This window comes from Shewanella livingstonensis, assembly GCF_003855395.1.
GTDB lineage: Bacteria > Pseudomonadota > Gammaproteobacteria > Enterobacterales > Shewanellaceae > Shewanella > Shewanella livingstonensis.
This window is the reverse complement of sequence record NZ_CP034015.1, coordinates 3167540-3628912: the sequence shown is the minus strand read 5'-3', so window position 1 is coordinate 3628912 and position 461373 is coordinate 3167540. Positions and strand designations below refer to the sequence as shown.

The window sequence follows — 461373 nt, the reverse complement described above, 5'->3', positions numbered from 1 at the left end:
TTCACCAAGAAAATAAATTATTTTGAATTTATTTTCTTGGTGAAAATGTAGGACACTATCGATTGGTAATTTTTGACAATTCATTAAGTCATTTGAGCGAGAACAGTACTGTTGTTAGACGTTATATGAGTTTTTTGAGTTTATCATCAACAGTATTTTTTCTGCGGTGGTTTGCAATTGAGGTAGGTATTGCTGATAATTTGGAACAGTTAATTTATGCGTTTATCATTTGAGTTAACTGCGGGACTCACTATTTAAATTCAAAGTACTCAAAGTATTAAGACATTTAGCCACTCAATATTTAAATCTAATTATCAAGACACTTTACAGCATAAACCAAAAAAAATCTAAAAAAATGGCAACCAATGTGGTTGCCTAAGTCGTTCTTTACGAGGACATTAACGGTGCGCTAGCGTGTTAATACTCCCCAAATAGGGATGATGATGAACAATGAACATAAAACGGTGTAGCAATAACTTAATCCTGACTGAAGCTTAAGGTAAGTAGAGCAAATCACTTGGCAGTATCATCAGTTAACGCCGGGGGAGAAGGTTAACTCATCATGCTGCACTTACTTCCTTCAAACTAAATCTTATCCGTACAATTAATAGGACCGAGCATTATTATAAAAGTTCATCAGAAAATGAATTATTTTGAAATAATTTTTTATCAGCAACTCGCTCTTAAGCGAGTTGCTGATATTTTCATCAAAAGTAGTGACGTTTTTGAGTTGAAACAGCCTTACTCGTAAACGTTTTCTTAACCTGAATTAACTAAGCTGTCGATTATGGCAGGGAGATGTTGATAGAAAATTGATCATAAATTAGGGGCGTTGATCTATGCATTACAACAGCAAGTCACAATGTAAGTCATAAGAAAATAAAAAAGCAAAAAAAATGGCAACCAATGTGGTTGCCTAAGTCGTTCTTTACGAGGACATTAACGGTGCGCTAGCGTGTTAATACTCCCCTAATAGGGATGATGATGAACAATACACATAAAACTGTAGCAATAAGTAAATTCAAAAGTAACTAATAAAACCTTTGAAGACAAACTGAAACGTTGGAGGAGGACGTTTAGTGTGTTTACATAGTTACTCTATCCTTTGTGATAGTTACTCTGTCTTACTTGTTACTTATATTCTGACTAGGGCTATGTGTAAAAGTTCATTAAATACGACAGTAAATTTAAAAATAGTTGATTACTAAAGCTAGTTCCGTTGCTGTGGTGGAAAGTGGTTCAATAATGGTAAGTGTTAACCGCGATAGCAGTGCATCGTTTAGCTGATTTTTTTTAATATTAACCGTTTTTTATTATATTTTAGCTTACTTTAAGTCGGTGAATAATCATATGCACTAACGGCTTAGCCTCAGTTTAGCTTAACCTTAACTTGGGATAATAAATGGGCTACTTAGATAGAAATGGATTATTTTAAGCCAGTAGCATTAAGTTATGGTGCTGGCAAAACTGATATAGGCGTTAGTAACGGGTCTATATCTGTCAGTACAACAAAAGAGCCGATTATTATTTCTAGTAGAAGTTACGCACCATGGATAGGACAAGGTAGTGACTGTACTTATCGAGATAATTTAAAAAACTCTAGAATAGCGGTGCAATCAAGAGGCATAAAAAAAGGCAATCAAATGATTGCCTATCGATCGACTTAGCGATCAAGGGGACCGCGCTAGAAGTCCCTGGGAGATGAAGAACAAAAGTGAATATCACTGTTACTAAGTTTGAGTACCTGATGGTTTAAAAGTTCAATATAAATGAACTATTTTTTCAAAAGAATGGAATAAAATTTTTATTGTTTGATTATCAAAAGCTTAAGGTTCAATGTTTTTTGCGGTATGTCTATTATTCAAATATACGGTTAAGCAGATAAAATATCATGTTGACGAGATAGTGATTAGCGAGTGACCTTAGTCCGTAAGTAAACGAAAGGCGATTAACATGACATTAATCGCCAAAACAAACTCGCATAGAATATCGTTATTCGATTACTGATCCGGATTAGGTTTAACCAAGCAGTTTTTTGATAGTAGCGTTAAGATCTTCTGGTTTGGTGGTTGGTGCATATCGTTCAATCACGTTTCCTTGCTTATCGACTAAAAACTTAGTGAAGTTCCATTTTATCGATTCACTGCCTAAAAGGCCTTTGGCAGACTTTTTGAGAAATTGATATAAAGGGTGACTATTACTGCCATTAACTTCAATTTTGCTAAAAAGTGGGAAAGTTACGCCAAAGTTGAGCTCGCAGAATTGGCTGATGTCATCTTCATTGCCTTGTTCTTGCTTACCGAATTGGTTACAGGGAAAGCCTAAAATAACTAAACCGCGATCTTTATATTGCTGATATAACACTTCAAGGGCTTTGTATTGTGGCGTAAATCCGCATTTACTGGCAGTGTTAACAATGAGCAAAACCTTATCTTTAAAGTGCTCCATAACAACATCATTGCCTTGAATGTCTTTTACGATAATAGGGTAAATTGTTGCGGTCATGTAATGCTCCTTTAAATTAAAGGTAAACTATATTATAAACATGGTTAGTTGGCAATTAAGTTGTGAGCAACTTAATTTATCTGTTTGCTTATCAATACTAATTTCAATATAGTTTGCGCATATTTTCTTACTAAGAATTAAGGACGGGCTTATGAATGATGTAAAGAACGAACTTAACTCTGAAGATGAAATCGACACCAGTTCGCAACCACAAGCAGATGTTAGCCAAGTGGTACATTTGTTAACTGAGGCCGAAGGTGATGAACAGGCTGAAATGTTCAGTGAAATCTTGACTGAAGCTGAACCAGGTACCATTGCTTTACTATTAGAATCGTTACCGCTTGATGAGCGCTATGAACGTTGGCAGCAAGTTGATGTTGGAGAGCGTGTTGATGTTTTAAACTTGATGCGCGCCGATCCTCGTTTAGGCATTGTAAAGAAAATGCCCGATGAGGAGCTAGATTTACTCTTTTCTCAATTAAGTCCTGAAGATCTTATTGAGTGGAGTGATTCGTTACCGGACAATATTACCGATCGTGCATTAGCACAGATGGGTGAGCGTCAGCGTAAGCACTTCGAACTGTATGATCAATATTCTGAAAATGAAATCGGTCGTTATGCTGATCACCAGATGCTGGCATTGAGTCTGACTTCTACTGTCGCCCAAGGACAACGTTTTTTTCGTCGAATAGATTTAGATTGTAATGACCATTTATTTTTGGTCGATAGTAATGATAAATATCTCGGTACTGTGCGTCGTTATGATGTTTTCAAAACAGCAGATCTTGATACTCAACTGCAAGTACTAAAATGGGAAGATAGCCGAGTTATCTCTGCAGATTCATCTTTGATCGAAGCAGCTGAAGCCATTGAACATAGCCGCGAACTTGAATTACCGGTTGTCGATGAAGACGGTATATTAATTGGTCGAATGACACTGCGAACGGCTACAGCCTTAGTGCGTGAACATTACGAAGCACAATTAATGGCAACCGCCGGTATGGATGAACACGATGATTTATTTGCCCCGATTGTAGTGGGTGCAAAACGTCGTGCGGTGTGGCTTGGGATTAACTTGCTTACAGCATTTTTAGCTTCTGCTACCATAGGATTATTTGAAAATGTGTTGTCGCAAGTCGTTGCGTTAGCGGTATTGATGCCAATAGTGGCTTCAATGGGCGGTATTGCTGGTAGCCAATCGTTAACATTAATGATCCGTGGGATGGCCATGGGGCAGATTTCTGCTGGTAACGTTATGTCGTTGATGAAGAACGAACTCGGTATTGGTGCGCTTAATGGTATGTTGTGGTCCGTCGTCATCGGTATTATTGCTGGATGGTGGTTTAACGATACAATAATGGGCATTGTTATTGGTTGTGCCATCTTAATTAATATGGCTGTTGCCGCTATTGCTGGCGTTATGGTACCAATGATTTTACAACGTTTTAATCAAGATGCCGCGTTATCTGGGTCGGTTATTCTCACCACTGTTACCGATGTGGTAGGTTTTTTCACCTTCCTAGGATTAGCTACCATATTGTATCTATAAACAGAAATGCTTTAACCACTCATTGGTCACGTTATATCGATCGAATATCTGCAATAAATCAGTTTGCTTAAATAGTCTTGAATTGCTCGAGGCTATTTTTTTGTCAACAAAAAAGCAAGTTGCAGGCAACTTGCTTTTTAAACTTGATGAGACAATCCTGTTAAATTATTTCCACTTAGCAGGTGCGAACTCCATTTCTGCATTATCGTCAAAAAAACGTCGCTTAGTATCACGGCGGCGTTGTTTTACTTTTTTCGACTTTGGTTTTCCCTTGATGTTATCGCCCCATGGCGCATCATCTTCATCAAATTCAAATGAGTGTGACATTTTCAACATTCCAGATAGCGGTACCTGTGTTGGTACAGCTTCTTTTTACCTAAAGTTAATAGTAAGCTAAAGCGAAATATTTAATCCTTGATGGTAAAAATTATTGCATGTAAAAATGACATTGATATGACAATTGAATATTTGTCAGTAAATTAGCCATTTTTACTCTGTGCCAGCTCATTCAGGCATAAGGTTAATTGTTGTTGCCAGGTTTTTTGTGTAGCAATAGTTTGTGATAAATGGCTGTCTAATGCACTAAATGGTGGCCTAGTGACCCTTGATGCATATTGTTTTGAGGTTGTTGGGCGTAAATAAATCGGTTGATGTAATAACCCTGCTGCAATGCCATGTTGTTTTATGGCTTGTGCAAACTCATACCAAGTGCATATTCCTGCATCACTCCAATGGTAAATAGGCACCCATTGTTTTTGTGAACACAGTTTCCACAAAAAACGTGCAAGATCGTCAATCATTGTCGGACTACCGATTTGGTCATTTACAATATTAATAGGGTTGTTTTCGCTTGAACCTATCGAAGCCTGATCATGAGACAGTGACATTAACTTCAGCATCGTTGTGACAAAATTATTGCCACTGTGATGATAAAGCCAAGATGTTCGTACAATACAAATAGGGGTGATTGATAACTCAGTAGTGTTTCTTCTGCGAGTAATTTTGATTGTCCATAAGCATTGAGTGCCAATGGTTTTTGAACCACAGTGTAAGGTATTGAAGATCGCCCATCGAACACATAATCTGTCGATAATTGAATTAGCTTGATGCCATAAGTAATCGCCGCTTTAGCCATATATTCAACGGCTAACACATTGGTTTTTATCGCGGATTCAGGGTTTACCTCGGCTTCTTCAACATTGGTAAATGCGGCGCAGTTAATAATAATATCTGGCCGATAATAAGCCAATGCATCGATAATTTGTTGTGACTGTGTGATATCAACTTGTTGATGGTTGAGCTGTATTAGTTCCACCGTGTTAGGAAGTGTTCGTTTTAAAGCTCGTGCTAATTGGCCTGTTTGACCGAAGGTTAAAATTTTCATTGAGACTTAGCAACATGGTAACCAAATGGGGTTGTGCAAGAGGTGCTACTTAATGATTGCAATGCGTGTTGTAATTGATGAACGTTGTGCAATAGTGGCATCAATAGTGACAGCAATAGTGACTTAAAAAGAGGCAGATATGTAGGAGTAAAAATGACTAAGATGTCAGTAATACCTACTTGTATTAGAGCGCTTAGTGGATAATAAACCATCGGTTTGTCGTAAATGGGCAATAGCTGTTTACAAACCACCTGGGTGATAGGGTATAGCTGAGTGCCTGAACCTCCTGCTAATAAAATGCCTTTTCTCATCAAACTATCTTTAAGCAGGTTTGTTATTGGGGTTATTTAGCCGTTGGTATCGTTGCTTGCTGACCTAAACCTTCAATTTTATCAACCCTATATTTTTGTGCGTCAGGACCTTTAATTCGCTGAAATTTCACATCTAATAAATATAAATGGTCTGTATAAACGTGATAAATATGGCCACGATCTAAAATAATAATATTACCCGTTTGATCCCATTTAAAGCTGCCACTACCTCGATAAGGGCTTGGGTCGCTGCCTAAGCGGATGGTATGGATAGTGTATTTATTAGGTGGGATGAGTTCGAGGGTCGTATCCATTCCATCACAACTCGGGCACGGAAAAACGGCATGATATACACCTTGCCATTGCAAAGTTGTTTTACTGCTGGTTGCTATATCAATGTTGGGGCTGTCGTGTTTGTCGCAGCCAACAATTATGAATACGAGAACTAACCATAAAATTTTCATCTAAAATCCTTTTAGATACAAAATTGTCGCGCATGTAATGCTCGGCAGTTGTGGTGTTATAAGTCTCTATTCAATAATAAAAAATCAATAATAGGCACCATTAATAATAAGTGTGACTATATAGATTCTGTTATCTGACTTACGTTAACGAGATATGGTGAGGGTTACTTCAGTATAGATAACGATAATATACTTGTACTTTTATCATCAACCACCCTGATGTAATAATATAGGTATATCATAGATTTTGAGCCTCAACGGTTAAACTTTAGTCGGGATATCAAAAAATTGTTTTATTTCGTCAATTCTGTCCATTGCATCTTGGTAACCTAAATCAATTAAGGTCGTCGTGTAGCTTTTTTGGAATAATAGATATGACACAATACTCGAGTCTGATTGTCGATTAATGCCAAAAAATTTCAATAAGGTTTTGATTGCAAATGGCATGTCATCATAAAATCTTTCAGCAATTCGGCTTAAATCTTGGCTGGGTTTAATCACTAATGTTTCTATATGTCGCAAGTTTAATGTTTCTTGGTCTGTTGCAGATATCCTTGATAAGGTGTCATTGATCCTTTGCAAACGTTCTAAATCACTGTTTAATGTGTCCGAGAAAATAGTGTCTAATAAATGGCCTGCAATAGTTGCCGTTTTAGGGTGATATTCAAATTCGATGGGGAACTGTTTGTGTGGACTGTCTAAGTTAATCACAAATATTTTATTAGCACCAAGATGGATCGGACTGGATAATGGCGACAATTGATGTACAGAACCATCACCATAATAAGCTTGATTAAGCTTGATCGATGGAAACACCATTGGAATAGCGGAGCTTGCGAGTAAGTGTTCGGTATTTAATAAACTACGTATACCGACTCGTCTTGCTCGTTGCCAATCTTCAATATGTTCATTGCCTTGATAAAAACTATATGAGCGTGAATTGTTGTAGCACGAGGCGTCGATACTGATTGCTTTAAGTGCATTATTACCGATATTGCGGTCAATTCTTTTAAAATCAATAAGATTATTTAGCAACTCTCGTAAGGGCTGATTATCAAGAAGGCTGGCAGCATCAGTGCTCACTCTGTCATCTTGTAAGCCCTTAATTGCCATTCGTCCTAAATGTCTCAACACTTGAGGTATGGAAGCGCGGTAGACTTTATGGGTTTCAAAATGACGCCACACCCAATCAAGTTTTTTTATGGCTAAATGAAAGCAAGATGCGTGGGTTGCCAGCGATACTGCGTTAATAGCGCCTGCAGATGTTCCACAAATAATATCAAATGGGACATTATGGTTGCGGGGATAAAATTGCACTAGTGCTTTTAATACGCCTATTTGATAAGCGGCTCTGGCGCCACCACCACCTAAAACCAATGCTGTTGATACTGACAATCTCTATCCTTTGATCTGTTAATTATGCTTAATTCTAGTATGGATTCTTTTTAAGTTATACACCAGTTACCAATAAGTCGACTATGCTATTTATTGCCTATGCATCAATTTAGTGCTGTCTACTGTTGATGCTAACCTATCAAAATGAATAAATAAAAGTTGACCATGAGTGCCATTGCACAGCAAGATATCTAAAGTAATGATGAGATCTACAGTGTTATTTTATTCGTATAGTTTTTAATGATTCAAAGTGCGATAACTAATCAATAAGGTCATCATAGGTTGTATATTTATTTTTCGATTACCATGTTTTTATCTACATTATTCGGTTTATATTCAACTTTAAGGATGACATGTGGCTTTTTTTAAAAAAAAATCGGCAATACCGCTTGATGATGCTGCAAGTAAAGTAACACTACTTGCGCCATGGAAAATTGCCATTATTGATGACGAGTTAGGTATCCATGATGTAACCAAATTTGCATTGAGCCATTTCGAACTTGACGGTAAAAAGCTCGCTTTCTATTCCAGTTTTAGTGCTGAAGAAGGGTTTGCCTTATTACGTGACGAGCCAGACATCGCGCTTGCATTCATTGATGTGGTAATGGAAAACGATCAAGCTGGTCTTGATTTAGTTGAACGTATTCGTAATGAATTACACAATCACAGCACACGGATTATTCTTAGAACGGGGCAGCCTGGTTGTGCTCCGGAAGAAAGGGTGATTAGAGAGTTTGATATTAATGATTACAAGGCTAAAACGGAATTAACTGCCACTAAGCTAAAATCATGTGTTTATACTTCTTTGCGCTCATATCGTGACATTAAAACCATTGAACAAAGCCAACGCGGTATGGAGAAAGTGATTGAAGCCTCTTCTTCAGTATTATTAAGCAATACACTGCATAATTTTGGTAGCGCCGTACTTGAGCAAACATTACAGTTACTGAATCTAAATAATTCTGCACTCTATTTAACTAGTTTTCGTGAAGATCTATACCAAGATACTCACATGAATTTACTGGCTGCCACTGGCGATATGGTCAGTTATCGTGAAATTGACAATGTCGAATCATTACCGGGTGAAGTTAAAGAGTATATTATTGAAGCTATTAGCCTTGGTAAGTCGATAGTTCACGACAATATTTATGTAGGCTTTTATAAGTTTGGCCGAGACGTCACCAGTATTTTATATCTTCAGCACGATACTGCATTAACAACACTGCAAGTGAGGATTCTCGAGTTATTTGCTGCGAATGTCAGTTTGACCTTTGAAAACCTTTCCAGCAAAGAAAATGTCCAACAAACTCAGCGTGAGCTGATTCTCATTATTGGCGATGCAATTGAGCAACGCAGTAAAGAAACCGGTGCTCATGTTAGGCGAGTGGCTGTTATGAGTGAAATGTTGGCTGCATATATTGGTATGAGTGATGATTTTGTTGAAACGATGCGTTATGCCGCCCCTTTGCATGATGTGGGTAAAATTGGTATTCCAGAAAGTATTTTACACAAACCAGGAAAATTGACCGCTGAAGAATGGGAGATCATGAAAACCCATGCTGAAAAAGGTTACAACTTACTTGCGGCATCGAATCGTATTATTGCCAAAATGGGTGGGCGTATAGCTTACACTCATCATGAACGTTGGGACGGTAATGGCTATCCTCGTGGATTAGTGGGGAATGCAATACCGGTTGAAGGTCGTATAATGGCCATCGTCGATGTGATTGATGCCTTGCTTTCAAAACGCAGTTACAAAGAGGCTTGGACTGAGGAAAACGTAAAAGACTATTTAATCGAGCAGTCAGGTAAACAATTTGACCCTGAAATGTGTACTGCCAGTTTGGTATTATTGAGTCAATTTGTAGCGATTCAGCAGCAAATGCCAGATTAATCGATCGATTAATAAATGAAAATTATCCAATATGAATCCAATTCTTGAACGTGTGTTGTTAGAAGTTAGCCAATCTGAATTAATTGATTTAGGTGATTTAGATCTAGCATCTAAATTGATCATTAAATCTGTATGTCGTGGCCTTAATATTGGTAGAGCCGGTATTTGGTTATTAACTGAAGATAATCAGTCAATTGATTGTTTCATATTAATTGATAATCAAACTAAGCTAAATAATATTACTTTAACCCGTTCTCAGTTCCCTAGTTATTTTAATGCCCTTGATACCGAAAGAATTATTGCTGCTAGTGATGCTATTACCGATGCTGCGACATGTGAGTTCGCCGATATTTATTTACGTCCTAATGCAATAACCGCCATGCTGGATAGCCCTATTAGGCATGCCGGTAAGATGATTGGGATTATCTGCTGTGAATATAAAGGAGGGCAGAGGCATTGGAGCCACGACGAGCAAGCATTTGTGAGTTCTTTAGCTGATTTGTACGGACGGGCGGTCAATGCTAAAAAAGTCAAAGCTTATCAAATAAAACTGGAAACGATTAATACTGCGTTAGAGTCTGAAGTGGATAACAGAACTGCAGAACTGAAAAAAGCGATTAACGATTTACAGTCAACTCAAGCGATGTTAATTGAAAATGAAAAGCTAGCTGCGTTGGGTAATCTTGTTGCGGGCGTCGCGCATGAAGTTAATACTCCACTCGGTATCTCTGTTACGTCTACAAGTCATTGTATAGATGAGCTTAATAAAATTAAAAAACGCTTTGTTGCAAGCGATCTTTCTCAACAAGACTTTGAAGAGTTTATCGAGACATTAACCGATGGACTGTATCTTATTGAACGTAATTTATCGCGAGCAGCAGAGCTGGTGCATAACTTTAAACGCACCGCCGCAGATCAATTGATCCTCGAAAAAGAATACGTCAATTTAACCGAGTATTTAGCCCAAATCTCATCGCCATTAAGACCATTGACGCGTAAACAAGGTATTCAACTGGATATTCAAATAAGCCCTGAACTGTATATTCATTCTTATCCTGGTGCGATTGCACAAATTTTTACTAATCTTGTTTCTAATTGCTTTAGACATGCTTTCCCCAGTGACTTTATTGGCCAAAAAAGGATTTTATTAGGCGCCGAAATATGCGCTGATGAAATTAAAATGTTTTATAAAGACAATGGGATAGGATTAAGTGAAAACGTTAAAAGTAAGATATTTGAACCCTTTTTTACTACAGCACGCAATATTGGTGGTACGGGTTTAGGCATGTCTATTGTACATAACTTGGTGACGCAGAAATTGGGTGGTCGGATTGAAATTGTTTCAGGGCTTAATCAAGGTTTTGAAGTTGATATTTATATCAAAAGCATCGAGTAAAGATTGTTCACCTCAATAAAAAACGCACCTAAATAGGTGCGATTTTAAGATATTATATTTTAAGATATTATAATCGTAGTGCGATTAACTAACCCTTTGCTGCCTTAACTAAAAATGGCACGATTTCATCAAATGGAATGTCTTGTTTCTCACCGGTACGACGGTTTTTATATTCAAATACGCCAGCATCAATATTGCGATCGCCAATCACCACTACATGCGGTAAGCCAATCAGTTCCATGTCTGCAAACATAACACCAGGACGCTCTTTACGGTCATCCATTAATACTTCAATACCCGCATCCGCTAAGTCTTGGTAAAGTTTTTCGGCAATATCAGCAACGCGATGCGACTTATGCATATTCATTGGTAAGATACCTACCGTGAATGGTGCAATGGCTTCAGGCCAAATAATGCCGCGGTCATCGTTATTTTGCTCAATGGCTGCCGCTACAATACGGCTCACACCGACACCGTAACATCCCATCAATAACAATTGTGCTTTACCGTTTTCGTCTAATACGGTGGCATTCATTGATGTAGAGTAACTGGTACCTAACTGAAAAATATGACCAACTTCAATTCCGCGAGCCATAGCATAAGTGCCAAGGCCGTCCGGTGTTGGTTCACCTTCAACCACATTACGAATGTCAGCGGCGGTTGCTAAAGGTAAATCACGCTCCCAGTTGATACCAAAGTTATGTTTGTCTTCAGTGTTAGCACCCGCGGCAAAATCACTCATTACAGTGACACTATAGTCAACAATGATTGGCATCGTTAAGCCAATAGGCCCAATAGAACCCGGTCCTGCACCCACCGCTGCACGAATTTCAGCTTCAGAAGCAAACTCAAACGGTGAGGCAACCAATTCAAGCTTGTCGGCTTTGATTTCGTTAAGCTCATGGTCACCACGGATAACTAATGCCACTAAAGGTGTTTCTTCTGTAGCGCCTTTAACAATTAACGTTTTTACTGTTTGGGTTATTGCTAAACCAAACTGTTCAACCAATTCAGCAATTGTTTTAGCGTTAGGCGTATCCACTAACGTCATTGCTTGTGTTGGCTCTGCTCGTGTTTGGCTTGGCATTGGTGATTCAGCTTTTTCAATGTTGGCGGCATAGTCACTGCCTGTTGAATAAGCGATTAAATCTTCACCACTGTTAGCCAGTACATGGAATTCATGCGACATGCTACCGCCAATAGATCCCGTGTCAGCGAGCACAGGGCGGAATGATAAGCCCATGCGGGTCAGAATATTGCTGTATGCAGTGTGCATTGCATGGTAAGTACTGTCCATGGTCTCTTGATCTAAATGGAAAGAATAAGCATCTTTCATCAAGAATTCACGCGCGCGCATAACACCAAAACGTGGACGAACTTCGTCACGGAATTTAGTTTGTACTTGGTAAAGTGTCAACGGCAGTTGCTTGTAAGAGCTTAATTCTTTACGGACTAAATCGGTGATCACTTCTTCATGGGTTGGCCCCAATACAAAATCACGATTATTGCGGTCTTGGAAGCGCAATAACTCAGGACCAAATTTGTCCCAGCGGCCTGTTTCAACCCATAAGTCAGCAGGCTGGACTAGCGGCATAAGAATTTCAATAGCGCCTGTTTTGTTCATTTCCTCACGCACAATGGCTTCAACTTTACGTAATACACGTAAACCTGACGGTAACCAGCTGTAGAGACCTGAAGCATTACGACGGATCATACCGGCACGTAACATTAACTGATGACTAATCACTTCTGCATTTGCAGGGGTTTCTTTTTGTGTTGAAAGCAGGTACTTACTAACTCGCATTACCAATGTCCAAAATAGTTGCTATGAATTAGGGTCATTTTAGCACCTGCATTAATGATGTCACCTGCTAATTCGACTCAAAACCAGGCTTTAGATGCTTAAATGCTAAGTTTGATATAGTAGACTTAATATAATCTCATTTTTATTGATTCCCCTTAGCGTTATCTCAACTAGAGTTTATTTGTTACGTCTATCGCCAATGACTCGCGCCGGATTGCCGGCAACGATGGCATAGTCTGCTACATCTTTGGTGACAATGCTGCCCATGCCAACAACCGCATGATCTCCAATGGTCACGCCATCAACAATACCTGCTTGAGCGCCAATCCATACGTCTTGGCCAATCACGACACCTTTTGATGTCGCGGGTTGTTTATAAATAGGTGTGTCAGGCGACATGCCATGGTTAAAGGCATAAATGGTGACGTTATTGGCTATGCGTGTTTGGGCGCCTATTTTGATACCGTTACGGCCGCCATCTAAGCTGCAGCCATGGTTGATGGCCACTTCATTACCTAGGGTGATTGGTCCATGCATAAACACATCTGCGCCGATCATGCATTGGTTACCCATACTGATGTCTCTACCGGGTTCAGCAAAAAGCTGCGCTTGTGGGGCAATAAAACAGTGTTCACCAATATGAATGGTTTCGAGCTGACTTAACAACTGTTGAATAGCATCTTGCCAGGGTTTTGCCCACGCTAAATGTTTAGGTTTAAGTGAGAAATACAACCATGGCATCCACGATAAGCGTTTTTTATGTTGAGCTTGATAATCAATCTCTGTCATGGGGTTAATCCTTCAACAATCTCACTGTGGTTGCTTTAAGCTCTAATACTTCGATACCTTGTGCGGTAACATGCCAAAATATATCTAAATCATACAATGCGACTTGGTATAATTTGGCATCGTCTTTGGCTTTTTTATAGGCGGGCCGAGGGTCTTGCGCTAATACACCGGTTATAAGTTCAGCAAGATCTTGGTATTGTTCTTGTTGGCAATAATGATTAATTTGTTCGGTCGCTAATGGGGTATATATCAATGGCATTAACTCAGGGGCGTCTTGGGCAATCCCACCTTTAGCATCCAATATGGCATCAGAAAAAGGAATATAGGGTTTAATATCGACAATCGGCGTACCGTCTAATAAATCCATGCCTGATATCACTAAGCACACTTTACCTTTACGTTGAACTACCCCATGCAGTTTCACTACTGATTGGCCAATACCATTGGGACGAAATGTGGAGCGTGTGGCAAATACCCCCAGCTTTTCATTACCGCCAAGTCGAGGAGGGCGAACCGTTGTTTTCCAACCTTGAGCTACATTCTCATGAAAGCAGAATAATAACCATAAGTGAGAATATTGTTCTATGCCTCTTACTGCATCAAGGTGATTAAACGCTGGTTCAAATTCAATATAACCGACAGCATTAACTAAGCCAGGTTGACGTGGAATACCAAACTTCTGTTTATAAGGTGTCCTGCATATTGCAACCGCATTTAATTGGCTGCTAAACGGCACGTGAGATTGGTTATTGATGGGATCTGTTTGGCTATGTTGATCGTTGCCGTGTTTCATGCGATACCTGAATTAAGCGGAGAAAGAGAATCGTAAATCAAATATAAACAATATTGATGAGTGTTATATGAACACTCATCATCTATAAGTAGGTAATATATTATATTATTACTTTTCTGTTGGCGTTTTAATTGCTTGGCCTACGCAAAGTGCACGACTAAAACAACTATTGTCCGCTTCCGTAATCATAAAGCAGCTTTTAACGACAAAACCATTAGCGCCTAAGTCTGCTGCAGCTCTTCTGGCATTAGTTCGTGCAACGGCCATTTGCGGTGGTGCATCTTGTTTGGTTTCTTGGCAGGCTTCACCTTCAACTAGCCCTAATAGTTCAAATTTGCCTTTAGGCTGCTCACTGCCTTCATATAGTTGTACATCACCGACCTTAAAATAATCATTGATTGCTTTACTGTCTAAATTACTTTTGAAGGTGTAATCACTTGCACAAGCGCTCAATAGTAGTGCTATGCCAGAAGCAATAAATGCATATTTAAGAGGAAAAGTCATAGCCGTAACCTTTTATTAATGGGGAATGAATCAACAACAGCTAGTTTACCTTGTCTCATTGCGATGATAAAGCGATCAAATATCATAAAAAAAAGAGCTTACCGAAGTAAGCTCTTTTTTTATTTTAACAGCTAACCTTATGGTTAACTGTTAGCCATAATAATTATTCCATGCCTGGAATTAAAAATTCGCTCATATTTTTTCCGCTATCAATTTGTTGCTTGAATACGGTAGGCATACGACCTTGACCAGTCCATTGAATTAATTCACCGTCAATGGTGATTTGATATTTTGGTGGACGTGGAGCACGCTTTTTTGTTGACGTTTTAGCTGAAGAAGTCACTTCACCTAAATCTTCAATTGATAAGCCGCTATTTTCTATTTGAGCAAGAATTTCAGCAATACGTGCATTACGCTCAGCATTGGCTTCAAGTTCTAATTTCTCTTCTTCTTGACGTTCGGTAATGATTTTTTCTAATTTAGCCGCGGTTTCGCGTAAATCATCAAGAGACAATTCTTTTACTGCAGCTTTGAAACGACGGCCGTGGGTTAGTATGTCTAAAAAGTCACTCATGTTGTGTAGTTTCCTAATGATTTATTTATAAAATAAAAAGTTATAAGAGATAAAGTTACCAACGTTCCGTGTAAGTTTCAGTACTGCATGTGGTTTATTTAAGTCTATATGATTAATATAAATAATATTAATTCACTGATTATTACCAATGCAACTTAATCAATACTGAATATAGTTGTAATAATAGAAACTATTTGACATGGAATCAAATTAAATCAGTGATTAATTAAATAAATTTTAATTAATCACTGCCATTAAATAATTAAGGATCCATAGCTTGTTTAGTTTGATTGCCACCACAAGAACAAAAAATATGTAAACAGTCGTTTGACTTTGATTGACGTTAACGTTAGCAGGACGTAAAGTTAACCCATCTTGCATTGGCAAACGCCAATGTGTTGTCCATATACATTTAAGGTGTAGGAAGGAAACCCTATGAAAGTATTGGTGCCTGTTAAACGCGTAGTCGATGCCAATGTGAAAGTCAGGGTAAAAGCTGACAACACAAATGTTGATACGACCAACCTTAAAATGGCGTTAAACCCATTTTGCGAAATTGCCGTTGAAGAAGCTGTCCGCTTGAAAGAAGCTGGTATAGCCACTGAAGTTATCGTGGTGAGTGTCGGTGCAAAAGCAGTGCAAGAGCAGCTAAGAACTGCTATGGCTCTGGGTGCTGATAGAGCTATTCATATTGAAACTGATGAAGAATTAGTACCATTATCAATTGCTAAGCTGCTAAAAGCAGTGCAAGAGAAAGAACAAGCGCAATTGATCATTTTTGGTAAGCAGTCTATTGATGGCGATAACAATCAAACGGGACAAATGTTAGCTGCATTAACCGATATGCCACAAGCGACATTTGCATCAGAAGTCAAAATTGACGGTGATATGATTACGGTAACGCGTGAAATCGATGGCGGACTACAAACGTTGAAAATGCCTTTGCCTGCGATTGTGACGGTAGACTTACGTTTGAACGAACCTCGCTATGCCTCATTACCTAATATTATGAAAGCTAAACGCAAGCCATTAGACATTATAGCTGTAGCTGATCTTGGTGTGAGCTTAAGAGCGCATCAAACAGTACTTAGCGTCACACCTCCAGTTGAGCGTAAAGCGGGTATTATGGTGTCTTCTGTTGAAGAGTTAGTTGATAAGTTAAAAAATGAAGCGAAGGTGATCTAATATGACCATTTTAGTATTAGCAGAACACGATAACGTCAGCTTAAAATCTGATACGGCAAAAGTGGTTAGCGCTGCAACGGCCATTGGTGGTGATATTCACGTACTGGTTGTTGGTGCTGATTGTTCTGCCGCGGTGAGTGCCGCACAAAGTTTAGCGGGTGTGAGTAAAGTATTAGTGGCAGATGCCGCTCAATATAGCGCTCAATTAGCTGAAAACGTATCAAAACTAGTTGTTGAAATAGCCGCTGATTACGAACACATTTTAGCAGCCGCAACCAGTATAGGTAAAGATACCTTACCTCGCGTAGCAGCATTATTAGACGTGTCGCAGATATCTGAAGTGATTGAAGTTGTAAGCAGTGACACTTTTGTACGCCCTATTTATGCGGGTAATGCACTTGCGACAGTGCAAAGCTTAGATGCTAAGAAAATCATGACTGTGCGCTCTAGTGCGTTTGATGCTGTAGCATCAACGGGCAGTGCAGAAGCGGTGAACTTAAGTCATGTTATTGATGCTCGTACCGAGTTTTTATCTCAATCGTTAACAGAATCAGCCCGTCCTGAGCTAGGTAATGCTGGCATTATTGTTTCCGGTGGTCGCGGCATGGGTAGCGGTGAAAACTTTGCTATTTTAGAGCAACTAGCCGATAAACTCGGCGCCGCAGTAGGTGCTTCTCGCGCTGCTGTCGATGCTGGTTTTGTACCTAACGACTTGCAAGTTGGCCAGACAGGTAAGATTGTTGCTCCCGACTTGTACATTGCCGTGGGCATTTCTGGTGCGATTCAGCATCTTGCCGGTATGAAAGACTCTAAGGTCATCGTTGCAATCAATAAAGACCCAGAAGCACCTATTTTCCAAGTTGCAGATTACGGTTTAGTGGCAGACTTATTTGAAGCGATTCCTGCGTTAAATAATCTAGTTTAATAACACATTCATAAGTTTAATATTGAATGTTCAGCTTGGTTAATGGATAGTTTGGTTTGCCTGTTGTTGATTTTAAAAGGTTTCTACTTCATCAAGTAGAAACCTTTTTTATTGACTTTTTTTAATAGACGAATGTTTTATGAGCAAGTATGCCAATGTTGTTAGCCAGTTGCGTGTTTTGTGTTCAGGACGATAGTGTGTATTTGAATTAAAAACGTTAAACTAATGCTATGTAATTGTGGTTATAGTTAATGTTATTGTTATTTGTGCCGCAGTTTAGTGCTTTTTTACTGGTATTGAACCTGTTGTTTATGATTGTATGTCCGCGCTGTTTGTAATGGACTATGTATGATTACAAATAACGAAAGTAGAGGTGCATTGCATAATAGTCAGGTTGAATTGGGTGATGCCAATAATTCAGCCCCAAAGGGTGCAATGCCGAAACAACTGAGCCAATCGCTCTCATTTGTTGGGCCAGTTCTCGAAAGGGGCTGTACTGTCATAGTGTTTTTATCACATGATAAAAAGAATGATATTCATATTAAATGGGTATTACTGTGGAGTGCTACTAGGTAAGTTAACCCATATACTTTCTGTGTATGGTGAGTCTTATTTCTAGTTTTTCTCTATTCGTATCCAACGAAGAAATAATTAAATTATGATAATAAGTTATGCCGATTCGGCACTTTCTGTGTTGCCACCGCTTGTGGCTATTACATTGGCCATTTTAACCCGTAAAGTATTACTGTCTTTAGGGTTAGGTATTGTTTTTGGTGCCTTGTTACTGACCGACTTTTCATTGGTAGGCAGTGGTGAATATATCTTAAGTACAGCCAGTCAGCTGGTTTGGAAAGACGCCGCATTAAATAGTTGGAACGTATATATTTTAGGCTTTTTGATTGTGCTGGGCATGATCACCGCATTAATTACCGTTAGTGGTTCTGCGCGTGCTTTTGCTGATTGGGCCAAGTTGCGCATCCGTAATAAACGCGATGCTAAGTTAATGACCATATTTTTAGGTTGTGTAGTATTTATTGATGACTACTTCAACAGTTTAGTGGTGGGCTCTATTTCACGGCCAATTACCGATAGATACCATATTTCACGCGCAAAACTTGCTTATATTCTTGATTCTACTGCCGCACCTATTTGCGTTATTTCTCCCGTATCGAGCTGGGGAGCTTATATTATAGCGCTTATTGGCGGCATTTTAACGGCACATGGTTTTGCTGATACGGGACATTTAAGTGTTTTTATCCAAATGATCCCAATGAACTTTTATGCAGTGTTCTCGTTATTATTATTGGTGTGTGTGGCGACGTTCAGTTTAGATGTTGGCCCAATGCGTCGACATGAGTTAAATGCATTGCGTGGTGATTTATATGATGAATCAAAAGGCCAACCACCAGGAGCCGTAACCGATTTGCCTGAAGCAGATACCGGTAAAGTGATTGGCTTATTTTTACCTATTGCGATATTAGTCTTTGCGACTATTTATTTTATGGTCTCTAGCGGTGCAGATGCATTGGCGACTAAAGAGCAAGTGTTTAGTGTACTGGGGGCATTTGAAAATACCGATGTGAGCTCATCATTATTTTTTGGTTCTGTCGTTGGTTTTATTGCGACCGTATTATTAGCTTTTCAGCAAAAAGTTGAGCTGTCTATGCTGCTCAAAGGGATGTCTGTTGGGGCGCGTTCAATGTTACCTGCCATCTATATTTTATTATTTGCTTGGACGATTTCAAGCGTTATTGGCCAGCTTGAAACCGGTAAATATATGGCCAGCTTAGCGACTGATAATATTCCGTTTGCCTTGTTGCCAGCGATGTTGTTTTTATTGGCTGGGGTGACTGCATTTTCAACCGGAACCAGCTGGGGCACCTTTGGTATTATGTTGCCAATCGCAGCTGACATGGCGATGGGCAGTGATAGTAGTATGATGTTACCTATGCTGGCAGCCGTGCTTTCTGGTGCGGTATTTGGTGATCATTGTTCGCCTATTTCCGATACCACTATTTTGTCATCAACGGGGGCAAGCTGCCATCATATTGACCATGTGGTGACTCAGCTTCCCTACGCACTTATTGCGGCATTGATTAGTTTTGTTGGTTATATTGTGCTTGGCTTTACCGGCTCATTAATCGCCGGATTAATTTGTTGTAGCGTGATGTTTGTCATTAGCCTGGTCATATTGCACTTTTTGGCTAAAAAGTAATCCTAAATAATATGGTGTATTTTTTGATAAATACCTTGTTTAAATCATAATAGAAATGCCGTATTCATAACGAATACGGCATTTTTGTTTGTTGTTGCGATGTTAAAAAAGGTAATATGAGCGCCATTATCTGGCTAACCATTAGGACGCTTCATTTTGGCGCAACTGTATTTTTATTATTCGGCGATGAATGCCGGTAAATCAACTTCATTACTGCAGTCTTCTTATAATTATCGTGAGCGCGGTATGCATACTTTAGTGATGACAGCATCGATAGATAATCGTTATGGTGTCGGCAAAGTGTCATCACGTATTGGTATTGAAACCGATGCACAGGTGTTTGGTAGTACTGACAATTTAATTGAGCTAATTTCGACGTCTAATGATCAACAAAAAATTCATTGTGTATTGATTGATGAATGCCAGTTTTTAAGTAAAGAGCAAGTTAGGCAAATAACGCATGTTGTCGATAACCTCGATATCCCCGTATTGTGCTATGGCCTACGTAATGATTTTCAGGGTGAGTTGTTTACCGGTAGTCATTACTTATTAGCCTGGGCAGACAAGCTGGTTGAATTGAAAACCATTTGTCATTGCGGCCGTAAAGCTAACATGGTCGTGCGCCTTGACCATGACGGCAATCCTATGCGTGAAGGTGAACAAGTAGAGATTGGTGGTAATGAAAGTTACGAGTCGGTTTGCCGTAAGCATTTTCGCGAATTTTTGTGGGATCAATAGTTACCAAACACACATTTGAGTTAGGTTAATGACGGTGACAACAGTCACAATATAATAAAGTGATAGAATAAAAAAAGCCGCTTCAATATTACTTGAAGCGGCTTTTTAACAATTTTTATCGCTCTTTATTCACTCATGTTGAGATTAAAAGTCGGCTGCGGCGAAATTAACAATATCAACACTGCTAGATTCAATTTGTTTGCGTAGGCTGCGAGTTTGGCTGCCCCAATAGCTCATGAAGAATTTTGCAGTATTAAGCTTAGCTTGATAAAACTCGGCTTCTTCAGTACCGGCTTCTAATGCTGCCAATGAGGTTGCTGCAACGCGAGTCCACATCCAAGCGAGTGCGGTAATACCAAAGAGTTGCATATACGGCATTGATGCTGCGCCTATAAGATCTGGATTTTTACTGGCGGATTGAACGATAAAGCCAGTGGCTTTTTCAAGATCGCCTGCCGCGTCCATTAACCCCGCAATATAAGGCTTCATCGCATCATTGCTAGTATTTTCTTGAATTAGCTGTTTTACCATGCCAGACCATAACGTTAAGGCTGCGCCTTTGTCGCTTAGTAATTTACGGCCAACTAAGTCAAGAGCTTGTACCCCATTGGTGCCTTCATAAATCATCGCGATACGAATATCACGCACATACTGCTCCATTCCCCATTCGTTAATATAACCATGACCGCCATAAACCTGCTGTGCATCGACACACGCTTTAAAGCCTTGGTCAGTAACAAAGCCTTTAACAATTGGTGTAAACAATGCCGCAAGAGCATTAGCTTGTTTGGCTTTTTCTGGGTCGGTATGACGTTCTACTTGGTCAAGCCATAATGCTTGTTGGCCCATTAACGCACGTGTACCTTCATTGAACGACTTTTGTGATAACAACATACGTCGTATATCACCATGGACTAATAATGAGTCAGCGGCTTGTTCAGGTTGCTTAACGCCACTTAATGCACGTCCTTGTATACGATCTTTGGCATAAACCAAGGCATTTTGATACGCAATATCGGATACGCCTAAACCTTGAATTCCGACACCTAAACGCGCTTGGTTCATCATGGTAAACATGGCTTTTAAGCCTTGATGCGCGGCGCCAACCAATTCGCCTATTGCACCGTCAAAATGCATTACACATGTAGAGTTACCGTGAATACCCATCTTATGTTCAAGACCTGTCGCACTCAGGGTGTTCGCTTTGCCTAGGCTACCATCAGCATTAACTAAAAATTTCGGCACGGCAAATAATGAAATACCTTTCACACCTTCTGGCGCATCGGGTAGGCGAGCTAATACTAAATGAATAATATTGTCGGCAAGATCGTGATCGCCCGATGAGATAAAGATTTTCTCACCGCTAATGGCAAATAACTCATCACCCGCAGGAACCGCTTTAGTGCGTAATAAGGCTAAATCTGTACCGGCATGAGACTCAGTTAAGTTCATGGTACCAGTCCACTCACCACTGACCAATTTGGCTAAATATTTTTGCTTTAATGCATCACTACCGTGCACATGAATCGCCGAATAAGCACCATGGGTTAACCCTGGATACATGGCAAAAGCCATATTGGTCGCAGTTTTCATTTCGGTGGCAAAGGTGCCAATAACTTCTGGTAGGCCTTGGCCGCCAAATTCAGGATCGCACGTTAATGTGGCCCAACCATCGTCAACATATTGCTTATAAGCTTGCTTAAAGCCAGTAGGAGTAATGACCTTGCCATCCACCAGTTTACAGCCTTCCAAGTCACCACTAGCATTGAGTGGCAACATGATGTCGGTAGTGAAATCGGCGACACCTTGTAAAATCGCATCAGTGAGATCTGCATCTAGCTCATCAAAACCGCGTAAATCAGTTTGTTTATAGACATTAAGCAGCTCAGACAGAATGAATTGATAATCACGAAGGGGAGCTTGATAAATAGGCATAAGGTCATTCCTTGGTTATGGGGTATTCAAGTTTGGTCGCAGCAACAAGATATAATCTTGCCACTGGTCCAATCAGATTATGTTAGTTTACCTAACATAACCAATTTCGAGTAAAAACTCAGTATTATTTTTACGTAAGCGTAAACTTATTTTGATGTATTAAATGTACCGATTTATTTACTGTTCAATGTATGAGTCCTAATATCTGGATTAATACCTTCTTCAGGCTTGGAAAGATCAACAAAGCTGAGTGAATCCGTTTTTTGACATCCTCATGAATATATAATCTGCATTGTCCGGTCTATTAAGTTGAACAGTCAAAAGAATAATCTATCAAAAGGACACATTATGAAATCAGTCTGGCCTGTAGTGAATGTATGTGTATTGTTATTGTTGTCTTTTATGCCTTTCGGCGCAGCGAATGCTGTAGCGAAAGTGGATGAGTCTGTTGCTGCTGATTTTGAGTTAAAAACTGCTGATGGCCAATCTTTTACTCTTCATGATTATGCCGGTAAACCGGTTGTGTTACATTTTTGGGCCACATGGTGTCCATATTGTAAAAAGCTGCAACCTGGTTTAGAAAAGCTGCGACTTAACTATCAAGACACTGACTTGCAAATGATAGCGATTAGTTTTAACGAAGACGCTGATGCTAATCCCGGACAAAGCTTGCTAAACCGAGGGCTAAAAATGAACACATTAGTCTTAGGCGATGAAGTTGCTAAGCTCTATGGCGTAACGGGTACACCGACAACCGTGTTTATTGACCGAAGCGGCCATATTGTGTGGGTGACCAATACGTCCAATCCAGATGATCCTAATTTGGATAAAGCGATACAGTTTTTATTAGAATAACGTCAGTAATAACCGCATTATTCTTTACTCAAGGTATATTTCAAGATTAGCGGCCCAATCAGGGTCGTTAAAGCGATAATCATCACTAATATGGCGAATTCCTTCGCTTGAATAACCCCGAGTTGACGGCCCATTTCAGCAAACACTAATCCTACTTCGCCCCTTGGCACCATTGCCGAACCTACGACCCATTTTTCTTGCCAGTTTGAGCTTGCCATAAACCCCGCAATAAATTTACTCGTCACCGCGATAAACGTTAACCATCCGAGTAATAACAAACCTGTGAAACTCATATCGAGTTGACTTAAGTCCAGACTAATACCGACATAAACAAAGAAGATAGGGCTAAATAGTTGCACTAGCGGCTTTGCTGATTGTTCCAATTTGTGAGTATAGCTAAACGGGTTTTTAAGGTATTGATTAAATGGCGAGGTAAATTGTCGTGATAAACCCATACCCACGGCAAAACCGCCTAAAATAGCTGGGGTTCCAAACCAATGCGCTAACCAGGCAAATAAGCAAATCATTGCCATTACCACAAACACTTCATAACCAGGAATACGCGCTTTAAGGTGCAGCCAGCGGGTTAAGTAGATAATGACTCTGACCAGTGGCGGACTAAAAATAATAAAGCAGGCAATCATGATGAATAATATCAATGTTGAGCTTACTGCTAACTCTCCAGATGAGGCAAAATTAAACAGTATACTCAGTAATATCACGCCAACGATATCATCGATAACCGCAGCGCCAAGAATAATTTGCCCTGCAACACTTTGGGTCTGTTTATATAATGTTAACACGCGCATTGATATACCAATGCTGGTGGCTGTTAGGGCACAACCAAAAAATAGTGCGGTAAATGGAGCAATAGACAACCAATAAAAGCTCGCCAAGCCCGTGGCTACTAATGGTACTGCAATACCTAATAATGCAACTCTGACCGCTCTAGGACCAGAGTGGGCAAGCTTTTTGATAGACGTTTCACAGCCAATATCAAATAACAGCAAAATGACACCGAGCTCAGCAATGATAGCTAATGTGCTATGTGGGACAACCCAATTGAGCAGTGATGGACCAATAACAATACCCGCAGTGACTTCACCCACTACGCTAGGGAACCCTAACCGATCACTACACTCACCTAACAGTCTCCCGACAACAAGAATGAGAAAAAGTGACATCACAAAGCTGTCTATTGCCATTCAATCTCCTGAAGTTAGGTTAAATACAGTTAATTTTTACTGTTCTAACAAAGTTGATGCTGATCAAATTTTATACCGATACTTATGCATAAACTTACGCTATTGGCTAAGCTAAAGATAGTTACTCGCTCACGTTTCACTTAGTTTTTTAGCAGCATAATACTGGCGATCATTATGCATTTTTTGATGTCAATTTTTACCTTCATCTATATGTTTAATAAGGTAAATTTATTTTTAAAAATATTAATCATTAACATGTATAAGTTAATAATTATAGCGTTGATGTTACCAAACGCTTATCACAGTAAATAACGAACAAGCATAAGGAGGTTTAGATGAACAAAATGTTTATTATCGCTCAAATGGAACAGGCTCATACCGATGCCATTGCAATTGGGTTGACACTCGCTAAGCAAATGAACAAGCAGGCTGAGGTTTTTGCTTACACTTATGCTTATTTAAGTGGGGCTGAGCATTATAATCCTCGACTAGCCGGAGTCGCGCAAAAGAAATTAATGATGCAACGAGAAGCGCAACTGCAGCAGTATTTAGACTCACTTGATGCAGAAGATGTTCCGTTACATGTAATATGGAGCAAGTATCTTTTTGAACACGCTTGCCATCACTCTGCACGTCATAGCTTTGATCTTATGGTTAAGGCGGTCCATCATGCTGATCATTACCTGCCTACTGATTGGCAGTTAATTCGCCATACTAAAATCCCATTATTACTACTCACAAATAACCCATTAAATATGGGTAATGTTACGCTAATCTCTATCGACTTGGGTACTCGCAATCCAGCCAAGCAACGGCTCAATGACGCGGTTATTGCTAATGGAAAACAGCTTGCTAAAGCGACTGGAACACAGTTGCATGTTGCTTATGTGTTACGGATTCCGCAAATTATTCGCGATATGGATTTGCTAGACATTAACGCTTTAGTCAAAAAAGCTTATGCCGAACATAAGCAAAAAATTGCCGATATAGGCGTTGAAGCCAATTGTATGCATGTTATATCTGGAGAGCCTGAATTGTGTTTATTTGAATTGGCATGTCGATTAAAAAGCCAATATTTTGTGATTGGTGCGCGGCAACGACAAGGATTATTAGGACGGATTATTGGTAACACAGCAGAAGCGATTTTAGGCCGGATGCGCAGTAATGTGTTAGTGATCCCCGCGGAGGATTAAGTCGATAATATTAAAATAGAGGTATAAAAAAGCCCGTATTATTAGTCATAAACGGGCTTAGGTGATTTTGAGAGCTTAACAAAAATTAAAAAGTCATTTCCGGTACGTGCGCTGGCACCACTAACTTGCCCGCCGTTTTGGCAATAATTTCTTCGACCGTTACGCCGGGTGCACGTTCAAGTAAATGGAATGCACCGTCTTTAATTTCCATAAAGGCTAAATCGGTCATCACTCGCTTAATACAGCCGTAGCCAGTTAGCGGTAACTCGCAGGTTGATAATAGCTTAGAGTTGCCATATTTATCCGCGTGCATCATGGTGACAATGATATTGTCAGCACCGGCAACTAAATCCATTGCGCCGCCCATGCCTTTAATTAATTTGCCAGGGATCATCCACGAGGCGATAGAGCCATTAACATCGACTTCAAATGCGCCCAAGACTGTGAGGTCGACATGACCGCCGCGGATCATGGCAAAACTCTCAGCAGATGAGAAAAATGAGGCCCCAGCAACCGCGGTTACTGTTTGCTTACCTGCGTTAATAAGGTCTGCATCTATATTGTCTTCGGTAGGAAATTCGCCCATACCCAATAAACCATTTTCAGACTGCAACATTACTTGCATGCCATCAGGAATATAGTTGGCTACAAGGGTAGGGATGCCAATACCTAGGTTAACGTAAAAGCCATCTTGTAATTCTTTTGCTACGCGCTGGGCGAGTTGTTCTCTGGTCAATGCCATGGTGTAATCTCCCTTATTTTGCCGCAGCTTGTGCTGTTTTGATGGTACGTTGCTCGATACGTTTTTCAAAGCTGGCCTTGATCACGCGATCGACATAAATACCGGGTGTATGAATGTGGTTTGGATCAAGTTCACCCGGTTGAACAATTTCTTCAGCTTCAACGACGGTAATTTTACCCGCAGTGGCCATCATCGGATTAAAGTTAGCGGCGGTTTTGCGAAACACCAAGTTACCCATAGTGTCAGCTTTCCATGCGCGAACTAAGGCAAAATCTGCGGTCAGTGATTCTTCTAATACGTAATGACGACCTTTAATTTCACGGGTTTCTTTGCCGTCAGCTATCGGCGTGCCGTAACCTGTTGCAGTAAAAAATGCTGGAATGCCAGCGCCGCCAGCACGGATTTTTTCAGCCAATGTGCCTTGCGGCGTTAATATAACGTTAAGCTCACCTGATAACATTTGCTGTTCAAACGTGGCATTTTCGCCAACATATGATGCAATCATAGTAGCGATCTGATGCTGCTTTAGTAATAGCCCTAAGCCAAAATCATCAACACCGGCATTATTTGAAATCGCAGTTAAACCTTTAACGCCAACGTTAACCATATGGTTAATTAACCCTTCAGGGATGCCACATAAACCAAAGCCACCGACCATAATGGTCATGTCATCTTTCAGTCCTGCTAGTGCTTCTTCATAGCTGTGGACGACTTTATTGAATCCTGCCATTTGTGTGTCCTTATGATTATATTTATATCAATGGTCAGCGTTATGTTGGGCCAACCATGTTGAGTATATGTGATTATGCTCTGATTGCATTTGCCACTTTAGACCCATTAGTGCGCCCAAGTGCGCGGCTAATGGTGTCGCCAGCCAGTGCCAATTTTGCTAAGTCTATTCCGGTATCAATACCCATACCATGGAGCATATAGACCAGATCTTCAGTTGCTAAATTGCCCGATGCGCCCTTTGCATAAGGGCATCCACCCAGACCTGCTACTGATGTGTCAAACACGCTAACACCGGTTTCAAGACAGGCAAGTATATTGGCCAGTGCTTGGCCGTAAGTGTCGTGAAAGTGCAGGGCTAATTTATCCACTGGCACGACATTAGCGACCGCTTCGACCATTTTACGGGCATCGGTTGGTGTACCTACGCCAATGGTGTCGCCAAGGGATATTTCGTAGCAGCCCATCTGGTAAAGAATTTCAGATACTCTAGCGACTTCGCTGACGTTAATATGGCCTTCGTAAGGGCAGCCGAGCACACAAGACACGTAACCGCGCACGGCAATATTGTGTTTTTTTGCTTGCTCTATTAACGGTATAAAACGGGCGATTGACTCATCAATTGAACAGTTAATGTTTTTTTGACTAAAGCTTTCAGACGCCGCGCCAAAAATGGCCACTTCATCGGCGCCAGCAGCAAGAGCCAGTTCAAAGCCTTTTAAATTCGGCGTTAATGCACTGTAAACTACACCAGATTGACGATTGATTTGATGTTTTAGTTGTTGGAATACCGCATCTGAATCAGCCATTTGTGGCACCCACTTAGGCGACACAAAGCTGCCAGCTTCAATACGCTTAACCCCAGCATCTGCTAGTTGCTGGATTAGTGTCAGTTTGTCTGCGGTTGTTACCGGCGCTTCATTTTGTAAACCATCACGAGCGCCGACTTCAAAAATACTGACTTTAGTCGGTAACATTTACGCTTCCTCGCCGCTGATTTCGGTAACTAATGGCTCAACATTTAACAGTTGGGCGCCATCGCTAACCAGCTCACCGCTTTGGAAGTAAAACTCACTGACTACGCCATCAAACGGCGCTTCAATGGTGTATTCCATTTTCATCGCTTCCATCACTAATAAGCCTTGGCCCGCTTTGACTTGTTCGCCCACTTCCACTAAATGAGTCACTACTGTGCCATTCATTGGGGCTTTGAGTTTATCGGCATGGTTAATCACTTCCTCAATCACTTGAGCCAAAATGGCTTTAAAGTGATAACTGCCAGAAGGTAAAAATAACGTAAAGTCATCGCCTTGATGGCTTACCGGGATTTTACTTTTATGACCGTTAATTTCGGCAAGCAGTAAATCGGTTTTGAGCTCACCTGCTAAGGTCAATACTTGGTCGTGTAAACACAGCTGGTATTGATCGCCGATGGCGGTGAGTAGTAAATCATGTTGTTGAACATCGCTAGCAGCATCGGTTAATAACGATACACGATGCACGCTTGAGCTGTTTAATCTAAAGCCGCTGACTAAACCCCACGGTGAATAAGGGTCGGCACTATTGATTGCCAATGCTTTAGCCGCTTGCTTACGTGACAGCACTTGGAAAAGCCCTGCTAGCGCTAACGCGGTATCAGCTTCAATGGCCGCATCGCCAATTAAGGTGTCGCCATAACGTTCAATAAAGTCAGTACAGAAGTCTGCAGCAGCAAAGGCTGGGTGTTCAGCAATGTTGGCTAAAAATTCGATGTTATGTTTAAGGCCACTAATTTGGTATGACTCAAGTGCGTGTACTAAGCGTTGCAGTGCGCGAGGGCGCGACTCGTCCCATACAATCAGTTTAGCGATCATCGGATCGTAAAAGTTACTGATGACATCGTTTTCACGAATGCCAGAGTCGATACGCACATGGCGATTTTGTTCAGGTTCGCGTAAAAAGTTGAGCTTACCACTGGCAGGTAAAAACTCGTTTTGCGGATCTTCAGCGTAAATGCGCACTTCAAATGAATGCCCATGAATGCGCACTTCATCTTGGCGCAGCGGCAGTTCACTGCCACTGGCAACCAGAAGCTGCCATTTAACTAAATCTTGGCCAGTCACCATTTCGGTGACAGGGTGTTCTACTTGTAAACGGGTATTCATTTCCATGAAGTAGAAGCTGTTGTCGGTATCGAGTAAAAACTCAACCGTACCGGCGCCAACATAATCGATGGCTTTAGCTGCAGCAACCGCAGCATCACCCATTTGGGCGCGTAGTTCATCAGATAAACCAGGAGCAGGCGCTTCTTCTACCACTTTTTGATGGCGGCGTTGAATAGAGCAGTCACGGTCTGATAAGTAAATAGCATTGCCTTGGCTGTCGGCAAACACTTGTACTTCAACATGGCGCGGTTGACGTAAGTAGCGTTCCATTAACAGTTTGTCATTACCAAAAGATGAGCTGGCTTCACGGCGTGCTGATTTTATCGCTTCAAGGATTTCGCCAGCGTTTTCGACGATGCGCATCCCTTTACCACCGCCGCCATAAGCCGCTTTAATTAATAGCGGAAAGCCAACGGCTTTTGCTTCGGCAATTAAAGTCGCGTCAGTTTGATCGTCACCATGGTAACCCGGCACTAGCGGCACATTGGCCTTAGACATGATTTTTTTGGCGGCACTTTTACTGCCCATAGCGTCAATCGCGTCGCTACCTGGACCGACAAAGGCGATGCCATTTTGTTCACACTTACGCGCAAATTCAGCATTTTCAGATAGAAAACCATAACCAGGGTGAATGGCTTCAGCACCTGATTTTTTAGCAATTTCAATAATTAAGTCAGCTTTTAAATATGAATCAGCAGGGGCGCTGCCGCCCAAATAGAATGACTCGTCTGCCATAGCGACATGACGGGCATCTTTGTCGGCGTCAGAATACAAGGCTATGGTACGTACGCCCATGGTTTGCGCCGTTTTAATGATACGGCAAGCAATTTCACCACGGTTAGCAATCAGTAATTTGGTAAACATTATTGGGCTCCTTGTGGATCAGATTTGACGGTTTGCCACGCTGGTGGTCTTTTTTCAAAAAAGGCGTTAAGACCTTCTTGGCCTTCATCTGATACACGAATTCGAGCAATTTGCTCGCTGGTAAAATTGAGCGTAGCGTCATCAATAACGCCATCTTCTAAACGCGATACTAAGGTTTTAGCCCATGCCATGCCTTGAGGGCTATTGGCATTAAAGGCCTCAATAAAGGGAGCTACTACGGCGTCTAAATCATCGCTAATTTCGTGGATCACTTGATGAGTTAACGCGACTTCGGCATTAAAACGTTCTGCTGTAAGCATAAAACGACGAGATTGACGATTGCCCATAGTGCGCACTACATAAGGGCTGATTACCGCGGGGATAAGACCAAGCTTTACTTCGCTTAAACAGAAGCTAGCGCGAGTTGTGGCAATGGCGATATCGCAGCAACAAATGAGCCCTAATGCACCACCAAAGGCGGCACCTTGCACTAAGGCAATTGTGGGTTTTGGAAATTTGTCGAGCACATGCATTAACTTGGCAAGCTCATGGGCGTCAGCAAGGTTTTGGCTAAGGTCCATTTTTGCTTGTTTACGCATCCAGTTCAGATCGGCACCTGCACTGAAGTTTTTGCCATTGGCACGTAAAATGAGCATATTACATTGACTGTCATTGGCAAAGAATTCAATAGCGTTGATCATTTCGCTGATCATCACTTCATCAAAAGCATTATGCACTTCTGCCCGATTTAAGGTGAGCTGGGCAACCCCGTTTGCTATAGCACATTCAATGTGTTGATACTGGTTTGATAACATTGTTACTTACTCCTAGTTAGTTGAATTAACCGCATCAATTACATGCGGAACACCCCAAAACGGGTGTCTTCAATAGGAGCATTTAACGCTGCTGATAAGGCTAAACCGACCACGTCACGCGTTTGTGCGGGATCAATAATGCCATCATCCCAAAGCCGAGCGCTGGCATGGTACGGATGACCTTCTTTTTCGTATTGTTCAACAATCGGTTTACGGAAAGCTTGTTCATCTTCTGCAGACCATTCAACCCCTTTACGGGCTAAACCATCACGTCGCACTGTGGCTAATACGCCAGCAGCTTGTTCGCCGCCCATCACCGAAATACGCGCGTTAGGCCACATCCACATCATGGTTGGCTCAAATGCGCGACCACACATGCCGTAGTTACCCGCGCCGTAACTGCCGCCAATAATTACAGTAAATTTAGGCACATTAGCACAAGACACTGCGGTCACCATTTTGGCGCCATGTTTAGCAATGCCTTCGTGTTCGTACTTTTTACCCACCATAAAGCCGGTGATATTTTGTAAGAACAATAATGGAATTTTACGTTGGCAACACAATTCAATAAAGTGAGCGCCTTTTTGCGCCGACTCCGAAAACAAAATGCCGTTATTGGCCACAATCCCGACGGGATAACCATGAATACGCGCAAAACCACACACTAAGGTTGCGCCGTAGTTGGCTTTAAATTCGTCAAAGTCAGAGTCATCAACCACACGGGCAATCACTTCTTTTACATCAAACGGCTTTTTAAGATCGGTACCAACAATGCCGTACAATTCATGGATATCAAATTGTGGTGGTTTGACTGGACTTAGTAAGCTTTTAATTTCTTTTTGGTGATTCAGGCGCAGTACAGCACGGCGAGCAAGCTCAAGCGCATGGTCGTCATTTTGCGCGAGATGATCGGCAACACCGGATATTTTGGTGTGAACTTCTGCGCCGCCTAGCTCTTCAGCACTGACTTCTTCACCTGTCGCCGCTTTCACTAAAGGAGGACCGGCTAAAAAGATGGTGCCTTGATCTTTAACAATAATAGATTCATCGGCCATGGCTGGCACATACGCGCCGCCTGCTGTACACAAGCCCATAACCACAGCAATTTGTGGAATGCCTTTAGCTGACATTTGTGCTTGGTTATAGAAAATACGCCCGAAATGATCGCGGTCTGGAAACACTTCATCTTGGCGGGGTAAATTCGCGCCGCCAGAATCGACTAAGTAGATACAGGGTAAATGACAACGACTAGCGATATCTTGAGCACGTAAATGCTTCTTCACTGTGATCGGATAGTAAGTACCACCTTTAACGGTGGCATCGTTGGCAATAATCATGCATTCAACACCACTGACGCGACCAATACCGGCGATAACGCCAGCAGCGGGCACTTCTTCGTCATACACTTCATAAGCCGCAAATTGCGATAACTCTAAGAAGGGAGAGCCTGGGTCAAGTAGCTTTTCGACACGCTGGCGAGGCAATAACTTACCGCGCGACAAATGACGTTCAAGGGCGACCGGGCCACCACCTTGTTCGATTTTTGCTAGCTTTTGTTGAAGGTCATTGACTAATAACGCCATGCTATCTGACTTGGCTTTAAATTCGTCACTGCGGGGATTGATGCGGCTGCTCAGTTGCGTCATTTCTATATCCTTAATGAAGCAAAAAATAGGGACTTGGTTAGGGCGACACGACACGCTTGATATGTCGCCCTACAGAAGGCTAGTGTGGGTTACTTTGACTCGTTAAATAATTCGCGGCCAATTAACATGCGGCGAATTTCTGATGTACCAGCACCAATTTCATATAATTTAGCGTCACGCAGTAAACGACCAGTGGCATACTCGTTAACATAACCATTGCCGCCAAGAAGTTGAATCGCGTCTAAGGCCATTTTAGTGGCAAGCTCTGCGCTGTATAGAATGGCGCCAGCGGCATCTTTACGAGTGGTTTCACCGCGATCACATGACTTAGCTACGCTGTAAACATAAGCGCGAGCGGCGTTCATGCCAGTGTACATGTCAGCTAATTTGCCTTGGACTAATTGGAATTGACCTATTGATTTGCCAAATTGCTCACGCTCATGAATGTAAGGGATGACGATGTCCATACAAGCAGACATAATGCCTAATGGACCACCAGATAACACTACGCGCTCATAGTCTAGACCGCTCATTAACACTTTTACGCCGTTATTGAGGCCGCCTAAAATATTTTCTTCAGGTACTTCGCAGTCTTCAAATACTAATTCACAGGTGTTTGAACCGCGCATACCTAGTTTGTCGAGTTTTTGTGCCTGGCTAAAACCTTTTGAACCACGTTCAACGATAAACGCGGTAATGCCGTGCGCGCCTTTGTCTAAATCGGTTTTAGCGTAAATAACATAAGTGTGTGCGTCTGGACCATTAGTGATCCACATTTTATTGCCGTTCAGAATATAACGATCGCCTTCTTTACGGGCATGCAGTTTCATTGATACCACATCAGAACCTGCATTGGGTTCACTCATGGCTAAGGCGCCAATATGTTCGCCACTGACCAACTTAGGTAAGTATTTAGCTTTTTGAGCTTCATTACCGTTGCGGTTAATTTGGTTCACACATAAGTTTGAGTGAGCACCATAACTTAGGCCTATTGATGCCGAAGCGCGGGAAATTTCTTCCATTGCGACAACGTGAGCAAGGTAGCCCATATTGGCACCACCGTATTGTTCATCTACCGTGACCCCAAGTAATCCCATATCACCTAAAACTGGCCATAATTGATTAGGAAACTCGTTATCGATGTCGACTTGGGCAGCCATTGGGGCAATCTCGTTAGCGGCAAAACCGCGAACGGCGTCACGTAACATGTCTACATCTTCACCTAAACCAAAGTTTAGGCTGGTATATAAGTCGCTCATTTGCTTGTGTCCTGTTGAATTTGATTATGTCTGCCAACGCTTTTTGTTGGCGTTTTTGACAGTTGGGTATTACATTGGGCTTAATTGAGTAAGCCGTTTATTATTCTGGTTTTTAATCAATAAATGCTTATTTAATTTTTTTTGCCGCGTTGTCAGCAAGTGCTGCTTTGCATTGTTGTTCGGCGGAGTTCAACTCCATCAGTACCACTTTAATATCATCCATTTGCTGCTGTAGAGCTGATTTTTTATCATTGACTAAATCAAGCATAGTATTGAGCTGTGTTGAGCTACTTTTATCGGCATCATAAAGTTCAAATAAGCGACGAGTTTCTGCTAATGAAAAGCCAAGGCGTTTACCGCGTAAAATGAGTTTTAAACGTACGCGATCTTTCAAACTGTATATACGGGTTTGTCCGCGACGCTTAGGTTTAATCAAACCTTGGTCTTCGTAAAAGCGAATACTGCGGGTGGTGATATCAAATTCTTTTGATAAGTCACTAATTGAATATGTAGATTGAGTGCTATTGGTCGTGCTCATCATGTCACCAAAAGTGTTTCTTTTGATGCAAGATATATGAAGTTTACGTAAAGGTAAAGTTTGCTTGATAGTTATCGGCAAGGTTGATGTTAATTTTGCTTGCCACTCAACATGATTTATTACGCTAAGCCATTGTTGTTAATGCTTTGTGTTTTTTATGGTGTTTGTTTTTCTAGCATAAACACCGGATTGAAACGAAAGGATCCTTATTGGTTTTCGTGGCTATTATCCCTTTGTCTAATAGGGCTATTTAATGAAGTCTGCTCATAATCACTATAATACAAGCTGATTAACGGAGAGCAATATGGCTGATTTAGGACTATCAATGCACGCACAATCGATAGCCGAGCCCAATGTGTTTTGGCAACAAGCTGCAGAGGCAATTAGTTGGGACCTCGCGCCAAAAACGGTCTTAGATGATAGCAACAAGCCTTTCTATCGATGGTTTTCTGATGGCAAAATGAATACTTGTTTCAATGCATTAGATCGCCATGTATTGGCTGGTAGAGGTGAGCAAACCGCTATTCATTATATTAGTCCTGTGACGCAGCATGAATACTCCATTACTTATCAATCTGCGTTAGCACAAGTCAAACGGCTGGCAGGACTGATGTTGTCGTTAGGGGTTAGTAAAGGCGACAGAGTGGTGATTTACATGCCAATGGTGCCAGAAACCGCTTATGCCATGTTAGCGTGTGCGCGAATTGGCGCGATTCATTCAGTGGTATTTGGTGGGTTTGCGGCCAATGAACTGTCAACACGAATTAATGATGCTAAACCCACACTAATTTTGTCTGCATCTTGTGGTATTGAGCCTTCTGGTGTTGTGCCCTACAAACCTCTATTAGATGACGCATTATCTCAAGCACATCATAAAGTCGATCATTGCATTATTTTAAACCGCACTGAATATCAAGCCCAATTACAATCCCCCCGTGACCTAGATTGGTACAGCTCTTTAGTGGAAGCTCCTGATGCAGATTGCATATCGTTAGCTGCCACAGACCCTTTGTATGTACTCTATACATCAGGGACTACTGGCCAGCCTAAAGGAGTAGTGCGTGACAATGGCGGTCATGCTGTAGCCTTAGCATGGTCGATGAAACATATTTATGATATTGGCATTGGCGATGTGTTTTGGGCTGCATCTGATGTGGGGTGGGTTGTGGGCCATTCGTACATAGTTTATGGGCCATTATTAGTAGGTGCAACCACCATAATGTACGAAGGCAAGCCGATTGGTACTCCAGATGCTGGCGCCTTTTGGCGGATTATCGAACAAAAGCAAGTTCGCAGCTTTTTTACTGCGCCAACGGCTATTCGTGCCATTAAGCGCGAAGATCCAGAAGGCGACTTTATTAAACAATTTGATTTAACCTGCCTTAAGCAAATGTATTTAGCCGGAGAGCGCTGTGACCCTGATACTTTAAATTGGAGTCAGCAGCATTTAGGCAAGCCGGTGATTGATCATTGGTGGCAAACAGAAACCGGTTGGCCAGTTGCGGCAAACTTGATGGGCACCGACCCTATTGAAATTAAACCAGGCTCTCCTGCACGCGCTGTACCGGGTTATCAAGTGGAAATTCTCGATGCGATGGGTGTGCCTGTTGCGCCAAATGAAAGCGGTAATGTGGTGATAAAGCAGCCGTTACCTCCGGGCACATTAACCACCTTATGGCAAAATGATAAACGTTATATCGACAGTTATTTGTCTATGTACCCAGGGTATTACTTAACTGGAGATGCAGGCTACATTGATGAAGAGGGTTATTTATATATTATGAGCCGTATTGACGACATTATAAATGTTGCAGGCCATCGTTTATCAACCGGTCGCTTTGAAGAGGTGTTGTGTCAGCATGATGCCGTTGCTGAGGCTGCGGTAATTGGTGTGCAAGATAAACTAAAAGGCCAAGTGCCGCTTGGATTAGTGGTGCTTAAAAACGGCGTGACTATGTCAGATGAAGCTTTATATAAAGAGTTACTTGCACTGGTGCGCCATGAAATTGGCCCAGTAGCTTCCTTTAGGCTGGTTAGTGCAGTACAAAAACTGCCTAAAACCCGTTCTGGAAAAATATTACGAGCCACAATGCGTAAAATTGCTGACAATCAAGAGTACACCATGCCTGCCACTATTGAAGATCCTCAAACATTAGATATCGTCCGTAATGCACTGACTAAAATGGGTTATGCTAATGCATTAACCACTGAAATTACATGATGTTACTGTTAATTAATTAATCGTGACAGCTTAAGCGATAATGTTTACTCGAAACCATAAAAATGGATGTTTTTATGGTTTTTTCTATTGTGAAGTGATGTTATATCCTAATAAACAGATTGAGCAAACATTGTAAAAAACAGCGTTTCCGCGTTTTGTTACTGGTAATTTAGTTACAAGAATCGCTATAATTGCCACCCAAATGGATTCGCACTACGCGATTAATCTCTGTGACCTGTGGAAACATACATTATGACTAACCACACCCAACAATCTCACGTCGGCGTTATTGGCCTTGGTGTGATGGGCAAGAACCTCGCATTAAACATTGCTGATAACGGCTACCATGTTGCTGTTTTCGATTTAGATACTCCAAAAGTTAATGCTGCTGTAGCTCAAGAAGAAATCGAGCGCAAAGCAGATACAGCACCGCGAATGCAGTCATGTAATAATCTTACAGAAATGCTGGCTAAATTAGTTGAACCTCGAGTTATCGTATTATCTGTGCCTGCTGGCGCACCTGTTGATGGTGTGTGTAAATCGTTAATTGAAGCAGGTATTGAAGCTAACGATATTGTTATTGATACCGGTAATAGCTTATGGACTGATACGGTTGAGCGTGAAGCCCGTTATAAAGGCCAGTTTATTTTCTTTAGTTCGGCGGTTTCTGGTGGTGAAGTTGGCGCGCGTTTTGGCCCCTCGTTAATGCCTAGTGGAGATGAAAAAGCTTGGCGTTATGTTGAACCTATTTGGAAAGCCATTGCGGCCAAAGTGGATTCAACAACTGGTTTACCAATTGAACGTTTTGAACCTGGTAACCCCGTTACTGAAGGTGAGCCATGTACTACCTATATTGGTCCTGCAGGTTCTGGGCATTACGTTAAAATGGTTCATAACGGCATTGAGTATGCCGATATGCAGCTTATTTGCGAAGCGTATCAATTACTCAGTGATGGTTTAGGCATGTCAGCCCATGATATTGGCGACATTTTCAATGCTTGGAATAAAGGTATTCTTAATAGTTACCTTATGGGCATTAGTGCTGAAGTCTTACAACAAGCAGATCCGTTAACGGGTAAGCCACTTGTTGAAATGATTTTGGATAAAGCAGGCCAAAAAGGCACTGGTTTATGGACGGCAGTGAGCAGCTTACAAATTGGTTGCCCAGCGCCAACGATTGCAGAAGCGGTTTATGCTCGTGCGGTGAGCACTCAGAAAAACTTACGTATGCAGTTAAGCTCGAAATTAGCTGGACCAGAACCTGTTATTCTTAGTGAAAGCGATAAAGCTGAATTTATTACTAATCTTGAAGATGCATTATATTGCGCTAAAGTGTGCTGTTATGCTCAGGGTTTCCAGTTGATGGCGATGGCAGCCAAAGAGCAGAGCTGGACTTTAGACTTTGCTGAAATCGCAAAAATTTGGCGTGCTGGTTGTATTATTCGAGCGACTTTCTTGCAGTCAATTACTCAGGCTTACCAAGAAGATGCAAATCTTGCAAACTTATTGATGGCCGATACCTTCAGCCAAACATTGTCGCAAAAACACTTTAATTGGCGTAAAACGGTTGCGGCCTCTGTTATGCAAGGTATTCCAGCGCCATGCATTAGCTCAGCTATTGCATATTACGACAGTTACCGCTGCGAAATGCTCCCCGCTAACTTGTTACAAGGTCAGCGTGACTTTTTTGGCTCGCATACTTTTGAGCGAACGGATAAACCAGCAGGTGAGAAATACCATTTAGATTGGAGCGCTAAAGAGCGTACTTTGTCTAAAGTGTAATAATTATTATGCTTAAAAAAGGCGCATCATTATAACATGAGGCGCCTTTTTGATTGTCGATTATTGATTGTCGATTATTGGTAATCTATGCAATATTACTAGCTTAGCGAGAAGTATAATCCAATGCTAAACAGCAAGCTGAAAACCATGGTTAACTTAGCGGTTTGTCCTAGTATTGGATTTAACGCCTCACCAGAATTAGCGTGAAACTCGCGGCTGAGATTACGCGCAATAATTAATGACGCTCCCGATAGTAATACTGGTAATCCATCAAGAGAACCGAGTAAAAATCCAGCGATAATGATGCCAAAAGGGAGGTAGACAAAACTTTGATACAGCACTTTAGCTTGTGCTTCTCCTATCCTCACTGCGAGGGTGTTTTTACCTGCTTTACTGTCGGTTGAAATATCTCTAGTGTTATTAACCAGCATGATAGCAGCATTAAAAAAGCCAATGGCACAACCGAGCAACCAGGCTGTCATGGTGGTGGCTCCAGCTTGTAAATAGTAACTGCCTACCACGGCGACTAAGCCGAAAAATACAAATGCGGCTATTTCACCTAATCCATGTGAAGCCAGAGGGTAGGGGCCTCCGCTGTAACATAGCGCGCCTAAAATAGAGGCTACGGCTAGAATGGCAATGGGCCAGCCACCGTGGGCGATTAGTAATGAACCGACTAATAATGATGTGATCAGGCAGCCTATCATGGCATTTCGTACCGATGAAGGTGAGATAATACCACTTTGAGTCACTCTTACTGGGCCGATACGTTCTTCTGTATCTATACCATTTTTAAAATCAAAGTAGTCGTTAGCGAGGTTGACTGAAATTTGCAATAATACCGCGCATAGCATTGAGGTGAAGGCGATGAGTAAGCTAAATTGTTCGAGCCCAATGGCTAGCATGTTGCCGATTAATAATGGGCCGATTGCCGCGGGTAGCGTACGAGGACGAATAGCCATAAACCATGATTGCATTGAGCTAGGTTGCATAATATTGTGAGACGCAGTGTTGATTAGTCATGTCTAATAGCATACCAAATATTCAATTAGGCTGCAGATATGAATCCTTGCGTTACATCACTCTTTTGCGATTTGTCATTAGATAACTGAAATTCAGTAATTACCATAGAATAAGCTAGAAAACATCAGCTTAACTAAGGTAACCTTAACGTTAATCCATGTTGTAGAGAAGGTATTATGAGTCAGGTATTAAACGATTTATTGTCATTATTGTCACTTGAGAAAATTGAGCTAGGTTTGTTTCGTGGTCAAAGCCAAGATTTAGGCTTTGGGCATGTGTTTGGTGGCCAAGTGATGGGACAAGCGTTAAGTGCTGCAAAACAAACGGTTAGTGAAGACCGTCATGTACATTCTTTACATTCATACTTCCTACGTGCGGGAGATGAAAAGTTACCGATAATTTATGATGTTGAAAATATGCGTGATGGCGGCAGTTTTAGTGCGCGCAGAGTTAAAGCTATTCAGAAAGGTCGGCCGATTTTTTATATGACCTGTTCATTCCAAAGTGTTGAACAAGGCTTTGAGCATCAAGATGTGATGCCAGAGGTACCAGGACCTGAAGGTTTACTAAATCAGCAAGAACTCGCGATGACGATGCGTGATAAAGTCCCTGCGAAAATGCTTGAAAAATTTATGGCAGATTCTCCAATTGAAATGCGTTTAGTTAACCCAGTACATCCTATTACGCCAAGTACTACAGAGCCTAAAAGCTATGTATGGTTACGTGCCAATGGGCAAATACCATCGGATCACAGTATTCAAGAATATTTACTGGCTTATGCATCGGATTTTAACTTTTTAGCCACAGCCACTCAGCCACACGGTGTGTCTTTTTTAACACCAGGCATGCGTATGGCTACTATTGACCATGCAATGTGGTTCCATCGTCCATTTAACATGGGCGAATGGTTACTTTACTGTATTGATAGCCCTAATGCAGGCGGCGGAAGAGGATTTGTTAAAGGACAGTTTTTTGACCAGCAAGGACGTCTTGTGGCTTCTGCCACGCAAGAAGGTTTACTTAGAATGACCAAGTAGGATGCTAAAATGATTGTAATTAAGAAAGGGATACAATTCGCAGCAGTGGCTTTGACTGCTATCATGCTCAATGGTTGTGTGACGATTGAGCCTGAAAAACCGGTTATTGTAAACGGTTATGCAGGTTATTCAGAGAAGATTGCTTTGCCTCAAGGGTGTAAAATCAATATTGCATTAATTGATTTCAATACGCCTGGCGCAATTATTTCTCAAAAGAACTTTGATATTGCCAGAGCACCTGTGCCGTTTAAATTTACCTTACCTGCAAAGCTCATTAATAGTGGCGTGGATTATGGTGTAGTGGCAATGATCACCTATCAAGGTAATGCCATATTTCAAACCTATGATAAGTTTCGTGTGATCAATAACGGTCAATTTACCACTCAAGTGCTAATGAAGCGCGTTCAATAGCCACTTCGTCATCTAGCTCACAAACTCTTACCCCCGCCATTGATTACTTTACATGGCGGGTTGTAATATTTTCCCCTAGCTTAATATGTTGTTTAGGTTGTTTAGGTTGTTTATGACAGAGTTGACCCCGAGTTATCGTTCGCATGCGCAAACTCGTTTAATTTGGGCTTTGTGTATCGCTTCTATGGTGATTTACATTAATTTGTACACAGTACAAGGCATGTTACCGTCGATTGCCGAGCATTTTGCTGTGTCTGGTGCCCAAGCTACGTTGGTATTATCTGTTACCAGTTTTTCCTTAGCATTTTCATTGCTTTTTTATGCAGTATTATCTGACCGAATAGGGCGGTTAGCGCCTATTGTTGTGAGTTTATGGTTGCTAGCTGCATCGAATATTTTACTAATCTTTGCCAACACGTTTGATGATTTGCTGATGGTACGTTTACTGCAGGGTATTTTGTTAGCAGCGGTACCTGCGATTTCGATGGCGTATTTTAAAGAACAGCTGGCTCCTGCTTTTATATTAAAAGCTGCTGCTGTATACATTATGGCCAATAGTCTGGGGGGAATTGCTGGACGAATTTTTGGTGGTTTAATGGCGCAAAACTTATCGTGGCAATTATCTATGGGCTTAGTGTTTATGGTGACGTTAGCTGGTGTGGCTTGGGTTACCTATTTATTACCACGCAAAGAAATCAAACCAACCATTATTAAGCAAAAAGTGTCTTTATTGCGTAAAGTAAAGCAAGACATTGATGGCTTTATGTTCCATCTGTCTGACTCGCAAATGCGCCTAGCTTATGCGATTGGTGGTTTAGCATTTATGATGATGGTTAATCAGTTTAGCTTTATTCAGTTACATATTATGGCAGAGCCCTATGGCTTGAGTCGTTTTAATGCAACCTTGATTTTTTTATGTTATTCAAGCGGTACCTTTGCCTCTTATTTGTCGGCGAAGTGGATAATGCGCTATGGTTCAATGCCATTATTTAGAGTGGCATTATGTTTAATGGTCGCTGGTACCTTGTTGACCTTGGTAGATACATTGGCTGCTATTGTTGTTGGCTTTTTGATCAGCGCTTGTGGTTTTTTCTTAACCCATAGTTGTTGTAATTCGTTTGTGGCTATTCGTGCAACCAGTCATCGTGCTAAGGCTACGTCGCTGTATTTATGCTGCTATTATCTTGGCGCATCGTTAGGCGGACCTTATTTAATGTTATTTTGGCATGAAGCTGAGTGGAATGGGGTGGTCGTGGGTTCGTTGAGTCTTTTGTCGCTGTTGTTAGTGGCTATTTGGCGCTTAGGGATACATCAACAACATGCAATTGATGTATCCGCGTTAAACTAGTTTTCGGTAAATTAATATTCAAGCAATTAACTTTACCAAAATTAACGTTCAAAAAATTAATTCTCGATAAATTGTTTGCGGTCTAAATCGAATTTACGCATTTTGTCATACAAAGTTTTACGAGGTAACTCGAGCTGTTCCATGGTCAATTTTATGCTGCCTTTATTATGACTTAATGCTTCTTCGATCAGCATGCGCTCAAAAAATTCAACTCGTTGTTGCAGTGACATACTCGCTTGTATCGTTGTATGGTTATCTAAGTTACCTGCAAAAGCAGCCTCAGCGCCAAGTAGTACATAACGTTCAGCTAAGTTGCGTAATTCACGTACATTGCCAGGCCAATCATGGGCAGTTAGCACCATGGTTTGGTGTGTATTTAAGGCTATAAGGGCTTTATGATAACGAGCCGATGCAATTCTGGCAAAGTGTAAAAATAATAGCGGGATATCTTCTCGGCGATCTCTTAGCGGCGGGATAACAATAGTGACTAAGTTAAGACGATACAGTAAATCTTGTCTAAATTTTCCTTGTTCACACAACTGTTGTAAGTTTAATTTTGTCGCTGCAATGACTCTTATGTCTAAATTAATAGGTGTATTTGAACCTAATCGTTCTACTTTTCGGTCTTCTAACACACGCAGTAATTTAACCTGTAACGCCATTGGAGTGCTTTCTATTTCATCTAGGAGTAGTGTGCCGCCATTAGCGTATTCAAATTTGCCAATCCGACGTTTATCTATCCCCGTAAAAGCACCTGATTCAGCACCAAAGAGTTCGCTTTCTATAAGATTCTCAGGAATGGCACCGCAATTAATAGCAACAAAATTAGCTTTATTTCGATAACTATGGTCATGCAGATAACGGGCGACTAACTCTTTACCTGCTCCGGTTTCCCCTTCAATCATAATATCGGCTGGTGCATCTATTACTTGGTCGATAATGTGACGCATTTTCATTATGCTAGGACTGCTTCCTAGAATACGTGGGCCAGGGGCAATGTGCGATTCAAGTTCACGTTTAAGCTTACGGTTTTCTAGTGTGAGCGCACGCTTATCTAATGCACGTTTGGTGACATCAAGTATATGTTCGTTATTGAATGGTTTTTCAATAAAGTCATAAGCGCCCTTTTTTAGTGCGTCTACGGCCATGGCAATGTCACCAAAACCTGTTAACAGCACCACCGGTAAGTCATTGTCTTGTTGTTTCAGTTGTTGCAATAAACTCAGGCCATCAAGTTGTGGCATATTAACATCTGAAATCACGATGCCAGGCCAGTTAGCCGTAATGTGACTCGCGATGGATTGCGGGTCTGTGGTGGCTAAGGCGCTAATGTTTTCGAGTTTAAATAATTGCTGTAATACGATGCCTATGTGAGGTTCATCATCAACAATAATGACTTGATACTCGTTGATGTCTTGTATTTGATTCACGTTTACACTTCCTCGCGTAAATAAAGCGGCAAAATAATATGAAAAATAGCACCACCTTGGAGGGCATTTTCAACGGTAATAGAACCTTGCATTGATTCTATAATCCGCTGCGAGATAGATAGCCCTAATCCCAGACCTTGACGTTCACTGGTGGTGTAGTAGGGTTCAAAAATTTTGCTCATTTGGCTTTCTCTTACACCTGGACCACTGTCTTGGATGCTGATGTTTACTTTGTGGTCGCAATAGACTTCTATTCGTAATTGTCGCTGTGTGGATTGTTGCATGGCGACGATGGCGTTGCTAATAAGGTTAACCAGTACTTGTTGCAATCGGACGCTATCGCCCCATATTTGACATTTCCCTTGTAGAAGTTGCAGTGATAATTTAATGCCTTGCTTATCTATTTCAGGTTGAACGATAGTTAAAGCTTGCTCAATCGATTGATTGATTTCAGTGGCATTGTCTTTGCCCTGAGACTTACGGGTAAAACTCTTAAATTGACCAATTATATCAGCTAATCTGTCTGTCAGTTCAATCATGATTTTGATGTTATTACTGGCGTCATCAATCATGTTACGACCAATAAATGTCTGGGTATTTTGGGCGTAACTTCTTAGCGCTGCCAGTGGTTGATTAAGTTCGTGGTTAATGCTGGCAGACAAGCTGCCTATAACCGTAAGCTTTGCTGCTTGGATGAGTTCGTCTTGAGTATCTTTTAATTGAGTATTGGCCTGCACTAACTCTAAAGTACGCTCCTTTACTCGTTGTTCTAGTTGATTTTGTGCTTGGCGCATTCTATGTAAATTTTTACGGCGTTCAATGTTGTAGAGTATGAATAATGCCAAGAGTAAATATAGCGTGGCCGCCAATAGCAAAATAGGCGGTAACGATTCATATAAGGGTTTCATTGGTGCAAGAATATGGACGTTCCAGTTAGCATTAGGCATCAGCTGGTGACGTTGAAGGTATTTTGCTTGACCTTCAAATGATGAAATTTGGTATACCTGAGTTGTATTTGAATCACCAAGTGTAAAGCGGGGGGTAACGCTAAGTTCACCAATAGGTCTACTGGCATAGCGTTTTGATGAATTTAGTGCAAAGCGTTTAGCTTGTGTCAGTGGTGTTAATGAATTAAATCGCCAACTATTGATGCTTGAAAGAAACACGATATTGTCAGGGTCGCTGATCATAAACTCGTATTGGCTAGCAATGGCAATGCCACTACTTTGTTGTTCAATCAAGCTAATATCAACTTTTACTACCACAACGCCTAAGACGACACCTTTATGATAGACCGGATTTGCAAAGTAGAAACCGCGCTTATTCGATGAGGTGCCGACAGCATAATATCGTCCCGATTTACCTGATATGGCATCGATAAAATAGGGCCTAAATGAATAGTCATGATTAATAAAAGAGTTTGGCTCGTTCCAATTGCTGGCAGCAATAGCGACTCCGAGCGCATCGGTAAGATAAATATCGGATGATTCTGTGACTTGCTGTAATTCAGATAGATAAGCATTAAGCTTTTTAATGGTTTGAGGGCTTTGTTGATTAAGCAGCCCCTGCTCTAATATGGGGTTTTGTGCGAGCACTGCGGGAATATTTTCGTAATGTGACAGTGCATTATCAATAAAAATAACCAGTTCATTGATTTGCTTTTCAGATTGTTCAGCAATTGTCTTTGTGCCTTGTTCAAGCAAATACCAATAAGTAACTTTAAGGGTAATTAATAACCCGATAATGAGCATGAGGCTCACTAAAATATTACGTTTTTTGATAGTCGAAAATGAAAGCATTACGTATTCCCAATGGGTTATAGTTATTTGGGGTCATCAATAAAAAGGCGAGCCTTAATATAAATTAAGGCTCGCCTATAATACGCGAATTATCAAGCTAGTAGCCGTTTAATTTGTCTATATATTCTGGTAAAAATAGAGAAATTTGCGGAATGTAAGTAATCAACATCAAGAAGCCAAGTAACAATACTAGCCAAGGTAGACATGATTGTATAACCCATCCCATGCTCTTACCTGTTATACCCGCGGTGACAAAGAGATTGAGTCCTACGGGGGGGGTGAGCATTCCGATCTCCATGTTAACTACCATAATGATCCCTAAGTGAATAGGATCTATACCAAGTTGCGTTGCTATAGGGAACAGAATAGGCGCCATAATAAGTAAAATCGCTGAGGGCTCCATAAAGTTACCAGCGGCTAACAACAGTAAGTTAACAATGATCAAAAATCCCCAGGCTGGCAAACCTAACCCGACAATGGCTTCAGCAATAATATGTGGAATTCGCTCAGTGGTTAGCACGTGTGCAAACAACATTGCATTTGCAATGATGAATAACAGCATGATGCTGACTTTAGCGCCGTCGCGTACCACATGACGTATGTCTTTGTCGGTAGGTGTTTTAATGACAGCAAGTAGCATGTAGCCGATGTTTCGAAATGAGGCACCGATTAAAGACTCTTGTTGATTTCGCCAAGCAACATTTTTAAGTGGCCCAATATCGCGATAACCAAATACAGCAATAAAGTAAGCATACACACAAGCCACGGCCGCAGCTTCAGTTGGACTGGCAACACCACCGTAGATTGAACCTAGTACTATTAGAATGAGTGCTAATCCACCCATTGCTTTAGCACTTGATATTGCCAGTGCTTTAACACCTGGAAAAGGGCGTGAAGGTAGTTTTTTAATTCGAGCTACAATGTAGATGGCCAGCATTAAAATACAGCCCATCATTAATCCTGGTATCAGACCTGCCATAAACATTCTAGCAGCAGACACTTCAGTTGCCGCTGCGTAAACCAGCATGACAATTGAAGGTGGGATCAAAATACCTAATGTGCCTGAGGTAGTAATAACCCCAGCAGCAAATTTTTCAGGATATCCAGCGCGTACCATGCCAACAATAACAATTGAACCAATGGCTGCAACCGTGGCAGGCGACGAGCCTGACACCGCGGCAAATAGCATACAAGCCATAACCGATGCCATAGCCAGTCCACCACGTATATGACCTACACTGTCCATTGCAAAGTCAATAATACGCCGCGCTACACCACCAGTAGACAAAAATGCCGATGATAAAATAAAGAATGGGATAGCTAACAAAGTGTAATGTTCTGAGGTTGACTCATACAGTTTTAATACAATTGAGGCGAGTGAATCATTTGAAAATAACAAAATAGTTAGCATGCTTGAAAAACCGAGTGCAATAGCAATAGGCATACCAATCATCATGCAAATAAACAAAGCGATAAAGAGTGTTGCTATAGTCATTATTTCGCGTCCTTATCATTTTTTTCTTGTTGTTCTGATGATGTGGATAGCGCAGCTTCATCGATTAAATGCATGCTGTCTTTAGCTTCATCGGCCAATTGAAAACCAACAGCTTGGTTTTTTAATATGGCGATAAACAACTCTATAAAACGCCAAGTCAGCATTGAAAATCCGATAATTAAAATACTTTGAGATAACCAGATAGGTACAGCGCCGTCTTCGATATCGATACGTAATGTTTCCCACGCAAAATCTGGGTCTAATTGATGAAGAAACCAAGCTGGGAAGTTGATATCTTCCATTGGAATACCAATTTGGTACATTTGACTGAGGTAGTCCCAAGCTCCTTTTAAAAACATGCCACAGTAAATAATACAACAAAGGCATGCAAAGATAGCTACAGCTTTTTGTGGCTTGCCCGACAACTTAGACACAAAGGCGTCAACGCCAATATGTGCTCCAACTTTTACACCATAAGACATACCAAACAGTACAAACCAACCACAAAGGGTTAGTGTTAACTCTTGGATCCATAAAAAACCGGTATTGAAAAAGAAACGGGCAATAACTTCGCCAAAAACGAGCAATGTCATTAATGTAATTAAAAGATTAAGAAACCCTTCTTCAAAATAACCAAATAGTCTTGAAATCACGGTCATACTCCTTGAATAAAAAAGGGTGGTACTGATGCAAAGATGTATTCAGTACCACATCAAGTATTGAGACTATTTAGTGTTGGCAGCTACAGCGGCTTCAATCATGTCTTTTCCAATTTGGTCTTCAAACTTAGCCCAAACCGGTTTCATAACGTTAACCCATTGCTGGCGTGCAGCAGGTGTTAATGTGACTAACTCAGAACGCTTAGAATCAATAATCGCTTGTTTATCTTCATTATCTTTTTCTGAAGCGATTTTGTTACCAAGAGCAATAGCTTCATCCAGTGATGACTTAAAGATGACGCGCTTATCTGCTGGTAGGCCTTTCCAGAAGGTATTTGATGTCACGACCATATAATCTAAAACACCATGATTACTTTCAGTGATGTGACTTTGCACCTCATAGAACTTCATGGAGTAGGTATTGGACCACGTATTTTCTTGACCATCAATTGCACGGGTTTGTAGCAGAGTAAACACTTCAGAGAAGGGCTTTTTAACGGGAATAGCACCTACAGCATCAAACTGAGCGGCAATAACATCAGAAGCCATAATACGGAACTTTTTGCCTTTAGCATCTTTTGGTAACGATAGCGGATCATTTGCTGAAAACTGCTTCATACCATTGTGAAGATAACCTAGACCGATCAAACCTTTACGGTTCATTGCGTTTAACAATTTTTGACCTGAGTCTGATTGTTGAAAACGATCAACGGCGGCCATATCTTCGAATAAGAAAGGTAAATCAAAAATCTGTAGTTTTTTGGTGAAACGCTCAAATTTAGATAATGATGGTGCAACAAATTGCACATCGTTTAATAGTAATGCCGCTAGCTCATTGTTATCCCCAAATAACTGTGAGTTAGGGAATACGTTAACAACGTATTCACCCGGTAAACGCTTTTCAATTAATTCTTTAAATTTCAGTGCCATTTGTCCTTTAGGCGTATTCTCTGCTACAACATGTGAAAATTTAATTTCTACTGGTTCAGCAAAAACATTAAAGCTCGCTGCGAGAATTGAAGCTATAGCCGCTAGTTTAGCCATTGACTTTAATGGATGCGTAAAAGTGTTGATCGATTTTTTCATGATAATTAACTTCCTTTTTTTTAGTGTTATATTTTCCTCAAGGTAGTGTCTTGCTCCAGAACAAGTACGCCATAAACGCTTTTTGAGGATAGATAAAACATAGCAAGCATCAGGCCATAATGTTAATTATTTGTAACTCAATGATATTTATTAACTTTAATTTACATTGGAATGATAAAATTAATTTTGTGTGTGGATAGTCACACACAATCAAAAAGCAAGTGGGTGGGATGTCACACATTATTCTTATTGTGCTGAGTTGGTCTTGTTAAGAAAAATAAGACGTTATTGCAGTTGAGGAAGAAAGTTAATGATGTGTAAGTACAGATAAAGTGGAAGGTAGCATAAATAAAACACACACAAAAAAACCACCTTGCGGTGGTTTTTTTGTTTCGAAGGCACAAAATAATTTATGTTCGAATACTAAATTTATTGGTGGAGCTACACGGGATCGAACCGTGGACCTCTTCACTGCCAGCGAAGCGCTCTCCCAGCTGAGCTATAGCCCCGAATTTTAGTTAACTAAAAACCAAAATTTTAAAAATATGGTATCCCATAGGGGATTCGAACCCCTGTTACCGCCGTGAAAGGGCGGTGTCCTAGGCCTCTAGACGAATGGGACACATTTGATACGTTATACTCTGTATCGAGTGAATACTCATCGATGTCTGTAGGCTAAACATCGGTGCTTTTTAGATAATCAAATAACTCTTTCGAATCATGTTCAACCATCTTAAATATGGTATCCCATAGGGGATTCGAACCCCTGTTACCGCCGTGAAAGGGCGGTGTCCTAGGCCTCTAGACGAATGGGACACATTTGATACGTTATACTCTGTATCGAGTGAATACTCATCGATGTCTGTAGGCTAAACATCGGTGCTTTTTAGATAATCAAATAACTCTTTCGAATCATGTTCAACCATCTTAAATATGGTATCCCATAGGGGATTCGAACCCCTGTTACCGCCGTGAAAGGGCGGTGTCCTAGGCCTCTAGACGAATGGGACACATTTGATACGTTATACTCTGTATCGAGTGAATACTCATCGATGTCTGTAGGCTAAACATCGGTGCTTTTTAGATAATCAAATAACTCTTTCGAATCATGTTCAACCATCTTAAATATGGTATCCCATAGGGGATTCGAACCCCTGTTACCGCCGTGAAAGGGCGGTGTCCTAGGCCTCTAGACGAATGGGACACATTTGATACGTTATACTCTGTATCGAGTGAATACTCATCGATGTCTGTAGGCTAAACATCGGTGCTTTTTAGATAATCAAATAACTCTTTCGAATCATGTTCAACCATCTTAAATATGGTATCCCATAGGGGATTCGAACCCCTGTTACCGCCGTGAAAGGGCGGTGTCCTAGGCCTCTAGACGAATGGGACACATTTGATACGTTATACTCTGTATCGAGTGAATACTCATTGGTGTCTGTAGGCTAAACACCAGTGCTAATTACCTATATTGAGATTCAAAACCTTAAGGATTCAAACCCCTGTTACCACCGACTCTTTATAAACCAAAGTGGGCGATGTCCTAAGCGCTATTTCTAGACGAATGGAACACATTTGATACGTTATACTCTGTATCGAGTGAATACTCATCGATGTCTGTAGGCTAAACATCGGTGCTTTTTAGATAATCAAATAACTCTTTCGAATCATGTTCAACCATCTTAAATATGGTATCCCATAGGGGATTCGAACCCCTGTTACCGCCGTGAAAGGGCGGTGTCCTAGGCCTCTAGACGAATGGGACACATTTGATACGTTATACTCTGTATCGAGTGAATACTCATCGATGCCTGTAGGCTAAACATCAGTGCTAATTATCTATATTGAGATTCAAAACCTTAAGGATTCGAACCCCTGTTACCGCCGACTCTTTATAAACCAAAGTAGGCGATGTCCTAAGCGCTATTTCTAGACGAATGGGACACATTTGATACGTTATACTCTGTATCGAGTGAATACTCATCGATGTCTGTAGGCTAAACATCGGTGCTAATTATCTACTTAAAGATTGTTAAGTAAGTGGTGGAGCTACACGGGATCGAACCGTGGACCTCTTCACTGCCAGCGAAGCGCTCTCCCAGCTGAGCTATAACCCCTCTTACTTAATGCTTTTAGATATGCTGTTATAAAAAACTAACATCATGTCTCAACTGCGAGGCGCATTCTATGCAGCATACCCAAAAGTGTCAACTCGTTTTTTAGGAATTTATTCTATCTGCTACAAATTCAATCGCTTTGGATATTCTTTGTGCAGATCTTTCTTTTCCTATTAAGAACAAGGTTAAATCTAGTGCTGGTGACTGTCCGGCACCTGTAACCGCTACACGTAACGGCATACCCACTTTACCCATACCTACATCAAGTTCAGTTGCGGTTGCTTCAATCACTTGGTGAATTCCCTCAACACTCCAATCAGTTAGTTCAGATAACTTTTGATTAAATAACGTTAAAGGTTCTAGTGCCACCCCGCGAAGATGCTTTTTAGCTTGAGCTTCATCAAAATCTGCAAAGTCTTCGAAAAAGTAACGACTAGAAGCCGCTAACTCTTTCAATGTTTTTGCGCGCTCAGATAGTGCGGTAACAATTTCAGTTAACGCCGGGCCATTACTGGTATCAATTTTCTGATCATCCATGTGCCATTGTAAATGAGACGCCACATAAGCTGGATCAAGTGATTTGATATAATGTTGGTTCAACCAAATGAGTTTATCAGTATTAAAAGCGGAAGCAGCTTTGTTGATGTCATCTAATTTAAACAGCGTTTTCAACTCTTCCATTGAAAACACTTCTTGATCGCCATGAGACCAACCCAAACGAACAAGGTAATTTAACAGTGCTTCAGGTAAATAACCATCATCACGATATTGCATAACACCGACAGCACCATGACGCTTAGACAATTTGGCACCATCATCTCCTAAAATCATCGACACATGAGCATATTCAGGGATCGGTGCACCTAATGCTTTAAGGATGTTGATTTGGCGCGGAGTATTATTAATATGATCTTCACCGCGAACAACGCAAGTAATACCCATATCCCAATCATCAACAACAACACAGAAGTTGTAAGTAGGTACACCATCTGTACGCTTAATGATTAGATCATCAAGCATATCGTTAGAAATTTCTATGCGGCCACGAACATGATCATCAAATATCACGCTGCCTTCAATCGGATTTTTAAAACGAACCACAAAAGGTTCATCAGTATCACGAGGTGCAAGGTTACGACAGCAACCGTCATATTTTTGTTGTAACCCCTGAGCTGCTTGGTCTTCGCGCATTTTATCAACTCGTTCTCGTGAGCAATAGCATTTGTACGCAGTGCCTTTATCTAACATTTGCTCAATAATTTCGTTGTAGCGATCAAAACGCTTAGTCTGATAATAAGGACCTTCATCCCAGGTTAAACCTAACCAGTTCATACCATCAAGAATAGCATCACAGGCTTCTTGAGTTGAACGTTCAATATCTGTGTCTTCAATACGCAGTACAAACTCACCATTATTAGCACGTGCGTGCAGCCATGAATAAAGTGCTGTACGGGCACCACCTACATGAAGAAAGCCAGTTGGACTTGGGGCAAAACGCGTCTTAGTAGTCATAATCGGACACAAACCTATTTATAAACGTCTATAAAAAGACAAACAAAAAAATGTAGCGTTATTCTAACAGTCAAACTCAGTAGTTGAAATGGCGGACGCTTAAACCTGAGGTTGTTTTTGAATTTTCTTTAATTATTAAACTAAATTCCTTGTTTAACAAAGCATCAAAGCGAACAATTTTACCACTACTGACCTTTTTTTAAATAAAAAGCGTTGACAGGCTTTGCTTGCTCCCTATAATACGGCCCCACACAGCGAGGTCGATTAGCTCAGCTGGGAGAGCACCTCCCTTACAAGGAGGGGGTCACTGGTTCGAGCCCAGTATCGACCACCATAATTTATTTATGGCATATTACTGTTAATTATATCCCAGGTCGCTTAGCTCAGCTGGGAGAGCACCTCCCTTACAAGGAGGGGGTCACTGGTTCGAGCCCAGTAGCGACCACCATATAATTTTTGTTCATTGTCGTGTAGAGTCCCAGGTCGCTTAGCTCAGCTGGGAGAGCACCTCCCTTACAAGGAGGGGGTCACTGGTTCGAGCCCAGTAGCGACCACCATTCTCACATAGATTGGTTGATTCGAAAGTAAAATATCCCAGGTCGCTTAGCTCAGCTGGGAGAGCACCTCCCTTACAAGGAGGGGGTCACTGGTTCGAGCCCAGTAGCGACCACCATATTTTAGCATTAGTTATAAAAAGATTGATATCCCAGGTCGCTTAGCTCAGCTGGGAGAGCACCTCCCTTACAAGGAGGGGGTCACTGGTTCGAGCCCAGTAGCGACCACCATATCAATGTAGATTTTACGTTATATCCCAGGTCGCTTAGCTCAGCTGGGAGAGCACCTCCCTTACAAGGAGGGGGTCACTGGTTCGAGCCCAGTAGCGACCACCATATAGCTTCACTCTTCATATCTTCGAAATATCCCAAGTCTTTTTAGTAAAACACCTTAATATTTTCAATTTTACATATCGATATTTTGCTTGATAATTTTTGCTAATGGCTAAATTCTTTAAGGCAGTCATTTGTGTTGCATCCTATGATTTCTGCACACCGCAAAAAAAAACCACTCATTGTGTGAGTGGCATCTGTTTGTGTACGTTAGTTTAAATTAGCTACGCTTGCTGTTAATCTAAACCCAAAAAACCACCGGTTTGGTGAGCCCATAATTGTGCGTAAATGCCATTTGCATTAATCAGTTCTTGATGGGTTCCTTGTTCAACAACACAACCTTTATCTAATACAATAAGCCTATCCATTGCGGCTATCGTCGAAAGGCGATGGGCTATTGCTATCACTGTTTTACCTTCCATTAATTCATAGAATGATTCTTGAATGGCAGCTTCAACTTCTGAGTCAAGAGCTGACGTTGCTTCATCGAGTAATAAAATGGGCGCATTTTTCAATAACACTCGCGCAATGGCGATGCGTTGACGTTGGCCACCAGAGAGCTTAACTCCGCGTTCGCCGACTTGAGCATCAAGGCCTTTGTTGCCAAAGGGATCCGTTAAATTGTCAATAAACTCTGCAGCTTGTGCTTGAGTTATCGCCGCCATTAATTTTTCATTACTGGCATGTGGATCACCATACAGAATGTTTTCACGGATCGAACGGTGTAATAACGACGTATCCTGAGTCACCATACCAATATTTGCCCGCAATGAGTCTTGGGTAATATCAGTTATTGGTTGATTATCAATGAGTATTTGACCTTTCTCAACATCATGAAAACGCATTAGTAAGTTTACTAATGTCGATTTCCCTGCACCAGAGCGTCCGACTAGACCGACTTTTTCACCGGCTTTAATGTTGAGGTTTAATTGTTCAATAACCCCAGTTTTTTCACCGTAGTGAAAGCAAACTTGATTAAAATCGATTTTCCCCTGGTCAACAACAATGTCTTTAGCGTTGGGTATATCTTGAATAGCAATCGGTTTAGATAAGGTATTCATTCCATCAGTAACAGTACCAATATTTTCAAATAATGAGCTAATTTCCCACATAATCCATTGTGACATACCATTTAAACGTAAGGCTAAACTCACAGCAATTGCAATCGCACCGACCGTAATCGCATTATCGGCCCATAACCAAATAGACACCGCTGCGATGGTAAACGCTAAAATGTAATTGATGATTTGTACCAAAACATTAATGATCGTTACCAGACGCATTTGGCCGTAAACGGTTTTTAAAAAACGCGTCATACTATCTTGGGCGTAGTCAGCTTCTTGGGTGGTATGTGAGAAAAGCTTGACGGTTGATATATTGGTATAACTGTCGACGATACGGCCCGTCATAGTCGAACGTGCATCAGCTTGCTCCGTCGATATTGCTTTTAACTTTGGTACTAACTTCCACTGAATTAACACGTAAGCAGCCAACCATACCAACATGGGTAACATTAAACGGAGATCCGCAGCGGCAATCATTACTAACATGGAGGTGAAATACACTAAAATATACATCAGTACATCCAGTAACTTCATCACAGTTTCACGTACCGCCAGCGAAGTTTGCATTACCTTTGTGGCTATTCGTCCAGCAAAGTCATCTTGATAGAATGAAATACTTTGTTTGAGCAAATAACGATGTGCTTGCCAACGAATGGCCATTGGGTAATTACCCAATAACGTTTGATGCACAATAGATGCATGCAACCAGACAATGACCGGGATGACTACTAACACAACGACCGACATGGTAATTAACGTTGTGCTTTCATCTTGCCACAATGTTTGTGGATTTTTGGTCACTAACCAATCGACTAATTTGCCCATAAAGCCAAAAAGTGATACCTCCAGCATAGCGAGAACAGCCGTAAGTACCGACATGATTATCAAAGGTAAACCAAATCCACGAGTATAATGGCGGCAAAATGCATACAAGGTATTGGGCGGCTGAGTGGGTTCTTCTTGTGGTAGTGCTTGGGTTAACGATTCAAAAAATTTAAACATCTAATGCTCTAACGTCATGGTGGAAATTCTGTTGACTAGGATAACGTAAATTTACCAAATGTAATCGGTTAAATTGTTACCATGTACGAAACGATTGAGTTCCGTTTTCCGCTAGTCGTGGTGGTTGTATTTCGGTAAAGTAATCCTTTAAATACGCTATAAGCAGAAAATAGTTCAGTTTTCCATTGAGTGATACAAGGCTAAATAAACGAATGGTCCAGATTTACAGCGATTGCAATATTACTGCCCAGATCTGCCAGCAAGCAAGGCTTAGTCGTGATGCTCGCTTTGATGGGCAATTTTTTACCGGAGTACTCACCACGGGTATCTATTGTCGCTCAATTTGTCCAGCACCGGCACCTCATGAGAAAAATGTTCGTTACTTTGACTCTGCTATAAAAGCGGCTAATGCAGGGCTTAGGCCTTGTCTTCGATGTCGGCCAGATAGTGCGCCAAGTTCATTTGCATGGCTAGGTACTCAAACAACGTTAATGCGAGCTATCACGTTAATTGAGCAAGGCTTTTTAAATGGTGAAGATGCAGGAACGATCGTCAAATTAGCTGATAAGTTAGGCATTACCAGTCGTTATTTAAATAAACTTTTTAACCAAGTTTTGGGAACTTCGCCTAAACGTTTTGCGTTATATCAGCAATTGATGTTTGCTAAGCAGTTATTACACCAAACACAATTATCAATGACTGAGGTCGCCATGGCTGCTGGCTTTAATAGTATCAGGCGGTTTAATGAAATTTTTAAGCAAGAACTATTGTTAACACCTAGCGATTTACGCCAAAAAAGCCGACATTCAACTGATGTAACTCATCCTTATAAAGATAACCAAGTGAGTACAGATATTAAACCAATAACATTAGCATTATCTTACCGTCCTCCCTTCAATTGGGCGAAGATGTTGGCTTTTTATGCCTTTCGTCAAGTTGATAATATGGAGGTCATTGATGATATTTCGGGACGTTATGGCCGAACCTTTTCATTTAATGGTGTAGAAGGCATTTTTTACATTTCACCAAATGCCCATAAGCCCCAGCTTGATGTGAGTATTTACTTAGCTGATGTTAATGATATTAAGTCCTTGCATTATATTGCTCTGCAATTACGGCGTATGTTTGATTTAGATGCTGACATGGAAGTCATTCAGCAAGCTTTATCTCCCATCATTAAATTAGGCGCCAAAATTGATAGTGGTTTACGTATACCAGCGGCTGGCAGCGTTTTTGAGGCCGCTTGCCGTGCCGTATTAGGGCAACAAGTCAGTGTAGTGCAAGCCACTAAATTATTAAATTTATTGGTTGAATCTTATGGTGAAACGCTGTTCATCGATGGTAAGACTTGGCAGTTATTTCCGACGGCACAAGCTATTGCTAACGCTTCATTAGATGAACTTAACATGCCAGGAGCTCGAAAATTAGCATTAAATGCTTTGGGGCAATTTGTGCTTCAGTATCCAGATTCAATGCCTGATGATTGGCTTGAGGTAAAAGGTATTGGTCCATGGACTGTGGCTTACGCTAAGATGCGAGGTTTGAGTGATCCTGATGTGTTTTTAATTTCAGACTTAGTGATTAAAAATCGCCTTTATGCGTTACATGCCCAAGCAGGCAAACCGATTGAAGCAGCTAAACTATATCTCAGTATTGCTGCCGATATTGCAAAACAAGCATCACCCTGGGGCAGCTACTTAACCTTCCAGCTTTGGGATAACGATCCTGTTGCTGCAAAAAACGGATAATATTATGACCCATTTTACTTCGCCCAAGTGCCATGCCTTAATCACAAGTCCTGTTGGTTTACTCTCGCTTAAAGCATCTGAGCATGGATTAACCCATCTGCAAGTTGAAGACCTTACCCAAACGAGCTCGCTTGTAGAGATTCAAACTCAGTTTAGACTCCAACCAAGCACGACTGAGACGACTCAGGATTTATTGGTACAAGCCCAACAGCACATTGATACAGCAGTCATGCAATTAACAGAGTACTTCGATAATCAAAGGCAGTATTTTAGTGTTCCTCTTGCGCCTAAGGGGACTGTTTTTCAACATGAGGTTTGGCATGCTCTGAGTCAATTAACATTCGGCCAGCGCTGCAGTTACAGTGATATAGCCAATACTATTGGGCGACCTAAAGCTGTCAGGGCTGTTGGGGCTGCAAATGGTGCAAACCCAATTGCCATTATCGTTCCTTGTCATCGGGTGATAGGTAAAGGCGGTAAGTTAACCGGTTATGCTTATGGGCTCGGTATGAAGCAGTGGCTACTAGACTTAGAAGGGATCGAACAAATTCGTTAATTTATCTGACTGACAAGGTAAAGTACGTTAAAATGCGCGATTGATATCCATTTTTTTGAGCATATTTGATACATGACCCAAGCTTCTTTAGCCACGACTTTTGCTGAATTTGGCCTACATGCTCCATTGTTGGCAAGATTAGCTGAGCTCAATCACCTTCAGCCTACACCTATTCAAGCTGAAACTATTCCTAGCACGCTAACGGGTAAAGACTTACTGGCAGGTGCCAATACCGGTTCAGGTAAAACGGCGGCTTTTGCACTACCGATATTACATCAATTAGTAAGTCGTCGTGCAGCATCTTCGAAGGGGAATTTTGTTAGTGCGTTAGTGTTAGTGCCTACACGAGAGTTAGCTAAACAAGTTGCAGATAGCTTTAAATCCTATGCCGTTCACTTAAATGGTGACATTAAAGTGGTTGCTGCATTTGGCGGTGTATCTGTTAATACTCAGATGTTAGCATTACGTGGTGGCGCAGATGTTGTTGTGGCAACACCAGGTCGTTTGCTCGATTTAGTGTCCTCCAATGCACTAAAACTATCACAAGTATCAACGTTAGTGCTTGATGAAGCAGACCGTATGTTAAGCCTTGGTTTTACTGAAGAGTTAACTCAAGTACTTAATTTACTGCCGAAGAAGAAACAGACGTTATTATTTTCGGCCACTTTTCCTGATGAAGTTCGTCAATTAACGCAAGCCTTGTTAGTCGATCCTCTAGAAATACAATTACAAAGTGCTGAAACCAGCACCTTAGTGCAGCGCGTCATGACGGTTAATCGTGAAAAAAAGACCGCATTACTCGCTCATTTACTCCAACAGCATCAATGGCGCCAAGTGCTAATTTTTGTAGGTGCTAAAAATAGTTGTAATCATTTAGCTCAAAAATTAGCTAAACGTGGTATCACTGCAGAAGTCTTTCATGGTGATAAAGCTCAGGGTGCGCGAAGTCGCGTATTGGAAGGTTTTAAAGCTGGCGAGATTCAAGTGCTCATCGCAACAGACATTGCTGCTCGTGGTCTTGATATTGAAAAGTTACCCGTGGTAATTAATTTTGACTTACCGCGCAGCCCAGCAGATTATATGCATCGAATTGGTCGTAGTGGACGAGCTGGAGAGGTCGGTTTAGCATTGACCTTGTTGTCGCATGATGAGTATCATCACTTCTCAGTTATCGAGAAAAAGAATCAAATTCGTCTTGAACGTGAACACGTTAACGGATTTGAGGCTGATGATGTAGTGCCTGAAAGCGTACTGGAACAACCTAAGCCAATGGCGAAGCCTGAAGGTAGCGGTAAGAAAAAGCGTAAAAAGTTGTCCTCAGTTAATGTTGATATTTGGGCTAAAAAACCAGATTAGTAGTAGGTAATATGAAACATATTTTTTGGTTAGTTGATGGGCAAATCGCAGGACGCAGTGGTCCAAACAAAGATGCATGGGACTTAGCTGAGTTAAAACAAGCTGGTTTTGGTGCAATCGCATCTTTAAATAATGGTGAAGGTTGTGATACTGATGCGATAGCTAAATTAGGCCTTCGTCATAAAGTATTCAATTTGCCTGATAATATTCCACCCAAACCACATGATTTAGCCATTTGTGCTGAAATATTGCCTCAGGTATTAGCATTCATTCGTGAGTGTGAAAGTGAGCACAAACCAGTATTACTTCATTGTCGTTCAGGTATTAATCGTACTGAAATGGTGATGGCTTATTATATGATGGAAAATGGTGCAGCACCTTTGCATGCTGTTAGCCAGGTTCGTAATGCCAGTGGTTTAGCGTTTGATGCTGAAGGTTGGGATCAGTTTGTTTATGATGTGCTTTATGAGCTGCAATCTGCTTCAAACTGATTGAGTTAAATTTTTAGGTATCATCATATTAGGGAAACAATAGATTAGATCAATAACTGATTTAATCATCATTGTTTCCCTTTGTTGTTTTAGAAAACATACATTTGCTATTCTGGGTCATTTTGTCTGGAACTGTCTATAATGCTTTTGTTCGCTTGGTATTTAATTATTTAATTATTTGATTTAGTGTTATTTCTCTCGATGCTTATCTACTGATTTAATCGTAAACATAATTGATCCAACTTGTTAGTGGTAATAACCGATAAATGTTTGTTTTTCAAGTTGTTAGCAATTCATTGCCAATGTTTACATATCAAGTATAGTTGATTGAAGCCTAGTTAAAATGAGTACACCGCATGCATTGGTTATCATCAGATGAATGGCTGATTTTGTGATTTACAATGCTGTTTACAAGTAAAATAGACCATTAAAGCTAGTCGGTTTACTGCCGATAAATGTTATAGTGGCGTTGATTTCAGTCTTCAGATGAAGGGATAATAATGAGTCCGAAAACGAGCAAAGCGAATCAATCGCAAGGTTTACTGCTTTTTAAGTTAAACCAAACACAACTGTTTGCTTTAGGTACTTTAAAAATTCGTGAACTCGTGCCGTTTACTCCTTTAACCAAAATCCCTCACTCTCACTCGGCCATCCTAGGCGCGGCGACTATTCGCGGTATGACCATTCCGGTTATTGATATGGCTGCCGCTATTGGCTATAAACCTGTTAGTGAATCAGAGCGTAAAGATTGCTATATCATTATTACTGATTGTCAGCGGATGGTGATTGGTTTTCTGGTGCGTGCAATTGATAAAATCATTGAGTGTAATTGGCGTAATATCGAAGCACCTTCTGGTAACTTAGGCAGAGATGCCTTTTTAACGGGGGTGACTCGTTTTGATGATAAATTAGTCCAATTATTAGATGTCGAATTATTGTTATCGAAAATATTCCCTGACGACCCGATTAATAATCGAGCAATATTAACCGATGTTCAACGTGAAAAGTTAACACCATTACGTATTTTGTTGGTGGATGATTCAAAAGTGGCTCGTAAGCAATTATCCGATGCACTAGACTCAATTAATATTGCCTATCAAGTGACAGCAGATGGACGTGATGCACTGCAGATGATGCAACAAGCCGCAGCAGAACGAAAGCCCATTGACTTACTGGTTAGCGATATTGAAATGCCAGGGCTTGATGGATATGAACTAGCCTTTGAGGTTAAAAATAATCCAGAAATTGAACATGCATATATTATCTTACATACCTCATTATCGAGCGAAATTAGTGTAAGCCAAGCGAAACAAGTTGGTGCAAATGAGGCATTAACAAAGTTTGATGCTAAAGAATTGATTGAGGCTATGCTTAGAGGCGCTCAGGCATTACAGCCTGCTTAATGAGACATAATCAGTTTGTTTTTTGCATTTTTTAGCTGATAACATGATTAACAATTTAGCAGCAAGTTATCCGTAAGCGTCAAATTAATGCTTTCTTTATGAACTAAGATTGAATTTTTTTACTCATTTGGTATCAACACTAGACTTATTACACGCCATCCTGATATATAGCTATAAGACTTTTACAGTGTTCAGTATATTCGCTGTTCATAAGGTGATGCTTAACTTTAATGAGGGAGTGCTACCCCTGAAAACGGATTGATTGAAGTATGCTAATTGAGTGTGTTGAGTTAATGGTACATCAATAAGTAAAACCGCAGAGTGTTTTCAGTAATAGCATTGATATTATCGATGATTGAATCAATATCGTAACAGGAGTTATATCGCTATAAGTTGTGTGGTGATAACGATATTGATATGACCATCATTGTCATTCTTCCTTTTCTAAAGATACGCAAAATCTTGATCATAAAAAGCCATAAATATAATAATCAAAGGTTAAGCAATGAATCAAAAAATATCACTGTTAGCTCGAATCGCTAACGGTAGCCTTGTGCTACAAATTATCAGCGGGATCATTTTGGGCGTGATTCTGGCAAGTATTTCAACAACGGGTGCCAATAGTGTGGCTTTTTTGGGATCACTTTTTGTGTCAGCACTGAAAGCGATTGCGCCAATTCTGGTTTTTGTTTTGGTGGCATCATCGATTGCTAATCAAAAGAAAAATAGCCAAACCAATATGCGTCCTATTATTGGATTGTATCTGCTAGGAACTTTTGCAGCAGCATTAACCGCAGTATTATTCAGTTTCGCTTTTCCAACCACTTTACTCTTAACCGCAGGCATTGAAGGCTCAAATCCTCCTCAAGGCATTGGTGAAGTGATCAATACGTTATTATTTAAAGTTGTCGATAATCCAGTTAATGCATTATTAACCGGTAATTATATTGGTATTTTAGTGTGGGGTGCCGGCTTAGGGATAACCATGCATCATGCTAGTGATAGTACCAAGCGTATGCTCGCAGATATCAGTGATGCAGTATCAAATATTGTCCGCTTTGTGATTCGTTTAGCACCGATTGGTATTTTTGGTTTAGTCGCTGCTACCTTTGCTGAAACAGGTTTTGAAGCAATAGCGGGTTATGGTCAATTATTAATGGTGCTAGTGGGTTCAATGCTGTTTATTGCTTTAGTCATTAACCCTATTATCGTATATGTCAAAATTAAACGGAATCCTTATCCATTAGTGTTTAAATGCTTACGTGAAAGTGGTGTTACGGCATTTTTCACCCGTTCAAGCGCAGCCAATATCCCGGTAAATATGGCTTTATGTGAAGAACTTAAATTACATAAAGACACCTATTCTGTGTCGATTCCGTTAGGCGCTACCATTAATATGGGCGGTGCAGCCATTACCATCACGGTGTTAACCTTAGCGGCAGCACATACTTTGGGTATTCAAGTCGACTTTATGACGGCATTGCTATTAAGTGTGGTCGCGTCGGTTTCAGCTTGTGGTGCATCAGGTGTTGCCGGTGGTTCACTATTGTTAATTCCATTAGCGTGTAGTTTGTTTGGTATTTCTAATGATGTTGCTATGCAAGTTGTGGCTGTTGGTTTTATTATTGGTGTTATCCAAGATTCAGCCGAAACAGCATTGAATAGCTCTACCGATGTGATCTTTACTGCTGCAGCGTGTGAAGCCGCTGAAGCGAAAGATGCTGCTAAAGCTAGTTAATTTAGTGACGAATTACTTATAGATAAATGCCGACACGAGTGATTGTGTCGGCATTTTTTTCGTTTGAATTGTTAAGGTTTTAAAATGGATGCGGACTAAAAAATGTCATCTCAATTTGGCTATAAGGATGGGTAATTGTGAGTGATTGTGCATGTAGGTTTAACCGTTTACTGGCATTAACTGTTTCAATATCGCCATAAAATTCATCGCCTAAAATGGCATGGCCAAGCGACAGCATATGAACCCTAAGCTGATGAGTACGACCCGTGTGAGGTTTTAGCTCCATCAGCGTTGATCGTGCTCTGTGTTCAAGTACTTGAAAATAGGTTAACGCTGCCTTACCTGAGTCTGTCAGCATTTGGAATGGCGCTGAATCAGGGTTCGGCCCCATCGCAAAATTTACTTTACCTTGTTGTTCATTGACGTGGCCAATGACTTCGGCAATATACACTTTTTTGGCTTGGCGATTTTGAAATTGAATTTTTAAATGTGATTCAGCTTTTTTAGTTCGCGCAAAAATCATAATGCCTGAGGTGTCGCAATCTAAACGGTGAATCAAAATGGCTTCAGGGTAGCATCGTTGTAAGCGGGTTATGGCCGTATCGTGTGTGTCTGGTGAACGTCCTGGATTTGATAATAGGCCTGAAGGTTTATTGATAACGATAATATCACGGTCTTTATAGCGTATGTCTAACCACGGAATGGATGGCGGTTGATAAGTAAAGATGTGCATTATTAATTGTTCTCTCTGATTGAGTCTAATTCAGCTATTGATGTTGCGAAAATTAGTTCGGTGAATACTCATATTATGAATATTCATGCCATGTGCACTTATGGCCCGAATAGTAACAAAGTTTTACTCAGAACAAAAAATCAATTATCCAGTTTACTCGAATCGATTAACGACGACTTACTTACCATGCCGCCAGCCACAAACGTAAAGACATTCCCCAACTGCTGGTTACTCCCGAGGTAACAAAGCGAATGTTATTATCAGCATCAACGATATAAATAGCGGGTAAAGCCATTGCGCCCCATTGTTGGCTTAATGACATTACCTGAGTTTGGCTTTGTTGATTAATCACCTCAAAATGATAGTCCTGCTGTTGCATAAAGATATTGACGTCACTATCAGTACCAGAGGCTACCGCAATAGAAATCACATGATAATCTTTATTTGAGCTGACTGAGTTCACCATAGGCGAGGTGATTTTGCATACAGGGCACCAGGTTCCCCAAAAATAGATCAAGGTGGGTTTGTTACCGGTACTCAGTGATTCTGATAGCTGTTCCATCTCAGTAGATGCTGGGGTAAATAATGATATGGACTTATTGGTTATCGTGTTTGCTGTAATGGGGGGGGCGATACCGGTTTGCATATCTCGTTGCAAGTAACTGGCAATAATAAATAATACTGCTCCAATGAGTATGATATCGCGAAGACTAGTAAGCCAAAACCGTCTGGATTTGAGAGTGATCTCTAGGTTAATTAACCATGGAGGCATACTTAATTAACCCTTTTATTAATCACTTTCATGGCAAATATTCAGCCGGAGTTTTACGACTGTAAATTCTGCTATAGGCCATTAGTTGTGGATAAAAAACTCTAAATGCAATTTCAATATCAACATAAATTTTATCAATATCTTTAATCGCATGATCAAACAGTTCTGGTTTTGATAATCGACGACTCACGCCTTTAATCGCTAAATCTAATCCTTGCCTTGTTTGGTAACTACTTAACCAATCTTGCTCGATAATTTGTGGCGCAATGGCCTGTAACGTCGGAGGTATTTCAAGTGTGGTACTTAGCTGGCGGTATGCTTTTTGGCAAAATTCATCTAATGGTTGGTGATGATACTCTTCCCAGTAAAATGCGAGGTAATGATCAAATACAAGGTCGATGAGTATTGGCGCCACGCGGCGTGAGGTTTTTGGGAACAGCTTGAGTAAATCGATAATAACTTCATGACTGTCAGTAATTTGGTCTATTTGACGATGGAGCCATATGCCTTGCTGCAGATGTTTTGGATGCTGAGCTATGTTACCTTTTGCGAAATCACCGGACAAATTAGCTACTAGGTGAGTATCGCTGATGTCGGCTAAATGTAAGTGAGCTAAAAAGTTCATAAATTGTACTTCTAATTTTATTGTTTTACAGTATGATACAAGCCGTTTGTAACAAAGCGTTACAAGATGACAAGGATGAGGCGTTAATCATAACGTTTTATAGACAAATGTCATTGAGTATTGAGCATCAATTGTTGTTATAGATAGATGGTGAGTGCTGTGAAAGGGAATCAACTTAACTTTAAGGATCAAGGATGAAAGATTGGGTTAAAAAGTTATTGGGTAGGCCTACCGCGTTAAAGAGACATAAAGTCCACATCGACATGCGCTATGAAGAGCATTCATACAAATCGAATCAAACCTTCGATGCTGCTAAGCCCAATTCGATAGATTTGGATGATATTGACACTGAAACTCTTGATCAAAAGTCGACAAAATAATCTGTAAACTTGATCTTAACTTGCGCTCGCCATAGACTAGCGGCCGTTTTTACTGTTGAGATTATACTATGCGCGTTGCAGATTTTTCATTCGACCTACCAGATGAGCTGATTGCTCGCTATCCGACAGCACAACGCAATGCTTCGCGTTTACTCACATTAAGTGGCGAAAACGGTCAGCTTGCCGATAAAAAATTTACTGATTTACTTAATATGATCAATCCTGGTGACTTGATGGTGTTTAATAACACTCGAGTCATACCAGCGCGTTTATTTGGTCAAAAATCCACTGGTGGCAAACTTGAAATTCTCGTAGAGCGTATGCTGGACGATAAACGTATTTTAGCCCACGTTCGCAGTTCAAAATCGCCTAAAGTGGATACGCTTATCGACTTAGATGGCGGCTATCAAATGAAAATGCTACTCCGTCATGATGCCTTGTTTGAACTTGAGTTACTGTCAGATAAAACTATTTTAGAAGTGCTTGAAGATGTCGGCCATATGCCGCTGCCGCCTTACATCGACCGTCCAGATGAAGATGCTGATAAAGAGCGTTATCAAACGGTGTATAATCAAACACCAGGTGCCGTAGCAGCACCTACAGCAGGCTTACACTTTGATGATGCCATGCTGGCTGAATTAAAAGCTAAAGGCGTTAATATTGCCTTTGTGACCTTGCATGTTGGCGCGGGTACATTCCAGCCAGTACGGGTCGATAATATTCTTGAACACAAGATGCATTCAGAATGGGCTAACGTTGGGCAAGATGTCGTTGACCTTATTGCACAAACGAAAGCCAACGGCCATCGTGTGGTTGCTGTTGGTACTACCTCAGTACGTTCACTTGAAAGTGCAGCGCGAGCCAGTGGTGACGGTCCACTTACAGCCTTCTGTGGTGATACCGATATTTTTATATACCCTGGTTATCAATTTAACATTGTTGATTCGATGGTCACCAATTTTCATTTGCCAGAGTCGACATTAATCATGCTATTAAGTGCTTTTGCCGGTTTTGATGAAGTGATGAATGCTTATCAACATGCCATTACGCAAAAATATCGCTTTTTTAGCTATGGTGATGCGATGTTTGTGACGAAAAAAGCCCCGTAAGCAACGAATTTGATTTAAAATACACGCCCACAATAGTGGGCGTTTTTTTGATTTAATGTGTCAGTAACCTTGAAGCATTAAAATTTGCCCTCATTACTATAGAAACTAAACGAGTCAGACTGTTTATCTGGCAAGGTGATTTATGAAATTTGAATTAGATACAACAGATGGTCGAGCACGTCGCGGACGTCTTATTTTCGATCGCGGCACCGTAGAAACACCAGCATTTATGCCTGTGGGAACTTACGGTACGGTAAAAGGTATGACGCCTGAAGAAGTGCGCGCTACCGGTGCCGATATTTTATTGGGCAACACCTTCCATTTATGGTTACGTCCAGGTGAAGAGATTATGCGTAAGCATGGTGACTTGCACGACTTTATGAATTGGCAGCGTCCAATTCTGACTGACTCGGGTGGATTCCAAGTATTCAGCTTGGGTGATATCCGTAAAATTACTGAAGAGGGTGTACATTTTCGTTCACCTATTAATGGCGAGAAGATTTTCTTAGACCCAGAAAAGTCTATGCAAATTCAGGATTCTTTAGGATCTGACGTGGTGATGATTTTTGATGAATGTACACCATATCCAGCAACACATGATGAAGCGCGTAAGTCGATGCAAATGTCACTGCGTTGGGCAAAACGCTCACGTGATGAGTTTGATCGCTTAGAAAACCCAAACTCTTTGTTTGGTATTATTCAAGGTGGCGTATTTGAAGATTTACGTGACGAGAGTGTAAAAGGGTTATTAGACATCGGTTTTGATGGCTATGCCGTAGGTGGCTTGGCTGTAGGTGAACCTAAAGCAGATATGCACCGCATTTTAGAGCATGTTTGCCCGCAAATCCCTGCTGATAAACCACGTTATTTAATGGGTGTCGGTAAACCTGAAGACTTAGTCGAAGGTGTGCGTCGTGGCGTTGATATGTTTGACTGTGTAATGCCAACACGTAATGCTCGTAATGGTCATTTATTTACCAGTGAAGGTGTCATTAAAATCCGTAATGCACGTCACCGCGATGACACTGCAACATTAGATCCTAAGTGTGATTGTTACACTTGTAAAAACTATTCACGTGCTTATTTATACCATTTAGATCGTTGTAATGAAATTTTAGGTGCGCGTTTAAACACCATCCACAATTTACGTTATTACCAAATGTTGATGGAAGGTTTGCGTGGCGCAATTGAGACAGGTACATTAGACGCCTTTGTTAAGGAGTTCTACACCAGTTTTGGTCGCGAAGTACCTGAGTTAATCGTTTAATTTTAGCTAATAAGAAGAGAGAACTATGTTTATTTCAAATGCATATGCAAGCCCAATGAGTGGAATAGCCGGTGGCGAAACCATGCAATTAATTTTCATGCTAGTCATGTTTGGATTAATTTTTTACTTCATGATTTTTCGTCCGCAGTCTAAGCGTGTTAAAGAACATAAAAACCTAATGGCATCAATTTCAAAAGGTGATGAAGTGCTAACCAGTGGTGGCATTCTTGGTAAAGTGACCAAAATCGGTGAAGAAAGTGATTATGTATTATTAGCCATTAATGATAACAACCAAATCACGATTAAAAAGGATTATATCGCAGCGGTATTGCCTAAAGGTTCTATCCAGTCGTTATAAAGCCAAGAGGGCTATGGTGTGTTAAATAAATACCCAATGTGGAAAAATATCATGGTGATGCTTATCATCGCCATTGGTAGTTTTTATGCAATTCCAAATTTGTTTGGTGAAGATCATGCAGTACAGATTGTCGCCACTCGTGGCGCTGAAGTCACTGCATCGACACAAACGACTGTGGTTGATTTATTAGAGGGTCAGGGTATTGCCGTAAAGCGTGCCGAGCTTGAAAATGGTCAGTTATTAGTTCGCGTGCAAAATCCTGAGCAACAGCTGATAGCCAAAGAGTCTATCGCTGAACTGCTTGGCCAGAAATATACCGTTGCATTAAACTTAGCACCGGCAACCCCTGAATGGCTTGAGGCTGTTGGTGGTTCGCCGATGAAACTAGGTTTGGATTTACGTGGTGGGGTTCACTTCTTAATGGAAGTGGATATGGGCGAAGCTGTCCGTAAAATGGAAGAAGCTAAAATAGCTGATTTTCGTAGCCAACTTCGTGAAGAGAAAATTCGTTACGCTGGTATTCGTAAAACCCCAAAAGGGATTGCGATTAAGTTTAGAGATGCTGAAACGGTTGATCAAGCTGAGAATTATTTAAAAACTCGCAGCAATGACATGACGTATACTGATGCGAGTAGCGGCAGTGAGTTTATGCTTCTTGCTACTATGAGTGATACTTATCTTAAGCAAATTAAGGAAGAAGCACTACAGCAAAACATTACCACTATTCGTAACCGTGTGAATGAGCTTGGTGTTGCAGAGCCAGTTGTACAGCGTCAAGGCGCAGAGCGCATTATCGTTGAATTACCAGGCGTGCAAGATACTGCTCGTGCAAAAGAAATTTTAGGTGCGACAGCATCAATTGAATTTCGCATGGTTGACGACAAAGCTGACGTAAGTGCGGCTGCAAGTGGCCGTGTTCCTGCTGGTGCTGAAGTATATCAACGTCGTGAAGGTGGCATTGCCGTATTGAAGAAAGAAGTGATGTTAACTGGTGATCATATCACTGGCGCGCAGCCGACTTTTGACGAATACAGCCGACCACAGGTAGCGATTAATCTTGATGCTAAAGGCGGCTCGATTTTCTCTAACGTCACCAAAGACAATATTGGTAAACCAATGGCAACATTGTTTATTGAATATAAAGACAGTGGTACACGTAATCCTGATGGCACAGTGAAAATGACTCGTATTGAAGAAGTCATTTCAGTTGCCACCATTCAAGCGCGTTTAGGTCGTAATTTTGTGATTACCGGTCTTGAGCATACTGAAGCACAAAGCTTAGCGTTACTGCTTCGTGCTGGTGCGTTGATTGCGCCTGTGACTATCGTAGAAGAAAGAACTATTGGTCCAAGCCTAGGTAAAGAAAACATCGAAAATGGTGTTCAAGCTATGATTTGGGGCATGGTTGTTGTACTTGTATTCATGATGGTTTACTACCGTGCTTTTGGCTTTATCGCCAACTTAGCATTGATGGCTAATTTAATCATGGTCGTGGGTGTTATGTCGATGATCCCTGGTGCGGTATTAACCCTACCTGGTATTGCGGGCATGGTATTAACTGTGGGTATGGCTGTCGACGGAAACGTGCTGATTTTTGAACGTATTCGTGAAGAGTTATTAGCTGGTCGCAGTGTGCAACAAGCTATCCATGAAGGTTATGGTAATGCATTTTCTACTATTGCTGATGCTAACATCACCACCTTTATGACAGCGTTAATTTTGTTTGCTGTTGGTACTGGTGCGGTGAAAGGCTTTGCAGTTACCTTAATGATAGGTATCGCGACTTCGATGTTTACGGCCATTGTTGGCACACGCTCAATCGTGAATGCGGTTTGGGGTGGTAAGCGCGTTAAGTCATTGTCTATCTAAAGGAGAAGTTGAATATGTTGCAGATATTTTCAGTAAAGAACACAGTCGACTTCCTTCGTCACGCACTTCCTATTAGTGTAATGTCGCTTATCCTTGTTATTGCTTCTTTTGTATCGCTAGGCGTACAAGGCATTAACTGGGGGTTAGATTTTACCGGCGGTACTGTTGTTGAAATGGAGTTTTCAGCTCCGGTTGACTTGAGTGCGCTACGCGCGACGATGACTTCAGCGGAAGCTGAAGGTGCGGTAGTACAGAACTTTGGTTCAAGCCGCGATATATTGGTGCGTTTACCGGTAAGAAATGAGCTAAAAAGTGATGTGCAGGTTGCTGCTGTATTAAGTGCTGCGCAATCAATTGATGCCGGCGTGATTCAAAAGCGAGTTGAGTTTGTTGGACCTCAGGTAGGTAAAGAGTTAGCAGAACAGGGCGGCTTAGCGGTTATTGTGGCCTTAATCTGTATTCTTATCTATGTGTCGTTTCGTTTTGAATGGCGTTTAGCAGCAGGTTCTGTTGCGGCGCTAGCTCATGACGTAATTGTGACCTTAGGGGTGTTTTCGGTATTACAACTCGAGTTTGACTTGACTGTATTGGCTGGTTTGTTAACGGTTGTTGGTTACTCACTTAACGATACTATCGTAGTGTATGACCGTATCCGTGAAAACTTCCTTAAAATGCGTAAAGGCACTCCTGTAGAGATTGTGAATACTTCAATCACTCAGACTATGAGCCGTACTGTTATTACCACTGGTACTACATTAATTACCGTTATTGCGCTGTTTTTAAAAGGCGGCACAATGATCCATGGTTTTGCGACTGCATTGCTATTAGGTATTTTTGTGGGTACATACTCATCGATTTACGTGGCCAGTTATTTAGCCATTAAATTGGGTATCAATCGTGAGCATATGTTACCGGTAGAGATTGAAAAAGAAGGGGCAGATCAGCCTTCAATGATGCCTTAATACGCATTATTAAAATTGATCACTAAAAAGAAACCCCAGCTATGCTGGGGTTTCTTTTTATCACAATCCTATTATCGTTTCTGTCCTGTTAAATGATCCTCACAAGCGCTGAGTAATGTTTTGTACCATTGCTGTTCAGGATCAGTGATCAAAGCTTCCCAGCCATCAGAACTCAATATTTCAACTGACGTTAGTACCAGAATATTGTTTTGATTAAGCGTAACTTTAAATGTACCAAAATCGGTATTTAAACGACTTATGTGAATGCTAGTAGTTTTATTGATTATTGTTTTACTCTTTCTATTTGTCATTAGTCTATTGTCAGGGCTGCATGTATTATTCAACATTCAACATTCAACATTCAACATTCAACATTCAACATTACCAGCTTAGCTATCTCAGTTGCACGTGAGCTAATGGAGCCTCAGAAGTTTGCGGTGCATATACGCCAGTACCGGTCATTGCAATATGATTAATATTTTGGCTGATCATTTTACTGCCTACATCTTTTGATGTTTCAGGACGACTAATTAAATAGCCTTGAATACAATCAATGCCCATCTTTTTAACGAGTTCAAACTGTGCAGCCGTTTCAACACCTTCAGCTACAATCTTTAAGTCGAGAGTTTTACCCAAGCCACTTATAGAATTTAATATTTTTTCATACTTAGGGTTGATGTTAGCTTGATCGATAAATAGTTTATCAATTTTTATTACATCAACAGGTAAATTTGCTAATGTTGACAATGAACTGAAGCCAGTTCCAAAGTCATCAATAGCGATTAACACGCCGGCTTGACGCAGTTTTTCTAAATCCGAAATGACTTGCTCTGAAGCATCAATAAAGCAAGATTCTGTTATTTCCAGCAACAATGCTTTTGCGGGTAAACCGACCTTATTTAAGGTATTCATTACCCAATCATGCAGAGGTATATGAGCTAATTGCACCCCAGAAATATTGACTGAAATTCTGACTTTATTCATTCCAGCATTATACCAAGCAGCCATTTGACGGCAGGCTTCCAATAATATCCAATTGCCGAGCTCTAAAATTAAATTAGAGTCTTCTGCGATCGGAATAAATTCAGCTGGTGATATAGAACCTTCAATTGGATGGTTCCAACGGATTAGACATTCAAAATAATCAATACTAAAGTCATTAACATTAACAATGGGTTGAAATGATAATGTGAAGTTTTGACTGGCCATCGCGAGACGAATTTCTTCGAGTAAATAGTGATAACGACGCATTTTATTGCCCATTTCAGGCGAATAAACGCGGTATATACCTCTACCATCTGTTTTTGCACGGTACATAGCAACATCGGCCATTTGTAATAATGTATTGGGATTTGCTGCACTATCTGGATATACCGCAATACCAATACTAGCGCCGATTTTAATTAACTTATTGCCCAATAAAAAATCACCTTCAATTTCTTGTAAGACATTTTTTGCGACTTCAATAGGTAAATTTTCATCTTCAAGGTTTTCGATAAAGATTGAAAATTCATCACCTCCGAGTCTAGATAAGCTCAGCTCTAACCCTAGTGTTGGCGCAAAATGACTTAAATTTTGATTCCTGACCACGGTTTTTAATCTTTGTGCTACTTGGACAAGGACTTCATCACCAAAACTGTGACCGAATGAGTCATTAACTTGTTTAAAACCATCAAGGTCGATAAAAAGCAGAGCTTGTCTTTTATTTAATTTTTGAGCTTGTTCAAGTTGAGTTTGTAGGTGATGCAAATAAGCATGGCGATCAATCAATCCTGTGAGTTTATCTTGGCTTTGACTAATAAATGTTTTGTGATGTTGCTCATTAATCTGTTTATTAAGCTCAACGAGAGCAAAACTCAGTTTTGAAATAACATTTTGTTGTTCTATTTTAGGCAGACTGATGTTAAATGAGGCTAATAGTCTATTGGTTTCATCGTTTAATACTTCTAGTGATCTTATGGTTGTTTTTTGATGGCGGCGATTGATGTATATCGGCACTGTAATAGTAAAGAGTCCCAAAAGAAGCAGCGGTAAATTGCTAAATAGCATCATATTATTGATTATATCATCGATGCTAACGACTCTAATTTGATTGCCATTTTTAGATATCACCGCATATGTATCTTGATTGTCACTAACTACTTGATAATTTAGTAACAAACTAGCCCAATGATTAACTAACGGGGTAACACTACTTTGCTCTAGCTGTTGTAAGTTGACGTTAGTGTTGTCGCGGTTAAATGCATGTAAACTTTGATTTAGCGTTAATATAACTAAAAGATATAATCCTACTAAACAGCCTAAAATAAGTAAGATTACTTTTGATATCCGCATTGTATGGACTCTTAATCAGTAAATAGAAAGTTAATATGAGGTTAAATGAGAGAGAGTTGCATATTTTTAAGTAATATACTCGGTCTCATATTGGGTTTAGAGTGTAGAGTAAATGTTGATTTTTAACAATTAAGCATATGAGCCGTTTATCTGTTTTATGTATAAATTGGCGATAATTCTGTAAATAAAATGCTTTTATTTACAGTTTATTGTGCAGCAACAAAGATAGTGAGTATTAACTTATTCTTTAATGCTACTAAAGAGGTATTCACAATGAAGCATTCGTTATTATCAGTCAATACAGGTTAAAATAGCTTGCTATAGGCAAATCTGTTAAATCCCAATTTGAATCATCGGTTACCTATAATGTATCAATTTATAATGAAGAAACGAGTCTCACTTAGTCCCTGATGATTGAAGGTACTGTCGTAACCTCATTAAGCGTTACTATTAAACTAGAGTGAATGTAATAATATATTCCGCTTGGCCTTTTTCGGTAGAAATAAACTCCCCATGACCGATATACTCAGTTAGGTTGTCGGTACCAGATCCTTCAATAATACTGAATTGACTTTGTGCAATACCTTGTGAATATCGGCCACTATGTTGTAGCACTATGGTGCCGGCAATTTCAGGCGTGCTAATGGTTAAGTGTTCTATCCCTACAAATACTGCAGCGCCATCTTTTTGATACGACATGACATAGCGAGTTTTAGCCGAACCACTAATGTCGCCAGAATATGTTTGGGTAATCTCGGCTATTGTTTGCTTGCTACTATCCATGTGTTCTGCATAAGCTGATTCATTCCAAGTGGTGATTTGAAATACTCCTTTTAAGACTATTTTTGTCATGTAGACTCCTGTTAATGATGTTAATGATGTTAATGATGTTATTGAGTACAGATGACGGCTATAAAGTTAACATATTAATTGTTTATGCTAAATGTCTCACTTGTCCAATTGGTCTAATAGGTCGCTAGACCTCATTAGTTGATACGAATTGGCATCGGTCTATAGTTCACAAACAAGACTCGACAGATTTCTGCTGAGGCAGTAGGATAAAATACATTTGCCAGCAAGAGCAATACAGTAGGATAACGTATGGAACAACGAAAAGTATTATTGGCCGGTGGTAATTTACTACAGGCTCATACATGGAAAGGGCTACTGGAAACGAGCGGGATAGATGTCGATCTTAAAGGTGAAGCGCTCATTGGCGGTGTAGGGGGGTTGCCTATTGAAATGCAGACAGTTGAGTTATGGGTTGCAGATAGTCAACTTGTAGCTGCTCAAACTTTACTTGATTCACTCGATATCGAAAAGCCTCAATGGCAATGTGTTCAATGTCATGAAATCAACGAAGGTAGTTTTGAGTTGTGCTGGCAATGTAGTTCTCAACGAAGTGAAATGCATAACGAATAACTACTCGTATAAGGTTTTTATCGAAGGCGTGATAAACCACTTTAAGGTTTATCACGTATTTAGTGCTAATTTATCACCAATGAGTGATTCACCAAATTTAGGAAACGCTATGCAAGCATCCCCAGCATTCGCCAGTTTAGTTGATTCTGTAATGCCTCATGTCAGCTTATTAACCATTGAACAATATCAACAACAAGACCAATGGCAATTAATCGATGTACGAGAAGATAATGAGTGGTTGCAAGGACATCTACCCAAAGCAAAGCACCTAAGCCGTGGCATTATTGAGCGTGATATAGAACATCGTTTTCCTGACAAAAATACCCCATTATTGCTTTATTGCGGCGCAGGTCAGCGAGCTGCATTATCAGCTTACAATTTACAGCTTATGGGATACATGCAAGTAGCTTCCATGGTCGGTGGATACCGCGCATGGATACAACATCAATTTCCTATTATTCAAGACTGAGTAGATAATGCAATATTTTCCGTTGTTTGTTGATACTCAAGGTCTACAGGTGTTATTGGTTGGCGCTGGTGAAGTCGCTACGCGTAAACTTGATTTATTGTCACGCACTGATGCTAATATTCACGTCATTGCACCTGTAGTAGCGAGTGATATTGAAAAATATCATTCTCAAGGTCGGATCCAGCTTTCTCGCCGCGAAGTGTGCAGTGATGATATTGCCAATGTCGATATCATTTACCTTGCCACTGCCGATGAGCAGTTGAATATGGATTTTGCAGAATTGGCCACTGAGCGTGGCATTTGGGTTAATGTGGTCGACAACCCTAAATTTTGCCGGTTTATTACGCCTTCAATTGTCGATAGAGGCAGATTGGTGGTTGCGATAAGTACTGCTGGTGCAGCCCCAGTTTTTGCTCGAACGATTCGTTCTCGGCTTGAAACCATGCTTCCGCCATCGTTAGCGCCATTATTTGATTTTGTTGCCAGTAAACGGGAAGAAGTACAACATAAATTACTTGCGAGTAAAGATAGACGTTTATTTTGGGAACGGTTTTTTACCATAAACCAAGATAAATTTGATCGGTTAACTGAGCAGCATTACCTTGATGCTTTTGATAACTTGAGTGTTAAAGGTGACATTACTCTCTTAATTGAAGATACACCGGCGCATTTATTGCCCATTGCTGCAATGCCTTTGTTACAGACTTTAGATGTGGTTTACAGTGATAACCCGCTCGATGGCGAGATTAATGAATTATTAAGGCGCGATGCAAGCAGAGAAATAGTGCCATTATTAAGTGATATTACACAGCAATATGAACATGGTAGTCGTATATTAATTGTGTCTTCATTAGCTAAAATCAGTCAGTTTGGTGCACATTTCCCAATGGCAAAACATCTACGACCTGGTGCTATTTAACACCTTAAAGATGATATTTTATTATGCCGAGTCTACTTTGTAGTAGACTCGGTTTTTTTATATTGATTGGAATCTTCCATGGCCGCTAAAGCTACCGTTTTTAAAGTCTCTTTGCAGATAGCAGATATGGATCGTCATTATTATGCCGATCATCAATTTACTTTAGCCCAGCACCCATCCGAAACGGATACGCGCATGATGGTTCGTTTACTAGCATTTGCCATAAATGCATCGGAAACATTAGTGTTCAGTAAAGGATTGTGCGTTGATGACGAAGCAGAACTTTGGGATAAAAGTCTGAGTGGTGAAATCGATCTTTGGGTTGAATTTGGCCAAGCAGATGAAAAGTGGCTCAGGAAAGCTTGTGGTCGATCAAAACAAGTTATTTTGTATACTTATGGTGGCCGGAGTGTGCCTATTTGGTGGCAACAAAACCAACAAGCTTTTGCTCGTTACGATAATTTGAGTGTAATTAATTTCCCTGAAGATGCGATCAAACAGTTGGAAGTATTTGTTAATCGTAACATGGCATTGCAAGTTAGTCTCAGCGAAGGGCAAGTGTGGTTTTCTGATGCAAATAATAGCGTATTAATCGAACCCGAAAGCTTAAAGTGATCGAGATCACGTAATATTAGCAGCTAGCATGCTTTCATTCATAGCAATGTGAATTGAACCTTAATTTAGTGAAAATTAATTAAGTTTAATCAAATGGGTCTTGTACTAATAAAAACACAGGCAGATAATTGATTCATCTAATGAACACTACGTAAATATATAAGTATTTGATAATTATGGTGTTTTGGTTTTGCGATGGTTGTTGATTAAGGATGTTATTGTGAAAAAATTAGCCCTATACCCAGTAGAAAAAATTGATGAATTAACTTCACCTGAAGCTCATGAAGACATATCTGTATTGTCTTCTGCCCTAAACGTGTTTACTGATTTTAAGAAAGTGACACCTATGGTTATTGAATCGAGCACATCGGCGGTTAAGGTTGAACACTTAATGCAGAAGTCGCATGTACGTCTTAAATTAGTGATAGATCATAAAGATCAATTCATGGGCTTAATCAGTTTTGAGTCTTTACATAATCAAGAGATATTAAAACGTGTCGCAGCTGGGCATCAGCGTGATCATTTAAGTGTTGCTGATTTTATGATCCCTAAAGAAGACCTTAAAGCGATTGATTTTGAAGATTTAACTTATGCTCGTATTGGTGATGTGATTGAGACATTACAATCAGCAGGCCAGCAACATTGTTTAGTCGTTGATCGTCAAAATCATGCTATCCGTGGTGTATTATCTGCTAATGATATTGCCAGACGATTAAAGCTTGCTGTTGATGTTAGTACTCCAAACTCATTTGCATCAATATTTAAGGTTATTGCTAATACTCAGCAGCCAGCGGTATTGCAAACCCCACAGCCTCATTTTTAATGTGTAGAATTTCATGATAAAAGTATAAAAAATAGCCACAATTATGTGGCTATTTTTGTATTTGGCTACAGAGTATTACTGAAAGCTTAAACTCCAAGTATCAATATAACCAGTATCTTGTCGGGCATTATCAACGGCTTTCAATGTCCATACTCCGCTAGACTCGACACCAGTCATATTTGCAGTATAAGTCTTGGTTAAGTTATCGGTTCCACCACCAGTGTTGTTATGTAGTACAACAGTTTGACCTGTAGGACTCACTAACTGGATTTTTAAATCACCGATATAAGTATGAATAATACCGATAGATACCGATACTGTTGCTGAATCGCCAGTACGGCTAACGGTGATAGGGCTGGTAATGCCACTGGTATTATTATCTGGAATCGTATAATTACCAGTATTGCTGTAACTAGCTGGGCCACCTGTATTGCCACCACTTGTACTGCTTGCGCTGTAGTTAGCTACTAAATTGACGCTATTAAAGGCACTATAGCCCTGTACCATTACATAATAAGTACCAGATTGTGGTGTAGCAATGGGACAAGATTCCGCATTACCACTTTTCCAAGGACGACAGTCGTAACTGCTGCTAGTAGGTGATGCCCCATATTGCACATACAAGTCAGCATCGCCTGTACCGCCACTCATGGTGAAGCTTAAGTCTTTTGCGCCAGCAGGTACGTCTAACGAAAAATATAGCTCATCACTTTTTACGCCAGCCAAACCGGTTTTCACCACGCCTTTTTCAAGTACGCTGTCACCAGAGCCAGTACCTGGATCTGTTGGGCCAGTACATGATTCATCTAGGTAAGCCTTTGCTGCTGTTGCATTCACCATCCCGAAACCTGTTTGGTTATCGCGGCCTGCAATGCTCAAGTCATCTGCAGTGGCGTTAAGTGCAGCACGAACTTGGCTTGCGCTACATTCAGGATGGTAACTCCATACTAATGTGGCAACTCCTGAAACATGCGGTGTGGCCATTGAAGTACCATTATAATATTCATAATCTCGGTTACCTTGATTACTTACAGTGGTTGATTGACCTAACTTAGCTTTAAGTGCAAGTCCTGTTGCTCTATCCACTGACATTGAAGGAACAGTAATTTCACTGTTAGCATCGACTAGGAATGGATTTTGTAACCCAGGAAGAGCAGTATTACTGTAAACAATAATACCTTTAGCCCCTGCGGTTTTACATGCTTTAGCAGCGTTAATTTCAGGATAGCTTGATCCTTGGTTACCTACACGCTCAACAAGACAAATCTTATTAGCCATACTGCCACATGAAAAACGGGTTCCATTGACGGTACATTCAGCTAATGTACCTGTTGCACTAGCATTGATAGGGGCTGGAGCATAACTGGTTCCTGATGTTGTCAGGCGATTATGTGGTACTACACCATTATTAAAATACGACTGACCACCAATAGTTATATCGGCTAAACGTCCTTCACCCACTGTCACCGTTGACAGAATTGCTTCACCGGGGCCCGAAATCTCAACTTGGTCTGTGTATTGTGAAAATGCGGCATGATCGAGGTTACTATCAACCGCAGCAACCGACATGACACTGTCATAAGAAGCCGGATAGCTATAAGAACTGTCTCCAGCATTACCTGCTGCTGCAATTAATAACACACCATTGTTATAGTGAGTATTTAATGCATTGCGCTCGGTTGTGGTTGAACCACTGCCCCCCAAACTCATGGTCACTACATTTGCACCACCTGAATTAACACAAGTATCGATAGCGGCTACCAGTGATGATGAGTAGCCCCATCCTGCTTCGTTAAACACTTTTACCACATGAATATTGGCATTCTGGTTAGGCATAACCCCGACCACACCCTCATTATTTGCAATAGCTGCAATAGTACCTGCCACATGAGTTCCATGGGCATTGTTGTTACCTGGCTGATACCAGTTACCAGTACCTGAGTTATTGGTTCCTGTGACGTTGTTTGCATTTAAATCGTTATGGCTACGGTCGTAACCAGAGTCAATAATACAAATTGTGCGATTACCCGCTTGGCTGTCGCTCAGTACTGTTGCGCCAACAAAAGTTTGTCCCCAAGGTGTTGTTTCTGCGAGCAGTCTACGGGGTAAATCTTCCTCTACATACTCAACGTCTTGACGTAAACGTAATGCTTTAATAGAAGGTGAGTCCAGTTTTACTGAGTAACTATTGCTGCGACCAACACGTTTCATTTCTCGTGCTTTTACGCTGTTCAAGGCACGAAATTGGCTGAATATTTCATTTGAGCGAGGCTCATAAGACATACTATTTGTCTCTGATTCAACATCGATATTTTGTATTGCAGAACTACTACTGAAGGTTTGCGCTGCGTTATCATTTCTAAATTTAACGATATAACGTTTAGGCAACGGAGATTGTTGTTCTATTTGTTGGTTGGTTGCAGACAGCTGAAAAGGAGTAGGAGCTGCATTGACTTGAGTTGAAATGGCTAAGGCCAGAGCTGTCATGCTAAGCACGACAGCTGGGTTTTTATGCTTTTTCATATTATCTTCCATGTTATTCAGGGTGACGTAATGTCTTTCATAATTATGTATTATGATAAGCTTATTTTGCCTATCTGATTAAAAGGTAACCATATTTTTATATAATGTAAATAGATTGTTAATCGACCCTTTAGGTGTACAAGTACTTTTTATGATACTTAAGTGAATTTTTATGTTTTATTTGTGAATTTAAAGTCGATGCGGAGTTGGTGCTACGAACCTTATTTGGTTATGTTTAGCCGGGTTAACAAAATGTAAGCGCTTAACATGGAAGTGAATAAATGAAGTTGTTTATGCTAATAAATAATTAGCTAATGCTGAGTGTAAGTAATCGTTTACGAAGGGCGGATGAACGATATTAAAATGGGATAATGCCTTAGCGACAATGAAGTGGTTGATTTTTGAACTGTTGAGTTATTAAAATAAAATCACAAACTTAAGCCTGTGATTTTATTTTTTGAAAGATTATCGTGCTGATATTATATTATCAAAACCACCTGCATTATACGTGTTGCTGTAACCTTGTTTAACTAATGATTCCTGTGCTACACCACTACGGTTACCGCTGCGACAATATAGGACCACTTCAGAGTCTTTAGTGATATTACGTTTTGCTAACTCAGATACAATGTTCTCGAATGGGATATTAATTGCACCGTCAATATGTCCCGCAGCAAACTCTTCGGCAGTGCGCACATCGATTAACATCACACCGCGGTCTATTTTTTCCCATGCAACACTGGCATTTTGTTCTGCTGCCCACGTAGGCATTAATGATGCCGTTAATAAAACCAATAGCGCCAAAATAGATTGAACAGACAACAGCATAGATTTTTTAAACACGATAATTTCCTTGTTATTTACTTAAGGCTATTTCTGCTGCCGTTTTGATGCCTAATTTTTTCATTACCATCGCAGCAGGGCAAAAGCCGGTGAATGCACTTTGAAATAGATTAGCGCCTACAAATACAGTTAGCCAGACAAAATGTGGGCTTACTGTTGCGGTTAACACTATTGATAGTAAAACCATAAAGCCGCCAAAGGCAATAATACTTCTTTCTAATGACATGTTTTGCTCCTTATTGGGCATTGCCCAGTTAATAATACTATTTACAGATGTTTATGTTTCATCACTGAAAAATACAACACCGGAATCACTACTAAGGTTAGAATTGTTGAGATAAAAATCCCAAATATTAAACTGATGGCTAAGCCGTTAAAAATAGGGTCATCAATAATGAATAATGCGCCAATTATCGCCGCTAATGCTGTTAACATAATTGGCTTTGCTCGTACTGCGCCTGAATGAATAACCGCTTGCTCTAGTGGCACGCCTGCAGCTGTTTGTTGATTAATAAAATCTACCAGTAAAATAGAGTTCCGGACAATAATGCCCGCCAGTGCAATCATGCCTATCATCGATGGGGCCGTGAATTGAGCGCCTAACAAAGCATGTCCTGGCATAACACCAATGATGGTTAACGGAATGGGCGCCATAATAATTAACGGTACGATATAAGATTTAAATTGACCTACTACCAGTAAGTAAATCGCAATCATACCTACCGCATACGCAATGCCCATATCGCGGAAGGTTTCATAAGTGATTTTCCATTCACCATCCCATAAGATAGATACGTCAGTTAATCCGTCTGGCTGATTAACCAGATTTTGCTGAATCGGATAACTTGAGTCACCTTGTTCATTTTGCTGATTAATTTGGCTCACCATATCAAACATACCATACAGAGGGCTGCCTGTTGGCCCTGCCATATCGGCAATCACCATGATCATGGGAACCATATTTTTGTGGATGATTGGCGCATCAATAACTTGCTGTTTTATCGTAACAAGTTCTGTTAATTGCACTGTTTTACCCCATTGTGTTGGTAGGCGTAATAACAGCACTTGCGTTAAGTCTACTTTTGCCGCTTCATCGAGTTGTACTCTAATCGGTGTGGGATGCGCTAATTGCGCTTGATGTAAATAACTCACATCCTTACCGTCAACAGCAGTGCTAATCGTATCGACGATTCTGGTGTATGAAATCCCTAACAGGCTGGCTTTATTGCGGTCAATAATCACTTGCCACTTTTGTTGTTGTGCAGGCAAATATATATCCATATCAACAACGTATTCGGTATCTCTGAAACGTTGCAATAAGTCATTGGCTGCTTGTTCACGTAACTCGGTGTTAGGCGCATAAACCTCAGCAACGATGGGTGACCAAACAGGTGGTCCAGGAGGGACTTCAACAATCTTAATATTCGCGTTATAGCGCAAGCCAATTTGTTGTAATGGCTCACGTACAGATGATGCAATGGTGTGACTGTCGCGGTCGCGATGTTTCTTATCCACCAGGTTGACTTGGATCTCACCTAACTCTTGGCTGCTGCGTAAAAAATAATGTCGAACTAAACCATTAAAATTCATCGGAGCATGAGTTCCTGCGTATAACTGTAAATGTTCAATTTCTTCAACCGTGGTGAGATATTGACTGAGATCTTGCAGTACTCTTTGAGTTTGCTCTACTGGCGTGCCTTCTGGCATATCGACCATCACTTGAAACTCTGACTTATTATCAAATGGCAGCATTTTCAATATCACCGCTTGCATCACCGGCAAGGCAATAGCAATGGCAATTAATAATGTAATACTTAAAGCCAAACCTTTACGCGCTTTTGAGGCATGCTCGCCAATTAAAAAAGGGCTCATTATTTTTGTAAATAAACGGGTTAATCGATTGTCATCTTCTACGGCTATACCCAGTTTAGTGGCGGCATTATTTGATTTAGATGGTTTTTTATGTGGTTTTAATAACTTATTACTTAACCATGGGGTCATGATAAAGGCGATTAATAACGAAATAATCATTCCCATACTGGCATTAATCGGAATAGGGCTCATGTATGGTCCCATCAGCCCTGATACGAATGCCATTGGTAATAGGGCCGCGATAACGGTAAAGGTGGCTAATATGGTTGGCCCACCAACTTCATCTACGGCATGAGGGATAAGCTCGCTAATGGGTTTATCACTTATCGCCATATGCCTATGAATGTTCTCTACAACGACGATAGCATCATCAACTAAGATGCCAATGGAGAAAATAAGCGCAAATAATGAAATACGGTTGAGGGTAAATCCCCACGCCCAAGATGCAAATAAGGTAATGGCCAAGGTTATGATAATGGCTACGCCCACAACGGCTGACTCTCGAACTCCCATGGTGAATAACACTAACAGGACCACTGCCGAGGTAGCAAAAATCAATTTAAAAATAAGTGTGTTTGATTTATCGCCAGCCGTTTTACCGTAGTTGCGAGAGATAGCGACATTGATATTATTAGGAATAAGGACGTTATCGACAGCATCGATTTTAGCTAACACTGCATCAGCAATATCGACAGCATTGGTGCCGGCCTGTTTTCCTATTGCGATAGTAACTGCTGGGTAAGTTCCTTTATCGGTGACATGCCATACGTGCTGTTTTGGAATATCACTTTTAAGGCTTACATTGGCGATATCGGATAAATACACTGCACGGGGAAATGAACTTCTATCCGTTATAGACTCGGGCTGATTGACTTTAATTAGCAAATTATTGACATCATCAAGTGAACGTAAAAACTGCCCGGTTTGCAGTTTTATTTCTTGGTTAAACTGTGTCATCGAACCGAGTGTTGACAGCTGGTTGTTATCTTGTAAAGCGGCACTGATATCGTTAAACGTTACGCCGAAACTGTTCATTTTGACAGGATCAATTCGCACATTTAACACCATTTCGTGGCCACCTTGGCTATAAATCTCACGCGTACCCGGTATCCGTTTTAGTTCGGTTTCTAAGCCCGATGCAACCAAGGTTAACTGCTCTGCGGTGATGTTTGAGTCTTGAGACCAAAGCGTTAACCCGACTATTGGTACGTCATCAATGCCTCGGGGTTTGATTAATGGCTCGCCAATGCCCGCCGCATGATTAAATTTATCGCGATTTGAATACAGTTGATTATACAAATTAACCACGGCTTCATCGCGGGGAACACCAACGTCAAAAATCGTAATAATCAGCGCACCATCTGGCTGGGAAAAAGAGTAAAGGGTATCAATGCCTTTTATTTCAGAAATAATGCGTTCTGCTGGCAGGGTGACTTGGTTTTCAACTTCTGTCGGCGTGGCACCAGGATAAGGAATAAACACATCTGCAAAAGTGACATCAATTTGTGGCTCTTCTTCTTTGGGCGTAATAATTACCGCAAAAAGACCGAGTAATAAGCCTAAAATAGCCAATAAAGGGGTGATGGCACTTTGCTGAAACGCCTTTGCTATTGAGCCTGAAATGCCGAGCTTAATTGGATCGTTAGGTGTTGTCATTCGGGCTACTCCTGAGTTTTTTCTGCAGAGGTAATGATTAAATAACGCCCTGCATCAATAACTATTTCATCACCTTCCATAAGACCGGATAATACTTCTGCAGTATTTTGTTGACGATCTATTCGGCCAATTCGGACTTGGTTTAATACTATCTTATGGTCATTTTTGCGATACACAGAGGTTAAGTCACTAACTTGATGTACGGCCGATAATGGGATTATCAAGCTGGCTCGGGCGGGAAAGTTAACGCTTACTTTAGCCCATTGACCCACGATGACATTTTCTAAACTACTGGCGTCAAGATTAACTCGTACTTGATGTTGGTGAGTAAGTGGGTCTGCAAACTGGTAAACGTTAATATCATTTGCAGTAATGTCATTACCGTTTGGCAGTTGAATCGATACTTGTGCTTGTTGTTGCAGCTGAGTAACATCTTGTTGTGGTACCTGAAATACTGCTCTTAGGTGCTCGGTATCGTAGCCAGAGAATAACGCTTGGCCGTAAGATATGGTTTCACCTTGTTCAACAAAACGTTGTGTCATTCTGCCACTAAAAGGTGCACTGACGACGGTATAATTTAAGCTCTCTTTTGCTTTAATTAACTGTGCCTGAGCAGCGCTGACCGCTTGATTGCTCGATTTTGCCTTGGCGGTGGCTTCATCCATAGCGCCTTTTGATATTGCCCCTTTTGGAAATAGCGCTTTAAAGCGAGCATATTGTGCTTGCGCCTCACTATTTAGCGCTTCTGCCTTGGCCAGTTCCGCTTCCGCTCCTGCTAATCCTGCGCCTTGCTCTTTATTGGTGATGTCTAATAATGGTGCGCCTTTAGGAACGATATCATTAACATCAAAGTAGATGTTAATGATCCGTCCTGAGGTTTGTGCTGATACGGTAGCAGCTTTAATGGCTTCAATTTTTGCATCGTATGTACGTGCTTGGTATTGCTCTGAGTACGCTAACGTTAATGTCTTAACATCGTCGGCCTGCACAGCATAAGGTAAAGCCATTGTGGTGAGTATTACACCGAGAAAAAAAGTATTGAATAAGTGAGACATATTGATAGCCTAGCTGGAAGTCTATAAGAAAATTCTAATGGACTTTAACCTGTTACGCAACTGATATATTAGAATTATTTTATATATTAGAACTTAATGATATTACGCGCATAAAAAAACCGCCTATTAACACTAAAAGGCGGCTTGCTTGGTCAGGGTGATGTTTTGTTAGTCCGTGGTGAATGGAATAACAAAATACTCAATATTAATGGTTAAACAGTATTGATTCGCCACTGACCATTAAAAACTGTAGTTATATTGTACTGAGTAATAAACGGCGTTTGAGCGCGTTTGTGCTGATATCTCACTACCATAACCAGGTACTTGAGCAAGAAGATTACTATCTTCTAGTACGGTAACATCTTCTCCACGTACAAAAGCGATACCTAAATCAACACTCGATTTTGTATTTAAGTCGTAACTGACACCTGCGGTATACCAAGTACGATCAGAGTCAGGGATCGATAATGATGAATGCTGATTAACGACGCCTTGATCGTTTGCTACACCAGCACGTAAAGTCCAATCTTGAGTGAGATTATAGGTAGCGCCTAAACTTAAAAACCATGAATCTTTCCAGTGATATTCTTTCAAATCGGCCTGGTCGACACCATTGGCACCATCTTTAACCACGATTTTGTCGAATGCACTCCAATTAGTCCATTGCGCAGTATAATGCACCGCAAATTTATCTGTTAGCTGGTGGAAACCTGCAAACTGAGCAATATCAGCAATAGGAATATCAATTTCATTGTATTCAGTGTAAAGATAATTTACATCACCTTTAGCAGTCAGTTTTGGGCTAATACGATAGCTCAAACCAAAGCGGTTATCTGGATTTACTTCATATACCGCACCAACTATCCCACCTAAAGCCCAACCATCAGCATCGACATCAACTAGGCTACCAATCTGTGGGTTTTCGCTTGTACGAGTTAGGGTTCCGCTGCCATAAACTGCATCAAGACCAAAACCAAAACTTAACTCATCATTAACGCGGTAAGACATACTGGTGTTGAAGTTAATGGTAACTACTTCGGTATTACCGAGTAAGTCTACTGGAGGTGGCAGTGGTACTGCATTGCCGCTAATGGTAGGTGTTCTGTTTGCCAAGTCACCCAAATCGGTGCCTGTGCCGTAGTTACTAAATACCGCAACACCAAACGCCATTTTGTCGTTAATTGGGTTGATGTAGTAAAAATTAGGGATTACCTTAGCTTCAGCTGCGCTGTGTTCACTGCCAAAAGCAACATCTTGTCCGCCAAAATTACCTTTTACATCCGATACAGACACATCGATATCAGCGTAAACCACGCCTAAAGATAACGATGTTTCATCAAAAAGAGCCATTGCTGCAGGGTTGCGAGATAGAACTGAAGCATTATCAGCAATAACAGCATCCCCAGCCATTGCACGGCCAATACCGGTAGCTGATTGGCTATTTAACTGAAAACCGGCAGCTGATGCTTGCGCACTAACTAAGCCTATCGCGGTAGCAATGAGGGTTTTGTGGAATTTATTCATTATTATGTCCCATTTATTATTACCGTTTTTGCACAAAGTTTATTCACTTTAAGCATTTGACGGTTAAAATTTAGGGCATCTTAGGTAAGTGTGAACAATGTAACAACTCCGACCAGATGTTAGTTGTTGTTAATATTAAGTTAATTCTAGTTTTTAATGGTGAAGTAGGTGTTTGATAGCATGGCAGTATATGTAAATTTTACTGCCGATAGATACCGCCATTAACGGTATGATTAGCTTAAGTTAAAGTTTATTCATAGTGGATGTTAAGGAAAAACGGCATGAGGTTAGTGACGCTTACTTGTTAGCCAACACTTAATTGACTGTAACAATGGATTGGTATTTTACCGCTGATTTCGTCGGATTAAGTGGGATAAATAATCATAAAGCGGCTAATTCAACCTCTACAAAGAGGCTGAATTATCAAGGCTATTCATATTATCGTAATAAACCGTTCGTGAGGGTTATTGTGTTTTTAAAGATGCTCGAAATGCGTTAAAATCAGCGATAGTTTTCTGTGTCGGAGGTGATATCTTACTCACAATGATGCCGACTAACATTGCGAAAATAAACCCCGGAACGATTTCATACAGCTCAAAAATACCGCCGGTCATTTGTTTCCAAATAACAACGGTTATTGCACCGACTAAAATAGTTGAAATTGCACCATTGCGGCTATAGCCCTGCCAAAAAAGTGATAACAATACTACTGGGCCAAATGCTGCTCCAAACCCGGCCCATGCATAACTGACAAGGCCTAGTACACTGCTTTCAGGATTAAGTGCAACAACTCCAGCCACTAATGCGATGGCAATAACGCCAATGCGACCTACTAAGATTAACTCTTTACTACTGGCTTGAGGCCGTAACCATTTAAGGTAGAAATCTTCTGTGATTACACTAGAGCAGACTAACAATTGTGAGTCGATGGTACTCATGATGGCAGACAAAATGGCTGCAATGAGTAAACCGCCAACCCAAGGATTAAATGCAGCATGGGCTAAGTGAATAAATACCGTTTCTGAATTTTCAAGAGGTTCAGCGGCAAAATAAAGGCTGCCAGCAATGCCTGTTGCTAACGCACCCACCAGCGATACTATCATCCAAGTCATGGCGATACGCCGAGAAAGGACTAAATCTTTTGGGCTAGCAATGGCCATAAACCGAGACAAAATATGCGGTTGGCCGAAGTAACCTAATCCCCAAGCCAGTAAGGATACAAGACCAATAACCGTGGTATTGTCATTGATAAATGACAGCATAGCAGGATCGATTTGTTTAAAACCGGCTTGTGTGTCTGGTTGGCTAAAGATAGATACTGGTACAATGATTAATGCGATTAACATTAAGCACCCTTGAAAAAAATCCGTCCAACTAACAGCAAAGAAACCGCCAACAAAGGTATAAGAAACAATAATAAATGAGCCAATTAATAACGCGACGGTATAATCGAGACCAAAGACTTTTTCAAATAATATGGCACCGCCAACCATACCTGAAGATGCATAGAAGGTAAAAAAGATCAGAATTGTTAACGCAGAGACTAATTTTAATAGTCCATGAGCATCATTAAAACGGTTCTCAAAAAAGTCGGGGAGTGTTAAGGCGTTATTAGCAACTTGGGTATAAATCCGTAAACGTTTAGCAACTAGTAGCCAATTAAGCCAGGCGCCGAACACCAATCCAAAACCAATCCATGCTTCGCCTAATCCACTTAAATATACCGCACCGGGTAAACCCAGTAATAGCCAACCTGACATATCAGATGCACCAACACTCAGTGCCGTTACCGCGGGGCCCATTTTTCGTCCGCCGAGTATGTAGTCATCGACTGTATCTGTTTTGCGGTAGGCCCAGTAGCCAATACCCATCATTAAGGCTAAGTATCCGATAAAGGTAATGAGGATTGGTGTTTGAATATCCATGGAGCTTCCAAGAGATTATTTTTATGATAGATATGCTAGCAGAAGTTAGGCAGAGTGCACACTTTGAATTATTCAAGTATAAAAAAATCCGCTATTCAATGAAGTAGCGGATTTAGTGGGTCACAAATAGTGATTAAATAAAGGTGTTTTCAACTTCTTTTTTGATAAAATCAAGATCGGAAGCGGGTTCTCCAACCAATACCATATAGGCATCGGCTGTTTGAAAACTTTGGCCTTTATATTGGTTATCAGCAAAAGCTTCTTCTAACACAATACGGCTTTCTATAGGAACAATGAACAAGGTGACCTTATTACCGCTCTCGTCGGCCATGACTAAATGCAATGATTTCACACCTTGAAAATCACAATACGAGGTATAAAACACGCGCCCAGGTTGTTGGATAAATTTCGACTCACTTAATCCATCTAAACTGGCTAGTTTAAAATTGACATCATTAAATCCAATATCCTGTTCCATGATTAATGCTTTGGTTTCATGGTGAACATGCGCTAGCGAGTTTTCGCCTAAGTTTACAGGCGTAAAGCGCAATAAGCTAAAGCTGACTCCGACGATAAAAGCCACTGATGCAGCCATCGCCATCATATAACGAGTCTGTTTTTTACTTTGTTGATGCTGACTCAATTGCTGTCGTAAAATCAATTTATCAGCCAAATCATTAGGAACACTAATGTTGAGTGCTTGAGTAATCTTACGATCAAATGCTTTTAGGTCTTTGACAAATTTTGCATCGTCTTCATTTTCAGCTAAATGAATTAAAAACTCATCTGACCGATTATTGGGGTCACCGTATGCTTGGCGACGAAACTGTAGATCATCCATTTGATTGACCTCTTACCTCTGGTGCTTCGAGAGCGTCTTTTAACTGGTTTCTGGCTCTAAATAAGCGCGTCATTACCGTATTTCGATTAAGTTCGAGCATGGTGGCAATTTCTTCACCACTAAACCCGCCAATCAACTGCAATAACAAAGGCTCTCGGTATTCAATATCGAGTTTACCAATTTGACGGCGCAACCAATACTGTTCAGTGTCTTCTTCATGACTTGTCGATAATACATCTTCAAGTAAATCTTGTTCCACATCACTGTAGTCAAATTGCTTACGTTCAAAACGTCGGGCGTTTTCCCGTCTTAAAATAGTAATTAGCCAAGCTTTAGCGGCTTTATCATCATTTAAAGAATCCAAAGAGCGCCAAGCTCTTAAGAACGTTTCTTGAGTAATATCTTCTGCAACATGTTTATCACCACATAACCAAAAGGCGTAGCGAAATATGTCGGTATGAAGAGCCCTGACAAGGCTGTCGTATCGTCGTTGTTTTGTTAGCATCTCAGATAAGACCGCGGGTTCGGACTTTTTCTTTCGCAGGTAATCAAACATTTTTTAACTTTTTTGAGTTAATAATATGTAACAGCTTAAAAAGGGGATAGATTAATAGCAAGCTAAATAGCAGAACCAGCCTGCTATTTAGCTTTTTGAGGTTAGGGATTAAGCTCTGCAATTAACGATTTTTTACTGGCATTGGATGGTTGATAAGCCAAAATGGCATCCATAAGCGACTTTTTATCAATTGCTTGTGGCTTATTACTGTATTTATCTGCTTGTAATTTATTTATCGCAATTGTTAGTTGCTCAGACAAGCCACTAATTTGAGTCAGTGTCATCAATTTACCTAAGCGTTCACTAAAGTAGGCTTGTACTGCGATAATCGCACCACTGCTGTCATTGCGGTCACATGCATGAATAATGGCATTGAGTCCCGTTGTTGCTGTCTTTCGAGGTGTTTTCTGATTTTTATTATCAGTATCAAATTGTGGCAAGGTGCGGTTTACCGATGCGGCCTTTCGCCATAATACTAAGGTGATGAGCCATAATAGACCCAAAACTGCACTTAGGTACGGCCAATATCCACTATATTGAACGGTACTGCTAAAACTATTTGCTGGTGGAATATCAGTTGTCGTTGTCGTACTGCTTATCACATTGATTGTACGTTCTGGTAACGTTGCAAATTGTTGCTGTTTAAGATGTGGATTCCACCAAGGTACCCGTATCTCAGGTAAAGTATAAGTACCCGCTTTTGTTGGTACGATAGCGGTAGTGATAGTGTATTGTGATACTACTTGATTGTCGCGAACAAAGGTTTGTCTTAATGGCTTTTCTGGATAGGCTTTTAAGCCCTCTACTAGTGGAATATCGATGTCTGGTAAGCTGGTGTCATCAGTGTTTGATGCTAGTAAACTAATGGTGCGGGTAATTGGGCTACCCACTTCAAATTCGCTAACATCTTCTGGCCATGTTTCTTTCAATACTGCAATATCACTGACTAACCATTTTCCTTGGTAGCTTGGCGGCGTAGGATTAATTTGAATAACCTGTCTTTCGGCTTCAGTTTGCATCGGGCGACTTTCGTTAAAACCGAACATACCTCCGCGCCTTTGGGCCTCTACAAGTACATCACCTGAAAAACTGGCGCCATTGATAACTAACTCACCTGGTAGATCGGCAATAATACCGTAGGTTCGCTCAATAACTCTAAAACGGCGGCCATCGACAATTTCACTGCCATCTTTGTCTTCGCCTATTTGCTTTATTTGCGCCCCTTCAATCACAGGGGCACTTAAGACCCCGCGCTGCAATTCTACAGCAAGGTATAATTTTACTTTATAGGTGATCAACTGACCGACATAAGCGTCTGAGGCAATAGTATTAATATTAATAAATACGTTTTGTACTTCGTCGGCTGTGGAACCTTGTTGAATGACTTTTAAGGTTATTGGATTTGAACTTACGCCTTTAATGTTAAATGCTGGGATAGTGACGTTGCCTAATAATTTAGGTGACAATAATACCTGCCAACGCGTTTCTTTTGAAGTGTCAAAATTAATCATTTTAGTACTGCGGCCAACACTGGTTCTACCGACAATAAAGTCATCGAGTAATACCGAGGTATCTAATGCGCCTGCATTAAGATCGTCATCGGCAATAATATCCAGAACAAAATATTCACCCGCAACAACTGGGTTGCGGTCTATGGTTGCTTGTACTTGGCTAATGGCAAATACTGGAGCTGTAATGACGAATAGCAATAAGCTAAAAAAAATTCTAATTACCACTGTTCATTATCCTTAGGTGGTTGACTGTTTTGACGACGTTTTTGATATTCGAGTTGCATTTTATTGCGGATCAATACTTGCGGGTCTTCGTTAATAGCGCGTAGCGCTCTTTCCATATCTGCTGGAAGCGAATCTGGATTAACTTGCGATGCAGAGACCATTTCTGACGCTTTATCTTGCGAGGTACTGTCAGTGCCTGATTGAGCAGAAGCCTGAGCCGGGCTCACCTCCTGCTTGTTATCAGCTTGTTGGTCGGTATTTTCGCTTGCACTAGCCTGCATACTTGACTCGTTACTTGCTGGTGTGTCTTGTGCTACATCACCTTGTTGTAAGGGCTTGCTATCATCGGATGTTGGTGATGATTGTGGCTCTGAGCTATTTTGTTGTTGGTCACTTTGTTGCTGATCATTCTCTGCTGATTCAGATTGCTGAGTGTTTTGCTGTTGATCGGCGTCTGATGTTTGATCTGTTTTAGATTGCTGATCCGATGATTGTTGCTGATCGCTAGCAGATGAATTTTCACTGTTAGTGTCTGACTGACTTTCAGAGCTCTGGCCTTGCTGGTTTTCCTGTTGATCAGACTGCGACTCGTCGGACTCTGACTGCGGTGAGTCTTTTTTATCTGCAGAAGATTGCTCTGATGGTGAGTTTTCATTATCAGAGTTAGATTGCTCTTGTTTTGATTGATCTTGTTTTGATTGCTCTTGTTTTGATTGCTCAGATTGCTGCTCAGATGACTCTTGTTGCTGCTGTTGAGCAAGCAATTGTTGAGCTAAGGCCAAATTCTTTTCTGCCTCGTTAAAAGGTGACTGTGCTGCAATGGCTTTTTGGTAACGAGTGATTGCTTCTTTATAATCTTTTAGCTGCATCAGCGCATTACCCTGATTATACAAACCTTGAGCACTGTTATCTTGTTCAAACTCTGTTAATGCCTGCTGATAATCGCCTGCTTTATAGTGAGCTGAAGCACGCCATTGTGGGTCTTTGAATGTGTCAGCCGCTTGAGTAAATTCACCTTGTTGGAAAGCTGATTCAGCTTGTTGATTTTTGGTTTGCCATAAGTCCTGCCAAACAGAGGCCTGTGCTGGTTGACTGTGAGTTAGGCTAAATGCTATTGCCGTAGAGAGAAGCAGTGCAGGGTTAAGCATAAGCGATAATAATCCTCGCCTAAAACTCATTAACATCGGGATAATTAATAACATGGCTAAATATGGACCCAGATCTTGCCAAGCTTCACCTGCTAGCTCTGTTTCGGTCGCTTTACCATCAGACGCTAGCCAATGGGTGAGGGTAGAAATATCACTGCCATCAGTTTGGGCAGGAACCAGGATCCCATTATGTTGTTGAGTCAGCTGCTGTAACAGTCCGTAATCGGTTTTAGCCACTACCACTTCGTTACTGTTATCACGTAATAATTGGCCATCACTTAAACGGATTGCCGCGCCTTGCTTACTGCCAAAAGCCATGATTGATAAACGGTATCGGCTATTAAGTGCTTTAGTGGCTTGATTAAATTGCTGTGCAGAAATACCATCGGTCATGACAATAATATCGCCATTGACATGCCCCCCCTGAGCTAACAGATTTTCTGCCATTGATAACGCTGCCGCTAAGTTAGATCCTTTGGTTGGCATAATATCGGGTGATAACGTTGGTAGTAAGTTTAAAATAGTGCCACTGTCACGAGTTAACGGGCTAATGGTAAAAGCATCACCTGCATAGGCTATCAGCCCTGTTTCACCTTCTTTCAATTCGTTTAGTAAGTCAGTGGCTCTGAATCTAGCATAGGACAAGCGATTAGGGCTTAAGTCTGTGGCATACATAGACTGAGACATATCCATAATAAGCACTCGACCTTGTTCGGTAGCAAATACCGGCAGGTTTTGTTTATTTAACGCCGGGCCTGCAAGTGCAATCACGGCAATTATCCAACTGGCAATAAGTGCCCATTTAGGTTGATGAGTTTTCTCAACAGTTTGGGTAATCAATAACGGGCTTAAATGCGGGGCAATATACTGTTTCCATGCCGATTGCTGACTATGTTTACGCCAAAATAAGCCACTTAACATTAATACAGGAATAAAGCCTAATAGCCATTCAGGACGAATAAAGTGTATCATTATTGATCAGCCTCCTTGGTTTTAGGCAATAGTTGATTAGGCCATTGCTGTTGCAAGCTGATTAAAAAGCTTAACAATAATGACATTAATAATGGCCAATAAAACAGTTCACTTTTGGGACGGTAACTTAATTGATCTCGGCTCACCGGTTCCAACTTGTCTATTTCTTGATAAATACTTTCTAATTCTTCACTATTTCGTGCTCTAAAGTAACGACCTTTGGTCATGCTGGCTAATTTTTTGAGTTGATCCTCATCTAAATCCATCGATGGGTTAATGCGTTCTTTACCAAAAATAGTTCGACGTTCTAATAATTCTGCGCCAACACCAATAGTGTAAATAGTGATATTACGTTTAGCTGCAATTTGGGCGGCTACTTCAGGTTCAATATTACCGGCATTATTAGAGCCGTCGGTGAGTAAAATTAGCACTCGGTTACTTTCATCCATTTTATCAAAGCGTTTTACTGCTAAGGCAATAGCTTCACCAATTGCAGTTTGCTTGCCGACTAAGCCTATTTGCGCATCATCTAAAAACATCGCAACAGAACGTCGATCTAGAGTGAGTGGTGCTTGTAAATAAGCATGATCGGCAAATAATATCAGCCCCAGTCGATCACCTTTTCGGCGCTCGATAAAGTCACTTAACACATGTTGTATTAAGGTAAACCGATTAACGGTTTTACCGTTAATTACCATATCTTCTATTTGCATACTGCCGGATAAATCAACTGCTATCATTAAATCACGGCCTTTTGCCGGTAATTCAATAGGATCCCCTAACCATTGTGGCCTTGCGATAGCTAATAACAATAACATCCACATTAACCAATAACGTTTGCGGCTACCTTTTCGATTTACCGAGCTGGATACATTAACAGTAGTAGCGATGCCCGGTAACTGTAAATGCCCGCCGACACTGCTTAAATTGATGCGCTTAATCAACAACGGTAGTGGCAATAAAATGAATAACCATGGCCAGTAAAATGCTAACATTAGGCCTCCTGATGTGTATTATTGGATGTTAAAGTTGCATCACTAAAAGCGCATTTACTGCTTAACCAAGCCTTTGCTAAATATTGTAATTGGGACTTTTCTGCTTGGTCTAAACCACTCGCTTGATGGCGCTTAATAAGTAAGTGACCTATTTTATGCTGTTGCCCAGGCGTGAGACGAGTATCTAACCAATCAAACCAAGCTTGACCGTTGAGTTTAGCTAAGTGTTCGCGTGGTAAGTAAGTTAATGCTGTACGCTTGAGTAGGCTATTAACTTGTGCTGCAAAGTTATCATTTTTAATATCGTAACTTTTCAGTAGCGTTAGGGCTATTTTGCGTGGCGCATGATATTGATGCTGCTTATATAAACGCTTGCCCAGCCAGATGGCTAAGATGATTAATACCGCTGCAATTATCCAATATCCAGGAGCAATAGGCATTGCGCTAATCGGCTCGGGTAATACAATATCGTGCAATTGAGCCAAAGCAGATGCAGTGGCATCAATTGGCATAGCTTGTGTTGGTAAGTTTGGCGTGGTCATTTAACGTAAAATATCCAATTGGGCACTGAGCGGTTTAGCAGCATCAATTAATCTGGGTTGCACTCTAATTAAATTCATTAAGGCAAAAAATTGTTGTTGCTGTGCTTGTTGATTGGCTAACCAAGCCTCATAACTTTGCCGAGTTAGGGTTAATTGTTGTTGGCCATCACGAACGGGTAAAGCAAATTGTTTCGGTAACGCTAACGTTCCTTGCCTTAAGGGGTCTGTTACCACAAATGCACCGATGTCACAGTGGCGTGATAGCTCTGTTAATGGTGCTAAGCATTGTTGGTTAATGTGTTGACCGTCGGTGATGATCCAAATCAGTGATCCTGGTTTGGCAATGCGTTGTAAACGTTGGCAGGCTTTAAACATATGGCCTGGATCGGGTGACCATTGATTAATTTGATTTAATTGTTGTTGGTGGACATCAATTAGCCCTGAGGTTAACTGCAAAATACCTTGACGACGACTTCGAGGCTTAAGTTCTAAGTGATTCGTTTCACTGGCGATTAATGCTCCAAGCCTATCGCCGTTATTAATGGCATTCCAACCTAGTGTGGCGGCTAAATGGGCCACCTGAACAGATTGTAGTAATAACTGTGAGCCAAAATATGCACTGTGGCTTAAGTCGACTAATAGCAGAATAGGGCGTTCGCGCTCTTCAACAAATAGCTTTGTATGCGCCACGCCTGTTCTGGCGGTGACTCGCCAGTCAATGGTTCGCACGTCATCACCATTTTGGTAATGACGCACTTCAGCAAACTCCATGCCGCGGCCTTTTATTTGGCTGCTTCGGTGACCGGATAGAGCCGCTTTGGCCCGCGACTTACGATCGGGTATGGCACGCGATAAGCTTTGACAAGCAATTAGTTCTTGCTCATTTAAGCTCACACCATCACTGAAAAGCGGTAATGAATTAGTTTGGTTCATCATAATCTAATCATGCTTATTAATAAGTGCACGTATTGCAACATTTACGGTACGGCAACTTGACTCAGAATATGATCAATTACTTGATCTGCCGTGACACCTTCCGCTTGGGCTTGATAGCTGAGCAATAAGCGGTGACGCAACACATTGGGTGCAACCGCTTGAATGTCTTCTGGTGATACAAAATCACGTTCATGCAACCAAGCACGTGCTCTTGCGCAACGTTCTAATGAAATGGTGGCTCGAGGACTAACACCATATTCAAGCCATTTGGCTAACTCTGTGCTGTACCTTGCCGGCTGACGAGTTGCCATAATAATTTCAACGATATATTTTTCTAACGGTTCAGCTAAATAAATATCTAACGCCTGATCCCTTGCGGCAAACACGTCGGCTTGCGCGACGGGTTCAATGGTAGGCAACTGATGTGTTTTAGCCTCTTTTCGAGATTGGCGTAAGATTTCACATTCCGTTTCAGCGCTTGGGTAATCAAGATTTAAATGCATTAAAAAACGATCTAATTGCGCTTCTGGTAATGGATAAGTGCCTTCATTCTCCAGCGGATTTTGCGTCGCCATCACCAAGAATAGTGGCGGTAGAGGATAACTGTGTTTACCCACGGTAACCTGGCCTTCGGCCATGGCTTCTAATAAGGCAGATTGAACTTTAGCTGGGGCACGGTTAATTTCATCTGCTAGGATTAGATTATGGAAAATGGGCCCTGCTTCAAATTCGAATGTGCCGGTTTGTTGACGATAAATATCAGTACCGGTTAAATCGGCTGGCAGCAAATCTGGGGTAAATTGAATACGATGAAATTCACCTTCCACTCCATCACATAATGCTTTTACAGCACGGGTCTTTGCTAAACCTGGAGGACCTTCAACTAATAAATGTCCGTTGGCGATAAGTGCTATCAGCAAGTTTTCAGTTAATACGGGCTGACCTAAAACAACTGTATCTAAATAGGTCCTAAGTGAGTGGAAACGACTTAACGGCATAGGTGTACTCAATTTATTTAGTTGGCATTGGGATTATTACACCCTATGTTATGAATTCTATTAGTTTTTGGCTAGTAGGATTAACACAATTTAACTCTTTATGAAGTAGATAGTTGTAAACGCCTGTTTAAAACTATTCAATAAAAAGTTAGAATCAGGTCACACTTTGATGGTCTGACCAGATTATCTGGCAAAATATAAACTTACCGGCCGAGCCGAGATGAGCTAACAATAATAGAGGGTGACACATGAGTGATAGACAACAAGTAACAAATTCCCGGGGTGAGCGCATTGCGATTGTTGCCGGTTTAAGAACACCATTTGCAAAACAAGCAACTGCATTTCATGGCGTATCTGCGCTAGATATGGGCAAAATGGTGGTTAATGAGTTGCTGTCTCGCTCTGAAATTGACCCTCAATTAATAGAACAACTAGTTTATGGCCAGGTTGTACAAATGCCCGCCGCGCCAAACATTGCCCGTGAAATTGTACTTGGCACTGGCATGAATGTATCAACTGATGCTTATTCAGTTACTCGAGCTTGTGCGACCAGTTTTCAGTCTGCGGTTAACGTTGCTGAGTCAATTATGACCGGTAACATTGAAATCGGTTTAGCGGGAGGTTCTGATTCGTCTTCAGTATTACCTATTGGAGTATCAAAAAAGCTGGCTCATGCCTTAGTTGACTTAAATAAGGCTCGTACTTTTAAGCAGAAATTTGCCATTGCACGTCGTTTGGGGTTGAAAGACCTTATGCCGGTACCGCCAGCGGTTGCTGAGTATTCAACAGGTTTGTCTATGGGGCAAACAGCAGAACAAATGGCTAAGACTTACAACATTAGCCGTGCTGATCAAGATGCATTAGCGCATCGTTCACATACATTGGCTACTGAAACGTGGAATTCTGGCGTGCTTCAACAAGAAGTGATGACAGCTCATATTCCACCTTACAAACAGTTTATAGACCGTGATAACAATATTCGTGAAAACTCTGTATTAGAGTCTTACGCCAAATTACGTCCCGCATTTGACCGTAATCACGGTACCGTTACTGCCGCCAACAGCACGCCACTAACAGACGGTGCATCGGCCATTATTTTAATGAGTGAAGGTCGCGCTAAAGCCTTAGGTTATCAACCTATTGGTTATATTAAGAGTTATGCGTTTACGGCCATCGATGTATGGCAAGACATGTTAATGGGGCCGTCGTACGCGACGCCATTAGCATTAAAACGTGCTGGAATGGAATTAGAAGATTTAACGCTGATCGAAATGCACGAAGCATTTGCGGCACAAACATTGGCAAATATGCAGATGTTTGGTTCTAAAAAGTTTGCCGCAGAGAAGCTGGGCCGCAATCGTGCGATAGGCGAAATAGACATGAGTAAGTTTAACGTGCTGGGTGGTTCATTAGCCTATGGTCATCCTTTTGCGGCAACCGGTACGCGTTTGATTACCCAAGTGTGTAATGAACTTAAGCGTCGTGGCGGTGGTACTGGTTTAGCAACTGCTTGTGCTGCTGGTGGTTTAGGTGTAGCAATGATTTTGGAGGTGGAGTAATGAGCATGGAAAAAACATTTAATTTAGCTCGTCGTGACGATGGTATTGCCATTTTAACTATGGACGTTCCTGGCGAAACCATGAACACCTTAAAAGAGCAATTTGGTCCTGAAATTAGCGAAATGTTAACCGAAATTAAAGCTGATAGTAGCATTAAAGGGTTAGTGGTTATATCAGGTAAAGCTGATTCGTTTGTTGCTGGTGCTGATATCACTATGTTAGCGGCTTGTAAGAGTGAAGATCATGCTAAAGCATTGTCACAACAAGGACATGTGGTTTTTTCTGAGCTTGAGGGACTCTCCATTCCTGTGGTTGCGGCTATCAATGGTGCATGTTTAGGCGGTGGTTTAGAATTAGCCCTTGCGTGTCATTTACGTGTTTGTAGTGATGACAAGAAAACCATGTTGGGTGTGCCAGAAGTACAGCTGGGTTTACTGCCCGGTGGTGGTGGAACTCAGCGTTTACCACGTTTAGTTGGTATTGCCGCAGCTCTTGATATGATGCTAACAGGCAAGCAAGTGCGGCCTAAACAAGCTCTGAAAATGGGCTTAATAAATGATGTCGTACCTAATTCTATTTTGCTCGCAACCGCGATTGAATTAGCTAAAAAAGGCAAACAAGCAGCTAAACCTGTAGTGCAATCTAAAATTAATCAATTTTTAGAGTCAACTTCATTTACTCGCGATATTATGTTTGATCAAGCGCGCAAACAGGTGATGAAGAAAACTCAAGGTAATTACCCAGCGCCGGCCAAAATTATTGATTGTGTTCGTCAGGGCATGAATAAAGGCATGGTGAAAGGGCTTGAAGTTGAAGCGACTCATTTTGCTAATTTGGTGATGTCTAAAGAATCAGCCGCTCTAAGAGGGCTATTTTTTGCTACCACAGAGATGAAAAAAGAGACCGGTGCAGTAGGAGCTGTTCCGCGTAAAGTCAAAAAAGTGATGGTATTAGGTGGCGGCTTGATGGGCGGTGGTATTGCATCTGTCACTACCACTAAAGCTAAAATTCCAGCGCGGGTAAAAGACATTTCAGAACAGGGATTAAGTAACGCACTATCTTATGCTTATAAGCTATTAGATAAAGGCGTTAAACGTCGTCATATGACACCAATAGCGCGTGATAATATTATGGCGTTAATGACAACGACGACAGAATATACTGGCATTAAAGATGCCGATATCGTTGTTGAGGCGGTATTTGAAGACTTAGCCCTTAAACATAAAATGGTTCAAGACGTTGAGCGTGAATGCGGTGAAAACACCATTTTTGCCTCTAATACTTCATCTTTACCGATTGGTCAGATTGCCGCAGCTGCAAGTCGTCCTGAAAATGTGATTGGTTTACATTACTTCTCTCCGGTAGAAAAAATGCCACTAGTAGAGGTTATTGCGCATAAAACCACATCAGCAGAAACTATTGCAACTACAGTAGCATTTGCGCGTAAGCAAGGTAAAACCCCGATTGTGGTTCAAGATGGTGCCGGTTTTTATGTCAATCGTATCTTGGCTTTGTACATGAATGAAGCGGCGCAATTATTACTTGAAGGCCAGCGTGTAGAGCATCTAGATCGCGCTTTAGTAAAGTTTGGTTTCCCTGTTGGGCCGATGACATTACTTGATGAAGTCGGTATTGATGTTGGTGCCAAAATTTCGCCTATTTTAGAAAAAGAGTTAGGTTCACGTTTTAAAGCTCCTGCAGCATTTGATAAGTTATTAGCTGATGACCGTAAAGGTCGTAAAAATGGCAAAGGTTTCTATCAATACGGACCTAAAGCTAAAAAAGCTAAATTAGTTGATGAATCCGTTTATAAAGTACTCGACATCCTAATTGCTTCAGATAAAGAAGCAAAGGATGTGGCAGAACGTTGTACTATTCAGATGCTCAATGAAGCCGTTCGTTGTCTTGAAGAGGGCATTATTGCTTCGGCAAGAGATGGTGATATCGGCGCTATATTCGGTATTGGCTTTCCGCCATTCTTAGGTGGCCCATTCCGTTATATCGACACCTTAGGTGCAAGTAATTTAGTAGCAACTTTACAAGGTTATCAATCACTGTACGGAGACCGTTTCGCACCGTGCGATACGTTAGTCAAAATGGCTAGCGATGGCAGCCAATTTTATAAAAAGTAAACCTAGTGTTTGGTATTGATAACGTTTAGTTATCAAATTGTAAAAAGGCGGCAATCTATTGCCGCTTTTTTATTGGGCTAAGGAATGCTTTTGCCTGATTTTTAATCAAGTAATGTTTCTTTACGGTATAGTACCTGCTGTTTAGTATGATAAGTTAAGAATGATGGCGTAAACGATGTTACGAATGATATTTCGCTATTAGACTGTAATAGTTTCATCTTATGGCGTTAACATGATTAGTTGCGAGTCAAAGATGAGTCGTAATGATGCATAGGTAGGGATTACGTTAGCTGAGTTATTTGGAGTCAACGATAATGCAGTTTAGTTGGTTATTCATACTTGTTTTATTGAGTATTAGTAGTGGTTTTTTTATTTGGTTTCGCAGCTTATAAGCATGGATTAGCAGTAAAGCGGTGGGGATGTGCCGGTTGTATATTAGGTCCACTCACTTACCCATTGTATAGTACTCACAAACGCTTGGCCGATATGAAAGTACGGCAACATGGCCGTTTTAGAATAGAAGGCTAAAGTCACTTTAGTTTGCTATATCAAAATTCAAATTCAAAACAATAAAAAAAGGAGCTTATGCTCCTTTTTTTATAACTGATAGTTATTAATCATCAGTATCTAACAAATTACTTCCACCAAGCTCTGGCTTGGATAACTTCAAGGTGATTTAAACCTTCAGGCAATTTTACTTTTTTACGAGCTGGTTTTGCTAAACCAAGTGCTATTTTTAGAGAAGTAAACATAGGGTTCTCCTTAAGCTGTTTGGGTGTTTAGAACTTTAAGACCAGGAATGCTTGCTGTTTGGGTGTCTAGAACTTTAAGACCAGGAATGCTTGCTGTTTGGGTGTCTAGAACTTTAAGACCAGGAATGCTTGCTGTTTGAGTGTCTAGAACTTTAAGACCAGGAATGCTTGCTGTTTGAGTGTCTAGAACTTTAAGACCAGGAATGCTTGCTGTTTGAGTGTCTAGAACTTTAAGGCCAGGAATGCTTGCTGTTTGAGTGTCTAGAACTTTAAGGCCAGGAATGCTAGCTGTTTGGGTTTCTAGAACTTTAAGACCAGGAATGCTTGCTGTTTGAGTGTCTAGAACTTTAAGGCCAGGAATGCTCGCTGTTTGGGTTTCTAGGACTTTAAGACCAGGAATGCTTGCTGTTTGAGTGTCTAGAACTTTAAGACCAGGAATGCTCGCTGTTTGGGTGTCTAGAACTTTAAGACCAGGGATGCTGGTTGTTTGATTTTCAAGTCCATTTATCATAGTAACGCTACCGATAGCTAATGCCGATAAAACTGCTACTGTAATCATTCCTTTAATCATTTTAATCTCTCTTATATTTAGCAATTGAAGCTCAGGGTTAAATAACAATATTATTTTGACAACTGAACTTGTATTAGCATTTGTCATGCCAAATATAAGAGGTAAATATTTATTTTTTCATTAAAGTACCGTTTAATGCTTCAAATTTAACTTTGTCTGCAGTCAGCATTAACTCAAAGTCTGCTTCTCTAATAGGCTTGCTATAAATATAACCTTGAATTTCTTCACAATTAAGTGCTTTTAATATATTGAGTTGTGCGGTTTGTTCAACCCCTTCACCTACCACTGTCAGTCCCATGTTGTGGGCTATAGTAATAATCGAATCGACCATCTTAAGATCTCGGTCAGATTTATCTATGTCATCAACAAAGGTTTTATCAATTTTTAAGCAATTAATTGGGAATCGTTTTAGATATGATAAAGAGGAATAACCTGTCCCAAAGTCGTCAAGAGCAAGGCTGACGCCCATTTTAGCCAATTGCTGCATCACTTTAATGGCTTGTTCGGGATCTTTAATCACAGTTCCTTCAGTGATTTCAAGCTCTAAGTGTTTAGCGGGTAATTTTGTGAGTCGTAAAATTGACTCTATTCGTTGCTGTAAATCGGGCAGAGCAAATTGTCTTGACGATAAATTGACAGCAACACGACCACTAAACAATCCTAGTTCCAGCCATTTCTGTGCAGCAAAACACGCTTTTCGCAAGACGACATCACCAATTTCAACGATCAAACCATTTTCTTCGGCAAGGGGAATAAATTCATTTGGCGCTATCAGGCCTAATTTCGGATGATTTAACCTTACTAATGCTTCCATACCTGTTAGGCGATCTTTTTTTACATCTACTTTAGGTTGGTAATAGACTTCAAATAAATCATCTTTTAGCGCTTCCCGAATTAAGCTTTCTATTTCCAGTTGGCGTAAAGCATTTTGGTTTAATGATTCTGAATAAAACTGATAGCGGTTGCCACCACCAGATTTGGCGTGATACATGGCGATATCTGCTTTACGTAATAATGCTTGCTCATTCTGTTCATCTTCAGGATAAAGCACAATACCAATACTAATGCCTAGCACTAGAGAGTCATTATTAAGAGTGAAGGCTGGTTTTAGGCAATTAATCACTTGTGTTGCAATGGCGGCACATGATCCTATGTCAGGGTGTTGATCAACCAGTAAAGCAAATTCATCACCGCCTAGACGGTATAAGCTGGCATTTTTTGGGATGGCTAACTGAATTCTCTCAGCAACACCTATTAATAAATCATCACCAATTTGATGGCCTAAAGAATCGTTAATACGCTTGAAATTATCTAAATCGAGCACCATTAAGGTGTGATGAATATCTTTTTTGACTAGGTTACTTAGTGTGACTTGCAAACTAGAACGATTAGGTAAACCGGTAAGTAAGTCATTGTTAGTCAGCTTTCTAAGCTCTTCTTCCTGTTGTTTACGGCGAGTTATATCAGAAAATACACCAACGTAATGACTGGTTTCACCTTGTTCGCTATATATAGCGTCAATGGTCAGTTCCATCAAGAAATAGCTGTCTTTACCTTTACTGGCTTCAATTTCCCCGTTCCAACGACCTTGTTGTTTTAGTAAGTTTCTTATTTGTTCAGAATAACTGGCAGGATAACGACTGAAATGGAGTATTTGATCGACAAATTTTTCTTTTGTTGAAGCTGCAAGTTCGCAACAGGCATTATTGACTTCAACAAACTGATATTTCTCATTGAGAATAAACATTCCTTCAGAAATATTTTCAATTGCTCTAGCGAATAAACGAAGTTGTTCTTCTGCTTGCTTAATATTATTGATGTCTTTAATGGTGCCCGTCATTCGAAGCGGGACATCTTTTTGATCGCGTTCAACTATCTTGGCTCTGTCTAAAATCCAGATCCACTGTTGGTTGCGCGCTTTAACGCGATAAGCTATTTCGAAGTGATCTGTTAGGGCATTGAAATGATCATTTAGCGCCCTTGTCACACGATCTCTATCGAGAGGGTGGATATTACTTTCTTCTTCAGGATTACCTGAACGACGACCGTCTTGAGGGAAATCTAAAGAGCCCCAGATATTAGAACGGAAAATTTTACCACTTTCAATATCCCAGTCCCACATTTCGTCGCCACTACCCCATAAAGATAATTTTAAGCGTTCTTCACTCTGGGCAATTTGTTTTTGTATTTGCCTACGACGATTAATAGCTCTGAAAATTAAAAATATAATTATTAATGATATAATTGAATATAAAAGTGTAGCTAATTTTGATGACCACCAAGGAGGGGTGATAGTAACTTTTAACTTTCTTTCTACAGTGCGCTTGCCTGTCAAGTGATTTTCTGCAAATAATCTAAATGTGTAGTCACCAGCGGATAAATTCGTATATGTGACAGTGTCATTACCGTTAGTTGATAACCAGTTTCTTTCTAAATCTTCAAGGTAATAAAAAAATTCATAATCATCATTACTATCACCTAAAATATTAAATTTAAGGCTAAATGGATAGTCTGAGTACTTTAAGACTATTTCAGAAAGACTTTCTAATGGTGAAGGTAATATTTTTTCGCCAACATTTACTTTTGTATTAAATAAAAACAAATCTTGGAGGTGGATTTTTTTTGTTTTCATACTGTTTACATTCGTTATTGCTAGCTCAGGATCTATTAAGCTAATTCCATCATTACTGCCTAAAAGGATTTTATTGTTAATTACTAATGAGGATTGTGTATTATAATCTTCTAACGATCCGTTTCTAATTTTTAGCGTATAAGTGGTTTTATTTTTTAAATCTAAAATGTTTATTTCTCTATTAGATGTTGCAGTTATTGTGTCATTTAATTTAGTTATGGAATAGATTACTTTTTTTCGGTCTAGTATTTTTTTTATGTTTGTGTTGTTGCTTATTTCAACAGAGTATACGGAGTTTCGTGTACCAAAATAAAGCTCTCCATTTCTTTTAAGTATATTAAAAACAAAGTCATCACTATAAATACTTTTTAAAATGTTATTGTTTAGTGTTTTTAATCCATCTTGAGATGCAATCCATAATGTATCATCAACTAACAATGTGTCATAGATCGGATAGTTGGTTTTTGGCAATAACTGAGATACATTAAAATCGGATCCATTTGAGAGGTTTATTGTAAATATCTCTCCTTCAGATGTAGATATATACAGTTTGCCATCAAATTCTTTCATACTAAAAATAGTGCCACTTATGATAACTTTTTCTTTTTCATTAATGCTGAGCTTGTTTTTTAAAAACAAACCAGTTGGTGAGCCTATAAAAATATTATTATTTTTTACAAAAATTGATTTCGGACCGTGGGGTATTTGAGTAACAATTTCATCACTTAATTTAAGATTTAGATCATAGATAATTATAGTATCACTATTGTTTACAATGTATATGTTCCCTGAATCTTTTGTCATTGACCAAGCGCCGACATTATTGTTGTTGATTTTTTTTATTATATTATTGTCACTAGATATTTTTAAAAATCCGTCAATATAGTTTGATATATAAATGTTATCATTTTCTTTTTTGACAAATGCTTTCTTAAGTTTTTCTGGGTCTATATCTATTGTGCCAAGAGAAGAAGTCGTCATTTTTCCATCTAAAAAAACTATTTTTAAAATTTTGTTATTATTGATAGTTACGATGCCGTTCGAGTCGGAATCTATACTTGTCAATTTTAAGTTTGATATTTTTTCTAGTTTTTTATTGTAAGTGTAGACACCATCTTCAGCAGCTATAACAATAGTGTTATTTATTAAAGATAATTCATTTGTTTTTTCTGCTATATGATCTATTTTTTCATTTTCTTTTTTGAAAACATCACCTTCATAATTTCTGATATAGAAAAAGTTTTTAAATCTAATTACTTTTTTTACTTCTTTTATTTTTTTGTTTTTTAACGAATAAATAATACCTAATGATCTGCTATTATAAGATATAAACCCTTCATTCAAACCAATAAAAATTTCACCATCTTGTTTTGATATTGACCAAATGGCTTGTTCACCAATTTGAGTTGAGATACTGTTTCTGGTGAATGACTCTGTATCTTTATCAAATTGAACGAGACCTTTGTCTGTCCCGATTTGCAGAACACCGCTGTCATCGATAAGTAAATTACGAATAAAAGAGCTGGGTAGAGAATTTGCATTTTCTTCTGCATAGAATTGCTTAAATTCATTGCCATCGAAACGATTCAATCCATTGATAGTACCAACCCAAACGTAACCCTCTGGATCTTCTACTATGGCCGTTACTGTATCCTGGGATAAACCATCAGCAACACCATAATTAGTGTAGTTTAGTAGTAGATCGAAATTTGATTCTGTGTTGTCAGCTTCAATGGCCGTAGCGCCAAAGCTAAAAATAAAGTAAACACAGATAAACAGTAGAATTTTAGGCATAGATTTATACTTATTCTCTTTTGATGCCGCGTAGAAGTTGATGAATTGTCTACTTTTTCAGAAAGTGGGGCCTTTGTCAAAAGCATGTTAACAAAAAAGGTGTGATTGATAGAATATTACTCAATTATTCCCATCAAATCGATTAATAGTTATTTTTTAATCAATTAGTTAGGTAATACAAAAGTTTTATTTAGTGTGTCATACTGTTAACCTTGATTGCTATAATGTTGTTAACATAATACTAGCTTGTTTCTATGTGGATATTTTCCAGCCAAAAACACTCATTAAAATTGAAACTTTTCAGCTTGCTGCTTAAATGTTTTTAAGTCTTTGATCATGTTGTCTGATCTCAGGCTTGCTTGATTATGATGTTGTTCGCCGCTGTTAAACAGCACTAAACGATCACAGTCTTTACTGCGCATGTGAGCCACCATAAACTTAATCAAGTCAGCTCTGGTCAGTTTTTCAACTTCAGCTACAACTATTTCGCGTTGATTAAATTGATAATCACGATTTCCTAAACTGACCCAATAGCGTTGGCTACGTGTCTTTAGATTGGTATCGTGTTCCATTATTTGGCTAATCATACCTTGTTTGGTGCTTTCCCATTGTTGATTGGTGATTTGCATAACCGCATAATTAAAGTCTGCAATAAACTCGTCGATGGCTTCGAGTAGTTGCCTAGGGCCTGTAGTGGGAGACTGCACATAAAAAATCATCCCTGGATGTCGGTTTAGCGGTAAATAGCCAGTTCCAACCATATAACCCAATTGTTGTTTGGTGCGCAGTTCATGAAAAAAGGTTGATGACATGGTGTGGTTAAGTAGACTAAATAATGCCATACGTTCTGGCGTTGCCATACGCGACTGGTAGTACACAATAATCGCACTATCTTGATGAGCCATACTTTTTTCGCGAAGCAATGAGCCTCTTTTATCGAGATTGATTAGTTCACGTGATGCTTCAGTGCTTGGTTTTGTTACCAACGATAATAAATGTTGCAAGCGTTTGCCGAGCTGTTGCGCTTCTTCAACGAGCCAATCGCCGTAAACTAATCCTTCAAGGTAAATCTTTTTGTAGAATGCACTCACATGATTATGCAAATCATCAAGTGTTAGTAGCATTAGCTCTTCAGCCATTCTTGCAGGTTCAAAACTTCTTTTTTGTAGCGTGACTGTCAGGCTGGAAAATAATTGCGATATTGGTTTAGCTTGGGCTACATTATTCCAACTTCTTAGAATTTGTTTTTTAATCATGTTAAAGCGTTGTTCGGTAAAGTTACGTTCGCGTGCTTTGTTGATGATTAAGGTCAGTAGCTTTTCTTGATTGCCAGTAAAACCGGTTAAATGTAGAGTAATTCCGCCCTGATGGGGGTAGATATTGTAATTTAAGCCTGCTACTTCTGCTTGATATGTTGGTTCCGTTAGATAATCGATAAGCATTTCGACGTACAGCCTTGTTAATGCCGCTTGTCTGGGGGTTGAGCTAGCCTGATCCGAGTCTAATGATAAGTATAGATGCCCTTTAGGGACATTAAATTCATCATCTTTTTTATGCCAAATACGATAACCTTCTCCTTCAGCAACAATGATCGGTACCGGCGTATTACTTTTATCTGCTCGCGCTTGTGGATTGGCGACAATAAACGGATTTTTTTCTGGAAGTTTTAGCGCTTCTCTAATAGTAACGGTAGACCATTTTGCTATTTTCTGAGGTTGCAATGATCTCACTTGATAAGGCGTGTCATACCATTGAGCTTGATTATCAACCGCAGACTCTTTGGCTACAGTCAGGAGACGCATGTTACTCACCGACATCATTTCTAGCAGTTTCTGGGTTTCATCCTCGAGCATTTCATCCATGCGATAGTCACCATAAATAATATCTTCAATATCGTAATGGTGCATGTTAATGCTGAGATGGCTTGCTAAATCCAAGGTTTTGATTTGTTCCTGGAAACGAAATGCGGTATCAAGTAAGTTTGCTCGTTCTTGATAACGCCATGCTTGAACACCTTGTTGCTTAATTAATTCAATGTATTCAAAAACGCAAGTAACTACTTCGTCCAGTTCTGTAAACCCTTTGTCGGTTAATTGGATACTGATTGAATAATCTTTGAAGTTGTAGCCATTAACGCCACCGCCAGCAGATAAATTATTAGCTAAACCCTGTGTTTTTAAATATGACAGTAAGCTTCCTGGGCTTTCATTACCAAGTAAGTGACTGATGAAAGTAAGTGGTTTACGTTTATAAAATTGGTCTATCTCTGGTAGTGAAAAACAGATGCTGACTCTTTTTTGATCTTTCAATGGAATAATTTGTATGTGTGTTTGCTGTTGAGCTTTGGTTATCATTGCTTCACAAGGATAGTGCTTACTTACATTTCTATTAATGATTTTTGAAAAGTATTGCTCGACTATGATATCGAGCTCTGCAATAGGGCAGGGAGCTACAACGCATAGGGTCATAATATTCGCGCTGTAATGTTGTTGGTAAAACGCCAGTAGCTCATCTCGGATGTCTGCTTGTTTACCGGCTAGTGTTGCTTGATTACCCACAGAAAACTTTGAAAACGGATGTTTTGGGTTAACCGTTTCTTTTTGAACTTGATAGACGCGGCGAATATCATCTTTTAATTTTAAACTGAACTCAGATTCGATTGCTTGCCTTTCTCTATCGACTAATTCTAAGTCAAACTTGGGTGCAATGAAAAATTGGCTAAATCGGTCTAACGAGCCGTCTAAAGCTTCAGCATTAATACTATAGAAAAAGTTAGTTTGTTCAGTGCCTGTCCATGCATTATTGTTACCGCCATGTTGATTAATATAGGCATGGTATTCACCTGAGTCTGGATATTTCTCGGTACCCAAAAACAACATATGTTCAAGAAAATGCGCCATACCAGGCCGCTCAATCGGATCGTCAAAATGACCAACTCTCACCGCCATTGATGCAGCCGCTTGATTTGATTGCATGTCTTCAACCAATAATACTCGAAGTTGATTATTTAACACTCGATATTGGTATTGGCGATGATCATTTTGGCTTTTATAAACTGCTGGAAATTCAGGCAAAAGGAGACTCCAGAAAAGATAACTTGTTATATATTGATCTTGTTATTACTTTTTAGCAAATCACCTTGGCTAGTTTTATTCAATTATCGACTAAAGTTTATTGTAATATGCTCAATTCTAGGTTTGTTGTTGCGCTGATTAACGCTACAATTGGCTTAGAATGATAATAAAAACATCACGAGAGAAGTATGCAGCTATTTTTGATGCGCCATGGTGAAGCGGGTTTTGATGCACCGTCAGACAGAGAACGAAAGTTAACTGATGCAGGTCGTACCCAAACAGGCTATATGGCTAATTGGTTAGCAAAACAGATTAGCCATTTTGATTTAGTGATTGTGAGTCCTTATTTACGTGCGCAGCAAACATGGCAAGAAGTGAGTAAACACTTATCAGAACCCCGTAAGTGGTTAGTACTTGATGATGTCACTCCTTCCGGTGATGCCATAAGGGCTGTAGATGTTGTGCTGGCTTATGCTGAGCAATATAAAGCTGAAAATGTATTGGTTATTGCCCATATGCCAATTTTAGGTTTTATGGTGAGCGAACTTGTTGCAGGTATTGAGCCGCCATTGTTTGCGACCTCTGCAGTAGCTCACATTGATAAACATGCGCAAAATGCTAGTTTTGTCGCAATGACCGCACCACATCAAGTTGTTGTGTAATATCGTTTGCAATGATGTTATTCGCTACTGACTTATCCATAGTGTTTACTGCATGTTGATTTGCGGTTTTTCTCTCTTTATGGCATAAAAAGGTAAGTCATCACTTACCTTTATTCACACTCCTTACGCTTACAACCTCTAAATTAACGTCGGTGAGGTTGCTCACCAATATCAATTAATACTAACAACGCGGCATCACCACCCCATTCCTTTGGCGCTTGATGGAATGCTTTTACGTTTGGATGTTGCGCCAACCACATTGGTGTTTGTTGTTTTAAAATCCCCATCCCATATCCATGCATCACACAGCAACAAATCGTGTTTTGCTTAACACATGCTTGGATAAGTGCGGCTAATTCAAGTTTGGCTTCTGCTTGTCGCATACCATGTAAATCAAGCAGTAGATCGGGTGAGTAGTCTCCCCGTCTTAAGCGTTTTAATTCATGCTTATCTGTGTTGGTATTAATCCAACGCATGGGTCCGTCGACCGGCAGAAGTGGCTGATATGTATCCGAAAAATAGCTATCAGCATGGATCTGCTGTTCTTTAATTTCGAACTGCTGTTTGGCTTTGACAGGCTGTTTAAAGTGGTGAGTATCTTGCCTTAGCGGTTTGATTCCCTCTATTAATGCACTAAACAGCGATAAGTCTGCATAATTATCGTCTTTCATGAGGGTATTGTATTGAATTCTAGGTCATCTTAATAGACATCAGTTACAATAGCGTAGAACAATTTTTAAGGAGCGTGTTTTGGATAAGATCTTTGTAGATGAAGCTGTCACTGAGTTACGTACTATAGCGGATATGTTGCGTTGGGCTGTCAGCCGTTTTAATGATGCCAATATTTATTATGGTCATGGAACGGATAATGCTTGGGACGAAGCCATTGCATTGGTTTTTGATGCTCTACACTTACCAGAAGATATCGGTCAGCAGGTTATTTTAAGTAATTTAACCAGCAGCGAAAAACATAAAATCGTTGAATTGATTATTCGCCGTGTACGTGAACGTTTACCGGTACCGTATTTGACCAATAAAGCCAAATTTGCAGGGCTTGAATTTTACGTAGATGAACGCGTACTTGTACCGCGTTCACCCATTGCCGAAATGATTAATAATCAATTTAGCCCTTGGTTATACAACAAACCAGTTAATCGCATTTTGGATTTATGTACTGGTAGTGCCTGTATTGCCATTGCTTGTGCTTATGCGTTTGAAGATGCTGAAGTTGACGCATTAGATATTAGTGAAGATGCACTTGAAGTCGCGCAGATTAACATTGAATCTTTGGGAGTCTTAGATCGTGTTTTCCCGATGCAATCCGATTTATTCTCGGCGATTCCCAAAGGCCAACATTACGACTTAATTGTGTCGAACCCACCATACGTTGATGCACAAGATATTGGTGATATGCCTGATGAGTATCATCACGAACCTGCTATCGGCTTAGCATCTGGCAATGATGGCTTAGATTTAACCAAGCGTATCTTAGCCAATGCAGCTGATTATTTAACAGAAACAGGTTTACTGGTGGTTGAAGTTGGTAATTCAATGGTTCATTTGATTGAGCAATATCCTGATATGCCGTTTACTTGGGTTGATTTTGAATTTGGCGGTGATGGCGTGTTTGTGCTAACCCGTGATCAGCTAGTTGAAAATGAATCACTTTTCGCCATCTATAAAGATAGTGAATAATAGGCAGGTACAGCTAACGTATTGTAATGAATTTATATAGAGGTAGTTAACGCTCATGTCAGGAAATAGTATTGGTCAAAATTTTGTGGTGACAACTTTTGGTGAAAGCCATGGTGTTGCGTTAGGTTGTATCATTGATGGTTGTCCGCCAGGACTTGAATTAACTGTTGAAGATATGCAACATGATTTAGACCGTCGTCGCCCTGGCACATCTCGTTACACCACTGCGCGCCGTGAGCCTGATGAAGTGAGAATTTTGTCAGGCGTCTTTGAAGGCAAAACGACTGGCACCTCGATTGGTTTGTTGATTGAGAATACCGATCAACGCAGCCAAGATTATTCTGATATTAAAGACACTTTTCGTCCTGGTCATGCAGATTATACCTATCAGCAAAAGTACGGCATGCGTGATTATCGTGGCGGTGGTCGTTCATCTGCCCGTGAAACGGCAATGCGCGTTGCTGCTGGCGCCGTTGCAAAAAAATACCTTAAACAGGTTCATGGCATTAACATTCATGGCTACCTTGCTCAGTTAGGGCCTATTTGTGCAGAAACTATCGATTTGGCTCAAATTGAAAAAAATGCTTTTTTCTTCCCTGATGCGAGTAAGTTAGACGCATTAGATGAGTATATGCGTGGTTTACGCAAATCAGGCGACTCGATAGGTGCCAAAATTACTGTCGTGGCCACTGGTGTTCCGGTGGGATTAGGCGAACCAGTATTTGATCGTCTTGACGCCGACATTGCGCATGCGTTAATGGGCATCAATGCAGTTAAAGGCGTTGAAATTGGTGATGGTTTTGGGGTTGTTACTCAAAAAGGCTCAGAAGGTCGCGACTTAATGTCACCACAAGGCTTTGCGTCGAATCATGCTGGTGGCGTACTGGGTGGCATTTCATCTGGTCAGCCTGTCGTGGCTCATATTGCGTTAAAACCTACTTCAAGTATTAGTGTGCCAGGTCAAAGTATGACTGTGCAAGGTGACGCTATTGAGATGATCACCAAGGGTCGCCATGATCCTTGTGTTGGAATTCGTGCAGTACCGATTGCTGAAGCGATGTTAGCAATTGTATTGATGGATCACTTATTAAGACATCGTGCGCAAAACCAAGATGTTACCAGTCAAACACCCGTTATCGGAATGCGCTAATGTCCTCATTGAAACGCGCTGAACCAGATTTACGCTGGCTTAGCGCCTGTTATTTCTTTTTCTTTTCTATTCTTGGCATCATGGTTCCCTATTTGGGGGTTTTCTTTGATAGCCGAGGTTTCAATGCCCAAGAGATTGGCTTTTTGTTGGCGATATTAATGGCCACTCGAATTGTCGCACCTAACGTGTGGGCCGCTGTAGCCGATAGAACCGGTATGCGCTCAGAGTTAATTAAATTAGGTTCTTGTGCGGCGGCGATTACTTACATTAGTTTTTTCTTTGATGGCAGCTTTGTATATTTAGCCATTAGTCTGGCGGTCTATACATTTTTTTGGAATGCGATTTTAGCTCAACTGGAAGTGATTACGTTAGAAACCCTAGGTGATAAAGCTGAGCGATATGGCGCTATTCGCAGTTGGGGCAGTGTAGGCTATATTATTTTAGTGATCAGTGGTGGATTAGCGATTGATCACTGGGGTCCAGAAGTATTGCCTTATATGGGCATGATATTATTTTTAGGCTTGTTCGCGTGCTCATTACCATTACCAGCGAACCGCAGTGTGGTAGTCAATAAATCTGAACGGCCTAAACTCACCTTTGATGCCTCATTGGTATGGTTTATGTTATCTGCAATGTTACTACAGATGAGTGTCGGACCTTTTTATGGTTTTTTTGTATTGTATCTAAAACAGGTTGGTTACTCTGAAACTATCGCTGGAATGCTAGTCGCCTTAGGTGTCCTTGCCGAAATTATTATTTTCTTTTATTCATCCCGCCTTATTCGCCAATATGGTATTCGAGTATTACTTGTAGTGAGTATTTTACTGACTGCTATTCGTTGGTTACTGCTAGCCTTTGGTGTTGAACACGTTTCATTATTAGTCATCAGCCAGTTATTGCATGCATTTACTTTTGGTTTGGTCCATGCAGCTTCAATTCATTTTATTCACCGCCACTTTAATGTCAGCCATCGCAGCACCGGACAAGCATTATATGCCAGTGTCAGCTTTGGTGTTGGCGGTGCATTAGGCACATGGATAAGTGGTATGATTTGGGGCGATGGTAGCCAAACTATGTGGGTTTGGGTATTTGCTGCTGCTTGCGCATTGTTATCAATGTTTGCTGTATTAATGATCCCTAATATCAATGGTGAAGGATCAACAGGCAAGCTTCAAAGTTAAGATTAATCGTCTTGTCGCAATAACAAAAATAGTAGCAATAATAACTGCAAGGAGTCGGTGTGAAACGTTTTCGCTTAGGGGTTATCATTAATCCATTGGCTGGCCTTGGTGGGAGTGTCGGTTTAAAAGGCTCTGATGGCGTTGCCGAACAAGCTATTGCAAAAGGTGCTACTCCCAGAGCACAACAACGTATGCAACAAGCTCTGGATGTTATTTTACCGTTTGCGCATCAAATTGATATTATTACCGCATCTGGTGATATGGGGGGGAAGTTATGTCGTCAAATGGGTTTTACTACTCAAGATGTGTATATCTCCGCCGTATCCTCGGGTGCTAACAGCACATCTGCGCTAGATACGCAGCAAGCAGTGAAATGCTTGTTCGGTCATCATTTAGATTTACTTTTATTTGCTGGTGGTGATGGTACTGCTCGCGATATTTACGCTGTGGTTGATGACTCATTCCCTGTATTAGGTGTCCCTGCTGGAGTGAAAATTCATTCTGGGGTATACGGTATTACCCCGCATGCTTCTGGGGTGGTAGTCAGTATGCTGTTACAAGGTGAGTTAGTCAGTTTGATGTCAGCTGATGTAATGGATATTGACGAAGTTGCATTTAGGCTGGGAATTGTAAAAGCGAAACAATTTGGTGAAATGACGGTTCCTGCGGCGCCTCGTTATATACAAGCGGTTAAAATGGGCGGCAAAGAAGTTGATGAGTTAGTGTTGGCCGACATTGCCGCTGATGTGATTGAATCAATGGAAGATGAACTTTATATCATGGGTTCTGGGAGTACCGTAGCGGCAGTAATGGAAGACTTAGATTTAGATAATACTTTGCTTGGTATTGATGTTATTCAACATAAAAGTGTTATTGCTAAGGACGTTACAGCGCAACAATTACTTGCATTAACCGCCGATAAAACTAAATTTTCTAGCGTAAAATTGGTGATTACCTTAATTGGTGGGCAAGGACATATTTTAGGTCGCGGCAATCAGCAGTTATCACCTGAGCTCATCCGGCAAATAGAAAAAGATAATATTTTAATCCTAGCGACAAAAACTAAGTTAAAAGCACTTGAAGGCAGACCACTTATTGTGGATAGTGGCGACCCTGAATTAGATAAAGCACTTACTGGCTATTATAAAATAGTCACGGGTTACCATGATTATGTGATGTATCAAGTAGCCAACCCAGATTTAGTGGAGAATTAGAACATGTTAGAAAAGTATGATGCAGCATTAGAATCTTGGATTGAAGACAGTGTTAGCCACAGCGACGATGACGCGTTGTTTGCATGTGGTTATTTACAAGGCCATGTCGCCGTTGTATTAGCAGAGTTAGAAATAGAAGCCGAACAAGATTTACCTGCGCTAGATCTAAAATTGGTTAAATGCCTGGCGTTGGCAAACGAAGAATTAGGCGAGCATGATTTTTCATTAGTAGAGGCTGCATGGCAGCAGTTACGTCAACGTATTGTCGCTCAAGCGGCATAATTAGGATAGATAAGCTGCTTTTATGGTAAATCCTTTTTTGCAAGTCACTATTGGTTTAGTCAACCCTAAGACTCCGGTTAATGTTGGCGGCATTATGCGTGCTGCAGGTTGCTATAGTGTTGATAATGTTTGCTATACCGGAAAACGCTACGAGCTAGCGGCAAAATCTGGTGATGCCCAATATGATGTTGATACAAAAGATGCAGCCAAACGCATTCCCTTGGTGGGCGTAGAGTCATTGCTTGATAGCGTGCCCGATGGCGCGACGATAGTGTGTGTTGATCTTGTTGTTGGTGCAACACCGTTGCCTTTATTTATTCATCCAGATAATGCGTTTTATATCTTTGGCCCCGAAGATGGCACTATTCCACAACAACTAATCGATGCTGCTGATAATGTTGTGTATGTACCGACGGTAGGGTGTATGAATTTAGCTGCATCAGTGAATGTTTTGCTCTATGACCGTTTAGCTAAAACGACCCAAATTAGAGCTGATGATGAATTGATTAAGCAAAGCCGAGACAATAATAATCGCACCAGAGTGAAACACTGGTTGAAGTAACTTTGATACAAGAACCGTATTGCACTTTAGATAATGCCGAATGAGAAATTATTCGGCATTTTTATTGATGCGTTGTAACACAAGACCGTCGACAACAATGACTGTAAATAGAGCAAGCCAGTGCTGCATAATCGCATGGTTAATATAATGCTACTGCATCATGTATTTCCAGAGCATAACATTTCAAAAAAACTCGGTTTCTTGATTGTTGTTTAATGTCAGATTTCAAGTCAGTAATATAAATAGTGGATCAAAGCTTGATGAAACGACTTGTGTGGTAGACATTAGAGATAGGAAAGGCAATCGCCATTCATAATGATGTTTGCCATTAGGGCTAACTTACTACTATTTAGCTTGATGACTTGGTAATGAATGCTTCTGAATCAAGCTTTGTTAGGCAAACACGTTAACAATCAATATTAGGATTCATAGATGTCGATATTAATCAAAATGTGTCAGTGGTTACCGTTTGGTAAGGTACCTGAAATGCATGCCCAAGGCGTGTACAAAAGACTCCAGAAATATGATATTCAGATAATTGATGTGCGCTCAAAAATGGAATGGAACAAGTCGCATATTGAAGGCTCGATAAATCTGCCTATCACGTCGCTTTCAATTGATGCGATAAAGCAGCTTGAATTATCACAAGACCTAACAACTGTCGTGATATGTCTATCTGCCCATCGAAGTATCCCAGGGGTTAGAAAGCTTAAACAGTTTGGATTTACAGATGTATATCAACTTGAAGGCGGAATGCTCAGTTGGTGGAAGTTATCGCTACCAACATCCAAATAACGCACTAGAAATAGACTCAACTGATGACGTTAATATTTTTTGTTCAGGGGTATAAATGTCGTCTGGGCTCATAACCGTTTTTATTTTTTGAGTCCGGCAAGTGACACTAATCATTTCATACTCTCTGGACGAGCTATACAAATTAATTAAGATGTGATATTGAGGTTAAAATATAAAAATAGGGGCACGATAAAAATATAGTTTTAGGTGCAGATAATTAAAGCAGGGGAATTACTAGGAAAGATATAATAATAGAAAATGGTTGCGGGAGTAGGACTTGATAAAAATCTACGACCTTCGACTCTTTGTTTATAAAAAGCTGAGCATTACGCTAGGAGCCAATTGTACAATGGGGTTTTAAGGATTTAAAAAAGGAATTAATTCAAATGAGAGAATTACTAATAGAAAATGGTTGCGGGAGTAGGACTTGATAAAAACTACGACCTTCGACTCTTTATTTATAAAAAGCTGAGTCCGACAAGTTACCAATTGCTCTATCCTGCGTCCGAATACACTATCAATGTTTTAATTCTATTGATTAAAGAAATGGTTGCGGGAGTAGGACTTGAACCTACGACCTTCGGGTTATGAGCCCGACGAGCTACCAACTGCTCCATCCCGCGTCCGAATACACTATCAATGTTTTAATTCTATTGATTAAAGAAATGGTTGCGGGAGTAGGACTTGATAAAAACTACGACCTTCGACTCTTTATTTATAAAAAGCTGAGTCCGACAAATTACCAATTACACTATCCTGCGTCCGAATATACTATCAATCTTTTAATTCTATTGATTAAAGAAATGGTTGCGGGAGTAGGACTTGAACCTACGACCTTCGGGTTATGAGCCCGACGAGCTACCAACTGCTCCATCCCGCGTCCGATAAAACGCTATCAATGTTTTAATTCTATTGATTAAAGAAATGGTTGCGGGAGTAGGACTTGAACCTACGACCTTCGGGTTATGAGCCCGACGAGCTACCAACTGCTCCATCCCGCGTCCGATAAAACGCTATCAATGTTTTAATTCTATTGATTAAAGAAATGGTTGCGGGAGTAGGACTTGAACCTACGACCTTCGGGTTATGAGCCCGACGAGCTACCAACTGCTCCATCCCGCGTCCGATAAAACGCTATCAATGTTTTTATTCTATTGATTAAAGAAATGGTTGCGGGAGTAGGACTTGAACCTACGACCTTCGGGTTATGAGCCCGACGAGCTACCAACTGCTCCATCCCGCGTCCGAAACGCTGCTTTAAATCATCATATTAAACTGGCTAGTTAGCGTGTTTAACGGTCTGCTTCAAAGCGGGGCGAACTATAGCGATCCCCGTTTATATTTGCAAGTAAAATCTAGAGCCAATCATTTGTTTGCTGGTAAAATAAGCGAGTCACTGCTTTATCGTACAATATTGGGTAATTAACCTTAAAATAGGGGAATTTAACAGCCCATTTCGATAAGTCGTTGGGGTTATGTGTTTGAGCAGGTATAATGCTGCACTGAATTTTGCGTAACCGATGACTGACTAATACATGTTTAATTTTTTTGCTGCAGCCCCAAAGGGGTTCGAATATAGCCTTGCATCTGAACTTAAAGAGTTTGGTGCAACCGACGTTAAAGAAAGTGTTGCTGGAGTGTATTTTACTGCCTCCCTAGAGCTGGCTTATAGAATTACGTTATGGACTCGATTAGCGAGCCGTATTGTATTAGTTATCTATAAAGGAGCTTGTGATTCAGCCGAGCAGCTCTACAACGCAGCATACTGTATTGATTGGCCATCGCATTTTTCCTATAAAAAAACCTTTAGTATTGATTTTCATGGTACGGGTGGTTTTATTAATAACACTCAATTTGGTGCACTGAAAATTAAAGATGCCGTTGTTGATCGCTTTCGTGACGATGGTACACCTCGTCCAGATGTGGAACGCGTTAATCCAGATTTTAAAATTGATGCCCATTATCGAAATGGTCAGCTGACTATTTCGATGAACTTCTCTGGCGCTTCATTACATCAGCGTGGCTACCGTTCAACTACGGGTGAAGCCCCATTAAAAGAAAACCTTGCGGCTAATATGTTGGTACGCAGTGGTTGGCAAGCTAATCCTATCACTGTGCTTGACCCATTTTGCGGTAGTGGCACGGTACTAATAGAAGCGGCATTAATGGCTGCTGATATTGCGCCAGGACTAAAACGCGAAAAATTTGGTTTCGAAAATTGGCAGAGCCACAATAAAGCAATGTGGAAGGTTATATTTGACGAAGCTCAAGCGCGTGCAACCTTGGGTAAAAGCCGTTGTAAACTCAAGTTCTACGGTTCAGATATAGAGCCTCACCTTATCTCTATTGCTAAACGCAATGCTGAGAATGCCGGAGTGGCTGAATTAATTGAATTTAGCGTATCTGATGCACTCGATGTAACACCTCCTGTAAGTGAAGGTTTTTTGATCTCTAACCCACCTTATGGTGAGCGTTTAGGCAATGTCACTGAGCTTTTACAACTTTATTATCAACTCGGCGATAAGTTTAAAAAAGAGTTTGGTGGCTGGAAAATAGCCATGTTATGCAGTGATGTTGAGCTCATATCTTCGCTTAAGCTTAAAGCTGATAAACAGATGAAGATGTTTAACGGTGCATTAGAATGTGCCTTTAACATTTATACCTTACACGCAAACAGTACTCGTCGAGATGTACCAGAATTGCCTGAGGGTGTTGATATCATCGACATCGCTCCAGCATTTGCTAATCGCATTAAAAAGAACGTAAAACAGTTTGAAAAATGGGCTAAAAAAGAGCGCATTGACAGCTATCGTTTATATGATGCTGACTTGCCAGAATATAACGTTGCGATTGATCGATATGTCGATTATGTGGTTATTCAAGAGTATTCAGCTCCAGCCACTATCCCTGAAGCGGTCACTAAGCGTCGTATTAGTGATGTGCTATTAGCATTGCCTGGTGCTTTAGGTATTCATCCTGATCGTATTACCTTAAAAACCCGTGAACGTCAAAAAGGTGCTAATCAGTATCAAAAGATTGATGAGCGTAAAGTTGAGGTTATCACTGAAGAATATGGTGCTAAATTCAAGCTTAACTTAACGGGTTATTTAGATACCGGTTTGTTCCTCGATCATCGTGTTACGCGTAAATTAGTCGGCGATAAATCTAAGGGTAAAAATGTCCTTAACTTATTTGCTTATACAGGCTCAGCATCTGTACATGCTGCGATTGGTGGGGCAAAATCTGTCACCACAATCGACATGTCTAATACCTACATTAATTGGGCCAAAGAAAACTTTGCCTTAAATGGTTTGTCGGGCGCTAAATACGATTTTATTCAAGCAGATTGTTTGCAGTGGATAAAAGAGAATAGTCATCAGAAGTTTGACCTCATTTTTATTGATCCACCGACGTTTTCAAATTCAAAACGCATGGAAGATAGTTGGGATGTACAACGCGACCATGTGGAAATGTTAGGCGGATTAATTAAGCTTCTATCTCCAAATGGTGAGCTTGTTTTTTCAAATAACAAACGTAAATTTAAAATGGATACTGAAGCGTTGAACCAAGCCGGTATCGACGTAACCAATATTGACCATTTATGTTTACCATTGGATTATAAACGTAATCCACATATCCATAATGTGTGGTTACTGACCCATGCAACAAAGTAATGTAGTCGCTTATGTGCTTTATCACACCGAGGGTTGTCATCTGTGTGATATTGCCAAAGCACTGGTTGAACAAACCGCAATAGATTATCGGCATATTGACATTTGTGATAACGCATCACTTGTTGATCGCTATAGCATGAGTATTCCTGTATTTGTACAGGGCGAACGTGAATTATTCTGGCCTTTCGATGCCGCACAATTACAAGATTTTTTAGGAGTTTAGATTGAGTCTGGTACGTATTAATAATGGCTCGTTAGCCTACGGTTACATTCCTTTGCTGCTAAATGCAGACTTTACCATTGAACCGGGTGAGCGCGTGTGTATCGTTGGTCGCAACGGTGCCGGTAAATCAAGTTTAATGAAAGTATTATCAGGTGATGTACTACTTGATGATGGTGAGTTTAATATTGCAAATGACGTTAATGTGAGTCGCTTGCAACAAGATCCACCTAAAGCTGAAACAGGAACTGTTTACGCCTATATTGCAGCAGGCCTTAAAGAAATTGGCGAAGCCTTAGAAAAATATCATCAACTATCTCACGATGTTGCTGATGCTAATCCTGAGCAGATGGAACGCATGCTTAATCAAATGCAACGTCTGCAAGAAGTGTTAGATCACAATGATGGTTGGCAATTAGATTCGCGGATTATTCAAAACTGCCAGTTGTTAGGCCTAGATCCTGATCAGTCATTAAATGAATTGTCTGGTGGTTGGCAGCGTAAAGTAGCATTAGCTCGCGCACTTGTTGTGAACCCTGATTTACTGTTACTTGACGAACCAACCAACCATTTAGACATCGATACTATTGAGTGGCTAGAGCAATTTTTATTAAGCTTTAAAGGCGCTATCGTGTTTGTAAGCCATGACCGTGGCTTTATTCAACGAATGGCGACTCGTATCGTTGATTTAGATCGTGGTGTGGTCATTTCGTTTCCTGGCAATTATCAAGCCTATTTAGATGGTAAGCAGGAATGGTTACGCGTTGAAGCAGAGAAAAATGCGCACTTTGATAAAAAACTTGCCGACGAAGAAACCTGGATCCGTCAAGGTGTTAAGGCTCGTCGTACTCGAAATGAAGGCCGTGTTCGAGCATTAAAAGCATTACGTACCGAACGTAGCGAGCGCTTAAATCGCCAAGGTAATGCTAAAATGTCAGTATCTGATACTGAACGTTCTGGTAAGTTAGTATTTGATATTAAAGATGTTAATTATAATCTACCTGATAAAAACTTAGTTAAAAACTTCAGTACCACGGTAATGCGTGGTGACCGTATAGCGTTGATCGGTCCAAACGGTTGTGGTAAATCAACTTTAATTAAGTTATTGATTGAAAAGTTACAACCTCAATCTGGCGAAATTAAAGTGGGTACTAAGTTAGATATCGCTTATTTTGACCAGTATCGTGAAGCACTTGACCCTGAGAAAACAGTTGAAGAAAACGTGGGTGAGGGTAAGAGTACTGTGACCATTAATGGTCAAGATCGTCATATTCTCAGTTATCTTCAAGACTTTTTATTCTCACCAATGCGTGCTCGTACGCCGGTAAAAGCACTTTCTGGTGGCGAAAAGAATCGTTTGCTACTGGCTAGATTATTATTACGCCCTGCGAATTTAATTATTCTTGATGAACCAACAAACGATCTTGATATTGAGACGTTAGAGTTGTTAGAGTCACTACTTGCTGATTTTGAAGGCACATTATTGATAGTGAGTCACGATAGAGCATTTATTGACAATACCGTTACCAGCAGTTGGTGGTTTGCAGGAAATGGTCAGTGGGCCGAGTATGTTGGTGGTTACCAAGATGCTGTTGCTCAAGGAGCAAAGTTTTATTCTGAGGAACCAGTTGCTGATAGTGTTGTCCAATCTCCAGCAGTGGTTGAAACCAAACCTGTAAGTGCACCTGATAAAACAGTTAAAAAGCTGTCTTATAAATTGCAAAAAGAATTAGAAACGCTTCCGAGTCAAATGGAACAACTCGAACAAGACATTGCCCAATTACAGAAAACTGCCGGTGATGCTGATTTTTATAGTCAACCACAGGACTCGGTTAATAAAACGCTGCAGTTGTTGACAGAAAAAGAGCTCAGTTTAGAAGTTTGCTTCGAGCGATGGGAAGAGCTTGAGTCACTGAAGTAAAGCATAATAAAACAGGAATAGTTGCATGAAGTTAAAGTTTGATAAAGCCTTATCCCTCGTAGCGATAGGTGTATTAAGTGTCATTGGATCAGCCCAAGCGGCGCCAGTATACGAAATTGTTAATATCGAAAATTTCGATTTAAATGGCACCATTGACGGTACACGTAATGGTTATGCCATGGCGGTGAACAGTGAAGATGAAGTCGTCGGCATTTCAAAAGGTAAAAAGAAACTTAGTGCTGAAGACATTGAAGGCGGGATCATTGATGTTGAAGATGGTATTTCTGATGCTGAAACAATTTCCTATTCAGTATTAACACCAATTGAAGCAAATAACTTCACCATAACAACCAGTGCAAATGCTGCTGAAGGTGCTTGGAAGCCTACATTTTTTAGTTTAGCGGGTACCACTAATCCTACTGATGTAGACAGTGACGGTGAGGTAGTTGTTAATTCAATTGATACCTTCTTTTACGGTCTAAACACTAATGGTACTAAAGTAGGTTCTTATACTGGTGAACAAAAGACTTTGGCCTATGAAGGCACCAGCACCACACAAGAGCTTTGGTATTATCGTGACTTTGAGCTACGTGCCATTGCGGTAAAAGATGATGTTGAATATTCATTATTACCTCCTTATACCACTTATGAACGTCTACAGGACGGTGATACTAGTGCTGCAACTGTTGAGCTAGGCGGTTCATCTGTTGCATCAAAAGTAAATGATAACAACCTTGTAGTGGGTTATGGTAGTACTGCATTAGCTTCATCTAGTGAAGTCCGTGTAGATAGTTGTATTACGACTGCAGAAGATACCGATGCAGATAACCCTACGCCGCTGGCTATTTGTGTGCAAAACTCACAGTATCCAGACGCGAATAGCCGTCGTTATATTCTTTACCAAACACGCGCATTAGTATGGGATTTAAATAATCTAGATGCTGATGGTACACCTGAGCGTACTGAATTACCGTTAGGGCTAACTCCCGCTACGAATTCAACACTAATTTATACCGCCCAAGGATTAGGTGTTAACAGCAATAGTGATGTTGCTGGTCGCTCGCATGTATATCGTAATGGCAATACCGATAAATTATATTTTGATGCAGCTTACTGGAAAAAGGATGCCAGTGGAGAGTATCAATATAATTGGGTTAGTATGGATAACCAAGTCACCAACTCTATTGCGTATGATATTAACGACGATGGTATTTTAGTGGGCAGTTACCGTAAATATATTGGTGGTTATTTACGTGATAAATTCTTTACCTTAGACACTAATAATCCAGATCAAGGTATCGTAACACCTAACGACTTCCAGTCTTCATTGTCGGATTTAAGCAGCAAGCCTAAAGATATTAACAATAAAGGACAAGTTGTTGGTTATATTGAATCAACTTACGATAAAGAAAAACCTCGCCCAAAAGTGGGGTTCTTATTTGATAATACCACCAGTGAATTTGTTAATTTAAACGATCGCCTTACATGCGGGTCTAAAGGTTACCAAAAAAATACCGATGGTGATTGGGTTCGTCATCAAGTGAGTATCCAAGATGGTACCGGTGAAATCCTAACTTATAATACTGATATTCAAATCGTTGAAGCTAATGGTATTAATGAAGACGGTACTATCGTAGGCACAGCATATATTCGTAAGCCACAATATCAAACCGATGCATCGGGTAATGTGCTAGTGGGTGAAAATAACCTGCCACTATTCGAACTAAACGGTAATGGTGATCCTGTGACTGCATATTTACCGCGTATGGTTATTTTAAAGCAAACACCAGGTGAAGCATGTACTACTACTGATTCTGTTGATGAAGGCTCTTATGTGCGTAAAGGGGCAGCCAGTTTTGCTTGGTTATTTACTTTGCCATTATTATGGTTACGTCGCCGAGTAAAAAAATAGTCTTACTATAATCTAAGCGAATAGGCTCTTGAAACGAGAGTAGTCTAAAAGCACAAAAAATCGAGGATAAGTTCCTCGATTTTTTTTAACTTAATTCTCAATGCCTTAATAAAAGATCATTAAAATAGTGTTTTTTTTAATTGATTTTGGTCAAAAAACGATCTATTTCTATATTCAAGGCTTCAACTTCATCATGTCAAACAGAAGCCTATAATAGAAGAGGACTCATGCATGAAAAGACAGAAAAGAGATCGTTTAGACAGAGCATTTTCAAAAGGATTTCAAGCCGGAGTAGGAGGGCGTTCTAAGGAGGTTTGTCCCCATTCGAATCTGGATTCACGGTCTCAATGGTTAGGCGGGTGGCGTGAAGGTATTGATGGCCGTCTTAATGGCTTATTTAATAAGTGACGCTTAACGACGAGCAGCACTTAATAAAATGCCCTCGCGATAGTATCGCAGGGCATTAGTGTATATTTAAGCTATTTGGACATAAAGTCGTGCGATTAAAACGTCGATGTGTCGCTGAAAATACCTACTTTTAAATCAGTGGCTGAATATATTTGACGGCCATCAACTTCCATCGTGGCATCCGCAATACCCATTACCAGTTTACGGTGGATCTTACGTTTAATATTAAGCTTGTAAGTGACTTTTTTTGCATCAGGCAATACTTGGCCTGTAAACTTCACTTCACCGACGCCTAATGCGCGACCTTTGCCTTCAGCGCCTTCCCAACCCAGGAAAAACCCGACAAGCTGCCACATAGCATCCAATCCTAAACAGCCAGGCATTACAGGGTCGGTGATAAAATGGCAATCAAAAAACCAGAGATCAGGTGTGATATCGAGTTCGGCAATAATTTCACCTTTACCGTATAAACCGCCATCTTCATTAATGGTAACGATGCGATCAATCATCAACATATTGTCGACAGGTAAACGCGGTCTATTTGGGCCTAAAAGGTTGCCATGACCACATGCCACAAGTTGCTCTTTGGTGAAACTATTAGCTTTTTCCATTTAAATCGATACCACTTAATTGACTGATAATACAAACAAGATAGCGAACACGTGTAAGCTAAACAACTCCGATCACTAAATAATTCGTAATCTAGCTAACAATTTAGCAAAAAAGTTTAGTTCTACGTCGTCATCATCTTGCCCGGCTAATTTATCTAAACGTTGTTGTACTAATCCGTAAAGCGTATCTGGTGCAAAATCATTATCTTCATTGGCAACGCCAGCTGGCATTTGCATCAATAACTCAACGGCTTGATCTATGTGTTCAATAGCATGGATATGAAACAATCCGTTATCAATAGCCTCAATAACACTAGGTTCTAGGTTAAGTTGCAATACATTGGCTTTTGGCATAATAACACCTTGCTCGCCAGTTAAACCGCGGCGTTGACATAAATTAAAGAAGCCTTCAATTTTTTCATTCACACCACCAATGGCTTGCACGTTGCCAAACTGATCTAATGCACCCGTAACCGCTAAGCTCTGGATGATAGGTTGCTCTGCTATTGCAGACATTAAGCAACAATACTCTGCAAGTGAAGCACTATCGCCATCAATTTCTTGATAAGACTGCTCAAACACAATATTAGCATTAAGATGAAGAGGCGCATCACGACCAAAAATACGATACAAACACGCCGATAGAATCATCATGCCTTTAGCATGAATATTGCCACCCAGTTCTGATTTACGTTCAATATCTGCCACTTCACCATCGCCATAATGTACTGAGGAGGTAATACGCGCTGGCTCACCATAAGTATAATCGCCAGTATCAATAACAGTTAGGGCATTAATCTGTCCCACCATCGCGCCTTTAGTGGGCAGATTGATGAAATTATCATCAAAACTTTGAGCTGAATAGACTTCAGAGCTATTGTGGCGAAATTTTAATTTTTCCAGTGCTTTAGCTATCGCAGCTGCATTTAGAGTCGATTGACCTGAATAAGCTTTTGCTTGACCTAATAGTTGTCTAAATTCCAACATACTTAAGCTTAAGCGCTGCTGATGTTCAACCAAACGAGAGCTGTACCAGAATAACGGTAATAAACTTGACTGTTCTAACTCAACTGATTCACCGTGAGCAAGTACGTTCAGCCACTGCACATAGGCAGATTCAGGATGCTGAGTTAAATCAACTTCATTACTCATTTCAGCCAGTAGTGGAAAATGGCGACTAAAGTGCCTGTCTTCAACTCGAAGTTGGCTATATGACAAACCTGAACCTACAAGCACAATCTTACAATTCAGTGGGATCGGGCTTAACTCATTATTGATACGATAAAAACCATCATGGAGTATTTGCATCAACAAATCCCACAAATTCTCACGCTGCCATAATGAGGCTAAGCAAATAAACACAAAATGATTGCTCGCCAATGCTCCTGGTTTATATACACTGGATTTATCTGTTTTAAGCATTCTGCCGAGCAAATCAGCACGGCGAATAGTCCCCTGTAAATAGCACGACAGTGATTCTTGTTTTGCAATAATACCGACATGCTCAGGTGGAAGTGCTTGCTGCCACTTAAACTGAATCTCGCCATCCTGTTGCAGTTTTTTAGTTGCAACCAGGTATTGGTTTGATGGTGTATTAGCCTGGGTTACCAATGCATCTATAAATAGTGGTCTATCTACGCCCAAAAAATCTGCAAGGAATAAATGTTGCGAATTAATTTTACTCATTAACTTAAAGGTATCAACCGCTCGCTCTTGGCCCAGTAATATATGACTTGGGAAAAAAGCTGAAGTTGACGGTTCAGGTAAATGATATTGAGGAGCGAGTTTGGCACTAGGCAATAGCGTTGAATTCATATAGTGTTAATTTAGCTGCGACAACGAAAAATAATGAAATGATATTAGCATAAAGTGCCGTAAAAGCCTTAGCAGATTCCACCCTTAGCGCTCATCTGATGGTTATTGAAGTAATTCAAGTCTAGATAAACTCATTCTATAAACCCTTTGAGCATTAAAAAATGCTTTAATGCTGATAAATATATGTACATGCTGATTAAATGCTATGCATTTAGATGTTTTTTTACATTTATGGTTTACAACCAAACGCGTTACTTATATTATTCAGCCCGTTCGGAGGGATGGCAGAGTGGTCGAATGCACCGGTCTTGAAAACCGGCAACGGTTTATCCCGTTCTAGGGTTCAAATCCCTATCCCTCCGCCACATTCTAAAGCAAAAAAGCCATTGATAATCAATGGCTTTTTTGCTTTCTAGCATTTGAAAAATCATATTCTCAGACCCAAAACGGATGACTGAGACATATGTACCTATTCAGAGCCACAAATTGCACCTATTACACCCGCATGGTGTTGCCTGCTTATCTACGTGATAAAGGCTTCGCTGCCGACATCAAAGTATCCTTACTCACTAAACAGCGCTCAATCGCGATAGGTCGTAACCTTGTGGTTGCGGGTATCTTACGACCATTAATCATTAGCTTAACGCCACAATCACAGCCTGATGCGTTTAAAGCACATGTTAATCAATTGATTAATGATGCCCGTGCAGGCTTTGTTGGGGCAACAGATACGCTTGATGATAACGCCAAGCCTGTGCGGGAAATCATCCAGTTTATGCCCACTCGGCCAACGCAATTAGCCCATAATAGTGCGACATATGACAATTACCCCTCATCAACAAACTTGGCTTTTTCAAATTGTTCGGATAGTAAAAAGCAAACAAATTCAGTAGATAACGTCACATTAACGGATGCACTAATTAAATTTATTGTGTCTAAACAAAAGCAGTCTGTCTCAGTCTTAACGGTAAAGCAGCTAAATCAACGTATAGGCCACTTTATTGAGCGAACCCACTTAGATGATGTATTTGACATCACCAGCGCTGAGGCGATGGAATACAAGGATTGCTTGCTAGAAGAAGGTCGAAGCCATAAGAGTAATAAAGACTACCTAGCGGCGGTGTCGCAGTTCTTTAAATGGTGCAAATTGATGCGCTACACCAACGCTAACCCGTTTGATGAAGTGAAACTGTCCAAGCCAAGTAATCAAGCTGGGCATGATTTAGCGCGTCAGCGTTGGCAACCAGAGCAACTAAAACACGTACTGCAATCACAAGGCTTTATCGATAAACAAGCCGACTTTAAATGGATAACGCTATTGATGCTGTATCACGGTTTACGGCCTTCAGAGGCTTGCCAGCTACATAGCAATGATATAAGCGTAATTGATGGCATCAACGTCATTCACGTCACCAATGAAGGCATGAGCCAACAACTCAAGACCGCACAGTCAAAGCGAACTGTTCCGCTACATCAAAAATTGATTGAACTCGGTTTTATCGATTTTGTTCAAACCATGACTGACCGAACATCAAAAAACAGTCAGTTAACAAGCAACCCGTTATTTCATTATCAACCCAGTAGTGATGGTGTTTGGTCACATAAGTTTTGTCGAGAGTTTGGCAAATTACTCGACCAACTACACTTTATTGCAGGTAAACGACCTACAGCCTATTCATTCCGTCACACCTTTATTGATGAGCTTAAACAACTGCAAATCGAAGAATCGATGGTGGCACAAATCGTCGGCCACGTTTATCACAACATCACCTATGGACGATACGGCAAGCAATATGATGTAAAAACACTCAAGCCAGTGGTGGATAAAGTCGAGTACGCGCTGAATTTGTTACAACCCATATAAAGCGTTTGATTGAAAAGGGGTCAAGGGGAACACTTGCCGATGCGGTATTAGGCACGACATACCGCTTAGTCGGTCACTAGCGGTATCTTTTTATACTTTTGGTGCTAATTTTCGCCCGTAGGATTGAGGAAACTGATTTGTATGAGCGTTTTTTTGACTTAATGGGTCACCGTAGGATGGAGCAAATGACAACAGTCAGTCAATCCTGAGTGACTTTATACGCCAAATTTGCTCTCACAGAACCAATAACCAGCCTGAGAAATGATGAAACGTACCCGCGACATCATTTCTCAGACGAACTTATCAAATCTTACGGGCGTAAATCGATAATAAATCTTGCTGAGAAATCGAATTTTCACTTTTCCCGCGTTAATTTCACGCTCATTTCACGTAACTGTTCACTTAAAGAATGCAATTTAAACCGTTTCACACTCAGTGAGTGCGAAGCCAAAGCAGCCCACTAAATAAGTGGGGCTAGTACGTAACCCGGTACGCTTGTATCCCACTTTTTGTTCCAAAAAGGTCGGATACAAGCTCGGGCAAGGGGAAACCCCTTAACCCCAAAGCCGCATGCTACGCATGTGAAAATCAAAAGCGTAAAAGACAAAATCAGCATTGACACTTTTATATGGTACGTACTGATTTTATGTACAGTTATAATGGTGTTTCATCGATTTAAGCTAAAAATCGATTAAAAATCGTTCTTTAGTTGAATCACTTTAAAAATAAAAAGTAGTAACTTAATGATTTTGTTGATTTTGTCTGTTAGGCACAATTATTTGCTTTACTGCAATAAGATAGCAAATGTAGGATGATATTAATCAATAACTTAAACGGCCGACATTAAATTTATTTGGCCGTTCAATAAGCGTTAACTGAAAAGGAGTACATCATGGAGTATAAGAATACTCAATTAGGTATCGCGATGCTTTCAATTCTGGGGGTTGTATTCCTAATTTTGGTTTTTGCATCCATAACTAAGCCCAATGAACCAATCGAGTTTGCTTATGTCATTGTAGTTTTAGTGGCAATCCTATTTTCCTCACTAACAATTAAGTTAAAAGAAGGGAAAATTAGTTGGTTTTTTGGCCCTGGATTTTGGAATAAGTCACTTGAGCTTTCGCAAATAGAATCAGCTAGAGTCGTAAGAACTAAATGGTATTGCGGTTTAGGTATCCGTTTAATATCAACAGGCTGGCTATATAATGTATCAGGCTTAACAGCTGTTGAATTAAAACTGAAAAATGGCACAACAGTTAGTTTGGGAACTAATGATCCAGATAATTTAATTAAAGCGATTGAGCAAAACAGCTAACAAGTTGCATCAAAAAGCACGTATGCTCTCTAGTCGATTTTACTGTTTTATACTGCAACGAAAGTGCCTATCTAATATGCGCCTTTATGCATGACGTTTATCATTGACAATCTATTCGATAAATATTTAAATGTCATATATCGACTACGAATGTTCACTATTTGAGATGTGACTTTTCGATTAGTAATTGATTATAATGAATTTTAGTTTTATTTTGTGGCTGATTGCTTTGGTTCCTTCTCATAAAAAATAACCTATCCATCCGCCACATTAAATACGAGAAAAGCCGTTGATTATCAACGGCTTTTTTTGTTTTTGGCGTTTGAGGGGCTCTCTATAAGGATTGACTCAGACAATGTATCCGCTTTTTACATGAGCTGAGCATCCAACAACGTATACTTCACGCATATCTGTTTAGCCAAATATTTACGCGACAAGGGCTTTCCCTTTGACGTAAAAGTCTCCTTACGATCGTTTCAGCGATATCTGGGATGGCCAATACCCTCAAATCAGCAAGTCATGGCATAATCATTGGCATAACTTAAATACGTTTTTTAACTACCCTCAGGATATTCGTAAGGCTATCTACACAACCAATGCCATTGAGTCATTAAACAGTGTGATTAGACGAGCGTTGAAAAAGCGTAAGGTATTCCCAAATGATGACTCGGCTAAAAAAATGGTTTACCTTGCTATAAAAGAAGCCAGTAAAAAATGGACCATGCCTATTCGAAACTGGCGTACTGCGATGAATCGATTTATTATTGAATTCGAAGACAGAATTGTGAAGCATATTAACTAAATTGCAGTTACACAGAATCTGTTACACCCTCAAACAATCTCCGCTTAATTGACACTGTGTGGGTTATCTCTATTTCAAATTAGCGTCTAATTGACTCAAATGTTGCTTAATCAGCGTTATCATTGCTTGAGCTGCAAACGATAAATGTTTCTGTTTACGCCAGAACAATGATAGCTCCCAGCGTAAGTCTTCACTTGCTAAAGGAATATTAACAACAGCATCGACCCGGTATCGTTCGGCAATAATTTTAGGCAGTATCATTACCCCAGTGCCTGCAGCGACCAGGGCGATACCAAAATCAGCATGACTGACTCGAGTGATATTTGTCGGTTTACATCCTGCTTTCGCGCAAGCCTCGAGTACTAGCTCATATAGAGCATATTCGGGTTCAAACATTACTTGGGCTAAACTATCGAGCTCACTCAACTGGAGGATGTTTTTGCTGGCTAACACATGGGCAGATGGTAATACGACTACCATTGAATCATTACGAACCCGAATACCATCAAACTCATCATCGAAATCTATAATGCCTGTCGCAAGTTCTATCTCATCTTTATGTAAGGCTACTGTTTGTTCGATCCCACCACGAACCAGTAATTGCAGTTCAACGTTAGGGTGTAATTGCCTAAATTTTGCAATCACTGGGGCAAATAACTCTGCGCTGCCTAAAGGGGCTAAGCCTAATTTAAGAGAACCGCCGCTTAAATTACGTAAACTATTCAACTCGGTTATCATCAATTGACGGCCGGCTAATAACGCTGACGCATGGCGATATACTACTTGACCAGCTTCAGTTAAGCGGATTTGAGAGCCACGTTTTCCGCGCTCTAGCAACACCATATCTAGCTCTTCTTCTAACAAGCGTATCGCCTTTGACAGTGCTGGTTGAGTAACAAATGCCGAGTGGCATGCTTTAGCAAAACCACCGGCGTTAACAACCTCAATGAAATAGTGTAGTGCTTTAAGATCCATATTTATAACCAAAAGTGATGCAATCAATCATTAATATTCATTTTTTTTATCAATTAAGCAAGCGTAAACTGTCCATATTAACTAAAAACCACAGTGTGAAATCCAATGTTATCTTCATTCAATACCCATAGCGCCTTTATAAAATGCAAAACAACCTTAGTTATCCAAGTCAGTGGTCTGTGCTTATTTGCTTGGTTATGCCAGTGGGCCGCTCATTCTGTTCATTCAATCATTCCTGGCAGCGTTATTGGATTAGGTGTTTTGTTGCTCTTATTATCTTGCCATTGGATACCAGAAAAAGTTGTCAACCAAGGTTCAGCATGGTTAATTGGTGACTTATTGTTATTTTTCATTCCGCCGGTTGTCGCTATTACCAAATATAAGTTAATTCTTGAAAGCTATGGCGCAGAGTTGATTGTGTGTATGTTGCTGGCGAGTGCGAGCGTGTTATTAGGCACAGCATTTATCGTTGATAAGTTATTTAAGTTTGAACGTAAACAGCGTTTAAACAGCATTACAGCCCAGCGCTTACAGCTTAGAACTACGCTGCTCAATATTTAATATAATAGGTGTCATCATGAATGGTTCATTATTAGGCGCTTTGTGTTTATTACTTACATTGGCAGGCTATTATTTCAGTAAAAGACTCTACTTACGCAGGCAACGTGTTTGGTTTGCTCCCATCATTATGGCGCCAACGATTATCTTGTTAACGGTCGTCATATTTCAAATTCCATTGGCCGACTATTTTCAATTTACCCATTGGCTACCAGCGTTACTTGCTCCTGCTACTATCGCATTTGCGGTGCCGATTTATCGGGAACGTGCACTGATTAAGCGTTATCCATTAACCATAAGCGTAGGGGTATTGGCGGGGTTATGTTTGGGAGTGGGATCGTCATGGTTGATCCTTCATTTCACTCATATGCCGTCAGAGCTTTCTAAAAGCTTAATTGTAAGATCGGTATCAACTCCGTTTGCCATTGAAGCCACAAGCGCATTTGGCGGCATACCGGAACTTACCGCAATGTTAGTTTTGGTCACTGGTATTATGGGCATGCTAATTTGTGATCCACTCTTTAAAGCGGCTAACATAAAAAGTAGCTTGGCGAGGGGGATTTCTTTAGGAGCATCAGCACATGGCGCCGGAGCGGCGAAAGCTAATCAAATAGGTCGAGAAGAGGGTGTTATCGCCAGTTTAACGATGATTTTTACCGGTATTGCCATGGTTATTACCGCACCTTTATTCGCATTATTATTTTAATTAGCACTAAGTGAGATAAGTGAAATAATAATATTAAGTCATGATGTGTCATTTGTTCGTTTAAGTTGTTTATTTAATGCCTATGTTAATTATGCACCTTCCTTTTTAGCTTGTTGCTTTGTGAGATATATCTCACAAAGTGTGTGAGACGAATCACCTAATTGATGGTCGATATTGCTCTTGAAAATTTATAATCATGATTTTGTTGGATATTTTGTTTAGCATGGTTTTGGCGCTATTTTAATCATTTAGAGGTACCTGTTTACGTTGAGGTAAATGATTTATTATCTATCTCGTTCTCAGGACGAGAACATTACAAGGTAGTAAAGAGGTCTTGGAAGACCATAAGTATATGGACGTTATGGATGCTATTTAGTTTCAGGATGAAACGATAACTTGCTCAATGAACGCATTAGCGGATTAAGTGGGTTTTATAACATTATCAGGATGATAATGTGCAATGGATGCAAGGTGCTACGCAAATGATTTGCGACAGGAAACGTTAAAAATTTCATGGATGATATAAGGACACGCTCAGGATGGAGCAGGCTCGGTAAAAGGATAATCGAGTAAGAAGGAAAGTACTTAATTGTACAAGGAAATTCAAGGATTGAACAAGGATAGAGCAGGAAGCAAGCGATACGCATGGATGGTGCAGGGAGCACATTTATAGCTGGAAAGCTTAACAAGAGATCAAGAGGCCGCGACAGTTACTGTCGCGGCCTTTCTTTTGCTTTTTTTTCACCATCATCGGAACTAATCGTTATTATGTTGTCAAATTGTTATATTTAACATTGTAAAATGGTCCAACAGCAATGAGTTGGAGTTGTGTTATCAAGGAGAAAACATGAGCCGGTTTAAATTAGTTGTGGCGATAAGCCTATTTGCGGTGTGTTATCACGTTAACGCTGAGGTAACCCCAGAAGAGCAACATTGGGTTGAGCAGGCATTAAGCGAGATTAACGCTAATACCGACGATGAAAATGTGCTTTGGCAGTATTCACAACAGACGAAGAAGCTTGATCTCGTTCGGATAGAAAAATTTGATGCTTCTCAGCCTAAAATGCAGCGCTGGAACTTAGTGTCTGAAAATGGTCAAACACCAGATAAAGAACGCTTAGAAGAATATCAACAACACCAACAAGAGCTCAAACAAGGTAAAGATGAAAATAGTCATGAATTAGTCTTTTCTGAATTAATTGACTTAACTACATTAGTCTTTGTGGGTGAGGACGATACCAGTGTCGTGTTTAAATTTAGCCCTAATATTGATGAACTTGATAATAAAGTTCTCGCCGGCTTGCTGTATTTAGATAAAGTGTCTAAGCAGTTAAGAAAAATTTCGATCAATAATACTGATGATTTAACCCCTGCATTTTCAGTGACACTGACTAAGTTTGAATTGGAATTTGGCTTTGATGTTTTTGATGGCTTAGTCATGCCAGCACATATCTCAACTACGATTAGTGGTACGGCGGTAATTTTTAAATCACTTGATAGCATTCAAACCGTGACTTATAGCGATTATAAAATGATCGAGAAACCAAAAGCATAAACTCTTGGATATTATAGGTAATAGCTTTAATTGTTATAGAGGCTTCAATTAGTATCGCGATTTTTTTGCTAAAGTGATTATGTTTGGTATAAATAAAAAAACGCTATTTTGATAAACATAGCGTTTTTTATTAATGGTATATCACTCAATTAACTTAGTGACATTTGCCTGAATCGCAACTTTTGTGACTGCCACAGCCACCAAATTTACCGCTGGCTGTGGGAGCATCCATCCAATCTGGTTCTGGAAAAATAGGCCATTCAATCTTTGTCACGCGATTCCCGTGCATCATGATGTGTCCACGGTATTGGTTTAAGCCATCGGTACTAAATTCGAACATGAAGGTTGCTTTCCAGCAGATGCCTGTACTGCCGCCAATACTTGGGCGGGCAGACTCCATTGCAATGGCTAACAGTTGTACGTTCTGTTTTTTACACGATTGCTCTACGATAGTACGGCTAAGCTCGGCCATTTGCCTCAACTGCCAAAAAAATGCGCCGACAACAATTAACGCAACAAATAATAAAAAATCACTCATCATAGGCTGGTTGCCTTAAATAATCCGCCGATAGCGGTCGCTAGTTGAATGCTTCTGTCTGGATGCCTTAAGTCAGCTAATAATCCCGGACGTAAGCTAGGTATTGCCACGATATCAGCAAATACTTGATTAAAGAAGTGTTGCGGCTGTTTTGCTAGCGCTTCTAAATAGTGTTTTCGAGTGGCATCATCTTTTAAGGCTAACCAGTTACGTGCCGCAATAGTAATCAAGGTGTTGTTATCTACACTTTGTTGGTCATATAACAGATTAATTGCCATCCTGCAGTAGTCAACATCAGATGCTAATGCGGCTAAATACATCACTTTTATATGTTGTTCAGCTTGTTGTAATTGGTTGAATAAATGCTCAGCAAGGCGCTTATCAATATTAATGTGTTCTAGGCATTGGCAAAGTGCCGCTTGCACTTCAATAGGAGCATGTTCAAGTGCATTAATAATGTCATTTAGATGACCAAATTGATGTGCACGGATGCAAATGTCAGCTAAACCTTGGATACCCAGTTGTGGCCATGTGTCTTGTGCTGCCTGGCCAGACAAATACTGGGCGGCAAATTCATATTGGCTAGAGGCCGGTTGGCCAAGTTGGAGCCTAACTAAGGCATTAAATAATGCCAGTTTGTGCTGATTAGGTTTGAAGCTAAAAGGATGATTGGCTAATTGCTCTTGCTGTTCATCGGTTAATGCTTGAGTTGGATTACGACCCAGAGCTTCTAAAATCATCTTAATAAATTGAGTTCGCGGTGCCGGTGATAAAAGGCCTTGCTCATCTAAAGGTAATTTTACAAACCAAATATACGGTAATTGTTCTTGTTGCCAAAAGACGATAGCAAATTGTGCATGGCCTTGAATCGGATAAGGATATGGCGCCCGTAAAGAGTCAATTTGCTGAAATGCTAACATATCGATATGTTGCACTCGGCGACCTAAATCGTATATTTGGAATTGAGTATTTGCGGTCGTCAGAAACTGGCTTAGAGTGGTTATCTCGGTCATGGTGTTGTCACTAAATCAAATAAGTTGGATGGGTATTCAATGCGCTAAATGATATCATATTCCGACTTAGCCTTGATATTGTCGTTCACTTTTATGCTTTATTTAACTAGCCAAAATTATTTAATTAAAATAGAACAACTACTTAAGGGGTTTCAGCTTTGGTCTGATGTCCCACCTCCAGTATCTGACATGACCAGTACTGCACCATTTTGCTGTGATGTCATGGCATTTGAGCAATGGTTGCAATTTATTTTTATTCCCAAAATGACCGAGCTTGTTGCGCAACAACAACCTTTACCAACCAATATGGCGTTAGCCCCTATGGCTGAGCATGTGTGGCAAAGTGTTCCCTACGGTGGCGTTATGATTGCCCAGTTGCAACAATTTGATATATTACTAAGTCAGCCGTTTAGCGAATAACACACCACATTTATCCAATATGTACTAAGTCAAATACACTAAGATAAACACACAAAATCAATGCAATTTAAGCCAATACAAACTAAGCCAATACAGGCTTAGCCAATACAGGCTTAGCCAATACAGGCTTAGCCAATACAAAATAAGTAAAGTGATAAAAATGATCTCAAAAGATAACGATGTTGAATACTCATTGGATAATGATGACTTATTTGAGTCCATAAGCTCAGATGACATCAATGATTCTCATGCTGCAGACACTGATTTAGATGATGACTTACAGCCTCCTCATATCGATATATTATTTGAAGATGAGCATATTGTTGCAATACATAAGCCTGCGGGTTTATTAGTCCACCGCAGTTATCTTGCTCGAAGAGAGCGTTTTTTTGCAATGCAAATGACCCGGGATTTGGTGGGTTGCCATGTTTTTCCAGTGCATCGTCTTGATAGACCGACATCTGGCGTATTGCTGTTTGCTAAATCCAGTGAGGTGGCTCGGTTGTTATGTGAACAATTTGCCGATCACAGCATTAAAAAACACTATCTAGCGATTGTTCGTGGAAATATGCACGAGTCGGGCACGTTAGATTATGCGCTTAAACAGGAGTTTGATGATTTGGGCGATAAGCATGTTGATCCCAATAAAGCGGCACAAGAAGCTGTGACAGATTATCAACCGTTACTAAATACCGACATCCCGTTTAGTTCTGGCCGTTATCCTTCTAGCCGTTATGGATTGGTAAGACTAAGCCCTCAAACTGGTCGCAAGCATCAGTTACGTCGTCATATGGCGCACTTACGTCATCCAATAGTGGGTGACACAACCCATGGTGATGGTAAACAAAATAAGTTTTTCCGTGAACATTTCAATATTAATCGGTTGTGGTTAATCGCAAAAAGTCTGCAGTTCATGCATCCGGTAACACAACAGCCTATGCATATAGAAACTGAACTCGAGTCACAGTGGTTAGATATTTTCACTGAATTTGGTTGGGATGATGATCAATTATCATCCATGCCAAGTATGTTACTAAGCTAATTCATTCGATCAGCTAGTAAAGCTTTTAGCTTTTCAAATTCAGGGATATGGGGTAACGGCTCTTGTTGCTGTTGCTCTATATGAAAGTAATAGTTGCGACGTATGTGGGCGAATTTGTGCTGTAGTTTTAGTCTTCGCTTTCTGCTTACTTGTCGCATCGTCTTGGTTCCATTTTTACGTTATTTCATTTTTAGTCAACCGGTGTTGACCATATCTATTTTATTGAACACTATAAAAGACACTTGCGAGAGGCTAAAAGAGTACAGTAAGCTAAGTTATTAACTCTCAAAGTATTTTATATCGTATTACATTAAGGGGAAAGTATACCATGAAAATGGTCAATGTTGTTTTTGGTACCGTTTATGGTAGTGCACAATTTACTGCTGAAACAGTGACTAAGGAGATTGCAAAACTAGGTTTTACCACTAAGCTTTGGCAACCCAATGAATTATCTGGTTTTGTACCACCTCAAGATGAGCTGTTAATTGTAGTATCATCAACCACCGGCCAAGGGGATATTCCTGAAGATATTACGCCTTGGTTTAATGAACTAAAATCTAATGCACCGTATCTACCATTATTGCAATACAGCCTAATCGGTTTAGGTGACTCAAGCTATGAAACCTTTTGTGGTGCGATAAAACAATTTGATGAATTGTTAACTGAGTTAGGAGCAAAACCGCTAACCGAACGCTTAGACATTGATGCCTGTGAAACGATGGAACCTGAAATAGAAGCTAAAACATGGATAGCCAGTTGGCACAACACCGTCAGATCGGTAAACGTAGCGTAAGTTTTATTACGCAGCAATGGTTTAAATTTGCCCAGCGCCTTAGCCAAGCTCTGCTCATACCCATTGCCATTTTACCTGCGGCAGGGGTGATGCTCGGGTTAACCATTAATCCTCTGCCATTTATTCCAACAGAATTAAATACCGTTTTTTCTGCTGTCGGTAATTTAGTGTTTACCATGATGCCTCTGTTATTCAGTGTCGCGGTAGCCATTGGCTTTTGCCGTGATCAAGGCATTGCTGCATTTTCAGCAGTGTTTGGTTTTGGGGTGTTTTTGTCCACGATGGGAGCCCTGACAAATATTTATGGCCTAGTGTCCCGACCGTTATGGGGCATGCAAACTATTGATACTGGAATTGCTGGTGGAATGTTAGTTGGCGCAATTACCTGTTTAGCGGTAAATATAAGTCAACACGTTAAATTACCCGCTATTTTTTCATTTTTTGAAGGTCGTCGTAGCGCACCTATCATTGTTATTCCCTTGTCGATGGCGCTGGCTTACTTGCTCGTACATGTTTGGCCGCCTCTGTCGCATATTATCGAACATTTATCCGATTGGGCCGTTTACCAAGATCCTGCTATTGCTTTTGGGGTATATGGCACGGTTGAACGTTTATTAATTCCGCTTGGATTACATCATATTTGGAATGCACCATTTTATCTTGAAGTAGGACAATACATTAACCAAGGTAATGTAGTGCGAGGTGAGGTGGCTCGTTATTTAGCTGGCGATCCGTTGGCTGGAAATCTCGCTGGTGGTTATTTAATTAAAATGTGGGGCTTACCTGCCGCGGCATTAGCTATTTGGCGCTGTGCTGATAAATCTGAGCGTAATAGAGTCGCGGGTATTATGTTATCAGCCGCCACGGCGAGTTGGCTAACAGGGGTGACTGAACCCATTGAATTTGCATTTATGTTTGTCGCGCCTATTTTGTTTATAGTGCATGCATTACTCACCGGTATTGCTTATAGCGTGTGTATTTTACTCGACGTTCATCACAGTATTGTGTTCTCTCATGGGTTGGTGGATTTCACCTTATTATTTTCTCGCTCTGTTAATACTCATTGGATTTGGATACTCGGTCCGCTAACGGCTGTAATCTATTACGCAATATTTAGGGCCAGTATTTTAGCGTTTAACTTAAAAACCCCAGGGCGAATAGAGCCAAGTGATTTACCTGCTGAGCCCAAAGAGAGCTTAAGGGCGATGATTTCGGCATTGGGCGGGCGTGATAATATTGTGGAGATAAATGCCTGCCTAACCCGCTTACGTATTAGTGTTAACCAAGCTCACTTAATTGATAAAGCTAGGTTAATGCGTTTAGGAGCAAAAGGCGTGGTAGTTATGGGTAAAGGTGTGCAAGTTGTCTATGGCACCAAGGCTGAAACATTACGTAAATTGTTGCAAAAATATTTAGATTCTCGGCGTTAATTTTAAAGGCGGCGTTATTGTTGCTTAACATGTCGCAAATTGTTGAGCTTTTTGTATCGATAAAGGAAATTATTTCTTCTTTATGAGTATTTATCATTAAAAACCTCACCTAAAAATCTTTTTAAATGGCACACTGCTAAACAGTCTTTTAAGAGGAGTTTACGCGTGAGCCAACCAGATAAAACCATTATTACCCCACCTGTTTTACAGCGTAAAGTGCTGATAACCGATTGTGCTGATGCCCAGGGTTTAATTGCTAAAATCACTAACGTATGTTTCGCTCATCAATTAAACATTATCAAAAACACCGAATTTGTTGATCATACTCAAGGGCGTTTTTTTATGCGCGCAGAGCTTGAAGGTCAGTTTGATGATGAACGCCTATTAACTGAATTGCGTGAGGTTTTGCCTGCTCAAAATCGGATGAAATTAGTCGACATGGGTAAAAAGCGTATCGTGATTATGGTGACAAAAGAAGCGCACTGCTTAGGCGATATTTTGATGAAGTCTTATTACGGCGGTTTAGATGTTGAGATTGCTGCAGTGGTAGGGAACTATGATGTGTTGCAGGCATTAACTGAAAAGTTTGATATTCCGTTTCATTATGTTAGTCATGAAGGTTTAAATCGCCAGGAACATGAACAAGCCATGTTAGCGGTGATTAAGCCTTATGAGACTGACTTTTTAGTATTAGCTAAATATATGCGGGTGCTAACGCCTGAATTTGTGTCAGCATTTCCAGATAAGATTATCAATATTCATCATTCGTTTTTACCTGCTTTTATTGGTGCATCACCGTATAAGCAAGCTTGGGATCGCGGGGTTAAAATTATTGGTGCAACCGCACACTTTGTTAATAACCTTTTAGACGAAGGACCGATTATTAAACAAGATGTGATTTCAGTTGATCACAGTTATAGCGCAGAAGAATTAGCGCATAACGGTCGTGATGTTGAAAAAAGTGTATTAAGTAAAGCGCTACAATTAGTATTAAATGAGCAAGTTGTGGTGTACGGTAACAAAACGGTGGTATTTTAACCAGCACTGTTAATGTGGTATATACCAAAGTGTTTAAGTAAGGTATTACTGGTTAGTACTGCCTTACTTGAGCATCTCACGATTCTATGGTTACGCTGACTGATTAAAACGTAACGTTTACGCCCTAGTTGAAAGTGTGACATGTTTTTAGCTAATCTTCATAGGTGCTTATTTATGGATAATTATTAGTATTATTTACTGTTATCAATGGTATGGTTACATTGATTATACCAGTGCTTTACCGATATGATGGCTGAGCGGTGTACGATAGTTCAACATTATTAGTAATAGGCGTTGTTATACTTTCAATATAAATGTCACCACCGTTGACGATAAAAAATCAACGTTCTCCTATGTAAATTGAAAAATATTAATAGGGCTCATAATGTTACAAAAAGCAGACTTTTTTTTAAAACCATCAGAACTGCCTAAAACACTCGGACTGTGCTGGGGGATTTTTAATGGTAGGCTTGAGTTAATTAAACTGAGTGAACCACTGTATAAGTTAGTTAAAAAACCCATTTCTGCAATACTCAAACAACCACTTTCTAATGCGTTTTCGGCGCTTAAATTAGACCATATAGACTTCAATCAACGCCACACTCATCATGTTATCAATTTTGTCGACGATAATGGCCATGCAGTACAAGCTACCATTAATCCCATAGAAGAAAGTGATGAACACTGGTGTATTACAGTGATTGAGATAGAGTTGGATAAAGCGTGGTTAACGCAGCTACACCCAGATTATCACCAAGCTATTCAATCAAGTGATGATTGGCTTAATCAAATTGAAGAAGTCATCAATGCCCGCGGTGATGTGGTATTCACCACGGCGATAAAACAAGGGTTGTCGCTAACGCAATCTAAAGTAGGTTATTTACATATTTTTGACGAAAAAACCAACCAAATAGTTAAAACGGCTTGGAATGAAACTGTTGAGGATTATTTTAAAATCCCTAAGCAACAACAGTATAAGGCCGATTCTGGGGTTTGGGCTGAAACGATTAACACTCGTAAACCGGTTATTCATAATGATTTAACGATACTGTCTGAAAATAAAACTCAAAAAGAAGGTTTTTTCGCCTTTAAAAATCATTTATGTATTCCTATTCATTATCGTAAAAAATTAGTGGGTATTATTGGCGTGGGTAATCGGGATAAACCGTATACCCAAGTTGATGCTAAATCTTTGAGTATTTTTGCCACCATTTTATGGCACAGTGTTGAACTACCTCGCACCATGAAGGCTGTATCCAGACAGTCGGGCATCATTAAAACTCAAAAAGAAAAGATGACCTTGATTTTAGTCCAGCTCATTGGGGCTATTTCTGAAGCGCTTGAGCTTAAAGACGCTTATACCGCGGGGCATCAAAAGTCAGTGGCACAGTTAAGTTATCTTATCGGTGAGAAAATGGGTTTAACGCCTGAACGTTTGGAAGGGTTAAAGCTGGGATCGTTAATCCACGACATTGGTAAATTGGCGATTCCTAGCGAAATCTTGTCTAAACCGTCAAGACTAAGCGATGCTGAGTTTGGTTTAGTTAAACAACATCCCGAACAAGGTGCGTTAATCGTTGATGAAGTTGAATTTCCTTGGCCTATAAAACAGATGATCCTTCAACATCATGAGCGTTTAGATGGCTCTGGCTACCCTAAAGGATTAACAGCTGATGAGATCATACTTGAAGCCAAGATTATTGCCGTGGCCGATGTTGCTGATTCGATTCTTAGCCATCGACCATACCGACCTTCGCTTGGCATGGAGGTGTTAACCCAAGAGTTATTAAAAGGTAGAGGCATAGTATTTGATGAAGTAGTTGTTGATGCCTGTATTGATATCTTGGCTGTTGAAGATTTTAAAGAAGAGCAATATGTTAGCGGTTTGTTATTAGCGCCGGTAGTGTTTCTTGAGGAATACCATACTCTTGAACACGCTGAATCAATGATGAAAAAGGCTAAAATGGATGTAGCAGTTGTGCTATCTGAGAAAAATCGTAGCCCCATTGGGGTGATAGATAACAATATACTCGCATTCTGGCACAGTCCTTTTTTAGATACCGCAGCAGAGCGTGCAGCGGATAGAAGTTTGCTTAATAAACGTGTACATCAGGTTATGGTGCATAAAATTAATATGATTAATGATCATACTATTTTGAACGACGCCAAACTAATGATGGAAAAAACCAATGCGAACTATTTGATTGTGCATAACGATAAGCAGCTGGTTATTGGCATGTTAACGTGGAGAATATTAGCCAACGCTTTATTGGTCAACGCGCATTAAGCTCGTGAGATTAGGCATATTATTATTTTACAGCATATAGGTTATTAATGAAGAGTCGCTGCTTTTGCTTATGAGGAAATGTTAGCGCAATAAAAAAGGCTCCTAAGAGCCTTTTGTTTACTTATTTTTGGGGCGTAAGCTTAATCAACGATACGTAATAGTTCATTGATACCCACTTTACCACGGGTTTTAGCATCGACTTTTTTAACAATAATCGCGGCATATAAACTGTATGTGCCACACGCTGATGGTAAGTTACCTGATACCACAACCGAGCCCGCAGGTACTCGGCCATAATGAACTTCACCAGTTTCACGATCAAAAATACGCGTGCTTTGCCCAATGTAAACGCCCATTGAAATAACACTGCCTTCTTCAACCACAACACCTTCAACAATTTCGCTGCGAGCGCCAATAAAACAGTTGTCTTCAATAATGGTTGGGCCAGCTTGAAGTGGCTCTAATACACCACCAATACCAACACCACCCGATAAGTGTACGTTCTTACCAATTTGTGCACATGAGCCAACGGTAGCCCAAGTATCAACCATAGTGCCTTCATCAACATAAGCACCTAAATTCACGTAAGATGGCATTAATACAGTATTTTTACCAATAAACGAGCCTTTACGAACCGTTGCCGGTGGCACAACTCGAATGCCTTCAGCTTTAAAACGAGCTTCGTCATAATCGGCAAATTTTTGTGGGACTTTATCGAAATACTTAGTGTCACCACCTTCGATTACGCCATTATCAAAAATGCGAAATGACAGTAATACCGCTTTTTTTAGCCACTGGTGAACATGCCATTCACCAGCAATTTTTTCTGCAACTCTTACTTGGCCTTTATCGAGCATATTGATCACGGTTTCAACATCTGCGCGAACACTTGGTTCTACGCTTGAAGGTGAGATTTCTTGACGTGTTTCAAATGCTGCTTCAATGCGTTGGCGTAAAGCCTCCATTGTTTTCTCCCGGTATTAAATGGTTAGTAGCGTAAAATTAAGGTTTAAAAAATTAGTTAGATGATTTTAGTGCCAGTGTTAGCGCATCTGATAATTGTTGCTGCTGTTGCTCATCTAGGGCCGTAGCACTTTGGTTTTGTAAAATAAAAAAATCTTCTGCACGCTCACCGATAGTAGTGATTTTTGCCGCCAATAGTGTCACGTTGCAACGATAGAAGGTGTCACCGACTTTGGCGAGTAAGCCGGGTGTATCTAAGGTGATTAACTCCATCATACTTGTACCATGACGGGCACTGGGTAAGAAACTCACATGAGTTGCAACATTAAAAGGTTTCATGATCCGGGCTAACTTTCTAAACTTTGGCAGTTTTGGGTTTTCAGTTGCTAAGGCTTTTTCAAGTGCTTTACGGATACTCTGAATGCGTGACAGTTGAATAATAGGTTCGCCATCTTGTTCTAAAATCACAAAGGTGTCGAGTGCATAATTATCTTTTGATGTCATGATATTAGCGTCATGAACATTGATGTTTTTATTGTCTAAGACAGTCATCACAGTGGCAAAAAGTTTAGGCTTATCTTTACTGTAAACAAACAGTTCAGTACCACCACGTGTGGTATGTTTTGACATTAATACTAATGGTTCATCACGATGATGTTTTAAAATAGCTTCGGCGTGCCAAGCGACTTGTGTTGGCTGATGACGTAAAAAATACTCAGATTTAAACCGAGACCAGAGCGCATCCATGTCTTTTTCTTTTAGGCCTCGACGAATGAGTTCTTTTTTAGCTTTGGCTTGGATCTCTTTTACGCGAGCTTTAACATCGATAGGTTTTTCTTTGCCTCGAGCTAAGACTCGTTGAGTTGAAAAATATAAGTCGCGTAACAAAGATCCTTTCCAGTTGTTCCACGTTTTTTCGTTAGTGGCGCAAATGTCGGCAACCGTGAGGCAATATAAATAACTTAAGTGCGCGGCATCGCGTACTTTTTCAGCAAACAGTGCAATCACTTCAGGGTCTGAAATATCTCTGCGCTGAGCGGTAATCGACATCACTAAATGATTTTCAACTAACCATGCCACCAAACGCCCATCGTGGTCATTCATGCCATGCAATTTACAGAAATCGATGGCATCTTTTGAACCTAATTTGCTGTGATCGCCGCCACGGCCTTTGGCGATATCATGAAAAATGGCCCCGAGTACCAATAAGCCTTTTTTCGGCAATTGATTAATTAAGATGGCGCCCAGTGGGAATTCATCTTTCTGTTCAGCTTGTGAAAAACGGTCAATATTGAGCAGTAATCTGTGGGTGTGCTCATCTACGGTATAGGCATGAAATAAATCAAACTGCATTTGACCTTCAATCTTGCGCCATGCGGGTAAGTAAGACGACAAAATACCGTGTTGATGCATTAATGAAAGTGCAGCAATACCTCGGGGATGTTTTAGGATCTCCATAAACACTTTTCGGCACGCGGGGTTTTCTTGTAAGGGAGAGGTGAGTGCTCGGCGAGCATTACGTAATAATCTCAGCGTAGGCGCATAGATTTCTTGAATATTAGAGTTTTTAGCCACCAATAAAAATAAACGTAATATCTCTTCATTTTGACGGCTAAACAAATCGTCATTTAATACTTCTATATAACGTCCGCGGCGCTGGTAAACCTCATTAATTGGCTGAATCTCTAGTGCTTGAGTATGGCCTAAGGTTGCGCGCTTAAACAATTGCAGCAACATTTGATTAAGCTCCATCACGCGGCGCACCGTACGATAGTAGCGTTTCATCATTTGCTCAACGGCTAATTGAGTCGCGTCTTCATAACCTAATAAACTGGCAATTTGTCGTTGTAAATCGAATAGTAAGCGGTTTTCGTTGCGGTTAGCGGTAATGTGCAGAGCAAAACGAATTTCCCACAGAAAATTTTGGCATTCAATGAGTTCAGCTAATTCTGCTGGTGACAAAAAGTCGTGTTCAACCAGCTCTTCTAGTGTGGCGGCGTCAAAGTGGCGCATCGCGACCCATGCTATAGTCTGAATATCACGTAACCCGCCAGGGCAGGTTTTTATATTAGGTTCTAAATCAAAAGCACTGGCCCTAGTGTGGCGAGCCATTTGTTCATCTTTCTTGGCGTTATAAAAGTCATATGAGGGCCAAAAGTCTTGTTGTCGAATAGCGTCATATAACACATCAAATAGATATTCATTGCCGGTGAGTAATCTGGCTTCAATCAGATTGGTGGCAATGGTGATGTCTGCTTTACCTTGCTCAGTAGTTTGCACTATGGTGCGCACACTATGGCCTATTTCAAGCCCAGTATCCCAAAGGTAGGTAATAAATTGACTCAGCTGAGTTTCAGTCTCTAGCGATAATATTTCATCGTCAACCAAAAACAGTAAGTCAATGTCTGAATAGGGATGTAACTCACCACGGCCATAACCGCCAACGGCAACAAGAGCAAGATGGCCATTATTCAAGCCAAAATCTTGCCAAGTTTGTGTTAGTAAAGCATCAACAAATTGACTACGGTGCTTAACAATATCAGCAATCGGGTGTTTTGCAGTGTACTGCTCAACTAAGCGCTGGTTTAAGTCAATTAATGCGTTTTTGGCGGCCAGCGCGGTATTCATTGATGTCCTTACTAATTAGAGTCTTTAGTGGTTAATAATACGTGGAAAGTCTTCTTCTTCGCGTAAAGTTAACACTTCTACACCGGTTTGGGTCACTAGAAGAGTATGTTCCCACTGAGCTGAGTTTTTATTATCAGAGGTGGTGACGGTCCAATTATCACTTTTATTCAATACTGTTGTATGACGACCAGCATTGATCATTGGCTCAATCGTAAAGCACATGCCTGGTCTTAGCACTGTTTTATCATTATTTTTATAATGAACAACTTGAGGCTCTTCGTGGAAGCCAGTACCAATACCATGACCACAATAATCTTGCACGATGGAATACTTATCAAGCCCTGTTTTGCTGGTCTTGATGAATTTTTCGATAGTGGTGCCAATTTCGCCTAGCTTTAAACCCGGGCGCACTTTTCTAATGGCTAAGTACAAGCTTTCTTGGGCAATGCGGCTTAAACGTTTATCTTTTGCTGATACTTCGCCGATAAGAAACATTTTTGAGGTATCACCATGATAACCGTCTTTGATGACAGTAATATCAAGGTTGATCATATCGCCATCTTTCAACACATATTCTGAAGGGATACCATGGCATACAACTTCGTTAACTGAAGTACAAATAGATTTTGGAAATCCGTGATAATTGAGTGGTGCTGAAATGGCCCCTTGCTCTTCGGTGTATTTAGCACAAATGTCATCTATTTCATTTGTCGTCACCCCAGCTTTCACATGTGGAGCTATCATTTCTAATACTTGCGCCGCTAATTTACCCGCTGCACGCATCTTTTCTATTTCGTCTGCATCTTTGATCACAATACTCATGAAAACTCTCTATCTTTTGGCGGTCAAAATAGGCATGTTTTATCCAAGGATTTTACGGCAAAAATTTGTATTTAGCTGCCGTTTATGGTATAAAGCGCGCCGTTATGTGTAAGATCGTTGTTGTACGGTTCGAGTTAATATAATGTCAATCGATGCTTTTTTAGCCAGATTCACATCATGTTCGGCAAATCGTAAAATATGACGGTTATTATACATGGCAATTAACTTAAATACTAAATCACACACGTATCGACACATTTTTCGGGGTGCTTTCTCATTCTTAACGGAAGTTAGAAAGTCGAAACATGGGATGCGTGGAGGTCTAACCCCTTACATTAAGGTATATACAATGACTACTGTTTCAATGCGCGACATGCTACAAGCTGGTGTTCACTTCGGTCACCAAACTCGTTACTGGAATCCTAAGATGAAGCCTTTCATCTTCGGTGCTCGTAATGGTGTTCACATCATCAACCTTGAGCACACAGTACCAATGTTCAACGAAGCTTTAGCTTTCATTAGCAACATTGCTTCTAAGAAAGGTAAAGTATTATTCGTAGGTACTAAGCGCGCTGCTGGCGAAGCTATTAAGGCATCTGCACTTTCTTGTGATCAGTACTATGTTGATCATCGTTGGTTAGGCGGCATGTTAACTAACTGGAAAACTGTTCGTCAGTCAATCAAGCGTCTTAAAGAGCTTGAAAGCCAGGCTGTAGACGGTACTTTCGACAAGTTAACTAAGAAAGAAGCGTTAATGCGTTCACGCGAATTAGACAAGTTAGAAAAGTCTTTAGGCGGAATCAAGAACATGGGCGGTTTACCTGACGTATTATTCGTTATCGGTGCTGACCATGAGCATATCGCTATTAAAGAAGCTAACAACCTAGGTATCCCAGTTGTTGCAGTTGTTGATACCAACTCTGCACCAGACGGTGTTAACTACATCGTTCCTGGTAACGATGACGCGATGCGTGCTATCCGTTTGTACACTTCTTCTGTTGCTGCAGCTGCTAACGCTGGCCGTGGTCAAGATTTAGCTGTTCAAGCTGAGCAAGACGGTTTCGTAGAAGCTGTTTAATAAGGCGTGATGCTTAGCATCTCCCTTATTTGCCAATAAGATAATTGGTGAGCAGGGGCCTATTGGCCCCTGTTTTATAAATCCAATATTAGACGAATTAAATTAGAGGATTTAACAATGGCTATTACTGCTGCCCAAGTTAAAGAACTTCGTGACCGCACTGGCGCTGGCATGATGGATTGTAAGAATGCACTGACTGAAACTGACGGTGACATTGAACTAGCAATTGATAACATGCGTAAAAGTGGCGCTGCGAAAGCTGCTAAAAAAGCAGGTAACATCGCTGCTGACGGTACAATTCTAATCAAGAATGGCGAAGGTTTCGCTACGCTTTTAGAAGTTAACTGTCAAACAGACTTCGTTGCTAAAGATTCAAACTTCTTAGCATTCGCTAACTCAGTGTTAGACGTTGCTGCTGCATCTAAAGTGACCATCGAAGAGTTAAAAGCACAGTTTGAAGAAACGCGTGTTGCGCTAGTGACTAAAATCGGTGAAAACATCAACGTTCGTCGCGTTGAGTATATCGATGGTGCAAACTTAGCTTCTTACCGTCACGGTGAGCGCATTGGTGTTGTTGTAGCCGGTGAAGCTGATGAAGAAACATTGAAGCATATCGCAATGCATGTTGCTGCTTCTAAGCCTGACTTCGTTAACCCTGAAGATGTTCCTGCTGAACTTGTAGCAAAAGAGCAAGCGCTTCAAATCGAAATCGCGATGAATGAAGGCAAGCCTGCTGAAATCGCTGAGAAGATGGTTATTGGCCGTATGAAGAAGTTCACTGGTGAGATCTCTCTTACTGGTCAAGCTTTCATCATGGAACCAAAGAAAACGGTTGGCGAAGTTCTGAAATCGAAAGGCGCTAAAGTAACTAACTTCGTTCGTTTAGAAGTTGGTGAAGGTATCGAGAAAAAGGCAGAAGATTTTGCTGCTGAAGTAGCTGCACAGATTGCTGCTACTAAAAAAGCGTAATCGCTTTTATCTAAATACCCTAAGACCGCAGCAACCGCTGCGGTTTTGTTATGATCAGGATGAAAATTATGAGCACCAATCCAAAACCAGCGTTTAGACGCATTCTGCTTAAATTAAGCGGTGAAGCATTAATGGGTGAAGAAGGCTTCGGCATTGACCCTAAAGTACTTGATCGTATGGCTCAAGAAGTGAAAGAGCTTGTTGAACTTGGTATCCAAGTTGGCGTGGTTATTGGTGGTGGTAATCTGTTTCGTGGTGAAGGCTTAGCAAAAGCTGGTATGAACCGCGTGGTAGGTGATCACATGGGTATGCTAGCAACCGTAATGAATGGCTTAGCCATGCGTGATGCCTTGCATCGTGCATATGTTAATGCTCGTCTTATGTCTGCTATCCCGCTTAAAGGTGTGTGTGATGATTACACCTGGACAGAAGCAATTAGTTTATTAAAGTCTGGCCGAGTAGTGATTTTTGCTGCGGGTACGGGTAATCCTTTTTGTACAACTGATTCTGCAGCATGTCTTCGTGGTATTGAGATTGAAGCTGAAGTGGTACTAAAAGGCACTAAAGTTGATGGTGTATACTCTGCTGACCCAATGAAAGATCCTGAAGCGGTTAAATATGACACGCTTAGTTTTACTGAAGTTCTTGAATCAGAATTAAAAGTAATGGATCTTGCTGCATTTACTATGGCTCGTGATCATAATATGCCTATTCTGGTGTTCAATATGAATAAACCAGGTGCACTTCGCCGCGTTATTATGGGTGAAAAAGAAGGTACGATTATTAGCGGTCAAAAACCTGCTTAAATCACAGACACAGAAAATATTTAGATTATATAATTTAACGGTTTGAGCGGTTTTATTGCATGTGTCATTCTTAGGCTAATGCTCAAACACACATGAATTTGTGACAAAAAGGAAATTATTGTGATTGATACTATTATGTTAGATGCGCAAGAGCGTATGAGTAAATGTGTAGATGCGACTAAAAACCAAATGGCGAAAGTTCGCACCGGTCGTGCACACCCAAGTCTATTAGATTCTATTCAAGTATCTTGTTACGGTTCTATGTCTCCGCTTAATCAAGTGGCTAACGTGGGCGTTGAAGATTCTCGTACCCTAACGGTAAACGTGTTTGATCGATCAATTGTTCAGGCAGTAGAGAAAGCCATTATGAGCTCTGACCTAGGCTTAAACCCTATGTCTGCTGGTGCAACATTGCGTATTCCTTTACCTTCGTTAACTGAAGAACGTCGTAAAGACTTTATCAAAGTGGTTCGTAACGAAGCTGAAAACGGTCGTATTGCGATTCGTAACGTGCGTCGCGATGCTATCAGTGAAGTAAAGAAGCTTGAAAAAGCCAAAGATTGCACTGAAGATGATGTCCGTCGTAGCGAAGATGAAGTGCAAAAGCACACTGATTCATCAATTAAAAATATTGATCAGATTCTAGCTGTGAAAGAAAAAGAGTTGATGGAAGTATAATCTGTCAATTTAGACGCTAGAGTTAACACGCCGTGTAAGGGTATACTACACGGCGTTTGTTTTTATAAAGGATTGTCGTAGATGTCATCTACAGTTGAGTTTGGATCAGACCCTAAAGCCGATTCGGAGCAAATGACTTCGCAATTGTTGCCGGGACAATTATCTGATGTGGTAAAACAATCTCTGCCTAAGCATGTTGCGATTATTATGGATGGTAATGGCCGTTGGGCACAACTGCAGGGTAAAGCGCGGGTTTTTGGCCATAAAGCAGGTGTTAAAGCGGTGCGTCGTGCGGTCAGTACAGCAAGTCAGTTAGGGATTGAATCATTAACCTTGTTTGCATTTTCTAGCGAAAATTGGCGCCGTCCAGATAAAGAAGTCAGTTTGTTGATGGAACTGTTTTTTACCGTGTTACATCGTGAATTAAAACTGCTCGACAAAAACCAAGTTAGGCTCAATATTATTGGTGATACAAGTCGATTTTCGACTCGTTTGCAGAAACAAATTGCTGCAGCCCAAGAGAAAACAACAAACAATACTGGGCTGATATTAAATGTGGCAGCGAACTACGGTGGCCGTTGGGATATCTTACAAGCTGCACAAAAATTAGCCGAAAAAGTTGAAAGTGGTGAAATCAGCAGCAGTCAGATGACCGAAGAAGCATTAAATGAACATTTGTGCATGCAAAATCAGAGCGAAGTTGATTTAATGATCCGTACAGGCGGTGACTACCGCATTAGTAATTTTGTTTTATGGCAGGCCGCTTATGCCGAGTTGGTGTTTACTGACACCCTATGGCCTGATTTTGATGAGCGAGCATTTCGTGATGCTATTGCCATTTTTGCCAGTCGGCAGCGCCGTTTTGGTTTGACCGGGAGTCAAATTGAAGAGATACGCGCAATATAAATATTAAGAGGATTAGTTTTTGCTAAAACAACGAATAATAACAGCATTGTGGTTAATCCCAATTGTACTCGGGGCAATTTTTTTACTCCCAGCAAATTTATTTGCTTGGGTGTTAGTGCCAGTGTTTTTAATTGCAGCAAAAGAGTGGGGCAGTTTTATTGACCCAAGCTGTAACGTTACGCAGTGGTCTTTTACTGCGACATTGGCTCTTTTACTGATAGCGCTTAATTTAGCGGTACCTACGGATGTATTGTGGTTCAAAGGCCAATTACACCCAATGTACTTAGCCATTATTACCATTGGTGTTTTTTGGTGGATAGTCAGCAGCGTATTGGTATTTAGTTTTCCTAAGAGTGCCAAAATATGGAAAGACAGCCCAATGCTGAAATCTATGTTTGGCCAGTTAACGCTTATTCCGTGTTTCGCTTCTTTGATTGCGCTTAAGTCGTTAAGTAGCAACGTTCATCCATATTATGGCGGTGCATTAGTCTTTATCGTCATGTTAGTGGTTTGGGCTGCCGATACCGGAGCCTATTTCGCTGGCCGTAAGTTAGGTAAGCGTAAATTAATGCCGAGTGTTAGCCCAGCTAAAACCCTTGAAGGTCTAGCGGGTGGCTTGGTGACGACTATGGTCGTGGTGGCCGGTATTATGTATGTTGCTCCAGAGCAAGAGTTAGGTTTACTCATTGTGGTCACTTTAGTTACCGCTCTAGCGTCTGCTTTTGGTGACTTGTCTGAAAGTATGTTCAAACGTGCTGCTAACATTAAAGATTCTGGCACCATTTTACCTGGCCATGGCGGTATTTTAGATCGTATTGACAGCTTAACGGCTGCACTACCTGTGTTTACCTTTATCTACATCGCGATGTGGATGTGATGCCAATGCAAAACATGGTGATTTTAGGGGCGACAGGCTCAATAGGTGCAAGCACGTTAAGTGTAATGGTAAATAATCCTACCGACTTTCATGTCTATGGATTAGTGGCTAATGCCAGCGTGAATAAAATGCTGGCGTTGTGTATCACCCATCAACCTGATTATGCTCATATGGTCGATGAGAGCGCCGCCATGGAGCTCAAATCGCTATTACCTCGTAACTGTATTACACAAGTCACCACTGGGACTGAAGCGCTAAAGGCGTTAGTTACTGATAGTCGAACCGATACTGTGATGGCGGCTATTGTCGGCGCGGCAGGTTTAGTACCCACATTTGATGCTGTTAAAGCCGGTAAACGGGTGTTGCTTGCCAACAAAGAAGCGTTGGTGATGTCGGGTGAGTTATTTATGCGCACGGCAAAAGCATCGGGTGCGACAGTGTTACCTGTTGACAGCGAACACAATGCGATTTTCCAATGCTTACCCACTACGGTACAAGCCCAATTAGGTTATTGCGATTTAGCCGCATCGGGTATTTCTCATATTTTGTTAACCGGTTCTGGCGGTCCATTTCTTAGCACCGATTTAACCACGTTAAGTGCGATGACGCCTACTCAGGCATGTAATCATCCTAACTGGTCGATGGGGCCTAAAATCTCTGTCGACTCAGCCACTATGATGAATAAAGGCTTAGAGTTTATCGAAGCACGCTGGTTGTTTAACACTCAGGCTGAACAGCTCAAAGTGATTATCCACCCTCAAAGCTTAATTCATTCTATGGTGCAATATCGAGATGGCTCTGTTATTGCGCAGATGGGTAATCCCGATATGCGCACTCCAATTGCTCATTGTATGAGCTATCCGCAAAGAATTGAGGCTGGTGTTGAACCTTTGGACTTTTTCAAAGTCGGACAATTAAGCTTTTGTGAACCTGACTTCAGCCGCTTTCCCTGTTTACGCCTAGCAATGCAAGCGTGTGAACAAGGGCAAGAAGCCACTACAGTATTAAATGCTGCTAATGAAGTTGCCGTTGATGCTTTTTTAAAAGGTCACATTCGTTTTACCGATATTGCTGATATTAATTATCGCTGTTTAGACTCGGTGCAACAAACCCGTTTAGACAGTATCGAAGATATATTACAGCTTGATAAGCAAGCTCGTGCAACGGCAGAGTCCGTTATTAACGCACTTAATTAATTCAGGGACATAATGATAGATTTTTTTTGGAGCCTAGGTTCTTTTATCGTCGCATTAGGTATTTTGATTACGGCTCACGAATATGGCCACTTTTGGGTCGCACGTCGCTGTGGTGTTAAAGTAGAGCGTTTCTCTATAGGTTTTGGCAAAGCGATTTGGCGTAAAATAGGTAAAGACGGCACTGAATATGTGGTGGCAATGATCCCACTGGGTGGCTATGTCAAAATGCTCGATGAGCGTGTTGAAGAAGTGCCAGTAGAGTTAGTCGACCAAGCATTTAACCGTAAAACAGTATGGCAACGCATTGCGATTGTGTCAGCGGGCCCTATTGCTAACTTTATTTTTGCTTTTGCAGCGTTATATGTCATGTACCTTATAGGTACTCCGTCGATTAAGCCGGTTATTGATAGCACCAAATTAGATAGTCCTGCCAGCGTTATTCAGTTGGTTGAACCGCAACAGATTTTGGCGGTTTCAGGGCAAAAAGTACGCACCTGGGAAGAGGTTAATTTAGCCTTAGTCGGCCATATTGGCGATGAAAGTATTGAATTAACCTTAGCGCCTCTTGCTACATTGTCGGGTATGGATATGCCGAACCGAACGGTTAAACTCGATACGCGTGAATGGGCATTCGATCCAGAAAAAGAGTCGCCTATTACCTCGTTAGGTTTAGGCATTTTTCGTCCAGGGATCGACCCCACTATAGCCGCAGTGAGTAAAGACAGTGCCGCAGAACAAGCAGGTATTATTGTTGGCGATAAACTGGTCAATATTAATGGTACGCAATACAGCGATTGGAAAGCGTTTGTTGATGTGGTACAAAGCTCAGCGAATAAAAATATTAATATGGCATTGATGCGAAAAGGTGAACTTATCAATGTTAATGTTGTGCCAAAAGCACAACAAAATCCCGACGGTAAGACTATCGGGATTGTAGGAATTAGCCCAACCCAAGCGCAATGGCCTGATAATATGCGCTTTGAGCTTGAGTATGGCATAGTAGATTCAGTTATCGCTGCAGCTGATAAAACATCACAACTTGTAGTTGTCAGCTTTAAGATGATTGGAAAATTATTTACCGGCGATGTGTCGGTGAAAAACCTTAGTGGTCCTATTTCTATTGCACAAGGCGCAGGCGCCAGTGCAAGTTATGGTTTAGTGTACTTTCTTGGGTTTATCGCGCTCATCAGCGTTAACTTAGGCATTATTAACTTAATGCCTTTGCCAGTGCTCGATGGTGGACACTTGCTGTATTACTTTATAGAAGTGATTACTGGTAAGCCTGTGCCCGAAAAGGTACAGGAAATAGGTTTCAGGTTTGGCGCAGCTTTGCTGCTAATGTTGATGGGCGTAGCCTTATTCAACGATTTTGCCCGACTCTGAGCAAGGACAGACTAATAATTAGAAGTGCTCTATGAGATTTAATAAAATTTTTGCCTCGATGTTATTCGTCGGCGCGTCTTTTTCAGGGAATGGTTGGGCAGAGTCTTTCCAACCTTTTGAAGTGACCGACATCCAAGTAGAAGGTTTGCAACGAGTTGCTCTCGGTGCAGCACTATTGAGTTTACCTGTGAGAGTAGGTGACACGGTAGATGAAATTAAATTACAGCAAGCGATTAAGAGCTTATACGGCTCAACCAATTTTGAAAACATCAGTGTCAGTCATGAAGACGGTATACTCTATGTAACGGTTAAAGAACGTCCAACTATCAGTATTATCTCATTTGACGGTAATAAAGATATTAAAGACGAACAGTTACAAGAAAGTCTTGACGGTTCTGGTGTTAAAACCGGCGAATCACTTGATAGAACTATGTTGTCTGGCATTGAAAAAGGCCTGCAAGATTTCTATTACGGTGTGGGTAAATACGGCGCCAAAGTTGAAGCGCAAATTATCAACTTACCTCGTAACCGTGTAGAGCTTAAGTTTAAGTTTACCGAAGGTTTAGCGGCTGAAATCCGTCAAATCAACGTGGTAGGCAATACTGTGTTCTCAGATTCTGAGCTCATCAGTATGCTTGAGCTAAAAGATTATGTGGCATGGTGGGATTTGTTTGGTGAGCGTCGTTACCAAAAGCAAAAGCTACAAGCTGACTTAGAAACCATCAAAACCTATTACCATAACCAAGGTTATATTCGTTTTAACGTAACCTCAACGCAAGTGGCGATGACACCAGACCGTAAAGGTTTGTACATCACCATCAATGTGGACGAAGGCGAAAAGTACAAAGTAAAAGAAGTTAACTTAATTGGTGACCTTATGGGTCGCGAAGCGTTAATGAAATCTATTTTGCCAATTAAAGCAGGCAACATGTACAACGGTGCTGATGTTACATTCACCGAAGAAATGTACAGTAAATACCTTGGTCGCTTTGGTTACGCTTATCCAGAAGTAAAAACTTATCCTGAAATTGATGATGACGCCAAAGAAGTGGTGCTTAACATCAATATCAAGCCTGGTAAGCGTGTTTATGTTCGCTCAATTAACTTCACCGGTAACACGGTAACTAAAGATGAAGTTATGCGTCGTGAGCTTCGTCAAATGGAAGGCGCGTGGTTAAACTCTGCCCAGATTGAGCAGTCTAAATTACGTCTTAACCGTTTAGGTTACTTTGAAACTGTAGATGCTGAAACTATCCAAGTTCCGGGCAGCGACGATTTAGTTGATGTGGCCGTTACGGTAAAAGAGCAGCCATCAGGTTCGTTTAACGCCGGTGTGGGTTACGGTACTGAGTCTGGCGTGAGTTTGCAGTTTGGCGTTGAGCAAAATAACTTCCTTGGTACAGGTAACCAAGCAGGTATTAGTATTAACACTAATAAATACTCGCGCAGTGCTAACTTATCTTTCACCGATCCTTACTTTACCAAAGATGCTGTTAGCTTAGGCGGCAGTGTGTACTGGAACGAGTTTGATGCTAACGAGGCTAACCTTGAGCGCTATAAGAATCAATCTTATGGTGTTGCATTAAACTCAGGATTCCCGATCAACGAATACAACCGTTTAAATGGTGGTATTGGTTATCGTCATAATACCATTTCAGAAATCTCTGCTTATGAACAAGCCTTGCGTTTCTATAATGTGTATCGTGAAACGGATGATCCTAACTCAGATTTAAGTTTTGATAACTTTGAATTGAATGCTGGTTGGTACCGCAGCACACTTAACCGTGGTACGTTCCCGACAGATGGTTCGTCGCAACGTTTAAGCGGTAAAATGACCGTGCCAGGTTCTGATTTACAGTACTTTAAAACGGATTTCGATACCAACTTCTACTTCCCGCTGACACCTCAGCATGGGTTTGTATTATTGGCTCGTGCACGTTTAGGTTACTCAAACGGTTATGGTCAATTTAAAGATAACGATCAAATCTTACCGTTTTGGGAAAACTATTACTCAGGTGGGAGTAGCTCGTTACGTGGCTTTAAGTCTAACTCAGTAGGTCCACGTTCGTTCTATGCATACCGTGGTAGTGACCAATGTTCACCTGATGTGTCGGGCGATGGTTGTAGTATCGCTTCTCCTGGTGATCCTACTCAGATCCAGGTTAGCCAAGGTCGCTCAATTGGTGGTAATGCCATTGCGACAGCAAGTTTTGAAATGATCGTTCCGACGCCATTTCTTGATGAGGCTTACACTAACTCAGTACGTACTAGTTTCTTCGTAGATGCAGGTAACGTATGGGATACCGAGTTTGATTATGAATCTTACCGATATCTACCAGCGGATCAGTTTTCTAAGCTAGAAGACTATAGCGATCCAGCACGCTTACGAGCCTCATGGGGTATGAGCGTACAGTGGTTATCGCCTATGGGTCCTATGGTGTTTAGTTTAGCTTGGCCGCTGAAAGAATATGAAGATGACGAGACAGAGATTTTCTCGTTCAATATTGGCAAAACGTTCTAAAACAAATACACTCGGCAGGTTTTGCTGATAACAACAAGTTTTACAAGGAGTCTACTTTGAAAAAGATGGTAAATCGCGCATTAATTACATTGGCATTGTTTGCTACCCCTATGCTAGCTCAAGCGGAAAAGCTTGCCGTGGTTGATATGGGGGAAGTGTTCGAGCAGTTGCCGCAGCGCGAACAAATTTCTAAATCATTAAAAGCTGAGTTTGGTGATCGTGTTGCTGAAGTCCAAAAAATGCAAGAAGAAATGCGTTCTTTGGTTGAAAAGCAGCAACGTGACGGCGCCTTAATGAGCGACACACAAAAGACTGAATTAGTACGCAAAATGGAATCACTAAAATCTGAATTCCAGTTGAAAGGCAAAGCACTAGATGAAGACATGCGTCGTCGTCAAGGTGAAGAGCAAAACAAGCTATTAGTTCAAGTTCAAAAAGCGATTAATACCATTGCTGGTAAAGAAAAATACGACATGGTTCTACAACGTGGCGCAGTTATTTTTGTTAAGCCAGAAGCTGACATCAGCAGCAAAGTGGTAGAAGCCTTAAGCAAAGGCAAATAATAAGTATGCAAAAAGTGACTTTAAAAGAGCTTAGCCAATTATTGGGAGCAATGGTCAAAGGTGACGAGACATTGGAAATTACCAGTGTCGCCACACTTGAAAATGCAATCCAAGGCCAACTCTCTTTTTTAGCCAATAGTAAGTACCGCGCTCAGCTTGAGGCAACTCAAGCTAGCGCGGTGTTGCTTAGCGAAAAAGAAGCAAACAGTTATCATGGTAATGCCCTTATTGTGAGCGACCCTTATGTCGGGTTTGCTCGTGTGGCACAATTGCTTGATACTACGCCTAAAGAAACTCTTGGTATCCATCCCTCAGCTCAAATAGACAACTCAGCCATTATTGGTGACGGTGTGGCTATTGGGGCAAATGCAGTGATTGGTGCTAATGTTATTTTAGGTGAAAATGTTCAGATTGGTCCCGGTTGTGTGGTTGGTGAAAGCAGTATTATTGGTTCCGACACACGCCTTTGGGCGAATGTTAGCATTTATCATAATGTCCATATCGGTCATCATTGCATCGTTCATTCAGGATCTGTTATTGGTTCGGATGGTTTTGGTTATGCCAATGAACGCGGCAATTGGATTAAAATCCCTCAAACGGGTGGTGTGCGGATTGGCAATCATGTTGAAATTGGCGCATGTACTACCATTGACCGTGGCGCGTTATCGCATACCGAGATACACGATGGTGTGATTATCGACAACCAAATTCAAATTGCTCATAATGTGGTAATTGGACAACACACCGCAATTGCTGGTGGTTCTATTATTGCTGGTAGTTCTACCATAGGTAAGTACTGCATTATTGGTGGCGGTAGTGCTATTGCTGGACATCTCAGTATTGCTGACGGTGTGCATGTTTCTGGTGGTACTAATGTGACAAGTGTGATCCGTGACAAAGGTGTGTATTCATCGGCTACGATTGCAATGGAAAACAAACTTTGGCGTCGAAACACTGTGCGTTTCCGTCAATTAGATGAATTATTTAGTCGAGTTAAAATCCTCGAAAAAAGTGCTAAGGGCACAGAATAATTGTAATTCTGCCTTATTAAAGGAATGTAGTGTGTCAAACCAATTAAACACCATGGATATTAAAGAGATCCTCAAATATCTACCTCATAGATATCCATTTTTGTTGATCGATCGTGTATTGGACTTTACCGTAGGTGAGCAATTACATGCGATTAAAAATGTCACGATCAATGAGCCATTTTTTCAGGGACATTTCCCTATACAACCCGTTATGCCAGGTGTCTTAATTTTAGAAGCCATGGCACAGGCAACGGGTTTACTTGCTTTTAAAACCATGAGTTCTGAACCGTCTCCAGACGTATTGTATTATTTTGCCGGTATTGATAAAGCGCGTTTTAGACGCGTAGTTGAGCCAGGCGATCAAATACATTTTCACGTTAAAATGATTAAAGAGCGTCGTGGTATTGGTGTGTTTATTGGGGAAGCTTTGGTTGATGGTGAACTGGTTTGTTCAGCGGAAATCATGTGCGCACGTAGAGAGATTAATAAGTGATAGATAAATTAGCGTTTGTTCATCCCACTGCCAAAATTGGTAAAAATGTCACTATTGGCCCTTGGAGCTATATTGGCGAAAATGTTGAAATTGGCGACGACACATGGATAAGCTCTCATGTTGTGGTTAAAGGTCCAACCGTTATCGGTAAAGGCAACCGTATTTTTCAATTCTCTTCGGTTGGCGAAGAGTGTCAAGACAAAAAGTACGCCGGCGAACAAACTCGGTTAATTATTGGCGACAATAATATTATTCGTGAGTCGGTCACCATTCATCGTGGAACCACTCAAGACAAGGGTGAAACTCGCATAGGTTCTGATTGTCTATTTATGGCCTATGTTCATATTGCCCATGACTGTTTAGTCGGTAATAACGTTATTATGGCTAATAACGCTTCAATTGCGGGCCATGTACATGTAGGCGATTGGGTTATTTTGGGCGGTATGACAGGCGTACATCAGTTTGTGCACATTGGCGCACATGCCTTTACTGCCGGAGCGTCACTTATTTTGCAAGACGTACCTCCATTTGTGATGGCCGCAGGCTCTCCTGCTGTACCACGTGGATTAAATTTAGAAGGCCTAAAACGCCGTGGTTTTACCAAAGAAAATCAACGAGCCATCTTTAATGCGTATAAAGCGGTGTTTCGTAAGAGCTTAACCATTGAAGAAGCAAACGTTGAATTGGCCGAGTCTGCTAAAAATGACGCAAATGTAAAAGCGTTCGTGGATTTTGTAAATCACTCTGCTCGTGGCATTATTCGATAGACGGAAACGATGACCAACTCTTCTTCAAAAGTATTTGCCATTGTCGCCGGAGAAATTTCCGGCGATATTTTAGGTGCCGGTTTAGTTAATTCACTCAAAAAACGTTATCCTGATGCGCGCTTTATCGGCATTGGTGGTCCGCGTATGCAAGCCCTTGGGTTTGAGAGTTTATTCCCAATGGAAGAGCTGTCGATCATGGGGTTAGTCGAAGTGTTGTCTCATTTACCGCGACTGCTGCATATTCGTTCAAGTCTAGTGAAACAAATTGTCGAATTAACGCCAGACTGTTTTATTGGTATTGATGCGCCTGATTTTAATATAGGTGTAGAGCTTAAATTAAAAGCCAAAGGGATTAAAACGGTCCATTATGTCAGTCCGTCAGTGTGGGCTTGGCGTCCAAAACGGATATTCAAAATTGCCAAAGCTACTCATATGGTGTTGTCTTTATTGCCATTTGAGAAAGCCTTTTACGATAAACATGATGTACCTTGTACTTTTGTTGGCCATACACTTGCTGACGATATTCCGATGCACAGTGACAAGCTAGCCGCGCGGCAGTTATTAGGATTAGAGCCTGATGCAGAATACTTGGCAGTACTGCCTGGTTCCAGAGGCGGAGAGCTAAAACAGTTAGCTGAACCGTTTATAAAAGCGGCTCAGTTAGTTAAACAAGCTTATCCAGATATCAAATTTGTCACACCAGTGGTTAATGATGCTCGTCGGCAACAGTTTATTACTGCACTAGAACAGTTTGCTCCTAATTTAGATGTCACCATTATTGAAGGTCAATCTCGTGAGGTGATGGCAGCTGCAGATTGTATTTTATTGGCTTCTGGCACCGCGACTTTAGAGGCCATGTTGGTAAAGCGGCCTATGGTCGTGTCTTACCGTGTTAGCCCTATTACCTATGCAATTGCTATTCGCATGATGAAAATCAAAAATTATTCATTGCCTAATCTATTAGCCAACGAAACCATAGTGCCAGAATTGATGCAAGCTAATTGCCAGCCGCAGTTAATTGCAGATGCAGTGATTAAGCAACTCAATCAAGACTTTGCACCGCTTAATGCCCGTTTTGAAGAATTACATCAATTACTTAAGTGTAATGCCAGTGAACGAGCTGCCGATGCCGTAGTGGCATTATTACAAACTCAGTAAGCTGACTAGGATAAGTTAATATGTCGACATTACCGGTAGTGATAAAAAATATTACCCCTGAACAAGTAGCCATCATTTCCCAAGGGATGGTTGCTGGTGTTGACGAAGTAGGGCGGGGCCCATTGGTTGGCGATGTTGTTACCGCCGCAGTGATCTTAGACCCAAGTAAACCGATTGTTGGTCTTAATGATTCTAAAAAACTCAGCGAGAAGCGTCGTAATGCTTTATATCAACAGATTATGGATAATGCATTAAGTGTCAGTGTAGGTCGTGCAAGTCCTACTGAAATAGACGAGCTAAATATTTTGCATGCCACTATGCTGGCCATGCAGCGTGCTGTAGCGGGCTTGTCTATATTGCCTGAGCGAGTACTGGTTGATGGTAATCGGGTGCCAGATTTTGGTATTGCCAGTCATGCAATCATCAAAGGTGATGGTTTAGTCGCCGCTATTAGTGCAGCATCCATTATTGCCAAAGTGACGCGTGACGCAGAGATGGAAATATTAGATCGCCAATATCCACAGTATGGCTTTGCTAAGCACAAAGGTTACCCAACTAAAGCACACTTTGAAGCATTAGCCTTGCATGGCGTATTAGCTGAACATCGTAAAAGTTTTAAGCCTGTTGCTGAGCGTATTTTACTGCACAATACGTTGTAAGAATACGTGGTAAGAATACATTGTAATATACCAATATTAAGCGTCTTAATCGTGGATAAAGTCGCTTAAAATTGCTAGTCTAAATCCCGCATTTTCGTGTTGTTTCATTCATCTTTTTCGAAGAAAAAATAATCTATGTCCGATCCTCGTTTTGTTCATTTGCGCGTCCACAGTGATTATTCAATGTCAGATGGCGTTGCTAAAGTTAAACCAATTATTGCAGCGGCTGAAAATCAGGGCATGGCAGCAATAGCATTAACTGATCAAAACAATTTTTGTGGTTTGGTAAAATTTTATGGTGCGTGTAATAGTGCGGGTATTAAACCCATTGTGGGTGCCGATTTTTGGGTGCAAACTCCAGGTTTTGAAAAAGAATTTTGCGCTTTAACCATTATTGCGATGAACAATGAAGGTTACCAAAATCTGACTCAACTGATCAGTGAGGCTTATCTTCGCGGTCATGTTCATAACCGAGTCGTGATTGACCAAGATTGGCTGATTAAATTTAACACAGGCTTAATTATTATCTCTGGCGCCAGAGATGGCGATGTGGGTAAAGCGTTATTAAAAGGCAATCAAAACCAAGTAGAGTCATTAATTGCATTTTATCAGCAACATTTTACAGACCGTTATTATATAGAGCTTATCCGCACCGGCCGTGCAGATGAAGAACGCTATTTGCACATGGCAGTTGAATTAGCGTCGGCAAAAGGCTTGCCAGTTGTTGCCACTAACCAAGTGGTATTTTTAAAGCAAGACGATTTTGAAGCTCATGAAATTCGTGTGGCAATTCATGATGGTTTTACCTTAGTCGATCCACGCCGTCCCAAAACCTATAGCGATCAACAATACCTGCGCACCGAAGATGAAATGGTCGCGTTGTTCGCCGATATTCCGTCGGCCATTAACAATAGCGTTGAAATAGCCAAACGCTGTAATGTCACCATTCGATTAAACGAAATCTTTCTGCCTAATTTCCCCACGGGTGACTTATCCATCGAAGATTTTTTGGTTAATGTGTCACACAAAGGACTAGAGCAACGTCTCGAGTTTTTATTTCCAGATCCACAAGTTCGCCTCGAAAAACGTGGCGAATACGACGAGCGTCTCGAGATTGAGCTAAAAGTGATTAACCAAATGGGTTTCCCTGGTTACTTCCTTATCGTGATGGAGTTTATTCAATGGGGCAAAGACAACGATATTCCGGTTGGCCCTGGTCGAGGCTCTGGTGCTGGTTCATTAGTGGCTTATGCACTGAAAATCACCGACTTAGATCCACTCGAGTACGACTTACTGTTCGAGCGTTTCTTAAACCCTGAACGTGTTTCAATGCCCGATTTCGACGTCGACTTTTGTATGGATCGTCGTGACGAAGTGATCGACCATGTTGCTGAACTTTATGGGCGCGAAGCCGTATCGCAAATTATTACCTTTGGTACCATGGCGGCTAAAGCGGTTGTTCGCGATGTGGGCCGTGTGCTCGGTCATCCATACGGTTTTGTTGAACGTCTTACCAAATTAATCCCCGCTGAACCTGGGATGACACTCGCTAAAGCCTTTGAGGTTGAGCCTGCGTTGCCAGAAGCGTATGCCGGTGATGAAGATGTAAAAGAGCTTATCGATATGTGTCGCCGTTTAGAAGGGGTGACTCGTAACGCGGGTAAGCATGCCGGTGGTGTAGTTATTGCGCCGACGCGTATTACTGATTTTGCTCCGTTATATTGTGATGCAGAAGGCTTAAACCCAGTAACCCAGTTTGATAAAAATGACGTAGAAACGGCCGGCCTAGTTAAGTTCGATTTCTTGGGTTTACGTACCTTGACCATTATTGATTGGGCATTGCAGATGATTAATCCGCGCCTAGTTAAAGAGGGGAAAGACCCCGTACGTATTGAAGCTATTCCGCTTGCTGATCCGGCCTGTTTTAGACTGTTACAGCGTTACGAGACTACTGCCGTATTCCAGCTGGAATCTCGCGGCATGAAAGACTTAATTAAACGTCTAAAACCTGATTGTTTCGAAGATATGATTGCATTGGTGGCATTGTTCCGTCCAGGGCCACTTCAGTCTGGCATGGTAGATAACTTTATTGAACGTAAGCATGGGCGTGAAGAAGTGTCTTACCCAGATGCAGAATATCAGCATGAGTCGTTAAGAGAGCTGTTATCACCCACTTATGGCATTATTTTGTACCAAGAGCAGGTAATGCAAATTGCTCAGGTATTGTCGGGTTATACCCTTGGCGGCGCAGATATGCTCCGTCGTGCAATGGGTAAGAAAAAGCCTGAAGAAATGGCCAAGCAACGTGGCACGTTTAAAGAAGGCGCCATTAATAACGGTATTGATGGCGACTTGTCGATGAAGATCTTCGACTTGGTGGAAAAGTTCGCCGGTTACGGTTTTAACAAATCGCATTCAGCCGCTTATGCACTGGTATCGTATCAAACGCTATGGTTAAAAACTCATTTTCCATCGCAGTTTATGGCGGCGGTAATGTCTGCCGACATGGACAATACTGATAAAATTGTCACCTTGGTCGATGAATGTGAGCGTATGGGATTACCATTAATTCCGCCCGATGTGAATAAAGGTCAGTTTAAATTTACTGTCGATGATGACCTGAATATCGTTTACGGTATTGGCGCGATTAAAGGTGTCGGTGAAGGTCCCGTTGATTCTATTTTAGAAGCTCGTAAAAACGGACCGTTCAGTGATCTTTTCGATTTTTGTGCTCGAATTGATTTGAAAAAACTCAATAAAAGAGTGATTGAAAAACTTATTTTAGCTGGGGCATTAGATACTCTCGGCCCGCATCGTGCTTCAATGATGGCGACTTTACCCCAAGCCATTAGCGCAGCCGCGCAACATGCAAAAGCAGAATCTATTGGCCAGCACGATATGTTCGGTTTACTTAATAGTGAGCCTGAAGACAGTAAGCAAAACTTTGTCCATTGTACGCCTTGGCCAGACAAAATTTGGTTGGAAGGTGAGCGTGAAACCCTAGGTTTATACTTAACGGGTCACCCGATTAACCAGTATTTAAAAGAGCTCAAGCAATATACTAGCGGCCGCTTAAAAGATATTCATCCAACCGAGCGTGGCAAAACGGTTAAAGTGGCAGGCCTAGTGGTTGCTACACGAGTGATGATCACCAAGCGGGGGTCTAAAATGGGCCTAGTGACTTTAGATGATAAAAGTGCCCGTTTAGAAGTCATGCTATTTACCGAACCGTTTGAAAAGTTTGGTCACATGCTTGAAAAAGATCGCATTTTAATCTGTGAGGGTGATGTCAGTTTCGATGATTTCTCTGGTGGTAACCGGATGAACGCGCGCAACATTATCGAAATAGGTGAAGCTCGCAGTCATTTTGCTCGGGCGATTGAAATCAAGGTCGATGCATCGCAAGTCACACCCGAGTGGCTGGAAACCTTTGAGCAAACCTTAACCCCTTGGCGTAACGGCGTGGTGCCTGTAACTATTCATTATGCTCAAACCCATGCCAGCGGCAAAATTACTTTAGGCGATACCTGGCGAGTAAATCCCAGTGATGAGCTGATGCTAGCGCTTGAAAGTATGCTTGGCTCAACGAATGTAAAAATTGCATTTAACTAATACTAGGTGCTCTGATGACCCCTGCACAGCTATTAACTATACTTGAGCAAGCAGTATTGCCACTTTACCATGTTACGGTATCGCAACATGACCGTTCACCTAAGGTCGTATTAGCTTACAGTGGCGGGGTTGACTCTGAAGTCTTAGCGTATGGACTGAGTGCGTTTGCACAAAAACAGCCGCACATTGCCTGTTTGCTTATTCATGTCCATCATGGGCTCAGCGCCAATGCCGATACTTGGGTGCAACACTGTATTACTCGAGCTGGGCATTACCAATTACCGTTGCAAATTAAGCGGGTTAACGTTGATAAAGGCCCTAGGCAAAGTTTAGAAGCACAAGCCCGTGACGCCCGTTATCAAGCGTTTGATCGTTATCTTAATCCCGGTGATATTTTACTCACCGCCCATCATCAAGATGACCAACTTGAAACCCTGTTGCTGGCATTAAAGCGGGGCCAAGGCCCCAAAGGTCTTGGTGCTATGGGCGCCATACAAGCTTATAAACAAGCTTGGTTGGTTAGACCATTATTAGACATAAGCCGTGATCAAATTGAGCAATTTGCACTGCAACAGCAGGTAATCCATATTGAAGATGAAAGTAATCAAGACGACAGCTATGATCGTAACTTCCTGCGTTTAGATATTATTCCCCGCTTAAAACAACGCTGGCCCAGTATTGCCGCAACAGCAGCCAGAAGTGCAGCATTGTGCGCAGAGCAACAAGATGTGCTTGATGACGAGATCAGCCATCGCTTACCTCAATGGCTTTTGTTACCCAGTGATACAAATGCTTTGATAACCGAATCAAGCGGCTTTAAGCTAAACGGTTTTAGCCAATTAACAGCCGCCTGGCAGGCATTACTGTTTCGCGGATATTTAATTCATTGTGGTGTGAGTTTACCTTCGCAAGCGCAATTACAGCAGATATTGTTACAACTGCTAGCCGCAAAAGATGATGCAAATATGTCGATCCAATGGGGCGGCTATCAGGTAAAACGTTTTGCAGGCATAGCTTACGTACTGAGTAACAGCGAGCTTGAAACGCCAGAATCAACCCTATCAAGCGCTGATTTCATTCGGCTACTAAATGGCAATGAAACTGAGTTGCTGATGAATACCGGCCAGTATCAATGTCTTTTAAGTCAACAAAAATCTGTTGATCAGCCTTTATTAGCATTACCATCAGCTAACAACAAAGTCACTATTAGTTTTGGCGCGGCAGGGTCGATTAAATGCCAGCCACAATTTGCCACGTCACAACGGCCCAAACCGCGTGAGTTAAAAAAACTGTGGCAAGAGTGCAATATTCCACCGTGGCGTCGCCAGCAAATTCCATTGATTTTTTATAATGACGTATTGGTAGCAGCCATCGGATTATGGATCGACAAACGCTATCTTGCTCAAACGGGTGAGCAAGGGATTTGTATACCGCTTTTGAACACCCAATGAAGAATGATTACTGCAGGTCAAGACGGCAACAAGCGGTAACCGTCGCTCAAGATGATAACAAGCGATAGAAACAGGCAAAACGGTAACTGTCGGTTAAGATGATAACAAGCGATAACAACGGCTAAAGCGCTAAGTGCCGGGTTGATTCGATACTTGAGACGATAAAAGCGCTAGTACTGCTGATGGCTTCAGACTATATTGGTGAGCCTAGCCTTTATAGCCGCGAAGCGTTCTAGCAGGACGACGTCCGCTCTAGACCCTAGCAATGATTACAATAAATTTTATTAATACTCAACAAAGGATGTTGTCTGTGAATACCTTTCGTTTATTAGCTGTGTTTGGAGTGTTTTTACTGCCAAGCGTAAATGCTGCGCCATTTCAATTTGATCAAAAAACCTATCGCCAAGATGTACAAACCCTAGCCAGTGACGAATTTGAAGGTCGTGGTCCTTTGTCCCATGGCGAAAAGCTGACGGTTGAATATATAGAGCAAGCCTATAAAACGATGGGGCTCAAGCCAGGTTTTGGTGACAGTTATCGCCAAGCGGTGCCGATGGCAAAAATCACTGCCGAGCAAACAATGCAGCTTAAAATAGGTGATTTAGTGTTTAAAAATGGCACTGATTTCACCGCACGAACCGAGCAAGTTTTGCCTTTAGTTGCATTAGATAAAAGTGAAGTGGTGTTTGTGGGTTACGGCATTAATGCGCCCGAATATCAGTGGAATGATTATGCTAATGTCGATGTAAAAGGCAAAACCGTAATCATATTAGTTAATGACCCAGGTTTTGCGACACAAGATCCTGCGATCTTTAAAGGTAATGCCATGACCTATTACGGTCGTTGGACTTACAAATATGAAGAAGCAGCAAGGCAGGGCGCCAAAGCGGTATTTATTGTGCACGAAACCGCACCCGCAGCCTACGGCTGGAATGTGGTTGAAAACAGCAATACCAATACCAAGTTTACCTTAGTCGATAAAGCGCAAAATAAATCACATATAGGCGTAATGGGTTGGGTTCAACATCAAGCAGCGCAAAAAATATTTAAGGCTGCGGGGCTCGACTTTGACACATTGAAACTCACAGCGGCTAAAGCGGGATTTAAGTCTATTCCATTAAAGCTTAATGCGAATTTAGCGCTAAAAAATACTATCGAACTCGCTACATCGTATAACGTAGCAGGGCTATTACCTGGCACGACTCAAGCCGATGAATGGTTGGTAATGCATGCCCATTGGGATCACTTGGGTAAAACGGTACAAGATGGCAAGACGCGTATTTATAACGGTGCAGTTGATAATGCCTCTGGCGTTGCAGGTGTATTACAGTTAGCTCGTCACTTTAAAGCGCAAAACAAAGCCCCTAAACGCTCTATTCTGTTCACTGCATTTACCGCAGAAGAAACCGGCCTCATTGGTGCCCAATACTTTGCTGCCAATCCTCCGGTACCGACTAAACAACTGGTGTCATTCTTAAACATAGACGGCATGAACGTGGGTAAAGGCGTGGATTATATATTGCGTTATGGCCAAGGAGTGTCAGAACTTGAAACCTATTTAGATGATGCCGCCAAAGCACAAGGCCGCACTGTAAAGGCTGATCCTCGTCCACAAAATGGCTTAATGTTCCGTTCAGACCATTTTGCTTTAGCCCAACAAGGCGTACCCGGGTTAATGTTCATGAGCCTAGGCGATACCGACCCAGGCTATATTGCCCATAAATATCATCAAGCTGCCGACGACTACGATGCCAGTTGGAATTTAGGCGGGGTAGAGCAAGACTTAGCCTTAATTAGCGACATCATTGATAAGCTAGCCAACAATAACGACTGGCCAAAGTGGCTTGAAGAATCAGACTTTAAAAAGCGTCGAGCAGAAGACGGAAAGTAGTGTTAGCTAGTTGATAAAGAGAGGAGGCGAAAGCCTCCTTTTTATTGGCGCTGTTGTAGGTAAATGTTGTCTATACTTAATGAGTGAAGCTAACTGATTGAGGGTAAAGGAAATGAAAGCAAAATTATTTGTGAGTAAACTTAACCAGATAACAAAAGCACTTATCTCTATGACTCCAGCTCAGAGAGAGGTAGTTCACCAGTCAATTCAAGCATTAGATACCGAAATCCCTATAGATGAGCTGTTCCAACCACTTTTTGATTCAAAATCGCAGTGTCCACACTGCGATTCAAGCCAGTTCAAAAAGTGGGGGAAAGCAGGTGGAGTACAACGATATCGCTGCAATAGCTGCAGTAAAACGTTTAACAACAAGACTAATACCCCGCTAGCTAGGCTGCATAAGAGCTGCATTTGGGTCGAGTATGCCCACTGTATGGCGTTGCGGTTAACGCTGAGGCAGGCGGCTAGAGTCTGTGGTATTAATCTTAAAACAGCCTTTTTATGGCGACATCGATTTCTTCAGGCTCAGGCAGGGAAAAATGATGACAAACTATCGGGCATTATCGAGGTTGATGAATTCTTTCTTGCCTATTCTGAAAAAGGTAATAAAACACTCGGTTCAGGTCAAAAAGCCAGAAAGCGCGGTGGTGATATTGATAAACGTACTAAAGAAGGCCAAGTTGCGGTGCTTCTTTCCATTGACCGCAGTAAACACATGATAGCGCCAATTTTATCTGCTGATACGTCTTCAGAAATATCCATTAATCTTACTGAAAACATTGAAGAAAATTCAGTGCTTTGCAGCGATGGTGCATGGGCATATGTGAAGATAGCCAAACTAAAGCACTGTGACCATAAGCGATTGATAAATGGGAAAATCAGAGTGATGGATAATATTTATCACATTCAGACTGTCAATGGTGCAATAGCGAATTTTAAAGCCTGGGTAAACGGAAGTATGAAGGGAGTAGCTACAAAATATTTATCGAATTATCTCGCTTGGTTTAAGGAAAGCAGCGCAAAGCTAAATAAACGGCAAATACTGTTGTCCGCTTACGGTAGACAACAGTATTATGGAACATAGCCTTTTTATTACATATGGCCTGCGGCCACTATGGTATTTTCAAACTTCGTTTGAATTAAGATCGCAAGGTTCCACCCTGCATGGGCTGATGGATATGGCCTACGGCCACTAACGTCGTGGCGCTTCACCCACACCAGACCAAGAGGAAACCAACGGCTGTTCCCTCTTGGAACTCCCAGCCGCCCCGCAACATTTTCGCTATTTACAAAACAACAGCTGCGAAAAGGTCGCCATGGGGATTGATCCAGCTTTGGGCTTTATTTGGAATCGTCCTCGGACTTACTCGAAAATGCTAACGCTTCCGATGGTACATCCTGTACCGCGAAAGCTAGCCTGACGTCCTGTCAGGCTCACGCTATTTTCTTCAACGTCCTCAAGTTCAGAGTTGAGACCCATTACAAGCAAGGCATATAACTCGTTTTTGAAGAGTATTGCCAATGATACAAAAATATAGAGCAAGTTTTGTTTAATGAAATATAGTGGTTAACACTATTTCTTTGCAATATGACTTAATTTTTAAATATTAGAATGCGTTACATAAATATATGAAGTATCTTCGTGTAACAAAATAAAATGGAGAAGCTTATGTTCAAGGATGTCGAAATCGATCAAATTACTTTATTAGTTTTAGCTGTTCTATCGTGTGTGACATTTTTTATGGTTTACTCAACATCACGTAAACGTAAAGAATTAACTATTGAAATTGAACGTAAAGAAAAAGCGCTGAAAAGTAAACCGATTGATCAACTTATACTTGATTTACAGAAATCATATCAAAACATCGAACATAAGCTATCTACAGGGATGCCTGTATATAATGAGTTAAATAAAAAACTAGCTCATATTAATGGACAATTAAAATTTATCGATGTTGGATTGTTTCCTCCTACATTCAATTTTGATGATAGTGAATCACTGAAAAAGCATATTGAAGATTGTTTAGAAGTACAATTCGAATCAATCAAGAATAGTACAGCAACAACTGCATATTCTAACTGGGAGTGGTTTGGCAGTAAAAGTGAAGGTGCTAAGATGGTTAGTTCTTATCGAAACCTTTTGTTAAAAGCATTTAATGCTGAGTTTGATTTCATTCGAAAGCAAATGCGTTATTCAAGTTATGATATAGCACTGAAAAAACTATATAAGCTTGAAGAGCAATTATCAAAACTTGGTGAAACAGCAAGAGTGGCTATTTCAAGTGATTATTTAAAGCTTAAAGTAAATGAGCTTTCAGTTTGGCATCGTGAGCTCCAACACAAAGAAAATCTTAAACAGCAAAAGAAAGAGCAACAGGCTTTAATTAGAGCGCAAGGTAATCAATCAGGTGATCAAGCAGAGGAAATAGGGGATGAACTTTATTATCGTAAATCTGATTTGATAAAAGCTCAGAAGCTTGCCAGTCAATTACACGGTGCTAATGCCGCAGAAATAGAATTAAAAATTTTCCATATTAAGAGTGAAATTAATCAGTTAGAGCGTAAGTTTGAAAGAGCAACATCACAAGCTCAGTTAACAAGAGTTGGTTACATCTATGTCATTTCTAATATTGGTAGCTTTGGTGAAGGAGTTGTGAAGATAGGCATGACAAGGCGCTTAGAACCTATGGATAGAGTTAATGAGTTGGGTGATGCAAGTGTTCCCTTTAAATTTGATGTTCATACACTCACATTTGTTGGTGATGCTCCTGAGATTGAAAGGAAGTTGCATCAAAAGTTTAATGATAGACGTGTGAATGCCGACAATTATCGTAAAGAGTTCTTCAGAGTATCGTTACAACAAGTTACGGAAGCCATGGAAGAATTAGGTATTGAATGTGATTGGTATTTTGATGCAGAAGCAAAAGAATATCGAGAAAGCTTACTCATGCGAAAAGCTCTTAAACATGATGCCTCACAAGCTCAGACTTCATCATATCAGTTACCAGCTTCCATATAGGGGAGAATAGCATATGTACATAATTATGTTATTAGCATGTTTATTATCTTATTCAATTTATTTACTTTTGTCATCTCGATCTAAGTTTCTGGCGCTAAAAGAAAAATCTGCTCAGATTCAAATAATGTATCAACCAGTGACGATTGAAGAACAAAAATTAAATGATTTGAACAATAAGTACAGTTCTCTTCAATCAAGTTATCAAGATAATTTAACACTTCTCCGTAAACGTGAAGAATTGTTTTCTAAGTACCATATAAGTATTGGTACATCAGACTCTACGGTATATTCAAAATTGGTTAATAGTAGGGAACTGAAAGATATAGAAAGTAAATTACACCAGTCCAAAGCTAGACTAAAAGAGATGGTAGGTAAAAAGACTGCTTGTATTTGTAGCATAGGTTCAGATGTTAGAGTTAACGGTAAGAAATCAGAAGCCACTAAATTGTTTAATAGAGAAGTTAAGCTACGACTTCGTTGTTTAGACAATGAATTTAAGGCAGCATCAGCGCTGGTAGCATGGAATAACATAAATCGTTTAATTCAGCGTACTACAGATACATTCAATGAGATTAATGTTTCTGGTACCACAGTTAAAACATATCTGAGTAATGAATACTTAAAGTTAAAAACTGAGGAATTTCGGTTAAGTTATGAACTAAATCAATTGAATCTAGAAATTAAAGACATTGAACGTGAAGAGGCCAAAATTCTCCGTGAAGCAGAGCGCGAAGAAGGGCGAATAATCGCTGCTGCAGAAAAAGCAGAAAAAGAACGAATTATAATGGAAAAGCTAGTCGCTGAAGAATTGGCTAAATTAGAGTCGAGTACCGAAGAGCAAAAAGCATTATATAAATTGCATCAACAGGAATTAGAAATTCTTCGTGAAAAAGAAAGACGAGCTATATCTTTAGCCCAACTGACTCGAGCTGGGTATGTATATGTCATATCGAATGAAATGTCATTTGGCAAAGGAGTCTGTAAAATTGGGATGACTAGAAGGGCTGATCCTAATGATAGGGTAAAAGAGCTTGGTGATGCTTCGGTACCTGAGTTATTCGATGTTCATGCTTTCGTTTTTACCGAAGATGCACCCACCCTTGAAAAATATTTGCATAATAGCTTTGCAGAACAAAGAGTTAATTTAGTTAATAATCGTAAAGAATTCTTCTATGTGATGCCCGCAGACGTGATTGAGAAATTAGAACGGTATGATAAATCAATTAATATCAATTACTTTGACGTTAATTTAAATAAATAGACTGGTTATGATGTAGTCGTATTACTCTAAACCTAAATGTCAGAGTCATAAACAGTCAGTTAGATTTTTTCCATAAACGAGTTAGTTTTTTATGAAAATGCATAGATTCAACTCTGAACTTGAGGCCGTTGAAGAAAATAGCGTGAAGCTCACATGGATGTGAGCTTAGCTTTCGCGGTACAGGATGTACCATCGGAAGCGTTAGCATTTTCGAGTAAGGCCGAAGCAGATTCCGAATGCAGGTCAAAGTTAAATCAATCCCCATGGCGACCTTTTCGCAGCTGTTGTTTTGTAAATAGCGAAAATGTTGCGGGGCGGCTGGGAGTTCCAAGAGGGAACAGCCGTTGGTTTCCTCTTGGTCTGGTGTGGGCGAAGCGCCACGACGTTAGTGGCCGCAGGCCATAAGCACAAACAACAAAAAAACAGCTGGATTCCGGCTCAACAGCATTACCGGAATGACGTGAAATAAAGCTGGATCCCAGTTCAACAACACTACCGGAACGACAGTAAATTTGGTCCGTGCAGGGTGGAACCTTGCGATGTTAATCTGGTGTGGGCGAAGCGCCACGACGTTAGTGGCCGCAGGCCATAAGCACAAACAACAAAAGAAGCAGCTGGATTCCGGTTCAACAGCATTACCAGAATGACGTGAAATAGAGCTGGATCTCAGCTCTACACTACCATCGAGAGACGATGGTAAATTTGACCTGATCAAGGTGAAACCTTGCGATCTCAATTCAAACGAAGTTTGAAAAGCTAATTGTGGCCGCAGGCCATAAAAAATCATCGTTATGATAATGACTTAACCACTAAACAAGAAACCTGTTTTTGCTTTCCATACTGCATCACCTGCGCCAGCTCTGACTGACTAATGGGTACATACGCCGCGTTAATCGCATCCTTTTGAGCCTCAACAAATGGGTCGTGGATAAACATAAACTGCTCGTTATAACCGCTTAATATCACCCAATGTGGGCCCTTCTCGCCATTAAAGCGATAAGTACTGATCATCAACAACACCGCATAACCGCTGTCAATCCAATGTTTAATTTGAATTAGTGTAGGTGCAGTATTGTATATCTCAACACCTTGAGCCGTTAACTGTTGGCAAAAATCGTCATGCACAATGGTGATAACGGCTTTTTTATTACTGTCACGCACGCTATCAATAAACGGCACCGAGGTTGATTGGCTGTACATCTCAATGTGTAAGCCACGCTTAATTGCTGCCAACGCCAAACCATGAACACTGCAACCGCCATGGCCGCTGGTCATAAATATGGTGGTGGCTTCACGCCAAATACTCAGCTCATCCACTCGACTAGGGTGATAGTGCGGTTTCACCGCTGTCATCGCCATCATTAAGCAGGCCGCGCCACAAGTAAATGGGGTGGTTTGTACATATAAAGGCATCTTGATGACTTTGCTTGGGCCTGGCGGGTCTAGGCGTTTGTGCATGCGCACACCATCGGCTAAGTCATCATAATAATGCACTAAGGTCTTTAGGACTTTATAACCCATTTTTACATAAAGATTTTTGGCGGCGATATTGTCGTTTCGCACTTCTAGGCGTAATGTAATGAAACCACGCTCGACCACGGTGTGCTCGCATTGTGTGACTAGTTCAAAGGCAATATTGCGACCTCTAAATTCGCTTGCAACGGCAATAGAATATAGCCTGGCTAGCCGAGTGCCACGATGGAACAACACCAAAGCATAACCTGCAAGGGTGTTGTCTATCTCAGCCACTAGCAAGCTGTCCAGTGGTGAGTTGATAAAGCGTTTCATCTGCCGAGAACTGATTTTATCGCCGCTAAATGCATTGGTTTCGATGTGGTTAAGTTGAGATAAATCGCTTAGGGTAGCTTGACGAAGCAGCATGAGTCGGCTCGAGTTGGCAAACATGATAGTGGCTTAATTTTCGCGCTAAACCGCATAAGAGGCAATAGATATTTATGGCTCATTTTTTAATTGTCACCGACGATGTTAATGATTGGCGTCCCTATTTACCCAGTGACAATATGGTTACTGTTGATGATTACTTAGACATGGGGGCATTTTCAGATCAAAGCGCCATGCAAGTGATTAACCTGTGCCGTAGTTATGACTATTTAAGCACAGGTTATTATTGTTCGTTAATGGCTGAAGCTCGCGGTCACCGAGTGATCCCGCGGGTTATGACTATTAACGATTTATCCCAGGACCGTTTTTTTAGTTTACCGCAAGCGGGCTTAGATAAACTGCCTGATACGGTGAACGAAATATCTATGAAGCTGTATTTTGGTTATTGCGATAATCCGGTACTCGACAAGCTGGCTCGCAAAATATTTGAACGTTTTACCGTACCTGTGTTGCAAGTGAATTTACTCAAAATGGCGGGTAAGTGGCAAGTTGATACTATTGAGCCTGCCGCGTTTCAAGACTTAACCGAACCACAACAAGATTTATTTGCCAAGTATCTTGAGGTGTTTTCGCAAAAAGTGTGGCGTTTACCTAAACCGTCAAAACGCTATCGTTATGAAATAGCCATGCTGGTGGACGAACATGAGAAAATGCCGCCATCAGATAAAGCTGCGCTGAAATTATTTACGAAGTCGGCTAATCGTATTGGTATGGACTTAGTGCAAATTGGTTCTCATGATCTCGCGCGGTTAAGTGAGTTTGATGGTTTGTTTATTCGCTCAACCACTAATATCAGTAACTTTACCTATCGGTTTGCTAAAGCGGCTGAGCAACTTGGGCTCGTGGTAATGGATGATCCCGAATCCATTATGAAGTGTACTAACAAGGTGTTTTTAACTGAGTTATTAAACAGGCATAAAGTACCGGTACCTAAAAGTTTAATCTTTAAAGCTTCAGATAAAAACTGGGCCGACAATGTGATTAATACCATAGGATTACCGATAGTACTGAAAGTGCCCGACGGTGCTTTTTCACTCGGGGTTGTTAAAGTTAACGACCGTGACACCTTACTTGAACAAGCTGCCATTATCTTTAAGCACAGTGCGTTAATTTTAGCGCAAGCATTTATGCCGACTGATTATGATTGGCGCATTGGGGTGCTAAATCGTCAGCCAATTTATGCTTGCCGGTACTTTATGAGTCGCGGTCATTGGCAGATTTATCAACATCACCAAAGTGGCCGTGTTAGCAGTGGTGATTTTGATTGTATCGATTTAAAAATGGTGCCGCAAAATATTGTCGATGCCGCGGTTAAAGCATCTAATTTAATTGGTGCCGGCTTGTATGGCGTCGATTTAAAAGAAATTGATGGTAAAGCTTATGTGATTGAAGTGAATGACAATCCGAGTATTGATCATGGAGTAGAGGATTTGTTTTTAGGTGATTTGGTTTACGATAGGGTGATGACCGAATTTTTAAGGCGTATTCAGCTTCGCGGAATGTAATGACTTTAAGCGATTAACGATTGCGATTAACGCTATTTTTGCTCTCTTTTAGCTTCGATGAGTTAATCAAAGTTGGCTCAATCAATGTAGAGCTAAAGCGTAAAATAATAAAGACCAGATTCCTTAATCGGAGTCAGGTCTTTTTATCAATTAGTTAGTTGTGTTCATTACTACTTATGGTGCACGGTTATATTGTTTGGGTGCTACATATTCGATAACAATTACGTCCGGCCGCTTTTGCAGCATACATGGCTTTATCGGCGCGTTCGTATAAGTTGTCAGCTTGCTGCTGAGGTAGCGATTCTGCAATACCTAAGCTGCATTTAATATCATATTCGGTGAGCTCAGAATGTTTAGGCATCATGTCGATAATCCGTTGACATACCACTTCTGCTGCTTTGATATCACCTTGAGTGATAATCACAAACTCGTCACCACCAATTCTAAATGCTTGATCCGTGTTACGGATAGCTTCATTAATTAGCTCTGCAAATCCAACCAAAACATAATCGCCGGCCTTGTGGCCATGAATGTCGTTTAATTGTTTAAACTTATCTAAATCCAGTACCACTAAAGACACTTGTCCCTGCTGTCGATTAGCTCGAGCTAGCGCAGTGCTAATAGCTTGACGATAATAATAGCGATTGCCTAATCCGGTTAAGGCATCAAACATGGCTTGAGTAGACATGTTTTGATACTTTAAAGCATTATTCAACGGTTGAATTAACATGCTTTCAAGTTGTTGCAAAACTTTCTTTTGTGTCGAACTCAGCGGCACAGACAACTGATATGTTATGGTAAAAGTGTCATTGTTATCGTTAATGGTATGTATTAATTCAATACCATAATGACGTCCCCAAACAAATTTTTGTTTGTCTAGGGTCAACTGTAATCCTTTAACCGGCAAATGTTGTCCTAGGACTTTACCAAAACAGGCAAAAACTGTCCGAGGATCTAAACTTCCATGTAGTTGTTGAATCACTTGAACTAGGTCTAGATCAGACTCCATATTCAAGTAAGCGTCTGAACGATACCAGTAATCTTCAGGATACAACTCTGTAGCTAAGGCGAAATCCATTGTATTTACTCCAGTACGTTACAACTAATTACCGTATTATTAGCAAAAACCGTGCCTATTTAAATTTTTCTATAGTTATTAGTTGGTTGTTGTTTTACTGTAGGACTAACAAAACGTATCTTCCCTTTCGACAGTTTTTTGACGAGGAGCCAAGCCATAATGGAACACAGCATTTTTATTCATATTTTGTCGATGCTAGTGATTGCGATTGTGGCGATTGCATTGTTACGCCGACTCGGCTTGCCCGCTATTTTAGCTTATTTGCTCACTGGCGTAGTGAGTGGTCCCAGTGGTTTTCATTGGTTTACTCAGCTACAAATGCAATCTGTGGCTGAGTTGGGTGTCGTGCTGTTGATGTTCACGCTCGGACTTGAGTTTTCAGTCCCGAGGTTGTGGGCCATGCGCCGTACAGTGTTTGGCTTAGGTAGCGCCCAAATGCTAGTCACCGCTTTTTTTGCTGGTGGTGTAGCCATGTTAGTAGGCCAAGATTTAGTCGCTGCAGTGGTCATTGGTTCTGCCATTGCGTTATCGTCTACCGCCATTGTATTGAAGCTGCTTAATGAACAAAACTGGTTAAGGCGCAGGCACGGCGAATTGTCAGTTAGTGTGTTGTTATTTCAAGACTTGGCAGTAGTGCCGTTATTGATTTTAATGCCGTTATTAGCCAAAGGCGGTGCTGAAATGAGCTTTAACAGTATCGCGTGGGGATTGCTCACCGGTATTTTGGCTTTTTTAGGATTAATGTCATTTGGTAAATGGATATTGCCACGTATTTTTGACGAAGTAGCCCGCTCACGTTCAAATGAACTATTTGTATTATCTACCCTAGTTGTCGCTTTAGTTACAGGCGCCTTTACTCAATGGCTTGGATTATCGATGGCATTAGGGGCGTTTATTGCCGGGATGTTACTGGGCGAGAGCCAGTATCGACGTCAGCTAGAAGCCGATATTAGGCCATTTCGTGATTTATTAATGGGCTTGTTTTTTATCTCGATTGGCATGCTGCTGGATTTCAATCTGGTGATGCAATATTGGTGGCAAGTGTTGTTAATTTTAGCTGGCGTGCTGTTGAGCAAAATATTAATCGTACATGGTTTACTCAAGCTTGTGGGCGAAAATACTAAGGTATCACTCAGTACGGCAATCAGTTTAGGCCAAGTTGGAGAGTTTAGTTTTGTGTTATTGGCATTGGCGGTAAATTACCAATTGCTTGATACTGAAGTGAGTACGGTGTTAGTTGCGGTGGCGGTAATATCGATGTCGATAGCGCCTTGGCTTATCCGTCACAGTGTTGATATTGCCAAAAAGGTCAGCGGCAATAAGCTGGCATCTCAACAAGAGCCGATTGAGATTGTATTGCCTCATTCTGATGAAAGTGATGTGGTACTTATTTTAGGTTATGGCCGCGTGGGGCAAACGATTGCACGCTTTTTAAAAACCGAAGCCGTACCCTATATGGTGCTTGATTTAGACCCTACCCGAGTCACAGAAGCCAGAGCGGCAGGCGAAAATATTCATTTTGGTGATGCTTGCAGAATGGCGCTATTGAAGAAGATGGGCATTCGCCAAGCGAGCTTAGTGGTGGTGACATTTTGCGAACCAAGGCAATCTGAAGAGTGTTTAGCTGTGGCGCGTAAATTGGCTCCCGATGTTAAAATATTGGTGCGCACTCGCGACGATGCCAATTTACATGAGCTTAAAGAAGCAGGGGCAACCCAAGTTATTCCTGAGTCACTTGAGGGCAGCTTAATGTTGGTGTCGCAAGTGTTGTTTAAATGCGGTGTCCCATTAGCCCGTATCATTAAGCGTTTAGAATCAGAGCGCCGCAACCATTACCAATATTTACATGGCTTTTTTTCCGGCACAGAAACCGATTTCACCTTAGATTTACTCCATGCGGTGTCGCTTGCTTCAGGTGCTAGTGCTGTGGGGAAAACCGTTGCAGACATTCCATGGCAAGCTTTAGATGTTGAACTTCGTGCAGTACGTCGTAAAGGGGAGGAGGTCGATCCTCCACCACCAGAGTGGGTGTTAAGGCGTAATGATATTTTAATGCTGGTGGGTAAACCGCGCAGTATTGAAAAAGCCGAAGAGTATCTGCTGCAGGGGTAATTAATCGCTTTTTGTACAAGTCTATTGCGCCACAAATCCTCTGCGTATCACATCATTATTTAGCATAAAGCAGCGTACTAAAGTACGCTGATTTTTCTTTTTATCTACCTTGTTGCATCCAATGTCTTGGGTGTAACGTATAAACTCTGAAAGGCTTTTTTTATTTATATATGCGGTAATAAGCCCGTATCAGTAATCTCGAACCATCATGAGGAAGCGTGACATATTATGGATCAAGACACATTACTAAACTTACTGAGTGCCAGTGCCGACGGAGATAAACAAGCATTTGCTGATTTGTATCAGTCGACTAGCAGCCAATTATTTGCGGTTAGTTTGAAAATGCTCGGTCGCCGTGAGCTGGCTGAAGAGGTGCTACAAGAAGCCTACGTAAAAATTTGGCATAACGCGACTGAGTATCAACACGGTAAGGGTTCTGTACTTACCTGGATGATCAGCATTGTGCGTTATCGAGCATTAGACATGTTGCGTTATCAAAAAGTTAGAAAAGAGGATCCGCTTGAAGAGGGTCAAGAAGCTATTTTTGAAGAGCCCAACAATGATGACGGCCCTCAAGTGCATAAAAATAAACTCGATCAATGCATGGGCGAACTCGAGCCGCAACAAAAACAAGCGATTCATTTAGCCTATTATAATGGTTTATCGCATCATGAAGTTGTTGGGCATTTAGATTTACCCTTAGGCACAATTAAGAGCTGGATCCGCCGTGGTTTGCAGCAATTACAGAGGTGTTTATCGTTATGAATTATCATGATCCTCAATTAAAAGACGCATTGGCAGCAGAATATGTACTGGGTACATTACGTGGCCAAGCCAGACGCCGCTTTCAAAAATTAATGATGCAAATTCCTAGCCTCCGTGAAAGCACCTGGTTATGGGAGCAACATTTACATGGCATGAACCAGCTGTTAACACCAATAAAGCCAGACGATCGTGTGTGGAAAAATATTAGTCTGACGCTAGGTTTTGTTGACAATATAACCCAAACTCCAGAGACATCTAATGTGGTGCCAATGGCAACACGTAATCGTGCATGGAAAGGTTTGGCTTCAATGGCTACCGCTGCGGCCATTGTCATGGCGGTAATGGTGGTGAGTAATCAGCCAGTACCAGTGGCGGCGCCACAACAAGTCGCGGTAGTGCAAAGTGCCCAAGCTAAAGCATTATGGTTGATTGAAGTGACTGCCAATACGATTGAAGTGCGCTCTACCAGTAACCTAAAGCCACTTGAGAATAAAGATTATGAGTTATGGATGGTAGCCAAAGGTGTCGAGAATCCAATCTCATTAGGCTTATTACCTAAATCGGGTAAGCTCAGTTTGGTGAAGAACAGTCAGTTTGATGATGTCGATATTATCGCCTTAGCCGTTAGTTTAGAGCCTTTAAACGGTTCACCTAATGGCATACCGACTGAGGTGTTATATACCGCAGAGCTGGCCATTTTATAATGGATTTATAAGGTTGAGAACACGTCATTGCATTGACGTGTTCATGCCTTATCCTGTAACTGCAGCTCAAACTGAGTTAGTTCAAAAGTAAAAGTAAAAGCGGCCAATGGAAAGTTCCTTGGCCGCTTTTTTATGGGGATAATCATTTATTATCCCCATATTATCGCTCTAGCAAGCGTTGATTATGGCGAGTAGTGTTCGGCTGTTAATGGTCTAATTATCTAGTCTTGAATCAGTAACAAGGTGCAATGTTGAGACTGAATAGATAAAAATAGCAGATTATTATCGATACAGGTTAAAAATAATTAAAATAAAATAGTGTTTATATTCAGTGTTTATATTCAGTGTTTTAATTTATTTTTTTGTTTTTTTAAAATTAAATTAATAATAATAGTTAAATCTTGCATCCAAAATGGAACCTGAGCCGTTTACTTACATGACTCTACTACACAATAAGGAAATGGTCATGAAAGTACTAAAAATATCCCTAATCGCCAGTATCGTATGCAGCACTTTGTTAGGCGCTAATGCCTTTGCGTCAAGTCACCGAGAAGCTCCAAATATTACCCGCTTTCCGACATTAGACTCTACCGACTTCTATGCCTTTAACAGTTATGAAGCAGGGCGTGAAGATTACGTCACCCTTATCGCGAACTATATCCCACTGCAAGATGCCTACGGCGGACCTAACTATTACGCGATGGATCCTGCTGCGGTATACAGCATTCATATCGATAATGACGGTGATGCAGTAGAAGATTTAACCTTCCAATTTAACTTTACCAATGAGCTTGCCAATAATAATCAAGGTATTGCGTTGACCGTTGGCCCTGCTGATAATCAACGCAGTGTGTCAGTACCGCTTAAAAATATAGGTGGCATTACTGCTGCGGATCAAAGTGCGGCAAACTTTAGCGAGTCGTATGAGTTAACACTTGTTAAAGGACCACAAAATAGTGGTAGTGCAACTGCGTTAACCAATACTTCAGGGGCGATGTTCTATAAGCCACTGGATTACATTGGTAATAAGAGTTTCGGTGATAGCAGCGCGTATGCAAGCTATGCTGGTCAATTTATCTACGAATTCAACCTCGATGGTTGTGCAAGTCCTGGTAAAGTGTTTGTTGGCCAACGTAAAGACCCTTTCGTGGTTAACTTAGGCAAAACGTTTGATTTGGTTAACTATGTACCAGTAGAAGGTGATAGCGCTCCTGGCGCTGGCGATCAAGGTGGTTTCCCTGGTGGTATCACTCAGTCGGCTGACAATGATGACTTGATGGATAAAAATGTCACTGCCATTTCAATTGAAATACCAAAGTCTTGCTTAACCACTCAAGGCAACGGCACCATTGGTGCATGGACTACAGCGAGTTTACCGCAAGCGCGTATTTTAAATCCCAATGCTAAAGTAGGTAAAACAGAAGTCAACGGCGGCGCATTAACTCAGGTTTCTCGTCTGGGTAACCCGCTAGTGAATGAGTTAGTGATTGGCTTAAAAGATAAAGATACTTTTTCGACTTCACATCCTAAAGATGACACTCAGTTTGCTGACTATGTGACGCACCCGAGCTTACCAGAGTTGCTGAACATTCTGTTTAAAGACGCGGTTAACCAAACGCTAGGAACAAACATTGAAACGTTAGCGCCAACTAACTTCCCTCGTACCGATCTTGTTACGGCATTTCTAACGGGTTTTGCCGGTGTTAACCAACTTGAAACGGTGACGCCTTCAGAAATGTTACGTCTTAATACCGGTATTCCTGCAAAATCTCGTGATATGCAGTCAGCTTTTGGTGTTGCAGGCGATGATTTAGCCGGTTTCCCAAATGGTCGTCGCCCTGGTGATGATGTAGTTGATATTGCACTGCGCGTGGTAATGGGACGTTTATGTTACCCAATTCCTGTTAACGGTACTGATACTGATTTAGGTTTGTGTACAAGTGATGATGCCAGCGTTGGTAACGTGCCATTTACAGATGGTGCACCGGTTGATGCGACCATGATGATGGATCACTTCCCTTACTTAGCGACGCCACTTTCTGGCTCAAAATAAGGAACTTAAGATGAATACTTCTATACGATATACGACGCGCCAGCTTGTTCATAATGTGACTAAGCCAGTGGTATTAATCAGTTTGATCAGTGCAGGCTTATTAGCGGGTTGTAATTCAGATAATGACACTATGACCATGGTTAAAAACAGTGCGCCAATGGTGAGTGGTGTGATGCTCGACACGGTGACCGAAACACCAGTAAGCGATAGAGTGACAGCCACTGATAAAGATGGCGATACACTGACATTTACAGTGATGAGCGAACCTACGCTGGGTATGGTGAGCTTAATGCCAAATGGTGAGTTTACGTATACTCCAGCTAATGAAGTTACTGGTACGGACAGTTTTACCGTAGCAGTGACCGATGGTGTGAACGATCCTGTTACTGCGATGGTGAACATTACCATTGATGCTGAGCAAGTGATGTTTTCAAGTTTAAGTCGTCAGGCATTTTCACAACCAAGCCAAGCAGCACCGTTACGTGTTAATGGCCGTGTGGTTGAGAACGATGTATCAACGGCTGATTTTTACGATGACTTATTACTCGACTAATAGTGCGTGTTCTATTCGTTCAGTTAAGTTTATAAAACAGGACAATATAGCTATCTTATTCACCCGCTTAACCACTATTTCAACCGAGCGCTAGTGGTTAATTAGACAGCAATAAATGGCCAGGGATGGCATTATGGAGGCGTTATGCAAGTGACCACAGGGCGGTTAATGCAAATGATAAAGTACCCGCGATTTTGCTTCAATATGGGAATGGTTGTCAGTGCATGCTTATGGTTTATGGGTAATAGCGTTGCGGCGCCCTATACACCTAAAGAGACCAGTGAAGTTGTTGCAACCTGGAAGGTCTTTAATGCTACTGACCAGCAAATGAGTTTAGACGACATCAGTGATTTTATTGAACAAGGTCAATATCCTGGCGAAGCTGATTACCGTTACGGCCGTGCAAAAGCTTGGTTACAAGCCAAAATGGCCAATACTAGCCCTAATGCGCAGACCTATTATTTATATGCTCGAGTATTACAACATCAACATCAATTTGATCGGGCAATAAAAGCGTTAGAGCGCTCAATTGAATTAAAGCCAACAGCAATTAACAGTTGGTTATTAAAAGCCAATATTCATCTAGTGCAGGGTGATATTGTTGGCGCAAGGCAAGCGTGTTTAACCTTAATGGGTAAAGCCGATATTTTATTGATTTCTACCTGTGCTTTGGAAGTGACCAGTCAAAATGGCAAGCTAGTTGAAAGCTATAAAGAGCTAGCTCGATTGTATGAATTGTACCAACCCAGTGACGAACCAGAAAAAAGTTGGATAGTGCAAATTCTTGCTGATATGGCATTAAAGCAAGGGTTAGCTGAACAAGCATTGGACTATTTAAATCAGGCCGGCATGGGTAATGCGCCAGTCAGTTTATTAGCTTTATGGTCTGATGTTCAATTGTCATTAAATCAGCACCAACAGGTGTACGATAAACTGTCTAAAGTGGTGAGCCAAAACGCAATTCAGGACGACGCGTTGTTATTGCGCCTAGCGATAGCAGAAAAACAGCTTGGTAATACCGTAAAATGGCAATGGGCGTTTGCCCAACGAGTGAAACTACGTGAACAAAGACAAGACAGTTTGCATGCATCAGATCTCGCCAATTATTATTTAAAAGTTGATATACAGCCGAAAAAAGCACTTTACTGGGCCAAAATAAACTGGCAGGTAGCGCGTCAAGCCAACGACAGAATATTGTTAGAGCAGGCTAAAGAATTGTTTAAAAAAACTGAAAATGATAAAAAATCAGTACAGGTTAGCCGTAATCTCTCTTTGGACAATGTAGCAAGTTAAGGATAAAGCAGTGAAGGCATTTACAAGATTTTTTTCGGTGATTAAAAGCGGTGTATTGCTGCTCGCATTACTATTTAGTCATGTCAGTTTCGCTCATCAAATGAGCACCGGTTATTTGTCTATCGACTTGGATAAGCAAGGGCAAATTGAGGGCGCTTGGCAAGTACGTTTTTTTGATATTAACCAAGTTGTTGCTATTGATGACAATCAAGATGGCCAGCTTACCTGGGGGGAGTTACAAGCTCATCAGGTGGCAATAATTGATTACTTACGATCGTCTTTACTGCTCAGTAGACAACAAGATTGTCCACTGAGCTTTAATCCCACTCAGCAAGTTGATCAACATTTTAGCGAAGGTTATCTGGTCACTTCATTTCAAGCAGAGTGCGATAGTCAGGGGGTGTTAAATATTAATTATAAAGCCTTTTTTGATATTGATACCGACCATAAAGTGATTACCACCATTAGCTCGCCCGATCATCAATACGCTCGAGTGATCAGTAACGATAATCCGATAATATTGATTAACTTAGCAGAAAGTCAGATTAGCGATACATTTACTGAATATGTCTATCAAGGGATTATTCATATTTGGAAGGGTACAGATCATATCTTATTCTTACTCGCGCTATTGTTAACCTGTGTATTGGTTCGTGAAAAACATCAGTGGCAGGCGATAGATAAGCCAAAGCAAATATTGAAAGATACAGCGTGGATTATTACCGCCTTTACCTTAGCGCATTCAGTGACATTAACCGCTACGGCATTAGGGTGGCTTAATTTTAGTAGCCATTGGGTTGAGCTGGGTATCGCATTATCAGTATTGTTTGCCGCGTTAAACAATGTTTGGCCGATTGTATTGCGTTTGGGGTGGATTACCTTCGCGTTTGGTTTACTGCACGGCATGGGATTTGCTGGTGTATTAGGCGAGCTTGGACTGCCGGAGAATCAAAAACTATTAGCTATTTTAGCGTTCAATGTTGGCGTTGAAATTGGCCAGCTGGCGATTTTAGCCGTGGTACTGCCATTGTTGATCTTTTTACGTCACACAAACTGGTATCGAAACTGGGGTATGCAGCTTGGATCGATTGCTATTGGCTTAATGGCGATTCAGTGGTCGGTAGAGCGCTTCTAATATTGGCTCCAATAAATTAGTCGTCACCATATGCTGGTGGCGACTGGGTATTAAAATGCTGCCATCTCGAATTGGCTTATTGTGTAAATTTAAGTATCAACCATATTAGCCGAGATGAAATACTTTCAATTGAGCGTCCATTGAGTCACATTACTCTCGTAATAAAACACTCTCGTAATAAAACACTCTCGCAATAAAACACTTCCGCAATAAAGTCCTTATCATTTAGTTTTGAACATCATGCCCTAAAAGCCAAGTTTTCATCGCCAACGACTTTTCTTAGTTAACATTTTAGGTGTTATTTTATCGATTTATTGTCACCTTTACTCATCCACTTCATCACTGCGTGTTGATCCAATTTGTTCATGGCTGGTTTAGGTGAATTTGTCTTAAATGTAAATAAAACTTTTTTTCAGGTTAATTCGTATGATGGTACGATTTGCTGCTGGATCGTGTTTTAGTGACAACGCTGAGTGCGTAATCGCAACCATATAGCGTGTTTGAACGAGTTTTTTGTTCGAAAGATCAGCAAACCCTAGATATTGCCCGCTTTCTTCCATAGAATGGCAAGTTAACTTTTTTATCAGCAGCCATTGTTTATTTTGCTGCGGTTTTATTAGGTATATTGATGTCGGCGAAACTGTTTAATCTCCCCATTAAGCTTTCATTAGAGATGATCGCGAAACTGTTTTCGGCCACGCAAATTCAAAAAGCGCAAAACTATTTGATCCAAGGCCGGGTACTCGAAGTTACTGCTAGTAGTAACAATCATGATATTGAAGCCTATGTTGAAGGATCCGCTGCTGAGCCCTATCGTCAAGAAATCACTCTGGTTAACGTTAATCACAAAATTGTGATGCGTTCACATTGTACTTGCCCGGTCAGAACCAATTGTAAGCACGTTGCAGCAGCTATGCTGGCACTGATTGATAAAAAGCCCGTTGAAGAACAGCGTATTCACCAATGGTTACGCCAGCTTGACGAGCAAAAAACCGTTGCAGAATTTGAAGATGATGAGGAAGAGAAAGACCGGATTATTTATGTATTATCCAATGACCCTCACGGTATTTTTGTCGAATTCAAGCGCAGTAAATTAAATAAAAAAGCCCAATACAATAAAGGCAGCAAACTAGCATTAGCCGACATTCGTTATAGCATGCCGTGGTGGATAGATCCTGAAGACAAACAAATTATTAGCTTGTTATTATCGTCTAATAACCAAGGTTCTAAAATTTATATTGACGGTGAAATTTCATTTTTAGCCATCACCAAAATGTTAGCTGCCGAAGTGTGTTTTTGGGAAGAAAATCGCACCCCACTGACATGGGCTAAAGCCATTACTCCCGAATTTATTTGGTGTGAGATTGATAAAAAACACACCCAAATGCAAATGCGCATGCCTGGGCTAGAAAATTGGGAGTTTATTGCTACCGAGCCGCCTTTGTATGTGGAATTAGACTATTTACATTTAGGCAGAATCGACACCGATTTACCGGTTAAAAAGTTAAGTTTATTGCAGCATATGCCGCCGGTTCCTCTGGCTCAAGTGGATGTTATTAGCCATAAAATGTTGCAACACTTCTCGCCTAAAACCGTTCCCGTTCCGAGCGAAATTGATTTTTGTGAGATAACCGATCAACTCATTACGCGGTTAACCTTCACCCGCGAGTTTTTTAGCAGTAGCCAAATTATGCAACCGGTTATTCGGGTCGATCATCAATACGGTGAAATTACCTTTAATGCCTCAACTAAGCCTGAACGTATTAGTTTAGTTAAAAAGAATCAGGTGCAATATCAAGTTCATCGCCAAGTAGAGCAAGAATTAGCCGCGTTACAATCATTAACCGATATAGGCTTGATTACCCTTGAGCCCGATGCCGTATTGGCCAGTTCACAAAAACCGTATTATGTCAGTGTCGGTTTATTACCTGAGTCTATTTTTGAATGGTCTGAATTGACCTGTGATGGCCTTGATGCATTAAATACACTGGGTATGGAGGTTCATTTTGATGATGACTTCGACTTACAAATTACCGATGCACAGTTAGATGTCGATTTAGTAGACGATGATGAGTCAGGGTGGTTTTCATTATCGCTCAGTGCCGACATCGATGGCCAAAGTGTACCGTTATTAGCCTTAGTTGCCCGTTGGTTGCAGCAAAATGGTGAACCAGCAGATGATGATGAACTGCTATTACCTGGCCCTAATGGTGGCTTTATTAAAATCAAAGCCAAAACCATTAAGCCGCTGATCAGTATTATCCAAGAATTATTTAATCGTCATTCTGGCGATGTTATTTCAATACCTCGCAACCGTGCGCATATTTTAAATGATTTATCTGCCAGTGATGTGCGTTTACTTAATGGTGAGCGAGTGCGCAATTTAGCCACTAAATTGGCCGAGTTTAAAGGGGTTGTTCCAGTTGATTTGCCCAATGGCTTAAATGCAACCTTACGAGATTATCAAAAGCAGGGTTTTGACTGGTTGTGTTTTCTGAAAGAATATCAGCTAGGGGGTATTTTAGCTGACGATATGGGCCTGGGTAAAACGGTTCAGGCGTTGGCATTTTTACTCAAAGCCAAGCAAGACGCTACCGAGCGTCGCACCAGTTTAATTGTTTGTCCTACTAGTTTGGTCGGCAATTGGTTAAAAGAAGCCAATAAGTTTGCTCCATCACTGAATGTAGTGGTGATACACGGTAACAAACGCCAGCCATTATTAGAGCAAATTAACGATTTTGATGTGGTGGTGACCACTTATCCATTAATGTTGCGCGATGAAGCCATTTATTGTGAATATGTGTTTGAACATATTATTTTGGATGAAGCACAACAAATTAAAAATGCTCAAGCAAAAGTAACCCAAGTGATTAAAACCCTTAAAGGTCGATTCCGTTTATGTTTATCAGGTACGCCGCTTGAAAATCATTTAGGCGAATTAAAATCATTGATGGATTTTTGCCTACCTGGTTTATTAGGTCAGCATACCTACTTTAATAAACAGTTCCGTGGTCCGATTGAAAAGCAGGCCGACGTAGAAAAATCGCAGTTATTAAGCCAACGTATTGCGCCCTTTATGTTGCGCCGCACTAAAAAAGAAGTGGTGTCAGAATTACCAGAAAAAACGGTCATTATTCAAACCTTAGAACTTGAAAAAGATCAGCGTAATTTGTATGAATCGATTCGCTTAGTGATGGAGAAAAAACTGCGTGAGTTGTTTGCCAAAAAAGGGGTGTCGAGCAGTCATATAGAGTTTTTAGATGCATTGTTAAAGTTACGCCAGGCTTGTTGCGACCCTCGTTTAGTGAAGCTTGAGCAAGCCCAGCAAGTCAAAGACAACGCTAAGATGACCTGGTTAATCCAAAATTTGCCTGACATGATTGAAGATGGGCGTAAAATTCTTATCTTCAGCCAATTTACCGGCATGTTAGCGTTGATTGAAGATGAACTAAAGCGCTTGGCGATAAGTTACAGTAAGTTGACTGGCCAAACACGTGACCGCCAAACCCAGATAGATGCGTTTCAAGAGGGCGGCAATTCGGTATTTTTGATCAGTCTAAAAGCCGGTGGTACTGGGCTTAATTTAACTACCGCAGATACTGTTATTCACTTTGATCCTTGGTGGAACCCAGCCGCAGAAAGGCAAGCAACCGATCGTGCCCATCGTATTGGTCAGTTAAATCCGGTGTTTGTTTATAAATTAATTGCCCAAGGTACTGTTGAAGAGAAGATTCAAGAAATGCAGCAGCATAAACAAGGTTTGGCTGACAGTATTTTATCCGATGGTACTCAAGGGCCATGGCAGGGCAGTGCTAACGATTTATTGGCTTTGCTCAGCTAGTTTTTGGAGATGTGATTATTGCCGCCGGTATATTTTAAACGAGGTTCGTCGCTGCTAAGACAGCGACGTTCAAATCGTGCTACACCTGCTCAGCACATGGTGTATTTTGAGCAAGTGTTTGCCGAGCTGCGCTTACACCCTGAAAAAATAGCTATTGTGAGACGCAATATTGCTGAATTTCAATCGCAGCCATATTTGAAGCAGGGTCTGCATACGGCAATCGACAGATTATTATTGGTGTTTGAAGATGACGATGACATCGAACTGTTATATCGCCAAGTCATGAGTGATGATATTGGTCAGCGGGTAAGACGTTATCCGCTTATTTCTAAAGGTATTATCTCAAATCTTTAAAAATAAGCTATTTTGCTGGTGCCGTTATCAACGGTAAGTCTAGTTGAAACAAATATGGCGTTAACTAAGATTCAAAACTCGCTATACAAATAGCTAAATAACCCAGCTTCACTTAATGATGACTTATTTTGCCATTCACCTTGCCAATGATTTAGCCATCGGCGAGTCAAGCTACTCACTGCCAATGTTGCCATTTAAAATCTTTTACTCTTAGCCTACCAATATTGTTACTTCAGCTCACTTACCTAGGACACATTAATCATCGTTGAGTTTATGTGCCGAGCAACAAGCTTAAAATAATAGCCATAATAGGCTGATATATTGGCGGCGTTTTTCAACCCAATGCCGGTTGAGTATTAAAGATGATTCATGTTTTAGGCAAATTACTCACAACGGTTATGTTTTTCTGGTAAAACTAAGTAAACCCGTTGTATTCAAGCTACTTGTAATTTATTTCTAAAAAAACAGACGTTAGGATTATAGTAATAAGTACTGTGTAAACTAAGTCTATTTTGATGATATTAGATTAACATTATCTTTGATTAACCTCAGTCATTCAGAACCGTTATTGATACGATGTTGTGGAGCTATTTTGCGAATTTTTAATAAGGAGTTTTAATATGCTAAGGACTTTTACTATGCTGTGCTATTCCCCCGTTAAACAAAAGCTTGATGCTCGACTCTCCGTCAAAGGTTTGCTCAACCTTATGGTCTCGTTGCTATTAGTCTCATGGACCAATGTTCTTTATGCGCAAACAACCGCACCCCATACTGATGTTAAGGCGTTCTCCAACGACACAGTAGTAGAGGTTGCTCGAAAACTGTCCCTTAAGCCTTTTGTTGAACCCAAACAAGCGCCCGAAGCACTGACTAAAATAGACTATTCAACCTATCGCCAAATTAATTTCCAACAAGATGCCGCTATTTGGGGTAATGCACCTACGCCCTTTTCTATACAACTATTTGCACCTGGGTATATCTACAAACAGTTAGTTGATATTGATGTGGTCGAGAATGGTAAATCATTTCCGGTTAACGTCTCTGAATCATCATTTAAAGTGCCAAATGAATCCATTGGCAAAATATTAGAACAAGTCGGTAAATATGCTGGCTTTCGTCTGCATTATCCAATTAATCGCGATGACTATAAAGATGAGTTCCTCGTGTTTCAGGGAGCCAGTTATTTTCGCGGGGTATCTAAAGGGCAAGCGTATGGTTTATCTACTCGTGGACTTGCCATCAATGTTGCCGATCCTAAAGGCGAAGAATATCCGCTGTTTAAAAAGTTTTGGATTGAACGTCCATCCAGCCATCAAAAGGCGATTGTGGTTCATGCGCTGCTTGACAGTGTGAGTGTAACGGGAGCCTATCGTTTTGCTATTTATCCTGGCGATCCGACCCGAATGGGCGTCGATGTTAAGCTTTTTCCAAGGCAGGATGTTAAGAATGTGGGTCTTGCACCGTTAACATCAATGTTTATGCATGGTGGCATAGATCGCGCTGATACTGCCGATTACCGTCCTGCGGTGCATGACTCTGAAGGCCTGCTAATGGAAAAAGGCAATGGTGAAAAAATTTGGCGGCCACTGAATAATCCTCGTGGATTACAGGTGAGTTCTTTTATGGATGAGAATCCTAAAGGGTTTGGTTTGATGCAACCTCATCGGAAATTAGATTACTATCAAGATCTTGAAGCCAATTATCATCTTCGTCCATCGGCTTGGGTTGAACCAACAGGTGATTGGGGTAAAGGTAGAGTCGAGCTGGTTGAGATCCCATCAGATTCTGAAGCCAATGACAATATTGTTGCCTATTGGAAGCCTGACCAAGGCTTGAAAAAAGGTCAGCTATTCACTTACTCATACCAATTGACCTGGGTGGACCAGATCCCTAAAACCGAAGGCAAAGTAAAAGTGGTTCGAACTGCTGGTGGTCGTAAATTATCGACAGATAAAAATGAGATCGTTATCGATTACAGTCACATTAATGCCCACGATGTCAGTCATATTCGTGTCGATGCCAGTATCAGCAGTGGCGCTATTTTAGAATCACGTATTGAGTCTAATCCCAGTGTTGATGGTGCCAGAGTTTTTATCACGTTTGATCCGCAAGATGCAGAGGTTGCTGAATTACGTGTACAGCTAAGTAACAAAGATAAACCGCTTGGTATGACATGGCTGTATCGCTTTACTGCAGAGGACTGGCCTTTATGATAGCAAATGATAATCCTCCCGATACTGACTATGGTGAACGTGCATTGCCTGACGAATCGCCACTGTTAATGCATCGCCATGAGGTTTCTGAACCGGGTCATAGATTAACTCCGAATCAACAAACTGTGTGGTTTACGCTGCGCACATTTGTTGCACAGTTATTTGTATTTATGGTTACAGCAGGCTTATCAACTTATGGCATAAGAGAAATGTATTTGGTGCTTAACACCAATGCTATTACCAGTTTGCAAATGGTTTTTTTGGTGTTGTTTAGCGTTAACTTTCTGTGGGTTACTTTTGCTTTTTCACAGGCACTATTGGGTTTTCTGTTGCATCTAAAGCCGCGTTTAATTAAAGAGAATGAGACAGAACCCGATTTCAAAACGGCGGTATTGCTACCGATTTACAATGAAGATCCACTGCGAATTCGGGCCACAATAGAGGCGATGAGTGCAGATTTAATCGCTACCGCAGCGGGTAAATATGCTTTCTTTATTCTCAGTGACACTAATCGAGCTGATGCATGGATTGCTGAGGAACAGACTTTTGTGGATCTTATCAACAACAGCCAACCACAGTGTCCGGTTTATTACCGTCGTCGTCATCAAAATAGTGAACGAAAAGCCGGTAATATCGGCGACTGGGTTCAGCGTTGGGGCGGTGATTATGAGGCAATGATAGTACTTGATGCGGACAGCATCATGAGTGCAAAGTCGATGGTGACATTATCACGTCGTTTAGCTGGCGCACCTGGCGTCGGTCTTATTCAAACCTTACCGACATTGGTGTTTGCCAATACGCTTTACAGCCGTTTGCAACAGTTTGCCAATCAATGCTTTGGTCCTATTTATGCGGAGGGTTTGTCGGCTTGGCATGGTTTGTCATCAAACTTTTGGGGCCACAATGCCATTATTCGAACCAGAGCATTTGCTGAGTCATGTCATCTGCCTATTCTGTCCGGTAAAGCCCCTTTTGGCGGCCATGTATTAAGTCATGACTTTATTGAAGCTGCGTTACTGCGTCGTGCAGGTTGGGGAGTGCGTTTTGATACCGATATTGAGGCTTCATTTGAAGAAGCTCCACCATCGTTAATTGATGTGATGATCCGTGACCGACGCTGGTGTCAGGGTAATTTACAGCATTCAGCATTTATGTTTGCTCGCGGTTTTTCATTGCCGACGCGGTTGCATCTTTTGTCTGGGGTAATGTCTTACCTGAGCGCCATTTTTTGGTTAGCCCTGATTATGGTCGGGCTTGCTATTGCGGTTCAAGCTGCATTTATACGTCCGGAGTATTTTGCTAATCCATCGCTGTTTCCAACCTGGCCAGTGTTTGATTCTGAACGCGCGTTAAGTCTGTTTGTGGTGTCAATGGCCATTGTGCTGGCACCGAAAGCATTTGGCTGGTTTGCTGCCTTGATTAATATTCCGCGGTGTTTACGATTTGGCGGGCCAATACTGTTAACTCTGAGTACCTTGTTGGAAATGATCATGTCTGCTCTGTATGCACCCATTCTGATGGTGTCGCAGTTTGGCGTGGTGTTGTCTATATTTCGAGGCAAAGACAGTGGCTGGATGCCGCAATCTCGAGACGATGGTGCATTAAGCTGGATGTCAGTGATGCGTGCTCACCTTGGTCATACCGTATTTGGGGTTGCGCTTGCATTGATCGCACTGCTGCTGAGTAAAGAGCTGTTTTACTGGTTATTACCGATTACGATAGGGTTGATGCTATCGATCCCTTTGTCGTGGTTAAGCGGCGGCGCACGGCGAACTAAATGGATTAAAACAGTCGGATTACTGCGAGCGCCTGAAGAAAAAAAACCAGTTAACATTTTGGTAGAATTAAAAACAAAGCTAGCTAATTTGCCCCATCTACAACACTTGCATCCGTTCAGTCGGCTGGTTAATAATCCTTTATTACTTAAATGGCACCTTGCTCAGTTACCAGACTTAGGTGAGCAAAAACCGACGTTTTATGCCCCGAGAATTATTGCTGAATGGAAATTAAACCATGCTGAAAGCTTACCGCAATTAGAATCATGGTTAGAACCCGCAGAGGTAATAGCATTATTAAGCAATGCAGATTATCTACAGAAATTGAAAACAATCGGTCATTAATTTCTATCACTCGTCTTTGCAACCAGTACAAAAAAAGCCCCCCTCAACAACGCGTTATTGAGGGGCTTTTTTAGTACTTAACACTTTACTCTTAAGATTCAACACTTAAGATCAGGCTCTAGAGCATCTTCTAGCGTGAGCTATTGCTGACGTTATAGCATTATTTAGGTTGAGCCATCACTCTGGTTGCAAAATCACTTGGTCCGGCCAAAATGGCTCGGCCAACTGCCACTAAATCGACTTGCTTAGTGGCTAAAATGGTTTCAATGTAATCAATAGTTTCAATGCCGCCAACACCAATCACTGCAGCCGCAGTTTTACCGGTTAACGGCGCGGCATCTTCCACTAAAAAGCCTTCGCCGCGTTTATCTTTAGGGCGATTCCAGCCGCCAATACCTGAAGACACATTGAGTATTTCAACGCCAGCATCCACTAGCCATTGGCTCATTTGCGCCATATCTGCATGAGATAAACCGCCAGGGTAACCATCTTGACCGGGAATGCGGGTCATGACCGTTAATCTTGGCGCGGCTTGCTTTATTTTACTTATAATCTCCAGCAGTATTCTGGCGCGATTTTCAACACTGCCGCCGTATTGGTCTTGGCGTTGATTGGTCAGCGGCGATAACCACTGATTAATGCCGTAACCATGGGCACAGTGAATTTCCACTAAATCAAATCCGGCTTTATCGGCACGAATGGCCGCACTCACAAAATCTTGCTGCCATTGGTTTATATCATTTACCGTCATGGTTCTTGGTGTCGGTAATACGCGATCGTATGCCGGTACCGTAATACCAGAAGGCCCCATGATATCGCTGCTAATACCGGCACTGTCTTTACCGCCACAATGGGTGATCTGTAAGCCCGTTTTAACATCCATTTGATGCAACAGCTTGGCAATGTGAGTTAAGCCTGGCAAGCAAGCATCATCATGTGCACCAAGTTGATTGGTTTCGCTGCGACCCGCAAGATTGATATGGCTGTACTCTACCATCACCAGGCCAGCACCAGATTGGGCTAGGTTTTGATAATGGCTAAAGGTTTTTTCAGTTGCTAATCCATCACTATCTGCGGTTTGCGATGCCATTGGTGGCACTACAAGACGGTTTTTTAAGGTGAGGCCACTTGTTAAGGTTAACGGAGTAAAACGTAACGCGGTCATTGCAACATCCTATATATTTATGGCAATCAGTATGCCTGCTATGAGCATAATACTGCCTGCAGTTCGATTCATTATCGTTGCCGCTTTAGGGGAGGTAAATACCTGTTTTGCACTGGATGCCAAATAAGCATAAGTGAGATTAACGGAACCAAAAGCTAAGGTTGCAGTGGCGAGTATGATCACCACATCGGTAAGGTCTACATGGGCCATTGGCACAAATGCAGGAAAAAAACTGACGTAAAATATCAAGGCTTTTGGGTTGCCAAGGGCAATAAGCAGCCCCGTGATTAAATTTTTAAACTGGCTCGCTTTTGGTATGGTTGCTAATTGAACGCCTTTGGCGGTTACCCGCAACATACTGACGCCAAGCCAGCATAAATACAGTGCACTGGCGTATTTTATTAACTCGAACGCTGGCCCCATTGCGTTAGCAATGGCGGCTAAACCGAACAAGGCTAGCAGGATATAAATAAAGTCACCCATTAGCACACCAAGGGTAATTAAAGCACCATCTTTAAATCCATTTGAAAACGACCTCGATACTACGGCAAACACCGCTGGACCAGGCAGGATCGCCAGAATTAACATAGTGAAAAATAATGCAATAACTTGTTGTAGTATCATTGACTCAGTTCAACTCGGGTTTATGGCAGAATAGGGTAGTAATAATCGATTAGGTAGCAACGCTAACTTGATTTTTCGAGAGTATATCGTATTTTCATATTGTTAATGTATCGGTCTATCGTAAGCAGTCGTTTCAGTAGGTTTAATAGCGTTTATAGGCGTTATGATTTTTTATTACTCTGATATTTCGATATGTCATAACGGCGTTAAGCGGTTTATTTTATAGGTGTTATTGTTAAATATGTTGAAAATTATTTTGTTAACGCATTCACGAGAAATGGATCGTGCTAATAATACTGGCCAATTAGTTAAACACGTTTTAGGTGATAGCGCGCGGGTGGTTGAGTGGCACCGCAAACAACCAGATGCTGAATTATTGACTGCGATTGAAGCGGGTAAAGTAGGCTTAGTGTTTCCAGGTGATGAAACCACGCAAGAGACTGGCTTGTTATTAGCGCCGCATGAATATTTAGTGATTATCGATGCCACTTGGCAAGAAGCACGCAAAATGTTTAATCAGAGCCCTTATCTAACGGGATTACCTAAAGTGTCTTTGATGAATCCACCTAAGTCGATATACCCACTTAGGCGTAATCAAATTGAAGGCGGTTTATGCACGGCAGAATGTGTGGCATTACTGCTTAATAATGCCGGTGAAGGCGCATTATCGACAAGGTTAACCGAGCAGCTGATGACATTTATTGAACGTTAATGTTTTAGTGCTGCCTGCGCCAACATGATGTGGCGCAGGCATTTTTTGGTTTTAAGAGATTAAAATGAACCGCTACAGTTTGGCTTTATGTTGGTAGTCAAAGGTTTTACGTAAACGAATATCGGCAACCGATGAGCCTATAAACACTTCAAATTCGCCTGACTCAGCGAGCCAATCATTGGTATTAACATCCCAAAATGATAAATCACGTTGAGTGAGGGTAAAGCTAGCCGTTTGGGTTTCGCCGGCTTTTAACCACAGTTTATCAAAACCTTTTAGCTCTTTAGCAGGGCGCGGTACGCTGGCTTTAGCGTCGTGTAAATACAACTGGGCGACTTCAGCACCGTCCACTTTACTGGTGTTGGTAATATCAACCTTGACTGTAATGGTGTCATCGCCTGCAATACTCGCACTTGAAAGTTTAATGTTATGGTAGCTAAATTTGCTGTATGACAAGCCATGGCCAAAGGCAAACAAAGGCTTAATTTTTTGTTGCTCAAACCAGCGGTAACCAATAAATACCCCTTCAGAATACAACGACTCGGTTTCGTTATAGTCATTTAAGGCGATTGGCGCAGTGTCGGTGAGTTTTTTCGGTAAGGTTATGGGCATTTTACCGCTTGGATTGGTATCGCCAAATAACATGTCGGCATAAGCATTACCGGCTTCCATACCGCCATACCAACCCCAAGCTATGGTGTTGGCATTATCAGCCCACGGCATTTCAACCGCTGAGCCACCAAGCATAAACACGACTGTGTTTGGGTTGGTGTTAAGCAGTTTAGCGATGACTTCATCTTGCTGGCCGGGTAACACCATGTCGGGACGGTCAATCGATTCACGATCGTCAGCATGGCTTAAACCGCCAAAGTAAATGACTGCATCAGCTTTTTTGGCCGCGGCTAAATATTCTTGTTCGCTATTGTGTAAACTGTTGGGTGTTTCCCAGCCCAATGTGGCTTGTTTGTCGCCTTGATAACGCAGGCTAATGGCATAGGTTTCGCCCGCAGTTAACTTAACGGCCTGGGTAATGACCTTATCTGAGTTTGCTGCAGTCGTGTTTAGCAGTGGTCGGTCATTGATGTATAACGCCACTTTACCATCGGCTTTAATGTTAAAGCTGTGGCTGCCAGTTTCGATAGGCTTAAGGTTGGCTTTAATTTCAACAAATTGGTTTTGGCCTTTAGCATCAAATTGCGGATCGGCAATCCATGATTCGCTGGCAAGTTGTTGCATGTCATTATCACGATAGTAGTTAATTTGCCACGACGGGGTGCCGGTCCAATGACGTGTGGTGAGATAGTCATTAGGAATAGGCATAAACTCGCTGCTGGCTGGGCGCATAAAGGTAATGTCGACCTTGTCACCGAGTTTGGCTTTTAAGCCATCAAGCGGGCTAATTTCATATAAAGCTTTAACTTCTGATGAGCCGCCGCCAAAACCATGACGCTTATCGGCATTAGGGCCTAATACCAGTAAGTTTTTGAGCTTATTAGAATTAAGCGGCAGCGTTTTAGTGTCATTCTTTAATAGCACGATACCGTTAGCGGCAATGGTTTTGGCATCATCACGATGTGCTTGAGTATTACGCTGACCCGATAAACGCTGTTTATCCATCATGCCGATACTGAGTTGTACCCGTAAAATACGGCGGACTTTGTCATCTAAAACCGCGACTGGTACTTTGCCTGCGTTAATCATGTCCAATAATGGTTTAGCTAAAAAGTAATCGTCAAACTCAGCGACATCAGTACCCATTTCAATATCAAGGCCATTCATTGCCGCGTCATAGGTGTTGATGTCAACATTCCAGTCGGTTAATAACACGCCTTGATAACCCCATTCACCTTTTAAAATTGTATTAATGAGATGAGCACTTTGGTTGGCGTTGGTGCCGCGAAACTCGTTATATGCGCCCATAATGGCATGTACATTGGCTTGTTTTACCGCAGCCTCAAAGGCAGGTAAATACACTTCTCGCAAGGTGCGTTCATCTGGTTTGGCGTTTACCCCAGTACGATTTAGTTCCTGAGTGTTTAAGGCGTAATGTTTTACCGTTGCGCCAACATCATTAGCTTGAATCGCTATTACTTCTGGCACCACTAAACGGGCGGCTAAAAATGGATCTTCACCCATGTATTCAAAGTTGCGCCCATATAAAGGCAACCTTGCGAGGTTAACCCCAGGGCCAAGAATAAGGTCTTTATTACGATGGCGTGCTTCTGCGCCTAATACATTGCCGTGTAGGCGCGCCATATTAGGGTCCCAACTTGCCGCAACAGCCGTGAGTGGTGGTAGGTAGGTAGAATAGTCGTTAGTCCAGCCCGCAGGTGCCCAAGAGTCACGCTCTATTTCATAACGAACCCCGTGTGGACCGTCAGACATCCACATTTCATGTATGCCTAAGCGCTCAATCGCTGGGATATGAAACTTACCCGCAGCGTGCACCAAGGACACTTTTTCAGCCAGTGTGAGCTGTGGTAATAAACGGTTTATTTCATCGTCAACGTTACTGATCCTATCGCCAATACGCAGCTTTTCACTGTCTGGCAAAGTGCGTAATGCATGTAACATTTGTGGGGTAATGTCTGGATGCGCCGCAAATGCGCTCGGAGTGACGCTCAATAAACCAATCGCAAGCAATGCAGCATGGGTTTTATTCAGTTTATGTTGATAACGAGTAGGCATAAATGCCCAAAGAGGGTGAGTCATAACGTGATCCCTGTTATTGAAAATGGATAAAGATATTGGCGGTGAGGCGGCCAGAAGTCGGGTTGGCATCTATGTCGGTTTGTGGGTTTACCAAGGTTGAATGAAGTAAGTTTCCAGGGTAAATCACTAACCGATTAGGGCGATATTCTATTTGATGATACAAGCTGTAATGCTCATCGCTGGCAACAAAGTAACTGGCTGATGTTTGTTTTTTAGCATCGAGAAAAGGCTGTGCTTTAGTAAAATAAGCGTCGATGTTTTCTGCCGTTATCCGCTCATAATCGGTTGGATTATGCCTAAAAAAGCCGGTATCGCCATGTGGACCATCATTAAGATAATGCAAAATGGCAAAGTAATTCGGGCTTGGGGTGTCAAAATGTGGCAAGCATTGCAGCGGCGATAACGTCTGTGGCTGTTTGTCGATTAACGAATAAACACACTGTTGCGGCTTTAAACGTAACTGAGTTGGAATGCGATAAACATCATAAATCAGCTGAAACACCGCATTAATAACCTCGATAATATATTGCCTTGGTAACGCAGTACGTTGCCCCGGGTAATATGAACCGGGGTCTTGGCTGAATTGACTGCCGTTGACGGCGATATCAATTAGCTCGCTGATATCACCAGCAAAGTTATCAATAATGATAATCGGGGTGTGTTGTTGGCCAATATACTGCACTTGCGGAGCAATGTTATTGACCTCAATAATAGGCTTTGCGGTTTCTGGCACTGACATCCGCTTTAGCCTTGCATCGCCGTTGATTGACAATAATGTTGCACAAAATCATGGTGAGCAGGCAAGGTGTCGACTTTGCGTTTTACAGTGGCTTTAATGCTGTTTAAAAAGCTTTGTAACTCGGCTTCTTCCATCATGTCGACAATTGGGTGGTACTCTTTAGGCAGCAGGCCTTGGCCCATCATCACTTGGATCCACGAACTTTCACCAAACAGTTCGTTACCGTATTTGTAGACCTTGCCTGATTGACTAAACATCTCGATACGATGTTGTAATGACGCTGGGATCGGCATATTTTTACAATAACGCCAAAAGCGACTGTCTTCGCGGTCAGTGACTTTGTAATGCAAAATAATAAAGTCGCGAATGTTGTCCATTTCAATTTTGGTTTGTTGGTTAAATTCATCTACGTCAGCTTGAATAACCCCATGTGATGGGAATAGCTGTAATAAGCGCACAATACTGCGTTGGATCATATGAATGCTGGTGGATTCCAATGGTTCTAAAAACCCTGCAGATAACCCAACAGCAACACAGTTTTTGTTCCAGTGTAGACGACGAGTGCCGGTTTTAAACTTGATTACCCGCGGTTGATTGATAGGTTGGCCTTCAATATTGTTTAATAACAACTCGGTCGCATCGGCATCAGATAAGTATTTACTGCAAAATACCAGGCCATTACCCGTACGGGTTTGCAATGGAATACGCCACTGCCAGCCAGACGGATGTGCAATTGAGCGCGTGTAAGGAATGGGTTTCTGTACCGCTTCAGTTTGCACTGCAATAGCGCTGTCGCACGGTAACCAATGACTCCAGTCTTCAAAGCCAGTATTTAAGGTTTGCTCAATTAATAAGGCTTTAAAGCCGGTGCAGTCGAGAAAAAAATCACCTTCAATGAGCTCGCCATTTTCAAGTTGTAATGCCTTAATATTACCGGTGTCTTCATGTTGTAACACATCAGCAATTTTGCCTTCAATACGAGTTATACCGTGTTGCTCAGCAAATTTACGCAGAAACTTAGCGTAAAGGCTGGCATCCATATGATAGGCGTGGTTGTAATCTTGATTTGGCAGCACCGCAAATCGGCCCTCGCGGGCGGCTAAATGTTCGGTGCAATAGTCACCAATCTCACTAACCATATTTTGTTGTTGGCCTTTAAGCCAAAAGTGCTGAAAACCGCAGGCCCAGCAGTCTTTGCCTAAAAAACCAAAAGAATGTAAATAGTCTTTATTAACGTCCTGCCAGTTTTCAAATTGGATCCCAAGCTTAAAGGTGGCGTTAGTGGCGGCCATGACATCTTGCTCTTTTAACCCCAACAAACGATGAAATATATGCAGGGTAGGGATGGTGGCTTCACCTACGCCGACGGTGCCAATTTCGTCCGATTCTACTAACACAATATCAAGGTTTTTGCCCAATAGTTTGCTAAAGGCGGCAGCGGCCATCCAACCCGCGGTACCACCACCGGCAATCACTACTTTTTTAACTGATTTATTCATCTTGGGCATCCTATTTGGCTTGATATCTTGCTGTGCTCAGCATTATCGTTTTAATTTATTGATTAAATCTGCACGTATTTTTCGGGCCGTTAATTCGTCTAATGGTTTAGTTTGCATGCCTTTCACATTGTCTGGAATATGACGGTCATCGACGTCATCATGATCGAAAATATAGTGCTCGAATATCGATTTCCACGCCTGGCGCTGTGCTTTAGGTAATGATCGTAAACTGAGCATGCTGTGCAATAAGGCATTATTCGGTCGGCCTAAATAGCCTGGAGTATCGCGCCACCAATGGGTAATGAGTACATTAAAGTCATCAACGCCGCGAACATGGTGCCACCACATGCTAGGAATAAATAACACATCACCAGGGCTTAGTTCTGCGGTTAGGCTGGCATCTAATGCCTGTTGAAAACGCGGAAAACGTTCAAAGTCGGGATTGGCCATGTCAACCAGACTGATGTCTTGGCCTCCGGGTGCCAGTTCCATTGGGCCAACATACAAGTTACTAATTTGTTCGGGTGGGAATAGGGTAAAGGTACGTTTGCCGACGACGTTACACGCTAGGTTTAGCGGAAAGTCATAATGAGCCGCCACCTTGGTTTGATTGCCCAACCAAATGCTGGTTAACGGTTGCATAGGCGCTAAATCTAAACTATTTTCTGCACCTAAACCGGGTAAACATTGGTGAATGTCGGTCGAGCCCATGTACATTCCGGCAGGCGTGTCTTTAATCATTTCTTGGCTTAATCGGTCAAGCAGTTGATTAAAGTCCAATCGACCCGCTTGATAGTTAAAACCATCAAGTTGTTCATTGTAAAACACTCTACCTTGTTGCTCTGGCGGGACATAATACGCGGTAACCTGCATGCCTTGATAAAACTGACGCAGGTAAGTCATTGCACTTTGTGCCGACTCTAATCCTGCCTGGACTAACGGCCAATGGCGACACAGCCCCTTAAACACCATTGGTTTGTCGGCATCACGGATTAAGTCTATAACGCTCTCTAATGTACATTCATTAATGTGTTCGACGTGCTGAGTCTTGGCGGTTGTCATTATGTTAACCTTGAGCATTCTTGAGGTTAAGTAAGTCTCGTACATTGCTTTGCGAGGCTAATGTCATGTATATGGCTTGCAAGTAACCTTGCTGGTGCAGCTTTGCTAATGCGTCAGTAGACAAACCCGCTAAGGTTTCTTCATTAATAGTATAGAAACCGATCATCTGATTCTTTTGGCCGTTGTCTAACTCAATATCTAAGGTGAATGACTCCAGCAATTGATGTTCAATCAAGGCATCGACAAAGCGTTGACCGTCTTGTAAACCATGGTGGATGACCTCGAGAATTTCGCCCACTTCATCGAGTAATGGCGTGTTACCACCGTAAGGTAAAAACAAGGCTTCACCTTCGGTTTCGTTGACTCTCGGGTGGTCTAAGTCCATATGAATAACGCGTTGCTGACGTTCAACACCATCTTCAAGTACGGTTTGTTGGCCAATTAAAAAAGGTTGGCGACGCACTGTAAGCGGTACGTATGATGCGCTCCAACCTTGATCGCTTAAAAACACGTTGTCATTTTGCTGAAAACCAAAAAGTGCCACCGCGTAAAACTGACCTGTGGCAGTATCTTTATGAAAAAAAATCGGATAATGGGCTTGTACACTGCGAAACTCTTGCGGAAATGTCACGCTGTACCAAAGGTTATCGCCAAGTGCTGCAGAGCGATGAGTGATCACTTTTACGTCTTTATGTTCAATGCTGTTTAGTAATACATGTTGGCTCATTTTGATGTCCTATCTTGTTCGTTCAAATACGTCATATTTTTTATGATTACTGTACGTGAATCTTGCATGTAATCTTGTTTGCGTTGTTTGCGTGATTATTTATGTCATGTCTTAAAGCTTAGGGAAACCATATTGCGCGACTTTATCGAGTAATGCGCGATTACTCGGCAGGCTTTTACTCAGTGCTTGGGTGCGCTGTTGATTGTCATTAAACAGTCGCTGTGCCGCCTGTTGCATCGACGGTTTCACATGTGTGGGTAATTGGGTGTTAAAGCCCATGCCGTAAAGCACATATTGGAAACTGGCCGCCGGAAATAAGGCTTCTTTATAACTAATATCAAATTGGCTTGGTACTTGATAACGCCATAATTCGAGCATGGCTTGTAAGCTATCGGGTATTGAGTTTGACTCACGATGGTCGCGCCAATAGCTATCCACTTCACGCTGGCTTATCACATAATGCAGCTTTAAAAAGTCGATAATTTGTTGCCAGTGCCATTGATAGCGCTGGTTAACCCTAGCTGCTATTGTGTCCATTGTTTGACGATTAGGGGGTAACTGCTGCGCTATAGTGGATGCTGTCCATTCTATTAGCGCTAATGCTGAGGCTTCTAATGGTTCAATAAATCCCGCAGCCATGCCTATGGCGATACAATTATTTTGCCAACATTTAGCGCGATAGCCGGGATTAAACGACAATTTACGCGGCTGAAGTTTATCGGCGCTGGCGGCATCAACCCCCAAATAGTTAATCAGTATTTGCTCGGCGTCTATGTCGTTGGTGTGGCTTGATGAATACACATATCCCACGCCTTTACGTGTTGGCAGCCCTATGTCCCAAATCCAGCCATTTTGCTGTGCAGTTGAGTGGGTGCAAGAGGCTATAGGGCTATTTTCATTGGAATAAGGTACTTGCACTGCAAGGGCGCTGTCATTAAATAATACTGATTTTTGGCATAGAAACGGCACTTGTAAATGCTCACCTAATAAAAGTGATTTAGTGCCTGTACAGTCTATAAAGAGTTGGCCGCTAATCTCGCCGTGCTCTGTGGTGATCAGTTTATCGATATCACCTTGATCATTATTAATAATCTGGCAGACATGATCGCGAATATGGGTTACCCCCAGCTTTTGGGTGCAGTGTTCGCTTAACAGTTGACTGAACTTTCCGGCATCTAGGTGATAACCATAGTTGTTTTGAAAATGATATTGCGCTGATGAAATGCTTTTTGGAGCGAGTCCTAGCTGTGACAATATTTCTTGGCTACTGACCGCTTCGGCAAAGCTCACCTGGTCTGCATGGGGTAACCAAAACGGACATAAATCGAGCTCTTGATGACCGTGGGGTAAGCTAAAAGGGTGTAAATAACGGTTTGATTGAGCAATAGTATCTGATTGAGCAATAGTATCTGCTTGATTACCCTTTGCTGGGTCATTGCGCCAATGAATAAATCGAGAACCTTGCTTAAAGCTGGCATCACAACGACGAATAAACTCGTTTTCATCAATACCGATTTTGCTTAAAGTGGAACGCATTGAAGGCCAGGTACCTTCACCTACACCGATAGTAGCAACGTCTGGTGATTCAATTAAGGTAATATTGAGCTTAGGAGCATGAGCAAGCACGCCTTTGTCGACATTATGTTCAGCCGCCAGTAACCCAGCAGTTATCCAACCGGCGGTACCGCCACCAACAATGACTATTTGGGTGATTGGTTTTTGCATAATGTCTACCTACGCCTTTGGCGTTATTGTTATTTTTGTGTTTGTAATGCAGGTTTTATATTGTTCAAGTCCATCATAAGTAGAATTCAGCAAAATGTAACCACTTTCACCTATTTATTGTCACTACTTGCTTTAACGCTTGTGTCGCACTTAGGCTGAAATAAAAATAGTAACATCCTTGTTACTCAATATGTTGCTATAAAAAAGAGGCCACAAAGTATGTGTACCTCAACGACCTATAAGGGAGACTTAATAGTGATGCCTAACACCTGGATAGTAGGCGCTTGCTGTTAAGTTAAATGTCAGAAGTTGCACAACATCGGTTAAATGCGATTGAGCCAAGTGTCACTTAGCTCAATCCTGTATAACGTTATGTGCTTAGAAGGTGTATCGAGCACCTAGGCTATATCGTGCGCCGGTTTCGGTTAGGTTTAACACTTGCTCGTTAGCAAGACCGTGAACACGGGTGTACTCTTCGGTAATGTTAAGTCCTTCGAAAAACACGGTTAAGCCTTCAACTGACTCAATATCATAACTAACAGACAAGTCAATTTGCGAGTAGGCTTCAGTGTACTGTGGAAATAATCCCGTACCTTGACTCGTGGCGCTTAAAAACTCATCACGCCAGTTGTATGCTACACGTGCTTGGAAGCCGTAGTTTTCGTACACTAACACAGCGTTTGCGGTATCACTGATGCCGACTAGGGCTAAGTCACTGTTAACTAGAGTGTAGTTAGCAATTACACCCACACCACTTTCTCCAAAGAAGTGTTGTGCAGCAAATTCCCAGCCATCAATTACTGAGTTATCTGAGCTGTTTAATGGTGTGTTGATATTAAAGTTTAACAACTCATCATTGTTAGCAGCACTACCACTGATGGTTTGATTAGCAACATCTACAGCAGCATTATCAGCATAGTTTGCGAAAATATAATCACGAACAGCGCCTGCTTCTGTTGTACCGGTTGCTGCTACTGCAGCTTTATATAAATCACCTGATGCTGGGTTGTATATGCCGTTAGTGGTTTTAACCGGATCAACACTAATAAAGTTATTGGTGTCTTTGCGGAAATAACCCACAGACACGTAGCTTGATGGCGCATAATACCACTCTGCCGAGAAGTCGATATTTTCAGATTCTAATGGCAATAATGTCGGGTTACCCGCTGATCCACCACCGTTAGTACGGTTCGCAAGTGTAGCCAATACCGTACCACCTTGAATGTCTGTGTAGCTAGGACGACCAATGGTCTCACTATATGCAGCACGAAGCATCACATCTTCTACTACTTCAATATTGAAGTTGAAGCTTGGTAGTAAGTAGTCATAATCACCATTTTTGGTTTCAAAGACTTGCTCACCAGTAGCAGATAATAAAATCTCCGTTTCGGCAATCCAATCTGCACCATCATAACCAGCAACAGCAGCAGTAGAGGTGACATCAGTTTGCTCATAACGAAGTCCAAAATGCACGTCATATGGCATGCCTGAAATTTCGTTATCGTAGTTGTACTGTACATAAACCGCTTGTGATTCTTCTTCGGTATAACGGTCAGTTTCAGCGGCATAATTAGTTGAAGGGCAGAAGCCATTACCACAATCACCACTCACAGAAGAGGCATAGTTGGCGGCAGCAAATTCACGTACTGAAGCAAAATCCCACATGAAAATGGTATCTAAAACATCGAAGTTACCGTCTGAAAGTGAGAAATTACCACCATTAGCATCAAACTTGTCTTGAATGGTGTCAGCTGGGAACCATGCGTCTTCAAAGTCACCGGCAGAGCCTACTCCACCCCAATCATTACGCTGAACGTTGACACTTTGTGAGTGATTATTCACATTAGTTAAGGCAATACCAAAGTCAATGCTGCCAGCATCTTCAAACAAGTACTCGCCATCAACTTGATATTGATCAATTTCAGATTTATTACGCGAATTACCAAAAACAGAACCTGTTAGCATCATGTCTGCTGAGGTAACTGCATTACCACCACCAACAGCTAGTACAGGCAAATCACCGCTAAAGTCAGTTGCCGCGCTGGTACGTATAAACGCTGCGGTACTTAAATTGTTACTTGAACCATAAAGGTTATTCGGTTTGTTTTCTGCGGTTGAGTTGTGTGCATCAAAGGTTAGCTTTAAGTCGTCAGTTGCTTGCCACTCAATGTTAAAGCCTAATGAACCACTTTCGTTACGTACGCCATAATCGCCAGCCGCCATTGATAAATCTGCAGGTGATCCGTAGGTTTCTGAATAAATGAGTGGTGATGCATATGGGCCATCAGACCATACGTTTTCTGACGGTACAAAGTTAAACCAGGCAGATACGTCATTTGATTGAGTATCAATGTCGTTACGCATGTAGGTGTAATCTAAGCTGGCTACTACGCTATCAATAGGGCTGTACTGCAATACTAACTGACCATTAGTACGGGTACGTTGTTGTTCTTCAAAGCGATAAATCGTAGTTTGCGGCACTGAGTAAAAATCATCATCGCCAGGACGGTTAACTTGGGTATTGTCATTTGCTACGCCGCCCCATTCGCTGTCGTTTGTGGCCGCCCCTGGGAAAGTACGCCAGCCGGTGCCGACTTGTGCTTGTTGGTTACCACTTTCACGCTCTTGATAGCTGGCAGAAAGCGAGATGCCAAATTTATCATCAGCGAAAGTGTTTGAATATAAACCCGATAACTCAGGGGTAATTGAGCCATTATCTGTTGATTTATCATCAACGGCTTTTACTCCAAATGTGGCTTTTAAGCCTGGAGAGCTAAATGGTTTGTGGGTTAAAATATCAATAGTAGAACCAATACCACCGGTTGAATCTGAGGCTTGGCTAGTTTTATGAACTTCAACACCGCTAATACTTTCAGAAGCGATGTTAGCAAAATCAAATGAGCGTGAACCTGTTGTTACAGGCATTTGACGACCATTTAAGGTAATAAGGTTATAGTCTGGACCAAAACCACGAACAGATACTTTACTGCCTTCACCGTTAGAACGGTCAATCGATACGCCAGTAATACGTTGCAACGATTCCGCTAAGTTGGTGTCAGGAAACTTACCAATATCTTCAGCAGAAATAGAGTCGACAACTCCACTTGATGAACGCTTAACGTCCATTGATTTGATTAAGCTGCCACGAATACCTGTGACCTGTAACACTTCAATATTTTCTTCACTGACTTCATCAGCAGCATAAGCAGGTAACATACTGCTCACACCAAGCACTAGCGATAAACTGGTTGCAAGCTTAGTTTTTGTAAATTTTGTTTTTTTCATCTAGGAAATCCCCATTGACTAGATTTTACTTCTCTCAATATTGCGGGTTAGGCGCAAATCATTTTTTTAATTCTCTATCCACGCGGTAATCATTATTTATAATTGTTGTGTTATAAAACAGCTAATGTAAGCGCTTACATAAAACTAGTGTAAAATGTGACCGCAGTCAACAAAAACAAGATTAAATTATTACATTTCATTAACTAGAATGTTTATTTATTTGTTTTATTCTTTTTTAATCATTGTTTTTAAAGTATTTTTGTTTTTGTTAGTAGAGTTGCATTAAAATGTAAGCGCTTTCTTTTGTTGCGGGAAATGTTACGCGTTATTACCCGTATTTATCATATAAATGAATTATAAAATGATTGGGCTCAATAGCGGGGGGAGTCGTTTAATCTGTTGTCACTCTGTGCTTAAAGAAAAAGTGCTTAATATAAGTCGTTTTTATTCGAGTGGCATAAATCACTTCACCTTGGGATCATTATCGACGACGAAGTTATCGTTTGTTCGTTAGCTGTCTGATTAGTTATCGCATTAGTGGTATGGACTAGACTTTTAGGGAGCTTAATCATTTATCCGCCATCGCGGTGGTGAAGTCTTTGCGGTATTGCTAGTCTCAATCCCAATGGGCTGTACAAAGCTAAGTCCGCTTTGCACAAATATTTTGATTGTATGCTTGAGTCGTCATCGTAGCTGATTGGATTATTTTAAGGTTAATCTATTGGTGCTGTTGACGTTCGAATAAACAACTCTGGTTGAAATGTGCGTTCAATTAACACTTCTTGATCGTTGTAAACTTGTTGCAGTACCCAGCGTGCCGCCATTTTACCCATTTCGTGAATAGGGTTGCTTACAGTAGACAGCTTCGGCGAAATATATTGTGGGAAAGGGATGTTGTCGTAACCGATAAATGAAATATCTTCAGGTACGCGTAAACCATGCTCCAGGCACACAGCAATAGCCCCTGAGGCCATTTGATCATTGGCACACACAACCGCAGTTATTGGCTTGTTTAGCGACAACAAATGCTCCATTGCCGTGCTACCACCAGATTCGCGAAAGTCTCCTTCATAACAAAGAGCTTCATCAAACGGAATATTATATTGCTGTAATGCTCGTTTATGACCTTTTAAGCGATCACGCACATCGAGTTTAAACAGTGGTCCAGAAATATACGCCAACTGTTTATGACCAAGCGATAAAATGTGTTCTGTTGCTATGAAACCACCTTGTTCGTTTTCAAGGTAAACACAGCGATCTTTAATGGCGTCAATATAGCGGTTAATAAACACAATAGGGGTTGTGGCTTTACTGAGCTCAATTAAGTATTCATCCGATACGGCTTCAACATCTAAAATGAGTGCATCACAACCACGGCTCATTAAAAATTCAACACCGTCTTTTTCTTGTTTTTCGTCACTGTGTCCAGCAGCAATAATGACGTGTTTATTGGCACTGCGTAGCGCCATTTCAATTTCGGTCATCATAGGTCCATAAAATGGACCGTCCAGTTGCGACACCAATACTCCGACACTGTTTGAACGATTAGAAGCCAAAGACTGGGCAATCGTATTGGGGCGATAGCCTAATGCGGCCATCGCATCAAGAACCTTTTGCTTGGTTTTATCGCTGACTTTGGTGTTGTCGTTCATCACTCTGGACACGGTTGCCAGAGACACGCCTGCCATTACAGATACATCGTAAATTGTTGCCATATAATTAGTTTGCAAAAGCCATCTTGGAGCACATGGCTCCAAGACTAACATGCTTTTATTTTGCTTCTCTATTTAATTCTAAGTGAATTTGATCGACTTTTTGATTGTCTAAAACGTACCAACGCATTACAAATGCAACCAATATCGATCCAATTGCTGGGTAAATTGTAAAAGATAACAATATTCCTTGCTGAGTATCTGGTGTTTGAAGCGTATCAGCTTGGTAACCGTAGCCAGCTAACAACCAACCCGCAGCGGCGCCACCAATGGCAACACCTAATTTAATAAAGAATATCACCGAAGAGTAAATCATCCCGGTAATACGCACGCCATTTTTGTATTGCCCATAATCGACTACATCAGCCATTTTGGCCCATAGTAATGGCGTTGCCATGTTGAAGGTAAAGCCCCATATGATAAACATGAAGAACGCTAATTCAACTTGGTCACTAGGGACAAAGTAGCTCACTATACACATAGTCGCAGCGAGTAATTGTAGGATAATATAAGCTTTAACTTTACAAAAACGCTTTGCTAAAGGCTCTGCCAGTATGCAACCAAAAATATTACCTACCATTCCCAATGTAATAAACAGAGTAATTGAGTCGGGCATGTTTAAGAAATATTTAACATAATAAATAGCTAAGCTGGTGCGTAATACCATGCCTGACAATAAGCACACAGAGGCGACTGATAGCACGCGCCACTGATCATTTTTGAGCATATCGGTAAAATCTTTTTTGAAGCTAGATTGCTGATCAATCGGTGGGTGTAAGCGTTCTTTTGTGCCCCAAAAACACACTAAAAACATTGCTACGCCTAAAATGCTCATAGCGGTTATCGTCAGTTGATAGCCTTTTGCTTGGTCGCCTTCACCTAAAAATTCAACCAAAGGCAAGGTTAAGCCAGACACCAATAAACCACCAATCATTGCAAATACAAAACGATATGATTGAACCGACACACGTTCTTTAGGATCTGCGGTAAGCACGCCTCCTAAGGCGCAATAAGGAATGTTTATTGCGGTATACACCATCATTAATGCCGTATAGGTTACAAAGGCATAAATCATTTTGCCATCTTCAGTTAAATCAGGCGTGGTGAAAGCTAAAACACTGATAAAGCCGAAAGGCAGGGCAAACCACAATAAATAAGGCCTAAACTTACCCCAACGGGTGTTAGTTCTATCGGCAAGCGCACCCATTAGAGGGTCAGTTACGGCATCAATTAAGCGCACTGCCAAAAACATGGTGCCGACAAATGCGGGTGAGATACCAAAAATATCGGTATAAAAAAAGGTTAAAAATAGCATAACCGTTTGGAACACAATGTTACTGGCTGTGTCCCCAAGTCCATAGGCTATCTTCTCTTTGATACTGATCATACATGCCTCAATTATTGTTGTTATTAATTAAAATGATGCGAGTGTAGGTATAAAATTAAACCGTTCATAGGAACAGCTTAATTTTAAGTGTCGAATTAACGTCTGTTATTTAATAATGCTTTATAAGCATGAGCACTAGACTTTAATGTGCGCTGTTGAGTGTCATAATCTACGTAAACAATCCCAAAGCGTTTTAAGTAACCTTCTGCCCATTCAAAATTATCCATTAAACTCCAGGCAAAATAGCCAACAACATTGACGCCTTGTTCAATGGCGTTATTAACGGCATTTAAGTGGCTATTATAATATTCGACTCTGTCGGAATCATCTACTTTTCCATCAAGTAGCTTATCGTCCATTGCCGCACCGTTTTCAGTAATATAAATTGGTGGTAATGGATAAAGAGCATGTAAAGACGTTAATAAATCAGTAAAAGCTTGAGGGTAAATTTCCCAGCCCATATCCGTCTTAGGCTTGCCTGCCATGTCTATTTGGCTAAAACCATTAACCGCATCAGCTTCATATACGCCGCGGGTATAGAAGTTAATCCCTAAAAAGTCGATAGGTTGGGCAATGATGTCAAAATCACCATCTTCGATAACCGGTACATCTTCAGCTGCAAAGTCATTGATGATATCTGGGTAGCAGCGGTCAAATAGTGGCTTGATATACCATTGATTGAAATATTGGTCGGCTTTACTGGCGGCTTGCACATCTGCTGCGCTATCTGTGGCGCTGTAACAAGGAGTAAAGTTAAGCACAATACCATTTTGACTGTTTGGGCTGTTTTTTTGCAGTACTTTCATGGCTAAACCATGGGCTAGCAGTAAATGATGTGCAGATTGGCGACCATAAGATTTTTTAGCTAAACCTGGTGCATGAATGCCAATCTCGTAGCCTAGGTACGAGCTGCAAAATGGTTCGTTAAATGTGGCGTAAGAGTAAACTCTGTCACCAAATGCTTGGGTTATCTTGTCGGCATAATCTGCAAAAAGGTAAGCAGTTTGACGATTTAACCAACCACCATTGTCTTCGATATGTTGCGGTAAATCCCAATGATATAAGGTGACAAACGTTTTAATTCCACGACGATTGAGCTCATCAAGTAAGTCGGTATAAAACGTAACGCCTTGTGGGTTAAGGCTGCCATCTTTATGCATTACGCGTGGCCACGAAATGGATAAGCGATAAGCGTCAACGCCCAGCGATTCAATTAAATCGACATCTTCACGCCATAGCTTCACATGTTCGCATGCTTGCGAGCCGTCAGAGTTATCACGAATTTTACCTGGCGTCGCACAAAAGGTATCCCATATACAAGGAAGACGAGAATCCACTGCGCCTTCAATTTGAAAAGAAGCAGTCGCCACACCAAAGGTGAACGCTTTTGAATGCATTTTAGAATCTGCTGGTAACATAATTTTCATATTTTAATTCACTTAGTATTGATTAATTTTGTCTATTTTTATTACTAACTTATTAACTTGAAACACACTGTTAAAAGGCGTTGTACCACATTAGCCATACAGTAAATATTATGCTCTCGCGTTTAAAAATCGTTGACATCAGTTATCGATATGTTAAAAATGAAAGCGCTTACATTGAGATTAGTGATTAATTATCCAAAGGTCAATAATTGATTTGGTTAATTATTGAATCCTCATCTGCTTGCACAAGTGTGGGGATGACGACATGTCAAATGCTAATATTTTACGGGGAGTTAACTCTTAGTTTATGACAAATAGCATCCGATTCACTGGCGTTATGTACTGCAACCCAAGATAACTATTAACAACAATAAGGGAATGTCATGGCGACTTCGCAGCTTCAACCAGAATTGGATCAGGTTAATTCACCTCATCAACAGGGAAACTTTCGCTTTGCGTTAGTGGCGTTAACATCGTTATTTTTTATGTGGGGTTTTTTAACCTGTTTAAATGATATTTTAATCCCTTACTTAAAAAATATGTTCGACCTTAATTACACTCAAGCTATGTTAGTGCAGTTTTGCTTTTTTGGAGCTTACTTTATTGTATCGATACCCGCGGGTGCGCTAGTGGGTAAAATTGGTTATCAAAAAGGGATTATTACCGGATTAATTATTGCTTGTATTGGCTGTTTACTGTTCTATCCATCAGCAAGTTATGGCTCGTACAATATGTTTTTGTTTGCCTTTTTTGTATTGGCATCAGGCATTACCATTTTACAAGTATCAGCCAATCCCTATGTTAGTGTGCTAGGCCCTGCTAAAACAGCATCATCTCGTTTAACCTTAACTCAAGCATTTAACTCTTTAGGCACCACGGTTGCCCCATTTTTTGGGAGCTGGTTGATATTATCGACGGTGGAACACGACGATAAAATCACTGAGGTGGGCGAAGTGATTGGTCAGTTGTCGGTACAGCAACAAGCCAGTGCGGTGCAAATGCCTTATTTAATTTTAGCGGTAGCATTGTTCGCATTAGCGTTAATTTTCATGTTATTAAAACTGCCATTGTTGGGAAAAAGAGATACTCAATCTGCAACATCTGCACCGGGTAGTGCTTGGCAATATCCACATTTAGTCTTGGGTGCTGTGGGGATTTTTGTTTATGTTGGTGCAGAAGTCGGTATTGGCAGTTTTCTGATTAGTTTTTTAACTCAAGATCATATCGGTGGAGTGTCTGAATCTCAGGCGGCGCATTATATTGCCTATTATTTTGGTGGTGCGATGGTAGGGCGCTTTATTGGTGCCGCTGTGATGCAGAAAATTAAAGCGGGTAAGGTGTTAGCATTTAATGCTGTGTGTGCATGTGTTTTAGTTGCCGCAGCCATGATGAGTGCTGGAGCTATTGCCATGTGGGCGCTGTTGTTTGTCGGATTATGCAACTCTATTATGTTTCCGACTATTTTTAGTTTAGCGCTGCAAGATTTGAAACAACACACGAGCCAAGGTTCTGGCATCTTATGTTTAGCCATTGTTGGGGGCGCAGTATTGCCGTTATTACAGGGCGTACTGGCTGATAGCGTTGGGATTCAATTAGCGTTTATTTTACCGCTGCTATGTTATGGCTTTATTGGCTACTACGGTTTAATTGGATGCGATGCAAAACGTCCGGTATTAACAGAGAAGGCGTAAGGGAAATACAATGAAACTGACTCAATTAAGCTGTTTTTCTATTGTGAAAACACCCACAAAAATCGGCTCAATTGCCTTAGGTGTTTTACTTGGCCTGAGTGGTTGTGGCGACAAAAAAACGACCCACGAGCTTGTTACAGAAGTTGCAATGACGCCTGTTGCAGCAAATAACTCGGTATCGTCGTCATTAACTATTTGGCCAGAATTAACCCCTGCAATAGCCAAAGATCCAGTATTAGAAGCCAAGATTCAAGCTTTAGTAGCCAAGATGACGCTACAACAAAAAGTCGCGCAGATGATCCAGCCTGAAATTCGTGATATTACCGTTGAAGATATGCGTCAATATGGCTTTGGCTCTTATCTCAACGGTGGCGGTGCTTATCCAAATAACGACAAACACGCAACCCCAGCAGATTGGATTGCATTAGCAGAATCATTTTATCAAGCATCGGTCGATGACAGTGTTGACGGGATTAATATTCCAACTATGTGGGGCACCGATGCCGTACACGGTCACAACAATGTCATTGGTGCGACCTTATTTCCACATAACATTGGTTTAGGCGCTGCCAACAACCCTAAATTAATTGAAAAAATTGCCGCCATTACCGCCCAAGAAGTCATGGTGACCGGTATTGATTGGGTATTTGCTCCCACTGTTGCGGTTGTGCGTGATGATCGCTGGGGCCGAACTTATGAAGGTTATTCTGAAGATCCACGGATTGTAAAAGATTATGCTTATGCCATTGTTGAAGGTTTACAAGGCGCTGTCACAGGCGATTTTTTATCTGATCAACATGTTATTTCGACGGTAAAACACTTTATTGGTGATGGTGGCACTGAAAATGGTATCGATCAGGGTGAAAACCTTGCCAGCGAACAAGACTTATATGATATTCATGCTCAAGGTTATGTCGGTGGACTTAATGCTGGAGCACAAAGTGTTATGGCCTCATTTAACAGTTGGCATGGGGTAAAAAACCATGGCAATCAATACCTATTAACCGATGTGCTTAAAGATAGATTAGGCTTTGATGGCTTTGTGGTTGGTGACTGGAATGGCCACGGCCAGGTAGCTGGTTGTACTAACGAGTCTTGTGCTCAATCGGTTAATGCGGGATTAGACATCTTCATGGTACCGACTGCTGCATGGAAACCATTATATGAAAATACCATCGCCCAAGTGAATAATGGCGAAATTAGCCAAGCGCGTATAGACGATGCGGTAAGCCGTATTTTACGAGTGAAATTTCGTGCGGGTTTGTTTGATAAACCCAGCCCAGCTAATCGTCCGTTATCGGGTAAAACTGAGTTAATAGGCCAAGCTCGTCACCGTGAAGTTGCCCGCCAAGCAGTGCGCGAGTCATTAGTGTTGCTTAAAAACAATCAATCGTTATTGCCACTCAAGCCTAATACCAAGGTACTTGTTGCTGGTGATGCTGCTGACAATATAGGTAAACAGTCGGGTGGTTGGACGATTACTTGGCAGGGTACCGATAATAAAAACAGTGATTTTCCTGGGGCAACCTCAATTTATTCAGGAATTGAGCAGTTAGTCACCCAAGGCGGTGGTCAAGCCATATTAAGTACCACGGGTGAGTTTAGCCCAGAGCAAAAGCCAGATGTTGCCATCGTGGTGTTTGGTGAAGAACCCTATGCAGAAGGCAATGGTGATATTGATAACGTAGAATATCAGCGTGGCGATAAGCGTGATTTAGCATTATTGAAAAAGCTCAAAGCCCAAGGTATTCCGGTTGTGTCGGTATTTATTAGTGGTCGCCCTATGTGGGTTAACCCTGAATTTAACCAGTCAGATGCTTTTGTTGCTGCGTGGCTTCCTGGCTCTGAAGGCCAAGGTATTGCTGATGTGTTATTTACTAAGCCAGACGGCAGTGTTGCTTATGATTTTGTTGGTAAATTGTCATTCTCATGGCCATCTACGCCACAGCAAACGCAGGTTAACGTGCCATTAGCGCAAGATAAGATCGCCCAAGCACAAGCTGACTATCAACCGCTTATTCCTTACGGATATGGATTAACCTATCAGTCTGCCTCAACCGATGCGATTGCTTTAGATACGTTATCAGAAGATAATTTTTCTGCCAGTCAAACCCTCGAAAATTTAGCTTTATTTGAGCGAGCAGTGAAATCACCTTGGTCGATGTACATTGCAACCAATAATGCGCGACAAGGTTTATCAAGCAGTGTGGCAAGTAATAGTGCGCTTAATATCCGTACTATGGATCGCGTCGTGCAAGAAGATGCTCGTTTAGTCTCTTTTACGGGTAGTGAACAAGGAACCGTTGGTTTAATCAGCAATTTTCCTCGCGACTTTAGAGCTTACAGTAATAGTGATTCAGCGTTATCGGTGAGTATTAAAACAGAGCAGTTGCTGCAAAAGCCATTGTGGTTAGGCTTGGCGTGTGAAGGTGACTGTCGTCAACAGGTGGATATTGCTAAGCAGGCCAACACGACATTAGGTAAATGGCAAAATATCAGTATCTCGTTAGCTTGTTTTGCGGGTAAGCCGATGGACTTTGGCAAAATTATCATACCGTTTTACCTTACTACCGACGCCAAGGTAGACATTAGTTTCAGTGACGTTGTTATTCAAGCTACGCCAAGCGAAAAGACTATTCGATGTCATTAAGCCTAATAAAGCACCGGTAAGGCTTACCTAACACTCAGGTAAGTCGAACCAAGCTCAGGCCAAAAATGGCTCAGTAGTGTGGATAGTAGAGTGATCTGGTAGAGACAATTAATAGTGCGTTTGGCGGCTATTATCTCGGTAGGCACGAATTGTAAATGATGAGTAAAAGATGAAAAAAGAAAACAATAATAAATCATTTTCACCCTGCTTAACCTTACTGTCTTTGCCTATATTAGTCCTATCGGCATTATTTCTGTCTGGCTGTCATTCGTATGAAACCCAATCTACCCCGCGAACAAACACCGTAGTAGATGCGACTTCGTCTGGTTGGCAAATGGTATGGCAAGATGAATTTAATGGCAGTCACATCGATACGAGTAAATGGAGCTTTGCCGTTGACTGTTATGGCGGTGGTAACGATGAAGCGCAGTGTTACACAGCGCGATCACACAATGCAGCCGTAACAGATGGAATGTTAATCATTACCGCGCAAAGGGAAACGTTTTCTGGCCCTGCGGTCAATGATTCGGACCCCATTTACGATGAAAATGATACTTCTAAAAGCCTAGATTACACCTCTGCACGGCTTATATCGAAAAATAAAGGTGATTGGAAGTACGGCCGTTTTGAAATTCGCGCTAAATTACCTCAAGGTCAGGGAACATGGCCTGCTATCTGGATGCTACCGACAGATTGGATTTATGGCCCTTGGGCTGGTTCGGGCGAAATTGATATTATGGAAGCGGTAAACCTTCAGGTTGTTAGTGCTGAAATAGGCCCTGAGTCTGCCGTTCATGGCACATTACATTATGGTAAACAGTGGCCAAACAACGTCTATAGCGGACAAGAATATCATTTACCCAATGAGCTAAATCCTGCGGATGATTTTCATATATATGCCCTTGAATGGCAACAAGGTGAAATTCGTTGGTACGTAGATGATGTGCATTATGCCACCCAGCATTCATCAGGTTGGTACAGTCAGTATATTGCTGACAATGGCGCTGTAGTCAACGCGCCTGATAATGCTCCGTTTAACCAACAATTTCACATGTTGCTTAATTTAGCTGTTGGCGGTGCATGGGCCGCGAATGTTAATAATACCGGTATTGATGAGTCAGTATTTCCGCAATCAATGCTAGTCGATTATGTGCGCGTGTATCAATGTGCTCACTCGCCAAGTACAGGTGCAGGTTGCGAGACAATTGACAGTAATGTTGAACCTATAACAGGTAAATCAGCGCCTAATATTGTGGAGTGAAGTTTTACCTTAGCAGATAAGCTTGTTAATTAGGGTTCTCTAGCGGCTCTACTCAAGCTTCAATGTGGCTAGGGCCTGTTGATCTTTGCTGGTTGAATTTTGTTCGAGTTAAAAACGTTTTAATCGAGGCGAATGGATTGATGCCTAGTCATCTAAGCAAAATGCATTCAACAAAGAGTAAAACGTTTTTAGCCGAACCCTTCGGGCAGCGTTTGTTGGCCATTTTTACTGTGTTATCGACTTTTTATGTAGAATAACTACACCTCAAAGTCTCTGCCGCGCAGTTGTAAATGTGAGTAATGGCCAACAATTCGCTGCAAAAATAACCTTGAAAGATCAACAGGCCCTAGTATCGATGCTTACTATTGCTCTATTTAGGCAGACATATAAACGTTAAGTGATGATGCCATAGGATAATATTTAACTTGTGACAGCATTTTTGTCAGCGTTCAGTGGTGTTATTTGCAGTTGAATACGAATGCAAAAACGCACTGTTTGCTTTGAGCAACGTAGCGCTTAGCTTAGTATCGAGCAGCCTTTATGGTGTTGAGGCTATGTTGTATCAATGTGATGTTTTTTTGCTGATTTTTTGAGTCCATTTTGATTGTAGTGCAATCAAAAAGTTATCAATCAATGATGTTAACAATGGCATAATGTCGTATCTATAGTGTATCGATCGCTAACGTGATATGAATTTTATAAGGAATTGATTTGTCTAACATCGTATTTTCTAAAACAGACTTACAGCAGATAGTGACGCTCGCCAAGCAAGCCGGTGATGCCATTATGCAGGTTTATGCTCAAACTGATTTGCAGATTGAAGTGAAACAAGATGATAGCCCAGTGACGGCAGCTGATATTGCCAGTCATAATGTGATTATTGCCGGCCTTAAACAGCACTTTGCGGATATTGCTATCATGAGCGAAGAAGACGCAGATATCAGCTGGGCTGAACGTCAAACATGGCAAACCTATTGGTTGATTGATCCACTCGATGGCACTAAAGAATTTATTAAACGCAATGGTGAGTTTACCGTCAATATTGCGTTGATCCATCAAGGGCAAGCTATCGCTGGTGTGGTGTATGCACCAGTATTAGATAAATGCTACAGCGGCATAATCGGCCAGGGCGCTTGGCTTGAGCATAACGGACAGACATCGATATTAGATATCCGTGACCGAGCAGTGCAATCGCCACCCATTGTTGTGGGTAGTCGCTCACATGTTAGCGTTGATGTTGCCGCTTATTTACAGACTATTGGCGAACATCAAATGCTCAGTGTGGGCAGTTCATTAAAGTTTTGTATGGTGGCCGAAGGTCAAGCCGATGTTTACCCAAGATTAGGTCTAACCAGCGAATGGGATACCGCTGCAGCGCAAGCCGTATTAGAAAGTGCTGGTGGGCAGGTTGTTGAATATCCAGCGTTAATTCCGCTGCAATACAACCAGAAAGAAAATATTTTAAACCCGTACTTTATTGCCGCTTCATCGGCATGGTTTGCCCGCAAATAGCTGGAGTGGTTCTCAGCCTTTGTAAGCAAAATACGGAACCCCAATTAATAATAACAAATGGAGTGACAAGTTATGATGCGCATGGGCGTCGATCTCGGTGGTACAAAAATTGAAATAGTGGCGTTAGCCGAGGATGGTGCTGAAATATTTAGAAAGCGTATTCCAACACCAAAAAACTATCCCGGTACCATAGAAGCCATTGTGAGTTTAGTCGCAGATGCAGAAACAGCGACTAAGCAAATCGGCTCTGTCGGTGTGGGTATTCCTGGTGTTGTGTCACCGTTTACTGGCTTAGTCAAAAACTCTAATTCAACCTGGATTAATGGCCATCCACTTGATAAAGATTTAAGTGAAGTGTTACATCGTGAAGTACGTGTCGCAAACGATGCAAACTGTTTTGCTGTATCTGAAGCCGTTGACGGCGCAGCCGCTGGCAAAGGGGTTGTTTTTGGCGGTATTATTGGCACAGGTTGTGGTGCTGGCGTAGCTATTAACGGCCGCGTGCATGGTGGTGGCAACGGTATTGGCGGTGAATGGGGCCATAATCCATTACCGTGGATGACGGCAGATGAATTTAATACTACCAGTTGTTTTTGTGGCAATCGCGATTGCATCGAAACCTTTATTTCGGGTACAGGCTTTGTGCGTGATTTTCGCGCCGCAGGCGGTGATGCCACTAGCGGTATTCAAATTTCTGAAATGATGCAACAAGGCGATCCGTTAGCTACGGCAGCGTTTGAGCGTTATATTGATCGTTTAGCGCGTTCACTTGCGCATGTGATCAACATGATGGACCCAGACATGATTGTGCTTGGTGGCGGCGTATCCAATATTGAGGCTATTTACACTGAACTGCCTAAAGTATTGCCAAAATACGTAGTTGGCCGTGAATGTGGTACCCAAGTGGTGAAAAACAAGTTTGGCGCATCTTCAGGTGTTCGTGGTGCTGCGTGGCTATGGGGCAAAGACGAAAAATAGTCTTCATTGTTTATTTGAGTTAGTTGCAATAGTTAGTTGAAATAGATAGTTGAAATAGTTAATCTCACCAGCTCACCAGCTCACCAGCTCACCAGCTCACCAAACGGCACTTAAACAGTGCCGTTTTTGTTTGCTTTTTAGGGTTTGTATTAGAAGCTGATAACGATAAACTAGCGCCAGTTTTTATTGTTCGAGTGATATACCGATGTTTTGGCTTAAAAAAATATTATCGCAATTAGTCATGCCCATTCCTGCTAGCATTATGCTATTGGTTATCGCGGCAATATTATGGCGAACGAATAAGTTGATGTTGCTGCGATGTGGCCGTATTGCCTTGGTTACTGCGATAACGCTTCTAGTGTTAACCAGCCAGACGCAAGTGAGCTATTTTTTGGCGGATTCGTTAGAGTCACAGTATCAAGTTAATCATCAGCCGATTACAGGCACTTGTGTGGTAATGGTATTAGGGTCGGGTAACCGCGAACAACAAGGCCATACCGCAGTGCAGCAACTATCGTCTACGGCACTGGCGCGTTTAACCGAAGGAGTGCGGCAGTTTAGTCTTGGCCAAAATTGCACCTTAGTGGTGAGTGGGTGGAGTGGCGGAAATCAACCCACTGCTCATGCGACGATTATGGCGCTAGCCGCTCAAGAGTTAGGCATCCCTACAGCCAGTTTGGTGGTATTTAATCACCCTAAAGACACTATTGAAGAAGCTTATGCGCTTAAGAATATAGTGGGTTATGATCCGTTCAGGTTAGTCACTTCAGCGACTCACATGCCAAGATCGATGGCTATATTTAGCGCTTTGGGTATGCAACCACAGCCTGCACCGAGTGATTTTATTGCCAATCGCGGTGATTGGTGGCGCTTAGATGCGGATCAGTTATTAACGTCACAGCGATCCATTCATGAGTATGTCGGTATATTATGGTTACAGATTAAAGGACTAAGTCATTAATAATCTTGTCTATCTATTTAATAATGGTGAACCGTATTTTGAACTATCTATTTATCAATCAACTCGAAGGACATTATCGTGACTGATGACCACATGCTAATTAGTCCTTATGCTAAGCGCAATGGTATAACACTTACCCTTGTTGGCGCAGTGAGCTTAGTGACCAGCTTGATTATTTTTATCGGTCTTAAAGGCTTTTTTGTGCCCGGCATGCTGTGTTTTGCCTTGGGGTCAGTGGCACTGGTTTTAGGTGTCGCCAAAGTGTATCAGCCTGCCGTCAGCTTTAAACTAACGCCTGTAGGTGTGACATTTTTTCATCGCCGGGGACAAGTCTTTATTGAATGGGAAAATATTCAGCGTCTTGATAGTGTACGGGTAAATCAAAACATGGAGATGATTGAACTGCCCTATATTGGCGTTAAGCTTAAAAAGATTAATCCTATATTAGATTGTATTTCACCTCGCCTAGCGACGGGGTTACTGACCGAGCAGCGACCATTACTCATGACCGCAGCCACTCAAGATGAAGACTTACAAAGTTTAGAAGGCTACTTGGGCGCTGAATTTACCCCGCTAGTGGTTAATGGTGAACGTTACCGTGGGGTACTAGCGATGTTTGGTCATCGCTGTCAAACGTTGAACGAGCAATTGGGTTACCATGTGTATTTATCGATTGATAGTTTAGATCGGGAGCCAAAAGAGTTTGTCGCTTTATTGCGTCAATGGCAGCAACAATCTCAACGGCAAGCGGGATCGTAAACTAGTAATCAATAATGTGCAGTGATTGAAGATCCAAGAACAGCAGCTGTTGTCATCTTAACTAGGTTCAGTAACTTGGGACAGTAACTAAGAGTGCATTTTTTGCTATAAGGCATTAAAAACAGATGCTTAGCATAAAGCCTAACGTTCTTGTGAAGTATTAGTAAGAGACTCTCGGTGGCGATAACCTAAAAACTGGCCACCATCTAAAATTTCAATGTTTTCACAATACGCATCTCCTTCAAAAATACCTTGCTCATGCAGGGTTATTTTTTTACAGCGCGCCTTACCGGTTAACTGTCCTGCAATCATTAGCTCGCGACATAAAATATCACCGTCGACAGTACCATTAGGTTCTATGGTGACATTACCTTGGGCTTTTATATCACCACTAATATGCCCAGCAATGAGCACATCACCACTGAAAATGAGTTTGCCAGTTAAATGACATTCTGGGGCGATAAAACTTAATGGGTTGGCAGGTTGTTTTTGACGAAACATCTTAGTGCTCTTATGTCTATCTTTGGGCGGGTAATATAACGTTAAAATGCGATGAAAAACATTAAAATCGCTGACTATATTGGTTCATTTAACCGATGTTTTGGTTGGTAAATTAGCCTGAGTTGCAAATCTGTATCGCATCAGCAGGGCAGGGAGATACACAAGCACCACAACCCGTACACGCATCAGTATCTATAACCGGTTTAGGTACTTGTCCTACCGCCATCACAAAGCTAATCGCGCGTGGATCGCAGGCATCTTTACAGCTCTGACACCAAACGCCTTGATAGGTTAAGCAGCTGTCTTTGATGCTGGCAGTAATTGACCAAGGTAAAGGTTGGGTAAGATCAAACACTGGCTCTGGACAGGCATCTACGCACAGTTGGCAAAAAGTACATTCACCAAGGCTAAAGTCTATTTCAGGAAAACCACCATCACCTTGTTTGATAATGTTTGTTTCACATGCCGTTATGCATTTGTTGCAGCGGGTGCAATTATCAGTAAATTGCTCGTCTACTTTGCTCCACGGCGGACGAGTGACATTGGATTTTCTACGGCTAAAAAGATTACGACGACTTTGATTAATACTTTGGCTCATTACAATCCTAATTCGACTTAAACGTACTTGCTGCAGCTAATATTAGCATTAGCTGCAGCAAAAAATTGTTAAGCGCTTAGCAATTCATACCAATTCCAATAATTATCTGGTCATTCAGCGAGCGTTCTGCACTTTCTAGGCAAGTAATAGGATTCTAGGCTAGTAATAGAATTGTAGGCATAGTGCTCTCGGCAACTGCTCCTGCGTTGCTCTACCTTCTGCATCCATGCAGTCGTACGTCAAAATGCTATTAAGTAGCATAGAAGGTGCATAAACTCGCCTTGCGGGAGCCACTCAGGCTTTCCATTTTTTTGTTGCATTGCTTCATAAAGGAATAATCATTCATTTAACAATGCGCCTCAAACTGAAAAACCTGAATGACTCTGATTGTTCACCTAATTAATGGCGTTGGTATTGTACCCATCAGGATTATTTGATTGCCATTTCCAACTGCTGTTTGCCATGTCTTCAACGGTATGGGTAGCATGCCAGTTGAGTTCTGATGCTGCAAAACTGGGATCAGCGTAGCAGGCTGCAATATCTCCTGGGCGGCGAGGACTAATTTGATAAGCTATGGTTTTACCACAGGCTTTTTCAAATGCTTTAACCATATCTAACACGCTGTAGCCAATGCCAGTACCAAGATTATATGTCACTAAACCCGGTTTAGTTTGCAGCTTTTTAAGCGCTTGTAAGTGGCCCACTGCTAAGTCGACAACATGAATATAATCACGCACGCCAGTGCCATCTGGAGTATTGTAGTCATCACCAAATACATTTAGTTTTTCACGTTTGCCCACAGCAACTTGGGCAATAAACGGCATTAAGTTATTCGGGATATCGTTAGGGTCTTCACCGATTAAGCCACTTTCGTGCGCACCAACCGGGTTAAAGTAACGTAAACGAGCAATATTCCAGCTGTTATCCGAGTTGTGTAAGTCCGCTAAAATGTATTCAACCATTAACTTTGACTGACCATAAGGGTTAGTTGCACCTGTTGGAAAATCTTCTTTAATCGGCAGGCTAGCAGGGTCGCCATAAACGGTAGCAGATGAGCTAAAGACCAAGTTTTTAACGTTATTTTCGGCCATCACCTGGCATAAAATAATGGTACCAGTAACGTTGTTTTCGTAATACTTTAATGGTTTAGCCACCGATTCACCCACAGCTTTTAAGCCCGCAAAATGAATGACAGATTCAATACTGTGGTCAGTAAACACTTTTTGCAGTAAGACTTTGTTTAAAATATCGCCTTGATAAAATGTCACATCTTTACCGGTAATCGTATGTACGCGGGCTAAAGCTTCAACACTTGAATTTGATAAATTATCAACAATGATCACTTCCTGTCCGGCATTTAATAGCTCTACGATTGTGTGGGTGCCAATATAGCCGGCGCCACCGGTTACTAAAATTGCCATAAATAAATCATCCTATGAATTAATGAGCATGTGTAGTTGATATTGTAAATTATCACAGCTCAATCGTCAGTTAAATTATTGATGAAGCGTTAAATTAACGAGGATTGAGCAGGCTCTAAATACACATTTTTAGTGATAAAACAGCGCTATATTGGTAGGGCTTATAAGCTGGTTGTATTTATTTGTTTACGATTAAAGCGACATAACCGCATGAAATAAACTGTGAGGGAGTTAACAAAACGCCAACGTTAGCACACTATGTAGCAAGTGAAGTTGACGTAAAGTGGAACCTATGAGTACAGCAAAGAAATACATTGCACATCAACCTGATGCCCAGGGTTACATTGATTATTCAGAACATGAAAATCAATTATGGCAACAATTGTATCAACGCCAAGTGGCAAATATGCCGGGTAAAGCCTGTAATGCTTACCTCCAAGGGCTAGATGCACTCGGCATGTCGATTGAAAGCATTCCGCAATTACCCGACATCGATAAAGTGTTACTAAAGGCCACCGGGTGGAAAACCGCAGCGGTGCCTGCATTAATATCATTTGGACGTTTCTTTGAGTTATTGGCGAACAAAGAATTCCCTGTAGCGACATTTATTCGTAGTAAAGAAGAGTTTGATTACCTACAAGAACCTGATATTTTTCATGAGATTTTTGGCCATTGCCCATTATTAACTAATCCATCATTTGCCCATTTTTCGCATATGTATGGCCAATTAGGCTTAGCGGCATCGAAAGAAGAGCGAATATTTTTGGCGCGACTATATTGGTTCACTATTGAGTTTGGTTTAGTGCAAGCGAAAAATGAGCCATTAGCCATCTATGGTGGGGGTATTTTAAGTTCGCCCGGTGAAACCTTATATGCGTTAAGTGATGAACCAGAACGTAAACCATTTGATTTACTTGACGTTTTACGTACACCTTATCGTATTGATATTATGCAGCCTATTTATTACGTGATCGATCATATTGATTATTTAGATGAAATTGCGCGTATGGATATTATGCCTATGGTGACAAAAGCGCGTCAATTAGGGATGTTTGAGCCCAAGTTCGCCCCTAAAGTCAAAGCGAGTTAACCATTTATTGCAACTGAGCAGAGCTTAATGTTGCTCATCAGTGCAAGTTAGACATTATTTAATTAAGCCTAGGAGTATAAATGAACGCATTAACCGAGATGAAGTGTGAAGCATGCCAAGCAGACGCCCCTAAAGTGAGCGATGCTGAGTTGGCTGAGCTTGTGGGTATGATCCCCGATTGGGGCGTTGAAGTTCGTGATGGTATTATGCAACTCGAGCGAGTATACAAATTTAAAAACTTTAAGTTAGCCATGGTGTTTACCAATAAACTGGCTGATTTAGCGGAAGCTGAAGGTCATCATCCAGGGATATTAACTGAATGGGGCAAGGTCACAGTAACCTGGTGGTCGCACTCTATTAAAGGCTTACACAAAAACGATTTTATCATGGCTGCCAAGACCGACCAGTTGCTCGACTAGTTGTTATCGCCATCGATTTCAGCATGTTACGTTAACGTAACATGCTGCTATTATCGCTCTGTTACAATTCTGCTGTAAACTTCACTTGCCACCGAAGCCATATCCCTCTAACGTTGTGCCAAATTTCCGCAATAAACATAAATAAATAGGGAATCGTTACATTATGCGTTTGGAAGTCAGTTGTATTGATCGCGTGGGTTTAGCGAAAGACATCCTCGTCGTGCTTGAAAAACATGGCATTAACTTAATTGCGATTGATGCCAGTAATAAAGGTTTTTTATTCCTACAATTTGCTGAAATCAGTTTTGAAACACTGCGCGAATTAATGCCGCAAATTCGTAAGGTTGAAAGTGTACATGATGTTCGCACCGTGTCTTTTATGCCATCAGAGCAAGAACATTACGCCTTAAAAACCTTACTGAAAACTTTACCCGATTCGGTGTTTTCTACTGACGGCAAAGGGCGAGTGCGCATTGCCAACGAATCAGCATTATTGACCCTAGGTATGGCCGAACATGAAGTCGTTGGTGAATCACTTAATCATTGGGTGCAAGGCTTTAATTTTGCCCGTTGGATGAGTGAAATACCCGTGTTGGCTCAAGCGACCCGAGTACAAATTAATTCGAGCGAGTATTTGGCCGAAATGCTGCCTATTTACTTACCTGATGACGATGATAAAACGATTTTAGCCGGTGCGGTTATTTCGCTCAAATCCCCCGCTAGAGTGGGTAAGCAGTTTAATGCGCTACAAAATCAAACCACGGGTTTTGATAATGTATTAGCCGTTAGCGACAAAATGAAAGACATACTCAAGCAAGCTAAACGCATGGCGCAGTTAGATGCTCCTTTACTGATCACTGGCGAAACCGGTACCGGTAAAGAACTCATGGCACGTGCTAGTCATGATGCCAGTATGCGCCGCGAGCATCCGTTTATTGCAATCAATTGCGCGGCACTGCCTGACAGCGTAGCAGAAGAAGAATTATTTGGTTTTGTCAGCAATGGCACCGTTGTTAAACGCGGTTTATTTGAAGAAGCTAAAGGCGGCACGGTATTTCTTGATGAAATTGCCGAGATGTCTAAAGCAGCACAAGTTAAATTACTGCGTTTATTACAAGACGGCACTTTTAGGCGTATTGGGGGTGATGAAGAAGTTCGCGCAGATGTGCGAATTATCTGTTCAACCCAAAAACATTTAGCTGAACTTTGCCAATCAGGTGAGTTTAGAGAAGACTTATATTATCGAATCCATGTGTTAAGTTATCACATGCCATCATTGCGTGAGCGCCGTGTAGACGTGATCCCGTTAACCGAGATGTTTTTAGAACATTATAGTCAGCAGCTATCGAGTCCGTTAAGACGGATCTCGGCAACCTGTCGTGACTACCTATTTACTTATGCGTGGCCGGGTAATGTGCGTCAATTGAAAAATGCCATTTTTAGAGCGGTATCAATGTGGGATGGTTCGACAGAGTTAACTGTTGAACAACTTAAATTACCATCTTATGCTGAAGGCTTTGGTTACTTTGATGAAGAATTTGAAGGAACCCTGGACGAAGCAATGAAAGAATACGAAGCGAGTTTATTGCGCCGTTTATACCCAGCTTATCCAAGCACGCGACAATTGGCTAAAAAGCTTGGGGTATCGCATACCGCTATTGCGAATAAATTACGTGACTACAGTATTAGTAAAAAAAAGTGATGTAACGAATTAATGCCAGCTTTTTTGCTGGTATTTTAGTCACTTTAGCCCTGTAAATCAGTGTTTGCAGTGGGTTTGTATAAATGTAACGAATAATTTACAAATAGCCGTTAGTGCCAGCAGAATGTGATTTAGCACATGCTATAGGTTTTTTGGCTGTGATCGGTTATTTGTATCGTCAAATTGAGCGTGTAGTGTGGATAATCCGCTGCGCTCACCCAGTATTTAGGAGCAATAATGAAACTTGCAAGTTATCACAACGGACGTCGCGACGGCCAATTAATGTTAGTCAGTAAAGATTTGCGCAAAACCGTCGCAGTACCTGCCATTGCCCATACTATGCAGCAATTATTAGACGCTTGGGATTTACTGTATCCACAACTAAATGAGTTGTATGAAGCATTAAACGCTGGCCAAATGGACAATGCGGTTGATTTTGATGAAAGCCGTTGTTTATCACCGTTGCCACGTGCTTACCAATGGGCCGATGGCAGTGCTTATGTCAATCATGTTGAATTAGTTCGTAAAGCGCGTGGCGCTGAAATGCCAGCATCTTTTTGGACAGACCCGCTAGTTTATCAAGGTGGATCAGACAGTTTTATCGGACCTAAAGCCGATATCGAAATGGCCAGTGAGGAATACGGTATCGATTTCGAGTCAGAAATCGCCATTATTACCGATGATGTTGCCATGGGGGTTAGTAGTGAAAATGCGACTAAGCACATCAAACTATTGATGTTAGTTAACGATGTATCACTGCGTAACTTAATCCCTGGTGAATTAGGTAAAGGCTTTGGCTTTTTCCAATCTAAGCCATCTAGTGCGTTTTCACCTATTGCGATTACCCCTGACGAGTTAGGCGATAAATGGCAAGACAGCAAAGTGCACTTACCATTAGTGACCCATTTAAATGGCGACTTGTTCGGCCGTCCAAATGCCGGCGTCGACATGACGTTTAACTTTAGTCAGTTAGTTGAACATGTGGCTAAAACGCGTCCATTAGGTAGCGGTGCGATTATAGGTTCTGGCACCATTTCAAATTATGATCGCAGTGCAGGTTCAAGCTGTTTAGCTGAAAAACGCATGTTAGAAATTATTGCCGACGGTAAAGCATCCACACCCTTTATGCATTTTGGCGATACGGTTCGTATCGAAATGTTTGACGAAAACGGTGTGAGTATTTTTGGTTCTATCGATCAAAAAGTGGTTGAGTACAAAGGCTAAGATTATTAGGCTGATGTAAACCAACATAATGAAGGCAATAGCGATCAATCGTTATTGCCTTTTTGTTAGGCAGAATAAAACAAAAATATAAATAAGGAAATTGATATGAAACTCTATGGTTATTGGCGTTCAAGTGCCGCTTATCGGGTTCGTATAGCATTAAACTTAAAGCAGTTAAGTGCAGAACACATTTCGGTGCATTTAGTGAATAATGGTGGCGAGCAAAATAGTCCAAGTTTCCATCAATTAAACCCGCAGCATCTTGTGCCCGCATTTGTTGATAGCGGCGAGCAGGGTGAACTGACCTTGTCACAATCATTGGCCATTATCGAATATCTTGAAGAGAAGTATCCACAATCATCGTTGTTGCCGAGTCATATTGAAGATCGCGCCATTGTGCGTAGCATGGCTCAAGCCATTGCCTGTGAAATTCATCCCTTGGATAACTTGCGAGTATTACAATATTTAGTCAAAGAAATGGGCGTGTCTGAAGCCGATAAAATGCGTTGGTATCATCATTGGATCCACGTTGGTTTTAGCGCACTAGAAGTACAACTAAGCCAATATAGTGGACGTTTCTGTTTTGGTGATACGCCTTCGCTGGCAGATATTTGTTTGATCCCGCAAGTGTATAATGCCAAACGGTTTAATCTAGATCTTGATGCGTATCCGAATATTGTTAGAATTTGGCATGAGTGCCAGCAATTAGCTGCATTTGCAAACGCTGCACCAGAGCAGCAGCATGACGCCAGTTAATAGCGATGCTAGCCATCAGTTGCAACTATTGGCGCCTGAAGGATTACAGGCGCAAATATCGACATGGTTGCAACAAGATGCTCAGCGTCGGCATGCTTTACAAGTATGCCGGGCAGTATTAACATCACTGAACATTAGCGATTGGTATATTGCAGCAGGTTTCGTACGTAATCTGGTATGGGATAAATTACACCATATTGCGCTGCAACCCTTAAATGATATTGACGTGATTTATTGGTGTGATACCGACGTGTCTGTAGCGCGAGACCGCGCCATTGAAGCTGAACTTAGGCGACAAGTCGATTTACCTTGGTCAGTTAAAAATCAAGCCAGAATGCATCTCAATAATAACGATCCAGCTTATCTTTCGTGCCTTGATGCCATGTCTTATTGGCCAGAAATGCAAACGGCAGTAGGGGTTAAGTTAGTTAATATGAGTGTTGGTACAATTTCAACTGACCGTGTTAATGGCACTGTCGACAACACGGCTAATCTACAACTCAACAATAATGTTGCGACCGATGCTAAGCTCAATAGCAATATAGCGCTAACAAGTTCAAGTACCTTTTGTGTTTTAAGCTATGGTGATGAGATTAAAGTGGATGCCGTTTTTGGATTAATACGTCTTTTTTCACTTTGCTTAAATGCCAACCCTAAATGCGATATCAGTGTGTTTAAATCCAGAATAGTTCAAAAGAAATGGCTAAGCCGATACCCTAAATTAACTCTTGTTAGCGATCCATTTCTACTCTCCCAATAATGCCCCTTTGTTAGATCACATATATCCACAACATGAGGTTTAAAGACTGAACTGCTGGGTTTAATATGTGATCTAAATCAAGCCTGCTTAATTAAGCTTATACCACTAAAGAGGTATTTGATTTTTGTTGATCTATATCAATGTTATTAGTGGATTAGTTCGGTAGGTTGGCGACAAATGTTGAGGATGCACAGCGCTGCATCTAGTTGTCATTGCCAAGGAGTGTTAAAAATGAATAAGAAAATTACCCTAAGTCTAGTTGCTGTTTCTTTATTAACTGCTGGTCTATCTTTTGGTGCTGTAGCTCATCAAGCTGGTGATATTATCATTCGTGCAGGTGTGGCGATGGTTGCTCCTAATGAGTCAAGCTCAGTAGTGGCAAATGTTGCTGAATTTAGTGTTGATAATGATGTGCAGTTAGGACTGAACTTTGGTTATATGCTAACGGATAATATCGGTATTGAATTACTCGCCGCATCGCCTTTTAGCCATGACGTATCATTAGGGGCATTGGGCAAAATAGCCGATTCAAAGCAACTGCCTCCGACACTGGTTGCACAATACTACTTTGGTGAGCCGCAATCTGCTTTGCGTCCATATATTGGTTTAGGGGTTAACTTTACTAATTTTTATGACAATGAATTTACCCAAGAAGCGAAAGATCTTGGCTTAGAGAATTTAAGCTTGTCTAACTCTTGGGGTCTTGCCGCTCAAGTCGGACTTGATTATCAAATAGACAAGCAATGGCTGGTTAACGCATCAGTGTGGTATGCACAAATTGCTACTGATGTAAGCTTTGATATGGGCGCCGATCATGTAGTAGTAGATACCGATATTGATCCTTGGGTTTACATGGTTAGCGTCGGCTATACTTTCTAAATAATGATAAAATTTCTAAACGATAACTCATTCATATAATTTACTCATATAACTTGTTCATATCATTTTACAGGAACCTTAGAGTTCCTGTTTATGTTTATGCGGATATTATTTATTATGACTTCTTGCGCGGTTTCCAATGGCGGGTATTGTAAATATATTCAGGTAATAAACGATTAATCCACGCAACTATGCGCCAGCGTTTAGTGACATACACTCGGCGTTTACCTTTTTTTAGGGCGGTTAATATTTGTGTCGCTACTTTGTCTATTGGCGATAATAAAAAGCGGGTATTGAGCAACACAGCCTTATCAAATAAGCCTAATTGAATATCGCTAATGGTAATGGGTAATTTTAATCGTTGTGCATGCATACACAAACCTTGCAGATAATTAACCGCGAAGGCTTTAGAGGCATGATAAGCCACATTTGGACCACCGCGCTGACCCGCTATGGAGTTAATCGCTGCCAGTTGGCCATAACCTTGTTGACACATTAACTTGAAAATACAGTTACTGATGGCGGCAAACCCTCTGACATTAACATCAATAATATCTTGCTCAATCGGCCAAGGCAGCGCAGCGTCGTAGTGATTTACACCAGTATTAACTATCACTAGGTGAGCGCCATTGTGTTGCTCCCATGCGATGGTGAGTTGCGTAATTAAGGTTTCAGGCTCGACAATGTTTAACGGGTAAACACTCACTTCACCAGGTAAGGTTCGACAAAACTCCGTGAGTAGATTGGGGTCTGGTACAAAAAGTACTAAGGATACATTCTGCTCAGATAGCTGCCGCGCAAGCGCTTGGCTTAATTGCGAGGTAGCACCAATAATCATTGCTGTCGCGGTAGAGGTGGTTGTCAACATAGTAGGCATCATCGTAATGTGGTGCCTTATAATAGGAATATCAGTTATTGATAACAAGCCTGAAAAACTTTCAATCAAAGACGTGTAGACTTCTAGACATCCTTGTGTATGATAAAAGCTATCAATCGTTGTAGGCCAATTACACATCAATGATGGGGTGTTTAAGCGTAATACCAGCCTTAGAGACAGGTAAAACATTATTTTTACTCATAATGTGATGGCTGTAGTGATAATCATCAGTGGTTATTTTGGACAAAAATTTATGGCAGTTTTGTGATCTTACGCGTTGATGAATCTACTGTTTAATAGGCTAATCATCTCATTACCGTTTATTGGGGGCCGTTACGCGACGATATGGCCGTTACCACAAGCTCATCGATATGATTAAAATGGATGATAATTTGTTTAATTCACACAAAAGGTAATTAGTATGCCGGTTCGAATTCCAGATAACCTGCCAGCAGCAGGCATTTTAGAGTCAGAAAATATCTTTGTGATGTCTGAAACCCGTGCGGCTAATCAGGACATTCGTCCAATGCGGGTATTAATCTTGAATTTAATGCCTAATAAAATTGAAACAGAAACCCAGTTATTACGTTTACTCGGCAATACCCCATTACAGGTTGGAGTCGATTTATTACGCATACATGATAAAGAATCAAAGCACACTTCAGTTGATCACATGAACACCTTTTATCGTGATTTTGAAGACATCAGACATAACAATTACGATGGCCTGATCATTACAGGGGCTCCGCTAGGGCAAGTTGACTTTAAAGATGTGGTCTATTGGGATCATATTCGCGAAATTATTGATTGGTCACAACAACATGTGACATCGGTATTATTTTTGTGCTGGGCTGCTCATGCGGGTTTTTACCATCTTTATGATTTACAGCGCAAATTATTAGCCAACAAGCGTTCAGGTGTGTTTAATCATCGTCGTACCAGCGATCCACACCCATTATTACGTGGTTTTGATGATGAATTTTTTGCGCCTCATTCACGATTTGCAGAAATGGACATTGAACAAATTCGCCAACATCCTGATTTAGAAGTGTTAGCTGAATCTGATGAAGCTGGGGCGTATATTGTGCTCAGTCGCGATAACCATAATGTGTTTGTAATGGGCCACCCTGAATATCAAAAAGACACCTTGAACGAAGAATATGTGCGCGATATGGGGTTAGGGCTTAGGCCTGATATTCCACAAAATTATTATCGACAAGACGATCCTAATCAAGACCCTGTTGTACGCTGGCACAGCCATGGTAGCTTATTAGTCAGTAACTGGCTCAACTATTATGTTTATCAGCTAACCCCTTATGACTTGTCGGACATGAATGCCAAAACGCCATGGGAAAATAAAAAGTAACTTATTTAATGAGTCATTAATCGACTGAAGCTAGACCGAAAGTGAGTTGGCTAGGATTAAAAAGTAAGATGAAAATGTAAGACTAAAAAGGATTACTGGCATTGGGCTACTTAGTGATAACGCTAAGTAGCCTTTTTTTATTGAGTACTTAAGCCGTCCATCAGTCATTTGGATAATAGCGACTCTACTGCATTTGCAGGTATGAGTTCAGCAGTGATTTTGGGGTAACATTTAAGGTTTATATCAGTGTATTTAGCTCAATTCTAGCCGTTAGTTTCATCTTATAGACTAAAGTGTAACTCAATTATCCGCAGTAAAATTAATCGATAATAAAGCCTATATAAACAGTTTATTAGATATTAAATTCACTCTATTTTTATCCAGTGTAAATCTTCAATGACAATGCAACGAGATTAACATCAGCATTTAGACCACTTTTTACTTGCTTTACGTTAGCGTCAACGTCAAAGTGGTATGATATTAGGTTTGATAATTTATATGCGTAAGTCAATTGGAGTGGTTATGAGTACAGAGCAAACAGGTCAAGATATCGTTATTGTTGCTGCGAAGCGCACCCCAATGGGTGGGTTTCAAGGAGCATTGTCTGAGGTCGCATCTCCAGTGCTGGCTGCCACGGCAATTAAAGGCCTTTTAGCTCAAACGGGGATCAGTGCTGACAGCGTTGACGAAGTGCTAATGGGTTGCGTATTACCTGCTGGTCTCGGCCAGGCACCTGCTCGTCAAGCCACCATTGGTGCCGGTTTACCACTGAGTGTTGGTGCTACAACCGTAAACAAGGTCTGTGGTTCAGGTATGAAAACAGTCATGCTAGCTCATGACTTAATTAAAGCCGGTAGCAGCCAAGTGGTTGTGGCTGGTGGCATGGAAAATATGAGCCGAGCGCCTTACTTACTCGACAAAGCTCGAAGTGGCATGCGTATGGGCCACGGCAAAGTCATGGACCATATGTTTTTAGATGGTCTTGAAGATGCTTACACTGGCGGCGCTATGGGCACGTTTGCACAAAAAACTGCCGACGACTTTGGTCTTACGCGTGAGCAAATGGATGCTTTTGCGTTAGCATCACTTGAAAAAGCCAATACCGCTATTCAGTCTGGTGCGTTTAAAGATGAAGTAGTATCGGTCACCGTTAGCACTCGCGGTGGTGATGTTAGTGTCGATACAGACGAACAGCCTGGAAATGCGCGCCCTGAAAAAATTCCCACACTGCGCCCAGCATTTACGAAAGACGGCACCATTACCGCCGCTAACTCAAGTTCAATATCGGACGGCGCCGCTGCACTGATGCTAATGACCCGTGACAAAGCCACTCAATTAGGCTTAACCGTTATGGCGACCATAAAGGGTCACACGACTCATTCACAAGAACCCTCATTGTTTACCACCGCACCCGTTGGCGCGATGCAGAAACTGTTCGATAAAGTACAGTGGAGCAAAGATGAGGTTGATTTGTACGAAATCAATGAAGCATTTGCCATGGTGACTATGCTAGCGGTGTCTGAACTTGGTTTAGATAACAATAAGGTCAACGTTAATGGCGGCGCTTGTGCATTGGGTCATCCTATTGGTTGTTCTGGTGCACGTTTATTGGTCACACTGATTTATGCCTTAAAAGCCCGTGGTCTTAAACGTGGTGTGGCATCGTTATGCATTGGCGGTGGTGAAGCTACCGCAATGGCAATAGAAGTAGAATAAACCCACATACGCTAAGTTCAACAAGACCACCGCACAGGTAAATGTACACGCAGCCACTTATAGTGAGACTGACAAACATAATAAATCGCATTACCTGTGCTGTAACTCAATACGAGTGATGTTATTCACTCACAGATGTTCAAGGATCGAGGAAAACAACATGATCACACAAGTTAAGCATTACATTGATGGCGAATTTACATACGGCAGCGGCGATCGCAATATTGACGTAACTAACCCAGTTAACAATGGTGTTATTGCCAAAATTAACTGTGCCACGACTGCCGAAGTAGAGTTGGCTATACACAGTGCCAAAGAAGCGTTTAAAACCTGGAAAGAAGTACCGGTGTCTGAGCGTGCTCGCGTTATGTTGCGTTACCAACATCTCCTTAAAGAACATCATGACGAATTAGCCACCATTTTGGCACAAGAAACCGGCAAAACCTTTGAAGATGCTAAAGGCGATGTATGGCGCGGCATTGAAGTGGCTGAACATGCTTGTGGTGTTGCGTCGCTAATGATGGGTGAAACCGTTGAAAATGTCGCCCGTAATATTGATACCTATAGCTACACACAGCCATTAGGTGTGTGTGCGGGTATTACTCCGTTTAATTTTCCGGCGATGATCCCGTTATGGATGTTCCCATTATCGATTGCTTGCGGTAATACCTTTATTTTAAAACCGTCTGAGCAAGACCCAATGACGCCACAACGTTTGGTTGAATTATTTGTTGAAGCCGGTGCGCCCAAAGGCGTGTTACAACTTATCCATGGCGACAAAACTGCGGTTGATATTTTGCTTAGAGATCCAGCCATTAAAGCCATTTCGTTTGTGGGTTCAGTGAATGTTGGTCAATACATTTATAAAACGGGTACCGATAACCTTAAACGTGTACAAGCTTTTGCGGGCGCTAAAAACCATTGCGTGATCATGCCAGATGCTAACAAGAAGCAAGTGATTAATAACATGGTGGGTGCTTCTGTAGGTGCCGCAGGCCAACGTTGTATGGCAATCTCAGTGGCCATTTTTGTGGGTAAAGCTAAAGAGTGGATCCCAGAGTTAAAAGAAGCGTTAGCTAAAGTTCGTCCTGGTTTATGGGATGATAAAGACGCAGCTTACGGCCCTGTTATTAGCCCTGCGGCTAAAGAGCGCGTATTGAAACTGATTGCCCAGGGTAAAGCCGAAGGTGCTGATTGTTTACTTGATGGTAGCGACTTTACCGTTGCAGGTTATGAATCGGGTAACTGGGTTGGTCCAACCATGTTCACTAATGTCACTACCGACATGAGCATTTATAAAGAAGAAATTTTTGGCCCAGTTCTGTGTTGTATGGAAGCGGATAACCTAGACGATGCTATCGAGCTGGTTAATAACAGCCCTTACGGTAACGGTACCTCCATCTTTACTGCATCGGGCGGGGCAGCGCGCAAATACCAACACGAAATCGAAGTCGGCCAAGTGGGAATTAACGTGCCTATTCCTGTGCCATTACCTTTCTTCTCATTTACGGGGTGGAAAGGCAGTTTCTATGGCGATCAACACGCCTATGGTAAGCAAGCCGTGCGTTTTTGCACTGAAACTAAAACCATTACAACTCGTTGGTTTGATTCAGAAGCGGTTAGCGGTCCTAACATGAGCATTGACCTCAAATAAGTGTATTAGCCGCGGTATGCTAAAACCTACCGCGGCAATAGTTATCTGCTAATCCAACAAGACTATTTGACTCACACCATTAGCTGATAATGTCGCAGTACTGCACACCACCCGCTAATGACTAGGCAGCTTAAGTTGCTCGTGAGCCACACATCAAATGACCCAAGAGTCATCGAAAACAATAAAAGGACTCCAGCATGGATTTTAATTTAAACGAAGATCAGCGTCAGTTTGCTGACTTAGCCCGCCAATTCGCCACTGATGAACTTGCGCCATTTGCCGCCAAATGGGACGAAGAACATCATTTCCCTAAAGACGTTATCCAAAAAGCAGGTGAGCTAGGTTTTTGTTCACTTTATTCGCCAGAATCAGAAGGCGGCATGGGATTATCTCGCTTAGATTCGTCGATTATTTTTGAAGAATTAGCCCATGGTTGTACTGCGACTACAGCAATGTTAACCATTCATAATATGGCTACCTGGATGGTGACGACTTGGGGATCACAAACCTTGCGTCAACAGTGGTCAGAAGGCTTAACTACGGGGCAGTTATTGGCATCATATTGTTTAACTGAACCCGGTGCTGGCAGTGACGCTGCTTCATTGCAAACTAAAGCGGTGCCTGATGGCGATGATTACCTGATCACCGGGTCAAAAGTATTTATTTCTGGCGCTGGCGAAACTGAGCTATTAGTGGTGATGTGTCGCACGGGTGAAGCTGGCCCTAAAGGGATTTCTGCGATTGCGGTGCCCGCCGATGCCGCTGGAGTTACCTACGGAAAAGCAGAAGATAAAATGGGCTGGAATGCACAGCCCACTCGAATGATCAACTTTGAAAACGTGCGCGTACCAGCAGTAAACTTACTCGGCGAAGAAGGCCAAGGTTTTACTTTGGCCATGAAAGGCTTAGACGGCGGGCGAATTAATATCGCGACCTGTTCAATTGGCACCGCGCAAGCGGCATTAACCCGCGCGACTCAATACATGAACGAGCGTAAACAGTTTGGTAAGCCATTAGCGGCGTTTCAAGCATTACAGTTTAAATTAGCCGACATGGCTACTGAATTAGTCGCTGCGCGTCAAATGGTACGTTTAGCCGCCTTTAAGCTCGACACTCAAGACCCAGAAGCCAGTGCTTATTGTGCAATGGCTAAACGTTTTGCCACCGATGTTGGTTTTCAAGTGTGTGACAGCGCGCTGCAAATTCATGGTGGTTATGGTTACATTCGTGAATACCCCTTAGAGCGCCATTTTCGCGATGTGCGTGTGCACCAGATTTTAGAGGGCACTAACGAGATAATGCGGTTAATTATTGCCCGCCGTTTGTTAGCTAGCGATGCTCATCCTATCTTATAACGAGGGTGGTTATTCTTTATTGAACTGAACATCACTGAGCCACAACTGACTGACCCAAAACTGAATGAACCACACATGATTTCTAGCATAAGGACATAGGTTATGAATGCACAAACCGCGATTCTTGAACATATTATCGGTCACACGGCCATTTTGACGCTGAACAATCCGCCAGCAAATACTTGGACGGCAGACAGTCTACAAGCGTTAAAACAAATTGTACTGACATTGAATCAAAACAAGGATGTTTATGCCCTTGTTATCACTGGTCAAGGTGATAAGTTTTTTTCAGCCGGCGCGGATTTAAATTTATTTGCCGATGGCGATAAAGCCAATGCAGCCCTCATGGCTAAAAATTTTGGTGAAGCCTTTGAAACCTTAAGTGCGTTTCGTGGTGTGTCTATTGCCGCCATTAACGGTTATGCCATGGGCGGAGGTTTAGAAATAGCATTAGCATGTGATCTACGTATCGCAGAAGCTCAAGCTCAAATGGCACTACCTGAAGCTTCTGTCGGCTTATTACCTTGCGCGGGCGGTACCCAAAACTTAACCGAATTAGTGGGTGAGGGTTGGGCGAAGCGGATGATTTTATGTGGTGAGTTTATTGATGCAGCTAAAGCTGAAAAAATTGGCTTAATTGAAGAAGTGGTCGAGCAAGGTCATGTACTGGACGCTGCGGTTGCATTAGCCGCTAAAGTGGCAAAACAGTCACCTAGTAGTGTCAGTGTATGCAAAACCCTTATTCATGCTGGGCGTTCAATGCCACGAGCTCAAGCACTGCCGCTGGAGCGCGAATTGTTTATTAGTTTATTTGATACCGAAGACCAGGCTGAAGGTGTGAACGCCTTTTTAGAAAAACGCGCCGCAAATTGGAAGAACTGCTAATGACTCAAGAGGTAATATTTCAAACATTAGGTACGTTATCAGGCCAATCTATTGGCGTGGTAACACTGAATATCGAAAAAGCGCTTAACGCATTAACGCTCGACATGGTTGCGGCAATGCAAACCCAGTTAACGCGCTGGAAAACGGATAACAGTATTGCGTGCATCGTCCTTAATGGCGCAGGCGAAAAAGCCTTTTGTGCGGGTGGTGATGTGCGGGCAATTTATCATGCATCTATCGCTAATCCCAATAAGATCACTGCACAAGCCTGCGAATTTTTTACTCAAGAATACCAACTAGATTACTTACTACATCAATTTGGTAAACCTGTGTTGGTGTGGGGCGACGGCATTGTTATGGGCGGTGGGTTAGGCTTAATGGCCGGCGGCAGTCATCGTGTCGTTACTGAGCGCAGTCGTATTGCGATGCCAGAAGTCACCATTGGTTTATATCCTGACGTGGGCGGCAGTTACTTTTTAAACCGCATGCCAGGTAAAACCGGGTTATTTTTAGGCTTAACCGCTTACAACATGAATGCCGCAGATGCCTTGTATGTTGACTTAGGTAATTATTATGTAAATAGCGATGAAAAAGAGCCGCTTTTTGATGCTATGGCTGAGTTAACTTGGAGCCAAGATAACAGCCAGAATCATCAATTATTGAGTGACTTGCTCACGCGTATGACTCAGCCGCATTTAGCGTCGCTACCAAGCAGCCACTTGCACCAATTCCAAAGCCAAATTGATTTGTTAATGGCAGGAGACATTGTTGATGTCCACCATCAATTAACAAGCTTAAATACTGAACTCGATTGGCTAAAACGCGCGCAGAAAACAGCGTTAGCGGGTAGCCCAATTAGCTGGCATCTTATTTTTGCTCAAGCAGCCTTAGGTACAAACCTTAGCCTGGCAGAATGCTTTAAATGGGAATTAGGTGTTAGCGTTAATTGTTGCTCTATAGGAGACTTTTGTGAGGGTGTGCGCGCCTTGCTGATTGATAAGGATCGCCAACCAAAATGGTTATTTGCAGATGTAGATGCAGTAGATGCGAATAAAGTAAGCCAATTAGTTACCTCACCTTGGGCCGCAAATAAGCACCCATTAGCAGACTTTACTTAAAAGGATTATTAACATGGCAACAGTAGCATTTATTGGTTTAGGTAATATGGGCGGCCCAATGGCGGCTAACTTAATTAAAGCTGGCATGACAGTGACAGTATTTGATTTAAATCCAACCGCCGTAGCGGCATTAACCGAGCAAGGTGCATTGAGCGCTAAAACTGCATGTGGCGCAGCTGCTGCAGCGGATGTTGTTATTACCATGCTGCCAGCTGGCAAACACGTCCGCAGCTTATATTTAGGTGATGACGCCAATAAAGGTTTGCTTGATGTGGTGTCAAAACAAGCGTTATTAATTGATTGTTCGACCATCGATGCTGATAGCGCTCGTTTAGTCGGCGCTAAAGCTGCCGAAAAAGGTATTGAGTTTATGGATGCGCCAGTATCTGGCGGCACAGCAGGCGCAGCAGCAGGCACTCTAACTTTTATTTGTGGTGGCAGTGACGCAGCTTATCAGCAAGCACAAATCGTATTAACAGTAATGGGCGGCAATATTTTCCACGCAGGCGCTGTCGGTGCCGGGCAAATTGCGAAAATTTGCAATAACATGCTGTTATCCGTGTTGATGGTAGGTACCAGTGAGTCATTACAATTAGGTTTGGATAATGGCTTAGATCCTAAAGTGCTATCTGATATCATGAAAGTCAGCAGTGGCGGTAACTGGACCTTAGAAAAGTACAATCCATGTCCAGATGTGATGGAAAATGTACCCTCGTCTAAAGATTATCAAGGCGGCTTTATGGTCGATTTGATGGTGAAAGATTTAGGGTTGTCGCAAGAAGCGGCAGTCGCCTCTAATTCAAGCACACCAATGGGTTCTTTGGCTCGCAGTTTATATGTTAATCATGCTCGCCAAGGCAATGGTCGTCGCGATTTTTCAAGTATTTTTGAACAATTTTCAAAGAAAAAATAAAGGATTCAGTTGATGGAATTAAAAGATAAGGTTGTCGTCATTACTGGCGGAGCAGGTGGATTAGGGTTAGCAATGGCGCAAAATTTGGCTGCTCAAGGGGCTAAGTTGGCGCTTATCGATGTTGACCAAACTAAACTTGAACAGGCTTGTGCTGATTTAGGTTCAATCACTGAAGTACAAGGCTATGCCTTAGACATTACCGACGAGGAAGATGTTGTTTCCGGTTTTAAGTTCATCGTTGAAGATTTTGGTAAAGTGAACGTGCTAATTAACAACGCGGGTATTTTACGCGATGGCTTAATGGTTAAAGCCAAAGACGGTAAAGTTGTTGATCGCATGTCTTATCAGCAATTTCAGTCTGTGATTAACGTCAATTTAAACGGCACTTTTCTTTGTGGTCGTGAAGCGGCGGCAGCCATGATTGAAACGGGCCAAAGTGGCGTTATCATTAATATTTCTAGTATTGCTAAGTCCGGTAATATGGGCCAATCTAACTATTCAGCGTCTAAAGCAGGCGTTGCTGCTATGTCTGTTGGTTGGGCTAAAGAATTAGCGCGTTACAACATTCGCAGCGTTGCCGTTGCGCCAGGGGTTATCGCGACTGAAATGACTGCTGCGATGAAGCCTGAAGCGTTGGAACGCCTTGAAAAAGTGGTACCAGTGGGGCGTTTAGGTCAGCCAGAAGAGATTGCTTCAACAGTACGCTTTATCATTGAAAACGATTATATTAACGGCCGCGTATTTGAAATTGACGGTGGTCTTCGTTTATAAGCCGGTAGTATTACCCTTAATCAGTTTGTTATGATGCTGTCACGCCGAACTAATACCATGTGTATTAGTTCGGCGTGACTTTTTTACTTTCAAGGATTAATTACGTGGCAAAATTAGAATACCTGCTTAAAAAAATCATGCTAATTGTGGGGCTTCTCGGTGTGATTATTATTTATGGCGGCTTTTTTTATCTATTATTCTCCGGTCGTTCGACTGCTGCATTGCCGTGGTTTTTGCTTATCTCGCCGTGGATTTGTGTCTATTTTGGGCTAGCCCATGTTCAGCAAGTAGCGGTAATACAATGGTTTGTTCAAAAATTCACGTTTAAAAAAAACGCTAAGTAACCCTATTATGTCAGCTTTATCAGCATTGTTATCGCGGTTTTCTGTCGCTCTGTATACCATAGTCGCTTTGGTCGCATTTGCGGCCAACTCGGTGTTGTGCCGCATGGCATTAGCATCAAATCAATACACCATACCCTTAATTGATCCTAGTAGTTTTACTGCCATTCGGTTAACTGCGGGGGCTCTGGTGTTGTGGTTATTAATGTTATTGCGCTCGAGTAAGGCTGATGTTAGTCAATCCGACACGAAAAACTTAACTCACCATGGCAGCGTTTTTGCGGCGGTATTGTTATTTATTTACGCTGTGACTTTCTCGTACGCTTATGTGTTACTCGACACGGCCACTGGCGCATTAATTTTATTTGCTGCGGTGCAAATTAGCATGATGCTCATCAGCTATTTTCAAGGTCATCGTTTATCGTTACTTGAATGGCTTGGAGCGTTATTAGCTTTTGCTGGTTTTGGATATCTGGTACTACCTGGGGTTAGCGCTCCCTCAATCATCGGCTTAGTATTAATGGCCGTTAGTGGTTGTGCATGGGGTGGCTATACATTATTGGGTAAGCAGTCACGTAAACCACTATTTGATACAGGGTATAATTTTATTCGTACCTTGCCGTTAGTGCTAGTGATGATAGTTGTTGTATGGTGGCTGCCAGTGTTTAGCGCCAGCGATGCCGTGAATCATTTTACATTATCCCCAACAGGGATATTGTTGGCTATATTGTCAGGTGGGGCGGCATCGGGTGTCGGCTATGCATTATGGTATCAAGCATTGCGCGGGCTAACTTCAACACATGCCGCAGTATTGCAACTTACCGTTCCTGTTATTGCAGCCTTGGGGGGCGTACTCTTTTTGGATGAGGTTATCAGCATTCATCTTAGTATTTCGGCCAGCATTATTTTTTTAGGCATTGCCTTAGTTATTTTAGCTAAACCCAAATCAGTTAGATTAAATAAACGAACCGATTAAACCAATTCACTAGGGCCTGTTGATCTTTCAAGGTTATTTTTGCAGCGAATTGTTGGCCATTTGTACAAGGCAGAGACTTTGAGGTGTAGTTATTCTACATAAAAAGTCGATAACACAGTAAAAATGGCCAACAAACGCTGCCCGAAGGGTTCGGCTAAAAACGTTTTACTCTTTGTTGAATGCATTTTGCTTAGATGACTAGGCATCAATCCATTCGCCTCGATTAAAACGTTTTTAACTCGAACAAAATTCAACCAGCAAAGATCAACAGGCCCTAGATTAATGCTATAAAAAGTTAACTCAATAAAACAAACGATTAATGAGGTTATATGAGCAATTCAACAGCGTATCCAATTGGCATCCCAGGACAAAAGTGGACCGATGATCATAAAGCACAATGGTTAGCACAAGTGACCATAAAGCGCTCATATCAAGATGAAGTTGTGAGTAAACTAATCCCGCTAGCCGCTCAGTTTGAGCAAGTACAGTATGGCGCTTTATCTTATGACGCTGACAAGTATCCTTTATTTGGCTTTAAACCGCTTAAGTGGGATAGCAGTAAGAAAACTATTTTAGTCACTGGCGGCGTTCATGGATATGAAACCAGCGGAGTACAAGGTGCGATTCAATTCTTAGCCACTAAGGCACAAGATTATGCGCAGTATTTTAATGTCGTTGTCGCGCCATGTATCAGCCCATGGGGTTATGAAACCATTAATCGTTGGAATCCCAAAGCCATCGATCCTAATCGCTCTTTTTACCCTAATAGCCCTGCTGAAGAATCTGCTGCGTTAATGGCATTTGTTGCCACGCTAGGCGATGTTTATGCCCATATTGATCTGCATGAAACTACCGATACAGACGAGCTTGAATTTAGACCGGTATTGTCCGCTCGTGATGGCGTAGATTATGCTAAGGGCATTATTCCTGACGGTTTCTATTTAGTCGGTGACAGTGATAACCCAACGCCAGCGTTTCAAAAAGCAGTGATTGATTCAGTGGCAAAAGTGACACATATTGCACCAGACGATAATGGCCAATTAATTGAAGTGCCAATTGAGCAATTTGGAGTGATTAACTATCCGGTTAAAAAGCTCAGTTTATGCGCTGGCATTACCGTTAATCACTTTAACACCACTACCGAAGTGTATCCTGATAGCCCACTTGTTACCGTGCAAGAGTGTAACGATGCTCAAGTCGCTGCTATCATCGGTGGATTAGATTATATTATTGGTTATTTGAAGCTCTAAAAACGCTAAGTGTAGTAGACGATTACAAGCAATACCCCGTTGTCGTCTGGGCATATTTTAGTATAATGGCGGTGAGTTGCTGTTTGAATGGAATCTAAAAAGACTCATTGCTGTTAAAACCTGTGGTTCCTCGGTTATTGATTAGCCTTCTCGCTAGTCGACTATTTTTTATTCATAAAGGATTAAAATGAAAAATACTCTGTTGTTATGTCTATTCTGTTTATTGATGACACCCCATCTTTCACACGCCAAAGCGGGTTTAATCTCGTTTGGTGGTGAAAGCATTGTACCGGTTGTGGAACTTCCTAATGATCAACGTTTTCAAACACAAGATGGTGAATACATTGACGTAGGCTATATCTATAAATCTGTTGATATATTGTTTCTGCCACTGTGGAATTATGATGGCCGCTTTGTTGGCATGTTGTCACAACAAGACTTATATATAGACTTAACCCCCTTGGAGGTCACTGGACTCGCTTTAGAGGCCGGTGTGGTATTACCTAAAGCTCCATACCTCGATTTTTGGCATCGTATTGGTGGGAAAATAGTTTTTTTACTGCTTTGTGGCGCGTTAGCTATTTACGTTTTGCAGCGTATGCAAAAAAAGGTGGCTTATTTTAGTCCGTTAGCGACTGGGCGTGAGCGTTTAAAAGATATTTTAATCAATAGCAATGACTTTGTTGAGTTAGACCTAGCGGTTATCGAAACAGAAGGTAAGCCCAAAGTAGAAGGCGTAGCATTTATTGCGGCGAAAAAGTATTTTAACAATGTTATTTCAATATCCGTAATGGATATGAGTAAGGTATCAATTGAGCAAGTTCAAGCTCAGAATGAACAACTATTCACTGCGTTACTTGGATTGAAGAAAACCTTAGGGATAAAGTCTCAAAGTACGATTCATTACCTGTATTTCACTTTCGACAGTTCTCCTTCAAATGCAGACATCAGCGCGCTAAAAACATTGAGAAAACGTCAAATCACCAAAGCAACTAATTTAATACCCATTATTATTGATTTTGATGCGCAGATGATTGATAGCTCTGTGGGTGTGTATCCGTCTAAAAAAATTCTACAAAACTGCTTTACCCAAGCTGACATTCACTCCGATGAAGTAGCTGAACCTGCAAGGGTATAATGTGAATTAATATTTTTACTAAACGGTTCACAAGGTTATGCTTGATGCCGAAAGCTGCTATCGGTTTTCGGCGTTAAATCAACGCTGATGCATTATCGCCATTAATACATTTATAATGGCGCGCAAATAGTTATCACATCACAGTTACATCTCAAAACGTACAGTATTTGTATCATTGCTAGGTTGATAAATAGGCCAAAAATCCTTACACTACTGCGCTTCGTATTTACCTCGGCTCTGCCGTATCCAGTTTCAATATCATTTTTGCTTGCTTGAGTCATACAGACGTTAACTCAAACCAGTAGACTATAATTTGATATGAGCTTTAACACACAACACGATTTGGAATTTCATTTTGATTACAACAGCTAACATCACGATGCAGTTTGGCGCAAAGCCACTGTTTGAAAATCTTTCAGTCAAATTTGGTGGCGGAAATCGCTACGGTTTAATTGGCGCGAATGGTTGTGGTAAATCCACCTTTATGAAAATCCTTGCCGGTGATTTAGAGCCATCAAGCGGTAACGTCTCTATAGATGTTAACGAACGCATGGGTAAATTAAACCAAGACCAGTTTGCATACGAAGCCTTTTCTGTCGTAGACACTGTGATCATGGGCCACAGAGAATTGTGGAAAGTAAAGCAAGAACGCGACCGTATTTATTCTTTACCTGAAATGAGCGAAGAGGACGGTATCAAAGTATCTGAGCTTGAGATGGAATTTGCTGAGATGGATGGATACACTTCAGAGTCTCGTGCAGGCGATTTATTGTTAGGTGTTGGTATTGATATTGAGCAACATTTTGGCTTAATGAGCGAAATTGCTCCTGGCTTTAAGCTACGAGTGTTATTAGCACAAGCATTATTCTCAGATCCAGATTTATTGTTACTTGACGAACCAACCAACAACTTGGACATCGATACTATTCGTTGGTTACAAGACATGTTGAACCAACGTAACAGCACCATGATCATTATTTCGCACGACCGTTACTTCTTGAATTCAGTGTGTACTCACATGGCTGACTTAGATTATGGTGAGTTGCGTGTGTTCCCTGGTAACTACGACGAATACATGATGGCTGCACAGCAATCACGTGAACGTTTAATGAGTGATAACGCTAAGAAAAAAGCGCAAATTGCTGAGTTACAAACCTTCGTAGCCCGTTTTTCTGCCAACGCATCAAAAGCAAAACAAGCTACATCACGCGCTAAGCAAATTGATAAAATTAAGCTAGATGACATTAAAGCATCAAGCCGCGTCAATCCGTTTATTCGTTTCGAACAAGAAAAGAAATTGTTCCGTAATGCATTAGTGGTTGAAAACTTAGCCAAAGGTTACGACATACCATTGTTCAGCAAGCTTAACCTTATGGTTGAAGTGGGTGAACGTATTGCTATTTTGGGTCAAAATGGTGTGGGTAAAACCACTTTATTACGTACGTTAGTACATGATATCCCGCAAGACGATGGCACCATTAATTGGTCTGAAAATGCCAATATTGGTTACTACGCCCAGGACCATGAAGCAGATTTTGCTAACGAAATGACCTTGTTCGAATGGATGAGCCAATGGCGCAAAGAAAATGACGATGATCAATCTGTACGCGGTATTTTAGGCCGTATGTTGTTTGGTGCAGATGACATTAAAAAGTCAGTTAAAGTATTATCTGGTGGTGAGAAAGGCCGGATGTATTTCGGTAAACTTATCATGCAAAAGCCGAACATTTTATTACTCGATGAGCCAACCAACCACATGGACATGGAATCGATTGAGTCATTAAACAACGCGCTTGAAAAATACGAAGGGACGTTAATGTTCGTGTCTCATGACCGCGCATTCGTATCATCACTTGCCACTCGTATTCTTGAAGTGACTCCTAACGGAATTAATGACTTTAAAGGCACTTACGACGAATTCTTAGTGAGCAAAGGTATTGACGCGTAATTCTGGTTTAATAACCAGTACTGTCGGTAACCAGCATTATTGGTAACTAATGCCCACTGATTAAGACCATTAGCCCTGAACAATAGTTCGGGGCTTTTTGTTTTTATTTACTCGGCTAGGCCATATACTCTAGTGATATAAATCAATGACATTCCCCAGCACAGGCATCTACTTTATGAGCATCACCCTTGAACAAGTCGCATCAACCTTGAATGAACTGCAATGTCGTACTAATTTTAATATTAAGAATGTCACCGAATACATGTTACCTGAGTTAAAAGAGCCGGTTTATTTGCATGTAGAAGGAAAAACGCCATTGCTGATCATTCGTCCAGCATTTGAGATCTTTTCAACAGAATTGGCTACCATTGACGGGGTTCATGCAAAATATGACTACTATCATAATGCCCAAATGACCCGATTTCCAACTCGTCGCAACAAAGGCTTAAGTGAAATTCATTACGGTTTAGCATTTCGGTTTGATACCACAGATGCAATCAAATTATTTATTAATAGATTGATTGAAATAGTAAGAGGATAAATAACCTCATTAGGAGCGCCGCATCATGACAGAGCAATTTAATATCAATCAATTTAATTGTTCCATTAATGGTACAGGACAAACTCTGATATGGGCTCATGGGTCAACCGGCAGTATCCAAAGTGAAGATGCGATTGGCTTATATGCCTGGCATCGGTTTCCTAAAAAATTACAGCTGATTCGATATGATGCTGTCGGCCATGGCTTATCTTCTGCAGGTAAGTGTGTAGAAGACTATTTATGGCCAGAACTAGCAAATGACATGATAAGTATTGCAACCCACTTTAGTACGCCATCAGCGCTTATTTTAGGCGGTCAATCAATGGGCAGTGCAACGTGTTTGTTCGCCGCTTTAAAACATCCGCATAAAGTAAAAGGATTAATCTTGATGAATCCGCCCACAGCATGGCATGCTCGTGCAGCACAAGTAGGCGATTATCATAAAATTGCCAAAGCAGCGCGCATTTTTGGTGGTAAAGGTTTAGCCAAAATAAACGCTAAACATTGGGATAAATTGCTCCCAAGTTGGCTGATTAATGGTCATGAACATAGCGTGTTAGGCATGCTCGACGGGTTAAAGCTAATGACACGTCAAACGCTCGATCAGTTATTTCGCGCTGCTGCCCTTAACGATCTGCCCAATAAGCAGCAACTTGCTGAACTGACAATGCCAACGCTGATTTTAGCGTGGCACGGCGATAAAACCCATCCCATAGAAACCGCCATTCAATTACATGCCATAATACCTAATTCGACCTTACACATTGCAGCCTCGATAGATGAGGTGAATGAATGGCCTGAATTGATCAGTGAGTTTTGCCTCCGTTTATAAATCGTTATCGATAGTGAGAAGAGTCGTTTTCAGTTGGTTTTATCGCGGTAACTTTACACGCTAAATTCATTCACTCAATTTCATCGTCTGAGATGCAGATTGCATTCACGCAGGAGAAAAGATAGTAACTACTCAATTATATGTATTTAAAGCATTATTAAATTAAAAGAAACTAAATTAGCTGTGAGCTAGATCTGAGTTTGTTGTAAAGTCTTTACCTAAATCTATCAATGTGGTTTATGGTTTGATGTAGAAAAACGTATTTACCGAAAGAGTTTTAAAAGGATGATGTATGAATTGGCAATGGATTAGCAATCTCAATATTTCGCGCAAACTGGCTTTACTGGTTATTCCCCCTTTACTCACTAGTATTCTATTTGGTGGTATGTACCTTACAAATGAATACAAAACTCAACATCAATTAGCATTGGTTATCGACCTCACTCAAGTCGCCATTATCAATAGCTCATTAGTGCATGAGCTGCAAAAAGAGCGCGGCATGAGTGCCGGTTTTCTCGGTTCAAAAGGGCAAGCATTTAAAGATAATTTATCAACACAACGTTCTGAAACCGATTTGCAGATCCAACGTTTTAACCTTTTTGCCCAGCAAGATGATTTTCCTCAACAATTGCAATCTACTTACGACGAAGTTGCCTCAGCCTTAAATCAACTTGATAAAATGCGCAATAACGTCAGTGCTCTTAACATCAGCGTTGCCGACCAAGTAAGCTATTACACCCACATCAATACGTTACTATTATCGATGGTTGATAGTGCGGCTAGTCAAAGTGTAGACAGCCAAATAGGTATAAAGCTCAAATCATTCGGCGCATTTTTACAATTAAAAGAACGTGCAGGAATAGAGCGAGCAGTACTTAGTACGACTTTTGGTCATAATAAATTTGCACCGGGTTTATATCGCAAATTTGTCACCTTAGTAGCAGAACAACAAACATATGCCGAGCGATTTATTGCCGCAGCCAGCCCAGAAAATATCCAAGTATTCAAACAAGCTCAACAAAATAGTGCCATGGCGAACGTTAATCAACTTCGAGAAATTGCCTTTGCTCAAGACAGTACTGCAATGGCGCAGCAAAACCCTGAAGATTGGTTTAAGACAGCAACGACTCGAATTGAGCTCTTAACCCAACTAGAAAAACAGTTCAACCAAGATTTGTCACAGTTAAGTCAAGATAAACTGTCACAAGCTACCCAACATATGTATATCACGGGTAGTATTTTATTATTGGCGCTACTGTTTGTGATTATGGTGAGCATAATTGTTTCAGGATACTTGCATCGCAGCTTGAGCCAGCTACATAAGCAAGTGTTACATGCCGGCACTCAGTTTGATTTAACCACTCGTATAGCCCATCAGTCAGATGATGAGTTTGGCCAAATTTCGATAGCATTTAATCAAATGATGGCCGAGTTTGAACACGTTATAACCCAAGTGCGCGGTAATGCCATTAGCTTGGTTCATGCGGTCGAACAAATGAATGGTTTTACTCGCTCAATGCAAGCCGATGTTCAGCAAGGTTCATCAGAAGCGGAGCAAGTCGCATCAGCTATGACTGAAATGAGCGCAACGGTTCACGAAATTGCCGCCAATGCAGTGCAAGTTTCAGAGGCGTCAGCCAATGCCAATATCGAAGTGCAAAGTGGTAACCACGACGTTAGTAAAACCAGTGATGCAATTCAATTGTTGGCTAGAGAAATAGCCGATGCCGCGCAAAGTATTGAACGTCTAGATAAAGATGTACAAGACATTGTGACCATTTTAGCGGTCATCAGCTCCATTGCTGACCAAACTAATTTACTCGCATTAAATGCGGCAATCGAAGCCGCTAGAGCAGGCGAACAAGGTCGTGGCTTTGCTGTTGTTGCAGATGAAGTTCGTAGCTTAGCGCAGCGCTCACAACGTTCTACTGAAGATATTAAAACGATGACCGATAGGCTTAAAGCCGGTGCAGCCATTGCGGTTAGCGCAATGACACGAGGCCAAGAACAAGCGCAACAAAGTGTTACAGAATCTCAACATGCAGGCAATGAGCTTAAATTGATTGCTCAACACGTTGGTGTGATTGACAGCATGAACCAGCAAATTGCCGCTTCAACACATGAACAATCAGCGGTGGCCGAAGAAGTTAACCGTAATGCGATGAAAATTACTGAAATCTATCACCATACGCAGGAGATATCACAACAGATTGCTTTGCTAAATGACAATCTACTAAGTGATGCTAGCAACATGTCCCAACAAGTCAGCAAGTTTACCCTCTCTAAAAGCTAAAATGACAAGGAAAGAGCCTAGATGCGAGAACGCTTTGCGGCTAGAGGCTATAAAAGCATGAGCAACCAAGTCGGAAGGTTTTTTGCTACACTACGGATGCAGCTGTTATCTGCCTTTATAGCCGCTCAGCGTCTAGCAGGACGAAGTCCGCCCTAGTTTCTAGGCTTGATATCGCTGATTATTTCTCAACTCATTTAGTGCAATGCTGCAGTAATTGGATAAAAAAATCGCTACCTTTACGCTCTGCAAAAGCAATATTACGCTCAGGAATCGATTCAGGATCGCTATAGTTGGCTAACGCGAATTCCATGCTAGCTTCACGGATAATATGCAGACAAGGGTAAGGCGCACGATTAGTAAAATTAGCCGCACTGTCTTGTGGTTCACCTTCAAAGCAATAGTCTGGATGAAATGTGGCTAATTGATAAACGCCTTCATAGCCTTGCTCAATTAACTCATCGGTAGCGTAATCGACTAAATCTAAATAAGGGTAAAAACCTTCAAAACCTCGTGGCAAAATAAACAGTGTAGTTTCAGTATCAGGATGACTATCTAAGTATTTGCACTCTTCAATTAGCGCCTTTAACACGGCTTTTGTTTTCGTTTCTTCAATGGCAACATAACGAATGCTGGCTCGTTCAACTTCTCGACGTGCAAATGGGCAAATGTTGTATTTCATAATGACATCTTTTACCCAGTTTTCGGTGTGAGTAAGACATTCATGTTGTTCCATTACTTAACCTTTTAACGCTAAAAAATTGATTAGTGGGTTGCTGGCGGTAACATCATTGGAATAATCGATGCTACTAATAATAAAGCCATAGTGATATTAAAAATACGTTGTTGACGCTCATTTTTAAGCAAACGTTTTAGTGCTACTCCAAATCCAAGCCACACAATTGCACATGGAAATGCCACGCATAAAAATACGCTGGCAATAGTCACTACTTGGCTATTGATCTCTTGCTGCACGGAGGTAAATGTTGCAATGGCACCTACTGCCATAATCCACCCCTTTGGATTTACCCATTGAAATGCTGCAGCTTGTAAAAAGCTAAACGGTTTGCTTACTTTTTTACCTTCCATTTTGCTGCTGCTATTGGCAATCAGCCATGACAGATAAAGTAGGTAACTAATACCAATCACTTTAATCACAATATGAATGAAAGGATATGCTTGAAATATTGCGCTTAATCCAAGCCCAACCGCTAATATCATGGTAGGAAAACCGAGGCTAATGCCCATTAAGTGCGGAATGCTGCGCTTAATACCAAAATTAACCCCAGAGGTCATTAGCATAATGTTGTTAGGGCCAGGAGTAATTCCGGCAGAAAAAGCAAATAAAGCAATGGCGAATACTAACTCCATGAAAAGGTCTCTATAGTGAATTAATAAGGTGTTTTTATGAATCGAATTTTAGGGGAAATGAGTGATTCACCATAATGATTTTTTTAACGCTTGGTTAAATTTGTCATGTTAAGACTAAAAAAATGCTCATTTTATTGTTAACGCTTTGATATTTTGAAAATAAATTATTAGTTACTAAGTGTAATTCTTGTTGATTACTTTCACTTAACGAGTTCAAATTTTACCTTTGAACTCGTTATTTTGGCATGTAGAAGGTTTTAGCGATTAAATTGCAAATCATTAGTAAGTTAATCGCTAAATAGTTTAATAGCTAACGTCTACTTCATAAGATGAAAACTTACGAATATTAATGACCCCAGTATCAAAAATAAGGTATTGGCCTTTAATGCCTTGCAAAATACCGCTGACTTCTGCAACTTTATCAAAATTATGCGATTTAACTTTTACCGGGAACTGCGTAATTGGGTAGCTAATCGCTTGAATATTGGCATCAAGGCGTTCAATGACAATGTCTTGATATTCCGCAGCTAAGGCTTGCAGTTTATCTTCAATTAATGGGATAAGTTGAGCCGCTTGTTCTACCAAGTCCACATCATCATTATGGCCTTTGAGCATCGCTTGCCAATGGGTTTTATCGTTAATGAATTTTGCTAATTCAATTTCGATTAATCCCGACATTTTGCGCGTCGATACTTTAAAAATAGGTAATCCCTGAGTCGCGCCTTGATCGATCCAACGGGTTGGGATTTGAGTATGGCGAGTAATACCGACTTTAATACCTGAGGTATTAGACAAATAGACATAGTGGGGTACAAAGCAATTTGACATGGCCCATTCTGGTTCACGGCAAGTGCCTTTATCAAAATGGCATGTTTCTGGTTTCATAATACACAGATCGCAACTGGCCAGTTTAGACATGCAAACGTAGCAATGACCTTGAGAATAACTCTTCTTAGTCTTTTTACCACAGTTGCTGCAAAAAATATTACCTGTGTGAGTCATGGTTAATGACTTACCAATAAGCGGGTTAAGCGCTAAACGCGCTTCACCAACAGGCAGATGATATTCCACCTCATGATTATCATTAAGGTGGGTTTTCAGTTTTGATAGCGTTCCAAACATGGTTAATCCATTTTTATCATCATTATTTTGTGGCAGTTTAACAGATGATGAAACTGGATTTTAGGCTTAATTGAGTTCCTTGTGCATGTTAACGGTTCGTTTAAGCTGATTTAATGAGTTTATCTAATACTACGTCATCACCCATTTCATAAAGCGATGCTTTAATTTGCTCCTCTTGACTTGGGTCGGTTAGGCCTAATGCCATGGTGGCTCTAAATAATGCAATGCCGGTGTGGCTAGCCGTTTCGTATTGGCTACTAAACTGTTCAATATTTACACCTAGTGCATTCATTTTATTAGAGATGTGTAACACAATCCCTGGGCGGTCATATGCCACTAAATTGTAATGTAGATGCTTAATCGGCTTAGCACTTAAGGTCGTTTTAGCAAAGGTTAAGGTTAAACCGTCAATGCATTCTAAGGCATCAATTAGCTCATCCCATTTTAGTGCTGGAACTTCTAATTGTAATATAGCGGCAAAAACACCGTCTATATGACGCATTTCTGAGTCTAGCCAGTTGCCACCATGTCGACTTACAACATTGGCAATTTGTTCTACTAGGCCTTTTCTATCAGGTGCTTGAAGAGTAATGAGATAACGCATCATTCGATATTTCTCCTATAAACAATGTCTGTAACACAAATGTCATATTTACGTCATATAATCGCAGCCACTTAAGATTGTGTTATGGTTTTATTGCTGTCTTACAACAGTTTTGCTGTTGTTTTACGATAATTTATCTACAAGCTAACCTGGGTGGTTTATAGGCTAATATGAGTAATTTAAAACTTAAATTAGCGGCATAAATTAGTTAGCTTAGTCATAAATATTTATTGTTAGCATAGTAAACTGCACATTCAAAGCGCTAATTATGGCATCGATTAATTATTAGAGGTTCTTAATGGAAAGTCAGGTCAATAAACCTGGTTCTGCGGAAAAAAGTCTACTCGTTGATAGGCATGCAACCCGCAGAGCATTTAAGGATAAAGCAGCAGAAATTGGGGTAACCGTTGGCGGCACATTAGTGTTTGTCACCTTGTTACTAATATTTTTCTATTTGCTGTATGTCATCAAACCTATTTTTGATGGGGCACACATAGAACCGGTTACCAGTGTCAGTTATCAACATACTGATGCTAAAACCTTAATGGTTGGCAGTGATGAACAAAACGAAGTGCTCTATCGGGTGACCGAGTTGGGTACGGTAGATTTTTATTCAGCCATTAACGGTGAATTAATTTCGTCATTTAAGCCTAAGATTCCTCAAGGAACAACAGTAACTAGCAGTGCCAAATCAAGCCCAAGCGAGCAACGTTTCGCATTAGGGCTGAGCAATGGTCAAGTGATTGTTGTGGGTATTGAGTTTGGTTTAACGTATCCAGACAATAAACGCTTAATTACCCCAGCCTTACGCTATCCGATGGGTGAAACACCATTGACGATTAATAGTGATGGTGCAGTTTATAATTTGGTGTTTGATTTTAGCGATAGTCGCATGAGCTTTGCTTACCAAGATGTAAATGGTGCTTGGAAGCTTAATCGCCAAGAAGGCGAAGAAAACATGATGACTGAAGAGATTGAGTGGTCATCAGTTGAGGTGTTTATTGAAGATGCACCTGGTCATGTTACTTCGGCAATTATGACTCCAGATCATCGTCAACTTATATTGAGCGCCAATAATAAACTGTTTATCTATAACACTCGCGACGCCGACTCAGTTGAATTACTTCAAGTTGTTGACGTTAAAAAAGCTAATGCCGAAGTAAAGCAAGTTAACTTACTTGCGGGTGCCAGCTCAATTATAGTCAGTTATGACAGCGGCATTGTCAGTCAATACTTTCAAGTGAACAGTGAAAAAGGCCGTTTATATCAGCAAATTCGAGAGTTTGATGATATTGCTCCAGTCAGTGTTATGGCAACTGAGTTTTATCGTAAAAGCTTTGCCGTGTTAAGTGAAGAAGGTGAGTTAACTCTGCTTTACACATCAAGCGAGCGTGAGTTATTCGATGAGAAATTTCAGTTAACTAACCCTGGTAAAATGGCATTTAGCCCGCGTTCAAATGCCTTAGTCATTGAAGCCGATAACAAGCTTAACCTTTTCTCTGTTGAAAACAGTCATCCAGAAATATCGTGGAGCGCACTGTGGGAGAAAGTCTGGTACGAAGGTTATCCAGAGCCACAATATGTGTGGCAATCAACCTCAGGTTCTGACGATTTTGAAGCTAAGTTGAGCTTAATGCCACTGGCCTTTGGTACCATGAAAGCGGCATTTTACGCCATGCTATTTGCGGCGCCATTAGCGATTGCAGGGGCGATTTATACCGCTTACTTCATGACGCCAAAAGTCCGCAACGTGGTTAAGCCTACCATTGAAATTATGGAAGCATTACCGACGGTTATTTTGGGTTTCTTGGCTGGTTTATGGTTAGCGCCACTGATTGAAGATCACTTACCCGGCATTGTGGTGTTGTTGATGTTATTGCCCACATCAATACTGACTACCGCATTTGCTTGGAGTAAATTACCAGAAAAATGGAAGCAGCGCTTACCAGAAACTTACCAAGAGCTGATGTTATTGCCAGTGATTATATTTGTTGGTTGGTTGTCGTTTGCGATTAGCCCAATGATTGAAGTGGCATTATTTGACGGCAATACGCGTCAGTTTATTACCAACGATTTAGGCATCACATTCGATCAACGTAACGCGTTGGTGGTGGGTATTGCCATGGGTTTTGCGGTTATTCCAACTATATTTTCTATTGCTGAAGATGCGATTTTCTCTGTGCCACGTCATCTATCAAACGGCAGTTTGGCATTAGGTGCAACCAATTGGCAAACCCTCACTAGAGTGGTATTACTTACCGCCAGTCCGGGTATTTTCTCGGCCATCATGATGGGACTAGGCCGCGCAGTAGGTGAAACCATGATTGTATTAATGGCAACCGGCAATACTGCAATCCTTGAGTGGAGCGTGTTTGAAGGTATGCGTACCTTGGCGGCAAACATTGCCGTAGAAATGCCTGAGTCGGCCATTGGCAGCACGCATTATCGCGTATTGTTCTTAGCCGCCTTTGTATTGTTCGTGTTCACCTTCTTCTTTAATACGATTGCTGAAGTGGTTCGCCAACGTTTACGCGAACGTTATAGCTCACTGTAAGGAAAGATGATGACTCAATTAATGATTAATTCGCCAATCGCCTTGAGAGGTTTGTGCAATGGGTAAGTGGTTTAAATCAGGTTCACCGTGGATTTGGATGACTGGTGGTGCCGTTAGTATCAGTTTGATTGCCGTATTAGGCTTATTACTGTTAATCGCGTGGCGTGGCTTAAGTTACTTTTGGCCAGCTGATGTTTATGAATGGCAACTTGAAGACAATAACGGGATTAAAAGTACCCTTATTGGTGAAATATACGACCGTGAAGAAGTGCCGACAGAGCGTTTAATTTCAGCCGGACATAAGTTTACCAAGCACCCGGGTGAGTTTGTAACCCGTTACTTGGTCAAAACCGGTAACCGTGAGTTTGTTGGCCTCGATTTTCGTTGGATTCTAGCCACAGACATCGTTAGTCGTTCAGTCCCGGCTGATGTCGCTAAGCTTGAACGTACTAAAAATGGTAACTTTTACGGTTACCCTATAGCGGTGATTGAAGACGGTAAACGCTTAGAGTTAACAAGCGAAGCAGATATAGAAGCGTCTTTGTTCGACCATATAGACCGTGCAGTAGCCATTTCTGACGAAGCCTTAGCGTTGCAAAAAAGCGATATTGGCTCGATAAATTATCAAATGGAGCGTCTACGTTTAAAAGAACGTGGTTATGAGCTAGATGGCGAGTTAACCGCTGAACGTAAAGCCGACATTAAGGCGCAAATTGAGCAGCTTAATCAAGACTACTTAGTGCTTGAAAAAGACTTGTTTGCTCTACGTGATAAAGCGGCGCGTGATTCAGTTGTGGTTAAAGACATGCGTGGCGTTGAAGTGACCTTGCAACTGGACTCTATTTTAGACGTAAGTTATGTCAACCACATGAGCTTACTCGGTAAAGTCGGACACTGGTTTGTTGGTATTGGGCGCTTTGTGAGTGATGACCCGCGTGAAGCCAATACCGAAGGTGGGGTGTTCCCAGCCATATTCGGTACTGTATTTATGGTGATGCTCATGGCCGTTATTGTGACCCCATTTGGGGTTATCGCAGCCATTTACTTACATGAATACGCTAAAAAAGGCCCTATTACTAAGATGATCCGCATCGCGGTAATCAACTTAGCCGGTGTGCCGTCAATTGTTTATGGTGTGTTTGGTTTAGGTTTCTTTGTGTACATGATGGGTGGATCAATTGACCAATTGTTCTTTCCTGAAGCGCTACCAGCGCCGACATTTGGCTCTCCAGGGGTGATTTGGTCGGCATTAACCTTAGCCATTTTAACCTTGCCAGTGGTCATTGTATCGACCGAAGAAGGCTTAAGCCGTATTCCAAGTGCAGTACGTCAAGGCAGTTTGGCATTAGGTGCAACCAAAGCCGAGACCTTATGGCGCATTGTCATTCCAATGGCGAGTCCAGCTATTATGACCGGTTTGATTTTGGCCGTGGCCCGTGCTGCTGGTGAAGTCGCGCCGTTGATGCTGGTGGGTGTGGTAAAGTTAGCCCCAACATTACCGATTGATATGAACTTCCCGTTTGTGCATTTAGAGCGAAAGTTCATGCACTTAGGTTTCCATATTTACGATGTAGGCTTCCAAAGCCCTAACGTAGAAGCTGCTCGTCCATTAGTGTATGCAACTTCGTTTTTATTAGTATCTGTAATTGTTGCTCTTAATTTAACCGCTATCAGCGTGCGCAACCATTTACGTGAAAAATTCCGTTCGCTAGAACATTAATTAGCGATATCCCGAGGAAAGACAAAAATGATTTCTATTGATAGTTCAGCAATGAAAACAGAAGCGGTTGATTTAGTTAACTTGCCGGCACAGGATACCGCTCTTGAGATCCGTAACCTCAATTTACGTTACGGAGACAAACAAGCGTTATTTGATGTGTCGATGAAGATCCCTAAGAAACAAGTTACTGCCTTTATTGGCCCAAGTGGTTGTGGTAAATCAACGCTTTTACGTTGTATTAACCGCATGAATGACTTGGTTGATATTTGTAAAATTGACGGTGAAATCTTGCTTCATGGGCAAAATATTTATGACAAAAAAGTCGATGTCGCCGCATTACGCCGTAATGTCGGCATGGTGTTCCAGCGTCCTAATCCGTTTCCTAAGTCAATTTACGAAAACGTAGTGTATGGTTTACGTTTACAAGGATTGAGCAACCGTCGTGATTTAGATGAAGCTGCTGAGCGCTCTTTACGCGGCGCGGCTATTTGGGACGAAGTGAAAGACCGTCTTCACGACAATGCTTTTGGATTGTCAGGTGGTCAGCAACAACGTTTAGTGATTGCTCGTGCCATTGCCATCGAGCCAGAAGTATTACTACTCGATGAGCCAACATCGGCACTAGATCCAATATCAACCTTAACTATTGAAGAGTTGATCACCGAGTTAAAGCAACAATATACCGTGGTAATTGTGACGCATAACATGCAACAAGCGGCACGTGTGTCTGATCAAACTGCCTTTATGTACATGGGTGAATTGGTTGAATATGCTGATACCAACACTATTTTCACGACCCCTAAAAAGCGTAAAACCGAAGATTATATTACCGGTCGTTACGGTTAATCTTGCTCAAAACGCTTTTAATTAACAGACAGAATTTAGGTGGGTATCATGGAAAAAATGAATTTAAGTAAACATATCTCAGGTCAGTTTAATGCCGAGCTTGACGATATTCGTAATCGCGTACTAGCCATGGGCGGTTTAGTTGAACGTCAACTTGAGCAGGCGCTTGATGCTCTGGCAACCCTTGACTCAGAACTTGCCCAGCAAGTGATTGAAGGCGATCACAAAGTCAATGGCATGGAAGTGGCTATTGATGAAGAGTGCACCCGTATTATTGCTAAGCGCCAACCTGCTGCCAGCGATTTACGCTTGATTTTGGCCATTTCTAAAACCATTACCGATCTTGAGCGTATTGGTGATGCCTGTGTTCGTATTGCTAAAGCCGCGGTAGAAAAGCGCGCTAATAGCCAGCAGCCGTTATTGGTGAGCATTGAAAACATGGGCCGTCATGCCACACGTATGCTGCACTCAACCTTAGATGCATTAGCCCGTATGGATGCCGACCAAGCATTTGAGTTACACAAAGAAGATGCGAAATTAGACAAAGAGTATGAAGGTATTATCCGTCAATTAATGACCCATATGATGGAAGACCCTCGCTCAATTCCTGGTGTGTTAGACGTATTATGGGCTGCACGTGCGGTTGAACGTGTCGGCGACCGTTGCAAAAACATCTGCGAATACGTGATTTATTATGTAAAGGGTAAAGACGTTCGTCATATTTCTTATGAAGAAATGGAAAAAGAGCTGTAACTTCGCCTCTTTTTGCTTGCGTCCTCTCGTTTAGCTAAAGAGGGCTGTAGGTTAGTCTATCTCCTCTCATTAAGAGTTGAGCTTACTGTTTTAAATGCGCCTTACGTTTATTGTTTATCTATTAAACAGCTAAACGTAGGGCGTTTTTTATTTAGCGGTTTAGCAGGATATTTGTTATCTTTGCCGGCTAGCTAATCTGCTCTATTGTTGAAGACTATTTCTATGAAAAATACCCTTGCTCGTGGTTTAACTAATTTATTACCTATGGTGCTATCCATTTGGCTTTTTTGGTCATTGTTTATCTCACTTGATGGCTTAGGTAAATTATTACTCGATATTGTCGGCATCAAACCTGTTTTTGTGGGCGCAGGTTTTTGTTTGGTAGCAAGTGTTGTGTTTGTTGCTGGATTATTATTTTCAGTTAGCCCTATTGCGTGGGTTTATGGTTGGATTGAAAGCCAGCTAATGAAGTTTCCATTGTTTAAGTCGGTTTATGGCAGCATTCGAGATATTGCCAGTTTAATGAATCGCGATGGCCAACCCAAAACTCAAAAAACGGTATTAGTTAAACAAGCCAACGGTAGTTATGTGGTTGGTTTTATTATGAGTGAGTTTGCACCACAGCCGCTTGCAGATGCATTGCCTGAAGGTGAATGGGTGCCAGTATTATTCCAATTAAGTTATCAAATCGCCGGAGTGACCAGCTTAGTAAAGCGTGAAGACTTAATTAGTGTTGATTGGTCGTTCGAAGATGCGATGCGCTTTAATTTAACCGCCGGAATATCGAATACTAAAGAAGGGTAACCGTAGGTGGAGCGATAACGATCGATAACAGCGAACGCTGTGCTGATGGTAAAAGTGCTTAAATACTAAATACTAAATACTAAATACTAAATACTAGGCACTAGAGCGGACTGTCTTGCTAGTTCGATAGTCATCTCTTGTCATCGCTCTTCATCGTTTTTTTGACTTTGCACGTATAGTCGTAGCAGTATCATCGCTAAATAAGATACTACAAACAATTGCCCCCAACGGAAACAGTGATTATCCTTGGGGTAATTTTATTGATGAGTGATAAATTAATGTCAGCCAACGAAAGTAAATTAGACAAAGTATTAGCTGAAGCCAGAGACTACAAAGCCTCCCGAGAAAAGGGCTACCGTGAACAAGCACTCAAACTCTATCCTTGGGTTTGCGGCCGCTGCACTCGCGAGTTCACCAATAAAAACTTATCTGAATTGACCGTGCATCATCGCGACCATAATCACGATAATAACCCGTCAGACGGCACCAATTGGGAATTATTATGTTTGTACTGTCACGACAACGAACATTCTCGTTTTGAAGAATTGATCCGTTATGGCAGCACCACAGAAACCAAACAAGCAGCCGCTACTTTCAACCCCTTTGCAGACTTAAAAGCAATGATGAAGAAGTAGAGCTAGAGGGTCGAAGCGGTTAAGAACGATAAAAGTCGATGACAAGCGATAAAAGCCGAGGCGCTAGGTCGCTTCGCGGCGAGATGCTATAAAATCAAATTCAAAAGATACAATCTTAAGGGCTAGCTTACATCATGGTAATACTTCTGAGCGGGGATCTGCTTGATGTTTTACCGTGGTTATAGAAGCGAAGCGCACTAGCTGGACGCAGTCCGCCCTAGCATCTAGGCTTGTTACCGCTTGTTACCGCTTGTAATCGCTCGTTATCACCTGTTATCGCACTTTTTCTCAACGTTACCGCTTGATTCGCTTTTCAGCTTCCAACCATTTTGCTCTCGACAATGTTTGACTGTTACCGTCACCTGAAAATTGTTGTTTTCTATCGGCTAATTTATCGCAAATCTGTTTTTTTTGCTCATCACTTGCCTGTGACCAAATCACAATTTCATCAATGTGGCGAAAACAGCCCATGCAATAATCGTCAGCATTTAAGCCACAACGGGCGACACAAGGTGAGTGCATAGTTTACAATTCCGATTTAGGTATTCAATGGACTGCATCCTATCATTTCAATCAGCTAAGGTTAACCATAAGCAGTCATATGCCAGCAATCGATTATCATCACACCTTCAAGGCACTCGACTCACTTCTTGATGCTCTAAGACCCTTGTGGCAGCTAGTTGCGTTTGAGTGTGACCACTTACCTTGGCAGCAGAGCTTTCCGCAATTAGCTCAAAAAGTGTGGCAGCTTGATGATGCTGAAATAGATAATCTTGATGCAAGCCAGCAACAGTTAGTTGATACATTACTGCCCAGCTTGATAAGCGATCTAAAACACAGTCAAAGGCCAGTTGCTGATGAACTCATTAGCTGGTTAAGCTTGTTAGTCATCACTTCGGCTACAAGAGCCATTAACAATGACAATGTTCAATGGTTAACTGCCGATAAATCGCAACATAACGATCCTAAAAACGATGATCTGATAAAAAGTCCTCAACCAAAAAATCACAGTGGGAATGACGATTTAAGCCATTTTAATGTCCATATTAAAGGGCGAAAATGGCAACAAATCACCGCATTTGCGGAGCAAGTGGATCCACAACATCATCCCCAATTACCTCGATTACCCATTTTAGAATGGTGTGCAGGTAAAGGACACCTAGGCCGTCTGGTGGCTAAGCAGCAAGCCGTTGTAGTGACCAGTCTCGAGTGGCAAACGAGTTTATGCGCACAAGGCCAAATATTTGCTGAACAATGGCAAATACCACAAACCTTTATTTGTGCAGATGCTTTTGCGCCAATAGATGCAAGTAAACCACTATTGTTAATCGACCAACATGCCATTGCATTACATGCCTGTGGCGATTTACATACACGTTTACTTAAACTTGCGGCCTCAGCAGGCACTCGAGTCATTTCTATTTCGCCGTGCTGTTATCATTTGATAGAGCATGAACATTATCAACCGCTATCGGCTTTAGCCAAAGCCAGTGCGCTCAAGCTTTCTAAACATGATTTACAGCTGCCATTGCAACAAAGTGTCATTGCTGGCACTAAAAAACGACTACTGCGTAATCAAGAGGTATCATGGCGCTTAGGATTTGATAGTTTGCAGCGAGATATTCGAGGTGTAGAGGCTTATTTACCGGTGCCGACCATTAAAAAAAGTCAGCTTAGCGGCAGTTTTAGTGATTTTTGCCTATGGGCTGCAAATCAAAAGCATTTATTTATATCCAGTGAGATTAATTTAAGCCATTATTTGCACCGCGGTATTGAGCGCCAACGGCTGACTAAGCGAATCGATTTAGTGGCACATTTATTTCGCCGAGCGTTAGAGCATTGGTTGTTGCTCGATCGGGTGTGTTTTTTACAAGAGCAGGGCTATGCCGTTACGTTGACTGAATTTTGTGCAAACAGTGTTACGCCACGAAATGCCTTGATCCAAGCAATTAAAACAAACTAATAGCAGCTTTTGTCACAAAACTGTAAATTAAACCTTTGTTTATACTAGTCTATTTAGCTTAAAACTGTAAAAATCAACAAACTAGTTAATCAAACAATAAAATCTAACCACAAAGTATTCTCCCAACTTACTGCATTGGCTTGCTGTTTTTGATTGAATAATTAAGCCATTCTTGTTCAAATGGCGGGTTAATAACGAATAACAACTATTCTAGTGGCTTTTGTGCTTGCTAGAGCGAAGCGAATTATACGGTTTAATGAAATATTCACGCGTCTTTATCAATAGTCTGGCTTATGAGCTAGCACCACAAGTAGTGTCGAGTAGCGATTTAGAATCTCGCTTGGCCCCGCTTTATCAAAAGTTTCGTATTCCTATGGGGCAACTTGCTGCATTAACCGGAATTACTGAGCGTCGCTGGTGGCCTAAAGGTTACCGCTTATCTGACGGCGCTATTGCCGCTGCACGCAAAGCTATGAATGAAACCGGTATTAATGTCAGCGATTTAGGTGCGGTAGTTTACACTGGAGTATGCCGTGATCAACACGAACCTGCTACAGCTTGTCGCATTGCTGCAGAGTTAGGCGTGTCTAAAGACACAGCAATTTACGATATCAGTAATGCCTGTTTGGGTGTGTTGTCGGGTATTTTAGATATTGCTAATAGAATAGAGCTTGGCCAAATCAAAGCCGGTATGGTGGTGTCGTGCGAATCAGCGCGAGACATCGTCGATGCAACTATCGACCACATGCTTGCTGAGCCAACGATGCAAAATTTTGCTCAGTCACTGGCCACATTAACCGGTGGTTCAGGCGCAGTGGCGGTGATTTTAACGGACGGCACTTTGCCGCTTAAAACGACTCGTCAACATCAGCTATTGGGCGCAAGCCATTTGTCTGCACCTGAACATCACCAATTGTGTCAATGGGGCCTGCAAGAAGCTGGGCACTTATTGTATCGCGAGTTTATGCGCACAGATGCCGTCACTTTGCTTAAAGAAGGTGTCGAGCTTGCTAAGCACACTTGGGAACACTTTTTAGAGCAACGTGACTGGGTCGTCGAACAAGTCGACAAAGTGATTTGCCATCAAGTGGGTGCATCAAACCGTCGCCAAGTGCTTAATGCATTAAACATCCCCCACGAAAAAGAATATCCAACCTATCAAACATTGGGCAACATGGGCACTGTGTCACTACCTGTAACCGCCGCTATTGCTCACGATGAAGGCTTTTTACGTGTTGGCGACCAAGTCAGCTTTTTAGGCATAGGCAGTGGTTTAAACTGCATGATGTTAGGAATTAAGTGGTAGGCCATGGGCTGCACTGAGTTTTTGCATTTCATTATAAAAATAGTTAACAGGATGCATCATGCTAGACAACTTACTGCCCTTTAAAAGTCATTATTTAGACCGTAACGGCAATAAACTCCATTACATCAACGAAGGCCAAGGCGAGCCAGTAGTGATGGTGCACGGTAACCCGAGTTGGAGTTACTACTACCGTAACCTAGTGAGCGCGTTGAGCGATCAACACCAGTGTATTGTGCCAGACCATATTGGTTGCGGCTTATCAGACAAGCCCGATGATCCACAATACGATTACACCTTAAAAAACCGTATTGATGATTTAGAAGCCTTGCTTGACAGCCTTGATGTAAAACAAAACATCACCCTCGTGGTTCACGATTGGGGCGGAATGATTGGTATGGGCTTTGCTGCTCGTTATCCTGAGCGCATCAAACGCATTGTGTGTTTAAACACTGCCGCGTTTCATCTTCCTAAAACTAAGCCATTTCCCTGGGCATTGTGGATTTGCCGCGAAACCCTACTAGGCACCTTGTTGGTTCGTGGTTGTAATGCATTTTCGTCAGCCGCATCCTATGTAGGTGTTAAACGCAAACCCATGTCTAAAGAAGTGCGTGAAGCTTACGTAGCGCCGTTTAACTCGTGGAAAAACCGTATTTCGACCTTACGCTTTGTACAAGACATTCCACTCAAACCTGGCGACAGAAACTACGACCTAGTGACTAGTATTGGCGATAGCTTAAGCGAGTTTGCTGAAGTACCGACATTGATTTGTTTTGGTTTACAAGATTTTGTATTCGATAAGTATTTTTTAGAAGAATGGCGACAGCGAATGCCTCACGCCACGGTGCATGAGTTTGCTGACTGCGGTCATTACATTCTTGAAGATGCCAGCGACGAAGTGATTGGCTTAATTAAAGACTTTATCGCAAAAAATTAATTACACCCTAAAAGGCTCATTTGAGCCTTTTAGCTATTTAATCGTCTAAAATTATCTATATATTGGCTCGTTATTGTCGTTAGCCAGCATATGCGTTATTCACATTAGCCCAAAATGAAGCCACATGACTCAAACCTCTGCACTTGCTAATGCCAATATCTGTCAGCACCTTAAAACGGCTGCGCAAACTATGCCTGCCGGACTTGCTGTTGCAGTGCAACACGTTAAGCAAGGCCAGTTTAATTATCAAGAAATCAACTTTGCGACCTTACACCAACAATCAAACATGATTGCCAAAGGGCTTATTCAATACGGCATCAAGCGTGGCATGAAAGCGGTGTTAATGGTCACCCCAAGCATTGAGTTTTTCTCGTTAACCTTTGGCTTATTTAAAGCGGGTATTATTCCGATTTTAGTCGACCCTGGTATGGGCATCAAAAATCTTAAGCAGTGTTTTGAAGAGTCTCAGCCCGATGTATTTATTGGCATCCCTAAAGCACATATTGCCAGGCGCGTACTGGGTTGGGGCAAAGGCAGTGTTAAACAGGTTATTAATGTCGGTGGTTCAGGTTTACAGCGTTGGCTAGCCAATGCCACCAGTCTTGAAACTATTATAGAAATAGGCCGAAATGAGGCTTATCCCTTTGAAATGGCCTTGTTAAAACCAGATGATATGGCGGCCATTTTATTTACCAGTGGCAGCACAGGTACCCCAAAAGGCGTGGTGTACAGCCACGCCATGTTTGAAGCACAAATCAGTGCTCTAAAACATGATTATGGCATTAGCCCAGGTGAGCGCGACTTAGCAACGTTTCCGCTGTTTTCATTATTTGGCCCTGCGCTTGGCATGGCATCGATTGTGCCAGACATGGACGCCAGTAAACCGATAACGGCAAATCCTGCTCATTTGTTTGCCGCAATAGAACAATATCAATGCAGCAACATGTTTGTTAACCCAGCCTTGTTAGAGCGCTTAGGTCAAGCAGGCGAGCAAACTCAGCATAAACTAAACAGCGTTAAGCGAGTCATATCAGCTGGCGCACCGGCAACCATTAGCTCGATTAAACGCTTTAGCCAAATGCTCAATCCACAGGTTGAAGTGCTTAATTCTTACGGTGCGACAGAATCTTTGCCCATCAGCATGATCGGCAGCCACGCATTGTTTGCGACCAGCGAATTAACCGACCAAGGCAAAGGCATTTGTGTCGGCAAACCAATATCGTCGGTAAGTGTGGATATTATTGCCATCACAGATAAGGCCCAACCTCATTGGGCTGAAGTCAAAAAACTTGCCACCAATGAAATTGGCGAGATTGTCGTGAGCGGCCCAATGGTCAGCCAAGCCTATTATCAACGTCAACATGCCACTGAGTTAGCGAAAATTAATGACGGTGAACACGTTAAGCACCGCTTGGGTGACGTGGGGTATGTAGACGATAACGGCTTACTGTGGATGTGTGGTCGTAAAGGCCATATTGTTGATGCTACGCGTGGTCAACAAAGAATCAAACGCTTTTACACCTTACCGTGTGAGCGCGTATTTAACACCCATCCACAAGTAAAACGTTCAGCCATTGTGGGTGTTAAGGTGGGCAATAATACCGTGCCGGTATTGTGCGTTGAACTACAAAAAGACATCGTATGCTCAACCTCTAAAGCTCTGTATCAAGAGTTATTAACGTTGGCAGAGCAATATCCGCATACCGACGGAATAGGACGCTTTTTAATTCATCCTCAATTCCCGGTCGACGTGCGTCATAACGCAAAAATATTCAGAGAAAAACTGGCGGTTTGGGCACAAAAGCAGTGGAAAGAATAAGCCTCGTCTTAAAGTCGTCTTAAAGTATCAATAAGGTCATCAGCATGAATCTGACAGAGTTACATCCTCTAGAGCAAACCGCGCTTAAGCAATTAGCATTGTCGGTGAGCAAAGTGTTGGTTACCGGGGCGGGTGGTTTTCTCGGTTTGGCTCTTTGTCAGCGTTTATTAGCCGCCGGAATTGAGGTAGTTGGGTTTGCCAGAGGCCACTATCCTAAACTAGTCGAACTGGGCGTCGATATGCGTCAAGGCGATATTAGTGACTACAAAAGCGTTAAACAAGCCATGCAAGGTTGCGACATGGTATTTCATGTAGCATCAAAGGCAGGTGTTTGGGGCAGTAAACAAAGCTATTACTCGCCCAATGTCGATGGTGCAAACAACATTATCAATGCTTGTAAAACGCTTAATATTAAACGTTTAGTCTATACCAGCACCCCAAGCGTGACGTTTGCCGGACGTGATGAAAACGGCATCAATGAGTCTGCACCTTACGCAGACTCATACCTCAATTACTATGGTGAATCTAAAGCCATAGCAGAGCAACATGTGCTTGCGGCTAATTCCGCTCAACTTTACACTACCGCTTTGCGGCCACACTTAATTTGGGGACCAAACGATCCTCATCTTGTGCCTAGAGTAATTGAGCGTGCACGGGCAGGGCGATTAAAGCTCGTGGGCCATGAAGATAAACGGGTCGATACCATTTATGTCGACAATGCTGCTTATGCCCATGTTTTAGCAGCGTTAGATTTAGTCACTAATGCTAAGTGCGCAGGTAAAGCATATTTTCTCAGTAATGATCAACCTATTACCATGGCAGATATGCTTAATCGTATTCTCGCGTGTGTTGATTTACCACCCGTAACCAAACGTGTACCTGCAAGTGTTGCTTATGTCGCAGGTGTGGTGCTCGAAACAGCATATGGTTTACTCAATAAATCTCAAGAACCTATCATGACGCGTTTTGTCGCAAGACAACTATCAACCAGCCATTACTTTGATATCAGCGCTGCCAAACAAGATTTAGGTTACCAACCGCTAGTGAGTATTGACCAAGGAATGGACAAGCTTAAGCAATCGCTCTCGCACTAACGGTTATCGTTGCTATTTAAGCTAGTTGTTTATGTTAGCGGCTTAAGATAGCAACTGGCTTTATCCGCCTGTTAACGATAATTCTAATGGTAAATCATCATTACTCAGATAACTTAACTGACCTTAAGCACGCCTGTGGGTAGCTCAAATATATTTACGATTGCCCCAAAGTAAATGATGCAAACAATTGTTTGTAAAATTGTTTTTACATCAGTTGCTGTAGTTATTTTTTAATAATCACTTGGTTATATTTTATTCCGCTGTATCTTAAATTCCGACCACCACAACAATAACCCCAAAGAGGGTAACAACTCATAACAAGGTGGCGCAGGGAGAAGCAATGCAAAATAACAATCAAGGTAAATGGAACTTAGCCACATTAGCCATTCATGGCGGACATCAACGCGAAGCTTTTGGCTCGCTCACCACTCCTTTATATCAAACCGCGACCTTTGTTTTTGACAGCGCCGAGCAAGGAGGAGCCCGTTTTGCAGGCGAAGAACCGGGTTACATTTATACTCGCCTCGGTAACCCAACCACAGCGGAACTTGAACGTAAAATGGCGCTACTAGAAGGCGCAGAAGACGCAGCTGCAACCGCATCGGGTATGGCAGCAGTATCAAGCGCATTATTGACGCATTTACATGCAGGCGATCATCTCGTAGCGTCTAAAGCTGTTTATGGCTGTACCTTCGCGCTAATGACCACCCAGCTAACGCGCTTAGGCATTACGAGTACATTAGTCGACTTCACCGACATGAACGCAGTTGAGGCCGCTATTAAGCCAAACACCAAAGTCTTGTTCTGCGAAACCCCAGTCAATCCGCATCTGCAAGTGTTTGACCTTACCGCGATGGCGAATGTCGCTAAAGCGCATAATCTGGTGTCAATCGTCGATAACACCTTTATGACGCCCTTATTACAACAGCCTTTAGCCATGGGGATTGACATGGTCATCCACAGCGCCACCAAGTATTTAAATGGCCACGGTGACGTCATAGCAGGCATTGTGTGCGGCAACGCAGAACACATGCACAGATTAAAGTATGAAATCTTAAAAGACTTTGGCGGAGTTATTTCCCCACACGATGCTTGGCTGATTTTACGCGGCTTAAAAACCTTAGACGTGCGCTTAACTCGTCATTGTGACAATGCAGAAGTACTAGCTGAATATTTAGATAAACACCCTAAATTCAGCCAGGTCTTTTACCCAGGTCTAAGCCATCATCAAGGCCATCGATTCATCGGCAATCAAATGAAACGCGCCGGTGGAGTGATTGCATTTGAGCTAAAAGGCAATAAGCAAGACGCAATCAATTTTGTTAATCGCTTAGGGCTATTCACTATTGCTGTAAGCTTAGGTGATGCTGAATCGCTGATCCAACATCCCGCATCAATGACCCATTCACCCTACACTCCAGAAGCTCGACTCGCCGCAGGCATCACTGACAACCTACTGCGTATCTCAGTCGGCTTAGAGAATGTACAAGACTTAATAGCAGACATAGAACAAGCATTGCTGTAGTTAAATTATACAAGCGGTAAGTCAAATGAAACACCTGGATCCCTGATACAAGCACTCAGGGATGACGGGCGGGTGGGGCAACACTTGCATGCCCAGTACAACACTAGTAGGTAATGCTTACCACTACTTCATACAAACAACGCCCACTACCACGTCGTCCTGCAATGCTGTTGAGCCGGAATCCAGGTGTTTGTTTTTTGCTTTTAATGCCCAAGCAAGGTCAAAATAAACACCTGGATCCCTGATACAAGCACTCAGGGATGACAGCAAGAAGATTACGACAACGCCCACTACTACGTCGTTCCGGCAATGCTTTTGAGCCGGAATCCAGGTGTTGTGTCTAGTTCTTGCATTCAGTAACAGGATTCTGAATTTTGTTAAGGAACAACGAAGCTCGCATTTAACTGCTATATTTTGAGATTACGTTAATTGAGTTAAGTGTTTATGGATAAGCAATCATATATTTACATCATGGCTAATCGGCCCAATGGCACACTCTATACTGGAGTGACGTCTGATTTAATCAGACGAAATTGGGAGCATAAAAATGGCTTGTCTGATGGCTTTACCAAAGAACATTCAATTAAAATGTTAGTTTACTACGAAGTATTTGATGACATCTATAATGCCATTACCAGAGAGAAACAGCTTAAAAACTGGAAGCGAGAATGGAAAATTCAATTAATTGAAAAGTTCAATCCTCGTTGGGAAGACCTCGAAATTTAAATATTTAATCAAGGTCAACAGAAACACCTGGATCCCTGATAAAAGCACTCAGGGATGACGTGCGGGTGGTGCAACAACTACATGCCCAGTACAACGCTAGTAGGTAATGCTTACCACTACTTTATACAAACAAACCCCCACTACTCCGTCTTTTGCTATTCGTATTAAAACACAGCCCACTACCACGTCGTTCCGGCAATGCTTTTGAGCCGGAATCCAGGTGTTAGCTTTTTGCTTTTTTACAAGGTCAAAAGAAACACCTGGATCCCTGATACGAGCACTCAGGGATGACGGGCGGGTGGGGCAACCGCTATATACTCAAGCAAGGTCAACAGCAACACCTGGATCCCCAATTAAAGCATTTGAGGATGACGGCATAGGGCAGTATTCAAACAATGCCCACTACCACGTCTTTTGCTAATTCGTATTCAGATGGTGCCCACTACTACGTCGTTCCGGCAATGCTTTTGAGCCGGAATCCAGGTGTTGGCTTTTTGCTTTTAATGCTCAAGCAAGGTCAACAGAAACACCTGGATCCCTGATAACAGATCTCCGGGATGACAGATTAAAGAAACACCTGGATCCCCAATTAAAGCATTTGAGGATGACGGCATAGGGCAGTATTCAAACAATGCCCACTACCACGTCTTTTGCTAATTCGTATTCAGATGGTGCCCACTACAACGTCGTTCCGGCAACGCTTTTGAGCCGGAATCCAGGTGTTGGCTTTTTGCTTTTTTACAAGGTCAAAAGAAACACCTGGATCCCTGATACGAGCACTCAGGGATGACAGATTAGAGAAACACCTGGATCCCCAACTAAAGCATTTGAAGATGACGGCATAGGGCAATATTCAAACAACGCCCACTACAACGTCGTTCCGGCAACGCTTTTGAGCCGGAATCCAGGTGTTAGCTTTTTGCTTTTAATGCTCAAGCAAGGTCAAAAGAAACACCTGGATACCTGATACGAGCACTCAGGGATGACAGATTAGAGAAACACCTGGATCCCCAACTAAAGCATTTGAAGATGACGGCATAGGGCAGTATTCAAACAATGCCCACTACCACGTCTTTTGCTAATTCGTATTCAGATGGTGCCCACTACTACGTCGTTCCGGCAATGCTTTTGAGCCGGAATCCAGGTGTTGGCTTTTTGCTTTTAATGCTCAAGCAAGGTCAACAGAAACACCTGGATCCCTGATAACAGATCTCAGGGATGACAGATTAGAGAAACACCTGGATCCCTGATAACAGATCTCAGAGATGACAGATTAGAGAAACACCTGGATCCCCAACTAAAGCATTTGAAGATGACGGCATAGGGCAATATTCAAACAACGCCCACTACAACGTCGTTCCGGCAACGCTTTTGAGCCGGAATCCAGGTGTTGGCTTTTGCACAAGGTCAACAGCAACACCTGGATCCCTGATACAAGCACTCAGGGATGACGCGCGGGTGGGGCGACAGCTTTACCTAGAACCTATGATCTCGTACCCAGAACCCAGGATCTCGTACCTAGAACCTTCCCTTACAAACACCCACAAAAAAGCCCAAATTAATGGGCTTCTGTTTAGCTAAGCTAATTAATGAAAGCTAGCTTTTAGATTAGTTACTAGAGATTGTTCCAGCGCCACCGCCTGAACCGCCGCCAAAACCTGGGCCGCCTGGAGCAGGAGCTGCACCAAATGCGCCGCCACCTGCGGTTTGTGCATCTTCAAGATTTGCCGCAACAATAGCTGGGTCAACGCCATTAGCAATTGCAATGGCTAAAATCTCATCAGAACTTAAACCTGCAGCAACGGCCGCTTTTAATGCTTCAATAATCAAAGCTTCATCGCCATTAGCCGCAACAAGTGAATTAGCTAATTGGGTAGCAGCCTCTGAAACAGGAACCGTTTGAGTGCTAGCAGTTAGAGTATCTTCAGCAGCCATTACACCAGCAGACATGCCGGCAGTCATTAATGCTGAAACTAATAACAAGGTTAATTTATTTTTGCGCATTATTCTGCCTCGTGGTTTGGTGAATGACTAAAGTAGTTCAACTGCAATGCACTGATCCATGTACTAGTTGCATTTGCAGGGATTATTGTACTGAAATTTCGTACAGCATACAATCCATTGCCTTGTAAACCATCGATGTTCATGAGTGAAAAGTACTCACCTATAACAGCCGACTCAACCTGTGGTGCAATGATTTTAATGCCAATACCGTGACAAATTTGAATCACTGTTTGCACAAAAAAGCGCGTATCAGATTGAGCTATATCACGCACATAGCTAGGATCAATCTTAATGTAATCAATGTTTAAGTTTCTAATGTAGCAAAATGAACTTAAACTAGAACCAAAACGTTCAATGGCAATATCAATATCTAACTGTTTCGCTCGGGTAATAAACTTCTCTGTTGATTCCAGCGAAAGCATCGCACCAGACTCGTTAAATTCATACAAAAGTGGTGGAAGTGTTTTATGCAGTTTTTGGTATAAATCAAATAACCAATCGGTAAACACCGGATTATGCAGTGCACGATTACTAATATTAATCGCCACTCGGGTATGTTCAATGTGCTGAAGTTTATAAAAAATAAAGCACACAACAGCTTGTTCGAGATCTTGTAATACACCTAATCTTTCAGCCATGGCAAACACATCTAATGTAGATAGGTTTTCACCCTCTACTTTAAAGCGTACAAAAGACTCTACATACAAAATGGATTGATTATCGTCCACAACTGGTTGCAACATTAAATCGAATAATTTATCTAACGGAATACACTTAATAGCAAAGTCTTTACTATTAGAATGATTAATTTCATTTTTGAAATACTGAGTGAATTGGGTCAAAATACCCACCCATTCTTCTCGAGAATGATTCTTCTGCATTCCCTTGGCCGAAACTAATCCCTTGGTATTATCAGCATATTGATTGTGCACCAGCTGATTGTCTAAACGCATCACCACATCGGCAAAGTCTTCTTGGTGGTTTACACGAGTGATACTATGCTTTGCAAAGCCATTACTAAAGCGCGACGAGCTTTCAATTAAAATGCTAGAAGCAATTTGCTGGTCAACTTCTTTGGCCGCATCTTCAGTCAGCAAACTTAAAAACGCAAATTCAGACCCAGAGATACGGTATAGGGTCGCCTCTTGTAAACTCTTCATCTGTGTACTAAAAAGCGCTGCACCAGATAAAATATAGTCATCGCCACTGCCATAACCTTCATCGTCATTTACCTGCTTTAAAGAGGTCATCGACAATAAGCCTAAATAGAAACGGTTACCATGTTGTTCATACTCAGCTTGAATCGACTCAAACTTTTTTAACAATGCACGGCGATTAGGTAAGCCAGTGTGCGGGTCAATATAAACCTCATGCGACAAGGCTTCGGCTAATTTAGTTTGTTCGTTAAACGAGCGTTGAATATTCTCAATCATACGATTAATCGCATTAACTAAAGTGCGTAATTCAGAAGTAAAAGGCTTAATAGGATTAAGCTCAAAGCGCTTTTGAATTACCGACTCAGCTTGCTTTTCAATGCTACTCAGTGGGGTTAATACTGCCTTTAAAATAAAATAGACACATACTAATGCAAATGCTAGCAACAGCAAGGTCGAAGTAAAAGAGGTAACAGCATGATCCCATAAACTTTTGTAAGAGGTACCCGCGTGCGATTGCACTTCAAGTGTCCCCGCAATACGCCAGCCGTCACTTACCTCACTGGTCATTACCGGCGGGTGCAGCGTAAACCAATTGATAAACCATTGTGGCACTGCAAAATTGCCTTGAGGGTTGGTACGTTCAAACAACACTTTGCCGTCAAGGTCGGTAAATATAATGTGTTGATAATAACCCGAATCAAAAATGGCATTGGTCATGGTCTCGGCAATCACCAAACCTTCTTCATCCATATAAGGCGATATAGATAATCCTAAACTGTGCGCGGCCCCTTGTGCATGAGATGCCAGCTGCTCGTTTAAATAACCACGCATGTTCGACACATTGTTATATAACGCTGCACCAAAGCTAAAAATAGATAAACAACCTATCAGCAGATACAGCTGTAGCCGCAAAGACATTCCTTTTGTAAACATTTTCCATGTAAACATTGTTTGCTCCAGATCCTTTTGTAACGATTATTCGCCGTTTTCAATTCTATTGACTAAATCAGTCCAAGTTTTTGTGCCACCACTAGTGGGCTTGTTACTGCCTAAACCTTGTGCTTTTGCTAACCATAACCCCTGGCCATTAAACGAATAAACAGGCTTTAAATCTCGGCGCTGGTTAGCGGGTAAAATCCTAGTTTTTAAGTTATCTAACACCAAAGGCATTGCTTTTGGGTCTTCAAAATAAATTAACACCATGTGTGGCTCGTTAATCAATAACGCACGCACATACATCAGGCGCATTTTACTTTCATCAACGCCCATGGCCTTTAAGGTAAAATACTTAAATATGGCAAAGTCTTCACAATCGCCACCTTTAGTGCCTAACGACTCAAGCGGCGTGGCCCAGTAATCGCTTTTGTGCCAATGGTCGCTATCACTCACAAAACGTATGCGCCGATTAGCAAACTGATTGGCTAAATTCAGTTTGTCGTAATCTGTTAACGTAATGCCTTCATTTATGGTGTCGCGCCAGTCACTAAAATCTTCAACTCGGTCTGAGCCATAGCGCTGCTCTACTAGGTTAAAAAAGTCAGTGGTAAATAAACTCTCAGTAATGTTGGCAATACACACAGCCGAAAACACCACAGACATAGCTAGCCAGTGGCGGTATTTATCTATGCTAAACAAAGCCAACTTAATACACTTTTCCTGCTGATAACGAGAGTTAATAAACATTCTGTAATAAATCTACAGAAACTGATTCAAAAACGATTAACATCATAATCTAGTTAACGATTAAACGACAATAAAATGACTATTTGCTGACATTAATTTTTTTGTTTGAATCCAATATCATCATTCTAATGTAAATCAAAAGTACGGTTGTTTTTATCGCTAAACATTCACGTAAAAGTAAAACACCATTGAATGTTGACTATGTCAATTTGTTGGCACACAACGTGTTTAATATCCGATATACAGTCGTTATTCCTAGGTGATTGTTATATGGCCAATAGTTAATTTACTAAAAGCGTAATAAAAAAAGAATGTTATTTACCGGGTTTTAATTAAGTTAGTTAGTGTTTTTCAGGATAAATACATTTTAAAACAGCTTGTTAGTGTTTTTTTTGATGCGTTATAACTTGCTGGGCGTCTTAGGTTATTGGCATCGTGTAGATTCAAATCATGAATATTGTAGTGCACTAAAGCAGAGCATGTATATGTGTAAAGCGACATGGTAGAGCATCGTAAAGTGCTAATCAGGCTTGGTATACCTTTGATCCATTGTATAACTGTAACAATAGTCAAATACGCTATGCCGTACTCGATGAGCACTATGCACTTATTAGCTAGTGCAAAAGTGGTAGGCAATGTGTCTTTAAGTGGCTTAAATTAGCAAAAGTGACATAAAAATAACTATTAACAAAAATAGTCAAAAAACTGTCATTAATTTACCGTATACCTTATAATCTCAGAATTATTAGAGGGCTGACGTAGAATTAGTAGTAGAAATGGAAACTTCACACAAGGCATGACGCCACCGATAGCTATTTCTGAGCCAAAATCATACGATTTTGCTTCGTTAGTTTACCGATGTAATCTCATCTCCTTGTTGTTTCCTTGTAGTATCCCAAAACCATCACTTCAGGTGTGATAACAATTGTTAACTTACCTGTAAACGATAGTCAAAATCTGACGTATGTAGATATCGATAAATCCGATGTCCAAACTGGCAGAGTGTGCAATCAGCACCAAAAGGGATTCTTTCTACTGCTTCGTTCTGAAGCGTCAAAACCACAAAAACAAACAATTTGAAATGCGTCACAGCAATCTGGAAGCTGCAATCTAGTGGCGGTAGCGTGGGAGAAAACCGTAAAGTGATAGATAAAGTAGATTATAGCGGGCGAGTGGATACATTAAGAGGAATTGCTTGTTTGTTTTTAGTTTTTTTTCATTTAGTAGGAAATACAGCTGCTACAGGATTAAAGTTGCAGACTGATTCTTATTATCTAATTGTTAATCAAGTACTTGAAAATATTAGAATGCCATTATTTTCATTTCTTGGTGGTATTGTTTTTGCTATGAGACCACAAACATATAATGCGACAGAGTTACTATATGGAAAAATAAAAAGATTAATCATTCCTTTATTTTTTGTAGGTATACCTTTCTTATATATTAAGAGTCAAAGTGGGTTAGCTCATGTCGAGAGTAAAATAGAAAATTTTACAGATTATTTTAATGTTTTATGGATGTCTGTAGGACACTTTTGGTTTTTACAGTCAATGTTTTTAGTTTTTATTGTTTTTTGTATATTTAACTTAATTAGATTTGATTATAAAAAAAATATATTATTTATATTTTTATTCTCTATATTATTAAGTTTTATCATCCCAGACGATGTCTCTTTTTTTTCTATTTCAGGTTTTTCTTTTTTATTTCCTTACTTTTTATTTGGTATGATTTGTCATTTTTATAAAGATAGAATAAATGGAGCATCTGAGGGTAAAGGTTTATTTTCTTATTTTTGTTATTCAGTTTTTTTTATTCTAATGCTGTTAAAGTTTAACTTTGTTGTTAATGGAATTGAGGTTGATAGAATTAGTTTTTTTTGTATGTCTTTATCCATGTTTTCACTTATTGTTTTGTTAATGAGCATAAAGAAATCAACTCCACTTATTTTTATAGGTAAATTATCATTTACTATTTATTTGTACCACATATTTTTCATTGCTTTTTCTCGAAAAATACTATCCATAATTAATTATGATAATGTTGAGTTAAATATATTCTTCGGTTTATGTGTAACTGTCTTTTTCAGCTGGCTATTAGATGCTATCTGTAAACGATATAATTTATTATGGGTCTTCATTGGTACGTATCCTAAGGCATATAACAAGGCTAAATTTTGATACTCTATAAAAGTTATTTTCAAATAAACTTGTTAGTTGGATTTTGTTTTTTAGGGTTAATATTAAACTCAACTTTTGGTACTTATTCGATACTAATTTTTTTGATATCTGGTTTTTTATTATTAATTTCGAATGCCGAAGCATCATTTTCCTCTTTGAAAAAAAATTATTTCCTTTTTTTTATTCCACTGCTTGGGATATTATCAACTATTTGGTCCGATACTCCATTTTCAACTTTAAGATCTAGTATCCAGCTTTTACTTGCGACTTCTTATGCTATTTTAATAGCTGATAGGTTTGAGTTTAAAAAAATATTAAATGCGATTGTTGTATGTTTTATTATAGCTATGAGCATGAGTTTGTTTAGTGATAACTATGCCTTAAATGGATTGACTGGTGAGTATAGTTTAATAGGAATATTTGCAAGTAAAAATTATCTCTCGATAAATACTGCTATTGCTATATTTATTGCTTTTTCAAGCTTTGCTTATAATAGAAAAAATATTCCAGCTATAATTTTACTTATTATATCAGTAATGGTTTTACTAAAAGCAAAATCGTTAGGTTCTATATTTTTTGTTTTTTTTACTTTGCTTTCATTTTTTTTAGTCTATAAATGTAGGAAACTTGCATTCCTAAAGTATAAAATCAATGTTTTTTTTATTTTCTTTACTTTCTTCTTATTTACCTTTGTTTTTTTTAGCAACATATATAAAGGTACATTTGATGAGTTATTCTACATGCTAGATAAAGACCCTTCTCTTACTGGTAGAACTTATATTTGGGATCAGGGAATTAAAATTTTTCAGGATAATTGGTTTCTAGGCCATGGATTTAGATCTATTTTTCATATTGGTAATAGTGTAGCAGAAGATATATGGGAATATGTAAAGGTTGAATCGGGTGCAGGTTTTAATTTTCACAACATGTTTATCGAAATTCTAGTTGATTTTGGTGTATGTGGCCTTTTATATTTTTTAATACTGATTTTAATGTTTTTTAAACAAGTATTTAGTATCGATGAGCATAGTGAAAGCACAATGTTCGCAAGCCTATTGTTTATGTATATGCTTTTTCAGTCTTTTATTGAGGTGAGTTGGTTTCGACAGTTTTCGATCACTCATTTTATGATATGTATGAGTTGGGTTTACTTAAGTAAACCCAATAAGTTTTTTAATAAAGCGGTGGTTTAATTGAATATTTTGATTTTTGGTGGTTCAGGTTTTATTGGTAGTCATTTAATTGATTCGTTAGATAACACGGTAGACAGGATTATATCCATTGATATAAAACCTCCCAAAAATATGATTAAAAATGTCGAATATATTCAAGCTGATGTAAGAGACTTATCAACTTTAGAGGTTTTTGAAGGAATTGATATAATTTACAATTTAGCTGCAATACATACGACTCCTGGCCATGAGCATCATGAATACTACGAGACAAATATCGTGGGAGCCATTGAAATATGTAAATTTGCGACAAAATGCAATGTCAAAGAAATTGTATTTACAAGTTCAATTTCAGTATATGGCCCAGGTGAAGACCAAAAAATAGAAACGACAGAGTTAAAGCCCTCGTCTTCATATGGTTACTCTAAAATGATAGCTGAAAGAGTGCATCGCGACTGGCAGCGCTCAGACAGTAACAATAAAATTACTATCGTAAGACCTGCTGTTGTTTTTGGTTATGGAGAAGGTGGGAATTTTACTCGTCTAGCAACACTGTTATCAAAAGGCATATTTATTTACCCAGGTCGTAAAGATACCATTAAAGCCTGTATTTATGTAAAAGACCTTCTTGAAGTAATCTCTTACGCTAAAGAAATTAATCGTGGTGAAGTCACATTTAATGGCGCCTATAATCATGGTTACACTCTTGAAGATATTATCGAAACATTTAAAAAAGAATATTTCCCGAACGTGAAAACGGTTCTGGTACCAAAATTTATTGTTCTACTAGCGGCTAAAACCTTTAGATTGTTCAACGCATTTAATATAGGTATACATCCTGATAGGGTGATGAAACTTGTTCAGTCGACAAATATATATCCAGACTGGTTAGTGCAACATGGTAAGACATTTGATGATGGTTTGGTAAAAGCATTAGCAGATTGGCATAAGGACTCATCAGGAACGTTTAAGTGATGACAAAAAAAACAATACTCGTTGCTATTCCCTGTTTAAATGAAGCGGCTCATATAGGTCGACTATTACAGCAGTTTTGTCAAATTGAGAGTGTTCTCATTGTTGTTGCCGATGGCGGAAGCACTGATGGAACCCAAAAAATCGTTAAAGATTTCATAAGTAACAATATCAATATCAGACTGATTCATAACGATAAAAAAATTCAAAGCGCTGGAATCAATCTGGCGGTAAAGCTCTTCGGAAATGATAGTGAGTATTTTATACGTATTGATGCTCATGCAGATTACCCCGATAATTTTATTACTTCACTTATTAAATCGGCAGAAATAACTAATGCTGATTCCGTCGTAATTGCAATGGATACCGTTGGAAAAACGGAATTACAAAAAGTGTTTGCAGTTACTCAAAACTCAAAGTTAGGTAATGGTGGTTCGGCACATCGAAATATTAAAAATGAAGGGCTTTGGGTCGATCATGGACACCATGCATTAATGAGGGTTTCTGCATTTAATCAAGTCGAAGGTTATGACGAATCCTTTGTTGCTAATGAAGATGCTGAGCTTGATTTTAGATTAGGTCAATCAGGGTTTAGAATATGGTTAACATCGGCTACTCTAATGACATATTATCCTCGAGGTACTTTTACAGGGCTATTTAAACAATATTATAAATATGGTATTGGGCGTGCTTCTAATGTCATTAAACATAAAACTATCCCTAAAGTTAGGCAGCTTATTCCTTTATCAGTCTTTCCGGCATTATTACTTTTTTTCTTATATTCTGTTAGCCTAATATTTACGTTGCCATTTATCAGCTGGTTAACTATATGTTTAGTTTATGGTATTTTTTTATCAATAAAGAATAGGAAATTAATTATTATTTTGTCAGGACCCAGTGCAGCGGTTATGCATCTTGGATGGTCAGCTGGATTTTGTCGTAAATTGTTTTCCAATATGTTATTTAGATAGGATTTATATATGGAAGTATGTATTGGGATCTGTACTTATAAAAGGCCGGAAATTAGACTTACTTTAGAGTCTATAGTTGCTCAAGTTTTACCTGAAAATATCACCGTTACAGTTGTTGTTGCCGATAATGATGAAACTACTGCAGCGAAAGAATATATTGAAAATTTAGCAATTGAATTAAGTTTAAAATTAAAGTACGTTCATGCGCCTAAAAGAAATATTTCAATTGCAAGGAACGCGTGCCTAGATAATACTACCAGCCCAATTTTTTTTACGATTGATGATGATCAAGTTGCTTCAAAAAACTGGATTTCACTAATGCTAAAAAGATTAGATAAAGATAATGCTGACGTAGTATTTGGTCCTGTTAAAGCTATTTATCCAGACAATACGCCTAAATGGATTATTGCTAATGATTTCCACTCACACCAACCTGTATTCGTCGATAATGAGATTAAAACTGGTTATACAGGAAATACTCTCATTAATTTAGCTAAAGCGGATGGGCTTCATTTTAATTTAATCTATGGTCGAACTGGTGGCGAAGATACCGACTATTTTTATCAAATGTACGAGAAGGGCGCCAAGCTGGTTTATGAACCTATGGCAATAGTTGAAGAACCTGTGCCAGAGAATCGACTAACCAAAACATGGATGTTAAAAAGGAAGCTTAGAATGGGCCAATCATTTGGACAATTACAGTTAAGTACAAGCAGCCTGCTAGATAGAATTAAATTATTCTTTATATCACTCTCTAAATTATTATTTTGTTTTTTACTCTGTCTATTATTCTGTGTTAATAATAAAAAATTTCATTTTTGGCTTATGCGTGGAATTTTTCACCTCGGCGTTAATCTAAAGTCCTTGGGTCTAAATCATATTGAGAATTATTAATGGGAAATAGTATTTCAGTTATCATTGCCGCTTATAATTGTGAAAAAACGATTATAAAATGTATTAACTCGACTATAAACCAACCTTTAGTTGATACAATTTATGTTGTTAATGATTTCTCGACAGATAGAACACTTGAAGTCATTAATAAAGAATTTGGTGTTGAAAAAAAAGTTGTTGTCCTTTCTAATAAAAAAAATATGGGACCCTCTTATTCAAGAAATCGAGCGCTCGAAATGTGTAATACAGAATGGGTTACTATTCTCGATTCCGATGATTTTTTAATTGAAAATCGTTTCGAGACATTATTATCTTATGCTGCTGACTACGATATTATTGCTGATGATCAGTTTAGAATTACAGATAGCAACTCAACTTATTTAACTAAAATGTTAAATGTTGTAGAGTCTCAGGTTGTTGACCTTAATTATTTTCTTTATTCTAATATTACTAAGAAAAATGAATCTAGAAAAGAACTGGGTTTTGTTAAACCGCTTTTGAAACTCAGTTTTATTAACCAACATAACTTAGCCTATAAAGAAAAGATGAGACTGGGTGAGGATTTTGAATTTTATGCTAGGTTGCTCTCGTATGGTGCTCGATTTATTCTCGTTCAAGCATGTGGTTATGTTGCTGTGGTAAGAGATGACTCTCTTTCGGCAAAGCACTCGGTTGAAGACTTAAGATTATTAAGAGATTGTAACTTAAATTTAATTAAAGACTTTAACTATGACACAAATGCAGAAAAGTTATTTTATAAATTATATTATTCAATTAACAAGAAAGTAAAATGGATTGAGTTTTATACATTCGTTAAAAAAAAGCACTTTATCAATTCAGTAATTGTATTGTTTTCAAGAGTAGATGTTTTTATCTTTATTGTTAAAAACCTATCTGAACAATTAAAATTTAGGTTTTTTGATGAAAAGTAAAGCATCAATAGTTGCACTTTTTTTTAGTAAATTTTTCCCTACGATACTTAATTTCATTGTTTTTGTTTATAGTGCTAGAATTTTAGAGCCAGAATCATTTGGTGAAGTAGCATTAGCATTGACATTAATATTTTTAGCTTCTTCATTATTGCCTACCGGATGGCGAGATAATTTATTTAAAATAGATGTTTTAACCAAAGAGATAGTTTCAACTGTTATTTGGTTTCATGTACTGGTTTCATTGATTGTGATTTTTTTAATGTTATTGTTTTTTAATGTTTTTAAATTTTATTTTTATTCTGAAAATATTAACAACATGGTTGTTTTATTGTTTGTGAAAGTTTTTTTTGACTGCTTCGTTAATGTTTATAATACACTTTGTGTTAAATATGAGTTATATTTTCAGCTAGCTTTAAGAACCATGATTTGTACGTGTTCATCTGCAATTACTGTATATGTGTTACTACAGTTAAATTTTGGGGTTTGGGCATTAGTATATAGTCAAATCGCAATATCATTTTTTGGGTTTATTTTTTTATACTCAAAATTTAAGTCGCAAACGATAGTACATTTTGATTTAGATATTATTCAAGATATGTATCAATTCGCTATGCCAGTTACATTTGTTAATGGGTTTACTAATTTCTTTATTCAGGCAGAATCTTTTGTTGTGGGAAGCTTTTTAGGGGTTAAAGAGTTAGGTTTTTTCAATTTATCTAAACGTCTGTATGATATCATAGTTGATATTTTTATAAGTACAATCAATGAGATATCTCTAAGTAAAATATCTAAAAACATTAACGATGTAGATGCAGATAAAGGGCTTTCATTCATAAAGTTAACTGCAATAACTTGGTGGTTAATGCTGCCACTAATTTTTTTAGCTTTTTATTTTAGTGATATATTTTTTGATGTTTTGTTTACGAATAAATGGATTGAGTCAATTGTTATATTTAAATTTTTTTGTGCTGTAGCATTGATTGTTTCTTTAGGTGTCCCACAAAGAAATTTTATTATTCTATCTGGTGGAGCTAATTCTTTATCAAAGATTCAGGTTTTTGTTGCAGTTGTATCAATTCCTACTTACATGATTCTAGCATCTTATAGTATGGATTACTTTTTATGCTCGTTATTATTTTTTAAGTTTGTCAGTTATATATCATCGTTTATATTAGTGCGGACATATATTGATTTTTCACTTTTTTCATATTTTAAAGTTTTGTGTAACTCACTGTTATCGTTGTTTTTAGCTAATTGCATTAGCTATTTTTTAATTGTTGAACGTATTGATAATGTTTATTTTCATACCATTGTTTATTCTTGTTCAATGCTGCTATTTTATTTTGTTTGTTTAGAATTATTTTCCCGACGGTTTAAAATAACACCTTCTCAGGGTGATTTTACTTTTCTAACAATAATTAGGTAAGGATATTTTTTGAAATTAACTTTTTTTGAATCAAACCCGCCAAATTTTGGCGATGAATTGAATAAATACTTATGGGAAAATTTAATTGAGCCAGGTTTTTTAGATGAAGATGAAAGTACACTATTTATAGGTGTCGGTTCAATTTTATGGGATGATTATCCGCTTGATGCAAAAAAGATTGTTATGGGGTCTGGATATGGTGGTTACACTAAAATACCTAATGTTAATGATGGTAGCTGGGATATTGCGTTTGTTAGGGGTCCCAGAACGGCGCAGTTACTCAATATAGATAAATCTAAAGTCATTACTGATGCCGCGATTTTGACCCGCTATCTTCAATTACCGAAAGTAGATTTAGCAGATAAGCCCATTAGCCGTATTGGTTTTATGCCACATTATCAAAGTATTCAACGTGCATGTTGGAAAGACGTTTGCGATCTTGCCGGTATTCAGTACTTAGATCCTACAGAACCAGATGTTATGAGTACACTCGCAAAAATCAAAAACTGTGATTTTATCATATCAGAAGCAATGCACGGAGTAATTCTTGCCGATACTTTAAGGGTCCCATGGGTCCCAATTCAGCCAAAAGTCGAAATACATCGTAATAAGTGGTTTGATTGGGCTGAGTCAATGGATTTATCATTATCTTTCAATACCTGCCCAAACTCTTCTATACTGGATTTATGGTCTTCGGTGTCGGGATTAAGAGCTACTGGTAGTCGTAGTATCTTCGTTCGAGATAAATTGAAAGTTGTTAATTCTGTTCTTATAAAAAATGCAGCAAATGTTTTATCAAGATTCACGATTAATGATGCTTTTTTAAGTTCGGATAATATTTTTGAAGTTAACTCTGCAAAGGCTCTAGAGGTGTTAAGTTCAAAATGTAAACTTATTAGGGGGATAGGATGAAGCACTTAGCGGTAATTATTCCTTTTTATCAAAAAAAATCAGGATTATTGCTGAATGCAGTCAATTCTATTTTTTTTCAAGAAAATATTGATGACCTAAAAATAACGATTATCATTATTAATGATGAGTCGCCAATTCAACCTGATAAAGAGTTGTTAAATCGTGAACCTGTTAGTCATATTGACATTAAAATTATCCATCAAAAAAATGCAGGTCCTGCAAAAGCAAGAAATGTTGGTTTAGATTTAGCTGATTCATTAAATGTCGACTATATCGCTTTTCTCGATTCAGATGATATTTGGCATAGTGATCATATACATAGAGCTTTACTATGTCTTGAAGAGGTCAGTGAGTTTTATTTTTGTGATCATCAGCGGTTTTACGAAGGTAAAAGTTATTTTTTTGAAAATCCATATATAAATAATTTTTTATTAGCTCAGAAAAAAGATCAATCAAATTTTTTTACACTTGGTTCTGATCTGTTTTTTTTACATTTAATAGAGACCTATTTTTGTCAAACCTCTACAATTGTTTTCTGCCATAAAATACTTAATGGTCTTAGGTTCGATGAAACTTTAACTGTTGCTGGTGAAGATCATCTCATGTGGCTTCATCTTGTATCTCAATGTAAAAAAATTACTTTAGATGTAAAAGTTGGAGTTGATTATGGTGAAGGGGTCAATATTTTTACTTCTAGTAATCATTGGGGAACACCTTCATCAATAAGAAATAATTTTGATCAATATCGTTTATATCACAAGATAAAAAATGAATTCCCTCTCAGTGAATCAGTTAATAGAGTCGTCACCTCTAAAATGGAAGAAAAATTTTCATTTTACTCTTATCTTTCTGTAAAGTTTGCTTTGAAGTTTAATTTTTTAGGGTTTAAGTTATTATTTAATAGTGATTTACCAAAGGTTTCAGTTTTTTTTGACATAATATTAACCTTTTTTAGTTATCTAATAACCAGAGCTGTTAAATGAAAAAGGTACTTGTAACTTGCTTATCTGTTGGCACTAGAATGAAAAGTCTAGAAGAATGTATTTTAAAGTTAAAGTCTCTTAATGTAGATGATTTTTATTTTGAACTATTGATTTTAGAGAATACATTAGTGCATTCAGAAGACATAAATAACTTGGTTGAAAAGTATCAGTCATCATCTTTTATTATTAATCGTTCGTTAGAGACAAGAGCTGGTATTCCCTTTGCTCGAAATTCTGCATTAAAATTCGCAATTAAACATGATTTTAGTTTTTTAGCTTTTATTGATGATGATGCGTACCCTGATAGTAATTGGCTTAATAGTCTATTAACTACGCAAGTAAAATGTAAGGCTAATGTTGTAACTGGACCTCAAATTCCAATTTTTCCATCTGCTGCTAGTAATTACTTTAGATTTGCCAGTATTTATTCTGAACGAAAGTTTACCCAAGAGCAGACGGTTTCATGGGCTGCAACGAATAATGTTCTTATGGAATTAAGTTTTTTTAAAGAAAAAAATATTTTCTTTAACGAAAATCTAACTCAAGGTGGTGAAGATAAAGAACTATTTCTTCGTTCAACCAAGGCTGGAGCAGTTATTTACTGGGATAGTAAAGCTATAGTATCTGAAATTGTTGTCGATTCTAGAATGACTGTATCTTGGGCTATTGATCGTAGTTTTAGACACGGTACAACAGGTTATGCTATTGAGTCAGCCACTAAATATAAAGTTAACACTATAGGCGTTTGTTTGTTTAAAGGCTCAGCTTATCTCGCAAAATCTTTTTTGTTTTTTCCGATAAATATTATTAGTTCAAAAAGATCTACACTTGACAGCATTTGTGATTTATTTCATGGGTTAGGTTTTTTTTATGGTATTTGGTCTAAAGGGAAGTTTAAAAAGTATCTATGACTAGAGTAATTGAGAATATAGACGTTTCTGTTGTTATTGCAGCTTGGAACTCTGCGGAATTTATTAATACAGCAATTTTTTCTGCTCTTAATCAAGTAGATATCAATGTCGAAGTAATTGTTGTTGATGATTTATCAACAGATAATACTATTTCTGTCGTCCAAGCAATTAATGATCCTCGAATCACTTTGATTAAGAATAAAAGTAATACTGGGCCAGGAGGTGCTAGGAATCTAGGATTTGATGCAGCTAATGGAACGTGGATCGCTGTACTTGATTCCGATGATGAAATGTTACCAGACCGTCTATCTAAGTTATTGTCTTTAAAAGGTGAAGAAACAGATATCATCTTAGATAATTTTTATGTTAGAAATAATAAAGGAGATATATTAACTCCTTATTATAGTAATAAGGAATTACCTTTAGGTCCATTTTCTCTTCAGTATTTAATTGGTACCAACCTTATTTTCTCTAAGGTAAAATCAACAGGCTATTTAAAACCTTTATTTAAAAGGAGCTTTGTTGAAAAACACTCTATTAGATACTGGCCAGAGGTTAGGGTTGGCGAAGATTATTATTTTTTGGCGAGTTGTTTAGTTAAATCCACTAAAGCTGAAGTTGTTCCATATATTGGTTATATATATAATGTTCGCGGTGGTTCAATATCCAGCGTGTTAAGGTTGCAACATATACAAACCTTACTTAGTTCTGATGGTAAGTTTAATGAAATGTATAATCTAGATACACCCTCTGTTGATGCTCAAGTTACACGTAATAAAAACCTTTTACGAGCGTATAAGTATCTGGAAATAGTAAAATTATTAAAAGAGCGTAAATTGTTGAAAGCTTTAATTTATTCTATTTTCTTTCCTAAAAGCTCATTCTTATTGTATCTTCCTATTTTAAAAAGATTAAACTTATTCAGAAGAGGTTATAATGGATAGTCCATCTAAACTTCAATTTGTCGGTGCTCGCTCTAACGTTTTATTACGAGTTATTGATATAATTATTATTACTGTTTCATTACTGATTATCATGCACGGTTATAATTTAGCATTTGATAAAGATTATTTATTAATGCTTGTCGGCGTATTGTTTTTTTATAGTTATATCGGTGAGTCATTTGGGTTATATCGGTCATGGCGTTTAGGTCGTTTCTCGACCATTTGTAGATTGGTTGTTTTTAACGTTACATTGGCTTTTCTATTAATGACTTTAGTACTTTTTTTATTTAAGTACAGTGAACTTTATTCGCGAGTCACCATAGCTGGTTGGTATTTGTTATCCGTTATTATATTAATAAGTTGGCGCTTTTGTGTTAGAGAGGTTAAACGTGTACGTCGTGCTAAAGGTTTTAATGTACAAAAAATTGCAATCGTGGGATTAACTGAAATCGGAAAAAATTTATATGATGAAATTATTAAACACGATGAATTAGGTTTCGAATGTGTGGGTTTTTATGATGATCGTGAACCGAGCCGATTGGATGAATTTGATCCATCGCTAATTGTTGGCTCAATCAACGATGCTGTTGAATTGGCACGTAGTGGTCAAGTCATAAAATTGTATGTGTGCTTACCTATGATCGCTGAAAAGCGTATCGCTTCTATAATCGAAGCTCTTGGTGATAGTACAGCTGATGTATTGATTACTCCTGACTTTCTTTTAAAAAACTTAATGAATGGGCGCATTGGCAGTGTAGGTGAAGTCGATACCATTAGTGTATTTGAATCACCAGTAAATGGTATGAGGCGTTTTTATAAACGTAGTTTTGACATAGTATTTAGTTTATGTGCCATTGTGGGGATATCACCGGTACTTATTGGGGTAGCAATTGCTGTGTATATGTCATCTCCAGGAGCCATTCTTTTTAAACAAGACCGTTATGGTTTGGATGGGCGCAAAATTAAAGTGTGGAAATTTCGTTCGATGAGCGTGACAGAAAATGCAGACAAAGTTGTTCAAGCCAGCAAAGGTGATGCGCGTATTACTAATGTAGGTGCATTTATTCGCCGTACTTCACTGGATGAATTGCCGCAGTTTTTTAATGTATTGATGGGCGATATGTCGGTTGTTGGCCCCCGTCCACATGCGGTTGCTCACAACGAGGAATACCGCAAATTAGTCACTTATTACATGTTACGTCATAAGGTATTACCTGGCATTACTGGCTGGGCACAAGTTAACGGCTGGCGCGGCGAAACTGATACTTTGGATAAGATGGAAAAACGCATTGAGTTTGACCTAGCTTACATTCGTAACTGGACCTTGTGGTGGGATATTAAAATAGTATTCTTAACTCTTTTTAAAGGCTTTGTCGGCAAAAACGTATATTGATTGGTTTGTTACTAAAACAATATCAAAATAAACACCTGGATCCCTGATACAAGCACTCAGGGATGACGGGCGAAAAGATAACGGCAATGCCCACTACTACGTCATTCCGGCAATGTTGTTGAGCCGGAATCCAGTTGTTTCATTACGTCATTCCGGTAACGATTTTGAGCCGGAATCCAGGTGTTGGCTTTTGCCCTTAATAAAGTCTACAGAAACAGCTGGATCCTCGATAACAGATTTCGAGGATGACCAGCAAAGAGAAATACAAATTTTATCGTTTTAAGTTTATTCATTGGCGCGATAGCGTTGGTGTTAATTATTCCCATGTATATATATTTTATAAGGATATAAGTCATGAATGTACCATTTAAATTGAGTTGCATGTCTATTGCTGTGGCTTCGATGCTAATTGCTAATCCTGCATTGGCGGCAGATGAAAAAGCGGGTGTTATCCGTACTGAGTCTGGTATCGATTTCACTCCAGGTGTTAACTCTGGTTTGAAGTATGATGACAACATTACCAGTGCCAATGCGGCGTCTGAAAAATTCGATAGCTGGGTATTAACGGTAACACCAGCAGTGCAAGCTCAATTGATTGATGGTGATACTACCTTCACTCTGGATGCTGGTATTGAGTATGGCGATTACTTTTCAAGCAGTGATGATAATTATTTAGATGCCTTAATTAAAGGTAAGGCTGATGTGGATGTTAATCAGTCTAGACGCTTTGGTATTGAGGCATCATATCTTTCTGGTCATGAAGACCGCGGTAGTGGTATTTTTGAAGGCAACAGTGGCGCTGATCAAAATGAACCCAACACTTATGACGTGACGAGCGTTGGCGGCTTTTATGAATATGGTGCTAAAACAACGCCTGCTCGTGTGCGGGCCAATGCTAAATACTTAAGTAAAGAGTACGGTAATTTTGAGTCTATTACCCAGTTCCGTAATTTTGATGACACCACTTTGGGTGCTACCTTTTACTATGATACCCAGTCAGCGAGCAGTGTTTTTCTCGACTTTCAACATGTCGATACTGTGTACGATATTGTAGACCCAACAGGTGACCGCGATAGTAAAACCAATACGACACAAGTAGGTGTTGAATGGCAAGCTAGCGCTGCAACGGAAGGTAGTATTAAAGTAGGTTATCAAAATAAAACTTTTGATAATGATGCTCGAGAAGACTTTAGTGGTTTATCGTGGGATGCAAAAGTTACCTGGAAACCGTTAACATATTCTGCTTTTGACTTTTCTACTGGTAGAGCAAGTCGCGATCCTAATGGCGCTGGTGACTTTATTAGAGGCACTAGTTATGGAGTCCAGTGGCACCATGAATGGAGCGAACTGTTTACGTCTTCTATTGGATTTAAGCAGGTCAATGATGATTACACTGGTATAGACCGAGAAGACAAAAGTAAAATATACCAATTTGGAATTAATTATTATGTCACTCGTTGGTTAACCTTAAACACGGGTGTCGATATATTTGAGATTGACTCAACTGATAGTCAATTTGCTTACGATAGGAATATTTACTTTATTAAAGCAGAAATGACCTTATAGGAAAACCATGAAGTATTTAGTGATATTTTTTACTGCTATTTTGATGCTGTCATTAGCGGTGTTTTCTATGACAGCCAATGCTGAACCGCAGAGTTACCGTTTAGGTGCGGGCGATACCATAGTGATTAAAGTGTATGGTGAAGAGGCATTAACTTTAGAGACCCAAATAACCAACAGCGGTACCATTAATTATCCCTTTTTAGGTTCATTAACATTAATTGGCCTTACGATAAAAGAAGTAGAGCAAATTGTGTATAAAGGCTTAAAGGGGGATTATTTTGTTGAGCCTAATGTTTATGTGGGGATGGTCGAATACCGACCTTTTTATATCCATGGTGAAGTTAAACAACCTGGTGGTTATCCTTATCAGCCAGGGATGACGGTGAATCAAGCCATTGCCTTGGCGGGTGGCTTAACTGAGCGGGCTTCACAAGAAAAAATCGCTATTTCTCGTGAGGGCAGCAAAGTTGAGTCTGAACGCGGTACAATTAACAGCGCTATTCAAGCTGGCGATACTATTACCATTGAACAGAGATTTTTTTAATGAGCTTTCAAGAAAGACGACAAAGTGCATCCCCTGGCAATATACACAGCCCCGCAGTAATGCCAATGGATCAGCTTATTGATGTAAAAAAACTGTTGTTGCCAATATTACGTTTCAAGTGGCGCATTTTATCGTTCGCGATATTAGTGACCGCGTTAACGGTATTTGTGGTGTTGAGCATGACACCGATTTTTAATGCTTCATCGACCTTACTGATTGAGTCGGAGCAAGCTAAGGCGATTAAAATTGATGAAGTGTATGGCATTAATTCTGGTCAGCAAGAGTATTACTTAACCCAGTTTGAGATCATTAAGTCGCGTAGTATCGCCGAGCGGGTATTTAACGAGCTGGATTTAATCAATCATCCAGCGTTTAACCAACCGCCAAGTTGGTTTGCTGAGCTTAAGTCGCAACTGAATTTTATCCCTGAAGAAGTCGCTTCGGTTAATAGTCAAATTAGCCAAGACATCGCTAAGCATAAATTAATTGATAGTTTTGCCAAAAATATCAATGTCTCACCTGTTCGCAAAACCCAATTAGTGAATATCAGTTATGAAAGTTCAGACTCACAGCTTGCCGCACAGGTAGCCAATGCTGTAGGTGATACCTATATTATCAGCCAGCTAGAAGCTAAACTAGGTATGACCCAAAAAGTTAACACTTGGTTAGGCGGCCGCTTAGAAGATTTACGTTTAAAGTTGGATCAGTCTGAATTTAAATTAGAGCAGTTTAAAGTTGAAAATGGCTTAATTGACGTTGAAGGTGTGACAGCATTAGATGCTAAAGAGCTAGAGCGTTTAAGTGATGAAATTACCGTTGCTCGCTCGCGTAAAGCGCAAGCAGATAGTTTTATGGCGGTAGTTAAACGCTATGGTGCTACAGATATTAGCCGTTTGGAGAGTTTACCTGAGGTAACTTCGCATTTATCGATACAAAACGTGAAGCGTGAAGTGGTATTAGTGGAGCGTAAAGTATCTGAGCTGGAACAAGTTTATGGCCCTAAGCATCCAAAAATGATTGCTGCGCAAGCTGAGCTTAATACGGTGCAACAAAACTTACGCAAGCAAATCAGTCGCCTAGTGCAAGGTATTGAGGATGAGGCACAAACTGCTGCACAAACACTGCAAGCGCTAGAGTCTCAATTTAGTAACGCTAAAGGTGCGTTTCAAAACTTAAGCACTAAAGACACTGATTATCAACGTTTACTGCGTGAAGTGGATACTAACAGACAGCTATTTGATACCTTTTTGGCTCGCCAAAAAGAAACGGCTGTCACCGGTGATTTTGACTCTCCTGTTGCACGTTTTACTGACCGTGCGGTAGTGCCGTTATTGCCTGAAAAGCCTAAAAAGAAAGTCATTGTTATATTGGCTTTTATTGCCAGCTTAGGCTTTGCCATGGTGTTAGTATTGGTGCTCGATGCTCTAAATGACACCATTAAAACCAGTGATGATGTTGAGAAATTATTATCGCAACGAGCGCTAGGTTATGTGCCTAAAGCCAAAAAAGGTACAAGTTATGAAGATATTAACTTTGCTTTTTACGATAGTAAGTTACCCCTGCACGCAGAGGCTGTTAGGACTATTCGAACATCGATGTCGTTAATGGCCATGGGCACCACGCTTTCGACTATTGAAGTGACCTCATCTAACCCTAATGAGGGCAAAACCACCACTTCAATGAATATTGCATTCGCTTATGCCACCATGGAAAAAGTATTGATTATCGATGCTGATTTACGAAAATCTAGCCTAGGTATGCGCTTTGGTTTACCAACTTACCAGCCAGGACTTGCTAATGTGTTGTCGGGTACTGACAGTGTGCATAATAGTATTGTAAAAGATGTGAAACCTAATGTGGATGTTATGCCTGCTGGCGCGGTGCCGTTAAATCCACAAGAGTTATTAGCCTCAGCTCAGTTTGCTGAATTACTCACCGAGCTTAAAACCCAATACAGTAAAATTATTATTGATACCCCGCCGGTACATGCCGTGAGTGATGCGTTAATTATTACCTCGTTATGCGATGCCACGGTATTAGTAGTGAAAGCAGGCCACACTCGCAGTGAAGCAATTAAACTGACATTAGCTAAGCTTAATCAAGCGCGAGCCAAAGTATTTGGGGTAGTGTTAAACCAATTTAACACTAAAGATGCTGCACGTTATCAAGGTGATTATGGTTATTATCAAGCCTATGGTGCAGAGTATGCAATTAAACAGCCTGCTGATAACCGCAAGGAAAATACTGAGGCATGATTGATTTGCATTGCCATATATTACCCAATATTGACGATGGGGCTAAATCAATTGATGAAGCCCTTGGTTTGGTGGCATTAGCCGCCGAACAAGGGGTGTCGCGTATGGTCGCGACACCCCATATTCATTTAGGTATTTATGACAATAACTTAACATCAATTAAGGCGGCCTACCGTTTGTTGTGTAATGAGTTGGCGTTAACAGATTTAAACGTGCAAGTACGCGCAGCGGCAGAAGTAAGGATTTCACCTGAAATTATGCTGTTTATTGAACAACAGCAATTGCCTTTTTTAGGCCGTTATCAGCAACAAGATGTGTTGCTGCTAGAGCTGCCTAGTAGCCATATTCCGCCCGGTACCGACAAACTGATTAGCTGGCTGTTAGCTAAAAATGTATTACCCATGATTGCTCACCCCGAGCGTAATCGCGAGTTACAATCCCATCCAGAGCGGATAACGCCCTTTGTACGAGCGGGGTGTTTATTTCAGTTAACTGCAGCATCATTAATTGGCGACATGGGGCATGCCCCAAAGCAATTAAGTGAATATTTTATTAAGCAAAAGCTATATTCGATTGTAGCGTCAGATTGTCATTCGTTAAATAGGCGACCACCTAAGCTATTGCAGGCCCAGCATGCTGTGGCCGCACTGACCGACCAAGAATATGCTTATGCGTTAACCACCTCGGTACCTGATAGTATTTCGAATGTGCTATTTGCCAAGAGCAGTGATGAATGAAAAATATAAATTGGTCTGCCCGCAATGTGGTTTATGCATTTATGATATTGGCATTGTTAACCTTGCTGCCAATATTGTTGCAAAAAGGCTTAGCGAATGCTTATCATTTTAAGTCGCGTTTTTATATCGATCAATGGCAACAAGGTGCTAAACCTAACTCGTTACAATATGCTAATGCATTACTGGCGGCTGATTATGCCTTTAGTATTGACGGCCAAAATCCACACTATTTATTAACTTTGGCTAAGGTAATGGAGTGGGGCGTGTTTTCGAAGCTAGCACAAGCGAATAACACGGTATTTAATCAGCTGTATTTAGATGCCATTACTCAGCGCCCTAATTGGCCAAATGCTTACAGTGACTACGCATATAACTTGGCTTTTATCCAACAGGACATTAATCAAGCCTGGCCGTATTTAGAGCAAGCTCTGGTTTATGGACCTTATACCCCCGAAGTACTTCACCAAACTTTAGCCATTGGCTTCGCTTATTGGCCAGGTTTGACCATGGTTCAAAAGCAAACCGTATTCAGTACTGCCCACATTGCTGCGAGTGCTAATTGGAAAATGCGAAACGACTTAAAACAACTGGCTTCGCAGTATCAATTAACCCAAGTAATGTGTACTTATTTTACCTATGCGACGCCTACTAATAACAATGTTGATAAATGGATTAAACAGGATATGTGTCGCTAATGGATAAGATGATTGCCCACACAAGGATGCCTTTTGGGCTATTTAATCGTTTTATGTTGTTGGCACTCTGTGCGCTAATTATTTGGATGCCTATTCCGTTAGGTAGTAACCGCATTTGGGCGTTGGCTATTTTAGAGTTTTGCATCGTATTACTTGGCGTAATGCATATTGGCTACTGCATTAAGCATAATGCGTTATTACTGCGTTATCGTTGGCAAAAATATGCCTTAATACCTATAGGGTTAATGCTTGTTTATTTGTGCTTACAATTACTCAACTGGATCCCTGCCATTGGTACCGTTGATAGCTATCAAACCGCACAACAACTGTTGAAAACCTTTTGCTATTGCGTATTTATTTTACTGTTAAGCCAATATTGCCAGAACTCACAGGCCATGCGCTGGCTATTAGTTGCGATTATTGTATCGGGTTGCTTGCAGGCTTTTTATGGCACCTTGCTTAATTTATTACAGTTGGATATATCACCCATTTTTGGTTATCACGACGGTGATAGAGCCCGTGGATCGTTTGTTTACCAAAATCATTTTGCTAATTATTTAGCCTTATGCCTTTGTATTGCATTCGGTTGGCTATTATCAGAACTTAAAACCAGCAAAAAAGAATTCGATTTGCGGACCATGTTAATTGATTTGCTATCGACATTATTCAGCCGGAAACTGATTCTTCGTTTAGCCATTGTGATTATGGTTATAGGTTTAATATTAAGCCGTTCGCGAATGGGCAATGCCGGCTTCTTTACTGCACTAGGTGTAGTGTCGTTATTGTCGATGTTTATTTATCGTCGTCCACCTACTTTGTTTAAGCCTTTAGTCGTGAGTATTTTTATTTTAGACTTATTGATTGTTGGTTCAATTTTTGGCGTCGATAAGTTAAAACAACGTTTAGACGATACCTCATTTGCATCCGAAACCCGTGATGAAGTGGTGATTGATAGCATTCCTATTATCCAGGATCATTTGTTTACAGGTACCGGTGGTGGCAGTTTCTACACCGTATTCCCACAGTATCAGCCTCAGTTTTATTCTGGTTTTTATGACCATGCCCATAATGATTATATTCAGTTTGCTGTTGAGTATGGGTTGGTAGTGACTGGATTATTAGGTTTGTGGGTATTGTACTGTTTATGGTTAGCGTGCCGGACCATGTTTTTACGTAATAATAAGCTTTATAAAGGTGTCGCTTTTGGCTGCGCAATGGCCATAGTGCACATGCTGATCCACTGTACGGTTGACTTTAATTTGCAATCGCCTGCCAATACCTTGTTATTTTTAACTATTTTAACGTTATGCTGGTTAGTGCGTTATTTACCTGCTGATACTCACAAAATAGCAAGATAATCGGCAATAGGTATTTCTCTATGCCGTCATCCTCGAGATCTGTTCTCAGGGATCTAGGTGTTGCTTGTCATTTCGTCATCCTCGAATGCTTTAATCGGGGATCTAGGTGTTGTTTGTCATTTCGTCTTGAATATGTAAAGCCAACACCTGGATTCCGGCTCAAAAGCATTGCCGGAACGACGTAGTAGGAAGCATTACCCGAACGACGAGATAGTGGGCATTACTGGACGACGTATTGGCTATTTTTTGGATGCGCCACTCGCTCGTCATCCCTGAGATCTGTTATCAGGGATCCAGGTGTTTCTTTTGACCTTGTGTAAAAACGTAAAAGCCAACACCTGGATTCCGGCTCAAAAGCATTGCCGGAACGACGTAGTAGTGGGCGTCATCTGAATACGAATGTGAAAACGACGCTGTAGTGAGTATTTCTGTACGACGTCGTGGTTGTTTTTTGGATGCGCCACTCGCTCGTCATCCCTGAGATCTGTTATCAGGGATCCAGGTGTTTCTTTATCTCCTTTGCGCGTCATCCTCGAATGCTTTAATCGGGGATCCAGGTGTTTCTTTTGACCTTGTTTAAAAACGTAAAAGCCAACACCTGGATTCCGGCTCAAAAGCATTGCGGGAACGACGTAGTACAGGGCGTCATCTGAATACGAATGTGAAAACGACGCTGTAGTGAGTATTTCTGTACGACGTCGTGGTTGTTTTTTGGATGCGCCACTCGCTCGTCATCCCTGAGATCTGTTATCAGGGATCCAGGTGTTTCTTTATCTCCTTTGCGCGTCATCCTCGAATGCTTTAATCGGGGATCCAGGTGTTTCTTTTGACCTTGTTTAAAAACGTAAAAGCTAACACCTGGATTCCGGCTCAAAAGCATTGCCGGAACGACGTAGTAGTGGGCGTCATCTGAATACGAATGTGAAAACGACGCTGTAGTGAGTATTTCTGTACGACGTCGTGGTTGTTTTTTGGATGCGCCACTCGCTCGTCATCCCTGAGATCTGTTATCAGGGATCCAGGTGTTTCTTTATCTCCTTTGCGCGTCATCCTCGAATGCTTTAATCGGGGATCCAGGTGTTTCTTTTGACCTTGTGTAAAAACGTAAAAGCCAACACCTGGATTCCGGCTCAAAAGCATTGCGGGAACGACGTAGTACAGGGCGGTTCTTGTCATTTATTCTTTTTATCTTTTACCTTTTACCTTTTTATTTTTTGATATTAGCTCACGCTAAATAAGGATGTTTATGAAAGTTGTTATACCCGTTGCTGGTTTGGGCACTCGTATGTTGCCTGCAACTAAGGCTATTCCAAAAGAGATGTTACCTTTAGTAGATAAGCCACTCATTCAGTATATTGTCGACGAATGTGTAAGTGCCGGTATTAAAGAAATCGTTTTGGTAACTCATGCCAGTAAGAATGCCATTGAAAACCACTTTGATAAGTCTTATGAGCTTGAATCGACCTTAGAGAAACGTGTTAAGCGCCAGTTATTGCATGAAGTACAGGCTATTTGCCCTAAAAACGTCACCATTATGCATGTGCGTCAAGGTGAAGCCAAAGGGCTAGGGCATGCTATTTTATGTGCCAAACCGTGTATAGGTGATAACCCGTTTGCGGTTGTATTACCTGACGTAATTTTAGATTCGTATTCTGCTGATCAACGCACCGAAAATTTAGCTTCTATGTTAATTCGTTACCGCGAATCTAATGTCAGCCAAATTATGGTAGCACCAGTACCAGATGATCAAGTCAATAAATACGGCATTGCAGATTGTGGTGGCGAAACCATAAATCCTGGTGACTCGACTAAAATATTCAAGATGGTCGAAAAACCTGAAGTGGGTCAAGCGCCGTCTAACTTAGCTGTTGTTGGCCGTTATGTGTTGTCTGAAAAGATTTGGGACTTGCTCGCGAAAACCTTACCCGGCGCAGGCGATGAAATTCAGTTAACTGATGCCATTGATATGTTGATTGAGTCTGACTCAGTCGAAGCCTTCAACATGACCGGTAAGTCACACGATTGTGGTGATAAGCTCGGCTACATGAAAGCGTTTGTTGAATATGGTTTACGTGATCCCAAACTTGGTGGCGACTTTAAGAAAGAGCTTGCTGGTTTATTAGAAGAATACAGATAACCAAGTCTGTAATTTATTTAAAGATAAGCTTTGCTTCACACGCTCGTCATCCCTGAGATCCTTTATCAGGAATCCCGGTGTTGCTTGTCATTTCGTCATCCTCGAGTGCTTGTATCGGGGATCCAGGTGTTTCTTTTGATTTTTATCTCGAATATGAAAAGCCAACACCTGGATTCCGGCTCAAAAGCGTTGCCGGAACGACGTAGTAGTGGACGTCATCTGAATACGAATGGGTAAAAGATGGAGCTAACACCTGGATTCCGGCTCAAAAGCGTTGCCGGAACGACGTAGTAGTGGACGTCATCTGAATACGAATGGGTAAAAGATGGAGCTAACACCTGGATTCCGGCTCAAAAGCGTTGCCGGAACGACGTAGTAGTGGACGTCATCTGAATACGAATGGGTAAAAGATGGAGCTAACACCTGGATTCCGGCTCAAAAGCGTTGCCGGAACGACGTAGTAGTGGACGTCATCTGAATACGAATGGGTAAAATATGGAGCTAACACCTGGATTTCGGCTCAAAAGCGTTGCCGGAACGACGTAGTAGTGGACGTCATCTGAATACGAATGGGTAAATGATGTCGTTTCGCTTCACCCGCCCGTCATCCCTGAGTGCTTGTATCAGGGATCCAGGTGTTTCTTTTGACTTTTTTTTGAATATTAAAAATCAACACCTGGATTCCGGCTCAATAGCATTGCCGGAACGACGGAGTAGTGGGTGTTGCTTTTCTTTTGTGTGCTACTGAATTTTCCTTTTTTTAAAAGCTACATCAATGCTTTTCCCTTTAACAGTTTGCGCAGCCACATTCTATTGGGGCTGAGCAGAGCTTGTAACTCTAGGCTAAGTGGTGACAGCTCGCCGCAGAGATTTGCTGCTAAGCATTCGGCTACCAGTGGGCCTGAGCTTAATCCACGTGAACCTAGTCCACCTAACACATATAAGCCGTCATAAATCGGTGCTGGTGTTGTTTGCCAGTATCGTTGCCATAGACTGGGTTTGTCTTTAGATTGTTGTTGCACGGCATAGCGACTAAATAATGCTTCAATATCAGGTACGCAGCCCATTACTGGGAAATGATCGCGACTGACCATCCTTACGCCAACTCTGGCATCGTTGTTTGAAACATCAATGTTGTGAGGCCAGTTTGAATTGGGAAAGCTTTGTTGCATTTTAAGGCTGTTTTCATGCTGCTCTAACGGGCAAAAATCTAAGTGCTTAGGATCTTTTACATAACTGGCGCCGATACAATGTAGTTGATTATGTTGTGGCGTGAGATAACCATTTGCGCAGATGACTGTGCTCAGTTGTGCCAGCTCACCTTGTGGTGGTACATGGCTAACTTGACCTCTAAAACCGGTGATTTGCAGGTCTTTTGTTTGTTTATAACGAGTAAGCTGCGATCCAGAGGCGATGACAACTTGATCGTGTGTTGCTATAAGAGTGTTATTTTCGCCACTAAACAGTTGCCAGCCAGATGAGTGTGGTTCAAGTGAGCTAATGTCGCTATTATAGATAACGCGAACGTTAGCTAATGTTTGTGCTTTGGTAATACTGGCTTGTGCGAATTCAAACGGGCAAGCCCAGCCTCCGAGTGGATAATAAAAGCCCGATTTATCGATATCGACGCTAGCCAGTTGTGTGGCTTGAGTTGAATTTACCCTAACAGCAATTTCAGTTGGCCATGCTTGACCATCAATGATTTTATCTAGTCTTGTTTGGCTACGTTGATCGAAACCTGTATGTAATACACCACACCAGTCATGTCCTATGGCATATCCATTATCAACCAATGCCTGAATTCTGCGTCGACTGTATAGAAATGCTTGCTGAAAAAATTGACTTAGCGAGTTATTCTCGGGCGTAAGCAAAGGGTAAATAGCGCCTTGTTTATTGCCTGAGGCCCCTTGGCCTAATGTGTCATCTTTGCAATAAATAATCACATCTTTTCCGCGCTCAGCCAAAGATAATGCAAGACTTGCAGAAGCAATGCCGCCACCTATAATAGCGATAGGGCTGCGGTTATTAGTCTGTAAAGAGGGTAATGGATTATAAGCGAACTGTTGGCGTGTTTGTTGTCTTAGTGCATGTCGTTCTGCGATAGCTATGTCATCATTTGTAGGGGATTGTGTGGTGGACAAAAACCCGCAAAGTGTTAATGACTTCTTGATGGTTGCAGCAATATCATTATCATTTATGTTAGCCGCTAAAAATGTTGCATTATCAACACTTATTCGCCCATATTGCCAAATTAAATGCTGATTAAAATAATGATCCGAATGAATCATTTGGTTCGTATGGGGTAGGGCAAACCAATGTGTTATTCTTTGTTTATCTGGCGTGGCAATGGTTTTGGCTTGCGCTAGTGGCAAACCTTGATATAGATCAATAATAACTTGATTTTCAAGTAGACCTAGCCGTTGGCAACCTTCGATGGCCGCTATTTCACCATTGAGTAATGCTTGAGCCACACCGAATAAATGATGCTCTGAATCAAGTAGACCTTGTTGTTGCCATTTTTGTTCAAGTCGCTTACGGTTTACTGGAGTGTGCTCAAATACACTGATATGAATTTGAGTTTGCTGATGTTTTAAAAGGTGTTGCTGGTTAGCCAGTTGTAAGGCTGCCAATAGCAACATTATTTCGTGGCCATCGCCAAAACCTAATTGACCTAGGGTGAGTAAACGCGGTCGAGTATTTTTGACTACTGTTTTATCGTCACCGCTTTGCAATACTGTGGCGATATACTGCTTAACAATGTGGATATATCGGCTATTTTGATTGACGTTGTTACCCAATAATTCACAAATATGCAACTCATGTAAATTCGGGGATGCAGATAATAAAGTTGTTTTATTCAAAATATTTTACTCAGGGCCGATAACTTGGCATTATTTTACCTGTGTTTATGGAAAGCTGACCACTTAATTGCTTCAAAGCAGCTATGATTGCCGCAATTAAGTACCGACATGTACCAAATGGATAGCATAAAAATGAAAAGAGTCGTGATCACCGGAATGGGTGTTGTTTCAAGTATCGGTAATAACAAGCAAGAAGTGACCGAGTCGCTGAAAGCAGGTCGTAGCGGTATTACTCACTCGGCGCAATTTGAAGAAATGCAATTACGCAGTAGAGTTTGGGGGGATATTAAAATGAACCCTGCTGAACATATCGATCGTAAGGCATTGCGCTTTATGGGCGATGCTGCTGCATATGCTTATATTGCGATGCAAGAAGCGATTACTGACGCCAATTTAACAGAAGAGCAATATTCTAACTTCCGTGTCGGTTTGATTGCCGGTACGGGGGGCGCATCATCGAAAAACCAAGTTCAGGCTGCTGATACGCTGCGTGAAAAAGGTGTTAAACGTGTTGGACCTTATATAGTGCCACGTATTATGGCCAGCACAGCAAGTGCTTGCTTGGCGACACCATTTAAAATTAAAGGTACTAGCTATTCAATTAGTTCAGCTTGTGCCACTTCGGCCCATTGTATTGGCCATGCCGTTGAACTTATCCAGATGGGTAAGCAAGATATGGTTTTTGCTGGCGGTGCTGAAGAAGTTGATTGGACTTTAACCATGGGCTTCGATGCTATGGGTGCCTTATCAACTAAATACAATGATACCCCTGAAAAAGCGTCTCGAACTTACGATGCTGACCGCGATGGCTTTGTTATTTCTGGCGGTGGCGGGATTGTTGTTGTTGAAGAATTAGAGCATGCGTTAGCGCGTGGTGCGAAGATTTATGCCGAAATTATTGGCTATGGTGCAACATCTGATGGTTATGACATGGTTGCTCCGTCTGGTGAAGGTGCAGTGCGTTGTATGCAGATGGCTTTGGCCGATGTAGATACGCCAGTTGATTATATCAACACTCATGGTACTTCTACACCAGTAGGTGACATGCGTGAACTTGAAGCATTACGTGAAGTGTTTGGTGAAAATATGCCTGCCATCGCGTCTACTAAATCACTAACAGGCCATGCTTTAGGTGCTGCCGGTGTTCATGAAGCGATTTACAGCATGATTATGATGGAAGACAGCTTTATTGCACCAAGCATTAACATTGATAACCTCGATGAAAAAGCCACTGGCATGCCAGTGGTTCGTGAAATGCGCAAAGCTGAATTAAACACCATCATGAGCAATAGCTTTGGTTTTGGTGGCACTAATGCAACATTAGTGATGCGTAAGTACAAAGCATAATATGCACTAGCAGCCTCGTCTGCTAAGCATTTAAGAAAGCCAGCATTGGAAACAACGCTGGCTTTTTTGTTTTTTGTTTTTCGTTTACGTCATTCCTTTAATGTGATTACTCCGATATTTCTGCAATACCCATAACTCCGTCATTCTTTTAATATTCACTACTCCGTCATTTGTTCATTCGTCTCCAGTTGACGCCCACTACTACGTCGTTCCGGCAATGCTGTTTAGCCGGAATCCAGGTGTTGGTTTTCCGCTTTTACACAAGGTCAACAGCAACACCTGGATCCCTGATACAAGCACTCAGGGATGACGTGCGATGGGGCATTCAAATAGCGCCCACTACTACGTCGTGTGCTCATTCGTATTCAGTTTACGCCCACTACTACGTCGTGTGCTCATTCGTATTCAGATGATGCCCACTACTCTGTCATTTGCTCATTCGTATTCAGATGATGCCCACTACTACGTCGTGTGCTCATTCGTATTCAGATGATGCCCACTACTACGTCGTTCCGGCAATGCTGTTTAGCCGGAATCCAGGTGTTGGTTTTACGTTTTTACACAAGGTCAACAGCAACACCTGGATCCCTGATACAAGCACTCAGGGATGACGTGCGATGGGGCATTCAAATAGCGCCCACTACTACGTCATTTGCTCATTCGTATTCAGTTTACGCCTACTCCTACGTCGTTCCGGCAATGATTTTAAGCCGGAATCCAGGTGTTGGCTTTCCGCTTTTACACAAGGTCAACAGCAACACCTGGATCCCTGATACAAGCACTCAGGGATGACGAGCGGGTGGGGCATTCAAATAGCGCCCACTACTACGTCGTGTGCTCATTCGTATTCAGATGATGCCCACTACTACGTCGTTCCGGCAATGCTGTTTAGCCGGAATCCAGGTGTTGGGTTTCCGCTTTTACACAAGGTCAACAGCAACACCTGGATCCCTGATACAAGCACTCAGGGATGACGTGCGATGGGGAAACACCTGGATCCCTGATACAAGCACTCAGGGGTGACGAACTGTGGGGCAACACCTAGTACCTAGCATCTAGTACCTCAAGTCTGTAAGCGAAGCGTTCAAGCCTGACGGTTTTTCTCGTCCAATTTATGGCTTTGGTATAAGATACTGGCCATAAAAATGCGATGTGAAGTCGTTAAATTCGCTGACAATAAGATACCCGATGAAAATAATTGCTGATGAAAACATGCCTTATGTTGATGCCCTGTTTGGTGACTTAGGCGAAATTGAATATGTAAATGGTCGAACATTGAGCCCTGAACAGGTCAATGATGCTGATGTATTGCTGGTACGTTCGGTGACTAAAGTCAATGCTGGGCTAATTGCCCATGCGCACAAGCTTAAATTTGTCGGTAGTGCGACGATTGGTACCGATCATGTCGATGTTGATTACCTTGCTTCGCGCAATATTTATTTTACCAATGCGCCAGGGTGTAATGCGACTGCGGTTGGCGAGTATGCGTTTATAGCGATGTTGGAGTTAGCTCAGCGTTTTGGTGAGTCATTAGCAGGTAAAGTGGTGGGTATTGTTGGTGCGGGTAATACCGGCACTGCTGCGGCTAAGTGTTTGCAAGCCTATGGACTTAACGTGTTGTTGTGCGACCCAATTAAAGCGCAGCAAGGCGATAAACGTGAGTTTGTGTCACTCGATACCATTATTGAGCAGGCCGATATCATTAGTTTGCATGTGCCTATTACCAAAGATGGTGAGCATAAAACCTGGTATTTGTTTGATGAAGCGCGACTAAACCAGTTAAAACCCAATACCTGGCTATTAAATTGTTGTCGAGGCGAGGTGATTGATAACCGTGCTTTGATTCGATTTAAGCAGCAACGTGATGATGTAAAATTGGTACTTGATGTGTGGGAAGGAGAACCTAAGCCAATGGCAGAGTTAGTCGCCTTGACAGAGTTTGCTACACCGCATATTGCTGGTTACAGCCTGGAAGGCAAGGCTCGTGGTACGTTTATACTGTATCAAAAGTGGTGTGAATTAGTTGGTTTAGCGGTTGATAAATCATTAACCAGTTTGTTACCAGCATTTCAGTTTAACCAAATTGTTAGCCAAAGTGATTTAACTGAAAGCCAATTGCTGAAATTGTCACGCTTAGTTTATGATCTACGCGATGATGATGTTACCTTTAGAGGCTGTTGTTCAACCGCAGCAGGGTTTGATTTGATGCGTAAAAATCATACTTACCGCAGGGAATATAGCGCTATCTCGTTAGCTCCATCGGTAGACTATTTGTCTGATGATGTGATTAACCCATCGATGCTTCATGCTTTAGGCTTTAATTAATCACGTTAAGTGAATATGGCCGATAGATTGCCATATAGCGGCTAAAAAACAGTATTTTTAACCAGTTGAGAAAAAATCACTTCAAAGTCGGCTTTTTTAGTACATTAACCCTAGTAAAGCACAAGTAAATTAGGGTAGATTGAATATTCAAACTGGAAAATATGGAGTCGGGCGTTAATTATGTCTCAGGAATTTAATGTAGTCGTTTTAGGTGCATCGGGCGCAGTGGGTCAAACTATGATTGAGATCCTCGAGCAGCGTAATTTCCCGGTTGCTAAGTTGTTTCCATTAGCGAGCAGTCGCAGTGCTGGCGAAACGGTCAGTTTTCACGGTAAACAAGTTGAAATTCTTGACGTAGAAACGTTTGATTGGACCCAAGCACAAATTGGCTTCTTTTCTGCTGGTGGCGATGTGTCTGCTAAATGGGCGCCGATTGCGGGTGAAGCCGGTTGTGTGGTTATCGATAACACCTCACATTTTCGTTATGATGTAGACGTGCCATTGGTAATACCTGAAGTTAACCCAGAAGCCATTGCTGATTTTCGTAATCGCAACATTATCGCTAACCCTAATTGTTCAACCATCCAAATGTTAGTGGCACTTAAGCCTATTTATGATGCATTTGGTATTTCACGTATTAACGTGGCAACCTATCAGTCAGTGTCGGGAACCGGTAAAAAGGCGATTGATGAATTAGCGGGTCAAAGTGCTAAGTTATTGCAAGGGTTACCGTCTGAACCGACTGTTTACCCAAAGCAAATTGCCTTTAACGTATTGCCTCAAATCGATGTGTTTATGGAAAATGGCTACACCAAAGAAGAAATGAAAATGGTGTGGGAAACGCAGAAAATATTTGGTGATGACGAAATTGTTGTTAATCCAACAGCTGTGCGTGTGCCTGTTTTTTATGGTCATTCTGAAGCTATCCATATTGAAACTCGTCAACCTGTTGATGCAGAAGATGTTAAAGCTGTTTTACGTAATGCACCAGGCGTAGAATTGTTTGACGATGATAGTGAATATCCAACCGCGGTAACTGAAGCCGCAGGTAATGATCCTGTTTATGTTGGTCGCGTTCGTAAAGATATTTCACACTCTCACGGTATAAATTTATGGGTTACAGCCGATAATATTCGTAAGGGTGCAGCTTTAAACAGCGTACAAATTGCCGAGATTTTGATTAGAGATTACTATTAATTACGCTTTAACAATGTGTAATGACTTAATCAACACCTCGATTTAGTTTAAAAAGCCTGCAATGCGCAGGCTTTTTCCGTTTTACTGAGCCCAATAGTAGCAGGTGCGGTGAATCTAGTTTATAGTCGTAAACATATCATTTTTAACATCAATAGCATTGAAAATGCCTGCAAAATTGGCTCTCGATTGATGTGACTAGATACAGTTAACGACCATAATACTAACGATAAAAATTGCCTAAAGCCTGTTGCCAAGCCGGTAACTCAATAGCGCTAAAAGGGAAGGATGGGATGACTTTGCGTACTTCATATATTGTGGGTTTGATTGCCTGCACAGCCGTTGGCTTAACCAGTGTACAAATTATTGAGTCTGCTCATGCAGAAACGCTCAAAATTACTGGACCCAATGGCGAGGTTAAACAACAAGCGAAACGCCAATATGGTCCGACGACATCAAGAGATACGTTTTGGAGTATTGCGCAAAAAGTCAGACCCAGTGATAAGGTCAGTGTTTATCAAGTGATGGCCGCCTTGTATGACGCTAATCCACATGCTTTTAGCGGTAATAATTACAATACTTTAGAGCGAGGGATGATATTACTGGTTCCTTCCGCTGATGTGATGGCCGCCATTCCTAATAGTGTTGCTAAACGCCGAGCCGAGCAAGATGATCGCCGTGTGAATAGACAAACTCAACCTCGTCCAGTTGTTAAGCCGATTCAACCTCCTATAGTCGATACCCCAAAAAAGCCTACTGCAGCAAAACCACTGCAAATAGCTCCACAAACTCCTGCTATAGCGGTACAAACCAAAGCTATTAAAGAGGCCAATGCGGTTGTAGTGAGTGATCTTAACAACACGTTAGATGAAGCTAATGCAAAAACATTAATGCTTACCGATGAGTTGGCCCGCTCACAAGATGAATTAATGATCAGCAATAATGACAATCAAACGTTGAAAAACAAGATTGAACAAATGTCATTAAACATCTCATCGCTTGAAGAAGATTTACAGCTATTGCAAGAAAAGTACGATGCCCTAAGTTTAGAAAATAAAAAACTGCTAGATCAAACTGAAAATATTGAACCCGTTGTAGAAGAGCCTGCAGACTTTTGGCGCAGTTTAATGGATAACACCATTTTATTGATCCTAGCAGCATCGATTCCTCTTTTAGCCATATTTGGACTTATTTTCTGGTTGTTAAGTCGCCGTAGTAAAAAAGCTCAACAGTCTGAAGCAGAAACAGAAACTAAAGCTGAAAAAGCGCTCGATCCTGCAACAGACAGCGATGACTCTGACGATATGGTGATCCATTTAGATTCGGATAATGAAGAGTCAATTGATGATTTATTAGATTTAGATAGCGTTGATTTACAGCCTGAAATCCAGATGAGTGGTGATGCCGAGATGGACATGGCATCAGATATGTTTATTGGCGAACAAGAAGCAGAAGACGAAGAAGGCACCTCATTAGATGATTTATGGGCAGAGGCCATGGACGAGCAAGACTCTGATCTTGAACCTCTTGAGGATGACGATGATCTCGATAGTCTCCTTGCTGGATTAGATGATGAACCTGCAGCAACCCTGCGTTCTGTTGCCCCAGAGGATGATTTAGATAGCTTGTTGGCGGGGTTAGATTCTGACGACGTTAAAGATGACATTGATGCCCTAGATACCGCAGCAGAAGATGATATTGATTCATTATTGGCTGAATTTGATATGCCGGCAGAGTCAAGTGTTGTGGCTGCTGCAGCGGTTAAATCGAGTAAAACCAGTGCGGATGATGATATTGACTCGCTATTAGCCGAATTTGATATGCCCGCAGAGTCGGACGATGCTGATGTCGCTGTTGCGGCCAAAACGAATAGCCCAGGCTCAGCAGACTCTAGCGCGGAAGACGATATTGACTCGCTATTAGCCGAATTTGATATGCCCGCAGAGTCGGACGATGCTGATGTCGCTGTTGCGGCCAAAACGAATAGCCCAGGCTCAGCAGACTCTAGCGCGGAAGACGATATTGACTCGCTATTAGCCGAATTTGATATGCCCGCAGAGTCGGACGATGCTGATGTCGCGGTTGCGGCTAAAACGAATAGTCCAGGCTCAGCAGACTCTAGCGCGGATGATGATATTGACTCGCTATTAGCCGAGTTTGATATGCCTGCAGAGCCTGAGCCGGATGTTACAGAAGCGGTTAAAGCCGATGACTCAGATGCTGATGACTTAAGCGCTGCAGACTCAAATGTTGCAGACTCAAATGCTACAGATAGTGCGGATGATGATATTGACTCGCTATTAGCCGAGTTTGATATGCCTGCAGAGTCGGACGATGCTGATGTCGCTGTTGCGGCCAAAACGAATAGCCCAGGCTCAGCAGACTCTAGCGCGGAAGACGATATTGACTCGCTATTAGCCGAATTTGATATGCCCGCAGAGTCGGACGATGCTGATGTCGCTGTTGCGGCTAAAACGAATAGCCCAGGCTCAGCAGACTCTAGCGCGGAAGATGATATTGATTCATTATTAGCCGAGTTCGATATGCCTGCAGAGTCGGACGATGCTGATGTCGTAGAACCGGTCAAAGTAGAAGGCTTAAATGCTACAGATAGTGCGGAAGATGATATTGACTCGCTATTAGCCGAGTTTGATATGCCCGCTGAGCCTGAGCCGGATGTTACAGAAGCGGTTAAAGCCGATGACTTAGATGCTGATAACTTAAGTGCTGCAGACTCAAATGCTACAGATAGTGCGGAAGATGATATTGACTCGCTATTAGCCGAGTTTGATATGCCTGCAGAGCCTGAGCCGGATGTTACAGAAGCGGTTAAAGCCGATGACTCAGATGCTGATGACTTAAGTGCTGCAGACTCAAATGCTACAGATAATGCGGAAGATGATATTGACTCGCTATTAGCCGAGTTTGATATGCCTGCAGAGCCTGAGCCGGATGATGTCGCTGAGCCTGTTAAAGCAGATAGCGCACAAGATGAGTTAGTCGAATCTGAACACTCAAATGCAGAATTTGATATTGATACTTTATTATCAGAATCACCGGCCGAATCAGATCCTGTAGATCGTGATGTTGATCAACGCTCTGCAAGTGATGAAGATTTAGATGAACTTCTAGCAGGCTTATCTGCGAGCAAAGATGATAGTTCACTAGAGAGTGTAGAAGACAGTGCAGAAGAAACCGAACTAGAGCCACCAAGCGGCAACGTTGTTGATAATGATGACGATATCACTGCGTTAATTGCTGCTGAGTTACAAGATGATATCAATGAAAATAGTCAGGATGAAGAGTCTAGTAACGATGATATTGATGCTTTATTAGCTAGCTTAAATGAGCCTGTTATTGATTCAGCTTTAGCTGATAATGATGAATTAACAAAAGATGATCAGCAACGCTCTGAAAGTGATGATTTGGCTGCGCAAATTGCTGCCGAATTAAGTGATGAAGATGTCGCAGACTCTATTGATGATGAAACAAGTGATGATGACATTGATGCATTGTTAGCTAGTTTTAACGAACCTGTGGTTGAGCATGATACAAACGCTGCAGATAAAGCTGCAGTGCAAGCACAAATAGCCGCTGAGTTAGATGACGATTCGTCTACTGAAGAGTCAATATCTGAAGATGATGAGTCACTTGATGATGACATTAATGCTTTATTAGCAAGCTTTAAAGACGATGAAACCGCATCGACAACTGATGCTCAACAGACTCAGTCTGACGATTTTAAACTTGATGGTTCTGAGATTGATGATAACGAATTATTCGATGAGTTTGACGAATATCTTACTGATATCGATTTAGGCAAAGTTGATGATGACGATGTTGAAGCAGGCAGTGAAGATGAAGATAACAGTTGGTTTGATGCTGAATTAGAGGCTGCGTTAGCGTCAACGAGTGCTACTGATATCGATACATCTGTTACATCAACAGCCAGCTCAAAAACCGCAATTGAGAGTGATGATGGTCTTGACGCCTTGTTGGCGCAAATGGATGATGAAGAGACGGCTTCGTCTACAGTACAACAGAAAGCCAATAAAGATTCAGGCTTCTTTAATGACTTAAAATCCAGCAAACCTAAGCCTGAACTTTTAGATTGGGAAAGCGATTTACTTAAAGCTGCCGAGTCTGCCGCTGACGAGAAAGAAGTCGATGAACCAGAGATAAGTGATGATGACTTATTAGCCGCCTTTTCGCAGTCATTAAAAGATGATGACAACGATGATGATTACACTTCTGAAGACGATTATATTCTTAGCGATGACAATTTAACGGTCGATGAAGCGTTGGCGGCACTTGATCAAAAAGAACGTAGTCAATCGAAAGAGTATAAAGCGAGTGATGATGATTTAATCCGTTTTGAACGTGAAAACGGTTATATCGATATCGATAAATTGCTAAACGATGCTGATGAAGATGACAATAAAACTGATCAGTATAAAGACGTTAATGTAGATATGAGCGCTGCAAACTCGTTAATGGGCAATCCGGACATGATTGATGTTGATGACGAGGAAAACTCGGTTAACGCCAAACTCGATTTAGCCAGGGCGTATATTGAAATTGAAGATCAAGACAGTGCGCGTGCATTGTTAAAAGAAGTGCAAATGGACGGCAATGAACGCCAACAATCAGAAGCCAAAAATTTACTTAAAAGTATCAATTAACCAGGTCAATTAGTGTAGTTAATTAGTTCTGGCGATGGATGTTCATAAGCAGGGTATATAGGCTTATGTTAACCATATAAAAGCAAACGGCGCAGATACATGCGCCGTTTTTTTGTGGTAAACTGCGCGCCATTATTGAGTAGAGGATATAGGCATGCGGGTCGCGTTAGGTGTTGAATATGATGGTAGTGGTTTTTGTGGATGGCAGCGCCAACTCGATGTCGATTCAGTGCAAGCCCAGGTTGAAAAAGCCTTAAGTTATGTGGCTAACGAGCCTATAAAAGTATTATGTGCTGGACGAACCGATACAGGTGTTCACGGTACAGGGCAAGTAGTGCATTTTGACACCAATGTTCAACGGCCAGTGTCGGCATGGACTCAAGGTGTTAATGCTAACTTGCCTGACAGCATAGCTATTCGATGGGCAAAAGAGGTCGATGACACTTTTCACGCTCGTTATAGTGCCATGGCCAGACGCTATCGCTATGTGATTTATAATTATAAATTGCGCCCGGGTATTTTAGGTGCAGGCGTGAGCCATTATCACGGTGATATTGATGAAACCTTAATGCATCAAGCCGCGCAGCTTTTCGTCGGCGAACACGATTTTACCACATTTAGAGCGTTGCATTGCCAAGCTAAAACACCGTTTCGAACTGTGCATCAAGTGAATGTTACACGCCAAGGTATGTATGTGATGGTGGACATTCAAGCTAATGCTTTTTTACATCATATGGTGCGTAATATTGTCGGTTCTTTGCTGCAAATCGGTTTAGGTAATCAGCCTATCGAGTGGATAACAGAGCTTTTAGCATTGAAAAATCGCAAGTTAGCGGCTGCAACGGCTAAACCGAACGGATTGTATTTGGTTGATGTGACTTACCCTGAGCAATATCAATTGCCTAAGTTATCCCTTGGGCCTTTGTTTATGCTTGATTAAGGTATATTTAGACACATTTATGAAGATGTGGCTAAATATTATGTTATCGCAGTGCCAGCTAAGGTCTGCATAAGTAAATGGTATTGAATTATGTCAATCGCGTCTGAAATTACTGTACCCAATAACCAATCGAGCTTGAATCAATGGCTCGATTATTTGTTGGCAATTCATCCTAGCGAAATTGATATGGGCTTAACTCGAGTCAGCGCTGTTGCCCAGAGCCTAAACGTGATTGATTTGGCTCCCGCTAAAGTGATTACCGTTGCCGGTACTAATGGCAAAGGCACAACTTGTGCGATGCTTGCCGCTATTTTACGTCAGGCGGATTTTTCAGTTGGTGTGTATAGCTCACCCCATTTGCTGCATTACAATGAACGGGTGCAGATTAATCAACAAGATGCCAGTGATGCTTCACTTATTGAGGCATTTTGTGCCATTGAAGCGGCGCGAGGTGACATTTCGTTAACCTTTTTTGAATATGCGACCTTAGCGGGTTTATATTTATTTAAAGCGGCTAAAGTCGATGTGGTTATACTGGAAGTTGGCTTAGGTGGACGGTTAGATGCCACTAATATTATTGATTCTACTGCTACGGTGTTGACCTCTATCGATCTTGATCATCAAGAATATTTAGGCGACACTCGCGAGCTGGTTGGCCGAGAAAAAGCTGGCGTATTTCGCTCAAATTGTCTTGCCATTATTGGTGAACCAGACTTACCGTTGAGTGTTACTGACTATGCTAACCAGATCAGTACATCGCTTTACCGTGTTGGTTATGAATTTAATTATCATAAAGATCACAACCAACCACAGCGATGGCACTTTACATCGGCGCAGCAATCTTATAAGGGGTTAGTTGTACCAAGGTTACCACTAGCTAATGCTGCCAGTGTTGTCGCGCTACTAAGTCATATTTGGTCGCACATTAGCCAGCAGCAGATTAACCAAGGCTTACAACAAGTTCAGCTTGCCGGACGACTAGAGCAAGTGAGTGAGCAACCACTGGTTCTATTAGATGTTGCACATAATCCGCATGCCGCCCGCTATTTAGCTCAGCAATTGCAGGCGTATCAAGGTCGTCGTATTGTAGCCTTGTGTGGCATGCTTAAAGACAAAGACATTAAGTCGGTATTAGCCACATTAGCCGAGCAAATTAGTCATTGGAATTTTGTGAGTTTAGATAATCCACGCGGTGCATCAGCACAAGCACTGTGTCAAGCGCTGCCTAACGATAGTTGTCGTGAGCATGTCAGTGAATTTACTAATATCGCTAGCGCATGGCAAGCTATACAAGCAACAGTAAATGCTGATGATGTGCTCATTGTCTTTGGCTCTTTTTATACTGTCGCAGGGTTTAAATCTTTATAAAACTATTTAAGACGTCGGTTTTATTAACCATCATTAACGTCGTTTTATTAACAAAGGGAATTAGCTTTGAATCGTCAATTTCAAAATCGCTTGGTGGGTACAATAGTACTAGTGGCCTTAGGCGTCATTTTTTTACCTGATTTATTAGATGGAAAACAGCCGCAGGTGGTCGAGGAATTTACTGAAATTCCTTTACGTCCTGCTTCGTTAAGTGCTTCTAATAGAGCTAGTGCTGCCAATAACGCTGAGACAGTGGAAGAGTTTCAAGTGTTAACGATTGCAGAGCCTAAAGATCTTAGTAACGATATTGTGGCATTAGGTGAAGCAGAACCGACTAAAGAGCCAGTAAAAGAAGTTAGCCAAATAGCTAAACAGCCTGTGCCCGTGGCTCCGATAGCTAAACAGCCTGAAGTACAGGTAGCAAATAAAATCAAATCACCCGTTACTGCAGGATTTACATTGCAGTTAGGCGGTTTTAATAATATTACCAACGTAAAAGCCTTAATCATTCAACTTCGAAAGGCTGGATTTAACGCATATACACTGCCTAAAACGCCTGTTGAAGGTAAGTTAACTCGAGTGTTTGTTGGCCCTGAAGTATCAGAAGAAAAACTTAAAGCTCGTCAACAACCTATATTCAAATTAACCGGATTAAAAGGTAAGATCGTAACCTATAATCCACAGGAACAATAACCTGTTCAGACGGTGTTTTACTTGAGTGATTAATATTTACAATTTGATTGTTCTTAATCACGCAAGAATAATTTGTGCAATCAGAGGTGAGAAACATCTCTGTCTCTGTTAGAATCCCGCCGTCTTGAACCCTATACCGGATCCCCATCTTCATGGTTTGGATTGATTACGCAATAATTATTGTCATCGGGTTATCAACTATTATTAGTTTGATCCGTGGATTTGCCAAAGAAGCCATGTCTCTTGTGGTTTGGTTTGCCGCTTTCTTCGTCGCTAGCCAGTTTTATCTTGATCTCGCTGCTCATTTAACTCAAATGCAGGACGAGTTAGTCAGAAACGGTGTGGCGATTGCCATTCTTTTTATCATTACCCTGATCCTAGGGGCATTAGTTAATTATTTGTTAGGCCAGTTAGTGGCCAAAACCGGCTTATCGGGCACAGACCGAGTTTTAGGCCTGTGTTTTGGTGCCATTCGTGGCGCGTTAATCGTTAGTGCATTACTGTTTTTTATGGATGCTTTTACGGCGTTCCCTGACACTAAATGGTGGCAGGATTCTGTTCTTGTACCTGAATTTGGCGTGGTTATTCAGTGGTTTTTTAACTATCTGGAAAATACCTCAAGCTTTGTACCCAAAATATAAACATAAAACACCTTACAGTGAGGAACCTTACCCATGTGTGGTATCGTCGGAATAGTAGGAAAATCAACAGTTAATCAGACCATTTATGATGCGCTGACTGTGCTTCAACATCGTGGTCAAGACGCAGCAGGTATTGTTACGGTTGACATGAATGCGTTTCGTTTACGCAAAGCAAACGGCTTAGTTAAAGATGTGTTTGAACCTAAACATATGCAGCGTTTACAAGGCAATGCCGGTATTGGACATGTTCGTTATCCTACCGCGGGCAGCTCGAGTGCATCAGAGGCACAACCGTTTTATGTTAACTCGCCATTTGGTATTTCGTTAGCGCATAACGGTAACTTAACTAACACGATTGAACTGGCCGAAAGCCTAGTCACCAAGCGTCGTCATGTTAATACAACCTCTGACTCGGAAATCTTGTTAAATCTGTTAGCTGATGAATTACAAGAAACGCGCAGCTTAACCTTAAGTGCCGATGAAGTGTTTGATGCGGTAGCCAAAGTACATGCGCAAACGCGCGGAGCTTATGCGGTAGTCGCCATGATCATCGGCCAAGGTTTAGTGGCTTTTCGTGATCCCTTTGGTATTCGTCCATTGGTACTCGGTAAGCATGAGACACCCACAGGCACTGAATATATGGTTGCTTCAGAAAGTGTGGCATTAGATGCCGTAGGTTTTGAAGTGATGCGCGATGTGGCTCCAGGTGAGGCAGTTTATATTTCTCTTGATGGGCAATTGTTTACCCGTCAATGTGCAGCAGACCCAAGCTATGCTCCGTGTATTTTCGAATTCGTGTATTTTGCACGTCCAGATTCGAGCATCGACAAAATATCTGTGTATGCCAGCCGCGTAAACATGGGCGCTAAGTTAGGCGAAAAAATTAAAAAGGAATGGGAAGATCATGACATTGATGTTGTTATCCCTATTCCAGAGACATCGTGTGATATCGCATTAGAAATTGCCCGTTGTATGGATTTACCGTATCGCCAAGGGTTTGTTAAGAACCGCTACATTGGCCGTACGTTTATTATGCCAGGTCAGCTAGAACGTAAAAAATCAGTACGTCGTAAATTGAATGCGATTAATACCGAGTTTAAAGGTAAAAACGTATTATTAGTTGATGACTCGATTGTTCGTGGCACTACATCTGAGCAGATTATTGAAATGGCACGTGAAGCTGGCGCGAAGAAAGTCTACTTTGCATCAGCAGCTCCTGAAATCCGTTTCCCTAATGTGTATGGTATCGACATGCCGACCTCTAATGAGCTTATTGCTCATGGTCGTGATGCTGACGAAATTGCCAAAATCATTGGTGCCGACGGGATTATTTTCCAAGATTTAAGCGACTTAATTGAAGCAGTAAGAATGGAAAATCCAGAGATTAAGCGTTTCGAAACATCAGTATTTGACGGTCATTATATTACTAATGATGTTGACCAAGCTTACTTGGATCATTTAACGCAATTACGTAACGATGATGCCAAAGCTAATCGCTCAAAAGACATTGGTACTAACTTAGAGATGCACAACGTGTGTCATCCATAAGTTAACCACTGTGTGTGAGTGATAAAAAACCAGCATGAAAATGCTGGTTTTTTTATGTCTGCTTTAAAAACTCGATGACAAGCGATAGAGATTGATATCAAGCGAATACTGCGCAAATGCCTAGGTGTTAGGTCGCTTCGCGGCTAGAGGCTATAAGAGCGATAAAGATTGATATCAGGGGTAACAAGCGATAAATATAAAGATCAAGCGATCACAAACGATAAACATCGATCACAAGTGCATCAGGCTTAAGGGGGCGCTTTCAAATACGGTCATCCAGTAATATGGTCTACATCGTCATCCCGGTAATGCTTTTGAGCCGGTATCTCGCTTTAAAGTAGTGCAGCGAACAAGTAGGATAATGTCCGTTGTAGATGCTATATCAGTGCTTTAATCGCTAGATAATCTTGTAACGTTTGAGAAGCTTTTTGTGGATTTGACAGGCTTATTTTTTGATAGTGAGTCAGCACTTTGTTTAAATACCGCTTAGCCATATCGCGCTCTTGATCATTGCTACATTGCCAAAACTTATTGCCTATAACGCTAATTTTAGTCGTAGGACGATCACTTTTTTTTCTCGATGATTGCTTACCAAAACGAACGTAGATAATCTCATAAAACCGGCTATTTTCTTCAATCAGTTTTTCGTCAATTAATTTACAATCAAGTTTGATAAGTTGTTGGCGCAACTCATATTGATGGTGAACTGGACACAAGATAAAATCGATTTTTCGGTTCGAATATTGTTGGCAAAGTGAGTTAACAAACTCGATCATCAAATCTCCACCCACTCCGGCAATAATCACCAAGGGCGTATGCTCATCTTGAACCAAAGGTATCGCTGACACATCACTACAGTGTACTTGCCATTTTGGTGGATTTTGCTGTGGGTAAAAACGTTCGAGCTTGGCGGTTAACTGCTGCATCAATGCTGGCACAATGTCGACAAAATGGATCATGGCCGCATGCCTGTCTAGTAACGCGGCGCCGAGTAATCCATGGTCGCAACAGCAATCCCAAATATGAGTATAACCATTGGGGATCATCATGTTGATATATGCTAAGCGGTGGCCGAGTTTCATCTATTTATCAAGTTTGGAAGTGAACCTGCGCATTGTAATGATTTAAGTGACAAAGTGGTTAATTATTTCATATTTGCAGCTTGGCGTATTTAACGCTAATCTATACTGTAAATTTATACAGTTAAGTGGCGCGGTTTATCTTTTGAACGCTAGCGCCCCAACAGTGGATTATGATTCTATATATTGCTGAAAAACCCAGTTTAGGTCGTGCAATCGCCGATGTTCTGCCAAAACCACATAAAAAAGGTGATGGCTTTATCACTGCTGCTAATGGTGATTGCGTGTCATGGTGTATTGGCCATTTGCTCGAACAAGCCGAGCCAGATGCTTACGATGATGCATTTAAATCGTGGAAACTCGAACATCTTCCTATCGTACCGCAAACTTGGAAGTTACAGCCCAAACCCAAAACTCGTAGCCAACTTACTGTGCTGCGAAAACTGGTAAAACAAGCATCATCGATTATTAATGCTGGCGATCCGGATCGCGAGGGTCAACTTCTAGTCGATGAAGTCATTTCTTATTTGGGCGTAAAGGGCGATAAGCTTAATCAAGTCCAGCGACTATTAATCAGTGATTTAAATCCACAAGCGGTGAAACGTGCGCTAGGGCAGTTACGCAGTAACCGAGAGTTTATCCCATTATCAACCTCGGCATTAGCTCGCAGCCGTGCTGATTGGTTATATGGCATGAACATGACCCGTGCTTATACCATCCAAGGTCGTAAAGTGGGTTACCAAGGCGTGTTGTCTGTTGGCCGTGTTCAAACACCTTTGCTGGGGCTCGTCGTTCGTCGCGATGATGAGATTGCCGATTTCAAACCTAAAGCTTTTTATGAAGTCTTAGCGCATTTACTCACCGACCAACAACAAGCATTTACCGCTAAATGGCAACCTAGCGAAGCATGTCAACCCTATATGGATGAAGACGGCCGAGTATTAGCTAAAGGTTTAGCCGAAAATGTGGTTGCTCGTATTAATGGTAAACCGGCTGAAGTAACTAAACTTGACGCTAAAGATAAGCGCCAAAACCCACCATTACCTTACAGCTTATCCGCCTTACAAATCGATGCAGCTAAACGCTTTGGCTTATCGGCAAAAGAGGTGCTTGATACTTGCCAAAGCTTGTACGAGCGCCACAAATTAATTACTTACCCACGCTCCGACAGTCGCTATTTACCTAAAGATCAGCATTCTTTAGCCCCCAAAGTATTAGATGCCGTACTCAAAGGTGCTGCTGGGTTAGTGGAGGCTTGCGACGCGCCCAACGCCAAGCTTAAATCTAAAGCGTGGGACGACACTAAAGTAGATGCTCACCATGCGATAGTGCCAACTGAAAAGGTGGCTAACTTATCGTCATTATCAAGCAATGAAGCCAAGTTATATCAACATGTGGCAAGGCAATATTTAGCCCAGTTTTATCCCGCTTATATCTATGCTGAAACATCCGTCGAAGTGACCATTGCTGGTGGTTTATTCACTACAAAAGCACGTCAAGACAAAACTTTGGGCTGGAAACAGCTGTTTAAACGGGCAGCTACAACAAATCAGGGCAATAGTCATTCAAGTAGTGGTGAAGATGATAACGACGAAGCTGTGCAGTCGCTACCGCCGCTAGTTAAAGGGCAAATACTGCAATGTGAACGTGGTGAGTTATTAGAAAAAATGACTCAAGCGCCAAAGCATTTTACCGACGCGACATTATTAGGCGCAATGACGGGCATTAGTCGTTATGTCACCGATAGCGATATTAAGAAAATCCTTAAAGAAACCGATGGTTTGGGCACTGAGGCCACACGGGCTGGGATTATTGAATTGCTGTTTAAGCGCGGTTATTTAATTCGCCAAGGAAAATCAATATTGGCAACGCCCGTCGGTGTTGGCTTAATCCGCAGTTTACCCGAATCAGCAACCACACCGGACATGACGGCACTATGGGAAAACAGCCTCGATGCTATCAGCCAAAAACGTTTAAAGTACGATGCGTTTATGCAGCCATTGCTGAGCCAGTTAGATGGTTTAATAATCCAGGCATCGAGCCAGTTACCTTCGGCATTACAAGGTGTCGCCAATAGTGCACCGAAACGCAGTTTTAAAAAATCGTATAAAAAGAAGACCAAAGCGAAAAGCTAAATTAGTGACGGGCTAAATCGACAGCGAAACGATATGGTATTTCAATCCAAGGCGTTTTTGGGTTGGCTCTGTCTGCAGTCGTCAATTTAGAATTAGGCTCTTAGCAAATGTAATAGTGAACTTTTACACTATTAAGTTCATATAGTAGGAATGTGAGAATCAAACATACTAATCACCTAGAAAAAGAAAGGGGAGTGTTATGAAAAGTACACTAGCGTTAACAATATTAGCGGCAAGTATATTGTCTTATGCATCGAATGCCACCGCAGATAAAACCATTTTAGCCGGTGGATGCTTTTGGTGTATGGAGTCCGATTTTGAAAAACTCGATGGCGTAACCGATGTGATCTCTGGGTTTACTGGCGGAAACATTAAAGACCCTATTTATAACGGTAACCATCAAGGTCATTTTGAAGCCGTTGAAATCACCTATGATCCTAGCAAAGTGAGCTACGAACAGTTGTTAGCACATTACTGGGTTAACATTGACCCTTTTGATGCTAAAGGGCAATTTTGCGATAAAGGCTCGAGCTACTTAAGTGCCATTTTCGTGGCAAATGACACAGAAAGAGAAATTGCACAACAGTCTAAAAGCAAAGTCGAAAAGCAATTTCCTAATAATAAAGTGGTCACGCCTATTTTAAATGCATCGATATTTTATCCGATAAAAGGCGATGAAAGTTACCATCAGGATTACTATAAAAACAATCCTATTCGCTATAATGCTTATCGCTGGAATTGCGGCAGAGACCAAAGATTAAAAGAGATTTGGGGAGACAAAGCGACACATTAATCTATTGGTTATCAATCGAACTCCCGTGAGTTCGATTGATATTGGCTATGTTTAGCTTATGTTTGACTCCTATTTACAATATAGCCAGCGACTAAAAGCTAGTAGCAATAAATATGGCTATTCAAGATCGTAGGCTAGTATTTAAATATTTTTTGGTGTTAATTGCTTTTTCTTACAGGCATTAATGATGTCCAAACCAATACAAACGATAGCTATCTAGGTAGCAAGTGGACTTGAAGGATTAATAGAATAAGTATTTTTTATCTGGGCGAAGATGCTTATAAATAGAGTCTGTAAATAATTTGGGGTTGTTATAAAAAAGTAAAAATTAAAGCAAAGTTAATACAACAGCCCCTAGTAAAGTTAATATATTAGCTTATTAATTAATATATCCGCGCTGTGCTCACCAGGTATATTGTCGAATTGTTTAATATTTCGCTATTCTTTAGAAAGTGCAATTGCAATCAAGTTTATTTAGCGCTAATTTATCCACCGCTAATTGTGATGCAGATCACTTATCAATAATGTATTGATTCTATTCAGTCCGGATTATCATCATGAGATTCTATTTTACCCGTATGCGTTCGAAAGATATTTGTCCTCCAAGACAACCGCTTAAGAAAATTATTTGGTCTTGGGTTGGAGCATTTTGTGGTATCTACTTAGTTGCCAGTCTTGCTTTTTATATCAGCGTAAACCCAATGGGTAGCATGTTTGTTATCGGTTCTTTTGGCGCTTCAGCTGTGCTGGTTTATGGTGCGCCATTGGCGGAGTTTTCTCAACCGCGTAATTTAATTGGTGGCAGTGTATTGTCAGCATTAATTGGTGTTGCAGTTTATCAAGTCTTTGCTGATTATATCGTACTTGCTAGTGCTTTATCTGTATCACTATCAATTGCGTTAATGTACTTGACTCGGACCTTACATCCTCCTGGAGGTGCTACTGCTTTGATAGCTGTAATTGGTGGTGAAAACGTACACAATCTCGGCTTTCTCTACGCGTTAATGCCAGTATTTTTAGGCTCAGTATTGCTCTTACTCGTGGCATTAGTTGTTAATAACCTCTCTACTGATCCTAAGCGTCATTATCCAGTGTATTGGATGTAAGTGTTCGGGATATTATTTTCTCTGCTGTACAGGCTAATCCTTTATGTTAATGATTAGCCATGCTTTTTCTATAGCTATGATGCAACTCTTTAATGTCTAACAATACCCGCTAGAGTAGAAACCACTAACGTCAAGATTATGCCTTTTGTTAAAGTAACGGTTATGATCGATATTGGATGTTGTAGTTCAAGCCTGTTAAGTGCTTGTTCTGCATATTTCAAGGCTTAATGTGGACATTACTTTTTAAAATGGCCTATTTAATCCAACATGCTTTTATCAAGTATGCCTCTGTCAATTAATTGCTGCAAAATATCACGAGTTTTCTGCTTAAGCATATCGCGCAGTAATCGCGCTGCGGGGGTAATAGATTGTCTGCTAGGAAACACTAACCACAATTCAGTAGATTTAAGTGGATAGTCCGCCATGATCCTTACCAAATTACTAGCAAGTAAATCATGTGACATGTCTAAGCAAGACTTGGCAGCAATGCCTTTACCACTGACGCACCAACGTCTAACTAAGTCGGCATCATTGGCTATTCGGTTGCCCGATACTTTTACTTTAAGACTGTCATTACCTTGGGTGAATTCCCAGATGTCGTGGGTTAAGTTTTGTAATTGATATAGCAGGGCGTTATGTTGTGCCAAATCTTGTGGATGGGTCGGTGTACCAAATTTATCAAGGTAAGCTTGTGATGCACAAATTAGCCTTGGCACATTACAAATTTTAAAACCGTATAAGTTAGCATCATTAGGTGAACCATAACGTAAAGCTAAATCGACAGCGTCGCGATAAAAGTCAACGTTGGTATCACTAATGCTGACTCTTAAACTCACTTTTGAATGAGTATCCATAAATTCATCTAGCCAAGGCATAACGATATTACGCCCCAGATCCGATGATATGGCTAAGCGTAAGTCACCATCAATAATGTCCAGTTCACCTTTCATGTTCTGCTTTGCTTGCTCCAGCATTAACATGGCTTGCTCACACTGTGGAATGTATTTTTCGCCAGCGCTCGATAAACGTAATTGTCTAGTGGTGCGAATAAATAACTCTGCACCTAAATTAGCTTCTACTCGTTTTAGTGCCGCACTGGCGGTTGCAGTGCGCATGTCTAAGTTAGTTGCTGCGGCAGTAATACTGCGAAACTCAGCTACTTTTAGTACCACTTGTAAGTCTTCTAGAAGCATGATTATCCAATTTAATTTGATAATTTTTCAATCATTATGCTGTTTATGGGTGATAAAACAAGGGCTATTATTACTTCATCAAGTTTGAACATCATTTGCAGATTGACATAACAGGAACCACATTATGAAAGCTATTGGATACACACAGTCTCTTGAAATTTCGAACCCAGAATCATTAATCGATGTCACTTTAGCGCAGCCTATTGCCACTGGCCGTGATTTACTTATCAAGGTGAATGCAATTTCGGTTAACCCTGCCGATTATAAAGTGCGTTTAACTATGCCGCCAACAGACGGTGCAGTGAAAGTGATTGGTTGGGATGCTGTGGGTGAGGTGATTGCAACAGGCGATAAAACCAGCCAATTTAAGCCAGGTGATGTGGTTTATTATGCCGGTGATATTACTCGCCAAGGTTGTAATGCTGAATTTCAATTGGTCGATGAGCGTTTAGTCGGTTTTAAGCCAAAAAGTTTGTCAAATGCTGAAGCGGCTGCACTGCCGTTAACGGCAATTACAGCATGGGAGCTGTTGTTTGAACATTTATCAATTAAACAGCAAAGCCCTAGCGCGATAGATAAATCAAACGAAGTGATTTTGGTTGTTGGCGCTGCCGGTGGAGTGGGTTCTATATTTGTACAATTGGCTAAAGCTATTACGGGTGCAACCATTATTGGTACGGCATCACGTGCAAGCTCAAGTGAGTGGGTTAAGAAATTGGGTGCGGACTATGTTGTCGACCACAGCAAGCCACTTGCAGCACAAATTGAAGCGCTAAACATTGGCCCAGTGACTCACGTTGCGAGCCTAAACAGCACGGATAGTTATTTTGAGAGTTACACAGAGTTATTAGCGCCATTTGGTAAGATTGCCATGATTGACGACCCTGAAGCGCTTGATGTGACTAAATTGAAGCTAAAAAGCTTGTCATTACATTGGGAGTTTATGTTTGCTCGTTCGATGTTTAATGCGGCAGATATGGATGAACAAGGTCGGTTATTGAATCGGGTTGCTGATCTCGTTGACCAAGGTTATATTCAAACCACGTTAGGTCAGCACATGGGCGCTATTAACGCGACAAATTTGCGTGCTGCCCACCAAGCATTAGAATCTGGCCGTTCAATTGGTAAAATTGTATTAGAAGGTTTTTAGTTATTTATAAAGTCTATTCTTCTCCCATATTTATAAAGTTTTATTGATTTTATTGATTTTATTGATTTTATTGATTGTATGATTAAAAGGAAGTAAAAATGTCACAGTTAACTATCGTTGCCAACATTATCGCTAAAGCAGACAAAGTCGATTTAGTCAAAGCTGAATTATTAAAACTGATTGCGGTTACGCGTGCTGAAGAAGGTTGCATTAACTACGATTTACACCAAGATAATGCTAATCCAGCGCATTTTATGTTTTATGAAAACTGGCAGAGCCGTGAATTGTGGCAAGCTCATATGGGTAATCAACATTTAGCTGATTACGTCGCCGCGACAGAAGGGGCGGTAGTCGAGTTTATTGTTAATGAAATGAGCGTTATAGGCTAACGAGGTGCAATAGCTGAGTTTAGATGATTTATTGCATGATTCATTAGTGAGAAATGACAAGATTTATTACACGTTAACCTTAAGGCAGATCATAAACATGATCTGTCTTTTTTGTCGATTTCACAAACCGTCTTGTGAGACACTCTGACTATAAACGCTGTTAAATAATTAGTATTAATAGACGAGGATAAGCGCCAAAATGGAAATCAGATTTACACAGCTGCAATGCCGTTCGTCTAGTGTGACGATGGACATTGATAATTGGCTTATTGAACCGCAACAATCTTGGGGGGTGTTTAGTACCGAAGGTGATTTAGGTGCATTATTGGGGCTGCTATTCACTCAGCAAGCGCACGATAAAACCTTGGCTTATTCTGGCCAGCTATTGGGTGTAGACCGCACGAAAGTCGCCCTGGTGTCGTTGCATGAACAGCAGCAGTTACTTGACGATATTCTTGATCAAGATGACAGCGAATCTTTAGGCTATATCGATCCTAAAACTACGGTTTATGGGGTTATCTTTGCCCAATGTAATGATGAAGCGCTGACTCATCGATTATTGCAGCAATTAAATCTAATTCAGTTAAGCGCTAGCCCGTTTACTCAGCTTTCTACCGGCGAAAGCCGCCGGGTGATGCTTGCCCGCGCAGTGGCAACCAAAGTGCCTTTTTTAGTGCTCGATGAACCTTATGCTGGGCTTGATGTTGGCCATCGACAAGCGTTAAGTCACTATTTACAGCAGTTATCGCAAACAGTACAAATGCTGGTTGTTGTGTCGCGTGAAGAAGATATGCCAGACTGGATTGAACATATTGCGATGTTTAATCATGGCACGCTAGACAGTGTAATGACTAAGTCTGAGTGGGATAACCATCCGCTTATAAGCCAACTTACAGCGCAGTCTGGGCAACAAAGTGAAGAGTTGTTGGCGCTTATTCGTCGGCATCGTCACAGTCCAAGCTTTGCAAATCCAGTTTTTCAATTGAACAATGGCCGAGTAGCTTACAGTGATAAAGTGATTTTTTCTGGGGTGAATTGGCGCATCGATAATGGCGTGCATTGGCAAGTTAAAGGACCTAATGGTTGCGGTAAAAGTACTTTGCTTGGGCTTATTTTTGGCGATCATCCGCAGTGTTATAGCAATGACATTGATATTTTTGGTAAAAAAAGAGGTTCAGGCGAAAGTATTTGGGAGATTAAAAAGCATATAGGCATGGTGTCATCGGCGTTGCATTTACAGTATCGGGTTAATTGCAGTGCCTTAGATGTGATTGTATCAGGCTTTTATGACTCGATAGGTTTGTATCAACAAGCGTCGAAACAACAAGTGGCTATCGCAACTGAGTGGTTAGCCATTTTACACATGGGTCATTTGAGCAAATCGTCATTTAGGCAATTAGAATATGGCCAGCAACGGTTATTATTAATCGCCAGAGCCATTGTTAAACAGCCAACGTTATTGATCCTCGATGAGCCCTATCAAGGTTTAGATTACTTAGGTCGAAGATTGATTAAAAACGCCCTTGAACTCATCGCCAAAGAGCACTTAAGTCAATTGTTGTATGTGTCACATTATCAGGAAGATAGTCTCGATAGTATTAAGCACTTTATTGAGTTTGTGGCCGATGAGCACCACGGTGGTTACCGGGCTGTGATCACAAAAAGCTAATATTCTAATGATTAGGGCCTGTTGATCTTTCAAGGTTGTTTTTGCAGCGAATTGTTGACCATTACTCACATATACAACTGCGCGGCAGAGACTTTGAGGTGTAGTTATTCTACATAAAAAGTCGATAACGCAGTAAAAATGGCCAACAAACGCTGCCCGAAGGGTTCGGCTAAAAACGTTTTACTCTTTGTTGAATGCATTTTGCTTAGATGACTAGGCATCAATCCATTCTCCTCGATTAAAACGTTTTTAACTCGAACAACATTCAACCAGCAAAGAGCAACAGGCCCTAGTGGTTAATGTTTAAGGCTATCAAGCTTATGTAAAACAGCTAACATTTGTTGGCTGTTTTTGTTTCAGTAGATTATCAAATAATAATTGATAATATTTCAATTATTATGCTGTATATAGCGTTTGGCGTTGCGAGTATAATGGCAACATTAACGAGGTTAGGCACTGAGCTACTAATCAATATCACTGTACTTCAGCCTAACCGTAAAGGATATAAACTATGTTACTTGATACGCCTATTTGTGATTTCGGCTGGAAAGCACCAGATTTTACACTTAAAACCCCTAATGGTGACGCTTTTACTATGAGTGAACACTTGGGTGAAAAGGGCTTGTTGATTATGTTTATTTGTAATCACTGCCCTTATGTTAAAGCCATTGCGACTCGCTTAGCCGAGGACACAAAGCAACTGATGGCCGAAGGCATTAATGTCCTTGCCGTGATGTCAAATGACTATCATCAGGTTGACTCCGACTCGCCAGAAAACATGCTTCGTTTTGCTGAGCAGCACGGGTTTACTTTCCCCTACTTAGTGGATGAAGGCCAGCATGTTGGTCAACAATATGGCGCAGTGTGTACCCCAGACTTTTTTGGCTTTAATCACCTTGGTGAATTGCAATATCGTGGCCGTTTAGATAATGCCAGTTTGCAGAATGATCCTAATCGAGAACCAGAGCTTTTGAATGCCATGCACTTGATTGCTGCTATTGGTAAAGGGCCTAAGCAACAAACCGCCAGTATGGGTTGCTCGATTAAATGGCGATAGTGATTTTATTTACTCGATGTCCTTGAAAAGCTATTTAATAGCACAATTATAGAATAATGAGATTTACATGTGAACATCATTGTTAACCAATTGTATTTATTGCTTGTTTTCTGTTTATTTTATCGTTTAGTTGTAAGTTTATTTAATGTTAATTCGTTAATCATGCCGTGTTGGTGTGATCAACATGGTAGGTCAATCGATCTCATTATGACATGCCGTTTAACTACCAATCCTTTTACTGATTGTCTAAAATTTATATGGAGTCTGAAATGACCAACGCTATTATTACTGATTTAGAAAAACGCTACACCGCCAAACGCTATGATCCAAGCAAACGTATTTCAGCCGACGATATGGCAATTATTTATGATGCCATGAGACTATCGCCTTCATCTATCAACTCTCAACCATGGAAATTTATCGTGATTGAAAGTGATGAAGCCAAACAGCGTATGCATGACACTTTTGCTAACAAGTTTCAGTTTAATCAACCGCATATTAAGGCGGCATCTCACATCGTATTGTTTGCTCATAATCCAAAATATACCCGTGAAGATTATGCCAAAGTGGTCGATCAAGGTATTGCCGATGGCCGTACTAAGGCTGAAGATCGTGAAGGTGCATTTGGCGCATACGCATTTGTGGACTTAAATACTGACGAAGCAGGTAACAATGCTGAGTGGACTAAAGCACAAACCTATTTAGCGTTAGGTAACACTATGCATGCCGTTGCCCGTTTAGGTATTGATTCAACCCCGATGGAAGGGATTGATATTGAGATGGTGGGTCAAATTTTTGCAAAAGAATTAGACGGTTATATTTGCGACGTAGCACTTGTATTGGGTTACCACAGCCCTGAAGAAGATTATAACGCTGCATTGCCTAAGTCTCGTTTTACTAAAGAACAAGTTATCCAAGTAGTATAATGTGTGTGCTTTACTACAGATATGTATCTGCAGTAAAGCAATAGAAAACGGCTTAAGCATTAATGCTTAAGCCGTTTTTTTAACCTAGTATTTAGCAAAGTAGCTTTCGCATCTGCCTTGTTAACACATGCACTCTTAGTTTATGTACTCTTAACTTATGCTCTTCAACAATAAGCAATTTTAACAAAAATGCTTCTAGCGTAAGCACAGTTAACGAAGGCATTTACCGCGATTAAGGCTGATCAATTTATCTAAAATGTGTTCGCCGTCCATACGAATACCATTGTGCTCGTATTCTGAGGTGAGCCAGTATTTAAGGTTATTGACTTGCTTAGCTGTTTCTAAGCTGTATTGCATTTCAACAAACATATCTTCGCTGTATATCGCTGCCGCAACAGGAACCTTATTGTTAGACAGTTTTTCTAAGTCGTACAATGCGGGCCAGTCTTTTTTAGCCGCAATTAAGTTGGCAGCTTGTTGTAGTGGTTCAAGTTGCTCAAACTGGGCAAACATCCATGGGTAAACCATTTCTCCAGTAAACAATAATGGCTTACCTGGACGGTAGTTGAATTGTTCAAACTGCGATCTCACTCTATGAGCCGCCCAGGATGAAGCATTATGTTGGCAGTAGATAGACTCGTGCAATAACGCAAAAAGAGGATTAGTGCTGTAGTCGAGAAAATGGCTAAATTGATGTAAAAATAACGGATTAATATCAACACCGTGGTTGGTTTCAACTAAGGCATGCTCAAGCAAATAGTAAACCGATTCTGGTCCTTGTTCCATGCCGAGGTTAATGCCTAATAGCTGCAGCATCTCAACACTAAGTAGCTCGCCAGTCGCTAAATAAACCTTGTTGTCGTACAGATACTTGGCCAGGTTATCCACGAGTAAACGGGCGTCAGTAAAACGTTTGAAAAAGTCATTGTTTTTGGCGATGACTCGCTGATAGGTTGCTTGATAAACTTCATCTACAGGGCGGGTTAATGAAGGAATACCGCCAGTGATATAGGCTTCTTTTAAGCCTTCTGGCGCCGCAGATAAATAATGTAATACACAAAATCCGCCAAAACTTTGACCTAAAATACTCCACGGTTGATCGGGTGATAATTTAGCGCGAATGTATTCAGCGTCGCGAATAATATTGTCGGCGCGAAAAAAGCTTAAGTAGTCGGCCTGATCTGTAGCACTCATGTAGCTTAAGCTGCTGGCATTAACAGGAGTCGATAACCCAGTGCCACGCTGATCAAGTAATAGGACTCTATATTCTGTTAAGGCGCGTTTTATCCAGCCATTGTTACTTATGGGTCTTACAGCACCAAACCCCGGTCCGCCTTGAAAAAAGACTAAGTAAGGTAGTTCTTTATGTTGGTTTTCAATGCTGACTATTTCGCGGGCAAAAACAGTGATCTGTTTGCTGGGACTTTGTTGGTAGTCTAAAGGTACTGAGAAAAAGTGCTTACGGGCAACAATGTCTGATAATGTATGGTCAATGTGCATAAAATGCCTATTTAGTCATGATTAATAGTGATATTAAGCTTATTAAATTGCTGCTTAACGATATCATTTGATTGATATGATATCTGGATGCCAGCGCAAATAATGTTATTTTATGAGTCATGTTAGCTATTAACAATCGGTAACTCGACGTAAATCATCTTAAATAGCTATCTAGATCAAACCTGACTGAGTTGGAATAACCGATAATTAACTTAATGATAATTAAACAGTGAGGTTGTCGATGAAGTATCAAATCATCCCTGTAACGCCTTTTCAGCAAAATTGCAGTGTTATTTGGTGTGAAAAGACCTTAAAGGCCGCGGTTGTTGATCCAGGTGGCAACATTGATCGGATTTTAGCCGAGGTGGTTAAGTTAGGCTTGAGTGTTGAAAAAATATTATTAACTCATGGTCATATTGATCATGTTGGTGGCGCTGTGGCATTGGCTACAAAATTAGCCATTCCGATCGTAGGTCCGCACATTGCGGATAAATTTTGGTTAGAAAACTTAGTTAAACAAAGTCAAAACTTTGGTTTTCCACGTGTTGAAGCCTTTGAGCCAACTCAATACCTCAATGAAGGCGATAATGTGAATGTCGGTGAGCAACATTTGCAAGTGTTGCATTGTCCAGGACACACGCCAGGACACATCGTTTTTTATAATACCCAAGCTAACTTAGCGTGGGTCGGTGATGTACTTTTTCGTGGTTCAATTGGTCGTACTGACTTTCCGCAATCTAATCATCAAGATTTACTCCATTCCATCACCACCAAATTATGGCCATTAGGTCACAATGTGAGTTTTATTCCTGGCCATGGTCCCATGTCGACGTTTGCGGATGAACGACAACATAATCCTTTTGTTGCTGATCAGTTATTTGATTAACAATTTGTTATGCAATCAGATCATTGAGGTTATTTTTTAATAAGTTGAAACTATTGATTCTTTGCATTGTAAACGCAGTCTGTTAGCTTAAGAGCATGCGTTTACATATGATGGACAGTTCAAATGGTTCAACACCTCGTTGATTTACTCGATACCTGGTTACCTTCTTACCAAGAAGACTGGGTACTCGCCGTTCTTACTCAAGTGCAAGGCTCTTCTTACCGCAAACCTGGCGCCATAATGCTATTTCATCCCATGGGTAAAAGCTTAGGGATGTTAAGTGGTGGTTGCCTTGAAGCAGATTTACGTCGTCACGCGCAACGTGCGATTCAAACTCAGCAAGTTATTCAATTAACCTATGACGCAACCGATGAGTCTGATACTAGTTATCAGCTTGGGTGTGGTGGCATTGTCAATATTATGATGGTATCGCTAAATAAATCGAATAATTATCTTGGTTTAGTTAGTGTTCATGATGCTTTAATGCGTGGCCATGCTGGCGTGTATCAAATTGATATTGTTGCAGACGGCACACCGGTCAATCAATTAAGTGGTCACTTTGTTGAGCAAGATGCCACACAAGCAGCATCGATAACACTTAACAGTAAAACTCGCACTGTGGTCGAACAATATAACTCAGTGCTGCATATTCCACTTAGGCCTCCAGTGCATATTGGTATTTTTGGTGGTGGTTTAGATGCCCAACCTATAGCGCAAATGGCGCAAACGCTAGGCTGGAAAGTTAGTGTGTTTGATGAGCGCACAGCTTATGCGCGTACCTATGATTTTCCTGGATGCCAAATCATTAAAAAACCGACAGCTGAAGTATCAAAAACACTGTTGGATGGTTTAGATGCCGCCTTTGTAATGAGCCATAATTTACAAATCGATGCTAAAACATTACTTGCACTGCAAGCCGTATCATTGGCTTATATTTCATTATTAGGGCCCACTCACCGTCGTGATAAAGTGTTGAGCCTGGCTGAGTTAACGGTAGACGACTTTAGTGGCTATTTTTCGGCGCCAGCAGGGTTGGCCCTTGGTGGCGAGCTGCCGGGTTCGGTTGCACTAAGCATATTATCCCAGTGTCATGGCGTGCTGTATCAAAGTCAGATAACCAGCCTTGATACTGTAATGCTGACATAACGAGTAGATGTGTTAATGATGCCAAAAATTGTTACGGTGATCTTAGCTGCAGGAGCTAGCAGTCGTTTTAACGGTGCTAAAATTGTTGCTAAAGTGCAAGGCGAACAAAGCTTACTGGCACATTGTCTGCAAACTCTGGAACAGGTTACTCAAACGGCGAGTATGGCCCCAGCGGTGGTGATGTTAGGTGCACATCAAACCGATGAAGTGTTGGCTATTACAGCCAATCACCATCGAATTATCAATCATGATTGGCACTTAGGCTTGTCGAGTTCAGTGAAACTTGCTGGCCAATATGCCCAAAGCCAACAGGCCGATGCGTTACTGGTAGTGTTAGCCGACCAAGTCGCACTGCAAAGCAGTGATTATTTGCAATTGATCCAGGCATATATTCATAATAACTTAACTAGCTGTGCGTTTTACCTGCATAGCGTAGGCGTTCCTGCTATCTTTTTAGCTGAGGATATTAACATTCTGATGTCGATTGATGGCGACAAAGGTGCTAAAAGCATTTTAAAACAACATGACAAAAATAATAGCTTGAACATTATTGCTATGGAACAAGCGCAATTTGATATTGATACACCAGCTGACTTAGTACGTTGGTTGGCTAACAAGGAGTGATTATGACAACCCCAACACAAAAATTGATGGTCAATGGAAAGGACTTTTCCCTTGATGCGGATCCTAATATGCCAGTGCTATGGGCATTGCGTGACATTTTAGGCCTAACCGGTACGAAATTTGGTTGTGGAGCAGGGCTCTGTGGCGCATGTACTATTCATGTAGACGGCAGCCCTATGCGCGGTTGTTTAACCAGTTTAAAGCAAGTGCAAGGTAAGCAAGTTACTACGATTGAAGGTCTTGAGGCTGAAAAGTTAAAGCAAGCTTGGTTGGAGCATAATGTACCGCAATGTGGTTATTGTCAGGCTGGGCAGTTAATGTCTGCCGCTGCGTTACTCACCACTACACCTAAACCTACTGAAACCCAAATAGTTGATGCGATGTCGGGCAATATTTGTCGTTGCGGCACTTATCCACGCATAAAAGCGGCTATTCAATCGGCATCGGAGGCGTGATCATGACAACATTCACTGCTGTTGAAAATATTAGTCGCCGTAATGTATTAAAGTTATTTGGCGCCGTTGGTGGCGGACTCGCATTAGGGACAACGGGTTTAGGCTGGAGCCCGATGGCTTTAGCTCAAGACAAGCAAGCGTTGATGAATTTGTTTGTGGCTATTGGCGAAGATAATAAAGTGTATCTAACGTGCCATCGTTCTGAAATGGGGCAGGGTATTCGTACTGGTATTCCCCAAGTTTTGGCAGATGAATTAGAAGCCGATTGGGACAAAATTGTTGTTGTTCAAGGCTTAGGTGATAAAGCTTACGGCGATCAAAACACTGATGGTAGCCGAAGCATTCGTAAGCAATATAAAAAAATGCGTCAAATGGGTGCTATGGCCAGAACTATGCTTGAGCAAGCGGCAGCCGATAAATGGAACGTGCCATTAGCTGAGGTTTATGCCAAGCAAAGTCGTGTACATCACAAAGGTTCAAGTAAAAGCTTAAGTTTTGGTGAGTTAGCGGTAGCAGCATCGGCCATTAAAGTGCCCGATGTTGATACGCTGACTTTTAAGCCTGACAGTGAATTCAACTTTATTGGTAAGCGAAAAACTATCGTTGATATGGATGACATATTAGCGGGTACAGCCATGTTTGGTTATGACATTAACGTCGATGGAATGGTGTATGCCAGCATTACTCGCCCACCTGTGCTGGGCAGTGATGTGGCCACTTTAGATGACAGCGCGGCGCGTAAAGTATCGGGAGTATTGGATATTATTCAGTTACCTGTACCTAAAGGTGCACCATTATTTCAGGCTTTGGGCGGCGTAGCCGTTATTGCCAGCAATACCTGGAGTGCGATGGAAGGGCGTAAAGCGCTAAAAATCACCTGGACTAAATCTGTCAATGATAGCCACGATACCACCCAGTATTTGGCCGATTTAGTCGAACGAGTTAAACAGCCTGGTAAAGTCATGCGCCAACTCGGTGCCAGTGTTGATTCATGGCCCGCTGAATCGACAATCAATGCGGTTTACACCGTACCGTATTTAACTCATGCCATGATGGAGCCACCCGTTGCTACTGCGAGTGTGACCGCGGATGGATGCGAAATTTGGGCATCAACTCAAACCCCACAAAGTACTCAGCAAAATGTGGCGGGGGTACTTGGGCTTGCAGAAGAGAAAGTGAAAATCAATGTGACGTTATTGGGCGGTGGATTTGGACGTAAATCCAAACCCGATTTTAGCGTAGAAGCGGCCATCTTATCCCAAAAGCTCAAGAAGCCAGTTAAAGTGTCGTGGACCCGAGAAGATGAAATTCAACACGGTTATTACCATGCTATTAGTGCGCAATTTTATCAAGCTAAGCTAGATAAAAACAATCAACCTCAAGCCATGTTAGCCCGGAGTGGTTTTCCGTCCATTAGCTCTACCTTTGCTGAAGGGGTCGACTTACCCTCCGCTGGTGAGCTTGATTTAGGCTTTGTTGACGTGCCATTAGCATTACCACAAATTCAACTAGAAGCAGTAAAAGCCACCGCGCATACTCGTATTGGTTGGATGCGTTCGGTGTGTAATATTCAACATGCATTTGGCATCGGCAGTTTTGTGGACGAGTTGGCCGTTAAAGCCAATAAACCTTGTTTACAAATGTGGCGAGAAATGCTCGGTGAAGCCAGAAAAGAAACCTTAGCTAATCAAGGGTTCGAGTATGGCAATTACGGTGAAACACTTGAAGACCATCCTATCGATGTCAGCCGTTATCATAATGTGCTCGATATTATGGAGGCCAAACTGACGCAGCAAGCACCTACGCTTAAAAATCAAGGTTGGGGTTTTGCGATTCATCGCAGTTTTACGACTTATGTTGCCGTCGCCACCTTAGTTGAAGTGAAAGATGACAATCTTAAAGTCCTTAAAAGTATCGCCGCGATTGATGCTGGTTTGGTGGTGAATCCAGACCGATTAACGTCGCAAACAGAAGGGGCGATTATTTTTGGGTTAAGTTTAGCGATGATGGGAGAGATTAGCTTTAAAGATGGTCAAGTACAGCAATCGAACTTTCATGATTATCCGTTACTGCGTTTACCACAAAGCCCTGAAATTGAAGTGATTCATATCCAGTCGACTGCTAATCCTGCCGGTGTTGGTGAACCGGGTGTACCGCCAGTGGCACCAAGTTTAACCAATGCGATTTTTGCTGCTACTGGGATCCGATATCGTGATTTGCCACTGAATAAATTTTTATCGGTATAGTCATTAACGTGAGCTATCACGCTTAAGTTTAACCATCTTAAGCCGATAATAAATAAGCCAAATGCCTAAGTGTGTTCGCACTTAGGCATTCTTATTATATTAAGGGCAAAAAAATTTAAAAATCATGCTTAATTGAATAGTAAGTTAGTCTGAATAACCAGACACTTCTATAATAGTGATTAATGTTTGTTTGGGCGCTTTACGTTTACTTAGTTTTGTTCTCACTTTTGAGATAATGGCAAATTGCCTTAGGAAGCTTATATGAAGCAAATTCAGTTTAGAAAGATTGATGCAATGTTGATTAAATTGAGCCTTAATGGCAAATTTATTGTGGTTTGCTCACTTGTTGCATTGATCACTAGTGTTGTTGCACTGATGAATTACCAACAAACTCACGACTTAATTGAGCAAACATCGTTGCAGCGCGTCCAAGCAAGCGTTGAAAGTTATGCCTTGGTTGCCAATAACCAAGGTTTAACCAATGATGCTCTTGAACAATTTGCACAAGATAACCAATTGCAGCTTTCGGGCCGCGACAACACCTTACGCAGTGGTGATGTGATAACGGTATCCGCTAGCGTGGGTAATCAGTTTTTAAGCGTGAGTCAAAATGTACAACAGTGGGAACAAGAGCCGTTAAGCCAAACTAATTTTATGTTGCTAATAGCACTGATTGGTTTATTGCCATTATTTCAATTGAGTTATTGGATTTCAACCTCATTAGGTGGCGGCTTATGGGATATGTACATTGCTATAAAACGTCTGGCTGATGGCGATTTAACCTTGCGATTAAACTTCTTTGGCACTGATGATTTTAGCTTAATCGCCAACGAAATTGACCGCTGCGCTAACAATATGAGTGAAATGGTGACGGCTATCCGCAGTAATGCAGACACCTTAGCTGTTGCCGCCAACGAGTTTACTCATCAAGCTAATACCAATGATAACTTAATTGATAAGCAGCATCAGTACTTAGACTCAGTAGCACATGCTATGGATCAAATGACCGCAGCTATTGCCGATGTGGCGCATCATGCAAGCGATACCTCATTAAATACCAAGCAAAACGCTAAACAAATGGATCAAAGCCAAAGTAAAATTAATGATGCCGTTAAACGTATTAGCTATTTGTCTGAGCGTATTGCTGAAGCGTTTTCATCGGTTGAACAATTATCCCGTGACGCAACACAAATTAATGCAGCGGTGACCACTATTGAAAGTATTTCTGAGCAAACTAATTTACTTGCGTTAAATGCTGCCATTGAGGCTGCGCGAGCAGGTGAGCAAGGGCGAGGCTTTGCTGTGGTAGCAGATGAAGTGCGAACTCTTGCTGGACGAACTCAAAAAGCGACTGTTGAAATTCAAAGCATGATAGAAGGCTTGCAACAAGGCTCTAAAAAACTGACCGGTATTACTAACGTGATTGTTGAAGAAGCTGATCAAGGTAGTGCGAGTATTAAAGCTGTTGGTGATGATATTACTCATATGGCTGAGTCTATTAATGCTGTGTTTGATATGAGCAGTCAGATAGCCGCTTCAGCTGAGCAACAAAGTGTGTCTGCTGGAGATATTGCCTCACAGCTAAATCAAATTCGCCAGCAATCGGATACGATTCGCAGTACCGCCAAACATGCTGGTGTATTAGCTAAAGATTTGAATCAATCGTCTAAAAGTTTAGCGGCGATTTTGAGTCAATATAGAATTTAGTATTTGCCCTCTTAGTCAGAGAACAAGTGATTGTGGATATATTTTTGATTAGCTTGAAATAAAGTACTAAAATATCGGGTCTGTTATCGAGTTGTTAAATGCTGGTTTTATACATTTGTTGGCTTAATGTCATCGAATAATGCTGATTATGTAAGCGATTAAAACTAGATGAACACTACAAGACTCGATATCTTCGAGTAATCATAGGTAGATTTAGACATACCAAGATTATTTGAAAGCTTTATTGCGCAATAGGCAAAATTATCAGGAGTATTAATGATCATCACCTCTACCCGCGTTATCGCGCTGATATTAACCAGTGTACTGTTTAGTAGCAGCACCGCGAGAGCGGCATCTCAGAATATTGTGGTGTTGAATGCCGAAGGGCAACCAGCACAAAATATGGTGGTGTATTTATTACCCACTAATCCTGCCAATATTGTTACCAGTATCGCCCCACAAAAAGCAGAAGTTCATCAAAAAGATAAACAATTCTCTCCTTACATTACCGTAGTACAGAAAGATAATGATGTGGCTTTTGTTAATGAAGACGATATTACACATCATATTTTTTCAGCATTAGGGCCCAAGCGTTTTTCATTTAAACTACGTCATGAGCAAGAACAACACGTGTTGAGGTTTGAGAAAATCGGCCATGTATCAATGGGCTGTAATGTTCATGACTGGATGTCTGGTCATTTGTTGGTGGTTGATACTCCTTTTTACGCTGTGACCAATGTACAGGGCGAAGTAACATTTGAACATTTACCTGCCGATGACTTCAAGCTCGTTGTGTGGCATCCACAGTTAACATTGCCTGATAATCAGCAAGTAAAATCACTCCATTTACCCAGTGATAATGCGATAACTATCACTTTGCAGGCTGAATTTGATAGTATCCCTGTCCAGCAAAGTTTAGATGAATTTGAATTTTTAGAAGGATACTAGTATTGCTATTTTTTAATCGTCTACAAACTCGGATTTTTGCTTTTTTTGTACTGTTAATTATTGCCGTATTGAGTTTGTCTTTTTGGTTGACGTATCAAGCTAACCAGAGATTAGAGCAGCAATATGTGGCTAATCAACTTGAAGTAGCAAGTTTAGTGTTTGAGTCGCAATATGATAATCGAAATTATTATTTGGCGGCATTTGCGGCGACGGCTGCTAAAGATTTTGGTTTAAAAGATATTTTTATTGATGGCGACAACCGAAGTTTTTTAGTGGCGTTAAATAATCATCGCAGCCGGATTAATGCCTCTTTAGCGATGGCCGTGTCGGCTGATGGTAAGGTTATTGGTCAACTCGTTGCCTCCCAAAGCGAGCAAGGTCGAGAAGTTGTTGCCTTAGGAACTGAACAAGACGACATATTTCGGTATCAATTAGGCTCTGAATTTGAAGCATTGAGTCCATTTTATTTATTAGATAATAAACTGTATCAAATTAAATTTTCCCCGCTTACCAGTGGTGGTAATAGTGTCATTGGCTGGGTTGGATTTGGTTTTCTTATTGATGATGCATTAGCTAATTCTTTGCATAAACTGACCGGTTTAAACAGCGGTTTTATGTTAACTGCCACAGATAAGATAACTGAGATTGGTCATTCTGGTGAGTCGTTTGCAGATGCTGAGGCCTCGCTGATATCAAGTTATATTATCACAGAGAAAACCAATCATGATTATATTTTATGGAAGCAGTTTTTAGGCGAGGTCGATGGACAATCTTTGCATGCCTATATGTATAAATCGCGATCTGATTTACTGGCTTCAATAGAGTCACAATGGTTACAACAAGTCGCGGTACTCGTCATGATGTTACCAGTATCATTACTGTTGGCATTTTGGATATCCAGCAGTATCACTCGGCCAATTAAACAATTAATTGCCCAAGCAAGGTTTATTGCTAAAGGTAATTATGACTCCCACGTGAGTGTTGATTCCAGTATTGAGCTACAACAATTAGCCAGCGAATTTACTTCGATGCAACAAGCTATTTTGGAGCGAGAAAAAGCCATTGCTCATCAAGCGTATCACGATCCGTTAACTAATTTAGGCAATCGTAACGAGTTACAGCGCATGATTGAACCCTGGTTGTTACCGGGTTCAACGATGGGCCTTTGTTTAATCAATATTCGCCGTATGACGGAAATCAATGTCACCCTAGGCCATGCCGTGGGTGATGAGGTGATAAAAGAAGTGGCTAAGCGTCTGTGTGAGGTTAATCCTGACGCCTTGGCTTACCGATTGTCTGGTGATGAATTTGTTTTAGCATTTAAGGATTGTGAGACTCACTCATTTGATGTGTTTTTAACAATGCTACAGCAGCAGATTGGCCAAGATTATTATTATCAAGATGTGATGTTACATTTACAATTTACCGCCGGGGTGAGCTTTTATAAACCAGATATTGATATTGTGACCTTATTAAGACAAGCCGATACCGCTCTACAACATGCTAAAATAAATAAACGTGATTACCAAATTTACGATGCTAATATTGATAAAAATAGCATTGAACGTTTTCAATTAATTAATGAACTTAAAGTAGCTATTGAGCAAAATCAGTTGGTGCTTTACTACCAGCCCAAATTAAACCTAGCCAAACAAAAAATTACCCATGTAGAAGCATTGGTGCGTTGGATGCATCCTGTAAGAGGGATTATTCCGCCAGATACGTTTATCCCCATTGCAGAAAAAACCATGCAAATGGACGCGTTAACGCGTTGGGTTATTACCGAAGCCATGGCTCAATATCATCGTTGGCAATTACGGGGTATTGATATGTGCATTGCGGTTAATATTTCAGCTGAAAACTTAAAAGATGAGCAATTTTGTCATTGGGTTATTAATGCGCTTGCTGAGCATAATGTTCCTGTTGCGGCGATGACATTGGAGATAACCGAAGATGCGGTGGTGTCTGATCCTGAGTTGGCGGTAAAGCAGCTTACCTTGTTACGTAAAAATGGCCTCACATTATCAATAGATGACTATGGAACGGGTTATTCTTCACTGGCACAATTAAAACAATTACCAGTTGATGAACTTAAAATCGATAGGTCATTTGTACAAAAATTACTTGAAAATGAAGCGGACCAAATCATTGTACAGTCAACGTTGCAACTTGCCCATAACTTGGGCCTTAAAGTGGTTGCCGAAGGCATAGAAGATAAACAAACCTTAGAATGGTTAACTGACCTTAAATGCGAAATGGGTCAAGGATTTTACTTATCTCGGCCGCTCCCAGAGCAACAGTTTAATGACTGGCTAAAGCAATCTGATTATCAGTAGGAGATTTATCATTATTTGCCACTTATATACCACAATAGTATGTTGCTTACTGTTAATGAGTAGCTGTGTTTATGCCGATACAATTGATCCGCAAAATGTTGAGCATAATGTCAGTGGCGTGATTGATGTTCGTGCGGGTTATGCTAGTGGCATCGGCTCTTATTTAGATGGTGGGTTAGGTAAATTTGGCACTGACAATGGTGCGCAATTGGCGTTGTCGCAGCTGGGGTTAAGTTATCATACTCAATGGGGTGATGCTTGGTCGAGTCGCATTGTGGCTAATGGCTATGTTGATGGTATCAATAATGGATTAGGTATCACCGAAGCCATAGTGCGTTATCGCGATATTCCCAATGGTTCTGGAGTTCGGTTCGATGTTCAGTTTGGCTTGATGTATCCGCAAATATCGTTAGAAAACGTTGCTACAGCTTGGGCATCGCCATATTCATTAAGCTATTCGACTCTTAATAGTTGGCTCGCAGAAGAAGTCAGACATATAGGGTTATCGACAACCATAGAATCATTAGGGAAGTATCGACAGTCTGAGCATGACTTTTCGTTAACGGCTGAAGCATTTATGTTTAACGATACCACTGGTGCGATGTTAGCTTGGCATGGTTGGACTCAAACCTCAAGGCAAACACTCGTGCAAGAAACGCTTCCCATAGCTATCATTCCTGCCATGGAAGACGGCGGTAAATTAGATGCACAAGCTGCCAATTCAGATCCTTTTACCGAACTTGACGACAGAATAGGTGGCCATGTGTTAGCCAAATGGACCTGGCGTAATAAAGGTAGTGTTCAAGCAGGTTATTATGATAATAACGCCAATACGCATATCGTGAAGCAAGGCCAATATGTGTGGTTGACGCAGTTTGGTCATATTGGAGCAAAATGGCGTTTACCTTATGGCGTCAGTTTAACCAGTCAATTTATGCAAGGAACGACCTTAATGACCTCCACTGATGGTTATCCAGTAGTTGATAACGATTTTCAGTCGGGCTATATTTTACTCAGTAAACGTTGGTCACAGCACCGTATTAATTTACGGGTGGAGGACTTTTCGGTTACCGATAATGATAAAACACTCGGTGATGATAATAACGAAGACGGCCAATCATTCACGCTTGCCTATCAATATCAACTTAATCGCCCCTGGTTTATACAACTTGAATACAATCTTATTGACTCAACGCGGCCCGCTAGAGCCTACCTTAATCAATCTATTGATTTAGTGGAACAACAATGGCAAGTCTCTAGTCGCTACTTTTTTTAAGTATGTGAAACATGTTGCTCTAAGCTGCTAGACTCGAGAAAGTTACTCTGCGTTTTCAAGTGAAGCCTTTTCAAGTGAAGCATTATCAATAGAAACGTTATCGATACAAGCGTTATTAATATTAGCTTGTTGAGCCTAGTTGGTACTATTTTAAGTCGATAATGTGCTACAAAAAAAGCTATTAGCAAAATTCGCTAATAGCTTTTTTGTTTCTAGTCGCGAAGCGATTTCGTTGCTGGCTTATCTAGCTTTATCCCGCTAACTATTAGCTAAACGTAGTCCAGATTGGCGCATGATCAGATGGTTTCTCAATAGCACGTAACTCATAATCAACATCTGATTCAATTAAGCGAGGCAACATTGATTCTGTCACCAGAATAACGTCTATTCGTAGGCCACGGTTATCATCAAAGCCCTTGCTACGGTAATCAAACCATGAGTAACGTTCAGTTCTATTTGGGTGTAATTGACGGAAACTGTCAATAAAGCCCCATTGTTGTAAACGTGCTAACCACTCACGTTCTTCTGGCTGAAAGCTACATTTACCGCTTTTTAACCAACGTTTGGCGTTTACCTCACCAATACCGATGTCTAAGTCGGTTGGTGAAATATTAATATCGCCAATAATTGCAATGTCATCACTTGGATTATGATGCTTGTCTAAATGTAGCATTAAGTCTTGATAATACTTACGCTTAGCCGGATATTTAGTTTCGTGATGAATACTTTCACCCTGTGGAAAGTAGCCATTAAATACGGTCAATATGCGACCATTAGGCTGGGTGAACTTACCAATAATCAAACGACGTTGGGCATCTGCACCATCAGTTTCAAAACCTTTAATGACTTCGACAGGGTCAGCCTTAGATAGCATCGCCACACCGTAATGTGCTTTGCCGCCATGGTAATGAACTTTGTAACCCATAGCTTCTACATCAGCAACTGGAAACGCTTCGTCATGCACTTTGGTTTCTTGCAAGCCAATAATGTCTGGTGAATGGCTGTCAATGAGCGCTTGCAGTTGATGCAAGCGAGCTCGTATGCCATTTATATTAAAAGAAACAATCTTCATTACGGCAGCACTCGCTTAAATGGCTTAACAATAACGCTTTTATAAACACCTGCAGCGATGTAAGGATCCACATCGGCCCAAGCTTGGGCATCTTCTAATGAAGCAAAATCAGCAATAACTAATGAACCAGTAAAGCCAGCTTCGCCAGGGTTTTCGTTATCAATTGCAGGATGTGGCCCAGCCGTTAGCAAACGGCCTTCATCGGCTAAAGCTTGTAAACGAGCTAAATGGTCAGCGCGAACAGATAAGCGTTTTTCTAAACTGTTTTCAATGTCTTGAGATGAGATCATGTACCACATATCGCTGCTTCCTTGAGTTGTTTGTATATGAATAGTTATTGGCCGTTAGTTGTTTGCGAATCATCATCTTGCATATTTTTATACAGATAAACTACCGTAATCACAGTGTTGATTAAGGTGAGGGCAGTTAAGCCAAATACTTTGAAGTTAACCCAAGTTTCTAGCGGTAAATTAAACGCAATATAGATATTGGCGAATCCGCACAATACAAAAAAACCAACCCAATACCATGTTACTTGGGCCCATATTTTATCGTCAACTTTCATTTCTTTACCCAACATGCTCTTAAGAGCAGGTTTCCCCATCATTTGTGAGGCAATTAACCCTATAGCAAATAAGGCATAAACAATGCTAACTTTCCATTTGATAAAGGCATCGTCATGGAAGAATAATGTCAGAGAACCAAATACCGTTACCATGGCGAATGTGGCTAAATGTACTTTTTCAATGTGTTTATAAATGAGATAAGTAATGACGAGTTGAATAGCTGTAGCAGCCATCAATACCGCTGTAGCGGCGTAGATGTCATAGAACTTGTAGACTGCAAAAAAAATGACCAGTGGTAAAAAATCTAACAGTTGTTTCATAAAAATCTCAGGCTAGGGGAAATACGATTGTGTAATTTAGGTGTTATGTTGCCACCTTAATGATGGCCGATTGTAGCATGATGTTATCGCTATTCGCATTAATAAGGGCGGTAATAGAGTGGATTATAAGCTATTCCCTGGAGGCTATTTTGCAAGCGCATGTAAATGTCGCTAATCCGTTTTGCGTGTAAAGCCGATATTAGTGTTAAGCACTGGTTTATATCACCGAGTTAGCAGGAACGAATTGTTTGATAACCGTTTATTGTTCCGAGTTGAGGCTAATTATATGGTTTGGTCTCAACAGATGTTGTTGGTTAACCATCATTGAGTCTAGTGCAATAGCGTGGCACTTTTTGTTGATAACAAAGGGTTATTCAGCACAAACTTTTCACGCTTATCGAGATATCATCAGAGTGGTTGTTAGATGACTAGCCAAACATAGCTGGCTATAGAAAAGGAGCCATATCAAGGCTCCTTTTTATGAGTATTGTAATAAAACTATACTGTAGTTGCTGCTTTCATCGCTGCGGTAAATTCTGCGAGTTTGGCTAATAATGTCGCTTCATCATGTTGGTGAGCTGCAATGATTTTAACCACGGCAGAACCTGAAATAGCCCCTGCAGCCCCGGCTTTTATCGCGGCACGTACTTGCTCTGGTTCGGCAATACCAAAACCTAATAGTGGCGGCGGGGCGTTAAATTCGACCAGTTGCGCCAAAATATTCTCAATTGGTTCACCCGCTTTGGATTCAGTGCCCGTTACGCCAGCGCGAGATAATAGGTAGGTATAACCTTCACCTTGCTCACTAACCAGTTTTAAAGTGTCAGCATCTGCATTAGGCGGTGCAATAAAGATAGGCGCGATACCATGTGCTTTTGCAGCCAAACTAAAGGGTTTTGATTCTTCTACAGGCACATCAGCAATCAATACAGAATCAACACCAGCAGCTTGAGCTTTAGCGTAAAACTCATCAATACCATTGGCGAAGACTAAGTTGGCATAGAGCAATAATCCGATAGGTAGCTGAGGATGTTGCGCACGTATTTTAGTGATAATGTCAAAGCAATCACTTTGCTTAGTACCTGCCGCTAATGAGCGCAGATTAGCACCTTGTATTACCGGACCATCGGCTAATGGATCTGAAAAAGGAAAACCTAATTCAAGCGCATCGGCACCATTGTCAACTAAGGTCTGAATGATTTTCATCGATAATTCAAGACTTGGATCGCCAATGGTCACAAAGGGAACAAATGCACCTTGATGTTGTGCTTTAAGTGCAGCAAATTTTGCTTGATAACGGTTACTCATTGCCGCTCTCCTGTTGTTTTTGTTTGGCCTCTAAAATATCTGCCACAGTGAAAATGTCTTTATCACCACGACCTGATAAATTAACCACTAAAATGGTTTCTTTAGTCGCTTCCTTTGCCATACGAACAGCGTAAGCAAGTGCGTGGGCTGATTCTAATGCAGGAATAATCCCTTCACAACGAGCGAGCGTTTGGAACATTTCAAGTGCTTCATCATCGGTTGCAGACTCATAACGAGCACGACCAATAGCGTTTAAATGTGCATGTTGCGGGCCTACTGATGGAAAATCAAGTCCGGCAGAAACTGAATATGATTCTTCAATTTGTCCGTCACTATTTTGCATTAACGGTGATTTCATGCCAAAGAAAATGCCCGTTTTACCGTGCTTAAGCGGTGCGCCGTGCATTGCTGTATCAAGGCCTTTACCTGCAGGTTCAACGCCAATCAACTCAACCGATGCTTCGTCAATAAAGTCAGCAAACATACCAATAGCATTTGAGCCTCCGCCAACACAGGCAATAACGGCGTCGGGTAAACGGCCTTCTTTTTCAAGAATTTGTTTTTTAGTTTCTTCACCAATAATGCGCTGAAACTCACGCACAATTGTCGGGAATGGGTGCGGGCCAGCAGCGGTTCCTAATAAGTAATGCGCTTTATCATAGCTACCCGACCAGTCGCGCATGGCTTCATTACAGGCATCTTTTAGAGTTGATGAACCTGAAGTAACCGGAATAACTTCAGCGCCCATTAATTTCATGCGGAACACATTTGGCGATTGACGTTCAATGTCTTTGGCGCCCATGTAGACTCTACATTTTAAGCCTAAAAGTGCACAGGCTAGGGCAGTAGCTACGCCGTGTTGCCCCGCACCAGTTTCAGCGATAATTTCTTTTTTGCCCATACGTCTGGCTAATAACGCTTGTCCCAATACCTGGTTGGTTTTGTGGGCGCCGCCGTGAAGTAAATCTTCACGTTTTAGGTAAATTTTTACCAGCGGATTTGGACTTAGGTTACGGGTCAGTGTTAGCGCCGTTGGGCGTCCTGCGTAGTTTTTTAGCAGGTCAGTAAATTCAGCGATAAAGCTTTCATCTTGTTGTGCTTCAACAAAGGCCGTTTCGAGTTGTTTTAATGCAGGCACTAAAATCTGCGGTACGTACATCCCACCGTATTCGCCGAAATAAGGGTTAAGCTTGAGCTCGGTCATAAATGTTCCCTTCGAGTAATCATGTTTTTAACTAAAAATAGTGTCGTAAATAGAAAATTAATTACGGCGTAATTGAGTAAATGCAGCAATCAGTTTTTGGTGGTCTTTATGGCCAGGGCTAGATTCTACTCCTGAATTTAAGTCGACCCCATAAAATCCTTGTTGGCTCGCGAGATAAACATTGTCAGGGGTTAATCCCCCCGCCAACATCGCATCTTGTTTATCATCAATATCTGCTTGCCAATTAAACGTTTGCCCGGTGCCGCCAAATTGTTGTGCTGACTTGCTGTCGTATAAATAACGATCGGCGCCAACCGATTTTTGGCTCACTTCGCCGTTGTTACTGTCAATTGCAACGGCTTTCCAAATTTCGGTATTGAGCTGTTGTTGCTTAAGTAACGCTTTTAATTCTGTGATTTCAAGTTCAGTTTCATTGCCGTGTAATTGCACTGCAAAAAGATTCAGCGTTTGGGCTAGCACGGCGATATCTGCAACGGGGTGATTAACAAATACCCCTACCATGTTTAAGCCAATATGACGTTGCTGCATTTGGGCGATTAATTCACTTGCTTGTGCAGGTGTTACGGCTCTAGGTGATTTTGGATGAAAAATTAGCCCTCCAAATACCGCCCCAGCTTTAGCTACTGCCTCAATATCGTCAATTCTAGTCAAACCGCAGACTTTATTGTTTCCAAAAATAAGTTGTCTGCACGCTAAATCTATATCGTCTTGCGCCATAATTGAACTGCCAACAAGATAACCGTCAACCAATGGATTTAACCGGCGAACCTGTTGATGATCATAAATGCCAGATTCACTGATCACTACTCTGTCGGCGGGGATCTGTGGCGCTAATAATTCTGTGGTAGCCAGATCGGTGCTTAAGTCGCGCAAATTACGGTTATTAATACCTATAATCGGTGCATTTAGATCAATCGCCCTAACTAATTCAGCTTCGTTACTGACTTCGGTTAAGCTATCTAATTGATACTTTGCTGCTTCGTCGGCCAATAAACGATATTGCTCATCATCAAGCACTGACAGCATCAGTAAAATGGCATCTGCACCTTGATGAGCGGCTAGTTTCACTTGATAAGGATCGACAAAGAAGTCTTTACAAATAATTGGTTGAGTCACTCTGGCACGTACTTTTGGAATGTAGTCCATGTCACCTTGGAAAAACTCTTCATCAGTAAGCACTGAAATACCTGCTGCGTAGCGAGTGTAAATATCGGCGATGGCTTCAACATCAAAATCTGGGCGAATAAGGCCTTTTGAGGGACTGGCCTTTTTGCACTCAAAAATGAACTGAGCATCAGGGGCTTTTAGAGCATCAAATAAGCTACGATCCGATATTTTTGGTTGCAAGCTGGCTTCAGGGAAACGCAATTTTAGCGCGGCAATATGGGCCACTTTAGTTTCGACGATACGGGTTAGTACATTACTTTCTGGCTTACTCATTGTTTTCTCCAGCTTGGCTCGCGGCAGCTAAATCGGTTAATAAAGTGAAGGCTGCACCACTGGCAAGTGTTGCTAATGCTAGCTGAGTACCTGCTTGAACAGAGTCACAAATACCACTGATATACAAAGCACAGCCGGCGTTAATGGCCACCGCATCTCGGTGAGCAGGCTGGCCATTACCTTGTAAAATAGCTTGAGTTATTAGGGCATTGTCCGCCGGTTCACCACCCGTTAACTGCGATATGTCTGCGCGAGTCACACCGAGTTCTTCAGGGCTAAGCTGGTAAGTACGCACCACACCGTCATTTAGTTCTGCCACATGCGTATTGTCATGCAATGCCACTTCATCTAAACCACTACCATGTACTACCATGGCGCGTTTCACGCCTAAGGCATGGAGTACATGTGCGATAGGTTCGATGAGCTCAAGTTTGTAAACGCCTAGCAACATAAACTCAGGGCTTGCAGGATTAATTAATGGTCCTAGCACATTAAAAATGGTCCGAGTTTTTAAGGCTTGTCTTACGGGCACTGCATGTTTTACTCCACCGTGGTAATGGGGCGCAAATAAAAAACATAAGCCCAGTTTATCTAAACACTGGCTTGCTGCATCTGGCGCCATGGTGAGCGTAATACCGCAATGGGACAATAAGTCAGATGATCCAGACTTACTCGATACACTGCGATTACCGTGCTTTGCAACTTTGGCGCCCGCGGCGGCGGCAACAAAAGCTGCAGTGGTTGATATATTAATGGTGTTATGGCCATCGCCGCCGGTACCAACGATATCAACAATGCCGGTTCTTATTGAGGCATCACTGCGTGGAAAAGGTTTAGCGGCTTGGCGTAATGCATCCGCTGCACCGGCTATTTCGTCAATGGTTTCGCCGCGCATTTTCAGCGCGACTAACATGCCTGCCATAGTTGCAGGTTGCATATCACCTTGAATAATAGCGCTAAAAACTTGTGCCATTTGCTCACGAGTTATCGAGCTACCTTGATAAAGGCGATCGAATAAAGCTTGCAGGTTATCCATTATGCGCCTCCTGCAAAGGTATGTTCTTGGGTTAAATACGCTAATGTTTGCGTCAGTAATTGACTACCTAAGGTGGTTAAAATCGATTCTGGATGAAACTGAAAGCCAATTGCTTGATGTTCTGGATGCAATATTGCCATTGGCATATCATCGGTGGTAGCAATAACGTCTAAACAGTCAGGTACCTTAGTCGCAACTAAGCTGTGATAGCGTGCCACCGGTAATGGTGAAGGTAAATTGGCAAAGACACCCTGACCATTATGGAAGGTCGGACTGGCTTTACCGTGAACCACAAATGGTGCCCGCTCTACTTTGCCGCCATAATATTCAACCATGGCTTGATGACCTAAACAAATGCCCAGCATCGGGACTTTACCGGCGACTTTACCAATCAGTTCCATCATGCAACCCGCTTCATGAGGCGCACCAGGTCCGGGGGATAACACCAATGCCGTTTTACCGGTTTCATTGATGAGCTTTTGTGCAACATAATCGGCACTGACATCATTACGGTAAATAACAACTTCACAACCTAAGCTGCGAAATTGATCGACTAAGTTGTAGGTGAATGAGTCAAAGTTATCGAGTAAATAGAGTTTCATTCCATTAGTGGTTTGTGTATTACTTTGTGTTGTTACAGTGCTCATAGGCCACCTCCCATTTTTATTGCCGAGATAACCGCTTGGGCTTTTTGACGAGTTTCATCTGCTTCGGCCTGTGGGTCTGAATCAAACACCACACCCGCTCCCGCTTGAATATGGGCAATATCATCTTTAACAAAGGCTGAGCGAATTACAATGCAGGTATCCATATCGCCGAGACCATTGAGGTAACCCACAGCGCCGCCATAACTGCCACGACGAGCTTGTTCTGCTTGGCGAACGAGTTGTGATGCACGCACTTTTGGTGCGCCAACTAAGGTGCCCATATTCATACAGGCTTGATAGGCATGCAGTGCGTCTAAATCTAAACGTAATTGGCCAGTAACGCGACTGACTAAATGCATCACGTGGGAATAACGATCGACTTTTAATAATTCGGTGACTTTACGGCTGCCGCTCTGGCTAATGCGCGCGATGTCATTACGGGCTAAATCGACCAACATTAAATGTTCAGATAATTCTTTCTTATCTAAACGCAGTTCCAGTTCGATGCGGCTGTCTAAGTCAACATCAATCTCACCTTGGGCATTTTTACCGCGCTGACGTGTGCCTGCGATGGGATACACTTCAACTTGATTACTGGCAGCATCGTATTTGAGGGCACTTTCTGGCGATGCGCCAAATAAGGTAAAGTCAGGGCCTCTAAAATAGAACATATACGGACTAGGATTGGTTAATCTCAGTGCGCGGTAGGCTCCTAGGGTATTAGGGCAAGGCAGGCTGAAACAACGAGAGGGTACCACCTGAAAAATATCCCCAGCGACTATGTGTTCTTTTAAATCAACAACGGTTTGCTTAAATTGCTCGTCAGTGATATTGACGACTGCGTCGGCAGCAACGGGCACTAACGGAGTAATATCGCCTAATTGAGTACATTGCTGTATGACACGTTGCAATTGCTGAGCTAGTTGCTCTGCTATGGTTTTATCTTGATTAAATTGGTGGCTAACAATCTCAGCGTGCTGAGTTTGGTGATCAATTAAAATGAGTGTTTCAGCAAGATAAAATAAGTAGTCGGGGCAATCATTGTGGGCGTTAGGCGCCGGTGGTAGTGGCTCAACGGTATCGATCAAGTCGTATGCCAACACACCACCTAAAAATAAATCTTCAAATTTAAGCGCATTGTTAGTTTGAATGTGTTTAATAAACATTCTTAAGCCATCAAGCGGCGATGTCGATTTTAAGCGTGCATCTTCGTCTTGTAATTCGGTGGCTTTTTTCAATGTTACGACTAGGCTGTCATGGTTTCGTTGCTGCTGAGCATCACTGAAAAAGTTAGCAATTGGCGTTAGTAGCGCCGCGCCATTTTGAGTCAACGCATTGAAGGTGAGTTGGTAACCGTCGCAACGGATCATCATTGCAGCATGAGTTAACACGATGCTTTTCAAATGGTCTTTGCTTTCTACCTCTGCAGACTCTAACAGCATGGTATGCGGCGCGTTATTCGTCACTTGCTGATATAGTTTTAACGGATCAGTGTGATAGGTTAATAGCCGTTTTTGCGTGGTAATCTGAGCGAGTTGGTTTGGTGTCATCATTGTTGTCACTATGTCATCGCTCCCAGTGTAAGGTGTTTTTATCATTGATTGGCCTCTAATATTGTGTAACCCGAGTGACTAAACTGAATGGGCCAAATAACAAGAAAGCCCACATCTCTGCGGGCTTTCTGGTAAAATCTTGTCTCTTAAAAATGAGCACAACGCTTCACACCACCCGTTAGTTTGGGAAGTGCCACCACCAAGTAATGTGTAATGAAGCTAAAGAGAGTGTCATTGTTAATCGCTATATTATGTCGGTGTTTAATGCCTATAGGAAAACCCAGCTAGCGGTTAATGTCAATTGAATATTTCTCAAATAGCATCAAAAAATGACAATCAGGAGAAATTCGGTTTATTTATTGAGCGGTCTAACTAACTTATGCCTAAATAATTTATTAATTGCCATGATTTATTGATAAATCCAAGCAGTATTTTTATTGGTATTCTTGTATAATAAACACATGATTACAGAGACTCTCTTGGCCGATCTTCACAGCCACACGACCGCATCAGACGGTCAATTAACACCAACCGAATTATTAACTCGCGCTATTGAAAAAGGCGTCGAGATGTTTGCTATTACTGACCATGACACCGTTGGAGGGTTAGCTGAAGCGCATCTTGCTAATAAAAATCACGTCACGCCATTACTATTAATTAATGGTTGTGAAATTTCGACGCGTTGGAACAGTTTTGATATTCATATCGTCGGATTAAACTTGGATATCGATCACTCAGGATTATTGGATTTTTTAACTCATCAACGTGAGTTGCGTGAAGTCCGAGCCCAGGAGATTGGCGAACGTTTAGCTAAAGCTGGGATAGAGGGTGCCTATGATGGCGCAAAAGCTATTGCTGGCGATGCTGCACTTAGCCGTGGCCATTATGCTAGATGGTTAGCTAATAATGGTCATGCGGCAGATATGCCTAGCGTGTTTAAACGTTACTTAGCTCGTGGCAAAACAGGTTATGTACCCAATAATTGGGGTGATATGGCCAATGCAATAGAGCATATTCATCAAGCTGGTGGCGTTGCAGTATTAGCTCACCCTAGCGGTTACAAATTATCGGCCAAATGGCTTAAGCGCTTAGTGCGTGAATTTGCAGAGGCTGGTGGCGATGCTATTGAAGTTATTCTTGGTCAGCAAACTTTGGATGACCGTAATAATCTCATCGCATTAAGTAAACAGAATAACCTTCTTGCTTCAGTGGGGAGCGACTTTCACTTTCCCAGCAATTGGATCGAGCTAGGTAAAAACTTATTCCAACCTCAAGGTGTGGAATGGGTTTGGCAATCACAACATTGGACGGAAAGAGCATGAGTCAATTTTGGTATATTCATGATGAAAACCCACAAGCTCGGTTAATTAACCAAGCGGTGGCAATTCTGAAACAAGGTGGAGTCATTGTTTATCCCACTGACTCAGGTTATGCATTAGGTTGCATGATTGGCGAAAAAAATGCTATGACGCGTATGGCGCGTATTCGCCAGATTGAAAACGACACTAACTTTTCATTAATGTGCCGTGATTTATCTGAACTGGCTAACTTTGCTAGGGTTGATAATCAGGCATATCGTTTATTGAAGAGCTGTACGCCTGGGCCTTATACGTTTATCTTCAAAGCCACTAAAGAAGTGCCGCGCCGTTTACAATGCGACAAAAAACGCACCATAGGTATTCGCGTACCCAACAATGTTATTGCGCTGGCATTACTTGAAGCTTTAGATGAACCTATGATGACCACAAGCTTAGTGATGCCTAATGAGCAAATTGCCGAGTCAGATCCTGAGCATATTCGCGATATTCTAGAAAATGTAGTCGACGGCATTATTCATGGTGGTTATTTACCTGAGAATCAAACAACAGTCATTGATATGTCTGAAGATGAGATGGTGATATTACGTCATGGTGCTGGTGATACCAGTGCATTTGAATAACCACAAGTGACAACCGTTGACGAGTCATCAAGGATAAACATGCAGGGCAGTCAGCAAAGCCTGCCTTTGGCCGTAGTTCGTGGCCAAGTGCTTGACAGCATGCCACTAGACTTGTTTATTCCACCAGAGGCTTTAGAGGTGTTTCTTGAAACCTTTGAAGGCCCGCTGGATTTATTGTTATATCTTATCCGCAAACAAAAATTAGATGTGGTTGATTTGCCTATTCAACAAATCACCCAACAATATTTACTCTATATTGAGATCCTTACTGAAGCGCGGATTGAGTTGGCTGCCGATTATTTGGTGATGGCCGCAACATTAGCTGAGATTAAATCTCGATTATTGCTACCTAAAATGGCCAGTGAAAACGACGAGGAAGAAGATCCTCGAGTGGTACTGATTCGGCAATTAAAAGCTTATGAAGTGATCAAACAAGCGGCTGCCGATATTGATGCGTTACCGCGAGTTGATCGTGATGTGTTGCAAGCATCAGTGAGCGCAGCCCCAGACATTAAATCTGTCACGGTGCCGCCTGAAGTGTCGCTGGTGGATATTGCACGTGCGTTTGGCGAAGTACTAAAACGCATTGATGCTAACGAAGATCATCACGTAAAGCGTGAACATTTATCTACCCGTGAACGCATGAGCCAAATTTTAGCTAAATTATCCAGTACAGAATACATTGGTTTTGAGTGTTTGTTTGATGTCAGTGAAGGCCGAGCCGGTGTCGTGGTGAGTTTTTTAGCACTCATGGAGCTGGTTAAAGAGTTACTCGTTGAGTTAGTGCAAAATGAACCGTTTTCACCCATCTATGTAAAAGCGTATTAATCAACGATATTCGAAGAGATCCATGAAGCCAATTAATCCTATCCAGCTAAAACAGCTTATTGAAGCCAGTTTATTTGTCTTAGCTAAACCATTGTCTGTTAAAGCCATCAAAGAAACGGTGTTAGCTGATTTTAGTGTGTCGCGCACGCGCATTCAGGAAACGCTTGATGAATTACAACAAGATTATCAAGAGCGTGGCGTGCAACTGGTTAAAGTGGCTAGTGGTTATCGCTTCCAAACTCAGGAAATACTCAGTGCTTACCTGCAACCTCTGTGGCAAGATAAATCCCCTAAGTATTCACGAGCGACCCTTGAAACCTTGGCTGTTATTGCTTATCGGCAACCCGTTACCCGTGGTGATATTGAATATATTAGAGGCGTAGCAATTAGCAGCAATATTATAAAAAGCTTAGCGGATCGGCAGTGGATTAAAGTGGTTGGCCATAAGGAAGTACCTGGTAAACCAGCATTATATGCGACCACCCCTGCATTTCTGGATTATTTTAATTTAACAAAACTTGCCGATTTACCGGCATTAACTGATGCTGATTCTTTACATGCATTATTTGAAAAAGCTCAGTTAAGTATGGACAGTCCGCTTAAGCTTGATGAGATAGTCAAGCCAGCTAATACCATCGAGCTCGATCAGCAAGACGCTGCAGTTAACAATTAACAATTAGCAATGACATCGATAGCGACAGTACCAAGATGGACAATACTACTGTTTACTCATATCACTAATTATCAATACCATACTGATAAGGTTAGGTTATTTTTTTATCTTTTATACCTACCATATACTATGACTGATATTAACTTTTTAGACAAGATTCTATCATCCCGATAGGCTGTTTATCAGATCCACACTTTTACTTGTGTCGACGGTGATTGATAACTGCCGCTCTCGGGAAGATTAGCTAGCATATAGTCGATAAAACGTTGACTAGCGAGACTTAAAAAACGTCTTGAAGGGTAGACTAAAAATACCACGGCTATATAAGGTGGTAATTCATTAAATAAACGCACCAGTTTGGCCTGCTTAAAATCCTCCTGACAAATCCGCAAAGGCAAATAACCGATACCTCGACCAGAAAGCGTAGCTTCATAAGCTAATTGAATACTATTGGTGCATAAATTGCCCTTAACCGCTTGCATAGCATCATTCGCCAAAGGTACTTCGCTAAAGGTTTTACCATTAGGGAAACGAAATAAAATCGAATTATGCTGTTCTATTTCCTCTGGCGAATGGGGCGTGCCCGCTTTAGCGAGATATTGCGGACTGGCAACAAAATACAACTCCTCGCGAATAATAGGCTTGGCCACCATATCTATTTCACTAAAGGTTTCTTGCACCATAAATGCAATATCGATGTTGTGCCTGACCATATCGAGTGGCTCAGTACTGCTAATAATTTCAATCGATAACTTTGGGTTGGCGTCCATAAAATTAAAAATCTTACTAACAATATCCATCATTTCTGGGATTGGAAAAATTAAGATCCGCAGATGACCATTGAGTTCTGCTTTATTATCAGTGATTTGATCTAATGTTTGCGCCAAATCTGCTAGCATCGTCAAGGTTTTTTCGTAAAAATGACTACCCGCTGACGTAAGCGTGATTGCGCGACTTTGACGATGAAACAACTTCAAATTTAATGACTCTTCTAACGATTGCAAGCGTCTGCTGACCGTCGATTTAGGCAAATTCAACAAGTTAGCGGCTTCAAGTATGCTGCCGGTTTCGACAATACGGTGGAATAATGCAATGTCTTCGGTTTTCATATTTTTTGCTCTGATTATAGTTGATAAGTCAAACTCAAATAATGGGATTGATGTTCCCAAATAAACCCATTTATTGCAACTATAATTCAGCGTATTGTTCGGCATAATTGTGAATTAACTGTTATTCCTGAAAAGGATAATATTGATGTCACCACACCTGTTTAAATCTCTGTTACCAAGGAACGTAATTGATGAAATATTATTCAACATTGCCATTGGCATTGCTTATTTCTACTCTTTTAGCTGGTTGTACGCCCGTGGAAAGCGCCGTGCAAGATGTGCTTGTGCGACCGGTAAAATTGTTTGAAGTGACACAGTCATCAGGTAATACCGTTCGCCAATTTCCTGCGCGAGTGGAAGCCAATAGTCGTGCCGAATTATCATTTCGGATTTCAGGTCAGCTTGTCAGACTTGATCTTGTTGAAGGCCAGCAGGTTAAACAGGGTTTTTTATTGGCTCAATTAGACGATCGCGATGCGCATAATAATTTAATGACCCGTGAAGCTGAGTATGATTTGTTGTTAGCCGATTTTAGCCGTAACCAAACGCTACTTGACCGTAAATTGATTTCACAAGCGTTATTTGACAGCAGTAAAGCTCAACTTAAATCAGCTAAAGCAGCATTAGCCGCCGCGAATGATCAAGTAAGTTATACCCGTTTAGAAGCACCTTTTAGTGGCACCATTGCAAAGCGTTTAGTGGATAACCATCAAATTGTTCAGGCAAACCAAGGCGTCATGACTCTGCAAAATAATCAACTGCTTGATGTCATCATTCAAGTGCCTGAAGCCATGGCAGCTATATTAACTCAAGATATTGCCAACGGTTTAGCCGCAAAGGTACGTTTTAGCGCAGTAGAGGGGATGTCGTTCGATGCTAAATTTAAAGAATACTCAACCCAAGTAACCCCGGGCACACAAGCTTATGAAGTCGTGTTTTCATTACCACAACCAGATAAGGTGCAGCTATTGCCAGGCATGAGTGCCGAGTTAACTTTAGCAACACTTAATGACTCGCAACAGAGTTTTAGGACTATTGTTCCTATTTCTGCCGTAGACAAGCAAGACCAAAATGGTGATGTAACCGTATGGCGTTATCAGCCAGATAGCGGAGATGTTAGCCCGGTAACAGTGATCCTTGGACGGGTGAGCACTGATGGTGTTGAAGTGTTGAGCGGTTTGCAAAAAGGCGATGTTATTGTTGCCGCAGGATTGTCGCAATTATCTGCAGGCATGAAAGTGAAGCCTTTACGCTGGCAACGGGGAGTGTAGTTGATGAATGTTGCTGAATATTCCATTAATCACAAAGTCATTAGCTGGATGTTTGTCTTTTTACTGCTTATTGGCGGCAGTGTGGCTTTTACAGGCTTAGGGCAATTAGAATTCCCCGAATTTACCATTAAACAAGCGTTGGTGATAACTGCTTATCCTGGTGCGTCGCCTGAACAAGTGGAAGAAGAAGTGACTTTGCCGCTTGAAGACGCTTTACAGCAGCTTGATGGTATTAAACATATTACCTCGATTAACAGCGCTGGATTATCGCAAATCCAGGTAGAGATTAAAGACAGTTATGACAAGCATCGTCTGCCGCAAGTGTGGGATGAGGTTCGTCGTAAGGTCAACGATACGACTGGGCGTTTACCTCCTGGCACCGCAACGCCACAAGTGATTGATGACTTTGGTGATGTGTACGGTATTTTATTGAACTTGTCAGGTAACGATTTTAGTAATCGAGAACTGAGCAACTATTCAGATTATTTACGCCGCGAGCTGGTGCTTGTTCCTGGGGTAAAAAAAGTCTCTGTGGTGGGCGATGTGACAGAGCAGGTTGTGATTGAAATTTCACAACAAAAATTGTCAGCGTTAGGCTTAGATCAAAATTATATCTATGGACTCGTCAATAATCAAAACGTAGTGTCCAATGCTGGCAGTATTGTCATTGGTGACAATCGTATCCGTTTGCATCCTACTGGTGAGTTTAGTTCGGTAGAGGAGTTGTCTCGTTTAGTGGTGAGCTCTCCCGGTAGCACTGAGCTTATTTACCTTGGCGATATTGCCAATATTGAAAAAGACTATGACGATACTCCAAATGTGCTTTATCACAACAGAGGTGAGGCGGCATTATCATTAGGTATTGCGTTTTCTGGCGGCGTAAACGTAGTCGATGTAGGTCAACGCGTTAGTGAACGCTTAGTTGAGCTTGAATCACAACGACCGTTAGGGATGAGCCTTGATACGGTTTATAACCAAAGCTCTGCTGTCGATGCTACCGTACAAGGTTTTTTGATTAACCTTTTAGAGTCGATTGCGATTGTTATTGCAGTATTATTATTGTTTATGGGCCTTCGTTCTGGATTATTGATGGGCCTAATTCTGCTGCTAACCATTCTGGGTACTTTCATTGTGATGAAAGTATTAGACATTGAATTACAGCTTATTTCTTTGGGTGCGCTGATCATTGCCTTAGGCATGTTAGTCGATAACGCCATTGTGGTGACCGAAGGCATTTTAATTGGTTTGCAACGGGGTAAAACCCGTGTTGAAGCTGCCAAGCAAGTGGTATCGCAAACTCAGTGGCCATTGTTAGGCGCCACTGTGATTGCCATTATTGCTTTTGCTCCGATTGGCTTGTCTCAAAATGCGGCGGGGGAATTTTGTCGTTCATTATTTCAAGTATTGATGATCTCTTTATTTATTAGTTGGATAACAGCAATCACCTTAACGCCTTTTTTCTGTAATTTGTTATTCAAAGAGTCCTCGCCGAACGCTGAACAGGTTGATCCTTATAAAGGCTGGTTATTTACCACTTACCGCAGTTTTCTGTATTTTGTACTGCGCTTTCGTTTAGTGACATTGTCAGTAGTGTTGGCGATGCTAGTCACTGCAGTGATAGGCTTTGGTCACATTAAGAACGTGTTTTTCCCTGCATCAAATACGCCAATATTTTTTGTTGATGTGTGGATGCCAGAAGGGACAGACATTAAAGCTACTGAACGTTTTACTGGCGAAATAGAAAGGAAACTTCTACAAGAAAGTGAGCTCAATGACACTGGCTTAGTGCACTTAAGCTCTGTTATCGGCCAGGGTGCACAACGTTTTGTGTTACCTTATCAGCCTGAAAAAGGCTACCCAGCTTTTGCCCAGCTTATAATAGAAATGCGCGATCTCGCAGCCGTTAAAGCCTATATGCCGCAAGTTGAGCTGTTGTTAAATAGTCACTTCCCACAAGCACAATATCGCTTAAAAAATATGGAAAATGGTCCGTCTCCAGCAGCCAAAATTGAAGCGCGTTTTTATGGCGAAGACCCGCAAGTCTTACGTGGTTTAGCAATACAAGCAGAAACAATTTTTAGAAACGAGCCGACAATGGACGGTGTTCGTCACGATTGGCGTAATCAAGTCCCGGTGATCCGTCCGCAACTACAAAATGCGCAAGCGCGTGAAACTGGCATCAGTAAGCAAGATTTAGATAACGCTTTACTGGTTAACTTTAGTGGTAAACAAATTGGCTTATATCGTGAAACTAGCCATCTTTTACCGATTGTCGCTCGAGCTCCCGCAACTGAACGTTTGCAAGCAGATAGTTTGTGGAAAATGCAAATATGGAGCACAGAGAACAATATCTTTGTTCCGGCATCGCAAGTGGTTAGCGAATTCAGTACCGAATGGGAAAACCCTTTAATTATGCGTCGTGACCGTATTCGTATGTTGGCGGTTTTGGCAGATCCTAAATTGGGATCTGACGAGACAGCTGATTCGGTGCATAAAAAAGTGAAAAGCAAGGTCGAGGATATTAAATTGCCTGCAGGTTATCGCCTAGAGTGGGGCGGCGAGTTTGAATCAGCAGGTGAAGCGCAAACCGCGGTATTTAGCTCAATTCCGATGGGCTACTTAGCGATGTTCTTAATTACTGTGTTTTTATTTAACTCAGTGCGACAACCATTGGTTATTTGGTTCACTGTTCCATTGGCGGTTATTGGCGTATCAGCAGGTTTGTTGATATTCGATGCTCCGTTTAGCTTTATGGCATTGCTTGGCTTGTTGAGCCTCTCTGGGATGGTGATTAAAAATGGTATCGTGTTGGTCGATCAAATCAATCTTGAACTTGAAGAAGGTAAAGAACCTGGATTTGCTCTGGTTGATTCGTGTGTGAGTCGTGTTCGCCCGGTGATGATGGCGGCCATTACTACTATGTTAGGCATGATCCCATTAATCAATGATGCTTTCTTTGGTTCTATGGCCATCACCATCATTTTTGGTTTGGGCTTTGCTTCTCTACTCACCTTAGTTGTGTTGCCAGTAATGTATAGCCTGGTGTTTAATCTTAAAGTGACACGTTAACCTCTATATTATCATATTGAGTTGTTTGCTAAGGCAGCTGACGGTTTCGCGTCAGCTGCCTTTTTTGTGTGATTTAATGACTTGGTCTGTAAACGCTATGATGGTTTTGGTGATTAACAATGGTATTTTTTGCTCACAAGCCCCATTCAGCGTATAATCGCCGCACTTTTCTAATTGTATGCGCCATTGGCGGGTACAATCCTAAAAAGACAATAAAATAAAAGTGATTAACCTTTTGTTTTTTATTAAATTTCTTTAAAGAGTCCCCGCTAATGAGTGAAAAATTGCAGAAAGTCTTGGCCCGTGCAGGCCATGGCTCCCGTCGTGAGATGGAGGCATGGATTGCTGCAGGCCGAGTTAGTGTTGACGGTGAAATTTCTGGCTTAGGTGATCGTGTTGAGGCTGATGCCAAGATACGTATTGATGGCCGTGCTGTTTCATTAAAATCAGCTGACGATATTATTTGTCGTGTACTGGCATACCATAAACCTGAAGGTGAAATTTGCTCGCGCAAAGATCCAGAAGGCCGTACTACCGTGTTTGAACGTTTACCTAAAGTGCGTGATGCGCGCTGGGTTGCGGTAGGGCGCTTAGATATTAATACTTCAGGGTTACTGTTATTTACCTGTGATGGTGAATTAGCTAACCGTTTAATGCATCCGTCAAATGAGGTAGAGCGTGAATATGCTGTGCGTACCTTTGGCGAAGTGCCAGAAGCTGCAGTACAACGTTTACGTACTGGCGTGACTTTGGAAGATGGTCCTGCAAAGTTTGATACTATTAAAGCTGCGGGTGGCGAAGGCATAAACCAGTGGTGGCATGTCACTCTTCGTGAAGGACGTAATCGTGAAGTACGTCGTTTGTGGGAATCGCAAGAAGTACAAGTTAGTCGCTTGATCCGTGTGCGTTATGGCAAGGTTGAATTACCTAAAACATTACCTCGTGGTGGCTGGATTGAATTGCCAATTGACCAAGTTAATTACTTACGTCAACTTGCTGGTTTAGAAGCTGAAACCCGCTCAATTTTAGGTACGGATAAACACAGTGTTGCCCGTTCTAAGGTTAAAAGTGCTAAAATTCGCCGTGCAGTTCACAAGCATAAAGTGGTTGGTAATCACGGTAAACCAACCCGTCAGCGTAGCTAATATTTCGTGTTTGGTTAATTTATAGAAGGTCGCGAATGCGGCCTTTTTTGTTATTTTTTTTCGATAAAAATTAATTATGGCCCGCCTACTTGTCAAAAGTTTTTTCTCAGATATGATTCTCAAAATTTATAGATTATTGTGCTGTTATTCGACGATTTATGCGCCGCGGCATTTATATTAATGATTAGGAAAGTATGAAAAAATTATTAGTCGGTTTATTGGTCTCGTTATTAGTCGCTTGTGCATCGGCACCGAGTTGGCAAGGTATGTCTGAGCGTGAGATTAGTCAATGGAAAGCCATTGGCTTTGATTCAACTCAAGCGCAAAATTGGCGTGTAAGAGGCTTTGGACCTGCGGAGTCAGATGGTTGGATAAAAGCAAACTTTACTTTAGACACTGCGACCATTTGGGCCAAAGAAGCGTTTAATGTTGAAGAAGCACAAGTGTGGAGTGAAGCAGGTTTTGAGATTGACGATGCAGTTACTAACCGCAGTAAAGGGTTAACTCCTGTGAGAGCAAACTAATTAACCTTTTTTGCTAAGCAGCTTTTTTTGTTGAATATTACATCGGATTGACGTTTTTTGAAGCGTTCAGTTCGGTGTGATGAATGTTTTTGTTGCTTGGTGTAAAAAAATCAGTAAAGTGTGCACCAAGTTAAGCGGGACGCGAAAGCATCTGCGTTTATCTTACGTGAAATGAATTAAGTGAATTGATATTTTATATCAAAACACACTCAGTTTGCCCGAGTGGTGGAATCGGTAGACACAAGGGATTTAAAATCCCTCGCTGAATAAGCGTGCCAGTTCAAGTCTGGCCTCGGGTACCATTATAATCTCTAGCAATAGAGAGTGGTGTAAAAAAGCCTCAACATTAGTTGGGGCTTTTTTACGTCTGAAATTTAATCAATAACATCGAAAAATAAAATCCCTCGTGCTTGTTGAATATTAGCGCGTCAGTAGTTGTTATCAAGAGCAGTCTGACCTCGGGTACCATTATTTATATGCGAGACGCTAGGGCCTGTTGATCTTTTAAGGTTATTTTTGCAGCGAATTGTTGGGCATTTGTACAAGGCAGAGACTTTGAGGTGTAGTTATTCTACATAAAAAGTCGATAACACAGTAAAAATGGCCAACAAACGCTGCCCGAAGGGTTCGGCTAAAAACGTTTTACTCTTTGTTGAATGCATTTTGCTTAGATGACTAGGCATCAATCCATTCGCCTCGATTAAAACGTTTTTAACTCGAACAAAATTCAACCAGCAAAGATCAACAGGCCCTAGCAATAGAGAATGGTGTAAAGAAGCCTCAACATTAGTTGGGGCTTTTTTACGTCTGAAATTTGGTTTTTAAGGGTAACAAACGCTAAAAAGGGTGAGTGCGATAAGAGCCTAGATGCTAGGGCGGACTTCGTTCTACTAGTTCGCTACGCGGCTATAAGAGCGGGTTATTAGGAAAGTCGTTGGCTAGTTTCAGTTAGGTAGAGTTAAACTGGATAACTGCTGGTATAGCCTCTAGCCGCGAAGCGTTCTAGTACCTAGGCTTTTAATCTCCAAACGTTGAGCACTCTACTCGCAGCATGCAACAATCATCCGCAAACCGTTTTCTCGTGATGCAGTTATAGCCTCTAGCCCCGAAGCGTTCTAGTACCTAGGCTCTTAATCTCCAGACGTTGAGCACTCTACTCGCAGCATGCAACAATCATCCGCAAACCGTTTTCTCGTGATGCAGTTATAGCCTCTAGCCGCAAAGCGTTCTAGTTCTTAGGTTTTTAAGGTTTCTACCACTTTGGCTTAAGTGTTAATCAATGCTTTTAATGCGGGTGATGCTTTAAAGCTGGGTTGATTAAATCCGTCAATTTCTATTGTTGCGCCAGTTTGTGGATTACGGCCTAATTTAGGTAAGTAAAAACGCAACTCAAATGTGCCAAATTGTGGAATATAAATTTTCTCGCCTTCTGCTAAACCTTGATGAATAACCGCTAGAATTTGTTCAAGTTGTTGCTTAGCTTGAGCTTGAGGAATGTCCATTTTATTAGCCATGGATTGAGTGAGTTGCTTTTTATTCATGAGAATCTCTACTGCATTAATATTTTAGATGCCCGTTATAGCAATTCAACATCGTCCTTCCTAGCTGTGTATTTATAAATTAATGTTAAGTGGTTAATTTTCATATTCATGATTGATTTTTATACGAAAAGGTAGCACTTTGGTATTCAATTTTGTTGCTTAATTGTTTCAGCCATTCAAACACATTTATTATTTGTCATAATAGCTATATCCATTTCACTTGGGTGAAAAACATGACAATATCAATGTGTGGGGCCAATGGAGAGTAGTATGTTCAATAAACAAAAGCGGTCTGTAATAGCCAGCATAATGAGCATAGTGCTTTTGTGTCTGTCGCCATTGTCATTGGCCAGCACTCAAGATAAATTCGATAATTTGATTCAACATCTGCAATTACAATATTTGGCAGAACCTACGGCGCAGCGTGCACAATATTTAGCAATACTACAAACTAAGTCAGTTGCAGAGCAATTAGAATACATTGATTATATTCAGTATAGTGTTGCCGATTTTTGGCATACCAGACAGGTGCTGCTGGCATTTGATACCATTGATCATATGGCTTCATTACAAGAAAAAAATATTGCATTGGAACCTAGTGTGGATGATTACCTAGGCGTAATAAACTATCTACGTAAGTTAATGTGGTTATCGCAAACCCAAGATTGGCAAGCCATTACTCCAGAGGGGCTGTTGCGCCCAGGAGATAGCCATCCAAGTATTAAGCAAATTAATCAACGTTTGTGGCTATTGGGTGATGCGAACGAGTACCTTGCTGATGAAATCATTTATCTGCCGGAATTAGAACAAAGCGTTAAACGCTTTCAGTCTCGACATGGATTAAAGGCTGATGCTGTTATTGGCCCTAAAACTTTATTTTGGTTAAATCAAACGCCGCAACAACGCGCCGTGCTATTAGCAAAAAGCTTTGTTGAAAAAACCACTTATTTAAGTCAATTACCTCAACCTTACTTGTTGATTAATATTCCGGCCTTTCAAATGGTATTAGTGGATGATAATCAAGTGGTGTTGTCATCTAAAGTGATTGTGGGTAAATCGTATCGGCAGACTCCGGTGATGACGGGACAAATTTCGAATATAATCATCAACCCGACTTGGACGGTCCCTCGACAGTTATTACGCCAAGATATTTTGCCGCAAATTAAACACAATGGTCATTACTTTGCAGATAGACATTTTGATGTGTTTGATTACGAAGGTCATCGTATTGATAAAACCCCCGAACAATGGCAACAAGCCGCATTAGGGCGCTTTCCTTATCGAGTGGTACAGCGCCCCGGAAGTGATAATGCTTTAGGCCGATATAAATTTCATTTTAATAATGATCAAAGCATCTATTTACATGATACCCCCAGTAGATCGTTATTTTTGAAATCAGCAAGAGATTTATCATCTGGTTGTGTTCGAATTGAAAAAGTACAACAGTTGGCAGATTGGTTCGCAAAAAACTTAGTAATTGATAAGCGTTCTTGGAGTCGTTTGCAGTCTAATTACACTCAAACTCAATGGTTCTCATTATCGTCATCTTTACCTGTGCATATGGTTTATTGGCGAGCTTGGGTTGATGAGCAACATGTAGCTCAGTATCGAGATGATATTTATCAGTTAGCCCCCCTAGAGCCGGTGGGTTTATTAAGCCATAAAGTCAGTAATATAGGCACTGTACAATAACTATTAATTAATGAAGCAAAGTTAATGACAGTTTATTTCGCCTCTAAGCGCTTGAGCTATATCACTCTCTCATACAGCTGAGCATGTTTATTCGCTAACTCAAGATTACCAGGCTTGCATTTATGAGAATTAATGGTTAATTTATTTGCTTGCTGGGCAAAAAAGCAACAATGCGAGAAAAAGCGTTGTGAAGATGAAATCGTGCTTTTAGAGCCGATAAGTATCGAAAATCAGATAATTAAAGTGGTATATAAATGACAATAGAGTGCCTAACTCGTCGGCAGTTATTATTAGGCTTAAGCGGTGCCGCAGTGGTAACTCTGTTACCCAATACCGCGCAAGCAAGTCGTTCAACTTTTGGTGTTAAAGATTTACGTTTTTATAACCTTCATACTGGTGAAAGAAGCCAGGGAAGTTTTTGGGTTGATGGCCAATATCAACCGAGTATATTAACTGAATTTAATCAAGTATTACGTGATCATCGGCAGAACTTAGCTGCGCCGATTGATAAAAGATTATTTGAATATTTGTATAAACTCCAGGTTACATTAGATAATCAAGATGAAATCCATGTTATCTCTGCTTATCGTTCACCCAAAACAAATCAAATGCTCGCTTCTCGCAGTAATGGTGTTGCTAAGAAAAGTTATCATATGAAAGGGATGGCAATGGATATTGCTTTACCAGGCGTGAAAACTAAACACTTACGTGATGCTGCTGAGTCGCTTAAATTGGGCGGTGTAGGATTTTATCCTCGAGATGGTTTTGTACATATCGATTGTGGCCCTGTAAGGCGTTGGGGTTAATAATATCAATCTCATTAAGTATCTAGGGCCTGTTGATCTTTGCTGGTTGAATTTTGTTCGAGTTAAAAACGTTTTAATCAAGGCGAATGGATTGATGCCTAGTCATCTAAGCAAAATGCATTCAACAAAGAGTAAAACGTTTTTAGCCGAACCCTTCGGGCAGCGTTTGTTGGCCATTTTTACTGTGTTATCGACTTTTTATGTAGAATAACTACACCTCAAAGTCTCTGCCTTGTACAAATGGCCAACAATTCGCTGCAAAAATAACCTTGAAAGATCAACAGGCCCTAGTCAGTTCAGCGTTTCTTAGATTTTTTAATTCAAGGCGCATTGGTGTAGCAATAGCTGTGCCCTTTTAAATCGATGCAACACAAAAGTGGAATACCTGAGAGATTCCACTTTAGCGGATTTCAATGTCCTTTATTCTTCGTTAGATGCTGGAGGTAGATGTAACGCAGGAGCTGGTTACCGAGTATGACCATTCGTTTCAATTATCTGCCTTGGCTACAGCACTTTGAACTCCCGCTGAAGATCACATATTGAATAGGGTTTGTATATCTGCTTGTGGGCTGGCAATAGCTGTGGTAACATCCGCGCGCTTTATTTGAGTCATCGTTGGTCGAAAATGATGGCGCCTTCATACTTTATTAATTATTAAGTGAGTGACTTATGTCTTACACAATCAACGCAGAAACCCGCACAGAAATCGGGAAAGGTTCGAGCCGCCGCCTACGCCATGCCGGTAAAGTTCCTGCAGTAATTTATGGTCCAGGTAAAGAGCCTGTATCAATCAAGTTTGAACACAAAGACATCATTAACATCCAGTTAAATGATAACTTTTATACAACCGATTTAACTATCGCTGTTGAAGGTAAAGAGATTAAAGTTCGTGTGAAAGCTATCCAACGTCACGCATTCAAGCAGTTAGTTGAACACATTGACTTCATGTTTGTTTAATTGCTGATTTGAAAAAAGCGCCTAAGGGCGCTTTTTTTATAACTAAATTTCATAACTAAATTTCATAACTAAATTTTATAATAACGCTAAACGCTAAACGCTAATCGATTTCGAAGCTATAATAGATATCCAATGATTGGCTTAAGGTGCTAGATACACTTTCTAAGTATAATTGTGAAAATAAATAATATCTCACAGTCATTTCATAACCGGGATTAAATACACCCACGCCATATTTAACCATTAGGTCATCACCAATATAACCACTCACGGCCACTTTACCGTCATCGTTGGTATCAAGTTGTACGTTGGAAAAGCCAAATTTTTCAATAAGTCCTGTTGCCGTACTGCCAATGCTATTCATTGCGCCGCCATCAAATTGTGAACCTAAGCTGAGTGCGGCTCCCATCATTAGTGAGTTACTTTGTTGGTTAGTTGTACTGGTAAAGCCTTTTCCCGTTAAAATATAAGAGAGCACCTCAGCCTGCTCTTTCGCTGGGTTAGAGAATAAGGTCACAACAGGGCGCATTGGTGTACCAGTGACACGAACACCGGCGGTTATATTGTTCTCTTTAATCTCTCTAGTTGCTTCTATATTCAGGTTTGGCAACTCAGTGGGACCAATAAATTGTACTTCACCGGTATTAATACTCAAGGTTTGCCCCATAAACTTATAGGTTCCTTTGTTGACTTTAATATCGCCAAATAACATTGGTGGCTTAAAAGCTTGCTGCTGTAATACAAGATCACCTTCGAGCTTACCTTTAAGGCCCATACCATCAATGGTAAGATTTTTACCCACACTAATATTCAGATCGGCGGTCACCGCATAAGGGCTGGTTTTAACTGTTTGTTCAGACACTGAATCGTTAAAGACCACATCGTTTGATACCGCAACGCCTCCTTCAGCTAATTGAGTGATTTTTATTTGTCCTGATGGCACATTGACTTTGCCCTTTATGGCAAACAATTGCTCATCAAAGATCATATTAATATCTGGTGAAACATTCAAAATGGCCATAGGTGGTTGAATAACTGCTAAGTTACTGCCTTTAATATCAATGTCACCACTAAACTTGCCTTGTGGCCAAGCGAGAGTACCTTCAGTGGTGACTTGACCATCACCCATATGCCATTGACCATTGAGCAGCCCTTGTTGGCCTTCTAGAGCTAATGATAAGTAGAGCTTATCGATTAATGTTGGGTTAGTTGATAAGGCAAATGCAGCGTCACTGAGCTTAATATTACCCGACACGCTAGGGTCCATAAGGGTACCTGATAAGCTTAATCGACTAGAGAGCATACCCTCTAAGGTCTCTAACCTTGGAAAAAATTCTCCAAAAGGAGCGAGGTTGAGTTCATTAACATTGATAGTACCTTGCAAGGTGCGATCGGGAGTGATGTTCACACTCACTTGACTCTGCCAACTGGCGATACCGGACGAATCAAAACTTAATGAACTATTAATTTGTTTTTCATCAAGCGATGCTTGTAATAACAACTGTTGGTAGTCAATGCTAACGGTGTTGTTTTTAGCTCGGGTTAACTTAATATTTCCTGGTAAAAGCGTGAACTGAACATTGGCTGTAGGCTTTTTACCTTTAGCCCAATTAACTTGACTGGTTAACGCCGCTTCGCCGCTCCAAATAATTTTGTTAGATAAAATAGGTGCTAAAGATTTACCCGGGTTACCCGTAAACGTCATATTGATTTGGCCGGTATGTCCCAAATTAACATCATTGATCAAACATAATTTATTGTGTGGGTGAACTAAGCAGAAGCGGCTGATGCTACCTCTATGTTTAAGTTGGTCCCAACTAACCGTAATGTGCTTATCTTGTTGCCATTGTCCAAGAGCATTACTGATATTGAACTCGGTTAATATGGCATTAAACTGTTGTTTATCAAGATTACTGCTACTGCTAATTTGAGTATTGATGACCACATCACCTTGGGTATTGAGTTTACTTTGCTGTTGGCTTTGATTGCCTTCACTCATAAATGCGATATCTGTCAGCTTATAGCTGTCCCATACGAGATTGTTATTATGTAGCTCTATCCGATATTCGTGTTGCGCATAAGGACGATAAGTGGCGCGTAAATCGAGGCTGTCAAGTTTACTACCTTGGTAACTAAATTTATTGATTTGTGCATTAACATCCACAATTGGGTTAGCACTATTGCCAGTGACATCAACCTTAGCAAAAATATTTCCACGGCCGCCTTTTAGCCACTGACTAACATCAGGCACACTCAATTCGGCATCGATATCCCATACTTTATCTGCCTGGCCATTGACAATTAACTGCGCTCCAAGAGCACTTGCTTGAAGGTTTGTCGCGTTAATAGCAAAATCTTGGTTTAATGAAATATCACCTTGTAAATTCAATGGGTAACCATTTAAACGGCCACTTAAGTTTGCCTGTTGAATAGCCACTTGCCACTGCTTATCATTGAAGGTGCCACTGCTAATAAAATCGCCACTAAATTTACTTTTAATAGGATTTTGCTGATTAATATAATCAATGTACTGCAATTGGATATTGTCGGTTAGCACATTGGCTTGCCATGTTAATTTGTCCTGGTATGACAGCTGCCCTGTTAAGTCGACATTGCCTGCTATTGACTGAACATTGAGTTTATTAATAGTCAGTTTTTGCTTACGATTAACAACATCGGCAATTACAGCTAAAGTAGGATGGTAAGGCGTGGTGAGTTGCCCTTCAAACTGGGCTACCTGGTCTTTAATATTTCCTTTGCTGATAAAACGGCTAATGTTGCTAGTATAAAGTGGATTATTTAGCGGCCACTGTAAATCGGCATCGACTAGTGTTACTTGGTAGTCAAGCATTGGTGTGGTTAGATTGACCTCAGCGCTAAGCTTAAAATGACTATCACCCTCAGCAATGGCATTGACCTTCAACTGGCTTAGATCTTGAGTAAGATCAAGTTGAAGTTGTTGCTGCTTAAGTCCCGGTAACTCAGGCAGGTTATCAACATTTGCAACCAGTTTAAGTGTGAGTGGATAATGGTCGTGTAAAGTAATATCACCGATAATGCTTACGTTACCATCATCATGTTGAATGTCTAATTGGGTTATCCCAAGTTGGAATTGACGAAAACTGGCAGATAATGCGATATGACTAAAATGGTCGCTACGTTCACCGATAGTTAACTGACTTTCTGTGGCATTAAATTGCCTTACATTGATAGGGAAGGGCATGAACACTTGTGGCAAGTTTGCCAGTGGCCATGGCTCAATTTTAGTGTCAACAGTTTGCTTAATTGCCTTACTATCTGCTTGAGCATTGATTGGCTTGGTTGCTGGTGCATCAGGAATATTAACGATGAGTCCCTGACTTGTTAGAGATTCAACTACAAGACCGGTGCTATTCCAGATGGCTTGCGTGGTCAAATTGTCAGCATGAAATATCATGTTATTGACGGCAACATTAACCTGCGCCAATGTTGCATGGCCGAGATTAATATCGATAGGTAATTCTAGTTCGGCAAAAGGGTCTTGAATATCGGTATCATTGGGTTTTTCGGTGGCTGGAATATTATTACTAATAATATTCACATTGATGCTAGAGGCAACTAAATTTGTCACACAAAGTTGTCGGTTAACCAGACAGGTTGGTACCCACTCCACGGTTAAATCATCAGCATTAACACTGATCCCTGGCATTGACCATGATAAATGGTGCAAGGTGAGGTCGCCATTTAAGGTACCAGAAGCATATTCAACCTCGACATCACTGACAAATTGATTGACTAGTATTATCCCCATTTTACTGCCAAATGGAGTACCTATAATAATGGCAAATAACATTAATATTGCCAAAGGCACATAGATGAGTATTCGGGTATAAAGTTTGATATTTCGCCAAATCTTTGCAGGCAGACTACTCGATGAATTAGCTTTTTTATCACTTGGCTCGACTAACGGCTCTGGCTGAGTGTTTAGGTCATTGTTTTGGTCAGTACTTTTGTCAGTATGTTTATCTATCATAAATCTGTCCCCATAGTTAAATGGAAACGGTATGAGCGAGCCACAGTCTCGGTTTCTTTTAAGCCAAAACCTAAGTCCATGCGAATAGGGCCAATGGGTGATATCCAGTGTAAACCACCGCCAACAGATACTACGGGTTCAAACTGTTGTGTATCAAATGCATTACCCGCATCGACAAAGGTAGCCACTCGCCAAGTAGGAGTAAGATAATATTGATATTCTACGCTGCCAATCGCTAAAAAACGTCCGCCGACAACTTGTCGAGATAAGCCGCCTTCGCTATTGGTATAGTCAATATAGGGTCCTAATTCTTGGTAACTGTAACCGCGTATACTTTGGTCTCCACCGGCAAAATAACGTAACGAGGGTGGAATATTAGCAATATCGTTTCCGTCTGCAATATTGGCACCTAGATCAACGCGGGCAACAAATCGATGTTTATCGAATAAGGTATCAACCCATTTAAATCGGGCTTGTAAACGGGCAAGCCGAATGGTGGATCCTGCGGATGGATCAGCATATTCAATACTGTAAGTTTGACGATAGCCAGATTTAGGATCTAAGGTATTGTCACCGCGAACTGTTTTGGTGAGGTTGTAACCCAATAAATAAAACCGTGGGTCGTAATCTGTATCGAGTTGAGTATAAAACTCTCTAACTGATTCAAGAGAATAGCCATGTAACCAATTACTTTTAGAGCGACGTTGCCGCGTTAAGCCGACTACGTACTTTTTAGATTCTAGTTGCCCAGTATTATTAAATTGACGTTTATCGGCATCATAATCTTGGGTGACGCCATAGGTGTCACGTAATAATCCTAATTTTATTTTCAGTTGATCATCCAAAGGATGGGTTAACGGAATAGTGTAAGTGGTTAAAATTTTAGGCCGTTCAGGTGACCACTCGACACTGGTTTCTTGATAATGACCATAGCGGTTTATTTGCGGTGTACGCCAAGTGACTCGCACACGAGGATCGACACTATTTTCTGTACTATTGCCGATATCAGCACCTAAACCTACTTCAATTAGATGACTAGGACGTGGACTTAACTCAACTTTAATCGGCACCAAGCCAGTATCAATCTTGTCTAATTGTGGTAATACTTTGATGTTACTAAAATAACCCGTGTCTAATAAGTTGCGATTAAACGCTGTTAATAACTGTGTCGAGTAAGGGGCATCGGTATCAAATGGGATTAAGGCTTCAACAATATCATCATTAAGCGTTGTGCCTTCAAAGTTAACATCGCCAAATAAATAGCGCTTACCTGAATCAAACTTTAGGTTAATCTGCGCGGTATTTAAGTCGCGGTTAATGTTGATTTCTGACGTAGTATACTGGCCATCAAAATATCCTCTAGCCAGTGCTAACGTAACTAATTGCGATTTAATCGAATCATATACCCCGTGGTTTAAGGTATCACCAGGTTTGATTTTTAGGCTATTGAGCCATAGCGAAAAAGTATCATCTTTAAGCATTTCCCCTTGAAAATTAATATCGACCCATTGAATAATGACAGGTTCACCTGGGGTGATATCGAGTGTTAACTCCCAAGGACCATTCTCTTTCTCTTTAACATCAATATCTAAAATAGCGTGATAGTAGCCCATGGATTCAAGTGCATCATGGGTATTATCGTCGACGGTGAATAAAAATGCTCGGCGCTGAACATCGTTATCTGGCAATGTGCCTAAATGAGCATAAATGTTCTTTTCAATTTTTTTACTAACGCCGGAGACCTTAATCGTTAACCAATTATTGTCGGCCAGCACGAAGCCTGACATCAGTAAGGTCAACGAAAATAAGATGAATTGACTAAGTTTAAGGCGTTTTGTCGACAAGTTAAGCTAACTTTCCCGTAATTGATTATGATGACTATTGTCGCTACAAAGCATAAAAGTCGCAAGGATATGATTGAAATTACAAGCAGAAATGGTTACAAATATAAACCACTTTCAAGGACTTTCACAATATGAATAAATTATATTTCACCATTGCGCTATGTTTAAGCCTAACGTTAAATACCTCTTTTGCTAAAGATGATAAGCCTTTTGCAATTGCGATCCATGGCGGCGCGGGCACTATTTCTGCAGCTAGCTTAAGCCCCGAACAAGAAAAAGTTATTCGCGATAAACTCAAGCAAGCAATTGATGCCGGCTATAAGGTGTTGAATAAAGGCGGAGACAGCCTTGATGCAGTGCAAGCAGCGATAAATATATTAGAAAACAGTCCGTTGTTTAATGCTGGCGTTGGCGCGGTTTATACTTTTGACGGTGGCCACGAGCTTGATGCTTCGGTAATGGACGGCAGCACAATGAATGCAGGTGCCGTTGCCGGGGTTAAACACATTAAAAACCCAATTGATCTAGCGCGAAAGGTGATGGAAAAATCTCCTCATGTGATGCTTTATGGTCAAGGCGCTGAGGAATTTGCATTAACACAACAATTTAGCTTGGTTGCTAACAGCCACTTTGACACGCCACTTCGTTACGCACAGTTGCTTGATGCCAAAGCCAGTATCATTGAGGCTGAGCGAGCGAATGGTGGTGATTATCAGGCGTCAGTAGAGCTGTTACCTGATAATTATAAATATGGCACAGTAGGTGCTGTGGCGCTTGATAAACAAGGTAACCTTGCCGCTGGAACATCAACTGGAGGTATGACAGCAAAACGTTTTGGTCGTATTGGTGATGCTCCTGTTATTGGCGCCGGGACCTATGCTGAAAATGGTGTTTGCGCTATATCAGCGACAGGTCATGGAGAGTATTTTATTCGCTATCAAGTGGCGGGTGACATATGCGCTAAAGTGAAATACCAACAGTTATCGATTATTCAAGCCGCCGATGAAGTCATTAATCAACGCTTAGTCTCGGCAGGCGGTACGGGGGGAGTGATTGCGATTGATCAACGTGGCAATATTGCTACGCCATTTAATACTGAAGGAATGTATCGCGCCACACGCAGTAAAGGCCAGGCTGCAACTATCATGATCTGGCATGACAAGTAAGTATTGTTGCGCTGAAATGGCTTAAGTCATTAAAGCTGGTTAATACAATCGATCAATGCAAATGACTTAAAACAACCGATTAATACAATCGGTTTTATTTTCTATCCACTGAGCCATTATTGACTAAACTTAACTTAACTTAACTTAACTAAGTCAGTACTCGAATATTAATTTATGCTGAATTGATTCTCGAGGTTTATTAAGCACGCAGTCGATTAGCGTGCCATTAGGGGGCAATATGGATTCAATAAAAATAAAAGATCATATGGATAGGCGTCCAATACTATTAACTGCCGATATGTCACTGGCTATAGCGGTTGAAAAACTACTTGATAGTAACAAAAGTGGTGCACCTGTTGTGGACCGTATCGGTCAATTAGTGGGTTTCTTATCACAACAAGATTGCTTGTCAGTGATGTTAAAGAGTAGCTACCATTGTGATATGACCAGTACAGTACAAGATTGTATGAAAAGTCCGGTGTTATCTGTTACGCCCGATGAAAGTATATTGACGTTAGCCGAACAGATGTTAGGTTCTAAACCAAAGATTTACCCAGTATTGAGCGCAGGAAAAGTCATTGGTACCATTAATCGGACCAACGTACTCAAGGCGATGAATACTTATATGCAGCAGTGTTACTTATCACCAGCTTAACAATCGTTAAAATCAATACCATTCTGCTGTTTTCCTTGCTAGGATCGCTTTTTTTGATGTAAGCAAGGGAATCAGATTTGAATTCGGACCTTCACCCGCTATCTAAGGCGTATCTCAATCTTTGTTATCAAACCGATGCGGCTAAAATTCGTCGGCGATTATACCGTGTTAATAAAGAAGCCGAGTCTGAAAAAAAATCCCAAACGTTAGCCCAGTTAACTGAAGCTGCGCAACTAGCCTATGCAAAAGCGCAACAGCGCTTACAGTCTAGACCGGTTATTCATTACCCAGATGAGCTACCTGTTTCTCAAAAACGTAACGATATTGCGTCGGCCATTGCCAATAACCAAGTAGTGATTGTGGCAGGGGAGACTGGGTCGGGTAAAACCACTCAGTTACCTAAAATATGTCTGGAGCTAGGCTTAGGCACTCGTGGCCTCATTGGCCATACGCAACCCCGTCGTTTGGCAGCGCGCAGCGTGGCAAACCGTATTGCAGAAGAACTCAATAGTCCATTAGGTGACGTAGTTGGCTTTAAAGTTCGATTTGCTGATGCCATGAGTGACAACAGTTACATTAAGCTGATGACCGATGGTATTTTACTCGCAGAACTTACCTCGGACAGATATTTAAACCAGTACGATGCCATTATTATTGATGAGGCGCATGAGCGTAGTTTAAACATTGATTTTATTTTAGGCTATTTGAAACAAGTATTAAAAAAACGTCCTGATTTAAAAGTCATTATTACTTCTGCAACCATCGATGTAGACCGTTTTTCAAAACATTTCGATAATGCTCCGGTTATTGAAGTATCTGGGCGTACTTTTGAGGTTGAAACGCGTTATCGCCCTTTAGTGAGAGATACCGATGAAGATTTAGATATCAGCGATGGTATTTTTGCTGCGGTTGAAGAGTTGATGGCCGCAGGCCCTGGCGACATATTAATTTTTATGAACGGTGAGCGTGAAATTCGTGATACCGCGGATTTACTTAATAAACAACAATATCGCGATACTGAAGTATTACCGCTATACGCGCGTCTTTCGTATGGTGAACAATCTAAAGTATTTAAAAGCCACATCGGTAGACGTATTGTACTGGCGACTAACGTGGCAGAAACCTCATTAACTGTGCCTGGGATCCGTTATGTTATCGATCCCGGAACCGCACGTATAAGCCGTTACAGTTACCGTACTAAAGTGCAGCGTTTACCGATAGAGCCTATTTCCCAAGCCAGTGCCAATCAACGTCAAGGACGTTGTGGTCGTGTAGGCCCTGGTATTTGTATTCGACTTTACGATGAAATGGACTTTATTCAGCGCCCCGAATTCACCGATCCTGAAATTTTACGTACTAACCTTGCCTCGGTTATTTTACATATGCTGGCGATTGGTTTAGGCGACATTGGCGGTTTTCCGTTTATTCAACCTCCGGATCAAAAACACATTCGTGATGGTTTTTTATTGCTTGAGGAGTTGCAAGCGGTTAAAAAATCCGGTGATGACTTAGTGCTAACCCCATTAGGTAAAGATTTAGCTAAAATCCCACTTGATCCACGTTTAGCTAGAATGGTTATTGAAGCCAATAAATTGGGTTGTTTACACGAAGCATTAGTCATTACCGCTGGCTTGTCTATCCAAGACCCGCGTGAACGCCCTGCAGATAAGAAACAAGCTGCAGACGAGTGTCATCGTCGCTATGCTGATAAAGATTCTGATTTTGCCAGCTGGGTTAAGTTATGGGATCACGTTAAAGATCAAAAGCATGAGCTGTCGGCTAGTCAATTTAGAAAACAATGCCGTGATGAATATCTCGCGTATTTACGCGTGCGTGAATGGCAAGATTTGTATACTCAAGTAAAGCAAGCTGTACATGAATTGAAATGGCGCATTAATGATAGTGCAGCCAGTTATGAACAGTTACATAGAGCATTATTATCAGGCTTGTTAAGTCATGTTGGTTTTAAAGGTGAAAATAACGAGTATCTTGGTGCACGTAACCGTAAATTCTTTGTATTTCCAGGGTCGCCATTAGCCAAAAAAGGCCCCAAATGGATTATGGCCGCAGAGTTAACTGAAACCTCACGGTTGTTTGCCCGTTGTTGCGCCAAAATTGATCCTGAATGGTTAGAATCGCTTGCCTCGCATTTAGTGAAAAAGAATTATCTTGAACCTCATTTTGAGGCAAAAGCGGCAAGTGTTATCGCCCTTGAAAACCAGGTTCTGTATGGGTTAACGATTGTCACTCGCCGTCGAGTGCAATATGGCCCTATTGACCCAGTCGAAGCTCGAGATATATTCATTCGCAGCGCGTTAGCGGAAGGGCAGTTGCAAACTAAAGAAGCCTTTTTTGTCAATAATCAACAGTTACTTAATGATATTGAAACGCTAGAGCATAAGTCTCGTCGTCGAGATATTTTAGTCGATGAACAAGTGCTAGTGGATTTTTATGAGCCATTGATTCCCGCCGGTATTTATAACGGTCCGCTATTTTTTGCTTGGTGGAAAAAGACGCGTCAACAAACACCTGACTTACTCGATTATAGCCAAGCCTTATTAATGCAACGCAGCGCTGACCATATCTCGGCACTCGATTTTCCTGAAATATGGCATAAAGGTAATTTAGCCTTAACCGTGAGTTATCATTTTGAACCTGCTAGTGCTGATGATGGCGTGTCAGTGCATATTCCAGTGGCACTGATTAACCAAATTGACGACAGCGATTTTGATTGGCTAGTGCCTGGCTTACGAGAAGATAAGCTTATTGCACTGATCAAATCATTGCCAAAAAACTTACGACGTAATTTTGTTCCTGCACCAGACTATGCTCGAGCATGTTATCAAGCAATGAAACCGTTTGAGTTATCAATGCTTGAGTCGATGTGTAAGCAATTACTGCGCATGAGTGGAGTGCGAATTACTGCCGATGATTTTGATTTAACACAGATAACAGAGCATCTTAAGATGAACTTTAAGATAGAAGATGATCAAGGTCGTTTAGTCGCTCAAGGCCGTGATTTAGAAGTGTTAAAAGGTCAGCTACAAGGTGTTGTCGCCAAAGCAATTCGTAAAGTCGCCGATAAAGGTATTGAACAACAAGCGTTAACCACGTGGTCATTTGGTGATTTACCGGCCCAATATCAACAGCGTAAAGGCAACTACGAAGTTAAAGCGTATCCTGCTTTGATTGATAATAAAACCGATGTGGCAATTAAGTTATTTGATGATGAGCATGAAGCCAAGCGTTATCATCGAGTCGGCTTACGACGGTTGTTATTGATTAATATCCCTTCGCCAGTGAAGCATCTACAACAAGCATTGCCTAATAAAGCTAAGCTTGCGATGTATTTTAATCCATTTGGCCAAGTGCAGATATTAATTGAAGATATTATTAATGCAGCGGTACAGCAGTTATTAGACCAAAAGCAACTCGACATCCGAAACGCACAGCAGTTTGAGGAAGCAAAAGATTGGGTTCGCCAAGAACTTAATCCAACTGCAGAGCTTATTGCATTAAATGTAGAGCAAATTTTGACGATTTATCAACGTATTAAAAAACGTTTAAAAGGCAAAATTAGCTTAGATATAGCCTTTGCAATGAGTGATATTCAAACGCAACTTGATAGTTTGGTTTATAAAGGTTTTGTTGAAGACTGTGGCTGGCAACGCTTAACGGATGTGGCCCGTTATTTAAAAGCCATTGAAAATAGGCTAGAGAAGCTGCCTGTTGACCCAACACGCGATCGATTGCATATGCACAGCATTGCTAAAGTTCAACAGACGCTATCGGCTCAATTAGCCAAAGTTCCTCGTTCACAAGCAATACCAGAAGTGTTGATTGAAGCACGCTGGATGATAGAAGAGTATCGGGTATCATGTTTTGCCCAAGTGTTAGGTACCGCTTATCCTATTTCAGAAAAACGTGTATTGAATCATATCAGCCAAGTATAACTGCTGAAGATAATAAAAAAGCCGATGCTATGCATCGGCTTTTTTATGCAGAAATGAAAGACTTTCATTTTTTCCTGCTGAAAACTCTGTTTTTCGTGTTATTTAGAATAAAAAAGCCTACAAAACTGAAAGTTTTTCGTAATTGAGGTTTGATTGTGATCTGACTATTGATATAATACCAACAAGAAGAATGTGATTGCTACTCTTCTCTCTGTAAGGCAAATGTCATCCCCCCAGCATCGATGCGATGTCGTCAGTATTAAGTATTCAACATCGGGTTGTTGTATATAAAAAGACAGGCCTACACCTACAAATGACCTAAAAGATTGGAGTTATTATGGAAGTTCATGAATACGAAAACGCTTACTATCAAGTTAAAGATGACGTGTTAGAGTCTTTACCTTCTGACGAAGAATAAGACGATTGAACGAGCATATTGATGTAATGGCCATAGAGTCGACGCATTAAATACTCCAACACCGAAAATAAAAATAGCAGCTTAGGCTGCTATTTTTATGGGCTCTGATTAATCAATTTTTTATTAATATGACTCAATCTACATGAAATAGTGTTTTATGGTATAAAAATAATAAGTGTTGTGGTTAATATTTCACACGAGAATCAAGTCGTGGTGACTGGCTGCTTGGTCTTATCCTGCACTAACCTTCAATACGACCTTTTTCTTGTAATATTTCAACAATAATCCAGGTATTACCTATTTTATGCAGACGGATAGTACGATCATCAATCCATTCTCTGCCGCCTTTTAATCCCTGCATTTTTACGATGACGGTAACGTCGTCGGTAAATTTACGGAAAAAGTCGATATCAATTTCATCGATAGACATAGTCACTTGCTTCATGGATAAGCCTAATACGTGTCGTTGTACCGCTGATGCAATATGGTAATGATCCATGACATCTTGAATATCAGCTGCGACAAATTTTTTGGCTTTCTCAACATCACGGTCGACATAAATCGCTTCGAAGAAGCCCAAGGAAACTTGTTCAGGAGTGAGTTGCGGCTGCCCCAGATTATCTGATTGACCACATGCACTAAGAATAAGTAATAGGAATAAAGATATGGTTTTAATAAAAGTCATTTTTAACATAAGATTTTTCTACAGCTGATATTATTATTTTTAACTAGTATCTAGATTTATGCCGTGGCTTACAAGGAATGGTGCATTTTAAATAATGCAGTCATCAATAACGGGTTATCAATAACGGTAATCTAGGTTTTCTGTGGCTATTTTTTGTAAAATATTGATGGTTATGATAAATGTTTTGATAAGTTATTATTTGTTTGGTTTAACGCCTAAAAGGATGTTACTAATCGTTATTGCTTGACGATATCAAAAAGGCATGTCATAAATTAACTTATATAGTTAGTGGCACAAGGCAGTATTCAAGTAGCGATACCGTGAATATAGCAAATTATCATTGCTTAATAATAGAGTCATGACTCATTGCTAAAATGTTATCCACAAAATCTGTGGACAACATTGTTGACGACTGTGAATTGTAATCATAACTCACTGTATTACAGTGCTTTTTGTGTGTGGTTAAAAAATAGCGCAGACTTCATTTCAAACTCTTTTTACACAAAAAAAGCCTCATTATGAGGCTTTTTATAGTAACAGCAGAAAGATGGTTACCATTTCTTTTTCGGCTGAAACAGCATATCAAGATCATCACCTTCACTTTTTGCTTTTGGAACACTAGGCTCGCTACCCTTTTGAGCGCCCATTATTTCATCGAGTAGCAGTTTGGCTTCATCGACTTTACGGGCAATAAAAGGATCATTCGGTGTTTGTGCTTTAATCGTGTGTAATGTGTTTAAGGCTTTAGTGACCATTTGTTTACTGGAACCATACTGTTTCATAAAACAAGCAGCACGAGCTCTGCTGATCATAGAGTCAACATTGATCCTTAATTGCAGATTGTCGATACGCATTTCTTCTTCTGCAAAAATAGACGGATCCACTTTTCCCTTATTATGTTCGGCGCGTAAAATCGCTTTAAGTTTTTTAAGGGTTTTTACTAATTCTAAAATCTGTCTATCATTATCAGGTAAACGAAAATTCTCAATTGCTGGGATCTGGCTTGGCGAATTAGACACTGAGGCTATTTGCATTTTAATGTCCGCTAGGCGGCGTTCGTAATCAGATTTTAATTGACCAGATGCATTGACAATAGATTGCTCTAAAGCATCTTGAATGCGGCGATAAAGGATTAACATAATGTGGCTAGATGATGGCGTCATACCGGTATTCGACAAGACGGCATCAGTTTCATCTATAATGGCGCGTTGGCGAGACACTTCAACTCGACGCTCAGCTTCTGCGCGCTCTTTTTGTTGTTGGATAATACTAAAGCCGATAATCAGCAGTAATAGTGCGCCAATAAGAATTAATACCAAAATTAAGGACATAAAGGTTCCATTTTATCTTTCATATCACATGGTAAATATAGCCAAACAGCGGTGGCTAAAAGTAAGTTTGAAGCTGGAATAAATAGTGCTAATAAAATTTCATCAAAATGATTCTACATCTTAGCGTATGTTATCGCGGCTGTCGTTGAATAATAAGTCGTTTTGTTGATAAATCATTAATCAGATGAGTCTCGATGTTTACTAAAAGCTAAGTCAATTAAATAGAAGGTGTTTTTTACTTGCTCGTTATTCCTATTTATATTACATTTCAATTGTCATATAACGTTTTATTATAGTTGAACGATTGTTCTTGTTATATAAAACAACGACCGATTTGTTCTTATTTGCATATTTTGCAGATGGATGCCGGTTAAATCAAGGATAAAACCATGAAACTGCAACAACTTAGATATATTGCAGAGGTTGTTAAACACAACCTAAATGTGTCATCAACGGCTGAGAACCTCTATACCTCACAACCTGGCATTAGTAAGCAAGTTAGAATGCTAGAAGATGAATTAGGTATTCAAATATTTGGTCGAAGTGGTAAACACTTGACCCATGTGACCCCTGCAGGGCAACAAGTTATTGATATTGCAAATGATATACTTGGTAAGGTCGATAGTATCAAAAAGGTGTCTGAAGAATATACTCAGCCTAATCAGGGGGATTTAAATATTACCACCACTGATACTCAGGCTCGATATGCCCTGCCACAAATTATTAAAGAGTTCATTAAGCGATATCCGAAAGTTAATCTGCATATGCATCAAGGTACGCCGTCACAAATTAGTGAACAAGCGGCTAGAGGTGATGCAGACTTTGCTATTGCTACAGAAGCGATGCACTTATATACCGATTTAATTATGCTGCCTTGTTATCATTGGAATCGATCAATTGTTGTTACTCGTGACCATCCACTTGCAACTCAATCGACAATAATTAGCATTGAAGATTTAGCCACATTTCCGCTAGTGACTTATGTGTTTGGTTTTGATAAAGCCTCTGAAATTGAAAAGTCATTTAAGCGTGCAGATCTTGATCCTCGAGTGGTGTTTAGTGCAACCAGTGCTGATGTACTGAAAACATATGTACGTTTAGGGTTAGGGGTAGGGGTTATTGCATCTATGGCAATCGATCCGGCTGTTGATAACGATTTAGTGGCGATTGATGCAAGCCATCTTTTTGCTCATAGTACAACCAAAATCGGCTTTAGACGTGGCAGTTTTTTACGCAGTTACATGTATGACTTTATGCGACATTTTGCACCGCACTTAACTCGTGACGTAGTTGAAAAAGCCGTCGCACTTCGTGATCAACAACTGATTGACGAAATGTTTGCCGACATGACATTACCGTTACGTTAGTTTGTATATCGATAGTACTTATTACATAAAAAACCTCGCTGATCAGCGAGGTTTTTTGTGTTTAACGTAGAGGCTTAGCAACTGAGTTATCGATGTTAGTCTGGTGCGTAACCAGATGGACCGATTAGCTCTCCATCTAAATAAGCTTTACCGTCAATCATGGCCAAACGATCTAAGCTGAACCATTTTACCACTAGAGGATAAATCGCATGTTCTTGTTCGTGAACACGTTCAGCTAATATTTCAGCATCATCTTCAGAGTAAATAGGTACTTTAGCTTGTAATATTACAGGCCCAGCATCAAGCTCTGGAATGACAAAATGCACACTAGCACCATGCTTAGTATCACCAGCATCAATAGCACGTTGATGTGTATGTAATCCTGGGTATTTAGGCAATAGTGATGGATGGACATTAATCATTTTACCAATAAAATGACTCACAAAATCGTCTGTTAAAATACGCATAAATCCGGCAAGAACGATCAGATCTGGCTGATACTTTTCAATTGCCTTTAATAAACGCGCATCATAATCACTGCGGATTTCATTGGTGTAAGGAATCACGCAACTGGTATCAATTTCGCTTTGATGGGCGCGTATTAATCCATAAGCATCCGGCTTGTTACTGATAACACCCACAATGTTAGCTTTTAAGTTATCGTCACAACCATCAATGATAGCTTGAAGATTACTGCCATTACCGGAAATCAGCACCACAACACGACAGCTTTGGTTCATTAGATGATCTCCACTTGCTCTTCGTCGCCTTGACGCGTTGCAATCTCACCTATTAACCACGCATTTTCGCCTTCAGCGGTTAAGAAAGCTAATGCGGCGTCAACCTTGTCTGACGGCAGAGCAATCACCATACCGACACCACAGTTAAATGTTAGAAACATTTCATGTTGGCTAATATTACCATTTGTCATTAACCAATCGAATACCACTGGCCATTTCCAAGAGTCACCCTTTACGACCGCTTTACAATTATCAGGAAGGACTCGTGGGATATTTTCCCAGAATCCACCACCAGTAATATGTGCCATTGCATGAATGTCTGATTGTTCAATCAATTTCAATAATGGCTTAACATAGATTTTTGTCGGCTCGAGTAAATGATCAATTAACGGCTTACCAGCAAGATCTTGCTGAGGGTCCGCTTTGCTGACTTCTAATACCTTACGGATTAACGAGTAACCATTTGAATGAGGACCACTTGAACCCAGAGCAATAAGCGAGTCACCTGCTTTTACTTTTGTACCATCTATGATGTCTGCTTTTTCAACAACACCGACACAAAATCCGGCTAGATCGTAATCTTCACCTTCGTACATGCCTGGCATCTCAGCCGTTTCGCCACCGATTAAAGCACAACCAGATTGAACACAACCTTCAGCGATACCACTAACAACCGAGGTTGCCGTTTCAACGTCAAGCTTACCTGTAGCATAATAATCGAGGAAGAAAAGCGGTTCTGCACCTGAAACAATCAGATCATTGACACACATGGCAACTAAATCAATACCGACGGTGTCATGCTTTTTGTAATCAATGGCTAATCTTAATTTGGTACCAACACCATCAGTGCCAGAAACGAGTACTGGGTGTTTGTATTTAGTCGGTAATTCGCATAGTGCGCCAAAACCACCTAAATTGCCCATAACCTCTGGACGGCGAGTGCGTTTTACCGCAGATTTTATGTTGTTTACTAACGCATTACCTGCGTCGATATCAACACCAGCGTCTTTGTAACTTAGGGGGGTAGGAGTGCTCACGGAGGATCCTCTAGGGTACATCGTTTTATGGGATTTTATGCGGCCATATATTACCAGTTTGTGAGTCTAGTCGAAAGCCATGTTTTTACTTTATCCTATAAAGAAAACGATGAATTGCCTATTTTTTATTGGTTTAGGTCACGATTTGCTGCAATTTTGAAACTTTATGTTTTATACAGAGGATAAATCGACTAACATTTATCAAATTTGCCTAAAATAGTCAGAAATCTAGGAGAAATAAATGAAAGTCGTTGAAGTAAAGCATCCTCTGGTACGTCATAAAGTGGGTTTGATGCGTGAAGCGGATATCAGCACCAAACGATTTCGTGAACTTGCCACAGAAGTTGGCAGTTTATTAACCTACGAAGCTACTGCTGATTTTGAAACGGAAACAGTGACCATTGAAGGTTGGAATGGTCCAGTTACTATTGAGCAACTTAAAGGTAAAAAAGTCACTGTAGTGCCTATTTTACGTGCTGGTTTAGGCATGATGGATGGTGTTCTTGAGCATCTGCCTAGTGCGCGTATTTCTGTCGTCGGTATTTATCGTGATGAAGAAACATTACAGCCTGTGCCTTATTTTGAAAAAATCGTCAGTAATGTTGAAGAACGCATCGCATTAGTTGTTGACCCTATGTTAGCCACTGGTGGTTCAATGATCGCGACTATCGACTTGCTGAAGAAACGTGGTTGTACTTCAATTAAAGCCTTGGTGTTGGTTGCAGCACCTGAAGGCATTAAAGCCCTTGAACTCGCGCATCCTGATATTGAACTTTATACCGCATCAATTGATGATTGTTTAAACGAACAAGGTTATATTTTACCTGGTTTAGGTGATGCTGGTGATAAGATATTCGGTACTAAGTAATTCATTTCCCGAATAAAAAGACATAAAAAAGGGAGCCTTTAGGCTCCCTTTTTTATTGTGTTGTACTACAACACCATTGCCGCAATCCAACCAAAAATAAGTAATGGGATGTTGTAGTGAACAAATGTTGGGATCACACTGTCACGAATATGGTCATGCTGCCCATCTGCGTTTAGGCCTGCTGTGGGACCCAACGTAGAGTCTGATGCTGGTGACCCCGCATCACCAAGCGCAGCTGCTGTGCCGACGAGAGCAATAGTAGCCGCAACTGAAAAACCAAAGCTGAGTGCTAACGGTACATAAATGGTCGCGATAATTGGAATAGTTGAAAAAGAAGATCCTATGCCCATGGTGATCAATAACCCGACAATCAACATCAATAGTGCCGCTAAGGCTTTGTTGTCACCAATAATATCGCCTAAAGAGGTTACCAGTGTGCCAACTTCGCCAGTTGACTTCACTACTGCTGCAAAGCCTGCTGCTGCAATCATAATAAAGCCAATATTGGCCATCATGTGTACGCCTTGATTAAACAAGTCTTTGCTGACTTCGTGTTTAATAATCCCAGAAAAACGGAAAATAATAAATCCACTCAATGCGCCAAAAATCATCGAGTCAGTTTGTAATTGAACAATTAAGGTCGCCACGATGGCTGATAGCGACACGAACAAACTTTTCCGGCTGATGGTAGTAGAAATACTATCACTGACCACAGGCTGTTCAATCATGTATTCTCTGGGTTTTCGGTAACTGATAAATATTGCAGTGAGTAAACCAACAACCATGCCCATAGCTGGGAGTAACATCGCTTTAGGAATTTGTTCGGCTATCGCATTTAAGCCATTGGTGTTTAAATTTGCCAATAGAATATCATTAAGAAAAATTCCGCCAAAACCGATAGGTAGGATCATGTAAGTGGTGACCAGGCCGAATGTTAAAATACAGGCGATAAGGCGACGGTCGATATGTAGCTTAGAAATAACATGTAATAATGGTGGAATAAGAATAGGGATAAAGGCGATGTGAATAGGCAAAATGTTTTGTGATGAAACGGCCATCAATAATATCGTGACCAATAACAACCAGCGTACCACTTGAGTATTACCACTATTAGGCTCTTTACCGAGCTTTTTAATAATGGAGTGAGAAATTAACGTCGTTAGACCAGAATGTGACAAGGCTGCTGCAAATGCACCTAACAATGCATAACTTAATGCGATTTGAGCACCGCCGCCTAGGCCGTCATTAAAAGCGGCTATTGTTTGATGAATATCTAATCCACCGACTAAACCTGCCACAACAGCACTAATGGTTAACGATACCACTACGTTAATTCGAATAAAGCTTAAAAACAACATTAAGCAAACCGCGATGACAACCGCATTCATAATCATTTTTCTTAAAAATAAGTGAGGCGGCTATTCTTGACTGCCTATGGTCTATTTGTCCAGCTCATATCGGTTTTTTTAGCTGTTTATGTAGGTTTTTATATCAATATTGCTTATCGTTTAGCATGTCATGTTGAATAACGTTTAGCTAAATCATCTCATCAAATCATTTTGTAATATTGGAAACTTATTATTAAGTAGGTCATCATGTTTTATTTTTCAGCAGGTAAACCAATTTTCGTTTGAAATGACTTATAAGTCAGTTAAATTAGATGTATGGTATACAGCTGATATAAGTCCCAACGGTTGAGTATTTGCTTGATGGGTCACCATTTTGTGATAAGCGTATACCGTTGTTGAGTGTTTTAGCCATTAAATGGAGATAGATAATGAGCGTATTAGTAGGCCGTCCAGCCCCAGATTTTACAGCAGCAGCCGTTCTTGGTTCTGGTGAAATTGTTGACACATTTAACCTTGCTACCGCAATTAAAGGTAAGCCTGCAGTTATTTTCTTCTATCCACTAGATTTCACTTTTGTATGCCCATCAGAGCTAATTGCTTTTGATCACCGTATGGAAGAGTTCACTAAACGTGGTGTTGAAGTGATTGGTGTTTCTATTGATTCACAGTTTACTCATAACGCATGGCGTAACACTCCAGTAGACAAAGGTGGTATTGGCCAAGTTAAGTACACTTTAGTTGCTGATGTTAAACACGAGATTTGTAAAGCATATGACGTAGAGCATCCAGAAGCGGGTGTGGCTTTCCGTGGTTCTTTCTTAGTAGACAAAGAAGGTCAAGTTCGTCACCAGGTGGTTAACGATTTACCACTAGGGCGTAACGTTGACGAAATGATCCGTATGATTGACGCACTTCAGTTCCATGAAGAGCACGGTGAAGTTTGTCCAGCTGGCTGGTCAAAAGGTGAGAAAGGCATGACGGCTAGCACTGAAGGTGTTGCTGCATACTTAAAAGATAACTCTGACAAGCTATAATCTAGCGAATTTGAGCCCATAAAAAAGCTGCTTCGGCAGCTTTTTTTATGGGGAAAAATTAATGATTTGTTTATCAAAGTTTATAGATAACTCGTTTGGGGTACAAAGTGACGAGTAAAAAGTGGCTTAATATCACTATTCGCTGGCTGGATCAGTCTTATCTTCAACCGCTGCTAGAGGCCAACCGCCCAGTGCTTTCCAGCGGTTTACAATGTAGCAAAATAATTCGGCGGTTCGTTCTGTATCATATAATGCTGAATGTGCTTCTTTATTATCAAAATCGATCCCTGCCATTTTGCAGGCTTTAGCTAGGACTGTGTGACCAATAGCTAGACCGGCGAGAGTCGCAGTATCAAAGCTTGCAAAAGGATGAAAAGGAGAACGTTTTAAACTATTTCGTTCAATAGCCTTGTTAATAAATCCTAAGTCAAAAGCAGCGTTATGCGCGACAATAATACAACGATGACAATCAGCTGCCTTTTGAGCTTTTTTAACTTCTTTAAAAATTTCTAAAAAAGCGACTTTTTCATCTACAGCACCACGAAGCGGGTTGGTTGGATCTATACCATTAAATGCTAAGGATTCAGGTTCTAAGTTAGCGCCTTCAAAAGGTTCAATATTAAAATGAAGAGTTCTATCAAGTTCAATGACACCATCACTATTCATTTTTAATAAGCTGACGGCAATTTCAAGCAACGCATCTGTATTGGCATTAAAACCCGCAGTTTCGACATCGATAACCACAGGAAAATAACCACGAAAGCGGTGTTTAAACTTGTTAGCGTCGCAAATATCAGTCATTACAGTCTTTATCCTCAATAGCTATCATTCATCGGTGCAAATGATATAGGCCGAGTATTATGCGCAAACTCAAGCGCAGTGTCATGTTTGATTGTAGTTTTTATCATCGTTTAAACTCGATTGTTTGCTAAAGGAACTGACTTTATGGCCGATACAAACAATGTAATCAAGTATAAAGGGTGTTTTTATGTGGCGAAAACTAATCGTACTCACAAGTTTGTGTATTTGCTCAACGGCTAACGCTGATTTGAGGCATTATGTTGCGTCACTTGAAAACTCGGCATGGCGTCTTGGGGAGAACAATCCTATCGAATGTCGCCTTGAACATGATATTCCTGACTATGGCCGTGCGGTGTTTACCAGTAAAGCGGGTAAAAATTTAAATTTAAATTTCACTTTAGATATGTGGCTTAAACCTGATGCCGTCACTAAAGCAACATTAATTAGCCGAGCTCCTAGCTGGCGTCCTGGTCATAACTCTAAAGAAATTACAACATTGACTTATAATAAGCAGTTTAATGGTGAAGTACCCAAAAAAGCAGCTTGGTCTATGTTGAATGAACTGAGTCAAGGAATGGAGCCGACGTTTTATTACGCTGATTGGTATAATCACGATGCCAAGATTGCAGTTGGATTATCGTCAGCTAATTTTGGTGGTAAATATCGTGAGTTTCGTTCTTGTTTAGCTAATTTGTTGCCATACAGTTTTGATGATATTGCGTTTACGGTATTAAATTATCAAGAGGGCGGAGTAGAGTTGACTCGCTTCTCCACTCAACAGTTACAAAAAATACAGCGTTATTTATCATATGATCCTGAAGTTGAACTCGTTCTTATTGATGCTTACACCGACAGTTACGGTGGACGTTCAGTTAATCAAAAGATGTCTGATAAACGGGCCGACTCAGTGAAAGATATTTTAATTGCTAGTGGTATCCCTAAAGATCGCATTCACACATCTGGTCATGGTGAAAAACGCCATGTTACTGGTAATGATCTTGCCGAAGAACGCAAAATGAACCGCCGAGTTGTGATTAAAATAACTAAGCCTATATAAACATCAATTAGAGTGTTGTCGTAAAGTTCACTCATACTAGAGTACTTGCTTCATAAGACACCAGGTCGCCACTGACATAATCTTGTGACAGAAAGTCCATCTATTAACCGTTTGTTTCTTGTTACTGTCAGGGCAAATAAGTTATTGGATTTGGATGAACGAGTGATTAAATTAATCAACGGTAAACCATTCATTTAAGTTGAGACATTATTCCCATCAATATTATCTAACCTGGACGTTATCAACTTGGGTCAGATAACATCAACACTCATTAGCAAACTAATCAGGGCCCTAAGACTCCAGCATATAAAGTACAATAAGTGTTTCTATTGTTTGGTAATTGTTTTAAACGTCTCTATTAGCGTTTATCTAAATCCTTAAATTTGAAAACTTAAGGCTCTTGGGTGCGTTTGTGAGACCACATGGTATTAATCTGCTGAAAAAAAGACAAAAAAAACCCACTTAATCCAAGTGGGCTAAACAATTTGCAATCAACAAATTTAAGGAAGGAAGTCAAGCATAAGAACTAGGGATAACTGAGGTATTGGGTTACATCAGTTTGGAGTTCTTGGTTTTCAGCATCAGAATCAGATGTGTCCTGAAAACAAGTGCATAATAGAATGAATACACTAATGTGACAAACTAGAAAAATTACCACTTATCATTAGTAAAACTAATGCTGAGTAGTGATAATGATCTGCTTTTTAGGCTCTAATAGGCTTATACAGCTCTTTTTAGGTTATTATTTATAATTTGTGCATAAATATTCGGATTAGTTAATTGTGTAACGATAATGTTTAACAGATAAAATAATTTCGCCATGTTGTAAAGCCTATTTGAGCATTTAAAAATTAACGAAATTATGCTTTGACAGTGGTTATACTATAAGTCTACTTAGCGTAGCGGATTTGTTTAGCAAGTGTTTTTATTAAACAACATCAGTTCTCACCACGTGTTTCTTACCACGTACTAAGCCGTTAAGCAGCCACTTTATTCACTGATATCTTGATTGTAGAAAACCTAATCGCAAAATATTATTAGCTTAACTCTTAACTCTTAACTCTTATTCATGTTCACGTTTTATGGAGTGAATAATGATAACGTATGGCACACCATTTATTTAGTGACTTTTTTACATTTTTTTAAGTTTGTAAACGGTTAAAAGTGGGCTGTTATGCTCAATCAATGCTTTATTGGAATGATGTGATTTTTTTAACAAATTGTTAATTTTTTGGGAAAGTACATTAATAAAGCTTCATCTATTACAGTTCCTGAGGTTTTTCGTGTGTTTTAGCTCATTTTGAGCAAAATAAAGTCTGCTTTTCCCTCAGTACATTATTCACAAGCGTGTTGGTACTCGGTATAGTAAGCCAACTTTTACAACCTAAAAATTGATGTTCAGATTATGTTTGTTTGGCCTATTTCTGTCTATTACGAAGATACCGATGCCGGTGGTGTTGTGTACCATTCTAATTACTTAAAATTTTTTGAACGGGCTCGAACACAATGGTTAAAAGCACTGGGTGTTAGCCAAGCACAACTGTTGGCAGAAGACATTGCTTTTGTCGTTAAACATGCAGAATTAGATTTCCGTAAAGCTGCAAAGTTTGAACAGGATTTTGTGGTTGAATCCAAGGTTATTGAATTAAAAAAAGTGTCGTTGGTATTTCACCAGCGCCTAGTCGATGATCAAGGTGATTGCTATTGTGAGGCGACAGTGGTTGTCGCGTGTATATCTTTATCACGAATGCGTCCCCGCGCTATTCCCCTAAATATTGTTCAGGAGTTTGACAGTGCACGCTGAAATTTCATTTATTGGTTTGTTTTTAGAAGCCAGTGTGTTGGTAAAGTTAGTTATGCTGACCTTGTTAGCATTATCGATTGCCTCATGGGCAGTGATCATTCAACGCAACAAATTATTAAGCTCAGCAAGAGCAAAGTCATTACGTTTTGAAGAAACGTTCTGGTCGGGTGTTGATTTAAACCGTCTTTATAAAGAATTGATTGCCCGTGGTAGTGCTATTTCTGGTCTAGAGTCGATGTTTGTTGCTGGTTTTAAAGAATATACTCGCCTGAGTAAAGTCAACAGTAAAGCACCTGAAGCGGTTATGGATGGAACATCTAGAGCCATGCGAGTGAGTTTGTCGCGAGAAATGGAAAAGCTTGAAAACCATTTGCCTCTATTGGCAACTATTGGCTCAACCAGCCCGTATATTGGTCTATTTGGAACTGTTTGGGGGATTATGAATTCCTTTATTGCATTGGGCTCGGTAGAAAACGCAACGTTAGCGATGGTGGCACCGGGTATTGCTGAAGCATTAATTGCAACAGCAATGGGTTTGTTTGCTGCTATTCCAGCTGTTATTGGTTATAACCGTTTTACAACGCAAGTTGATAAAATTGAAATGACTTATGCTAACTTTATGGAAGAATTCTCCAACATATTGCAACGTCAAGCATATAGCGAGAAGGAAGCTGTTTAATGTATCAGCGTAAACGTCGTCGTCCAGTTGCAGAAATCAACGTTGTACCTTACATCGACGTAATGTTGGTGTTGTTGATTATTTTTATGGTGACAGCGCCTATTGTATCGCAAGGGGTTAAAGTAGAGTTACCTCAAGGTAGTGCTGAATCGTTACCACCAGATAGTAAGCCTCCTATCGTTGCCTCAATTGATGCTGCTGGGCAGTACTTCTTGAACACTGGTAGTAGTTCAAATTCTGAAACGATGGATTTAGAGCAAGTCTCAACAGAAGTTGGAGCGTTAATACAACTTGAACCGTTAAGGCCTGTGGTAGTGAAAGCTGATCGTACAATACCTTATGAAAGTGTCATTCAATTAATGATTAGTTTACAAGGTGCTGGTGTGCCAGCTGTAGGGCTAATGACCGATTCACCAAAGGAGAAATAGGTGGCTGGTAAATCAGATTTAACCGTACCAGTTTCTATTTCTGCTGGTATTCATATAGGGTTTATTGTCATTCTTGCTTTAGGCATTAGTTTTGAAGATAAACCCAAACAAGTGCAAACTACAGCGGCAAGTGCTCCAGCCGTTCGAGCAATTGTGATTGATCAACAGAAAGTGAATGATAGAGTTGAACAATTAAAAAAACAAAAGCAGGATGTGGCTCAGCAAGAAAAAGTTCGACAAGCAGAGTTAGAGCGTAAAGCTTCTGAAGCACGCCGTGAGCGAGAACGCGAGCAAGAAAAAATTAAAACGTTAGAGATTCAGCGTAAACAAAAAGAACAGGAAACTCAAAAAGCTAATGATGCAGCTAAAGCATCTCAAGCAAAACAGGTTTTAGAAAAAGAGCGTGCCGATAAAGCTGAAGTTGTTCGTAAGCAGAAAGAGCAGGAACAAAAAGTTGCCGAAGATGCAGCTAAGCTAGCATCTGAAAAACGAAAGCAAGAAGAGGCCGCGGCGAAAAAAGCTCAAGAAGAACGTCAACGAGCTGATGATGAGCGTAAACGCAAAGAAGATGCTGAGCGTAAACGTAAAGCGGAAGCTGATACTAAAGCGCGTCAAGAACGTGAAATGGCTGAGGCTATGTCTGCTGAGCAAGATTCGCTGTCTAAAACGCGTAATAAACAAGTGTTGTCAGAAGTTGATAAGTATAAAGCCATGATTATTGCTACCATTCAACGAAACTTAGTTATTGATGAGTCAATGCGTGGTAAAAGCTGTCGGGTATTTATTCGTTTAGCGTCAGATGGTTTTGTTACAACGAGTCAAACGTTGGATGGTGATCAGGTAGTTTGTCGAGCGGCTAAAGCGTCAATCAATAAAGCCGGACGATTACCAGTATCGCCAGAACCTGCTGTATATCAGCAATTAAAAGAAATTAATTTAACCGTTTCACCGGAATTTAATTAATATTAATCGTATTTAATGATGGAATTGAGTTAAAAGGAGTCGCATGAATAATTTGGCTAAATGGCTAACCCTGGTATTAATAGTATTAACTACACCTGCTCGCGCAGCGTTAGATATTGTGATCACTGAAGGGGTTGATGCAGCAAGACCTATTGCTGTTGTTCCTTTCGTATGGCAGGGGCAAGGTCCAGCACCAGCATCTATTTCTGATGTAGTAGCATCTGATTTGTCTCGCAGTGGTACATTTAAAACGCTTGATGTGCGTGCATTGCCACAATCTACTATCTCATCAGTGAATGGTTTTACTGCACAAAATTGGATTAATGTAGAAGCTGAAGCGGTTGTTGTTGGTACGGTTAAGCCATACGGTGCCGATAAATATCTAGTGAGTTTTGAATTGATTGATTTAGTCAAAGCACAACTGCAAGCGGGAAAAGGGCCTCAAAATAACAGTGAGTTATTACTTGAAAGTCGTGAAACCGTGATCAGTGCAAATCAATTTAGACAATACAGTCACAGGATCAGTGATATTGTTTATGAAAAACTCACTGGTATTCGTGGTGCGTTCTTAACTCGTATTGCATATGTTGTTGTTAAACAGGGTCAAAAAGCACCTTACCATCTAATGATTGCTGATTATGATGGATACAATGAACAAATGTTATTACGCTCTCCAGAGCCTTTGATGTCACCAACTTGGTCTCCAGATGGACGTCGTTTAGCCTATGTAAGTTTTGAAAATAGAAAAGCTGAAATTTTTGTTCAAGACATCTATAGTCAAACCCGTACTCTAGTGAGTAGTTTTGATGGTATTAATGGTGCACCAGCTTTTTCTCCTGATGGCAAAAAATTAGCGGTTACGTTATCCAAAGATGGCCAGCCAGAAATTTATGTCGTCGATATTGCCACTAAAGCAAATCGACGTATTACAGAACATTACGCAATTGATACTGAACCTTCTTGGTTCCCAGACGGTAAATCAATATTATTTACGTCTGAACGTGGTGGGAAACCACAGTTATATCGCGTAAGTTTAGATACAAATAAAGTCTCGCGCATGACTTTTGAAGGAGAATGGAACCTAGGTGGTTCAATTACTCCTGACGGTCGTAGTATGATTTTTGTAAACCGTACTAATGGTAAGTATCATATTGCTAGAATGGACCTTGCAACACGCTTTATGCAGGTGCTTTCATCAACTCAACTTGATGAATCACCAAGTGTTGCTCCAAATGGCACTATGGTTATCTATGGTACAACCCATGAAGGTAAACAAGTATTAGCTGCTGTCTCTATGGACGGTAGATTTAAAGCAAGATTGCCTGTCGGCCAGGGCGAGGTGAAGTCACCTGCATGGTCTCCGTTTCTCTAAATAGATATTGATAAGGATTTAAAATGGATCTGAATAAGTTGTTTAAAGCTATGTTGGTTGCAGTTCCGCTTATGGCACTGGGTGCCTGTAGCTCAACTTCAGACTCTGAAACTGATGCTAACGGTTCTATGAGTGGTACTGGTAGTGAATATGGTGCTGGTGGTATTGAAACTGGTGGTGCTGGTGCGGTGTTAAGCCCGGCAGAACAGCAGCGTTTAAAAGAACAAGAGCTACGTCGTGAAAATATCATTTATTTTGATTTTGACCGCAGTGAAGTTCAGAGTGAAAACGCTGAAATCATTCAAGCTCATGGTAACTATTTAGTTGAACATCCAAATGTTCGAGTGTTGATTGAAGGTCATGCTGACGAACGTGGTACTCCTGAATACAACATCGCCCTAGGCGAACGTCGTGCGAAAGCGATTGCTAAGTATTTACAAGGTATGGGCGTGCAGTCTAGCCAAATGAGTATCGTGAGTTATGGCGAGGAAAAACCATTAGACTATTCTCGTAACGATACTGGTTTTGCTAAAAACCGTCGTGGCGTGTTAGTTTACTAAGCTTAAGAAGTGTAAGGCCAACCGTGTTCGGTTGGCCTTTTTTAGGAGAAAAAAATGAGAAAAGCCATATTAGTTGCGGCAATGTTTTTTACTACAGCAACTGTTTTTGCAGCTCCAGCTCCTGTTGAAGATGCTGCAGGTGGTTCAAATGATGACAGAATCTCAAGGTTAGAGCGCATCATTAAAGCAAAACAGCAAGGCGAGTTTGACATGCAACGTCGTATGGATGCTCTGCAAAATGAAGTATTGGATTTAAGAGGCATTACTGAGCAACAAAATTATCAAATGAATCAAATGCTACAGCGCCAACGACAGCTGTACGAGGAAATTGCTAATTTTACTGCTAAGTCATCTACTCCAGCTGCGCCAGTTCAAACAGATGCCACCTCAGTCGCTGCTGCAAGTTCAACGTTGGGAGAAACAGGAAGTTACGAGGCAGCAGTAAACTTGGTTCTTAAAGACCGTAAATATGATGATGCCATTCCTGCATTTCGTAGTTTCATATCAACATACCCAGAATCTAACTATGCGGCTAATGCAAACTATTGGTTAGGTCAGTTATTGTATAATAAAAATGAATACAACGACGCAAAACAAGCTTTTAGTACCGTGGTCAGTAAATTTACCGATTCAAATAAGCGTGGCGATAGTTTAGTTAAACTTGGCATGATTGCAGAAAAAGAAAATGATTCTGCTGGTGCGAGAGCACTCTATAATAAAGTCTTAAAAGAATATGCTGATAGTGCATCAGCACGCCTTGCGCAACAGCAACTATCAGCACTAAAAGGCTAATTAAGTCAAAAAACAGCCTCTTAGTCTGTTTTTCATGCAAACAACAAGAATTTATACATTTGCACTTGCATGAGAAATTGAAAAAGGTATTATAGGCGCCCTCAGAACGGCATAGCCTTTTGGGGGTATTAAGAGGTTAATCACTTACTCTGCAGTTTCTGTGTTTTAAGTTATTATCTGTTAGTTACCAAGATGGGTCGTTAGCTCAGTTGGTAGAGCAGTTGGCTTTTAACCAATTGGTCGAAGGTTCGAATCCTTCACGACCCACCACTTTTTAAATCGTGGCTAAAGAATTTAAATGTTACACCAGGATGGGTCGTTAGTTCAGTTAGTCTTGAAACATAGACAGTTGGCTTTTGTTCCAGTAAGAATATCAGTTCTTGCAAAACTTGGATGGGTCGTTAGTTCAGTTGGTCTTGAAACATAGACAGTTGGCTTTTGTTCCAGTAAGAATATTAGTTCTTGCAAAACCAAGATGGGTCGTTAGCTCAGTTGGTAGAGCAGTTGGCTTTTAACCAATTGGTCGAAGGTTCGAATCCTTCACGACCCACCACTTTTTAAATCGTGGCTAAAGAATTTAAATGTTACACCAGGATGGGTCTTTAGTTCAGTTGGTCTTGAAACATAGACAGTTGGCTTTTGTTCCAGTAAGAATATTAGTTCTTGCAAAACCAGGATGGGTCGTTAGTTCAGTTAGTCTTGAAACATAGACAGTTGGCTTCTGTTCCAGTAAGAATATCAGTTCTTGCAAAACCAAGATGGGTCGTTAGCTCAGTTGGTAGAGCAGTTGGCTTTTAACCAATTGGTCGAAGGTTCGAATCCTTCACGACCCACCACTTTTTAAATCGTGGCTAAAGAATTTAAATGTTACACCAGGATGGGTCGTTAGTTCAGTTAGTCTTGAAACATAGACAGTTGGCTTTTGTTCCAGTAAGAATATTAGTTCTTGCAAAACCAAGATGGGTCGTTAGCTCAGTTGGTAGAGCAGTTGGCTTTTAACCAATTGGTCGAAGGTTCGAATCCTTCACGACCCACCACTTTTTAAATCGTGGCTAAAGAATTTAAATGTTACACCAGGATGGGTCGTTAGTTCAGTTAGTCTTGAAACATAGACAGTTGGCTTTTGTTCCAGTAAGAATATTAGTTCTTGCAAAACCAGGATGGGTCGTTAGTTCAGTTAGTCTTGAAACATAGACAGTTGGCTTCTGTTCCAGTAAGAATATCAGTTCTTGCAAAACCAAGATGGGTCGTTAGCTCAGTTGGTAGAGCAGTTGGCTTTTAACCAATTGGTCGAAGGTTCGAATCCTTCACGACCCACCACTTTTTAAATCGTGGCTAAAGAATTTAAATGTTACACCAGGATGGGTCGTTAGTTCAGTTGGTCTTGAAACATAGACAGTTGGCTTTTGTTCCAGTAAGAATATCAGTTCTTGCAAAACCAAGATGGGTCGTTAGCTCAGTTGGTAGAGCAGTTGGCTTTTAACCAATTGGTCGAAGGTTCGAATCCTTCACGACCCACCACTTTTTATTTTCTCTCTCAGTGACACTTAATCTTCCAGACTATAAAAAATCACACTTTTCAGGTGTTTTCAATATTTCTAGTTGGCCGTCAATCCAATAATAATAATGTATTTGCAATACCAAGATGGATTGTTAGCTCTGTTACTCTGTGGTTCACTATTCACTACTTTTTCTGGTTCCCCCTTCAGTATTCTTAAGCTCTCAGATCATAAAAGTATGCCTGGTTTCTTATAGGCTAAAATGCATCGTCAGATCTTTAAGTGTTTAAACATCGGCAGTTGGCTTTTAACGAATGGCTCCAATGTTTGATCTCTTCATAGCCCACCATTTTGCTCCTTTACTCATGTCTTCTAAAATTCCTTTTATCCCTTTTATCCCTTTTATCCCTTTTATCCCTTTTATCAACGTTATCAGATTTGAGTAGCATTCGATGTTGATATCTCAGCAAACCTAAGATGTTTTACAAAGCAGATCCACTGTAACTGGTTTGATGCAGTTTGTTTGTCATCAGCTTATTTAGCGTTTAATTTCTTATAACATTTCTAGTGACTCAAACTTATCAAGATCTACATGGTATTAAACAACATCTTGTTTTCGAATTAGTCGATTGATTAGTTTTTGCTTGTCTACTTTTGTCTCATAGACCTATTGCTAATGTTATATGATTGTTAATTAGCTCATATTGCTCAAGATTAGAACAATATCAATAGGGAGATCATAATGAAAAAGAAAAAACTCAGTCTTTATGTTGCAGGTGCTTTATTGGCAATGAGCGGGGGAGCTCAGGCTGCTACAGATATGACTTTTGGTGGCTACATTAAAGCCGATGTGATGTTTAGTGATTATGGCAATGGGGCGCCAGATTCAGGTTCGTTATCTCGTCAGTTTTATGTGCCAGGAACTATTTATGGTACGACGGGTAATGGTAAGCAAGTTGTCGACTTTCAAGCTCGTGAATCACGGTTTAATTTTAAAACAGTTACCGATGTCGAAGGGCATACGCTAACAGGTTTTATTGAGCTTGATTTCATGACCCACACCGATGGCAATGAGCGAGTGTCTAATAGCTACTCTCCACGTATTCGTCATGCATTTGTAACTTATGACAATTGGACTGTAGGGCAAACGTGGACAACTTTTCAAAACCCAGGCGCCTTACCGGAGAATTTAGACTTTGTCGGAGCAGCTGAAGGAACACCATTTGTTAGGCAATCACAACTGCGTTATACCAATGGTAATTGGCAGTTCTCAATTGAAAATCCTGAAACGACTGTGACGCCTTTAGGTGGCGGTGGTCGAATTACCAGTGGTAGTGGTGTTGTTCCAGATTTTGTTGGACGTTATAACTTTAGTGCTGGCAATGGTTCTGCATATTCAGTTGCCGCGATTATAAGACAACTAGATTTAGAGCAAGTGGTCGGTACGACTCAGTACGATACCTCTGAACTTGGTTATGGCGTCAGTTTTGCTGGTGTTATTCCTGTCGGTAAAGACGATCTTAAATTCACAGCGACTTACGGTGAAGGATTAGGCCGTTATATGGCATTAAACTATGCTAATGCCGGGGTACTTGATTCCAATGGCGATATCCAAGCGATTAAATCTTTTGGTGGATTTGTGGCCTACCGTCATTGGTGGTCAGAGCAATGGCGTTCTAGCTTAACGGTATCAGCTTTTACTGCTGATAACGATGTGGCGCTCACTGGTGGTACCGTTAACAAAGAAGCGTATTCTGGCTATGTTAATCTATTGTATTCACCTTCAAAGCCTTTGACATTTGGGGTTGAGTATATGCATGCTTTGAATGAGCGTGAAGATGGTTTCGACGGTGATTTAAATCGTATTATATTTTCGGCGAAATATGCCCTTTAGCATATAAACGGATAGTAAAAAGGCAACCATATAGGTTGCCTTTTATTTTTAAGCTTAAAAGCTTAATTAAGTAAATTGTTTTGACGAACATAAGCTTCAAATTCAGTGCAACCACCAATAGGTTGCTCATCGATGAAAATCTGTGGGACGGTTTCAACCGTTTTACCAACACTTTTCGATAAGTCTGCTTTTGAGATACCTTCAGCATGAATATCAATATATTTAAATTTGAAATTTTCATCTTGTGCTGCTAACTTTTCTGATAATTCAACAGCTCGAACACAATATGGACAGCCTGGGCGGCCAAAAATAACTACAAACATGGTGACTCCTGTTTAATGATATGGCCAATTTATACCATAAGTATTTTTTAAATGGTAATTGATCGCAATTAATTTTGTTTTAACTCATATCGATTTTATATTTGCCTTGATAGTTAAAAAATGAATCAACTAAATCCCAGCGATGCTTGTTTTTCTTCAGTAATAATAAATCGGGTTTTCTGAATCGGCTTTGATCCGCTAATACATCTGCTATCTTGTTATATTGAGGATGACGTAGGCCTGGCGTGCGGGTGTGACTTAGTACAAATACCGCATAAAATGCTTTACGCTGTGCAGGTGTCGAAAAATTAAAAGTTTGTTTAAAATCATTACCTTCAATATCAAGATATTGAACAAGTAACTTGTCGTCTTGATTGAGTAATAACATTTGCGCACATTTAAACAAATGATGATGCTGAGCGTTAAGCACTTGCTTTAGGCGTTTATCAGGATCAATTAAGGTTGATTGGCAGGTATTACAGATTCGTGCAGCAATATCATTTTCAGCACCGCAGTCGGGACATGATTTTGATCTAAATCTAAAGTCACACTGTTGGTTGTTATTGATTAATCCTTGGCAACGTCTACCATAATGTTCGACAATATCGCCATCATCATCGACAATTCCCCAAAAGATATTAGCAAATTGGCACACTGGACAATGTACTTGAACGGGTACTGATTTGCTATTGGGTTTGGCTTGGCCAACTTCAGGATAAAATAGATCATAACCATTAGCAGCGTAATCAATAATTAGACAATCTGTTTTATCTTGTGCTAAGCGCAACCCTCGACCAATCATTTGTTGGAACAAACTTATAGATGCTGTAGGCCTCAATATTGCGATAAGGTCAACATGAGGTGCATCGAAGCCTGTGGTTAATACGGCTACGTTTACAATGAACTTGAGTTGCTGGGATTTAAAACGTTTGATTATGTCATCACGCTCGTTATGGGGCGTTTGAGCGGTAATTAATGCAGCATCGTTGTCTAAGAGTGTCATTATTTCATTGGCATGTCTGACTGTGGCTGCAAAAATCAATACTCCTTTGCGGACTTCGGCCAGTTGCTTTATTTGTTTGATAATCGCAGTAGTTGCTCGTCCTTGGTGATTCAGCAATGAGTCTATTTCCATTTGTGGGTACTCACCGCTGTCATAGGCGTTTAGTTCACTAAAATCATATTGGGCACTCAGTCCGTCAAAAATAATTGGTTTAGTGAGATAACCTTTACTAATTAATGGCCGCATTGGTAATTCAAAGATGCACTTGTCAAACACAGGCGTGTCGGTATTACCTACTTTTCCATGGTAGTGCAGGCGGTATATCCAGCCTAAACCTAATCGATAGGGCGTCGCAGTTAATCCAAGCAGTTTAAGGTTAGGGTTACGCGTTTTAAGGTGGATAAGTAATTGCTGATATTGGCTAGTCGACTCATTACTAACACGATGACATTCATCGATGATCACTAATGAAAAAGGCTGGGTAAATTTTGTGAGTGCACGAGCCGCTGACTGGATACTGGCTACCACCGTTTTACCATTGGCTTTTTTTTGATTTAATCCCGCTGAATAGATATTTGCCTCTTGTGTCAGTAAGCCTACCTTTTCAGCATTTTGGGCGACTAACTCCTTTACGTGAGTTAACACCAGTACATTTCCATTAGCAATCCGTGCAAGTTCTGCAATGACAATACTTTTGCCTGCGCCAGTTGGAAGGACCAATACGGCCGATTGTTGGCTTTGCTTAAAATGCGCAATAGCAGCATCTACCGATTGTTGTTGGTAATCCCGTAGAGTGATCTTTGTGGCTTTAACAGGTGAGTCTTTCAATTTATTGCTAGCATTATTCTGATTTGGATAAAGCTTAACATAGGCGATGATTGATAAACCATATAGTGATGAATGAGCAGAGATAAATTAATTAACCACGGTTGACGTTAATAAATAAACGGCGTTGATATTTTTTGCGAGTTAAGCGCTGTTTTTTTATATCAGTTGGTGTAGATTTGTTTATCGAGTTAGTTGATATTAATAAATATAAAAACAATAATATATCCCAGCAGGAAAACACATTATGAAATTTTTATCGTTAGCCGCACTATTAATGGTTAGCCACATCGCTGTTGCCGAAGAAGGTCTGATTATTGGCTTATCTATTGAAGAAACCGTTAAGCATTCTGAAGATATATCAACATCGGCCTCAAAAATTGTGATGGGGCTAAATGATTCTGTGTCCCTCAATGTCGAGGGTGACTATGGCGTGACAATCGTGTCGACAGAAGATAAAGATAACAAGGTCAATTTATTGATCAGTTTGCGAGATGAATCTAATGACGCTGCCGACTTGTTAGGTGATAAAAAAATAATGATTATAGTCGGTAAATCAATTAGCTATCAAACGGCACTAAATGACCATTTATATAAAGTTACCATTGATACATCTTATGCTCTACCGTCTGAAGCATCAGACAAGCAGTAACTTACAAGACTGTGACCTAGGCGAAATATCATCGTAATTAAAAAAAGCCCCTCAATCGAGGGGCGAAAAGAGAAATTGGTCAGGATTTCTCTGGGTGGATAGAACATCACAAGTTGATTTTCATTACTCAGTTTTGTTTAAGCGAGACTCAATCAATGTATCAATCACTGCAGGATCTGCCAGTGTAGAAGAATCACCTAAGTTGGTTACTTCATTAGCCGCAATTTTACGTAAGAATCGACGCATAATTTTGCCAGAACGCGTTTTAGGTAAACCGCTTGCCCATTGGATTAGATCCGGTGTAGCAAGCGCACCAATTTCTTTACGAACCCATTGACGAAGTTCTTGGCGCAACTCTTCAGTTGGCTCGATGCCACGAGTTAGAGTGACGTATGCATAAATGCCTTGGCCTTTAATGTCATGTGGGTAACCCACAACGGCCGCTTCAGCAACGAGTTCATGCGACACTAGCGCGCTTTCTACTTCAGCTGTACCTAAGCGATGCCCTGAAACGTTGATAACATCATCTACACGACCAGTGATCCAATAATAGCCATCTTCATCACGACGCGCGCCATCACCGGTAAAATACATACCGCGGAATGTTTTAAAATAAGTCAGCGCAAATCTATCATGGTCACCGTACACTGTTCGCATTTGGCCTGGCCACGAGTCAAGGATAACTAAGTTACCTTCACCAGTACCTTCAACAATATCACCCATGTTATCAACCAGTGCTGGTTGCACACCAAAAAATGGTCGAGTTGCAGAGCCTGGTTTGGTATCCGTAGCTCCGGGTAAAGGGCTTATCAGAATGCCGCCAGTTTCCGTTTGCCACCAAGTATCGACGATAGGGCAGTTTTCATGACCGATCACCTCATGGTACCAGCGCCATGCTTCAGGATTTATGGGTTCACCTACTGAGCCCATAATGCGTAATGAGTCACCTTTATAATGGCTAAATTGTTCTTTACCTTCAGCCATTAATGCACGAATTAATGTAGGAGCGGTATACAGGATATTGACCTTATGTCGGTCAATCATTTCACCTAATCGAGCTGGAGTAGGGTGATTAGGCACGCCTTCATGAATAAGTACCGTGGCGGCATTAGCAAAAGGTCCATATACCATATAGGAATGACCGGTAATCCAGCCTACATCGGCGGTACACCAATATACTTCGTCAGCTTTATAATCAAACACGTATTCGTGTGTCATCGAGGCATATACCATATAACCACCGGTGGTATGCAGCACACCTTTAGGATTACCTGTAGAGCCAGAGGTATAAAGCAAAAATAGTGGATCTTCGGCGTTCATTTCAGCAGGTGGGCAAAATTCTGAAGCCACTTCCATCAGTGAATGCCACCAAACGTCTCGACCTTCAACCCAATCGATGTCACCACCTGTGCGCTTAAATACAATAACTTTTTCGACGCAAGTGACATCAGGGTTTGCTATGGCTTCATCAACACTGCGTTTTAATGGAATTTTACGACCACCACGAACACCTTCGTCAGCGGTAATTAATACTTTTGATTTTCCATCAATCACCCTAGCAGCAATCGAGTCTGGAGAAAAACCGCCAAAGACTACCGAATGAACTGCCCCAATGCGAGCACAGGCTAACATTGCTACAGCAGCCTCGGGCACCATAGGCATGTATATCGTGACGATGTCGCCTTTATTAACGCCTTGGCTGCGAAGCGCGTTAGCAAATTTACACACATCGACATATAACTCAGCGTAAGTAATTTTACGTTGTTCGTTGGCGTCATCGCCTTCCCAGATAATGGCCAGTTTATCGCCGTGCTCTTCAAGGTGGCGATCTAAACAATTGGCGGAAGCATTGAGCGTGCCATCATAAAACCAATTAATGGATAGATTATGATCATCAAATGATGTTTTCTTGATTTTGGTATAAGGTTTAATCCAATCAATACGTTTGCCGTGTTCTCTCCAGAAACCTTCTGGATTAATAATGGACTCCTGGTACATTTTCTTATATTGATCGTTATTAACCAGTGCATTTTCTGCAATGTCACTCGGAACTTTGTAAAGAGACTGAGGGGTCATGGGGCTTCCCTTTCTAAAAATGGCGTGGTTAAAGTATCATCTGCAACGGGCTGTTAGCACTATTAGACCTTGGTCTAGTTTTAAAATATCCTTAATATTTAGTCTGTTGCACGTGTTAATATGATTAGAATTGCTGCAGAATTAGTCTACTATTTATAACCATTCTATTGTATAGGTTGTTTTCTGTTCAATGCGTTATGTTTTAGATGAAAATAAAACAGATTTTTTATAATAATAAAATGATATCGGACGTTTGATGAACTTAACCTTAATCGTGGCCGTGATTGCGGTGTGTTATGTCTCTTTGCTGTTTATTTTGGCATGGGGAGCTGAGCGGTGGTTTAGTAAAATAAACCAAAAAGCTCAAGTGTGGATTTATGGACTCAGTTTAGCAGTGTACTGCTCTTCATGGAGTTTTTTAGGCACAGTCGGTCAGTCTGCTAATGATCTGTGGTCTTTCTTACCTATTTTTGTCGGTCCAATATTGGTATTTACCCTTGGTTTTGGCATGCTGCGAAAAATGGTGGTGGTGTCTAAAGCGCAAAATATTACTTCTGTTGCCGACTTTATTGCTGCTCGTTATGGTAAATCACAGTTATTAGCCGCTTTAGTCACACTTATTGCTTTATTTGGCATCATGCCTTATATCGCGCTACAGCTTAAAGCGATGGTATTTAGTCTTAATTTATTCCAACCCGCTGATAATCCGCTGAGTCCAGTAGCGGTACCATTATTAATCACCTTGTTGTTAGCCATTTTTGCTATTTTATTTGGTACACGTAAGTTAGATGCTACTGAACATAATCCTGGCATGATGGTTGCGATTGCGTTTGAGTCATTGGTTAAACTCGCCGCCTTTATTTCTGTCGGCGTCGTCATTAGCTTTGGGGTGTTTGATGGTTTTGGTGATATTTGGCAGCAGGCCTCAGATAAGGCCCTGATTCAAAATAGTCATATTCGTTTAGAGTCATTTTTACCTGAGCTATTTGTTGGTATGGCAGCCTTTTTGTGTATGCCAAGGCAGTTTCATGTGATGGTGGTTGAGTGCGGCGGCGAACATATTTTAAAAAAATCTCGGTGGATTTTCCCGATCTATTTAGCTTTGTTTGGCTTGTTTGTTGCGCCATTAGCATTAGCAGGTAAAGTTATTTTGGGTGATTCGGTATCCGCTGATACCTATGTGATTAATTTACCTTTGGCGCTCGATCAACCTATTTTAGCCGTTGTTGCATTGCTAGGGAGTTTATCTGCGGCCACGGGGATGGTAATAGTGGCCGTGGTAACCATCAGTGTTATGGTCAGTAATGAATGGCTAGTGCCATTTTTACTGCGAACCGGCCAAATACGAGAAAAGAATTTTAGTCAGTTTTCTCAACTGTTATTAAATGTACGTCGCTTATCGATAGTGGTGATTTTAGGTTTTGGTTATTTAAGTTATTTACTGTTTACCGATAGAGATTCTCTGTCACATTTGGGGATGATGTCATTTGGTGCATTTTCTCAATTAGCACCCGCGTTAGTCGGCGGCTTATATTGGAAACATGGTAATCGAGCTGGGGTATATTTAGGCCTTGCTGTCGGTTTTAGTCTGTGGTGTTTTATTTTACTTCAAGGTGCTGGTGAAGCGCATTTAATTGGTGCTGATTCTGGTTTACTTAATTCAATTACTCCCAACGTTAGTGATACTTTAATAGCATTATTAGCCAATATTGTTTGCTATGTTCTTGGCTCTATATGGTTTAGAGCTGGTGTTGCTGAGCGTATTCAAGCAAGTAACTTTGTTAAGCCGTGGTCATCAAAGCAAGATTCTAAAAAACGTCAAGGGCCTATTTCACAACAAGATCTATTAATTTTGGCGAGCCGGTTTGTCAGTCCTACACGCGCTTATGAAAGTTTTAGTCGCTTTTCGCCTGATGCCGTTAAAAGTGACAGTTGGTATAAAACGGCTCCAGAAGAATTAATCGCCCACACTGAACACATGCTGTCGGGAGTTCTAGGTGCATCAAGTGCATCACTTGTTATGGACTCAGTGCTGCAAGGTCGTGATTTAGCCCTTGATGAAGTATTTAGTCTCGTTGATGAAGCATCCTCTAAAATTATTTTAAGCCAAGATATGCTGCGAGGAGCAATTGAGCATGCTTATGAAGGCATGAGTGTGGTTGATAAAGACCTTAATTTAGTGGCTTGGAATTATCGTTATGTAGAATTGTATCAGTACCCAGAAGGCTTTTTACAGCAAGGTATGCCTATTGCAGATATCGTGAGGTTTAATGCTTTACGGGGTTTCTGTGGTACAGGAGATATTGAAAGCCAAGTCGTTGTTCGGGTACAACATATGCGTAATGGCACTCCGCATACTTCTGAGCGTGAACGTCAAGACGGTAAAGTGATTAAAATTCAAGGTAACCCAATGCCAGATGGCGGCTTTGTAATGACATTTACCGATATTACCCAATATCGCTTACAAGAAAAAGCCTTGCTGGAGGCTAATGAAACTTTAGAGAGTCGGGTGCAAGAACGTACCTACGAACTTGCAATGCTGAACAGTGAACTACTTGAAGCCAAAGCCCAAGAGGAACTCGCAAATGCGTCTAAAACTCGATTTTTGGCCGCTGTCGGTCACGATTTAATGCAGCCATTAAATGCGGCTAGATTATTTACCGCCTCACTATCGCAATATCCTAATCTAGATTTGGAAGCGCGCACTACGCTAACTCATGTAAACAGTTCGCTAAAAACGGCTGGGGAGTTATTAACCGATTTACTCGATATTTCTAAGCTCGATTCTGGCATGGTGGATGTTAACCGTCGTGATTTTGCTATTGCAGAAGTTATTAATGGTTTATCTATTGAATTTGATGCGATGGCCGGAGATAACCAAATTTCATTTTCAATGGTGCCCTCTACCGCGACTGTAAACTCAGATCCTTCATTATTACGGCGTATTTTGCAGAACTTTTTAACCAATGCTTACCGCTATGCCCGTGGCGGTAAAGTCTTATTTGGCTGCCGTCATCGTGGTGGGTTTATTGAGATCCAAGTATTAGATACAGGCTGTGGGATTAATGAGTTTGATATACAAGAAATATTTAAAGAGTTTAAGCGCCTTAATCATCCAAGTAGCCGTAATGTTAGTGGTTTGGGGCTAGGATTAGCGATTGCCGATCGCATTAGCAAGGTGCTTGATCATCAAATACATGTGAGTTCAACCTTAGGCCATGGTTCGCTATTCTCTATTTCTGTGCCAATAGGCGAAACCATCAGTCAAATAAGCAGTAAGCCTTTACCGACATTGTTGCAACCTTTAGCTGGGATTAAAGTTTTATGTATCGATAATGAAGAGGCTATTCTTGCAGGGTTAGAGTCACTATTAAGTCGTTGGCAATGTGAGGTTATTTGCGCAAAAGATCTTGCCGATGCGCGGATTAAGTTAGGACTTAAAGGCGTTGCACCAGACATTATGTTAGCTGATTATCATTTAGATGATGATCAAAATGGCATTGATGCCATGAATGGTATCCGCAGTCGTTATGGTGAGCATTTGCCGGGGATACTAATTACAGCCAATACTAATAAAGATTTGGTTGACGATGTTGAAAGACGCGGTTATCACTATATGGCTAAAATGATTAAACCGGCAGCATTGCGGGCGTTAATATCTAGTTTAGTGAAAAAGTAGTTATGCCATTCTAAGCCAGTGAAACGTTATGATCACAGTACACGGTGACAGCATGTCGGGCAATTGTTATAAAGTGCAGTTGGTGTTGAACATGTTAGGGGTGGAACATCGGTGGCAAGAAATGAGTATTTTAGCTGGCGACACACAAACATCTGCCTTTTTAGTTAAAAATGCCTCAGGAAAAATACCGTTAATCGAACTCGACGATGGCCACGTGCTGTCTGAGTCAAATGCGATTATGGGTTATTTAGCTGCAGGTTCAAGTCTTATTCCTAGTGATAATTTTATCAACGCAAAAATGTATCAGTGGATGTTTTTTGAACAATACAGTCACGAGCCTTATATTGCGGTAGCAAGATTTATTCAATTATATTTAGGCTTACCTGAAGAGCGCTTAGTTGAGTACCAATCATTACATGTCAAAGGCCATAAAGCACTCAGTGTGATGGATGCAGAACTGGCAGCACAGCCATTTTTATGTGGCGATCAATTTACCTTAGCCGATATCGCCTTGTTTGCGTATACCCATGTTGCTCATCAAGGGGGATTCGAGTTAGGTCATTATCCAAATATTAGACAGTGGCTAGCACGGATTACGTTGCAGGCTGGTTTTATTGCCATGCGTAGTAAAGCTTAAATCGCGTACGCATTAAAGTTTACATTGATAGTGGTCAGCCAGTAATACCATCACAATAAAGGCTTTACTGGCGCGAGTAGGTTTTACTCTTAGCCGTGACTAATAAATTGAGTTGTTACTGGCGTGGCGTCTATGCTTTTTGCGACTGTGATCATCGCTAAGGTCAACTTAGTTAATTGCTCTGCACTAATAGTGTAGGGTGGCATAAGGTAAATATATTTATTAAACGGCCTGATCCAGACACCAAGTTCAACAAAGGCTTGTTGTAATTGGGCTGTATTAACCGTATTAACCATTTCAATGACCCCAACAGCCCCTAGCACGCGCACCTCTCTGACTTGCGGTAAATTACTTGCACTAGCAAGCTCTTGTTTGAGCTGAGTTTCAATGGCGTTAACTTGCTGCTGCCAGTCACCTTGCAGCAGTAAATCTAAGCTGGCGGTTGCCGCAGCACATGCTAATGGGTTACCCATAAAGGTAGGACCATGCATAAATACACCTGCGGGTGAGTCACTAATGCCATTGGCGACTTCGTCACTGCACAGGGTTGCAGCTAAACTGATGTAACCTCCCGTTAGCGCTTTGCCGACACATAAAATATCGGCTTCGATATTGGCATGTTCGTAAGCAAAACATTTTCCAGTACGGCCAAAACCAGTCGCTATTTCATCTAGAATTAACAGCACTTGGTATTCATCACACTGCTGACGTAATTTTTGAAGATAGGCCGCTGAGTAAAAACGCATCGCTCCGGCGCCTTGCATAATCGGCTCGATGATTACCGCCGCCACATCTTGGTGATGAGTCGCAAAGGCAAGCTCTAAAGCCGCTATATCAGATTGGTTTAATGGCTCGCCAAAAGGCGTGCTAGGGCTAGGAATAAAAATCTGTTGAGTGACATTATTGCCAAACATGGTGTGCATGCCGCCATCTGGATCGCACACGCTCATCGCGGCAAAAGTGTCGCCGTGATAACCACTTTTAACCGTCATGATCCGTTGCTTAGCAGGCTTGTTTCGGCCTTGCCAATATTGCAGTGCCATTTTTAAAGCCACTTCTACTGCAATTGAGCCAGAATCGGCCAAAAACACTTTGGTTAATTGTGGGCTGGTCATGGCGACTAAACGTTTGGAAACTTCAATAGCTGGCAGGTGGGTAATGCCACCAAACATCACATGGCTAAGCTGTGAAAGCTGTTGCTGCATAGCAGCGACAATGGTCGGATGACTATAACCATGCACACATGACCACCAAGAACTCGTACCATCAATAAGCACTTTTCCGCTGTCTAAGGTAAGCTCACAACCCTGTGCTGAAACCACGCCATATACAGGCAGAGACTGGGTCATAGAGGTATAAGGGTGCCAAATATGTTGTTGATCAAAGGCGTAGTCGATAGTGGTGTTTGCGTCGGAAAGTGCCATAATTATTGATGCTCATTTTTTGACCGCTAGTAAAGCGTGAAGTGGTTGTTGCGTTGACAGTTTACGGGCTCAGGGTATCCTAGCCAACATAAAATCAAAATAAAGGAATGATCCATGTCGTTAGCTGAAGTTCGCAATGATTGGCAAAAAGTAGAAATCGAAGCATTATTTGCATTGCCAATGAATGATTTACTGTTTAAAGCCCACAGTATTCATCGTGAAAGTTTTGACCCTAACGAGGTACAGATCAGCCGTTTATTGTCTATCAAGACAGGGGCTTGCCCGGAAGATTGTAAGTATTGCCCTCAAAGTGCGCGTTATGACACGGGTCTTGAAAAAGAACGTTTACTTGAAATTGAAAAAGTATTAACGGAAGCCAAAAGCGCGAAAGCTGCTGGTGCATCACGTTTTTGTATGGGCGCAGCTTGGCGTAACCCGCGTGACAAAGACATGCCATATTTAACCCAAATGGTAAAAGATGTCCGTGCTTTAGGCATGGAAACCTGCATGACGTTAGGTATGCTGTCACCTGACCAAGCCGGCAAATTAGCCGATGCGGGTTTAGATTATTACAACCATAACCTTGACACTTCGCCTGAATATTATGGTGATGTTATCACTACCCGCACTTATCAAAGCCGCTTAGACACGCTAACAAACGTGCGCGCATCTGGGATGAAAGTGTGTTCGGGCGGGATTGTTGGTATGGGTGAACAAGCCACCGACCGCGCAGGTTTACTGCAACAACTGGCTAATTTAGAACAACATCCAGATTCAGTGCCGATTAACATGTTAGTCAAAGTTGCGGGAACACCGTTTGAGAAAATTGATGATTTAGACCCACTTGAATTTGTGCGCACTATTGCGGTTGCCCGCATCATTATGCCTAAGTCCCGAGTGCGTTTATCTGCCGGACGTGAAAGCATGAGTGATGAGCTGCAATCGATGTGTTTCTTTGCTGGTGCGAATTCGATTTTCTACGGCTGTAAGTTATTGACTACGCCAAACCCAGAAGAAAACGATGATATGAGCCTGTTCCGCCGATTGGGTTTACATCCTGAGCAGGGACCACAAGCTAATATTGAATCAGACAGTGCATTACTTGCTAAAGCCAGTGCTAAGCAAGATAAATCAACTAAGCAGTTTTTTGACGCAGCGGCGCTGTAATTTAACATGACAGTATTGGGCCAGGCAGCTATGGGGCAACATCCATTAACCCAGCGGATAAGTGATAAGCTTACTGATCTGCAGGCGACAGGCCTTTTACGCCAACGACATGTATCGGCAACCAAGCCACATGCGACAATTGATTTTAGCCATAATGACTATTTAGGCTTAGCCCATGAACCTGCTTTAGCCCAAGCACTTTATGTTGGGGCGCTGCAGTATGGTGTTGGTAGCCGTGCATCACCGCTTGTGAGTGGTTATAACCAGGCCCATTTAACGCTTGAACAGCGCTTGTGTGAACTTACAGGTCATCAAGCATGCATGTTGTTTAGTTCTGGTTTTAGCGCCAACAGCGCGCTAATGAAAACCTTGTTTAGCAAGGATGACACAATAATAGCCGATAAATTGGTGCATGCTTCTGTTATTGATGGTTTAAAAGACAGTGGCAGTAATATTCGGCGTTTTTTACATAACGATGCAAGCAGTGCAGCACGCCTTATTGAAGCTAATCCTCATACAGCCGTCGTCACTGAAAGTGTATTTAGTATGGATGGTGATATTGCCCCGATAGCTGAATTATCTAGGTTATGTCAGCAACATGATTGCTGGCTTATTGTTGATGATGCTCACGGCTTTGGCGTGTTACCTAGTACATTTGTCAATGCTGATAATGTAGACATTCAAGTGGTGACATTTGGTAAAGCATTAGGATGCCAAGGTGCGGCCATTTTAGCCTCAAAAAATGTGATTGATTACTTAGTGGCGACTTCTCGTGAGTATATTTATTCTACTGCGTTGTCGCCAGCGAATGCACAGTTAGCCTTAGCGGCGATTAATTGGCAGCAAACTCATTCACAGTTATTGACACAATTAACGGCAAATATCGCCTTGTTTAGGCAAGTTGCGCAGCAACATAAACTGGCGATTACCGCTTCAATGACCGCAATTCAACCGATTATGGTCGGTGATAATCATCGCGTTATAGCCATTGCAGAGCAGCTAAAGCAACAAGGTTTTTTGGTGGGGGCTATTCGCTCGCCAACGGTGCCCAAAGGGCAGGCGCGTTTACGCATAACCTTAAATGCACAACATCAAGCCAGTGATATTGTTGCACTGGTTAGCGCAGTGGCTCTGCTTATTCATCAACATGATGATAGCAAAATCAGTAAAATCAGCAGTATTAGTACCACAATCAGTCGTTAAATCAGTGGCTAAATAAATCGTATCTTTGAGAACTCTCATGACGTTAGATAACCCAGTGGCAAACAAGTTTTCACTCGCTGCGGCTCAATATAAGCAACACGATGTGTTACAGCGTATTAGTGCGCAGCAATTATTACAACAGGCAAATTTAACTGGCACCTTGCTTGATGTTGGAGCAGGCCCTGGCACTGATTTTAGTGTTTTTGATAAGGTTAAGCAGGTTGTTGCAGTGGACATTGCTCATGGCATGCTGGCGCAATTGGCACAACAACATCCTAATTACTTACCCCTTTGCTGCGACGCACAAGCGTTGGGGTTACTCAGTCACTCTATCGACAGTATCTATTCCAATTTAGCCTTGCAGTGGTGCCAAACCTTACCCAAAGCGTTTGCTGAATTTCATCGAGTATTACGAGTGGGCGGCGAATGCCATCTCAGCGTGGTTATTGATGGTAGCTTAGCTGAATTACAAACTTTAGGTTTTCACGTCAATCAATTTGATACCTTATCGACACTTAAGGCGGCGTTTAACGCATCTCCAATAACGGTCGGTGGCTGGCACAACGTTGATATTCAGGTTGAGACGATTAACGTATATTTTGCTGATTTACGCAGCTTACTTTATTCAATCAAAGGGGTGGGTGCATCGTTTGATCAACAAAGTGACGGCACAAAACGTCAGCCGCTCACCAAGCTACAATGGCGCCAACGTGTTACCTTAGCTGAAACCTTGCGCACCGATAAAGGCTTACCATTAACGTATCAAATTGCGTATATCCGCGCTAAACGAGGCTAAATCTATGTTGTATTTTGTCACGGGAACAGACACTGACAGTGGTAAAACGCTAATTTCAGCGGCATTATTATCCAAAGCTCACGGCAGTAAATGCGGCTTTAAACCGATAGCATCAGGATGCGGGTTTACTGTAGGTGGCTTACGTAACAGTGATGCCATGATGTTAATGGCGCAGTCGAATATGGATTTACCATATCAGGTTATTAATCCTATTAGTTTTGCACCTGCTATTGCACCGCACATTGCTGCTAAGCAAGTGAATCAAGCTTTAAGCGCGCAAGGTGTGCTCGATATTATGTACCACTCAGCAATGCAAAGTGCTGATTTTGCGTTAATTGAAGGAGCTGGTGGCTGGCGTTTACCATTAGGTAATGGTGAGTATTTATCTGATACGGTTAAATTATTGCTAGCTAAATTACAAAAAAAACAAATCACTAAACAGCAGCTACTGCCTTGTGTTGAGGTTATTTTAGTCGTTGGCATGAAACTAGGCTGTTTAAATCATGCGTTGTTAACTCAAGAGGCAATACTAGCCGATGGATTAACGATAGCGGGATGGGTAGCTAATCAAGTTGATGCTGATATGACTTTTATAGACGAAAATATAGATAGTTTACAACAAATGATGCGCGGTCCATTTTTAGGCTATGTGCCTTACTTAACTGAGCCTTCTGCTATAAATGCTGCACGTTATCTTCAGTTACCAGCATAAGCAGTTTTCAATGATAGTGTTAAAAGTTTCCATCATTAGTAATATATTAACAACAACCAATGATGGAGGACTAATAATCTACCTAGTTAGCTATTGGCATTACACGATTGCGGCCTAAGCGCTTTGCTTCATACAAGAGCTTATCGGTAGCTTCAATCAACTGAGAAACACTTTGTTTAGGTTTCCATTCTGCAACACCAAAAGAGGCCGTTATCGAGTCGATAACTTTGTCACTGCGGCGGTCCTTTACACTGAGCTTTTCGATCGCTCTACGAATAGCCTCCGCCAAATGTCTAGCAACTCTAAACTGACTACTTGGCACAATGATGGCAAATTCTTCACCCCCAAAGCGATACAATTTCACTCCATCCCGGCATGCTTCCTGGACCCTTTTAGCAACGGCTTTTAGCACTAAATCGCCGAGTTGATGACCAAAGCTATCATTGAAAATTTTAAAGTGGTCAATATCAATCAAAATTAAGCAAGCACCCACAGGTGCAGAACTAATTTGCGCTTCTATGTCATCGTTAAATGCACGTCGATTTAACACATTGGTTAAGGCATCAAATAGCATGTCTTTTTCTGATTCGGCTAAACGTGTTTTGAGAGTATCAATCTCTGTTTGGGCTTTTTGCAGTTGTTCGGTAAAACTCACAGTACTAGAACGAATGCTGGAAGATTCTTTAACGATATTTCTGACAATACCGATGACCTGTTCAAGCGAGAAGCCTTGATTTTCAAGATCGCTTAACTTTTTAAAGTCTTTATCAATTTGGCTTTGAAATGTCTCAGTGTCTAAATTAGTGTCTTTAAGCGACTGAGATAACTCACATACCATCGCATCAAGGTTTTTGCGCATTTCGCGTACATCAAGCTCAACGGGGTCGGCGACATGCTTGCGATACAATAATTCACTGGTCACTGGCGAGCAGGTTTGGTTTTGTGTAATGACAGTATCTAATTCTTTGTTTAAAATTGGATTTTGCTCACCCACGTAGGCATACCAAAGCGCGTAGTTTGTCGGCGTAGTGGGGATTCTGTATTTTAACATTAACGGAACTGCTTTCTTCAAATTGGCGGCAGCAGTTTGCAGTAGAGTGTTGGACATTAAGTGCCTCATGAACCGGGCTAGTAAAAGACTTTTAAAAATCTACAATTAGGTTAAATATAGCAATAATAGTTGGGGTTTTACTATGACATTATTGTTACATAAGTCACAAAAAAGCATCCGAAGATGCTTTTTTGATGATAAATGTGATGTTAAAACACGTAGGAAACCGCAAACATTGGCCCGGTAAAGCTGTAATTAATATTGTAATCAAAGGTGCGTTGTTCAATATTACCGATATTACGTGTCTTTTCGATAGTAATATCGACATCATAATAATTGTAAGCCAGTTTTAATGACCAGTTATCACAAATCTTAGCTTCGACACCTAAGCGGATATCGATTAATGATCCATCAACATCGTCATATTTAATAGCAAAGTATTGAGCGTGGGCAGCAAATTTCCAGCCTGGATAGAACTCGTAAGATCCATAGACGCCAATATCGGGTAACGGTGCTGTTATCGTTTCATCTACGACTTCAGGCGTTGATACTGCATTACTGCACAGGCTGGTTAAGGTTGAATCTGGAACACAAATACCGATAGTGCCTTTAAACGCTGTTTCGATAAACATGGCGTGCAAACCAACTGATACGCCTACGGCATAATGAGTGCCTTGCCAAATGTCATAACCGTAACCAATGCGAAGAATATCAATATTGAGTTCGGTGTTCAGTTTTGCGCCTGTTTCAATCAGATAATCTTTGCCGTCGATATCTTCAAGAATAAAATCTTCCGATACAGTATCAGTTTCTGCATTACGATCTAGCGACTTCCAATCGATATAAATACTATGGCGTTGATTAAATGAGAAAGTGAATTCAAAGTAGGGTAAGTATTGCTCTTCAGCAAGGAGAAGTTCATCTTCAAAATCAACGAGGAATGTCCCACCCGTTTTAGGGCTTGTAGCGATAAAATTTGAATCAGAGTTGGCATAGAACATGCCAACATCAAGGGTATATCTGTCAGTAACAGTTGAGTTATGAGTTGATTGACTTGTCTCTGCTGAAGCAGTATGAGTACCGAATATCAACAAAACTATACAAATAAAAGATCTTATCATTGAAACTCCGCATTTATTATTTTTTCTATATCACAGGATATGCGTCTTCATATGATGCTGTTGTCAAATGTAATACCTAATCTATAAAGCGCGGATATCCAAAATAAGCGGGTATCAAAATGCGTTGCTATAATCATCAAGTTTAAATTAATAGGACAAACTGCTCAGGACATATACTAGCACCTTGTTACTAAATGTGAAATATTTGTATGGAATTGTTGTGCTAAATCATGTTTTCGGTTGTAGTTTGAACTACAAGGTATAAAAAAGCCTTTTGGTAGTCTAACGCTTATTAGGTAAGGAAAGTTGACGATAATAAGCCGACAAAAAATGATATTTAACATACATATTAAGCAACGTTACTAAAAGTAGAGTCGTAATATTAACTCTACCCTAGTATTTTGTTGCGTAAATGTTGCAGGATTTTGTCGGCGTTAACTGCCTAGGTTAGGCCATTTATTCAGCTTCGTCGCTGTCTGATGACTCTTCTACATCGTCAAATTCAATTTCAACTTTAGAGCCAGCTGGTGCATGAATGGTTCCTACAACAGCATAAAATGGTTTACCTTTTGCGAGACGACAATACTTAGACCACAATAACTCCATTGATGTTGTTGCTGGTAAGGTGCCTTGTACAACGCTAATAAATTGGTCCTCGTCAACATTACAAGGTAATTGCGAACCATCGGCTAAGTTTTTCATTGCTTGGCCGTGTTGTTCAAGCAAGTCTGCTTCCTTATTGGTAAAATCACCACAACGCTTAAATCCTTTTGGGAAATTTGCGTCATCATAGAAGCGTTTAGTCGATTTAAAACTGTTGTTGTGACCATTGGTGTTAGCATCAATACCTTGTTTTGCATTGATAAATGATTGATGAGACATGGCTAATACCTTCTAGATTATGAGATATAAAGATTTGCAACTGGAGTATTGGCTAGTATTATCAATTTTTAAATCAAAATATTTTGTCCTTAATGGTAAATAATTTTTATGGATACAGATTTATTAAAAACATTCTTAGAAGTGTCTCGTACTCGGCACTTTGGTAAAGCGGCTGAGAACCTTTATCTCACACGAAGCGCTGTCAGTTTTAGAATTAAACAGTTAGAAAATATTTTGGGAATAGAGCTGTTTGAACGTTTGCGTAACAACATTCAGCCAACTGCTGCAGGTGAAAGAATGTTGGGTCACGCAGAAGCTGTGCTTAATGCTTGGGAAAGGGCAAAACAAGATATGATTTTAAATCAGCAGCATAGTGCTCAGTTGGCTTTGTCTACGGGAGATAATATTTGGGATGCATTTTTACAAGAATTTTTACAACCATTGCACCTTGGATTGGAAGGTGTCGCCTTAAGAACGGATGTATTGGCTGCATCAGTGATGACTCGCCAACTAATTGAGCGTACTTTAGATATAGCGATTACCTTTGATCCGCCAAAGCTTGATGGGGTTATATTAGTTAAGCTTGCTCAAGTTAAATTATACTTAGTGTCCAAGCAGCAGGGGGTCAAGCTTGCTCAAACGCCTGATTTATCTTATATAAAAGTAGATTGGGGTACAGCCTTTAATATGACGCACGCCCAAGATTTCACTATGTTACCTTTACCGGTATTACACACCAGTTCCGCTCGAATGGCATTAGACTTTCTGCTTAATAATGGTGGCTGCGCATTTTTGCCTGAAGCGCTTATTCAACCTCACTTAGACAATGGCACCTTATATGCTGTTGATGATGCAAAATGTATCGATAGGCATGTGTATGCAGCTTATTGGGCCGAAAATGAAAGACTTACTCATATTGAGCAAGCCATTTCTATTTTAACTACCGATAAGCACACTGATTAGCATTTGCGTGGCTGTTATTAAAACAGTAATGGCCAAATAACGATGCCCCAGGTGACAGCACACATTACTAGACTGATAAATACAGCAGCTGAAGCAATATCTTTTGCCTGACCACTAAGCGGATGGATCTCATCACCAACGCGATCAACCACAGCTTCAATAGCAGAGTTCAATAATTCGACAATGAGCACAATTAACAGGGTCATAATAAGTAAAATGCGTTCTATGGCACTGATATCGAGCAATAGTGCAATGGGTAGCATAAGGCAGGCGAGCGCGGTTTCTTGTCTAAATGCTGCTTCACCTCTCCATGCTGATATCAGGCCTTTCATTGAAAACCCCGTAGCCCTAAAAATGCGTTTTAGACCATGATTATTTTCTGGTTTCATTATGTTAATTATCTTTTGGGTGTTATTTGCGTCGATTGTAACATTCCGTTCATATGCTTCCAGCAGTAATTTAACCCTTACGATTTACCGTATGTAAAAACCACCCCTATATTTTGATGAATAATATTCTCAGCATACTTTAATGCATCTCAAAGTAAGCTAGAGCATTGAGTGGATAATTCTTATGTTTGTACTAATCTTTAGTATGCTTATTTCAAGGTTGTTCGAATAATAACGAGCACTCCTTTATGTTTTTTACCGATGATTAGTTAGACAACAGTATCAATATTGATACAACCAACAAAACGCTTGTTATTTAACTCGGCACCGCTTATTCGTTGTTGGCAATATTATTTAACCTAAGTAAATACATATTATATGGATTTTATCAAAAGCAAGGATTGCATATGCATAAGATAGCCGCTCTGTTATTTTCGATCATTTTTATACTCTATTGTCATACTACATATAGCGAGGTGTTATCTAAACCCCCCATTCAGTTAGCGACCAAGTATCAAGCTGATATAGCAGTGGCTGAGTATTTAGTCAGTGAAAAGCTAGATGGCGTTCGAGGCTATTGGGATGGCAGTACTATGTTAACTCGCAGTGGCCGAAAAGTAGCTTTGCCCGCATCATTTACCTTAGGGTTTCCTAATGTTGCCATCGATGGCGAAATTTGGTTGGGGCATAATCGTTTTGAGCAAGTTTCAGCATTGGTCAGGCGTCAGCAAGTACCCGACGAAGAATGGCAGCACGTAACGTTCATGATATTTGACTTACCTCAACATCCAGGTACGTTTGTTGAGCGTTATTTAGCGATGAAAATATTAGTACAACAAACTAATTCTACTCATCTACAAGTAATAAAACAGCAAACGGTGGCGTCAACAGAAGCACTGTTTAACCAACTTGATGATGTCGTTAATGCTGGCGGGGAAGGGTTGATGTTACATTTTAAGCAAGCGCAATATACTGTTGGGCGCAGTGAGTATATTGTTAAATTAAAGCCTAAATATGATGCCGAAGCAGTGGTGGTTGGCCATACTCAAGGAAAAGGTAAATATCGAGGTATGCTCGGCGCTTTGGTGGTAAAAACACCCGCCGGAATTGTGTTCAATGTTGGCAGTGGTTTAAGTGATAAGCAACGAGAAAATCCGCCGTTAATCGGTTCGATCATTACTTATCAATATTTAGGCTTTACTCAAAAAGGCACGCCAAGATTTGCTACCTTTTTACGAGAAAGGCCATCACAGTAATTTTGTCATCTCTATTTAACTCTGTGACATGTTGAACTGCGAGTTAATGTAAAGTTCAAATGAACAAGGCTCTGTAATGATAACAGCGTTAAGATATAAGTCCCTGCGCCAGTGATGAGTTAAAACGGGTGATAATGGCGAGTAATGATGGATGATAAATATCTTTTAAATGTTTGCTCTGTACTGTTTGTCTGCATGGGCAATATATGCCGTTTGCCTACTGCAGAAGCCATCTTTAGGCGACAAATATACACCATTGTATTGCGCTTGAAATTGATTCCGCTGGTACCATTGCTTATCATCAGGGTCATTCACCTGATCGTCGAAGTATTGCTGCAGGTAATAACCGCGTTTTTGATTTTACCGGTATGAAGGTTCGACAAGTGGTTAACGTTGATTTTGAACGCTTTGATTTGATTCTGACGGCAGATTTGGCTCATTTTACTGCGTTGACCGAACGGTGTCCTGCCCATTTACGCTATAAATTACAGGTAATGTGACGCTTTAGTTAATCGGTAATTGAAGACGTACCCGATCTATATTACGGTGGTGACAGTAGATTTGAGACGGTTATCGATTTACTTGAGGCCAGTTTAAATACGCTGGTGGCCAAGCTTGCTTCACGTTGAAATATATTACTTAACCAAAACGGTTATAAATGACTAGGTCGCCTTTATATTAACAACCTAGCCGATGCTTTTGCTTAATCGTTATAACGTTTACCGGAGCGTTTAAGTTTTTCTTGCTCTATTTTCTGCTGTTTAATAAGCTCTTTCTCTGCTAGCTTACGTGCAACTTCTTCTTTTTCTACTTCAGCCATCGCAGGGGTTTCAAGGCTTAATAGTCCGATTTTTCCTGAGCGGTATTCATGTAGTAATAGTTCAGAGACTTTATGGTAATCAACTCGTGCACCAGGGCGAAGAGCTCCACGAGAACGGCTAATGGCTTCAAGTAATTCAATATCACTGTCAGGCAGTGATTTAAGCTTGTAACGCTCGCAAATTTCATTCGGGTAGGCTTTAAGAAAATAACCTGCAGCAAACATGGCCACATCTTCGTATTCCATAGCAGTATCTTTAATAGCACCGGTGACCGCAAGGCGATAGCTACTGGCTTCGTTGTCCACTTTTGGCCATAAGATCCCCGGCGTATCTGACAATACGATTCCGTTGCGTAAGTTAATACGCTGCTGACGTCTTGTTACTGCAGGTTCATTACCTGTTTTAGCTATAGTGCGACCCGCTAAGGTATTAATAATTGTAGATTTACCCACGTTAGGAATGCCCATGATCATCGTACGGATGTCTTTTTCCATTATGTCACGGTGTGGCACCAATTTACGGCAAAGATCAGGAATACTTTTTACCATACTGGGTTGTAAACTTGTGATTGCTGATGCCTGAACGCCTTGTTCACGTTCGAGGTATTCAATCCATTGGGCTGTAATTTCAGGATCCGCTAAATCAGATTTATTAAGCAATTTAATACAAGGTTTATTACCACGAAGTTGCGACACCATCGGATTTTCACTGCTGTATGGAATACGTGCATCGAGCACTTCAATAACGAGATCCACTTGAGGCATTGCCTCCTCGATCTCTTTACGTGCTTTGTGCATGTGTCCTGGATACCACTGAATTGCCATGATGTTGCCTTATAAATCGGAGAATAAATACAATAGATACAAAAGTGATATTCTACCTCGTAAGTGGATTAAATGCATAAAAAAAGCGCCCGAAGGCGCCTAGAATTATTGCAAATGAAGTATTAGCGCTTAAATTACTCCTAATTCACGTAATCTTTCCATTAAATAACTGTCCGCAGTATAACGCTCTGATAATACAACCTGTGGATTAGGATGCAAAAACAGCGGCAATGAGATGCGCGATTTAGTTTTGTCTGTCCCTTCAGGGTTGATTACCCGGTGTGATGTTGAAGGGAAATAGCCACCAGATGCCTCTTGTAACATGTCGCCGATATTAATAATAATGCTACCAAAATCACTTGGAACATCAATCCAATCACCTTCTTTAGTGAGGACTTGTAAGCCTGGCTCATTGGCTGCTGGTAACAAGGTAATTAAGTTTATGTCTTCATGTGCAGCAGCGCGGATTGCGCCTATTTCCTCATCGCCCTTCACTGGAGGGTAATGAAGGATGCGTAATAAGGTTTTTTGGCTTTGGGCAATCATGTCTGGTAGTGGAATGCTATATTTTGCAGCAACCTCTGCTGGCGTATATTGTTCTATCCAGCTCAGTAGTTCAGATGCTAACGCATTAGCGTGTTCGTAGTAGGCAAGAATATTTGCTTTTAACGACTCAGGAATGCGTCCCCAAGGGTATACGTGATAATATTCTTTGATATCTTTTACGTTATTGCCTTTGGCCGTTTCAGAAATTGATGCGGGAAAGAAGCCATCATGTGTTTCAGATTTAAACAAAAAATCATTTTTCTGTTCTGATTGAAAAAATCTGTACCACTCATTATAAATATCTTCAACAAGCTGCTTTTGAATAGGGTGGTTAGTTAATACCCCAAAGCCTGTTTCACGCAGTGATTCAACAAAGCGCTCGGCGCTATCTGGTGCTAGGTAATCAATAGTATTCAGTTTCATTATGTATTTCTTATTAGTGTGTTGACCCACCGTAATGGTAACCTTAGTCACACTCTGCCGCAATTATTTGCGTAATATCACTCAATTTTGATTTGAGCTGAAATGATTGATTGCTCGTATTCATTATTAATAGACTGTGGCAAACAAACTCAACGAGATCTGACCATGAATAATTTAACCGAATTTGAACAGTATGTGATCGAGCAAAAGGGCACCGAGCGTCCTTTTAGTGGCGAATTTGTCGATCATGATGCACAGGGTGTGTATTTGTGTAAAAAATGCCATGCCCCCCTTTATAAAAGTGAATATAAATTTAACGCACATTGTGGCTGGCCAGCATTTGATGACGAAATTAACGGTGCTGTAAAACATACTCTTGACGCTGATGGCCATCGAACTGAAATTACCTGTTCACAATGTGGTGGTCATTTAGGTCATGTGTTTGAGGGCGAGCATTTAACCGATAATAATATTCGTCATTGTGTCAATTCAGTATCAATGATTTTTAAAGCCATTGATGAGTTAACTCAATCAAATTTGGCTGTGCCTACCTACGAAAAAGCAACCTTTGGTGCCGGTTGCTTTTGGTGTGTTGAAGCTATTTTTGCTCAGCTTAACGGCGTGCAGAGTGTTAAGTCAGGTTATTGTGGTGGTGATGCTAAAGATGCCAATTATGATGCGGTGTGTTCTGGTAAAACAGCTCATGCAGAAGTGGTTCATATTGAATTTGACCCTGCGGTTATTCAATTTGACACCTTACTGAGTGTACTATTTGAAAGCCATGACCCGACCACACTTAATCAACAGGGCAATGATAAAGGGCCACAGTATCGTTCAGCTATTTTTGCTCATAACAGTGAACAAGTAGATGCTGCAAACCGATTTATTAACGCGTTAACTAAACAACAACTTTGGTCTAGGCCGATAGTGACCGAGATCAGTGCGTTTGACACATTTTATCCTGCTGAAAACTATCATGATGACTACTTTGCAAAGCACGGTGAACAACCTTATTGCCAATTAGTGGTAAAGCCTAAATTTGATAAAGTTATGAGTAAGTTTGCAGATAAGCGCAAACAGTAAACCAATTGATCCGTGCTGCTTTTTGGACGCAGGAAACGAATGAAAAAGGGGGGCTGAATATTCAGTCCCCCTTTTTTTTATCTTACGATTAGTACTTTATTTTAATCTAATTTATCGTCAGCCACTTTAAAGTGCGGATCTTCTATAAGGTTAACTTCAACCAAGTCCCGTGCTTTATGCAGTAGCGCTTTACAATCTTGGCTTAAATGACGCAAATGTAAACGCTTTCCTGCAGCAACATAACGTTCAGCTAAGGTATCGATAGCTTCTAATGCTGAATGATCTGCCACGCGAGAATTTTGAAAATCAATAATTACATCTTGATTATCTTTTTAAGCATCAAATAGTTCAAGAAAGTTTGCTACAGAACCAAAGAACAATGGTCCATTTAGACGATATACTTTCCAGCCATTTTCATCTTCAGTTATCTCAACATTGATGTGCTTGGCATGTTCCCATGCAAACACTAAGGCAGAGACAATTACACCGACAAATACTGCAAAGGCAAGATCGGTAAACACGTTAACCGCCGTGACTAATACAATCACAAATACATCATACTTAGGCACTTTGTTCATAAATTTGAAACTGGACCATTCAAAAGTACTCACATCCACAATAAACATAACGCCAACTAATGCTGCCAGCGGGATAATTTCGATAAATGCAGAACCAAACAAAATAAATGCCAGTAACGCTAATGCAGCTGTAATACCTGATAATCGGCCACGACCGCCTGAGTTGATGTTGATCATTGATTGGCCAATCATCGCACAACCACCCATGGCGCCAAAGAAACCACTGGTTATATTACCCACACCTTGGCCAACACATTCTTTGTTACTTTGACCTCGAGTATTGGTCATTTCGTCAATTACTGTCAGTGTTAGTAATGACTCAATTAATCCTACAGCCGCTAAAATACAGGCATAAGGTAAAATGATGTAAAAAGTTTCAAAGTTAAATGGCACACTAGGAATTGAAAAAGAAGGTAAGTTACGCAATAGTCGCGGCTTCATTGCCACTCATCGTTTTTAGAAAATCTAACAGATTACTTGTGTCTAAGTTAAAACCAACTGCAATCGCTGTTACAGCTAAAATAGCCACTAATGATGAAGGCACCGCTGTAGTGATTTTGGGTAAAAAATGAATGATAGCCATGGTTAATACCACTAACTTTAGCATTATTATCAATGGTTCCTGAGCCATCCAAATCATATTACCTGCAGCATCTTTGACTTTAAATTGTCCCAGTTGTGCTAAGAAAATGACAATAGCTAAACCGTTTACAAAACCAATCATGACTGGATAAGGCACAATACGGATGAATTTTCCGAGTTTACACACACCCGCTAAAATTTGAATCAGTCCTGCTAATACGACGGCGGCAAATAAGTATTGCACTCCGTGTTCAATCACCAGCGATACCATGACCACAGCCATTGCACCAGTAGCGCCAGAAATTATGCCAGGTCGACCACCAATTAATGCGGTGATTAATCCCATAATGAAGGCGGCATAGAGTCCGACCATAGGTTCAACATGAGCGACAAATACAAAGGCCACAGCTTCAGGTATTAGGGCTAGTGCCACGGTTAATCCCGATAAAATATCGGCTTTGCTACTGCTTGTTTTATGGCGAATAAGATCGAATATTTAACCTCTGTTTTCATTGGTAAGTTAATCAATAATAGTGATGATATTAATAAAAACTCCTCGCAGGTTGAAAGTGACAATATTAAGATAATAATGCAATCCGCAGAGGTGTTTTTGATTAATTTGGTCAATAAAAAAGCCATGCTTAGCATGGCTTAATACATTACGGGGCTGGATGAGCCCCTAAATTAGCGTTATTCCCCAGGGCGAGTCATATCAGCTGATGCACTGTTATTCATTGCTACTTTCGGAGCACTGGTTTCAGTTGCTTGTGCTTCATAAGTACGTCCTTGCGGTACCGCTTTCTGTTCGCGAACATCTACCGTAGGCTTAGTCATATCAGATGACACCATAGAACCAAAGCGACTCACTTTTAATGGTGCTTTTGGGGCTGTAGTGACTTCAGTATTTACAGTTTTTTCTGCTGATGTCGTAACTTCCTTTATCACTTCTGGCTTAGTTTGACGCACCATAGCAGCAGGCTTAGCCATTGGAGCTGATGCATTTGCAGTAACTGTTTTTTCTTGTTTACTACTCTCGACAACCACTTTATCAGTGTCAAACAAGACTGTGTCGGCTACTGGTGCTGGTTTAGTTTGCACATCAACAGTCGTTTTAACAACTTCAACAGGCGTCGCATCAGGTACTTTTGCTATCGGTGCTGTTTGCGATGTTTCTTCTTTAGCAATAGGCTTGTCAGCAACAATAATCGCTGGTTCCATATCTGCCTTGATAACTTCTGCATCAATAACGTCAGTCTTTTTGACATCAGTCTTAACGACTTCAACTGCTGGAGTCACTGTTGCTGCACTCGTTTCAGTCACAACCGTCTCAGTAATAGTCGGGGTGACTTGAGTTTGGGTTCTAGCTTGCTCGGCATCTAACTGCTTCTCTAACTCATCATTAGGAGTGAAAACGGCTTGCTGTGTTGCACCCGTTTCATCATCACGACGACGGCGTTGACCCGCTGCGCGTAAGTGACGAGGGCTACGACGGCTACGACGTTGACCTTCACGACCTTCTGCTTCGCTTTCTGATACAGTCTCTTCAGTAACCGCGCTCATTGATTCATCTGTTTGTTTTGCGTCAATGTTAACCGCTACAGTTTCATTGGCGGGATCAACATCAGCTTGAACGGCTTCTGTTTTAACGTCAACATTAACATTGTTAGTAACATCAATTTCAACAGGTGCAGTAACGTTTGTTACTTCAGGTGTTTTTTCGGTTTTTTCTTTACGGCTACGTGGCACTTTGGCTTCTGATGTTTTATCTTCAGAGACCTTAGATGACTCTAGCGCTTTAACTTCAGATAGTGCAACATCATTTGATTGTTCATCACTAACGCTAATATCTGTTATTGGTAATGTTTCATTTTGTTCATTTTCAATACGCACTTTACGACGTAAGTTACGACGTTGACGACGTTCACGAGCAGCTTCTTGTTTTGGAGACTTTTCAGCCACCACTTTAGGCTCTACTACTTTAGCGTCTACTGCTTTGGCTTCATTGACTTGTAATGGTTTATCAACTTTATCCACTCTCGGCTTATTTTTAGCGTTATCATCTTGAACGGTATTTCGACTATTACGTTCATTACGCTTATTCTGAGGACGACCTTCAGTGCTGTCTTTAGATTTGTCATTATCAGTATCATTGCGCTGACGGCGACTATCATTGCGCTTGTCATTACGGTTTGAACTGTCGTTACGAGTGTCATTACGACGAGTGTTACGACGTGGATTTGTTTGAGTGCTTTCTTTCGTTTGCACTGTTGCTTTGGTGTCTTTCACCTCTACTTCACTAGTAGAAAATAGAGCACTGACTGCAGCAACTATTCGAGAGAATAATCCTGGCTGAGTAGATGTTGCCGCTGGTGCTACATTTACCGGTGCTGTTTTCACTAGATCTTCGGCAGCTTTTTGTGGTGCGGTGAAGCCTTTTAATGCTGGCTCTGGAGACGCTGCACGTTCAAGTTTGCGAGGTTCATATAATTTTGCAACAGGTTGTTCAACTCGTTTATAGCTAGATTCGCTGACTTCATCATCACTTTTACGACGCACTACACGGTAATCTGGTGTTTGCATGTGTGCATCTGGAATGATGTACACTTCAACTTGGTGACGCTCTTCTGTAATACGAATCGCTTTACGTTTTTCGTTTAGTAAGAAAGCAGCAACATCAACAGGCACAATCGCTTCAATTTGGGTGGTGTTCTCTTTAATGGCTTCTTCTTCCATTAAACGTAAAATGGATAATGCTAAAGATTCGGTACTACGAATAGTGCCTTGACCATGACAGCGAGGGCATAAATGCGCCGCCGACTCTTCAAGCGATGGGCGCAGGCGCTGACGCGACATTTCCATCAAACCAAAACGAGATATACGGCCTAATTGTACACGTGCACGGTCATGATGAACGGCATCACGTAAACGGTTTTCAACTTCACGTTGATGGCGTACTGGCGTCATGTCGATAAAGTCGATAACCACTAAGCCACCTAAATCTCGAAGGCGTAGTTGACGTGCAATCTCATCAGCAGCTTCAAGATTGGTATTCAGCGCTGTTTCTTCAATATCGCCGCCTTTAGTGGCACGGGCCGAGTTGATATCAATAGACGTTAATGCTTCTGTTGGGTCAATGACAATTGATCCGCCTGAAGGTAAACGCACTTCGCGTTGGAATGCAGACTCAATTTGAGACTCTATTTGGAAGTGAGTAAATAGTGGTACTTCAGAGTCATACAGTTTAACGCGTTCGACAAAGTCGGGACGGACTAGACCAATGTGAAGTTTAGCTTCTTCGAAAATTCGTGGATGATCGATAAGGATTTCACCTACATCGCGACGTAAATAGTCACGAATAGCACGAACAATCACGTTACTTTCTTGATGAATTAAGAATGGGGCTACTTTGCTTTGAGCGGCTTCTTGAATAGCATCCCAATGATGCTGTAGTACTTTTAAGTCCCACTTTAGCTCTGTTGACTCTTTGCCCACACCAGCAGTACGCACAATTAAACCCATGCCATTTGGCACTTCTAACTCAGCCATTGCTTCTTTGAGTTCGGTACGTTCATCACCTTCGATACGACGAGATATACCGCCAGCACGAGGATTATTTGGCATAAGGACCAAATAAGAACCGGCTAAACTAATAAAGGTGGTCAGTGCAGCGCCTTTGTTGCCTCGTTCTTCTTTATCAATCTGAACGATAACTTCTTGGCCTTCTTGCACCACTTCTTTAATGTTTGGACGGCCTTGGAATGAGTAACCTTTAGGAAAGTATTCACGACCAATTTCTTTTAAAGGTAAAAAACCATGACGATCTGCACCGTAATCAACAAATGCAGCTTCAAGTGACGGTTCTACGCGAGTGATTTTACCTTTATAGATATTTGATTTTTTCTGTTCATGACCAGGACTTTCAATGTCTAAATCATACAGTTCTTGCCCATCTACTAGGGCTACGCGCAACTCTTCTGATTGAGTTGCATTAATTAACATACGTTTCATGATGACGTGATTCTTCTAAATGAGGTCATCAAACAACACGATTTTTCTGCATTACGGGCCTGAATTAATCGGTGTAACCTCGCGGTTAGATCCAGGCAATTAGGTGCTCATTACTGTAAAACGCAGTCACTGCGTGTCGCATCCTATTTATGGCTTATTTTCTAATGTTTACAAAAACAAGGAATTCGTTGACTTACAACCAACCCCATAAATTATGGTATTTTAATCCGTTAATGCCCAAGTCGAATCGGTTTGTTTGATAACAAGCTAAAATGTTGTTCGAATTTGGGGCGATTTACCACAGTTAAATTAAAATATTTATTAATTACTTACGGTTTAATTGTATAAACGGGTTTTATCGTTTTTTAATAAATACAATTTGCAAATCAATGATTTGCTACCGGTTAAGTTCATTTTTTTAACTGTTATAATTTCGCATTTGGTGAAAGTTGTGAACACTTTATCCACTGTTTACTCTCAACCTGTGGGCAAATATAGCAACAATCGTTATTTTCAGCAATCAAAAGCCCATATTCTTTCGAGTATTTATTTCAAGCTCCATGTGGCAATAGCCAAGCATTTACAAGATAAGGTACACTATTAGGGTTCCCACTATATGGCGCATCATGAATACTGAAACCACCCCCCAAGTTGAATACGTGACTATCGACGAAGATCATTTTGAACAACGAATCGATAATTTTTTGCTAACTAAATTAAAAGGTGTTCCCAAAAGCATGATCTATCGGATTGTGCGCAAGGGGGAAGTGCGGGTGAATAAAAAACGCATTAAACCTGAGTACAAATTACAAATCGGTGACATTGTTCGCATACCTCCGGTTAGAGTGGCTGAAAAAGACAATCGCAAGGCGCCTTCGCCTAATTTATCTCGAGTGTCACAGCTCGAAGACCGTATTATCCACGAAGACAATCATTTAATTGTATTGAACAAGCCTGCTGGCATTGCGGTACATGGTGGCAGTGGTGTCGATTATGGTGTGATTGAGGGTTTGCGATCATTGCGTCCACAGCAAAAGTTTTTAGAGTTAGTGCATCGCTTAGACAAAGACACTTCTGGTGTGCTGCTTGTGGCTAAAAAACGTAGTGCGTTAAAACATTTGCATGAACAGTTACGCAGTAAAACCATGCAGAAAGATTATTTAGCATTAGTGCGCGGCGAGTGGCAAGCAACCGATAAAGTGGTTAAAGCCCCATTATTGAAAATTACCTTAAAGTCGGGCGAACGTATCGTGCGGGTAAATAAAGAGGGTAAAGAATCGGAAACGCGATATAAGATCATGCAGCGTTACCAAGGGTGTACCTTAGTTAAGGCGAGCCCTGTTACTGGACGAACTCACCAAATTCGAGTGCACTGTCAGTATGCGGGTCATGCTATTGCTTGTGATGATAAATACAGCGAACAGCAATTTGATGACAGCATGCGTGCATTGGGCCTAGATCGTCTATTTTTACATGCAGCTGAACTTAAATTCACTCATCCTGAAAATAATGAAACCATGCAAGTTAAAGCGCCTTTAGACCCTGTTTTACTGAACACACTTGATAAATTAAAAAAAGTATAACTCCCCCGACTGGTTTAAACATGAAAGTAAGGCATGACATTGAACATTCAAGATAAAGCTTATGAACTGGTCATTTTTGATTGGGATGGCACACTAATGGATACTGTCGGTAAAATAGTGTCTTGTATGCAACAAGTTGCACAAGAACTGATGTTACCTATACCTTCAGAGCAGCAAATAAGGGATGTTATTGGGTTATCTTTACCCAAAATTATGCCGATTTTATTTGCCAGTCATCAAAACCATCAGCAAATAATTGATTGTTATCGACGACATCACATTGCGAATAAGCATCCTACGCCTTTGTTTGAGGGGATAGCGTTATTAATTCGCAATCTACATGCTGAGGGATATCTCTTAGCGGTTGCGACAGGAAAGGGCCGAGAAGGCTTAGACAAAATGTTAGTCTCAACTGGCCTTGGAGAGTATTTTCATGCGACGCGTTGTGCCGATGACGCTAAAAGTAAGCCGCATCCTGAGATGCTGCATTCATTATTGAGTCATTTTAATGTTGCGGCCGACAGAGCCATTATGATTGGTGATTCGATTCATGATTTAACCATGGCCAATAATGCCGGTATGGCGAGTATTGGTGTGAGTTATGGTGCTCATAATGAATCGAGATTGAAAGCGCTAAATCCACGTGCTGTTGTCAACAAGGCACTGGAGATACGTGACTATCTTTAATTTTTTTACGATGATTGATACATTACAGCGTCGAGGAGTCGTTTCCGCCGCTGTATTTCATTAGCTTGTATATGCTCTGCTTACCCTCAACGTTTGACATCCTATATTTTAGTTTTGATACCCGCACTAACCATAACTAACCTGAGCTCGGGATAATAAACGCCTTTGAAACAGCCCTTTGTCCTGCTAACTGTGTTGAATCGACTTACAATAGACGCGTCAGTTCGCCTTGTTAGCATAACAAATGACAAGCTTGAAAGTGAGCTTGGTTAACATGCTGATGTTAAATAGCTAAGTTCATCCTTATATACCAAGTTCAGGTTAACTATTATTAGCCATCTCATAACCCTTAGGTTGGAGCTCTAATGTATTAGATTGGGTATTCGTGTTATTTAATGGCGCATTCAGGTACTTGGCTGAGCACATCCACACCGTGTTGTGCGAGTAAACCAATAAGCTTAATTAATGGTAGACCAATTAACGTATTAGGGTCATCACCTTCTAAACGTTCAAACAGAGCAATACCTAATCCTTCACATTTAAAACTTCCAGCACAGTATAAAGGTTGTTCGGTATCGATGTAGTAGCGAATTTGCGCAGCTGATAAATGCTTAAAATAAACTGTAAATGGTTCCACACAAGAAAGCATTTGTTGATTAGTACTATTAAATACCGCAAGACCAGTATAAAAAGTGATTGCTTGACCGGATGCGGCGCTTAATTGAGCCATCGCGTTCTCGACTGTACTTGGTTTACCGATAATCTGACCATTTATCAACGCGACTTGATCTGAACCAATAATTAAATGTGGCTCTGATGTTTGAGCAATTAAGTTCGCACCTGCTAATGCTTTTTGTTCAGCTAAGCGTTTGACTAATGCGACTGCTGTTTCACCTTTTTTAGGGGTTTCATCAATATCAGGGTTAACACAATTAAAAGGTAGCAGTAATTTTTGTAATAATTGCTGACGAAAAGGTGAGGTTGATGCAAGTACAAGATTGAAATTCATTGGCTTTGTTCATTTTTTTTGGCTAATAACAGAATAATCGTCAGTTTACTGTATTCATCTAAGCAAATGGATCATTTTTATCGAGTAATGCTTGTGTGATGGAGTTGGGTTCGGTAAAATTTGCCAACTTTCAAATTCAATGCCGGATTAAAGAGTACCTAAAGTTCATTTTTAGGTGAGGTTACCGTATTTTTACGGAAATTTTCTTTGACTCCAGCGTTTTCAAACTATAATATGCGCGCCTTATGCAAACAGTAAAGATACCGGTTTCAATTGATCCTATACGCGCTGCCTCAAGCGGCCTTCGATATGAAGGTACCATTTTAGGTAAGCAACTAAAGCGATTAAGCGAGTTATGTGCCGGCGACTGTTCCGACGTAGTTGTGTCGTTGGAATGTGGCGTCGATTTACAGGGGATAGTCTACCTTCGCGGGAAGGCTGTGACGGAGCTCACTCTGCTATGTCAACGTTGCATGACACAATTTACTACTGAGGTTACGGTCGACTTTTGTTTTAGTCCTTGTAAGACTGAGGCAGAAATCGATGAGCTCCCGGATGCGTATGACCCAATTGAGTGTAATGAGATTGGTGAAGTACGTCTGCATCAATTGATTGAAGATGAATTGATAGTCGCTATGCCAATCATCCCGATGCACGATGATAATAATTGTAAGTCTGGATCGAAAGATATAGTTGTAGGCGAGATCGAACCCGCTCATGAGGAGCGTCCAAATCCGTTTGCAGTGTTAGAAAAACTGAAGAGCAAGTAATCGTAGGAGACAGGTCCAATGGCTGTACAAAAGAATAAAAAATCACGTTCAAAGCGTGGTATGCGTCGTTCACATGATTCATTGAGCACTGCTCAATTGTCAGTAGACGCTACTAGCGGTGAATTACATCTACGTCACAATGTGACTGCTGATGGTTTTTACCGCGGTAAAAAGGTTATCAACAAATAATTTGTTGCTAATCTAATGAAAAATCTGACGCTTGCGTTAGATGCGATGGGGGGCGATCACGGCCCCCACGTGACAGTGCCTGCAGCCTTGCAGGCATTGAAATTTCACACCTCTTTAAATATCATTTTGGTTGGCGATAAAACCGAAATAGAAAAGTATTTATCTCAAGCTCACTCAGCTGAACTCTCCCGTATTGAAATAATCCATACCACTGAAGTCGTCACAATGTGCGACAGGCCCATTCACGCTTTGCGTTCACGTAAAAATAGCTCGATGAGAATTGCTCTTGAGCTAGTACGAGACGGAAAAGCCGCTGCTTGCGTTAGCGCTGGTAACACAGGTGCATTAATGGCGATGGCTAAGGTGTTATTAAAAACCTTACCAGGTATTGATAGACCTGCACTGGTGTCTTGCTTACCTGCCATGACGGGTAAACCTGTATATTTGCTGGATTTAGGCGCCAATGTATCTTGCGATTCTGAGACGTTATTCCAGTTTGCTATTATGGGATCGGTATTATGTGAAGCAGTCCATAAAAAATCCCGTCCTAAAGTAGCACTATTAAATGTTGGTATTGAAGCGATTAAGGGTAATGATCAAGTTCAACAGGCCGGTCAAATTTTGCAACACACTGATCAAATCAATTATATTGGCTTTGTAGAAGGTGATGAAATTTATACTGGCAATGTGGATGTGATTGTTTGCGACGGATTTGTCGGTAATATCACCCTAAAGACTTCTGAAGGCATTGCAAAGCTATTGGTGCACCAATTAAAACGCGGCTTAAATGACGGTTTTTTTTGTTCGTTTACTCTCCAAACTCATCGCTCCTCGTATACAAGATGTTCTCAGTAAGATGAACCCCGACCACTATAACGGTGCAAGTCTGATAGGATTGCGCGGAATAGTAGTAAAGAGTCATGGTAACGCGGATGAAGCTGCATTTTTACAAGCATTAAATTTAGCAGCAACAGAAGCAAAACGTCGTCTTCCTGAAATGATTAAAGATCGTTTGGAGTCGATTCTTTTAGACATCAATAGCTGATCTCATATATGCATACAAAAATTCTCGGAACAGGTAGTTATCTTCCTGTGCAAGTTCGTAGCAATCAAGACCTCGAAAAAATGGTTGAAACCACTGACCAATGGATTGTTGATCGGACCGGTATTTCTGAGCGGCGCATTGCTGCAACAGATGAATCGGTTTCAACAATGGGTTATCAGGCGGCATTAAAAGCGCTTGAAATGGCAGGGATTGAAGCAAGCGATCTTGATATGATTGTTTGTGGAACCACAAGTGCATCAAATGCATTTCCTGCCGCAGCATGCGAAATCCAAGCCCTATTAGGCGTCAAAAATATTCCTGCTTTTGATATTGCTGCCGCGTGTTCAGGCTTTATTTACGCGTTATCGGTTGCCGATCAATTTGTTAAAACGGGTGCAGCTAAAAAAGTATTGGTTATTGGTTCTGATGTATTGTCACGAATGTGCGATCCATCCGATCGCTCTACCGTTATTTTATTTGGTGATGGTGCGGGCGCTGCAATTATTGGTACAAGCGATACTCCCGGTATCATTGCGACTCACATTTATGCAGATGGCAGCCAAGGGGACTTATTAAAATGCTCTTTCCCTCCTCGCGCTAATGAAAGTTCTGAAGCTGTTGGTTTTATGACCATGAAAGGTAATGATGTGTTTAAGGTTGCGGTAACGCAGCTATCTAATGTCGTTACCGAAACCTTGCGGCTTAATAATGTCGATAAATCAGAAATCGACTGGTTAGTGCCACATCAAGCTAACTTTCGTATCATTAATGCAACGGCTAAAAAACTGCACATGAGTTTAGATAAAGTTATTCTAACATTAGCTCGGCATGGGAATACCTCAGCAGCATCTGTACCAATTGCATTAGATGAAGCTGTCCGCGATGGTCGAATTCAACGCGGACATTTATTACTACTCGAAGCATTTGGCGGTGGTTTTGCTTGGGGCAGTGCTTTAGTTCGTTTTTAATTTTGAAATTTATTTTATACAGGTAAGCGTTTATGGAAAATGTTGCTTTTGTATTTCCTGGCCAAGGTTCGCAGGCTGTAGGAATGTTAGCTGAATTAGCTCAATCTAACGATGTTATCGGAAAAACCTTTACCGAAGCGAGTAATGCGTTAGGTTATGATTTATGGGATCTAGTTGCCAATGGCCCAGCTGAAACCTTAAATGAAACAGATAAAACCCAACCTGCACTGCTCACTGCAAGCGTGGCCATTTGGCGTGCGTATCAAGCAGCTAACAAGCCTATGCCTTCTTTGTTAGCAGGCCACAGCCTTGGTGAATATTCTGCTTTAGTATGCGCGGGTGTGATTGAATTTACCGATGCTGTTAAATTAGTTGAGCTACGCGGGAAATTAATGCAACAAGCTGTACCAGCAGGTTCTGGTGCCATGTTTGCCATTATTGGTCTTGATGATGATGCTATTGCCAAAGCATGTGCAGAGTCTGCTCAAGGGGCTGTCGTTAGCCCGGTTAACTTCAACAGCCCAGGGCAGGTAGTGATAGCGGGTGACAAAACCGCTGTCGAGCGCGCAGCAGCTGCGTGTAAAGCTGCTGGGGCTAAAATGACCGTGGCATTACCTGTAAGTGTGCCGTCGCATTGTGCATTAATGAAACCTGCTGCAGATAAATTAGCTAAAGCGTTAATTGACGTGACTTTTTCTGAGCCTACTATTAACGTAATCAATAATGTTGATGTGGCAACGCCAACCGATGCTCAAGCCATTAAAGATGCATTAGTGCGCCAATTGTATTGTCCGGTGCGTTGGAGCGAGACGGTTGAGTTTATGGCGACACAAGGTGTTACAAATTTAGTTGAATGTGGACCTGGGAAAGTATTAACTGGGTTAACAAAAAGAATTAATAAATCGATATCCGCTCAAGCGGTTAATGATGTTGCTTCATTTGCAGCATTAGTCGAATAAAGGAGTTGATATGAGCTTTAGCATTAATTTAGACGGTAAGATTGCATTAGTTACTGGTGCTAGCCGTGGTATTGGCCGTGCAATTGCGGAATCGTTGGTCCAAGCAGGTGCGATGGTTATTGGCACTGCAACCAGTGAAAAAGGCGCTGCGGCGATTCAAGACTATCTAGGTGACAAAGGCTTTGGGATGGTGTTAAATGTCACTGATAGCCAATCAGTGGCTGATTTATATAGCCAGATCAAAGAAAAAGCCGGTGAAGTTGATATTCTTATTAACAACGCAGGCATTACTCGTGATAATTTATTGATGCGGATGAAAGATGATGAGTGGCAAGATATTATTGACACTAATTTGACATCACTATTTAAATTGTCTAAACCAGTAATGCGATCTATGATGAAAAAACGTTTCGGACGTATTATCAGTATCGGTTCAGTTGTGGGTACAATGGGTAATGCAGGCCAAGTAAATTACTCGGCGGCTAAAGCGGGTTTGATTGGATTTACAAAATCTCTTGCAAGAGAGGTTGCATCTCGTCAAATAACAGTGAATGCTATCGCACCTGGATTTATTCAGACAGATATGACAGATGAGCTGACAGTAGAGCAGCAACAAGCTATTATGTCGCAAGTTCCGATGGAACGATTAGGGCAAGCACAAGAAATTGCCAATGCAGTATTGTTTTTGGCCTCGGATTCAGCCGCTTACATCACAGGCGAAACATTGCATGTGAATGGTGGCATGTACATGGTTTAAGAGCGATAGGTGGGCAACTACCTTCATTTGAGTCAGTGTTAGTGATAATTCAATGTTATTTTTTGTGGTTAGACCACAAAATCTAAGCTTGCATTGTTATCTAATTCGAATAAACTACTCGCAATCTTACGCAAGTGCGTAATTTGAATAGGAAAGAAAACTAATGAGCAACATCGAAGAACGTGTAAAGAAAATCATCATCGAACAACTTGGCGTTAAAGAAGAAGACGTTAAATCAGCTGCTTCTTTTGTAGACGATTTAGGCGCTGATTCTCTAGACACTGTTGAATTGGTTATGGCTCTAGAAGAAGAGTTTGATACCGAGATCCCTGACGAAGAAGCTGAAAAGATCACTACTGTTCAAGCAGCGATCGATTACGTTTCTAAGAATCAGTAATCAAGAATTCACAAAAACAGGCGGCATTTATGCCGCCTGTTTTTGTTTAAAGTATTTGTAAACGCTCGTTCCATTTAATTGCATTAGAACATCCTTCCTTATACTTCTTTAGCTATATCGCAATAATGGCATCGTGGCAGATTTTATTTAAAGGTGAATATCATGTCTAAACGTCGTGTCGTCATCACAGGTCTTGGACTTGTGACTCCTGTGGGTAATGATGTTGAGTCTTCTTGGAACGCCTTATTGGCTGGTAAAAGTGGTATTGCTCCTATTACTAAGTTTGATGCTAGTGAGTATGGCACTCGTTTTAGCGGTTCAGTCAAAGATTTTGATATCGAACAATATCTAACCAAAAAAGATGCCCGTAAAATGGATTTATTTATCCAATACGGTATGGCTGCAGGTATTCAAGCAGTAAAAGATTCTGGCCTAGATATGAGCCAAGAGAACCCAGCTCGTATAGGAACTGCTATTGGTGCTGGAATGGGTGGTATGTGGCTCATTGAGCAAGGTCATTCCGCTTTATTAAATGGTGGGCCACGTAAAGTGTCACCGTTTTTTGTTCCAAGTACCATTATTAATATGATTGCTGGCCATTTGTCGATCATGTATGGCATGACAGGCCCTAATTTTGCTGTTACCACGGCGTGTACTACTGGTGTACATAATATTGGTTTTGCTGCACGTACTATTGCTTATGGTGATGCGGATGTGATGGTTGCCGGTGGTGCTGAAGATGTTACTAGCCCTTTAGGGGTGGCTGGTTTTAGTGCTGCTAAAGCATTATCTACTCGTAATGACAATCCAACAGCAGCAAGTCGCCCTTGGGACAAAGACCGTGATGGCTTTGTTATTGGCGATGGCGCTGGTGTCATTGTGTTGGAAGAGTATGAGCGAGCTAAAGCCCGCGGTGCTAATATTTATGGTGAATTAGTCGGTTTTGGTATGAGTGGTGATGCATTCCACATGACATCACCACCAAGTGATGGTGCAGGCGCTGCGGCTGCAATGGTTAATGCCATTAATGATGCGCAAATTGAAAAAGAGCAAGTGGGATATATTAATGCCCATGGCACATCAACCCATGCCGGTGATAAAGCTGAAGCTGCAGCTGTTAAATCGGTATTTGGCCCCTATGCCTATGAAGTGCTGGTCAGTTCGACTAAATCTATGACCGGACACTTATTAGGTGCTGCAGGTGCGGTAGAAGCGATTTTTACTTTACTTGCGCTGCGCGATCAACATGTACCGCCTACGATAAACTTAGATAATCCGGATGAAGGTTGCGACTTAGATTTTGTTGCCCATACTTCTCGTCGTCATAAATTTGATTATGCTTTATGTAACTCATTCGGCTTTGGTGGTACTAATGGATCACTACTGTTTAAGAAAATGGATTAATGATTATTGAATAAAAAAAAGCGCCGATGGCGCTTTTTTTGTGTCTTTAATGCTTTTTTTGTATTAATACAAAGTGTATCGTTAACTTTCGATACATCCTGCGATGACTTGGAGGCTTTATGGCCGGTAAAGATAGACAGCTTACATTACGTTTTTTGGCTGAACCTGCAGATGTCAATTTTGGCGGTAAGGTACACGGCGGTGCTGTAATGAAATGGATTGATTTGGCCGCCTATGCCGCAGCAGCAGGATGGAGTGGTAAATACTGCATTACGGTATATGCTGGCGGTATTCGATTTGTTAAGCCTATTCATGTGGGGAATATTGTCGAAGTCACGGGCAAAGTTATTTATACCGGTACGACATCTATGCACATCGCTATTGACGTTAAAGCCGGCGATCCTAAAGAGTCGGAACGTCATTTAACCACGCATTGTATTGTGATTATGGTTGCTGTAGACGACGAAGGTCATCCTACTTCTGTTCCTGAATGGATACCAGCCACAGCAGATGATGTTCGCTTACGTGATAGTGCATTGAGATTGATGGATATGCGTAAACGTATCGGTGCCGAAATGGAAGCTCACGTTAAACCTTCAGTTGAATAAATAAGGGGAAATCATGGCCAAGGTAGCATTTATTGGTTTAGGCGTTATGGGGTTCCCGATGGCGGGACATTTGGTTAAGCAGGGTCATGACGTTACTGTTTATAACCGTACCGGGGCGAAAGCGGCCCAGTGGGTTGCACAATATGGCGGTAAGTCGGCTGACACACCTAAAGATGCCGCTCAAGGTCAAGACATTGTGTTTACCTGTGTGGGTAATGATAATGATTTACGCCAGGTTGTGTTAGGTGAGCAAGGTGTAGTGCACGGTATGCATGCCGGCGCCATTTTGGTTGATCACACTACAGCTTCTGCTGATGTTGCACGTGAAATTGCCGCGCACATGCAATCACTTAATATTGCCTTTTTAGATGCGCCGGTTTCTGGTGGCCAAGCTGGTGCCGAAAATGGTGCGTTAACGGTAATGATGGGGGGTGACCAAGCCCATTTTGATACGGTTAAGCCTGTTATAGCTGCTTATAGTCGTTGTGCTGAATTGTTAGGACCTGTTGGTTCGGGACAATTAACTAAAATGGTTAATCAAATCTGTATTGCTGGTGTGGTTCAAGGCTTAGCCGAAGGACTTCATTTTGCTAAAAGTGCTGGCTTAGATGGCTTGAAAGTGATCGACGTTATCAGTCAAGGTGCCGCGCAGAGCTGGCAGATGGAAAACCGTTATAAAACCATGTGGGAAGGTCAATATGATTTTGGCTTTGCTATTGATTGGATGCGCAAAGATTTAGGTATTGCACTTGATGAAGCCCGTCGAAATGGTAGTCATTTACCTGTAGCGGCGTTAGTCGATCAGTTTTATTCTGAAGTACAAGCGATGAAAGGTAACCGCTGGGATACGTCTAGCTTGCTAGCACGCTTAGAAAAGTCTCGCAGTTAATATTAACTAGCCATTGTCGTAAAATATGATTACATCAACATAGCCCCAATATTAGTTGGGGCTTTTTATTAGCAGTAAATTGATTAAACATTAGCCTTTGCTGTATTAGCTTTTTTCTGATGGCAAGTTGACTTGTTGACTAAAAACCATTGAGTTACATGATGTAGCGCACATATTCAAGCAACGAGCACTGCTATCATTACCCAATCTAAATTAATTTTGCTTAAATGACATTGATTAACTATCTTCATACTTACTGGTCAATTTTGGTTGATTTGTAAACTGATAGTTAAACAACCCCATAAGTAAAGTGTCGTGTTGCAGTGTGATGATCCGCGTCAGATTAAAAGAACGCGGGGGTGCACTAAATTGGAGGAATGAATAGTGAACAATAAACTACTAAGCGCATTGTTTGCGGCTGGTTTTGCGGTAATGATGATGTCTTCTGCATCATTTGCTGCTGATGAGACGCTCGCAGAGTTTCACGTTGAAATGGGTGGCTGTGAAAACTGTCACGCCGATGGTGAGCCATCTAAAGATGGCGCATATGAATTTGAACAATGTCAAAGTTGCCATGGCACACTTGCTGAAATGGATGAAAACCATAAGCCGCATGATGGTGTATTGATGTGTGCAGATTGTCATGCACCACATGAAGCTAAAGTAGGCGAAAAGCCAACATGTGATACATGTCACGATGATGGTCGTACTGCAAAATAAGCTATCGTTAATAGACAAAATACCGACATCTTTGTCGGTATTTTTGTTTCTAGATTTCAAACATTTCTCTTGTTAAATTGAAATTAATACCTCTTTGTGAGTAGGTAAATACTATCTATTTCAATAAGATGCGCAATATTAGGGCGCAGCTATGCACTTTTGTTGCGCAAATGTTGATGTAATAAACTTAACTGAATTTCTATTTCTATTGTAAATCAGCATGTTAACTTTTTGGCACGGCTTTCGCAGTCATCTAATCATGAAATTGTTAATGTGAAAGGATAGATGTATGTCAGCAATCCAGTCTAGTTGTGCTTATTGTGGTGTTGGGTGCGGTGTTAGCGTGTCTTCGACTAAAGCTGATTGGATTGATGTCGATGTGGCTGATTTAACATTGATTGGCGATACTAACCATCCTGCTAACCAAGGGCATTTATGTGCTAAAGGCGAGCGATTACTCGACAGTTTAGCCCAACCCAATGTACTGCGTTACCCTACACTTCGTTCTGGTATGCCACTTGATTGGGACAAGGCGAGCACCTTAATTGCTGAAACTTTTGCGCAAACCATTGCAGACCATGGCCCAGATTCGGTGGCACTCTATCTTTCAGGACAATTACTCACCGAAGATTATTATGTTGCCAACAAATTTGCCAAGGGCTTTTTAAAAACCGCCAATATAGATACCAACTCTCGTTTATGTATGTCATCAGCGGTTAGCGCTATGCAGCGCGCTTTTGGTGAAGATGTGGTCCCAGGCTGCTTTGATGACTTAGAACAAGCAGAAGTCATCGTGTTAGTCGGTGCTAATACGGCGTGGACTCATCCGGTGCTTTTTCAACGAATATTAGCGGCTAAAAAAACCAATAATGCCCGTTTAGTGGTGATAGATCCTTTATCAACTGCCACCGCAAAACAAGCTGACATACATTTAGCGATTAAACCGGGCGCCGATTTGGCGTTATTTCATGGTTTACTGGGTTATTTAGCCGATCAAAATTGTGTTGATCACGCTTACATTACGGCACATACCGAGGGTTTCGATTCGGTTGTATCCCAAGCACAAAAATTAAGTAAAAATTTAGCCGAGCTCGCAAATCAAGTGGGAATACCTGTTAGCGAGCTTACTGAGTTTTATCAATTAGTCGCGGGTCATAAAAAAGTACTTACGGCATCTTGTCAGGGCGTTAATCAATCAACCATAGGCACCGATGTGACAAATGCGATGATTAACTGTCATCTTGCATTAGGCCAAATTGGACAGCCAGGAAGTGGTTTCTTTTCGCTAACAGGGCAACCTAATGCGATGGGAGGGCGTGAGGTGGGTGGTTTAGCGACTCAGTTAGCCTGTCATATGGGATTTTCAGACTTAGAACGTCAGTTATTAGCCGATTTCTGGCAAACCGACAGCGTAGCCGAGCAAAAAGGCTTAGCAGCAGTAGAGATGTTTGATGCCCTTGCCGAGGGCAAAATTAAAGCGATTTGGATTATGGGTACCAACCCAGTGGTGTCGTTACCTAATAGTGACAAAATAGCCAAAGCGTTAGCTGATTGCCCTTTTGTAGTGGTATCTGAAATTAGCCCTGATTCAGATACAGCTAAGCTTGCGGACGTGTTATTGCCAGCGCAAGGTTGGTCAGAGAAATGCGGTACCGTCACCAACAGTGAACGCACTATTACCCGCCAACGTGGATTTATTACACCCAAAGGTGAAGCCAAAGCCGATTGGTGGGCGGTCAGTCAAGTGGCACAAAAAATGGGTTTCCATGGATTTTATTTTGATGATAGCGCCAGTATCTTTAATGAATTTGCTACCTTGTCAGCTCGAGTAAAACAACAGTTTCCCAACAAAGTATTTGATTTAACTGGCTTAGCCAGCTTATCAAAAGGGCAGTATGATGCGTTACTGCCAACCCAGTGGCCTATCGCTTCTACTTCGCAGATTGGTCAACAAGGTGAGCGGGTTTTCAGTGATGGCGTGTTTGCTACTGCAAGCGGTAAAGCTGAGTTCGTTGCGCCTTTTATAACACCTTTGTCTGTTAATTCAGCGGAGCTACCATTAACCCATAACACCCTGTTACTCAATAGCGGTCGTAGTCGCGATCAGTGGCATACCATGACTCGTACCGGACATATCGCCAGTTTACGTGCCAGCATTCCTGAGCCAGTTATTCATTTACATTCATCGCAGTTACAAAAGTTCTCTTTAACCGATGGTGGTTTAGTACGCATTCAAGCTGCAGTTAATTCAAACTCAGTAGATTCGACAGCCGCTCATTTTCCGTCAGCATTTACTATGGCTCGCGCCGTTATCGATGACGATATGCCTATTAATATGGCGTCGATGTCAATGCATTGGTCGGCGCAGTTCTCTATGACAAAAGGGGTGAATCAGGCACTAGATGCCCGAGTTGATCCGGTATCAAAACAACCTGGATTTAAGTGTCAACCGGTGACGTTATCGTCTGTTGAGTTAGCACTACAAGGCATGGTATTTGGCCAGCACGATCCATCGGCACAAGGATTACATTGGCAAGTGGCTCAAACCCTTGAAAATGGCTTATGTCATCATATTGGCTTTATGAACGCTGAAGATGGTTTTGCTTATCAAGCAACGCAATACTCACTTAAATGGACATTAACGCTAGGCTGTCAACATTTACATATTCAATGCAATATGGATAAAGGCTTACTGAAAGCATTGAAGTTGTTATCTGACACTAAAGTGGATGTCGCATTAACTCAGATGAATGCGTTTATTGGTAAACCTGTAGATAACCAGCTGATTAAACAATTACACCAACAAATAAAAGCAGGAAATAGCCCATTAGTGTGTGCTTGTACCGCTGTGACCGAAGATCAAATTAGCGAGCAAATGAATGACCAATTTAATGATCAGGTGATGAGTGATGGTATCGCCAACATCAGTTTTGCGCAGGCATTAGATAACACTCAATCATTATTAGGCTGCGGACGTCAATGTGGTAGTTGTCATAGTGAAGTAAAGCAGTGTGCCAAGCAAAGTTGGCAGGAAGCATTATCGTACACAGAAATTGAACATCAACATGCAGTAGAAGAGGACGTTGCCTAATGAATAGCGTAGATGCAATGATAAAAGGTCATCAGCCAATTAACTCTGTAGGTTGTATAACGGATGGATTACCTACAAGCGAACTGCAAGCTGGCCAAGTTGCTATTGTTGGCGCCGGCTGTGGGCAATTGGATTTGATGACCATTAAGGCGGCGCGAATTGTCGCCCAAGCAGATGCGTTAGTCTTTGACAGCCTCGTGAGCAGCGATATTCTAACCTTGGTGACGCCATCTTGTCAGCGCCACTTTGTGGGTAAACGTTGTGGCCAGCCAAGTGTTAAGCAAGATGATATTAATGCGTTATTACTTAAATTGGCACAACAAGGACTAAAAGTCGTGCGTTTAAAAGGCGGAGATCCGCATATTTTCGGCCGCGGCTCTGAAGAAGCACTTTACTTGGCAGAGCAGGGGATCCGTTCGCAGTTTATTGCCGGTGTTACCGCTGCGTTAGGTTGTGCTTCTAGCACGGGTATTCCACTGACTTTTCGTGGAATGGCTCGTAGCGTTACCCTGATTACAGGCACAAAAATGACCGATACCGACAATGCCGCTGCACCCGCACAGTGGCAAGCTTTACTCGCAGCCCAGTCAACGTTAGTTTTTTATATGGGTAAAGAACAAGCGGCTGGCATATCGCTAGGGTTACTCGATACCCAATGTGCCGCTGATTTGCCAGTGGCATTTATTACCAATGGCGGTAGACCAAACCAAATTGTCACTTATGCAACAGTTGATTCTATGGCAGATGCAGCGTTGACTATTAAGGACTCTGGGCCAACATTAATCATTATTGGCGAAGTGGTCACTGTCGGGCAACAGCTTAGCTCTTTACTCGACGATATTGATTTTTCTTCATCATTGCCAGCTGATAAGTATGAGGCTCTATATGCCTAAAATTGGCGAGTTAACCCTGACATCAGCAGATGAGTTTGATTTTCGGTTATTAATAAAAGCCCTGGGTAAGGGTGAGAAAGGCTCGCGGACGTTAACGTTTGCCGAGGCCAGCTTATTGCTTGAAGGTTTTGCTAAAGGAAAAGCAACCCGTGCTCAGATGGCAAGTGCCATGATGTTAATGCGCGTTCGTGGTGAAACGACAGAAGAAGTGGCTGGAATGGTGGCTGGTTTACGCCATACCCTAGACGAAGGTTGGCGTTCATTAGCGGTTGATATTGATTGGCCTGTGTATGCGGGCAAGCGCGAACAGTTGCCTTGGTTATTATTGGTAGCAAAATTATTGGCGAGTCAAGGTGTTCGTGTCATGTTGCATGGCGATAGCCTAGCGTTACCACATCGCCGCCATGTTGAATCTTGCTTAGATACATTGAATATAGCTTGTTGTACTTCACCGCAAAGTGCTAATGCTGCGTTGCTGTCAGATAATATTGTGTATGTACGCGCGGGTGATTTAGCGCCAGTGTTAGATGAGTGTCGTCAATTACATCAAGAATTAGGATTACGCAGTTTAATTCAAACCGCAGCGCGGTGTATTAACCCGGCTAATGCGTCGATCAGTCTGCGCAGTTATTTTCATCCAGGCTTAGATAGTCTGCATCAAAGTATATGCGAGATCTTATTTGCTAAAGGTGAATACCATCGCGGCAGTGTTGCTATTTTTAAAGGTTTACAAGGCGAAACAGAATGTAATCCAAGAGTGTCGACCACGATAACGGTCGTCAACGGACAAGCAGAGCATACTGAGGTATCGAGCTTCTCTATTCCTACGATATTAGACGGTTTTTCTGGTGCAAAGGTAGGTCAGGCTGAGTTGCCTAATGAAATTCTTGCGCTGTTATGGCGCGAAAAACAACCTTATTTGGCAAATGAGCTCACAGCATTAATGTCGCGCACCATGATTGAGCAAGCACTAAGCAGTATTACGGCTACTTTGGCTGCGGTACTGCTATTACTGAGCCGAAAATCAGCTATGACGGGACCCAATAAAACTGCAGTTATTACAGCAGAGCAAGCGGTTGATTTAAGCCTACAATGTTGGGAAAACCGTCTTAGTCCAATAGATAGTCCACTCGAGCAATGGCGAAACAAGGAGTGGTTATGCGCAGTTTAATATTTTGTGATCCGAGTTTTTCCGCCGTACCAGTAGTTGATTGTGATGTTGTGCAGTATCAGGCTTGTTTGGCGGCATTTGGACATGTCACTGTGTTGACTTCTGCAAGCCAAGTTGAGCAACGATTACATCAACAAACATTTGATACTTTATTGGTATTAACCAACACATTAGACAATCAAATCCAAGGGCTAATTCAACGGACATTAACAAGTAAACCTATGGTGATAGTTGTTAATGCTAAAATTTGGCAGCAGACAGCATTAACGAATTTACTTGATTGTGGTCGCATCACTTTTATCCCAGAGATGTTAACCGTTAACCGATTAACCAGCGTGATAAGTTTGGCCCAAGCACGTTTTAATGCTGCCAGTAAAACTTTAGCTGAATTTAAGAAATTGGATGATGAAATCCGCAGTATAAAACTGCTCAGTCAAGCAAAGTTGATTGTTATGCAGCAAGGGTTTGACGAAGCCAAAGCACATCAAATTATTCAACAACAAGCGATGCAAAAAGGCTTGTCGCTGGCACAAATGTCGGCCCAAATTATTGCAGTGACCAGTCCACAAAAAAGTCCGTTGGCAGCAGTGACTTTAGCTGTGAGCAATGATGGTGCGCCTCATGTTGGTGCGGTTATCCCTAATCTGAACACGTTGTCGTTTTAATATAAAGGTTGTTGGGTTTTAATTATTTATAAATCAATTAGTTATATTTTTTTACTTGTTGGCATAGAGCCTGCAGCATCATAATATGATACTGAATGTCGCTAATGGTTTTTACACCATTTATGTTCAAACAGTAAATTTAAAAAATCGGGATAGTAACTGGCAATGGCGCCAACTCTTTAAGCGGAGTTGGCGCCATTTTGTTTTTTACGGTCCGTAGCATGAAGGAGTAGGATATGGCAGTCTCAAAACCCAAATTAGTGGTGGTAGGTAATGGCATGGTTGGTCATCATTTTATTGAGCAATTGTGTAGTTTAAGACTCAATAAAACGTTTGACGTACACGTGTTTGGCGAAGAGCCGCGTCCAGCTTATGACCGAGTGCAGCTGTCAAAATATTTTGAGACCGGTAGCGCGGATCCATTGATGTTAACCAGTGCGCAAGATTATCAAGATTGGGGCATTACGCTTCACTTGAATACACCTATTACGGCAATTGATATAGCCGCCAAAACGGTGACCAGCGCGCAAGGTGACCATTATTCTTATACCCGTTTAGTACTTGCAACGGGATCATTTCCGTTTGTACCACCGATACAGGGTAACGATCGCGCTCAGTGTTTGGTGTATCGCACCATTGAAGATCTTGAGGCCATTCAAGCAGCGTCGCAAAATAGCCAAGTTGGGGTGGTCGTGGGCGGTGGGCTATTAGGCTTAGAAGCCGCCAATGCCATGATGCAGCTTGGGGTAAAAACTCACGTTGTTGAGTTTGCGCCACAATTGATGCCCGTTCAGCTAAATGACAAAGCGGGTGATTTATTGTGTAGTAAAATTGAACAACTCGGTGTGAGTGTTCATACCTCAAAAGCCACCACCGCGATTATCGACGGTGAAACGGCATTACATAGAATGACCTTCAACGATGAGTCTTATCTTGAAACTGACATGATTGTCTTTTCAGCCGGTATTCGCCCACAAGATTCTTTAGCGCGAGTATCAAATATCAGTATTGGTGAACGTGGCGGCATTGAAATTGATGACTACTGCTTAACTTCTGCACCTGATGTTTATGCTATTGGTGAATGTGCATTATGGCAGCAAAAAATATTTGGCTTAGTGGCGCCAGGTTATCAAATGGCCCGTGTTGTGGCTTCCCATATTGCTTCATTAACATCAAATACTGTTTCACAGTCATTTACCGGTGCAGATATGAGCACCAAGCTTAAGTTACTGGGTGTTGATGTGGCGGCTATTGGCGCCAGCCGTGGTTTTGATAATGCCCAATTTGTTGAGTTGTCTGATAACCAAGCGGGGATTTATAAAAAATTATGGTTAGATGAAACCGGTAAATATTTAAAAGGTGCAGTGTTAATTGGTGATAATAGCGATTATAGCCGCTTGCTTGATGCTTATTTATCTCAAGACGAAATCGAAGGGTCCGCGGTTGAGTTATTGCTAGCCGGTGCTGAAAACGAAGCCGATTTAAAAGACACTTCTATTGTGTGTTCTTGTCATCAAGTGACCAAGGGCGACATTGTTGAGTCTGTTATCGATGGCAACCATAAAATATCCGAGATCAAGTCTTGTACTCGGGCAGCATCAGGTTGTGGCGGCTGTGCGCCGTTAGTGCAAAAAATTATTGATCAAGCATTACAGGCTGCTGGGCTTGAATTTAATTCGGGAATTTGTGCCCATTTTGATCATGATAGACAAGCGTTATACCACTTATGCCAAGTTGAAGGCATCAATGATTTTGACACCTTAATGACCCAACATGGCAAACCTTCTGCCAGTGGTCACACATATGGCTGTGAAATGTGTAAACCTGCAGCCGCATCTATCTTTGCCAGCCTACAAAACCATTATGTGCTCAATCAAGACCGCGGTCATGTGCAGCTGCAAGACACCAATGATGCCTATTTAGGTAACATCCAAAAAGACGGAACATATTCTGTTGTGCCGCGGGTTGCTGGTGGTGAAATCACTCCAACTAAACTTATCGCCATGGGCCAAATTGCTCAAGAATATGACCTCTATACCAAGATAACGGGTGGCCAACGCATTGATATGTTTGGTGCAACGCTATCGCAGTTACCCGAAATTTGGCAAAAACTCATTGATGCCGGTTTTGAAACGGGCCATGCCTACGGCAAATCTCTGCGAACGGTTAAGTCTTGTGTTGGCAGTACTTGGTGTCGTTATGGTGTACAAGATGCTGTCGGTTTTGCTATCGATTTAGAAAATCGTTACAAAGGCTTACGCAGTCCGCACAAATTGAAGTTTGCCGTATCAGGTTGTACTCGAGAATGTGCAGAAGCTCAAAGTAAGGATATCGGTATTATCGCAACCGATAAAGGTTGGAACTTGTATGTTGCCGGAAATGGTGGCATGCGCCCCCGTCATGGTGATTTATTTGCCACCGATTTATCCACTGAAGACCTCTATAAGTATATCGATCGTATTTTGATGTTTTACGTTAAAACCGCTGACAAATTACAGCGCACCTCAACTTGGATGGACACTTTAGACGGTGGAGTAGATTACTTAAAATCAGTAGTTATTGATGATGTTCTTGGGATTAATGACACGCTAGAACAACAAATGGACCTTATCGCCGCCACATACCAATGTGAATGGAAAACCAGTCTTGAGCAGCCAGAGTTTTTGGCACGCTTTAATGAATTTGTTAATCCAAATGATGCACCAACAACAGATGCTAATACTTATCAACGTATTAGGGAGCAACGCTTCCCAAATATAAAAGATGCAGGGGCTGGAACCATTGCCATTAAAGATATTACTGATGATATCGAGCAAGCTCAAGTGGAGGAATTAGTATGAGTTGGATAAATGTGTGCAGTGAAGCAAGCATGCCAAAAGGCACAGGAGTAGCGGCTTGGGTAGCGGGACGTGCTGTGGCTATTTTTAACCTAGGTAATGACGGTTTGTTTGCCCTTGATAATATCGATCCTGCTAGTGGTGTGAGTTTATTAGCCAGAGGATTGATTTGTGAAATTGACGGTGAGCTGTGTGTTGCTTCACCACTTTATAAGCAACATTACCGTTTGGTTACGGGGCGTTGTATTGAAAATAATGATTTAGTCGCTAAACCATTCGACATTAAAACTGAGCAAGGCAATGTTTTTGTCTTAGCTCAGTCGTAAAGGAGGCAACATGAGTGCTGAAAAATTTAATCTGTTTTCGTTTCGCGGCAAAATGAAAATAATGCATTTGAGCTGGATGGCCTTTTTTATCACCTTTGTAGTGTGGTTTAACGCTGCTCCGTTAGTCAGCGTGATTGCAGACAGTTTAGGACTAACTAAATCGCAAATTAAAACCTTGTTGATCCTCAATGTGGCATTAACCATTCCCGCACGGATTATTATCGGCATGGTTACTGATAAATATGGTCCAAGGATCACTTATTCAGCATTGATGGGAATTTGTTCTATACCCTGTTTTATGTTCGCAGTGGCCGACACCTTTGAGCAATTAGCCTTGGCGCGTTTTCTGATTGGTTTTATTGGCGCCGGTTTTGTGGTGGGTATTCGTATGGTGAGTGAGTGGTTTCCGGCTAAAGAGCTAGGCACTGCAGAAGGTATTTATGGCGGTTGGGGTAACTTTGGTTCTGCTGCCGCAGCCTTTAGTTTACCGGCTATTGCCCTTGCTTTTGGTGGCCCTGATGGCTGGCGTTATGCCATTGGCATTACCGGTTTAATGAGCTTGTTGTTTGCGTTTGTGTATTACTTTAATGTGACGGATACGCCAAAAGGTTCAACCTACTTTAAGCCGAAAAAAGGTGGCGGTTTAGAAGTCACCAGTAAAAGTGATTTTGTACTACTGATCATTATGAAAGTGCCTATGTATGCGACGTTAGCCTTGCTGGGTTGGAAGTTGTCTCCTGCTGGTGTGAGTATGTTTACTCAAGATGTCACTTACTTGATTTACCTTGGCTTAGTCGTGGTATTTTTGTTTGATTATTATCAAACCTACCAAGTGAACAAACATTTGTTTTCGATTGACGTCCCAGAATTTGAACGTTACGAGTTTAAGCAAGTGGCTGTGTTGAACATATTGTATTTCACTACCTTTGGCTCTGAGCTTGCTGTGGTATCCATGTTGCCGCTATTTTTTGCCGAAACGTTTGAACTGGGCATGGCACAAGCCGGTATGTTGGCCTCAAGTTATGCCTTTATGAACCTAATGTCTCGTCCTGGCGGTGGCTGGTTAAGTGATAAGTTTGGTCGTAAAACGACCTTGCTTATCCTCACTGCTGGTTTGGCTGTCGGTTATTTATCAGTCGCGCAAATTGATTCGTCTTGGTCATTAACCTTAGCGGTAGTCGTTGTCATGGCTTGTTCGTTTTTTGTTCAAGGCGGTGAAGGTGCCGTATTTGCCGCTGTACCTCTCATCAAACGCCGTTTAACGGGCCAAATAGCCGGTATGACAGGGGCTTATGGTAATGTTGGCGCGGTATTTTTCTTGACAGTTTACTCTATCGTATCAACTCAAGTGTTTTTCTATGTGATTGCCGTGAGCGCCGTATTTGGCTTTGTAACATTATTTTTTATGAAAGAACCTAAAGGTCATATTGCAGAAGTAAACGAAAATGGTGAAGTGACATTAATCAGTGTCAGCTAGTGCTCAGCTTATGCTTAACTTGAATAGATAAGTACTCAATCAGGCTGTAATCAAAAGACTTACACATTAAGTAAGTTCAAGATATCACCATCAAAATTCAAATTGTCTATGCAGTTTGAGTGAACTGAACGGTTTAATTAAAAACGAGAGCTGTTATGAAGACCGAGTCGTTACCACAAACACTGGATAGTACTAATGATAGACTTTTGTTTACAGCAACCTTGCAGCTTGTTGTTGGCCAAGCTTCCGACAAAGGGCGGAAATCGCAAAATGAAGATGCGATTGGTATTCGCATTCCTGCTGGGGTATCGCTTATATCGAAAGGGGCTGTCAGTGTAATCAGTGATGGCGTTAGTACTGCTGAGGGCGGGGCGCGTGCCTCAGCCATTAGTGTGAGTAATTTTTTAGCCGATTATTATTCCACACCAGAGACCTGGAGCGTACAAACATCCAGTACTAAAGTATTAACTGCATTAAATCGTTGGTTGTATGGACTCGGGCAAGATTATCGGGATGCCAGACGCGGCTTTGTGTGTACCTTTAGTGCGCTGGTGTTTAAGTCTTGTTCGGTGCATATGCTGCATGTGGGTGATTCACGGATTTATCGTTTTCGTGATGGTGAGTTACTGCAATTAAGCCATGATCATAGCACCAGTATTAACTCATCAAGCCAATACCTTACCCGAGCATTGGGTATGGACGTTAAATTAGATGTTGATTACAAAACCTTGTCGGTCGACGTTGGTGATTTGTATTTACTCACTACCGATGGGGTTCATGATCTATTAACCGAGTTCGAGATACATAAAAAATTAACTACTTTTAGTCAACAACACCAACAATTAACGGATGATACATGTGAACATTTTTGCCAAACATTAATTAGAACAGCTTTTGATTTAGGCAGTAAAGACAATCTAAGCGCACAACTATTATATGTCAGTCAATTACCCAAACAAGCCATTGACGAGGTGTACCATAGTTTGTCGCAGCGACCATTTCCACCCCCCTTAAGCGTTGGTATGAAACTTGATGGTTATCAGGTAACCCACATCATTCATCAATCACAGCGTAGCCAAGTCTATCGGGTCGTTAATCAACAAGATCAAGTTTTTTGCATGAAAACCCCCTCGGTTAATTACATAGACGATGCCGCCTATATAGAGCGGTTCATGTTAGAAAGCTGGACGGGGCAACGGATTAGTAGTGCCCATGTGGTCAAGGTGGTCGAGCAACATAAAACCAAATCTGCTTTGTACTATTTAACCGAATTCTTATCAGGAACAAGCTTAGCAGAGTGGTTAACTCAGCATAAAAAAGCCCCGGTAGAAGAGGTGTTATTACTGCTCAAACAAATCGAATTAGGGATTAGAGCATTTCATCGGCGTGAAACCCTGCATCAAGATTTAAAGCCCGACAATATTTTTATTACTCGCGATGGGGTGGTCAAAATTATTGATTTTGGTTCTTGTTATATTAAAGGTATTGCTGAAATTAGCAGCCCGTTAACCCGAGACACTATTTTGGGCACGGCAGATTATACGGCTCCAGAAGTGGTACTTGGCTATCAAGCCGATGGTCGCGCTGATTTATTTTCACTTGCAGTGATCGCCTTCGAAATGTTGGCCGGGCAGTTACCTTTTAAAGGAAAATTAGAAAAGTGTCGTAATCGACAAGACTTCTTACGTTTAGACTATGTTAGCGTGCACCAGTTAAACCCCATGGTGCCTGAGTGGATCGATATAGCCTTAAAAAAAGCACTTAATGTTGAGCCTAATTTACGTCAGGCGGATACTTGTGAGCTTGTTCATCAATTAACCACTGCAAGTCATCGTCGTCATGCCAAGTATTTTGTGCCGTTAATTAACCGCAACCCTGTCCGTTTTTGGCAAGTGATTTCAATCGGATTGTTTTTATGCTTAGTTGTGTGTTTATTTAATTAACCATATGGAAAAATAAAATTTAATTATTACATGGATTAATAACAATTATCGATTGGTAATATTTCTATTTTCAATTCTCACAAAGACTCCCCCTCATTTAGAATAATCAAAACTAGCGCCTGCATAAGCGCTTTAAGTTGTTGTTATTTATATTATATATTTCAACTCGTAGTAAAAAGGTAGGGGGGGGGGAAATCATTTAGTCTTAAGGTCTATTCCGGTTTAATACTGTGGGCTGATTCACGTTTAATTATAAGACGCCATAATATTGACACTATCAATGGCACAGTGATGATTGATAACTAACTGAATATATTTTTAGATTGCTATTTTCATCACACAAGGGGCAGGAGCATGACCTTGAAAAAGCGTAAAAATAATTATCGCTTAACGGCAAAAGCAGGGATTTTATCTTTTGTTATGTGCATATCTTCATTTTCTTGCCTTAGCCAGGATATAAGTGATGTTGATGAGTTAGCAAGCATAGGTAATCAAGCCAATGTTAATCAAGTTGGCGACGATCTATTCGTTAATCTAAATCAATTTGATAGTAATAATCAGTTTATTTCAACTCAATCAGGCTTTAATAATCAAATTCTCGCGACACAGCAAGGTACAAATAATTATGCAATTGCTAACCAGTCAGGAAATGATATTGAAGCCAATATTCTTCAATCTGGTTTTAATAATGTCGTATTACTTAACCAGCTTGGCTCAAGTTTAATGGTTGATGTTGGTCAAATAGGAACGAACAATATAGCGGTTGTTAACCAAACCGGTAGTGAAAATGCGATTTGGATCCAGCAGTACGGCTCCGGAAATGCTGTAGGTGTAACCCAATGGGGAGTATCACAACATGTTGTGGTGACCCAGGGAAACTTATCTAACTAAGAGTAAAGGGAAATACGAAGATGAAACATTCTAAATTAGCGTTATTAGTCTCAGCAGCGTTGTTGGCTTCAGCTGGAGCTCATGCAAGTGATGAAAATATTACAAATGTCAATCAAAGCGGTGATGAAAATATTGTTGTTGTGACTCAGCAAGTAGCAAGTATGCAAAATGAAGCAACTGTTGGCCAAACGGGTGACAGAAATGAAGCTACTGTTATTCAATCTGATACTTCATTAACGAAAGCATTTATTACACAACTTGGTGATGATAATAAAGGTACTATTTTACAGCACGATGCAACTGAATCTGCTACTGCTACAATTAATTCTACCGGTGATGAAAACCAAGCGACGATTGAACAACAGTTTAATAATGGTGCTAATGCTGCTGCTGTAGTAATGCAAAATGGTAGTTTAAACGTAGCTGATATTTTGCAAGATAATGGTGATGCAGCTAATTCTACTATTAATCAAAATGGTGATGGTGATACAGCAACTATTCGTAATCATTGGTCAGATTTTGCTGATGCAACCATTACTCAAAATATGGGTGGTGCTAATAACGCATATATTAATCAAGAGTCATCAGATGCAGCTTCAGCAACGATGATTCAAACCGGTGCGGGTAACGATGGTGATATCGAACAGAATACCCAAAACTATGGTTATAGCGCAGGCGCTGATGATACCGTTGCTACATTAACCCAAGTTGGTGATGGAAACCGTGGTGATATATACCAGTCAGGTGCATCTAGTGATGCCGATGTAAACCAGCAAGGTAGCTTTAACCAAGCTGATGTACTTCAAACTGGCGATGATAACATGGCTGATGTTGATCAAATGGGCGGTAGCGATACAGCCTATGTAGATCAAAGTGGCCAAGACGGTATGGCAACTGTTATGCAAAGTGGTAATACTTTCAATAGTGCGACAATCATGCAAGGTGGAGTTTCGAACGAGGCTACTGTAAACCAAAATGGCACAAGCAATGTGTCATTGGTTACTCAATCTGATTTCGACAACATAGCTAATGTTGACCAAACTAGTGTGGGTAATAATTCTACTGTTACTCAAAGTGGTTCTGCTGCCGGAATGGGCAATTTGGCGACTGTAATGCAAGACGGTAATGGTGATTCTGCTTCGGTTGTACAAACCGGTAGTTCAAACATTGCAGCTGTTGAGCAAGATTTTAATAGCCATGATAACGATGTATTTGTTTATCAAACGGGTAATGATAACTATGCTGGAGCGTCAACAGAACAAGGTGGTGATAGTACTGTGACGATTAATCAAGCAGGTAATGGTAATTATGTCGGTAATTTATCGGGTGCATCAAATTATTATGGTGCAAATGTTGGTGCTGGAACATTTGGGGCAGAAAACGTAATTACCATTGATCAAATTGGTGATAACAACAACGCTTATGCAGATTCATCTGACTTTTCATCAACAGTTGACATTGACCAAAATGGTACTGAAAACACAGCCATTGCAGAATCTTGGTTAGGTAGTGACAATGATATTATGATTTCTCAAACAGGTACATTAAACAATGCAGATGTATTTGTTAATGGTGCAGGTAGCAACATGGTATCAATTACTCAAACCGATGCGAGTAATACAGCTAATGTGACTTCTATCGGCTATGGTAATTCCGTAACTGTTGTTCAAGGCATGTAGTACAAAAGTATAACAAAGGGTGCGCAAGCACCCTTTTGACTAATTGTTATACGGTTATCCACTTGTTAAACTTATTAACATTGATACGGACTTAGTATCAATACCGCAATTTATTCATACCACATGGAGTGTCAGGAATGTTTAAAGTCGAAAATTGGATGATCGTATCACGTTCACAGCTGTTCATTGATTTATTGGATTCACGTTGGCCACAAGAGTTTTTGGTTAAATTAACCAAGGCTCAGCCTGGTAATATGTCTAAGTTACTTTCCACTCAAACCAACTCGGTTGTTATCTTCGATTTAGCAACCATCGATCTTCAACAAGCTTATCAACTACAACGTGTTATTGAGCGTGAATACAGCGGTGTTAGAACTGTATTTTTAAATTTCCCCAAACAAGTCGACGCTAAATTTTTAATTCATCCGTCAACTACAACAGGTGTTTTTTATACAAATGCGAGTTTAGCTGATGTTAGTAGTGGTTTAAATGAAATACTCAAAGGCCGCAGCGTAATACCTCAAGATCTCTATCAATTATTAATGAATATTAATCATAATGATGACAGTGAACAACTGACTATTCGTGAACGCGAGGTACTACAAACGCTGTTGTCTGGTAGTACTAATCTCGATATTGCGAATCAACTTTTTGTCAGCGAATCTACTATTAAAACCCATCTATATCGTGCATTCCGTAAAATTGGGGTTTCTAGTCGAGGTCAAGCAATTGCTTGGGCACAAACTCACATGCATGAGGTAAGGGTGTGAAATATCCGTTAGTGATGCTGATTTGCTTAATTGCTAGTCAGGCTGCCTTTATGAGAGATACTGTCGCTGATGATCGTAAAGATGCAGATGTTAATGTTGCAGAATTTACTAAAGCTAAAATTGCCTCCACCACTGACGAAGTCATTCCTGAATCAACAGCCTCAAAAGCTCAAGAGAGCTCATTATCTTCAAATGAGCCGATTGTGAGTGTCAATGATGCAAAACCAAAGCGTGAAGCTGATTTAATTGATGGATTAATTTTAAATCGAGCAATGACAAGATTTGGCCATCGTTTTTATCGCGAATTTGTCAGTGCTTATCGTGATATCAATGGTATGAGCAACCACTCAGGGCTTACTGTTGTTGAACAAGCCACAGCAAGAAATGGTAGTAAAATATTAGTGTTACATAATCGTAAGCCGATTTTTGTGACATTTTTATCTCCAGCATCGCGAAATATTGATGCACAAGCAAACATGGCAGCAAAACGTGTCAACGCTTCCCTGTTGCAATATCAACAACAGGCAAGGTGGGCTGCGCTTTCAGATCCCGATCTTGCTCCTGATGAGTTTTAGCAGGAAAATTATATGAAAAAATTATTATTAATTTTACCGATAGCACTATTTAGTTTATCAATTGCAGCGACGGAATTAGTTTACTCCCCGGTTAATCCAGCATTTGGAGGCAGTTATCTTAACGGTAGTTATTTATTAGCTAATGCATCGGCGCAAAATGAACACCAAGGAGGTTCTTCTTACACGCCTCCGACGGCATTGGATAGGCTTGCTAGTTCATTACAGTCACGCTTAATGAGTCAGCTGTTTAATGATGCCGCAAACGGTGGCGAGGGATATTTAAAAACTGATGATTTTGAGATAAATGTAGTTAATGAGGATGGATCTTTACTGGTTCACATCACTGATTTATTAACCGGCGAAACGACCATTATTGAAGTTGGTGGTATTGTCGGCACATCGACAGGGGGCTAATCATGAAAAGACGACTGCTTAGCTTATTTGTGCTATCTCTGACTGCCTGTTCATCTATTCAAACTGAATTAGATGGCATTGAAGCTACAACGAGTTTAATGCCAAAGGGCGATACTTATTATGATTTAGTCAGTTTGCCTTCACCTCAAGGAAGTATGGTGGCTGCAGTTTATGATTTTCGTGATCAAACGGGTCAATACAAGCCAATACCCTCGAGTAACTTTTCAACCGCAGTACCTCAGTCTGGAACGGCTTTTTTAGCACAGGCACTAAACGATTCTGCCTGGTTTGTTCCTGTTGAGCGCGAAGGATTACAGAATTTACTGACAGAACGCAAGATTGTTCGTGCAGGGCTGAATGGTGATGCAAGCAAACTCCCACAATTAAATAGTGCCCAAATCTTAATGGAAGGTGGTATTGTTGCTTACGACACTAATATTAAAACTGGTGGTGCAGGTGCTAGGTACCTAGGGATTGGTGTATCGGGTCAATATCGTGTCGATAGTGTTACTGTCAATTTACGTGCGGTTGATATCCGTACAGGACGATTGTTGAGTAGTGTAACAACCACTAAATCCGTTATTTCAAAAGAAATTACCGCGGGTGTATTTAAATTTATTGATGCGCAGGAGTTATTAGAATCAGAAGCGGGTTATACCTCAAACGAACCGGTGAGCTTGTGCATTGCAGCTGCGATAGAAAGTGCAGTCGTGCATATGATTGCTGATGGTATCTGGAAGCGAGCGTGGAATTTACTGGATCCTGTATCAGGTGTAAAAAATCCAACGTTACAAAAATACTGGTTAGAAGCGCATACTGAAAAACAAGTGTTAGAACGCATTAAACAAAGCTAATCATATTAATACCGTTATAGTGACTGGACTGTCGATAAAAAGGATATCAAATTGATATCCTTTTTAGTTCCAATATTTGAACCGAATTAAGATGATGTATCCGCTTACACCCTCGCTTACTTTTACAGCTAACTAATCATGTATTTCTAACCAAGCCACAAAGATGTTTTAGTCACATCGTTAATACTAAGCGATATTGTGTCTAAAGCCGCTTCTCTAATTGTTAATGTTCCTCGCATCAATTCATCTCGTCTAAACCAATGTAAACTGATTTGTTCACCTATTGGCAAACTCTGTAATTGCTGCTCAAATTGTGCGGTAACTAGTAAATTATCTGCTGCAATTAATAAATCACCTGCGCTCAAACCTGCTTGATGGGCCGGACTGTGTTGGATGACGCTTAATATTTTTAAGCCTAATGACTCCGCTTTTGTTTTAGCACCAAAGCCAATGTTAAAGCCTTTAGTATCACCGCCACCTAAATCTGTATTACCTTCGCTGGCACGAAGTGTCATAGACACCCCAACTTGAGCCAGTAAGGCTTCAAGTGGAATATCATCACAGTTATGCAGATACGCAAATACATCATTACATGGGCGCTTTAGGATAGTTTCAACAATTCGTTGATGGCTGAGAGCATCGGTACCGATACTCGTTAAGCCGTATTGTTGCCAAAGTTGACGCATCACATCATCTAAACTATTTCGCCCCTGGGTTTCAATTCGTAGGGTTAAATCTAAAAACAACGCAAAAAGAGCCCCTTTAGTGTAATAACTGACAATGGCATTAGCGGCATTTTCATCTTGTTTATAAAACTTGGTCCACGCGTTAAAGCTTGATTGCGTTAACGTTTGTTTAAAGCGACCTTGACCTCGGTATACTCGGGTCATGATTTGGCTAAGTAAGGTTAGATAACCCGCTTGATCAATGCATTGAGATTTAAAGGTAATTAAATCATCGTAGTAAGATGTAATGCCCTCATAAGCCCATAATTGCTCAGTGTAAGACTCTTGTGATAAATCAAATGGGGTAAATTCAGCCGGCTTAATCCGTTTTACATTCCATGAGTGAAAGTATTCATGGCTGCAAAGTGACAAATAAGTACGGTAACCTTTGTCTACAGAGGTATCTAATGAATGCGGTAAATCATTGCGTGAACACATTAACGCCGTTGATGCTTTATGCTCTAAGCCACCAAAACCATTGTCAAGTACTGTGGTCATAAACACATAACGCTTAAACGGTGCAGGTGTGTTAAATAAATTAATTTGGTATTCGCATATTGCTTTAAGATCTTTGGATAAGCGGGCCATATTGGCTCGGTGTTTGCCACTGAGTACAATATCGTGAGGTACGTTGCCTGCATAGAATGTTTCTATAGTTAGCTCACCCATTTCAACGGGATGATC

Annotated in this window: 365 protein-coding genes, 28 tRNA genes, 5 pseudogenes and 1 riboswitch (1 of these 399 running past the window's edge); of the genes and pseudogenes, 258 read left to right on the top strand and 140 right to left on the bottom strand. The window is 41.1% G+C overall.

Features of this window, described 5'->3' with window-relative positions:
• Positions 1-2019 precede the first annotated feature (2019 nt).
• Positions 2020-2505: a glutathione peroxidase gene (locus EGC82_RS15690; RefSeq protein WP_124731590.1), complete on the bottom strand. Its 486-nt coding sequence runs from the start codon at positions 2503-2505 to the stop codon at positions 2020-2022.
• Positions 2506-2656: 151 nt separating this feature from the next.
• Between EGC82_RS15690 and EGC82_RS15685 the strand changes: the two genes are divergently transcribed.
• Positions 2657-4054, top strand: coding sequence for a magnesium transporter (locus EGC82_RS15685; protein ID WP_124731589.1), 1398 nt, complete (start codon positions 2657-2659; stop codon positions 4052-4054).
• Positions 4055-4219: 165 nt separating this feature from the next.
• On the opposite strand, the gene EGC82_RS15680 is transcribed toward EGC82_RS15685, so the two are convergent.
• From EGC82_RS15680 to EGC82_RS15655, 6 genes and pseudogenes are all read right to left on the bottom strand, one after another.
• Positions 4220-4381 (bottom strand): small highly charged protein, encoded by a 162-nt coding sequence (locus EGC82_RS15680; RefSeq protein WP_124731588.1) that lies wholly within the window; start codon positions 4379-4381, stop codon positions 4220-4222.
• 152 nt (positions 4382-4533) lie between these two features.
• Complete coding sequence (locus EGC82_RS21775; RefSeq protein WP_279630030.1) at positions 4534-5007, bottom strand: SDR family oxidoreductase; 474 nt, start codon at positions 5005-5007, stop codon at positions 4534-4536.
• Complete coding sequence (locus EGC82_RS21770; protein ID WP_124731586.1) at positions 4947-5438, bottom strand: SDR family oxidoreductase; 492 nt, start codon at positions 5436-5438, stop codon at positions 4947-4949. Before EGC82_RS21770 ends, EGC82_RS21775 begins: the two co-directional genes overlap by 61 nt.
• A gap of 113 nt (positions 5439-5551) precedes the next feature.
• Positions 5552-5749, bottom strand: a pseudogene (locus EGC82_RS21815) (sugar phosphate nucleotidyltransferase); the annotation flags it as partial.
• Positions 5750-5781: 32 nt separating this feature from the next.
• Entirely contained in the window at positions 5782-6213 is a 432-nt protein-coding gene (locus tag EGC82_RS15660) for a copper resistance protein NlpE (RefSeq protein WP_124731584.1), read from the bottom strand.
• Positions 6214-6474: 261 nt separating this feature from the next.
• Complete coding sequence (locus EGC82_RS15655) at positions 6475-7608, bottom strand: patatin-like phospholipase family protein (RefSeq protein WP_124731583.1); 1134 nt, start codon at positions 7606-7608, stop codon at positions 6475-6477.
• Positions 7609-7963: 355 nt separating this feature from the next.
• Between EGC82_RS15655 and EGC82_RS15650 the strand changes: the two genes are divergently transcribed.
• A complete protein-coding gene (locus EGC82_RS15650) occupies positions 7964-9502 on the top strand; it encodes a DUF3369 domain-containing protein (protein ID WP_124731582.1) in 1539 nt (512 codons plus the stop codon).
• Positions 9503-9533: 31 nt separating this feature from the next.
• Positions 9534-10898: a sensor histidine kinase gene (locus tag EGC82_RS15645; RefSeq protein WP_124731581.1), complete on the top strand. Its 1365-nt coding sequence runs from the start codon at positions 9534-9536 to the stop codon at positions 10896-10898.
• 88 nt (positions 10899-10986) lie between these two features.
• Here EGC82_RS15645 and EGC82_RS15640 read toward each other — a convergent pair whose 3' ends face one another.
• The 5 genes from EGC82_RS15640 to EGC82_RS15620 form a co-directional block, all read right to left on the bottom strand.
• Positions 10987-12702 (bottom strand): proline--tRNA ligase, encoded by a 1716-nt coding sequence (locus EGC82_RS15640; RefSeq protein WP_124731580.1) that lies wholly within the window; start codon positions 12700-12702, stop codon positions 10987-10989.
• Between the two features lie 177 nt (positions 12703-12879).
• On the bottom strand, positions 12880-13491 hold the full coding sequence (locus EGC82_RS15635; protein ID WP_124731579.1) for an acyltransferase: 612 nt from the start codon (positions 13489-13491) through the stop codon (positions 12880-12882).
• 4 nt (positions 13492-13495) lie between these two features.
• Positions 13496-14284, bottom strand: a complete 789-nt coding sequence (gene tsaA / locus EGC82_RS15630) for a tRNA (N6-threonylcarbamoyladenosine(37)-N6)-methyltransferase TrmO (protein WP_415837693.1) — start codon at positions 14282-14284, stop codon at positions 13496-13498.
• A 108-nt stretch (positions 14285-14392) separates the two neighbouring features.
• The gene (rcsF, locus tag EGC82_RS15625) at positions 14393-14788 is read right to left on the bottom strand and encodes an Rcs stress response system protein RcsF (protein WP_124731578.1); all 396 of its coding nucleotides are present in this window, start codon (positions 14786-14788) and stop codon (positions 14393-14395) included.
• A 163-nt stretch (positions 14789-14951) separates the two neighbouring features.
• Positions 14952-15362 carry an H-NS histone family protein gene (locus EGC82_RS15620; RefSeq protein WP_124731577.1) on the bottom strand — a complete coding sequence of 137 codons (411 nt, stop codon included), beginning with the start codon at positions 15360-15362 and terminating at the stop codon, positions 14952-14954.
• Between the two features lie 435 nt (positions 15363-15797).
• Here EGC82_RS15620 and EGC82_RS15615 point away from each other — a divergent pair, with 435 nt between their 5' ends.
• The 4 genes from EGC82_RS15615 to EGC82_RS15595 all read left to right on the top strand — a co-directional run bounded on the left by EGC82_RS15615 (position 15798) and on the right by EGC82_RS15595 (position 20425).
• Positions 15798-16547 carry an electron transfer flavoprotein subunit beta/FixA family protein gene (locus EGC82_RS15615; RefSeq protein WP_124731576.1) on the top strand — a complete coding sequence of 250 codons (750 nt, stop codon included), beginning with the start codon at positions 15798-15800 and terminating at the stop codon, positions 16545-16547.
• Between the two features lies 1 nt (position 16548).
• On the top strand, positions 16549-17472 hold the full coding sequence (locus EGC82_RS15610; RefSeq protein WP_124731575.1) for an electron transfer flavoprotein subunit alpha/FixB family protein: 924 nt from the start codon (positions 16549-16551) through the stop codon (positions 17470-17472).
• Positions 17473-17832: 360 nt separating this feature from the next.
• A riboswitch (Lysine riboswitch) is annotated at positions 17833-18048 on the top strand.
• Positions 18049-18130: 82 nt separating this feature from the next.
• Positions 18131-19687: a Na+/H+ antiporter NhaC family protein gene (locus EGC82_RS15600; protein WP_415837638.1), complete on the top strand. Its 1557-nt coding sequence runs from the start codon at positions 18131-18133 to the stop codon at positions 19685-19687.
• Positions 19688-19843: 156 nt separating this feature from the next.
• Positions 19844-20425, top strand: a complete 582-nt coding sequence (locus EGC82_RS15595; RefSeq protein ID WP_124731572.1) for a thymidine kinase — start codon at positions 19844-19846, stop codon at positions 20423-20425.
• Between the two features lie 144 nt (positions 20426-20569).
• Here the strand turns inward: EGC82_RS15595 and EGC82_RS15590 are convergent, their stop codons facing one another.
• Positions 20570-22360: an acyl-CoA dehydrogenase C-terminal domain-containing protein gene (locus tag EGC82_RS15590; protein WP_124731571.1), complete on the bottom strand. Its 1791-nt coding sequence runs from the start codon at positions 22358-22360 to the stop codon at positions 20570-20572.
• A 348-nt stretch (positions 22361-22708) separates the two neighbouring features.
• On the opposite strand from EGC82_RS15590, the gene EGC82_RS15585 reads away from it, so the two are divergent.
• Entirely contained in the window at positions 22709-23215 is a 507-nt protein-coding gene (locus tag EGC82_RS15585) for a peroxiredoxin family protein (RefSeq protein ID WP_244212475.1), read from the top strand.
• A gap of 17 nt (positions 23216-23232) precedes the next feature.
• Here EGC82_RS15585 and EGC82_RS15580 read toward each other — a convergent pair whose 3' ends face one another.
• Positions 23233-24420 carry a cation:proton antiporter gene (locus EGC82_RS15580; RefSeq protein WP_124731570.1) on the bottom strand — a complete coding sequence of 396 codons (1188 nt, stop codon included), beginning with the start codon at positions 24418-24420 and terminating at the stop codon, positions 23233-23235.
• 335 nt (positions 24421-24755) lie between these two features.
• Here EGC82_RS15580 and EGC82_RS15575 point away from each other — a divergent pair, with 335 nt between their 5' ends.
• A complete protein-coding gene (locus EGC82_RS15575; protein WP_124731569.1) occupies positions 24756-25613 on the top strand; it encodes a universal stress protein in 858 nt (285 codons plus the stop codon).
• Positions 25614-25698: 85 nt separating this feature from the next.
• On the opposite strand, the gene EGC82_RS15570 is transcribed toward EGC82_RS15575, so the two are convergent.
• The 8 genes from EGC82_RS15570 to EGC82_RS15535 all read right to left on the bottom strand — a co-directional run bounded on the left by EGC82_RS15570 (position 25699) and on the right by EGC82_RS15535 (position 34350).
• A complete protein-coding gene (locus EGC82_RS15570) occupies positions 25699-26355 on the bottom strand; it encodes a 3-oxoacid CoA-transferase subunit B (protein ID WP_124731568.1) in 657 nt (218 codons plus the stop codon).
• Positions 26356-26368: 13 nt separating this feature from the next.
• Positions 26369-27085, bottom strand: coding sequence for a CoA transferase subunit A (locus tag EGC82_RS15565; protein ID WP_124731567.1), 717 nt, complete (start codon positions 27083-27085; stop codon positions 26369-26371).
• Positions 27086-27158: 73 nt separating this feature from the next.
• Positions 27159-28061, bottom strand: coding sequence for a hydroxymethylglutaryl-CoA lyase (locus EGC82_RS15560; RefSeq protein WP_124731566.1), 903 nt, complete (start codon positions 28059-28061; stop codon positions 27159-27161).
• Positions 28062-30092 (bottom strand): acetyl/propionyl/methylcrotonyl-CoA carboxylase subunit alpha, encoded by a 2031-nt coding sequence (locus EGC82_RS15555; protein ID WP_124731565.1) that lies wholly within the window; start codon positions 30090-30092, stop codon positions 28062-28064.
• Positions 30092-30907 carry an enoyl-CoA hydratase-related protein gene (locus EGC82_RS15550; protein WP_124731564.1) on the bottom strand — a complete coding sequence of 272 codons (816 nt, stop codon included), beginning with the start codon at positions 30905-30907 and terminating at the stop codon, positions 30092-30094. Before EGC82_RS15550 ends, EGC82_RS15555 begins: the two co-directional genes overlap by 1 nt.
• Before the next feature lie 38 nt (positions 30908-30945).
• Positions 30946-32553 carry a carboxyl transferase domain-containing protein gene (locus EGC82_RS15545; RefSeq protein WP_124731563.1) on the bottom strand — a complete coding sequence of 536 codons (1608 nt, stop codon included), beginning with the start codon at positions 32551-32553 and terminating at the stop codon, positions 30946-30948.
• Positions 32554-32642: 89 nt separating this feature from the next.
• Positions 32643-33812: an isovaleryl-CoA dehydrogenase gene (locus EGC82_RS15540; protein WP_124731562.1), complete on the bottom strand. Its 1170-nt coding sequence runs from the start codon at positions 33810-33812 to the stop codon at positions 32643-32645.
• A 127-nt stretch (positions 33813-33939) separates the two neighbouring features.
• A complete protein-coding gene (locus tag EGC82_RS15535) occupies positions 33940-34350 on the bottom strand; it encodes a MerR family transcriptional regulator (RefSeq protein WP_124731561.1) in 411 nt (136 codons plus the stop codon).
• Positions 34351-34654: 304 nt separating this feature from the next.
• Between EGC82_RS15535 and EGC82_RS15530 the strand changes: the two genes are divergently transcribed.
• Positions 34655-36571, top strand: a complete 1917-nt coding sequence (locus EGC82_RS15530) for a propionyl-CoA synthetase (RefSeq protein ID WP_124731560.1) — start codon at positions 34655-34657, stop codon at positions 36569-36571.
• Between the two features lie 252 nt (positions 36572-36823).
• Positions 36824-38353 (top strand): NADP-dependent phosphogluconate dehydrogenase, encoded by a 1530-nt coding sequence (gndA, locus tag EGC82_RS15525; protein ID WP_124731559.1) that lies wholly within the window; start codon positions 36824-36826, stop codon positions 38351-38353.
• Positions 38354-38451: 98 nt separating this feature from the next.
• Here gndA and EGC82_RS15520 read toward each other — a convergent pair whose 3' ends face one another.
• Positions 38452-39330: a 1,4-dihydroxy-2-naphthoate polyprenyltransferase gene (locus tag EGC82_RS15520; RefSeq protein ID WP_244212474.1), complete on the bottom strand. Its 879-nt coding sequence runs from the start codon at positions 39328-39330 to the stop codon at positions 38452-38454.
• A 222-nt stretch (positions 39331-39552) separates the two neighbouring features.
• On the opposite strand from EGC82_RS15520, the gene tesB reads away from it, so the two are divergent.
• The 3 genes from tesB (at position 39553) to EGC82_RS15505 (ending at position 42172) form a co-directional block, all read left to right on the top strand.
• A complete protein-coding gene (gene tesB, locus EGC82_RS15515; RefSeq protein ID WP_124731557.1) occupies positions 39553-40413 on the top strand; it encodes an acyl-CoA thioesterase II in 861 nt (286 codons plus the stop codon).
• 9 nt (positions 40414-40422) lie between these two features.
• Positions 40423-40824: a YbaY family lipoprotein gene (locus EGC82_RS15510; protein ID WP_124731556.1), complete on the top strand. Its 402-nt coding sequence runs from the start codon at positions 40423-40425 to the stop codon at positions 40822-40824.
• Positions 40825-40936: 112 nt separating this feature from the next.
• On the top strand, positions 40937-42172 hold the full coding sequence (locus EGC82_RS15505; protein ID WP_124731555.1) for an MFS transporter: 1236 nt from the start codon (positions 40937-40939) through the stop codon (positions 42170-42172).
• Between the two features lie 56 nt (positions 42173-42228).
• On the opposite strand, the gene EGC82_RS15500 is transcribed toward EGC82_RS15505, so the two are convergent.
• The 14 genes from EGC82_RS15500 to gltX form a co-directional block, all read right to left on the bottom strand.
• On the bottom strand, positions 42229-43602 hold the full coding sequence (locus EGC82_RS15500) for a sigma-54-dependent transcriptional regulator (RefSeq protein WP_124731554.1): 1374 nt from the start codon (positions 43600-43602) through the stop codon (positions 42229-42231).
• A gap of 2 nt (positions 43603-43604) precedes the next feature.
• Positions 43605-45401 carry a sensor histidine kinase gene (locus tag EGC82_RS15495; RefSeq protein ID WP_124731553.1) on the bottom strand — a complete coding sequence of 599 codons (1797 nt, stop codon included), beginning with the start codon at positions 45399-45401 and terminating at the stop codon, positions 43605-43607.
• 97 nt (positions 45402-45498) lie between these two features.
• Positions 45499-46896: a TRAP transporter large permease gene (locus EGC82_RS15490; protein ID WP_124731552.1), complete on the bottom strand. Its 1398-nt coding sequence runs from the start codon at positions 46894-46896 to the stop codon at positions 45499-45501.
• Positions 46896-47555: a TRAP transporter small permease gene (locus tag EGC82_RS15485; protein ID WP_164839148.1), complete on the bottom strand. Its 660-nt coding sequence runs from the start codon at positions 47553-47555 to the stop codon at positions 46896-46898. Before EGC82_RS15485 ends, EGC82_RS15490 begins: the two co-directional genes overlap by 1 nt.
• Positions 47556-47621: 66 nt before the next feature.
• The gene (locus EGC82_RS15480; RefSeq protein WP_124731550.1) at positions 47622-48641 is read right to left on the bottom strand and encodes a TRAP transporter substrate-binding protein; all 1020 of its coding nucleotides are present in this window, start codon (positions 48639-48641) and stop codon (positions 47622-47624) included.
• Positions 48642-49074: 433 nt separating this feature from the next.
• Positions 49075-49150, bottom strand: a tRNA-Ala gene (locus EGC82_RS15475).
• Between the two features lie 37 nt (positions 49151-49187).
• Positions 49188-49263: transfer RNA gene (locus EGC82_RS15470), tRNA-Glu, on the bottom strand.
• A 118-nt stretch (positions 49264-49381) separates the two neighbouring features.
• A tRNA-Glu gene (locus EGC82_RS15465) sits at positions 49382-49457 on the bottom strand.
• 118 nt (positions 49458-49575) lie between these two features.
• Positions 49576-49651 (bottom strand) — tRNA-Glu (locus EGC82_RS15460).
• A gap of 118 nt (positions 49652-49769) precedes the next feature.
• Positions 49770-49845: transfer RNA gene (locus EGC82_RS15455), tRNA-Glu, on the bottom strand.
• A gap of 118 nt (positions 49846-49963) precedes the next feature.
• Positions 49964-50039, bottom strand: a tRNA-Glu gene (locus EGC82_RS15450).
• 297 nt (positions 50040-50336) lie between these two features.
• Positions 50337-50412: transfer RNA gene (locus EGC82_RS15445), tRNA-Glu, on the bottom strand.
• A 276-nt stretch (positions 50413-50688) separates the two neighbouring features.
• Positions 50689-50764 (bottom strand) — tRNA-Ala (locus EGC82_RS15440).
• A 102-nt stretch (positions 50765-50866) separates the two neighbouring features.
• Positions 50867-52276: a glutamate--tRNA ligase gene (gltX, locus tag EGC82_RS15435; protein WP_124731549.1), complete on the bottom strand. Its 1410-nt coding sequence runs from the start codon at positions 52274-52276 to the stop codon at positions 50867-50869.
• A gap of 258 nt (positions 52277-52534) precedes the next feature.
• Between gltX and EGC82_RS15430 the strand changes: the two genes are divergently transcribed.
• From EGC82_RS15430 to EGC82_RS15405, 6 genes are all read left to right on the top strand, one after another.
• Positions 52535-52610, top strand: a tRNA-Val gene (locus tag EGC82_RS15430).
• 38 nt (positions 52611-52648) lie between these two features.
• Positions 52649-52724, top strand: a tRNA-Val gene (locus tag EGC82_RS15425).
• Positions 52725-52757: 33 nt separating this feature from the next.
• Positions 52758-52833: transfer RNA gene (locus EGC82_RS15420), tRNA-Val, on the top strand.
• 40 nt (positions 52834-52873) lie between these two features.
• Positions 52874-52949, top strand: a tRNA-Val gene (locus EGC82_RS15415).
• A 36-nt stretch (positions 52950-52985) separates the two neighbouring features.
• Positions 52986-53061, top strand: a tRNA-Val gene (locus EGC82_RS15410).
• Positions 53062-53090: 29 nt separating this feature from the next.
• Positions 53091-53166: transfer RNA gene (locus EGC82_RS15405), tRNA-Val, on the top strand.
• Between the two features lie 233 nt (positions 53167-53399).
• Here the strand turns inward: EGC82_RS15405 and EGC82_RS15400 are convergent.
• Positions 53400-55229 carry an ABC transporter ATP-binding protein gene (locus EGC82_RS15400; protein WP_124731548.1) on the bottom strand — a complete coding sequence of 610 codons (1830 nt, stop codon included), beginning with the start codon at positions 55227-55229 and terminating at the stop codon, positions 53400-53402.
• A gap of 212 nt (positions 55230-55441) precedes the next feature.
• On the opposite strand from EGC82_RS15400, the gene EGC82_RS15395 reads away from it, so the two are divergent.
• From EGC82_RS15395 to sstT, 6 genes are all read left to right on the top strand, one after another.
• On the top strand, positions 55442-56977 hold the full coding sequence (locus EGC82_RS15395) for an AlkA N-terminal domain-containing protein (protein ID WP_124731547.1): 1536 nt from the start codon (positions 55442-55444) through the stop codon (positions 56975-56977).
• 4 nt (positions 56978-56981) lie between these two features.
• Positions 56982-57533 (top strand): methylated-DNA--[protein]-cysteine S-methyltransferase, encoded by a 552-nt coding sequence (locus tag EGC82_RS15390; RefSeq protein ID WP_124731546.1) that lies wholly within the window; start codon positions 56982-56984, stop codon positions 57531-57533.
• A 72-nt stretch (positions 57534-57605) separates the two neighbouring features.
• Complete coding sequence (locus tag EGC82_RS15385; protein WP_124731545.1) at positions 57606-58889, top strand: DEAD/DEAH box helicase; 1284 nt, start codon at positions 57606-57608, stop codon at positions 58887-58889.
• Positions 58890-58900: 11 nt separating this feature from the next.
• Positions 58901-59380, top strand: coding sequence for a protein-tyrosine phosphatase family protein (locus tag EGC82_RS15380; protein WP_124731544.1), 480 nt, complete (start codon positions 58901-58903; stop codon positions 59378-59380).
• Positions 59381-59880: 500 nt separating this feature from the next.
• Complete coding sequence (locus EGC82_RS15375; protein WP_124731543.1) at positions 59881-60783, top strand: chemotaxis protein CheV; 903 nt, start codon at positions 59881-59883, stop codon at positions 60781-60783.
• Between the two features lie 505 nt (positions 60784-61288).
• On the top strand, positions 61289-62521 hold the full coding sequence (gene sstT / locus EGC82_RS15370; protein WP_124731542.1) for a serine/threonine transporter SstT: 1233 nt from the start codon (positions 61289-61291) through the stop codon (positions 62519-62521).
• Between the two features lie 79 nt (positions 62522-62600).
• Here sstT and EGC82_RS15365 read toward each other — a convergent pair whose 3' ends face one another.
• From EGC82_RS15365 to EGC82_RS15355, 3 genes are all read right to left on the bottom strand, one after another.
• Complete coding sequence (locus EGC82_RS15365; RefSeq protein WP_124731541.1) at positions 62601-63254, bottom strand: RluA family pseudouridine synthase; 654 nt, start codon at positions 63252-63254, stop codon at positions 62601-62603.
• Positions 63255-63435: 181 nt separating this feature from the next.
• Complete coding sequence (locus tag EGC82_RS15360) at positions 63436-64026, bottom strand: protein disulfide oxidoreductase (RefSeq protein ID WP_124731540.1); 591 nt, start codon at positions 64024-64026, stop codon at positions 63436-63438.
• A gap of 28 nt (positions 64027-64054) precedes the next feature.
• Positions 64055-64651 carry an acyl carrier protein phosphodiesterase gene (locus tag EGC82_RS15355; protein ID WP_124731539.1) on the bottom strand — a complete coding sequence of 199 codons (597 nt, stop codon included), beginning with the start codon at positions 64649-64651 and terminating at the stop codon, positions 64055-64057.
• Between the two features lie 194 nt (positions 64652-64845).
• Between EGC82_RS15355 and EGC82_RS15350 the strand changes: the two genes are divergently transcribed.
• From EGC82_RS15350 to secF, 6 genes are all read left to right on the top strand, one after another.
• A complete protein-coding gene (locus EGC82_RS15350; protein ID WP_124731538.1) occupies positions 64846-65031 on the top strand; it encodes a hypothetical protein in 186 nt (61 codons plus the stop codon).
• 68 nt (positions 65032-65099) lie between these two features.
• Positions 65100-66140, top strand: a complete 1041-nt coding sequence (queA, locus tag EGC82_RS15345; protein ID WP_124731537.1) for a tRNA preQ1(34) S-adenosylmethionine ribosyltransferase-isomerase QueA — start codon at positions 65100-65102, stop codon at positions 66138-66140.
• A 142-nt stretch (positions 66141-66282) separates the two neighbouring features.
• A complete protein-coding gene (tgt, locus tag EGC82_RS15340) occupies positions 66283-67407 on the top strand; it encodes a tRNA guanosine(34) transglycosylase Tgt (protein ID WP_011638151.1) in 1125 nt (374 codons plus the stop codon).
• A gap of 25 nt (positions 67408-67432) precedes the next feature.
• Positions 67433-67765: a preprotein translocase subunit YajC gene (gene yajC / locus EGC82_RS15335; protein WP_124731536.1), complete on the top strand. Its 333-nt coding sequence runs from the start codon at positions 67433-67435 to the stop codon at positions 67763-67765.
• A gap of 18 nt (positions 67766-67783) precedes the next feature.
• Entirely contained in the window at positions 67784-69634 is a 1851-nt protein-coding gene (gene secD, locus EGC82_RS15330; protein WP_124731535.1) for a protein translocase subunit SecD, read from the top strand.
• Between the two features lie 14 nt (positions 69635-69648).
• On the top strand, positions 69649-70596 hold the full coding sequence (secF, locus tag EGC82_RS15325; protein WP_124731534.1) for a protein translocase subunit SecF: 948 nt from the start codon (positions 69649-69651) through the stop codon (positions 70594-70596).
• 393 nt (positions 70597-70989) lie between these two features.
• Here secF and EGC82_RS15320 read toward each other — a convergent pair whose 3' ends face one another.
• Both EGC82_RS15320 and EGC82_RS15315 read right to left on the bottom strand, forming a co-directional pair.
• Positions 70990-72930, bottom strand: a complete 1941-nt coding sequence (locus tag EGC82_RS15320; RefSeq protein ID WP_124731533.1) for a putative bifunctional diguanylate cyclase/phosphodiesterase — start codon at positions 72928-72930, stop codon at positions 70990-70992.
• 450 nt (positions 72931-73380) lie between these two features.
• Entirely contained in the window at positions 73381-73782 is a 402-nt protein-coding gene (locus EGC82_RS15315; protein ID WP_124731532.1) for a DUF3224 domain-containing protein, read from the bottom strand.
• Positions 73783-74031: 249 nt separating this feature from the next.
• On the opposite strand from EGC82_RS15315, the gene EGC82_RS15310 reads away from it, so the two are divergent.
• The 5 genes from EGC82_RS15310 to EGC82_RS15290 all read left to right on the top strand — a co-directional run bounded on the left by EGC82_RS15310 (position 74032) and on the right by EGC82_RS15290 (position 77178).
• Positions 74032-74352 carry a putative signal transducing protein gene (locus EGC82_RS15310; protein ID WP_124731531.1) on the top strand — a complete coding sequence of 107 codons (321 nt, stop codon included), beginning with the start codon at positions 74032-74034 and terminating at the stop codon, positions 74350-74352.
• Positions 74353-74461: 109 nt separating this feature from the next.
• The gene (locus tag EGC82_RS15305; RefSeq protein WP_124731530.1) at positions 74462-74821 is read left to right on the top strand and encodes a rhodanese-like domain-containing protein; all 360 of its coding nucleotides are present in this window, start codon (positions 74462-74464) and stop codon (positions 74819-74821) included.
• 7 nt (positions 74822-74828) lie between these two features.
• Positions 74829-75740: a precorrin-2 dehydrogenase/sirohydrochlorin ferrochelatase family protein gene (locus EGC82_RS15300; RefSeq protein WP_124731529.1), complete on the top strand. Its 912-nt coding sequence runs from the start codon at positions 74829-74831 to the stop codon at positions 75738-75740.
• A 78-nt stretch (positions 75741-75818) separates the two neighbouring features.
• Positions 75819-76355, top strand: a complete 537-nt coding sequence (locus EGC82_RS15295; protein WP_124731528.1) for a YaeQ family protein — start codon at positions 75819-75821, stop codon at positions 76353-76355.
• Between the two features lie 220 nt (positions 76356-76575).
• Positions 76576-77178, top strand: a complete 603-nt coding sequence (locus EGC82_RS15290) for a CBS domain-containing protein (protein WP_124731527.1) — start codon at positions 76576-76578, stop codon at positions 77176-77178.
• A 75-nt stretch (positions 77179-77253) separates the two neighbouring features.
• On the opposite strand, the gene EGC82_RS15285 is transcribed toward EGC82_RS15290, so the two are convergent.
• The 15 genes from EGC82_RS15285 to EGC82_RS15215 all read right to left on the bottom strand — a co-directional run bounded on the left by EGC82_RS15285 (position 77254) and on the right by EGC82_RS15215 (position 97300).
• Positions 77254-79701 carry a S8 family serine peptidase gene (locus EGC82_RS15285; protein ID WP_124731526.1) on the bottom strand — a complete coding sequence of 816 codons (2448 nt, stop codon included), beginning with the start codon at positions 79699-79701 and terminating at the stop codon, positions 77254-77256.
• A gap of 465 nt (positions 79702-80166) precedes the next feature.
• The gene (locus EGC82_RS15280; protein ID WP_124731525.1) at positions 80167-80544 is read right to left on the bottom strand and encodes a rhodanese-like domain-containing protein; all 378 of its coding nucleotides are present in this window, start codon (positions 80542-80544) and stop codon (positions 80167-80169) included.
• A gap of 13 nt (positions 80545-80557) precedes the next feature.
• Positions 80558-80770, bottom strand: a complete 213-nt coding sequence (locus tag EGC82_RS15275; protein ID WP_124731524.1) for a YgaP family membrane protein — start codon at positions 80768-80770, stop codon at positions 80558-80560.
• A gap of 41 nt (positions 80771-80811) precedes the next feature.
• On the bottom strand, positions 80812-84072 hold the full coding sequence (locus EGC82_RS15270) for an efflux RND transporter permease subunit (protein WP_124731523.1): 3261 nt from the start codon (positions 84070-84072) through the stop codon (positions 80812-80814).
• A gap of 5 nt (positions 84073-84077) precedes the next feature.
• Positions 84078-85127 carry an efflux RND transporter periplasmic adaptor subunit gene (locus tag EGC82_RS15265; protein ID WP_124731522.1) on the bottom strand — a complete coding sequence of 350 codons (1050 nt, stop codon included), beginning with the start codon at positions 85125-85127 and terminating at the stop codon, positions 84078-84080.
• Between the two features lie 240 nt (positions 85128-85367).
• Positions 85368-86651, bottom strand: a complete 1284-nt coding sequence (locus tag EGC82_RS15260) for an OmpP1/FadL family transporter (RefSeq protein ID WP_124731521.1) — start codon at positions 86649-86651, stop codon at positions 85368-85370.
• 464 nt (positions 86652-87115) lie between these two features.
• Entirely contained in the window at positions 87116-88576 is a 1461-nt protein-coding gene (gene putP / locus EGC82_RS15255) for a sodium/proline symporter PutP (RefSeq protein WP_124731520.1), read from the bottom strand.
• A gap of 133 nt (positions 88577-88709) precedes the next feature.
• Positions 88710-89417, bottom strand: a complete 708-nt coding sequence (locus tag EGC82_RS15250) for a DUF3379 domain-containing protein (protein WP_124731519.1) — start codon at positions 89415-89417, stop codon at positions 88710-88712.
• The gene (locus EGC82_RS15245; RefSeq protein ID WP_124731518.1) at positions 89410-89973 is read right to left on the bottom strand and encodes a sigma-70 family RNA polymerase sigma factor; all 564 of its coding nucleotides are present in this window, start codon (positions 89971-89973) and stop codon (positions 89410-89412) included. Before EGC82_RS15245 ends, EGC82_RS15250 begins: the two co-directional genes overlap by 8 nt.
• 101 nt (positions 89974-90074) lie before the next feature.
• A complete protein-coding gene (locus EGC82_RS15240; RefSeq protein WP_124731517.1) occupies positions 90075-91709 on the bottom strand; it encodes a BatD family protein in 1635 nt (544 codons plus the stop codon).
• A complete protein-coding gene (locus EGC82_RS15235; RefSeq protein WP_124731516.1) occupies positions 91703-93829 on the bottom strand; it encodes a VWA domain-containing protein in 2127 nt (708 codons plus the stop codon). The genes EGC82_RS15240 and EGC82_RS15235 overlap by 7 nt, the downstream gene beginning before the upstream one ends.
• The gene (locus EGC82_RS15230; protein WP_124731515.1) at positions 93829-94824 is read right to left on the bottom strand and encodes a vWA domain-containing protein; all 996 of its coding nucleotides are present in this window, start codon (positions 94822-94824) and stop codon (positions 93829-93831) included. Before EGC82_RS15230 ends, EGC82_RS15235 begins: the two co-directional genes overlap by 1 nt.
• Entirely contained in the window at positions 94824-95366 is a 543-nt protein-coding gene (locus EGC82_RS15225) for a DUF4381 domain-containing protein (protein ID WP_124731514.1), read from the bottom strand. The genes EGC82_RS15230 and EGC82_RS15225 overlap by 1 nt, the downstream gene beginning before the upstream one ends.
• The gene (locus EGC82_RS15220) at positions 95367-96302 is read right to left on the bottom strand and encodes a DUF58 domain-containing protein (protein WP_124731513.1); all 936 of its coding nucleotides are present in this window, start codon (positions 96300-96302) and stop codon (positions 95367-95369) included.
• A 41-nt stretch (positions 96303-96343) separates the two neighbouring features.
• Positions 96344-97300 carry an AAA family ATPase gene (locus EGC82_RS15215; RefSeq protein ID WP_124731512.1) on the bottom strand — a complete coding sequence of 319 codons (957 nt, stop codon included), beginning with the start codon at positions 97298-97300 and terminating at the stop codon, positions 96344-96346.
• 248 nt (positions 97301-97548) lie between these two features.
• Between EGC82_RS15215 and fadI the strand changes: the two genes are divergently transcribed.
• Positions 97549-98859, top strand: a complete 1311-nt coding sequence (gene fadI, locus EGC82_RS15210; RefSeq protein ID WP_124731511.1) for an acetyl-CoA C-acyltransferase FadI — start codon at positions 97549-97551, stop codon at positions 98857-98859.
• Positions 98860-98864: 5 nt separating this feature from the next.
• Complete coding sequence (fadJ, locus tag EGC82_RS15205; RefSeq protein ID WP_124731510.1) at positions 98865-100991, top strand: fatty acid oxidation complex subunit alpha FadJ; 2127 nt, start codon at positions 98865-98867, stop codon at positions 100989-100991.
• Between the two features lie 762 nt (positions 100992-101753).
• On the opposite strand, the gene EGC82_RS15195 is transcribed toward fadJ, so the two are convergent.
• From EGC82_RS15195 to EGC82_RS15185, 3 genes are all read right to left on the bottom strand, one after another.
• Complete coding sequence (locus tag EGC82_RS15195; protein ID WP_164839147.1) at positions 101754-102302, bottom strand: hypothetical protein; 549 nt, start codon at positions 102300-102302, stop codon at positions 101754-101756.
• 121 nt (positions 102303-102423) lie between these two features.
• Positions 102424-106740: an EAL domain-containing protein gene (locus EGC82_RS15190; protein ID WP_164839146.1), complete on the bottom strand. Its 4317-nt coding sequence runs from the start codon at positions 106738-106740 to the stop codon at positions 102424-102426.
• A 284-nt stretch (positions 106741-107024) separates the two neighbouring features.
• Positions 107025-109814: an insulinase family protein gene (locus EGC82_RS15185; protein WP_124731507.1), complete on the bottom strand. Its 2790-nt coding sequence runs from the start codon at positions 109812-109814 to the stop codon at positions 107025-107027.
• Between the two features lie 188 nt (positions 109815-110002).
• Here EGC82_RS15185 and sixA point away from each other — a divergent pair, with 188 nt between their 5' ends.
• Positions 110003-110476 carry a phosphohistidine phosphatase SixA gene (gene sixA / locus EGC82_RS15180; protein WP_124731506.1) on the top strand — a complete coding sequence of 158 codons (474 nt, stop codon included), beginning with the start codon at positions 110003-110005 and terminating at the stop codon, positions 110474-110476.
• 143 nt (positions 110477-110619) lie between these two features.
• On the opposite strand, the gene smrB is transcribed toward sixA, so the two are convergent.
• The gene (smrB, locus tag EGC82_RS15175; RefSeq protein ID WP_124731505.1) at positions 110620-111147 is read right to left on the bottom strand and encodes an endonuclease SmrB; all 528 of its coding nucleotides are present in this window, start codon (positions 111145-111147) and stop codon (positions 110620-110622) included.
• A 79-nt stretch (positions 111148-111226) separates the two neighbouring features.
• Between smrB and prmB the strand changes: the two genes are divergently transcribed.
• The 7 genes from prmB to EGC82_RS15140 all read left to right on the top strand — a co-directional run bounded on the left by prmB (position 111227) and on the right by EGC82_RS15140 (position 117355).
• Positions 111227-112171, top strand: coding sequence for a 50S ribosomal protein L3 N(5)-glutamine methyltransferase (prmB, locus tag EGC82_RS15170; protein WP_011638117.1), 945 nt, complete (start codon positions 111227-111229; stop codon positions 112169-112171).
• A gap of 55 nt (positions 112172-112226) precedes the next feature.
• Entirely contained in the window at positions 112227-113321 is a 1095-nt protein-coding gene (gene aroC / locus EGC82_RS15165; RefSeq protein WP_124731504.1) for a chorismate synthase, read from the top strand.
• Positions 113321-114502: an MFS transporter gene (locus EGC82_RS15160; protein ID WP_124731503.1), complete on the top strand. Its 1182-nt coding sequence runs from the start codon at positions 113321-113323 to the stop codon at positions 114500-114502. Before aroC ends, EGC82_RS15160 begins: the two co-directional genes overlap by 1 nt.
• A 59-nt stretch (positions 114503-114561) precedes the next feature.
• The gene (locus EGC82_RS15155; protein ID WP_124731502.1) at positions 114562-115716 is read left to right on the top strand and encodes an ATP-NAD kinase family protein; all 1155 of its coding nucleotides are present in this window, start codon (positions 114562-114564) and stop codon (positions 115714-115716) included.
• Between the two features lie 3 nt (positions 115717-115719).
• Complete coding sequence (locus EGC82_RS15150) at positions 115720-115998, top strand: YfcL family protein (RefSeq protein ID WP_124731501.1); 279 nt, start codon at positions 115720-115722, stop codon at positions 115996-115998.
• Positions 115999-116020: 22 nt separating this feature from the next.
• Positions 116021-116560 (top strand): RNA methyltransferase, encoded by a 540-nt coding sequence (locus EGC82_RS15145; RefSeq protein WP_124731500.1) that lies wholly within the window; start codon positions 116021-116023, stop codon positions 116558-116560.
• A 432-nt stretch (positions 116561-116992) separates the two neighbouring features.
• Positions 116993-117355, top strand: coding sequence for a rhodanese-like domain-containing protein (locus EGC82_RS15140; RefSeq protein ID WP_124731499.1), 363 nt, complete (start codon positions 116993-116995; stop codon positions 117353-117355).
• Between the two features lie 409 nt (positions 117356-117764).
• On the opposite strand, the gene EGC82_RS21280 is transcribed toward EGC82_RS15140, so the two are convergent.
• The 6 genes from EGC82_RS21280 to EGC82_RS15115 all read right to left on the bottom strand — a co-directional run bounded on the left by EGC82_RS21280 (position 117765) and on the right by EGC82_RS15115 (position 118598).
• Positions 117765-117859: transfer RNA gene (locus EGC82_RS21280), tRNA-OTHER, on the bottom strand.
• A gap of 43 nt (positions 117860-117902) precedes the next feature.
• Positions 117903-117978: transfer RNA gene (locus EGC82_RS15135), tRNA-Met, on the bottom strand.
• A 181-nt stretch (positions 117979-118159) separates the two neighbouring features.
• Positions 118160-118235, bottom strand: a tRNA-Met gene (locus EGC82_RS15130).
• Between the two features lie 45 nt (positions 118236-118280).
• Positions 118281-118356 (bottom strand) — tRNA-Met (locus tag EGC82_RS15125).
• Positions 118357-118401: 45 nt separating this feature from the next.
• Positions 118402-118477: transfer RNA gene (locus EGC82_RS15120), tRNA-Met, on the bottom strand.
• 45 nt (positions 118478-118522) lie between these two features.
• A tRNA-Met gene (locus EGC82_RS15115) sits at positions 118523-118598 on the bottom strand.
• Between the two features lie 292 nt (positions 118599-118890).
• Between EGC82_RS15115 and rlmKL the strand changes: the two genes are divergently transcribed.
• The 5 genes from rlmKL to rmf all read left to right on the top strand — a co-directional run bounded on the left by rlmKL (position 118891) and on the right by rmf (position 125490).
• Positions 118891-121029, top strand: coding sequence for a bifunctional 23S rRNA (guanine(2069)-N(7))-methyltransferase RlmK/23S rRNA (guanine(2445)-N(2))-methyltransferase RlmL (rlmKL, locus tag EGC82_RS15110; protein WP_124731498.1), 2139 nt, complete (start codon positions 118891-118893; stop codon positions 121027-121029).
• Complete coding sequence (locus EGC82_RS15105; protein WP_124731497.1) at positions 121016-121252, top strand: glutaredoxin family protein; 237 nt, start codon at positions 121016-121018, stop codon at positions 121250-121252. Before rlmKL ends, EGC82_RS15105 begins: the two co-directional genes overlap by 14 nt.
• A 1-nt stretch (position 121253) precedes the next feature.
• Positions 121254-123170, top strand: coding sequence for an ABC transporter ATP-binding protein (locus EGC82_RS15100; protein ID WP_124731496.1), 1917 nt, complete (start codon positions 121254-121256; stop codon positions 123168-123170).
• Between the two features lie 25 nt (positions 123171-123195).
• The gene (locus EGC82_RS15095) at positions 123196-125082 is read left to right on the top strand and encodes a DUF3466 family protein (protein WP_124731495.1); all 1887 of its coding nucleotides are present in this window, start codon (positions 123196-123198) and stop codon (positions 125080-125082) included.
• Positions 125083-125313: 231 nt separating this feature from the next.
• Positions 125314-125490 (top strand): ribosome modulation factor, encoded by a 177-nt coding sequence (gene rmf, locus EGC82_RS15090; RefSeq protein WP_011638106.1) that lies wholly within the window; start codon positions 125314-125316, stop codon positions 125488-125490.
• A 95-nt stretch (positions 125491-125585) separates the two neighbouring features.
• Here rmf and fabA read toward each other — a convergent pair whose 3' ends face one another.
• Positions 125586-126101: a bifunctional 3-hydroxydecanoyl-ACP dehydratase/trans-2-decenoyl-ACP isomerase gene (gene fabA / locus EGC82_RS15085; RefSeq protein WP_124731494.1), complete on the bottom strand. Its 516-nt coding sequence runs from the start codon at positions 126099-126101 to the stop codon at positions 125586-125588.
• Between the two features lie 75 nt (positions 126102-126176).
• A complete protein-coding gene (locus tag EGC82_RS15080) occupies positions 126177-127916 on the bottom strand; it encodes an AAA family ATPase (protein ID WP_124731493.1) in 1740 nt (579 codons plus the stop codon).
• A gap of 275 nt (positions 127917-128191) precedes the next feature.
• Between EGC82_RS15080 and EGC82_RS15075 the strand changes: the two genes are divergently transcribed.
• From EGC82_RS15075 to EGC82_RS15060, 4 genes and pseudogenes are all read left to right on the top strand, one after another.
• Positions 128192-128281 (top strand) — tRNA-Ser (locus EGC82_RS15075).
• A gap of 98 nt (positions 128282-128379) precedes the next feature.
• Positions 128380-129780, top strand: a complete 1401-nt coding sequence (locus tag EGC82_RS15070; protein WP_124731492.1) for a site-specific integrase — start codon at positions 128380-128382, stop codon at positions 129778-129780.
• A gap of 892 nt (positions 129781-130672) precedes the next feature.
• Positions 130673-131095: a hypothetical protein gene (locus EGC82_RS15065; RefSeq protein ID WP_124731491.1), complete on the top strand. Its 423-nt coding sequence runs from the start codon at positions 130673-130675 to the stop codon at positions 131093-131095.
• Positions 131096-131564: 469 nt separating this feature from the next.
• Positions 131565-131897, top strand: a pseudogene (locus EGC82_RS15060) (transposase); the annotation flags it as partial.
• Between the two features lie 69 nt (positions 131898-131966).
• On the opposite strand, the gene EGC82_RS15055 reads toward EGC82_RS15060, so the two are convergent.
• Complete coding sequence (locus EGC82_RS15055; RefSeq protein ID WP_124731490.1) at positions 131967-132872, bottom strand: LysR substrate-binding domain-containing protein; 906 nt, start codon at positions 132870-132872, stop codon at positions 131967-131969.
• 105 nt (positions 132873-132977) lie between these two features.
• Between EGC82_RS15055 and EGC82_RS15050 the strand changes: the two genes are divergently transcribed.
• The 3 genes from EGC82_RS15050 (at position 132978) to EGC82_RS15040 (ending at position 135691) form a co-directional block, all read left to right on the top strand.
• The gene (locus tag EGC82_RS15050) at positions 132978-133433 is read left to right on the top strand and encodes a CidA/LrgA family protein (RefSeq protein WP_124731489.1); all 456 of its coding nucleotides are present in this window, start codon (positions 132978-132980) and stop codon (positions 133431-133433) included.
• Between the two features lie 16 nt (positions 133434-133449).
• A complete protein-coding gene (locus EGC82_RS15045) occupies positions 133450-134136 on the top strand; it encodes an LrgB family protein (protein ID WP_124731488.1) in 687 nt (228 codons plus the stop codon).
• A gap of 847 nt (positions 134137-134983) precedes the next feature.
• Positions 134984-135691 carry a hypothetical protein gene (locus EGC82_RS15040; RefSeq protein ID WP_124731487.1) on the top strand — a complete coding sequence of 236 codons (708 nt, stop codon included), beginning with the start codon at positions 134984-134986 and terminating at the stop codon, positions 135689-135691.
• A 154-nt stretch (positions 135692-135845) separates the two neighbouring features.
• On the opposite strand, the gene EGC82_RS15035 is transcribed toward EGC82_RS15040, so the two are convergent.
• Both EGC82_RS15035 and EGC82_RS15030 read right to left on the bottom strand, forming a co-directional pair.
• Positions 135846-136232 (bottom strand): DUF3301 domain-containing protein, encoded by a 387-nt coding sequence (locus tag EGC82_RS15035; RefSeq protein ID WP_124731486.1) that lies wholly within the window; start codon positions 136230-136232, stop codon positions 135846-135848.
• Positions 136229-137242: a DUF3549 family protein gene (locus tag EGC82_RS15030; protein WP_124731485.1), complete on the bottom strand. Its 1014-nt coding sequence runs from the start codon at positions 137240-137242 to the stop codon at positions 136229-136231. The genes EGC82_RS15035 and EGC82_RS15030 overlap by 4 nt, the downstream gene beginning before the upstream one ends.
• A gap of 48 nt (positions 137243-137290) precedes the next feature.
• Between EGC82_RS15030 and EGC82_RS15025 the strand changes: the two genes are divergently transcribed.
• The 6 genes from EGC82_RS15025 (at position 137291) to EGC82_RS15000 (ending at position 144252) form a co-directional block, all read left to right on the top strand.
• Positions 137291-137662 (top strand): YqcC family protein, encoded by a 372-nt coding sequence (locus EGC82_RS15025; RefSeq protein WP_124731484.1) that lies wholly within the window; start codon positions 137291-137293, stop codon positions 137660-137662.
• Positions 137663-137822: 160 nt separating this feature from the next.
• On the top strand, positions 137823-138704 hold the full coding sequence (truC, locus tag EGC82_RS15020; RefSeq protein ID WP_124731483.1) for a tRNA pseudouridine(65) synthase TruC: 882 nt from the start codon (positions 137823-137825) through the stop codon (positions 138702-138704).
• Positions 138705-139032: 328 nt separating this feature from the next.
• A complete protein-coding gene (locus tag EGC82_RS15015; protein WP_124731482.1) occupies positions 139033-139497 on the top strand; it encodes a flavodoxin in 465 nt (154 codons plus the stop codon).
• A complete protein-coding gene (locus EGC82_RS15010) occupies positions 139449-140927 on the top strand; it encodes a PTS transporter subunit EIIC (protein WP_124731481.1) in 1479 nt (492 codons plus the stop codon). Before EGC82_RS15015 ends, EGC82_RS15010 begins: the two co-directional genes overlap by 49 nt.
• A 165-nt stretch (positions 140928-141092) precedes the next feature.
• A complete protein-coding gene (gene purU, locus EGC82_RS15005) occupies positions 141093-141965 on the top strand; it encodes a formyltetrahydrofolate deformylase (RefSeq protein ID WP_124731480.1) in 873 nt (290 codons plus the stop codon).
• A gap of 385 nt (positions 141966-142350) precedes the next feature.
• Entirely contained in the window at positions 142351-144252 is a 1902-nt protein-coding gene (locus EGC82_RS15000; RefSeq protein ID WP_124731479.1) for an HD domain-containing phosphohydrolase, read from the top strand.
• A 140-nt stretch (positions 144253-144392) separates the two neighbouring features.
• Here the strand turns inward: EGC82_RS15000 and dapD are convergent, their stop codons facing one another.
• From dapD to map, 3 genes are read right to left on the bottom strand one after another with little or no spacing between them, the layout of a single operon-like run.
• A complete protein-coding gene (gene dapD / locus EGC82_RS14995) occupies positions 144393-145217 on the bottom strand; it encodes a 2,3,4,5-tetrahydropyridine-2,6-dicarboxylate N-succinyltransferase (RefSeq protein WP_124731478.1) in 825 nt (274 codons plus the stop codon).
• A gap of 52 nt (positions 145218-145269) precedes the next feature.
• Entirely contained in the window at positions 145270-147843 is a 2574-nt protein-coding gene (glnD, locus tag EGC82_RS14990; protein ID WP_124731477.1) for a bifunctional uridylyltransferase/uridylyl-removing protein GlnD, read from the bottom strand.
• A gap of 24 nt (positions 147844-147867) precedes the next feature.
• Positions 147868-148665, bottom strand: coding sequence for a type I methionyl aminopeptidase (gene map / locus EGC82_RS14985; RefSeq protein ID WP_124731476.1), 798 nt, complete (start codon positions 148663-148665; stop codon positions 147868-147870).
• Positions 148666-149014: 349 nt separating this feature from the next.
• On the opposite strand from map, the gene rpsB reads away from it, so the two are divergent.
• The 21 genes from rpsB to EGC82_RS14880 all read left to right on the top strand — a co-directional run bounded on the left by rpsB (position 149015) and on the right by EGC82_RS14880 (position 174984).
• Entirely contained in the window at positions 149015-149743 is a 729-nt protein-coding gene (gene rpsB, locus EGC82_RS14980) for a 30S ribosomal protein S2 (RefSeq protein WP_124731475.1), read from the top strand.
• 117 nt (positions 149744-149860) lie between these two features.
• Positions 149861-150712, top strand: coding sequence for a translation elongation factor Ts (gene tsf, locus EGC82_RS14975; protein ID WP_124731474.1), 852 nt, complete (start codon positions 149861-149863; stop codon positions 150710-150712).
• A gap of 68 nt (positions 150713-150780) precedes the next feature.
• On the top strand, positions 150781-151518 hold the full coding sequence (pyrH, locus tag EGC82_RS14970) for a UMP kinase (protein WP_124731473.1): 738 nt from the start codon (positions 150781-150783) through the stop codon (positions 151516-151518).
• 135 nt (positions 151519-151653) lie between these two features.
• Positions 151654-152196 carry a ribosome recycling factor gene (gene frr, locus EGC82_RS14965; RefSeq protein ID WP_124732674.1) on the top strand — a complete coding sequence of 181 codons (543 nt, stop codon included), beginning with the start codon at positions 151654-151656 and terminating at the stop codon, positions 152194-152196.
• An 81-nt stretch (positions 152197-152277) separates the two neighbouring features.
• Positions 152278-153102: a polyprenyl diphosphate synthase gene (gene uppS / locus EGC82_RS14960; RefSeq protein WP_124731472.1), complete on the top strand. Its 825-nt coding sequence runs from the start codon at positions 152278-152280 to the stop codon at positions 153100-153102.
• A gap of 19 nt (positions 153103-153121) precedes the next feature.
• A complete protein-coding gene (locus EGC82_RS14955) occupies positions 153122-153979 on the top strand; it encodes a phosphatidate cytidylyltransferase (RefSeq protein ID WP_124731471.1) in 858 nt (285 codons plus the stop codon).
• 5 nt (positions 153980-153984) lie between these two features.
• Positions 153985-155175 carry a 1-deoxy-D-xylulose-5-phosphate reductoisomerase gene (ispC, locus tag EGC82_RS14950; RefSeq protein ID WP_124732673.1) on the top strand — a complete coding sequence of 397 codons (1191 nt, stop codon included), beginning with the start codon at positions 153985-153987 and terminating at the stop codon, positions 155173-155175.
• Between the two features lie 12 nt (positions 155176-155187).
• The gene (rseP, locus tag EGC82_RS14945; protein ID WP_124731470.1) at positions 155188-156558 is read left to right on the top strand and encodes a sigma E protease regulator RseP; all 1371 of its coding nucleotides are present in this window, start codon (positions 155188-155190) and stop codon (positions 156556-156558) included.
• Positions 156559-156589: 31 nt separating this feature from the next.
• Positions 156590-159079, top strand: coding sequence for an outer membrane protein assembly factor BamA (gene bamA, locus EGC82_RS14940; RefSeq protein ID WP_124731469.1), 2490 nt, complete (start codon positions 156590-156592; stop codon positions 159077-159079).
• Between the two features lie 65 nt (positions 159080-159144).
• On the top strand, positions 159145-159642 hold the full coding sequence (locus EGC82_RS14935; RefSeq protein ID WP_124732672.1) for an OmpH/Skp family outer membrane protein: 498 nt from the start codon (positions 159145-159147) through the stop codon (positions 159640-159642).
• Between the two features lie 5 nt (positions 159643-159647).
• Complete coding sequence (gene lpxD, locus EGC82_RS14930) at positions 159648-160673, top strand: UDP-3-O-(3-hydroxymyristoyl)glucosamine N-acyltransferase (protein WP_124731468.1); 1026 nt, start codon at positions 159648-159650, stop codon at positions 160671-160673.
• Between the two features lie 31 nt (positions 160674-160704).
• Positions 160705-161166 carry a 3-hydroxyacyl-ACP dehydratase FabZ gene (gene fabZ, locus EGC82_RS14925; protein WP_124731467.1) on the top strand — a complete coding sequence of 154 codons (462 nt, stop codon included), beginning with the start codon at positions 160705-160707 and terminating at the stop codon, positions 161164-161166.
• Entirely contained in the window at positions 161163-161933 is a 771-nt protein-coding gene (gene lpxA, locus EGC82_RS14920; protein WP_124731466.1) for an acyl-ACP--UDP-N-acetylglucosamine O-acyltransferase, read from the top strand. Before fabZ ends, lpxA begins: the two co-directional genes overlap by 4 nt.
• A 9-nt stretch (positions 161934-161942) precedes the next feature.
• Positions 161943-163091, top strand: a complete 1149-nt coding sequence (gene lpxB, locus EGC82_RS14915; protein ID WP_124731465.1) for a lipid-A-disaccharide synthase — start codon at positions 161943-161945, stop codon at positions 163089-163091.
• Between the two features lie 86 nt (positions 163092-163177).
• Complete coding sequence (gene rnhB, locus EGC82_RS14910) at positions 163178-163750, top strand: ribonuclease HII (protein ID WP_124732671.1); 573 nt, start codon at positions 163178-163180, stop codon at positions 163748-163750.
• Positions 163751-163885: 135 nt separating this feature from the next.
• Positions 163886-167362, top strand: coding sequence for a DNA polymerase III subunit alpha (dnaE, locus tag EGC82_RS14905; protein WP_124731464.1), 3477 nt, complete (start codon positions 163886-163888; stop codon positions 167360-167362).
• Between the two features lie 14 nt (positions 167363-167376).
• Positions 167377-168813, top strand: coding sequence for a tRNA lysidine(34) synthetase TilS (tilS, locus tag EGC82_RS14900; protein ID WP_124731463.1), 1437 nt, complete (start codon positions 167377-167379; stop codon positions 168811-168813).
• A gap of 301 nt (positions 168814-169114) precedes the next feature.
• Entirely contained in the window at positions 169115-170704 is a 1590-nt protein-coding gene (locus EGC82_RS14895; protein ID WP_124732670.1) for a M28 family metallopeptidase, read from the top strand.
• A gap of 112 nt (positions 170705-170816) precedes the next feature.
• Positions 170817-171788, top strand: a complete 972-nt coding sequence (locus EGC82_RS14890) for an IS1595 family transposase (RefSeq protein WP_124731462.1) — start codon at positions 170817-170819, stop codon at positions 171786-171788.
• A gap of 585 nt (positions 171789-172373) precedes the next feature.
• Positions 172374-173723, top strand: coding sequence for an SNIPE associated domain-containing protein (locus EGC82_RS14885; protein ID WP_164839144.1), 1350 nt, complete (start codon positions 172374-172376; stop codon positions 173721-173723).
• A gap of 13 nt (positions 173724-173736) precedes the next feature.
• On the top strand, positions 173737-174984 hold the full coding sequence (locus tag EGC82_RS14880; protein WP_124731460.1) for an SNIPE associated domain-containing protein: 1248 nt from the start codon (positions 173737-173739) through the stop codon (positions 174982-174984).
• Positions 174985-175773: 789 nt separating this feature from the next.
• Here EGC82_RS14880 and EGC82_RS14875 read toward each other — a convergent pair.
• Positions 175774-176865, bottom strand: a complete 1092-nt coding sequence (locus tag EGC82_RS14875) for a GNAT family N-acetyltransferase/peptidase C39 family protein (protein WP_124731459.1) — start codon at positions 176863-176865, stop codon at positions 175774-175776.
• 74 nt (positions 176866-176939) lie between these two features.
• Here EGC82_RS14875 and EGC82_RS14870 point away from each other — a divergent pair, with 74 nt between their 5' ends.
• Positions 176940-178391, top strand: a complete 1452-nt coding sequence (locus EGC82_RS14870) for a RimK family protein (protein WP_124731458.1) — start codon at positions 176940-176942, stop codon at positions 178389-178391.
• Between the two features lie 187 nt (positions 178392-178578).
• Here EGC82_RS14870 and dgcS read toward each other — a convergent pair whose 3' ends face one another.
• A complete protein-coding gene (gene dgcS, locus EGC82_RS14865; protein ID WP_124731457.1) occupies positions 178579-179469 on the bottom strand; it encodes a diguanylate cyclase DgcS in 891 nt (296 codons plus the stop codon).
• A gap of 159 nt (positions 179470-179628) precedes the next feature.
• On the opposite strand from dgcS, the gene EGC82_RS14860 reads away from it, so the two are divergent.
• From EGC82_RS14860 to EGC82_RS14820, 9 genes are all read left to right on the top strand, one after another.
• Positions 179629-181581, top strand: a complete 1953-nt coding sequence (locus EGC82_RS14860) for a monovalent cation:proton antiporter family protein (protein WP_124731456.1) — start codon at positions 179629-179631, stop codon at positions 181579-181581.
• Between the two features lie 228 nt (positions 181582-181809).
• A complete protein-coding gene (locus EGC82_RS14855) occupies positions 181810-182346 on the top strand; it encodes a sigma-70 family RNA polymerase sigma factor (protein WP_124731455.1) in 537 nt (178 codons plus the stop codon).
• Positions 182343-183050 carry an anti-sigma factor gene (locus EGC82_RS14850; RefSeq protein WP_124731454.1) on the top strand — a complete coding sequence of 236 codons (708 nt, stop codon included), beginning with the start codon at positions 182343-182345 and terminating at the stop codon, positions 183048-183050. The genes EGC82_RS14855 and EGC82_RS14850 overlap by 4 nt, the downstream gene beginning before the upstream one ends.
• A gap of 466 nt (positions 183051-183516) precedes the next feature.
• Positions 183517-185103 carry a DUF4331 domain-containing protein gene (locus EGC82_RS14845; RefSeq protein WP_124731453.1) on the top strand — a complete coding sequence of 529 codons (1587 nt, stop codon included), beginning with the start codon at positions 183517-183519 and terminating at the stop codon, positions 185101-185103.
• Between the two features lie 10 nt (positions 185104-185113).
• On the top strand, positions 185114-185656 hold the full coding sequence (locus EGC82_RS14840) for an Ig-like domain-containing protein (RefSeq protein ID WP_124731452.1): 543 nt from the start codon (positions 185114-185116) through the stop codon (positions 185654-185656).
• A 144-nt stretch (positions 185657-185800) separates the two neighbouring features.
• Positions 185801-186949 carry a tetratricopeptide repeat protein gene (locus EGC82_RS14835; protein WP_124731451.1) on the top strand — a complete coding sequence of 383 codons (1149 nt, stop codon included), beginning with the start codon at positions 185801-185803 and terminating at the stop codon, positions 186947-186949.
• Positions 186950-186959: 10 nt separating this feature from the next.
• The gene (locus EGC82_RS14830; RefSeq protein WP_124731450.1) at positions 186960-188084 is read left to right on the top strand and encodes a HupE/UreJ family protein; all 1125 of its coding nucleotides are present in this window, start codon (positions 186960-186962) and stop codon (positions 188082-188084) included.
• A 628-nt stretch (positions 188085-188712) separates the two neighbouring features.
• Positions 188713-191925 (top strand): DEAD/DEAH box helicase, encoded by a 3213-nt coding sequence (locus EGC82_RS14825; protein ID WP_124731449.1) that lies wholly within the window; start codon positions 188713-188715, stop codon positions 191923-191925.
• 18 nt (positions 191926-191943) lie between these two features.
• Complete coding sequence (locus EGC82_RS14820) at positions 191944-192279, top strand: hypothetical protein (protein ID WP_124731448.1); 336 nt, start codon at positions 191944-191946, stop codon at positions 192277-192279.
• Positions 192280-192350: 71 nt separating this feature from the next.
• Here EGC82_RS14820 and EGC82_RS21765 read toward each other — a convergent pair whose 3' ends face one another.
• Complete coding sequence (locus EGC82_RS21765; protein ID WP_279630006.1) at positions 192351-192473, bottom strand: hypothetical protein; 123 nt, start codon at positions 192471-192473, stop codon at positions 192351-192353.
• 426 nt (positions 192474-192899) lie between these two features.
• Here EGC82_RS21765 and EGC82_RS14815 point away from each other — a divergent pair, with 426 nt between their 5' ends.
• Complete coding sequence (locus EGC82_RS14815) at positions 192900-194492, top strand: glucan biosynthesis protein G (RefSeq protein ID WP_124731447.1); 1593 nt, start codon at positions 192900-192902, stop codon at positions 194490-194492.
• Positions 194489-196612 (top strand): glucans biosynthesis glucosyltransferase MdoH, encoded by a 2124-nt coding sequence (gene mdoH, locus EGC82_RS14810; protein ID WP_124731446.1) that lies wholly within the window; start codon positions 194489-194491, stop codon positions 196610-196612. Before EGC82_RS14815 ends, mdoH begins: the two co-directional genes overlap by 4 nt.
• A gap of 160 nt (positions 196613-196772) precedes the next feature.
• Here mdoH and EGC82_RS14805 read toward each other — a convergent pair whose 3' ends face one another.
• Both EGC82_RS14805 and EGC82_RS14800 read right to left on the bottom strand, forming a co-directional pair.
• Entirely contained in the window at positions 196773-197777 is a 1005-nt protein-coding gene (locus EGC82_RS14805) for an NADH:flavin oxidoreductase (RefSeq protein WP_124731445.1), read from the bottom strand.
• 9 nt (positions 197778-197786) lie between these two features.
• Positions 197787-198401 carry a LysE family translocator gene (locus EGC82_RS14800; RefSeq protein WP_124731444.1) on the bottom strand — a complete coding sequence of 205 codons (615 nt, stop codon included), beginning with the start codon at positions 198399-198401 and terminating at the stop codon, positions 197787-197789.
• Between the two features lie 241 nt (positions 198402-198642).
• On the opposite strand from EGC82_RS14800, the gene EGC82_RS14795 reads away from it, so the two are divergent.
• A complete protein-coding gene (locus EGC82_RS14795; RefSeq protein WP_124731443.1) occupies positions 198643-199113 on the top strand; it encodes a DTW domain-containing protein in 471 nt (156 codons plus the stop codon).
• Between the two features lie 72 nt (positions 199114-199185).
• Here the strand turns inward: EGC82_RS14795 and EGC82_RS14790 are convergent, their stop codons facing one another.
• The 10 genes from EGC82_RS14790 to EGC82_RS14745 form a co-directional block, all read right to left on the bottom strand.
• Positions 199186-201825 (bottom strand): glycoside hydrolase family 3 C-terminal domain-containing protein, encoded by a 2640-nt coding sequence (locus EGC82_RS14790; protein WP_244212473.1) that lies wholly within the window; start codon positions 201823-201825, stop codon positions 199186-199188.
• 13 nt (positions 201826-201838) lie between these two features.
• Positions 201839-202564, bottom strand: coding sequence for a DUF6445 family protein (locus EGC82_RS14785; protein WP_124731442.1), 726 nt, complete (start codon positions 202562-202564; stop codon positions 201839-201841).
• A 5-nt stretch (positions 202565-202569) separates the two neighbouring features.
• Positions 202570-204063, bottom strand: a complete 1494-nt coding sequence (locus EGC82_RS14780; RefSeq protein ID WP_124731441.1) for a tryptophan halogenase family protein — start codon at positions 204061-204063, stop codon at positions 202570-202572.
• A 42-nt stretch (positions 204064-204105) separates the two neighbouring features.
• The gene (locus EGC82_RS14775) at positions 204106-205125 is read right to left on the bottom strand and encodes a cupin-like domain-containing protein (protein ID WP_208646902.1); all 1020 of its coding nucleotides are present in this window, start codon (positions 205123-205125) and stop codon (positions 204106-204108) included.
• A 4-nt stretch (positions 205126-205129) separates the two neighbouring features.
• On the bottom strand, positions 205130-205852 hold the full coding sequence (locus EGC82_RS14770; RefSeq protein ID WP_124731440.1) for a SapC family protein: 723 nt from the start codon (positions 205850-205852) through the stop codon (positions 205130-205132).
• Positions 205853-205963: 111 nt separating this feature from the next.
• Positions 205964-207577: a tryptophan halogenase family protein gene (locus EGC82_RS14765; RefSeq protein WP_124731439.1), complete on the bottom strand. Its 1614-nt coding sequence runs from the start codon at positions 207575-207577 to the stop codon at positions 205964-205966.
• A gap of 378 nt (positions 207578-207955) precedes the next feature.
• Positions 207956-210862, bottom strand: a complete 2907-nt coding sequence (locus EGC82_RS14760) for a TonB-dependent receptor (RefSeq protein WP_124731438.1) — start codon at positions 210860-210862, stop codon at positions 207956-207958.
• Positions 210863-211575: 713 nt separating this feature from the next.
• Positions 211576-212577 (bottom strand): LacI family DNA-binding transcriptional regulator, encoded by a 1002-nt coding sequence (locus tag EGC82_RS14755; protein WP_124731437.1) that lies wholly within the window; start codon positions 212575-212577, stop codon positions 211576-211578.
• 55 nt (positions 212578-212632) lie between these two features.
• A complete protein-coding gene (locus EGC82_RS14750; protein ID WP_124731436.1) occupies positions 212633-213961 on the bottom strand; it encodes a glycoside-pentoside-hexuronide (GPH):cation symporter in 1329 nt (442 codons plus the stop codon).
• A 95-nt stretch (positions 213962-214056) separates the two neighbouring features.
• Positions 214057-215388, bottom strand: a complete 1332-nt coding sequence (locus EGC82_RS14745; RefSeq protein WP_124731435.1) for a GH1 family beta-glucosidase — start codon at positions 215386-215388, stop codon at positions 214057-214059.
• Between the two features lie 383 nt (positions 215389-215771).
• Between EGC82_RS14745 and EGC82_RS14740 the strand changes: the two genes are divergently transcribed.
• The 7 genes from EGC82_RS14740 (at position 215772) to EGC82_RS14705 (ending at position 225200) form a co-directional block, all read left to right on the top strand.
• Positions 215772-217079, top strand: coding sequence for a sugar MFS transporter (locus EGC82_RS14740; RefSeq protein ID WP_124731434.1), 1308 nt, complete (start codon positions 215772-215774; stop codon positions 217077-217079).
• Between the two features lie 10 nt (positions 217080-217089).
• The gene (locus tag EGC82_RS14735) at positions 217090-219729 is read left to right on the top strand and encodes a glycoside hydrolase family 3 protein (RefSeq protein WP_124731433.1); all 2640 of its coding nucleotides are present in this window, start codon (positions 217090-217092) and stop codon (positions 219727-219729) included.
• Positions 219730-219898: 169 nt separating this feature from the next.
• Complete coding sequence (locus EGC82_RS14730) at positions 219899-220990, top strand: glycoside hydrolase family 16 protein (protein ID WP_124731432.1); 1092 nt, start codon at positions 219899-219901, stop codon at positions 220988-220990.
• Positions 220991-221701: 711 nt separating this feature from the next.
• Positions 221702-222502: a 3'(2'),5'-bisphosphate nucleotidase CysQ gene (cysQ, locus tag EGC82_RS14720; protein ID WP_124731431.1), complete on the top strand. Its 801-nt coding sequence runs from the start codon at positions 221702-221704 to the stop codon at positions 222500-222502.
• Positions 222503-222574: 72 nt separating this feature from the next.
• The gene (mak, locus tag EGC82_RS14715; RefSeq protein ID WP_124731430.1) at positions 222575-223480 is read left to right on the top strand and encodes a fructokinase; all 906 of its coding nucleotides are present in this window, start codon (positions 222575-222577) and stop codon (positions 223478-223480) included.
• 205 nt (positions 223481-223685) lie between these two features.
• On the top strand, positions 223686-224441 hold the full coding sequence (locus tag EGC82_RS14710; protein ID WP_124731429.1) for a YdcF family protein: 756 nt from the start codon (positions 223686-223688) through the stop codon (positions 224439-224441).
• Between the two features lie 72 nt (positions 224442-224513).
• Positions 224514-225200 (top strand): DUF2982 domain-containing protein, encoded by a 687-nt coding sequence (locus tag EGC82_RS14705; RefSeq protein ID WP_415837590.1) that lies wholly within the window; start codon positions 224514-224516, stop codon positions 225198-225200.
• A gap of 141 nt (positions 225201-225341) precedes the next feature.
• Here EGC82_RS14705 and EGC82_RS14700 read toward each other — a convergent pair whose 3' ends face one another.
• From EGC82_RS14700 to galE, 3 genes are all read right to left on the bottom strand, one after another.
• Entirely contained in the window at positions 225342-225701 is a 360-nt protein-coding gene (locus tag EGC82_RS14700; protein ID WP_124731427.1) for a bactofilin family protein, read from the bottom strand.
• 112 nt (positions 225702-225813) lie between these two features.
• Positions 225814-226299, bottom strand: coding sequence for a ferredoxin-type protein NapF (gene napF, locus EGC82_RS14695; RefSeq protein ID WP_124731426.1), 486 nt, complete (start codon positions 226297-226299; stop codon positions 225814-225816).
• Between the two features lie 395 nt (positions 226300-226694).
• Positions 226695-227720 (bottom strand): UDP-glucose 4-epimerase GalE, encoded by a 1026-nt coding sequence (galE, locus tag EGC82_RS14690; RefSeq protein WP_124731425.1) that lies wholly within the window; start codon positions 227718-227720, stop codon positions 226695-226697.
• Positions 227721-228012: 292 nt separating this feature from the next.
• On the opposite strand from galE, the gene phhA reads away from it, so the two are divergent.
• The 7 genes from phhA to ompW all read left to right on the top strand — a co-directional run bounded on the left by phhA (position 228013) and on the right by ompW (position 234550).
• Positions 228013-228810 (top strand): phenylalanine 4-monooxygenase, encoded by a 798-nt coding sequence (phhA, locus tag EGC82_RS14685; RefSeq protein ID WP_124731424.1) that lies wholly within the window; start codon positions 228013-228015, stop codon positions 228808-228810.
• An 80-nt stretch (positions 228811-228890) separates the two neighbouring features.
• Positions 228891-229229, top strand: coding sequence for a 4a-hydroxytetrahydrobiopterin dehydratase (locus tag EGC82_RS14680; protein WP_124731423.1), 339 nt, complete (start codon positions 228891-228893; stop codon positions 229227-229229).
• Positions 229230-229392: 163 nt separating this feature from the next.
• Positions 229393-230931, top strand: coding sequence for a transcriptional regulator TyrR (gene tyrR, locus EGC82_RS14675; RefSeq protein ID WP_124731422.1), 1539 nt, complete (start codon positions 229393-229395; stop codon positions 230929-230931).
• A 237-nt stretch (positions 230932-231168) separates the two neighbouring features.
• Entirely contained in the window at positions 231169-232155 is a 987-nt protein-coding gene (locus EGC82_RS14670; RefSeq protein WP_124731421.1) for a fumarylacetoacetate hydrolase family protein, read from the top strand.
• A 105-nt stretch (positions 232156-232260) separates the two neighbouring features.
• Positions 232261-232911, top strand: a complete 651-nt coding sequence (gene maiA, locus EGC82_RS14665; RefSeq protein WP_124731420.1) for a maleylacetoacetate isomerase — start codon at positions 232261-232263, stop codon at positions 232909-232911.
• A complete protein-coding gene (locus EGC82_RS14660) occupies positions 232898-233671 on the top strand; it encodes a nucleotidyltransferase family protein (RefSeq protein WP_124731419.1) in 774 nt (257 codons plus the stop codon). The genes maiA and EGC82_RS14660 overlap by 14 nt, the downstream gene beginning before the upstream one ends.
• 231 nt (positions 233672-233902) lie before the next feature.
• Positions 233903-234550, top strand: coding sequence for an outer membrane protein OmpW (ompW, locus tag EGC82_RS14655; protein ID WP_124731418.1), 648 nt, complete (start codon positions 233903-233905; stop codon positions 234548-234550).
• A 115-nt stretch (positions 234551-234665) separates the two neighbouring features.
• On the opposite strand, the gene EGC82_RS14650 is transcribed toward ompW, so the two are convergent.
• Positions 234666-235418 carry an SDR family NAD(P)-dependent oxidoreductase gene (locus tag EGC82_RS14650; RefSeq protein WP_124731417.1) on the bottom strand — a complete coding sequence of 251 codons (753 nt, stop codon included), beginning with the start codon at positions 235416-235418 and terminating at the stop codon, positions 234666-234668.
• A gap of 430 nt (positions 235419-235848) precedes the next feature.
• On the opposite strand from EGC82_RS14650, the gene metA reads away from it, so the two are divergent.
• The 16 genes from metA to EGC82_RS14565 all read left to right on the top strand — a co-directional run bounded on the left by metA (position 235849) and on the right by EGC82_RS14565 (position 254524).
• Positions 235849-236793 carry a homoserine O-acetyltransferase MetA gene (gene metA / locus EGC82_RS14645; protein WP_124731416.1) on the top strand — a complete coding sequence of 315 codons (945 nt, stop codon included), beginning with the start codon at positions 235849-235851 and terminating at the stop codon, positions 236791-236793.
• Between the two features lie 522 nt (positions 236794-237315).
• The gene (locus EGC82_RS14640; RefSeq protein WP_124731415.1) at positions 237316-238509 is read left to right on the top strand and encodes a thiolase family protein; all 1194 of its coding nucleotides are present in this window, start codon (positions 237316-237318) and stop codon (positions 238507-238509) included.
• Between the two features lie 160 nt (positions 238510-238669).
• Positions 238670-240163: a CoA-acylating methylmalonate-semialdehyde dehydrogenase gene (locus EGC82_RS14635; RefSeq protein WP_124731414.1), complete on the top strand. Its 1494-nt coding sequence runs from the start codon at positions 238670-238672 to the stop codon at positions 240161-240163.
• A gap of 197 nt (positions 240164-240360) precedes the next feature.
• Positions 240361-241518 carry an acyl-CoA dehydrogenase family protein gene (locus EGC82_RS14630; RefSeq protein WP_124731413.1) on the top strand — a complete coding sequence of 386 codons (1158 nt, stop codon included), beginning with the start codon at positions 240361-240363 and terminating at the stop codon, positions 241516-241518.
• Between the two features lie 102 nt (positions 241519-241620).
• Positions 241621-242403 (top strand): enoyl-CoA hydratase, encoded by a 783-nt coding sequence (locus EGC82_RS14625; protein ID WP_124731412.1) that lies wholly within the window; start codon positions 241621-241623, stop codon positions 242401-242403.
• Positions 242403-243521: an enoyl-CoA hydratase/isomerase family protein gene (locus EGC82_RS14620; protein WP_124731411.1), complete on the top strand. Its 1119-nt coding sequence runs from the start codon at positions 242403-242405 to the stop codon at positions 243519-243521. The genes EGC82_RS14625 and EGC82_RS14620 overlap by 1 nt, the downstream gene beginning before the upstream one ends.
• A 13-nt stretch (positions 243522-243534) precedes the next feature.
• Positions 243535-244434 carry a 3-hydroxyisobutyrate dehydrogenase gene (mmsB, locus tag EGC82_RS14615; protein WP_124731410.1) on the top strand — a complete coding sequence of 300 codons (900 nt, stop codon included), beginning with the start codon at positions 243535-243537 and terminating at the stop codon, positions 244432-244434.
• A gap of 12 nt (positions 244435-244446) precedes the next feature.
• Entirely contained in the window at positions 244447-245205 is a 759-nt protein-coding gene (locus tag EGC82_RS14610; RefSeq protein WP_124731409.1) for an SDR family oxidoreductase, read from the top strand.
• Between the two features lie 137 nt (positions 245206-245342).
• Complete coding sequence (locus EGC82_RS14605) at positions 245343-245549, top strand: hypothetical protein (RefSeq protein ID WP_124732667.1); 207 nt, start codon at positions 245343-245345, stop codon at positions 245547-245549.
• 7 nt (positions 245550-245556) lie between these two features.
• Positions 245557-246522 carry a DMT family transporter gene (locus tag EGC82_RS14600; RefSeq protein ID WP_124731408.1) on the top strand — a complete coding sequence of 322 codons (966 nt, stop codon included), beginning with the start codon at positions 245557-245559 and terminating at the stop codon, positions 246520-246522.
• Positions 246523-246851: 329 nt separating this feature from the next.
• Positions 246852-247772: a M14 family metallopeptidase gene (locus tag EGC82_RS14590; RefSeq protein WP_124731407.1), complete on the top strand. Its 921-nt coding sequence runs from the start codon at positions 246852-246854 to the stop codon at positions 247770-247772.
• A 187-nt stretch (positions 247773-247959) separates the two neighbouring features.
• A complete protein-coding gene (locus tag EGC82_RS14585) occupies positions 247960-248910 on the top strand; it encodes a hypothetical protein (protein WP_124731406.1) in 951 nt (316 codons plus the stop codon).
• Between the two features lie 355 nt (positions 248911-249265).
• Complete coding sequence (locus EGC82_RS14580; RefSeq protein ID WP_124731405.1) at positions 249266-250858, top strand: ABC-F family ATPase; 1593 nt, start codon at positions 249266-249268, stop codon at positions 250856-250858.
• Between the two features lie 175 nt (positions 250859-251033).
• Positions 251034-251399 carry a hypothetical protein gene (locus EGC82_RS14575; RefSeq protein WP_164839143.1) on the top strand — a complete coding sequence of 122 codons (366 nt, stop codon included), beginning with the start codon at positions 251034-251036 and terminating at the stop codon, positions 251397-251399.
• A gap of 25 nt (positions 251400-251424) precedes the next feature.
• Complete coding sequence (locus tag EGC82_RS14570; protein ID WP_124731403.1) at positions 251425-252231, top strand: alpha/beta fold hydrolase; 807 nt, start codon at positions 251425-251427, stop codon at positions 252229-252231.
• A gap of 292 nt (positions 252232-252523) precedes the next feature.
• Positions 252524-254524 carry a methyl-accepting chemotaxis protein gene (locus EGC82_RS14565; protein WP_124731402.1) on the top strand — a complete coding sequence of 667 codons (2001 nt, stop codon included), beginning with the start codon at positions 252524-252526 and terminating at the stop codon, positions 254522-254524.
• 190 nt (positions 254525-254714) lie between these two features.
• On the opposite strand, the gene EGC82_RS14560 is transcribed toward EGC82_RS14565, so the two are convergent.
• The 4 genes from EGC82_RS14560 to EGC82_RS14545 form a co-directional block, all read right to left on the bottom strand.
• On the bottom strand, positions 254715-255257 hold the full coding sequence (locus tag EGC82_RS14560; RefSeq protein WP_124731401.1) for a DUF1415 domain-containing protein: 543 nt from the start codon (positions 255255-255257) through the stop codon (positions 254715-254717).
• 29 nt (positions 255258-255286) lie between these two features.
• On the bottom strand, positions 255287-255892 hold the full coding sequence (locus tag EGC82_RS14555; protein ID WP_101086703.1) for a LysE family translocator: 606 nt from the start codon (positions 255890-255892) through the stop codon (positions 255287-255289).
• Between the two features lie 303 nt (positions 255893-256195).
• The gene (locus tag EGC82_RS14550) at positions 256196-257014 is read right to left on the bottom strand and encodes a DUF2797 domain-containing protein (RefSeq protein ID WP_124731400.1); all 819 of its coding nucleotides are present in this window, start codon (positions 257012-257014) and stop codon (positions 256196-256198) included.
• A 100-nt stretch (positions 257015-257114) separates the two neighbouring features.
• The gene (locus tag EGC82_RS14545) at positions 257115-257621 is read right to left on the bottom strand and encodes a glycine cleavage system transcriptional repressor (RefSeq protein WP_124731399.1); all 507 of its coding nucleotides are present in this window, start codon (positions 257619-257621) and stop codon (positions 257115-257117) included.
• A 295-nt stretch (positions 257622-257916) separates the two neighbouring features.
• Here EGC82_RS14545 and EGC82_RS14540 point away from each other — a divergent pair, with 295 nt between their 5' ends.
• The 6 genes from EGC82_RS14540 to EGC82_RS14515 all read left to right on the top strand — a co-directional run bounded on the left by EGC82_RS14540 (position 257917) and on the right by EGC82_RS14515 (position 264930).
• On the top strand, positions 257917-260172 hold the full coding sequence (locus EGC82_RS14540; RefSeq protein WP_124731398.1) for an ABC transporter permease subunit: 2256 nt from the start codon (positions 257917-257919) through the stop codon (positions 260170-260172).
• 58 nt (positions 260173-260230) lie between these two features.
• Positions 260231-261892 carry a phosphate ABC transporter permease PstA gene (gene pstA, locus EGC82_RS14535; protein WP_124731397.1) on the top strand — a complete coding sequence of 554 codons (1662 nt, stop codon included), beginning with the start codon at positions 260231-260233 and terminating at the stop codon, positions 261890-261892.
• A 27-nt stretch (positions 261893-261919) separates the two neighbouring features.
• Positions 261920-262738, top strand: a complete 819-nt coding sequence (pstB, locus tag EGC82_RS14530) for a phosphate ABC transporter ATP-binding protein PstB (RefSeq protein ID WP_124731396.1) — start codon at positions 261920-261922, stop codon at positions 262736-262738.
• 48 nt (positions 262739-262786) lie between these two features.
• Positions 262787-263491 carry a phosphate signaling complex protein PhoU gene (gene phoU / locus EGC82_RS14525; RefSeq protein ID WP_041412865.1) on the top strand — a complete coding sequence of 235 codons (705 nt, stop codon included), beginning with the start codon at positions 262787-262789 and terminating at the stop codon, positions 263489-263491.
• 222 nt (positions 263492-263713) lie between these two features.
• Positions 263714-264295 (top strand): DUF502 domain-containing protein, encoded by a 582-nt coding sequence (locus EGC82_RS14520; protein ID WP_124731395.1) that lies wholly within the window; start codon positions 263714-263716, stop codon positions 264293-264295.
• 278 nt (positions 264296-264573) lie between these two features.
• Entirely contained in the window at positions 264574-264930 is a 357-nt protein-coding gene (locus EGC82_RS14515; protein ID WP_124732666.1) for a YajD family HNH nuclease, read from the top strand.
• Positions 264931-265224: 294 nt separating this feature from the next.
• Here the strand turns inward: EGC82_RS14515 and EGC82_RS14510 are convergent, their stop codons facing one another.
• Complete coding sequence (locus EGC82_RS14510; RefSeq protein ID WP_102037323.1) at positions 265225-265452, bottom strand: DUF1289 domain-containing protein; 228 nt, start codon at positions 265450-265452, stop codon at positions 265225-265227.
• Between the two features lie 79 nt (positions 265453-265531).
• Between EGC82_RS14510 and EGC82_RS14505 the strand changes: the two genes are divergently transcribed.
• From EGC82_RS14505 to EGC82_RS14475, 7 genes are all read left to right on the top strand, one after another.
• Complete coding sequence (locus EGC82_RS14505) at positions 265532-266893, top strand: methyltransferase (RefSeq protein WP_124731394.1); 1362 nt, start codon at positions 265532-265534, stop codon at positions 266891-266893.
• Positions 266894-267149: 256 nt separating this feature from the next.
• Positions 267150-268199, top strand: a complete 1050-nt coding sequence (locus tag EGC82_RS14500) for a 3-oxoacyl-ACP synthase III (protein WP_124731393.1) — start codon at positions 267150-267152, stop codon at positions 268197-268199.
• Positions 268200-268257: 58 nt separating this feature from the next.
• Complete coding sequence (locus tag EGC82_RS14495; RefSeq protein ID WP_124731392.1) at positions 268258-269133, top strand: alpha/beta fold hydrolase; 876 nt, start codon at positions 268258-268260, stop codon at positions 269131-269133.
• Between the two features lie 124 nt (positions 269134-269257).
• Complete coding sequence (oleC, locus tag EGC82_RS14490) at positions 269258-270952, top strand: olefin beta-lactone synthetase (protein ID WP_124731391.1); 1695 nt, start codon at positions 269258-269260, stop codon at positions 270950-270952.
• A gap of 44 nt (positions 270953-270996) precedes the next feature.
• Positions 270997-272046, top strand: a complete 1050-nt coding sequence (gene oleD / locus EGC82_RS14485) for a 2-alkyl-3-oxoalkanoate reductase (protein WP_124731390.1) — start codon at positions 270997-270999, stop codon at positions 272044-272046.
• A gap of 340 nt (positions 272047-272386) precedes the next feature.
• The gene (gene megL / locus EGC82_RS14480) at positions 272387-273571 is read left to right on the top strand and encodes a methionine gamma-lyase (RefSeq protein WP_124731389.1); all 1185 of its coding nucleotides are present in this window, start codon (positions 272387-272389) and stop codon (positions 273569-273571) included.
• 444 nt (positions 273572-274015) lie between these two features.
• A complete protein-coding gene (locus EGC82_RS14475; RefSeq protein WP_124731388.1) occupies positions 274016-274297 on the top strand; it encodes a GIY-YIG nuclease family protein in 282 nt (93 codons plus the stop codon).
• A 1608-nt stretch (positions 274298-275905) separates the two neighbouring features.
• On the opposite strand, the gene EGC82_RS14470 is transcribed toward EGC82_RS14475, so the two are convergent.
• The 3 genes from EGC82_RS14470 to EGC82_RS14460 are packed head-to-tail and all read right to left on the bottom strand — an operon-like array spanning position 275906 to position 279141.
• Entirely contained in the window at positions 275906-276301 is a 396-nt protein-coding gene (locus EGC82_RS14470) for a hypothetical protein (RefSeq protein WP_124731387.1), read from the bottom strand.
• On the bottom strand, positions 276301-278406 hold the full coding sequence (locus EGC82_RS14465) for a bifunctional diguanylate cyclase/phosphodiesterase (protein ID WP_124731386.1): 2106 nt from the start codon (positions 278404-278406) through the stop codon (positions 276301-276303). Before EGC82_RS14465 ends, EGC82_RS14470 begins: the two co-directional genes overlap by 1 nt.
• A 27-nt stretch (positions 278407-278433) precedes the next feature.
• Positions 278434-279141 (bottom strand): transglutaminase-like cysteine peptidase, encoded by a 708-nt coding sequence (locus tag EGC82_RS14460; RefSeq protein ID WP_341867774.1) that lies wholly within the window; start codon positions 279139-279141, stop codon positions 278434-278436.
• A gap of 1124 nt (positions 279142-280265) precedes the next feature.
• Here EGC82_RS14460 and EGC82_RS14455 point away from each other — a divergent pair.
• The 19 genes from EGC82_RS14455 to galU all read left to right on the top strand — a co-directional run bounded on the left by EGC82_RS14455 (position 280266) and on the right by galU (position 302120).
• Positions 280266-281318: an acyltransferase family protein gene (locus tag EGC82_RS14455; protein ID WP_164839142.1), complete on the top strand. Its 1053-nt coding sequence runs from the start codon at positions 280266-280268 to the stop codon at positions 281316-281318.
• The gene (locus EGC82_RS14450) at positions 281315-282511 is read left to right on the top strand and encodes an O-antigen ligase family protein (protein ID WP_124731384.1); all 1197 of its coding nucleotides are present in this window, start codon (positions 281315-281317) and stop codon (positions 282509-282511) included. Before EGC82_RS14455 ends, EGC82_RS14450 begins: the two co-directional genes overlap by 4 nt.
• Entirely contained in the window at positions 282512-283465 is a 954-nt protein-coding gene (locus tag EGC82_RS14445) for an NAD-dependent epimerase/dehydratase family protein (RefSeq protein ID WP_124731383.1), read from the top strand. It begins immediately after the preceding gene.
• Positions 283465-284433, top strand: coding sequence for a glycosyltransferase family 2 protein (locus tag EGC82_RS14440; protein WP_124731382.1), 969 nt, complete (start codon positions 283465-283467; stop codon positions 284431-284433). The genes EGC82_RS14445 and EGC82_RS14440 overlap by 1 nt, the downstream gene beginning before the upstream one ends.
• A gap of 9 nt (positions 284434-284442) precedes the next feature.
• Complete coding sequence (locus EGC82_RS14435; protein ID WP_124731381.1) at positions 284443-285327, top strand: glycosyltransferase family 2 protein; 885 nt, start codon at positions 284443-284445, stop codon at positions 285325-285327.
• On the top strand, positions 285327-286259 hold the full coding sequence (locus EGC82_RS14430; RefSeq protein ID WP_124731380.1) for a glycosyltransferase family 2 protein: 933 nt from the start codon (positions 285327-285329) through the stop codon (positions 286257-286259). The genes EGC82_RS14435 and EGC82_RS14430 overlap by 1 nt, the downstream gene beginning before the upstream one ends.
• Positions 286249-287685 carry an oligosaccharide flippase family protein gene (locus EGC82_RS14425; RefSeq protein WP_124731379.1) on the top strand — a complete coding sequence of 479 codons (1437 nt, stop codon included), beginning with the start codon at positions 286249-286251 and terminating at the stop codon, positions 287683-287685. Before EGC82_RS14430 ends, EGC82_RS14425 begins: the two co-directional genes overlap by 11 nt.
• 9 nt (positions 287686-287694) lie before the next feature.
• A complete protein-coding gene (locus EGC82_RS14420) occupies positions 287695-288597 on the top strand; it encodes a polysaccharide pyruvyl transferase family protein (protein WP_124731378.1) in 903 nt (300 codons plus the stop codon).
• Positions 288594-289580, top strand: a complete 987-nt coding sequence (locus EGC82_RS14415; RefSeq protein WP_124731377.1) for a glycosyltransferase family 2 protein — start codon at positions 288594-288596, stop codon at positions 289578-289580. The genes EGC82_RS14420 and EGC82_RS14415 overlap by 4 nt, the downstream gene beginning before the upstream one ends.
• A complete protein-coding gene (locus EGC82_RS14410; protein ID WP_124731376.1) occupies positions 289577-290491 on the top strand; it encodes a glycosyltransferase family 2 protein in 915 nt (304 codons plus the stop codon). The genes EGC82_RS14415 and EGC82_RS14410 overlap by 4 nt, the downstream gene beginning before the upstream one ends.
• Positions 290488-291435: a glycosyltransferase family 2 protein gene (locus tag EGC82_RS14405; RefSeq protein ID WP_124731375.1), complete on the top strand. Its 948-nt coding sequence runs from the start codon at positions 290488-290490 to the stop codon at positions 291433-291435. The genes EGC82_RS14410 and EGC82_RS14405 overlap by 4 nt, the downstream gene beginning before the upstream one ends.
• Positions 291428-292828 carry an undecaprenyl-phosphate glucose phosphotransferase gene (locus tag EGC82_RS14400; RefSeq protein WP_124731374.1) on the top strand — a complete coding sequence of 467 codons (1401 nt, stop codon included), beginning with the start codon at positions 291428-291430 and terminating at the stop codon, positions 292826-292828. The genes EGC82_RS14405 and EGC82_RS14400 overlap by 8 nt, the downstream gene beginning before the upstream one ends.
• Before the next feature lie 354 nt (positions 292829-293182).
• Positions 293183-294394: an outer membrane beta-barrel protein gene (locus EGC82_RS14395; RefSeq protein ID WP_124731373.1), complete on the top strand. Its 1212-nt coding sequence runs from the start codon at positions 293183-293185 to the stop codon at positions 294392-294394.
• Between the two features lie 7 nt (positions 294395-294401).
• The gene (locus tag EGC82_RS14390) at positions 294402-294938 is read left to right on the top strand and encodes a polysaccharide biosynthesis/export family protein (protein WP_124731372.1); all 537 of its coding nucleotides are present in this window, start codon (positions 294402-294404) and stop codon (positions 294936-294938) included.
• The gene (locus EGC82_RS14385) at positions 294938-297193 is read left to right on the top strand and encodes a GumC family protein (protein ID WP_124731371.1); all 2256 of its coding nucleotides are present in this window, start codon (positions 294938-294940) and stop codon (positions 297191-297193) included. Before EGC82_RS14390 ends, EGC82_RS14385 begins: the two co-directional genes overlap by 1 nt.
• Positions 297190-297930: a tyrosine-protein phosphatase gene (locus EGC82_RS14380; RefSeq protein WP_124731370.1), complete on the top strand. Its 741-nt coding sequence runs from the start codon at positions 297190-297192 to the stop codon at positions 297928-297930. The genes EGC82_RS14385 and EGC82_RS14380 overlap by 4 nt, the downstream gene beginning before the upstream one ends.
• Positions 297927-298625, top strand: a complete 699-nt coding sequence (locus tag EGC82_RS14375; RefSeq protein WP_124731369.1) for a hypothetical protein — start codon at positions 297927-297929, stop codon at positions 298623-298625. Before EGC82_RS14380 ends, EGC82_RS14375 begins: the two co-directional genes overlap by 4 nt.
• Positions 298625-299983, top strand: a complete 1359-nt coding sequence (locus EGC82_RS14370; protein ID WP_124731368.1) for an O-antigen ligase family protein — start codon at positions 298625-298627, stop codon at positions 299981-299983. The genes EGC82_RS14375 and EGC82_RS14370 overlap by 1 nt, the downstream gene beginning before the upstream one ends.
• A 1246-nt stretch (positions 299984-301229) precedes the next feature.
• A complete protein-coding gene (galU, locus tag EGC82_RS14365; protein ID WP_124731367.1) occupies positions 301230-302120 on the top strand; it encodes a UTP--glucose-1-phosphate uridylyltransferase GalU in 891 nt (296 codons plus the stop codon).
• Between the two features lie 767 nt (positions 302121-302887).
• On the opposite strand, the gene mnmC1 is transcribed toward galU, so the two are convergent.
• Positions 302888-304981, bottom strand: coding sequence for an FAD-dependent 5-carboxymethylaminomethyl-2-thiouridine(34) oxidoreductase MnmC1 (gene mnmC1, locus EGC82_RS14360; RefSeq protein ID WP_244212472.1), 2094 nt, complete (start codon positions 304979-304981; stop codon positions 302888-302890).
• Between the two features lie 132 nt (positions 304982-305113).
• Here mnmC1 and fabB point away from each other — a divergent pair, with 132 nt between their 5' ends.
• The 9 genes from fabB (at position 305114) to purF (ending at position 319719) form a co-directional block, all read left to right on the top strand.
• Complete coding sequence (gene fabB, locus EGC82_RS14355) at positions 305114-306328, top strand: beta-ketoacyl-ACP synthase I (RefSeq protein ID WP_164839224.1); 1215 nt, start codon at positions 305114-305116, stop codon at positions 306326-306328.
• Between the two features lie 1188 nt (positions 306329-307516).
• Entirely contained in the window at positions 307517-308653 is a 1137-nt protein-coding gene (locus EGC82_RS14350) for a 4-phosphoerythronate dehydrogenase (protein WP_124731366.1), read from the top strand.
• Positions 308654-308833: 180 nt separating this feature from the next.
• The gene (locus EGC82_RS14345; RefSeq protein ID WP_124731365.1) at positions 308834-309850 is read left to right on the top strand and encodes an aspartate-semialdehyde dehydrogenase; all 1017 of its coding nucleotides are present in this window, start codon (positions 308834-308836) and stop codon (positions 309848-309850) included.
• 290 nt (positions 309851-310140) lie between these two features.
• Positions 310141-314529, top strand: a complete 4389-nt coding sequence (locus tag EGC82_RS14340) for a FimV/HubP family polar landmark protein (RefSeq protein WP_124731364.1) — start codon at positions 310141-310143, stop codon at positions 314527-314529.
• 154 nt (positions 314530-314683) lie between these two features.
• On the top strand, positions 314684-315469 hold the full coding sequence (gene truA, locus EGC82_RS14335; protein ID WP_124731363.1) for a tRNA pseudouridine(38-40) synthase TruA: 786 nt from the start codon (positions 314684-314686) through the stop codon (positions 315467-315469).
• A 90-nt stretch (positions 315470-315559) separates the two neighbouring features.
• Complete coding sequence (gene folC, locus EGC82_RS14330; RefSeq protein WP_124731362.1) at positions 315560-316837, top strand: bifunctional tetrahydrofolate synthase/dihydrofolate synthase; 1278 nt, start codon at positions 315560-315562, stop codon at positions 316835-316837.
• Positions 316838-316903: 66 nt separating this feature from the next.
• A complete protein-coding gene (locus EGC82_RS14325; protein ID WP_124731361.1) occupies positions 316904-317530 on the top strand; it encodes an SPOR domain-containing protein in 627 nt (208 codons plus the stop codon).
• A 152-nt stretch (positions 317531-317682) separates the two neighbouring features.
• A complete protein-coding gene (locus EGC82_RS14320; RefSeq protein WP_124731360.1) occupies positions 317683-318171 on the top strand; it encodes a CvpA family protein in 489 nt (162 codons plus the stop codon).
• Between the two features lie 33 nt (positions 318172-318204).
• Positions 318205-319719, top strand: a complete 1515-nt coding sequence (gene purF, locus EGC82_RS14315; protein ID WP_124731359.1) for an amidophosphoribosyltransferase — start codon at positions 318205-318207, stop codon at positions 319717-319719.
• 377 nt (positions 319720-320096) lie between these two features.
• Here the strand turns inward: purF and EGC82_RS14310 are convergent, their stop codons facing one another.
• The gene (locus tag EGC82_RS14310) at positions 320097-320801 is read right to left on the bottom strand and encodes a tRNA (adenine(22)-N(1))-methyltransferase (protein WP_124731358.1); all 705 of its coding nucleotides are present in this window, start codon (positions 320799-320801) and stop codon (positions 320097-320099) included.
• A gap of 170 nt (positions 320802-320971) precedes the next feature.
• On the opposite strand from EGC82_RS14310, the gene EGC82_RS14305 reads away from it, so the two are divergent.
• The 3 genes from EGC82_RS14305 to EGC82_RS14295 all read left to right on the top strand — a co-directional run bounded on the left by EGC82_RS14305 (position 320972) and on the right by EGC82_RS14295 (position 324832).
• Positions 320972-322933, top strand: a complete 1962-nt coding sequence (locus tag EGC82_RS14305) for a DNA topoisomerase III (protein ID WP_124731357.1) — start codon at positions 320972-320974, stop codon at positions 322931-322933.
• 199 nt (positions 322934-323132) lie between these two features.
• Positions 323133-323726, top strand: coding sequence for a peptide-methionine (S)-S-oxide reductase MsrA (gene msrA, locus EGC82_RS14300; RefSeq protein WP_124731356.1), 594 nt, complete (start codon positions 323133-323135; stop codon positions 323724-323726).
• Between the two features lie 557 nt (positions 323727-324283).
• Positions 324284-324832: an HPP family protein gene (locus EGC82_RS14295; protein ID WP_124731355.1), complete on the top strand. Its 549-nt coding sequence runs from the start codon at positions 324284-324286 to the stop codon at positions 324830-324832.
• Between the two features lie 257 nt (positions 324833-325089).
• Here the strand turns inward: EGC82_RS14295 and EGC82_RS14290 are convergent, their stop codons facing one another.
• Positions 325090-326025, bottom strand: coding sequence for a LysR family transcriptional regulator (locus EGC82_RS14290; protein WP_124731354.1), 936 nt, complete (start codon positions 326023-326025; stop codon positions 325090-325092).
• Positions 326026-326149: 124 nt separating this feature from the next.
• On the opposite strand from EGC82_RS14290, the gene EGC82_RS14285 reads away from it, so the two are divergent.
• The 5 genes from EGC82_RS14285 to EGC82_RS14265 all read left to right on the top strand — a co-directional run bounded on the left by EGC82_RS14285 (position 326150) and on the right by EGC82_RS14265 (position 331216).
• Complete coding sequence (locus EGC82_RS14285; RefSeq protein ID WP_124731353.1) at positions 326150-327175, top strand: zinc-binding alcohol dehydrogenase family protein; 1026 nt, start codon at positions 326150-326152, stop codon at positions 327173-327175.
• Positions 327176-327273: 98 nt separating this feature from the next.
• The gene (locus EGC82_RS14280; RefSeq protein ID WP_124731352.1) at positions 327274-327564 is read left to right on the top strand and encodes a putative quinol monooxygenase; all 291 of its coding nucleotides are present in this window, start codon (positions 327274-327276) and stop codon (positions 327562-327564) included.
• Between the two features lie 199 nt (positions 327565-327763).
• Positions 327764-329233, top strand: a complete 1470-nt coding sequence (locus EGC82_RS21760; RefSeq protein ID WP_124731351.1) for an ATP-binding cassette domain-containing protein — start codon at positions 327764-327766, stop codon at positions 329231-329233.
• 511 nt (positions 329234-329744) lie between these two features.
• Positions 329745-330290 carry a thioredoxin family protein gene (locus tag EGC82_RS14270; RefSeq protein WP_124731350.1) on the top strand — a complete coding sequence of 182 codons (546 nt, stop codon included), beginning with the start codon at positions 329745-329747 and terminating at the stop codon, positions 330288-330290.
• 269 nt (positions 330291-330559) lie between these two features.
• The gene (locus tag EGC82_RS14265) at positions 330560-331216 is read left to right on the top strand and encodes a nitroreductase family protein (RefSeq protein ID WP_124731349.1); all 657 of its coding nucleotides are present in this window, start codon (positions 330560-330562) and stop codon (positions 331214-331216) included.
• A 210-nt stretch (positions 331217-331426) separates the two neighbouring features.
• On the opposite strand, the gene EGC82_RS14260 is transcribed toward EGC82_RS14265, so the two are convergent.
• Entirely contained in the window at positions 331427-332716 is a 1290-nt protein-coding gene (locus EGC82_RS14260) for an alpha/beta fold hydrolase (RefSeq protein ID WP_124731348.1), read from the bottom strand.
• 241 nt (positions 332717-332957) lie between these two features.
• Here EGC82_RS14260 and EGC82_RS14255 point away from each other — a divergent pair, with 241 nt between their 5' ends.
• From EGC82_RS14255 to EGC82_RS14215, 9 genes are all read left to right on the top strand, one after another.
• The gene (locus EGC82_RS14255; protein ID WP_124731347.1) at positions 332958-333602 is read left to right on the top strand and encodes an MBL fold metallo-hydrolase; all 645 of its coding nucleotides are present in this window, start codon (positions 332958-332960) and stop codon (positions 333600-333602) included.
• Between the two features lie 123 nt (positions 333603-333725).
• Positions 333726-334748 carry an XdhC family protein gene (locus EGC82_RS14250; RefSeq protein ID WP_124731346.1) on the top strand — a complete coding sequence of 341 codons (1023 nt, stop codon included), beginning with the start codon at positions 333726-333728 and terminating at the stop codon, positions 334746-334748.
• Between the two features lie 15 nt (positions 334749-334763).
• Positions 334764-335372: a nucleotidyltransferase family protein gene (locus EGC82_RS14245; RefSeq protein WP_124731345.1), complete on the top strand. Its 609-nt coding sequence runs from the start codon at positions 334764-334766 to the stop codon at positions 335370-335372.
• Between the two features lie 2 nt (positions 335373-335374).
• Positions 335375-335827, top strand: coding sequence for a (2Fe-2S)-binding protein (locus EGC82_RS14240; protein WP_124731344.1), 453 nt, complete (start codon positions 335375-335377; stop codon positions 335825-335827).
• A gap of 2 nt (positions 335828-335829) precedes the next feature.
• Positions 335830-338073 (top strand): xanthine dehydrogenase family protein molybdopterin-binding subunit, encoded by a 2244-nt coding sequence (locus EGC82_RS14235; protein WP_124731343.1) that lies wholly within the window; start codon positions 335830-335832, stop codon positions 338071-338073.
• 261 nt (positions 338074-338334) lie between these two features.
• On the top strand, positions 338335-339780 hold the full coding sequence (locus EGC82_RS14230; protein WP_124731342.1) for a methyl-accepting chemotaxis protein: 1446 nt from the start codon (positions 338335-338337) through the stop codon (positions 339778-339780).
• Positions 339781-340056: 276 nt separating this feature from the next.
• Positions 340057-340728: a cupredoxin domain-containing protein gene (locus tag EGC82_RS14225; RefSeq protein ID WP_244212471.1), complete on the top strand. Its 672-nt coding sequence runs from the start codon at positions 340057-340059 to the stop codon at positions 340726-340728.
• A gap of 2 nt (positions 340729-340730) precedes the next feature.
• A complete protein-coding gene (locus EGC82_RS14220) occupies positions 340731-343064 on the top strand; it encodes an EAL domain-containing protein (RefSeq protein WP_124731341.1) in 2334 nt (777 codons plus the stop codon).
• Between the two features lie 55 nt (positions 343065-343119).
• A complete protein-coding gene (locus tag EGC82_RS14215) occupies positions 343120-344340 on the top strand; it encodes a hypothetical protein (protein WP_124731340.1) in 1221 nt (406 codons plus the stop codon).
• A gap of 265 nt (positions 344341-344605) precedes the next feature.
• On the opposite strand, the gene xthA is transcribed toward EGC82_RS14215, so the two are convergent.
• The 9 genes from xthA to EGC82_RS14170 all read right to left on the bottom strand — a co-directional run bounded on the left by xthA (position 344606) and on the right by EGC82_RS14170 (position 353504).
• A complete protein-coding gene (xthA, locus tag EGC82_RS14210) occupies positions 344606-345412 on the bottom strand; it encodes an exodeoxyribonuclease III (protein ID WP_124731339.1) in 807 nt (268 codons plus the stop codon).
• The gene (locus tag EGC82_RS14205) at positions 345412-345711 is read right to left on the bottom strand and encodes a YciI family protein (protein WP_124731338.1); all 300 of its coding nucleotides are present in this window, start codon (positions 345709-345711) and stop codon (positions 345412-345414) included. The genes xthA and EGC82_RS14205 overlap by 1 nt, the downstream gene beginning before the upstream one ends.
• A gap of 35 nt (positions 345712-345746) precedes the next feature.
• Positions 345747-346298, bottom strand: a complete 552-nt coding sequence (locus EGC82_RS14200) for a septation protein A (RefSeq protein ID WP_124731337.1) — start codon at positions 346296-346298, stop codon at positions 345747-345749.
• A gap of 498 nt (positions 346299-346796) precedes the next feature.
• Positions 346797-347606, bottom strand: coding sequence for a tryptophan synthase subunit alpha (gene trpA / locus EGC82_RS14195; protein ID WP_124731336.1), 810 nt, complete (start codon positions 347604-347606; stop codon positions 346797-346799).
• Complete coding sequence (trpB, locus tag EGC82_RS14190; RefSeq protein WP_101086751.1) at positions 347599-348810, bottom strand: tryptophan synthase subunit beta; 1212 nt, start codon at positions 348808-348810, stop codon at positions 347599-347601. The genes trpA and trpB overlap by 8 nt, the downstream gene beginning before the upstream one ends.
• A 57-nt stretch (positions 348811-348867) precedes the next feature.
• The gene (gene trpCF, locus EGC82_RS14185) at positions 348868-350271 is read right to left on the bottom strand and encodes a bifunctional indole-3-glycerol-phosphate synthase TrpC/phosphoribosylanthranilate isomerase TrpF (protein WP_124731335.1); all 1404 of its coding nucleotides are present in this window, start codon (positions 350269-350271) and stop codon (positions 348868-348870) included.
• Positions 350264-351307 carry an anthranilate phosphoribosyltransferase gene (gene trpD / locus EGC82_RS14180; protein WP_124731334.1) on the bottom strand — a complete coding sequence of 348 codons (1044 nt, stop codon included), beginning with the start codon at positions 351305-351307 and terminating at the stop codon, positions 350264-350266. Before trpD ends, trpCF begins: the two co-directional genes overlap by 8 nt.
• Complete coding sequence (locus EGC82_RS14175; RefSeq protein ID WP_124732661.1) at positions 351307-351909, bottom strand: aminodeoxychorismate/anthranilate synthase component II; 603 nt, start codon at positions 351907-351909, stop codon at positions 351307-351309. Before EGC82_RS14175 ends, trpD begins: the two co-directional genes overlap by 1 nt.
• Positions 351910-351950: 41 nt before the next feature.
• On the bottom strand, positions 351951-353504 hold the full coding sequence (locus EGC82_RS14170) for an anthranilate synthase component 1 (protein ID WP_124732660.1): 1554 nt from the start codon (positions 353502-353504) through the stop codon (positions 351951-351953).
• Positions 353505-353968: 464 nt separating this feature from the next.
• On the opposite strand from EGC82_RS14170, the gene rnm reads away from it, so the two are divergent.
• Genes rnm through scpB form a run of 4 tightly spaced genes read left to right on the top strand, consistent with a single transcriptional unit; the run spans position 353969 to position 356947 of the window.
• A complete protein-coding gene (rnm, locus tag EGC82_RS14165) occupies positions 353969-354829 on the top strand; it encodes an RNase RNM (RefSeq protein ID WP_124731333.1) in 861 nt (286 codons plus the stop codon).
• Positions 354826-355446: an L-threonylcarbamoyladenylate synthase gene (locus tag EGC82_RS14160; RefSeq protein WP_124731332.1), complete on the top strand. Its 621-nt coding sequence runs from the start codon at positions 354826-354828 to the stop codon at positions 355444-355446. The genes rnm and EGC82_RS14160 overlap by 4 nt, the downstream gene beginning before the upstream one ends.
• Positions 355447-355485: 39 nt before the next feature.
• A complete protein-coding gene (locus EGC82_RS14155) occupies positions 355486-356274 on the top strand; it encodes a segregation and condensation protein A (RefSeq protein ID WP_124731331.1) in 789 nt (262 codons plus the stop codon).
• 22 nt (positions 356275-356296) lie between these two features.
• On the top strand, positions 356297-356947 hold the full coding sequence (scpB, locus tag EGC82_RS14150) for an SMC-Scp complex subunit ScpB (protein WP_244212470.1): 651 nt from the start codon (positions 356297-356299) through the stop codon (positions 356945-356947).
• Positions 356948-357129: 182 nt separating this feature from the next.
• On the opposite strand, the gene EGC82_RS14145 is transcribed toward scpB, so the two are convergent.
• Positions 357130-358056: a LysR family transcriptional regulator gene (locus tag EGC82_RS14145; RefSeq protein ID WP_124731330.1), complete on the bottom strand. Its 927-nt coding sequence runs from the start codon at positions 358054-358056 to the stop codon at positions 357130-357132.
• Positions 358057-358247: 191 nt separating this feature from the next.
• Here EGC82_RS14145 and EGC82_RS14140 point away from each other — a divergent pair, with 191 nt between their 5' ends.
• From EGC82_RS14140 to EGC82_RS14120, 5 genes are all read left to right on the top strand, one after another.
• Positions 358248-359327, top strand: coding sequence for an efflux RND transporter periplasmic adaptor subunit (locus tag EGC82_RS14140; protein ID WP_124731329.1), 1080 nt, complete (start codon positions 358248-358250; stop codon positions 359325-359327).
• A gap of 3 nt (positions 359328-359330) precedes the next feature.
• Complete coding sequence (locus tag EGC82_RS14135; protein WP_124731328.1) at positions 359331-362396, top strand: efflux RND transporter permease subunit; 3066 nt, start codon at positions 359331-359333, stop codon at positions 362394-362396.
• A 272-nt stretch (positions 362397-362668) separates the two neighbouring features.
• Positions 362669-363541, top strand: coding sequence for a 23S rRNA pseudouridine(2605) synthase RluB (gene rluB / locus EGC82_RS14130; protein ID WP_124731327.1), 873 nt, complete (start codon positions 362669-362671; stop codon positions 363539-363541).
• A gap of 194 nt (positions 363542-363735) precedes the next feature.
• On the top strand, positions 363736-364065 hold the full coding sequence (locus EGC82_RS14125; RefSeq protein ID WP_124731326.1) for a hypothetical protein: 330 nt from the start codon (positions 363736-363738) through the stop codon (positions 364063-364065).
• A gap of 216 nt (positions 364066-364281) precedes the next feature.
• Positions 364282-364367 (top strand) — tRNA-Leu (locus EGC82_RS14120).
• Between the two features lie 963 nt (positions 364368-365330).
• Here EGC82_RS14120 and EGC82_RS14110 read toward each other — a convergent pair.
• Positions 365331-365606: an HU family DNA-binding protein gene (locus EGC82_RS14110; RefSeq protein ID WP_124731325.1), complete on the bottom strand. Its 276-nt coding sequence runs from the start codon at positions 365604-365606 to the stop codon at positions 365331-365333.
• A 270-nt stretch (positions 365607-365876) separates the two neighbouring features.
• On the opposite strand from EGC82_RS14110, the gene EGC82_RS14105 reads away from it, so the two are divergent.
• The 3 genes from EGC82_RS14105 (at position 365877) to rplY (ending at position 369061) form a co-directional block, all read left to right on the top strand.
• Positions 365877-367298 carry a L,D-transpeptidase family protein gene (locus EGC82_RS14105; RefSeq protein WP_124731324.1) on the top strand — a complete coding sequence of 474 codons (1422 nt, stop codon included), beginning with the start codon at positions 365877-365879 and terminating at the stop codon, positions 367296-367298.
• 254 nt (positions 367299-367552) lie between these two features.
• Positions 367553-368104, top strand: coding sequence for a peptidoglycan L,D-endopeptidase MepK (gene mepK, locus EGC82_RS14100; protein ID WP_124731323.1), 552 nt, complete (start codon positions 367553-367555; stop codon positions 368102-368104).
• A gap of 669 nt (positions 368105-368773) precedes the next feature.
• Complete coding sequence (rplY, locus tag EGC82_RS14090) at positions 368774-369061, top strand: 50S ribosomal protein L25 (protein WP_124731322.1); 288 nt, start codon at positions 368774-368776, stop codon at positions 369059-369061.
• 100 nt (positions 369062-369161) lie between these two features.
• Here the strand turns inward: rplY and tamB are convergent, their stop codons facing one another.
• Both tamB and EGC82_RS14080 read right to left on the bottom strand, forming a co-directional pair.
• On the bottom strand, positions 369162-373073 hold the full coding sequence (gene tamB / locus EGC82_RS14085; protein ID WP_124731321.1) for an autotransporter assembly complex protein TamB: 3912 nt from the start codon (positions 373071-373073) through the stop codon (positions 369162-369164).
• The gene (locus tag EGC82_RS14080) at positions 373070-374860 is read right to left on the bottom strand and encodes an autotransporter assembly complex protein TamA (protein WP_124732659.1); all 1791 of its coding nucleotides are present in this window, start codon (positions 374858-374860) and stop codon (positions 373070-373072) included. The genes tamB and EGC82_RS14080 overlap by 4 nt, the downstream gene beginning before the upstream one ends.
• A gap of 188 nt (positions 374861-375048) precedes the next feature.
• On the opposite strand from EGC82_RS14080, the gene EGC82_RS14075 reads away from it, so the two are divergent.
• From EGC82_RS14075 to hrpA, 3 genes are all read left to right on the top strand, one after another.
• Positions 375049-376083 (top strand): isoaspartyl peptidase/L-asparaginase family protein, encoded by a 1035-nt coding sequence (locus tag EGC82_RS14075; RefSeq protein ID WP_124731320.1) that lies wholly within the window; start codon positions 375049-375051, stop codon positions 376081-376083.
• Positions 376084-376321: 238 nt separating this feature from the next.
• Positions 376322-376738: a CBS domain-containing protein gene (locus tag EGC82_RS14070; RefSeq protein ID WP_124731319.1), complete on the top strand. Its 417-nt coding sequence runs from the start codon at positions 376322-376324 to the stop codon at positions 376736-376738.
• Positions 376739-376815: 77 nt separating this feature from the next.
• Positions 376816-380691, top strand: coding sequence for an ATP-dependent RNA helicase HrpA (hrpA, locus tag EGC82_RS14065; protein WP_124731318.1), 3876 nt, complete (start codon positions 376816-376818; stop codon positions 380689-380691).
• Positions 380692-381350: 659 nt separating this feature from the next.
• Here hrpA and EGC82_RS14060 read toward each other — a convergent pair.
• Both EGC82_RS14060 and EGC82_RS14055 read right to left on the bottom strand, forming a co-directional pair.
• Positions 381351-381785 (bottom strand): hypothetical protein, encoded by a 435-nt coding sequence (locus tag EGC82_RS14060; RefSeq protein ID WP_415837565.1) that lies wholly within the window; start codon positions 381783-381785, stop codon positions 381351-381353.
• A 560-nt stretch (positions 381786-382345) separates the two neighbouring features.
• Positions 382346-383125 carry a hypothetical protein gene (locus EGC82_RS14055; protein ID WP_124731316.1) on the bottom strand — a complete coding sequence of 260 codons (780 nt, stop codon included), beginning with the start codon at positions 383123-383125 and terminating at the stop codon, positions 382346-382348.
• A gap of 389 nt (positions 383126-383514) precedes the next feature.
• On the opposite strand from EGC82_RS14055, the gene cysB reads away from it, so the two are divergent.
• Complete coding sequence (gene cysB / locus EGC82_RS14050) at positions 383515-384492, top strand: HTH-type transcriptional regulator CysB (protein ID WP_124731315.1); 978 nt, start codon at positions 383515-383517, stop codon at positions 384490-384492.
• Positions 384493-384587: 95 nt separating this feature from the next.
• On the opposite strand, the gene purN is transcribed toward cysB, so the two are convergent.
• Together purN and purM are read right to left on the bottom strand one after the other, a co-directional pair.
• The gene (gene purN, locus EGC82_RS14045; RefSeq protein WP_124731314.1) at positions 384588-385232 is read right to left on the bottom strand and encodes a phosphoribosylglycinamide formyltransferase; all 645 of its coding nucleotides are present in this window, start codon (positions 385230-385232) and stop codon (positions 384588-384590) included.
• Positions 385232-386269, bottom strand: coding sequence for a phosphoribosylformylglycinamidine cyclo-ligase (gene purM / locus EGC82_RS14040; protein ID WP_124731313.1), 1038 nt, complete (start codon positions 386267-386269; stop codon positions 385232-385234). Before purM ends, purN begins: the two co-directional genes overlap by 1 nt.
• Positions 386270-386510: 241 nt before the next feature.
• Here purM and upp point away from each other — a divergent pair, with 241 nt between their 5' ends.
• The gene (gene upp, locus EGC82_RS14035; protein ID WP_124731312.1) at positions 386511-387137 is read left to right on the top strand and encodes a uracil phosphoribosyltransferase; all 627 of its coding nucleotides are present in this window, start codon (positions 386511-386513) and stop codon (positions 387135-387137) included.
• 65 nt (positions 387138-387202) lie between these two features.
• Here the strand turns inward: upp and EGC82_RS14030 are convergent, their stop codons facing one another.
• On the bottom strand, positions 387203-388525 hold the full coding sequence (locus tag EGC82_RS14030) for a Na+/H+ antiporter family protein (RefSeq protein ID WP_124731311.1): 1323 nt from the start codon (positions 388523-388525) through the stop codon (positions 387203-387205).
• Between the two features lie 389 nt (positions 388526-388914).
• Here EGC82_RS14030 and EGC82_RS14025 point away from each other — a divergent pair, with 389 nt between their 5' ends.
• The gene (locus EGC82_RS14025; RefSeq protein WP_011636928.1) at positions 388915-389520 is read left to right on the top strand and encodes a peroxiredoxin; all 606 of its coding nucleotides are present in this window, start codon (positions 388915-388917) and stop codon (positions 389518-389520) included.
• 135 nt (positions 389521-389655) lie between these two features.
• Here the strand turns inward: EGC82_RS14025 and rnt are convergent, their stop codons facing one another.
• Positions 389656-390321, bottom strand: a complete 666-nt coding sequence (gene rnt / locus EGC82_RS14020) for a ribonuclease T (RefSeq protein WP_124731310.1) — start codon at positions 390319-390321, stop codon at positions 389656-389658.
• Between the two features lie 187 nt (positions 390322-390508).
• Here rnt and EGC82_RS14015 point away from each other — a divergent pair, with 187 nt between their 5' ends.
• The 15 genes from EGC82_RS14015 to EGC82_RS13945 all read left to right on the top strand — a co-directional run bounded on the left by EGC82_RS14015 (position 390509) and on the right by EGC82_RS13945 (position 401369).
• The gene (locus tag EGC82_RS14015) at positions 390509-391378 is read left to right on the top strand and encodes a flagellar protein MotY (protein ID WP_124731309.1); all 870 of its coding nucleotides are present in this window, start codon (positions 390509-390511) and stop codon (positions 391376-391378) included.
• A gap of 1402 nt (positions 391379-392780) precedes the next feature.
• On the top strand, positions 392781-393182 hold the full coding sequence (gene ybgC / locus EGC82_RS14010; RefSeq protein WP_124731308.1) for a tol-pal system-associated acyl-CoA thioesterase: 402 nt from the start codon (positions 392781-392783) through the stop codon (positions 393180-393182).
• Positions 393172-393861, top strand: coding sequence for a protein TolQ (tolQ, locus tag EGC82_RS14005; RefSeq protein WP_124731307.1), 690 nt, complete (start codon positions 393172-393174; stop codon positions 393859-393861). The genes ybgC and tolQ overlap by 11 nt, the downstream gene beginning before the upstream one ends.
• Positions 393861-394289 (top strand): protein TolR, encoded by a 429-nt coding sequence (gene tolR, locus EGC82_RS14000; RefSeq protein WP_124731306.1) that lies wholly within the window; start codon positions 393861-393863, stop codon positions 394287-394289. The genes tolQ and tolR overlap by 1 nt, the downstream gene beginning before the upstream one ends.
• Positions 394290-395252 (top strand): cell envelope integrity protein TolA, encoded by a 963-nt coding sequence (tolA, locus tag EGC82_RS13995; RefSeq protein ID WP_124731305.1) that lies wholly within the window; start codon positions 394290-394292, stop codon positions 395250-395252.
• Between the two features lie 43 nt (positions 395253-395295).
• Entirely contained in the window at positions 395296-396624 is a 1329-nt protein-coding gene (tolB, locus tag EGC82_RS13990; RefSeq protein WP_124731304.1) for a Tol-Pal system beta propeller repeat protein TolB, read from the top strand.
• 23 nt (positions 396625-396647) lie between these two features.
• The gene (pal, locus tag EGC82_RS13985; protein ID WP_124731303.1) at positions 396648-397184 is read left to right on the top strand and encodes a peptidoglycan-associated lipoprotein Pal; all 537 of its coding nucleotides are present in this window, start codon (positions 396648-396650) and stop codon (positions 397182-397184) included.
• Between the two features lie 54 nt (positions 397185-397238).
• Entirely contained in the window at positions 397239-397976 is a 738-nt protein-coding gene (gene ybgF, locus EGC82_RS13980; RefSeq protein ID WP_124731302.1) for a tol-pal system protein YbgF, read from the top strand.
• Positions 397977-398170: 194 nt separating this feature from the next.
• Positions 398171-398246 (top strand) — tRNA-Lys (locus EGC82_RS13975).
• Between the two features lie 207 nt (positions 398247-398453).
• Positions 398454-398529 (top strand) — tRNA-Lys (locus tag EGC82_RS13970).
• 207 nt (positions 398530-398736) lie between these two features.
• Positions 398737-398812: transfer RNA gene (locus EGC82_RS13965), tRNA-Lys, on the top strand.
• Positions 398813-398937: 125 nt separating this feature from the next.
• Positions 398938-399013 (top strand) — tRNA-Lys (locus tag EGC82_RS13960).
• Positions 399014-399220: 207 nt separating this feature from the next.
• Positions 399221-399296: transfer RNA gene (locus tag EGC82_RS13955), tRNA-Lys, on the top strand.
• A 125-nt stretch (positions 399297-399421) separates the two neighbouring features.
• Positions 399422-399497: transfer RNA gene (locus EGC82_RS13950), tRNA-Lys, on the top strand.
• Positions 399498-400217: 720 nt separating this feature from the next.
• Positions 400218-401369: a DcaP family trimeric outer membrane transporter gene (locus EGC82_RS13945; RefSeq protein ID WP_124731301.1), complete on the top strand. Its 1152-nt coding sequence runs from the start codon at positions 400218-400220 to the stop codon at positions 401367-401369.
• A gap of 62 nt (positions 401370-401431) precedes the next feature.
• Here the strand turns inward: EGC82_RS13945 and EGC82_RS13940 are convergent, their stop codons facing one another.
• Both EGC82_RS13940 and radD read right to left on the bottom strand, forming a co-directional pair.
• Positions 401432-401692 carry a GrxA family glutaredoxin gene (locus EGC82_RS13940; RefSeq protein WP_124731300.1) on the bottom strand — a complete coding sequence of 87 codons (261 nt, stop codon included), beginning with the start codon at positions 401690-401692 and terminating at the stop codon, positions 401432-401434.
• Positions 401693-401771: 79 nt separating this feature from the next.
• Positions 401772-403493: a DNA repair helicase RadD gene (radD, locus tag EGC82_RS13935; RefSeq protein WP_124732658.1), complete on the bottom strand. Its 1722-nt coding sequence runs from the start codon at positions 403491-403493 to the stop codon at positions 401772-401774.
• A 274-nt stretch (positions 403494-403767) separates the two neighbouring features.
• On the opposite strand from radD, the gene EGC82_RS13930 reads away from it, so the two are divergent.
• Positions 403768-404172 (top strand): hypothetical protein, encoded by a 405-nt coding sequence (locus EGC82_RS13930; RefSeq protein WP_124731299.1) that lies wholly within the window; start codon positions 403768-403770, stop codon positions 404170-404172.
• Between the two features lie 123 nt (positions 404173-404295).
• On the opposite strand, the gene acs is transcribed toward EGC82_RS13930, so the two are convergent.
• On the bottom strand, positions 404296-406248 hold the full coding sequence (gene acs, locus EGC82_RS13925; RefSeq protein ID WP_124731298.1) for an acetate--CoA ligase: 1953 nt from the start codon (positions 406246-406248) through the stop codon (positions 404296-404298).
• 256 nt (positions 406249-406504) lie between these two features.
• On the opposite strand from acs, the gene EGC82_RS13920 reads away from it, so the two are divergent.
• On the top strand, positions 406505-409927 hold the full coding sequence (locus EGC82_RS13920; RefSeq protein ID WP_124731297.1) for a hybrid sensor histidine kinase/response regulator: 3423 nt from the start codon (positions 406505-406507) through the stop codon (positions 409925-409927).
• A 31-nt stretch (positions 409928-409958) separates the two neighbouring features.
• Entirely contained in the window at positions 409959-410564 is a 606-nt protein-coding gene (locus tag EGC82_RS13915; protein ID WP_124732657.1) for a glutathione S-transferase family protein, read from the top strand.
• An 89-nt stretch (positions 410565-410653) separates the two neighbouring features.
• Here the strand turns inward: EGC82_RS13915 and bioA are convergent, their stop codons facing one another.
• Entirely contained in the window at positions 410654-411988 is a 1335-nt protein-coding gene (gene bioA / locus EGC82_RS13910; protein ID WP_124731296.1) for an adenosylmethionine--8-amino-7-oxononanoate transaminase, read from the bottom strand.
• 114 nt (positions 411989-412102) lie between these two features.
• Here bioA and bioB point away from each other — a divergent pair, with 114 nt between their 5' ends.
• The 4 genes from bioB to bioD are packed head-to-tail and all read left to right on the top strand — an operon-like array spanning position 412103 to position 415866.
• The gene (gene bioB, locus EGC82_RS13905; RefSeq protein ID WP_124731295.1) at positions 412103-413155 is read left to right on the top strand and encodes a biotin synthase BioB; all 1053 of its coding nucleotides are present in this window, start codon (positions 412103-412105) and stop codon (positions 413153-413155) included.
• A gap of 6 nt (positions 413156-413161) precedes the next feature.
• On the top strand, positions 413162-414358 hold the full coding sequence (locus EGC82_RS13900; RefSeq protein WP_124731294.1) for an aminotransferase class I/II-fold pyridoxal phosphate-dependent enzyme: 1197 nt from the start codon (positions 413162-413164) through the stop codon (positions 414356-414358).
• 37 nt (positions 414359-414395) lie between these two features.
• Positions 414396-415154, top strand: coding sequence for a methyltransferase domain-containing protein (locus EGC82_RS13895; RefSeq protein WP_124731293.1), 759 nt, complete (start codon positions 414396-414398; stop codon positions 415152-415154).
• A 7-nt stretch (positions 415155-415161) separates the two neighbouring features.
• A complete protein-coding gene (bioD, locus tag EGC82_RS13890) occupies positions 415162-415866 on the top strand; it encodes a dethiobiotin synthase (protein WP_164839222.1) in 705 nt (234 codons plus the stop codon).
• A gap of 82 nt (positions 415867-415948) precedes the next feature.
• On the opposite strand, the gene EGC82_RS13885 is transcribed toward bioD, so the two are convergent.
• The 3 genes from EGC82_RS13885 to EGC82_RS13875 form a co-directional block, all read right to left on the bottom strand.
• Positions 415949-416974 carry a GGDEF domain-containing protein gene (locus EGC82_RS13885; RefSeq protein WP_124731291.1) on the bottom strand — a complete coding sequence of 342 codons (1026 nt, stop codon included), beginning with the start codon at positions 416972-416974 and terminating at the stop codon, positions 415949-415951.
• Between the two features lie 152 nt (positions 416975-417126).
• Positions 417127-418038: a porin family protein gene (locus EGC82_RS13880; protein ID WP_124731290.1), complete on the bottom strand. Its 912-nt coding sequence runs from the start codon at positions 418036-418038 to the stop codon at positions 417127-417129.
• A 456-nt stretch (positions 418039-418494) separates the two neighbouring features.
• Entirely contained in the window at positions 418495-418920 is a 426-nt protein-coding gene (locus EGC82_RS13875; protein WP_124731289.1) for a MaoP family protein, read from the bottom strand.
• A gap of 108 nt (positions 418921-419028) precedes the next feature.
• Here EGC82_RS13875 and hdfR point away from each other — a divergent pair, with 108 nt between their 5' ends.
• Positions 419029-419883 carry an HTH-type transcriptional regulator HdfR gene (gene hdfR, locus EGC82_RS13870; protein ID WP_124731288.1) on the top strand — a complete coding sequence of 285 codons (855 nt, stop codon included), beginning with the start codon at positions 419029-419031 and terminating at the stop codon, positions 419881-419883.
• Positions 419884-419900: 17 nt separating this feature from the next.
• Here the strand turns inward: hdfR and EGC82_RS13865 are convergent, their stop codons facing one another.
• The gene (locus EGC82_RS13865) at positions 419901-420272 is read right to left on the bottom strand and encodes a diacylglycerol kinase (protein WP_124731287.1); all 372 of its coding nucleotides are present in this window, start codon (positions 420270-420272) and stop codon (positions 419901-419903) included.
• 407 nt (positions 420273-420679) lie between these two features.
• On the opposite strand from EGC82_RS13865, the gene EGC82_RS13860 reads away from it, so the two are divergent.
• The gene (locus EGC82_RS13860; protein ID WP_124731286.1) at positions 420680-421528 is read left to right on the top strand and encodes a DNA ligase; all 849 of its coding nucleotides are present in this window, start codon (positions 420680-420682) and stop codon (positions 421526-421528) included.
• A 144-nt stretch (positions 421529-421672) separates the two neighbouring features.
• A pseudogene (locus EGC82_RS13855) lies at positions 421673-422157 on the top strand (low molecular weight protein-tyrosine-phosphatase).
• A 74-nt stretch (positions 422158-422231) separates the two neighbouring features.
• Here the strand turns inward: EGC82_RS13855 and ylqF are convergent.
• Both ylqF and EGC82_RS13845 read right to left on the bottom strand, forming a co-directional pair.
• The gene (ylqF, locus tag EGC82_RS13850; protein WP_124731285.1) at positions 422232-423173 is read right to left on the bottom strand and encodes a ribosome biogenesis GTPase YlqF; all 942 of its coding nucleotides are present in this window, start codon (positions 423171-423173) and stop codon (positions 422232-422234) included.
• 129 nt (positions 423174-423302) lie between these two features.
• Positions 423303-424142 carry an isopenicillin N synthase family dioxygenase gene (locus EGC82_RS13845; RefSeq protein ID WP_124731284.1) on the bottom strand — a complete coding sequence of 280 codons (840 nt, stop codon included), beginning with the start codon at positions 424140-424142 and terminating at the stop codon, positions 423303-423305.
• Positions 424143-424307: 165 nt separating this feature from the next.
• Here EGC82_RS13845 and EGC82_RS13840 point away from each other — a divergent pair, with 165 nt between their 5' ends.
• Positions 424308-425225, top strand: a complete 918-nt coding sequence (locus EGC82_RS13840; RefSeq protein WP_124731283.1) for a bifunctional methionine sulfoxide reductase B/A protein — start codon at positions 424308-424310, stop codon at positions 425223-425225.
• A 101-nt stretch (positions 425226-425326) separates the two neighbouring features.
• Here the strand turns inward: EGC82_RS13840 and EGC82_RS13835 are convergent.
• Together EGC82_RS13835 and rne are read right to left on the bottom strand one after the other, a co-directional pair.
• Positions 425327-426881, bottom strand: a pseudogene (locus EGC82_RS13835) (SulP family inorganic anion transporter).
• Between the two features lie 194 nt (positions 426882-427075).
• Complete coding sequence (gene rne, locus EGC82_RS13830; protein WP_124731282.1) at positions 427076-430393, bottom strand: ribonuclease E; 3318 nt, start codon at positions 430391-430393, stop codon at positions 427076-427078.
• Between the two features lie 626 nt (positions 430394-431019).
• Here rne and rluC point away from each other — a divergent pair.
• Together rluC and EGC82_RS13820 are read left to right on the top strand one after the other, a co-directional pair.
• Entirely contained in the window at positions 431020-431976 is a 957-nt protein-coding gene (rluC, locus tag EGC82_RS13825) for a 23S rRNA pseudouridine(955/2504/2580) synthase RluC (RefSeq protein ID WP_124731281.1), read from the top strand.
• Positions 431977-432009: 33 nt separating this feature from the next.
• Positions 432010-432663, top strand: a complete 654-nt coding sequence (locus EGC82_RS13820) for an HAD-IIIA family hydrolase (RefSeq protein ID WP_124731280.1) — start codon at positions 432010-432012, stop codon at positions 432661-432663.
• Between the two features lie 388 nt (positions 432664-433051).
• Here the strand turns inward: EGC82_RS13820 and EGC82_RS13815 are convergent, their stop codons facing one another.
• Positions 433052-433672, bottom strand: coding sequence for a Maf family protein (locus EGC82_RS13815; RefSeq protein ID WP_124731279.1), 621 nt, complete (start codon positions 433670-433672; stop codon positions 433052-433054).
• A 245-nt stretch (positions 433673-433917) separates the two neighbouring features.
• Here EGC82_RS13815 and yceD point away from each other — a divergent pair, with 245 nt between their 5' ends.
• From yceD to EGC82_RS13690, 25 genes and pseudogenes are all read left to right on the top strand, one after another.
• Positions 433918-434442, top strand: a complete 525-nt coding sequence (gene yceD / locus EGC82_RS13810; protein WP_124731278.1) for a 23S rRNA accumulation protein YceD — start codon at positions 433918-433920, stop codon at positions 434440-434442.
• Positions 434443-434460: 18 nt separating this feature from the next.
• Positions 434461-434631 carry a 50S ribosomal protein L32 gene (rpmF, locus tag EGC82_RS13805; protein WP_124731277.1) on the top strand — a complete coding sequence of 57 codons (171 nt, stop codon included), beginning with the start codon at positions 434461-434463 and terminating at the stop codon, positions 434629-434631.
• A gap of 15 nt (positions 434632-434646) precedes the next feature.
• Positions 434647-435676, top strand: a pseudogene (gene plsX / locus EGC82_RS13800) (phosphate acyltransferase PlsX).
• Positions 435677-435684: 8 nt separating this feature from the next.
• On the top strand, positions 435685-436644 hold the full coding sequence (locus EGC82_RS13795; protein WP_124731276.1) for a beta-ketoacyl-ACP synthase III: 960 nt from the start codon (positions 435685-435687) through the stop codon (positions 436642-436644).
• A 32-nt stretch (positions 436645-436676) separates the two neighbouring features.
• Positions 436677-437603 (top strand): ACP S-malonyltransferase, encoded by a 927-nt coding sequence (gene fabD / locus EGC82_RS13790; protein ID WP_124731275.1) that lies wholly within the window; start codon positions 436677-436679, stop codon positions 437601-437603.
• A 10-nt stretch (positions 437604-437613) separates the two neighbouring features.
• Positions 437614-438360 (top strand): 3-oxoacyl-ACP reductase FabG, encoded by a 747-nt coding sequence (fabG, locus tag EGC82_RS13785; protein ID WP_124731274.1) that lies wholly within the window; start codon positions 437614-437616, stop codon positions 438358-438360.
• A 163-nt stretch (positions 438361-438523) separates the two neighbouring features.
• The gene (gene acpP / locus EGC82_RS13780) at positions 438524-438757 is read left to right on the top strand and encodes an acyl carrier protein (protein WP_011496723.1); all 234 of its coding nucleotides are present in this window, start codon (positions 438524-438526) and stop codon (positions 438755-438757) included.
• Between the two features lie 162 nt (positions 438758-438919).
• Entirely contained in the window at positions 438920-440161 is a 1242-nt protein-coding gene (gene fabF, locus EGC82_RS13775; RefSeq protein WP_124731273.1) for a beta-ketoacyl-ACP synthase II, read from the top strand.
• A gap of 119 nt (positions 440162-440280) precedes the next feature.
• The gene (locus tag EGC82_RS13770) at positions 440281-440769 is read left to right on the top strand and encodes an acyl-CoA thioesterase (RefSeq protein WP_011636973.1); all 489 of its coding nucleotides are present in this window, start codon (positions 440281-440283) and stop codon (positions 440767-440769) included.
• Positions 440770-440782: 13 nt separating this feature from the next.
• Positions 440783-441658 carry an NAD(P)-dependent oxidoreductase gene (locus tag EGC82_RS13765; protein WP_124731272.1) on the top strand — a complete coding sequence of 292 codons (876 nt, stop codon included), beginning with the start codon at positions 440783-440785 and terminating at the stop codon, positions 441656-441658.
• 384 nt (positions 441659-442042) lie between these two features.
• Positions 442043-442378, top strand: coding sequence for a tetraheme c-type cytochrome CctA (gene cctA, locus EGC82_RS13760; RefSeq protein WP_124731271.1), 336 nt, complete (start codon positions 442043-442045; stop codon positions 442376-442378).
• Positions 442379-442667: 289 nt separating this feature from the next.
• Positions 442668-445469, top strand: a complete 2802-nt coding sequence (locus EGC82_RS13755) for a nitrate reductase (protein ID WP_124731270.1) — start codon at positions 442668-442670, stop codon at positions 445467-445469.
• Entirely contained in the window at positions 445469-446362 is an 894-nt protein-coding gene (cobA, locus tag EGC82_RS13750; RefSeq protein ID WP_124731269.1) for a uroporphyrinogen-III C-methyltransferase, read from the top strand. Before EGC82_RS13755 ends, cobA begins: the two co-directional genes overlap by 1 nt.
• A complete protein-coding gene (locus EGC82_RS13745; protein ID WP_164839140.1) occupies positions 446355-447533 on the top strand; it encodes a glycosyl transferase in 1179 nt (392 codons plus the stop codon). The genes cobA and EGC82_RS13745 overlap by 8 nt, the downstream gene beginning before the upstream one ends.
• Entirely contained in the window at positions 447521-448198 is a 678-nt protein-coding gene (locus tag EGC82_RS13740; RefSeq protein WP_164839139.1) for an ANTAR domain-containing response regulator, read from the top strand. Before EGC82_RS13745 ends, EGC82_RS13740 begins: the two co-directional genes overlap by 13 nt.
• Positions 448199-448434: 236 nt before the next feature.
• Positions 448435-451038, top strand: a complete 2604-nt coding sequence (nirB, locus tag EGC82_RS13735) for a nitrite reductase large subunit NirB (protein ID WP_124731266.1) — start codon at positions 448435-448437, stop codon at positions 451036-451038.
• Positions 451035-451361, top strand: a complete 327-nt coding sequence (gene nirD, locus EGC82_RS13730; protein ID WP_124731265.1) for a nitrite reductase small subunit NirD — start codon at positions 451035-451037, stop codon at positions 451359-451361. Before nirB ends, nirD begins: the two co-directional genes overlap by 4 nt.
• Before the next feature lie 10 nt (positions 451362-451371).
• Positions 451372-452838, top strand: coding sequence for a NarK family nitrate/nitrite MFS transporter (locus EGC82_RS13725; RefSeq protein WP_124731264.1), 1467 nt, complete (start codon positions 451372-451374; stop codon positions 452836-452838).
• A 155-nt stretch (positions 452839-452993) separates the two neighbouring features.
• A complete protein-coding gene (locus tag EGC82_RS13720; RefSeq protein WP_124731263.1) occupies positions 452994-454781 on the top strand; it encodes a bifunctional protein-serine/threonine kinase/phosphatase in 1788 nt (595 codons plus the stop codon).
• A 354-nt stretch (positions 454782-455135) separates the two neighbouring features.
• On the top strand, positions 455136-455672 hold the full coding sequence (locus tag EGC82_RS13715) for a curlin (RefSeq protein ID WP_124731262.1): 537 nt from the start codon (positions 455136-455138) through the stop codon (positions 455670-455672).
• 20 nt (positions 455673-455692) lie between these two features.
• Complete coding sequence (locus EGC82_RS13710; protein WP_124731261.1) at positions 455693-457351, top strand: curlin; 1659 nt, start codon at positions 455693-455695, stop codon at positions 457349-457351.
• 137 nt (positions 457352-457488) lie between these two features.
• Complete coding sequence (locus EGC82_RS13705) at positions 457489-458121, top strand: LuxR C-terminal-related transcriptional regulator (protein ID WP_124731260.1); 633 nt, start codon at positions 457489-457491, stop codon at positions 458119-458121.
• Positions 458118-458696, top strand: coding sequence for a curli production assembly/transport protein CsgE (locus EGC82_RS13700; protein WP_244212468.1), 579 nt, complete (start codon positions 458118-458120; stop codon positions 458694-458696). Before EGC82_RS13705 ends, EGC82_RS13700 begins: the two co-directional genes overlap by 4 nt.
• A gap of 12 nt (positions 458697-458708) precedes the next feature.
• On the top strand, positions 458709-459110 hold the full coding sequence (locus tag EGC82_RS13695) for a curli assembly protein CsgF (protein ID WP_124731259.1): 402 nt from the start codon (positions 458709-458711) through the stop codon (positions 459108-459110).
• A 2-nt stretch (positions 459111-459112) separates the two neighbouring features.
• Complete coding sequence (locus EGC82_RS13690; RefSeq protein WP_124731258.1) at positions 459113-459964, top strand: CsgG/HfaB family protein; 852 nt, start codon at positions 459113-459115, stop codon at positions 459962-459964.
• A 146-nt stretch (positions 459965-460110) separates the two neighbouring features.
• On the opposite strand, the gene EGC82_RS13685 is transcribed toward EGC82_RS13690, so the two are convergent.
• Positions 460111-461373, bottom strand: the 3' portion of a protein-coding gene (locus EGC82_RS13685; protein ID WP_124731257.1) for a M61 family metallopeptidase. The gene runs 495 nt beyond the window's last position; only the last 1263 of its 1758 coding nucleotides appear in the window; its start codon lies off the right edge, out of view — the gene reads right to left on this strand; its stop codon occupies positions 460111-460113.

What these genes read in the sequence shown, in the direction of transcription:
- EGC82_RS15690 (WP_124731590.1), bottom strand. Translation starts at nt 2,505, where the DNA reads ATGACCGCAACAATTTACCCTATTATCGTAAAAGACATTCAAGGCAAT.
- EGC82_RS15685 (WP_124731589.1), top strand. Translation starts at nt 2,657, where the DNA reads ATGAATGATGTAAAGAACGAACTTAACTCTGAAGATGAAATCGACACC.
- EGC82_RS15680 (WP_124731588.1), bottom strand. Translation starts at nt 4,381, where the DNA reads ATGTCACACTCATTTGAATTTGATGAAGATGATGCGCCATGGGGCGAT.
- EGC82_RS21770 (WP_124731586.1), bottom strand. Translation starts at nt 5,438, where the DNA reads ATGAAAATTTTAACCTTCGGTCAAACAGGCCAATTAGCACGAGCTTTA.
- EGC82_RS15660 (WP_124731584.1), bottom strand. Translation starts at nt 6,213, where the DNA reads ATGAAAATTTTATGGTTAGTTCTCGTATTCATAATTGTTGGCTGCGAC.
- EGC82_RS15645 (WP_124731581.1), top strand. Translation starts at nt 9,534, where the DNA reads ATGAATCCAATTCTTGAACGTGTGTTGTTAGAAGTTAGCCAATCTGAA.
- EGC82_RS15640 (WP_124731580.1), bottom strand. Translation starts at nt 12,702, where the DNA reads ATGCGAGTTAGTAAGTACCTGCTTTCAACACAAAAAGAAACCCCTGCA.
- EGC82_RS15635 (WP_124731579.1), bottom strand. Translation starts at nt 13,491, where the DNA reads ATGACAGAGATTGATTATCAAGCTCAACATAAAAAACGCTTATCGTGG.
- tsaA (WP_415837693.1), bottom strand. Translation starts at nt 14,284, where the DNA reads ATGAAACACGGCAACGATCAACATAGCCAAACAGATCCCATCAATAAC.
- rcsF (WP_124731578.1), bottom strand. Translation starts at nt 14,788, where the DNA reads ATGACTTTTCCTCTTAAATATGCATTTATTGCTTCTGGCATAGCACTA.
- EGC82_RS15620 (WP_124731577.1), bottom strand. Translation starts at nt 15,362, where the DNA reads ATGAGTGACTTTTTAGACATACTAACCCACGGCCGTCGTTTCAAAGCT.
- EGC82_RS15615 (WP_124731576.1), top strand. Translation starts at nt 15,798, where the DNA reads ATGAAAGTATTGGTGCCTGTTAAACGCGTAGTCGATGCCAATGTGAAA.
- EGC82_RS15610 (WP_124731575.1), top strand. Translation starts at nt 16,549, where the DNA reads ATGACCATTTTAGTATTAGCAGAACACGATAACGTCAGCTTAAAATCT.
- EGC82_RS15600 (WP_415837638.1), top strand. Translation starts at nt 18,131, where the DNA reads ATGATAATAAGTTATGCCGATTCGGCACTTTCTGTGTTGCCACCGCTT.
- EGC82_RS15590 (WP_124731571.1), bottom strand. Translation starts at nt 22,360, where the DNA reads ATGCCTATTTATCAAGCTCCCCTTCGTGATTATCAATTCATTCTGTCT.
- EGC82_RS15585 (WP_244212475.1), top strand. Translation starts at nt 22,709, where the DNA reads ATGAAATCAGTCTGGCCTGTAGTGAATGTATGTGTATTGTTATTGTTG.
- EGC82_RS15580 (WP_124731570.1), bottom strand. Translation starts at nt 24,420, where the DNA reads ATGGCAATAGACAGCTTTGTGATGTCACTTTTTCTCATTCTTGTTGTC.
- EGC82_RS15575 (WP_124731569.1), top strand. Translation starts at nt 24,756, where the DNA reads ATGAACAAAATGTTTATTATCGCTCAAATGGAACAGGCTCATACCGAT.
- EGC82_RS15570 (WP_124731568.1), bottom strand. Translation starts at nt 26,355, where the DNA reads ATGGCATTGACCAGAGAACAACTCGCCCAGCGCGTAGCAAAAGAATTA.
- EGC82_RS15565 (WP_124731567.1), bottom strand. Translation starts at nt 27,085, where the DNA reads ATGGCAGGATTCAATAAAGTCGTCCACAGCTATGAAGAAGCACTAGCA.
- EGC82_RS15560 (WP_124731566.1), bottom strand. Translation starts at nt 28,061, where the DNA reads ATGTTACCGACTAAAGTCAGTATTTTTGAAGTCGGCGCTCGTGATGGT.
- EGC82_RS15555 (WP_124731565.1), bottom strand. Translation starts at nt 30,092, where the DNA reads ATGTTTACCAAATTACTGATTGCTAACCGTGGTGAAATTGCTTGCCGT.
- EGC82_RS15550 (WP_124731564.1), bottom strand. Translation starts at nt 30,907, where the DNA reads ATGTTATCAAACCAGTATCAACACATTGAATGTGCTATAGCAAACGGG.
- EGC82_RS15545 (WP_124731563.1), bottom strand. Translation starts at nt 32,553, where the DNA reads ATGACGCAACTGAGCAGCCGCATCAATCCCCGCAGTGACGAATTTAAA.
- EGC82_RS15540 (WP_124731562.1), bottom strand. Translation starts at nt 33,812, where the DNA reads ATGAGCGACTTATATACCAGCCTAAACTTTGGTTTAGGTGAAGATGTA.
- EGC82_RS15535 (WP_124731561.1), bottom strand. Translation starts at nt 34,350, where the DNA reads ATGAGCACGACCAATAGCACTCAATCTACATATTCAATTAGTGACTTA.
- EGC82_RS15530 (WP_124731560.1), top strand. Translation starts at nt 34,655, where the DNA reads ATGGCTGATTTAGGACTATCAATGCACGCACAATCGATAGCCGAGCCC.
- gndA (WP_124731559.1), top strand. Translation starts at nt 36,824, where the DNA reads ATGACTAACCACACCCAACAATCTCACGTCGGCGTTATTGGCCTTGGT.
- EGC82_RS15520 (WP_244212474.1), bottom strand. Translation starts at nt 39,330, where the DNA reads ATGCAATCATGGTTTATGGCTATTCGTCCTCGTACGCTACCCGCGGCA.
- tesB (WP_124731557.1), top strand. Translation starts at nt 39,553, where the DNA reads ATGAGTCAGGTATTAAACGATTTATTGTCATTATTGTCACTTGAGAAA.
- EGC82_RS15510 (WP_124731556.1), top strand. Translation starts at nt 40,423, where the DNA reads ATGATTGTAATTAAGAAAGGGATACAATTCGCAGCAGTGGCTTTGACT.
- EGC82_RS15505 (WP_124731555.1), top strand. Translation starts at nt 40,937, where the DNA reads ATGACAGAGTTGACCCCGAGTTATCGTTCGCATGCGCAAACTCGTTTA.
- EGC82_RS15495 (WP_124731553.1), bottom strand. Translation starts at nt 45,401, where the DNA reads ATGCTTTCATTTTCGACTATCAAAAAACGTAATATTTTAGTGAGCCTC.
- EGC82_RS15490 (WP_124731552.1), bottom strand. Translation starts at nt 46,896, where the DNA reads ATGACTATAGCAACACTCTTTATCGCTTTGTTTATTTGCATGATGATT.
- EGC82_RS15485 (WP_164839148.1), bottom strand. Translation starts at nt 47,555, where the DNA reads ATGACCGTGATTTCAAGACTATTTGGTTATTTTGAAGAAGGGTTTCTT.
- EGC82_RS15480 (WP_124731550.1), bottom strand. Translation starts at nt 48,641, where the DNA reads ATGAAAAAATCGATCAACACTTTTACGCATCCATTAAAGTCAATGGCT.
- gltX (WP_124731549.1), bottom strand. Translation starts at nt 52,276, where the DNA reads ATGACTACTAAGACGCGTTTTGCCCCAAGTCCAACTGGCTTTCTTCAT.
- EGC82_RS15400 (WP_124731548.1), bottom strand. Translation starts at nt 55,229, where the DNA reads ATGTTTAAATTTTTTGAATCGTTAACCCAAGCACTACCACAAGAAGAA.
- EGC82_RS15395 (WP_124731547.1), top strand. Translation starts at nt 55,442, where the DNA reads ATGGTCCAGATTTACAGCGATTGCAATATTACTGCCCAGATCTGCCAG.
- EGC82_RS15390 (WP_124731546.1), top strand. Translation starts at nt 56,982, where the DNA reads ATGACCCATTTTACTTCGCCCAAGTGCCATGCCTTAATCACAAGTCCT.
- EGC82_RS15385 (WP_124731545.1), top strand. Translation starts at nt 57,606, where the DNA reads ATGACCCAAGCTTCTTTAGCCACGACTTTTGCTGAATTTGGCCTACAT.
- EGC82_RS15380 (WP_124731544.1), top strand. Translation starts at nt 58,901, where the DNA reads ATGAAACATATTTTTTGGTTAGTTGATGGGCAAATCGCAGGACGCAGT.
- EGC82_RS15375 (WP_124731543.1), top strand. Translation starts at nt 59,881, where the DNA reads ATGAGTCCGAAAACGAGCAAAGCGAATCAATCGCAAGGTTTACTGCTT.
- sstT (WP_124731542.1), top strand. Translation starts at nt 61,289, where the DNA reads ATGAATCAAAAAATATCACTGTTAGCTCGAATCGCTAACGGTAGCCTT.
- EGC82_RS15365 (WP_124731541.1), bottom strand. Translation starts at nt 63,254, where the DNA reads ATGCACATCTTTACTTATCAACCGCCATCCATTCCGTGGTTAGACATA.
- EGC82_RS15360 (WP_124731540.1), bottom strand. Translation starts at nt 64,026, where the DNA reads ATGCCTCCATGGTTAATTAACCTAGAGATCACTCTCAAATCCAGACGG.
- EGC82_RS15355 (WP_124731539.1), bottom strand. Translation starts at nt 64,651, where the DNA reads ATGAACTTTTTAGCTCACTTACATTTAGCCGACATCAGCGATACTCAC.
- EGC82_RS15350 (WP_124731538.1), top strand. Translation starts at nt 64,846, where the DNA reads ATGAAAGATTGGGTTAAAAAGTTATTGGGTAGGCCTACCGCGTTAAAG.
- queA (WP_124731537.1), top strand. Translation starts at nt 65,100, where the DNA reads ATGCGCGTTGCAGATTTTTCATTCGACCTACCAGATGAGCTGATTGCT.
- tgt (WP_011638151.1), top strand. Translation starts at nt 66,283, where the DNA reads ATGAAATTTGAATTAGATACAACAGATGGTCGAGCACGTCGCGGACGT.
- yajC (WP_124731536.1), top strand. Translation starts at nt 67,433, where the DNA reads ATGTTTATTTCAAATGCATATGCAAGCCCAATGAGTGGAATAGCCGGT.
- secF (WP_124731534.1), top strand. Translation starts at nt 69,649, where the DNA reads ATGTTGCAGATATTTTCAGTAAAGAACACAGTCGACTTCCTTCGTCAC.
- EGC82_RS15320 (WP_124731533.1), bottom strand. Translation starts at nt 72,930, where the DNA reads ATGCGGATATCAAAAGTAATCTTACTTATTTTAGGCTGTTTAGTAGGA.
- EGC82_RS15315 (WP_124731532.1), bottom strand. Translation starts at nt 73,782, where the DNA reads ATGACAAAAATAGTCTTAAAAGGAGTATTTCAAATCACCACTTGGAAT.
- EGC82_RS15310 (WP_124731531.1), top strand. Translation starts at nt 74,032, where the DNA reads ATGGAACAACGAAAAGTATTATTGGCCGGTGGTAATTTACTACAGGCT.
- EGC82_RS15305 (WP_124731530.1), top strand. Translation starts at nt 74,462, where the DNA reads ATGCAAGCATCCCCAGCATTCGCCAGTTTAGTTGATTCTGTAATGCCT.
- EGC82_RS15300 (WP_124731529.1), top strand. Translation starts at nt 74,829, where the DNA reads ATGCAATATTTTCCGTTGTTTGTTGATACTCAAGGTCTACAGGTGTTA.
- EGC82_RS15295 (WP_124731528.1), top strand. Translation starts at nt 75,819, where the DNA reads ATGGCCGCTAAAGCTACCGTTTTTAAAGTCTCTTTGCAGATAGCAGAT.
- EGC82_RS15285 (WP_124731526.1), bottom strand. Translation starts at nt 79,701, where the DNA reads ATGAAAAAGCATAAAAACCCAGCTGTCGTGCTTAGCATGACAGCTCTG.
- EGC82_RS15275 (WP_124731524.1), bottom strand. Translation starts at nt 80,770, where the DNA reads ATGTCATTAGAAAGAAGTATTATTGCCTTTGGCGGCTTTATGGTTTTA.
- EGC82_RS15270 (WP_124731523.1), bottom strand. Translation starts at nt 84,072, where the DNA reads ATGACAACACCTAACGATCCAATTAAGCTCGGCATTTCAGGCTCAATA.
- EGC82_RS15265 (WP_124731522.1), bottom strand. Translation starts at nt 85,127, where the DNA reads ATGTCTCACTTATTCAATACTTTTTTTCTCGGTGTAATACTCACCACA.
- EGC82_RS15260 (WP_124731521.1), bottom strand. Translation starts at nt 86,651, where the DNA reads ATGAATAAATTCCACAAAACCCTCATTGCTACCGCGATAGGCTTAGTT.
- putP (WP_124731520.1), bottom strand. Translation starts at nt 88,576, where the DNA reads ATGGATATTCAAACACCAATCCTCATTACCTTTATCGGATACTTAGCC.
- EGC82_RS15250 (WP_124731519.1), bottom strand. Translation starts at nt 89,417, where the DNA reads ATGGATGATCTACAGTTTCGTCGCCAAGCATACGGTGACCCCAATAAT.
- EGC82_RS15245 (WP_124731518.1), bottom strand. Translation starts at nt 89,973, where the DNA reads ATGTTTGATTACCTGCGAAAGAAAAAGTCCGAACCCGCGGTCTTATCT.
- EGC82_RS15235 (WP_124731516.1), bottom strand. Translation starts at nt 93,829, where the DNA reads ATGATACACTTTATTCGTCCTGAATGGCTATTAGGCTTTATTCCTGTA.
- EGC82_RS15230 (WP_124731515.1), bottom strand. Translation starts at nt 94,824, where the DNA reads ATGTTAGCATTTTACTGGCCATGGTTATTCATTTTATTGCCACTACCG.
- EGC82_RS15225 (WP_124731514.1), bottom strand. Translation starts at nt 95,366, where the DNA reads ATGACCACGCCAAACTTACCAACACAAGCTATGCCAATTGATGCCACT.
- EGC82_RS15220 (WP_124731513.1), bottom strand. Translation starts at nt 96,302, where the DNA reads ATGATGAACCAAACTAATTCATTACCGCTTTTCAGTGATGGTGTGAGC.
- EGC82_RS15215 (WP_124731512.1), bottom strand. Translation starts at nt 97,300, where the DNA reads ATGCCGTTAAGTCGTTTCCACTCACTTAGGACCTATTTAGATACAGTT.
- fadI (WP_124731511.1), top strand. Translation starts at nt 97,549, where the DNA reads ATGAGTGATAGACAACAAGTAACAAATTCCCGGGGTGAGCGCATTGCG.
- fadJ (WP_124731510.1), top strand. Translation starts at nt 98,865, where the DNA reads ATGGAAAAAACATTTAATTTAGCTCGTCGTGACGATGGTATTGCCATT.
- EGC82_RS15195 (WP_164839147.1), bottom strand. Translation starts at nt 102,302, where the DNA reads ATGATTACAGTAGCAGTTTTATCGGCATTAGCTATCGGTAGCGTTACT.
- EGC82_RS15190 (WP_164839146.1), bottom strand. Translation starts at nt 106,740, where the DNA reads ATGCCTAAAATTCTACTGTTTATCTGTGTTTACTTTATTTTTAGCTTT.
- sixA (WP_124731506.1), top strand. Translation starts at nt 110,003, where the DNA reads ATGCAGCTATTTTTGATGCGCCATGGTGAAGCGGGTTTTGATGCACCG.
- smrB (WP_124731505.1), bottom strand. Translation starts at nt 111,147, where the DNA reads ATGAAAGACGATAATTATGCAGACTTATCGCTGTTTAGTGCATTAATA.
- aroC (WP_124731504.1), top strand. Translation starts at nt 112,227, where the DNA reads ATGTCAGGAAATAGTATTGGTCAAAATTTTGTGGTGACAACTTTTGGT.
- EGC82_RS15160 (WP_124731503.1), top strand. Translation starts at nt 113,321, where the DNA reads ATGTCCTCATTGAAACGCGCTGAACCAGATTTACGCTGGCTTAGCGCC.
- EGC82_RS15150 (WP_124731501.1), top strand. Translation starts at nt 115,720, where the DNA reads ATGTTAGAAAAGTATGATGCAGCATTAGAATCTTGGATTGAAGACAGT.
- EGC82_RS15145 (WP_124731500.1), top strand. Translation starts at nt 116,021, where the DNA reads ATGGTAAATCCTTTTTTGCAAGTCACTATTGGTTTAGTCAACCCTAAG.
- EGC82_RS15140 (WP_124731499.1), top strand. Translation starts at nt 116,993, where the DNA reads ATGTCGATATTAATCAAAATGTGTCAGTGGTTACCGTTTGGTAAGGTA.
- rlmKL (WP_124731498.1), top strand. Translation starts at nt 118,891, where the DNA reads ATGTTTAATTTTTTTGCTGCAGCCCCAAAGGGGTTCGAATATAGCCTT.
- EGC82_RS15105 (WP_124731497.1), top strand. Translation starts at nt 121,016, where the DNA reads ATGCAACAAAGTAATGTAGTCGCTTATGTGCTTTATCACACCGAGGGT.
- EGC82_RS15095 (WP_124731495.1), top strand. Translation starts at nt 123,196, where the DNA reads ATGAAGTTAAAGTTTGATAAAGCCTTATCCCTCGTAGCGATAGGTGTA.
- rmf (WP_011638106.1), top strand. Translation starts at nt 125,314, where the DNA reads ATGAAAAGACAGAAAAGAGATCGTTTAGACAGAGCATTTTCAAAAGGA.
- fabA (WP_124731494.1), bottom strand. Translation starts at nt 126,101, where the DNA reads ATGGAAAAAGCTAATAGTTTCACCAAAGAGCAACTTGTGGCATGTGGT.
- EGC82_RS15080 (WP_124731493.1), bottom strand. Translation starts at nt 127,916, where the DNA reads ATGAATTCAACGCTATTGCCTAGTGCCAAACTCGCTCCTCAATATCAT.
- EGC82_RS15070 (WP_124731492.1), top strand. Translation starts at nt 128,380, where the DNA reads ATGTACCTATTCAGAGCCACAAATTGCACCTATTACACCCGCATGGTG.
- EGC82_RS15065 (WP_124731491.1), top strand. Translation starts at nt 130,673, where the DNA reads ATGGAGTATAAGAATACTCAATTAGGTATCGCGATGCTTTCAATTCTG.
- EGC82_RS15055 (WP_124731490.1), bottom strand. Translation starts at nt 132,872, where the DNA reads ATGGATCTTAAAGCACTACACTATTTCATTGAGGTTGTTAACGCCGGT.
- EGC82_RS15050 (WP_124731489.1), top strand. Translation starts at nt 132,978, where the DNA reads ATGTTATCTTCATTCAATACCCATAGCGCCTTTATAAAATGCAAAACA.
- EGC82_RS15045 (WP_124731488.1), top strand. Translation starts at nt 133,450, where the DNA reads ATGAATGGTTCATTATTAGGCGCTTTGTGTTTATTACTTACATTGGCA.
- EGC82_RS15040 (WP_124731487.1), top strand. Translation starts at nt 134,984, where the DNA reads ATGAGCCGGTTTAAATTAGTTGTGGCGATAAGCCTATTTGCGGTGTGT.
- EGC82_RS15035 (WP_124731486.1), bottom strand. Translation starts at nt 136,232, where the DNA reads ATGATGAGTGATTTTTTATTATTTGTTGCGTTAATTGTTGTCGGCGCA.
- EGC82_RS15030 (WP_124731485.1), bottom strand. Translation starts at nt 137,242, where the DNA reads ATGACCGAGATAACCACTCTAAGCCAGTTTCTGACGACCGCAAATACT.
- EGC82_RS15025 (WP_124731484.1), top strand. Translation starts at nt 137,291, where the DNA reads ATGATATCATATTCCGACTTAGCCTTGATATTGTCGTTCACTTTTATG.
- truC (WP_124731483.1), top strand. Translation starts at nt 137,823, where the DNA reads ATGATCTCAAAAGATAACGATGTTGAATACTCATTGGATAATGATGAC.
- EGC82_RS15015 (WP_124731482.1), top strand. Translation starts at nt 139,033, where the DNA reads ATGAAAATGGTCAATGTTGTTTTTGGTACCGTTTATGGTAGTGCACAA.
- EGC82_RS15010 (WP_124731481.1), top strand. Translation starts at nt 139,449, where the DNA reads ATGGATAGCCAGTTGGCACAACACCGTCAGATCGGTAAACGTAGCGTA.
- EGC82_RS15000 (WP_124731479.1), top strand. Translation starts at nt 142,351, where the DNA reads ATGTTACAAAAAGCAGACTTTTTTTTAAAACCATCAGAACTGCCTAAA.
- dapD (WP_124731478.1), bottom strand. Translation starts at nt 145,217, where the DNA reads ATGGAGGCTTTACGCCAACGCATTGAAGCAGCATTTGAAACACGTCAA.
- glnD (WP_124731477.1), bottom strand. Translation starts at nt 147,843, where the DNA reads ATGAATACCGCGCTGGCCGCCAAAAACGCATTAATTGACTTAAACCAG.
- map (WP_124731476.1), bottom strand. Translation starts at nt 148,665, where the DNA reads ATGAGTATTGTGATCAAAGATGCAGACGAAATAGAAAAGATGCGTGCA.
- rpsB (WP_124731475.1), top strand. Translation starts at nt 149,015, where the DNA reads ATGACTACTGTTTCAATGCGCGACATGCTACAAGCTGGTGTTCACTTC.
- tsf (WP_124731474.1), top strand. Translation starts at nt 149,861, where the DNA reads ATGGCTATTACTGCTGCCCAAGTTAAAGAACTTCGTGACCGCACTGGC.
- pyrH (WP_124731473.1), top strand. Translation starts at nt 150,781, where the DNA reads ATGAGCACCAATCCAAAACCAGCGTTTAGACGCATTCTGCTTAAATTA.
- frr (WP_124732674.1), top strand. Translation starts at nt 151,654, where the DNA reads ATGTTAGATGCGCAAGAGCGTATGAGTAAATGTGTAGATGCGACTAAA.
- uppS (WP_124731472.1), top strand. Translation starts at nt 152,278, where the DNA reads ATGTCATCTACAGTTGAGTTTGGATCAGACCCTAAAGCCGATTCGGAG.
- ispC (WP_124732673.1), top strand. Translation starts at nt 153,985, where the DNA reads ATGCAAAACATGGTGATTTTAGGGGCGACAGGCTCAATAGGTGCAAGC.
- rseP (WP_124731470.1), top strand. Translation starts at nt 155,188, where the DNA reads ATGATAGATTTTTTTTGGAGCCTAGGTTCTTTTATCGTCGCATTAGGT.
- bamA (WP_124731469.1), top strand. Translation starts at nt 156,590, where the DNA reads ATGAGATTTAATAAAATTTTTGCCTCGATGTTATTCGTCGGCGCGTCT.
- EGC82_RS14935 (WP_124732672.1), top strand. Translation starts at nt 159,145, where the DNA reads ATGGTAAATCGCGCATTAATTACATTGGCATTGTTTGCTACCCCTATG.
- lpxD (WP_124731468.1), top strand. Translation starts at nt 159,648, where the DNA reads ATGCAAAAAGTGACTTTAAAAGAGCTTAGCCAATTATTGGGAGCAATG.
- lpxB (WP_124731465.1), top strand. Translation starts at nt 161,943, where the DNA reads ATGACCAACTCTTCTTCAAAAGTATTTGCCATTGTCGCCGGAGAAATT.
- rnhB (WP_124732671.1), top strand. Translation starts at nt 163,178, where the DNA reads ATGGTTGCTGGTGTTGACGAAGTAGGGCGGGGCCCATTGGTTGGCGAT.
- dnaE (WP_124731464.1), top strand. Translation starts at nt 163,886, where the DNA reads ATGTCCGATCCTCGTTTTGTTCATTTGCGCGTCCACAGTGATTATTCA.
- tilS (WP_124731463.1), top strand. Translation starts at nt 167,377, where the DNA reads ATGACCCCTGCACAGCTATTAACTATACTTGAGCAAGCAGTATTGCCA.
- EGC82_RS14895 (WP_124732670.1), top strand. Translation starts at nt 169,115, where the DNA reads ATGTTGTCTGTGAATACCTTTCGTTTATTAGCTGTGTTTGGAGTGTTT.
- EGC82_RS14890 (WP_124731462.1), top strand. Translation starts at nt 170,817, where the DNA reads ATGAAAGCAAAATTATTTGTGAGTAAACTTAACCAGATAACAAAAGCA.
- EGC82_RS14885 (WP_164839144.1), top strand. Translation starts at nt 172,374, where the DNA reads ATGTTCAAGGATGTCGAAATCGATCAAATTACTTTATTAGTTTTAGCT.
- EGC82_RS14880 (WP_124731460.1), top strand. Translation starts at nt 173,737, where the DNA reads ATGTACATAATTATGTTATTAGCATGTTTATTATCTTATTCAATTTAT.
- EGC82_RS14875 (WP_124731459.1), bottom strand. Translation starts at nt 176,865, where the DNA reads ATGCTGCTTCGTCAAGCTACCCTAAGCGATTTATCTCAACTTAACCAC.
- EGC82_RS14870 (WP_124731458.1), top strand. Translation starts at nt 176,940, where the DNA reads ATGGCTCATTTTTTAATTGTCACCGACGATGTTAATGATTGGCGTCCC.
- dgcS (WP_124731457.1), bottom strand. Translation starts at nt 179,469, where the DNA reads ATGGATTTCGCCTTAGCTACAGAGTTGTATCCTGAAGATTACTGGTAT.
- EGC82_RS14860 (WP_124731456.1), top strand. Translation starts at nt 179,629, where the DNA reads ATGGAACACAGCATTTTTATTCATATTTTGTCGATGCTAGTGATTGCG.
- EGC82_RS14855 (WP_124731455.1), top strand. Translation starts at nt 181,810, where the DNA reads ATGGATCAAGACACATTACTAAACTTACTGAGTGCCAGTGCCGACGGA.
- EGC82_RS14850 (WP_124731454.1), top strand. Translation starts at nt 182,343, where the DNA reads ATGAATTATCATGATCCTCAATTAAAAGACGCATTGGCAGCAGAATAT.
- EGC82_RS14845 (WP_124731453.1), top strand. Translation starts at nt 183,517, where the DNA reads ATGAAAGTACTAAAAATATCCCTAATCGCCAGTATCGTATGCAGCACT.
- EGC82_RS14840 (WP_124731452.1), top strand. Translation starts at nt 185,114, where the DNA reads ATGAATACTTCTATACGATATACGACGCGCCAGCTTGTTCATAATGTG.
- EGC82_RS14835 (WP_124731451.1), top strand. Translation starts at nt 185,801, where the DNA reads ATGCAAGTGACCACAGGGCGGTTAATGCAAATGATAAAGTACCCGCGA.
- EGC82_RS14825 (WP_124731449.1), top strand. Translation starts at nt 188,713, where the DNA reads ATGTCGGCGAAACTGTTTAATCTCCCCATTAAGCTTTCATTAGAGATG.
- EGC82_RS21765 (WP_279630006.1), bottom strand. Translation starts at nt 192,473, where the DNA reads ATGGCAACATTGGCAGTGAGTAGCTTGACTCGCCGATGGCTAAATCAT.
- EGC82_RS14815 (WP_124731447.1), top strand. Translation starts at nt 192,900, where the DNA reads ATGCTAAGGACTTTTACTATGCTGTGCTATTCCCCCGTTAAACAAAAG.
- mdoH (WP_124731446.1), top strand. Translation starts at nt 194,489, where the DNA reads ATGATAGCAAATGATAATCCTCCCGATACTGACTATGGTGAACGTGCA.
- EGC82_RS14805 (WP_124731445.1), bottom strand. Translation starts at nt 197,777, where the DNA reads ATGACCGCGTTACGTTTTACTCCGTTAACCTTAACAAGTGGCCTCACC.
- EGC82_RS14800 (WP_124731444.1), bottom strand. Translation starts at nt 198,401, where the DNA reads ATGATACTACAACAAGTTATTGCATTATTTTTCACTATGTTAATTCTG.
- EGC82_RS14795 (WP_124731443.1), top strand. Translation starts at nt 198,643, where the DNA reads ATGTTGAAAATTATTTTGTTAACGCATTCACGAGAAATGGATCGTGCT.
- EGC82_RS14790 (WP_244212473.1), bottom strand. Translation starts at nt 201,825, where the DNA reads ATGACTCACCCTCTTTGGGCATTTATGCCTACTCGTTATCAACATAAA.
- EGC82_RS14785 (WP_124731442.1), bottom strand. Translation starts at nt 202,564, where the DNA reads ATGTCAGTGCCAGAAACCGCAAAGCCTATTATTGAGGTCAATAACATT.
- EGC82_RS14780 (WP_124731441.1), bottom strand. Translation starts at nt 204,063, where the DNA reads ATGAATAAATCAGTTAAAAAAGTAGTGATTGCCGGTGGTGGTACCGCG.
- EGC82_RS14775 (WP_208646902.1), bottom strand. Translation starts at nt 205,125, where the DNA reads ATGACAACCGCCAAGACTCAGCACGTCGAACACATTAATGAATGTACA.
- EGC82_RS14770 (WP_124731440.1), bottom strand. Translation starts at nt 205,852, where the DNA reads ATGAGCCAACATGTATTACTAAACAGCATTGAACATAAAGACGTAAAA.
- EGC82_RS14765 (WP_124731439.1), bottom strand. Translation starts at nt 207,577, where the DNA reads ATGCAAAAACCAATCACCCAAATAGTCATTGTTGGTGGCGGTACCGCC.
- EGC82_RS14760 (WP_124731438.1), bottom strand. Translation starts at nt 210,862, where the DNA reads ATGAAAAAAACAAAATTTACAAAAACTAAGCTTGCAACCAGTTTATCG.
- EGC82_RS14755 (WP_124731437.1), bottom strand. Translation starts at nt 212,577, where the DNA reads ATGGCAACAATTTACGATGTATCTGTAATGGCAGGCGTGTCTCTGGCA.
- EGC82_RS14750 (WP_124731436.1), bottom strand. Translation starts at nt 213,961, where the DNA reads ATGATCAGTATCAAAGAGAAGATAGCCTATGGACTTGGGGACACAGCC.
- EGC82_RS14745 (WP_124731435.1), bottom strand. Translation starts at nt 215,388, where the DNA reads ATGAAAATTATGTTACCAGCAGATTCTAAAATGCATTCAAAAGCGTTC.
- EGC82_RS14740 (WP_124731434.1), top strand. Translation starts at nt 215,772, where the DNA reads ATGGCGACTTCGCAGCTTCAACCAGAATTGGATCAGGTTAATTCACCT.
- EGC82_RS14735 (WP_124731433.1), top strand. Translation starts at nt 217,090, where the DNA reads ATGAAACTGACTCAATTAAGCTGTTTTTCTATTGTGAAAACACCCACA.
- EGC82_RS14730 (WP_124731432.1), top strand. Translation starts at nt 219,899, where the DNA reads ATGAAAAAAGAAAACAATAATAAATCATTTTCACCCTGCTTAACCTTA.
- mak (WP_124731430.1), top strand. Translation starts at nt 222,575, where the DNA reads ATGATGCGCATGGGCGTCGATCTCGGTGGTACAAAAATTGAAATAGTG.
- EGC82_RS14710 (WP_124731429.1), top strand. Translation starts at nt 223,686, where the DNA reads ATGTTTTGGCTTAAAAAAATATTATCGCAATTAGTCATGCCCATTCCT.
- EGC82_RS14700 (WP_124731427.1), bottom strand. Translation starts at nt 225,701, where the DNA reads ATGTTTCGTCAAAAACAACCTGCCAACCCATTAAGTTTTATCGCCCCA.
- napF (WP_124731426.1), bottom strand. Translation starts at nt 226,299, where the DNA reads ATGAGCCAAAGTATTAATCAAAGTCGTCGTAATCTTTTTAGCCGTAGA.
- galE (WP_124731425.1), bottom strand. Translation starts at nt 227,720, where the DNA reads ATGGCAATTTTAGTAACCGGTGGCGCCGGCTATATTGGCACCCACACA.
- phhA (WP_124731424.1), top strand. Translation starts at nt 228,013, where the DNA reads ATGAGTACAGCAAAGAAATACATTGCACATCAACCTGATGCCCAGGGT.
- EGC82_RS14680 (WP_124731423.1), top strand. Translation starts at nt 228,891, where the DNA reads ATGAACGCATTAACCGAGATGAAGTGTGAAGCATGCCAAGCAGACGCC.
- tyrR (WP_124731422.1), top strand. Translation starts at nt 229,393, where the DNA reads ATGCGTTTGGAAGTCAGTTGTATTGATCGCGTGGGTTTAGCGAAAGAC.
- EGC82_RS14670 (WP_124731421.1), top strand. Translation starts at nt 231,169, where the DNA reads ATGAAACTTGCAAGTTATCACAACGGACGTCGCGACGGCCAATTAATG.
- maiA (WP_124731420.1), top strand. Translation starts at nt 232,261, where the DNA reads ATGAAACTCTATGGTTATTGGCGTTCAAGTGCCGCTTATCGGGTTCGT.
- EGC82_RS14660 (WP_124731419.1), top strand. Translation starts at nt 232,898, where the DNA reads ATGACGCCAGTTAATAGCGATGCTAGCCATCAGTTGCAACTATTGGCG.
- ompW (WP_124731418.1), top strand. Translation starts at nt 233,903, where the DNA reads ATGAATAAGAAAATTACCCTAAGTCTAGTTGCTGTTTCTTTATTAACT.
- EGC82_RS14650 (WP_124731417.1), bottom strand. Translation starts at nt 235,418, where the DNA reads ATGTTGACAACCACCTCTACCGCGACAGCAATGATTATTGGTGCTACC.
- metA (WP_124731416.1), top strand. Translation starts at nt 235,849, where the DNA reads ATGCCGGTTCGAATTCCAGATAACCTGCCAGCAGCAGGCATTTTAGAG.
- EGC82_RS14640 (WP_124731415.1), top strand. Translation starts at nt 237,316, where the DNA reads ATGAGTACAGAGCAAACAGGTCAAGATATCGTTATTGTTGCTGCGAAG.
- EGC82_RS14635 (WP_124731414.1), top strand. Translation starts at nt 238,670, where the DNA reads ATGATCACACAAGTTAAGCATTACATTGATGGCGAATTTACATACGGC.
- EGC82_RS14630 (WP_124731413.1), top strand. Translation starts at nt 240,361, where the DNA reads ATGGATTTTAATTTAAACGAAGATCAGCGTCAGTTTGCTGACTTAGCC.
- EGC82_RS14625 (WP_124731412.1), top strand. Translation starts at nt 241,621, where the DNA reads ATGAATGCACAAACCGCGATTCTTGAACATATTATCGGTCACACGGCC.
- EGC82_RS14620 (WP_124731411.1), top strand. Translation starts at nt 242,403, where the DNA reads ATGACTCAAGAGGTAATATTTCAAACATTAGGTACGTTATCAGGCCAA.
- mmsB (WP_124731410.1), top strand. Translation starts at nt 243,535, where the DNA reads ATGGCAACAGTAGCATTTATTGGTTTAGGTAATATGGGCGGCCCAATG.
- EGC82_RS14610 (WP_124731409.1), top strand. Translation starts at nt 244,447, where the DNA reads ATGGAATTAAAAGATAAGGTTGTCGTCATTACTGGCGGAGCAGGTGGA.
- EGC82_RS14605 (WP_124732667.1), top strand. Translation starts at nt 245,343, where the DNA reads ATGCTAATTGTGGGGCTTCTCGGTGTGATTATTATTTATGGCGGCTTT.
- EGC82_RS14600 (WP_124731408.1), top strand. Translation starts at nt 245,557, where the DNA reads ATGTCAGCTTTATCAGCATTGTTATCGCGGTTTTCTGTCGCTCTGTAT.
- EGC82_RS14590 (WP_124731407.1), top strand. Translation starts at nt 246,852, where the DNA reads ATGAGCAATTCAACAGCGTATCCAATTGGCATCCCAGGACAAAAGTGG.
- EGC82_RS14585 (WP_124731406.1), top strand. Translation starts at nt 247,960, where the DNA reads ATGAAAAATACTCTGTTGTTATGTCTATTCTGTTTATTGATGACACCC.
- EGC82_RS14575 (WP_164839143.1), top strand. Translation starts at nt 251,034, where the DNA reads ATGAGCATCACCCTTGAACAAGTCGCATCAACCTTGAATGAACTGCAA.
- EGC82_RS14570 (WP_124731403.1), top strand. Translation starts at nt 251,425, where the DNA reads ATGACAGAGCAATTTAATATCAATCAATTTAATTGTTCCATTAATGGT.
- EGC82_RS14565 (WP_124731402.1), top strand. Translation starts at nt 252,524, where the DNA reads ATGAATTGGCAATGGATTAGCAATCTCAATATTTCGCGCAAACTGGCT.
- EGC82_RS14560 (WP_124731401.1), bottom strand. Translation starts at nt 255,257, where the DNA reads ATGGAACAACATGAATGTCTTACTCACACCGAAAACTGGGTAAAAGAT.
- EGC82_RS14555 (WP_101086703.1), bottom strand. Translation starts at nt 255,892, where the DNA reads ATGGAGTTAGTATTCGCCATTGCTTTATTTGCTTTTTCTGCCGGAATT.
- EGC82_RS14550 (WP_124731400.1), bottom strand. Translation starts at nt 257,014, where the DNA reads ATGTTTGGAACGCTATCAAAACTGAAAACCCACCTTAATGATAATCAT.
- EGC82_RS14545 (WP_124731399.1), bottom strand. Translation starts at nt 257,621, where the DNA reads ATGATGCGTTATCTCATTACTCTTCAAGCACCTGATAGAAAAGGCCTA.
- EGC82_RS14540 (WP_124731398.1), top strand. Translation starts at nt 257,917, where the DNA reads ATGGAAAGTCAGGTCAATAAACCTGGTTCTGCGGAAAAAAGTCTACTC.
- pstA (WP_124731397.1), top strand. Translation starts at nt 260,231, where the DNA reads ATGGGTAAGTGGTTTAAATCAGGTTCACCGTGGATTTGGATGACTGGT.
- pstB (WP_124731396.1), top strand. Translation starts at nt 261,920, where the DNA reads ATGATTTCTATTGATAGTTCAGCAATGAAAACAGAAGCGGTTGATTTA.
- phoU (WP_041412865.1), top strand. Translation starts at nt 262,787, where the DNA reads ATGGAAAAAATGAATTTAAGTAAACATATCTCAGGTCAGTTTAATGCC.
- EGC82_RS14520 (WP_124731395.1), top strand. Translation starts at nt 263,714, where the DNA reads ATGAAAAATACCCTTGCTCGTGGTTTAACTAATTTATTACCTATGGTG.
- EGC82_RS14515 (WP_124732666.1), top strand. Translation starts at nt 264,574, where the DNA reads ATGTCAGCCAACGAAAGTAAATTAGACAAAGTATTAGCTGAAGCCAGA.
- EGC82_RS14510 (WP_102037323.1), bottom strand. Translation starts at nt 265,452, where the DNA reads ATGCACTCACCTTGTGTCGCCCGTTGTGGCTTAAATGCTGACGATTAT.
- EGC82_RS14505 (WP_124731394.1), top strand. Translation starts at nt 265,532, where the DNA reads ATGCCAGCAATCGATTATCATCACACCTTCAAGGCACTCGACTCACTT.
- EGC82_RS14500 (WP_124731393.1), top strand. Translation starts at nt 267,150, where the DNA reads ATGAAATATTCACGCGTCTTTATCAATAGTCTGGCTTATGAGCTAGCA.
- EGC82_RS14495 (WP_124731392.1), top strand. Translation starts at nt 268,258, where the DNA reads ATGCTAGACAACTTACTGCCCTTTAAAAGTCATTATTTAGACCGTAAC.
- oleC (WP_124731391.1), top strand. Translation starts at nt 269,258, where the DNA reads ATGACTCAAACCTCTGCACTTGCTAATGCCAATATCTGTCAGCACCTT.
- oleD (WP_124731390.1), top strand. Translation starts at nt 270,997, where the DNA reads ATGAATCTGACAGAGTTACATCCTCTAGAGCAAACCGCGCTTAAGCAA.
- megL (WP_124731389.1), top strand. Translation starts at nt 272,387, where the DNA reads ATGCAAAATAACAATCAAGGTAAATGGAACTTAGCCACATTAGCCATT.
- EGC82_RS14475 (WP_124731388.1), top strand. Translation starts at nt 274,016, where the DNA reads ATGGATAAGCAATCATATATTTACATCATGGCTAATCGGCCCAATGGC.
- EGC82_RS14470 (WP_124731387.1), bottom strand. Translation starts at nt 276,301, where the DNA reads ATGCGCAAAAATAAATTAACCTTGTTATTAGTTTCAGCATTAATGACT.
- EGC82_RS14465 (WP_124731386.1), bottom strand. Translation starts at nt 278,406, where the DNA reads ATGTTTACATGGAAAATGTTTACAAAAGGAATGTCTTTGCGGCTACAG.
- EGC82_RS14460 (WP_341867774.1), bottom strand. Translation starts at nt 279,141, where the DNA reads ATGTTTATTAACTCTCGTTATCAGCAGGAAAAGTGTATTAAGTTGGCT.
- EGC82_RS14440 (WP_124731382.1), top strand. Translation starts at nt 283,465, where the DNA reads ATGACAAAAAAAACAATACTCGTTGCTATTCCCTGTTTAAATGAAGCG.
- EGC82_RS14435 (WP_124731381.1), top strand. Translation starts at nt 284,443, where the DNA reads ATGGAAGTATGTATTGGGATCTGTACTTATAAAAGGCCGGAAATTAGA.
- EGC82_RS14430 (WP_124731380.1), top strand. Translation starts at nt 285,327, where the DNA reads ATGGGAAATAGTATTTCAGTTATCATTGCCGCTTATAATTGTGAAAAA.
- EGC82_RS14425 (WP_124731379.1), top strand. Translation starts at nt 286,249, where the DNA reads ATGAAAAGTAAAGCATCAATAGTTGCACTTTTTTTTAGTAAATTTTTC.
- EGC82_RS14415 (WP_124731377.1), top strand. Translation starts at nt 288,594, where the DNA reads ATGAAGCACTTAGCGGTAATTATTCCTTTTTATCAAAAAAAATCAGGA.
- EGC82_RS14410 (WP_124731376.1), top strand. Translation starts at nt 289,577, where the DNA reads ATGAAAAAGGTACTTGTAACTTGCTTATCTGTTGGCACTAGAATGAAA.
- EGC82_RS14405 (WP_124731375.1), top strand. Translation starts at nt 290,488, where the DNA reads ATGACTAGAGTAATTGAGAATATAGACGTTTCTGTTGTTATTGCAGCT.
- EGC82_RS14400 (WP_124731374.1), top strand. Translation starts at nt 291,428, where the DNA reads ATGGATAGTCCATCTAAACTTCAATTTGTCGGTGCTCGCTCTAACGTT.
- EGC82_RS14395 (WP_124731373.1), top strand. Translation starts at nt 293,183, where the DNA reads ATGAATGTACCATTTAAATTGAGTTGCATGTCTATTGCTGTGGCTTCG.
- EGC82_RS14390 (WP_124731372.1), top strand. Translation starts at nt 294,402, where the DNA reads ATGAAGTATTTAGTGATATTTTTTACTGCTATTTTGATGCTGTCATTA.
- EGC82_RS14385 (WP_124731371.1), top strand. Translation starts at nt 294,938, where the DNA reads ATGAGCTTTCAAGAAAGACGACAAAGTGCATCCCCTGGCAATATACAC.
- EGC82_RS14380 (WP_124731370.1), top strand. Translation starts at nt 297,190, where the DNA reads ATGATTGATTTGCATTGCCATATATTACCCAATATTGACGATGGGGCT.
- EGC82_RS14375 (WP_124731369.1), top strand. Translation starts at nt 297,927, where the DNA reads ATGAAAAATATAAATTGGTCTGCCCGCAATGTGGTTTATGCATTTATG.
- EGC82_RS14370 (WP_124731368.1), top strand. Translation starts at nt 298,625, where the DNA reads ATGGATAAGATGATTGCCCACACAAGGATGCCTTTTGGGCTATTTAAT.
- galU (WP_124731367.1), top strand. Translation starts at nt 301,230, where the DNA reads ATGAAAGTTGTTATACCCGTTGCTGGTTTGGGCACTCGTATGTTGCCT.
- fabB (WP_164839224.1), top strand. Translation starts at nt 305,114, where the DNA reads ATGAAAAGAGTCGTGATCACCGGAATGGGTGTTGTTTCAAGTATCGGT.
- EGC82_RS14350 (WP_124731366.1), top strand. Translation starts at nt 307,517, where the DNA reads ATGAAAATAATTGCTGATGAAAACATGCCTTATGTTGATGCCCTGTTT.
- EGC82_RS14345 (WP_124731365.1), top strand. Translation starts at nt 308,834, where the DNA reads ATGTCTCAGGAATTTAATGTAGTCGTTTTAGGTGCATCGGGCGCAGTG.
- EGC82_RS14340 (WP_124731364.1), top strand. Translation starts at nt 310,141, where the DNA reads ATGACTTTGCGTACTTCATATATTGTGGGTTTGATTGCCTGCACAGCC.
- truA (WP_124731363.1), top strand. Translation starts at nt 314,684, where the DNA reads ATGCGGGTCGCGTTAGGTGTTGAATATGATGGTAGTGGTTTTTGTGGA.
- folC (WP_124731362.1), top strand. Translation starts at nt 315,560, where the DNA reads ATGTCAATCGCGTCTGAAATTACTGTACCCAATAACCAATCGAGCTTG.
- EGC82_RS14320 (WP_124731360.1), top strand. Translation starts at nt 317,683, where the DNA reads ATGGTTTGGATTGATTACGCAATAATTATTGTCATCGGGTTATCAACT.
- purF (WP_124731359.1), top strand. Translation starts at nt 318,205, where the DNA reads ATGTGTGGTATCGTCGGAATAGTAGGAAAATCAACAGTTAATCAGACC.
- EGC82_RS14310 (WP_124731358.1), bottom strand. Translation starts at nt 320,801, where the DNA reads ATGAAACTCGGCCACCGCTTAGCATATATCAACATGATGATCCCCAAT.
- EGC82_RS14305 (WP_124731357.1), top strand. Translation starts at nt 320,972, where the DNA reads ATGATTCTATATATTGCTGAAAAACCCAGTTTAGGTCGTGCAATCGCC.
- msrA (WP_124731356.1), top strand. Translation starts at nt 323,133, where the DNA reads ATGAAAAGTACACTAGCGTTAACAATATTAGCGGCAAGTATATTGTCT.
- EGC82_RS14295 (WP_124731355.1), top strand. Translation starts at nt 324,284, where the DNA reads ATGAGATTCTATTTTACCCGTATGCGTTCGAAAGATATTTGTCCTCCA.
- EGC82_RS14290 (WP_124731354.1), bottom strand. Translation starts at nt 326,025, where the DNA reads ATGCTTCTAGAAGACTTACAAGTGGTACTAAAAGTAGCTGAGTTTCGC.
- EGC82_RS14285 (WP_124731353.1), top strand. Translation starts at nt 326,150, where the DNA reads ATGAAAGCTATTGGATACACACAGTCTCTTGAAATTTCGAACCCAGAA.
- EGC82_RS14280 (WP_124731352.1), top strand. Translation starts at nt 327,274, where the DNA reads ATGTCACAGTTAACTATCGTTGCCAACATTATCGCTAAAGCAGACAAA.
- EGC82_RS21760 (WP_124731351.1), top strand. Translation starts at nt 327,764, where the DNA reads ATGGAAATCAGATTTACACAGCTGCAATGCCGTTCGTCTAGTGTGACG.
- EGC82_RS14270 (WP_124731350.1), top strand. Translation starts at nt 329,745, where the DNA reads ATGTTACTTGATACGCCTATTTGTGATTTCGGCTGGAAAGCACCAGAT.
- EGC82_RS14265 (WP_124731349.1), top strand. Translation starts at nt 330,560, where the DNA reads ATGACCAACGCTATTATTACTGATTTAGAAAAACGCTACACCGCCAAA.
- EGC82_RS14260 (WP_124731348.1), bottom strand. Translation starts at nt 332,716, where the DNA reads ATGCACATTGACCATACATTATCAGACATTGTTGCCCGTAAGCACTTT.
- EGC82_RS14255 (WP_124731347.1), top strand. Translation starts at nt 332,958, where the DNA reads ATGAAGTATCAAATCATCCCTGTAACGCCTTTTCAGCAAAATTGCAGT.
- EGC82_RS14250 (WP_124731346.1), top strand. Translation starts at nt 333,726, where the DNA reads ATGGTTCAACACCTCGTTGATTTACTCGATACCTGGTTACCTTCTTAC.
- EGC82_RS14245 (WP_124731345.1), top strand. Translation starts at nt 334,764, where the DNA reads ATGATGCCAAAAATTGTTACGGTGATCTTAGCTGCAGGAGCTAGCAGT.
- EGC82_RS14240 (WP_124731344.1), top strand. Translation starts at nt 335,375, where the DNA reads ATGACAACCCCAACACAAAAATTGATGGTCAATGGAAAGGACTTTTCC.
- EGC82_RS14235 (WP_124731343.1), top strand. Translation starts at nt 335,830, where the DNA reads ATGACAACATTCACTGCTGTTGAAAATATTAGTCGCCGTAATGTATTA.
- EGC82_RS14230 (WP_124731342.1), top strand. Translation starts at nt 338,335, where the DNA reads ATGAAGCAAATTCAGTTTAGAAAGATTGATGCAATGTTGATTAAATTG.
- EGC82_RS14225 (WP_244212471.1), top strand. Translation starts at nt 340,057, where the DNA reads ATGATCATCACCTCTACCCGCGTTATCGCGCTGATATTAACCAGTGTA.
- EGC82_RS14215 (WP_124731340.1), top strand. Translation starts at nt 343,120, where the DNA reads ATGAGTAGCTGTGTTTATGCCGATACAATTGATCCGCAAAATGTTGAG.
- xthA (WP_124731339.1), bottom strand. Translation starts at nt 345,412, where the DNA reads ATGAAGATTGTTTCTTTTAATATAAATGGCATACGAGCTCGCTTGCAT.
- EGC82_RS14205 (WP_124731338.1), bottom strand. Translation starts at nt 345,711, where the DNA reads ATGTGGTACATGATCTCATCTCAAGACATTGAAAACAGTTTAGAAAAA.
- EGC82_RS14200 (WP_124731337.1), bottom strand. Translation starts at nt 346,298, where the DNA reads ATGAAACAACTGTTAGATTTTTTACCACTGGTCATTTTTTTTGCAGTC.
- trpA (WP_124731336.1), bottom strand. Translation starts at nt 347,606, where the DNA reads ATGAGTAACCGTTATCAAGCAAAATTTGCTGCACTTAAAGCACAACAT.
- trpB (WP_101086751.1), bottom strand. Translation starts at nt 348,810, where the DNA reads ATGACCGAGCTCAAGCTTAACCCTTATTTCGGCGAATACGGTGGGATG.
- trpCF (WP_124731335.1), bottom strand. Translation starts at nt 350,271, where the DNA reads ATGAGTAAGCCAGAAAGTAATGTACTAACCCGTATCGTCGAAACTAAA.
- trpD (WP_124731334.1), bottom strand. Translation starts at nt 351,307, where the DNA reads ATGGATAACCTGCAAGCTTTATTCGATCGCCTTTATCAAGGTAGCTCG.
- EGC82_RS14175 (WP_124732661.1), bottom strand. Translation starts at nt 351,909, where the DNA reads ATGAAACTCTATTTACTCGATAACTTTGACTCATTCACCTACAACTTA.
- EGC82_RS14170 (WP_124732660.1), bottom strand. Translation starts at nt 353,504, where the DNA reads ATGACACCAAACCAACTCGCTCAGATTACCACGCAAAAACGGCTATTA.
- rnm (WP_124731333.1), top strand. Translation starts at nt 353,969, where the DNA reads ATGATTACAGAGACTCTCTTGGCCGATCTTCACAGCCACACGACCGCA.
- EGC82_RS14160 (WP_124731332.1), top strand. Translation starts at nt 354,826, where the DNA reads ATGAGTCAATTTTGGTATATTCATGATGAAAACCCACAAGCTCGGTTA.
- EGC82_RS14155 (WP_124731331.1), top strand. Translation starts at nt 355,486, where the DNA reads ATGCAGGGCAGTCAGCAAAGCCTGCCTTTGGCCGTAGTTCGTGGCCAA.
- scpB (WP_244212470.1), top strand. Translation starts at nt 356,297, where the DNA reads ATGAAGCCAATTAATCCTATCCAGCTAAAACAGCTTATTGAAGCCAGT.
- EGC82_RS14145 (WP_124731330.1), bottom strand. Translation starts at nt 358,056, where the DNA reads ATGAAAACCGAAGACATTGCATTATTCCACCGTATTGTCGAAACCGGC.
- EGC82_RS14140 (WP_124731329.1), top strand. Translation starts at nt 358,248, where the DNA reads ATGAAATATTATTCAACATTGCCATTGGCATTGCTTATTTCTACTCTT.
- EGC82_RS14135 (WP_124731328.1), top strand. Translation starts at nt 359,331, where the DNA reads ATGAATGTTGCTGAATATTCCATTAATCACAAAGTCATTAGCTGGATG.
- rluB (WP_124731327.1), top strand. Translation starts at nt 362,669, where the DNA reads ATGAGTGAAAAATTGCAGAAAGTCTTGGCCCGTGCAGGCCATGGCTCC.
- EGC82_RS14125 (WP_124731326.1), top strand. Translation starts at nt 363,736, where the DNA reads ATGAAAAAATTATTAGTCGGTTTATTGGTCTCGTTATTAGTCGCTTGT.
- EGC82_RS14110 (WP_124731325.1), bottom strand. Translation starts at nt 365,606, where the DNA reads ATGAATAAAAAGCAACTCACTCAATCCATGGCTAATAAAATGGACATT.
- EGC82_RS14105 (WP_124731324.1), top strand. Translation starts at nt 365,877, where the DNA reads ATGTTCAATAAACAAAAGCGGTCTGTAATAGCCAGCATAATGAGCATA.
- mepK (WP_124731323.1), top strand. Translation starts at nt 367,553, where the DNA reads ATGACAATAGAGTGCCTAACTCGTCGGCAGTTATTATTAGGCTTAAGC.
- rplY (WP_124731322.1), top strand. Translation starts at nt 368,774, where the DNA reads ATGTCTTACACAATCAACGCAGAAACCCGCACAGAAATCGGGAAAGGT.
- tamB (WP_124731321.1), bottom strand. Translation starts at nt 373,073, where the DNA reads ATGATAGATAAACATACTGACAAAAGTACTGACCAAAACAATGACCTA.
- EGC82_RS14080 (WP_124732659.1), bottom strand. Translation starts at nt 374,860, where the DNA reads ATGTCAGGCTTCGTGCTGGCCGACAATAATTGGTTAACGATTAAGGTC.
- EGC82_RS14075 (WP_124731320.1), top strand. Translation starts at nt 375,049, where the DNA reads ATGAATAAATTATATTTCACCATTGCGCTATGTTTAAGCCTAACGTTA.
- EGC82_RS14070 (WP_124731319.1), top strand. Translation starts at nt 376,322, where the DNA reads ATGGATTCAATAAAAATAAAAGATCATATGGATAGGCGTCCAATACTA.
- EGC82_RS14055 (WP_124731316.1), bottom strand. Translation starts at nt 383,125, where the DNA reads ATGTCCTTAATTTTGGTATTAATTCTTATTGGCGCACTATTACTGCTG.
- cysB (WP_124731315.1), top strand. Translation starts at nt 383,515, where the DNA reads ATGAAACTGCAACAACTTAGATATATTGCAGAGGTTGTTAAACACAAC.
- purN (WP_124731314.1), bottom strand. Translation starts at nt 385,232, where the DNA reads ATGAACCAAAGCTGTCGTGTTGTGGTGCTGATTTCCGGTAATGGCAGT.
- upp (WP_124731312.1), top strand. Translation starts at nt 386,511, where the DNA reads ATGAAAGTCGTTGAAGTAAAGCATCCTCTGGTACGTCATAAAGTGGGT.
- EGC82_RS14030 (WP_124731311.1), bottom strand. Translation starts at nt 388,525, where the DNA reads ATGAATGCGGTTGTCATCGCGGTTTGCTTAATGTTGTTTTTAAGCTTT.
- EGC82_RS14025 (WP_011636928.1), top strand. Translation starts at nt 388,915, where the DNA reads ATGAGCGTATTAGTAGGCCGTCCAGCCCCAGATTTTACAGCAGCAGCC.
- rnt (WP_124731310.1), bottom strand. Translation starts at nt 390,321, where the DNA reads ATGACTGATATTTGCGACGCTAACAAGTTTAAACACCGCTTTCGTGGT.
- EGC82_RS14015 (WP_124731309.1), top strand. Translation starts at nt 390,509, where the DNA reads ATGTGGCGAAAACTAATCGTACTCACAAGTTTGTGTATTTGCTCAACG.
- tolR (WP_124731306.1), top strand. Translation starts at nt 393,861, where the DNA reads ATGTATCAGCGTAAACGTCGTCGTCCAGTTGCAGAAATCAACGTTGTA.
- tolB (WP_124731304.1), top strand. Translation starts at nt 395,296, where the DNA reads ATGAATAATTTGGCTAAATGGCTAACCCTGGTATTAATAGTATTAACT.
- pal (WP_124731303.1), top strand. Translation starts at nt 396,648, where the DNA reads ATGGATCTGAATAAGTTGTTTAAAGCTATGTTGGTTGCAGTTCCGCTT.
- ybgF (WP_124731302.1), top strand. Translation starts at nt 397,239, where the DNA reads ATGAGAAAAGCCATATTAGTTGCGGCAATGTTTTTTACTACAGCAACT.
- EGC82_RS13945 (WP_124731301.1), top strand. Translation starts at nt 400,218, where the DNA reads ATGAAAAAGAAAAAACTCAGTCTTTATGTTGCAGGTGCTTTATTGGCA.
- EGC82_RS13940 (WP_124731300.1), bottom strand. Translation starts at nt 401,692, where the DNA reads ATGTTTGTAGTTATTTTTGGCCGCCCAGGCTGTCCATATTGTGTTCGA.
- EGC82_RS13930 (WP_124731299.1), top strand. Translation starts at nt 403,768, where the DNA reads ATGAAATTTTTATCGTTAGCCGCACTATTAATGGTTAGCCACATCGCT.
- acs (WP_124731298.1), bottom strand. Translation starts at nt 406,248, where the DNA reads ATGACCCCTCAGTCTCTTTACAAAGTTCCGAGTGACATTGCAGAAAAT.
- EGC82_RS13920 (WP_124731297.1), top strand. Translation starts at nt 406,505, where the DNA reads ATGAACTTAACCTTAATCGTGGCCGTGATTGCGGTGTGTTATGTCTCT.
- bioA (WP_124731296.1), bottom strand. Translation starts at nt 411,988, where the DNA reads ATGGCACTTTCCGACGCAAACACCACTATCGACTACGCCTTTGATCAA.
- bioB (WP_124731295.1), top strand. Translation starts at nt 412,103, where the DNA reads ATGTCGTTAGCTGAAGTTCGCAATGATTGGCAAAAAGTAGAAATCGAA.
- EGC82_RS13900 (WP_124731294.1), top strand. Translation starts at nt 413,162, where the DNA reads ATGACAGTATTGGGCCAGGCAGCTATGGGGCAACATCCATTAACCCAG.
- EGC82_RS13895 (WP_124731293.1), top strand. Translation starts at nt 414,396, where the DNA reads ATGACGTTAGATAACCCAGTGGCAAACAAGTTTTCACTCGCTGCGGCT.
- EGC82_RS13885 (WP_124731291.1), bottom strand. Translation starts at nt 416,974, where the DNA reads ATGTCCAACACTCTACTGCAAACTGCTGCCGCCAATTTGAAGAAAGCA.
- EGC82_RS13880 (WP_124731290.1), bottom strand. Translation starts at nt 418,038, where the DNA reads ATGATAAGATCTTTTATTTGTATAGTTTTGTTGATATTCGGTACTCAT.
- EGC82_RS13875 (WP_124731289.1), bottom strand. Translation starts at nt 418,920, where the DNA reads ATGTCTCATCAATCATTTATCAATGCAAAACAAGGTATTGATGCTAAC.
- hdfR (WP_124731288.1), top strand. Translation starts at nt 419,029, where the DNA reads ATGGATACAGATTTATTAAAAACATTCTTAGAAGTGTCTCGTACTCGG.
- EGC82_RS13865 (WP_124731287.1), bottom strand. Translation starts at nt 420,272, where the DNA reads ATGAAACCAGAAAATAATCATGGTCTAAAACGCATTTTTAGGGCTACG.
- EGC82_RS13860 (WP_124731286.1), top strand. Translation starts at nt 420,680, where the DNA reads ATGCATAAGATAGCCGCTCTGTTATTTTCGATCATTTTTATACTCTAT.
- ylqF (WP_124731285.1), bottom strand. Translation starts at nt 423,173, where the DNA reads ATGGCAATTCAGTGGTATCCAGGACACATGCACAAAGCACGTAAAGAG.
- EGC82_RS13845 (WP_124731284.1), bottom strand. Translation starts at nt 424,142, where the DNA reads ATGAAACTGAATACTATTGATTACCTAGCACCAGATAGCGCCGAGCGC.
- EGC82_RS13840 (WP_124731283.1), top strand. Translation starts at nt 424,308, where the DNA reads ATGAATAATTTAACCGAATTTGAACAGTATGTGATCGAGCAAAAGGGC.
- rne (WP_124731282.1), bottom strand. Translation starts at nt 430,393, where the DNA reads ATGAAACGTATGTTAATTAATGCAACTCAATCAGAAGAGTTGCGCGTA.
- rluC (WP_124731281.1), top strand. Translation starts at nt 431,020, where the DNA reads ATGAATACTGAAACCACCCCCCAAGTTGAATACGTGACTATCGACGAA.
- EGC82_RS13820 (WP_124731280.1), top strand. Translation starts at nt 432,010, where the DNA reads ATGACATTGAACATTCAAGATAAAGCTTATGAACTGGTCATTTTTGAT.
- EGC82_RS13815 (WP_124731279.1), bottom strand. Translation starts at nt 433,672, where the DNA reads ATGAATTTCAATCTTGTACTTGCATCAACCTCACCTTTTCGTCAGCAA.
- yceD (WP_124731278.1), top strand. Translation starts at nt 433,918, where the DNA reads ATGCAAACAGTAAAGATACCGGTTTCAATTGATCCTATACGCGCTGCC.
- rpmF (WP_124731277.1), top strand. Translation starts at nt 434,461, where the DNA reads ATGGCTGTACAAAAGAATAAAAAATCACGTTCAAAGCGTGGTATGCGT.
- EGC82_RS13795 (WP_124731276.1), top strand. Translation starts at nt 435,685, where the DNA reads ATGCATACAAAAATTCTCGGAACAGGTAGTTATCTTCCTGTGCAAGTT.
- fabD (WP_124731275.1), top strand. Translation starts at nt 436,677, where the DNA reads ATGGAAAATGTTGCTTTTGTATTTCCTGGCCAAGGTTCGCAGGCTGTA.
- fabG (WP_124731274.1), top strand. Translation starts at nt 437,614, where the DNA reads ATGAGCTTTAGCATTAATTTAGACGGTAAGATTGCATTAGTTACTGGT.
- acpP (WP_011496723.1), top strand. Translation starts at nt 438,524, where the DNA reads ATGAGCAACATCGAAGAACGTGTAAAGAAAATCATCATCGAACAACTT.
- fabF (WP_124731273.1), top strand. Translation starts at nt 438,920, where the DNA reads ATGTCTAAACGTCGTGTCGTCATCACAGGTCTTGGACTTGTGACTCCT.
- EGC82_RS13770 (WP_011636973.1), top strand. Translation starts at nt 440,281, where the DNA reads ATGGCCGGTAAAGATAGACAGCTTACATTACGTTTTTTGGCTGAACCT.
- EGC82_RS13765 (WP_124731272.1), top strand. Translation starts at nt 440,783, where the DNA reads ATGGCCAAGGTAGCATTTATTGGTTTAGGCGTTATGGGGTTCCCGATG.
- EGC82_RS13755 (WP_124731270.1), top strand. Translation starts at nt 442,668, where the DNA reads ATGTCAGCAATCCAGTCTAGTTGTGCTTATTGTGGTGTTGGGTGCGGT.
- cobA (WP_124731269.1), top strand. Translation starts at nt 445,469, where the DNA reads ATGAATAGCGTAGATGCAATGATAAAAGGTCATCAGCCAATTAACTCT.
- EGC82_RS13745 (WP_164839140.1), top strand. Translation starts at nt 446,355, where the DNA reads ATGCCTAAAATTGGCGAGTTAACCCTGACATCAGCAGATGAGTTTGAT.
- EGC82_RS13740 (WP_164839139.1), top strand. Translation starts at nt 447,521, where the DNA reads ATGCGCAGTTTAATATTTTGTGATCCGAGTTTTTCCGCCGTACCAGTA.
- nirB (WP_124731266.1), top strand. Translation starts at nt 448,435, where the DNA reads ATGGCAGTCTCAAAACCCAAATTAGTGGTGGTAGGTAATGGCATGGTT.
- nirD (WP_124731265.1), top strand. Translation starts at nt 451,035, where the DNA reads ATGAGTTGGATAAATGTGTGCAGTGAAGCAAGCATGCCAAAAGGCACA.
- EGC82_RS13725 (WP_124731264.1), top strand. Translation starts at nt 451,372, where the DNA reads ATGAGTGCTGAAAAATTTAATCTGTTTTCGTTTCGCGGCAAAATGAAA.
- EGC82_RS13720 (WP_124731263.1), top strand. Translation starts at nt 452,994, where the DNA reads ATGAAGACCGAGTCGTTACCACAAACACTGGATAGTACTAATGATAGA.
- EGC82_RS13715 (WP_124731262.1), top strand. Translation starts at nt 455,136, where the DNA reads ATGACCTTGAAAAAGCGTAAAAATAATTATCGCTTAACGGCAAAAGCA.
- EGC82_RS13710 (WP_124731261.1), top strand. Translation starts at nt 455,693, where the DNA reads ATGAAACATTCTAAATTAGCGTTATTAGTCTCAGCAGCGTTGTTGGCT.
- EGC82_RS13705 (WP_124731260.1), top strand. Translation starts at nt 457,489, where the DNA reads ATGTTTAAAGTCGAAAATTGGATGATCGTATCACGTTCACAGCTGTTC.
- EGC82_RS13695 (WP_124731259.1), top strand. Translation starts at nt 458,709, where the DNA reads ATGAAAAAATTATTATTAATTTTACCGATAGCACTATTTAGTTTATCA.
- EGC82_RS13690 (WP_124731258.1), top strand. Translation starts at nt 459,113, where the DNA reads ATGAAAAGACGACTGCTTAGCTTATTTGTGCTATCTCTGACTGCCTGT.